We start from the raw sequence: 448,579 nt of genomic DNA, 5'->3' as shown, positions 1-448,579 counted from the left end.
GCTGGTGCAGGACGTTGGCGACCTTGCTGAGCACGGCGATGGCTGCGGCGCCATCCTGCCCGAGGCTCTGGAGGACGGCTTCGCGGTCCAGGTCCAGCAGCACCGCGGAGGTGAGGGCCGCGCCCGTGGCCGTGTGGGTGCTGACGGCCAGGAAGGACTGCTCGCCGGCCACGTCGCCGGGGCCCAGGATGACCACGGGCTCGGCGCCCTCGCCGTTGTCGCGGGTGATCTCGACCCGGCCCTCGGCGATGACCGTGGCGCCCTTGCGGGGCTCACCCTGGGTGAAGAGGCGGGTTCCCGCGGGGACTTCGCGCCGGCGGGCGGCTTTGGCGATCAGGCCCAGGTCGGCGTCGGACAGCCCCGAGAAGATTTCGCAGCGGCGAAGGACAGACGTGATGGCATCCATAAAAGACCTCCGGCCCGATCCGAGCCTTCGGCCATGCTACCGGGGCCCTTCTGCGATTCGGTCACGAATCCCCGCGCTGGAACACGAGGGAGGTGTTGATGCCGCCGAAGGCGAAATTGTTGGAAATGAAACAAGCCGCGTCCAGGTCGCGATGGGTGAACTGGAGGTAATCCAGATCGGCGCAGCGGGGATCGGGCTCGACCAGGTTCAGGGTGGGGGCGATGCGCCCGGCCCGGGACATCTCGATGCCCATCCAGGCTTCGAGGGAGCCGCAGGCGCCCAGGGGGTGGCCCATGTAGCTCTTGAAGGAGGTGATGGGCACGCGCTTCTGGAAGACCTCGCGGGTGGCGTGGCTCTCGGCGATGTCGCCGTACTCGGTGGCGGTGCCGTGGGCGTTGACCCAGCCGATGGCATCGGCCGGGAGGCCGGCATCGGCCAGGGCCAGGCGCATGGTCTCGGCCATGGTGGACTGCTGGGGCTGGGTGATGTGGGCGCCGTCGGAGTTGGTCCCGAAGCCCAGGATCTCCGCGTGGATGCGGGCCCCGCGGGCCAGGGCGTGGTCCCGGTCCTCGAGGATGAGGGTGCAGCCCCCCTCGCCCACCACCAGGCCGTCGCGGTCCCGGTCGAAGGGCCGGGGGGACTGGTCGGGGGCGTCGTTGCGCTGGCTGGTGGCGTACAGGGTGTCGAAGACCGCCGCCGTGAACACCGACAGCTCGTCCGAGCCGCCGGACACCATGATGGTCTGGCGGCCCTCCCGGATGGATTCGTAGGCGTAGCCGATGGCCTGGCTGCTGCTGGTGCAGGCGGTGCTGGTGGGGATGACGCGTCCCGTGAGGCCGAAGTACACCCCGATGTTGACGGCGGCCGTGTGGCTCATGGCCTGGATGTAGCCCGTGGCGCTGAGGCCGCCGATGCGTCCCGATGCCAGGCTGCGGCCCAGGGACACGATGGGATCCACGCTGCCGAAGGAGGAGCCGTAGGCCACGCCGACGCGGCCGCCGCGCAGGATCGCGTCATCCAGGAGCCCGGCATCCCGCAGGGCCAGTTCCGTGGCGCGGACCCCCAGGAGGGCCACGCGGCCCATGGAGCGCACCATCTTCCGGGGATAGTGGGCCGGCACCTCGAAGCCCTCGATGGGCACCCCGAGGCGGGTCTGGATCTCGGGATACTGATCCCATTCCCGCATGACCTTCACGCCGCTCCGCCCGGCGGAGACCGCGCGGTCGATGGCCTCCCAGGTCTCGCCGAAGGGGGTGACGCCCCCCATGCCCGTCACCACCACCCGCCGCATCAGACCAGTCCCCCGTTCACGCCGATGACCTGGCGCGTGATATAGCCCGCGGCGTCCGAGCAGAGGAAGCCCGCCAGGGAGGCCACGTCCTCGGGCTGGCCGACCCGGTCCATGGGGATGGCCTTCAGGGCATGTTCGAGCACGAGCTCATCCACCAGCTCCGATTCGATCAGGCCGGGCGCGATGCAGTTCACGGTGATCCCGCGGCTGGCCAGCTCGACGGCCAGGGCCTTGGCGGCACCGATGAGGCCCGCCTTGGCGGCGCTGTAGTTCACCTGACCGCGGTTTCCCACCACCCCGGAGACGCTGGAGATGCAGACAATGCGCCCCCCCTTGCGGGTCTTGATCATCGGGATGAGGAGGGGCTGGACCACGTTGAAGAAGCCATCGAGCCCCACGCCCAGGACCAGGTCCCAGTCCTCGCCGCTGAGGGCCGGGAAGGCGCCGTCCCGAGTGATGCCCGCATTGCAGACGATGCAGTGGTAGGGGCCGTCGGCGGCGACCTTCGCCTCCAGGCAGCGGGCCGCTTCCGCGCGGTCGGCCACGTCGAAGGCGATCCAGTCGGCCTGGCCGCCCTCCGCGCAAATGGCGTCCACCACGGCCTGGGCCTCGTCCACGCGGCTGCGGCAGTGCACGGTCACACGGTAGCCGTCCCGGGCCAACTGACGGGCGATGGCCCGGCCGATGCGGCCGCTGCCGCCCGTGACGAGCGCGTTCCTGGGGGGTTGGGAGGAGGGTTCGTTCATGGGGCTTCGACGGCTTTCAACGTAGCACGGGCGAGGGTTTCGGCCCCACGCCGGACCTGGCAGGAGAAGGCGCTGGGGCCGGCCTCGTCGAGGAAGATGAGCCGGGCCTCCACCTCGAACTCGGTGCCAAGGGGGAAGGTCGGCACCATCGCCTCGAACCGGCGGGTGCCCAGCAGGAAGCCGATGCGGGGCGCGCGGCCCGCCTGGAGGTGGCGGTTCCCGCTGAAGGCCGCGGCCGCCTGGGCCATCCACTCGAGGGCGAGCCAGGCCGGGGCCGCGCCGCGGTCATCGAGGTACCAGGCGCCGGGCTCCACCCGCGCGCTGGCGAGGCAGTGCTCCTCGGAGAGGTCGAGGATCCGGTGCAGGAGCAGGGAGGGGCCACGATGCGGAAGCAGCGCTTCGGCGGGGAGCGGGTTTTCGGTCATCGGGCGGGTCCCAGGATCAGGCTGAGGTTGTTGCCGCCGAAGGCGAAGGCGTTGGACATGCAGATCCGCGCTCCCCGGAAGGCTGCGCCGTCGGTCACGAGGTCCAGGGCCGGCAGGTCCCGGTCGGCCTCCCCGTCCCAGCGGTGGGGCGGCAGGAGCCCGTCGGGATTCCAGGCCTCCTGGGCCAGGAGCCAGCAGAACGCCAACTCCGTGGCCGCGGCGGCGCCGAGCAGGTGTCCGGTGAGGGGCTTGGTGCCGCTGCAGGCGATCCCGGCGGGGAAGACGACCTGGGTGGCGCGGCTCTCCATCTCGTCGTTCTTCGCCGTGGCCGTGGCGTGCAGGTTGAGGTAGCCCACCGCCACGTCCGGGCCCGCCTCGGCCAGGGCCGCGCGCATGGCAGCCTCCGCGCCGGCACCGGAGGGATCGGGCGAGGAGATGTGATGGGCGTCGCTGGAAGCGCCGGCCCCCAGCAGGGCCACCGCCGCGGGTTCCTTCCGGAGGATGAAGAGGGCCGCCCCTTCGCCCACGTTGATGCCGGCGCGGTTCCGGCTCATGGGATTGCAGGGGCCCGGGGAGACGGATTCGAGGGAGGCGAACCCGTTGAGGGTCAGCCGGCAGAGGGAGTCCGCACCGCCGGTGATCACGGCATCGCAGAGGCCCAGCCGGAGCAGGTTCCGGGCCGTGACCAGGGCCTTGCCGCTGGAGGTGCAGGCCGTGGACACCGTGATCGCCGGCCCCTGGAGCCCCAGGAATTCCGCCAGGAAGGGGGCCAGTCGGCCGATCTCCTGCTGCCGGTAGTGGAAGCCGGCGGGCAGGGTGTGGTGCTGCTGATGATGGGCGACGGCCCGCTCGGCGGCCTCGATGCCGGAGGTGCTGGTGCCGAGCACCACGCCGACGCGGTGGGTGCCGTGACGGCTGATCTCCCGGTCCACCTCGGCGCGGATCTCCTCCAGGGCGAGGAGGAGCAGACGGGTGTTGCGGGAATCGTCGGCGGCGAAGCGCTCCGGCAGTGCCTCCAGGGCTCCCCGCACCCGTCCCACGCGGGCCGTCCGTCCGGGCAGCCAGCCCTCTTCGTCCACCAGGCCCGAGGTGTCTCCGCACAGCAGCCCCGCGGCCACCTCACGCTTCCCCCGCCCCAGCGCGTTCACAAGACCCAGGGCGGAGAGGTGGCAGGGCGCGACCGGCGTCATGGGAGGGCCCGCTCGATGGCGGCGACCATGCCAAGGGGGGTTCCCGGGCAGAGCTCCCCGGTGGCCGAATCGACGGGCAGCTGCCGGGTTCGGCCCCGGGTGAGGCGCTCGCCGGTGGCCTCGTCGCGCACGGTGTAGGCGATGCCGATGCGGGCCTCGTACTCCTCGAGCCGGGCCTCCACCAGGATCCGCTGACCGTAGCGGAGGGGGCGGATGTACTTCACCTCGCAGGTGACCACGGGCCAGGCGCACCCGCTGGCCAGCATGTCGGCCACGTCCAGACCGGCGCGGCGCATGAGGGCGGTGCGGGCGATCTCGAAATATTTCAGGTAGTGCCCATGCCAGACGACCCCCATCGAATCCACATCATGGAAGGGGATTTCCAGGCTCACGGAAGTCTGCAGGAAGGTCATGGTCGGGGGGATCCGGCGGGCGGTGCGATCGGCGGGAGTGGAAGGGGCTCCGCCTCTCCCCAGAAGTCATAGAAATTAAACCACTGGAACGGCGTCTCCCGGCACCGCGCCTCGATGGCCTGGGCATACCGCCCGAGCCAGCTGCGGAGGGCCACCTCCCGCCCCTTCCGCGGCAGGTCCACGCGCTCGGCGAAGGGCTCCATGTGGATCCGGTACCGGGGGCCGTCCTTGATGCAGAAGAAGAGGTAGACGGGGCACTGGAGCAGGTGCGCCAGGAAGAGGGGGCCGATGGGGAACGGCGCGTCCCGCCCCAGGAAGGGGATGTCCAGGGTGCGGCCATTCTCGGAGGCGGGGGGGCGGTCTCCGACGATGAAGAGGCTCTCCCCTCGGGCGATGCGCTCCTCCAGCAGCAGGGCGGTCTCGGGTCCGGCCTCCGCCACATGGATCAGGTTGGCGTTGTAGTTCGGATTGATCCGCCCCAGGAGCTCCTGGAACCGGATGACGTGCTCAGAGTAGATCACCGCGTTCAGGCCTTGAATCCCGCGGGCGGCGCCGAGGCCCCGCAGCATGTCCAGGTGGCCCAGGTGGGCGCTGAGGAAGAGGGCGCCGCGGCCCGAGCGGATGAGGTCCTGGAAGGCCTGCTCTTCGGGGAAGACCAGCTCGGCGTCGCTGGCGTCCATCCAGGCCAGGAAGCGGTCCACATAGGAGAGGGCGAAGGTCCGGATGTGCCGGTACTGGGCCCGGAGCCCGGGTTTCACGGGCAGGTCCGGGAGGGGCCCCGCATGGCGGAAGAGGCGGTCGAGGTACTGGCTCGAGGCCCGGCGCGCGGCGCGGCCCGTCAGGAAGAAATAGGCGGCCAGGATCTCCGTGAGCCAGCGGAGGCCGCGTGCCCCCGTCAGGCGGAAGATCAGGTGGGCGGTGCGCAGGCCGAGGGCCGTGCCCCGCTCCCGGATCCTGGTCCACCGGTGGTCCCGGGGGGCCTCGCGCCGGAAGCGCCGCCCAAGCAGGACCGGCAGGCGGAGGAGCATGCCCAGCACCAGCCGGGTGTGCATCCGCGTCAGCCGCAGGTTGTCGCGGACCAGGTGGAAGTGGGAGACGCCGTCCTCGGGATAGACCACCCGGACCGGGGCGTTCACCACCGGCACCCCCGCCCAGTGGAGGCGCACGATGGCCGCCGTGTCGAAGTCCATGCGGGCCGGCAGGGTGGTGTGCGCGAGGAGCCGGCCCACGGCTTCGAGGGGATAGAGCCGGAAGCCGCAGAGGGAGTCCCCGATGTCGAAGGAGAGGGTCTCCAGCCAGACCCAGGCATGGGTGAAGCGGCGGCCGAATTTCCGGGCGGCGGGCACGGAGGCATCGTAGACCGGCACTCCGGCGATGACGGCGTCCGGCCGCGCCTCGCCGAGCACCAGGAACGGGGCGACCGCGGCGGCATCGTGCTGGCCGTCCGCATCCACCTGGAGGGCATGGGTGAAGCCCTCGGCCCGGGCGCGGCGGAGGGCCTCCACCACGGCCGCGCCCTTGCCCCGGTTCACGGGCCACCGGGACAGCCGGAGGCCGGGCTGGGCCGCGGCCGCCGCCTCGAGCTGGCGCCGGGTGGCCTCATCGCTGCCATCGTCGTGAATGAAGAGGGGATGCCCGCAGGCCAGGAGGGCGTCGAGGGTCCGGCCCAGGGCGGGCCCGGGGTTGTACACCGGCACGACGAGGCAGGGACGGAAGGTCATGGGGCCGGCGTGAAGACGAGGATCCCCGCAGATTTCGGTCCCTGGCTTCCCGTGTACCGGAACCGCAATTGCCGTGCGTCTGGCGTCCAGTCGAGGTGCAGCTCCAGGGGTTCGTCCGGCCGGATGGGGGCCTGGAACTTCAGGTGCTCCACGCCCTGGAAGGTTCCCAGGGGGCCGAAGGTGTCCTGCCCCAGGCGGGCGGCCCAGTCGACCTGGATGAGGCCGGAGAGGATGGGTTGGCCGGGGAAGTGGCCGTCGAAGGCCGGATGCCTGGGTTCCACGCGCAGCGAGTAGCCCCCGGGGGTGGAAGGCAGCGCCTTCAGCGCCTGGGGGTAGGGGATCACGACAGCATCTTGTGGATCGCCGCCACCACGTCCCGCACGGTCCGCACGTCCTTGAAGTCCTGGGCGCTCACGCGGCGGCCCGTGAACTCCTGGAGCTGGATGGCGAGCTCCACGGCATCGATGCTGTCCAGGTCCAGATCCTTGAACAGGTGCGAGTCGAGGTGGATGGAGGCGGGATCGAGCTGGAAGGAATCGGAAAGGACTTCGCGCAGCTTGACGAGGATGTCCTGCTCGGTCATCACCATGGGGGGTACTCCGGAGTTCAGATGGTCACCTGGCGGTGGCTCGAGACGAAGGCCGCGAGGCTGGCGGCCGTGCGGAAATGGTGGGCGAAGGTGGAGGTCTCCTCGCTTTCGAGGTTGAGCTTGTAGGCCTTCTTGAGGGCCAATCCCAGCTCGAAGGCATCGATGGAGTCGAGGCCGAGGCCATCCTTGAACAAGGGCTGCTCGTCGCCGATCTCTTCGGGCCGGATGTCTTCGAGGTCAAGGGTTCGGACGATGAACTGCTTGATCTCAGTCGGCGTGATGTCCTGCATGGGTGGTTTCCTGGTTGAAGCGACCTTCGAGCCAGCGGGTCAGCTTTCGAGCGGCCAAAGGCACCGGTAGACCCTCAAGGTCCGACCAGGGCACCTCCAGCTGCTCAGTGGCTCGAATGCAATAATCGCATGAATCCCGGGGGATCTCGAACCACCTGTGACCCTTGGCCAGCAGCGGTGGAGTGCAGCTGAGCAAGAGGGGCAGGACGGGGGGCCTGGACCGGAGGACCAAGTGGGCTGCCCCCCGGTGGAAGGCGTGCGGCTGGTGCGGATCCGTCCGGGTGCCCTCGGGGAAGAGGAGCAGGGCCTCGCCCCGTTCCAGGGCCCGGGTCCCGGCTTCGAGGACGGACTCGGGACCCAGGGCGGGGATGTACCCCGCGGCCCGCACCACCCGGCCGAACAGCGGGTTGGTCCAGATGCCCTCCTTCACCACGCAGGTGAGCCGCTCCAGCAGGGCCAGCAGCAGGACGACATCGAGGTAGCCAGGGTGCGTCGCCAGGATCAGGGTGCCGTCCAGGGCCCTGCGTTCCGGCAGGCGCTCGGTCCGGAGACGGAAAAGCCCGGCCGTGGAGAGGAACCAGACCATCCCCTTGAAGAACCGGTGGATGACCCAGCGCGTGCGGCGCTGGAGGGCGGCGGGACCCCCGGGGCCCAGCCGCAGCAGGGGCAGGCCCAGCAGCGAGAAGAGGATTCCCCCCACGCCCAGGGCCGTGAATCCCACGGCGCTGGCGGGGATCTTGATGATCCGGCGCATGGGGCTACGCCACGCGCCAGGCCCACGCGCCGGTCACCCAGGGCCCTCCGGGCACCTCGAAGGCGAGGGCGTCGGGGCCTTCCCTTGATCCGTCGACTTCCGGCGGGCGGTCTTCCGGCGACCAGGTCAGGATCAGGTGGTGGATCGCGGGGAGGCCGATCAGCAGGGCCAGCGCGTGCAGCGGACGCGGAGCCTCGTCGAAGTCGGCGAGCAGGGGCGGAAGAGGGGCGTCTCCGTGGACGAAGAGGACAGGCCTTCCAGGATCCGCCGCGTGGATGGCCTGGGCTTCCACCAGCCCCCAGGCGAAAGACTCCGGTCCGGCGGCCAGCGAGCTGGAGGGGCTGGGATCCCGCCGCGCGATGGACCAGATGCCAGCGGTGGCGTTGTGGACGTTCATGGAGAACTGCGTGGGGGAGGGGAGCAGTCCTTGGGCCAGATCCTCCAGCACGGGCACGGTCCGGACCGCCTCGCCGTGCCGGGAGGTGAAGACCGAGGGCATCGGTCCCCGGTCGCCGGCGGCCCGGTGGGCGCAGTGCAGCATGGCCCGACCCAGGGGGCTGAGGCGCCGGCGGATCAGGGGATCGAGGTAGGCCACGTCCGGGGGGCCGGAGGCCCGGTCCAGGAACGGAGACCGGACCTCCGGACCCTCCTGGGACCAGATCGAGGCCCTAAGCAGGGGGATCGTGAAGGTGTGGGGCATCGGGTGGTCCCGGAGGGCCGGGGGGAAGGAACCGGCGGGCCTAGGGAACGGCCACGACCATGGCCTTGCCGGCGAGCACGCTCATGAAGACCTCGTCCGACAGCAGGCGGGTGAGGACGTCCATCACGGTGTCGCTGAGCACTTCGTGGTAATTCTCCAGCTTGTAGGAGCGGCCGAACCGCGTGGCCTTGCCTGCCACCACGCCGCGCCACACGACCTTGTCGCCGGACCGCACCTGGATGATGAGCCTCAGCTCGCCCTGGTAGGTGCCCGTCTCGATGACGGAGAACCGGACCAGCTCGCAGCTGACCACGGCGCCGCCCTCGGCGGGCTTGTCCACGACGGGAAGGCCGAGATCCTTCATCTGCTCGATCAGCTGCTTGGTCAGGAAGGCCGGGACATCATCCGTGGTGCTCACGTACCGGGTGTAGGACTTCTCCCGGTTCTCGCCGATCACGGTCTTGTCCTTGCGGGTGTCCGTGATGGGCAGGAAGACGATCTTCCTGGCGGCGAAGGGCGTGAGATTGAGGGTTCCCGTGGCCTCCAGGAGCTTCGACGTCGGCTTCCACACCAGGGGCGTGTCGATGGTCGGGCCATCTGCGGCCAGGAGCCCGGGCATCAGGCCGGCGCAGAGGAGGAGGAAACGGAGGGGTGAGCGGAGGCGCATGGGGGCTCCTTGGAAGGGCGGGCACCGGCCCAGGGGCAGGCGGTACCGGAGGCCCGCATCCGTGTCCCGACCGAAGGGTCGGGAAAGGGCAGATGGAGGAACGATACCTTGCGGAACAGGAGCCTGGCTACTGGTATCGGGGGCCTTCCCCGGTGGGTTCAGCGCGCTGCCGGGTCTTTCGTGATGGCGTCCTCGCGGAGCCGCTCGCCGCCCACCACGTGGAAGTGGAGGTGGAACACGCTCTGGCTGGCGTTCGTGCCCGAATTGGAGATGAGCCGGAAGCCGTCCTCGAGGATGCCCTGGTCCCTGGCCACCTTCACGCAGGCGCTGAGCAGGGCCGCCCGGGTCTCCACGGACAGGTCATCCAGCTCCTTGAGGCTGGCCACGTGCTGCTTGGGGATCACCAGCAGATGCACCTTGGCCCGGGGCCGGATGTCCCAGAAGGCCAGCACGTACTGGTTCTCGTACACCTTCCGTGAGGGCGCGGTGCCGGCGATGATGCGGCAGAAGACACAGTCGGGGTGCGGGACGGGAGCCGGAGCCGCGGTGGAGGGGGGCGCAACCTGGGCCGCCAGGGTGGTGCCGAGGATGAGGGTGAGGACGGCGACGGCGGCCCGCAGGCTGGAGCGGATCATCTCCCGCTCTTCTTCCAATCAGCGAGGAACCCTTCCACGCCCTTGTCTGTGAGGGGGTGCTTCAGCATCTGGTCGAAGACCTTGGTGGGGATGGTGGCCACGTGGGCGCCGGCCAGGGCCGCGTCGGTGACGTGGCGGGGCTGGCGGATGGAAGCCGCCAGGCACTGGGTGGCGAAGCCGTAGTTCTCGAAGATGGCCACGATCTCGCGGATGAGCTCCATGCCATCGAGGTTGATGTCATCGAGGCGGCCCACGAAGGGGGATACGTAGGTGGCGCCGGCCTTGGCGGCCATGAGGGCCTGGGTGGCGCTGAAGCAGAGGGTCACGTTGGTGTGGATGCCCTCGGCGCTGAGCGCCTTGCAGGCCTTGAGGCCCTCGGCGATGAGCGGCAGCTTCACCACCACGTTCTTGTGGATCTTCGACAGGCGGCGGCCCTCCTCGATCATGGCGGGGGCCTCCAGGCCGATGACCTCGGCGCTGATGGGGCCGTCCACGATCTGGCAGATCTCCGCGATGATCTCCTCGAAGGGCTTGCCGGTCTCCTTGGCGATGAGGCTCGGATTGGTGGTCACTCCGTCCAGCACGCCCAGGGCGTTGATGCGCTTGATCTCGTCGATGTTGGCGGTGTCGATAAAAAACTTCATCTGGGTCTCCGGAAAGGGAGGACCTCACCTCCGGGCTGGCGCAAACCAGCCGGCGGTCCTGTGGGGCCCGGGTCCCATTCTCCCATGGTCCCCGGGAAAGCCGAAGGGCCCAGACCAGGGCTACACTATCCGGACTGCGGAGTGAAGCTGAATGGCCAGCCCGGAAATTCGAGTCCTCGACAAAGGTTTCGTCCGTCTCATCGACCACATGGGGTCGGACCTATCCGTGGTGAATGCGGCCCGGGTGTCCTTCGGCAAGCGGAGGGAGGCCTTCGAGGAGGGCGATGCCAAGCTGATCGGCTACCTGGCCGAGCACGAGCACACCTCGCCCTTCCGCCACACGGCTCTGACGCTGCACGTGAAGGCGCCCATCTTCGTGTTCCGCCAGTGGATGAAGCACCGGATCGGCTCGGAGTTCAACGAGATCAGCGGCCGCTACGTGGAGTTCCCCGAGGACGAGTTCTTCGTGCCCGCAGCCTTCCGGCGGCAGGCCAAGGTGAACAAGCAGGGCAGCGAGGGCGAGATCGACGAGACCGGCCGCGCCCGGGCAATGGAGAGCTACCTGGAGAGCTGCCGGGGTGCCGTGGCCCACTACAAGGAGCTGCTGTCGCTGGGAGTCTGCCGAGAGCAGGCCCGCTGCGTGCTGCCCCTGGGGCTCTACTCCGAGGTCTACTGGACCGTGAGCCTCCAGGCCGCGGCCCACTTCATCCGCCTGCGGGCCGACAGCCACGCCCAGTGGGAGATCCAGCAGTACGCCGCCGCCGTGCGGTCCGTGGTGGAGCCGATCTACCCCGTGGGGCTCAAGGCCCTGCTGACCTCCGGGAAGGGATGAGCACCCCGCCCCTCAACCCCGCCCTGTTCCACCTCGACCGGGAGCACCTCTGGATCATGCACTGCTCCGAGGGCCCCGTGCCGCGGGCTTCGCTGCGCACGGTGCGGGCCTTCATGCACAAGGAGCTGCGCCCCTGGGAGGTGCGCTGGGAGGAGGACTTCCTGGGCATCCCCGTGGCGCTGCGCGCCGAGGCCGCAGCCCTGCTGGGCGGCCGCTCCGAGGACATCAGCCTCAGTCCCAGCACCTCCACGGGCCTCGTCTCGGTGGCCCAGGGCTTCCCCTGGCGGCCGGGCGACGAGGTGGTGGCGCCCCTGGGTGAGTTCCCGTCCAACGCCTGGCCCTGGCTCGCCCTGAAGGGGCGGGGCGTGACCTTCCGCGAAGTGCCCCTCTGGGAAGGGCACCAGGCCGGGGCCGACGCCTGGTCGAGCCTGCCGCCCACGGTGGCAGCGGACCCCGAGGCCAGGCTCATCGCCGCCCTCGGTTCCCGCACCCGCCTCCTGGCCCTTTCCTGGGTGCGCTTCCAGGATGGCCTCAAGCTGGATCTTCAGCGCCTGGGGCGGGCCTGCGTGGACCGCGGGGTCCGGCTCGTGGTGGACGGCATCCAGGCCGCCGGCACGGTGCCAGCCGATCTGCAGGGCCTCTCGGCCTTCGCCACGGGCGGCCACAAGGGCCTGCTGGCGCCCCAGGGCATGGGCTTCCTGTGGACGGACGAGGCCTTCCGGCAGTCGCTGGCGCCCACGGGCACCTGGCTGTCGGTGGAGCAGGCCACGGACTTCTCGCGACCCTCCACGGACTTCGACCGGGCCTGGCTGCCGGATGGCCGGGCCCTGGAGCCGGGCGGGCCGAACCTGCTCCAGGCCTCGGCCCTCCTGGAATCCCTCCGTCTGCTCAACGGGGCCGGGGTCCCGGCCATCGCCGCCCATGCGGCCGGGCTCCAGGTCCGGCTCCTGGAGGCGCTGGCAGACTCAGCCTGGACCGCGGAATGCCGCCGGCTGCGGGACCTGCTGGAAGCGGGGCGACTGGGGTCCATCCTGGCCTTCCACCATGGCGGCGCCGGTGCGGACCATCTCCAGGCCCTGCTCCGGTCCGGCTACCACCGAGGCGTCTTCGCCTCCGTCCGCGAGGGCTACCTGCGGGTGGCCTTCCACGGCTTCCACACGGAGCGGGATGTGGATCGCGTGGCGGAGTGGCTCGAGAGCCCCTGACCCCCCGGCCGCCGGGAAGCTCGAAGCATGTGGCCACAACCTGCGAGGTATCATCGGCCCCTGAAGCCTTCGCCCGCCTGCAGGCACTTCATTGATAATGGCCTTCTGAGGAGTAGACATGCGCATGCTGTTCGCCGCCCTGCTGTCCCTGCCCCTGCTGGCGGGGGGCGGGGGCACCGTGGCCTTCAAGCAGACGGCCTTCCTGGCCGAGGTGGCCGCCACGGACCAGGAGAAGGCGAAGGGCCTGATGTACCGCCAGAGCCTGGCCAAGGACCGCTGCATGTTCTTCATCTACGGCGAGGAGGGCAGCCACGCCATCTGGATGAAGAACTGCCTCATCGCCCTGGACGTGGCCTGGGTGGACGCCGAGGGCCGCGTGGTGGAGACGGCCGAGCATGTCCCCCCGTGCAGCCCCATGCGCGGCGATGACTGCCCCACCTACGGGGGGACCGTCCCCGCGCGCCACTTCGTCGAGTTTCCCGCGGGCACCTTCAAGCGCATCGGCCTGAAGAAGGGCGACCGGCTGGGCTGGGACTTGGTTCTGGACGATGGCCGCGGCTTCCGGGGCGGCGCGCCCATGCCCAAGGCCAGGAAGAAGTAGCCGGTCCTAGTCCCCGTTCTTGGGGGCGCCCTTGCGGGGTGGGCGGGTGAGGGTGCGCAGGTGCTCCGGGGCCGGCGGCAGCTCCGCCAGCTCCAGGGGACTGAGGCGGTCCGCCAGCAGCTTCCAGGCGCGGGCCTGGCGGGGCAGGCGCTCGGCCTGGATGACCTCGAAGCCCTGGGCGTAGCTCACGAAGGGCGGCATCACCAGGGCGAAGCCCGTGTAGAGGAAGGCGGGAAGCCGCATCCAGTCCGGCTCCGCCGCGGGCCCGGGGCTGGGCACGGCGAAGAGGGGGTGCACGCCGCCATTGATCCAGAAGCCCTGGGACGAGTCATGGCGGGGGTAGACGAAGATGCGGCGGCGGTGCATCAGGGTGAAGGGCCCCACCCGGTGCTGCTCCACGGGCTGGATGCCGGTGCCCTCGAGGGCGGGGCCGACACTGCGGTCCGGGTGCCCCACCACCTGCACCACCTGGCGTCCGCCGCCTTTGAGCTTGCGGAAGATGGTGCGCAGTTCCTCGGCCTCGTCGCCTTCCACCGTGCCCTGGCTGGGCTTGAGGTCCCCCAGCAGGGCGATCTGGACGGGAGCGTAGTCGTCGATGAGGCTGAACACCCGCTCCCAGATCTCCGTCTGCTGCGGAGGAGGCAGGGGGTCCGGCCGGCGGCGCCGGGCGGCGCCCATGCCGAAGAAGAGGTCCGCCAACACCAGCGTCTTCTGCCGGGGCAGCCACACGGCCCGCCGGCTGTCGAGCACCACATCCTGGTTGAGCTGGACCTGCACGGGGACCTCCAACCTTCCATTGGAACACAGGGGGTCCCAGAATCCGGGTGGGGGGGATCGGTGCAGCACGGCCAGGGCCACTACCTGAAGCTCGAATGGCAGGGCGAGAGCCGCCGGGTCCTGGTCCACGACCCGCCCGGAGCCGCGGGCCGGTTCCTGCCCCTGGTGGTCGCCCTGCACGGCACGGGCGGCACGGCGCGCATCATGGCCTCGCTCTCGGGTCTGAGCCGCCTGGCCGACGAGCGGGGCTTCCGGGTGGCCTACCCCCAGGCCCTCGGCGAGGCGGGCCTCGAGGATCCCGAGCGCGGCTCCGCGTGGAATGTCGGCCCGGGGCTGGGCTGCCCCCTGCACCCGGACACGGATGACGTGGCCTTCCTCTCGGCCGTGGTGGACCGGGTGGATCGCCACGCACCGGTGGACCCCCGGCGCCTCTTCGTGGCGGGCTTCTCCAACGGGGCCCGCATGGCCTACCGGCTGGCCCTCGAAGCGCCCTGGGTGGCCGCCATCGCCGCGGTGGCGGGAGCCCCGGTCTGGGGCCCGGCTCCGGCCCGGCCCGTGCCCACCCTGGCCTTCCACGGGACGGAGGATCGGCACATCCCCTACGGCGGGGGCGTGGGGCCCCAGGGCCGGCGCGTCCCGGCCCTGGCCGCCCCGGAGGCCCTGGCCCGCTGGGCGGCCCTGATGGGCTGCCACGAGGGGCCGGTCCGGGATTCCCTGGAAGCCCACGACCTGCGGGTCTGGACGGGCGGCGACTGCGAGGTGGGCCTCTGGACCGTGGCGGGCATGGGGCACGCCTGGCCCGGCGGCCGGCCCTACGTGGCGGGGGCGGATCGGCCCGTGCCGGACCTCTCCGCCAGCCACCTCATCTGGGCCTTCTTCGAAGCCCACCCCCTGGAGGCGCTGTGAGCCCGGAGGCAAATCATCTGCTGGCGGGTCTCGGCACAGGCCTCTGCGGTGGCGTGCTGTCGGGCCTCTTCGGCGTGGGGGGCGGCGTCGTGATGGTGCCCCTGCTGGGTCTCGTGCTGCATCTGGATCAGCACCGCGCCCAGGGCGCCACCCTGGCGGCCATGCTGCTGCCCACGGGCCTGCCGGCGGTGCTCCAGTACCGCAGCCGGGGCATCCACACGAGCCTGCGCCTGGTGGGGGTGCTGGTGCTGGCCTTCCTCTTCGGCATCTACGGCGGGGCCCGGGTGGCCAACCTCATTCCCTCGGAGCCCCTGCGCTGGGGCTATGCGGCCTTCCTGGTGCTCCTGGCCCTCAAGACCTTTTTCCGGCGTGAGCTGGAGCCCGTGGACCGGACGGTGGAGCCCCTGGACCTGTCTACCGGTCTCTGGACCGCCGGGGCGCCCATCGGCCTGCTGGCCGGGGTGGTCTCCGGACTCACGGGCCTGGGCGGCGCGGTGGTGGTGATCCCCCTGCTGGCCTCGCGGTTCCGCATGACCCAGCACGAGGCCCAGCTCACGAGCCTCGCCATGCTGCTGCCGCCCATCGGCCTGCCGGGCGTGTACGTCTACGCCAAGGCCCAGGGCGGCCTGCCCTGGGGGGTCATCGCGGGTGTGGCCCTGGGATTCGCCATCGGGGCCCTGGCCGGCGCCCGGGTGGCCACCCGCGTGCACGGGGCGAAGCTGAAGCAGAGCTACGCCGTGGTGGTGCTCCTCATGGCCCTGCTGGTGGTCCTGCGGGGACGCTGACCGTCGCTTAGGCTATCCTCGACCCGGAGGTTGCCGTGCCCCTGGATGTCCCGACCCCCCTGTACGTGGGGGAGCGCCTGCGAGACCTGATCCTGTGCTACGCGGGGCCCTGGGCCTTCCTGCCCTACATGCGGAACCGCGAGGATTCAGAGCTGCTCTGGCATGCGCGCCAGGGCGTCATCCTGGCCTTCGCCGAGTGCGCCGTGACCCTGGCCATGCTCATCCTGGGCCTCTTCCCCATCTTCGGCGCTGTCTCCATCCGGTTCCTCCTGCCCCTCTGGCTGCTCTGGTGCCTGGGCATGTCGGTGACGAGCATTCTCCAGGCCACCAAGGGCAAGAAGCACCGCATCCCGGTGATCCACCAGTTTGTGGACTACCTATAGGCGTTCAAGATCAGCATCGCATCGCCGTAGCTGAAAAAGCGGTACCGCTCCCTCACAGCCTCCGCATAGGCGGCCCGGGCGAGCTCGAGGCTTAGCAGCGCGGACACCAGCACGAAGAGGGTGCTTTCCGGCAGGTGGAAGTTGGTGAGCAGGTGGTCGGCGGTGCGCAGCCGGTAGCCGGGCGTGATGAACAGCCGCGTGGCACCCTCCCGGGCGAGGCGGGAGCCATCCCAGGCGCCTTCGAGGGTGCGCAGCGAGGTGGTGCCCACGCAGAGCACGGGGCGGGAGCGATCCCGCAGGACAGGCTCCAGCCGGCCCGCCGTGGCGTCGGGGATCTCGAAGCGCTCCTCGTGCATGGCGTGGTCTTCCAGGCGCTCGGCGGTCATGGGCCGGAAGGTGCCGAGGCCCACATGGAGCCGCACCGGATGCCAGCCGCAGCCGCGGGCCTCCAGGGCTGAGATGAGCTCCGGTGTGAAGTGGAGGCCCGCCGTGGGCGCCGCCACGGCTTCCCCTTCCCGGGCGGCGAAGACCGTCTGGTAGCGGGTCTCGTCCTCGGCCTCAGCCAGGTGCTCGATGTAGGGCGGCAGGGGCAGGCGGCCGATACGGTCGATCTCGTCCCAGTCCAGGCCGTGCTCGGCGTGCACCCGCACGGCGCGGAGACCTTCGGGCAGGGTCTCGAGGATGTCGAGGCGGGCCAGCTCGGCACCAGAGACGGGATCCACCACGGCGGCGGTGGCTCCGGGCTTCAGCCGCGCCCCGGGCTTCACCATCGCTTCGAAGCGCCCCCCGCCCAGGCTGCGCAGCAGGAGGGCCTCGCCCGCGCCGCCGCCGCTACGCCGCAGGAAGAGGCGCGCGTGGCGCACCCGCACGTCGTTGGGGACGCAGAGGCTGCCCGCGGGCACGAGCTGCGGCAGATCGCGGATGGCGCGATGGGACCAGGCACCCGTCTGCGCGTCCACCACCAGCAACCGCGCTCCATCCCGGTCCGGGGCCGGGTGTTGCGCGATGAGTTCCGGGGGCAGGTCGAAGTGGAAGGCGGAGCGGAGCATCAGGCCAGCATCACGCTTCGGCGAACTGCAGCTTGTGCAGGCGCGCGTACTCGCCGTGGCGGGCGAGCAGGTCGTCGTGGGTGCCCTGCTCGACGATGCGCCCCTGCTTCATGGCGCAGATGCGGGTGGCCCGCTGGATGGTGCTGAGGCGGTGGGCGATCACCAGCGTGGTGCGGTCCTGCATGAGGGTCTCCAGGGCGGCCTGCACGGCCCGCTCGCTCTCGGTGTCGAGGGCGCTGGTGGCCTCGTCGAGGATGAGGATGGGCGGATCCTGCAGCAGGGCCCGGGCGATGGCGAGGCGCTGGCGCTGGCCGCCGCTCAGGCTGGAGCCCGTTTCCGCCAGGGGCGTGTCGTAGCCGTGGGGCAGGGTGGTGATGAAGTCGTGGGCGTGGGCCTTCTTCGCGGCCGCGATGACGGCTTCGCGGCTGGCCTGCTTGCCGTAGGCGATGTTGTCGTGCACCGTGTCCATGAAGAGCAGGGTCTCCTGGGTGACGATGCCGATGATCTTGCGGAGCTCGCGGGGGTCGAGGTCCCGGAGGTCGAGGCCGTCGAGGGTGATGCGTCCGGCGGTGGGATCGAAGAAGCGGGGCACCAGGTTCACGAGGGTGGTCTTGCCGCCCCCGCTGCCGCCCACCAGGGCCACGGTCTCCCCGGCCCGCACCTCGAGGTCGATGCCGCGCAGGACCGGGTGTTTCTCATCGTAGGCGAATTCCACACCCTCGAAGCGGAGCAGGCCCGGCCGTGCGGGCACCGGCTTCGGGTCCGGGGTCACGGGCAGCTCCGGCTTCCGGTCCAGCATGGAATAGACCCGGTCCAGGCTGGCGGAGGCCACCTGGATCTCGTTGTTGAGCTTGGTGAGCCGGCGCAGCGGGTCGTAGAGCGCGTAGATGGCCAGGATGTAGGTGAGGAAGTTCTCGGTGGTGAGGGTGCCGGCCTTGAAGCGGCCCGCGGCGTAGGCGGCGAGGCCCGCCAGCAGGAGGCCCCCCACCAGCTCCATGATCGGTGTGGAGAGGGCCGAGGCCCGGGCGCTCTTCATGCCCAGCCGGTAGAGCTCCTGGTTCTGTACCTGGAAGCGGCTCACCTCGTAGGATTCCCGGGCGAAGGCCTGGACCACGCGGATGTTGCTGAAGACCTCCTTCAGGCGCTGGAGCAGGCGGCTGGAGGCTTCCTGGTTCCGGTGGTTCACCTTCCGGATGCGCTGGCTGAGGCGCTTCACGGGCAGCACCACCAGGGGGCCCGCCAGGAACAGGGTGAGGCTCAGCTTCCAGTCCATGTAGAGGACCGTGGCCAACATGGTGACGGCCACGCAGATCTCGCGGACGGCCTCCGCCAGCTGATTGCTGGCGATGCCCTGGACGGCGCCCACGTCGCTGATGCTGCGGGTGATCAGCTCGCCCACGGGATGCTTCTGGAAGAAGGCGGGCTCCTGGGCCAGCAGGTGGGCGAAGAGCCGCTCGCGGAAGGCCTGGGTGGCGCGGATGCCGCTGCGGACCATGAGCAGGGTGCCGGCGTAGGTGAAGAGGCCCTTCAGGGCGAAGAGCAGCACCAGCACCAGGGGCACCAGCAGGCCCGTGCGCAGGGCGGAGGCTTCGGGGAGGTGGGCCATGACCCAGGCCCGGAGGTGCTCGAGCTGGCCGAAGAGGCCTATCTGGGCCCCGCTCAGGGCATGGGCCTTGCCATCGTCGAACACGAACTTGATGGAGGCGATGAGGGCGCCCTGGCAGAGCCCGGCCAGGAGCAGGAGCAGCGAGGCCCCCGCGATGAGGGGCGCATGGGCACGCAGGTGGTCGTTGAAGAAGCGCAGGAGTCGCGACATGGTCAGCGATCAGCTTAGCCGCTCTGGCCCGGCCCTGCTGTCGCCCCGGCTACTCGACGGTCACCGTGACCGTGCTCTTGCCGTCATCGAGGCTGAAGAGCTCCGTGCCCTTGGGGGAGTTGATGGCCTGGTCCATGAGGCGTTCCAAGTCCACGCCCTTCCTGCGGGCCTGGCGCAGCTGTTCGTCCGAGAGGTAGCCGCCCACGGCCCGGGCGAGGCCCAGGGTCAGCCGCACGGTCAGGGCCTCGGCCTTGGCCCGCTCCTTCACGCGGATCACCAGGAAGCGGCCCTGGGCGGGGCCCGCGGCCTGGGGCTGGACGCCCATGGCCTGCAGGGCGAGGCGGCAGGCCTCGGAGGAGGCATCGGCCCGGAGGCCGGCCTGGAGTACGGGGACGGCGCGGCCATCCCGGCGCTTGGCCAGCTGGAGGGCGGCCGCGATGCGGACCTCCTCGCGATCGTCGGACAGGGCCCCTGCCAGGCCCGCCTGGGCACCGGGGCTGTCCCACTGCCGGACGCCCCAGCAGCGCACGCGGTTCAACCGGGCCTCCTTGCCCAGCAGCCGCTGGTCGGGATGCTTCGCGAGGAACTCGGTGTAGGCCTCGGCGGCCTCGTCCCAGCGCTGGTCCTGCTCCAGGCTGGAGGCCAGCCAGTAGCGGGCGTCCGGCACGCGGGAGGACCCGGGGAACTCCCGGATGAGCGAACGGTAGGCTTGGGCGGCCTGATACCAGCGCTGGGCGTAGCGGAGGTCGCGGCCCTGCCGGAACAGGGTCTCCACGGGGCTTTCCGGGGCCGCCAGCAGGATGGCGGCGGGCTCCGGGGAGGCGGGTGCCACCAGGGCGGGTACGGCCAGCAGGAGGGCCAGGGTCATGCGCCGTCTCCCCTCAGGCGGCGCTCCATGCGCTCGGCCTGGCCTTCCAGGTTGTGGGCGGCGGCCCACTGGCGGAGCTCGCGGGCGCGCTCGACGCTGAGGCAGTCCTCCTCGAAGGCCACCTCGGACAGCCAGGTGTGCAGGCTGGCGCGGATGGCTTCGGCCTCCTGGAGAGGCGCCCCCTGGGCGGCGAGCTGATGGCTGGCCTCCAGCAGGGTCATGGCCGTCTCGCGCTCCTGGCGGCGATCCTCCTCGCCCTTCTTGCAGAGGGCGGGGTTCTGCTCGAAGTCCTGGAGCAGGGTGGAGCTCTGGCGGAAGAAGGCGATCCAGGCGCGGTCCTGGGTGCGCTTGCGGGCCAGCTGCTCGAGGCGGGCCGTGTCCCGGGCCTGGGCGCGGAGACTCTGGGTGTGCTGCATGGTGTAGGCGGCCGGGACCAGGGCCACCAGGAGGACGGCGGCGGCGGCCAGGGTCCAGGAGCCGGTCCAGCGGGTGCGGGGCGCGGGGGCGAGGCTCTCGGCCAGGGCCGGGCCGTGGCTGCGGAGGGCCAGGTGGAGCTCCAGCAGCTCGGCCAGCTCGGCCTGCCGGGCCGGATCCTCCGGCCAGAGCTCGGGCTGCTCGAGCAGCTCGAAGCCCCGGGCCTCGTCGAGGAGGCTGGGATCGGTTCGGTGGGAGTCGGCGGGGGTCATGGCTGGGGTCCAAGGGTCTTGCGGAGTTTCTGGAGGCTTTGGAACAAGGTGGCTTTCACGGTGCCCTCTGCGCAGCCCAGATCGAGGGCGATCCGCTTCACCGGGTGTTCGTGGACGTAGTAGGCGAGCACCATGGCTCGCTGGCGGGGGGTCAGGCCGTCCAGGGCTCCGCGAAGGGCCTGGATCCGCCTGCCTTGGTCCACGGATTCCCAGGGTGAAGCCTGGTGGGGGTCCGGAGCATCAAAGGTCTCGGGAGGGGATACCTCTCGCCCTCGTCTACGCAGATGGTCCGTTGCCGCATTAGCCGCCAGTGTAAAAAGCCAGGCGGCCACCGGACGGCCCTCCTCGAACCGCTGGCAATGCTGGAGACACTTGAGGAACACCTCCTGGGCCAGCTCCTGGACCACCCCGGCCTCGCCCTGGAGGCGGCGGTGCAGGAAGGCGCAGAGGGGCCGCTCGAAGCGGGCCATGAGGTGGGCCAGGGCCTCCTCGCGCCCGGCCTTGAGCTGGGCCATCCAGTACTCAGGGGACTCCGTCTCCGGCGGGAGAGACCCGGAGGTGTCCACGGGCTGGGGAGACGCCGCGCTCATGCCTTGGGGATCCCGGTCGGCAGGGTGAGGGAGAAGCCCGGCTGCCCAAGCTTCTCCATCACCAGCTTGAGCTGCTCCGGGGTGAGGGCGCAGCGCAGGCCCACCCGGTGCTTCTCCTGCATCAGCTGGGGGGCCGCGCCCGGGGCGGCCTGCACGGCGTTGGCGGCGGCCACCAGGCGCTGCAGCCAGGGCGTGACCTGGTTGATGCCCTCGGTCGAGCCCGCCAGGGCCAGCTCGAAGCGGATGGGCTGATCCTTCTGGGCCGACGGGGTGATGCTCCAGAAGAGCGCGCGGACGCCCTGGGGCAGGTCCTTGATGAGGCTGCCCTCCAGGTTCCGGCGCAATCCGTCCAGCAGGGCCTCGGGCTGGAGGTAGCCCTGGAAGGGCGCCCGGGCGCTGATCCACTCGGCGGCGAGCGCCGCGTCCGGCTGGGTGGCGAGGCTGTCCTTGGCGGCCATGCGCTGGAGGGCCTCCAGCGAGCCGATCCAGATCTGACCCTTCTCATCGCTGGCGGCGCGGATGTGGGCCTTGGTCCCCTGGGTTTCCAGGTCGAGGATCACATGGAGCGGCCAGTCCCGGCCCTGGAGGTGGAGGCTCCCCTCCTGGGGGAAGGACTCGGCCAGTGCGGCCACCAGGGCGGTGGGATCCGCGAACTGGTTCAGCTGGATGAGGACGTGCTCGAGGCCCTTCTGGAGGTTCTGCTCGCCCTCCTGCGGCATGCCCATGACATGGAAGGTCACCCGGCCGGTTTCGGTGCGCGGATTGATGCGGGCCTTCTGGAGGAAGAGGTCGAGGGCGCGCTCCACCATGGGATCGCGGGAGATGAGGGACTGGATCTCCTTGTGGGTGAGCATCCACCCCGCCTCGCCGGAAAAGGCGGCCACGCTGTCGGCGGGGGCGGCCTGCACCCAGCCGGGGACCCGCGGCTTGGGCCGGCAGGCGACGAAGGGGAGCCCAAGCAGCACCACCGCAGCGGGTATCAGAATGGCGGCGGGGCGGCGCATGGGGGCTCCTGGACTTGGGTTACGGGGCGGTGCCGCTCCCGTTTACCCGAGGGTCCGCAGGGTCGCGGGAAGGTGGGGGCTGCGGAGGAGCTGCTGCTGCTCGGTCTCGGACAGCAGGCCCCAGATGCGGGCGGAGGCTTCCCGGGGGGTCTTGGGGTTCAGCAGCAGCTCGGACATGATCGCGGCGTGGGCCAGGAGCACCGGGTGGCTGGCGATCTGTTCCAGCACGGCGCGGGGGGTCAGCTTGTTGCGGGCCAGCCGGAGGAGGATGCCCGGGTCCAGCTGGCGGTCGGACACCATGCGCCGCAGGGTTTCCTCGTCCTGGAGGACCTCCTGGGGCAGGTGGCGCATCAGCTCGCCCCCGGAGGTCCGGAGGGCGGTGATCCGCTCGGAAACGTCCATGCCCATGTACAGGCTGCGGAGGGTCTCCAGGGCTCGGCGCTTGACCTCCAGGTGCTGGAGCCGGGGATCCCGCAGGATCTCGATGGCGGGCCTGAGGCCGGGCAGGTTCGCCAGGAGGCGGAGGGCCGTGGCCTCCGTCAGGTGCGGATGGTGGATCAGGGTCTCGGCCACCAGCGGATCCTCCTGCCAGGTGGCGTGGGCGGCCACCTGCTCGGCGCGCCCGCGGTCCAGGGAGGGCAGGGTGGAGGCCAGCATCCGTGGGGTGAGGGCCGGGTTCTCCAGGGCCAGGCGGAAGACCTGGGGATCCGGGTCCTTGAGCACAGGGATGATCTGGTCCTCCTGGGTGGCCTGGGTGGCCAGGAACACCCGCTCCTCCAGCGAGGCCCAGCGGCCGTCCTCGCCGCGCTCCGGAAGCACCGAGGAGAGGCCGGATCGCTGGCGCACCAGGCGGTCGTAGAAGTACTTCACCACCCGGAGCAGCTGCGGCGACTGCCGCTTGGCCCAGTAGGTGACGAACTGGTACTCGCCCTCCTCCAGCTGGGTGAAGAGGCTCACGATGCGGCGGAGGGCGGCCGCGTTTGGCGCGCCCCGCTCCAGCGCCGCCACGAGGTGGCCGGAGAGGGCCAGGCGCCGCGAGAGGTCTGCCGGACAGCCCGGCGCCTCCCGGATGCTGTCCCGCACGGGCTCCCGGAAGTACCAGCGGGCCTCGGCGTAGACCTCTTCGAAGAGCTCCGGCACCGCGCTCTGCCCCAGGGCCCGGCGGAGGAGGTCTTCAGAGATCAGCGGGTTCTGGAGGGCGGCCAGGCGGAGGTCTGCATCCGCATCCACGAGGAAGCCCAGAAGCTCGTCGGGTTGGGCTGTCTGCTGGGCCCGGGCGAGGCGATCCTCCTTGTTGAGGACATGGGTCGAGGCTTGCGGGGGGGGCGCATCCGGAAGGGCCGTCAGGGCCTCCCAGTCCGGGGCATCGCCAGGCAGGGGCGGCAGTTCCTGGGTGGTGCCCGTGGCGGAGACAGACTTGGCGATCAGCTTCGCAAGGAGCTTGGCCACGGGCTTCAGGTCGGGCTTCAGCTGTGAGTAGAGCGCCTTGACGGCCTCGGAGCGCTCGTCCTTCTCCCCCGGAGGGGCCAGATCCATCTCCCTCATCTGGCCGAAGAGGGAGACCACCATCTCCAGGTCGCGGCGGATGGCTTCGGGCGTGGCCTCATTCTCGGCCAGGCCCAGGAGGATGGGCCAGTGGGCCAGCCAGTGGGGCGTGCGGGCCATGAGGGTCAGCAGCCGGGGCGAGGCCAGCGACCGGGCCAGCCCCTCCAGCATGTACACCTGGCTCTCCGTGGGCAGCTGGGGGCGGATCAGGGCCAGGTGGCGGAAGTGGATCCGTTCAGGTTCCGCGAGGCTGGCGAGGAACGCGGCTTCCGCTTCCGTCACGATCCCCTCCGGTCAGGCGCAGGCGGCTTGGAGGAGGGCCAGAAGTCCGGGATCTTCGCGGAAGAGCAGCGCGTCGACGAGGGCGCCCTTGAGGCCGAGGTGGGCGGGGGCCGCGTCCAGATGCCGGAGGGAGGTGATGCTTCCCCCCATGATCAGGGGCAGGCCCGTGGCCGCGGCCAGGGCATCGGCGGTGTCGAAATCGGGATCGGCGTTGGGAACGTCGGGGATGTCCACGAAGAGCAGCCGCTTGAAGCCATAGCTCTTGGCCCGCAGGGCCAGGTCGAGGGCGCTGAGGTTGGTGGTGTCCACCCAGCCGGAGCGATGCACCTGGCCGCCCCGGGCGTCGATGGCCGCGGTGAGGAAGGGCTGGAAGCGCGCCATGAGCTGCTCGGAGACGAGGGAGGACTTGTGGAGGATGGTGCCCGCCACGAGCCAGGCCGCGCCCTGGTCGATGAAGAACTGCGCCTGGTCCGAGCTGCGGATGCCCCCGGCCACCTGGATGCAGACCTTGCGGTCCCTGGCATGGCAGCGCTGGAGGATCTGGGCGATGAGTTCGCGGTTGTTGCCCTTGCCCATGGCGGCATCCACATCCACCAGGGCCATGCGCGTGGCGCCCTCGTCGAGCAGACGGGCGGCCAGGTCCAGCGGTGCTTCCGCAGAGGGGCCGCCCTGTCCCGTGGTGGGGATGACACGGCCATGCTGGAGGTTCAAGGTTGGGTAGATCTTCAAGCGGACACCCCGGTAGACCGGTAGATGGGAGTGTAGCGCAAGGGTCAGGCCTGTGAGGATTCCGTCAGCAGGTCCAGGAGCCGGCGGGCCGCATCGCTTTCCGCCCGCTTGCGGGAGGAGCCCTGGGCCTCGGCCCCGAGATCACCCACGGTGGCGCGCACGGTGAAGAGGGGCGCGTGGCCCGGACCGGACTGGTCGACCTGGGCATAGGATGGAGCGGGCAAACCTAGCCGGGCGGCGGTCTCCTGGAGGGTTGTCTTGGGGTCCAGGCGGGACCAGGCCTCCGGGCGGGCCTGGCGGATGGGGTCCAGGAAGCGCGCCTCCACCAGGCCCATGGCGGCGGCGCTGCCGTCGCGGCCGGACTGTTCCGCATCCAGGTAGATGGCGGCCAGCAGGGCCTCCAGGGCATCGGCCAGGGGCTTGGGCCCCATGGGCGGGGCCTTCCGCGGATGGGCGGCGCTCAGGGCCCGATCCAGGCCCAGGTCCAGGGCCCACTGATGCAGGGAATCCGTCCGCACCAGCACGCCCCGGAACTTGCTCATGGGGCCCTCCTGCCAGTCCGGGCGCTCCCGGTGGAGCAGCAGCGCCACGGAGAAGTTCAGCAGGGCGTCGCCGAGGAACTCCAGCCGCTGATTGTCCCGGCCCTTGCCGGCGGAGGTGTGCGTCAGGGCCTCCCGGAGGAGGGTGCGGTCCGCGAACCGGTACCCAAGCCCGGCCTCCAGCTCGGCCAGCTCATCGCTGCGCTTCGCCATGGTCAGTCCGCCAGATCAGCGGGGAGCTTCCGGTTCAGGCGGGCCTGGGTGAGGGCGGACTTGAAGCGGACATTGCGCATCATCTGACCCAGGATGCCCTGGCGGCGAGCCTCGCGCAGCTCCTGGACGAATTCCGCGTGACGCCCCTGGTCGTGGAGCACGGTGGCGAGCCAGGCATGGGCGTTCACGTTGCCGGGATCCGCCTTGATGGCCTGCCGGAAGCCGTGGATGGCCTTGTCCGGCTCCTTGTCGGCGAGCTGGATGGCCTCGCTCATGGAGATGTTGCCGAGGTTCAGCCGTTCGTGGGTCTGCAGCTTGTCGAGCTTCTCGGGGTGGTAGAGCTCGGGCTGATCGATGGCGCGCGGCTCGGCGGCCCTGGGCCCGGGGGACGTGGGTTCCTGCCCCCGGCTGTCCCCTTGCGGAAGGGACTGGGAGGCGGAACGGGAGGGCTCGGATGCGGCTGGCCGCGGGGCCTTCGGCTCGGAGGGGGCGACGCTGCCGGGGCTGCCGGGGGCGGCTGCCTGGGCCTCCGCCGTGGGGCGTGGTGCCTCCGATCTGGCTTCCGCGGGGGGGACGACGGCAGGCTTGGCCTCGAGGGCCGGGGCGCTGGTCCGGTGGAGGGCCCACCAGCCGGTGCCGCCGGCGCCGGCGAGGACCAGGGCCGCGAGGCCGAGCCAGCGTCCGGCCTTCGCGCCGGAGGGCCTGGTCGGAGAGGCGGCCACCACCGGCGGGGGGATGATGGCGGCTGGAGCCTGCAGGGTGGGAGCGGAAGCGGAGTCAGCGGGCCTGGCCGGGGCCGTGGGCGCGGCGGCCTGGAGGAGCGAGGTGGTCTCCTCCAGCTGGCCCGTCCACGAGGGATCCTTCGCCGCGCGCAGGGCCTTGGCGAGATCCTCCGCGGTCTGGAAGCGGTCGTCCGGATTCTTCTCCAGGGCGCGGTCCAGGACGGAGCGGATGGCGGGGCTGATGCCCTGGACCTTCCCGAGCTCGATGGGCTCGGGGGGCTCGTTCACGATCTTGTACAGGACGGTGGGGGTGGTGTCGCCGGAGAAGGGCTTGCGGCCGCTCAGGCACTCATAGAGCATCACGCCCACGGCGAAGAGGTCGCTGCGGGGATCGGGCTTGCCCGTGCGGATGTACTCCGGCGCCATGTAGCTCACGGTCCCCATGACCATGCCCGTGGCGGTCATGTCGGAGTTGCTGATCTTGGCCACGCCGAAGTCCATGACCTTGGCATGGAGGCGTCGGCCGTCGCGCTGGACGCGCACGTTGGTGGGCTTGATGTCGCGATGGACGATGTGCTGGCGGTGGGCGAAGCCGAGGCCGTCGCAGACCTGGGCCAGGATCTCGAGGGCCTCGGAGCGGGTGAGGGACTGCTCCTGGAGCAGCTCGTCCAGGTCGTGGCCCTTCACGAATTCCATGGCGATGTAGAGCACGCCCTGGTCCTCGCCGAACTCGTAGATGGTCACCAGGTTCGGGTGGTTCAGCACCCCGGCGGCGCGGGCCTCCCGGGCGAAGCGCTCCTTGGCCTCACCGCCCTGGGCGGCGGCGGGGAGGATGGTCTTGATGGCCACCTCGCGCCCGATGGAGGGATCCACGCCGAGGTACACCTCGCCCATGGCGCCATTGCCGAGGACACGCTTGATCTCGAACTTCCCGAGCTTTTCGAACATGGGGACGTCTCCCGGGAGGGATGGTGGATGGAGGGACAGCATAGGTCCTGTCCCCTCCCTGGCCAAGAGAGTTGGGATATTGCGGCATTCCGGGCCCCCGTTTGGGCTGGCGTCCAGGCAAGGAACATGCAAACTAGGAACACCCTCCGGAGCCATCGGTGCCCGAAGTACGCCTTCGACACTTCCTGCCAGCCCTCATGGGATCACTGCATCAGCAGCATGCCGAGGGTGAACTCGTCCTTGAACAGAATGATGGGACCCGGCGGCTCTACTGGCGGGGGGGCGACCTCGTCTACCTCCGGAGTGATGCTGTCGGAGAGCAGTTCGGGAACTTCCTCATCCGCCGCGGCGTGCTGGACATGGCCTCCCTCAAGGAGATGCTGGCCGACGGCGAGGGCTCCCGCATGGGCGACCGCGTGGTGCAGGGCGGGCTCATGACCGTGGCGGAGCGGGACAAGCACCTCAATGAGCTGCTGGAGTCGGTGCTCCTCCACGCCATGGAGCACACCATCCTGAAGATGTCCTGGCTTCCCGGCGTGCTGGAGGACAACCTCAGCGGGGATCTCCAGTTCTGGCTGGATCACCGGCGGCTCGTGTGGGACATCTTCCGGAGCGCGAAGATCGACCAGGAGCTGGTGGAGATGTTCCGCAGCGAACCGGACTGGCGGTGGGAGGCGCGGCCGGATCTCCTGGATTCCCTCAGTGACCTGCCCCTCACGCCCACCCTGGCCTACGCCCTGTCTCTGCTTGGCTCCGAACCGCTCGGCTACGAGACCATCGGTTCGCTCTCCGGCCTGTCCCCGGAGGAATCAGCCCGCCTGGTCGCCACCCTGTGGGCCCTGGGCGGCCTGAACCTGGTCCGGGGCGACCTCCCGTTGCTCCCCAGGGAACCTGCGACACCGTTCCGGGCCCTTGAACCTCGAGAGATCCCCGAGCCCGTCTTCGAGCCCGTTCCGATTCCCGAGCCCGCACCGGAGGCAGAGCCGGAGCCGATCCTCCTGATCGAAGAGGGCGACTTCCCCCCACCGCGGGCGCGCACGCCGCGTTCCCTGCCCCCTCTGCCACCGGAAGCCGTGGAGCGGGCCTTTTCCGAGCCTACGCCTGCGGTCCTGCCCCTCCTCCATTCCAAGACAGAGGAAGAGTCGCTTCCGGCGATGGACCGGGCCCACCACCTGCTGATCAAGGCCAAGTCCTATGTGATGCAGGACCGCACCAGCGAGGCCATCCGGTCCCTCGAACAGTCCATCAAGCTGGACGGCGATTCCCCGGCGGCCTACGAAGCCTGGCTGCTGCTCGGCCGGTTGCGGATGGGAAATCCAGCCTGGTCCACCCGCGCGGTCGAGGCCCTCCAGGTGGCCTCGCGCATCCGGCCCCAGGCGGCCGAACCCTGGGCCCTGATGGGCGAGCTCTACCATCGCAAGGGCTTCCGCGCCAACGCGCAGGGCTGCTTCCGCCGTGCGCTCGAGCTGGATCCCTCGGTGGCGGTGCCTTCCGGTCTGGAGGGAGAGGGCGGCCCCGATGCCACCCGGAGCGAGGGCGGCATCATGGGGCGCCTGCGGGCCATGCTGGGGCGCGAAAAGAGCTGATCGAGCGGCGGCCCGACGGCCGTGGACGATCCTAGGCCGTTCCGAAGAGCCGGTCCCCCGCATCGCCGAGCCCAGGGAGGATGTAGCCCTTCTCGTTGAGCTGGCGGTCCACGGCGCCGACGACGATGGTCAGGTCCGGGTGGTCACCATGCAGCCGCTCCAGGCCCTCCGGGGCTGCGAGCAAGGCGACGAGAGAGAGGTTCACCGCCCCTGCGCTCTTCAGCTGGCGCACGGCCTCGGAGGCGCTGCCGCCGGTGGCGAGCATGGGATCCAGCACGAAGACGGGACGGGCCTCGAGCATGGGGGGGAAGTTCCGGTAGTAGGGGACCGGCACGAGCGAGTCGTGGTCGCGGTAGAGCCCGAGGTGCCCCACCTTCGCCGTGGGCAGGAGCTTGAGGAACGAGGGGAGGAGGCCGAGGCCTGCCCGCAGGACGGGCACCAGCACGGGATCCAGCGACTTGAGCCGGAGCGTCCCCGTGCGTTCCAGCGGCGTCTCCACGACCACCGTCTCCACCGGGAGCTGGCGCGTGGATTCGGTCGCGAGGATCAGGCCGACCTCCTCGATGAGCGAACGGAAGAGGCTGCCGGGAGTCTTCCGGTCCCGGATGAGGGAGAGCTTGTGGTGCACCAGGGGGTGGTCGAGCACTTGGATCGTCATGGGGGCCTCTCGACGCTTCCGGCGGGACCTCGAAGGCCGTGTGCACTGGCCCCGGGGCGGAAGGCGCAAGGAAAAGCGTAGCAGGCGGGGACTGCGACGCGGGACACGAACACCCCGGCGCGACCTCCCTCCGCGGTGGGCGTTTTCGCGTGCGTGATCCTACGGAGCGGGATGCTCCGGGTCGTGTACGGATCGACGCGGAACGCCTGTTGGTGGGGGTTTCCGGTGATCTCGATCGCGGTGCGTTGCGTCGCGGTCCCGGCTCGTCGCGGCTATCGACATCCGGAGGGTGACGCGGAAGTGGGGGTTCCCGGGGGCGGAAACGAATGGGGGGGATGCGGAGAGGTAGCGTCAAAAAAAATGAAGATTTTTAAGATTTCTCTGTTGACCTCATCCGAATCACTGGTTTGATGTTGAATCAGAGGAAAAACGACCGATCATCTTCCCCATAGGGCCAGCAGCGAGGTATCTGAGATTTGGAGCGTGGGAAATGCTAAAGAAAGTCGCCATCTTCAAGGCCCTCGACGTGGAAATCAAGAAGCAGAGGGGCCCCGTGGCGGTGAAAGATGCCTACAAGGGGCACCACTCCCTGAAGGAAGAGCTCAGCCAGCCTGGAATCACTATTTTGGGTGAAGTTGCCGGGGGCGATCCCGGCCGGGGGCAGGTCCGGGAAGCCTATAAGGCCTCCACCCACGCCAAGAGCTTGGCCGAAAACGGGGCCCGGGCCCTGTCCATCGCCACGGACAAGTTCCTCTATCACGGCGAGGACAAGCACCTGTCCGAGGTCCGCAGCCAGGTGAAGCTCCCCCTGATCCGCCGCGATTTCATCTTCGAGGAGTACCAGGTCGAAGAGAGCAAGATCCTCGGTGCCGACGCGATCTTCCTCATGCCCGCCCTCCTGGGCCAGGAGCGGCTGGAGACCCTGCTGAAGTTCGCCATGAGCAAGGGTCTCGACGTGGTGGTCGAAGTGACCTCCGAGGTCGAGCTTCAGCGCGCGGTGGACGCCGGAGCCGACATCATCTGCGCCGTGGGTCGGAACCTCGACACCTGGGAGGCCTCCTGGGACCTGGCCGTGGCCCTGGTCAAGAAGATCCCCAAGAGCTGCCTGAAGCTGGTTGAGGGCGGCATCCACCGGCTGGACCAGATCAAGCAGATGGAGGCCATGGGCATCCATGGCCTGCTGATCGGCGACGCCCTCCTCGATGACTACTATCCCGGCAAGCGCCTGGCGCAGATCCTGGCAGGCGTTGAGCCCCCGAAAAAAGCCGCGAAGCCCAAGGGCAAGACCGGCTCTGCCGCCGATGCGGCGCATCCCCCCGCGGCTGCTGCCGCAGCCAAGGAACGCATATCCACCCAGCGGAAAGAGGCAACCCAGACTGGCACAAAAGGTGCTACTGGTAAGCCATCTTCCCGCACGACCCCTTCCAACCTCGCCCAAAAGGGCGTAAAGGAGCCACCCATGGCCGAACTGACCAACATGGTCGCCACCCCTGCCGCCCCCGCGGCCGCGAAGCCCGCCGCCAAGAAGCCGGCCGCGAAGAAGGCCGCGCCGAAGAAGAAGGCCGCCGCCAAGAAGCCGGCTGCCAAGAAGGCCGCGCCGAAGAAGGCTGCCGCCAAGAAGCCGGCCGCTAAGAAGGTCGTGAAGAAGGCCGCGCCGAAGAAGGCCGCCGCCAAGAAGCCGGCCGCTAAGAAGGTCGTGAAGAAGGCCGCGCCGAAGAAGGCCGCCGCCAAGAAGGCCGCGCCGAAGAAGGCCGCCGCCAAGAAGGTCGTCAAGAAGGCCGTGAAGAAGGCCGCGCCGAAGAAGGCCGCCGCCAAGAAGCCGGCCGCCAAGAAGGTCGTGAAGAAGGCCGCGCCGAAGAAGACCGCCGCCAAGAAGCCGGCCGCCAAGAAGGTCGTGAAGAAGGCCGCGCCGAAGAAGGCCGCGAAGAAGTAGACGGATTCCACGGAATCCATCTGCACAACCTGGCTAACATCAGAGAGGCGCGCCAGCGCGCCTCTCTGAGCCGGGTGCCGTCATGATTACCATTGAGCGTGTCTCTGCCCTCGAAGTCCTCGACAGCCGGGGGAACCCCACGGTTCTGGCCCGGGTGGAGCTCTCCGATGGGACAGTCGGGCAGGCCCTCGTTCCCTCCGGTGCCTCGACCGGCAGCCGTGAGGCCCTCGAGCGGCGGGACGGCGACAAGAAGCGCTACCTGGGGAAGGGCGTGCTCGGGGCCGTCGACGCGGTCAACGTGGAGCTGGCCCAGGCCCTCCAGGGCATGGACCCCTTCCAGCAGGCCGAGCTCGATGAGCTGATGTGCGACCTGGACGGGACCGAGAACAAGGGCCGTCTTGGGGCCAACGCCATCCTGGGCGTGTCCATGGCTCTGGCGGACGCCGCGGCGAAGACCTCCCGGCTGCCGCTGTACCGATACCTCGGGGGCGCCTCCGCCCGGCTGCTGCCCGTGCCGATGATGAACATCCTCAACGGGGGTGCTCACGCGGACAACAACGTGGACATCCAGGAGTTCATGGTCCTGCCTGTGGGCGCGCCCAGCTTCCGGGAGGCCCTCCGCTGGGGGGCCGAGGTCTATCACGCCCTGAAGGGAGTCCTGAAGGCCCGCAAGCTGTCCACGGGCGTGGGGGACGAGGGCGGCTTCGCCCCCAACCTGGGGTCCAATGAGGAGGCCCTGGAGCTCATCGGGGAGGCCGTGAAGAAGGCCGGCTACAAGCTGGGGAAGGACATCTTCCTGGGCCTGGATTGCGCCGCCAGCGAATTCCACACCGGGAAGGGCTACACCCTGGATGGGGCCAACAAGACTCCGGCCCAGCTGGTGAAGTATTACGAGGGGCTGGTCTCCAGGCATCCCGTCATTTCCATCGAGGATGGCTTCGCCGAGGGCGACTGGAAGGGCTGGAAGGCCCAGACGGAAGCCATGGGGGCCAAGACCCAGTTGGTGGGGGACGACATCTTCGTCACGAACCCCGTCATCCTGGCCAAGGCCATCCAGGAGGGCGTGGCCAACGCCATCCTGATCAAGCTGAACCAGATCGGCACGGTCACCGAGACCCTCCGGGCCGTGGACATGGCCCACAAGGCCGGCTACCGGGCCGTCATCAGCCACCGCAGCGGCGAGACCGAGGACAGCTTCATCGCGGACCTGGCCGTGGCCACCGGGGCGGGGCAGATCAAGACCGGTGCCCCCTGCCGCACGGACCGGATCGCCAAGTACAACCGCCTGCTCCAAATCGAGTGGGAGCTGGGAGCCGCCGCCCGCTACGTGGGCCGGGAGGCCTTCGGATCCCGCCTCAACTAGGGAGGACCCCGGCATGAACGCCAACTGGCTCCTGAAGTCCTCCACCCTGTGGGGCGTGCTCGGGGCCTCGGGCTTCCTGTCCCTCCTGGCCCTGCTCTTCTCCCAGGGCGGGCTGCCCGAGCTGCGCAAGCGCGAGGCCGAACTGGCCGCGACCCGCACGCGCCTGGTGGAGCTGAACCGGCGCAACCGCGAGCTGCTGGAGGAGGTCCAGCGGCTCGCCGCGAAGGACCCTGAGCTGATGGAGGCCCTCGCCCGGCGGCAGGGTTATGCGCGGCCCGGCGAGACTGTGTACACCTTCGGCAACCGCGAGAAGTAGGTGGAGCTCTTCCTCGCCTCAGCCGCGGGCAATGTGTTCGGCTACCTCTGGGTGGACGAGGTTAAAGATTGTACAGGCTCGGATTGGGCTAGGATCCTCTGTCCCAGGGGGCGGGGGTTCGGTTTAGATGGCCTTTTTTTGATGCAAAGGCCCGGAATGGGGCCCTGGATCCTGGAGCACTGGGATACGGATGGATCCAAGTCCTTCTGTTCCAACGGTAGTAGGGCGGCCCTGGCTGTTCCTGGGGCCCCCGGGGAGACGCTGGTCGAGGCGATCTCCAACGGCGAGCGCATTTTCCTCCGCCGCCGGAACCAGGAGGTGGGCATCCGCCTCCCCGAGGGCGAAGGTTTCGGTCTGCGCCATGTTCCTCTCTCAACGGATCTGCCCGCGGGCTTCGGATGGATCGGCAATCCCCAGCTGGTGCTGCGCGTGCCCTCGGTGGCCGCCGTGGATCTTCCGGCCTTCGCGCCGCCGCTCCGCCATCACTCGGCGATCGCCGGCGGCACGAACGTGAACGTGGTCGAGGTGGTCGTGCCCGGCGAGGCGAGGATCCGCTCCTGGGAGCGCGGCGTCGAAGGCGAGACCCTCTGCTGCGGGACCGGTTGCGCCGTCGCGGCCGCCTGGCTCGCCCAGACGGAGGGACCCTCCGCATGGCGGTTCCACACGGCGGGAGGCGAGGAGGTCTCCGTGACCGTGGTCCCGGAGGCGGACGGTGGTTGGCGCGACTTGTGGCTTTCCGGCCCCGTCCGACGGCTGGGCATCGTGCAGCCCGATCCCTCGCTCCGGCCCTGACCACACGGGCTCTTCGCCGTGGAACCCGACCTGCTAGACTGGCGTGTTCCACACCCGAGGGGATGCCGAGATGCGTGGTTTGACCAGCGCCTGCGCGATGATGAGGGCCGCCTGATGCGCGCCCGGGTGGTGGCATTGGCGAACCAGAAGGGCGGGGTCGGCAAGACCACCACGGCCATCAACCTCGCCGCGTCCCTGGCGATGATGGAGAAGATGGTGCTGCTGGTGGACTTCGATCCCCAGGGCCACAGCACCACGGGCCTGGGCTTCCCCAAGCCGGACCACCGGGCCGGCGCCTATGCGCTGATGAAGGGCGCGCCCGCCGAGGCCCTGGTGCTGAGCACCGAAGTCCCCATGATGCAGGTGATCCCCGCGGGCAAGGATCTCGCGCAGCTGGAGTTCGAGCTCTTCGAGCTGCCCCAGCTCCAGGTGCTGAAGCAGGGCCTGGCCCCGCTCATGGATCGCTTCGACTACATCCTGATCGACCCGCCTCCGAGCCTCGGCATGATCACCCTGAACGCGCTGACGGCGGCGGACGAGGTGATCGTGCCCATGCCCTGCGAGTTCTTCGCCCTGGACGGCCTGGCGGAACTGACCGAGACCCTGCGCCGCATCCAGGCCGGCCCGAATCCCCGCCTGCAGCTGGGCGGCATCCTCCTGACCATGGCGGAGGAGCGCACCAACCTGGGCGCCGCGGTGGCCAGTGAAGTGCGCCACGCCTTCCCGGGGAAGGTCTTCCAGACCATGATCCCGCGCAACATCCGGCTCGCCGAGGCACCCAGCCATGGCAAGCCCGTGGCCTTCTATGACCTGCGTTCCAAGGGCGCCCAGGCCTACCTCAGCCTCGCGAAGGAATGGCTGGGCCTGGAGATCCCCGCGAGGAGGGAAGCCTGATGACCCAGCTGAAGCGTCCGGCCCTGGGCCGGGGACTCACTTCGCTCATGAGCCAGATGGCGCCGGAGGATGCCAACCAGCGGGAGCTGCCCCTCGGCAGCCTGGTGCCCAACCGGGCCCAGCCCCGCACGCACTTCGACGAGGCGGCCCTGGCCGAGCTGGCCGAGAGCCTGAAGCAGCACGGCATGGTCCAGCCCATCGTCGTGCGCAAGGTGGGTCAGCAGTTCGAGATCATCGCCGGCGAGCGCCGCTGGCGGGCGGCGCGGCTGGCGGGGCTCGCCATGGCCCCCGTGGTCATCAAGGAAGTGCCGGACGACCGGTTGCTGGAGTTCGCCCTGGTGGAGAACATCCAGCGGCAGGAGCTCAATCCCATCGAGGAGGCCACGGCCTACTGGCAGCTGGGCGAGCATCTGCGCCTCACCCAGGAGCAGGTGGCCGATCGCGTGGGCAAATCCCGCCCCCAGGTGGCCAACACCCTGCGGCTGCTCCGCCTGCCCGCGGAACTCAAGGCGGATGTGGCCCACGGTCGGCTCAGCACGGGCCACGCCAAGGTGCTGCTAGGCGTTCCCGATCCGCGGCTCCAGGAGCAGCTGGCCCACGAGGTGGTGGCCCAGCAGCTCAGCGTGCGCGCCCTGGAGGCCCGCATCCAGCAGCTCCAGAAGCAGGCCAAGGCCAAGGGGGGGCGGAAGAAGCATCCCCAGGAGCTGTTCATCAAGGCGGCTGCGGAGGAACTGACCCAGTCCTGGGGCACTCGCATCGAGATCAAGGCCAAGGGGAAGGCGGGTGCTCTGGTGATGCACTACGGCAGCGAAGCGGAGCTGGACCGGCTCTTCGAGGCCCTCAAGCACGGTCCGGCCAAGGGCCGGTAGGAGTTTCCATGTCCTGGTTCGTCAAGAAGCGTCAACAGAAGACCGCCGTCGAAGAGAAGACCGTCCGGGTACCCGAGGGCCTCTGGATCAAGTGCGAGGCCTGCAAGGAGCTGATCTACCGCAAGGAGCTGGTCAACACCCACAACGTCTGCCCCAAGTGCGGCTACCACTTCCGGATCGGCGTGGACGAGCGGCTCGAGAACCTGATGGACGAGGGCTGGACGACGCTCTTCAGCCACTTGCAGAGCGGGGACCCCCTGGGGTTCGTGTCGACCAAGAGCTACAAGGACCAGCTGAAGAAGCTGGAGCAGGCGGGCCAGACCGAGGATGCCGTCGTGGTGGTCGAGGGCACCCTGTCCGGCCAGCCGGTGGTGACGGCCGTCATGAACTTCGACTTCCTGGCCGCCAGCATGGGCAGTGTGGTGGGCGAGAAGCTGCGCCTGGGCGCCGAGCGGGCCCTCGAGAAGCAGTGCGCCTTCATCATCGTGAGCTGCAGCGGCGGGGCCCGCATGCAGGAGGGCACCCTGTCCCTCATGCAGATGGCCAAGGTGAGCGCCGCCCTGGCCAAGCTGGACAAGGCGGGCCTGCCCTACCTGAGCCTCCTGACGGACCCCACCACGGGCGGCGTCAGCGCCAGCTACGCCATGCTGGGCGACCTGAACATCGCCGAGCCCAAGGCGCTCATCGGCTTCGCGGGCCCCCGCGTCATCGAGCAGACCATCAAGCAGAGCCTTCCGGAAGGCTTCCAGCGTTCGGAGTTCCTCCAGACCCACGGCATGGTGGACAAGGTCGTCACGCGCGACCACCTCAAGGACTTCATCGCCGCCTGCCTGGCTTGGATGACGCCCGCGCCCAGGGACTGATGCGCGGCGATCTGGACCCTGTCTTCATCCCGCGGCTCCAGGAGCGCGGCCACCTGGGGATCAAGTGCGGCCTGGAGAACATCCACGCCCTGCTCGACGGCCTGGGCCGTCCCGACGCGAACTTCCCCGTCATCCTCATCGCGGGCACCAACGGCAAGGGCAGCACCGGGGCCTTCCTGGCCCACATGCTGAAGGCCGCCGGCTTCGTGGTGGGCTGGACCACGTCGCCCCACCTGGTGGACGTCACCGAGCGGATCTGGGTGGACGGGGACCCCATCGGCGAGGGGGCCCTGGAGCTGCTGCTGGGCGAGGCCTTTGACTCCGAGGCCCGGGCCGGGATCAACGCCACCTACTTCGAGCTGATGATCACGGCCGCCTTGTCGGCCTTCCGCATGACCGGCGTCGAGGTGGCCCTGGTGGAGGTGGGCCTGGGCGGCCGCTGGGACGCCACCAACGCCACCGATCCCATCCTCACCGTGCTCACCAGCGTGGGCCTCGACCACCAGCAGTACCTGGGGGACACGCGGGAGGCCATCGCCCGGGAGAAGCTCTGCACCGCCCGGGACGGTCGACCGCTGGTCCTGGGTCCCGGCCTCGACCCCGAGTGGATCCGCCCCCTGCTGTCGAACGAGCCGGTGCTCTGTCCCGCCCCGCGCCTGGGGCCCGCGGACATCCGCTGGGACCACTCCCGCGTGGAGGGCCGCCGGGTGGGCCTGGCGGGTCTCCACCAGCTGGACAATCTGGCCACGGCCTTCGAGACGATCCGGCAGCTGCGGGAACTGGGCTTCCCCATCCCGGAGGAGCCTCTGTGGGAAGGCGCGGCGGCCACCCGCTGGCCCGGCCGTCTCTGGGCCCCGCCCGGCCTCCAGAGCCTGTGGATGGATGGCGCCCACAACCCGGATGGCGCCCGCGCCCTGGCGGACCACGCCCTGGCCTGCGGCGTGAGGCCCCACCTGTTCTTCGGTGCCATGGGCGACAAGGACCTGGCCGGCGTGGCCCGGGAGCTGAAGCGCATGCGGCCCCTGTCCGTCTCCTTCATCCAGGGGGACGCCCCGCGCTATGCCAAGGCCGCGGCCCTCCAGGAGGCCTGGGATCTGGAGGCACCCCTGTTCGACCTGCGGGAGGCGGCCTACCTCCTGAGGGCCCCGGCGGAGGCTCCCCGCCTGGTGACGGGCTCCCTCTACCTGCTCGGGGATCTGCTGCGGGAGCTGGGCGTCCGGGTGTCCTGAGGCTCCGCGGCCCGGGCCCGTGCGGCCGGGAGAGCCGTTAACCTGGAGCCATGTCCACCGGATCCTCCCGCGCCATCGCCCTGGCCCTCGCCGCCAACGGCGGCATCGCGGTCTCCAAGTTCGGCGTGTTCCTCCTGACGGGCAGCTCCAGCCTCCTGACGGAGGCGATCCACTCATCGGCTGATTGCGCGAACCAGGTGCTGCTCTTCCTGGGCATGCGCCAGGGATCGAAGCCCGCGGGACCCAAGCACCCACTGGGCCACGGCCAGGCGGCCTTCGTGGCCAGCTTTCTCGTGGCCCTGCTGCTCTTCAGTGTGGGCGGCCTCTACTCCCTGGTAGAGGGCCTCCACAAGATCCGCCATCCCGAGCAGCCGCATCATCTGGGTTGGGCCGTGGCCCTCCTGGTCTTCGCCATCGCCCTGGAGGGCTGGTCCCTGCGGGGGGCCCTCCGCGCGGCCAAGCCCGAGCGCCGGGGCCGGTCCCTGCTGCGGTACCTGCGCCAATCCAGCAGTACGGAACTGGTGGTGGTCGTGGCCGAGGACATCGCGGCGCTGCTGGGCCTGGCGTTCGCCCTGGCCGCCGTGCTGCTGACCCTGGCCACGGGCAATCCCGTGTGGGACGGCATCGGCAGCGTGGCCATCGGCCTCCTGCTGATCGCCGTGGCGGCCTTTGTGGGCACGGAGGTGACGAGCCTGCTGTTGAACGAGGCCCCGCCCCTGGCCCTGCGGGCCGCCATCCGCGCCGCGGTGGATGAGGATCCAGCCGTCGACCAGGTGCTGAACCTGGTGGCCGTCATCGTCGGCAGCGATCGGCTCATGGTGGCCCTGAAGGTGAAGTTCCGGGATCAGCCCAGCGGGGCGGCCCTGGTGGCGGCCATCAACGCCCTGGAGCGGGAGCTCCACCAACGCTTCCCCCAGATCCAGCACTTGTTTGTGGAGCCGGACGAGGCCTGATCAGGGCAGCTCGGAGGGACCGAGGCGGAAGGTCTCGCCCAGGGCGCCGTAGTTGGGCCCCACCACCGAGGCCAGCCGCACGATGGGCGTCCACTGGCTGGCATCAGCGCAGTCGTGATCGGCGTTCCAGATGCGTTCCGCGGCATGCGCCACCACCACATCCAGCAGGATGAGGGTGCTGGCGGGACCCAGGTCCAGCTCCCGGTTCAGCCGGCACTCCAGGGCCACCGGCGCCTCCCTCAGGCGGGGCGGCGCCACCTGGAGGGAGGCTTCCGTGGCGAGGGCCAGGCGCTCGACTTCGCTGATGTCCGGCTCCGCCTCGGCCCCGCTGGCGTGCAGGGGTTGCAGGAGGGGCAGGTCCGCCAGGTGGACCACGGCCTGACCGTTCGCCCTCAGGTTGCGGTGGGTGTCCTTCAGGGAGCCGTCCCGGCGGCGCCCCGCCGTGAAGGCCACCATGGGCGGCCCGAAGATGCCCATGAAGCTGCTGAAGGGGGCGAGGTTCACCCGCCCAGCCTCATCCACCGTCGTGATCCAGGCGATGGGCCGGGGGATCACCAGGCTGGACAGGATGCGGTAGACATCGCGCTTGGGCAGGGAGGCGAGGTCGCGAGTGATCATGTCATTCCCCGATGATCTTAATAAGGATGCGCTTGTCGCGGCGGCCGTCGAACTCCCCGTAGAAGATCTGCTCCCAGGTGCCGAAATCGAGCTGCCCGCCGGTGATAGCCACCACCACCTCGCGGCCCATGATCTGGCGCTTGTGGTGGGCGTCCCCGTTGTCCTCGCCCGTCCGGTTGTGGAGGTAGCCGCCCGTGGCCGGGTCGCTGCCGGCGTTGAAGGGAGCCAGTTTCTCCAGCCAGCGCAGGTAGTCCTGCTTGAGGCCGGATTCCTCGTCGTTGATGAAGACGCTGGAGGTGATGTGCATGGAGTTGACCAGGCAGAGGCCCTCGCGCACGCCGCTCTCCCGGACGGCGGCGGCCACCTCCGCCGTGATGTTCGCGAAGCCGGTGCGGCCGGGGAGATGGACGGTGAGGACCTGGCGATGGCTCTTCATGGGCGAAGCATAACGAAAAACCCCGGGCCGGGGCCCGGGGTTCTCGGGTCGGAGATGCTCAGTAGCCGGCGATCTGGAAGTCGTCGAAGTTCACCCGGTTGGCGCTGCCGTCCGTCTTGCGGAGCTCGAAGCGGATGGCGCCCGCCACGTTCACGGTGAAGGAGGCCGTGGCCAGGGTGGTGGAGGAGGTGGTCACGGTGCTCCCGGCCTGGGTCCAGGTGGAGCCGCTGTTGGTGGAGTACCAGAGGCCCCAGGTGGAGCTGCCGTCCGTTCCGTACTTGGCATGCTTGACCGAGACGGTCTTGGCGCCGGTGGCGAAGTTGAAGTTCATCGTCACCTTGCCGCTGTTCCGGGTGCGCACGCTCTGGGTGCCCACCTTGGGATCGGCCGTGGTGTTGCCCAGCAGGGCGTCATTCAGGGTCCAGGTGCCGGTGGGCAGGGCGACGGTGCCCGTGGCGTAGGCGGTCTTGGTACCGCTGTCGAAGGTCTCCTTCAGGCTGCTGCCGGCGCTGGCGGCGAAGGCGGCGGCGATGGTGTGGCCGGCCAGGACGTTGCTGAAGGTGTACGAGCTGAGGGCCCCCTGGTTCACGCCGTCCACGGTGACGCTGCTGATGACGTAGCCGGCGGTCGGGGCGATGGCGAAGGTCTGGCTGCCGCCGCTGGTGACGGTGACCGCGCCCGAGGGGCTGATGGTGCCACCGGTGCCGGCGCTGGCGGTGATCGTGTACGAGGCCGGGTTCACGGTGACGGTGCGGGTGGCCGAGGCGGCCTTGCCCTGGTTGCTGGTGGCCGTGAAGGTGGCCGCGTAGGTGCCGACGGTGGTGTAGGTGTGGTTCACGGGTCCCAGCACGGCGGCGCTGGAGCCGTCGCCGAAGGACCAGGTGTAGGTGAGGGCGCTGCCGTCGGAGATGCTGGCGCTGCCCTGGAAGCTGATGGATCCGCCCGCCAGGATCGTGGGGTTGGAGGTCGGAGAGGCGATGCTCACCACGGGGGTGGGAGCCGCGGGACCGGCATCTCCCGCGAGGTAGGTCGTGGCGTTCAGGTAGAAAGCCCGGTTGCTGTTGATGCCGTAGCTGGCGTGGAGCGATTTCCCGGAGGTGGTGGTGGTGCCGTCATCAGAAGGGGAGCTGTCGCTGATGGCGACCACGCGGCCGGAGCCCACGGTGCAGGTCACGATGAAGGAGCCCGTGTCGCCGCTGATCTGGGTGTGCAGGATCTCCTGCACGCTGGGGTTCTGGGCCGTGCTGAAGTTCAGGTACGAGTAGGAGTGGAAGTCCATGAGGCCCAGCCCGCCGTAGGCGCCGTGGACGATGGCCTGGGCTGCCGGGGAGGTGCTGGTGCTGAAGGCGGTGCTGGTGGTGTTGGCCAGTGTGTCGCCGGGGCCATGGCCCGGGACGAAGGTGAAGCCGAAGGGGTTGCCGCCGTTCACGGCCACCAGGTCGTTGAACACGGTGTAGGCATCCGTGCCGCCGGTGCCGCTGTAGCGGATGGCGCCGGGGTGGTTGCCCACCATGAACAGGCCGCCGCCATTCTGGACGAAGGTGAGGATGGCCTGCTTTTCCGCGGCCGTGAACTTGAGATAGGGCTCGGGGATGATGTAGACCGCGTCGTTGGCGAGGTCCTGGGCGTTGGTGGCGTCCCCGTAGGTGACGCGGCCGGTGGGGGGAAGGGTCTGGACGGTGTAGCCGGCCTTGTAGAGGTCGAAGGCCCAGGCGCTGATGCCGCCGTTCCAGTCGGCCTCGGACGCCGGGGCCGCGGGGCTCGGATTGGGCTCGCTCGCGGAGCAGATGACCCACTCGGCGGAGGTGCCGGCCTCCTCGTGGCGGGTGTGGTCGAACAGGACCTTCTTCGGGGTCTGGGCCCCGAGCGCCACGGCCAGGGCCAGGCTCAGGAGGATGCGGAAGGCGGACATGGTCACCTCGTGGGAAAGGGGTTCCTCCCCATTCCACCCAGACCGGGCGTGACTGCGAGGTGAATTCGCTGCACTTAACAACAATTAACATCCCAGCGGTGTGCCTCGCTCGCGGCACACTGAAAGAACTCCTCCAGGATCCGACATGCTGCTCCTGCCCGTTCTCCTCCTTCTGATGCAGGTCCCGCCGGTGCCGGCGCCGGCCAGGCCCGACCCGGTGCCGCCCGCCCGCATCGAGCTCACCACCCCGTTCCCCGTCCACCTCGGCAGCGTGGGCCCGCGGGAGGCCCGCGAGGCGGCCTTCGGCATCAAGAGCATCCATGACCGGCCCTTCCACCTACGGGTGCTGGACCTGTCGCTGGGGCTCAGCCTGGACGAGGCGCAGCTGGCCACACCCCTGCAGCCGGGCGAGGTCCGCCTGGTGACGGTGAAGGTGGATCCCACGGGCCTGGTGGGGCCCATCAAGGGGGCGGTGCGCCTGGGCACCGACGATCCCGGCCAGCCCAACTACATCCTGCGCTACGACATGATGGTGCGGCCCGAGGTGACGGTGGACGCCGAGCGGAAGAGCCTCGGCGAGGTGGCCCCCCACGAGAGCCCGGAGCTGAGCTTCCGCTTCCGGCGGGAGGGAGGCGACCCCCTGAAGCTGGCGCTCGCGTCAGAGCCGGCAGCCTACCTCGATGCGGAGCTGGTTCCCGGAGAGGGCGGCTCGGACTTGCGGGTGACCCTGCGGCCCCGGCGCCTGAAACCGGGCGTCACCGCCGGCCTGGAGGTGCTGAAGGTGGCGACCAACGCCCCGAAGCAGCCCCTCTTCACGCTGTACCTGGACTGGCGGATCGCCCTGCCGGTGGTGCCCGAGCCCTCGCGGCTGGTGTTCACGGAACCGAAGACCACCCTGCTGACCCTGGAGCTCCGCGCCCGGGACGGGAAGCCCTTCCGCATCCTGAAGTCGGAGGTCCGGGGGCGTGGTTTCCAGGTGCTGGATGCGCCTGCGGCGGAAGCCCCCCGGCAGGTCCTGCGGGTGCGGCGCACGGGGACCGCGGTCGAAGCCCTCCTGCTGGTCCACTGCTCCAACCTGGAGGAACCCCTCCAGGTGCCCCTGCGCTTCCTCGATCCCAAGGCGCGGCCGGCGAAGGGCACGGTGCCCGCCCCGCCGCCGGCGGAGGAACACCACCACCACTAGAGCTGAACAGGTCAGATGCTGGTGGGCTCGGCCTTCCTCGTGGCCTTGAGCTGCAGCTTGACCTTGATGACCCGGCCGTCGCGGAGGACGTCGAAGACCACCTCGTCGGCCGGCGACTCGAGCTCCAGCATGGCCATGAACTGGCCCTCGTTCTCGATCTGCCGCCCCTGGTAGCCGAGGAGGACATCCCCCATGGCCTTGACGCGGCCCGCGGCATCGACTTCCAGGGCACGAAGGCCGGCCCGGCCCGCGGGCGAATCCGGCTCCACCGCCCTCACCACCAGGCCCCGGGTGATGCCGAAGACCTGCTGGGCCTCGTAGCTGCCCATGGTCTCGAAGCCCATGCGGGGCGGCTCCAGGCGGCTCCGGGCGATGAGCAGGGGCACCACGCGGTTCAGGGTGTCCACGGGGATGGCGAAGCCGATGCCCACGGAGGCGCCGGTGGCGGCGGCAATGGCCGTGTTCATGCCCACCAGGCGCCCGGCACTGTCCAGGAGGGGGCCGCCGGAGTTGCCTGGATTCACGGCCGCATCCGTCTGGATCACGTTCAGGATCTTCGTGTTGTAGCCCGTGCCGATCTCCCGGCCCAGGGCGGAGATGACGCCCTTCGTGAGGGTGTGGTCCAGGCCGAAGGGGTTGCCGATGGCCGATACCGCCTGGCCTACCTGGAGGTCGGAGCTGCGTCCGATGGGGATGGGGCGCATGGCGCCGAGGGGGGCGAAGACCTGGAGCACGGAGATGTCGTAGGCGAAGCTCGTGCCGATCACCCGCCCCTTGTAGGTCTTGCCGTCCGCGAGGGTGACCTCCACCTCGTCCACTTCGGCCACCCGCTTGCCCTGATCCTCCACGGTGATCACGTGGTGATTCGTGACCACGTGGCCCCACTCATCCCACACGAATCCGGTCCCCGTGCCCGTGGGGATCTTGGTGATGTCAAGGGTGCGGAGGTCCTGAACGGGCGCGATGGCCGAGACGTACACCACGCTCGGTTTGGCCTCCTTGAAGCGCCGGATGGTGTTGCGCTCCTCGGCGCTGAGGGGCGGACGCTGCGCCACGGCGCGGGGGGCCGCATGGGCCCGGAAGCGCTGGATGGTGGCGTCCTCGCTGGGGGGCTGCGCAGGAGTCGGCGCGGGGGCCTGGGCCAGGAGGGGCAGGGCCAGGAGGATGGCGAGACCCGGGGGGAAACGGCGGGGGCTGGGGATCATGGCGGCTCCTCGGAGAGTATGCGGCTTCGCCGGAGTCCCGGGCCAGATGCTGACGGATCAAGGTGCTGAATGAGGGCGGCCCCGGCAACCTTCGCCCTTTGGGGCTTCCGGGAATCCCCGTAATCTGAAGTGAATCTATGCGCGAATCTACCTCCAATCCCCGCCGCCCGGCCCTGGTGCTGGGCCTCCTGTTCCTCCTGGTCCTTGGAGCGGGGGGCGGCGTGGCCTGGCTCCTGGCCGCGCGCGGGCTGCGCAGCCCCCTCCGCGTGCTGCTGATCACCCCTTCGCAGGGGGGCGCCGGGGAACTGGATGCCGCCACCTGCCGGGCCATCGGGGCCCTGGTCCAGGACCACCTGGAATCCTTCGGCCAGGCGGCCGTCACCAGCGTCACGGAGCTGCCGGGCGATCTGGAAGTCATCCGCGCCCAGCCCCGGAGCCTGATGGTGGTGCTCGAACCCTCCCGCCAGGGGGAGGCGCTGGTCCTCTCCTACCGGTATGTCTGGGGGGACAGGTTGGTCAAGGGCGCGCCCCCGGCCTGGGTCCGGTGCCAAGGGCAGCCGCTGGAGCCCGCGGCAGCCTTCGAGGCCTTCCTGGGCGGGTTCCCCAGGCGCATCCGCATGGCCGGCGGCCCGCCGCTGGTCCCCAGGCAGCCCGCCTGCTTCTGGGACCTGATGGGAGCGAGTGCCCGCCGGTTCAGGAACGAGCAGCTGGAAGAAGCCATGGCGCTGGCGGAGCGGTCCGTCGCGGCGGAACCCTCCTGCGCCACGCCGTGGATCCTCCTCGGCAACCTGCGCTATCGCCGTATGCTGAACTGCCCGGCGGCGTTCCGACAGGAGCAGGCGGAAACCGAGGTCCTGATCCAGCGCGGGCTGGCCCTGGCGCCGTACCACCCCAGGGGCACCTTCCTCCTGTCGCTGCTCAAGGCCGACGGGGGCAACCAGGCCGAGGCCCTGTCCCTGTTGATGCAGGCCCGGCGCTTGCAGCCGCACAACCCCACCCTGCTGACGGGCATCGCCTATGCCGCCCGGGGGGCCGGCCTGCTGCCCCTGGCCCGGCGCGCCATGGATCTGCGGGACCACCTGGCCTTCGCCAGCCTCCAGCCCCAGGCCGTGGACATCACCTGTCTGTATACCGGCGAGGTCCAGCACTTCGAGGCCAGCCTCCAGGAGCAGCCGGGGCATCTGCGCAGCACCTCCGGCGTACTGCCCTTCTACCGGGGCTACCTGGCCCTGGTGCGGGGGGACCAGGGGCTGGCCCGCCAGGAGTTCAAGACTGCGGCAACCCTGGCCAACGGCTATCCGAACATCCTCCGCCTGAGCCAGATCTACGGCCTGATCCTGGAAGGGCAGAAGGACGAGGCCTGGAAGAAGCTGCGGGAGTACGACCAGGAGCGCATCGGCATGCGCGAGCCCGATGGCGAGTTCACCCTCCGGCTGGCGGAAGCCTATGCGCTGATCGGCGACCGGGCCAGTGCCATGGACATGACGGGACGCGCCTTCGCCCGGGGCTTCGGCTGCACCACCTGGTACGAGCGCAGCCCCATGCTGGAGCCCCTCCGGGGCCTGCCCAAGTGGAAGGCCCTCATGCAGCACCTGCGGGAGCGGCAGAGCCTCATGGAGGACCGCTTCCCCATCGGGCTGCTGGAGGACAACTGACCCGGGGGTGAACAGCGCTTCGGAAGGAGCAGGGGCCCCGGTAGACTGAGGTTTCGCCCGAACGGGGGATCCATGTCCACACTCGCCACCACGCCTGACACCGTCCACACAGCCGAGGGCTACACGCCCAGGCACAAGGTGCGTTTCGTCACGGCCGCCAGCCTCTTCGACGGCCACGACGCGGCCATCAACATCATGCGGCGCATCATCCAGGCCACGGGCTGCGAGGTGATCCACCTCGGCCACAACCGCTCGGTGCAGGACATCGTGGAGACGGCCATCCAGGAGGACGCCCAGGGCATCGCCCTCTCCAGCTACCAGGGCGGCCACATGGAGTTCTTCAAGTACATGGTGGACCTGCTCCGGGAGCGGGGCGCCGGCCACATCCAGGTCTTCGGCGGGGGCGGGGGCGTCATCGTGCCCGAGGAGATCCGGGAGCTGGAAGCCTACGGCGTGGCGCGCATCTACAGCCCCGAAGACGGCCGCCACATGGGCCTCCAGGGCATGATCGACGAGATGGTGGCGCGCTGCGATTTCGACCCGCGCACTCAGCCTGCGGCGATGCCGTTGGCCCGCAAGATCACCGAGATCGAGCTTGGCGCCGCGGGTATCTCCGGAAAGCCCGCGAGAAAGGTGCCTGTTCTCGGAATCACCGGGACGGGCGGCGCCGGCAAGTCCTCCCTCATTGACGAGCTGCTCCGCCGGTTCCTGGTTGATTTCGCCGAGAAGCGCGTTGCGGTGCTCAGCGTGGACCCCACCAAGCGCAAGACGGGTGGCGCCTTGCTGGGCGACCGCATCCGCATGAACTCTCTCTACCACCCCGAGCTGCGCGACCGCGTCTTCATGCGCAGCCTCGCCACCCGCGCCGCCGCCCACCGGGCCACCAGCGAGGCCCTCGTCGCCAGCATCGCCGCGGCCAAGGCCGAGGGCTATGACCTGGTGATCGTGGAGACGGCCGGCATCGGCCAGAGCGACAGCGAGATCGCGGACCTGGTGGACCTGTCCATGTACGTGATGACGCCGGAATACGGCGCTGCCAGCCAGCTCGAGAAGATCGACATGCTGGACTTCGCGGACCTCGTGGTGCTGAACAAGGCCGACAAGCGCGGCGCCGAGGATGCCCTGCGCGATGTCCGCAAGCAGTACCAGCGCGCCCACAAGCGGTTCAGCGAGCCCACCGAGGACATGCCGGTCTACGCCACCTGCGCCAGCCAGTTCAACGACCCCGCCACCAACTGGCTCTTCGTGAACCTGGTGAAGGCCCTGGCGGCGAAGACCGGGGTGGACTGGGTGTCGCTGATGGAGGCCGAGCCCGGGAGCCCCCGCCGCTCCGCCATCATCCCGCCCGAGCGGGTGCGCTACCTGGCGGAGATCGCCGACACGGTGCAGGGCTACAAGGCCTGGGCCCGACGTCAGGCGGAGACCGCCGAGCTGGCCCACGCCCTGCGGACCAGCCTCCTGGCCCTGGGCGACAAGGTGCCGCCCGCCGGGGCCTTCTACGATTCGGCGCACCTGACCGAAGCCGGCGAGGGCGATCAGGGCGTGGCCATCCTCCTGCTCCGGCAGCGCTACCAGGAGCACCTGGGCGAGCTGCATGCCGAGAGCCGCCGCCTCATCCACGACTGGACGGAGCTGAAGCGCAGCTACACGGAACCCGAGAACATCTACGTGGTGCGCGGCAGGGAGATCCGGACCGCCAACTACACCGTGTCCCTCAGCGGCTCCCTGGTGCCCAAGGTGGCCCTGCCGCCCTACTCGGGCTGGGGCGAGCTGCTTCGCTGGCAGCTGCTGGAGAACCTGCCGGGCCGCTTCCCCTTCACGGCCGGCGTCTTCGAGTACAAGCGCGTGGGCGAGGATCCCACCCGCATGTTCGCCGGCGAAGGCACGCCCGAGCGCACCAACAAGCGCTTCCACTACGTGAGCAAGGGCCAGCCGGCCGTCCGCCTCAGCACCGCCTTCGACAGCGTGACCCTCTACGGCGAGGATCCCCACGTCCGCCCCGACATCTACGGCAAGGTCGGCAACAGCGGCGTGTCCGTCTGCACCGTGGATGACGCCAAGAAGCTCTACTCCGGCTTCGACCTGCTCTGCCCCACCACCAGCGTGAGCATGACCATCAACGGGCCCGCCCCCACCATGCTGGCCTTCTTCCTCAACGCCGCCATCGACCAGCGGGCCGAGCTGTGGCTGAAGGAGCACGGCCAGCTGGAAGCCGCCCAGGCCAAGATCGACGCGAAGTACGCGGCCAAGGGCCTGACCCGCCCCCGCTATGGCGAAACGCTGCCCGAAGGCAACCATGGCCTGGGCCTGGCGCTGCTGGGGGCCACCGCCGACGAGGTGCTGCCGCCGGAGGTCTACGCCAAGCTGCGGACCGAGGCCCTCCAGACCGTGCGCGGCACGGTGCAGGCCGACATCCTCAAGGAAGACCAGGCCCAGAACACCTGCATCTTCAGCACGGAGTTCAGCCTCAAGGTCATGGGCGACATCCAGCAGACCTTCATCGAGGAGAAGGTCCGCAACTTCTACTCCGTCAGCATCAGCGGCTACCACATCGCCGAGGCCGGGGCGAATCCCATCACCCAGTTGGCCTTCACGCTGGCCAACGGCTTCACCTTCGTCGAGTACTACCTGTCCCGCGGCATGCACATCGACGACTTCGCGCCGAACCTCTCTTTCTTCTTCAGCAATGGCCTCGACCCCGAGTACAGCGTCATCGGCCGCGTGGCCCGCCGCATCTGGGCCGTGGCCATGAAGGAGAAGTACGGCGCCAATGACCGCAGCCAGAAGCTGAAGTACCACATCCAGACCTCGGGCCGCTCGCTCCACGCCCAGGAGATCGACTTCAACGACATCCGCACGACGCTGCAGGCGCTCTACGCCATCTACGACAACTGCAACAGCCTGCACACCAACGCCTACGACGAGGCCATCACCACGCCCACCGAGGAGAGCGTGCGGCGGGCCATCGCCATCCAGCTCATCATCAACCGGGAGCTGGGCGGGGCGAAGAACGAGAACCCGCTCCAGGGCGCCTTCCTCATCGAGCAGATGACCGAGCTGGTGGAGGAGGCCGTGCTGGCCGAGTTCCGCCGCCTCGCCGACCGGGGCGGCGTGCTGGGTGCCATGGAGACCATGTACCAGCGCGGCAAGATCCAGGAAGAGTCCATGCACTACGAGCACCTCAAGCACAGCGGCGAGCTGCCCATCGTGGGGGTGAACACCTTCCTGAACCCCCAGGCCGTCGAGCCGGGCACGCCGGAGCTGATCCGCAGCACCGAGGCGGAGAAGCGCCAGCAGATCGACAACCTGGCCGCCTTCCACGCCCGCAACGCCGACAGGGCCCCCGCGGCCCTGGCGCGCCTCAAGGAGACGGCCCGCGGTGGCGGCAACCTCTTCGACGCCCTCCTGGGCGCCGCCAAGGTCTGCAGCCTCGGCCAGATCAGCCAAGCCCTCTACGAAGTGGGCGGGCAGTACCGAAGGAACATGTAAGGCGAAGCCCAGACGGGTGGCGAGGGACGCGGCAGTGCCGCGTTCCGAGCCGGGCACCCGTCGGGCTGAGCATAGCCACCAGGTTGGCCACGCAGCCGATCGGAGCTGTTCCGGGTCAGTGTCCTCCAAGGAGGCTATGCCACGAGACCGCCCCGGGATGGGCATGGAAAACTCCGTGCACGTATCATGGAGTGCGATGGTCCGCCCGGTCCTCATCCTCCCCTTCGTCGCCTTGGCTCTGTCCGCCGGGATGCCGAGGGCTTCCAGGGCAGCGAAGCCCGGGGTCACCTACCTCTACACCTACTACGACCGCCAGGGCCGGCTGGTGATCAACAACCTGCCGCCCAGCTACATGAAGGGACAGGGGCTGATCCTCAAGCATGTGGGCGTCGGCAAGGTGCGCCTTGCCGTCACTTCCGCGGAGATGGCCCGGGCCCTGAAGAGCCCCGAGCTCATTGCCCTGGTGGATGAGATCGCCCAGACCGAGGGCGTGGACATCCACCTGGCGCGGGCCATCATCCAGGCGGAGAGCGCCTTCAACTACAAGGCCCGCTCCAAGGCCGGCGCTCTGGGCCTCATGCAGCTCATGCCCTCCACGGCCGAGCGCTTCGGCGTACTGGATCCCTTCGATCCCCGCCAGAACATCAGCGGCGGCGTGAAGTACCTGAAATGGCTCCACGGCTACTACGAGGGTGACCTGCACAAGGTGGTGGCGGCCTACAACGCAGGGGAGGGCGCCGTGAACCGCTACAAGGGGGTCCCGCCGTTCCGCGAGACCCGGGCCTACGTGCCGAAGGTGCTCGACCTCTACCAGCGCAAGGCGGTGCAGCCTGATCCCAAGCTGGCTGGCAGCATGGCCCTGCTGAAGCGGGGCCGGGGCGGCTTCGAAGTGGAGGAGCAGAAGGCCGTGGCGGAACCCACGGCCCAGCAGCGGGCCGCCACGCGCATCTACCAGTGGACCGATGCCACGGGCCGGGTCCAGATCAGCGATCAGCCCCCGCCCAAGGGCACGAGCGGCGTGAAGTCCTTCGGGGCGCCCTGAGCGGGATCAGGCCTGCCGGGATTCGCCCTCGCGCACGTAGGCCTCCAGGGCCGCGAGGCTGGCCTGGAAGAGCGCTTCCAGCTGGGCCCGCAGGTCCGGGCCGACCTCCAGGGAACCGCCGCGGCCCAGGGCTTCCAGCTCCGCAGCCCGGGCGCGCAGAGACCTGGCGCCCAGGGCGCCGGAGCCCCCCTTGAGGGCATGGGCGGCGCGGGAGAAGGCCTCGGCATCCCGATCCGTCACGGCCTGCAGGATGTCCTCGATCCGGTGTGGGGTGTCCTCCCGGAAGATGCCGATCATCTCCTGCACCAGGCCATGGCTGCCGTCATCCAGTTCCACCAGGTTCTGGAGGGTCGTCAGATCGAGCAGGTCCGAAGGGGCCACGGGAACTCCTGGCCTCCATGCTGAACCAGGGAGGCCCGTCCGTCCAATGGGAGGCGCCGATCCCAGGCGGTAGTAGGCTGGAACCATGACCGAAGCCCGCCCCCTGTCCGCCGCGGAAACCGCCCTCTCCCTGTTGTTCCGCAAGCTGCACCCCCACCTGGAGGATGCGGCCCACGCCCTGGCCAAGGGGGCGGCCCGGCGCGATCTGGAGCGCCTGCACCTCAAGCTGCTGGCGGCCCGCCTCAAGACCGTGGCCCTGCTCGAGGCGGAGGCCGAGGGCCTTCCGGACGAGAGCCCCCTGGCCGAGGCCCTGGAGACCCTGGCGGCGAACCTCACCCCCGTGGGGGAAAGCTACCGGCAGAGCCTGATCCTCACCCAGCTCTGCCTGGAGGAGGCCCCGGCGGAGCTGCTGCCCCACGCGCCGGAGGGCTGCGTGGCGGGATCCGCCTGGGGCCCCCGCATGACGGACTTCCTCACCCATCTGGAGGAGCCGGCCTTCCAGGCCCACCGGCGCTGGGAGGCCGTCGAGGAGGACATCGGGGAGACGGAGGAGGAGTAGGGCCCCAGCGGCTCCACCTGAACCCGGCTCCAGGGTGGAGGCCCCCGGCCAGGGCCCGAGGGATCCCTGCAGGTGTAGAAGATCTTGTGGTAAAGTAATGGCGGTCCTTTGGTCCATCCCCGGGATTTCCGGGAGGTCCGTGCCTCCCGTGAGGAACCTGGGTTTCCACACAGAAGGAGTCGCCATGCGCCACTTCGCCTTATTGCTCGCGGCCTGCACCGCTCTGGTGGGCCAGGGGGTGGCCCAGTACGCCCCGAAAGTGGATCCGAGCTTCCAGGCCTATGCTCCCGCCGCCCAGGTGGAGGGGCTGGTGGAGAGCATCGGGGCGGATTCGCTGGCGGACGTGTGGGAGGAATGGCGCGTCGCCTTCAGGAAGGCCCAGCCCAAGGCCCAGTTCAAGGTCACCCACCTGCCCGTGCCGCAGGCGCTCAAGGGCTTCCTGGAGGGCAGCGCCCCCCTGGTGCACCTGCCCCGGGAGATGAAGGTGGAGGAGGCCCAGGCCTTCCAGAAGAAGTACGGCTACCAACCCACCAAGCTGGTCGTGTGCTACGACGCCTTCATCGTCTTCGTGAATGCGGCCAACCCCATCAAGGAGATGGGCATGGACCAGCTGGATGCGGCCTATTCCTCCACCAGGCTCGCCGGCTACCGGTCCTCCGATGCCACCGTGGAGACCTGGGGTGACCTGGGCGTCCGGAACGGGGACTACAGCCGGCGGCCGATCAATGCCTACATGCGGGCCGAAGGCCTCGCCTCCCGGACCACCATCCAGGAGATGGTGCTCCTGAAGGGGAAGTACAAGCCCACCGTCCTGGAAAGCCCGGACTGGTCCGGCATCGCGGAAGCGGTCATGACCGATGCCTCGGGTCTGGGCATCGGCACCCTCGCCAGCTGGCTGAGCCGCAACAAGACCTTGGCGCTGACGCCGCTCCACGCGAAGGAGGCCGTGGCCCCCACCCAGGAGAACGTGGTGACCGGCCGGTATCCCCTGTCGCGCACCTACTACCTGTATGTGAACCGCGCCCCCGGCAAGGACCTACCCCCGGTGGTGGCGGAATTCCTGTCCTTCGTGCTGTCGCGGGAGGGCCAGGGGGCCGTGGCCCAGGCCATGCTGTATCCCCTGCCTGCCGAGATCGCCCAGATGAACCGGAAGCGGCTCCGGGCGAATTAGGCATCCAGGCGGGCACGACGGCTTCGCTTTTTGTATAAAAATTAATAATAAAATAGTTATGCTATAGCCTCGATTGGTAAAAATTATAGCAATTTAGGCAAAATATACTAGACTCAGGAGAGCGTTCCGCTTCGGGATGAGTGCCCGGCCGACCTTGCCGGGAGCCTCGTCCGCCATGCCTCCAGGAGTCCCCATGCGTCCCTTGCTCTTCGCCCTCGTGGCCAGCACGCTGCTGCTCGGCCAGGGCATCCCCCAGTACGCCCCCAAAGTGGATCCGGGCCTACCCGCCTACGTGCCGGTCCAGGGTGTCAACACGGTGATCGAAAGCCTCGGCGCCGATTCCCTGACGGATGTGTGGGAGGAGTGGAAGGCCGGGTTCAAGGTCCTCCAGCCCCAGGCCCAGTTCAAGGTCACCAACGGCCTCTCCACCACCGCCGTGAAGGCCCTGCTGGACAACACGGCGCCCATGATCCACCTGGCCCGCGAGCTCACGCTGGAGGAGCACCAGGCCTTCGAGAAGAAGTTCGGCTACACCCCCACCAAGCTGGTGGTCTGCTACGACGCGTTCATCGTCTTCGTCAATGCCGGCAATCCCATCAAGGACATCGGGATGGACCAGCTGGACGCGGCCTTCTCCACCACCCACAACGCCGGCTACAGGAGAGACATGCCCGTGGACACCTGGGGGGACCTGGGCGTCCGGGGCGACTTCGCCAGGCGCCCCATCCACCCCTACATGCGCGCCGAGGGTACGGCCTCGCGCTCGGCCATCCGCGACCTGGTGCTCCTGAAGGGCAAGTACAAGCCTACCGTCCATGACGAAGTGGACTGGCCGAGCATTGCGGAAGCCGTGATGACCGACGCCAACGGCATCGGCATCGCCACGCTGTCCAACTGGCTGGCCCGGAACAAGACCCTGGCGGTGACGCCGCTGCAGGCCAAGGACCCGGTGCCCCCGACCCAGGAGAACGTGGTCTCGGGCAAGTACCCCCTGGCTCGGACCTACTACTTCTATGTGAACCGGGCCCCCGGCAAGCCGCTCGCCCCGGCGATCTTGGAGTTTCTGCAGTATCTTCTCTCCCGCCAGGGGCAGACGGCCGTGGCCCAGGCCTCCCTCTACCCGGTGCCCGCCGACATCGCCCAGCTGTACCGGAAGCGGCTGCGCGCCAACTGAGCAGGGCGGAACACGGGAAAGGCGCGGGAGCTCCCGCGCCTTTCCCGTGCCTCTATGAGAGCCGGAGGCGGGGGCGGCTAACGGGGCGCTTCCACGAAGGCGAGGACCTGTTCGGCGATCGCGAGCGGGTTGCCGGCCAGTTCGATGCCGACCGATACGTGGCCCGTGGGAACAGGTACTACCAGCTCGTAGAAGTTGCCGTATCGGATGATGACCCAGTGCGCCCCGCCGCAGTCGATGTTGCCGCGCTGGGTCACGAGCTTCAACAGGGTCGGGTTCACGATGAGCTCTTCGTACTTGTCTGATTCCGAGCTGCTCGCGCCATCGATTCCCGGGCGCTGCGCGGTCTGATGGACGCCATCCAGGTAGGTGGCGATATAGCGGATGTCAGGTGCGAGAGAGAACAGACCTTCGATGAGGGATGGCATGGCGGTCCTCCATGGCTCCGGAAAGATCAACGACGAGGCTGCGTGAAGAGGATGGGCTCCGGCTAGACTTCCGCGATCAGCTCGATCTCGACCTTCGCCCCGCGGGGCAGGGCCGCCACGGCCACGGTGCTGCGGGCGGGCTTGGCGCCGCCGAGGACCTGCTCATAGATGGCGTTGAAGGCGGCGAAGTCGGCCATGTCTGTGAGGAACACCGTGGTCTTCACCACGCGGTCCCAGCCCGTGTTGGCGGCGGCCAGGACCGCGGCCAGGTTCTTCAGCACCTGCTCGGCCTGGGCTTCGATGGGCCCCGTCACCATCTCCATGGTCTCGGGGACGAGGGGGATCTGGCCGGAGGTGAACAGGTGGCTGCCCGAGATCTGGGCCTGGCTGTAGGGGCCGATGGCGGCGGGGGCGTTCGGGGTGGCGATGGTGCGCATGGGAACAACTCCTGGAACTAGGGCCTGTCTTCAAATTGGATGCGAGCCGCGGCGGGTCCAGCCGCGTGATCCAGGAAGGCGGTGGCCGCAGGGTGATGCGGGACATCGTTCAAGGCCACCAACGCACCTGGGCGCGCGGCTGGGCCCGTCCCGAAGGGCAAGGGGCGGCGCCCGGCGCGATACTGCGTCAAGCTCCTCGTCAATGGTGCCGCTATTGCCATCGTCGCTTTCCTTCTCGGTATCACCTTTGGTGATACACGAGACAAAATGATACCTGTCTCGCTTGGGCGGCGCCTCTTGCGCGGCCACACCCCATTTTGAAGACAGGCCCTGATTATTGTCCGCCCTTTTTCCCCCAGCGCCGCTTCTTGTGGCGCCAGTTGCGGCCGGGCTTGGCCGGGGGCGGGAGGGGGGTGTCGAAGGGGGAGGCGGGCTGCTCGAACTCGGCCTCGGATTCACCGTCATCCAGGCGGCGGGGGCCTTCCTCGATCTGCTGTAGCACCCACTGGGCGGTGCGGTGCATGAGGGCCGCCAGGCAGAGGCTGGTCTCGATGCGGGCGTGGGGCAGGGGCCCCAGCTGGGTGAACACGGAGGGGTCCGGCGGGATCACACGGGGGATGCTGATCTCGGGGAGGGGCATGGGCAGGGCGTCATAGGCCTCATCCGGAAGGTGGCGCCAGGGCTCGGGCTGGGCCTGCTCCCGCTTGAGGAGGTCCGCCACGGTCTGCTGCTTCTTCGGGGGCCGCCCGCGTTTCTTGGGGGCGGCAACGGCGGCGGCCTCCAGGGCGGACTGGAGGGCCTGCATCACCTCGTCGCGCGACTTCCCCCGCAGGTCGAAGAGCAGCCAGGGGTCGCGGTCCAGGGCCTCGGCCATGACGTAGCAGACGGCTGCCACGTGCTTGCAGGGATTGGCCCAGTCCGGGCAGTCGCAGTGGGTCTGGAGCTCCTTGGGCACGCGCGGATAGAGGCTGGCGCCGGCTTCGCGGAAGGTCTCGTCCAGTCCCTGCGGCATCTCGCCCGCCAGCAGCGACGCCACGAAGCGGCTCTCCTGGGCGATGCGGGTCAGGGCCTTCTCCCACTGGGCGGCGGTGAGGGCCGGCAGGCCCAGGGTCACGTTGTAGGTCTTGCGGCCATGGACCCGGGCCTGGATCTCGCCGGGCACCACGCCGAAGTGGGACACGTGGCCGTCCTCCGCGTACTTCTTGCCGCGGGGCAGGCGGTTCTCGTAGTCGTCCCCCAGCTTCTCGAGGCCGTTGATCCAGAGGCGACCCCACCAGGTGGCGCCGAAGCGATCGGTGTGGCTGATCATGGCGCCACCTCCTTGGCCTTCCGGCGGACGGGTTTTGGTGCGGGCTCGTCTCCGTTCCCCTCATCGGGATCCATCAGCTCAGCATCTGGATCCAGCGCCACCAGGCGCCGGAGGGCGTCATCATCCAGCTCGGTGAGCCAGCCCTCGCCCGTGCCCACCACGCGGTCCGCCAGGTCGCGCTTGGATTCCAGCAGGGCGTCGATCTTCTCCTCCAGGGTGCCGATGGTGACCAGCTTGTGGACCTGCACGTTCTTCGTCTGGCCGATGCGGTAGGTGCGGTCCGTGGCCTGGTCCTCCACGGCCGGGTTCCACCAGCGGTCGAAGTGGAAGACGTGGGTGGCGGCCGTGAGGTTGAGACCCACACCGCCGGCCTTCAGGCTGAGCAGCAGCACCGGTGATGAGTCCGGGTCCTCCTGGAAGGCCCGCACCAGCTCGTCGCGGCCTTCCCGCGTGGTGCCGCCGTGGAGGAAGGGCGGCTCGAAGCCCAGGGCGTCCTGGAGGTGGATCTGGAGCCGGTCGCCCATCTCCTTGAACTGGGTGAAGACCAGGGCGCGCTCGCCGGCCTCGACCACTTCCTCCAGCATCTCGGTGAGGCGATCCAGCTTGCCGCTGCGGCCCCGGTAGGGGCCCTGGGCCTTCAAGAACTGGCTGGGGTGGTTGCAGATCTGTTTGAGGTGCGTGAGCAGGGCCAGGATGCGACCCCGGCGCTCGATGCCCGTGGTGGCCTCCAGCTCCTCGTCCATCTTCGCCACGCGGTACTGGTAGAGCTCGGCCTGCTCACGGCTGAGCGTCGTGAAGACCTTCATCTCCTGCTTCTCGGGCAGGTCCTGGATGATGGATTTGTCACTCTTCAGGCGCCGCAGGATGAAGGGCCCGATGCGCTGGCGCAGTTCGCCGGCGACGTCGGGATCGCGGTACTTCTCGATGGGCGTGGCGAAGTGTTCCTTGAACTGGGATTCGCTGCCGAGGTAGCCGGGGAGGCCGGCGCTCATGATGGCCCACAGCTCGGTGAGGCGGTTCTCGATGGGGGTGCCCGTGAGGGCCAGGCGGAAGTTCCCCCGCAGCTTCCGCACGGCCTTGGCCTGGGCGGAGCCGGCGTTCTTGATGGCCTGGGCCTCGTCCACCACCACCATGCCCCAGGCGTGGGTCGAGAACGTGTCCTCCTCGCGCCGCACCACGCCGTAGGTGGTGAGCACCAGGGTGTGCGGTTTGAAGGTGGCCGGCAGGCGATCCCGGTTGTTGCCGTGGTGCACGAAGACCGGCAGGCTGGGCGCGAACTTGGCCAGCTCCCGCTCCCAGTTGCCCAGCAGCGAGGTGGGACAGACTAATAGCGTGGCGGGCCCGTGCTGGGGGCTCTGCTCCTGGCGATGCAGCAGCAGGGCGAGCACCTGGATGGTCTTGCCGAGGCCCATGTCGTCGGCCAGGATGCCGCCCAGGCCCAGGCGGGAGAGGCCCTCGAGCCAGGCGAGGCCGCGCAGCTGGTAGGGGCGCAGCTGCCCATGGAAGCTGGCCGGCTGGGTGATGGGCTTGTCGGGCAGGATCTTCAAGTCCTCGAGGGCGGCGCCGAAGTCGCCGGCGACTTCGACCTCGATGGCTTCGCTCACGCCCGGGATGCGGGCCGTGCCCGTGAGGGCGGCGGCCAGGGCCTCGCCCTTGGTCATGCTCTCGAAGCCCGCGCCGCGGCTGGCCTGGAGCACCGTGGAGATCTGCTTGAGGGTCTCGGGGTCCAGGGCCACCCACTTGCCCTTCCAGGCCACCAGCGGGTGCTTGAGGCTCGCCATCTGGGCGAAGTCCTCCACGCTCAGGGCGTCGTCGCCCAGCATGAGGGACCAGTCGGCGCTGACGCTGCCCTCCAGGCCCGCCTGGATCTGGGTGGCGGCCTCGTCCACGCTGCGGGCGCCCAGGCGCACCTTGGCGCGCAGGCGCTTGGCGCCGCCGAAGTCCGCCAGGGCCTCGGGGATGTGGACGAGGAAGCCGGCCTCCTTCAGTTGCGCCGCGCCGCGGGTCAGGAAGCCCCAGGCCTCCGTGGGCCGGAGCAGGAGGTCCTCGGGCCGCTGGCCCGCCAGGGCCCGCTCCAGGGCGGGGAAGAAGGGCACGGCCCGGGCCAGGCCCCGCAGCAGCACCTGACGGGCCTGGAGGACCTCAGGTTCGGTGCTGGGCTCCCAGAGCTTCGCCACGCCGATGTCCGCGCCGGCCTCGGTCTCCAGGCCCACCTTGAGGATCCAGCCCTCCTCCGCCAGCCGGTCGGCCTCCTGGACCTCCTGGCTGTGGGTGGGCACGGGCGGGGCCTCGAGCCGCAGGCTGGGCCGCATCCACTGGGGCCGGGCGCCCTCGCTCCATTGGACCAGCTGCTCGCCCAGGGTGCGCTCGGTGATGCCGATGGTGGGGAACTCGGGCAGCTGATGGGACAGGGCCACCATGAGCCGCTCGTCCCAGGGCAGGCGGTCGCGCTTGTGCCCCCGGAGCCGGTGGATGAGGCCCAGGCGCGGGTCGTCCCCGGCCCGGAGGCCGCCGGCCACGAAGCGCATGACGAAGTCGGCCCCGTCCTCCAGGAAGGCGCCCAGCACGGCGTCCACGGAGGGGGGCATGGCCAGGTCGTCCTCGATGTCGAAGGCATCCAGCTCGCCCAGGGGCACGGTCTTGGTGAAGCCCCAGGTGTCGTTCTCGGGGAAGGCCATGGCCGCCGGTGGCATGGCCTCCGCCAGCTGGCGCAGGGCCGTGCGGTCCGAGGGGCTGGTGAGGCTCACGCCCCAGCGGGCCTTCCAGGGGTTCCCGCGGGTGTCCAGCTGGGGCAGCAGGGCGCCGCGGACCACCAGGGACTGGAGCAGGCGCAGGGCCGCGGCCCAGTAGCGGAGGGTGGGCCCGGCGTTCCCGGGGCGCAGGGCCAGGGAGGACAGCCAGGGGTAGGCCCGCTGCCAGCGGAGGGGCAGCGCGTGCATCTCCACCAGGGTGGCGTCGGGCAGGAAGATCTGGGCCTTGGCGGGGGTGAGGCGCTCCCGGCCCTGCAGCTCGCCCGGCAGGGTGCGGAGGGCCCGCGCCCACTCGGCGGGTTCCACCGCCTCGGGCATGCAGAGCAGGAAGCCACGGTCCTGGGGACGGTACTGGAGGAAGGGGTTCAGCATGAAGGGGCGGCGGGCGGTAGGCTAGGGGCAGTGAGCCGGGGGGCGGGACGATGAAGCTCGGATTTGCAAGCGATCATGCGGGGTTCGACCTGAAGGAAAGGCTCAAGGCCTGGGCGCAGGGTCAGGGACATGAGGTGGTGGATTTCGGCACGGATGGTTCGGCCTCGGTGGACTACCCGGATTTCGCGCATCGGGCGGCGGAGGGCCGGGACCGGTGGGAGCGCCTGGTGCTGGTCTGCGGATCCGGCATCGGCATCAGCATCGCGGCCAACCGCCATGCTGGCATCCGCTGCGCGCTGGTGACCTCCCCTGAGCACGCGGCACTGGCGCGACAGCACAATGACGCGAACGCCATCGCTTTCGGCCAGCGGCTGACGGATCCGCTCAAGGCGGAATACTACCTGAAATTGTTCCTGGGCACACCTTTTGAAGGAGGGCGCCACCAGGGGCGGGTGGACAAGATCGAATGGAAGGGGTGCTGATGCGCGGCAACGGCGACCTTCGGGGCCTGGAATTTGAAACCGGCGTCCAGCTCCATGCGGCCGGATCCTGCCTGGTGAAGCTGGGCCGCACGCATGTGCTCTGCTCGGCCAGCCTGGAGGAGAAGGTGCCCGGCTGGATGAAGGGGCGGGGCACGGGCTGGCTCACGGCCGAATACGGCATGCTGCCCGCGGCCACGAACACGCGGTCTGACCGCGAGGCCGCCAGGGGGAAGCAGCAGGGCCGGACCGTGGAGATCCAGCGGCTCATCGGCCGCAGCCTGCGCCAGGCCATCGACCTGGCGGCCCTGGGCGAGCGCACCCTCACGGTGGACTGCGATGTGCTGAACGCCGACGGCGGCACCCGCTGCGCCGCCATCACCGGGGCCTGGGTGGCCGTGGCGCTGGCGCTGAAGGCCCGGGGGCTGGAGGCCGCCGTGGTCCGCCAGGTGGCGGCCGTGAGCGCGGGCGTCGTGGAAGCCGGTGAAGGCCGCCGGGGCGTAGTGCTGGATCTGGAATATGAGGAGGACCACCTCGCCGCCGTGGACTGCAACCTGGTGGCGGCGCGGCCTGCCGGGGGCGGGGAGCTGCTGCTGGTGGAGCTCCAGGGCACGGGCGAGGGCCGCCCCTTCAGCCGATCTGAGGCGGATGCCCTCGTGGACCTGGGCCTGGCCGGCTGTGCCGCCCTCATGGAGGCGCAGCGGGCGGTCCTCGCATGAGACGGAGCCTGCCGGCCCCCGCGCGGACCCTGGCGCTGCTCGGGCTCCCCGTCCTGCTGGCGGGCCAGGCCGTCCCCCCGATGGCCGCTCCGGCCCCGCAGCGCATCGAGGTCACGGTCCAGCCGCCGGACATGGTGTTCCGCTTCGCGCCCCGGGTGGTGATTCCGGGCATGCCGCGCGTGGGTCTGGCCCTCAGCGGCGGCGGAGCCCGGGGGCTGGCCCACATCGGCGTGCTCCAGCGCCTGGAGGAGGTCGGCTTTCCCCTGGACAGCATCACCGGCACCAGCGCCGGTTCCCTGGTGGGCGCCCTCTACGCCTGCGGCTTCTCGGGCCGCGAGATCGAGGATCTCTTCCGCCGCCTGGACCTGACCCGCGCCTTCCTGGAGCCGCTCCTCCGCAACCCGGGCGAGACCCTGGGCGAGCAGGAGGACCGCGAGTCCACCTTCATGTCCATGGAGCGGAAGAACGGGCAGACCACCCTGGCCCAGGGCCTGCGGAGCGGCCTGGAGGTGCAGCGCACCCTCCAGGGCCTCCTGGCCCGGGGCGCCTACTTCTCGGGCGGCGACTTCGACCGGTTGCAGCGGCCGCTCCGGATCCTGGCCACGAACCTGGAGACGGGGCAGGGCCGGGTCTTCGGGCAGGGCGACCTGGTGGAGGCCGTGCGCGCCTCCATGGCCGTCCCCGGCGGCTTCCGGCCCGTGGTGATCGAGGGGCAGCAGTACGTGGATGGCGCCCTGGTGGAGAACCTGCCCGTCACCACGGCGAGGGAGGCCTTTCACCCCGACGTGATCATTGCCGTGGACATCAGCAGCCCCCTGGAGCAGCGCCCGGCCACGAACATCTTCTCCGTGGCCTCCCGCAGCCTCGATCTGGTGGTTGAGCGGCGCCAGTGGGAGAGCCGTGCGGCGGCGGACTTCCTCATCCGGCCCGACATCCGCGACGCCCCCTTCCTCGAGTACGGAAGCCTGGCGCCCCGGCTGGTGCTCCAGGGCCGCGAGGCCTTCGATGCGCGCCTGGAGGAGCTCGCCACGTTCCTCCGCGGGAAGTCGGGCGGGCAGGAGATCCTGGCGGCCGACCGGGTGGTGTTCGAAAGCCCCGTCCCCGTGGGCGAGGTCCTGGAAGGAACGCTCTCCGCGACCTTGAAGGCCGCGGCCAGCGGCTTCCGGGTCCTGGATGTCCAGATCCTGCTGCAGCAGATCCTCGTCCACGGGCTCGCGCGGGAGGCCTGGGCCACGGTGGATGCGGACCGGGTCCTCACCATCCACCTGAGGCCCTATCCGGTGGTGAAGGAACTGACCGTGGAGGCGCCCGCCGCCTGGCTCCCCCTGGCCCAGCAGGCCATGGAGGGCCCGGTCAAGCCCGGCGAGCCCTTCAACCCCCAGATCTTCGGCAGCCAGATGTCGCAGCTGGTCTACCGCCTGCTCATGGGGGGCAGCCCCCTGGTGGACGTCCGCGGCTCCGGGTTCGACCCCGACACCGGGTGCCTCAAGGTGATCCTCCGGGAGCCCCTGATCTCCCGGGTCGAAGTGTGGACCGTGCCGGGACCTGCGGTGGACGAATCCCACCTGCGGCGGCTCCTGGGCGACCTGGAGCGGCGCCCCTTCCGGCCCACGGACCTCCAGCGGCACATCGCCCTGGCGGAGCACCGGCTCCACCTCGCGGAGCTGCACTACCTCACCCGGCCCGATGGCCAGGGCGGAACCATCCTCACCTTCATCCCCGTGCCCCAGCAGCAGGACCGGCTGGACCTGTCCCTGGGCTACGAAAGCACGCTGGGCGGCCAGCTGGGCCTCACGTACCACGCCCTGAACCTGGGCTTCAAGGGCTCCGAACTGGAGCTGAGCGCCGCCCGCAACCGGCTGCAGCAACAGGCGACCGTGGCCCTGCGGGCCCCCCTCTTCTCGCCTGGGGCCGGCCTGGAGCTCAGCGGCAACTACTGGCAGCAGCGCCTGGAGATGCCCCTCGGCTGGCCCGCCCCCCAGCTGCCGCTCAGCGGGGTGGAGGCCCGGATCAGCGCCTCGGATCTGGTGCTGCGGACCTACTTCCGGTTCAGCAGCCTGGGCACGGGGAAGGTGACCCTCGACCTGGGCCGCCGGAACGTGGCCTTCAAGGAGGACGGCCTGCGCCTGACCCAGGTCCAGGATGCCGTCTACCTCTCCGCCGAGTGGGACAACCTGGATCGCCACACCCTCCCCCGGGAGGGCCTCCTCCTGCGGGCCCGGGGCGGCACGGGCGAGGTGAAGGCCGGGGAGCTGCCCGGCGGGGCCTTCCAGCAGACCTACTTCCGCGCCCGGGGCCTGCATACCTTCCGTGAGTTCCTGGGGGCCGATCTGGATCTGGAGTGGGGTCAGGGCCGCCGCCTGCCGCTGGACCGCTGGTGGGTCCTGGGGGGGCCCTCCTTCGTCATCGGCTCCCGGGCCGCCGGGTACCAGGTACCCAATTTCGGCGCCGTGCGGTTCGGCTTGCCCTTCCGGTTCTACGGCGGTCTGGGGCTCACCGTGGAGGTGGTCCCCCGCTTCGATGTGGCCTGGATGGCCCAGCACGCCGACACCCTCTTCCATGCGGATACGGGCTTCCAGGTCCAGGGCACGGGCCTGCTGCTGCGCACCACGCTCCTGTCCAAGTTCTATGTGGAGCTTTCCTACGGGTTCCTCAAGCTGAGGACCCCCCAGGGAACCCGCCCGGCCACGGGCAGCTTCGATGTCCTCGTCGGAACCCAGCCCTTCGACCTCTGGAAGCGGAGGTGAATGCTGTCCCGGGGTTCCGAGCAGTGGTCGGGCCGAGCCCTCCCACTGCGCCACCCTCGTCAAGTGGTCTGTGCATGGGCGGTCTGTGATCACCTGCACAGGAGGCCCCGGCTGCCCGGGCTGATACGCTGAAGAGCTGCATTTCCATCCGCTTCCTTGCCGAGGCCGCCATGCGCTATCTGCCTTCCTCCCCTGCCGAAGATCGGGCCCTCCTGGACACGATCGGCGTTCCCCGCGCCGAGGATCTCCTCGTGGGCATTCCCGAGTCCCTGCGCCTGAAGGGCGGCCTGGACCTGCCCGCCCAGGGCTCCGAGCAGGAAGTGACTTGGCAGATGCTGGACCTGGCCAACCGGAACACGCGCTTCTGCGCCCAGTTCCTCGGCGCCGGCGCCTACGACCACTTCGTGCCGTCGGCCATCGACGCCATGGTGAGCCGCCAGGAGTGGTTCACGGCCTACACGCCCTACCAGCCCGAGATCAGCCAGGGCACCCTCCAGCACATCTTTGAATACCAGACCCTCATCTGCGACCTCACGGGCCTGGATGTCACCAACGCCAGCCTCTACGACGGCGGCACCGCCTGCGTGGAGACGGCCCTCATGGCCGTCCGCGTGCAGAAGAAGCGCAACACCGTGCTGGTGAGCCGCGGCCTGCACCCCCTCTACCGCCAGGTGCTGGCGACCAACTTCGCGCCGCACGACGACCTGAAGCTGGTGGAAGTGGACCTGAAGGATGGCGTCACCGACCTGGCGGACCTGCAGGCCAAGCTCAACGGTGATGTGGCCGCGGTGATGGTGGGCTACCCCAACTTCCTGGGCGCCGTGGAGGACCTCACGGCCCTGGCCGGCCCCGTCCACGCCGCCGGCGCCCTGCTGGTGAGCGTCACCCAGGAGGCCCTGGCCTTCGGCTGGCTGGAGGCGCCCGGCAAGGCCGGCGCCGACATGGCCTGCGGCGAGGCCATGTCCTTCGGCAACAAGCCCAATTTCGGCGGGCCCTACCTGGGCTTCCTGGCCGTGAAGGACGCCCACAAGCGCGAGATCCCCGGCCGCGTCGTGGGCCAGACCAAGGATCTGGATGGCCGCACGGGCTATGTGCTGACGCTCACCGCCCGCGAGCAGCACATCCGCCGCGACAAAGCCACCAGCAACATCTGCTCGAACCAGGGCCTCGTGGCCCTGCGCGCCAACATCTACCTGCAGGTGGCGGGTCCCGAGGGGCTCAAGGGCCTGGCCGAGCAGAACGTGGCCAAGGCCCAGTACCTGCGCCAGCGCCTGCTGGAGCTGCCGGACATGGAGCCAGTCTTCGACCACCCCTTCTTCAACGAGTTCGTGCTGCGCTACAAGGGCGACATGGCCGCGCTGCAGGAGGCCTGCCTCGCGGAGAGCCTGCTGCCTGGCCTGGACCTGGGCCGCTTCTATCCCGAATACCAGGGCTGCATCCTCTGGTGCGCCACCGAACTCCACACCCGCCGGATGATCGAGAGCCTCGTCGAGATCCTGGCCCGCGTCCCCGCCACTGTGTAAGGAGAGCGACATGTTCCTTCGCCAGCGCGAACCCCTCTCCTTCGAACGCTCCGTCCCCGGCAAGCGGGGCATGGACCTGCCGAAACTCGACGTGCCCACCGCCAAGGACACCCGCCCCGCCCACTTGAAGCGCAGCGGCTTCGACGCCCTGCCCGAGCTGAGCGAGGTGGAGGTCATCCGCCACTTCACGCGCCTCTCCAAGTGGAACTACGGCGTGGACGACGGCATCTACCCGCTGGGTTCCTGCACCATGAAGCACAACCCGCGGCTCAACGAGAAGGTCGCCGGAATGCCGGGCTTCACGGACAGCCACCCCATGGCGCCCGATGCCCTCATCCAGGGCAACCTGGAGACGCTCTTCACCCTGCAGGAGTGGCTGAAGGAGATCACGGGCCTGCCCGGCGTCACCCTCCAGCCCAGCGCCGGCGCCGCCGGCGAGCTCACGGGCGTCATGCTCATCCGCGCCTACCACGTGGCCCAGGGCGCCAAGCGTCGCGTGATCCTCATCCCCGACAGCGGCCACGGCACCAACCCCGCCACCGCCGCCATGGCAGGCTACGAAGTGGTGGAACTGCCGTCGCTGCCGGACGGCACCATTTCCTTCGACGATGTGACTGATCCCGTGAACGGCAAGGTCCGCAAGGGCCTGAAGACCCTGGTGAACGAGCTGGGCGCGGAGATCGCCGGCGCCATGATCACCAACCCCAACACGGTCGGCGTCTTCGAGTACCGCTTCAAGGAGATCAGCGACCTGCTGCACAGCGTGGGCGCCCTGGTCTACATGGACGGGGCCAACATGAACGCCCTCGTGGGTGTGGCCCGCCCCGGCGACTTCGGCGTGGACGTCATGCACCTGAACCTGCATAAGACCATGTCCACCCCCCACGGCGGCGGCGGCCCCGGCGCCGGCCCCGTGTGCTGCGTCGAGAAGCTGGTGCCCTTCCTCCCCGTGCCCGTCGTCGTGCGCGACACCGTGAAGGTCGGCGAAGGCGAGGTGCCGAAGCACAGCTACCGCTGGGACTGGAACCGCCCCCAGAGCATCGGCAAGGTGCACACCTTCTACGGAAACTTCGGCATCCTCGTGCGGGCGCTGACCTACTGCCTGAGCCACGGCTCCGACGGCCTGAAGGAAGCCACGCTCCGCGCCATCGTGAATGCCAACTACATCCGCGCCCGGCTCAAGGGCGCCTACGCCCTGCACATCGACTCGCCCAGCCTGCACGAGGTGGTCTTCAGCGACACCCTCCAGGCCAAGCACGACGTCCACACCCTGGACATCGCCAAGCGCCTCATCGACCACGGCTACCATCCGCCCACGATCTACTTCCCCCTGATCGTGCCCGGCGCGCTGATGATCGAGCCCACGGAGAGCGAGGGCAAGGACGAGCTGGACGCCTTCTGCGACACCATGCTGGCCATCGCCAAGGAGGTGGAGACGGACCCGGAGGCCCTGCACCAGGCCCCCACCCTCGCCCCCCTGCGCCGCATGGACGAGACCACCGCCGCCCGCAAGCCCGTGCTGCGGTGGACGAAGGCCTGAGGAACCGCCCTTTCCGCAGAAGCGCGGGCCCTTGGGCCCGCGCTTCTAGTGTCTGTGGTTCCCCTCACCGGTGGACGGGGATCCGCTCGCGTAGGATCGGGGCCCGTTCAATCCCAGGTGACCACGAGGGCGGAGGCGTCCTGATAGGCCACGCGGAAGGGGCGTAGCTCCAGCTCCGGGAATCCCTTGGCCCGGGCGGTGCGAAGCACGAGCCAGCGGGTGTGGAATGCCTGCGTGAGGGTCTTCGCGTCGAGGGGCGCGGCGTGGCGGCGGTAGTGCTCCAGCAGGCGGGCCCGGTCAGGATCCTCGCGCAGCGAATAGGTCGGATCGAGCCCCCAGAGGAAGGTTTGCCGGTAGCCGTCATAGTAGAGATCCGGGAAGTCGTCCCAGAAGAGATTGATGACCGTCTCTCCTGGCGCCAGGTGTTGCGCCATCCAGGCGCAGGCGCCGGTGAAGAAGCGGGGCGGGGCGTAGGCCGACTGATAGACGCGGTCGAAGGACACGGCCCGGGCGTGGAAGCCCGCCAGCAGGGCCAGCGCCAGGGCGCCCGTGCCCAGGCGCAGCCAGCGGCGGGAGGCCCACCACCTCCGGACTTCCAGGAGGGGCAGGAGATCCCGTAAGACGAGGGCGCAGGCGGCGGCCACGAGCAGGACCGAGTACTCCGCGAAGCGCGGCGTCCGGGCCGTCATGCCGAACCAGGCGAGGGCGGCGAGGCCGAGGCCCAGCGTGGCCGGCGTCAGCCGCCTCCGCGCCAGGACCAGCACGACGAGAAGCAGTGCCGCGAGGAGGATCAGCAGCGGGTAGATGTCCAGGAGGACCGCCCACGGGTAGGGATACAGCTCGTTGCCCAGCTCGAAGCCGGAAGTCCCGGCACCCTGGAGGCCCAGGCGGAAGACCTGCACATAGGTGAGGAAGGTCGCCAGCGTGAGGGGCGTGTAGGGATGGAGGACGAGACCCGCGGCCGATCCCCCGCCGGCGGCCAGCAGCAGCCGCCAGTCGAAGGCCTCTCGTCCGAGCCAGCGCCCCAGGGCGATCGGCACGGCCGTCATGAACAGCACGAAGGGTACCGTGTAGCTCCAGGCGTAGACGAAGCCCAGGACGAACACGGCCCGGTAGCGCTTCTCCAGCATGAGGTGGAGCCCGAGGGTGAGCAGCAGCATGCTCAGCACGTGGGACCGGAGCATGCCCAGCCGCGCGAGGAAGAGTCCACCCATGGCCAGGGGCAGGAAGGCGCAGGCCAGAGGGTGGCGCACCCGCTGGGCCCGCAGCATGAGGTAGAAGGCCCCCATCACGGCTCCGGCCAGCAGCGCGCCGAAGATCCGCGCCCCGAGGATTGGGTCGGATCCGAGGCGGGCGAAGGGTGCCATCGCCAGGTGGAAGAGGAACTCCTTGTCGCAGAACTGCCCGCGCCAGGTGCTCAGCTGCGTCCAGGGGAAGGCCCGGGACAGGCCGCGCTCCGGCAACATCCACGCGAAGCGGGCGTGAAAGTATCCGTCCCGCTCGAATAGCCCGGCCTGCTGCCAGGCCGTGAGGCCGTAGTAGAGGCCCACGTAGAGCAGGAGCAGAGCCAGCGGCCCCCAGCGCCGAAGCCTGGGGGTCATCGGTTCCCCCCAGCGGGCCAGGGTGGCACGGCCAGGTAGGCGAGCTTCTTCACCTCCTTGCGCCCGCGGGTGACGGTGTCGAGGATGAGCCCGCAGGTGTAGCCGAGCGCTGCGATGACCATGAACCCCGTGCAGAGGATGGCTGTGGGAAAGCGGGGCACCAGGCCCGTGGCGAGGTAGGTGCGGAAGAGGGGCACGGCCAGGACCAGGGAGAGCGCGACGAGCAGGCTCGAGAGTGCCGAGAAGAAGGCCATGGGCTCCTCATTCCGGTAGAGGGACAGGATGAGGCGGAGGATCTTGAAGCCGTCCGCGTAGGTCCGCAGTTTGCTCGCGGAGCCCGCAGGCCGCGCCCGGTAGGGCGTGCCCTCTTCCGCCACGGGCATGGCCAGCTCCAGGGCGTGGACCGTCAGCTCCGTCTCGATCTCGAACCCCGCCGAGAGCACAGGGAAGGACTTCACGAAGCGGCGCGAGAAGACGCGGTAGCCCGATAGCATATCCGTGACTCGCTGACGGAAGAGGAAGCCCACGGAGAGGCTGAGCAGCGCGTTCCCGAACCGGTGACCTCGCCGGAAGACATCCTGGCCTGTCTCCGCCCGGCAGCCCACCACCATGTCCAGCTGCCCCTCCAGCAGGCGCGCCACCATGCCGGGGGCGCTGGCGGCCTCGTAGGTCGCGTCGCCGTCCACCAACACGTAGACATCGGCATCCACGTCCGCGAACATGCGGCGCACCACGTGGCCCTTGCCCTGGGCGGTCTCGCGGCCCAGGAGGGCCCCGGCGGCACGGGCGGCTTCCGCGGTGCCGTCGGTGGAGTTGTTGTCATAGACGTAGACGCATGACTCCGGAAGGGCCTTCCTGAAATCGGCCACCACCCGGCCGATGGCGACTGACTCGTTGTAGCAGGGGATGAGTACCGCCACGCGGGGCAGGGCAGGGCCGGAGTCGCTCATGTAGACCTCTCCAGGGATCAAGTGAGCATAACTGACCTTCGTGTCGGTCAGCCTTGGCGTAGATCAGTCGTGGGGAATGAGGTGCACCGCGGCGGCCTTGAGGATGGCGCAGACCGGATCGCCTTCCACCAGGGCCAGGTCATGGCAGGCCTGCCGCGTGACGAGGCTCTCCAGGGGGAAGCCCGCGTCGAGGGCGATCCGGATGAGAGAGCCTTCCGGTTGCAGGGCGGTGATGCGGGCCGGCAGGCGGTTGCGGGCGGTGGAGCCGGAGCCGGGGCCGCCGCCGCGCTCCACGGCCACATCTTCGCCCCGGATGCACACGAAGACCTCCCAGCCGAGGCTGCCGGGATCGGCGGCCAGGATCTGGGCGGACCCCACCGCGACCGTGGCCATGCCGTCGGCGATGGATTCGATCCGGCCCCGCACCACCGTCTCCACGCCCAGAATCCGCGCCACGGCCGGGTCCGTGGGGCGGTCGAAGACCTGCTGGATGTCGCCGCTCTGACAGACCCGCCCCTGGTCCATCACCACCAGCCGGTCCCCCAGCTGGAGGGCCTCGGCCCGGTCGTGGGTGACGAGCACCGTGGGGATGTCCAGGGTGCGGAGCAGCTCGCGCAACTCCTTGCGGAGGCGCAGCTGCGACGGCCGGTCCAGGGCGGACAGGGGCTCGTCCAGCAGCAGCAGCCGGGGCTTCCGCGCCAGCGCCCGACCCAGGGCCACGCGCTGCTGCTGCCCCCCGGACAGCTCCCCGGGATGGCGGTCTCCGAGGCCCTCCAGGTCGAGGAGGGCGAGCAGCTCGTCCACCCGGGCGGCCCGTTCCCGTGGGCTTAGCGAAGCCAGGCCGTAGCCCAGGTTCGCGCCCACGCTGAGGTGAGGGAAGAGGCTGTAGGCCTGGGGCAGGAAGCCCAGGTCGCGGGCCTGGGGGGGAAGATGAATGTGCCGTTCCACGTCCGACCAAGCTGCGCCGCCCACACGGATGACGCCGCGATCCGCCGGTTCCAGCCCCGCCAGCAGCCGCAGGGCCGTGGTCTTGCCCGATCCCGAGGGGCCGAAGAGCACGGTCACGGAGAAGCCCGGCCGCGGGATCTCGAAGCGGGCCTCGATGGTGGCGCCCCGCGGGAAGCGGCGTTCGGCGTCTGCCTGCAAGTAGGGATCATCGCTGATCAGATGAGCGTCCACGGCTTCCTCTGGCGGCGCCGCAGCGCGTAGGTGAAGGCCAGCACGAGGAACGACACGCCCAGCAGCAGCGCGGCCGTGCGGGCCGCCGGGGCGTAGTCCATGGCCTGCACCTGGTCGTAGATGGCGATGCTCACGGTGCGGGTGCGGCCCGGCAGGTTGCCGCCCACCATGAGCACCACGCCGAACTCGCCCAGGGTGTGGGCGAAGCTCAGCACCAGCCCCGTGAGGATGCCGGCCCAGGAGAGGGGCGCGATCACGCGGAGGAAGGTGCGGGGCCGCGATTCGCCCAGGCACCAGGAGGCCTCGATGAGGCCGCGATCCACGGAGGCGAAGGCCGCGGCCAGGGGCTGGATCATGAAGGGCAGGCTGTAGAGCACGGAGGCGATGAGCAGGCCCTCGAAGGAGAAGGGCAGCGTGCTGCCGAAGAGGCCCTCCCAGGCCCGGCCCAGCGGGCTGCGGGGGCCCATGGCCAGCAGGAGGTAGAAGCCCAGCACCGTGGGCGGCAGCACCAGGGGCATGGCCACCACCGCCTCCACCAGGAACTTCCAGCGCCGCCGGGAGAAGGCCAGCCAGTAGGCCAGGGGCAGGCCCAGGATCAGCAGGGTCGCCGTGGTGAGCGAGGCGAGCCAGAGGCTCAGGCGGATGGCCTGCCAGTCCATCAGCGATCTTCCGTGGTGAAGCCGTAGCGGCGGAGGATGGCCGCCCCTTCCGGCGAGCGCAGGAAGTCCCGGAAGGCCAGGGCGGCGGCCCGGTTCCGGGCGTGGTTCAGGAGGACGCCCCCCTGGTCCAGGGCCGGGTAGGCCGCCAAGGGCACCTCGAAGGCGCGGCCCGCGGCGGCCAGGTTCGGGGCCTTGGCCAGGGAGAGGGCGAGGAGGCCGATGTCGGCGGCGCCGGTCTGGACGAACTGGGCGGTCTGGGCGATGTTCTCCCCGAAGACCAGCCGCGGCCGCACGGCCTCCAGCAGGCCGAGCTTTGCGAGCGCCGCCTCGGCGGCCCGGCCGTAGGGCGCGTGGCGCGGATTGGCGATGGCCACCTTCCGGGCGGCGGGGTGGAGGAGCGCCTGCATGCCCAGCTGCTCCAGGGGGATGGGCGAGCCCTTCGGCACCCACAGCACCAGGCGGCCCCGGCTGTAGTGGAAGAGCGTGCTGCCGTCCGCCAGTCCCGCCGCCACCAGTTTCTTCGGGTAGTCGAGGTCGGCGGAGAGGAAGAGGTCGAAGGGGGCCCGGCTCATGAGCTGGGTGTAGAAGTTCCCCGAGGAACCGTAGGTGATGGCCACCTCTGTTCCAGGGTGGGCCTTCGCGAAGGCCGCCTTCATCTCGCCGAGGGCCGCCTGCAGATCGGCGGCGGCGGCGATGGCGAGGGTGGGCGGGGGCGCCGACCGTCCGATTCCCGCGAGTCCCAGGAACCCGAAGGTCACCAGGAGGGCGCGCAGGGGCTGGCGGAGATCGGGCATGGCGGCTCCGGGCGGGGATGGGGCGGGCGGCAGAGCGCCTGCCCGATTCTAAGCCTTGATGGATTGCGGCGGGTGGGCCGGCCCGTCATCATTCCACGGGAATGCTGCCACACCACTGACGGGACCGCCGGAGTACCCATCCTCCGAGGTTCCGGTTCCCAGGTCCCGAAGGGATGTCGCATGCCCGCCTTCCTCAGCCGGTTCCGCATCGCCGCCAAGCTCTGGCTGGGATACAGCGCCGTGGCCGCGATCCTGGCGGGGCTGGCCCTGGTCCAGCTCGGCCTGCTCCACCAGGAGGAGCGCCAGGCCATCCGGATCTTCGAGAACCGCATGGTGCCGGTCCGGCAGCTGAAGGTCATGTCGGACGCCTATGGGATCCGCATCCTCTTCGCCGCCCGCCAGGTGCGGGGCGGCACCCTCGATGCCGCCGAGGGCCTCGCCAGGGTCCGGTCCGCCCGCCGGGAAGCGGGCCGCCAGTGGGCCGCCTTCAAGGCCTCCGCGCCGGCTTCGGATGGGGAAGTGCTGGCCCGGGTGGATGCCCTCACGACCTACGTGGCGAAGGACCTCGACCGCCTCGAGCAGCTTCTGGAAGAAGGGCGGCTGCCGGATCTCGGGCGCTTCGTGGACGACGACCTGCTGCCGGAGATCCTGCCGCTCACGAACCTCCTCGCCGGCCTGGTGCAGGCCCAGGAGGACGCCGCGCAGCAGAGCATGGAGGAGATGGCGGCGCGCTCCCGCCGGACCAGGGCCCTGTCCTACGTCCTGATCCTGGCGGGCCTGGCCACGGCCCTGGCCCTGGGCTACCTCATCGCCCGCGACCTCTCGGGAAGCATCCGGGGGATGGTGGAGCAGGTGCGCCGCGCCGCGGGGGGGGACCTGGAGGTCCGGGTGCGGATCAAGGGGCAGGACGAGCTCGCGGACATGGGGCGCGACCTGAACCGCATGATCGCCCGGCTGAGGGAGACCATCCATGCCCTTGGCGAGCAGGAGGCCAGCGAGCGCGCCGTGCTGGAGAATGCCCGGGTGGCCATCATCGTCCGGGACAACGGGGGCGTGGTGCGCCGGTTCAATCCCTACGCCGAGGACCTGCTGGGCTATCCGGCCGAGGAGGTGCTCGGCCGGTCCTCGACGGTCTGGCTCGATCCGGAGGAGGTGGAGGCCCGGGCCCGGGAGCTGGCCCAGCGCGTGGGACGGCCGGTGGCCTCCGAGATCGACCTGATCCGCCTGCTCACGGAGGCCGGCCCCGATCAGCGGGAGTGGACCTTCCGGGCCCGAGACGGGCGGTCCATCCCCATGCTGGTGGCCCTCTCCCGGATCACGGGCGCGGACGGGGAGCGGATCGGGTACCTGAGCGTCGCCTCGGACCTTTCGGAGCGGAAGGCCCTGGAGGCCGATCTGCGGGCCAGCGAGGCGCGGGCCCAGCTGGCCAACCGGGCGAAGAGCGCCTTCCTGTCCAACATGAGCCACGAGCTGCGGACGCCCCTGAACGCCATCCTCGGCTACGCCCAGCTCATGGCGCGCCGGCCCGGGCGGAGCGCGGAGGACCGCGACCAGCTCGGCCGCGTCCTGGCCGCTGGCGAGCACCTGCTGTCGCTGATCAACGACGTGCTGTTCCTCAGCAAGATCGAATCGGGGGGGCTCGACCTGCGCATCGGTCCCTTCCGCACCGCCGCCTTGCTGGACGGGGCGCTGGACATGCAGCGGATCCGGGCCGAGGCCAAGGGGCTGGAGCTGAGGCTGGAGGCGGATCCGGCGCTCCCCGCGTACCTCGATGGCGATGCCGCCAAGCTCAAGCAGATCCTGGTGAACCTGCTGGGCAACGCCGTGAAGTTCACCCAGAAGGGTTCCGTGGTCCTCCGCGCCGGCTATGCCGCGGGGCGGGCGACCTTCGCCGTGGAGGACACGGGCCCGGGGATCTCCGAGGAGGACCAGCGCCAGCTGTTCCAGGCCTTCTTCCAGGCCGCCAACCAGCCGCTCGCGGCGGAGGGCACGGGGCTGGGGCTCCACATCAGCCGCTCGCTGGTCCACCTCATGGGCGGGGAGCTGGCGCTGGACAGCCGGCTCGGCGAGGGCAGCCGGTTCAGCTTCAGCCTGCCCCTGCCCGAAGGGGAGGCGCCCCTGGAGCTGGAGGGCGGCGGTCAGGTGATCCGCCTGGAGCCGGGACAGCACCCCGCGGCGATGCTGGTGGTGGACGACCGGCCGGAGAACCGGGACCTGCTGGCCCAGCTGCTGGCCTCCGTGGGCCTCCAGGCCATCACCGCCGCCGATGGCATCGAGGCCCTGGAGCTCTGGGAGCGCCACCACCCGAGCCTGATCTGGATGGACCTCCGCATGCCCCGCATGAGCGGCTTCGAGGCTCTCCAGATCCTCCGGGGGAGGGAACGGGAGCAGAACCTCACCCACACCCCCGTCGTGGCGATCTCCGCGAGCGTCATCGACCTGGACCGCGAGACCCTCCGCAAGGCGGGCTTCGACGACTTCCTGGGCAAGCCCTTCCGGGAGGCCCAGCTCTTCGAGGTGGCGGGCCGCCTGCTCGGCCTCCGCTTCCTGACCCGGCAGGCCGCCCCGGCCCCGGTCTCGGTGGACCTGACCGGACTGAAGCTTCAGCCCGAGTCCTGGCGCGCCGATCTGAAGGATGCGGTCCTCATCGGCGACACCGAGGCCGCCCTGGCGGTGGTCGACCGGCTGGGGCACCACCCCATGGCCGATGGGCTGCGGCACCTGCTCCGCGACTACAAGCTCCAGGAACTGCTCAACGCATTGAACGGATGACATCGGAGATCGGCATGCTGGTACCGCAGGGCGACATCCTCATCGTGGACGACAATCCGGCCAACCTCGACCTGCTGGGCGCGGTGCTGCGGGAGCGGCAGTACCGGGTGCGGGCCGTGCCCTCCGGCGCCATGGCCCTGGAGGCCGCCCGCCGTCATCCGCCTGAACTGGTGATGCTCGACGTGAACATGCCGGGGATGGACGGCTACGAGACCTGCGAGGCCTTCAAGAAGGACCCCGCGCTGGTCCGCATCCCCATCATCTTCATCAGCGCCCTGGACGATCCCCTCGACAAGGTGAAGGCCTTCAAGGTGGGAGGGCGCGACTACGTGACCAAGCCCTTCAGCGCCGAGGAGGTGCTGGTGCGGGTCGAGCACCAGGTGAACCTGGGCCGGCTTCAGCGGGAGTTGGAGATCCAGAACCAGAACCTGGCGGATGCCAACCTCAAGCTGAAGGAGGTCAACACCCTCAAGACCAACTTCACCACCATGCTGATCCACGACCTCCGCTCCCCCCTCACCGTGATCGGGCTCGTCCTGGAAAAGCTGCGGGGCGGAAGCTCCACCAGCGATGGGGCGCTGGACAAGGCCGAAGCCTCCTGTGCGCGGATCAAGACCCTGCTGGACGAGATGCTGGAGATCTACCGCAGCGACACCGGGCAGATCCCCATCGAGTTCGGGGAGATCGACCCGACCCCCTGGCTGGCGACCCTGCTGGCTCCGTACCAGCTGCGGGCGGCCTCGGCCGGCGTGGAGTTCCAGCTGGCCATATCCGAGGGCCTGCCCCGGATCCTCGGCGACCAGCAGAAGCTGGACCGCGTCCTGGTGAACCTGGTGGACAACGCCTTCAAGTTCACGCCGCGGGGCGGGGCCGTGCGGGTGGAGACCGGGATCGAGTTCGGGTCCGGGGTGGAGGCCGGCCTGCGCTTCCTCCGCCTGTCCGTGGTCGACACGGGGCGGGGCATCCCGGCGGGGGACCTCCCGTTCATCTTCGACCCCTTCCGGCAGACCGAACGCAGCGATGCCAGCCAGGGGGTGGGTCTGGGCCTCGCCATCGTCCAGCGCCTGGTGGCCGCGCACCGGGGCCAGATCCGCGCCCAGAGCCAGGTGGGCTTCGGCTCGAACTTCAGCGTCCTCCTCCCCTGCTGACGGGCCCCCCGTCCCGAAGGCACAATAGAGGGTTCCCCGGAGCCCCCATGCGCCTCCTTCCCGCTCTCATCCTCGGCATCCCCCTCATGGCCCAGGCCCTCGCGCCCGTGCAGGAGCGGGCCGACCGGTTCCTCAAGCTGGTGAACGCCGGCTACCAGTCCCTCTACTACGTGAGCCAGGAAGCCACCTGGGCCGCCGCCACGGACGTGAAGCCCGAGCATGATGCCGCCGCCGAGTGGGCCGGCAAGGCCTTCGCCGCCTTCAACGGCAACCCCATGGTCATCACCGAGGCCAAGGAGCTGCTGAAGCATCGCACCCAGCTCGACGAGAAGACCGTGCGCCAGCTGGAGCGGGTGTTGCTCATGCCCTACGGCGCCGAAGGGCCGATGACCCGGCCAGAGCTCGTGGCCGCGCGCATCGAGGCGGAGACTCGCCAGGTGTCGCTCATGAACGGCTTCCAGTTCAAGGTCGGAGGCCGCCCGGTCTCCGCCAACGACATCGACAACAAGCTCACCGCCAGCCGCGACCTGGCCGAGCGCCGGATGTGGTGGGAGGCCAGCAAGGAGATCGGCGCCCCCCTGAAGGACGGCCTGGTGCGCCTGCGCGACCTCCGCAACGGCGTGGCCCGGGAGCTGGGCTACCCCGACTACTTCGCCCTCCAGGTGGCCCGCTACGGCCTGACCACCGACGAGATGATGGCCTTCAACCGGAAGTTCCTGGCGGAGCTGAAGCCCCTCTACCTCCAGCTGCACACCTGGGTGAAGTACGAGATGGCCAAGAAGTACGGCCAGCCCGTGCCCAAGGCCATCCCGGCCCACTGGATCAACAACCGCTGGAGCCAGAACTGGACCGGCTTCGTCAGCGCCGTGGACTTCGACCCCTACTTCAAGGGCTGGCAGCCCGAGCGCGTGGTGAAGACCGCCGAGGCCTTCTACACGGGGCTGGGCTTCGATCCGCTGCCCGCGAGCTTCTGGGCCAAGTCCGACCTCTACCCCGTGAAGGCCGGCGATCCCCGCAAGAAGAACAGCCACGCCTCCTGCTGGCACCTGGACCTGGACAAGGACATCCGCTCGCTCATGAGTGTGGAGGCCAATGCCCAGTGGTTCGAGACCGTGCACCACGAGCTGGGCCACGGCTACTACTTCATGAGCTACACCCGGCCCGACGTGCCACCCCTGCTGCGGGACGGCGCCAACCCCAGCTTCCACGAGGGCGTGGGCGAGCTCATCGCCATGGCCACGCGGCAGATCCCCTACCTGAAGTCCGCGGGCGTGCTCCCGGCGGACTACAAGGTGGACCAGATGCAGGTGCTGCTCAATGACGCATTGGAAGTGGCCATCCCCTTCATGTACTGGGCCTGCGGCACCATGCCCGAGTGGGAGGCCGAGTTCTACGGCAAGAACATGCCCGCCGACCAGATGAACGCCAGGTGGTGGAAGCAGGTGCGCGACCTGCAGGGCGTGGAGCCGCCGAGCCCCCGCGGTGAGCAGTTCTGCGACGCCGCCACCAAGACCCACATCAACGACAATCCCGCCTACTACTACAGCTACGGCTGGGCCACGGTCTTCAAGTTCCAGATGCACGACCATATCGCGCGGAAGATCCTCCACCAGGATCCCCGCGCCTGCAACTACGCCGGGAACAAGGAGGTGGGGGCCTTCCTGAAGAAGATCCTGGCGAAGGGTGCCACGGAGGACTGGCGGAAGGTGCTGAAGGAAGCCACGGGCGAGGACCTCTCCACCCGCGCCATGATGGAGTACTTCAAGCCCCTGATGGCCTGGCTGGTGCAGCAGAATAAGGGCCGTCAGATCGGATGGGATTGAACGGATGACTGAATCCATCCCCCAGGCCAAGGTGGTCAAGTCCCTCACCCGGGACCGGCATATCCGTCTCTCCTCGGTGGACGCCAGCCCCCTGTGGGATGGCGTCCGGCGGGGCCATCCGCACCTGGAGCCGGCGGCGTGCGCCTGCCTCACGGAGCTGCTCACGGCCACCGCCCTGCTCCAGGGCCGCACGCTCTTCGCCGAGCGCCTGCAGCTGCTGGTGAAGGGCTCGGGCCGGGCCAAGGCCGTGGTGGCTGACAGCTGGCCCGACGGCACCATCCGCGGTGTGCTCGACCCCGGACCCGAGGAAGCTCCAGGCTGGATCTGGGCCCCGGGCGTCTTCCAGGTGATGCGCTCCAGTGCCACGGGCCAGCCCTACGTGGGCCACCTGCCCCTGGTGGAAGGCGGTATCCAGGTGCAGGTGGAGCACTACCTGCAGCAGTCGGAGCAGATCCAGGCCAGCCTCACCCTCTGGTGCGATCACGGCACCGGCGAGGCCGGCGGCCTGCTGGTGGAGCCCCTGCCGGACTGCCCGCCGGAGCGCCTGGCGCGTCTGGTCCAGGCCCTCGAGGGCCTCGAGGTGGTGCCCCTCTGGGAGCGCACGCCGGACTTCCTGGCCACCTGGGTGTCCCAGGGCGAGGGGGCCGACGACCTGGTGGCCACGGAGATCTTCTACCGTTGCCGCTGCACCCGCGAGGCCCTGCTCGAGACCCTGCGGCGGTTCCCGGAGGAGCAGAAGGCGGGCCTCTTCCTCGAACCCGGCCCCGTGGAGGTCCGCTGCGACTACTGCGGCACCATGTACCCCATCAGCCGCGAGGATCTGCTGCCGGGGGGCGCCTGATGGGCGCCCGCGTCGCCATCGCGGAGCGGGGCCGGCCCCTGGGCTCACCCCTGTCCGTGTGGCTGCAGTTCCGCGTCGTCCCCTTCCTGGTGGCGGGTCTCAGCAAGCTCTGGTCCTACACCCTGCGGGTGCGTCGCGAGGATTTCGGCCCCGTGGAGGACCTCGTGGCCCGGGACCAGCGCATCATCCTCGCCTTCTGGCACCGGCGCCTCTTCATGATGCCCCTGGCCTACCCCTTCCACCGCCGGAACGACCGGGGCGAGGTCCGCGGCGTGGCCATCCTCTCCAGCGACAGCAAGGACGGGGAGCGCAGCGCCGCCACCTGGCGCTGGTTCGGCATCCACGCCGTGCGCGGCACCGCCAGCGACGATGGCGCCAAGGCCCTGGTGCGCATGATCCAGGCCGTGCGGCAGGGCTGGGACTTCGGCATCACGCCCGACGGCCCCCGCGGCCCGCTCATGGAGCTGAAGCCCGGCACCCTGGCCCTGGCCCGCAAGACCGGCGCCTGGATCATCCCCGTGAGTCTGGCCTTCGACCACAGCTTCGAGCTGAAGACCTGGGACCGCATGGTGATTCCCTTCCCCTTCGCCACCTGCGTGATCAAGTACGGGATTCCGTACCAGGTTCCACCCAAGGCGGAGGATGGCGCCGAAGCCGTGCGGCTTCAGCGCGCCATGGACGACCTGGAGCGATGGGCCGAGGGGATCAAGCATGTCTGAGCTCGCGGTCGTCTCCCTCTCCGGCGGCATGGACTCCTGCGTGACTGCCGCCATCGCGAAGGCCGAGGGCTACGAACTGGCCCTGCTCCACGCGGACTACGGCCAGCGCACCCAGGATCGGGAAAAGCGGGCCTTCCGTGAGATCGCGGACTTCTACGGCGTGCCGGCCTCGAGGCGGCTCATCATCGGCTTCGACACCCTCAAGGCCATCGGCGGCTCGGCGCTCACGGACACCTCCATCGCCCTGCCCGAGGGTGAGCTGGACCGGCCCGGTGTGCCCGTGAGCTACGTACCCTTCCGCAACGCCCACCTGCTGGCCACCTGCGTGAGCTGGGCGGAGGTGCTGGGCGCGTCCGCCATCTTCGTGGGCTTCGTGGAGGAGGACAGCAGCGGCTACCCCGACTGCCGCGAGGCCTTCCTCCGCAGCTTCGAGCAGACCGCCAACCTGGGCACGAAACCCGAGACGCAGCTGGCCTTCCACGCGCCCCTCATCCACCTTCGCAAGGCCGAGATCGTGCGCCGGGGCCGAGATCTGGGCGCGCCCCTGCACCTCAGCTGGTCCTGCTACCAGGGCGAGACGGAGGCCTGCGGCCACTGCGACTCCTGCCACCTGCGCCTGCGAGGCTTCCAGGAGGCGGGCCTCGCCGATCCGATCCCCTACGCGTTCATCCCCGAAGGACTGCGGCTTTGAGAACCCGCTGGGCGCGCTTGACCACCAGCGTGTCTTCCAGGACCAGGGCATCGAGGCCTGTGCCCAGGAAGCAGCGGATGGCGTCCTCGGGGGAACAGACGATGGGCTCGCCCCGCACGTTGAACGAGGTGTTCAGGAGGATCGGGACGCCGGTGCGCCGGCCCTGGTGCGTGAGGAGCTCCCAGTAGCGGGGGTTGGCCTCGCCTCGCACCACCTGGACTCGCGACGTGCCGTTCACATGGACCACCGCGGGGATCTCCGATGCCCGCTCCGGGCGGGTCTTCACGGCCACCGTCATATGCTCGTACTGATCCAGGCCGCGCAGGTGGAAGAAGGCATCCGCGCCTTCCGCGGTCACGGAGGGGGCGAAGGGGCGGAACTCCTCACGCTTCTTCACGGCCCGGTTCACGCGGTCCTTCATGTCCGGGCGCCGGGGGTCGGCGAGGATGGAGCGGTTGCCCAGGGCCCGCGGGCCGAACTCCATGCGGCCCTGGAACCAGCCCACGACCTTCCCCGCGCCGATCAGGTCGAGGGTGCGGTCCAGGAGGTCTTCCGGGCGCTCCCACGCGAGGGTGGACGCGTGGGCTTGGAGGGCCGTCTCGATCTCAGCTGCCGTGAAGGCAGGTCCCAGGTACGGGGTCGCCATCCGTCCCTGCGGCACGGCACTCCCACGCCGGCGCTCGGCCACCAGGGCGGCGCCCAGGGCCGCGCCGGGGTCGCCCGCGGCGGGCTGGACGAAGAGGCGGTCGAACAGCCCGCTGCGATCCAGGACACCGTTCAGGCTGCAGTTCAGGGCCACGCCGCCGGCGAGGCAGAGGTGGCGTGTGCGGTGGGTGGCCTCGACGGGCTCGAGAAGGCGGAGCACCGCCCGCTCCAGGGCCTTCTGCAGGCCCGCCGCCACGGCCATGTGCCGCGCCTCGATGGGACCTTCGGGCTGACGCGCCGGGCCCAGCTGCCGGCTCCAGCGCAGGGTGCGGCTGGCGGGATCCCTGAGCAGGGCCGGGATGGTGAAGCGCGCGTTCCCCTCCCACAGGAGCTGGTTCTCGAAGAAGGGCAGGTAGGTGTCGTCGCCCTCGCCATAGGCCGCGAGGCCCATGACCTTGTATTCGTCCTCAATGGGCTCGAAGCCGAGGAAGTGCGTGCCGAAGGCGTAGAGCAGGCCCAGGGAGCTGGTGGCGGGCAGGGCGTGGAGCAGGCGGAGGTCCGGGCCCTCGCCCAGGTAGAGGCTGAGGGAGGCGGATTCCCCGTTGCCATCCATGACGAGGACGAGGCTGCGCTCGAAGCCGGAGAGGTAGTAGGCGCTGGCGGCGTGGGCCAGGTGGTGATCCACGGCCTCGAGGTGCGGGAAGTCTGCGCGGAAGCCGCTGGCGGCCTCCCGGGTCCGCTGGTACTCGGCCCGGATGGCTTCTTCCACCCGGGCATCGCCGCCCCCGGTGGCCTGGAGGTGGCGGTCCAGGTGCTCATCTTGCAGATCAAGGTAGTGGGCCGCGGCCAGCTGCGCCAGGGGATGGTCGGCGGCCTCGGCGCAGGCCCGGGCCGCGCGCCGGGGCACGCCCATGGTGTGCTTGAAGCGGCTCAGGCGCTCCTCCTCCACGGCGAAGATCGCCTGGCCTCCACGCACCAGCACCGCCGCGGCATCGTGGCCGATGTCGCCGATGGGCAGGGGCACGTCCGGGTGCAGGCGGGCATTCTCCCGGATGTGCCGAAAGGGATGGAGGTCATGGCCTGGAAGACCGCTGAGGCCGAGCTGGAAGGGCATGGATACCAGGGAGGAAGGGCGATTGCCACGCCAATGGTATCGTTTGGCGAGGCTCCCTCTTCGTGATCCTGGACACGGAAAGGCGCTCAGAATAAGGCCGCCCATGCGCGTCACCCTCGTCCACCCCTCGGGGTTCAACTTCGTTCCCGGCCAGCCGGATTTCTCGGTGCTGGCGAACCGCCTCGCCCCCGTGGGCATCCTGTCGCTGGCGGCCTGGCTGGAGCAGCATGGCCATCCCACGGCGGTGCACGACTGCCTCGGGCCCCAGGCCCCGACCCGCCTGGAGGACCAGGTGGCCGGGATCCTGGCCACGAGCCCCGACCTGGTCGGCTTCTCGGCCACCACCTCGGGCTTCATGGATGCCGTGGACCTGGCGGCGCTGCTGAAGGCCGCGCGGCCCGACCTCCCCATCGTGGTGGGGAATGCCCATGCGTCGAGCCTGGGCGCGCCACTGCTGGAGAGCTTCCCGGAGCTCGATTTCCTCTGCCTCGGGGAAGGAGAGGGGCCGCTGCTGGACCTGGCGGAGGGCAAGCCCCCGGCGGAGATCCCGAACCTGGTCTGGCGCGACGGGGACCGCATCGCCACCAACCCGCGACGCCCCCGCATCCTCGATCTGGACGAGCTGCCCTTCCCGGCCTACGAGAAGCTGGCGGGCTTCCCCCAGGGCTACCACCTGCCCCTCTTCAGCTACGTGAAGCGGTACGGGGCCACGATGATCACCTCGCGGGGCTGCCCCTACACCTGCTCCTTCTGCGACCGCACGGTGTTCGAGCACCAGTACCGCTTCCACAGCCCGGCCTACATCCACGCCCACATGAAGCACCTGCGGGACCGCTTCGGCGTCCACCACATCAACTTCTACGACGACCTCTTCACGGCCCATCAGGGCCGCATCACCGAGCTGTGCCAGCGCCTCCTCGACGAGCCCCTGGGCATGAACTTCAACTGCATCATCCGCACGGGCCACACCTCGGTGGAGCTGCTGCAGCTGCTGAAGCGGGCGGGCTGCATCATGGTGAGCCTCGGCGTGGAGAGCGCCGATCCGGGCATGATGGCGCGGCACAAGGCGGGAGTGACCCTGGAATCGGTGCGCGACACCGTGGAGAAGGTCCACGCCGCCGGCCTGCGGGCCAAGGGGCTGTTCATTTTCGGCCTGCCCGGGGAAACGCCGGAGACCTTCCAGCGCACCAGCGATTTCATCCTCTCCCTGGACCTGGACGACATGAACCTCACCAAGTTCAGTCCCCTGCACGGCGCGCCGCTCTGGGCCGAGTGTGTCGCCGGCGCGGAGGGCGACTTCATCGAGGACTGGCGGCTGCTCAACTGCGTCAACCCGGTCTTCCGCCCCGAAGGATTCGCCTCGCGGGCCCAGATGGAGGAGCTCTACAACGGGCACATCAAGCGCTTCTACAGCAGCGAGGGCTACCGCCACCGCTTCGGGCGGCGCTTGTGGGAGCACCGGTGGAGCCTGTGGCATCTGATTCGCCATCTGCCCCAGACCCTCGCCGCCAAGCGCTACTTCGGCTCGAAGGGGGACGCCGGAGCCGGCACCTACACGCGCCACCCCCGGCAGCCCGTGGGCCTGAGGCCCATGCCCCTGGGCCGGTGAGGGTAATCTGGAGGGCCGCGCGCCCTCTTTCATCCGGATGACCCATGGCCACCAAGAAGCCCACCAAGTCCACGAAGCCCACGCTCCCCGACCAGCTGCCGACCTACGTGGTGACGCGCCCCACGGGGCAGCTCGACACCTTCAAGAGTCCCCGGCCGGGGCGGCCCTTCACGATCACCTTCGAGACCGAGGAGTTCACCTGCCTCTGCCCGCTCACGGGCCAGCCGGACTTCGCCAAGCTGCGCATCCTCTACCAGCCGGACCAGCTCTGCGTGGAGTCGAAGTCGCTCAAGCTCTACCTCTGGAGCTTCCGCGACCAGGGCGCCTTCCACGAAGCCGTCACCAACCAGATCCTCGACGACCTGGTGAAGGCCACCAAGCCCCAGTGGATGCGCATCGAGGGCGACTTCCTCATCCGCGGCGGCATCCGCACGCTGGTGGTGGCGGAGCACGGGAAGAAGCAGTGACCTCATGAAGGCCGTCATCGCCCTCGGCTCGAACCTCGGCGACCGCCGGGCCCACCTGGAGGCGGGCCTGGCGGCCTTGCGGACCCTGGGGGCCGTGGTGCCCTCACCGTTGGTGATGGAAACGCCGGATGAATCCGGCCGCGGACCCGCCTACCTCAACACCGTGGCCATCCTGGTGACAGAGGAGGCGGATCCGCGCCGCCTGCTGGAGGCCCTGCTGCGCCTGGAATTGGCCGAGGGCCGGGATCGCAGCGCCGGGAGGAACGCGCCCCGAACGCTTGATCTGGATCTCATCACCGCCGACGGACCGCCAGGGAACTGGACGTGGGCGACGCCGGAAGACCTGCGGGCCCTGGGCCCCGAGTTGAGTCTGGAACTGCCCCATCCCAGGGCCTTCAACCGCCCCTTCGTCCTCGAACCCTGGCGTGCCCTTTCCGACCCTGGCGAGTGCGGAGGGGTGATCCCGAAGGGTTGACCATGAAGAAGGCCCCCGAATCGGGGGCCTTCTTCATGGCGGGAAGTGCGGCCGGCTACTTTGTCCAGCGCTCGCACCAGCCGAGCACGGTGTCGTACCAGAGCTTGCTGTTCTGGGGCTTGAGGACGAAGTGGAACTCGTCGGGGAAGTAGAGCAGCTCGCTGGGGATGCCACGCAGCTGCAGGGTGTTGAAGAGCTGGAAGGCCTCCCCCACGGGCACGCGGTAGTCCAGCTCGCCATGGACGACGAGCATGGGCTTCCTGAAGTTAGCGGCGCCGCTGCTGGGGCTCTGGGACTGCCAGCGGGCCTTGGTCTCCGGGTTCTCCCAGGGCCAGCCCTTGAACTCCCAGCGGGGGAACCACAGCTCCTCGCTGCCCAGCTGCATGCTCTCGGTATTGAAGATGCCCGCGTGGGTCACGAAGGCGGCGAAGCGATCGGCCTCGTGCCCCGCCAGCCAGTTGGTGGCGTAGCCGCCGTAGCTGCCGCCGGCCGCCACCACGCGCTTGGGGTCGGCGTTGGGGAACTGCTTGAGGACGGCGTCCAGGGTGGTCATGAGATCGGCCATCACAGCGCCGTTCCAGTCCCCGCTGATGGCGTCGCAGTAGGCCTGACCGAAGCCCGAGGAGCCGCGGGGATTGGGCAGCACGGTGATGAAGCCGCGGCCGGCCCAGGCCTGGGCATTCCAGCGGGGATGCCAGCTGTCGGCCCAGGCGCCCTGGGGGCCGCCGTGGATCACGAAGGCCACGGGATAGGTCTTCTTCGGGTCGTAGCCCACGGGCTTCACCACGAAGGCGTGGGCCTTGGTGGGCTTGCCGTCCAGGGGCAGGGTGTCCACCCAGAGGTCCTCGCCGGGGTTGAGGTCCAGCTCCCTGGCCAGGGCTTCGTTGTGGTGGGAGGCCCGGGCCGTCTTGCCCAGCTTCAGGTCCAGGGTGTAGAGGTCCTGGGGCGTGGTGAGGCTGGTGGAGACCACCACGGCATGGTCAGCAGCCAGCGCGAAGCCTTCGATGTGCAGGCCCTTGCTGAGGCGCTGGAGGGTTTTGCCATCCCAGCGGAAGAGGTCCGCGTGGCCCTGCTGGTCGCTGACGCCCACCAGGTCCTGGCCCTGCCACTGGAAGTCGCCGAAGCTCTGGTCGAAGGCCTGGGTGGTGCGCACGACCTTGCCGGTGGCGCGGTCCATGACCCACAGCTCGAACTTGTCGGATTCGAAGCCGGGCCGGCGCTGGGCGCGCCAGGCCACGAACTTGCCATCCGGGGAGTAGCGGGGCGTGGTGTCCATGGCCGGGTTGGCGGAGAGCTGCTTGGCGGGGCCGCCGGCCAGGGCCACTTCGTAGACCTCGCCGTTGGTGCTGGTGGCCTGGGTCTGCTCGGGGTGGGTCTCGAAGGCCAGGGCCTTGCTGTCGGGCGCCCAGGCGAAGCCGTCGCCGGCGGCCACATCGGCGAAGTTGGGCACGTCCGTCGTGAGGCCCGCCGTGAGATCCCGAGGTGCGGCGCTGCCGTCGGCGGGCACCACGAAGAGGTGGCTCACCTGCTGGGGATCCTTCCACTCGTTCCAGTGGCGGTACATCAGCGTGGTGATATGGCGGGCCTTGACCTTGCTCTCCTCCTGGCGCTTCAGATAGGCGGCGTTCTCCGCCTCATTGCCCGAGGGCACGGTGGTGGAGAGGAAGGCCAGCCACTTGCCATCCGGACTCCAGACCTGGCCTTCGGCGCCGCCGCTCAGCTTGGTGAGCTGGCGCTTTTCTTTGGTGCCCAGGTCCACGATCCACACCTGGCCGCCGGACTGGTAGGCCAGCTTCTTCCCGTCGGGGCTGAAGCGGGGCCGGGACTGGCTGCCGGAGCCGAGGTCGAGGGCCTTCGCCTCGCCGCCCGCGGGCTTGTACCAGACATGGGTGGTGGACTTGTTGGCCTGGAAGTCCACGGTGCCCACCTGGTAGGCCAGGGCGCCGGTGGCGGACAGCTGGGGATCGGCGACGCGCTTGACCTTGAAGAGGTCGTCCACCTGGAGGGGACGCGAAGCCAGCAGCGGCAGGCCTGCGGCGAGGAGGAGGAGCTGGATCTTCATGGGGACTCCGGGCGGTCAGTATTCAGAAAGGAGGTACCGGGCGATCACGGTGCGCTGGATCTCGCTGGTGCCTTCGCCGATGGTGCAGAGCTTCACGTCCCGGTAGTACTTCTCCACCGGGTAGTCCTTGATGTAGCCGTAGCCGCCAAGGATCTGCACGGCCTGGTCCGCCACGCGGCAGGCCACCTCGGAGCTGTAGAGCTTGGCCATGCTGGCGGCCTTGGCGTAGGGCAGGCCCTGGTCCTTCAGGCCCGCGGCGCGGTAGATGAGCAGGCGGGCGGCCTCGATCTCCGTGCCCATGTCCGCCAGCTTGAACTGGATGCCCTGGTGGTCGGCGAGGGGCTTGCCGAAGGTGTGGCGGATCTTGCTGTAGCGGAGCGCCTCCTCGAAGGCGCCCTGGGCCATGCCCAGGCCCAGGGCCCCGATGCTGATGCGACCGCCGTCGAGGGTCTTCATGGCCTGCTTGAAGCCCACGCCATCCTCGCCCAGGAGGTTGGCCGCGGGCACCTTCACGTCCTCCAGGATCAGCTCGGAGGTGTCGCTGGCGCGGAGGCCCAGCTTGTTCTCCTGCTTGCCGGCCCGGAAGCCGTTCATGCCCTTCTCGAGCACGAAGGCGCTGATGCCGTCGGCGCTGGCGCGGCCGGGCTCGGGCGGCCGGGTGCGGGCCATCACCACGAAGATGTCGCCCACGGTGCCGTGGGTGATGAAGGTCTTGGTGCCGTTCAGGATGTAGTGGGAGCCCTCCTTTTTCGCGGAGGTGCGCAGGGAGCCCGCGTCGCTGCCGGAGCCGGGCTCCGTGAGGCCCCAGGCGCCGATGGCCTTGCCGCTGGCCAGGGGCTTCAGCCAGGCCTGCTTCTGGCGCTCGTCGCCCATGGTGAAGATGTGGTTGCTGCAGAGGCTGTTGTGGGCGGCCACGGTGATGCCCACGGAGCCGTCCACCCGGGAGAGCTCCTCCACCACCACGGCGTACTCGGCATAGCCCATGCCGGCGCCGCCGTACTCCTCGGGGAAGATGATGCCCAGCATGCCCATCTCGCCCAGCTGCTTCACCACGGCCATGGGGAAGGTCTTGGCCTCGTCCCAGGCCATGACGTGGGGCCGGATCTCCTTCTCCGCGAACTTGCGGACTTCCTGGCGCAGGGCCTCGACGTGCTCGGGGAGCGTGACATCCATGGGGACCTCGCTTCAGCGGAGGGTGGCGGCGGTGGTCGCGGCGGCGCGCGGGAGCAGTTGCTTCTTGCGGAGCAGGGCCCCGGCCTCGGGCATCACCTCCAGGGCCTTGAGGATCACCGGATCCTTCACGCACTGGAGCTTGAAGCCAGCCTCCACCCCGAAGGCGACATTCTGCATCTCGATGGAGAGCTGCTCCTGCATGGCCTCCAGGTTGTCCGCCCACTCCTTGTCGCTGATGGCCAGCTTCTGCTCCTGGGTCCAGGCCCGGAACCGGGCCATCACCACGTCATCGGCGCGCTCGCCGGGCTTGATGCCGAAGCGCTCCTTCTCCTGGACGGCGTAGCGGAAGAAGGCCGAGTGGCGGAACCGGAGGTTGATCATGAACTCGTTGAGGCGGATCTGGGGCAGGGGATAGTCGGGGTTGATGCCGCCGCCGCCGTAGACCGTGCGGCCCAGGTCCGTCTTGAAGGCCGGGCCCTGGGGCTTGGGATCCTTGTCGTCCTCGGGGTTGTAGTAGTCGTCCAGGCCGTGCGAGTAGTCGCGCTGGATGCTGCGGCCCGAGGGCGTGTAGTAGCGGGCGGTGGTGAGCGCCAGGCCCCGGGAGCGGTTGATGGGGAGCACGCTCTGGACCAGGCCCTTGCCCCAGCTGGTCTGGCCCACCACGAGGCCGCGGTCGTGGTCCTGCACGGCGCCGGTGACGATCTCGCTGGCGCTGGCCGATCCCCGGTTGATGAGGACCACCATGGGGAAGGGGTCGAGCTGGGCCCCCTTGCTGGTGCGGGTCTGGTTCTCGTCCCGGCCGTCGCGGCCCTTCTGGCTCACGATGAGCTGGTCGGGGCCCAGGAGCTGGCGGCAGATGCCGATGGCCGCATCCAGGACGCCGCCGCCGTTGCCGCGAAGGTCGAGGATGAGCTGCTTCATGCCCTGCTTCTTGAGGGTGGCCACGGCCTTCTCGAACTCGTCGGAGGTGGTCTCGCCGAAGTCCTTGATGAGGATGAAGCCCGTGGTGGGATCCAGCATGAAGCTGTAGTAGACGCTGTTGGTGGGTACCTCGGCGCGGGGGATGGAGAAGCGCAGCAGGCCTGCGAGGCCCGCCCGCTGGATGGCCAGCTCCACCAGGGTGCCCTTCTCGCCCCGGAGCTTCTGCAGGGCGGCGTTGGAGGTCATCCCTTCGGTGTTCGCCCCGTCGATCTCCTTGATGATGTCGCCGGAGCGCACGCCCAGGCGCTCTGCCGGGCCGCCCTTCATGGGGCTGATGATGGCGATGCCCTGATCGTGCTGCTGGATGATGGCGCCAATGCCGAAGAAGGAGCCCTTCTGCTCCTCGCGCAGCAGCCGGAACTCGCTCTCGTCCATGTAGTTCGAGTGGGGATCCAGGGTGTGGAGCATGCCCTGGATGGTGGCGTGGGTGATCTGGCGGGGGGCCGGAGGCTCCGGGCTCTGCTTCTGCACCAGGTCCATGACCTCGGTCAGGGTCTCGAGGCTCCGCTGGCGCGCGCCCTCCGCGCCGGACCGGGCCAGCAGGGGCCCCGCCACGGCCACCGTGGCGGCCATCACCATCCACATCCAATTGCGCTTGATGAAACGGGCCATGAGGCTCCCGGGGAGAATGTCTCCAGGATACGCCCGGGCCGTTCCGGGGGCGAAGGGCGGTTTTCCTAGAACCCTTCTAGGATTCTCTGCGCCACGGGGGCCATGCGTTCCCGGCTGGCGCGGGTGGCGTGGATGATGCTCTCGAACTGCCGGTAGGCGAGTTCAAGGTCGTCATTCAGCACCAGGTAGTCGTAGGCGTGGTACAGCTCCAGCTCGTGCCGCGCGTGCTGCATGCGGATGCGGATCTGCTCGTCCGAGTCCTTGCCCCGGCTGCGCAGGCGCTGCTCCAGGGAGGCGGCCGAGGGCGGCAGGATGAAGATCATGCGGGCATCGGGAATGGCCCGGCGCAGGTTGAGGGCGCCCGTGGTCTCGATGTCGAGCAGCACGTCCAGGCCCGTGGCCAGCACACCGCCCAGCCAGTCCCGGCCCGTGCCGTAGCGCTGGCCGTAGACCTGCACCCACTCCACGAAGCCGCCCTCCCGCACCATGGCGTCGAAACGGGCATCGTCGATGAAGAAGTAGTCGCGGCCATCCACCTCGCCGGGGCGGGGCTTCCGGGTCGTGAAGGAGATGGAGAAGATCAGGTCCGGCACGGTCTGCACCAGCCGCTGGGTCAGCGTGGACTTGCCCGCTCCCGACGGCGCGGAGACCACGAACACATTGCCGGGATGGTGGATCAAGGGGCCCCTCCTTTTTCCACTTTAGCGGAACCGCCATGACGCTGGTTTTCCAGGGGCGTAGCATGGTCGCCTGGAGGCCCCCATGCGCACCCTGCTCCTCTCCCTCGGCTGCGTCCTGGCCCTGTCGGCCCAGGAGAGCCCCCTTCCCAAGCCCACGGCCCACCACCTGGCCATGAAGGACCAGGCCGGCACCTGGGTCGCCGTGGCGAAGATGTACATGGACCCCTCGAAGCCGCCCATGGTGTCCAAGGGGACGGAGACCAACACGCTCGTATCGGGCGGGCTGTGGCTGAAGTCCGAGATGCGCGCCGAGCTGATGGGCCAGACGTTCGAGGGTCACGGCCTCTTCGGCTACGACACCCACCAGAACGCCCACGTGGGCAGCTGGGTGGACAACGGCGGCACCTGGATGGCCGTGTCCAAGGGGACGTGCACCAAGGACTGCCGGGAGATGACGCTCTTCTTCGAGGGCTACGACGAGGCGGGGAAGCCCGCCACCTTCAAAGAAATCCACACCCAGGTGGACCGAGACCACCGGACCGCGGTGATGTTCGTGAAGGGCAGGGATGGCGCCTTCGTGAAGATCATGGAGATGGAGTACACCCGGGCGAAATAGGCGCCCGCCTACTGGAACTCCTCCGGCTCCTCCGGGAGGGGCGCCGGTGCGCGCTTGAAGATGGCCGACGCGCTGCGCCGCCCGTCCATGACGATGTGGACGGGCTCCTCCAGGCGGGTGTGCACCAGGCAGCCCGAGCGCCAGGCCTCGGGCTGCCGGCGGAGCCAGTCCCAGTCGAGGAGGCTGGAGCCCCGCGGGTAGGGCACCGTGAAGTAGCCGATGTTCAGGGACGTCACGTTGTGGAAGAAGTGTGACCCCAGCGAGGCGTCCGCCTGGAAGTTCTCCATGGCGTACTCCACGATCACCTGGGCGCAGGAGATCATGGACCAGACGATGGGGATGCCCAGGTGGCGGTCGTTGCTGCCCCAGCGCCCGGGGCCCAGCAGGACGTACTTCCCGCCCTCGAGGCGGAAGCGGTCGTTGAGCTTCTCCAGTTCCGCCGCCAGGGCCGGGGTCTCGAACTTGTCGAAGCCCTCGGGATCCACCCAGACGATGTCCCGCAGGCCCTCCACGGTGCCGTTGCCCACGCAGCGCTCGGAGAAGAGGAAGACCTCGGCGGGGTCGAGGTCCTCGGGCGAGAGGTTGACGTCCCCGCTCTCCATGAGCTGGTGCTTGATCTGCAGGAGGGTGAAGGTGGGCTTGCCGTTCTGAGGATCGGGATCGAGGTTCACGGCGAACTCGATCTCCACGGGCGTCTCCATGGCCTCGCGGATCAGCTCCAGCAGGCGCTGGAGGATGCGGGCCAGGGGGAACTGGTCGTACTTGAGGATATTGCGGAAGTTCACGATGCGCGGGCCCAGGTGGTCGAGGCCGTCCTGGATGCGGTCGTCGTTCCAGTCCCAGACCGAGGCGCAGTGCTGCAGGGCGCCGTCCTTCTCCGCCTCCTGGATGTCGAGGTTGAGCAGGGTCGCGTCCTCGCCGCTGTAGAGGTCCACGGAGGTCCGGCTCATGTCCAGGGCGTAGAACCGCTTCTGGGTGGTGCGCAGCTGCTCCTTGGGGGGCAGCATGTCCATCTCGGGATAGGGCGGGGCGAAGCGGTAGGCCTTCTCGCCCTCCACCACGTACTTGCCCAGGCCCACGGCGATGTTGGCGATGCCGTCCTGGGGCTGGGTGTAGGCCACGGGGTAGTAGTTGAAGGACTGGGCCACGCCGGAGATGTGGGGATAGAAGCGGCTCCCGAAGCGGCGGCCCGAGACCTCCTGGACGAGGATGGCCATCTGCTCCTCCTCGATCTTGTAGTCGATGGCCTGGAAGTAGGCGCGGGAAGCCTTGGAGTACACGGAGGCGTAGACCAGCTTGATGGCCTCCACGAGCTGGACCTCGCGCACCGCGGGGTCGGGGTCGTTGTTGGGCAGGAAGAAGGTGTTGTAGAGGCCCGCGAAGGGATGGGAGAGGCTGTCCTCCAGCAGGCCGGAGGAGCGCACCGCCAGGGGCACCTTCGCGTGCTTCGTGAGGAAGAGCCGCAGCTTGGCCGTCAGCTCCGGCGACAGCGACCCCATGAGGAAGCGCCGCTTGATGGCATCGTCGTCCGGGTCGTCCTGGACCATCTGCCGCAGCCCGTTCCGGTGGATGAAGCCCGTGAACTCCTCCGTGCCGATGATGGCCGAGCGGGGGATGCGGATGTTCGCCTCGGGGACGAGGCTCTCCAGGTCCATGCGGGAGAGCATGGAGTGGGTGTAGGCCACGCCGCGGCCCTTCCCGCCCATGGAGCCGGAGGCCAGGCGGAGGATGTTGGGCTCGTCCCGGGGCGTGGAGTCCGTGAGGGGGATCACCTTGCCCAGGGTCTTCATGCGCTGCACGTAGTCGCCCACGTCGATGAGGAAGGTGCGCATCTCCTCCGGGTCGCGGTAGTCCGAGATGCGGAACCGCGCCAGGACCTTGGCCACCTGGACCTCGCCGCGGGCCATGATCCAGGACGAGAAGTGGTTGCGCATGGCGTGGTAGACCAGGGACTCGGCGGGCACGGTGCGCAGCTTGTCCCGCAGGTCCTCCATGTCCGTGGCGCGGGCGATCTCCTCGCCCTGGGGATCGCGGAAGACGAAGTCGCCGAAGCCCAGGCGCTCGTAGAAGAAGGCGGACAGCTCGGCGCCGAGCGTGTAGGAGTTCTTGTTCAGGAAGCCGCTGCCCAGGGCCGTGGCCCAGGATTCCTTGAGGGGATCCGAGGACTGGAGCAGGGTCGGCAGATCGGGGATGCGCTCCTTCAGGGCCCGGATCAGCTTGATGCCGGCCTCGCGATCCAGGGTGCCGTCCTTGGGGAACTTGCGGTCCGAGATCACGCACAGCAGGCAGTCCTGGAACTGGTCGCAGAAGGCCATGGCCTCTTCGTACGAGGTGGCCAGGATCACCTTGGGGCGGACGCGCATGGACAGGGTGCGCGTCATGCGGTCCATGTTCTGGTCCTTGGCCAGGCGCGTGGTCTGCTTGAGGATCTCGCTGTAGAGGATGGGCAGGTACCGCGAGTAGTAGCGGATGCTGTCCTCCACCAGCAGGATCACGCGGGTGAGGCCCACTTTGGTGTCGTTGAGGACATTGGCGCGGTCCTCCATGAACTTCACCATGGCCATGAAGATCTCGGGGTTGCCGTTCCACACGAAGATCTGGTCGAAGTGGCGTTGGAGCTCCTGCCGGCGCCGGTCCATGACGCCCACTTCCACGTTGTCATTGAGCAGCAGGTAGATGGGGATCCGCGGTGCCGCCTGCCGCAGGGCCCGCGACAGCTCCACATGCCCGCCCTGGCCCAGGCGGCTCATGACGATGATGATGTCGAAGTGCCGGCTGGCGCAGCGCTCCAGGGCCTCGTCCACGGTGGAGACGTTGGTCACCCGGGGCGGGTTGCTCATGTTCAGCTGGTAGTAGCCGTCGAAGAGGATCTCGGTGAGCAGGCCGTCCTGCTCCAGCGTGAAGGCGTCGAAGGCCGGGGCCACCAGGAGGATCTCCCGGGTGCGCAGCGGCATGAGCTCGTGGAAGATCTCCTTGTCCGTCGCGTATTTGTGGAAGATCTCATTGAAGTCGCGACTGAACATGCGGGGGACCTCGATTCCACCGCAGTTTACTTGCCTGGGCACAAAAAGGGGGGCCGCGGACGGCCCCCCTTTTTGTGCCTTGGTGAAAAGCAATGGACGATTACACAAGCCCCTGGTCGATCATGGAGTCGGCGACCTTGAGGAAGCCGGCGATGTTCGCGCCGTTCACGTAGTTGCCGGGGGTGCCGAAGCGGGCGGCGGCATCGGCGCAGGACTTGTGGATGTTGATCATGATCTGGTGCAGGCGGGCGTCCACTTCCTCGGCGGTCCAGCCCAGGCGCATGGAGTTCTGGCTCATCTCCAGGCCGGAGGTGGCCACGCCGCCGGCGTTGGAGGCCTTGCCGGGGGAGAACAGGATCTTGCCGGTGTTGGCCTGGAAGAACTCCACCGCATCCAGGGTGCTGGGCATGTTGGCGCCTTCGATGACGGCCATGCAGCCGTTGGCCATCAGGGCCTTGGCCTCGTCCAGGTTCAGCTCGTTCTGGATGGCGCAGGGCAGGGCCACGTCCACCTTCTGCTCCCAGGGGCGCTTGCCCGCGTGGAACTGGGCGGTCTTGAACTTCTGGGCGTAGGGGGCGACGGACATGCGGTCGATGCGGAGCATCTCCTCCATGTAGGCGATCTTTTCGCCGCTGATGCCGTCGGCATCATAGATGTAGCCGTCGGGGCCGGAGATGGTGACGACCTTGGCGCCCAGCTGGGTGGCCTTGGTGACGGCGCCCCAGGCCACGTTGCCGAAGCCGGACACGGCCACCTTCTTGCCTCCGATGGACTCGCCCTTGGTCTTCAGGGCCTCCTCGGCAAAGTAGACCACGCCGTAGCCCGTGGCCTCGGGGCGCACGAGGCTGCCGCCCCAGTACTGGCCCTTGCCCGTGAGCACGCCCGTGAACTCGTTGGCGAGCTTCTTGTACATGCCGAACATGTAGCCCACTTCGCGGCCGCCCACGCCGATGTCACCGGCGGGCACGTCCGTGTCCGCGCCGATGTGGCGGAACAGCTCCATCATGAAGGACTGGCAGAAGCGCATCACCTCGGCGTCGGACTTGCCGTTGGGATCGAAGTTGGAGCCGCCCTTGCCGCCGCCCATGGGCAGGCCGGTGAGGCTGTTCTTGAAGATCTGCTCGAAGCCCAGGAACTTCAGGGTGTCGAGGGTGACGTTGGGATGGAAGCGGATGCCGCCCTTGTAGGGCCCGATGGCGCTGCTGAACTGCACGCGCCAGCCCGGATTGACGCGGATCTGGCCCTTGTCGTCCACCCAGGGCACGCGGAAGCCGATGGCGCGCTCGGGCTCGACGATGCGCTCGAGGATGGCGTTCTTCTTGTACTTGGGCTCCTTCTCGAGGACCGGGGCCAGCGAGTGGAGGATCTCGGTCGCGGCCTGGATGAACAGGCTTTCCCAGGGGGCCTTCTTCTTGAGGCCCTCAAGGACTTCATTGACGTACTGGCTCATGGTTCCTCCGGGAGGAAGGGGGTGTGAAGGCGAAGCCGGAGCTCCGGTCGAGTGGGGTCTTGAAGGTGGTGGCCGCTGCGCCTGTCCCGAGGCTGCCGCGGCGTGGTTCAGGGGCCGAAAACAGGACGACATGACTCTAGCCTCAGGAGCCGGGCCGGGCGAGGGGCAGGTATCAAGAGGTGATGGGAAGCACTAAAAGAGGGCCATTTGATGGGCGCGCAGGGCATTATCTTGACGATGCGTCAAGAATGGCCCCTGAGCACGGGGAGGACGCCCGACCAGCCGGCCCGCACCTCCACCCGGTTGTCGTAGAAGGTACTGCCGCCGCCGCGGTCCGTGAGCCGCTGGGAGGTCAGGGCGTTCACGGTGCGGTCGCCGGGCGCGAAGCGGCGCCACCACACGCCCTCGGCCACCGCGACCCCGGCGGGCACCTTGTCCGTCACCTCCAGGGTGAAGGCCACCTCGCCCAGGCCGTTGAAGGCCGTCACCGGACCGCCGTCCGCCAGGCCCCGGGCCGCGGCCTCGGCGGGGTTCACCCGGAGGGCCATCCGGCCCATGCGCCGCCGCAGCTCCTCCCGCTCATGGAAGGTGGAGTTGAGCCCCTGCACGGCGGGCGCCGTGACGAGCTGGAGCGGGTGCGGGTCTCCCGCGCTGTGGGGCGGCAGGAAGCGGGGCAGGGGCTCCGGGTCGCGGGGGTTGAGGATCTCGACCTTGCCGCTGGGCGTCTGGAAGCGGAGATCCGGACCGCCGCCCGGATCCAGCTCCACGGGGAAGCCCGCGGCGAGGCGGCCTTCGTCCAGGCCCGCCCGCCAGGGGTGGGGCTCGGCCAGGAGCGCATCGATGAGGTTGTCCGCGGACTGCGAGAACACCGCTTCCGTGAAGCCCATGGCCCGGGCCAGGGCCTGGAACACCTCGAGGTTCGAGCGGCTCTCCCCCACGGGCGCCACGGCGGGCCGCGCCCGCTGCACGCAGTAGGAGCCGTAGGCGCGGTAGAGGTCGCTGTGCTCCAGCGAGCTGGTGGCGGGCAGGACCAGGTCGGCGAACAGTGCCGTGTCCGTCATGAACCGCTCGTGCACCACCGTGAAGAGGTCCTCCCGCGCCAGGCCGCGCAGCACGGCGTTCTGGTCCGGCGCCACCACGGCGGGGTTCGAGTGGTAGACGTAGAGCGAGGCCACCGGCGGGTCCCGAAGCTCGTTCAGGGCCCAGCCCAGGTGGTTCATGTTGAGGGTGCGGACGGGGCCGGGCAGCAGGTCCTCGCGCTCGATGAGGCGCATGGGGAAGGCGCCGCCGGTGCTGGTGGATGCGAAGGCGCCGCCGCCGGGCTTGGCATAGGCCCCCACGAAGGCGGGCAGACAGGCCAGGGTGCGCAGGGTCATGGCGCCGTTGCCGTAGCGCGAGATCCCGTTCCCCGGGCGCAGGTGCGGGTCGCGGGCGCGGCCATAGGCCTCCGCCAGCTCACGCACCGTGGCCGCGGGCACGCCGGTGATCGCCTCCACCCGCTCAGGCGGGTAGTCCGGGAGGATGCGTTCCCGCAGCTCCGCCGCGCCCTGGACATGGGCGGCGAGGAAGGCCTCGTCGCAGAGCTTCATCCGGTCCAGCAGGTGGAGGATGCCCAGGGCCAGAGCCCCGTCCGTGCCCGGGCGCACCAGCACCACGCGGTCGCAGAGGGGCGCGGTGGCGTGGGCGTAGGTGTCGATGAGCCAGACCTGGGCGCCTTTGCGCTTGGCCTCGCGCACGGCGTGGAGGCTGTGGACCTGGGTGGCGGCGGCGTTGATGCCCCAGAGCAGGATGAGGTCGCTGGTGGCGCAGGCGTCCGGGTGCGGCGCGGGCGTGCCGCCCATCACCAGGGCCCAACCCTCGCTCTTGGCGGGCGAGCAGATGGTGCGGTCCAGCTTCGAGGCTCCCAGGCGATGGAAGAAGGCATGCCCGGCGTTGCGCTGGACGAGGCCCATGGTGCCCGCGTAGGAGTAGGGCAGGATGGCCTCGGCGCCGTGCGCGGCGATGATCCGCCGCCAGCGCTCGGCGATCTCCCCGAGGGCCTCCTCCCAGGAGACGGGCGCGAACGCGCCCTCGCCCTTGGCGCCGGTCCGGCGGAGCGGCGTCGTCAGCCGCTCCGGATGGTGCACCGTGTCCTGGTAGCGGTTCATCTTGGGGCAGAGGGCCCCCCGGGTGAAGGGATGCTCCGGGTCCCCCGCCACCGCCACGGCACGACCTTCCTCCACCGTCACCAGGAGGCCGCAGGCGTCGGGGCAGTCGTAGGGGCAGACGGAGCGGTGGAGGCTGGTCGGCATGGGCCCTCCGGGCGAAGGTCCCATTGTCGCTTTTCTGGGAAAGAATCCCAGCCCCGCCCTGACCTGGGGGGCCCCGTCGGCCGGCCGCGGGACTATCCTGACGGCAGGAATCCCCCATGGGCCACGCCACCCTCCACCCCGGCCACGGCACCTACGAGCGCCTGGTGGCCCGCCTGAACCGCTTTCCCCAGGGCGCCCCGCCTTCCGAACGGCTGTTCCAGATCCTCCGCCTGCTGGTGAGCGAGGAGGAAGCCGATCTGCTGGCCCAGGTCCCCATCCGCCCCTTCACGGCCCGCCGGGCCGCCGCCATCTGGAGGATCCCGCAGGACCGGGCGCAGGCGGCGCTGGACGCCCTCGCGGAGCGGGCCATGCTGCTGGACTTCACGCAGGACGGGGAGACGCGCTACGTGTTGCCCCCACCCATGGCGGGATTCTTCGAGTTCTCCATGATGCGGGTGCGCGGGGACGTGGACCAGAAGGCCCTGGCCGAGCTGTTCCACCAGTACCTGAACGTGGAGGAGGACTTCGTGCGGGCCCTGTTCGCGAATGGCGAGACCCAGGTCGGCCGGGTCTTCGTGGATGAGACGGCCCTGCCCCGGGAAGACAGCCTGGTGGTCCTGGACCACGAACGGGCCAGCGAGGTGGTGCGCTCGGCCAAGGCCATCGGCGTCGGCACCTGCTACTGCCGCCACAAGATGGCCCACCTGGGGAAGGCCTGCGACGCGCCCATGGACATCTGCATGACCTTCGGCACCTGCGCGGATTCCCTCACCCGCCACCACGTGGCGCGGCGGGTGGAGGCCTCCGAGTGCCTCGACCTGCTCCAGCAGGCCCGGGAGCGGGGCCTGGTGCAGTTCGGGGAGAACGTCCGGGAGCAGGTGAGCTTCATCTGCAACTGCTGCGGCTGTTGCTGCGAGGCCATGATCGCCGCGCGGAGGTTCGCCTTCATGAAGCCTGTCCACACCACCAACTTCCTGCCGGAGCTGGCCACCGACTGCTGCAATGGCTGCGGCAGGTGCGTCAACGCCTGCCCCGTGGAGGCGCTCAGCCTCGTGTCGGCTCACGACCCCCACCACCCGGCGGGGAAGCGCGCCCAGCTGGACGAGGAGCGCTGCCTGGGCTGCGGCGTGTGCGTCCGGGCCTGTGCGAAAGACGCGATTCGGTTGAAGTCTCGTCGGGCGCGGGTGCTCACGCCCGCCAACACCGCCCACCGGACCGTCCTGATGGCCCTGGAGCGGGGCCAGCTGGCCGAGCTCCTGGTGGACGGGCAGTCCGGCTACGGCCACCGCGCCGTCGGGGCCCTCCTGGGCGCGGTGCTCAAGCTCCCGCCCCTCAAGCAGGCCCTGGCCTCCAGGCAGCTGAAGTCGCGCTACCTGGACCGCCTGATGACGGGGATGTGAGCCGTTTCCGGGGAGGGTCCCCGCTTGCAATGAGCGACCATTCCCCTGACGGCTTCGCCGTTCCGGGGCCTTCCACCGTACGATGGTCCCTACCATGCCCCGGACGCGCCCCTTCCTCCAGCTCAGGACCAGGATCACCCTCCTGGTCAGCCTGATTCTGGGCCTGGCCCTGCTGGTGACGGGCGTCCTGGTGGACTGGAAGATGGAACAGCAGGCGCGGGAGGCCCTGAGCGGCAAAGTGACCCTGCTGTCCCGGGTCATGGCCGAGTCGGAGACGGTGCGCGAAGGCCTGGCGGGCCAGCGGCCGCCGGCCCAGATCCAGGCCCTGGCGGAGCGGCTCCGGGCCGAGGCGGGCGTGGACTACGTCGTGGTGATGGACATGAACGGCCTCCGGCTCTCCCATCCCAACGCGTCCCTGATCGGGGCCCGGTTCGTGGGCGGCGATGATGCGGAGGTCTACCGCGGGCGCGCCTACCTCTCGGTGGCCCAGGGCACGCTGGGGGTCTCCCTGCGCGCCTTCACGCCCGTCCGGCAGGGCGACCGGCAGGTGGGGGCCGTGGCCGTGGGCCTCCTCCAGTCGGGGCTGGACCGGGCCATCGTAAGCGTGCAGAAGCGGATCCTGTTCGGCGGCCTCATCGGCTTCGCGGCCGGGATCCTGGGCGCGGCCTACCTGGCCGGCCGCATCAAGCGGATCCTGATGGGGATGGAGCCCCAGGAGATCTCCACCCTGCTGCAGCAGCGCAACGCCATGCTGCACTCGGTGCGGGAGGGCATCATCGGGGTGAACCGGGAGCTGGTGGTCACCATCGTCAACGAGGAGGCCCTGCGACTGTTCGCCCTGGCGGGCAGCCACGGCGAGCTGGTGGGCCACCCGGTGGAGGAGGTCCTGCCCAGCTCACGCCTCGGCACGGTCATGGAGACGGGGCAGGCGGAGTACGACCAGGAGGGCGATATCCTGGGCCTGAAGATCCTGACGAACCGGGTGCCCGTGCTGGTGGACGGCCGCATCACCGGGGCCCTGGCCACCTTCCGCGACATCACCGAGATGAACCGGCTGGCGGAGCAGCTCACGGGTGTCCGCCTCTACGCCAACGCCCTCCGGGCCCAGGCCCACGAGTTCATGAACAAGCTGCACGTGATCCTCGGGCTGGTGCGGCTGGAGGAGTACGAGCGCCTCAAGGCCTACATCACGGGCGTGGTGGGGCGCCTGGACGACGAGGTGGGCTTCGTGGTCCAGCGCATCAAGGATCCTGTCGTCGCAGGCTTCCTGCTGGCCCGGTTCGCCTCGGCGCGGGAGCAGAACATCCTCATGGAGCTGGACCAGGACGCCTCGCTGCCTCCCTGTCCCGATGACGCCGCCTCCCACGACCTCGTCACCGTGCTCGGCAACCTGCTGGAAAATGCGGTCGAAGCCATCGGCGACGGCACCCGCCGCGAGATCCACGTGTCCCTCCGGCCCGAGGGAGCGCTCCTGCACCTGTCTGTTGCGGACAGCGGGCCAGGGCTGCCCGAGGAAGTGCTCGCCCGGCCCTTCACGCTGGGCTTCTCCACCAAGGGTGAGAACCGCGGCTTCGGCCTCTGGCAGGCCGCCCGGGCCATCGAGGGGCGGGGCGGGCGGCTGGTGGCGGCGAACCGCGAGGGCGGCGGCGCCGTCTTCACGGCCACGTTCACCCTGTTCCCCGGGGAGGAACCATGATCCGGGTGCTGCTGGTCGAAGACGATCCCATGGTGGCCGAGCTCAACCGGATGTACCTCAGCCGCGTGCCGGGCTTCGAGACCGTGGCCTCCGCCCGGAGCGCCGCCGAGGCCCTCGACCTGCTGCAGAGCCACACGGTGGACCTCCTGCTGCTGGACATCTTCATGCCCGGGCAGAGCGGCATCGAGCTCATGGAGGCCATCCGGCGGCGGGCCCTGGACGTGGACGTGATCTTCGTGACCGCCGCGCGGGATGCGGCGACCATCGACCGGGCCCTGAAGCTCGGCGCCGTGGACTACCTCATCAAGCCCTTCGAGTTCGAGCGCCTCAAGCAGGCCCTGGAGCGCTACGGCGAGACCCGCCGCCTGATCCGGGATGGCCAGGCCCTCGACCAGGCTGAGCTCGACAAGCGTCTGGCCCGCCGGGCCCCGGAAGCGGGCAAGGCGGAGGCGCTTCCCAAGGGTCTCGACCGGAACACCCTCGACAAGGTCCTGAAGGTCATCGCCGCATGGGAGGGAGCCTCCCCCTGGTTCACCAGCGAGGAGATCGGCCAGCAGGTGGGCATCTCCAGGGTGTCCGTGCGGAAGTACTTCGAGTTCCTCTGCACCCTCAAGGTGCTGCGCATGGAGCCCGGGTACGGCACGGGGGGGCGGCCGGTCCACCGGTTCCAGCTGCAGAAGGCCTACCTGCGCGAGGCGAAGCGCTTCCTCTGAGGCCGCTTACAAAAGTTTCAATTCCCGGAATCAACTTCCAGAACGACCGCCCTCCGGCCAGGTCACCCAGAATTGGGCAAACCACCCGTAGGTCGCGTGAGCAGGATGCTGCTCGGAACCGGTCCCCTTCCCCGGCGCGCGCCTCCAACCTGGCATCTTTCCCACCTTGTCCACATCCGGCCCGCCCAGGGCCGCCGATCGTCCATGGCCGGATTTCTGAAAGGAGCAAGCATGTTCAAGCGAGCTGCATCAAAACTGTACAACTGGGTCGCCCTCATGATCGTCCTCGGCGCGCTGCTGGGGCACTTCTACCCCGGCGTGGCCGTGAAGATGCAGCCCGTGGCCGACGGCTTCATCGCCCTCATCAAGATGCTCATCCCCCCGGTGATCCTCTGCAGCGTGGTGCTGGGCATCGCGGGCTCCGGCAGCATCAAGAAGGCCGGCCGCGTGGGCGGCAAGGCCATCCTCTACTTCGAGATCGTCAGCACCCTGGCGCTGGTGATCGGCCTCGTCATGGCCAACGTGTTCGGGCCCGGCCGGAGCTTCCATGCGGATCCCGCCAAGCTCGATCCCAAGCTCGTGGCCAACTACGTGACCCAGGCCCAGCACCTGACCATCACGGACCACCTGCTGAAGATGATCCCCAAGACCATGTTCAGCGCCTTCACCGATGGCGACATCCTGCAGGTGCTCCTGATCTCCGTGCTGCTCGGCTTCTCCGTGGCGGCCCTCAGCGAGAAGCACAAGGCGCCCCTCATCGGCTTCCTGGAGAACGTCAGCAAGATGTTCTTCGGCGTCATGCACCAGATCCTCTACCTCGCCCCCCTGGGCGCCGGTGCGGCCATCGCCTACACCATCGGCAAGTTCGGGCTGAAGTCGCTGGTGCCCATGGCGCAGCTCATCTTCCTCTTCTACGCGACCTGTGCCGTCTTCATCTTCCTCGTGCTGGGCCTCATCGCGCGGTTGGCGGGCTTCAACATCTTCAAGGTGGTGGGCTACATCAAGGATGAGCTGCTGCTGGTCATGGCCACCAGCTCCTCCGAGTCCGCGCTGATCCCCCTCATGGAGAAGATGGAGAAGCTGGGCCTGTCCAAGTCCATCGTCGGGCTGGTTATCCCCACGGGCTATTCCTTCAACCTGGATGGCACCAACATCTACATGACCCTGGCCTCGCTCTTCATCGCCCAGGCCCTGGGCATCGAGCTCACCCTGGGCCAGCAGCTGGGCATCCTGGTGGTGGCGATGATCACCAGCAAGGGTGCCGCCGGCGTCACCGGCTCGGGCTTCATCACCCTGGCCGCCACCCTGGCGGTGGTGCCCGGCATCCCCGTGGCCGGCATGGCCCTCATCCTGGGCATCGACAAGTTCATGTCCGAAGCCCGCGCCATCACCAACCACATCGGCAACTGCATCGCCGCCGTGGTGATGGCCAGCTGGGAGAAGGAGCTGGACTGGGACCGGTTCCACGCCGTCCTGGGCAAGTCCAAGGAGGTCACTCCTGTGGTTGAAGTGCCAGTCCTGGCGAACGAGATGGAATAGGACCTGAGCACGAACGGGAACGTTCGTTCTTCACCGCAGAAAAGCCCCCGCGCCGCGGGGGCTTTTCTGCGGATGGAGGTGCCGGGGGTGTCCACCATCTCCCTGGAGTTTCGGGCTAGAAGTTAGGAGTAATAGGCAAATCCGGAGGTCCATCCGTTCCTAGACTTCCTTCTGTCGCCACACCGGTCGAGGCCCGACCTCGCCCAGGCACGGAGGAAGCAATGACCCTCAACGTTCTCGGCTACGCCGCCCAGTCCCCCACCTCGGCGCTGGCGCCCTTCCCCTTCGAGCGCCGCGACCCCCGGCCTGACGACGTGGTGATCGACATCCTCTACTGCGGCGTCTGCCACTCGGACCTGCACACGGCCCGCAACGACTGGGGCTGGACCACGTACCCCATCGTCCCCGGCCACGAGATCATCGGCCGCGTGCGCTCGGTGGGCGCCGCCGTCACCCGCTACAAGGCGGGCGATGCTGTGGGCGTGGGCTGCCTGGTGGACTCCTGCCGCCACTGCAAGCCCTGCGAGCACGGCGAGGAGCAGTACTGCCAGAACGGCTTCACCGGCACCTACGGCGGCACGGACCGCCATGACGGCCGGCCCACCCAGGGCGGCTACTCGGACCAGCTCGTGGTGTCCGACCGCTTCGTGCTGAAGGTCCCCGAAGGGCTGGACCTGAAAGGCGCCGCGCCGCTTCTCTGTGCCGGCATCACCACCTGGTCGCCCCTGCGGCACTGGAAGGTGGGCCCGGGCAGCCAGGTGGCCGTGGTGGGCCTCGGCGGCCTCGGCCACATGGGCCTGAAGTTGGCCAAGGCCCTGGGCGCCGAGGTGACCCTCTTCACGCGCTCCCAGGGCAAGGAGGCCGATGCCCGGCGCCTGGGCGCGGACCGCGTGGTGCTGTCCACCGATGCCGCTCAGATGGCGTCGGTCGCGGGCTGCTTCGACCTCATCGTCGACACCGTGCCCTACGTCCACGACCTGAATCCCTACCTCCCGACCCTGGCCACGAACGGCACCCTCGTGCTGGTGGGCTACCTGGGTGGGCTGGAGCCCATGCTCAACACGGTGCCCATGGTCCTCGGCCGCAAGTCCGTGGCGGGCTCCCTCATCGGCGGCATTGCCGAGACGCAGGAGATGCTCGACTTTTGTGGGAAGCACGGCATCACGTCCGATGTGGAGGTCATCCGCATGCAGGACATCAACGGCGCCTACGAGCGCCTGCTGAAGAGCGATGTGAAGTACCGCTTCGTCATCGACATGGCCTCGCTGAAAGACTGAAGAAACCACAAGGAGAATTCCCATGAAGCTGCGAACACTCGGTACCAACGGCCTGAATGTCTCCGCCCTCGGCCTGGGCTGCATGGGCCTGAGCTTCGGGCTCGGCCCCGCCGTCGAGAAGCAGGAAGGCATCGCCCTCATCCGGGCCGCCGTGGAGAAGGGCGTCACCTTCTTCGACACGGCGGAGGTCTACGGCCCCTGGACGAACGAGGCGCTGGTGGGCGAGGCCCTGGCCCCCTTCAAGGGACGGGTGGCCATCGCCACCAAGTTCGGCTTCGCCATCGACCAGGTCTCGGGCCAGAACCCGGGCGGCCTGAACAGCCGGCCCGAGCGCATCCGGGCCGTGGCCGAGGCCTCGCTGATGCGCCTGCGCATCGACGCCATCGACCTCTTCTACCAGCACCGCGTGGATCCCGAGGTGCCCATCGAGGACGTGGCCGGCACGGTCAAGGACCTCATCCGGGAAGGCAAGGTCAAGCACTTCGGCCTCTCCGAAGCCGGCGCGGCCACCATCCGCAAGGCCCACGCCGTGCAGCCCGTGGCCGCCCTCCAGAGTGAGTACTCCCTCTTCTGGCGCGAGCCCGAGGTGGAGATCATCCCCACGCTCGAAGCGCTGGGCATCGGCTTCGTGCCCTTCAGTCCCCTCGGCAAGGGCTTCCTCACCGGCAAGATCGACGAGACCACCACCTTCGACCCCACCGACTTCCGCAACGTGGTGCCCCGCTTCACGCCCGAGGCCCGGAAGGCCAACCTCGCCCTGGTCGAGGTGCTCAAGACCCTCGCGCTCGCGAAGGGTGCGACGCCCGCTCAGCTCGCCCTGGCCTGGCTGCTGGCCCAGAAGCCCTGGATCGTCCCCATTCCCGGCACCACCAAGCTGCATCGGCTCGAAGAGAACCTGGGGGGCGCCGCCCTCGACCTGACCGCCGAAGACCTGAAGGCCATCGACGCTGCCGCCTCCCAGGTCGAGCTGCAGGGCGCGCGGTACCCGGAGCACCTGCAGAAGCTGGTGGGCCGCTGATCGGAAGGAAGCCAGGAAACGAGGGAGTCAGACCCATGAACGTTCTCATCATCAATGCCCACCTCACCTATCCCGGATGGTCCGAGGGCAAGCTGAATCTCGCCTTCATGGACCAGGCGAAGGCCTTCTTCCTGGCACGCGGACATCAGGTCGCCGAGACCTACATCGAGCGCGGCTATGACCCGGAAGAAGAGGTGGGGAAGCACGTGGCCGCCGACCTGGTGATCCTCCAGACGCCGGTGAACTGGTTCTCCGCGCCGTGGATCTACAAGAAATACGTGGATGAAGTCTTCAACGCTGGGCTGACCACCAAGGTCCTGCTCGAAGGCGATGGCCGCACGCGCCAGGATCCGGGCTGGCAGTACGGGACGGGTGGCCTCATGCAGGGGCGGGCCTTCATGATCTCCGCCACCTGGAATGCCCCAAGAGAGGCCTTCGACAACCCCACCGGCGTGCTGTACGGCGGCAAGGGAACGGCCGACCTGTTCCTCCACATCACCTCGAACTACAAGTTCATGGGGTTCGACATCCTCCCGGACTACGGGGTGTTCGACATCTTCAAGGCGCCGGATATTCCGCGCGCGCTTGAGGACTACGAGCGGCACCTGGAGACACACTGCCTGTAAACACTCGACCCGCGGCCGCATGCTGTGGCCCAGGCGTGAGATCTTGTCTCGGGACCTTTCCATGAGCCGAACGCCCAATCCCTCTCCGGCCCCGAGCTCCGATTCCGGCTCGCCAGACTTAGCGCGGCTCGCAGACCTGCTGCTGGCCCATGCGCCCTTCGACGGCACCTTCGAGCTGCGGCTGCCGGGCGTCCACGTCTCCCGGGCCTCCCGCGCCCACAAGGACTTCCACCACGCCGTGCAGCGGCCCGCGCTCTGCCTGGTGGCCCAGGGCGCGAAGCGGGTGCTGCTGGGGCCGGAGCTCTACGAGTACGACGCCTCGCGGGTGCTGGTCTACTCCGTGGATGTCCCCGTGTCGGCCCAGGTCACCCAGGCCAGCCTGGAGGCGCCCTACCTCGGCGTCCGCATCGACCTGGACCCGGCGCGGATCGCCGACCTGACGGCCAGGGTCTACCCCCTCGGCCTGCCCCGCCGGGGCGAGGGCCGCGCCATCTGCGTGGACCAATTGGACGCGCCGGTGATCAACGCGGTGGTGCGCCTGCTGGAGCTGGCCTCCCGGCCCGACGAGGCGGAGCTCCTGGCCCCGCTCGTCCTCGACGAGATCCTCATCCGGCTCCTGCGGAGCCCGCTGGGCCCGCGGGTGGCGCTGATCGGGCAGGAGGAGAGCCAGCTCCACCGGGTCTCCAAGGCCGTGGCCTGGGTCCGCGCCCACTTCGACCAGCCGCTGGATGTGGAGCGCCTCGCCACCTTGGTACACATGAGCCCCTCCTCCTTCCACCAGCACTTCAAGGCCGTCACCGCCATGAGCCCCCTGCAGTACCAGAAGGCCATCCGCCTTCAGGAAGCGCGGCGCCTCATGCTGCTCACCCGCCTCGATGTCGGCACCGCCGGCCGCCGCGTGGGCTACCAGAGCCCCTCGCAGTTCGCCCGGGAGTACGGGCGGTACTTCGGGAATGCGCCGACCAAGGATGTGGCGCGGCTGCGGGAGGAAGCGGGATCGGCAGGGCCTGCTCCTGCGGAGTGACTGGATAGCCGTCTGACCGGAAGGCGGGGCATCTGGCTTCCTGCGTCCCCTGGAATGGAGGCGGCCACGGCTGCTCAGATGCGGCCGGGCTCCCTGCGATTCCTGCGGACGGTCCTGACGTCGGGAAACGCCAGACCGGTGCCTGGGTCCATCCGTCTTGATGTGGCGCTCTTTCAGAATGATCGATGACCCGGGCCCACCCAAGAGGCGCATTCGTAAATATAAGATAGAACACGCATTAATTTATGGCGCGGAAGATGCTCTGTGGTTTGGGCCGCCGCTCCGGCGCGCCCTGCTGCGTTGGCCGGGCAGGTTGAAACCCTCTGTCTTCGAGGTTTCCTGAAGGGGAAGCCCTATCTGAAAGGAATACATCATGTTGTGGACCATCGCCGTCGTTCTCGTCGTCCTCTGGGTCCTGGGGCTCGTGACCGCCTACACCATGGGCGGACTCATTCACGTGCTGCTGGTGCTCGCCGTCATTGCCATCATCATCCAGGTCATCCAGGGGCGACGGCTGCTCTAGGTCAGCCATGTCCCATCCGCCCAAACCCCGCGGCACAGGACAGGGCGCCACAGACCTGTGGTCTGCCGTCAAGAAGACCGCGGGGCGGCTCATGGCCTGGCTGGACATCCAGCCACCGGCGGTCCTGTTCACCCTGCTGGCCGCGGTCGTCCTGATTCCGGCCGCCGGCGTCTACTCGTTCAGCCTGATCCAGAAGCGGACCGCGCCCGCCGGGCCGGTCGAGGCTCTGGCCGTCGACGGCCAGGCGGGCGGTGGGGCGTGGTCGCTCAACGACCAGCTGCCCGTGGTCATGGGTCCCGGCTCGCTGCTGAGTTTTCTGGAAACCAACCCGGTCGAGCGGGTCAATGTGATCTACAAGCCACTGACCTGGGACGTATCCGAGCGCATGGTCCTGGTCGAGTCGCAGGGCAAGTATCACGCGTACTACCCCAGCGACATGGAGGCCCGGATCTTCACCGGCAAGGCTGTCACCGCGGCCTGGGCCGGCCAGCTGGTCTTCATCCCGCGCAGTGAACTCCGGGCCGGCAACCTCAGATTGATCGAGCAGCTGGACGCGCGCTTTTCTGGAGCCCGTCCACAGTCCGAGAAATACGCGTGGCTGTCGGTCGCCGGCGGCCTGCTGTCGGCAGTGCTTGTGCTGGGCGTGCTGGGGTTCGTGGTCATGCAGCTGAAGGGCCACTTCAAGAGGCTCAGATTCATCGAGCCATCGCAGGTGCATGGCTCCATTGATGACCTGGTCGGCATGGATGACATCAAGGCCGAGGTGGCCCAAATCAAGGATCAATATGAGCGCCGGGCGGAGTACGCCGAGTACGGCATCGTGAAGCCCTTCAATGTGATGTTCAGCGGCCCGGCGGGGACCGGCAAGACCAAGCTGGCCAGCTACCTGGCCAAGGAGCTGGGACTCCCGATCCTGTTCCACTCCGCAGCCAACCTTGAAACGGGCCTCGTGGCCGGGGGCTCGAATACGCTCACCCGCATCCTGGCGCAGGCGACGAAGCGCAAGCGCTGCATCGTCTTCCTGGACGAGGCCCAGGACCTCTTCATGAAGCGCGGAGGCCGCCGCAAGTTCGACGACGACACCTCGAACACCTTCCTGTCCGTGCTGGATGGTGTGCGAAGCAAAAACGGCGCCGAGATCATCTGGATCGTGGCCAGCAACTTCAACAGCGAAACCATGCAGATGGACGAGGCCATGCTGCGCCGCTTCCAGATGAAGGTGGACTTCCGCATGCCAAACCAGGAGGAGCGGCTGGCGATCATCACGCATTACCTGGGGCAGCGCGCCGACAAGGTGCTGCCCGACCTGGATCTTCGCCACCTCGTCGCCGTGACCGAGGGCCGCAGCCCCGCGGACCTGGAGACCATCGTCAATCAAGCCGGCATCACCGCCGTGCAGGCGGGCGGCCTGATCGGGGAGGCGACCCTGATGCAGGCCGCGGAGCGTGTGCTCGTGGGCAACGTCAATGTCGAAACCACCCAGGAACGCCAGCGCGACCGCCGCATCATCGCCACGCATGAGTGGGGCCACTTCCTGGTGGACCTCGACCACGAGCGGAAGCTGACCCACGACAACTGGGAGCAGATGCTGGCCGAGGTGAAGACCATCAAGATTTCGCTCATGGCCAACCCCCGCACCAATGCGCTGGGGTTCGTCTTCCACAAGCAGGGGGTCAACCTGCTCAAGTCTAAGGGCGACATCGAACACGAGGTGCGCGTGCTTCTGGGGGGCATGGCCAACGAGGAGCTGTTCTTCGGCGAGGAGGGCACCACCAACGGCGCGCACAACGACATCACCCGCGTGACGAAGCTGCTGCACCATGCCGTGGGCGAAATGGGCATGTACCGCAAGACCCGCCTCAATTTTGGCGCGCTCGGTCAGAACAGGTCCGATGGCGGCCCGGATGTGGACGAGGAAACGCGCAGCATCATGGAAGCGCAGAGCGAGCGCTTGTATGGCGAGACGAAGGCGGTCCTGGCCGGGCTCATGCCCCTGACCGAGCACCTGGTTGGCAAGCTGCTGGCGAAGCATGAGATGAGCCTGGGCGAGGCGCTGAACGAAATCCGCAGCTTCGAATCAGGCTGATGCTGCGTCAACGCCGGGAAGGTCCGGTCCACCAGCGGCCGCGGTCCTGGCTCCCCTCCTGAATCGCCGGGGGACCGGCCGGTCGGCTGGCGGCGGAGGCTTCCCTCTCCGGGGACGGAGGCTCATCGCCCGTCCACTTCAACTGCGCCGAGAGTGCGGCGTGGTCTGAGATCTTCGACCAGGGCGCGCCGGAATGCATTTCGGCCAGCTCCACCGTGAAGCCGCGCACGTAGATGCGATCCAGGCGCAGCAGGGGGCGCTTGGAGGGGAAGCTCCGGCCCGGCGAATCGAGACTGCCGAACGCTCCGCCGAAGACCTCGGTCATCCCGAGGCGATGGGCCAGCAGTTCATCCGCATCGTTCCGCCAGTCGTTGAAGTCACCGGCGATGATGAGGGGCGAGTCGGGGTCGGCAATGCCCTCGATGCATCCGGCGAGAGCATCCAGCTGGCGGCGCCGCGAGGGGGCGAACATCGAGAGATGGACACAGACACAGTGCAGCGCTCGGGTCTGGCCCGGCAGGTGGATGGTGCAATGCAGCAGGCCCCGCCGCTCGAATCGAAAGTGGGTGACGTCCTGGTTGTGCGAATGTTCGATCGGAAAGCGGGTGAGGATCGCATTGCCATGGTGCCCATGCCCGTACACCACGTTGCCGCCATAGGCCGTGGACTGCCAGACATCTTCCGCCAGGAACTCGTGCTGAGGCTTGTAGGGCCAGTCTTCGTATTTTTTGGCGTTCCTGCTGTGCAGACCCTGGACCTCCTGGAGAAACACGATGTCCGGACCGAGCTCCCGCAGTCGCTCCCTCAGCTCATGCACCATCAGGTGCCGATGGAATTGCGAGAATCCCTTGTGGATGTTGTAGGTGACGATGTGGAGGCGGGTCTGGTCCATGGTCTTCACGATGCTGAGGACATCCTTTCCTGCGCGTGGGTGGCTCGTTTCCCGGTGGGCGGCGCTTGCGGCGGAAGCAGGCATCTCCGGGGCCCTAGTCCACCTGCCGGTCCGCCTCTTCCTCCTGCAGGTCCGCAAAGAGATCCTCCATGTCCTCGCGGGATTCTGGAGTCACCTCGCCGGTCAGCGCCTCGGTCACATCATCTTCGGTCAGAGACCCGACGACCTGCTCATGAAGGGGCTGCTCTTGCATGTCCGCCGATACGGGAGCCGGTTCTTCCGGAAACGCCACTCCCATGGATTCCGACTCCTCGCGAGTCAGGTGCAAGGAGTCAGGGCCCTTGGTTCTCTTCGATGACATGGCTGCCTACCTGTCCTTGAATGGGTGGATGGTTCCGTGACCTGGTCCCTCGTGCCTGAGGTCAGGGTGACGAGCTCCCAGGGACGACCGAGGGAAAGGGCCACCTTCACCTTGGGCTCACGCAACCATCGGGCCATTGTCAAAAGGCCATGTATTCAACAGATTGGAATTGCGATCCCTCTCCCCCCTTGGAGCTTCCGATCAATTTGATAGTCGATGGTCTCAAAGCGAAGTTACCGACCTGCGCTGACGCCAGGGCCAAGGTTGCCCCGTCCCGAAACACAAAGAAGTCCCGTCAGAGTGCCTGGCGCGCCGCTGCTGAACATGGCGCTGATCCGCTCCGACAACCCCCGACTGCCGGACTGGACGGCTCGGCAGCACCCCCGGTGGGAGTCCCTCCGCATCATCCTGCGGGTGACGCTCCGGCCACGCGAAAGGCTGGCACGGGCGCGATCCAGAGGACGCCCATCAAGTGGCGCCCTCTGGGGCCCTACCTGCCAGCCTTTCTGCGATTTCGACTCCCGCCTTGTTTATCTCCACCACCAAATGAGGCCCCGAATGGGGTGCGCGGCGTGTCGCTGCTGGGCACGGCGCTGATCCACTTCAACAGCCCACCGGGCTGTTGAAGTGGGCGCCTACCTGCCCGCAGCGGCAATTCCACCAAAACAAAGGGACCCTCGCGGGTCCCTTTGTTTTGGTGGAGGTGGTGGGAGTCGAACCCACGTCCAAGACATGCCGGATGGCGGCTCTTCCACAGGCTTGGTCCGCTCTTGAAACCTCCCGGCGGGGAACGGACGAGCCGCTCGGGACGTGTGCCCCCTTATCTCGGCCGCTGTCAGGGGGCGTCGCGGCGGCCTATCTGGTGCCTCCGTCCGGCAGGCCGAAGCCACCCTTTCGGAGGTTTAACGAGCTCGGTACCCAGAGATCCCGAGGACTCGCTCGGAGCCTAGGTTGCCCTAGGCAGCGAGAGCCAGTTCGAAGTTATCGTTGGCAGTTTGATTTGGGCGGCTTGATGAGGGGGCCAGCCGTCCAACCCCCGCCTGCACCGAACACCTGGATCACGACCTGTCGAAACCGGTCACCCCCATGCGTCGAGTGGCTTCTTCTTCCCCCCCTCGAAGGTTCAGTTGAAGCGGATCCTGAGTATGGGGACTCCTCCCCGGATTCACAAGGGACGGGAGCTACTTCCCCTGCTTCCGTCGCGCGGTGATGGTCTCTCCGCCGATGCCCCAGTTGTCCGTATCCACTTCGTCGATGGTCACCACGGTGGTCTGGGGGTTCTTGCCCAGCACGTCCACCAGGAGCTGGGTGGCGCCCTGGATGAGCCGGGCCTTCTGCTCGGCAGTGGCGCCTTCGCGGGTGATGCGGATGTTCACGTAGGGCATGGCGGCCTCCCGGGGGAAGCATAGACGGATTCAGAGGGGCGAGAGGGCCTTCGGTTGCAGGACGGCGCGGCTGTCCGCATCGGCGAAGCGCCAGGGGCGGGCCTGGTCCTCCGCCGTGGCGAAGGCGATGCCCAGGCGGGGGCCGGCGAGGATGCCGGCCGGCGCCGTCCCGGGTCGCAGCTCCAGCCCTCCCGGGACCAGCAGGTCGTGGCCGTCGAAGGTCCGGTCCAGGCCCAGGGCCTGGGCCACCTTGCCGGGGCCCGCGCAGAGCTGGGGCGTGGGCTTCGCGACCTTCCGCCGTTGCAGCACCGTCTCGAGTCCTGCCACGACCTCGGCGCCCCGGATGAGCACGGCGGAAGCTTCGCCTTCCGGCCCGGTGACCACGTTCAGCATCCAGTGCATGCCGTAGCAGAAGTAGAGGTAGGCCCGGCCCGGCGGTCCCCACATGGGGGCGTTGCGGGCCGTGCGGCCGTGGCGCGCATGGCTGGCGCTGTCCCCGGAGCCGCCGTAGGCTTCCACCTCCGTGATGCGGAGGACGACGCCCTCGCGCACCAGCCACATGCCCAGCAAGGCGCGGGCGGCGTGATCTGCGGGGGCCTCGAGATTCATGGGCGCAGCAGCTGCCGGGCCCGGAGGAAGGCCTCCAGCTCGGCGCTGGCGGAGGCATCCAGGGCGCGCTCGGGCAGGAGCACGGCCCGGGAGGGGCCCGTGCGGAAGATCCAGAAGCCGCTCTGCCGTTGGATGCCCGCGAAGCCGGACCAGGGCAGGCCGCCCTCGCTGGCTTGGGTTCGCAGGGTGAGGCCTTCGTCGTCGAAGACCACCTCCACGGGGGTGTAGGCATCGGCCCCGCGCCGGCGCCGGGCCAAGCGGAGGACCACCTCCGGCAACCCCGCGAAGAGCAGGCCGTTCAGCATCAGGAACAGCCCTGGGATCCGCTGCTGCCCCGCGGCGAGGCTGTAGGCGCCCAGCAGCATCAGCCCCACCCCCGCGCCCACGGCGACCTGGTACCAGCTGCGCTTGAAGGTCCGCGCGCCCCGCAGGGCCTCGTCGGAGGTGAGGGTGTAGTGGGCCGTGATCTGCATGGTCATCCCGGAGGGTTTGGGAAAGCATTCCATCAAAACGGGCCCGCAGCGCGGGCCCGTTTCACGACTCGAATCGCCACGCGATTCGAGGTCCTACACTTCATCGAAGAAGTAGGGCTTGAGGACCTGGATGCGCTCCTCGAAATCGTCGGGGTGGATGAAGTGCAGGGCGGCGGCCACGCTGGAGAGCAGGCTGTTGCCGTCTTGCGGGGTGAAGCAGAAGCCCACCACGCGGTTCTCGCTGGGCATGGCGAGGGTGCTGAGGGGGATCACGGTCTGGTTGAGGATGCGGCCGTAGTGGCCCTGGTCGCGGCCGAAGGAGAACACGGTGTTGGCGTCCTTCTTCTCGGTGATGGCGATGCGGTCGTTGGCCTTGATGCGGGCCTTGAGGCTCTCCAGCGTGGTGGGGCGCTTGAGGCGCAGGTCGAACCAGAGGCTGTGCATGTACTGGGTGGGGAGCTTGATGGCGCTGCTGAACAGGTTCAGTTCGAGACCCCGGGTCTGGAACAGGTGGTAGGCGTCGCGGGCGTGGTGGGTGCCGAACTTGCCTTCCTTGTGGGTGCCCACCTGGGGCGCGGGGCAGAAGTCCTTCACCTGGCTGATGTCGTTGGCGCGGCGCATGCAGACGAAGCTGCCCTCGACCAGGTTGTCATCCCCCTCGGTCAGGGCCAGGGTGTCGATGATGCAGGAGAGGTTGTGGGTGTTGCAGCTCACGACCTGCACGTATTGGCCGCTGTTCTTGAGCACGTCATCGTTGATGCCGCGGGCGTACATGGTGCCGAAGCCGAACTCGCTGCCCTGGGCGATGAAGCCCCGGGTGTTCTGCTCGTACTTCGTGTAGAGCTTCTCCTTCATGTCCATGCCCTTGGGGCTGCAGTCGATGACCACCGTGGCCTCGTTCAGGGCCTGGTCATGCAGCATGGTGGGCTCGACGCCCATGGCCTTGAAGCCCTCCGCCTTGTCGGCGTCCACGGCGAGCTTGGCGCCGCGGCGCAGCAGGGCCTTCACCTTGGGGCGCTCGCTGACGCTGTTCTTGTGGAACGTGACGTCGTCGATGCCCAGTTCCTTCTTGTACTCCGTCAGCAGGCCGATCAGCGGTTCGCCGATGGTGCCCGTCCCGACCACATGGACGACGTTCTTCTTGGACATGGATCCTCCCCGGCCGGTGTTTCGGGACGCCCCGCCAGCCCAGAGGACGATTTTCCCAGGCGGCAGAAGGAAAAGCCACCCGCAAAAGCCGGGTAGGCCTCTGTTGTGACCGGGGGCCTACCAGCCCCGCAGCTCCTGGGAGAGGCCGAGGATGTCGGCAGCCTCGTCGAACTGGCGGTTCACGTTGTCGAAGAGGCTCATGGGTCCGGTCATGGGAACCCCCGTTCACGCCTGGCAGGACGACCGGCCCAAGCATAGCGCGGCCCCGGTCGCCCGGGGCCGCGCCAGGAAAGCCGAGCCTGCTACTGCTTCAGGCCCTTGAGCGACACCAGGTAGCGCATGAAGGAGACGCCGTAGGTGCCATCGGGCTTCTTGAGGCAGCTCACGTTGAGGATCTTGGTGCCGTCGAAGCCGATCGCCATGTCCTTCACGATGGTCTGGGAGCCGAACTGGCGGGCCGCGGCGTTGTCCGTGATGCCCATGTGCCGCATCTTGCCCCAGGACTTGGCGGTGAGGCCCTTGGTCAGGCGGTAGATGCCGGCGTTGTAGGCCAGGCGGGCATCCTTCACGGTGTAGTCGGGGAAGTTGACCGCATCGGGGCCGCCGGGCAGCTCGTCGAGCTTGGCGGCGAGGTGCTCGACGCCCAGGCCCTTCAGCTCCTCGGGGGTGAGGCTGATGCCCAGGGCCTTGGCATCCATGTGCATCTGGCGGGCCGAGGGGAACACCACATCCGGCGTGATGGGGGCGATGAGGGCCGCGTGCTTGAAGTCCTTGCGCACGGCCAGGTACTGCAGGTGGTAGAGGATGTCGGCGGGCTCCGTGGCGGCGGCCGGCGGCGTGGTGGGGATCTCATCGCCCCCGCAGCCCACGAACGCGGGCACGAGAAGCAGGCTGGCGAGGGGCAGCAGCAGGGAACGTCGCATCTGGAAACCTCCGGAACGGGATGGTCTGAATGTAATGGATGGTGGAGCCTTCCCGCTGCGCTGCCAAGGGAAATTCATCACAATGGGATCGTGTATCCCATCTCCCTCATCGCCTTCGGCCGCCTGCGCCTGGAACCCTGCCGGGGACTGGAGCGCCACTACCTGGACATGCTCCGCCCCTATGCCCGGATGGAGGTGACGGAATTGACCGAGGGAAAGGGCGATCCGGCCCGCCAGCTGAAGGAGGAGGCCGAGCGCCTGCGTTCCAGGCTGAAGGCCGTGACCTGCCCGGTCCTGCTCACGCCGGAGGGAAAACTCCGGGACAGCGAGGCCCTGGCCCGGTGGCTGGGGGAGCGCATGGACCGGGGCGCCAGCCTGGCCTTCGTGCTGGGGAGCAGCCATGGGTTCGACCCGGCCCTCAAGGCGGAGGTGAAGGAGCAGCTCAGCCTCTCCCCCATGACCTTCCCCCACGAGCTGAGCCGGGTGATGCTCCTGGAGCAGCTGTACCGGGCCTTCACGATCCTTCGGGGCAAGGACTACCATAAGTGATTCGCCAGTTTTTCGCCTTTGCGCCACACTGATCCGATGGCGCATCCCATGGACCGCTACTTCGCCCCGCCGGAGGGACGGATCTTCGCGTGCTTCCCCGGCGCTGAGGACCGGCCCGGCCAGCGGCGCATGGCGGAGCTGGTGCACAACACGGTGGTCGACGGCACCGCCCGCTTCCAGAAGTGGCGGGATCAGGGCGGGGAGCCTGAGGCCCGGCCCGAGGCCGTGATCCAGGCCGTGGAGGCGGGCACGGGCACGGGCAAGAGCCTCGGCTACCTGGTGCCGGCCCTGGCCGCGGGCCGCCATCCCATCCTGGTGGCCACGCGCACCAAGCAGCTCCAGCGCCAGCTGCTGGAGGAGGACGTGCCCCGGGCCGCGGGCATCCTGGGCCGCCCCATCAAGGCCGTGCTCGCCAAGGGCCGGGCCAACTACCTCTGCCGCACGGCCTGGGAGGCGGCCTCCACGGATCCCCACCTGGAGTTCACCCGCGCGGACCAGCAGCTCTGGCTGGCCCTCCAGCGCTGGACCCGCGAGACCCAGGACGGCGACCGCGAGGGCCTGGGCCGCTTCGGCGAGGGCGAGTCGCCCCTCTGGGACAAGCTCAACGCCCGGGCCGAACGCTGCACGGGCCGCCAGTGCCCCCGCTACGAGGACTGCTTCCTCACCAAGCTGCGGGCCGAGGTGGCCGAGGCCGACCTCATCATCGTGAACCACGCGCTGCTGCTGGCGGACCGGGTGCTGCGGGAATCCGCCTTCGGCCAGGTGCTGCCGGATGCGCCGGTGCTCATCCTTGACGAGGCCCATGACCTGGAGGAGCAGCTCACGGAGAGCTGTGCCGAGGCCTGGTCCAGTCGCGCCATGAACCTGCTCTTCACGGATCTGCGCGAGGCCGCCAAGGGGTCGGGGGCTGCGCTGCTGGGGCTGCTTGAGCCCTGGGAGCGGGCCTGGGCGGACATCCTCACCTGGGTGCCCCTGGAGGGCGGCGTGCTGCCCCTGCTGTCGCCGGGCCCGGAGATGAAGGCCCTGGCGGACGCCGTGGGAGCCTGGGTGGAGGCGGGGCATCCCCTGTGGATGGAGGCGCGCCGCCTGGGCGCCGCCGATCCCGAGAACCCGCTGTGGATGCGGCTCGCCGAGCGGGTGGGCACGGCCTTCTCGCGCATGGAGCAGATCTTCGCCCAGCCCGACGGCTGGGTCTCCACGGTGAACCGGGAGGGCTCCCACCTCGTCCACTTCAAGTCGAACCCCGTGGACGTGCGCCCCTTCTTCCACCAGCACGTGCGCCGCGGCTTCGAGAGCGTGGTGCTCACCAGCGCGACACTGCGCGACGGCCGGGGCTTCAACGGCCTGGGGCTGCGTCTGGGCCTCACGAAGCCCGAGGTGGAGCAGGCCGAGCACGTGGAGAGCCCCTTCGACTTCGAGGCCCAGGGGCTGCTCTTCGTGCCGCCGGACCTGCCGGAGCGCCGCCCGGGAAGCGGCGGCGGGGTGGGCGACCCGGCCTGGGTCGAGGCCTCGCTCTCGGCCATGGAGCGCATGCTGCGGGCCAGCCGGGGCCGGGCCCTGCTGCTCTTCACCAGCCGCAAGATGCTGGCGGCCTTCCGTCCCCGGCTGGAGGACGCGCTGCCGGAGCTCACCTTCTTCGTGCAGGGCGACGGGCTGTCGCGCACCCAGCTGCTGGAGCGCTTCCGGGCCACGCCTTCGGCGGCCCTGCTGGGCCTCGCCAGCTTCTGGCAGGGCGTGGACCTGCCGGGCGACGCCCTGAGCCTGGTGGTGGTCTCCGCGCTGCCCTTCGCGCCCCCGGACGATCCGGTGCTCCAGGCCCGCATCCGCGAGGCGGACGCCCAGCGGGACGGCCTCGGCTTCATCGGCATCCAGGTGCCGCAGATGACCCTCAAGCTCAAGCAGGGCATCGGCCGTCTCATCCGCACCCGCGGCGACCGCGGCGTGGTGGCCGTGCTGGATCCGCGCCTCATGCTGCCCAGCGAGGACCGCCTGGGGAAGCGCTACGCCGCCCAGGTCCGCGCGGCGCTCCCGCCCTTTCCCGTGACCCGGGACTGGGAGCGGGTGGAGACCTTTCTGCGCCTGCTGTGAAAAGAGGCCCGCGCCACGGGCCTCGTTTCACGGGTGGAGCTGGGCGCCTCAGTTTCCGGGCTCCGCGGGTGGTGTGGGCGGTGCGGGAGGCGCCGGGGGAGCATCCGGTGCCGGCGGGGGTGGTGGGACGGGAGCGGACCTAGGGGCCGCCGGGGTCTTCGGCGCCTTGGGGGGCCTGGGGGTGGTGGCCATCTCCTTCTGCAACTGGTCGAGCCGGGTCTGGAGGGCCTTCAGCTCCGCCTTGATGGCGGCCATCTCGGCCTGGGGGTCGCCGCCCTGGCGATGGGTGCGGGACTCGATGCGCATCCTGGGCATGGGGCGGGGCGGCATGGGGATCCTCTTGTCCGTCCCCTCGACGATGACGTCCTGGTCCTCGTCTTCGGAGCCGATGACGGCCCAGGTCGGCCCATCGCCGTTGCCGCCGCCCTTCCGGAGGATCTTGACCCGCCGTTCGACGGCCTCCTGGCCATCCTCGTGGCGCCGGATCACCATGGTGTCGGGCTCGCCGCCCTTCTGCTTGAGCACCTCGACGCGGACCCTGCGGCCCTCCTTCTCGGCCTTGGCGATGAGGGCCTTCAGCTCGGGATCGTTCTTGAACCGCTCGGCCTCGGCCTTGAGTTTCTCGCCTTCGGCCTTGAGCTGCTCGCCCTCGGCCTTGAGGCGCTCCCCATCGGCCTTGAGCTGGGCCTGCTCTTCCGGCGTCATGGCCTGGGCGCGGTGCTCCAGGTCCCTCGTCCGGGCTTCCAGGGCGCGGGCATGGGCCTCCAGCTCCCGCCCGCGGGCCTCCATGTCCCGGGCGCGGTCGTCCATCCCCCGGGCGTGGTCGTCGAGGTGCCGGGTGCGGATCTCCACGCGGCGCACCTTCTCCCGGGCGGTGGTGGCCTTGGCGGCATCCTTCACGACGCCCCGCACCCAGGCCTCCCCTTCGGCGTCCAGGGGCTTCTCCTGGCCGTCCACGGTGTAGGTGCGCTTGTCCTTGGTGACGGTGTAGGTCCGGGCCTTCCCACCCTGCTTCTCCTCGACCCGGAAGCTGCCGGCGCCGGGCACGGTCACGGGTTCCTTGGCCGCGGGGTCGAGCTGGACCTCGCCCTTCATCTGCACGTCCATCTGGCGCTCGCCGTCGATCACCTTCATGCGGGTGTTCTGATCCGGCTTGGGCGTGGGCTCCTTGGCCTTGTCCTGGAAGACCGCCCCCGCCGCGCCCAGGAGGGAGGCGGCCAGCAGGGCCAGGGCGGTGGCGCGGGCGGCATTGGAGGCCGGCAGGGCCGGCTGGAGCAGATGGCGGATGCGGTGCATGAGGGAGCCTCCGTTGGCGGCCAGGGCCAGATGGGTGGAAGAGGAAGGCAGGGGTTCGCGCAGGGCCTCGAGGTCGGTGAGGGCACGGGCCAGGATGAGGGGATCGCCGCAGAGCTCCGCAGCCACGTCGTCGCAGCAGAGCTCGCGCTCGGCGCGGATGCGGCCGGAGAGCCACCACACGGCGGGGTGGTAGAAGAGCACCACCTCGACCAGGGACTGGAGGAGGTTCACGAGGAAGTCGCCCCGGCGGATGTGGGCCAGCTCGTGGGCCAGCACGGCCTCCAGCTGCGCGGGGGCCAGGCCGGCGAGGGCGCAGGCGGGCAGCAGGATGATGGGCCGCAGCCAGCCCAGGGCCGTGGGCACCTCCACGGCGGCGGACTGGAGCAGGCGCACCGTGCGGGAGAGCTTCAGCTCCCGGCACAGCCGCGACAGCACCAGGTGCCATTCGGCGGGGACGGGGGAGGCGCTGCGGCGGCGCAGGCGCTGGACGCGGATCCAGCTGCCCAGGAAGCGGGTGGACAGCAGGAGCACGCCCAGGGCCCAGGTGCCCAGCAGCCAGGGCAGGGCGGGATCCAGCGCGGCTTTCACCCGCAAGGGCAGAGGCGCCTCCGGCAGGGGGGAGCCGGTCGGGGCCGCCAGGGTGAGGGCGAGCGGTCCGGAGGGGGCGGGGGCCTGCCCCTGGAGGATCAGGAAGGTGGCCACGGGCGCCGCCGCCATCAGCAAGAGGAAGGCGCAGGCGGTTCCGTAGCGGGCCTTGGCGCTGGCGCCCCGCAACAGGGCCAGCAGCAGCCAGGCCAGGAGGCCCAGGGCGGCGCCCTGCCACAGGAAGTGGAGGAGGCTCCAGCCGAGGGCCTGGGCCCAGGGCGCGTGGGCGAGAGACAGGAGTGGGGTCATCGCTTCCCTCCTTCGGCCTGGTCGAGCAGTTTCCGGATCTCCGCCAGCTCCTCGCGGCTGGCCCTGCGGGTGGCCAGGGCCTGCATGACCAGGCTCAGGGACGAGCCGCCGAAGGCCTTGTCGAGCAGGTCGTCGAGCATGGTCCGCTGGGTCTGGACCTGGGTCTGGGCGGCCGAGAAGACATGGGTGCGGTCCGTGACATCCCGCTGCACCAGGCCCTTCTCATGCATGATCTGGAGCATCTTCAGCACCGTGGTGTAGCCCAGCTCCCGCTCGGCCGACAGCACCTCGAAGACCTGCCGCACGGTGCTCGGCCCCAGCTCCCAGAGCACCCGCAGGATGGCGAGTTCGGCGTCGGTGGGACGGGGCTGGGGTTGCATGGGATCGGGCTCCGGGAGAGGAATGCGGAAAAGATACGACAGGTTTCGTAGTTATCAACGAAAATCTTCGTAATTGGTTTAGTCCCGGATCCTGGTGCCCCGAATCGCGGCGGTGCCCCCGGCTCCCGCTCTCATGAATGGCGGGGCATCCGGGCATCAAGACCTGGAGGAGGGCTCAGGTCCTCAGGGCGGCCAGCAGGTCGTCCAGGGGCACGGTCGCGATGGTGGAGGCCTTGTCGCTCATGGCGTAGGGGAGGATGAGGTCGCGGCCATGGAGGAGCGACCCGCAGCTGTAGACGACGTTGGGCACGTAGCCTTCCCGCCCCGTGCCCTCGGGTGCGAGGAGGGGCTCCCGCAGCCGGCCGATGACCTTGGTCGGGTCCTGCAGGTCGAGCAGGGCGGCGCCGATGCAGTACTTGCGCATGGGTCCGACGCCGTGGGTGAGCACCAGCCAGCCGGCCTCGGTCTCGATCGGCGAGCCGCAATTCCCGATCTTCACGGACTCCCACATCTCGGCGGGCCGGAGGAGCATCGTCGAATCGCTCCAGTGGTGGGGGTTGTCCGAGAACATGATGAAGAGGTTCTCGTCGTCCTGGCGGGCGAGCATGGCGTAGTTGCCGTCGATCCGCCGGGGGAAGAGGGCCATGCCCTTGTTCTGCACGGCGGTGCCGTTGAGCGTGAGGATGCGGAAGTGGAGGAAGTCCTTGGTCTCGATGAGCTGGGGCAGGATGGCCTGCCCGTTGTAGGCGGTGTAGGTGGCGTAGTACATCGCCGAGCCGTCGTCGTCGACGAGGCGGACGAAGCGCGCGTCCTCGATGCCGTGGCTCTCGTTCGTGGAGACCGGGAAGATGATCCGCTCGCTCATGGCGAGCTTGGGGGAGAAGTGGAGCTCGTAGTTGGAATCGGCGAGCCACTGGATGCAGCGGAGCGTGTTGCTGAGGTCCTGGGTGAGGGGCCGGGTCTCGCGCCGGGTGCGGTGGATGCAGCGGTTCAGGTCGCTCCGGGTGAAGCTGTCGCCGAGGGAGTCCATCACCGTGGAGGCGTTCCCGTTGTTGAAGCCCATCTCATGCAGCTTGACGATGAAGGGCAGCTTCCTGTAGCTGGGATTGGGGTTGAGATCCGGCAGGGCGACAAAGCGGGAGATGGGATCCAGGTGGAGGTTCCCCGCCGGATCGATGACGCCAGTCCGGAACTCGATGGAGGAGATGTGGCCTTCCCCCGTCGCGCGCAGGCTCATGATGAAGCGCAGGGCGCCGGCAGGGACGCCCTCCTGGTCGGGATGCGGGACGATCGAGGGGTTGAACAGGGCCGCGGACTCGAGCGCATATTCCCCTGAGAACAGGGCGCCGATGAGGAGCTTGCGGGTGTGGGTCAGGGGGCGGTGGGTGAAGATATGGGGCAGCACCCGCTCGAAATTGGCCAGCAGGGGAGCTTCGATGTCGAGGTGCCGGGACTCGAATTCCCTCAGCATGGACTCCAGATCCCGGGCGGCCTCCTCCTCGCTCAGGGCGAGGGCGCGGCCGAGGATGGTGGTGATGCGGTGGGTGTTGGAGGGAATGAAGGGACGGATGATGACCCGGGCGCTCTCGGGGACGAGATCCACGTCGTGGCGGCGGAGGGGGATGGTCGTCATGAGGCTGGGGCCGGGGCCGGGGCCGGGGCCGGTGCCGGGGTCGGGGCAGGGGCGAGGGCGTGGGCGGCGAGGTTCATCTCGGCGAGGGCCAGGTGGAAGGCCAGGGTCGACTCCGCGCCCTGGTTCTCGCTGACCCGGTCCGGATGCAGTCCATCGCTGCAGCCTCCGCCGCTGGAATCGTACAGCGGCAGGCCCAGGTCATTGCGGCCCAGGAACCACTCGAAAGCGCGCTTCGCCTCGCGCAGCCACAGGTCATCCCGGGTGGCCCGGTAGGCGGCGAGGCAGGCGGAGACCATGGATTGCGCCTCCACCGGCTGCTGGTCGAAGTAGGCGCGGGCGCCTCCCTTGACGTAGAAACCGTTGCTGCCGATGGGGCGGAAGTGGCCCTTCTGGGTCTTCTGCACGGAGATCAGCCAGCCCAGGGACTTGAGCGCGATCTCCAGGGCCTCGGGGTTGGCCGCCCCCCGGGCGCTGATGAACAGGGCCTGACAGAGGCGGGCGTTGTCGTACGTGGCGCTCGACTCGAACCAGGGCCAGTCGTCGGTGGCGCAGGCGTTCCACAACCGGACGAGCCTGGCCGTCAGGTCCTCCCGCAGGGCCTTCGCCGGGGCATGGTCCGGGGCGGTGCGGAGGTACTCGTGGATGCCCAGCAGCGTGAAGGCCCAGGCGCGGGGGGAGGAGAAGGCCTCCACCACGGGCAGGCTCCGCTCGAAGAGCTGCGCCGAAAGCCGCCGGTGGCCGGGATTGCGAGACCGTCCGGAGCCGGTGCCTGTGGCCCAGAGGGCGCGGGCATGGCTGTCCTCGCTGCCGGAGGCCTCCAGCCATTGCCGCCCATGGCTCATGAAATTCCGGAACCGGCCCGTCTCCGGGTTGAGGGCCGCCGCCAGGAAGGCGAGATAGCTCGTGGCCAGGCGATCGGTATTCTCCGAAGGCGAGCCTCCTCCGAGCTCATCCAGGAGGTTGCAGAGGATGAAGGCCCTCGCGTTGTCGTCGGTACAGTAGCCCTCGTGGAAGTTCGGCACGTTGAAGGTGGCGTGCTGGAGGATGCCGGTGCCGTCGCTCATGCGGATGATGTGGTCGAGCCGGAGCGGTGGCAGTTCGTAGGGGCGGCTGGCGAGCGTCCATCCGGCAAAGGCGGAGCGGGGCGTGGCCCTCCGCTCGGTCCGCGCGCGCCGGAAGGATTCGAGGTAGCGCTGCGCCACCGCGGGCCAGATCATGTCGCGCCCAAGCAGGTAGGCCTCGTCGCGGGTCGCCTTCAGGCGGGCCGGGTCGTCCAGGTACGCGCAGACCCCATCGGCGATGGCATGGGGGTCCCGGAAGGGCACGAGGGTGCCGCGGCCGTCCGAAAGCAGCTCCTGGGCATGCCAGTACGGCGTGGAGACCACCGCCTTGCCGGCGCCGAAGACATAGGCCAGGGTGCCCGAGGTGATCTGCGCCTCGTTGAGGTACGGCGTGAGGTAGATGTCCGTGGCGCCGATGAACTCCTTGAGGTCGTCCAGGGACACGAAGCGGTTGTAGAAGATCACGTGCTCCTTCACGCCGAGGTCCTCGGCCAGGCGCTCCAGGCTCAGCCGGTAGCTCTCGCCTTCGTGGGCGACGAGGTGGGGGTGGGTGGCGCCCAGCACGAGGTAGACCACGTTCGGGTGTCGGGCCACGATCCCCGGCAGGGCCTCGATGGCGTACTCGATGCCCTTCCCGGGGCCGAGCAGCCCGAAGGTGAGGAGCACCTTGCGCCCCTCCACGCCGAGCTGGGCCTTGTAGAAGCTGGAGTCGATGAAGGGCATGTCCGGAATGCCGTGGGGGATGAGGTCCACCTTGTCATCCGGGGCTGCGTAGGTGTCGCGTAGGATCTCCGCCCCCTTGTGGGCCATGACCACCAGGCGGTCGCTGCGGCGGATCAGCTCCTCCATCACCCTGAGCTGCGTCGCATTCGGGTTGCTCAGGATCGTGTGCAGGGTCGTCACCACCGGCATCCGGACTTCCCGGAGCAGGGCCAGCAGATGGCTTCCGGCCCCCCCACCGTAGATGCCGAACTCGTGTTGGACGCAGAGCACGCCGGCATTGTTGAAGTTCAGGAAATCCGCCGCCCGCCGGTAGGAATCCAAGTCCTTCTCGTCGAGCTCAAAGCGGACGCGAGGGGGGTAGTCATAGGCATCGATGCGGTCATTCACCGCCCCGGCGAAACACTGCGACCCGGGTGCGGCCTCAGCCACGGCCTCGCACAGGTCATGGGTGAAGGTGGCGATGCCGCACAGTCGCGGCAGGAAGCCGCCCAGGAAGGCGATGTGCTCGGGCACGGGCAACGGCATCTCGCGGTCCCTCTTCACAAGGACGGAGGGACCAGCGCCCGGATTGGCCTGACATTGATTTCCATGAAACGCTCCCAGGTGGTACCCAGGCTGGGAAGGCCGGTGGTGTGTCGAACGATCCCGCACACCTGCCGGGGACATCCACAGGTCTGATCCTGCGCTCGAAACGCCTTCCAGACCAGGAGTTTGATGGAGGACGGGGCGCGGCGCCGGGGATCGCCGGCGGCCCGGATTCGCCCGAACCGGACTACACTTCCCTCCCCGGAGGGTTCCGCCATGGCGCAGATCGAATCCACCCCCTCGTTCGTGCAGGCCGCCTACGACCGCATGGCCACCAGCCTGAAGGTGGTGCGCCAGCGCCTGAACCGGCCCCTCTCCCTGGCCGAGAAGATCGTCTACGGCCACCTGGACCACCCGGGCCAGGCGGAGATCCTGCGGGGGAAGAGCTACCTGGAGCTGCGGCCGGACCGCGTCGCCATGCAGGACGCCACGGCCCAGATGGCCCTCCTCCAGTTCATGACCTCGGGGCTGCCGGACGTGGCCGTCCCCTCCACGGTCCACTGCGACCACCTCATCCAGGCCGAGGTGGGCTCCAGCCCGGACCTGGCCCGGGCCAACACAGAGAACAAGGAGGTCTACGACTTCCTGTCGTCCGTGTGCGACAAGTACGGCCTGGGCTTCTGGCGGCCGGGCAGCGGCATCATCCACCAGGTGGTGCTGGAGACCTACGCCTTCCCCGGCGGCCTCATGATCGGCACCGACTCGCACACGCCCAACGCAGGCGGCCTGGGCATGGTGGCCATCGGCGTGGGCGGCGCGGATGCCGTGGACGTCATGGCGGGCCTGCCCTGGGAGCTGAAGGCGCCGAAGCTCATCGGCGTGAAGCTCACGGGCGCGCTCCAGGGCTGGACCTCGCCCAAGGACGTCATCCTCAAGCTCGCGGGCATCCTCACGGTGAAGGGCGGCACCGGCGCCATCGTGGAGTACTTCGGCCCCGGCGTGGATGCCATCTCCTGCACGGGCATGGGCACCATCTGCAACATGGGCGCGGAGATCGGCGCCACCACGAGCCTCTTCCCCTTCAACCACCGCATGGCGGACTACCTGCGGGCCACGGGCCGTGGCGAGATCGCGGCGCTGGCCGAGGGCTTCGCCGAGCATCTGAGGGCCGACGAGGGCTGCCAGTACGACCAGGTGGTGGAGATCGACCTCAGTACCCTGGAGCCCCACATCAACGGCCCCTTCACGCCGGATCTGGCCTGGCCCCTGTCGAAGTTCGCCGCCGCCGTGAAGGAGAAGGGCTACCCGGAGGAGCTGAAAGTGGGCCTCATCGGCAGCTGCACCAACTCCAGCTACGAGGACATGGAGCGGGCCGCCAGCGTGGCGAGGCAGGCCCTGGAGCATGGCGTGAAAGCCAGGTCCACCTTCACCATCACGCCGGGCAGCGAGCAGATCCGCGCCACCATCGAGCGCGACGGCCAGATGGCGACCTTCACCGCGGTGGGCGGCATGGTGCTCGCCAACGCCTGCGGCCCCTGCATCGGGCAATGGAAGCGCCACGACATCCAGAAGGGTGACCGGAACTCCATCATCACGAGCTTCAACCGCAACTTCGCCGCGCGGAACGACGCCAACCCCGAGACCTGCGCCTTCGTGGCCTCACCGGAGATCGTCACGGCTTTCGTCCTGGCGGGCCGCCTCACCTTCAATCCCGAGACGGATCCGCTCCCGGGAGCCGACGGCAGGCCGTTCATGCTGGTGCCGCCCAGTGGCGACAGCCTGCCCAGGAAGGGCTACGACAAGGGGCAGGCCACCTACCAGGCGCCGCCCGAGGATCGCCATCGCATCGACGTGAAGATCGATCCCGCCAGCCAGCGCCTCCAGAAGCTGGAGCCCTTCAAGGCCTGGGGGGGCGTGGACCTCACGGACCTGTACATCCTCATCAAGGCGCAGGGCAAGTGCACCACGGACCACATCTCCGCGGCCGGGCCCTGGCTGCGGTTCCGGGGACACCTGGACAACATCAGCAACAACCTGCTCATCGGCGCCACCAATGCCTTCAACGGGGCCGTCAACCGCGTGAAGAACCAGCTCACGGGCGACTACGAGGAGGTGCCCAAGGTGGCCCGCGCCTACAAGGCCGCGGGCATCGACTGGGTGGTCGTCGGCGACGAGAACTACGGCGAGGGTTCCAGCCGCGAGCATGCCGCCATGGAGCCCCGGCACCTGGGGGGCCGCGCCATCATCGTGAAGAGCTTCGCCCGCATCCACGAGACGAACCTCAAGAAGCAGGGCATGCTGCCCCTCACCTTCGCGGACCCCAAGGACTACGACAGGCTCCAGGAGGACGACCGCCTCTCGATCCTCGGTCTGGCCACCTTCGCGCCCGGCGTGCCCCTCACGCTGGTGGCGAGGCATGCGGATGGCCGCGAGGACTGGATCATGCTGAACCACACGTTCAACGCGGGCCAGATCTCTTGGTTCAAGGCCGGCTCGGCCCTCAACCTCATGGGCGGCAAGGCGAAGCAGCCGTAGGTGTTCTCAGTTCCCGGGGCCCATCTCGCGCCGGCCGAACCGGGGCATGTTCCAGCCGTACCGCAGCGAGAGGTAGCGCAGCCCGAAGCAGGCCACGAGGCCGGGCCAGGTGGTCCCGGCCGGGCCCCAGTGGAAGTGGTCGCCCAGCACCACCAGCAGCGACCCCAGCAGGGCCGCAGAGGCGTAGATCTCCCGCTCCAGCACCACGGCCACCCGGCTGAGCAGCATGTCGCGGAGGATGCCGCCCCCCACGGCAGTCATCATGCCGAGAAGGACGGCCGTCTCGGCGTTGCGGCCCAGTCCCAGCGCTTTCTGCGTGCCGGCCACGGCGAACATGGCCATCCCCACCGCGTCGAAGAGGAGCACTGGATACCGCAGGCGTCGCACCCAGCCATAGGCGCCGAGGGTGGCCAGGGCGCCCAGGGTGGCGCAGGCTAGGTAGCGCCAGTCTGCCAGGCCCACGGGGGGCAGGGCGCCCAGGCAGAGGTCGCGCACGATGCCGCCGCCGCAGGCGGTGACGAAGGCCAGGGCCACGATGCCGAACAGGTCCAGGTCCCGCTCCCGGGCCGCCGCGGCGCCGCTGATGGCGAAGACGAAGATGCCCGCCAGGTCGAGGAACTCGAAGAGCGCGTGCTCAGGCATGGCTGGTGGGCTCCTCGGGGCCGAGCCAGGCGCCGGCCGCGGCCAGCATGGCCTGGAGGCCGGTCTTCAGGGTGGGATGCAGCACGGGGGCGTACCGCGACGAGTGGTTGCTGGGAAGGCGGTTGATCTGCCCCTCGGCCTTGGCCTTGGCGTAGACCTCGGGATCGGTGCCGCCCACGATCCAGAACACGTAGGGCGTCTTCCAGGCGCGGCCGAAGAGGCTGAAGTCCTCACTGGCCGCGGCGGGGGGCGTCTCGTAGGCCCCCTCGCCGAACTGGGCCCGGAAGGCCTTCGCCACCCGCGCCGTGGCTTCCGCGTCGTTCACGGTCATGGGATAGCTGTTCAGGGGGGTGAACTCAGGCTCCCGCGGGGCGTTCGAGGCGGCGCACTCCGCGCGGCAGATGCGCTTCACCGCGGCCAGGACGTGGTCGCGGACGCCCTCGTCGTAGGTGCGGATGTTCAGCTTGAGGGTGGCGTCCTCGGGGATGATGTTCTCCTTGGTGCCGGCCTGGAGCGAGCCGATGGTCAGCACCGCGCTGTCCAGGGGGCCGACCTCGCGGGAGACGATGGTCTGGAGCCGCAGGACGGTCGAGGCCGCCATGACCACAGGGTCGATGGAGGTCTGGGGCTGGGAGCCGTGGGAACCGCGCCCGAAGAGCCGGACCTTCAGGCTGTCTCCGGCCGAGAGGATGGTGCCGCTGCGGGTGCCCACGGTGCCCGCCGCCCCCACCATCACGTGCTGGCCCAGGATGACGTCGGGGCGGGGGAAACGCGTGGTCATGCCGTCGTCCACCATGGCCTGGGCGCCGCGGGCGACCTCTTCGCCCGGCTGGAACACGGCCAGAAGGGTGCCCTGCCAGAGGTCCCGGTGCTCGCTGAGCGCCTGGGCCGCGCCCATGAGCCAGGTCACGTGCAGGTCGTGGCCGCAGGCGTGGGACACGCCCACCTCCACGCCCTCGTCGTTCGTGGCCCTGACCGTGCTCGCGTAGGACAGCCCCGTGGCCTCTATCACCGGCAGAGCATCCATGTCCGCCCGCAGCATCACCGTGGGGCCGGGCCCGTTGCGCAGGAGCCCCACCACGCCCGTGCCGCCCACGCCCGAGGTCACCTCGAATCCGTGCTGTGCCAGGTGCTCCGCCGCCAGCTTCGCGGTCCGCACCTCCTGCATGGACAACTCCGGATGGCGGTGGAGATCCTTGTAGATCATCTCCAGCTCAGACAGGAGGGCGTCCAGGTGGGGGTCGAGCGCCTTGGCCAGCGGATCCATGGATGTCCTCCTCTGGGCTGGATGCGGATTCAAGGCTTGGCCGTCGGGTGGGTCCTGGACCATGGCCGTTCCGTTCTGTCCGCGACCTTCCACGGGCGTTTATGATGCCTTCCTTTTCTTGCAGCGAATGGGACAACATGGCCGGTTTGGCCCTTGGACTTGGCGCCAGCTGAGTCGGAGGCTGGAGGAGAGCCCTTTTCCTTGTAGAATCAAGGGTTCTACCGGAGTTTCGCCATGCCCTTCCAGCCCCTGACCCAGGAACCCGAGATCCAGCGCCGCTGGCTCGAGTCGGGCGCCTTCCGCGCCAAGCGGTCCGGGGAGCTGCTGCCGGGCTCCAAGACCTTCTACATGCTGGTGATGCTGCCCTACCCCAGCGGCCGCATCCACATGGGCCACGTGCGGAACTACACCCTGGGCGATGTGACCGCCCGCTTCCGCCGCATGAAGGGCTACGAAGTCATGCACCCCCTCGGCTGGGACAGCTTCGGCCTGCCGGCAGAGAATGCCGCCATCAAGCACGGCATCCACCCCGCCATCTGGACCCGCAAGAACATCGAGGAGATGAAGGGCCAGATCCAGAAGATGGGCATCAGCTACGACTGGGACCGGGAGATCGCCAGCTTCCAGGACGACTACTACCGCTGGAACCAGTGGCTCTTCCTGAAGATGTGGGAGGCGGGCGACGTGTTCCGCGCCATGCGCACCGTGAACTGGTGCGAGGAGCTGGGCACGGTGCTCGCCAACGAGCAGGTGGTGGACGGCAAGGATGAGCGCACGGGCTTCCCCGTCGTCCAGAAGCCCCTGGAGCAGTACTTCTTCAAGACCACCAAGTACGCGGATGAGCTGCTCGAGTGCCTGGACGGTCTCGACTGGCCCGAGAACGTGAAGACCATGCAGCGCAACTGGATCGGGCGGTCCGAGGGCGCGCGCCTGGCCTTCGACCTCGAGGGCGGCGGCCAGGTCGAGGTCTTCACCACCCGCCTCGATACGCTCTTCGGCGTCACCTTCATGGCCCTCAGCACGGAGCATCCCGTCATCGAGAAGGCCGCGGAAGCCGATGCCGCGCTGAAGGCCTTCTGCGACCAGGTGGCCTCGGTGAGCCGCGAGGAGCGCCTCACCAGCGACGTGAAGCTGGGCCACCGCACGGCGCTTTCCGTCATCCACCCCTTCACGGGCGACAAGGTGCCGGTCTTCGCCGCCAACTACGTGCTCATGGACTACGGCACGGGCGCGGTCATGGGCGTGCCCGCCCACGACGAGCGCGACCACGAGTTCGCGAAGAAGTACGGCCTGCCCATCCCCCAGGTCATCGAGGCCGAGAGCGAGTGGGATCTCGGAACACTCATCAACAGTGGCGAGTTCACGGGCATGGCGAGCGAAGACGCCGTCACGGCCATGGTGGCGAAACTGAATGGCCGCGCCGAGAAGACCACCACCTACAAGCTCAAGGACTGGGGCCTCAGCCGCCAGCGCTACTGGGGCACACCCATTCCCACCGTGCATTGCGATCACTGCGGCGTCGTGCCCGAGAAGGCCGAGAACCTCCCCGTGCGCCTGCCCGAGGATGTGGCCTTCACGGGCGTCGGGCCGTCTCCCCTCACCACGTCGAGATCCTTCCTCGATTGTGTTTGCCCGGCCTGCGGCAAGCCCGCCCGCCGCGAAACCGACACCATGGACACCTTCGTGGACAGCAGCTGGTACTGGCTGCGCTACCTGGATCCGAAAAACACAGAGCTGCCCTTCGCCAAGGCCGAGAGCGATGCCTGGATGCCCGTGGACCTCTACGTGGGCGGCATCGAGCACGCCACCATGCACCTCATCTACGCCCGCTTCTTCTACAAGGTGCTGCGCGACCTGGGCCTGGCCTCGGGCCCCGAGCCCTTCCAGAAGCTCATCTGCCAGGGCATGGTGCTGAAGGATGGCTCGAAGATGAGCAAGTCCAAGGGCAACATCGTGGATCCCGACGAGGTCATCTCGAAGTACGGGGCCGACGCCCTGCGGCTCTTCATGATCTTCGCCGCGCCCATCGAGAAGGAGATCGACTGGACGGGCTTCGAGGGCATCGAGGGGGCCAGCCGCTTCCTCAAGCGCGTCACGCGCATGGTGGAAGACCACCTGGCTATGACCGGGGGGGACCGCCTGCTCGCTGACGCTCGCGATGTCCCCCCCGGGACCCCCCACTCGGTGTCCGGGCAAAGCCCTGCTACCTCGTCGGTCACCGCCGAGCCCCTGCCCGCCAAGGACCAGCTCAGCGCTGAGGAGAAGGCGCTGCTCATCAAGCTCAACCAGACCATCGCCCGGCTCACGGACGACCTGGAGCGCCGCTACCAGTTCAATACGGTGGTGTCCGGCCTCATGGAACTGTCCAACGCGCTGGGTGATCTCCCGGCGGATGCGCCGCATCGCAGCGCAGTCATGCAGCATGCACTCGACGCCTTCGTGCGGATGATGTCCCCCGTGGCGCCCCACCTGGCCGAGCAGCTCTGGAGCCAGCTCGGGAACCAGCTTGAGAATCGGGGCCTCTGCATGCAGGCCGCGTGGCCCGAGGCGGACCCCGCCTTCCTGGAGGCCGACGAGGTGCTGGTGGTGGTGCAGGTGAACGGCAAGGTGCGCGGCCGCATCACCGTGCCCGTCCAGGCCGGCGAGGAGCAACGCCGCGCGGCCGCCCTGGCTTGCGTGGAGGCCCAGCCCCACCTGGCGGGCAAGGAGATCGTGAAAGTGGTCCTGCCTCCCGGCGGCAAGCTGGTGAGCATCGTGGTGAAAGGCTGATCCCGTGACGAACTTCCTACCTCCTGTCGTCGATACCGTCCTGGACTTGGTGGGGAACACCCCGCTGCTGCGCCTGACCCGTTTCGCGCCCGGCTTCCAGCTCTTCTCCAAGCTCGAGTACCTCAACCCCGGCGGCAGCGTGAAGGACCGCATCGGCGTGGGCATGATCCGCGCCGCGGAGGCCCTCGGCCAGATCAAGCCGGGCCTCAGCACCATCATCGAGCCCACGGCCGGCAACACGGGCGTGGGCCTGGCCATCGCGGCCAAGGCGCTGGGCTACCGCTGCATCCTGTGCGTGCCCACCAAGTACAGCCGCGAGAAGATGATGCTCATGAAGGCCCTGGGTGCCGAGCTGGTGCTCATCCCGAAGGAACAGGGCATGAAGGGCGCCATCGCCAAGTGCCAGGAGCTGGCCGCGAGCATCCCCCACGCCTTCGTGCCCCAGCAGTTCGACAACCCCAGCAATCCCGACAGCCACTACGCCACCACGGGGCCGGAAATCTGGGCCCAGATGGAGGGCCGCGTCGACGCCGTGGTGCTGGGCGCCGGCAGCGGCGGCACCTTCACGGGCATCGCCCGCTACCTGAAGGAGCAGAACCCGAAGATCCAGGCCGTGGTGGTGCAGCCCGTGGGTTCCGTCTACTGCGGCGCGCCCCTGGGCGAGTGGGTGGTGGAGGGCGTGGGCAACGGCTTCATCCCCGCCAGCCTCGACCTGTCCATCGCGGACCGCATCATCGATGTGGCCGATGCCGACAGCCTGGCCACGGCCCGGGAACTCATCGCCACCGAGGGCTGCCTGGTGGGCGCCTCCAGCGGCGCCAACGCCTGGGCCGCCCGCGAGGTCGCCAAGGTCCTGCCCGCCGGGGCCCGGGTGGTGACGCTCTTCCCCGACGGGGCCGAGCGCTACATGTCCAAGCAGCCTGTGGCCGACCTGGAGCTGTGATGCCCCTCTCGCCCCGGGATCTCGCCGCCTGCCTGCTGGACGCGGGCGCCGTGCGCCTGCAGCCCCTGGACCCGTTCACCTGGGCCAGCGGCCTGAAGGCCCCCATCTACTGCGATAACCGCCAGCTGCTGGGGTTCCCCGAGGCGCGCGGCCTGATCGTGGAGGCCCTGGTGGCGCGGACGGCCTCCTTCGCCCCCACGCTCATCGCCGGGGCGGCCACGGCGGGAGTCCCCTGGGCGGCCATGGTGGCGGATCGCATGGGCCTGCCCATGGCCTACGTGCGACCCACGCCCAAGAACCACGGCATGGGCCGCCAGGTGGAGGGTCCGCTGGCCAAGGGCCACCGCGCCGTGCTCATCGAGGACCTCATCTCCACGGGCATGTCCAGCCTCAAGTGTGCGGACGCGCTCAGGGCCGAGGGCGCGGAGCTCCCCGCGGTGCTGGCCCTCTTCAGCTACGGCCTGCCCCAGGCGGAGAAGGCCTTCACCGCAGCCCGGATCGCATTCGAAGTGCTGGGCTCATTCCAGGTGCTCGCCGAGGAGGCGGAGCGTCGCGGGATCCTGGATGCCGCCGGCCTCACCGCCCTGAAGGACTGGCGCACCGACACCGTGGCCTGGAGCCGCGCCCGCGGCGGGGCATAGGCGCCAACCGGCGCCGACGAAAGGCGTGGACAGGATTAACAGGATGAAAAGCTGGATTAACAGGATCAAAGCAGTGAAATGATTTGGATTTTGATGGCATGGTTTTGTTTCTTGAATCCTGTGAATCCTCCGCAATCCTGTTAATCCTGTCCCTGTTTTTCGAGGTCTGATCATGAAGCTCTATACCCGCACCGGCGACGACGGCTCCTCGGGGCTCTTCGGGGGGGACCGGGTGAGCAAGTCGCACCTGCGGCTGGTGGCCTACGGCACGCTGGACGAGCTGAACAGCATCATGGGCCTGCTCTGCCTGCACGCCACGGCTCCCTGCGCCTCCCGGGAGGCCCTGCAGCGCATCCAGCACGACCTCTTCGTGCTGGGGGCCATCCTCGCCACGCCCGCCTCCCGCCAGGAGCTCCTGGGAGCCCGCATGAGCACGCCCACCTGGGCCCTGGGGGACATGGAGGCGGACATCGACCGCCTCACGGCCCTGGCACCGCCCATGACCGCCTTCGTGCTGCCCGGCGGCACGGCCGCCTCCGCGTACGCGCACCTGGCCCGGACGGTCTGCCGCCGGGCCGAGCGCGAGGTGGTGGCCCTCACCCATGAGGAGCCCCTGAACCCCGCCGTCCTGACCTACCTGAACCGCCTCAGCGACTGGCTCTTCGCCCTCGCCCGCGCCGAGAACGCCACCGCCGGCACGGCCGATGTGCAGTGGGTGCCGAAGGACTGATCTGATTGTCGAACAAGAAAAGAGGGCCCGAGGGCCCTCTTTTCTTGGTGGTGATGCCTCAGCCTAGAACTTCAAGCGGAAGCCCACCTGGTAGCGTCGGGGCGCCTGGAATTGGTACGGCGTGCCGGCCACGGCCGCGTTGTAGATGGTCGTGATCCCGGAGCGGACATTGAGCCCCTCCGAAATACCCGTCGGTTCCTGGCGGTTGGTCAGGTTGATGATGTCGAGGTAGACCTCGGAGCGGAGCTTCTGGTTCCACTTCCAGGCGTACTGGACGCGGATATCGCTCTGCCAGAAGTTGGGCGTCCGGTATTTCCCGGCCTGCTCCTTGAACACCTCATTGATATCAGCCGGGGCGGAATTCAGAACGCGGGTGCCGACCTTTTCACTGGCACTGTAGTGGTATCCGGAATTGGCGTTGAAGTTCATGGCCACTTGCAGGCCCATGTCCCAGTGGTAGAACACATTGAACTTCGCCATCCAATCCACAGAGCCATCGAGCTTGCCATTCATGTAGGGCAGACGCGGATCCCACTGGGCCACATCACCCTGGTAGTCGGCGTTGCCGAGACTGAAGCTGTTGCCCTGGCCATCCACCAGACTAACGGAGGCAAAGCCACCCCAGTTATTGGCTTCGCGGCGAGTGACGCTCACATCAAGGGTCTTGTACTTGCGGACACCGCCGGGCAGGTTGGCGAGGGCGAAGTTGAGCTGGCCAGCCTGGGCCCGGGCGAGGTTCTGGGCCCCAGTGAAGCCGCCGCCGGCGAAATACTCCACCGGCATGGCGAGCCCGCGGAAGTAGTCGACCACGCGCTTCTGCTGGGTGCTAAGGCTGGCGTACGGATTGGTGACGGCGGAGCCCATGTTGTAGAGGCCCCGTGCCTCGCCTTCAAGGTTGTCGGCACTGGAGTAGAGGCCGATGTCCCAGTCCTCCACAATGTCGAAGTCGCGGCGCAGGGTGCCGACCACTTCGAAGGAGTAGATGCTGGCGAAGTCCGTGGCGTAGCCGAGGCGGAATTCATCGGTCTTGGGGAGCTTGAACTTGTCCACGAAAACGGCATCCACCGAGCCCTTGGTCCCGCGGTTGATGGCGGTGATCCAGGTGTTGAACATCCGCACGTCTTCGGTGGTGGCCGAAGCCTGGAGGCTGCCGGTGAACCGCACCATGTCCAGGCGGATGGGGTCGATGTAGCGGCCCCAGTAGGCATAGATCTTGGAATGGCCGTCACCCTTGACATCGTAGGTCGCGCCGATTCGGGGCGCGAAGTTGTAGTCGGTCTTGAACAGGGATTGGCCGTTGTCAGCCTCGTACTCGTACTTGTCGAAGCGGAACCCGGGGCTGAGGGTGAACCTGCCGATCTGCCACTGATCCTGGATGTAGAAGCCCTGGGTCTTCTGCTTGGGCGTGGAGCTGGCGGAGGACACGAAGTTATTTCGGTAACCGTAGTAGCCACCGACGGGATTGGCTTCGTTGAAGGTGTAGGCATTGAAGTCCGAGGACTGGAATATCCCACCCGCCCCGGTGGGTGTATAGCCAGCGGCGATGGCTGTGGCCTTGAGGGAGGGCGTGTTGTTGATGGCGCCAAGGACGCGGGTTCGCTGGGACTTCACCTGGCCACCGGGCAGGCCAGGTACGCCGCCCCAGGTGTAGGAATTGCTATCGAAGCTCTCGTACGCCACGCCTTGGCTGATGCCAGCCGTTCGAGTGAGGGAGTCCTCGCCGCTCTGGGCACCGAGCTTGATCGTGTGGTTGCCCAGGGCATTGAGGAGCCAGGTCAAGTCGGCACGGAGCAGGTCCTTCTTGTAGACGCGGAGGTCCATGGCGGCGCTGTTGCCGAGCTGAGCCTGATCCGGGGTGAGGCCGCCGGGCAGGAGGGAGACGATGTTGTTTTGAGGGCCCGCATTGGTGTAGAGCGGCGTGGCTTTGTTGTCCTCCTGGTGATGGGAGTAGTGTACGTCCACGAAAATATCGCTGAACTGGTGGGAGTAGGCCGCGATCCAGCGATTACCGCCCTGCTCGGTCTTGGACGCCCGGCGGGTGACGATGCCGGGGTTAGACAGGTTGTTCAATTCGTAAGGATTGGTGTTGTAGGTGAAGCTGACCAGATCGATGGGAGTGATCTGCCAGGTGAGCTTCCCGAAGAACCGCTTGCCGTCCTCGTTCAGGCCCGTGCGGGATTCCCCGCTGGGCAGCTTGACCGTGTATTCGTCCTTGATGGTCTGGACGCTGCCGACGAACCAGAGCCGATCCTTGATGATGGGGCCCATGAAATAGGCGCTGTAGTCACGGACGCTGCGCTCACCCACGTCGTACTTGCCATAACCCACCTTGTTCTGGAGGGAGGGGCTTTGGAAATCGAGGGTGAGGCCGCCGGAGAAGTCGTTGCCGCCCACTTTGGTGGTGACGCTGGAGAACAGGCCGGCACGAGCGGTGTATTCCGCGGTGATGGCGCCAGTCTTCACATCCTGCACCTGGATCAGCTCGGGTGCGATGGTGGTGCGCAGCGTCCCGGCTTCGGGACTGGTCACGTCCACACCGTCCACGAGGTAGGTGTTGTTGCGGCCACCGCCCGATCCGAAATTGTCGCGGTTGAGGCCGGTGGTCAGGGTCGGGTTGCTGTTGGAGCTTCCAAGGGTGGAGATGACGCCCGGAGCCAGGTTCAGTACCGACAGCTGAGTACGGCCTATGGGCAGGGTCTCCAATTCGGCGGAGGTGATCTGGGTGCCAGTGGTCACGGTGGTGGCGTCCACGTTGGACACGGTGGACAACACCTCAACGGTGGCGGTACCCAGGGCCTGTATCTTGATGCTGGCCGCGGCCGTCTGATCCACCTTCACTTCGAGGGCAGTCAGGGTGGCGGTCTGGAAGCCTTCCTTGGAAACCTGGACCTTGAAATCACCAGGACTGAGACGGATGAACCGGGCGTTGCCGTCCTTGTCGGAGGGTACGGTACGGGCACCGCCGATCTGAGTGGGGCTGGTGACGATCACCGTTGCGCCAGCGACGGGCTTGCCCTGGGAATCCAGCACCTTGACGTACAGGTTGCCGTCGCCAGCGGCGTAGGCAGCGGCGCCCGCCGCTACAAGGAGGGCCGTGGTGCGGGCCATCCGGAGGGGAGATGAATACATGTAGGACTCCTGATGAGTGCGGGCAGCCGCACGGGGAAGTTGGCGGATCACCCTGTCCCTCCTCCGTCTGGTCAGCGGCAGCCTCACCTCTGAAATTCAGGAAGGTCGGCTGTCTTGGTTCAGAAGAAAGGGGATAGTAATGTCCAAAGAGTTGAGGGGTGAGACAAGGATAAACTCGGACTTCAAAATTTCGCGGGAACTTTTCTTGCATTTTTTATCCACTACCTCGCAGTGCGATATGAATGTCACCGTTGATCCATCGTGCCGATAGGCAGATGTGGGATGACTCGGAATTAGTAAATGAATTGACGATTAAAAGATCAGGTATGAAACATGCCTCGTCTCTGGCTCGACAAATCTCCCCGCCTAGAAGGATGTGCCCCCCATCCTCGCCGCGACAAGCGGCCCGCCTGGCTCTGAACTCATGCCAGGTGGCCTTCAGTGGGATGGCCACTCATCCCTGCCCGCGCAACCACCGATAAAAAAAACCGGGCCCCGAGGGGCCCGGTTCTCTTGCGGTCGTGCGTGCTGACTAGAACTGGTACTTCACGCCCAAGCGGATGCGGCGGGAGGTCTGGTAGTTCAGGACGTTCATGAAGTTCTGGTTGGGAGCGTCCACCGAAGCTTCGTAGTTCTGATCGTAGGAGGTCGGCTTGTGGACATTCCACAGGTTGAAGACGTCCGCACGGAAAGAAACCTGATGCTTGTTGGCGAGCTTCACGACGTACTGGCCGCTCAGGTCGAAGTTCAGGGTGTTGGGGGTGCGTCCCTGGGATCCGCGGCCACCGGCGGCGAGCTCACCGGTGTTGTCGTAGTCGATCAGGCCGTAGAACTTGTTCAAGGGCGTCCCGGTCTGGAACTTGACCAGGGTCGTGAGGGAGAAGCCGAAGTCCCAGCTATAGGTCACGCCGGCGTTCGCCACCACGGTGCGGTCGTTGGGGAGGGGGCCGGAAGCAAAGGCCTCATCACCGGTCAGGCCGCGGGGATGGTAGTCGGGGTTGGCGGGGTCCTCGTACTTCTTCAGGTATTCGCTGGAGAAGTCGAACAGCGAGGTGATGTTGGGGTCGCTCTGGCCGTTGTCGTTGCGGAACAGACCCTCGTAGTTACCCTCGAGCCTGGAGAGACGAAGGTTGAAGAACCCATTCAGGTGCTTGGTGGTCTTCGACACTTCGATTTCGAAGGCCCAGTAGTCGCGCTTGGGCTTCGGCCAGCTGGCAGTGGGGGTCACGCTGTTCCCCAGGGTCGGGTCGATGGCGGCGGCCAGCTGACCGATGGGGGCGGAGTTCTCGCCGGGATTGGCGATGTAGTAGGGCAGGTTGTTCCCGCCGTCGATGCCCATGTCTTCCAGGGCGCGACCCAGCGAACGGTAGATGACCCGGTTGCTGATGGTCAGGCCTTCGGAGGGCTGCATGTCCCAGCCGAGGACATACTCGTTGGTGTAGGGCAGCTTCGTGCCGGGGAGCACAGGAGTCAGGAAGCCAGCGCTGCCGACGAAGTGGAGCGAATTGTTGGCTCCCACCACACCGTAACCAGAGGCCGGTCGAACGTCCTGAATGACGGTGCCCGTCTGGATGGGGTTGGTAAGGGAATTGTAGGCGCTATTGATGTTGTAGAAGTCGGAACGGCTGACGCCGACTTCGGTGCTGAGGGAGCGGACCGCGAGATCGAGGGGGACCTTCTCGAAGTACTTGCCATAGAAGGCGTAGATCTTGTTCTTGCCGTCGCCGTTCGGATCCCAGGTAATGGAGAGGCGGGGCGCCATGGCGTCCTTGGCTTTGAACTTGTAGGTCTGCTGGAGACCCGCCATGTCTTCCGATTCCCAGCGGAAGCCGGCCTTCACGAACAGGCGGTTGTTCCAGGAGTACTTCGCCTGGACGAAATAGCCTTCCCAGGGGGCGGTGGTGGGGATGAGGGGCGGCGTCGTGCGGGCGCGGGTGATGCGGTAGTAGGGCGCAATGTTGGTAGACGGCGTCCGGACCTGTGTGCCGACGGTGTAATTCAGTGAAGGGTCAACCACATAGTAGCGCTGGCTGACCAGAGCGCCGCTGGAGTAGGGCTGGCCGGTGGCACCGGTGTGGGGGTCCACAAAGCCGGCGGGGCCCTGGTAGGTGTTGCCGCCCTTGTGCTCGATGTCTTCCTTGAAGTAACCGGCCTTGAACTCGAAGGCGCCGAAGGTCTTGGTCAGCTTCAGGTCGTACTGGCGGTTGCGATCGTCCGTGCCATCCACGAAGCCCGGGCCAGGAGCGTACTGCACGCCCGTGTACACGTCGGACACGCGGTAGGTCTTCTGGACGACGGGGTCGAGGATGCGCCGGAACTTGTTGTTGGCCTGGGAGACACGAGCTTCCACCAGGAAGTCATTGAAGAAGACGCCGTTGTACTTCAGGGTCCAGTTCCGGCCGCCGAATTGGACTTCTTCCCAGCTGAAGGGAGCGGTGTAGATGGAGGCGGTGCGGTTGGCGCCGAACGGCAGCTTGCCGGGATCGCCGAAGATGCTGAACTCCAGGGACTGAGTGGAGGTGATCATCCAGTTCAGTTTTCCGTAGTAGGAGTTGGTCTCGGTCTTCTGCTCGATCTGGCGGCCGTAGTAGGGCTGGGCGGGATCGATCTGGGTCCGCTTCACGGAACTGCGGATGGGGTTGTAGCCGACGAAGTAGAACAGCTTGTCCTTGATGATGGGGCCGGCGACGGTGAAGCCCAGCTCATACCGGTTGGTGCTGTCGAACGAGGGCGTGAGGCGCAGCGTGGGATCGATGCGGGGGGGTTCCTTGTCCTTGGACTGCAGCGAATTCAGGTCGAAGTAGGCGAAGACCTGAGCATGCAGCGTGTTGTCGCCGGTCTTGGTGACAGCGTTGACCATGCCGCCGGTGGAACCGCCGAACTCGGCATCCATGCCGAAGCTCTTGATCTGCACTTCACTGATGAAGTCGGTGTTGATGCCGGTGCCGAGGGAGCCGTAGACGATCGAGTAGGACCCGTTGGCGCCATAACCGGCACCGGTGGTGTTCACACCATCGATGACGTACTGGTTCTCCAGACCGGAGGAACCACCGACCGAGGGGTTGTTGGAATCGATGCCGCTGCTGGAAACGCCAGGGGCAAGGTTCACGATGGACGAGAACGAGCGACCCAGGGGAAGGGCGGAGATCGTCTCGGAGTTGTAGGAGGTGCCGGAGGTCTGGGTGGTGGTGTCGATGCTCTGGGAGGTGGCGAGCACTTCGACGACCGCGCCAGCGGCCTTGGACAGGGTGAGCCTGACAGGGGTCAGGGTGTTGATGGAGACGTTGGCCGTGAGCTTGGCAGCCGTTTCAAAGCCAGGCGCAGTCACGGTGACGGTGTACTGACCGGGAATCAGGGCGGAGGCCTTGAAGGACCCGTTGGCATCAGTGGCGCGCACGATCTGTCCGCGGCCACCATCCAGAATGACGCGGGCGCCGGCGATCAGGGCGCCGTTCGGCCCCGTCACGACTCCGGAGATGGCACCGGTAGTCGCATCCTGGGCATAGCCCATGATGCCGCTGCCGGCAACGATGGCCGCGGCGGTGAAGCCCAGCCGGGAAAAGACTCGACTCATAGAAACTCCTTTGGGGGGAAGGCGGCAGAGCCGCATGGTGCAGGTGCGAATTGGGGGAGAGAAGCAAACCCGCCACAGAGACTGTGGCGGTGGGTGGTTCTGAAGTCTGGGAGGACTGCCAAAGACCGGGGGCGAGTGTCGCAAGAATAGGTCAGGTTCCACGATCTTTACAAATAATTTCGATACGGGTTCGAGATTCGAGCATCGCATTGCGATATATGTGGTTCAAACCCATTCCCGCCTTCTGTGAACATTTGGGATATCAGGGCACAGCCGTCTGCACCTGGCAGTGCGGAAACCTGACTGGAAAAGCTATAGATGCCAATTATGCCTACTATGGCAGCGGTACGGAGGGTAGTGCGTTGAGCCGAGCTGCCGACCGGAAGGGGCCCCATCTTGGGTAAGCATCTCGGTGAGGGCTGAATTCAGCGGAACCGCATTGACCCGGGTGCCCCGGGCTCCGGCCAGGGTGGTGGCAAGCACAGCCGGAGTAAGCGCTTCCTGCGGCGCTTGGCCCGTGCCCCTCAATGTAAAAGCAGGCCCCGCACGGGCGGGGCCTGCATGGCTAGTGGCAGCTGCTGGCGAGTTCCTAGAAGTGGAACTTCACCCCGGCCTGAACCCAGGAAGGATTGATGCCGGTGGTCCTAGTGGCATCCGTGCCCAATTCAGTCATCTGGACCAGCAACTGACCGGACCAGGCGGGCGTGAAGCGGTACTCAAGCCCCAGTCGGGCGCCAAACTTAGGGCCCTTGACGTTGTCGGTCGAGCTTCCAAGCCCGGCCGCCTCGGACTTCACCTTGTACTTATTGATCGACAGGCCCGTGATGAACTGCAGGTCTGTCCAGGGGGAGGCGATGAAGATGTCCCCGGCCACCTGGAAGCTGGTGAGGCTCTGCTTCAGGCCGAGATGATCGCTGCCCGGGAAATACTGGTAGCCCAGGCTGGCCCGGAACGGCACGGTGCTATTGCCGAGGTGGCCGTTGTACCCGAAGTCCACCACAAACCCGGTGGTGTTGTGGGTGACCTCCTTGAGGCCGTCCAGGGCGGAAGTCAGGCTCGCCCCAGCAGTCCAGGTTTTCTGTGTCTCCTGGGCCACGAGACTCGTGCCAGCGAGAAGGGCCCCGAGGGCCAGGTACCGAAGAGTGGATCGAATCATCATTGGGTCTCCTGACTCAGACTAGAACTGCAGGCCGAGGCTGAAAGCCAAGGACCGAGCGTTCACAAAGTAATTGAGACCGGAACCAGGCTGGGTAGTTCCGAAGGTGGTTGAATCATTCACATAGAGGACGTTGGTTCCAGCGTTGGCGTTGTACATGGCCGTGCTGAAATCCGAAACCATCTGCGTGTTGAACAGGTTGTTGATTTGCAGATCGCCGATCAGCTTCAGTTTCCACAGGGCCAGGGGCACCTGGAAGGCGATCTTGAAGTCCACCTGGTAGGTGTCGTTGTAGTTGTACTGGCCGCGACCGCCGTAGAACTGGGTGTAGGTCCGAGGGGCCGCAGGGGCAGGTGCCGGCAGGTTGGTGAGGCCAAGGGGGGCGTTCGAGGCGGCAGAGTAGTTCAGGCCGGAGTCGTAGCGCAGAAGCCAGGAGTAGGAGATCTGGCCCTTGCCAAGGGGCAGCACGGCGGTCAGGTGGACACGAGCGCGGTGCGTCTGGTCCTGAAGGAGGGGACCGGTGGGGGCGAAGTCGCTTTCAGAGCGACCCAGGACCTGCGTTAGCTGGGTCCGGTTGTAGTAGTAGCCAGCGGGTGCGTTCTCACGGAAGGACTGGCCCGTATTGGAGTCGCCACCGTTGTTGTTGCCCACGAGACGGCTGTAGGTGTAGTTGCCGCCCCAGGTCCACATGGCGTTGATCTTGCCGAGCCATTCCAGCTCAAGCCCGTTGTACTTGCGGGAAAGCTGGTCGGAATTAAACACGTGCGTGATCTGGGCCTTCTGGTCGGGCAGGCCTGATCCCGTGGGATCGGTCAGGGTCACCATCTCGGTGGGCAGGTAATCCACGGAGAAGGCCCAATCCTTCTTCCACTCGCGGTGGATGAAGGTGAGTCCGACCCGCGATCCATTGCTGTAGGAGCGCTTGTAGCCCAGGGTGTACTCGTCGAGGTAAGGAGCACGCAGGTCCCCGGCAACCACATAGCTCTTACTGTTGTCGAAATAGCCGAGCACCCGGCCGTAATTGGCGGGGTTGGTGATCGTGTTGTAGTCCACGAACTGCACGTCCTGGCCGAGGATGCCCGGGCCCGGGTTGGCGAGGTTTGCGTTCCATCCGCGGTTCACACCGGCGGCATCGGCCTTCTTGATGAAAGCGTCGGTGAAGCCGGTGGTGAAATCACCACCGAACCGAGCTGCCGTGGCCGTGAAGATGTGCTTGCTATCCCCATTGACGTCGTAGCGGAGCTGGAGACGGGGGGAGATGTCGCTGGCCTTCCCGAGCCGGGTGCCATCGGTATCCTTCACGCCGATGTTGTCGTAGCGGAGGCCCAGCATGAAGTTCCAGTGCTGGTTGATGGTCCACTGGTCATTGAAATAGATGGAGTCAGTGCGGTTGCGCGTGGTTCCATCCACGCCGGAATAGGCCACAAGGCTGGGCGCGGGGCCCCGGAGACCGTCTGGATCCTGGCCATAGAGGCCGGGCACGTCATTGATGGCCTGGAAGAGGTAGCTGTTGCTTGAGGGGTTGTAATAGGCGCCGCCCACGCGGAAGAACTGGTTCTTTTTGCCCGCGGCCCTGGAGGTGCCCCGGACGGACTCGTAGTAGTCATAGCCGAAGTCGATTTCGTGGCTGCCCATGAAATCCAGGATGTACATGACATTCAAATTGCCGCTGCGGTTGTTGCGGGCATCCGGTGTCGGTGTGATGCCGATGCCGAAGGGGAAGGTGAAACCGGTGCGGCCAGTGCTGGAAGTACGACCTGCATAGACATACAACCCTTCGCCCGTTCCGTAAGCTGGGTCGCCGGAGGGGAACACGGTCTCGGAATCGAGGCGGTTGTAGTGGGCTTCGATGAAGAGGTTGCTGGCGAGGATGCCCTTGTACCCCAGGCCAAAGACCTTTTTGTCCGTTGTCTGCTTGCCGAGGGCGGCCAGGCGTCCGATCACGCTGCTGCCATCGCCGTAGGGGTTGCGGTTGTTCAGGGTGGACAGGGATTTCGTGAAGCTTGCTTCAACGGTGTGGTCGGGCGTGATGGCGCCTGTGATCTTGCCTTCGTAATAATCGAAGGAACGGGTGCGCGTGTAGGGCGATCCCTGCTCGAATTTGGTGAAGGCGTAACCTCCTCCGGGACCCGCCAGCGTCAAGGCGTCCACGGCCGCAATGCCGGTTCTGACAGTGCGCACGGCCAGGGTGTTGTAGGCCGTTCCAAGCTTGAACGCATCCGACGTGGAGGGCGTGAGGATGGTTCCCAGGCTGAACCAGATCTTGTCCTTCCAGATCGGGCCGGACAGGGTGACCTGGTAATCCCGGTTCAGGTTGTCGTTGGTCTCGCCGGCCTGATAGGTGTACGAGGGATTGTGGGCATTCCAGGAATCTCGAGCGAGCGTCGCGCGGATACTGCCCTTGAAGTCGTTGCCACCCGACTTGGTGACGACGTTCACAGCGCCGCCGAGGGCACGGCCGTTGCGGGCATTCAGGGGGGACAGGATGACCTGGACGTCATCGATGTTGTCTTCGATGACGAAGGTTCCGGTCAGATCTCCCTGGTAGTCGTCCTTCACATCCACGCCGTTGACGCGGTAGTTGGTGTTCTGGGTGGCACCGCCGCGAACGCTGAACGAGCCACCGCGCCCGGTCGTCAGGCCGGGGGCCATGTCGGCAGCACCTGTGAAGCTGCGATCAACACCGGGGAGCGCGATCAGGTCGTCAGATGAAAAATTGGTAGCGGCCTTGGTGTCCGTCTTGTCCACGGTGGCGGCGCTGGCCACCACTTCAACAGTGGTGCCCGCGGCGGCCACAGGCTGCATGGTCAGGTCCTGAGACACCGCGGCACCCACGCCCAATCGGATGTCCTTGGCGCCGGCCGTCACAAAGCCATCCTTCACCGCAGTGACCTTGTAGTTGCCGACGGGCAGCAGGGGGGCGTGCCACTCACCGCGATTGTTGGTCTTCACGACGCGGGGGTTGAAGAGAGCGGGAGAGTCCAAGGTCACGGTGACCCCGGCGATCGGAGCCCCCTTGGCATCCTTCACCTGCCCCGACAATGATCCGCTCGTCACCTGCGCGAACAGCGCGCTTCCAGAGACCAGGGCGAATGTGACCGCAGATCCGCCAAGAATTGATTTCGTTCGAAACATGGTTTTTTATCTCCTTAGGATTTGGTCGATGCCGGAACGAATGCCACCTCAGAACCGGAAGGTGTATCCGATTTCGATGTGCAGCGAATTGCGCTTCTTCTCTTCCAGGCGGTCGCCAGCGTAGACAAGGTGGGAGCCGGGAACGGATGCGCTTCCTGAGACAATCGGGGAGCCAGGCGAATGCTGGAATTCGATGGCGGTGTAGGAAATGGAAATCAGGTTGAGCTCGAAAGCCGAATCCTGGTTGATCTGATAGGTCACCCCCGCGAAGGGATTCACGGTGAACACGCTCTTCGTCGGAGTTCCGTTGTAGGTATCCTCGTAGGTGGCCCAGCCGGTATCCCCGACATCCCCGATGTACTCATGCCGGAACTTGGACTGGCCCAGCTGCAGGCCCGCCTGCCAGGACCAGGTATTGTTGATGGCCCTTTCATAGCTGAACCTGGCGTTCAACTGGTTCAGGGAGTTCTTCCGGCTGTCCACGGAATAGCCCGGATCAGCAGCCGGCATGCCGGCAGCGGGGGCATTGAACCCAACCAGATACTGGCGACCCGGTTTGTAGAAATAGCCAAGCTCACCATTGAGCGTGCCCCACTCGAATCCGTACCTGACATTCAGGCCAAGCCCGAAGGCCGAGGAGCTGAGGTGGTCGTTGGTGCTGAGGCCGCTGGCAGCTCTCAGCTTGAGGTCATACCCGATCCCCTTCTCCTGGGCCAGAAGAACGGGGGAACCGAGGATGAGAAGGGCCATGAGGCAGCCCATTCGGTGGTTCAAGAGATGCATAGCATCCTCCAGAAGGCCAGAGCCGGACGGTGGCGGCTCCGTGGTGAAAAAGCATCTGTGACCCCTTGGATTGCACGGAGAATTGCCCCCGGGCAGGGGTGTGACAGAAGGGGTAGAGAGAAATATCCAAGGGTGATGATGCGAGCATTGCAATACGAGGGGTATTAATTTTTGTTAATTTTTCAAAAAACCCGGGAACTGATCTACCAAAGGCGACATATTGCGGCGATATTGAGATGATATATCAATACAATGGTCACGCCTCGGCGGCCGGGAGAGCGCACAGGTGGGGCCGACCGCGCATCGTCGGCTCATGAGCCGGCGGCAAGGCGTTCTGGAGTTCGTGAAGCGGTGACGGCCGGTGCCCTGGTGATCGAGGCACCCGAGATCTCACTTTTGGCGAAGCAAGGGTTGCTCCTGATGACCAGGGCGCATCGCCAGAATTCGGGATTCAGGTCCAGGTTCTCAGCAGCCGATGGTGGCCAGCAGCCAGGGTTCAGCCACGGGCCGGCTGTCCGCCAGGCTCAAGGTGGCAAGGTAGGCTTCGGGCTTCAGGCTGAACCCGGCCTTGGCATGGGCCGTGAACACCACGTCCCCCTTCTCGATCCGCTGGCCCACCCGCACCTGCACGCGGATCCCCACGCCCAGGTCGAGGATGTCGTTCCGGTCCTTGCGCCCGGCGCCCAGGTCCATGGCCAGCAGGCCGAGGGCGCGGCCGTCGATGGCGGTGACGTAGCCGCCGCGATCAGCTCGCACTTCAACCACCTGGCCCGCCTGGGGCAGGCGGGTGAAGTCGTCCAGGGCCTCGGCATCGCCGCCGTTGAGGGCCACGAAGCGCCGCAGGGCCTCCAGGGCCGAGCCGTCCTGGATGCTGGCCTGGACCTTGGCCTGGGCCTCGGGCAGGGTCTTCGCCGCGCCGCCCATGATCAGCATCTCCGCGGCCAGGCGGAAGCTCATCTGGGCCAGCTCGGAGTCACCATGCTCGCCGCGGAGGATCTCGACGGACTCCATGACCTCCAGGGCGTTGCCGATGGCCCAGCCCAGCGGCGCATCCATGCGGGTGATGAGGGCGCGGATCTGCATGCCGTGGGCGGTGCCCACATCCACCATGCTCTGGGCCAGGGTGCGGGCGTCCTCGAGGGTCTTCATGAAGGCCGTGGGGCCGCACTTCACGTCGAGCACCAGGGCGTCGGCGCCGCCCGCCAGCTTCTTGGACATGATGCTGGCGGTGATGAGGGGGATGCTCTCCACGGTGGCGGTGATGTCCCGCAGAGCGTAGAGCTTCTTGTCCGCCGGGGCGATGTTGCCGGTGGGGGCGGAGTTGGCGAAGCGGGTCTCCTTCAGGCTGCGGAGGAACTCGGCATCGGTGAGCTCGACCTTGAGGCCCGGGATGGCGGCGAACTTGTCCACGGTGCCGCCGGTGTGGCCCAGGCCGCGGCCGCTGAACATGGGGCAGGGCACCCCGCAGGCCGCCACGATGGGGCCCAGGATCAGCGTGGTCTTGTCCCCCACGCCGCCGGTGCTGTGCTTGTCCACCTTGGTGCCGGGCACGGAGGAGAGATCCATGCGCTTGCCGGAGTCCCGCATGCCCAGGGTGAGGGCCAGGGTCTCGTCGGTGGTCATGCCCCGCCAGCAGATGGCCATCAGCAGCGAGGCGCTCTGCTCGTCGGGAATGCTGCCGTCGGCGGCCCCCTTCACCCAGAAGGCGATCTGCTCAGGCGACAGGGCGCCGCCCAGCTTCTTGGTGTAGATCAGGTCGTACATCCGCATGGGATGACTCCTTGTCGGAAAGCCTCAGATGCTCTGGATCAGGCCTTCGAAGGCACTGGTGTCGGCGCGTCCCTTGAAGCGGGCCTTGTACTCCGCCAGGTCCTTGAGGGCCTGGGCGCGGTCCCCCGCAAGGCGGTCGGCGTCCAGCTGGCTGGCCCAGAAGGCCTCGGCCCAGGGCTCGCCGGGCGTGGCCTTGGCCCGCAGCCCGTCCAGCTGAGCCCGGGCGGCCTGGGCCTGGCCCAGGGCCAGGGCCCGCTGGGCCAGCCGGATCTGACCCCAGGGATCCTCGGCCTTGGCCGGGGCCTGCCCCTTGCCATCCAGGGCCAGGCGCCAGCTGGCCAGCAATCCGGCGGTGGCGGCCTTCCGTGAGGACGGCGCGTCGGCCACCAGGGCCTCCAGGCGGCCCAGCCGCTCGCGCATGCGCTTTTCCACTTCGGCGGGAGGCATCGGGGTCACGCCATCGCCCTCGACTTCCATCTGCAGGGCCGAGAGGGCCGCTTCGTGCTTCTCGGCGGCGGAGGTCTGGTAGGCGCTCCAGGCGCCATAGAGCACACCCACGAGGACCACGCCCGCAACGCCCATGAGGATGGGCTTCAGCAGCCCGCCATCCTCCTCCTCGCCCTTGCCAAGCTTGGTCTGGAAGTGGGCAAGGCTCTGCGCAGGCTTCTGGACCTGGATCTCACGATTCTTGGTGGGCTGGGCCATGACGGACCTCTCTGATGGAGCATCATCCAAACCATTGAGGATGCACCAATCCCCTCCGTTCCGGCACTTGAAAATGCGCCTGCGCCTGATATCCTGGACCTTCCTGCCTGGGTAGCTCAGTTGGTAGAGCAATGGATTGAAAATCCATGTGTCGGCGGTTCGATTCCGTCTCCAGGCACCACAAGCAAACAGCCCCCGACCTGGGGGCTGTTTGCTTGTGGAGAGGCGGCAGCGAAGTCGAGGCTCCGCTGCCGAGCGCCGAAGGCGATTGGGAGGGTGCCGCGGGGGGGGCGCCCGATCCGTGGAGGCGCCCCTAGCCTGCGCGCGGCGGAGGCTACTCCGCGCCCGCCGGCCGGTAGTCGTCAGCCAGGGTCACGGGAACCTTCTGCTTGACCTCGTTCTGGATCTGGTCGCTGAGGGTCTGCATCTGCTGCTGCTTCCAGAGCTCCGGCAGCTGGGCCTTGACGGTCTCGAAGGGCGGCACGCCCTGGGCGCGGCCCTGGGCCTGGAGGGCGGCGACCCGCTCCTTGTAGAAGGCCTGGAGCTGCTCGTCGGTGGGGGTCATCCCCGCCATGCGCTTCTTCATGAGGGCCTGGAAGTAGATGTTGGCCTGCTGCTGCTCGAGCTGGCGCTTGACGGACGGCTCCTTGTCGAGCCCGGTCTGCGCGGCATAGACGGTGATGGCCCGCGACATGGCGATGCGCTGGGCAAGCTGGGCGCGGTCGTTCCGGGCCGTGGCATCCGTGAGGAAGGCCTGGGCCTCCTTGGGGTCCGGTGAGAGGCTCTTCACGATGTCCTGGAACTCGGCCTCGGTGAGCTTGCCTCCGCCGATGTTGGCGATGACGCGGCTGGCATCGGGCGTGCTCTTGCCGCAGCCCAGGGCGAGGGCGAGGAGAAGGGCTGGCGCTACGACGAGCCCGGCCTGGATGGTCATCTTGGACATGGAACCCCCAACAAAAGCATCTAAGGCTCCAGAATGACAGGTCCGGGAGGATCCCATGAGCCGAATTGATGACCTGAAGGGCCTGGATCTGGCGGTGTACAGCGCCACCTGGTGCCCGGACTGCCGCCGGCTGGAGGCCTGGCTCACCGGGCACGGCGTGGCCCATCAGAAGGTGGATATCGAGGCCGTGCCCGGAGCGGCCGAGAAGCTGGAGGCCGAAACGGGCAAGCGGGCCATTCCGTTCGTGCTGGTGAACGGGAGGCGCTGGGTCCGGGGCTATCACAAGGAGCTGCCCCAGCGGCTGGACGGGGATCTGCTGATGGAGGAGCTGGTGGCGGCGGGGAAATAACCCGCCTCGGGGGCAATTGGCCCCGGGGCCCTCCACGACTGGCCGGGGGGCCTGGTTCGTGGCACGCTAAGAGGTTCTCCGGGAGCCGCCAGTGGCCAGCCTTTTTTCCAGCCAGTTCTGGTCCAACATCTTCAATTCGGACCTCGCCATCGACCTCGGTACGGCCTCGACCCTGATCCACACCAAGCAGGCGGGCCGCATCGTCATCTATGAGCCCTCCATCGTGGCCGTGAACACGGTGACCCACGAGGTGGAGGCCGTGGGCGACGAAGCCAAGCAGCTGCTGGGCCGCGCCCCCCAGGGCGTCCGGACCATCCGGCCCATGAAGGACGGCATGATCTACGAGGTGGACGCCGCCGAGAAGATGCTGGCCCAGTTCATCGCCAAGGCCCGCCCCAACCGCGGCATCGCCCGCACCCGCATCGTGGTGAGCGTGCCGCCCCGGGCCCACCAGGTGGCCCGCCGCGCCGTGAAGCAGGTCTGCTACGACGCCAAGGCCGGCGAGGTCTTCATCGTGGACCAGACCATGGTGGCCGCCATCGGCGCCGGGCTGGCCATCAACGAGAAGCGCGGCTGCATGATCGTCGACATCGGCGGCGGCACCACGGACGTGGCCGTCATCAGCTACAACGGCAAGGTGTTCTCGGACTCCATCCTCATCGCCGGCGACGAGATGGACGAGGCGGTGGTCAAGTACATCCGCGAGAAGTACAACGTGCTGATCTCCGAGTCCTCGGCCGAGGAGGTGAAGTGGACGCTGGGCTCGGCCTTCCCCTCGGAGTTGACGCGCACCATGGAGGTGAGCGGCCGGGACCAGTTCGAGGGCCTGCCCAAGACGCTCACCCTCAACGATGCGGAGATCCGGGAGGCCCTCGCCGAACCCATCGGCGCCATCATCGACCTGGTCCGCAAGGCGCTCAACGAGACGCCGCCCCAGCTGGCGGCGGACCTCATCGACCGGGGCATCTGCCTCACGGGCGGCGGCTCGCTGATCCAGGGCCTGGACGAGCGGCTGCGCAAGGAGACGCACCTGCCGGTCTTCCGCGCGGAGGATCCGCAGACCGCCGTGGTGCGGGGCACCGCGCTGCTGCTGGAGAACATCCCGCTCCTGCGCCGCATCCAGATCCTCGATTAGCCTCCGCCCGGAGGGGGCATGGTCGTCCACAGGTCCAAATGGGGATGGAGCCGCACGGGGTGGCAGCGCCTCCTCGTCGTCCTCCTCTGGCTGGGCCACGGGATCTGGGCCCTGCTCGGACCGGCTCCCGGCCGCCACTGGGCGCGCGTGGCCGACACCCTCTCGCGCCCCTCCCAGGGCCTGGCCTCCCGGTGGGCCCAGTGGCGGACCAACCGCCGGGACACCGCCCGCAGCTTCCGGGAGACCCGGGCGGAGAACGCGCGGCTGGCCGCCGAGCTCGCGCAGCTCCGGACCCAGGCCGCCCAGGAGGGACCCCGGCTGGCCGAGGCGGATGAGGCCGTGCGGCTCCTGGGCCTGAAGCGGCAGATCCCCCTGGACCTGAGGGCCGCGCGGGTGATCTTCAGCACGCGCCCCGCCGCCTTCGGGGGCCTGGTGATCGACCGGGGCCAGGACCTGGGCCTGGTGCCCGACCAGGGCGTGTTGGTGCCCGAGGGCATCGTGGGCCGGCTCTGGTCCGTGGGGCCCACCCAGGCCAAGGTGCTGCCCGCGGACGCGCCCAACGCCTCCGTGGCCGTGATGCTCATGCGGAGCCGCGCGACGGGGGTCCTCCAGGGGCTGGGCTCCGGGCGGGCCCTGATCCGCTACATCAGCAACCAGGAGGTGGTGCAGGTGGGTGAGGCCGTGCTGACCTCGGGGCTGGATCGCGTGTTCCCCCGGGGCCTGCTGGTGGGCTACGTGGCCGAGGTGGCCCCCGGCGACTTGGAGCTGCGGGTGCAGGTCAACCTGTCCGCGCCCCTGGACCGGATCTCCACGGTGCTGCTGCTGCCCTCCCAGCCGCCGCTGGAGGTGCAGCCGCCCTTTGTGGCGCCCGAGCAGAAACCGCAGCGCAAGCGGGGGACGCCATGAGGATCTCGCTCCCTTCCGCCACCCGCCAGAACCTCCTGTGCGCCGCCGCCCTGGGCCTGATGTTCCTCAGCGCCCCCTTCCCGCGCCTGCAGGTCGTGGTCCACGTCGTGCTGGTGCTGGCCCTGGCCCCCCGTTCCGGCTCTCCGCTCTCCAGCGTCCTCTGGGCCGGGGCCGCGGGCTGGGCCCTGGAGGGCTCCCTGCGGCTCTATCCCCACCTGGGCGGCACGGCCTGGGCGGACATGACCCTGGCCCTGGTGGCGGGCGGGCTGGCGGGCCGCTGGCCCCTGGAGGACGTGAAGGGCTGGCTTGCGCGCCTGGCGGGCCTGCTCGTGGCGCACACCCTGCTGGTCCATCTGGCCGTGCGCCTGGCCGCGGGTCCCCATGGCTGGGGCTCCGGCTGGTTCTGGGCCCTGCTCAGCCTGCCGCTCTGGGGCTGGGCGACCTGGCGGCTGATGTACTCCGGGCCTTCCCCTCGGCTGGGCTGATGGACCCCCGGCAGCGCCCCCTCCTCCACCGCCGCCTCGGGGTGCTCAAGGCCCTGGCCTGGAGCCTCGTGGCCGGACTGATCCTCATCTACGCCTGGCTCCAGCTGGTGCGACACGGCGAGTTCCAGCAGCTGGCCATGCAGCAGGCCGTGAAGATCCGCCCCATCGCCGCGCCCCGCGGCCTGGTGCTGGACCGCAACGGCCACCGCCTGGTGGACAACCGCCGGGCCCTGCACCTCGTCATCCAGCGGGAGGACCTGCCCACGCGGGCCGATGTGATCGAGTCCCTGGCCCTGGCCCTGGAGCTGGATCCCGCCGCCCTGGCCCGGAAGATCCAGAGCTACCGCTTCGCCGGCAAGGGCCGCCCCCTGGTGCTGAAGGAGAACCTCGACGACGCGGGCATCGCGCTGGCGGAGCGGGTCCGGTCCCGCTTCCCCTTCCTCAGCGTCGATGTGGCGCCCCGGCGGGTCTACCTCGGCGACGAGCTGGCCGGGCACGTGCTGGGCTACGTGGGCGAAGTGGACGAGGAGCTGATGAAGGCCAAGCCGGGTGTCTTCCGGTTGGGCGAGACCATCGGCAAGGAGGGCTTCGAGGCCAGCGGCAACGACAAGCTCAAGGGTGTGGACGGCCAGAGGCGCATCCTGGTGGACCAGCTGGGCACCGAGGTGGCCCACTTCGGCCAGACCGACGCTGTGGCGGGCCGCAGCCTCTACCTCACCCTGGACGCGGGCCTCCAGAAGATCCTGCAGGATGCCTACGGGGAGGAGGCCGGCGCGGCCGTGGTGCTGGACCTGCGCGACGGCGGCATCCTGGCCATGTACTCCAGCCCCTCGTACGACCCGAACCTCTTCCTCAACCGGCTCAGCCAGGAGATGGTGGACCGCTACCTGAACAACCCGACGCGGCCCATGCTGAACCGGGCCATCCAGGGCATCTACGCGCCGGGTTCCACCTTCAAGCTGCTGGTGGCGCTGGCGGGCCTGGAGAAGGGCGTGATCACGCCTCAGACCGTCATCTACTGTGCGGGGAAGAAGAACTTCTACGGGCGCGATTTCCGCTGCGACAAGCCCACGGGCCACGGCGGGCTGAGCCTGGTGCAGGCCATCGCCCAGAGCTGCGATGTCTACTTCTACGAAGTGGCCTCGCGCATGGACATCGATGATCTCTACGCCACCGCGGAGAAATACGGCTTCACGGACCGCACGGGGGTGGACCTGCCCCAGGAGAAGCGCACCCGCATTCCCAGCCGGGCCTGGAAGCGCAAGGCCGCCCCGAAGGATCCCAAGTGGTACGCCGGCGAGACCATCAGCGTGGGCATCGGCCAGGGCGCCGTGGGCGTCACGCCCATCGGGTTGGCGCGGTTCTACGCCATGCTGGCCACCCGGGGGAAGGTGCTCACGCCCCACCTCTTCTACGGCTTCCGCAACGACCAGAGCAACGAGTTGGAGCCGGCGCCGGTGCCGGTGCCCCGGGACACGCCCTTGGATCCACGCAACTGGGCCACCCTGGATGAGGGCCTGTACGAGGTGGTCCAGGGCGGAACGGCCGCGGCCAACCCCCTCATCCGGGAGATCGCGCGGGAGGCCCCCTTCGTCGGCAAGACCGGCACGGCCCAGGTCGCCACCTTCGTGGACAAGAGCCACTACGCCCGCCAGGCCAAGCACCTGAAGGACCATGCCCTCTTCGCGGGCTACGCGCCCCGCGACAGGCCGCAGATCGCCTTCGCCGTGGTGGTGGAGAACGCGGGCTTCGGCTCCACCGCCGCCGCGCCCATCGCGGCCAAGCTCGTGAAGTACTGGTTCGTGGACCGCGTGAGGAATCCCCTGCCGCCGCCCCGCGGCCGCATGGTGGACCCCTTCGCCCCTCCGGCGGAGGCGGCGCCATGAAGGATCGCGTCCGGGCCCTGGATTCGCGGCTGCTCTGGGTCATCCTGGCCCTGATGCTCCTGGGCACGCTGACCCTCTATTCCGCGGGTCGGAACACCCCCCAGGCCGCCATCTGGATCAAGCAGAGCGTCTGGAACCTGATGGGCCTGGCGCTGATGCTCCTGCTGGCGGCCACGGATCCGCGGCGCATCCTCCGCTACAGCTTCCCGGCCTACCTGCTGGGCCTCGTGGCCCTGGCCGCCGTGCTGGTGGTGGGCAAGAAGATCGGCGGCGCCACGCGCTGGTTCGTGGTGGCTGGCCAGACCTTCCAGCCCTCGGAGCTCATGAAGTGGGTGACGCTGCTGTACGTGTCCCACCGGCTGGGCTTGCGGCCCGCCGACAGCATCCGCCGCTTCGAGCTGCTGGGCGCGGTGGGGCTGGTGGCCTTTCCCATGCTGCTCATCCAGCGCCAGCCCGATCTCGGCATGGCCCTGAGCTTCCTGCCCATCCTGCTGATCATCCCGCTCATGAAGGGCCTGCGGGCCCGCTGGGTGGTCGCGCTGCTGCTGCTGGTCACCGTGGGCGGCTTCGGCGCCTGGAAGTTCGCCCTCAAGCCCTACCAGAAGCAGCGCGTGATGATCTTCCTGGATCCCTCCGCCGATCTCCAGGGCAAGGGCTACCAGGTGAACCAGAGCCGGATCGCCATCGGGGCGGGGGGGCTCATCGGCCGGGGCTTCACCAGCGGCTCCCAGACCCAGCTGAACTTCCTGCCCGTGAAGACCACCGACTTCGCCTTCAGCGTGTGGGCCGAGGAGCGGGGCTTCCTGGGCGTGCTGCTGGTGCTGGGCCTCTTCGGCCTCCTGCTGAGCCGCATCCTGGATGCCGCCAAGGCCGCCCACACGAACGCCGAGGCCTACTTCTGCGCCGGGGCCGCGGGCATCTTCGCCCTGCATCTGATGGTGAACGTGGGCATGGTGGCCGGCGCCTTGCCGAACAAGGGCATGGTGCTGCCCTTCTTCAGCGCCGGGGGCAGCAGCACCCTCAGCTTCTTCCTGGCCCTGGGCCTCATCATGGGCATCCTGTACCGGTCGAGGGTGAAGTGATGGAACTCCGGCAGCGCATGAAGGATCTGGCCGATGCGGTGCGGCTGCACCGCCACCGCTACTACGTGCTGGACCAGCCCGTGGTCTCCGACGCCGAGTACGACGCCCTGGAGCGGGAGCTGCGCGAGCTGGAGGCGGCCCACCCCGAGCTGGCGGACCCCAACAGCCCCACCCTGCGCGTGGGGGCGCCGCCCATCGACGCCTTCGAGAAGCGCCGCCATGCCGTGCCCATGCTGAGCCTGGACAACGCCTACTCCGAGGCCGAGCTGCGGGAGTGGGAGGCCAAGTGGCGCCGGCTCGCCCCGGAGGCCGGGCCCCGCTACGCTGCCGAGCTGAAGGTGGACGGCCTGTCCCTGTCCCTGCGCTACGAGGACCGCGAGCTGGTGGAGGCCCTCACCCGCGGCGACGGGGAGACCGGCGAGCTGGTGACGGAGAACGCGCGGACCATCGTGGACATCCCCATGCGGCTCCCGGCGGATGCCCCGGCCTCCCTCACCGTGCGCGGTGAGGTGTTCCTGTCCCGCAAGCGCTGGGAGGAGCTGAACCGGCAGCGGGACGCCCGGGGCGAGGCCCGCTTTGCCAACCCCCGCAACGCGGCCAGCGGCACCATGAAGCTGCTGGACAGCCGCGAGGTGGCCGCCCGCGCCCTCTCCTTCCTCCCCTGGCAGGTGCTCTGGGGCGAGGGCCGCGGGGAGGACCACGCCCGCTCCATGGTCCAGCTGGGCGCCTGGGGCTTCGGGGTCATGCCCGGGCACGCCACCGGCGACCTGGAGGCGATGCTGGCCTTCATCTCGACGCAGGCCGAGGCCCGCCTGAAGCTGCCCTTCGATACGGACGGCGTGGTGATCAAGGTCCTCGACGCCGATCTCCAGCAGCGGCTGGGCGCCACGGATCGCGTGCCGCGCTGGGCCATCGCCTTCAAGTACCCCGCCACGCAGGTGACCACCACGGTGCTGGGCATCACGTGGCAGGTGGGCCGCACGGGGAAGCTCACGCCCGTGGCGGAGCTGGAGGCCGTGGAGGTGGCGGGCTCCACGGTGCGGCGGGCCACGCTCCACAATGCCGACGAGCTGGGCCGCCTGGGCCTTCGGGTAGGCCATCGCGTGTTCATCGAGAAGGGGGGCGAGGTCATCCCCAAGGTGGTGGCCCTGGTGCCTGGCGAAGCCGACCGCGATCTGCCGGCGCCGGAGATCCCCTCCGCCTGTCCCGTGTGCGGGGGCGAGGTAGGCAAGGCCGACGATGCGGAAGTGGCCATCCGCTGCCTCAACCCGGAGTGCCCCGCCAAGCTGGTGGCCCGGATGCTCCACTTCGGCGGGCGCTCCGCCCTGGATGTCGAGGGCATGGGCGAGGCCCTGGTGGAGCAGCTGGTGGCCTCCGGTCGCTTCGAGCAGCCCTGGGAGATCTTCACCCTGCTGGGCGAGCCCCTGCTGGGCCTCGCGTACCTGTCGAACCTGGAGCGCATGGCGGAGAAATCCGCCCAGAACCTCATGGACGCCCTGGCGGTGGCCCGCACGAAGCCCCTGTCCAGGTGGATCCATGCGCTGGGGATCCCCATGGTAGGCGCCCGCACCGCGGAGCTCCTGGCAGAGGCCTACCCCTCGCTGGAGGCCCTGTGGGGGGCCGACGAAGCCCGCCTCCAGGCGGTGGAGGAGGTGGGGCCCAAGGTGGCGGCCGCCCTCCGGGCCTTCGCCGCGCTGCATCCGGAGCTGCCGGTACGGCTGGCCTCCCTGGGCGTGCATCCGGCGCCGCCGGAACCTCGCGACCAGGGTGGCCTGCCCCTGTCCGGCGAGGTCGCAGTCGTCACCGGCACCCTGCCCACGCTCTCCCGGGAGGAGGCGGAGGGTCTGCTCAAGCAGCTGGGGGCGAAAGTCACCGGCAGCGTGAGCGCGAAGACCACCCTCCTGGTGGCCGGGGAGAAGGCCGGGACGAAGCTGGCCAAGGCGGGGGCCCTGGGCATTCCCGTGCGGGACGAGGCCTGGCTGCTGGGGCAGGGGACCGACAAAGGCCTGGACGGGGGCTCCGCGACCACCCCATGATCTAGGGTCGAATCCCTGGAAAGTCCTGTGCTCACGCGCCTCGGCAAGTTCGACATCCTCCGCCTGCTGGCTCAGGGAAGCATGGGCGATGTCTACGTGGGCCGGGATCCCATTCTCGGCCGCGAGGTGGCCATCAAGGTCATCCAGGCGGCCGCCGCCGCCGGGCCCGAGGCCCGGGAGCGCTTCGCCCGGGAGGCCCGGGCCGCCGGCGCCCTGAACCATCCGAACATCGTGACCATCCACGAGATGGGCGAGGAGCAGGGCGTGCTCTACCTCGCCATGGAGCTGGTGAAGGGCGAGGACCTGGGCACCCTCATCCGGGCGGGCACCCTCGTGCCCTGGGATGTCCTCGAGGTGCTGGCGCAGGTCTGCGACGGGCTGGCCGTGGCCCACCGGCACCAGGTGCTGCACCGGGACATCAAGCCCTCCAACATCCGGGTGCTATGGGACGGGAAGGCCCTCCAGGCCAAGGTGCTGGATTTCGGCGTGGCCAAGATCTTCAACACCGACACCACGGACGAGGGCACGGTGTTCGGCACCGTGAACTACATGGCGCCGGAGTATCTCCAGAGCGGGCGCGCCGATGCCCGCAGCGACCTCTTCGCCGTGGGCGTGATCCTCCACGAGGCGCTGACCGGCGAGCAGCCCTTCGATGGGCCCAGTCCCGGCTCGGTGATCTACCGCCTGCTGCACGACCTGCCGCCGCCCCTGCCGCCCGCGGCTCTCCGGGGCATCAGCCGCGATGTGCAGAGCCTCCTGAACCGGGCGCTGGCCAAGGATCCCCTGAACCGCTTCCAGACCGCCGAGGACCTGGCCGAGGCGCTGCGTTCGGCCAAGGATCCCACCTGGCGCTGGGATCCGGAGCGCGCCGCGGCGGCCCCGCCCCCGCGACCTGGGCCGGACCGGCCGGCGGCGAAGGCCGCCGGAGACGAATCCGGTTCCGCCAGGGCCAGGGGGGGCACGCTCCCCCGCCGGATCGCCGCGGAGACCGCCCCGTCCGAAGAGGTCATGCTCAGCCGGGCGGAGGTCCGGAAGGACGTCCTGGAGACCACCCGCAGGCAGCTGCTCCAGGCCATCGAGATCGACCCCGGCAACGCCAAGGCCCATGCCATGCTGCTGGTCACCCTCTACCGCCTGGGTTGGATGGACGCCCTGATGCAGAGCCTGCGCCGGGCCCGGGAGGGTGGCATCCCCCCCTCGAGTCTGCTGGAGGTCCCCCGCTGCGCCCAGCTGGTGGACGAGGAGGCGGGGACCTGCCGGCTGCCGCTCGAGCTGCACCAGGAGTTCATGGCGTACCTGGCGGGCTGAGGGACCGGGGCTCAGCGCTCCTGGATCTCGAGGAGCCGCCAGTCGCCGCCGGTCTTGCGCCAGCGCAGTCCGAAGGAGCGCCGGGAGGCGTCCTGGGGCAGGAGGCCTCCGCTCCGGCCGGTGAGGACCAGGTCCACCTCCTGGAAGGCCTCGGCCCCCGTCACGGTGACCTGGTTGCGGACCACGGTCACGCCCACCTTCTCCCGGCGGAGGAGGCCCAGGAGGAACAGCCTCGCGCCCGCCTTGTCCATGCCCTCGGGCCCCCGGAAGGTGGCGTCGAGGGGCGCGGCCGCCGCCGCGGCATCCCCGGCCTCCACCGCCGTCACGCAGGTCTGGAAGGCCTTTCGCACCTGATCTTCCGGCTTGTCGGATCGACAAGCCAGGAGGGTCAGGGCCATAGAAACCGAAGCGATGCTTTTCCTCATGGCGGCACCCCATCACACTGGAGGATCACGAAGGATGGTCCCATGAACCTCGAAGGCCGTTTCGACACCCGCTGCATCCACGCCGGCCAGTCGCCGGATCCGAACAACGGGGCCATCATGACGCCCGTCTACTTCACGAGCACCTATGTGCAGGAGGGCATCGGCCAGAACAAGGGCTTCGACTACGCCCGCGTGCGCAACCCCACCCGCGACGCTCTGGAAGGCAATTTGGCGGCACTGGAGGGCGGCGCCCATGGCATGGCTTTCGGATCCGGCATGGCGGCGGTGCAGGCCATCTTCGAGCAGCTTTCGAGCGGCGACCATGTGGTGCTGGGCGACAACGTCTACGGTGGCACCTTCCGATTGCTGGACAAGGTGATGACCCGCTTCGGCCTCACCTACACCCAGGTGGACACGGGCGACCTGGCGGCCTTCAAGGCGGCGCTGCGGCCGAACACCAAGCTGGTGATGCTGGAGACGCCCACCAACCCCATGCTGGGGCTCACGGACATCCCCGGCGTGCGCCAAGTCATGACGGTGATGGGCTCCAAGGCCGTGCTGGCCGTGGACAACACCTTCGCCACGCCCTACAACCAGCGGCCCCTGGAGCTGGGCGCGGACCTGGTCTTCCACTCCACGACCAAGTACCTGAACGGTCACAGCGACTCCATCGGCGGCATCGCCATCACCAACCGTGAGGACATCGCCGAGGGCCTGCGCTTCCACCAGAAGGCCGCCGGCGGCATCCTCTCGCCCATGGAATCCTGGCTCATCCTGCGCGGCACCAAGACGCTGCACCTGCGCATGGAACGCCACAACGCGAGTGCCCTCACCCTCGCCCGCTGGCTGGAGGCCCGCAAGGATCTGAAGGCCGTCTACTACCCGGGCCTGGAATCCCACCCCCAGCACGCCCTGGCCAAGCAGCAGATGAAGGGCTTCTCCGGCATCGTGAGCTTCGACACGGGCGATGCCGAGCGCACCCGGCGCATGGCGTCCTCCTTCAAGGTGTTCTCCCTGGCCGAGAGCCTGGGCGGCGTGGAGAGCCTCGTCTGCCACCCCGCCAGCATGACCCATGGCAGCGTGCCCGAGGCCGACCGCCAGCGCCTCGGCATCAACGACAACCTCCTGCGCCTCAGTGTGGGCGTGGAGGACGTCCAGGATCTGATCGAAGACCTGGAGCGGGTGCTGAAGGTCTAACCGAGGCCGTGGGCCTGGTACAACTCGGGGTAGCTGCGGGGCTCGGCGCGGTCGGGGGCGAGCCCCAGGCCCTCCATGGCGGCGCGGATGGCCTGGGGCTCGCCTTCCAGCTCCAGGTAGCAGCCGAAGGGGGTCTCGTCGAGGCAGGCCTCCAGCTCGGCGCGCTCCCACACGGCGCGCATCTTCTCCATGCGCAGCACAGGCTCGTAGCCCAGGGCGCGGAGGATGGCCTCCAGGGCCTCGCCATCCTCGATGCCGGTCTCGCGCTCCGGCCGGATCTTCAGCATGGCGTCGGGGACCTTGGGGCCCTTCCAGGTCAGGCGGAAGGTCCCGGCGAAGCGCCGCGTCCGCAATGCCGAGCCCGCGGCCCGCAGCTCGCCGCGCCGGTCCCAGAGGACGCTTGTCTCCGCCTGGGCGGGGACGGTCTCCCGGAAGCCGAGGGCCTCCAGCAGGGGGCGGAGGGGCCCCGTCGCGGGGATGCGCAGCTTCAGCTCGGTCTCCACGGCGGGTTTGTGCTTCATCGCGGCGCGTCTCCGATCAGTCATGATGGTGCTGTCTCTGCGGTTCCATCGTGATCCCACAACGGTACATCATCGCCACCCTCTTCATCGCCGCCATGCTGCTGCTCTTCGCGGTGGTGCAGGCGCCGCGTCCCGTGAGCGCCGGCGGCGTCACGGCGGTGGAGGCCCCGGCGGTCATGAACCTCGGCGGCTACGAGTCCCTGGCGGAACTGCGCCTGGTGGACGGCTGGGCCCCCCGGTTCCAGGGGACCCTGGATCCCGACCAGTCCGATCCTTGGCCCTTCGAGGGGGGCTTCGGCACGCCCTGGGAGCCCGCCTCGCCCTACCTGGGCGACCAGGGCCTGGCCCTGAACGGTCCGCAGGGGCGCAGCGAGGTCGTGCTGTGGCGCGGGCTGGAATGGCGCCGCTACCGCTTCGACGCCCCCCTTGCCTCGGCCCGGCTCGACCCGGCGAAGGGCAGCCGCCTGCTGGTGACCCTCCAGATGGGGGAGGGCCGCTTCGAGACCCGGTTGCTGGAGGTTCCCGAGGGGCGCGTGATCTGGTCCACGGAATCCGGCCCGTGGAGCCGCTTCAGCTGGGATGGGAAGGCGGTGCTGCTGGGGCGCTTCGAGAAGCTGGAGCCCCGGGGGGAATCCCGCCTGCTGCTCAGCACCCTCTCCCTGGAGGCGGATCCCGGCGAGGCCACCCTCGCCGCATGGGACGAGCCCGGCCTTCCCCCGCCGCCCCGGAGTCTGGCCACCAAGGCAGAGGCCCTGTCGGATGATGGCCGGGACCTGCCCGGGGCCCGCCTCGAGCTGCCCTGGCACGCCGGGGATCGGCTGTGGTTTCCGCGGGCGGACCGCCTCTGGCACGGCGGCATCCAGGGCTGGTCGGCCTGGGTGCTGCAGGGCGGCCGGTGGCGCCGGGCCGCCGCAGGCCAGGGACTGCTGACGGCCCACCCGCCCCAGCGCATGGCCCTGGTGGCGGTGCTTCCGGACGAGGGGATGGCCCGGCGCCTCAGCCCGGTGGCCGAGGTCGAATGGACTCCCGTCCCCGACACGGCGCTGCCCTGGCCCGCCTGGGATGCGGCCTGGGCCTGGCGGGAGAACGGCGCCTTCGATGCCTGGGACCAGCGGTGGAACGAGAGCGCCCTTCCGCCGGAGCGCCAGCGTCAGGCCCTGTACGAGGCCTATCGCCCGGAGTGGCGGACCGCCCTGAACCTCCGCGCCTCCGTGAAGGGCTGGCTGCCCGGCGGTCCCGAGGTGGCCCTGCGCGAACCCCTCGGCGTCGCGTGGGTCTGGGTGGGGGACCGCGTGCTGCTGGTGCGCTTGGTGGAGGCGGAACGGGTACGGCTCTTGAAGAAGCTGTTGCGCTAGGGTCGGAATCCAGACACTTCCCGGCCCAATCAGTGACGTTGGAAGTGCACATTTCTGGTAGCGTTGTGCCCAGCCACTCTTTCTTCCTCCCGGCCTCCCGAGGTACCCAGATGCCCCGCCTCCTCCTCGTGGACGACAACCCCAGCATCCACCGCATCGCCGAATCCCTGTTGGCCCCGACGGATGTGGAGCTGGTCTGCGTCGATTCCGCCGCGGAGGCCCTGGACCGCTTCGAGCGGGGGGAGCACTTCGACGTGGCCCTGGTGGATACGGTCATGCCCGGCATGGACGGGTGGACCCTGCTGGCCCGGCTGAGGGAGATGGAGGCGACGGCCCGCCTCCCCATCGCCCTGATGGCCGGTGTGCTGGACCCCGTGGACCCCGCCCGGCTGGCCAAGGCGCCGATCCAGGGGTTCCTGAAGAAGCCCATCGAGCTCCGGGAGCTGGGAGACCGCGTGCGGGCCCTGCTGGCCAGTCCAGTCGCCGCAGCCGATGAGCCGCCAGCCGCCGTGGTTGCCGCCCCCGCCGCCCCTGTCGCCCCCCCGGCCATGGACCTGGCGAGGACCGCCGAGATGCCCATGCCGGAGTTCAGGCCAGACGTCCCCTCCATCGGAGACAGCGAGGCCTTGCCTCCGCTGGACCTGGGATCGGACCTGGACCTTCCCGAACCCGGGCCCACGGGATCCGATGAGGACCTGCTGCTGCTCACGGCCGAGGACCTCTGGCCCGAGGACGTTCCGGCCGAGGCCGCCCCGGTCGCCCTGCCCAGCGCGGCGCCCGATGTGCACCTCGAACTGGAGGAGCTGGACCTGGAGAGCCTCCACGAGCTGACGTCGGAAGCCGCTCCCTCCGAGCCGCCGCCCGTCCACCCGGTCCTGGCGGTCCCGTCCGACCTGCCCCCGGTGGAAGCCGCGGCGCCCGAGGCCCTGGCCGCGGAGAGCCTCGCCTCCTTCACCGACCTGGAATCCTTCGACGATCTGGCTGGCGGCCTCGAGCTGCCTTCCATTTCCGAGCCGCCCCCGGCGGAGACGCACACGATCCTTCCCGTGGCCGGCCTCGCCGCCGCGGGCCTGGCGGCCGCGGCCATCCCCATGCTGGAGAGGCACCAGGAAACGCCGCCGGCTCCGATGGTGGAACTCCCGGTGGTTCCGGTCCCCGCGCCCCCCGCGGAACACCTCCAAGCTGCCCCGGCCGAGTCCCCAGCTGAGTCCAGGGTGGAGGCCCCGGCGGCTCCGGCCCCTGCCGCGTCTGGGCAGGCTGTTGCCGCGCTCGGTCAGGCGCCTCTGACGCCAGACCAGGTCCAGGCGCTCCTGGCCGATCCCGCGCTTATGGATGCCCTGGTGAAGGCGGTCGTGGCGCGCATGGGCGATCAGGTGGTCCGGGAGATCGCCTGGGAAGTCATGCCGGATTTGGCTGGAAGATTGCAGAGGTAGGCCCATGACGCGTCCTGCCTCCCCGTCCTCCAGGCTCTTCCCATGATCACCGGCTACAACACGGACATCCGCCACGGGAATCGGGTCTATCACGTGCAGACCGAGGACAAGGGCCTCACGAATCCCAAGATCGAGACCCTCATCTACGTGGGCGGCGAGATCCTCGACAGCTACCGGTCCTCGTACGAGGACCTGACCGCGGCTCCGCCCATTTCCGATGGGGCCATCCAGGGCCGCATGGACGAGCAGCACCGGGCCGTGATCCGGGACATCAAGAACGGCAAGTACGACCAGACGCCGCCGGACATGCTGGAGCAGCAGGCCTTCAATGACCGCCCCCTGGACCAGGCCATCCTCGAGTTCCTCCAGCTGGAGGGGGATGTGGACACCCTGGAGCTGGTGCTTGACCAGCCCATGAAGCCCACCTTCGGCGAGCCCTTCCGGGTGCAGGTGCGGGCGCGTCTCTGCCAGAGCCAGAGCCCCGTGGCCGATGCCGAGGTCTCCGTGAAGCTCGTCTCCAGCCTGAAGAAGGCGAACAACCTCCTGACGGGACGCACGGCCAGCGACGGCCGCTTCACTGGTGAGATCCAGCTGCCGCCCAGCCAGCCGGGCCAGTGCGCCGTGGTGGTCAGCTGCAGCTGCGACCAGGGCTTCGACGAGGTCAAGGCCGTGGTGGTCGCGGTCTAGACGGCTGTCAGCTGTCGGCTGTCACTGGTCAGCGGCCGGGGGTGGGGCGATCGGGATCCCACTGGCGACGCAGGCGGTGCAGCAACAGGCGCACTTCCAGCAGCAGCGGCCGGGCCGCCAGGAAACAGAGGAAGCCTGCCAGGGGCACGGTGATCTTGAAGCCGATGTGCCGGAACCCGAGGGCCCCCGTCACGCCACCGGCCATGAAGGAGGCCAGGATCAGCAGGAGCAGCGTGAGCTTCTGGCGGTTGGCGACGATGCGCTCCCGGCCATGCCGGTGGTGGACATTGACGTAGGTCAGGCGGCTCAGCTCGATGCCGATGTCGGTGACCGTGCCCGTGAGGTGCGTGGTGCGCACCGCGGCGCCCGAGATGATGGAGGTGACCGTGTTGTGCATGCCCATGATGAAGCAGAGCAGCATGACGGTGCTGGGCAGGGTGAAGCGGATCTCCTGCTGGAGGCGGTTCCCCATGAAGCCGAAGACCATCATGAGGACGGCCTCCAGCACGAGGGTCAGGGCGTAGCGGCTGCGCATGCGCCGGCGCTGGCCGAGGCTGATCAGGGTGGTGCAGACGAAGGCGCCCGCGAGGAAGCTCAGCATCATGGCCAGGGCCGCGAGGGCGGTGGCGAGGTCGCCGTCGGCCAGCTCGTCGGCCATGGAGGAGACCACGCCGGTCACGTGCGAGGTGTAGTGGCTGACGGCCAGGAAGCCACCGGCATTGACCGCTCCGGCCACGAAGGCCATGGCCCAGGCCAGCTGCCGGTTGAGCGATTCCGAGCGCAGGGCCCCTTCGCGCACCAGGAGTTTCTCCTGGATGGGCAGGGTGGCCAGCGCCGTCTCCACGGCCGCCTGCAACTGATGGCCCGACAGGCGTTTCCTCAACAGGCGCCGGAGGTAGCGGCCTGCGATCATCTGGAAATAGCGGGGAATGCGGCGCATGCAGAGATTCCAGTCTACTGGGTCGGGGCCGGCCGGTGGCCTGGGACCGGCGCCCAGACGGTAGACTCCTCTCATGCGGACGATCCTCCTCCTCCACACGGGCGGCACCCTGGGCATGATGCCGAGCGGCGATCCGGCGGCCCTGGCCCCGGGGCGCTTCCTGGACCACCTGCTGGAGCAGGTCCCGGAGCTGGGCCAGATGGCGAGGCTGTCCGTGGAGGTGCCCTTCAACCAGGACTCCTCCTGCCTGGAGCCGGAGCACATCCTGATGCTGGCCTCGCGGGTGCGGGCCTCGGCCCAGGAATTCGACGGCTTCGTCATCATCCACGGCACGGACACCATGGCCTTCACGGCCTCCTGCCTGGGCTTCCTGCTGGCGGACCTGGGCAAACCCGTGGTGCTCACGGGCAGCCAAAGACCGCTGGCGTTTGTCCGCAGCGACGCCCGCAGCAACCTCGTCAATGCGGTGGACCTGGCCTGCCGCGGCATCCCCGAGGTGGGGATCTGCTTCGGCACCCACTGGATCCGGGGGGTGGCGGCGGACAAGCTGAGCGTCCACCAGTTCGAGGCCTTCCAGAGTCCGAACCTGCCGCCCCTGGCCGAGATCGGGGCGGAGATCCGCCTGCACCCCGAGGTGGGCCAGTTCGTGCGGCAGGTGCCCGCGGGGCTGGGCGACCGCCTGGACCTGGCCATCCACACCCTGACGCCCCACCCGGGCATGGCCTGGTATCCGGCGCCCCAGGGGGCCCGGGCCGTCCTGATCCAGGCCTTCGGCGCCGGCAACCTGCCCATGGGCCGCGCAGACCTCCGGGCGATGCTGGAGGATGCGCGCCGGCGGCGGCTGCCCGTGGTGGTGATCTCCCAGTGCCCCTATGGCGGCGTGGACCTCTCGGCCTACGAAATGGGCCGGAGGATCGAGGAGATGGGCGCCATCTCCGGCGGCCTGTCCACCCGCTGGGCGGCCCTCGCCAAGCTGGGCCTGGTGCTGGGCGCCGGGGGCGGCATCGACGAGGTGCGGGAGGCGTTCCGGGTACAGTGGGCCGGAGAGCCCAGCCCGGATGGAGCTTGGCCTCAAGCCTGAGGGCTGCGTGATTCCCTCCCTGTGGGGCCCCGCTCCACAGGCTGCCCCGCAGCCTGTTCCGCGACCCACATGGTCGGGAGGGCCGGAGAGCCCAGCCCGGATGGAGCTTGGCCTCAAGCCTGAGGGCTGCGTGATTCCCTCCCTGTGGGACCCCGCTCCACAGGCTGCCCCGCAGCCTGTTCCGCGACCCACATGGTCGGGAGGGCCCTGGCCGCAAGCCTGAGCATCGCCGGAGGCCAGCTCCAAAACGCGCCCATGGCGCGTTTTGGAGCTAGGTAGACTGATAGGTCACTGGGAAAACCGACATGATCGACGCCAACCTCCTCCGCACCGACCTCGACGCCGTGGCGGCGCGCCTGTCCGAGCGTGGCTATACGCTGGACCGGGCGCGCTACCAGGAGCTGGACCAGCGCCGCCGCGCCGCGCTCCAGGAGGCCGAGGCCCTGAAGGCCGAGCGCAACCGTGTGAGTGATGAGGTCGGCCGCCTCAAGCGGGCGAAGGAGAACGCCGACCACCTCATCGCCCAGCAGCGGGAGGTGGGCGATCAGCTGAAGGCCCTCGAGGCGGCCGAGCGCGAGATCGAGGCGGCCTTCAAAGACTTCCTGGCAGGCATTCCGAACCCGCCCCACGCCAGTGTGCCCTCAGGCCGCGACGAGCACGCCAATGTCGAGGTCAGGCGCTGGGGGCAGCTCCCGGAGATCGCCGCGCCCCGGGATCATGTGGATCTGGGCACGGCCCTCGGCATCCTCGACCTGGACCGCGCGGCCAAGCTCAGCGGTGCGCGCTTCGCCGTGCTGAAGGGGCTGGGGGCCAAGCTGGAGCGGGCCCTCATCAGCTTCATGCTCGACCGCCAGACCGCCGCGGGCTACACCGAGGTGATCCCGCCCTACCTGGTGAATGCCGAGAGCATGTACGGCACGGGCCAGCTGCCCAAGTTCGAGCAGGACCTCTTCAAGACCTCCCGCGGGGACGGCGCCGCGCTCTACCTCATCCCCACCGCGGAGGTGCCCGTCACCAACCTCTACCGCGACGAGATCCTGGCCGCGGAGTCCCTCCCCCTGCGCCACTGCGCCTTCACGCCCTGCTTCCGCAGCGAGGCCGGCAGCTACGGCAAGGACACCAAGGGCATCATCCGCCAGCACCAGTTCCACAAGGTGGAGCTCGTCACCTTCGCCGCCGCCGACCAGGCCGAGGCCGAGCTGGAGCGCCTCACGGAGAACGCCGAGGCCATCCTGGAGGCCCTGGGCCTGCCGTACCGGCGCGTGCTGCTCTGCACGGGCGACATGGGCTTCAGCAGCCAGAAAACCTACGACCTGGAAGTGTGGCTGCCCTCGCAGAACACCTACCGGGAGATCAGCTCCTGCAGCTGGTTCGGCGACTTCCAGGCCCGCCGCGCCAACATCCGCATGAAGGGCAAGGAGGGCAAGCCCGCCTTCGTGAACACCCTGAATGGCAGCGGCCTGGCCGTGGGCCGCACCTGGGTGGCCATCCTGGAGAACTACCAGCAGCCCGACGGCAGCATCGTGGTGCCCGAGGCCCTGCGGCCCTACCTGGGCGTCGAGGTGATCCGCTGAGGGCAGGGCCCGTCCTTTGCGCTGAAGGCCTGCGGCTTCAGCGCCTGGGAAAGAATGTCTTCAAGAACGTCTCTTTTTCTATCGACCAGGGCGAAGCCTTGGGCGTGGCCGGCGCGAGCGGTGCGGGCAAGACCACCCTGCTGAACCTGGTGCTGGGGCTCCTGGAGCCCACGGAGGGCCGGATCCTGCTGGAGGGCGCGCCCTGGTCGCCCCTGCCGGAGCGGGAGCGCCGCCTCCGCCGTCCGCGGATCCAGGCCGTGTTCCAGGATCCCCAGGCCAGCCTGCCCCCCCATCGCACGGGCTGGGAGATCCTCCAGGAGCCCCTGGCGATCTGGAACCGGGGCACGGACATGGAGCGGCGGGAGGCCGCGGCCCGCATGGCCGCGCGCGTGAAGTTCCCGGAGGCGGCCCTGGCTCAGCGGCCCGGGGCCTGGTCCGGGGGTCTGGCCCAGCGCCTCTGCCTGGGGCGGGCCCTCATGCTGGAGCCGGCGCTGCTGGTGCTCGACGAGCCCTTCTCGGCCCTGGATCCCACCTTGGCGGGCCACCTGCTGGCCCTGCTCCTGGATCTCAAGGCCGAAGGCACGGCCCTCCTGCTGGCCAGCCACGATGGGTTGGCCGTCGAGGCTCTCTGCGACCGGGTGATGGAGCTGTCAGCCATCAGCTGTCAGCTCTCAGTTACTGAAAGCTGACAGCTGACAGCCGATAGCTACTCCTCCACCGGCACCTGCACGGCACCGGCATTGACGTAGATGCCGCCGAAGTGGCCCCAGAAGCTGCTGAGGCCGGGCCGCTGGCGGCCCTGCTGGTCCAGGGACTGGAGCTCTGCGGACAGGAGCTTCTGGGCCTCGGTGGTCTGGACTTCCTGGATGAGGGTCCGGCGGGCTTCGAAGCTGAGGGCGGGAGCGGGTTCCCGGGAGACGATGCGGGCCGCCCAGAGCTTGCCGTCCTGGGCCCAGAGCAGGGGCGTGGTCTGGCCCACGGGGGTCTCCAGCAGGGCCTTGCGGATGCCGGGGTGGGCGGCCAGGTCGCGCAGCCCGCTGAGGGGGGCCGCGGCCTGGTCGGAGACGGGGCCGACGGCCTGCAGGCCACCGGAGGCGAGGGCCTGCTGGGCCTTGGCCAGGGCCTGCTTGCGGGATTCCTCAAGGCGGTAGGCGGCCAGCACCTTGGCGCGGATCTCCTTGAAGGGCGGCACCGCCTCCGGCAGCTCCTCCTGGACGCGGAACAGGAGGTGGCGATCGGCGAAGCGCATGGGCTTGGAGACCTCGCCGACCTTCAGGCGGAAGGCCTCGGGGGCGATCTGGGACAGCTCGGGCAGGCCCTCGGACTGGGCGGCCGGCTCGTTGCTGAACGGCTGGCTCAGCTGGGCCTGGCTGCCCAGGCTCTTGGCGGCCGCGGCCAGGTCGCCGCCGTTGGCGCGCTTGCGGATCTGCTCAAGGCGCTCCTGGGCCCGGGCGTTGAAGCGGTCGTCGGAGATCTCCTTGGCGAGCTGGTCCTTGACGTCCTCGAAGCGCTTCTCGCGGCGGCCCTCCAGCTTGATGAGGTGGATGCCGTAGACGGTGCGCACGGGCTGGCTGATCTCGCCGGGCTTCAGCGTGGCCGCGGCCTCGGAGAACGGCTTCTGCATCTGGGGGAAACGGAACCAGCCCAGGTCGCCGCCGTTGCCCTTGGCGCTGGGATCCTCGCTCAGTTCCTCGGCGGCCTTGGCGAAGTCCTGGCCCTTGACGAGGCGCTCACGCAGCAGCTGCGCCTTGGCGGTCGCCTCCTGGGCCTGGGTGTCGCCCTCGGCCTTGAAGAGGATGTGGCGGGCCTTGAACTCGATGAAGTCGTTCTTCCGGGCCTCGAAGCCGGCCTTGAGGGTGGCCTCGTCCACCTGGACCTCCTTGCCCAGGGCCGCGCGGTCCACGGCCACGAACTGGATGACTCGCCGGGGAGGCTGGAGGAAGCGCTCGCCGCCGGCCTTGTGGAAGGCCTCCAGGGCGCCGTCGCCGGGATCCGCCACGGTGGCGGGATCCACGGCCAGGGTGGCTTGCTGGAAGGCGACCTTTTCATTGCGCAGGCGGTTCTCCACTGCCAGCCAGGCCTCGTCCACGGGCACCTGGAAGGCCGCCTGCTGGATCAGCTTGGTGCGCAGCAGCTCGCTGCGCAGGTTCCGCTCCTGGAGGGCCGGGTTGAAGCCGGTTTCCTGGAAGATCTGCTTCAGCTCCGCCGTGGACTTCAGGTTGCCCTGGGCGTCCAGGAGGATGGGGTACTGCTTCAGGAAGGCCCGCAGGCGGGCGCCGACTTCTTCATCGGTCACCACCACGTGGTGCCGCTCCGCCAGCTCCTCCATGAGCTTCTGGTTCATGAGGTCGCGCAGGGCCTGGGACTGGACGAAGGGCTTGAGCGCCTCCGGGCTGGCCTGCTTGCCGTAGCGCTGGTAGAGCTCCTGCATGTGCTCCGCCAGGTCGCGCAGCAGCACCTCGCGGCCGTAGACCCTCGCCACCACTGTGTCTGGAGTGTCCACCCGGCCCGAGGGGGCCAGATAGGCCACCAGGCCCAGGAGGACCACGATCATGACCGCCGCCATGGGCGTGCGGTTGGATTTGAAGACCTGACGGAAGGAACGCAGCATGCGGGGCTCCGGTGGACGGACCTCCCAGATTAACAAGGGATGGGCGATGGATTACACTGGAATGCTGGAGCGTTTGCATGGCCGTCCTGCCCGTACTGACCTGGGGCGATCCCCGACTGAAGAAGAACAGTGAGGATGTGGGGGCCTGGACCCCGGAGCTGGAGCAGCTCGTGGCGGACATGTTCGAGACGGCCCTCGACGAGGAGGGTGTGGGCCTGGCGGCGCCCCAGGTCGGCGTGAACCTGAACCTCGCGGTGATCGACTGTTCCTGCGGCGAGGACCCCTCCCAGAAGCTCATCCTCATCAATCCCGAGATCGTCCGGGAGGAGGGCAGCCAGGTGGGCCCGGAGGGCTGCCTGTCCATTCCCGGCATCCGGGAAGTGCTGGAGCGCCCCCAGAAGGTGGCCATCCGCAACCGGGCCAAGGACGGCAGCTGGCACGAACTGGAGGGCGAGGACCTGCTGGCCCGGGCCTTCTGCCATGAGATCGACCACCTGCGGGGCCGCCTCTTCGTGGAATATTTCGGGCCCGTGAAGCGCCAGGTCATCCAGCGCCGCTACCAGAAGCAGGCCCGCGGATGACCCGCATCGCCTTTCTCGGCACCCCCCGCGCGGCCGTCCCGGCCCTGCGGGCCCTGGCCGAGGAGGGCATCGAGGCGGTGTTCAGCAATCCGGACCGGCCCGCGGGCCGGGGGCGCCACCTGGAGGCGCCGCCGGTGAAGGTGGCGGCCCTGGACCTGGGCCTGCCCGTCCACCAGCCGCTGAGCTGGAAGGCTCCGGAGACCCGCGAACTCTGGGAATCCATGGAGGTCGACCTGGCGATCGTGGTGGCCTATGGCCACCTGCTGCCCCGCTGGATGCTGGATTCCTGTCCCAGCGGCGTCTGGAACCTGCACTTCTCCCTGCTGCCCCGCTGGCGCGGCGCCGCCCCCGTGAACCACGCCCTCCTGGCGGGAGATGAGGAGACGGGCGTCAGCCTCATGCGGCTCACGGAAGGCCTGGACGAAGGCCCCGTGCTCGCCCAGTCCCGCCGCTCCATCGGCCAGGCGGACACCGCCGAAAGCCTGCTGGCGGCCCTCTCGACCGACGCCGCCGAGCTGCTCATGGACCAGCTGCCCCTGCTGCTCTGCGGCTGCGGGAAGCCGGTGGAGCAGCGCCCCGAGGGCGCCACCTACGCCTCGAAGCTCCGCAAGGACATGGGGCACCTGGACTGGCGGCGGCCCGCGGCGGACCTGCACCGCCAGGTGCGCGCCCTCTGGCCCTGGCCCGGCTCTGAGCTTCAGCTGGAGGGCCAGCCCCTCAAGGTGTGCGGCGTGGGGGCGCTCCGGGCCTGCTACCGCGATCCCGGCCAGCTGGTCTGGAGCAAGGAGGGCACCTGGCTCACCACGCCCGACGGCGCCCTGGAGCTCACCCAGCTCCAGCGCCCCGGCAAGCCCGTCCAGCCCGCCCTCCAGGCCCTCCAGCCCTGGGGCGCCAGCGGCAGCCGGGCGCTCGGCTAGCTCACGCCAGGTCCAAGGGGAAGCGGGTGGGCGAGCAGGATGAAAGCCCTCGCCCGGCTTCGCTGGGCGAGGGCGCGGGGGTCCGGGGGTGTGCGCGCAGCGCGGAACCCCCGGAGAACATCAGGCCAGTCGTGCGGCCACATCGCGATAGTCGGGGTCCATGTCGTGGACGGCCTTGAACTCGGCGGCGGCGAGCGCGGTCTGGCCCTGCAGGAGGTAGGTCTCGGCCAGGTCGTAGCGCAGGCCGATGCTGTCCTCGGGCGGGAAGCCGGGGGCCTCGATGCCCTGGCGCAGCCAGTCCACGGCGGCCTTGAGGTCGCCCCGGGCCTGCTCGCAGATGCTGAGCATGGAGCAGCACTCCAGGGTGCGCTCGGGGTCGCCCATGGCGATCTTGAACTCCTCGATGGCTGGATCGATGAGCATCATCTCCTTGTAGGCGATGCCCAGGTTGTAATGGGTGTCGTAGTCGTCGCCCTTGACCTGCTTCTCCACGCCCTCGCGGAAGGCGCTGAACAGCTCGTCGACACTCTGGATCTTCTCCACCACGTTGGTGGCGTCGTGCATCTCCTCATCCTCGCCCGTGTCCATGAGGGCGGTGCCCAGCACGTCGGTGAGGTCGAAGAAGGAGTTGGCGAAGTCGTGCTCCTCGAGGGCGCTGGCCTTCGCGGTGAGTCCGAGCTTCTGGAGGGCGCTGGCCGCGCGTTCCAGGCGGGCCTCCAGCTCCGGATGCGCCGGGAACTGCTTGAGGGCGGCCTCGATTTCGGCCTTGGCCTCCTCGGGGCTCCCGTAGTCCAGCTGGAAGTCGATGTCGCCAAGCAGGCTGGCCAACTCCTCCGGGATGGGCGCGGGCCCGCCGGCCACCGAGAGCGGAGGCAGGGCTTCGATGACTTCCGGAGCCAGGATGCCCGTGGGCATGGGGGGAAGCGGCGTGGTGGGGGCCGAGAAGGGCACCGACTCCGAAGCCAGGTCCGTCAGGGTGTCATCCATCCAGCTCAGGTCGGAGGCATCCAGGGCCGCGGGTTCCGCGGGGAGGGGCGGCAGGCCGGCGGGGGGCGCGAAGGGGTCCGGCAGGACGGGCAGGCCCTCGCCCAGGGGGATGGCCTCCCGCGCGGGGGGCTTGGGGGCCATGGCCGGAGGCGCGCTGGCGGCGGGGAGGTCGAGCGCGATGAGCGGTTCCACCTCGCCGGGGGGTTCCGGCAGGGGAATGGGAGCCCCGGCCATGGGCGGCGCGGCGGGTCGCGGGGGGGCGGGCGCAGGGGCCGGGGGACGGGCGCCGGGCTCGGGCAGGCCCAGGGTCCGGCGGTGGATGCGGGTGGACCCGGGGAAGAGCTGCTCCGCCATGTCCAGCAGGTGGGTGGCCTCGCGCTTCCGGTCCAGCTGGACGAGGGCCTGGGCGCTCTGCACGTACTGCATCTGGACCTTGGTGAGGTGCCCCGTCGTGCGGTGGACGGCGACGATGGCCTCGATGAGGTTCAGGTCGGACGGATCCAGCTCCAGGGCCTTCTTGTAGGTCTCCACGGCGCGTTCGGTGCTGCCGCTCCGGAGCAGGGCCTCGGCTTCGCGGGAGAACTGGTCCATGCGGAGCCGCCGGATGGGGTCCAGCTCCGTCTCCCCATGCTGGGTGCCTTCCAGGATCGCGGGGGTCTGGAAGCCCTCGGAGAATCCGGTCGGGGGGGCGCTGGCCGGGGCCGAGGCATCGGGGATGGCGCCCAGGGCGCGCAGCTGGCCCGAGAGATGGCCGATCAGCGACTGGTCGTTGGCCTGATGGGCCAGGCCATAGGCGCTCTGGAGGGCGTGGATCTGGTCGGGCCGGTTGCCGCTCTGGTGGGAGATCTCCGCCAGGAGGGTCCAGGACTCGACGCTCATGTGGTTCTGCAGGGCCGACCGGAGGCTCCGGCCCACGGTGTCGCCGGAGCCCCGGCGGGCCAGCTCGCGGGCGATGGGCGCGAACAGCCGGAGCCCCTCTTCGGCGCGGTCGGCGTTCACCAGGTTGCGGAGGGCCTTCTCGGCGAGTGGAAGCGACTTCTCGGGGATCTGTGCGATCTCCCCCAGGGCCTCCAGGGCGCGGTCGGGGTGGCCGCTGCGGAGCTCGATCTCCCCCAGGGCCTCCAGCAGGTCCATGTCCCTCGGGTTCTTGGCCAGCCCCTCGCGCAGGTGCTGCGCCGCCGTGGCGTAGTCGCCCTGGATCACCCCCAGCCGGCTCTGGGTGAGGAAGACGTGGGGCGTGGAGATCATCGCCTTGGCGCGCTCGAGGATCTGGTTGGCCTCGCCGTGCATCTGCTCCATGGCCAGGGACTCGGCCACCTCGAGGTAGATGCCCGCCGCGCGGTCCTTCATCCCCTCCTTGTTGTAGAGGTCCGCCAGCTTGACCTTCATCTTCAGGTTCTTGGGGTCGAGGTCGACGACCTTGTTGAACTCCTCCAGGGCCCGCTTGATGAGGCCCTTTTTCTGGAAGTGCTCGGCCACCTGCAGGTGCACCTTCACCGCATCGGTGACCTTGTTCATCTGGCGGTAGAGGTCCGCCAGGCGCTGGGCCGCGTCGATGTCCTCCGGCGCATTGCGCACGACCTTCTGGAAAATGGCGGCCGCGCGCGCGTGGAAGCCGTCCCGTTCATAGGCGCTGCCAAGCCGCTTGTGGATCTCCACGCCCTCGCGGGTCCGTCCGATCTGCACGTAGAGGTCGCCGATCTGGTTCAGGGTGGAGTAGTCCTTCGGGTTGTCCTCCACGAGCTTGAGGAACTCTTCGATGGCCCGCTCGACCTTGCCCGACGTCAGGAGCTTGTCGGCTTCCTTCTTGACTTTGACGCGATCAATGGCCATTCACTTCCTCGGGATGCCTGGCGGGGTTCGGAAAGTGTAGGCGGGGGGGGGCGCCTTGGATAGGGCTAGGGAAGTGCTTACAGGAAGTTGCGGCCCGTGAAGCTGTGGGGCAGCAACTCCTCCAGGCGGTGGAGCTCCCGGGTGCTGCGGTTGGCGAGGAGCACCGGCAGCCCCTCGGCGAATTCGGCCAGGGCCTGCCGGCAGGCGCCGCAGGGCGGGGTCAGCGCCGCCACATCGGTCACCACCACGGCGGCCACCAGGTCCCCGGGGCGCAACCCGGCGGCCACGGCCGCGCTGAGGGCCCCCCGTTCGGCGCAGAGGGTCACGGGATAGGCGGCATTCTCCACGTTGCAGCCGGGCACGATGGCGCCCGACGTCGTGAGCAGCGCGGCGCCGACCTGGAAGTGGGAATAGGGGGCGTGGGCGTTCGCACGGGCCCTCCAGGCCGCCTCCAGCAGGGGCGTCCAGGCGGGGGATTGGGGATCGTCGAACACCGGCGCCTCCTGCGTGGTCTTCAGCTTAACGGAGGTTCCGGGGCGGGCCGCTCCCCGGCACCTTCCGCCTGGACCAGGGCCAGGGCCCGCCAGCAGGGGGTGTGCCCCCGCACCTCGCGGGCCGCCTCGGCGCCATGCAGCTCCAGGCTGACGTCCCGCTTCTGCAGCCGGGCCTGGAGCACCGCCCCGGAGAGCCGCTCCAGCTCCCGTTCGAAGGGGCGGCCCGGGGCCCAGGCGGTGAGGTCGAGCCTCAGATGCAGGCCTTGGGGCCGCTCTTCCTGGAAGGTCCGCACCCAGAGCTGGCTGCGCTGGGCCGTGCGCTTCCAGTGGACCCGGCCGGGAGGATCCCCCGCCCGCCAGGGCCGCGCCCCCTCAGGGCTGCTGGTCCCCTCCTGGGTCACGGTGCGGTGGCCCTCGCCCCGCCAGCCCGCAGGCGGGGCCGGCGGCGTGCGGGGGTGGGGCAGGATGAGCAGCTCCTGGTCCAGGTCGAGGAAGCGGGCCTTCTCCACCAGGCCGAAGGGAAAGCGCGTGCGGAGCTCCAGGCGCCGGGCCCGGGTCCAGCCACGATGCCCGGCCCGGGCGTGGAGGACCACCAGGGCCTCGCCATTCCGGGTGGTCCGGCCCAGGAAGCCCGGCTCCACCTGGCTGTCGTCGAGCGTGAGGTGCAGCTCCAGGCCCCGGAGCCGCCCCCGGCCCCCGTCCTGGAGACGGAGCCTGAGCCCGCCCCGCACCCGGGCGAAGAGGTTGCCCTCCTCCAGGCCCACCACCTTCAGCCCCTGCAGGGCCCGGCGGCTGAGGACGCCCGACACCAGGAACAGCCCCAGCATCAGCGAGAACACCAGGTAGAGCAGGTTGTTGCCCGTGTTCACGGAGAAGGCGCCCACGGCCAGCAGGGCCAGCAGGCACTGGACACCCAGGCCCGTGAGGGACAGGCGCAGGCGGCGGTCGCTCCACAGTTGCATGCCCCCCAGCCTACCCGCCCGGGCCCGCCTGCTAGCATGGTCCTTCTCTCCAAGGCCCCCATGTCGACCCGCCTCTTCCGCACGAAGTCCCTGGAACAGCTGCGCGCGAGCGCCGACGAGCCGGAGCACCAGCTCAAGAAGAACCTCACGGCCTTCGACCTCACCATGTTCGGCATCGGCGCCATCATCGGCGCGGGCATCTTCTCGAGCATCGGCACGGCGGCTGCGGGGAACCTGGCCGGCGGCCGGCTGCCCGCGGGCCCCGGCCTGGTGCTCAGCATCCTCATCGTGGCCCTCATCTGCGGCTTCACGGCCCTGGCCTACGCCGAGCTGGCCTCCATGATCCCCGTGTCCGGCAGCGCCTACACCTACGCCTACGCCACCCTGGGCGAGTTGATGGCCTGGATCATCGGCTGGGACCTGCTGCTGGAGTACGCCATCTCCAACGTGGCCGTGGCCATCTCCTGGGGCGACTACGCCCGCAGCTTCCTGTCCACGGTGCTGCACGTGGACATCCCGGGCTGGCTGGGGATGGACCCCCGCTCGGCCCTGAAGCTCGTGGAAGGCGCGCCGGCCATGGAGCTCGGCGCCAAGCTGCACGCCCTGGCCCAGGCCAAGGCCGGGCTCGCCAACGGCGCCGCCACCTTCCTCAACTGGGAGGTGGTGAAGGCCGCCCCCACCGTGGCCGGCTTCCCCATCACCATCAACCTCCTGGCCGTGGTGATCACCATCCTGATCACCTGGCTCTGCTACATCGGCATCAAGGAGAGCGCCCGCGTCAACAGCGTCATGGTGGTCATCAAGGTGATCATCCTGCTGGCGGTGGTGGGGCTCGGCATCCGGTTCATCAGTCCCGCGAACTGGCACCCCTTCGTGCCCCACGGCTGGAAGGGCATCCAGGCCGGCGCGGCCATCATCTTCTTCGCCTTCATCGGCTTCGATGCCGTGAGCACCACGGCGGAGGAGTGCCGCAACCCCGGGAAGGACCTTCCCCGGGGCATCCTGGGCTCCCTGGTGATCTGCACCGTCATCTACGCCGCCGTGGCCCTGGTGGTGACGGGCATGCTGCACTACACGAAGCTGGGGGGCATCGCGGATCCCCTGGCCTACATCTTCACCGAGCACAAGATGGCCGGCATCGCCGCCGTCATCAGCTTCGGCGCCGTCATCGCCACCACGGCCGCCCTCCTGGTCTACCAGGTGGGCCAGCCGCGCATCTTCCTCAGCATGAGCCGCGACGGTCTGCTGGGGTCCTGGTTCGGCAAGGTCCACGACCGCTACAAGACCCCCTCCCACGCCACGGTGCTCACGGGCTTCCTGGTGGCCATCCCCGCGGCCCTGCTCAACATCGACGAGGTGGTGGAGCTGGCCAACATCGGCACCCTCTTCGCCTTCGTCATCGTCTGCCTGGCGGTGCTGATCCTGCGGCAGCGGCGGCCCGAGGCCCCCCGGAAGTTCATCATGCCCTTCGCGTGGATCGTGGCGCCCCTGGGCATCCTGGGCTGCTTCTGGATCGCCCGGGGGCTCCCGGCCCTCACCTGGTACCGGTTCTTCGGCTGGCTGGGCATCGGGCTGGTGATCTACTTCTTCTTCGGCTCGCGGAACAGCCGCCTGGAGACGCCAGCCGCGCGATGATGGACCTGGAGCTGCCCCATGTTCACCGGACTGATCAGATTTCTCGGCACCCTTGAATCCCGCTCGACCCGGCCCGGCGGGGCACGGCTCCGCATCGCCGCCCCGGCGGATCTGCTGGCCCGGGCCGAGCAGGGCGCCAGCATCGCCGTGAACGGCGCCTGCCTCACGAGCGTGGCCGCGGATGGCCGGGCCTGGGAGGCGGACCTCAGTGACGAGACCCTGCAGAAGACCACCCTGGGCCGCCTGCCCCTGGGCGCGACCCTGCACCTGGAGCCGGCCCTGCGCGTGGGCGATCCCCTGGATGGCCACCTGGTCTCCGGCCATGTGGACGGTGTCGGCCGGCTGCTGGAGCGGCCGCAGGACGAGGGCATCTGGCGCTTCGCCATGCCTTCGGAGCTCGCGCCCATGACCGCCGCCAAGGGCTCCGTGGCCGTGGATGGCATCTCCCTCACCGTGGTGGACTGCGGCACGGACTGGTTCACCGTGGCCCTCATCCCCGAGACCGTCAGGCACACTGCGCTGAAGGGCCTGCGCCCCGGCGACCCCGTGAACCTCGAGGCCGATCCCATCGGCCGCTTCGTGGCCCGGGCCCTGGCTCTGCGCGCCAGCGACGAGAAGCTCGCCCGCTTCGCCCAGGGCGGCTGGAACGGCTAGCTACTCCCGCGCGCCCTTGCGGATGCGGTCCATCTCTCGCTTCTGCTCGCGCTGCTTGAGGGCCTCGCGCTTGTCACCCACGGCCTTGCCCTCGGCCAGGGCGACCTTCACCTTGATCTTCCCCTGCTCGTTCAGGTAGATGGCCAGGGGGATGATGGTGAGGCCCTTGCGCACCACCTTGGCGGTCATCTTGGTGATCTCGGCCTTGTGCAGCAGCAGCTTGCGGGGCCGCAGGGGGTCGTGGTTGGCGTAGGTGCCGAACTCATAGGGAGAGATGTGGGCCTGCTTGAGCCACAGCTCCCCGGCCACGGCATCCACGTAGGCATCCTGCAATTGCCCCAGGCCCGCCCGCAGGGCCTTCACCTCGGTGCCCTGGAGGGCGATCCCCGCCTCCCAGGTCTCGAGGACGTGGTAGTTGTGCAGGGCCTTGCGGTTGCGGACGAGATCTTCACCCATGAAGCCAGTGTAGCGCCCCGGTAGACTCATTCTTTTGGATGGCCTGATGCTGCAGAAGATCCTCGCCCCCGTCATCGCCTGGATGCTGATGGTCATGGCCGCCATGGGGCCCCTGGGCGTCATGCTGCTCATGGCCATCGAGAGCGCCTGCATTCCGCTGCCCAGCGAGGTCATCATGCCCTTCGCGGGGTACCTGGCCTACAAGGGGCAGATGACCCTGTTCGGCCTGGGGGCCGGCCACCCCGTGGCGCAGATCTGGATCGCGGGCGTCTTCGGGGCCCTGGGCTGCAACCTGGGCAGCATCCCGGCCTATGAGGTCGGCGCCTGGGGCGGCCGCCGCGCCGTGGAGAAGTACGGCCGCTACATCTGGCTGCACACGGGCCACCTGGACCAGGCCCACCGCTTCTTCGAGCGCTTCGGGACCTGGGCCATCTTCATCGGCCGCCTGCTGCCCGTGGTGCGCACCTTCATCGCCCTGCCCGCCGGCATCGCGCGCATGAACCGCACCCGCTTCCACCTCTACACCTTCGCCGGGAGCCTCCCCTGGTGCCTGGCCCTGGCCTGGGTCGGCTACAAGCTCGGCGAGAAGTGGAACACCCTCGGCCAGTACTTCCACAAGCTCGATGCCGTCATCGGCGTGTTGATCGTGGCCGGTGCCGCGTGGTTCGTGTACGACCACTTCAAGAACCGGACGAAGGGCTGATCAGCCCGCGAAGCGGTCCGTGGCCGCCACCAGGGCCCTGGAGATGCCGGGCTCGTAGGCGCTGTGGCCGGCGTCGGGGACGATGACGAGGTCGGCTTCGGGCCAGACCTTCGACAGGGCCCAGGCACTCTCGATGGGGCAGACCATGTCGTAGCGGCCCTGGACGATGGTGCCGGGGATGCCCTTCAGCTTTCCCGCGTCGCGCAGGAGCTGGGCCTCGTCCATCCAGCCCCTGTTGAGGAAGTAGCTGCACTCGATGCGGGCGAAGGCGAGCGTCGTGGCCTCGTCGCCGTAGGAGGCGATGAAGTCGGGATCGGGGATGAGCTTGCTGGTGGCGCCCTCCCAGATGCTCCAGGCTTTCGCAGCGGGCAGGTTCACGGCCGGGTCCTCGCTCAGCAGGCGCTTCGCATAGGCCTGGAGGAAGTCGCCGCGCTCGGCTTCGGGGATGGCGTCGCGGTAGGGCTCCCAGGCGTCGGGGAAGATGCGGCTGGCGCCCTCCTGGTAGAGCCAGTCCACCTCGCGCTGGCGCAGCAGGAAGATGCCGCGGAGGATCAGCTCGGTCACGCGCTCGGGGTGCGTCTCCGCGTAGGCCAGCCCCAGGGTGGCGCCCCAGGAGCCGCCGAAGACCATCCAGCGGTCGATGCCCAGCTCCGTGCGGATGCGCTCGATGTCGGCCACCAGGTCCCAGGTGCCGTTCTCGCGCACCTCGGCGTAGGGCGTGCTCCGGCCGCAGCCCCGCTGGTCGAAGAGGATGATGCGGTAGATCTCCGGGTCGAAGTAGCGCCGGTGCTTGGGGCTGGTGCCGCCGCCGGGCCCCCCGTGGAGGAAGATGACCGGCTTGCCGCTGGGGTTGCCGCTCTCCTCCACGTGCAGCTCATGGAGGCCTGACACCTTCAGGCGCAGGGTGCTGTATGGCTCGAGGGTCGGGTAGAGCCAGCTGACGGGATCCTTGCGCAGGGACATGGGGGCACTCCTTACACGAAGAACAGGGCCGCCGCACCCGCCAGGGCCAGCAGCGTGCCCAGGATCGCATGGCCGCCGAGCTTCTCCCTGAAGACGAAGTGGGAGACGGGCAGCAGGATGACCGGCGACAGGGACATGAGCGTGGCGGCCACCCCCATGGGGGCCTTGGCGATGGCGACCAGGGACAGCACCACGCCCAGCACGGGGCCCGTGGCGGCCCCGAGGCCGATGAAGGCCGTGGCCCGGCCGTCCCGCAGGCCGCCCAGGGTGCCGCGCAGCCGGCCCGTGGCGCTGAAGTAGAGGAGCAGCGCCCCCAGGCCCGCCGTCACGCGGATGAGATTGGCCGAGATGGGCGGGAATCCTCCCGCCAGGCCCTTCATGCTGAACACGAGCCCCACGGACTGCCCCAGGGCGCCGCCCACGCCCAGCAGGACGCCGCGCCAGAGATGGGGGTGGGCCTCCTGATCCCCGCCGCCCCACACCACCCAGGCGATGCCGCCCAGGGTGACGGCCATGGCCAGGACCTTGGCGGGGCCCATGCTCTGGCCCAGGAACAGCCAGGCCAGGAGCGCGCTGAAGATGGGCGAGAGGGTCATCAGCAGCATGGCGAGCCGCGCCCCGATGAGCACGAAGGCCTCGAACAGCACTGCGTCGCCCAGGGCGAAGCCGATGAGGCCCGAGGCGCCCAGCCAGCCGAGCCGCGCGGCCCCGGCTTGCATTGGGAAGGCCTGGCCATAGAGGGCGAGGTGCAGCAGGACCAGCAGCCCCCAGGCCATGAGCAGCCGCAGGAGGTTGACGGAGGCCGACCCCACGCGCCGGCCGGCCACCGTGAAGCACACGGAGTTCAGGGACCAGCAGAGCGAGGTGAGGAGGGCGGCGCTTTCGCCGAGATACGTCATACGAACATCTGCAGGATCCCGTTGCTCATGAGCATGCCCCGGGCGCTGAGGCGCACGTGGTCGCCCTCCCAGACCGTGAGGCCTTCCCTCGCGAGAGCGCGGAGGCGCGCCTCCCACGCATCCGCCAGGGGCCGCAGGTTCAATGCCTCCGCCTTCCTCCGGAGGGCGCCCCAAGCCACGCCGCGGTGCAGGCGCAGGCCCAGCAGGGGGATCTCAGCCAGGGCTTCCGCCGGGCCCAGCTCCTGGCGGTCCACCTCGCCACGCCCATCAGCCCAGGCCGCGATGACACTGCTTTCGGTCCACCGCAGGTCCGCCAGCTGGGAGGCGGCGCTGGGGCCCAGGCCGAGGTAGGGGCGGCGCTCCCAGTAGCGGGTGTTGTGGATGGATTCCCCGCCGGGCCGGGCGTAGTTGCTGATCTCGTAGGGTGCCAGGCCGAGGCGCGGCAGTTCCTCCTGGAGGGCTTCGAACACGTCGGCGACGTCGTCCTCGGAGGGCAGCGCCAGGCGGCCCGCGTCGATCTCGGCGCGGAGGGGGCAGGCCTTATCCAGGTCCAGGAGGTAGACGCTCAGGTGATCGATGCCCGTGGCGGCGAGAGTCCGGGCATCCTCGACCACCTTGGACAGCGATTGTCCAGGGATGCCCACCATGAGGTCCGCGCTGCGGCGGCGGAAGCCGGCCCGCTGCGCCAGGTCCAGGGCCTCCAGGGCCTGGGCGGCACCGTGGATGCGGCCCAGCCGCCCGAGCAGGCCGTCGTCCAGAGCCTGCACGCCGAGGCTGACCCGGTCCCAGCCCAGGTCCCGGGCGCCCTGGAGCCAGGTCAGGTCCACGGTGCCCGGGTTGGCCTCGAAGGTGGCTTCCGCGAGGGGGCGGAGGTCGAAGGCTTCGCGAATGGCCCCCGTGAGGGCCGCCAGTTCCTCCGGGTTCAGCAGGGAGGGCGTCCCGCCCCCCAGGTAGAGCGTGTCCACCGCGGGCCGCTCCAGGGCGGCACCCCAGGTCCGCACCTGGGCGATGAGGCGGGCGGTGGTCTCCGGCTGGAGGCTCCGGTCGCGGGTGGTGGCGAAGGAGCAGTAGGTGCAGCGGTCGAGGCAGAAGGGGACATGCAGGTACAGACCCAGGGGCTCCGCATGGGCGGCGGTCCTGAGGGTCATCAGCCGCTCCGCGAGAGGGGACGGGAGGTCAGGGGTCAACCATCACCTGCTTCACGGTCTGGCGAAGGGCGCGCACCGCTCCCGGGAACCGCCAGGGCGCGCGGCTGGGCTCGGCGGCCTGCTCCAGGGCCTGGTAGCGCTGCTGCAGCAGGGCCCGGTGCTCGGGACGGGGGATCCGGCCGCCCATGTGGAGTTCGAGCAGCTGGAGGTTCTGCTGGAGGCGGGCCGACTGCGGATGGTAGAGGAACACGTTGAGGAGCATGTGCCCGAAGCCGAGCCCCAGGAGGAGGAAGCCGCCCACCAGGGGGAGGCGCAGGCCGGAGTTCAGCCCCAGGGCCAGCCACCAGCCGATGAGGCCCAGGAGCACCAGCGACAGCAGGGGGGCCAGGGGCATGACCCAGAGGCCGTTGCCCCAGAGGCAGTCGTGGATCAGCGAATCGGCCACGGCCTCCAGGGTGCGGCGGTCATTGGCGTCCCGGGCCTTGAGCAGGTGCTGGTCCAGGGCCTCCCAGGCCTGCTTCTGGACGGGGGTGAGCGTCACCTGGTGGTAACCGGCGGGATTCTCGCTCTGGCGGATGGGCTGGATCCGGTCGGGCCGGCCCCGTTCCACCGCCGGCGGGGGCGGGGGCTCCAGGATTTCCGCGTCCACGGGCGGGGGCGTGTTGGTGACGTGGGTCTGTCCCGCGGTGTCGCGCCAGTAGTAGGTCCGCGACGGCTGGCCGAGGAGGGCGAGGACGAGCAGTCCTGCGACGGCGGTCACCATGCGGCCTCAGAACTGGGCATCGAGGGCCTCGCACCAGAAGTGGTAGATCATCTGATGGACTTCCTGGATGCGGGCCGTCACGGTGGACGGCACCACCAGGGCATCGTCCATGAGGCCCGCGAGCTTCCCGCCGTCGCGGCCCAGAAGGCCCAGGGTGCGCACGCCCAGCTCCTTCGCGGAGGCCACGGCGCGGATGACGTTCGGACTGTTGCCGCTGGTGCTGATGCCGATGAGGAGGTCGCCCGGCCGGCCCAGGGCCTCCACCTGCCGGGAAAAAATCTGATCGAAGCCGTAGTCGTTGCCGATGGCGGTCAGGGCCGAGGTGTCCGTGGTGAGGGCGATGCCCGCCAGGGCGCGGCGCTCCTTCAGGTAGCGTCCGCTCAGCTCGGCCGCCAGGTGCTGGGCGTCGGCGGCGCTGCCGCCATTGCCGCAGACGAGGATGCGTCCCCCGCGCTTCAGGCGCTCGGCCATGTCGTCCGCCTGGGCGAGGATGTGCTCCAGCTCCTGGGCGAAGAAGGCCTGCTTCAGCTGGAGGGACTCCTGGACATGCTGGAGGAGGGTCTGCTTCATGCCGCCGATTGTGACAGGAATTCCACTCCCGCAGGCCGCCAAGCCCTGGCAGACTGCGGGAAGCATTGCCCCTACCGAGCGTGGATCCCATGGAATGGATTGCCCTCAAACACGCCCTGCTGTCCCACCTTCCGGTGGCGACGGGACTGCTGCTGCCCTGGGCGCTGTTCGCCTCCCAGCGGGCCGGGCGCGGCATCCGGCCCTGGTGGACGGTCTGCCGCTACCTCGGGTGGGTGGGGCTGCTGGGCCTGCTGGCCGCGCTCGTCAGCGGCCCCGCCGCGGGCCGGCTGCACGGGCTGGTCCCGGCGGGACGGATCTTCCCGCTGCCGGCCTCGGGCCTCGGCGCGGACGCCCTCCTGTTCCGCCACGCGGTGATCGCCACCAGCGCCGCCCTGCTCGCGCTGCCCGCCCTCTGGGCCATGAACCGGGCCCGCAAGGACCATCAGAGCCTGGGGATCCTGGCGCTGCTGCTGGGGCTCCTCTGGTCCGCCACGCTCCTGGCGACCGGTTATTCCGGCTACGGGCTGGCCCATCCGGTCAGCCCCGCCCCCATCCTGACCGCGCCGGTGAAGGCGGCGGAAGTCCCGGCGCCCCCGGTGGATCCGGAGGCCCAGGCCCCCCTGCGGGCCCTCGACTATGCGGCGCTCGAGCCCCTTCATGCCGAGCCCGTGAAGTCGCCGGCCCACGGCGGCCGCTGGATCCGCGCCTGGGCCAACCCCGCCGCCGCGGCGGCCTACCGCGCCGGGCGGACCCTGCCGCCGGGCGCCCTGGTGGTGATGAGCAGCCTCGAGGATCGCTGGGGCCGCCCAGGCACCGAACCCGGGCCCCTGTACGCCCTGGAGATGCAGGGGGAGACCCCGGCCCTCACCTTCTACTGGCCCCAGGTGCCCGTGGACCGTCGCCGGGAGACCGGGGGCGAGACGCGGGCGTACTGGCGGGGACAGGACCCCCACCTGGAGGCCTGCCGCGCCTGCCACGCCGGCGGCATGGCGGATCCCGCGAAACGCAGCAAGTGGCGAGTGCCGCGCAAGGCCGCCTCGGAGTGACATGGGAAAGCCGGCCCGGGGGCCGGCTTTCCTGTGGGCGACCGGCGCTCAATCGAGGGTGAACTCGCCGCTGTCGATGATGGTGATCTCCGTCGGGAGGAAGCGGACGTCGTAGCCCTTCTCCTTCAGCAGGTGGTAGGCCAGCTCGGCGCGAATGCCCGTGGAGCAGTGGCAGAGGACTTTCGCGTCCTTGGGAATCTCGGAGAGACGGGCCAGGAGCTGGGGCTCGGGGATCGTGAGGGCGCCCTTGATGACGCCGTTCTTCGTCTCGTCGGGGTTCCGCACATCGAGGATCACCACGCCGCGCTGGGCGGGGGCCAGCTCCGCGAGCTTCGTGAACTCGGCAGACGAGATGGCGCCCGGGCGGGGCTTGGGAATGAACGTGGCCTTGGCGGCCGGGGTGCCGGTCTCCACGGGCAGGGCCGCGGCCTGCCAGGCCTGGAACCCTCCGGAGAGGACGTTCACGCCCACATAGCCGGCCTTCACGAACGCCATGGCCACGGTCCGCGCGGTCTCGCCGCCGGTCCCATCCACCACCACCACGGGGGGCTTCAGCCGGGCCGGGGGGAAGGTCTTGAGCAGGTCCGCCACCTTGGCGGGGTCGGCGGCCACGGCGCCCTTCGGGAAGCCCTTGGAGGCCTCGGCGGCGGGCCGGGCGTCGAGGATCACCAGCGGGGTGCTGGTGTCCAGGTAGGCGGCCTTCAGCGAAGCGGGGCTCAGGACGCCGAAGTTCTTCCGGGCCCAGGCGGGCATGCCCTCCACGAACACCTTGGCGCGGGTGTACCCCAGCTTCTTGGCCTTGGCCAGCGAGCCGGGGCTCATGTTGCAGGTCTTCCCGCTGCAGTAGAAGATCACCAGCGCCTGTTTGTCGGCGGGCAGCTTGTCCATGTTCTTGTCGAAGGCGGGGAAGGGCAGGTTCACGGCCGTGGGGATGGCGCCTTCCATGAACCGGGGGGCCGGCCGGGAATCGAAGAGGAAGTACTTCCCCTGCTCGGGGCCCATGGCCACGAGCTTCTGGACCTCGTCCAGGGTGGCGATCTCCTCCGCCGCCAGCTTGACGGGCGGCTTGACGAACACGCCCACGGCGGTCTTCACGCCCTCCTTCTCGGTGTACTCGACGCGCACCTCGTGGCCCTTGGCGATGGACTTCAGCGCCGCCTCGGCGTTGGCGGCGGGCTCGGGCGTGACGACCTTCAAGGTGGCCTTGTCGAAGCGCAGCACTTCCGTGCGCTCGTCGACCCTCATCTGGAAGGAGTTGTTCTTCAGCACCAGGTTGTCGAAGTGGCCGCGCAGGTTGTTGGCGGCCGTGGTGTGGCAGGTGGTGCAGATCTTCGCGGCGGCGGGTTTCGGGGCCGGCGCGTCGGCGGCGGGCGCCAGGGCGCAGGCGGCGCCCAGCGCAAGGATGAGGCGAGTTCGGGATGCCATAGATTCTCCATGGGTCAAGTACGATTGGAGTCTATGGTTGTTTGCCCATGAATGCAGGTGGATTGTGACCACGGTCTACGGACACCATGGTGGAAGTTTCAGCCCACCTCACGAGGGGATGAAAATCCAGGCGTGACAGGTTACTCGGCCTGGGCGAAGACCTCCCGCGGCTTGCCTGCGCCCCGGTCGGGGCCCACGATGCCCTCCTCCTCCATGCGGTCGATGAGGCGGGCGGCCCGGCCATAACCGAGGTTCAGCTTGCGCTGGAGCAGGCTCGTGCTGGCCTTGCGCTCGCGGGTGACGACGGCCACGGCCCGCACGTAGATGTCATCGCCGCCGCCCAGGTCCGCCTCGTCGAAGAGGGCCGTCTCCTCTTCCGTCTCCATGGCGCTGATGAGGGCCTGGTTGTAGTCGGGCCGGCCCCGCTCCCGCAGCCAGGTGACGAGGCGCAGGGTCTCCTCCTCCGTGAGGAAGGGCGCGTGGATGCGCTTCGGATGGCTGGCGCCGTTGGGGAGGAACAGCGCGTCGCCCGCGCCCAGCAGCTGCTCGCCGCCGCCGGAATCCAGGATGGTGCGGCTGTCGATCTTGGTGCGTACGCGGTAGCTGAGGCGGCTGGGCAGGTTGGCCTTGATGACGCCGGTGACCACGTCCACGCTGGGCCGCTGGGTGGCGAGGATGAGGTGGATGCCCACGGCGCGGGCCTTCTGCGCGATGCGGGCGATGCTGTCCTCCACCTCGCTGCGGGCCACCATCATGAGATCCGCCAGCTCGTCGATGACCACCACCACGTGGGGCATGGGCTCCAGCACCGCGGGCCGGTCGGGCCAGCGGGGGTTGGGCGTGCGCTCGGAGATGTCCAGCGAGCCGCCGGCATCGGCGATCTTGGTGTTGAAGCCCTTCACGTCGCGCACGCTGAGCAGGGCCAGGCGGCGGTAGCGGTCCTCCATCTGGGCCACCACCCACTTGAGGACGCGGCCGGCCTCCTTCATGTCGGTGACCACCGGCGCCCAGAGGTGCGGGATGTCCTCGTAGACGCCCAGCTCCACCATCTTGGGATCCACGAGGATGAGCTTCACCTCGTCGGGCTGGGCGCGCACGAGGCAGGAGCAGATCATGGCGTTGACGCCCACGCTCTTGCCGCTGCCGGTGCTCCCGCCGATGAGCAGGTGGGGCATCTTGTTGAGATCCGCCACCACGGGCTTCCCGGCGATGTCCTTGCCGAGGGCCAGCTGGAGCAGGCCCGGCGCGTCGCGGAAGGCCGGGCTGTCGATGACTTCGCGGAAGGTGATGATCTCGCGCCGGGGGTTCGGCACCTCGATGCCCACCAGGTTCTTGCCGGGAATGCGGTCCATGCGCACGGCCTCGGCCTGGAGGGCCAGGGCCAGGTCCTCCTCCATGCCCAGGATGCGCGACAGCGGAATGCCGGGATCCGGCTGGAACTCGAAGACGGTGACCACGGGGCCCGGCTGCATGCCGGTGACGGCACCCTTGATCTTGAATTCGGACAGTTTCTGTCCAATCACATCCTTGATGACCTCCAGCGCGGCCAGATCGGCCTTGGCGTGCTGGCCCGGCGGATCGAAGAGGCGGCGAGGCGGCAGGGTCTCCCGCGCGGCGGGGGCGGGCTCCGCCTCGGGGGGCAGGGCGGGCAGGGGACGCGAGGGCGTGGGTTCCGTGAGCGGCAGGGGCGGCTGGACGATCTCCCGGCCGTAGCGGTCCTTGGCTACCTGCGGCTTGGCCACGGTGGGCCTGGGTTTCGGCGCCGGCGGGGCCTCGGCCAGCAGCTTGGCCCGGAAGGGGGCGTCGGCGGCCAAGGGGGGGGTCGGCGCGGAGGTCGCGGGAAGGGGCTGCGCCTCGATGAGGGTCTGGGCGGCATCGAGGTTGACGGACTGGATGGCCGGCAGCAGGTCCTCGGCCCGGATGACGGGCTTCCGCTTCCGCACTTCGGCCGTTTCCAGCTCGGCCTTGAGGAGGGCCTCACGCTGGGCCTCCAGGGCCTGCTGGCGCTGGGCCAGGGCCGCCAGGGCCGCGCCGTCCGCCGCGTCCAGATCCGGCTGGTCGGGGTTCCGCCCGCGGAGGAAGGGCCGCCTCACCATGCTGAGGAAGCCCTGGAAGCCCTTGGCCGGCATGGGCTTCACCCAGGGCCAGGCGGTCTCGCCCAGCCAGCGGTGGAGCAGCCGGCCGATGGCGCGCGTGAGGGCCGGGGCCAGCACCAGGGCGCAGGTGAGTCCCACCAGGGCCAGCAGCAGGGGCAGCCCCACGGGGCCGAGGAAGCGGCGCTGCGCAGGCCAGAGGGCGCTGCCCAGCCAGCCGCCCCAGCGGATCTCCACGGTGCCCACGCCCTCCAGACCGGTCCAGGTCCGGCTACCGAAGGCGCCGAGGGCGGTCCACAGGGCCAGGGCCAGGAACAGCCAGGCCAGGCGGCCGGGCCAGTGATGGCCCTCCTTGGGCCAGGCCTCCCAGAGCAGGTAGGGCGGAATGATCCAGGCGCCCATGCCCATGAGGGTCTGCAGCAGGCCGGCCACGGCCGCGCCCACGATGCCGCAGAGGTTCTGCACGCCGGCGCCCGCGGTGCCCTGCATGAACGGGTGCGGATCCAGCGGATGGAAGCTGGCCAGGGAAAGCAGCAGCACCAGGGCCACGAAGCCCAGCACCGCCCTCAGCATCCAACGGCCGATCCCCTGCAACGCGCCTCCACGGTGTCTGGGCATCAGTGTAGCCCAGCGACGGGGGCCTCAGCGGCCCGGGGCCGCGGAGCCGGGCGGTTGCAGGAGGGCGAGGCGCAGCTGCGGGTCCCAGGCGGGCTTCCCGAGGTCGTGCAGGAAGGTGCCCACCGCCACGAAGGTCCACCCCTCCTGGCTCGCCCGGTCCATGAAGGCGCCCAGGCCGGCGGAAGGCCGGTCCTTCTCGACCCGCTCCGAGCCCAGGTGCATCAGGACGATGAGGCCGTCCCCGTCGCGGTTCAGCCGCTGCCGGAGGCGCTGGAGGATGGCGTCGCCGCTGCGGTAGAGTCGGCGTTCCTTCGGCGTGGCCCAGTCGAGGGTGTCGGCGCCTTCGCTCCAGCCCACGTGCCGGTAGCCCAGCTCCTCGGCCCAGCGGCGGACCTCGGCGGTGTGCTCCCCGTAGGGCGCCCGCCAGTAGGGGTCCATGGGGCGGCCCAGGAGGCGCACCAGCGCCGCGTCCGCCTCCAGCAGCTCCCGCTGCACCCGCTCGCGGGTCCACTTGGGATCGCGCTTCATGCCCGGCGCGAAGTGGGGGTGGTTCATGGTGTGGTTGCCCAGCTCGTGGCCCTCGGCCGCCATGCGCCTCACCAGCGCGGGGAAGCGCTGGATGAAGGCGCCCGTGAGGAAGATGGTGGTGCGCACGCCCCGCGCCTTCAGGGTGTCGAGGATCTCGGTGGCGACCTCGGCGTTGGAGCCGCCGTCGAAGCTGAGCAGCAGGCGCTTCCGCCCGCCGGGGCCGCGGGTGAGGTTGAGGGCCTCGCCCATGCCGGGCCAGGCTTGAGCCTGGTGAGCGGCTGCCGGGGCGGGCTCGATGAAGCGGGCCCGCGCGCCAGTCGCCGCAGCGGTCGCCGCGGGGATCGGGGTGGGTGCGGGGGCGGGAACCGTGGGTGGCGCCGGGGGCCGGCGATCGGCCAGGGGCCCCACTGGGGCGCTCCGCAACCGGGCCAGGCTGAGGGCGCGGGGCTCCGGCTGGGGGGCTGGTGGCGCCACGCGCTGGACGTTCGGAGGGACGGCCGGAGAGGCGCCGGGCTGCCGGGCCACCTTCGGCGCGGGGGCTGGCCGGCCCTTGGGGGGGCGGGCCTGGGCGACCTCCCGGGCGAACCGGAACCGGGCGAGCTCCCGGCCCTCAGCGGTGCGCAGCACGGCGGTCTCGCCCTCGGGGGGACGGAAGAACTCCCAGCGCACGGGCCCCGGTTCCGCGAAGCGGGTCTCGCGGAGCGAGCGGCCCTCCAGCACCAAATGGGTGGGCTCGGCGACTTCACCCTCCACCACCGCCAGGGGACCGAGGGGGTGCCAGGCCCAGGCGGGGAGAGGCGCCGCCACCTGGGCGGCCGGGGGCGCCGGGGCGGCCTTCCGGGTGCAGCCGCCCAACCCTAGGGTCAGGCCGAGGGTCAGTCCGAGCGATAGGCCGAGCGATAAACCGAGCGATAGGCCGAGGGCGGGCGCGGCGGCCGACCCGGAGATCTTCACTGGATTTCCCTGGCCCGGCAGAGCGCCCAGTAGTTGGCCTTCTCGCGGATCCGCACCCACCGGGGATTCAAGGTGGCGCCCTGCAGGTGGTGGAAGGCGTGCTCGGCGAGCAGCTCGGCGGTGGGATTGCGCCCGGCCAGGGAGGGCAGATCGTTGAGCAGGTGGTAGTCCACCAGCTCCACCCAGGCATCCAGGGCCTTGGCGAAGGCGGTTTCATCGGCCTCGGAGACAAGTTCCACAGTGGCCTCGACCTCCCAGTTGTGCCCGTGGCGATCCTCCTGGAAGCCAGGGAGATCATGGAAATGATCGGCCACGAAGGGCCTGCGGAGGGAGACGGTGAAGGGCATGGCTGAGTATAGCTATCGGCCATCCGGGAGCGGGCATTAGGTCTGGCTATCGACTATCGGCGGTCAGGGCCGGGATCGAGTTCCTGGCGGAGGGCGGTCAGGTAGGCGGCCATGACCTGCTGGCGGGCCTCGGCGCGGCGGCGGCCGGCGGCGGTGGTCATGCCGGCGGCCAGCTTGAGGAGCTTCCGCTCGAAGTGGTCGAGGCTCCAGGCCTTGTCGTCCAGGCCGCGGCCCTCGGCCCAGGGATCCTCCGGGTGCCAGAGGCCCGCGCCGAAGCTGGCGCCCGTGGCGAAGACCCGGGCGATGCCGATGGCGCCCAGGGCTTCCAGGCGATCGGCATCCTGGAGCACGGCGGCCTCCGGGCTGCCGGGGGCCTGGCCCCCGCTCCAGCTGTGGGTGGCCACAGCGGCCGCGATGGCGCCCGCCTTGGCGGCCAGCCCCGGGGTCTCCCGGCACCAGAGGGGCACCAGGTCCGCAGCCAGGCGGGCCGTGAGGGGGGATTCGGGGTGGTTCTTGGGACGGTAGACCAGGTCGTGCAGCAGGGCGGCGGCCACGCAGGTCTCGGCGTCGGCCCGCTCCTCGGCGGCCAGCTCCCCCGCCAGGCGCGCCACGCGCAGGATGTGGCCCAGGTCGTGGGCCGCGTCCCGGGGGAAGGGCTCGCTGGCCAGGTGGGTGCGCAGCCGGGTCAGCAGCGGGTGGAACCAGGGGTAGGGGAAGTCCGGCGTCATGGCTCCAGGCTACCGGTTGTGCCGATGATCACGTTATTTGGTATTGAGACTCTTTCTCTTTTGATTAGACTGGGAGTCGAGGTCAGACATGTTCCTCTGCGTCTGCAACGCCATCACCGAAGACCAGGTCGTCTGGGCCGTGCGGGAGCGCGGCGCGGACTCGGTGGCGGCGGTCTTCGAGGCCCTGGCCGCCAAGCCGGACTGCGGCCGCTGCCTGGGCGCCATGGCGGAGGCGGTCCTCGCCATCCGGGCCGGAGAGCCCGTGGGCGTGGCCCTGGATCCGCTGGCCACGCCGTGGGGCTGCCGCGGCCGCTGCCGGCCCGCCTGGGGTGAACCGGCCGAAATCGCCAAGGCCAGCTGAAAGGCGTTGTGAAGAACCGGCAAAAGTCGCTATCGTGAGCCCCTTTCCAGGGGAGGCCCCATGCAAGGCGACGCCACGGTCATCCAGCACCTGAACCGGCTCCTCCGCAACGAGCTCACGGCCATCAACCAGTACTTCCTCCACGCCCGCATGTGCCGGAACTGGGGCCTGAAGGAGATGGGCGAGCACGAGTACAAGGAATCCATCGACGAGATGAAGCATGCGGACCGGCTGGTGGAGCGGATCCTCTTCCTGGAGGGCCTGCCCAGCATGCAGGACCTGAACAAGCTCCGCATCGGCCAGAACCCCAAGGAGATCCTGGAGGGGGACCTGGCCCTGGAGATGGACGCCATGAAGGACCTGCGCGAGGCCATCGCCTACGCCGAGGGCATCCGCGACTATGTGAGCCGCGACCTCTGCCAGGACATCCTGGAGAGCGAGGAGGAACACGTGGACTGGCTGGAGACCCAGCTGGATCTCATCGGCCAGATGGGGCTCCAGAACTTCGTCCAGCGGGCGGCCGGCGGGTTCTCCTGATCCAAGCCAGCTCTGGGTCTCCACTGCGGTGGCCGGTGGAGCGGCCGCCATGGGGCCATGTAAGATGGGCCTTCCTGGAGGACCCATGCGGAGCCTGACCACGCTGCTGTTGAGCCTGCTGCTGACGGCGGTCGCCTGGGCCCAGAGGGCGGATCCCGCCTTCGATGCCATGGGGAGTGTGAGCCTGGCCTTCCAGAAGGGGGCCGTGGTGCTCAAGGTGCCCGCGGGGGCCCACCTGAAGGCTTCGTTCATGGAAGTGGCGAAGAAGGGCGGGCCGGGGGCCGTGAAGGTCGGGCCCCTGCCCGCCACGGATGCCAAGGACGAGATCGGCGACGGCATCTGGCACGGCACCGTGCGCATCCCGGTGCGCGGCGAAGGCCTCGCGGGCACGGTGAAGCTGGAGGTCACCTACCAGCCCTGCACCGAGGGCGAAGGCGGCGTCTGTTTCCCGCCCACCACGCGGACACTGGAGGTGAAGGCGTCGGAGATTCCGAGTGCCGCGCCCGCGGCCGTGGCGGCGGAGAAACCTGCGGTTTCTCCGGTGGAAAAAACGGCGGAGCCTACGGCCCCTCTGGCTTCATCTCTTCCCCCGGCGCAGGCGGCCACGCCTGCGCCCGCATCCGGGCACTCGGGCCTAGTCTGGTCCCTGGTCCTGGTCTTCCTGGCGGGCATGGGCGCCTCGCTGACGCCCTGCGTGTACCCGATGATCCCCATCACCATGGCCATCGTGGGGGCCAAGGGCAGTGGCAAGGCCCGGGGTTTCGCGCTGTCGGCCATGCTGGTGCTGGGCATGGCCGTGACCTACACGACGCTGGGCGTCCTGGCGGCCCGCAGCGGAGCGGCCTTCGGGGCCTTCGCGCAGAAGCCGGCCTTCCTCATCCCCGTCTCGCTGCTCTTCGCGGCTTTCGCGCTGTCGCTCTTCGGGGCCTTCGAGATCGCCCTGCCCCAGGGCCTCGCGCTGAAGCTGCAGGGGGATGGGTCCCGGAAGGGTTTTGGAGGCGCCTTCCTCATGGGCCTGGTGCTGGGGCCCCTGTCGGCGCCCTGCGTGGGGCCCGTGATTGGCGCGGTGCTGGTGGGCATCGCCCAGCAGGGCGACGTCTTCATGGGCGGCCTCAAGCTCTTCGTCTTCGCCCTGGGCATGGGCGTGCTGTTCCTGGCGGTGGGCACTTTCTCGGCGGCGCTGCCCAAGAGCGGCGAGTGGCTCACGCGGTTCAAGCAGGGCATGGGCCTGGTGGTGCTGGGCTTCGCGGCCTGGAACGTGCGGCTCGTGGTGCCGGACTGGGCGAACTTCGCCATGTGGACCCTCGTGATGCTTGCGGGCGCGGCGGTGTTCGGCGCCTTCGAGGCGGCCGAAGGGCTGGTGGGCCAGCTGCGGAAGGGCTTCGCCCTCCTGATGCTGGCGCTGGCCCTGCTGCTGGGTGTGCGGACCGTCGAGACCTACCTGAAGGTGGACCTGCTGCCCAAGGGCGGCGCGGCCGTGGCGGTCCAGGACGAGCATGCCGGCTGGATGGAACAGGACCTCGAAGGCGCGCTGGCCAAGGCCAAGGTCGAGCACAAGCTGGTGCTGGTGGACATCTACGCGGACTGGTGCGCCCAGTGCAAGGAGCTGGACGAGAAGACCTGGCCCGATGCCGCTGTGAAACAGTGGATCAGCCAGAACGCGGTGCCCATCCGCATCGACACCTACGCCAAGCGGAAGGACCTGGCCCAGAATCTCAAGATTGCCGGTTATCCCACCGTGGTCCTCTTGGATGCAGAGGGCCGCGAGCTGCGCCGCTACATGGGTTTCATGAAACCCGAAGCGATGAAGGTCTGGCTGGAAGGAAAATAAGAAGGGCCCGCAACGCGGGCCCTATCTGAATCCGCGCAGCGAATTCAGCGGAGGCTACTTCCCCAGGAACTGCTCCAAGGTCTTCTCCAGCTGCTCGCCGCGGAGCTGGGCGCCCTGGGCCACGATCTTCCCGTCGGGGCCAATGAGCAGGGCCTTGGGGATGCCCATCACGCCGTAGGCGTCGGCCAGGGGATTCTTGAACCCGCCCTCGATGTAGGCGTGCTTCCAGGGCATGAGTGTGGTGGCCTGCTGGCGGAAGGGCGCGATGTGCTCGACCCGGCGGTCGAAGGAGAGGGACAGGATCTCGAAGGGCTTCGCCTTGAACTTGGCCCAGGCGGCGTGCAGGCCGGGCAGCTCCACGCGGCAGTCCGGGCACCAGGTGGCCCAGAAGTCGATGAGCACGTACCTGCCCTTGAACGTGTCGAGCGTGTAGGTGGTCTTGGGATCCTCCAGGGCCTTCAGGCTGAAGGCGGGGGCGGGATGGCCCGGTCCCGTCTTCGCTTCGGCATCCAGGAAGGCCTGGGCCCGCTGTTGCAGGGGGCTGCCGGGGAACTGGGCCCGGATGGCGTCGAAGGCGGCTTTCCAGCCGGCCTCGTCGCCCGCCTCCAACCGCGCCAGGAAGTGGTCGAAGAGCAAGGTGCGGCGCAGGCCGGCATCTGCATGCTTCATGCGCGCCTCGGCCACATAGGCGCCCCAGCCCTTGGGATCGGCGGCGGCGCGGGTCGAGAGCAGACCGGGATCCAGGCTCCAGGCGGCGGCGGTGGGGGGGACCTCCTGGCGCACCTGGTCGAGGAGGGCGGGCGTCGGCTGGGCCTTGGCCAGCTGCAGGTGGAACAGCTTGCTGACCAGCAGGGCCTGCCGCATGTCGGGACGCGTCTCGACGGCCAGGCGGGCGTCCAGGTCCGCCAGCTCCTTCGCGCAGTCGCCCCGGAAATCCTTGGTGTTGCCGCCGGCCTTCATGAAGGCGGCGCGGGCCTCCATCACGGCTTTGACTTTCGCCCGGGCGGCATCAAGCACGGCCTGGGGGCCCGCCGCGGGGGCCGGGACCTGGAGTGCGGGCACGGCCGTCATCAGGCAGATCAGGGGCAGGGGCATGGATCCTCCGGCGAGGGCTGTGGCCTAGCCAGACATGATACATCGAGACATGATGGCTATCGCGGTGGGAGGTTCTTTACCAGGTCGAGGCCCGTTTCCGTCCGGCTGAGGTACCAGGTCAGGGCCTGGCCATCCACGAGATGCACGGCCGCGTGCGGGAAGCGCTTCTGCAGCTCGGCCTGGTGGCGGCGGTTGAAGCGGTAGGGCTCCGTGGGGAGCAGGATCGCCTCCGGAGCCAGTGCCTCCAGGTCCTCGTCGGACAGCGCGGGGTAGCGGTCCGGTCCGATGGGGGTGAAGCCGCCTTGGCGCAGCAGGTCCCCCAGGTACGTGTCGGGGCCGGCGCTCATCCAGGGATCCTTCCAGATGAGGACCAGGGCCCGGGGGCCCTTGCGGCGGCGGCCCTTCAGCGAGGCTTCCAGGGCCGCGGCGCGGAGCTCGCCGGCCTGGGGTACGCCCAGGCGGATTCCGAGTTCCCGCAGGGCGGCGACGCAATCCTCCACCGTGCGGATCTCCAGGGCCAGCCAGGGGATGCCCAGGGCCGTCAGCGCCTCGGCCACCTCTTTCGGGTTTTCGTCCCGCTCGAGGATCACAAGATCCGGCGCCAGATCCTTGATGCGGCCCAGGTCCGGGTCCTTGGTCCCGCCCGCGGCGGGCACCGTGTTGCGGATCCAGCGGGGCTCGATGCAGTAGCGTGTGCGCCCCACGAGCCGCGCTGCCAGCCCCCACTGCACCAGCAGTTCCGTCACCGAGGGCACCAGGCTGACGATACGCTGCGGGGCCGACATGATCCGGGGGGACCGCCTGCTCGCTTCGCTCGCGATGTCCCCCGGGGCCCCCGCAGGATCTTCAGGCACAGCCTGCTGATCCTGCCTGACGGCTCCTGGTCGGGGGAAGGCCACGGCAGGACGAGGCGCGCTCGGCCCAGGATCTACGGTCAGCCTCACCCCCAGATGCGGGTCCTTGATCTGCCCGAGTCCCGTGGGGCAGAGGTCCAGCAGGGGGCATGCCGCGCAGTCGGGACGGCGGGCCTCGCAGGTGCGGCGGCCGTGGAAGATGAGCTGGTGGTGCAGCTCGATCCAGTCTTCCCGGGGGAAGAGGCGGCAGAGGTCCGCCTCCACCTTCTCCGGCGTGGCGGCCTTCGACAGGCCCAGGCGCCGGGCCACGCGGAAGATGTGGGTGTCCACGGCCAGGGCCGGCACGCCGAAGGCATTGGCCAGCACGACGTTGGCCGTCTTCTGCCCCACGCCCGGCAGGGCCCCCAGCTCAGTGGGATCCGAGGGCACCCGGCCGCCGTGCCGCGCCATCAGGGCCTGGCCCAGGCCGATGAGGTTCTTGGCCTTGTTGCGGAAGAAGCCCGTGGACTTGATGAGGGCCTCCACCTCGTCCTGGCGGGCCTCCGCCAGGCTCGCGGCATCCGGGAACCGGGCGAAGAGGGCCGGCGTGGTGAGGTTCACCCGCGCGTCCGTGCACTGGGCGCTGAGGATCGTGGCCACCACCAGCTGGAAGGGGTCGCGGTGATCGAGGGCGCAGCGGGCGTCGGGATAGGCGGCGCGGAGCCGGGCCTGGAGCTCTCGGGGCTGGGGCTTGGGGGCGCGCATGGCACCAGGATAGAGCCTCGTCCTGCGAAAGGCGTGCCGGACGGATAAACTGGAGGGTGAGGTGCCGCATGCCCACCACGCTCACGGGGAAACTCGACTGCCAGGAGACCGCCCGCCATTACCTGGAGCTGGTGCGCTCGAACGTGAAGAAGCTTGGCTTCTCACCGGGCCTGGGCGTCATCCTCGGCAGCCACGACCCCGGCAGCGTCACCTACCAGCGCTGGCTCATGAAGGACTGCGAGGACCTGGGCATCAACGCGGCGGACCTGCGGGTGGAGAACGGCATGCAGATGGTGAAGCTCATCGCCCGCCTCAACCAGGATGAGAAGACCCACGGCGTGTTCATCTTCTATCCCCTGCGCTACCCCGAGATCAAGGACGACGAGGTGATGGACCTGGTGGATCCGGGCAAGGACATCGAGGGCCTCCACGCCATCAACATCGGCTTCCTCACCAAGTACCGGAAGCGCCTGGACGACGGCTCCCAGCACCGCTGCATGACGCCGTGCACGGCCCGGGCCATCGTGAAGACCCTCAAGCGGGGCTTCGGCGAGAACTGGATGGCCGGCAAGACGGTCCTCGTGATCAACGACAGCCTCCGCATCGGCCGGCCCCTCACGGCCATGGTGGCCAACCTCAAGGGCACGCCCATCCTCTGCCACGCCGCCACCAACCAGACGCATCTCGAAGGCTTCATCCGCATGGCCGATGTCATCGTCAGCGCCGTGCCCGCGCCCGGCTACAGCATCAACACGGACTGGATCAAGGAGGGGGCCCTCTGCTTCGACCTCAGCGGCGACGGCAACTTCGACTACGAGGCCCTGGAGCGCCGAGGCATCCCCTACACCGACACCACCAAGAACAGCGTGGGCAAGGTGACCCGGGCCATGGCCCTCCTGAACCTGACCTACGCCGCCGGCGTCGAGTAGGCCTCCGCCCGGCCCCCTATACTGGCCGGTGCCCCCCGAGGTTCCCATGCGTCCCGCCGCCGCCCTCCTGGCCTGCCTCTGCTCCTTCCTGCCGGCTCTGGCCCAGCCTGCGTCGGCGGTCTCGAGTGGTCTGGCGGCCCTCCTCGGCGGGTCCTCGGGCCCGGTGCCCTGGGACTTCCAGCGCCTGGTGGTCCGGAGGCGGCCCGATCCGCCGCTGTATCCGCCCCTGGCCCGGTTGGCGAACCTGGAGGGCGAAGTCCTCCTGCGGCTGACCATCTCGCGGGGCGGATGGGTGGAGCGGGCCGAGGCCCTGGAGGGCCCCCGGTTGCTGCGAGAGGCCGCGGTGGCCTACCTCCAGGCCTGGAGCTTCGAGCCGGTCCTCGTCGACGGGAAACCCGTGCGGGTGCAGTGCGACCTGCGGGTGCCCTTCCATCTCGATGGCGCACCAGGGCTGCCCAAGCTCCCGCAGCCGCCCACCAAGATGGTGGTGGAGATCGTGCAGGATCCGCCGGTGGGACCGGCGGTCCTCGGGCCCGACCGCCTGAAGGCTGAGCTCGGGCGGTTCTCGGACCGGAGCGGCCTGACCGGTGTGGGGCCCGCGGAAGCGGGGCCGCAGGACACCTTCCACCTGGGGATGCAGGTCAAGGTCACCCGGGCGGAGGGCCTGTCCATCTGCCAGGTCCGCGGGCGCGGCTCGCTCTGGGAGGCCCGGGACCTGGCCGAGAACAAGCCCGGGAAAACGCCCCGGATCGTCTTCCTCAACCGGGTGGCCGGGCAGAAGGGCGACGCCGGCCTCCAGGACCTGGTCGCCGGGGTGCTCCAGCGGAGCCTGGATGAGATCCTGGCGCCTCCGCCCCGGTTCCGGGAGGTCCGGCCGGTCGCGACGCCCCCGGCACCCGGGGCCGCCCCAGCCGAGGCCGTCGAGAAGGCCAAGGGGGTGGTGGACTTCGACTTCAGACAGATCCGCGTGAAGCGCCAGCCGCCCGCGCCGCCGTACCCGACCGCGGCCAAGCTGGCCCGAGTGCAGGGCACCGTGGTCCTGGACCTGATCATCGACCCGCAGGGCGAGCCCATCCTGGCCGAGGCACGGGAGGGGCCGGTGCCCCTCCTGCTCACCGCCATCAGCTACGCGCTGGACTGGCGGTTCGAGCCGGCCAAGCTCAATGGAGTGCCGCAGGTTGCCCGGTTCCGCTTGACGATGCCTTTCCGGCTCCGCTGAAGGGCGGGCCGGCATTCAAGCCAGACGGCCTACCGCGCCCGCCATTCCCCCACCAGCAGCCCGTACACGGCATGATCCACGTAGCGGCCGACGAGGCGCTCCGCCTGCCGGAGGGTGCCCTCGTGACGGAAGCCCAGGCGCTCGGGAATGGCGCGGCTGCGCCGGTTGCGGACGCCGGCTCGGATCTCCACGCGGTTGAGCCTGAGGGCGCGAAAGCCATGTCGTGCGAGGGCGGCCACGGCGGCGGTCATCAGGCCGTGGCCCTCGGCTTCCCGGGCCAGCCAATAGCCGATGCCTCCGCTGTGGTTGGCCGGATCCAGCCACACGAAGCCCGCCACGCCGACCAGCTCGCCCTTCCACCAGAGGCCGAAGGGGAGCGCCATGCCCGCGCGGGCCTGGGCCCGTACCCTCAGGATGTAGGCGCGGGAATCCTGCACGCTGCGGTTGGCGTCAGGCCAGGGCAGCCAGTGGCGCAGGCGGGCCCGGTTGGCGTCCACGAGGGCGAACAGCGGTCTGGCATCACGCAGGCGCAGGGGACGCAATTCCAGGGAGCGGGCGGCCTTGATGACTCCGGTCATCGCCCCCCTCACTGGCCGGCGGGGTCCTGCTGGGCCGCGGCGCGGCCGGCCCTCCAGAGCACCAGCAGCTCATCGAGCAGGGTGCCGAACTGCTCCAGCCGCATCGCGTTGGGCCCGTCGCTCCAGGCCTTCTCCGGGCAGTCGTGCACTTCGAAGAAGAAGCCGTCCACAGCCGTGGCGGCGGCCCGGGCCAGGGTGGGGATCATCTCCCGCGCCCCGCCCGTGGCGTTGCCCAGGGCGCCGGGCTTCTGCACGCTGTGGGTGGCATCGAACACGACCGGGCAGCCGGTCTTCCGCAGGTGGGGAAAGCTCTGGAAGTCCACCACCAGGTTGCCGTAGCCGAAGCTGGAGCCGCGTTCCGTCACCCAGACGGGCCCGTGGCCGGGCACGGACTGGAGCTTCTCCACGCCGTGCTTGAGGTCCCAGGGCGCGAGGAACTGGCCCTTCTTCAGGTTCACGGTGCGCCCCGTGGCCGCGGCGGCCAGGAGCAGGTCCGTCTGGCGGCAGAGGAAGGCCGGGATCTGGAGCACGTCCACGGCCTGGGCCGCGGGCGCGCACTGGTCGCTCTCGTGCACGTCGGTCAGCACCGGCACGCCGTAGCGGCTGCGGATTTCGGCCAGGATGTCCAGGCCCCCCGCCATGCCCGGCCCCCGGTGGCTGTCGCGGCTGGTGCGGTTGGCCTTGTCGAAGCTGGATTTGTAGATGAAGGGGATGCCCCGGGCCTCGGCCAGGTCCCGCAGGCTGGAGGCCATCAGGTGGGCGTGCTCCCGGCTTTCGATGACGCAGGGCCCCGCGATCAGGAAGAAGCTCTGGCCAGTGAAGGGTCGGGTGAAGTCCATGTGCACCTCTGCCTGCATTTTACCTCGGCCGAGTCATTTACGGGTTGTCATCCGTATTGCTGGGTAGTCTTGCACAGTGTTCAATGGAACCATCCAACCCCATTTTTCGGAGTCCAGCATGGCGAAGACGTTGATGGAAGACGATCTGAACCGGCGCCTGGTGGCCCTGCTCCAGCAGGAGGGCCGCATGAGCCACGCGGAACTGGCTGAGCGGCTCGGCGTGAGCCGCCCCACCATCATTGACCGCGTGAAGCGCCTGGAGGCGGAGGGCGTCCTGGCGGGCTACGCAGCCCGGGTGGCGCCGGCGGCCGTGAACAAGCCCAACGTGGCCTTCGTGGCGGTGCGCTACAAGGACAACAACGAGGCCATCGAGCAGCGCTTCATCAAGGCCCTCGAAGATGAACCCGACATCCTCGAGGCCCACACGGTGGCCGGCGAGGACGCCCTCATGCTGAAGGTGGTGGCGGATACGCCCGCGGGCATCGCCGAGCGCCTGCGCCGCATCCGGGCCCTGGGGCCCATGGTCACCACCCGCACCACCATCGTGCTGGAGACCCACTGGGAGAAGGCCGGCCCGAGCCCCTTCCCCGGCGACGGCCAGGGGAAGAAGGCCAAGAAGTGAGGACCCGGCCCTGTTTGAGGGATCGCGCCTGATGCTCGGCTGGCTCGCCTACCTCACGGTGGCGGTGGTCTGGGGCTCCACGTACTTCGCCATCGCCCTGGGCCTGGAGTCCTTCTCGCCCTATGGCATGGTGGCCGCCCGGTTCTCCCTGGCCTCGCTCCTGGCGCTGGGGTTGGGCAGGCTGCGCCGCGAACCCTGGCCCCCCCTGCGCGAGCTGCCCCATCTCATGACCGTGGGCGCCCTGCTGCTGGGGGTGTCCAACGCCCTGATCTCCTTTGCCGAGCTGCATGTCTCCTCGGGCTTGGCGGCGGTGCTGGCGGCCCTGGTGCCCCTCTGGCTGGCGGTCTTCTCCATGGCGAAGGAGCCCCTGGGATCCAAGGGCTGGGCGGGCCTCGCCCTGGGACTGGCCGGGGTGTGCGTCTTGGTGTGGCCGACCGGCGGCGTGCGGGTGCACACCGGCAGCCTGGTGGCCCTGGTGGCCGCGCCCATCATCTGGTCCTGGGGCACGCTGCACGGCAAGCGTTTCGTCCACGGCGGCGGGCTGCTCACCAACGTCGGCCTCCAGATGGCCACGGCCGCGGTGATCGGCCTCGCGGCCGCGCCCCTCCTGGGCGGGTTCCTGCGGGGCCCCGTCACGCCCAGGGCCCTGGGCGCCATCGGCTACCTGGCGCTCTTCGGCTCGATGCTGGCCTTCTCCGCCTACATCTACCTGGCCAAGGTCTGGCCCCCGGCGAAGATGGGCACCTACGCCTACCTGAATCCCCTGGTGGCCGTGCTGCTGGGCAGCCTCATCCTGCACGAGGCCTTCGGCCTGCGCCAGGTGCTCGGCATGGCGATCATCCTGGGAGCGGTGGCGCTGGTGCAGGTTAGGCCGAAAAGGGCGGAGGTTGCGGCCTAGGGGAAGCCCGGGCGGGACCGGCCGGGGTTTCGAGATCCGGGCTTTCAAAGTGAAGGCATCGGCAACTCATCTTGATGGAATCCCCTGGGAAAGCTGGGCAGACCATGCTTGTTATATATTGATAATAATTAATTTATGAATCGGATCAGATCTTGCTCAAGGACCTGCTGCTGTGCCTGGGCCCCTGCGCCCGTCAGCAGCAGATCTGAGGGGACCGCATGGCGTACGAGCCCAAGAACTATGAGCACCTGAAGGGCGGGGCGATGAAGGGGTTCAGCGACAGCCAGCTGGACCTGCACTTCACGCTCTACAAGGGCTACCTGGTCAAGCTCAATGAGATCGAAGAAAAGCTGACCGTGGCCAGCAACGCCAAACCCAACTACTCCTTCAACGAGTACAGCGAGTTGAAGCGCCGGGAGGCGGTGGCCTTCAATGGTTCCTTCCTCCACGAGCTCTACTTCGAGAACCTGGGCGGCGATGCCACCATCAGCCCCAAGATCCAGAAGGCCATGGACGCCCAGGGCGGCAGGGGCAAAGTGCTCGCCGATCTCAAGGCGGCGGCCCTGTGCGGCCCCGGCTGGGCGCTGCTCACCCGCAACCGCCGGGACGGCAAGCTGCACAGCTACTTCGTGGCCGAACACCACCTGGGCCTGCCCATCGAGCAGGACCTGATCCTGGTGCTGGACAGCTGGGAGCACGCCTTCATGGTGGACTACGGAATCAGGCGCCCCGAGTACATCAACGCCTTCATGGACAACATCAAGTGGAGCGAAGTGTCCCGGCGCTTCGACGAGGTGGGCGCCGGAGGAGGGAGACCGCAGCCATGAGCAGCGGATCCATTGAATCGGGTCTATCCAGCGCCGCGCTCGACCTCCACCGGGCCCTCGCCAGCCTGCAGGAGGAGCTGGAAGCCATCGACTACTACCACCAGCGGGTGGACGTGGCCGAGGACGAGTCCCTGAAGGCCGTCATGGCCCACAACCGGGACGACGAGATGGAACACGCGGCCATGCTCCTGGAATGGCTGCGGCGCGCCCTGCCCGGGTTCGACCTCCAGCTGAAGAAGTTCCTGTTCACCGCGGATGCCATCACAGGCCTGGCTGGAGGCAGCGAACCACCCGTGGCCAGCGGCACAGGATTGGGTTTGGGGAACTTGAAATGAGCGGGCCTTGAGGCCCAGGAGCAGCGGTCATGGTCGACATCCTCAGGCGTGACATGGCACCCATCGTGGACGAGGCCTGGCAGGAGATCGAACTGCAGAGTTCTCGCCTGCTCAAGGGCAACCTCTCCGGGCGGAAGCTGGTGGATTTCAAGGGTCCCCATGGCTGGACGTTCGCGGCCGTGAACCTCGGAAGGCTGGAGGTGGGCGCCGAGGATGCGGTGCCCGGCGTGGCCTGGGGTCTGCACAAGGTCCTCCCCCTCGTGGAGATCCGGGTGCCCTTCACCCTGCAGGTCTGGGAACTGGATGATATGGCCCGCGGCGCCAAGAACCCGGACCTGAGCCCCATGCTCGAAGCCGCACGGAAGGTGGCGGTCTTCGAGGAGACGGCTCTCTACCGCGGCTTTGGCGGGGCCGGCATCCAGGGCATGCTTGAAGGCTCCAGCCATGCGCCGGTGCCCCTGAGCGCCGATCGAAGCAAGCTGACTGAATCGGTGGAACTGGCCCTGCTCGCCATTCAGGAGGCGGAAATCGGCGGCCCCTTCGCACTGGTGCTGGGCACCGAGCCCTATAAGTGGCTGATGGCAGGTGAGCCCAGTGCCTACCCGCTGCGCGAGCGCATCAAGGCCCTCGTCACCGGTGGCATCCACTGGAGCCCGGTCCTGGGGGGCGGCGCCGTGCTGTCGCGCCGGGGCGGCGATTTCGAGATGACCGTGGGCCAGGACGTGGCCATCGGCTACAAGATGCACACCGCCCGGGAGGTGGAGCTGTATTTCGCCGAGTCCTTCACGTTCCGGGTCCTGGAACCCGCGGCCGCCGTGGAGCTGAAGCTGAAGGCGGCACCTCGCTCAAAGTGAAGGCGCGCCAGCCGGGCCTTCCGGCAGCGGCCGGGGAAGCGCCGCCGTCCGGGGGAACTCCGGGATGGCTTCCAGATCACGGAACAGCTTGCCCATCACCTTGCGGAGGGAAGCCTGGAGCTGGCGCTCGCGCCGGCTCTGTTCCGTGGGCGGAAGGGCCGCCAGCTCCCGCCGGGCCCACAGGACGTAGTAGGTCTCCTGCCACAGCGGCTTCTCCATGTTGGCGCGGACGAGTCGGGCCTCCACCACCGCCGGGCTGGACCAGCGGCCCACGAGGATCGAGCCGCCGATCCAGAAGGCGCTCTCCTCCAGCAGCTCGTAGAGGCCGAGGCCCACGGCCAGCCGTGGGTCGTGGGCCAGCAGGCCCACCCCCACGCCCCAGCCCACGCCACTGAGGATGCCCCAGGCGATGTACTTGGCCCGCACCTCGCCCAGGCTGGTGATGGTCAGGTCCAGGCGCAGGTCCGCAGCCGGATCCAGGCGCAGGCCCCGAGAAGCGGCCTCGGCGCGCAACTCGGCTTCGAAGGCCGCGCGCTGGGACTCCAGGGCCGCCCGGCGGGCCGCGGGCGTATCGGCCTCCCCTTCGGGGTCCTTGATGCGCGCCAGCTTCCGGCTGTGGTCTTCGAGGCGGACGGCCAGGTTCAGGGAAGGCGCGCCGTGCTCAAGCTTCAGGTCCGCCAGGGGCGAGCGGCAGGCGAGGCCCGCCAGTGCGAGGGCCGCAGGCAGGAGGGCACAGAGCCTCATGCGGCGGAAGTCCCCTTCAGCAGCTTCCAGGCCACGGCCGCCAGGGCCAGCACGGCGATTCCCGCCACCCAGGGCATCCAGGGCCGGGCCCGCTCATCGGCGCCGATGTGGTGGGGTACGCCCTGCGGATCGGGCTCGCTGGGACCCAGGGCCAGGGGTGCGGCCGAGGCCAGGGTGCGCAGCGAGGGCAGGGCGCCCAGGTTCCCGGGGGCGGGTTTCGCCTCGCCGCCGAGATGCAGGGCGTAGGTCTGCCCTGCCTCCACGGGCAGGATCAGGGTCTGCCGCCGCACGAGCGCCCGCAGGCTCAGGGGCGACGCGCCCTCGGGCAGGCTGAGGGTGAGGGTCTGGGCCAGCTCGGGCGGGAGGGCGATGCGCGTGGAGCGCGTGCGGAGGGCGGGCAGGTTCCACACCAGGTCACTGCAGGCCCAGGGCCGGCTGGTCTCCGGGGTGCCGCCCACGTGGATCTCCGGGGCGAGGGGTGCGGCGGGGGGCGCCAGCACCAGCTCCACACCCACCACGCGCTCGGTGTCCGGCAGGGTCAGCCGCCAGGTGCGGGGCCGGCCGGGCTCGGGCGCGAACGCCCCGTCCAGGGCCAGTTCCGTCTCCAGGGCCTCGGGCCGCGTCTCCGCACGGGCCGAGAGGCCGCGGATCCGCGGGGCCTCGCCTTGGGAGGCCACCAGGGTCAGCCGGTAGCGGTGGCCGTCCCAGGGCAGGTCGAGCGTGCGGCGGCTGCCGGAAGGCGCCAGATCGTAGAGGTGCAGGGGGGCGGGCGGATCGTAGGCGATGAAGATCCCGCCATCGCCCCCGTCCTCGCGTCGCCGCTCGGCCTTCACCTGGGCCACCCAGGGGGCGCGGCCATCGAGATCGAAGTCCAGCTTCAGCGTTTCCCGTTCGCCCACCTGCCAGCCTTCGGGGAGCTTCAGGGAGAACTCCACGGTGGGCCGGCCCTCGGCATCCCGACCCGTCAGCAGGTGTTCCAGGGGCAGGGTGCGGGATTCCCACAGGCCCTCCCGGGCCTCGAGGAAGGGCACGCTGCGCCCGGCCGCATCGCCGATCCACGCGCCTTTCACGTGGCGCTGGGCCCCAGCGTCCAGGGGGAGGCGCGCCCATCCGCTGACGGCCGCCGGCGGAATGGGGCGGCGGTGCAGGGCCGCGGTGTCCTCGCGGGCGCAGGCCAGGCAGAGGAGGGAGGCGAACAGGAGGGCGGGTTTCATGCGTTCCCTTCGGGATGATGCCGGTGGGCGAGGATGGCGGCGGCCATGCCGATGGCGCCGACGCCCAGGAAGGCGAGGGCGCGCAGGGGCGTGTCGGCGCGATCGAGATCCGAGGCGATGAGCTTGAAGCTGGCGATCCCCATCCAGGCGTAGCCGGCGATGAGCAGGGCGCGGCGGGCCGCGTCGCGCTGGCCCAGCCCGCGCATCCACTGCCAGGCGCCGGACAGCGCCCAGACCAGCGTCATGGCGATGGAGGCGGCGCGGGAGGGCCCCCAGCCCCGGGAGCCGGAGGCCTGCAGCCACTGCACCAGCCGGGCCGCCTCGAAGGCCAGGGTCACGTTGGCTGTCACTTCCAGGGCGAGGAACGCGATCAGGCCCAGGGGGCCGCCGCGGCGCGTGAGCATGAACCAGGCGGCCGCCGCCAGGGCCCCCTCTGCGAAGGCGGGGTTGAGGATGGGCGTCAGCCCGCTCCCGTGGAAGAACAGGCTGTCCAGGCCGTGGAAGGCCCAGCGCAGCGTGGTGAGCAGGGCCAGCCCGGCCGCCAGCCAGCGCAGGGCGGTGGCCTCCTGGGCGTACTCGCTGTCCTCGGCCTGCAGGGAGGCCCAGGCCAGGCCCAGGGCGAAGGCGCCCCACAGCGGGCCCACCCAGCGCCAGGCCAGGGCCACGGGCACGGCCAGGGCCAGGTGTCCCGCGGCCAGGGCCAGCAGGCCCCAGTCCGCCTGGCGGCTGTCCAGGCGGCGGCGCAGCGGCTTCACCAGGGCCAGGTTCAGGGCGGCGACGGCAAGCACGGGCAGGGCGAAGGCCTCGGGGGCAAGGTCCAGGCGCTTCCAGAGCAGCCAGCCGTACGAGGTGGCCAGGATCGAGGCGATGAGCCAGAGCACGGTGGGCGTCCCGGGCTTCTCCTCCCGGCCCGGCAGCCAGGCCCAGCCGCCGGCCAGGGCCAGGTGGAGGACCAGCAGGAGGGCCAGCAGAGAGGCATCCGCCTTCAGGACCTCGGCGCAGGCGGGGAGCAGCAGCAGCCAGGTGCCGAGGAGCGCCGTCCACCGCGCGCCGTGCCAGGTTCCGCCGAGGCCCGCGAGGTAGGGCACGGCCAGGGTGGCGGCCATGAGCACGGCCAGGTAGAGGGCCAGGGCCACCTCGTGGTGGCCGCCCTGGCTGAAGACCAGGGGCGCGGCCAGGCCCGAGACCAGGGCCACCGTCAGGGCGCCGCCGCTGCGGCCGCGGGCGGCCAGCCCCCCGGCCACCAGGGTGACCAGGGCCGCCGCCGCCAGACCGAGGGCGGCGGGATAGAAGTGGTAGGCCATGGCCCCGGCCCGGAAGGTGAACTGGAGGGTGCCGAGGCCCGCGAGGAGCAGGGCCACGCCCAGGCGGCGGTCCTCTCCGAGGATCAGCTTCGCGGCCACTGCGGCGATGCCGCCGCCGGCCAGCAGGCCGAGGAGGAAGCGCAGCTCGGCGCCCAGCCAGCCCTGCTGGATGGCCCAGCGGAAGAAGAAGATCGCGCCCGCGAGGAAGATCGCGGCACCGGCGCCGGCGATCCAGACCACCGGGGACAGCTCCTTCCGGGGGAGGGCAGCGGCAGCGGGGGGAACGGGCCTGGGCCGTGCGGGGGCCGCGGGAGGCGCGGGCGCCTGCTGGCGCTGGAGGAGCCAGGCCACCTGGGCCTCCAGGCGCGCCACCCGGTCAGTCAGCTCCTGCGGTCCGGCTTGGTCCTGCGGAAGGTCGGCCATGATGTCTCCATACGGATGCGTATGGGATCATGCGATGGTGGTCCGGGCCCTGTCAAGCCACTCCCGCGCCTCTCCAGGAAGCTCAGCCGATGACGCGGTTCCGACCCTCGGCCTTGGCCTGGTAGAGGGCCTTGTCGGCCCGGGCCAGCATCCGCTCCAGCGTGTCCTCGGACCCTTCCCAGGTCGCCAGGCCGATGCTCAGGGTCACCCGGTAATTGGGGGGGAGGCCCGGCAGGGGTTCCAGCGTGACATGCTCGCGGAGCCGCTCGGCCAGGGCGCGAAGGCCGTCCAGATCCGTCTGGGGCCCGTAGGCCAGGAACTCCTCGCCGCCGATGCGGCCCAGCTGGTCCACCTTCCGCAGCCCGAAGGACATGCGCTGCGCCATGACGCTGAGCACCTGGTCCCCGGTGGCGTGGCCGAAGCGATCGTTCACGGCCTTGAAGTGGTCGAGGTCGATGAGCATGAGGGACAGGCTCTGCCCGAAGCGCCCACATTGATCCACTTCGATCTTCAGCATGTCGAGGATGTGCCGCCGGTTGAACAGGCCCGTCAGGGGATCGCGGATGGCCTGGTGGTACAGGCGGAGCCGGGAGTCCTCCAGGGTGAGGAGGCGGCCCAGCTCCTCGTTGGCGATCTCGAACAGCCGCTCGTATTCCTCGACGGAGCGACGCTCGGCGAAGAACCCGAGGGCGCCCACCGCCGGGTAGCCGGGCAGGAGGGCGGGCAGCACCCGCATCACCGGGTCCCGGAGGGCGCGGCGGCGCTCGTCGCCGTCGTCCACGGGATGCCAGTGGCACTCCGCCGGGACGCCGGGCGGGGCGAACTGGAGGGCGGCGGCTTCGAGGGCCCTCCGGTCCTCCTCGCTGGCGGAGGCCCCATGGACGCCGTGGCAGGTGGTCCCCTCCTCCCCCAGGTAGGTCACGAGGAGGGCGCCGGGCAGCACGAGCTCCTGGAGGATCTCGATGAAGCCCCGGATCAGCCGCAGGGTGTCGTGCTCGACGGTGTAGAGCCGGGAGATGGAATCGCGCAGCGCCGTCTCCACCACGCGCTGTTCCAGGGCCTGGGCCAGGCGCCGCTGGATGGCGTCCACGCCGAAGTTCTCCTGGGCCAGCCGGGGCGTGCCGGGGAGGGGGCGCAAGCGGTCCGTCTGCTCCACGAGGGACGTGGCGGCCTCCACCACATGGTCGAGGTCCCGGCCCTTCACCAGGAAGCGGTCCGCGCCGCAGGTCTTGGCCCAGAACCGCGCCAGGCCCACGCCCTGGGCCGTCAGCAGAAGCACCGGCAGGTTGCGCGTGGCCCGGTCGTCCTTGAGGAGGCGGCAGAGCTGGTAGCCGTCCAGGAGGGGCATGACGCAGTCGCTGACCACCACGTCCGGACATTCGGTGGCGAGGACGATGAGGGCCTCGGCGCCGTTCTTGGCTTCCAGGGTGGTGTGCCCATGGCGCTGGAAGAGGTGGTGCAGGAGGCTCAGTTGGATAGGGTTGTCATCCACCAGTAGGACCTGGAGGGTCTTGGAGGCCTTGGGGGCGGCAATCGTCATGGGGTCCAGTATCGGTGGAAGTGGAGCCAGGTGGGAACTGCGAGCCTGATCGTCCCCGGGCCGGGCGTGGGATGCTGGGACAGGGAGGATGCCCCATCATGGCCAGCGTCGGGTGGAAAGAACAGGGAAAGGTGAGTCCGTGGATGCTCCCCTGATCCTGGCCCTGGGGCGGGCTTGGCTCCGCGAGCGGGGCGAGATCCCCCTGGAATCGGCCTGGGCCTCGGGCCGGGCCCTGGGCCTGCGCTGGGCCGGGCGGAAAGCCGCCGAGGGCTGGGTGCTCCTGCTCCATCCGAAGCCCGAGCTGTGGCTGCTGGGGGCGGCCCATCCCGCCTGGACGCGCCTACAGGCCGAGGCGCCCAGGGACAGCGCGAAGATCTGGGGTCCCCTGCTCTCGGGGGCCCGGCTGAAGGCGGTGGAGGGGGATCCGCGGGAACGTTGGCTGGGCCTCGTGTTCCAGCGGCGGGCCATCACCGGGCGGCTGGAGACCCTGCGCCTCGCCTTCCAGGCCATCCCGGGCCGGGCCGGCATCCGGGTGGACGGCCTGGATGTGCCTCTCTCCCGTCTGGGATTGGGTTCCCCTTTTCCGGCCGCGGCGCCGGAGCCGCAGGAGGAGCCGCCGCCCTTCCGCCGCTGGCGGGAACGCTGGGGCTCCGATCTCGAGCGCGCCCTGGCGGGCGAGCTCCCGGAGGTGCTGGACGGCGAGGGCGGCCTATTGGACCGCCACCGCGCCTGGTCCGAGGCCCGGGCGGAGGAGCTCATCCTCGGACCCGCCAAGGCGGCGGCCGAGCGCAAGCGGCAGGCCGAGGCCGCCCGGCTGGACCGGCTGGCCCTGGCCTTGGCCCGGGACCGGGCGAAGCATCAGGGCGTGCTGCCCTTGAAGGCCCAGGCCCAGCGTCTGGCGGCGGAGCTCTACCGCCTGAAGGGCGTCACGGGCGAGGCGGTGCTGCTGGACGGGGGGCGCGTCTCCTTGCCCGAGGGGAAGAGTGCCGAGACCGCCGTCCAGGGTTGGTTCACCGCGGCCAAGAAGGCCGAGCGGGGTCTGGCCCGCGTGACTGAACTCGAGGCGGAGCTCGCGCGGGAGCGGGCCGCCTGGGGGAAGCGGATGGAGGCCGAAGCGGGAGGCCTTGCGCCGGAACCGCCCTCTGCGCGACAACCGAAGGGACAGGGCGCGGCGAGGGGGCACGGCGCCCCGAAAGACAAGGGGACGAAGCGGATGCAGGCAGAAGGCAAGCGCAAGGACGGCAAGGGCGCGGCTTTCCGCAGCGTCATGGTGGACGGCTTCGAGGTGCTCATCGGCAAGGGCGACGCGGAGAACGACCAGCTCACCTTCAAGGTGGCTGACAACATGGACTTCTGGCTGCACGTGGCCAGCGTGCCCGGCAGCCACGTGGTGATCCGCAATCCCGACAAGCTGAGCGAGCTGCCCCGCCACGTGCTGGAGCGCGCCGCCGAGCTGGCCGCCTACCACAGCAAGGCCCGGGACGGCGGCAAGGTGGAGGTCCACCTCGCCCGCATCGCCGACATCAGCAAGCCCCGCGGCTTCGCGCCAGGCAAGGTGATCCTCAAAAAGTGGATTGGCATCCGCGTCTATCCCAAGCCGTGACCTGAATCGAAGACGGGTCATCGGAGCGCGAGCGGTGTCTCGCGTATCGCCCCTGGCGATACCGAGAGGAAGTGGGAAGGGATCCGCGTCTATCCCAAGCCGTAGGGCGCTAGTCCACCTTCACCGCGAAGGGCTTGAAGCCGGCCTTCTTCAGCTTCTCGGCGGTCTTGTCGACGGCGGCGCGGTCGGCGGGCCTGGCGAGGCGCACCTTCAGCTGGCCCTTGTCCTTGAGGGTGGTGGTGGCGAAGCCTGCGGCCTTGGCCTTGTCGGCCACGCGCTTGGCTTCCGCGGCGTCGGAGGTGGCCACCAGCTGGAGGGTCCAGGTCCCGGCGTCGGCGGGCTCTGCCCTTGGCTCCGCCTTGGGTTCCGCCGCCGGGGCGGTGGCATCCACCCGCGGCGTGGCCACCAGCTTGTCCGGTCCTTCACCCTCGAAGATCTTGAGCTGGTCCAGCAGCGGCTCCGGGAGGTCCTTCAGTTCCTCCTCGACGCCCCGCTGGGCTGGGCGGCGCAGGGCCGCGCCCTGCTTGCCCACCTGGACCCCCAGGACGAAGGCCAGGGTCACCAGACCCACGCCCACACCCGCCACCCAGAGGATGGACTGGCTGCCGATGCTGATCTGGTCACGGTGGGGCATCACCGCTCCAGGCTAACGCCGTCCAGGCGCGCCGCGAACTGGGCACCGGAGCTGGCGGGGGCGGTGACGAGGACGCGCTCCGAAGGTTCCAGCAGGGCGGCCGCCAGCAGCTGGCCGCCGGAACCGCCGAATTCGCCCCAGAGGGCCTTGGGGAAGCGGGGGGAGGGCCAGTCCGGATGGACCGTGGCCAGCCGGGTCTCCAGCCCATCCAGGCGGTCCAGACCGTTGCTGCCGCCGATCCAGCGGCTGGGGAGGTCCTGGCCGAGCGCCCTTGCTGCCGCCAGAGCCAGGGCCTGGGCCCGACCCTGGAGCTCGGCGCCGGGAGCCGAGCGGTCCGCCAGGACGGACAGGAGCGCCCGGGGCCGGATGCCCCGCGCTTCCGCGTGGTCCGCCGTCTCCAGCAGGAAGGCCTGGGCCCCTTCGCCGGGCAGGAAGCCCCGGCCCGATCCGACCTCCGGATCCCCGTGGCGGGCCAGCAGGCGGGCCCCGCGGCAGATGTCCAGCAGCAGGGGGAAGAGACCGTCCGCACCGAGGACCAGGGCGGCGTCCGCCAGGCCGGCGCGCAGCCACCGGGCGGCCTGGTCCAGGGCCGCGAAGGTGGCGTTCTCCCGGTCCACGAAGGTGGCGCCGGGCCCCTTGAGCCCGAAGGCCAGGGCCAGGTGCCCGCTGGCGGCGTTGGCCACGGTGTTGGGGAAGATCAGGGGGGAGGCGCCCTCGGGCCCCCGCTGGAGGTAGGGCCGCATGAAGGCCTCGCTGGCTTCGCTCCCGGCGCTCATGGTGCCCACGGCCACGGCGATGCGCTCGCCCAGGGAGGTCGGGTCGAGGTCAGCGTCCCGGAAGGCCTGGTGGGCCGCCACCCAGGCGAACCGCGAGGTGCGGTCCAGGCGGCGCAGCTGCATGGGGGGGATGATGCCCGCGGGGTTGAAGGACCCGCAGACCGCGCCCCGGCCGCGGCCCAGCGCTTCGGGCAGCTCCTCGAAGCAGGGCGCGCCGGAGGCGAGGCTGGCGCGGGCGGCTTCCAGGCCATCCCCGCAGGGAAGGACCAGGCCCAGGCCCGTGATGGCGAGGGCGCCGCTCATGCCCCCTCCCAGCGGCGGAGGGCCAGCGACACGTTGTTGCCGCCGAAGGCGAACGCATTCACCAGGGCGGCGCGGATTGTGCGCTCCTTCGCCGCCAGCGGCGTGCAGTCCAGGTCGCAGGCGGGGTCCGGTTCCTCCAGGCGCAGGGTGGGACTCACGGTCTGGTCCCGCAGGGCCAGCACGGCAGCGGCGGCCCCGATGGCGCCAGCGGCGCCCAGGGTGTGGCCGAACTGGCTCTTGGTGCTGGTGACGGACACCCTGTCGGCCGCCGGGCCCAGGGCCCTGCGGATGGCCAGGCACTCGGCGCCGTCGTTGGCGGGGGTGGCGGTGCCGTGGGCGGAGACGAGATCCACCTCCGCGGCCTCGGTCCGCCCCGTGCGCAAAGCCATGGTCATGGCCCGGGCGGCGCCCTCGCCTTCGGGATGGGGGGCGGTGGGATGGTGGGCGTCCATGCTGGCCCCGTAGCCCAGCACCTCCGCATAGATGGTGGCGCCCCGGGCGAGGGCGCGGTCGAGGGGTTCCAGCAGCAGCTGCGCGGCCCCCTCGCCCAGGTTGAGGCCCGCCCGGTCCCGGCTGAAGGGGCGGCACTTGCCCGGATCCACGGCCTTCAGGCAGGAGAAGCCCGCGTAGGTGGTCCGGCAGAGGCTCTCGGCGCCGCCGGCCACCGCCAGATCCAGCTCCCCGGCGGCCAAGCGCTCCCAGGCCTGGCCCAGGGCCAGGAGGCTCGACGAGCAGGCGTTCATGAGGGTGCTCCGGGGCCCTTCGGCGCCCAGGCGATGGGCCAGGGCGTCGGTGACGGTGCAGGGGCCCTGGTAGGCGGGCTCGGCAGCGTGGCCCCGCCGCCCCGCCAGGCGGTCCATCAGGTACGCCTCCGCCACGGGCAGGCCACTGGTGCCCGCGCCCTGGAAGACTCCGATGCGGGTCGCATCCCCCCCCGGCTGGAAGCCGTCCAGGGCCTCCTCCAGGGCCAGGAGGGCCATGCGCCCGCAGAGGGTCTGATGCCGCAGGGGTCCCAGGGGCACCTGGCCCGCGATCTGGGCGGGCTCCGCCGGCAGGTCCAGCCGGGTGAGGGGCCCCAGGCCGTCGCGCCCCGCGAGCATGGCGGCCCAGGTGTCCTCGCGGCCCAGGGCCAGCGAGCTCACGAGGCCGAGGCCCGTCACGACGACGCGATTCATAGGCGCTTCACCAGCAGGGTGGCGGTGCAGAGCTCGCGGCCGTCGCAGGACACGGCGCCCTTCAGCTTCATCAGGCCCGCGAAGGCGCCCTCGGAGGCCACCTCCAGCCGCAGGCGGTCGCCGGGGAAGGCCGGGGCCAGGAAGCGGGCGTCCCGCACGCCGGCCAGGAAGATGGCGACCCCGTGGAGGGTTCCGGCCTCCAGGAAGCCGCCGGCCTGGGCCAGCATCTCCAGCAGCAGAACGCCCGGCACCAGCGGGCGGCCCTCGAAGTGGCCCTGGAGGTAGGGCTCGCCGTTCGTGACGAGCTTCTCCGCCACCACGCGCACGCCCGGCTCGCGCTCCAGCACCCGGTCCACCAGGAGGAACGGGTAGCGGTGCGGCAGGTGGGCCGGAATGTCCGTCATTGGGATCTCGGGGTCAGCCCTTGGCGTGCTCGGCGATGAAGTCCGTGAGGGCCTGGACGGACTTGAAGGCCTTCAGGCCCGCCGCCTCGTCCTCGATCTTCACCCCGAACACCTGCTCGATGCCCAGCACCAACTCCAGGGCGTCGATGGAATCGAGCCCCAGCCCATCCCCGAAGAGGGGGGCCTGGTCCTCGATCTGGTCGGGGGTCATGCCTTCGAGCTTCAGGCGCTCGATGATCATCTCTTTGACGCGCAGCTTGAGGTCGCTCATGACAATCCCGGCAGAAGGGTGGGGAGATTGATTCTATCCCTAACCGGAGACCCCGGTGGGGTTGTGATATTGGCACGGTTTCGGGATCCGCAAAGGGCGCTAAGCTGGATCCTCGCGGAACCCTCCGCCCGAGAGCGCCATGGCCCATCCCGCATCGCCTTTCCTGCCGATCCTGATCCTGCTGCTGGTCGCCGCCGTGACGGCCATCGCCATCCTGGTGCTGTCCGGCAAGGTGCTGCCCCTGCTCAAGCCCAACAACCCGCAGGAGGCCAAGCTGAGGCCCTACGAATGCGGTGTGCCGGCCCAGCAGGAGGGCGCGCGGCACAAGTACTCCGTGAAGTTCTACCTCACGGCCATGCTCTTCATCCTGTTCGACGTGGAAGCCGCGTTCCTGCTGCCCTGGGCCGTGAACTTCAAGCATGCCCTCTGGACCTTCGCCGCCATGCTGAGCTTCATGGCCACCCTGCTCGTGGGCTTCATCTACGCCTGGGGCAAGGGCGCCTTCGAGTGGGAGCACTGACCATGGCCGAGATGAACATCAACGACGCGGTGGTGACCACCCGCCTGGATGCGGTGGTCAACTGGGGCCGCAAGAACAGCCTCTGGCCGCTGCCCTTCGGCACCGCCTGCTGCGCCATCGAGTTCATGAGCATGATGGCGTCCAAGTACGACATGAGCCGGTTCGGCGCCGAGGCCATGCGCTTCAGCCCCCGGCAGAGTGACATGATGCTGATCCTGGGCACCGTCACCAACAAGATGGCGCCCGTGCTGCGCACCATCTACGCCCAGATGGCCGAGCCCAAGTGGGTGATCTCCGTGGGCGTCTGCGCGTCCTCGGGCGGCATGTACCGCACCTACGCCACCCTCCAGGGCGTGGACCGCGTGATCCCCGTGGACGTCTACGTCCCCGGCTGCCCGCCCCGGCCCGAGAGCATGATCTACGGTGTGATGAAGCTGCAGGAGAAGATCGAGAAGGAATCGCTCTCCATGCGCAAGGAGCACATCGCGCGCTTCTACGAAAGCCTGGCCCGGCAGGATACCCTCCAGGCGGAAACGGGCCTCACGGGCCAGCAGACCATCCGCAACATGCTGATGGATGCCGCGGAGCGCGGCGCAGGCACGATCTTCTAGGCGGGGCGGACCATGATCATCGAGCACATCGACGCACAGCTGCCGGGCGCCGTCACCGACCGCCACGCCTTCCGGGGCGACCAGACCATCGTGGTGGCGAAGGAGAACCTCCTGGCCCTGGTGGACCTGCTCTACCGGGAAGGTTTCCAGCTCCTGGTGGACATCACGGCGGTGGACTGGCCCGAGCGTGAGCAGAGATTTGACATGGTCTACCACTGGCTCAACCTGGCCAGCCAGGAGCGCCTGCGCGTGAAGGTGCCCGTGGCCGATGGCGGGACCGTGCCCTCCCTGACGGGCCACTTCAAGACCGCCGACTGGTTCGAGCGCGAGGTCTTCGACCTCTTCGGCATCCGCTTCGATGGGCACCCGAACATGAAGCGCCTGCTCACCTGGGACGACTTCCCGGGGCACGCCCTGCGCAAGGACTTCCCACTCGATGGCGGGGACCCCTTCTGCATGGAGGGCTGCACGGCTCCCTACAACAACGGCGAACGGGCCAGGGACTGAGGAGATGACCATGGATTCCATCGCCCTCTCCCGCCAGCAGCTCGATGGCGATCACATGATCGTCAACCTGGGGCCCTCGCACCCCACCACCCACGGCACCCTGCGCATCATCCTCGCGCTCGAGGGCGAGACCATCCTCAAGGCCACCCCGGAGATGGGCTACCTCCACCGCGGCGTGGAGAAGCTGGGCGAGAACCTCAGCTACCAGCAGTTCATCCCCCTCACGGACCGCCTCAACTACTGCAGCTCCATCATGAACAACGTGGGCTACACCTGCGCCGTGGAGAAGCTGCTGGGCATCGAGATCCCCAAGCGGGCCCAGCAGATCCGCGTGCTGGTCTCCGAGCTCGCCCGCATCGCGGACCACATCGTGTGCGTGGGCGTGAACGCCGTGGATATCGGCGCCTTCACCGCCTTCCTCTACCTCTTCCGGCAGCGCGAGACGGTCTACGACCTCTTCGAGATGGCGGCCGGCCAGCGCCTGCACACCAGCTTTACCCGCATCGGCGGGCTCTTCCGGGACATCCCCGAGGGTTTCGTGCCCCTCTGCGAGCGCTTCCTGGTGGAGTGCGAGGCCTCCGTGGACGAGTGCGAGCGTCTGCTCACCCACAACCCCATCTGGCATGACCGCACCAAGGGCATCGGCGCCATCAGCCCGGAGGACGCCGTGAACTGGGGCTATACCGGCCCCTGCCTCCGCGCCGCCGGCGTGCCCCAGGATCTCCGCAAGGCCCAGCCCTACCTGGGCTACGAGACCTACGACTTCGACATCCCCGTGGGCACCACCGGCGACGTGTTCGACCGCTACCTGGTCCGCATGGAGGAGATGCGCCAGAGCTTGCGCATCATCCGCCAGGTGCTGGACCGCCTCGAGCCCGGACCCGTGAACGTGGACGATCCGAAGATTGCCCTGCCCTCCAAGGAGAAGGTCTACACCCGGATGGAGAGCCTCATCCACCACTTCAAGCTCATCATGCACGGCATGGAGATGCCCGTGGGCGAGGTCTACAGCGCCACCGAGGCCGCCAACGGCGAACTGGGCTTCTACATCGTCAGCGATGGCGGCAAGAACCCCTACCGCATCCGGGTCCGCCCCCCCTGCCTCCCCATCTTCAGCAGCTTCCACGACCAGGTGAAGGGCTGCCTCATCGCCGATGCCGTCGCCGTCCTCGGCGCGATGAACATCATTGCGGGTGAGCTCGACCGCTGACGCGCCGAGGGCGGCGGCGGGCGAAGCCCGGTGCCGGGCTGGGGGCGATGAGGACGAGCGCAGCGAGTCCCACGGTGCCGCAGGCACCGCCCGAAGGGCGAGGCGCAAAGCGCCGAGTGAGCATCCTCGCCGGCGAGCTGAACCGCTAGGCGGGCCTACTTCCCCAGGGCCTCCAGCTGGGCCCGGTAGTCGTCCCGCAGACGCTCCAGCATGGCGAGGAGTTGGTCGCGTTCCTCCGCGCTGAGGCAGCGGTCCACCTGCTGGCTGAGGGCCTGGTGGCGGTCGTGCATGCGGGCTTCCAGGGCCAGGCCCTTGGCCGTGATCTGCACGCGGCTGCCCCGCCGGTCGGCCGGGTTCTCGCAGCGCTTCACCAGGCCGCGGGCCTCCAGGCGGTTCACGAGGCGGGGCACATCGGCGAACCGGTAGATCATCCGGCAGCGGATGTCCTTCACCAGGTAGCCGTCCTTGCCGCCGCCCTTGAGGATGCGCAGCACGTTGAACTGCTGGTCGGAGAGGTCCTCCGGCTCGTAGAGGGCCTGGTCGAAGAGGCGGGCCACATACTCCCGGGTCAGGAGGAGCGCCAGGGCCACTTCATGGCCCGGTTCGAGCGGCTTGGTGATCTGGAGTTCTTCCTGGATGTGCATGGTCCTGCTCCTGCGAATCCAAGATTGACAGAATTTCCAAAAAAGGTGTTGCAACTTCTTAAAATCGGCCTAGACTGAATTGCATGGTGAAACACCTATTCTCTGGAGGTCCCATGCGCCACCCCTTCCGTGCTCTGCTCGCGTCCCTCGCCCTTGCAGCCCTGCCCGCCCTGGCCGGCGAGGACACCTACAAGATCGACCCCGTCCACAGCGAAGTGAGCTTCAAGGTCAGCCACCTGCTGGCCAAGGTCAGCGGCCGCTTCACGAAGTTCGAGGGGCTCATCAAGGTCGACACTGCCGACATGAGCAAGTCCAGCGTGGACGTCACCATCGACGCCACCAGCCTCACCACCGACAACGAGGCCCGGGACAAGCACCTGAAGTCCCCCGACTTCTTCGACGTGGCGAAGTTCCCCGTCATCACCTTCAAGAGCACGGCCGTGAAGGAAGTGGCCAAGGGCAAGCTGGAGATCACCGGCGACTTCACCCTGCACGGCGTGACCAAGCGCATCACCTTCCCCATCACCAACGCGGGGACCCAGCCCGGCATGGCGCCCGGCACCGTGATCGCGGGCTTCATCGACGGCGCCCTCACCCTCAACCGCAATGAGTTCGGCATCAAGACCTTCCCCGGCGTCATCGGCGAGACCGTGGCCGTCAGCCTGAACGCCGAGGCCGGCAAGGTCGCCCCCGCCGCCAAGAAGTAACCGGATCATCCTGTTCGTGATGGGGGGCACCCGCTTTGGCCGGGTGCCCCCTTTCCGTTTCGGGCGGAGAACGCCAAGCCAAGCCCCACACTGCCGCGCGAGGGGTGCCGGGCGAGTGAGGCGAGGAACGCGAGTCGAGGCGTAGCGGGTACTACGCGCGACGAGCGTGACGCGGCATCGCGACGCCCGCCACCCCTCGCCCGGAGGGATGAAGCCAGGCGGGCGCCCCGCGGCGTCAGGCCCCTTGAACAACGAACCACGTTGCCCTGCGGGCCCTTTCTTGCGGTGCATCCCGCCTGGCTTCATCGCGGCATTGTCGGGCTTGGCTTGGCGTTCTACACTGGCCATTCATGCGAGCGCGCCCATGAATCATCCCCTGCCTCCCGACACCGCGAACGAGCCCCTGGCCCCGGGCCAGCGGCTTCCGGAATCCGAGCGAAAGGAATTCAGCCCCGAGGCCCTGGCGGAGATCCAGGCCATCATGGCCAAGTTTCCTGACAAGCTCGCGGCCACGCTGCCGGCCCTGCACATCGCCCAGCGCGAGTTCGGCTTCGTGAGCCTCGCGGCCATGAAGGCCGTGGCCAAGGCCATCGGTATCCCCGAGGGCCACGTCTTCGGCGTCGCCACGTTCTACACGATGTACCAGAAGGCCCCGGTGGGTAAGTTCCACCTGCAGGTCTGCACCAACATCAGCTGCGCCCTGCGCGGCGCCGCCCAGCTGCTGGAGAAGGTCTGCGAGAAGACCGGCGTGAAACCCGGCCAGGGCCCCAGCGCCGACGGCCTGTGGAGCGTGGAGGAGGTCGAGTGCCTCGCCGGCTGCGGCAGCGGCCCCTGCGTGCAGGTGAACCACGACGTCTACGACGAGTTCGTGGACGAGAAGAAGCTCCTCGACGTGATGGAAGCCTGCAAGCGGGGCGACTACCGCCCCTGGGCAAGGTAGGGGGAAGCCATGGCCGCCATTCGCACCAAGCCCGATCCCCAGATCTACACCTTCCCCGGCTTCGGCACGGACAAGTTCCCGAATCTGATGCTCCGCGGCGCGGGAGACCTCGATAACTGGCACCTCAAGGTCTACGAGCAGAAGCACGAGGGCTATGTGGCCATGAAGGCCGCGCTGAAGCTGGAACCCACGGCTGTCGTCGATGAGATGAAGGCCTCCGGCATCCGCGGTCGGGGCGGCGCGGGCTTTCCCTGCGGCCTGAAGTGGTCCTTCATGCCCAAGGACACGCCCGAGCGGAAGTTCACCCGCTACCTGGTCTGCAACGGTGACGAGGGCGAGCCCGGCACCTTCAAGGACCGCGCCATCCTCGAGTACAACCCCCACCAGCTCATCGAGGGCATGATCATCGGCGGCTGGGCCATGCAGTGCAAGCTGGGCTTCGTCTACATCCGCGGGGAGTTCCTCTGGCTCATCGAGAAGCTCGAAGCCGCCCTCCAGCAGGCCCGCGACGCCGGCTACCTCGGCAAGAACATCCTGGGCACCGGCTGGGACTACGACATCCTCGTCTACCGCGGCGCCGGTGCCTACATCTGCGGCGAGGAGACGGCCCTGCTGAACTCGCTGGAGGGCCGCCGCGGCGAGCCCCGCGTGAAGCCGCCCTTCCCGGCGGCCAAGGGCGCCTTCGGCCAGCCCACCACCGTGAACAACGTGGAGACGCTCGCGGCCGTGCCCCCCATCCTCCGCATGGGCGGCGCTGAGTACGCCAAGCTGGGCACCCCCAAGAACACGGGCACCCGCATCTTCGGCGTCAGCGGCCACGTGAAGCGCCCCGGCCTCTTCGAGCTGCCCCTGGGCACGCCCATGGACTTCGTGGTGAACGAGCTGGCGGGCGGCTCCAGCACCGGCAGGAAGCTCAAGGCCATCATCCCCGGCGGCGCCAGCGCCCCCATGTTCGACGAGAAGGACTTCGACTGCCCGCTGGACTTCGACACCGTGAAGGCTCGCGGCTCCATGGCCGGTTCCGGAGGCCTCATCTGCATGGACGAAGACACCTGCATGGTGCAGGCGACGCTCCGCCTGATCCGCTTCTACGCCCACGAGAGCTGCGGCCAGTGCACGCCCTGCCGCGAAGGCTGCAACTGGATGGAGATGGTGCTCTACCGCATCGAGCACGGCGAGGGCCGCATGGAGGACCTGGACCTGCTGGCCAGCCTCACGCCCCGCATCGGCCTGCGGACGCTGTGCCCCCTGGGCGATGCCGCCTGCGGCCCCATGGACTCGGCCCTCCAGAAATTCCGGCACGAGTTCGAGCATCACATCACCCACAAGACCTGCTACGCCACGGGCTCGCGGCTGCTCTCCGGGGTCGGGGCGCACTAGCTTCTTTGCCGTTCCTTGCTTCAAAACGGGCGCCGCTGGCGCCCGTTTTGAAGATGGAATAATGATCCATGCGCATCCTTTGGATCTTCCTCTTCACCGCATTCCTTCAAGCCCAGGACGCCTTCCTGGTGAAGCCCTACCTCCAGCTGGGGAATGCACCGAAAGCGGCTGCCCGGGAGCGCCTGGAGCTGATGTGGCATACAGAGGATCGGGACGCCGCGTGGGCCGTGGAGGTGAGGGCCGCGCGGGGCTGGACCGCGCAGGCCGCTCCGGCCTACAGGCGCCTGGACGCACCGCCCCTTCCCGCGCATCGCATCTACCGCGCCAGCCTGCGGGACCTGGCGCCCGGCGCCCGCACCCCCTACCGCGTGAAGCTGAATGGGACGGTGGTGTTCGAGGCGGAGGCGCGGACACGCAGGCGGGGCTCCCACCGGATGATCGTGTTCGGGGACGCGGCGGACGGATCGAAGGAACAGGCCGCCATCGCCAAGGCCGTGGCGGCCCAGCAACCCGATGCGGTCTTCATCACCGGGGATCTGGTCTACCCCAGGGGGCGCGCCTCGGAATACCGCACGCGTTTCTTCCCCGTCTACAACAGCGAGGCCACGCCTCTGATGCGGTCCGTGCCCTTTCTGGGCGTGCCCGGCAACCATGACGTGCCCTGGGACCTCCAGCGCTGGCCCGATACGCTGGCCTACTTCGCCTGCTGGTCCCTGCCGCTGAACGGACCGGCCCTGAAGCCGGGCGAGCCGAACGCCGCCCCGGCCGTGGCCGGGGTGCACGAGGCCATGGTGGCGGCTTCGGGCCCGGCCTATCCCCGCATGGCCAGCTACAGCTTCGACTACGGCAAGGTGCACTGGACGGTGCTGGATTCCAACATCTACACGGACTGGGGAAGCCCCGCGCTGAGAGCCTGGCTGGAGGCCGATTTGAAGGCCGCCCGGGGCGCCGAGTGGCGCATCGTGGCCCTGCATCATCCCCTGTTCCAGAGTTCGCGCAGCCACATGGACGATCAGTGGATGCGCCCCCTCAGCCCGCTCCTCGAACAGTACGGGGTGGATCTGGTGCTGGCGGGTCACGTCCACAACTACCAGCGCACCGCGCCCCTCCGCTTCAAACCTGCCAAGGTCGGGCCCCGCGGCAAGCCGGTCGCCGGCACCTTCATCGTGGACGAGACCTTCGACGGCAAGACCGCCACGCGTGCGAAGGGCATCCTCCACATCGTGACGGGCGCCGGTGGCGCCGAGCTCTACGACCCCTGGCAGACGGACGCCAGGGCCAGCTGGCAGCCCTGGACCCGAGCCTTCGTCTCCGACAAGCACTCTTTCACGGTGCTGGATGTGGAAGCGAAATCCTTGAAGCTGCGCCAGCTCGATGCCGAGGGACGCGAGCTGGATGCCGTCACCCTGACGAAGTGACCCGGGTGACCTGGCGCCGGCCGGAGGCCAGCGAGTAGGCGTGGATCTTGTGGTTCCGCATCTCGAAGATCCAGGTATCGGCCCAGATGACGTCGGTTTCGACTTTGACGGCGGCCTGGATGGTGTCCTGGACGACCTTCACGGAACCGATTTCGACGCGGAGGTTCGGGTGCTTCCGGAAGGTGGCCTGGAAGAAGGCCCGGATCTGCGGCTTGGACAGAGGGGTGCCCGAGCCGCGGAAGACGGCATCCTCGTCCAGGTGGCGCATCATCCCATCCAGATCCCGGCGGCCATAGGCAGTGAGGAAGGCGACGACGACCTTGGCATTCGCATCGCTGGGCGCGGGAAGAGAGATCGGCGACCGCTGGCACGCGGCCAGGAGCGCGATCACGAGGAGTGCTGTGAGACGGGCTGCGAGCTTCATGGGGCGCTCCGCATGAAACCGAGCCCATGAGCCAGGCGGCTCATGGGCTCAGGTTCCTAACGCCCGAAGGTGATCGTGTAGGTCAGCGGCTTGGGCAGCTTGGGGCTCTTGATGGTGGCGCTCATGGTGAGGGTCCGGCCGTCGGGGCTCAGGCGGAACACGTTGGTGCGCTCGCCTTCGTCGTTCTTGAAGGTCTGGATCATCTGATCCTTGCCGACCTGGGCGGCCACCATGAACTTGTCGCCATCCTCGCGGGTCCAGGGGGCGGCCTTGCCGCCGGGAGGCATGTGGATGGGGGCCCGCTCATCGAACTTCACCACCACCTCCTTGTCGGAGATGGCGATCATCACCTTCTTGTAGGCGGGGTTCACCTTGGTGAGCCGCCCCCGGGCGATGGGCCGCTTGATGAAGTTCATGTCGGCCACGGTGCTGTTGATGGCGGCGGCGATGTCATCGGCCCGGGTCTGGGTCCAGGTGCCGGACAGGGAAGGCTCCTGGGCCGCCAGGGACAGGGCCGCGAGGACGGGAACGAGGAACAGCCGAGCTGCGCGCATGGGGCCTCCGTGGGGTGGGTTGGTGGTCCCAACCATAGCACTCCACCAGGAGAATTGGCCCCGAACGGGGCCAATTCTCCTAAGGGGCCAAGATGGGCGGGTGCCTATCCGATGGTCGCCACCATGACGGCCTTGATGGTGTGCATGCGGTTCTCGGCTTCGTCGAAGACCACGCTGTGGCGGCTGCGGAAGACCTCATCCGTGACCTCCCGGATGTCGTGGCCCAGGGCCTTCTGCTCCTTGGCGAGCTTGGTCTCGAAGTCGTGGAAGGCGGGCAGGCAGTGGAGGAACTTCACATCCGCGTTGCCGGTCTTCTGGATCATCTCCATGGTGACCTTGAAGGGGGTGAGCAGCTTCACGCGCTGGGGGATCTGGTCCTCCTCGCCCATGCTGGCCCACACATCCGTGTAGAGCACGTCGGCGCCCTTCACGGCGGCGTCCACGTCATCCGTCACCTCGATGGTGGCGCCGGTCTCCTCGGCAGCCTTGCGGGCGGCGGCCAGCACGGCCGGATCGGGGGCGAGCTCCTTTGGCCCCAGGGCCACCATGTGCATGCCGGTCTTGGCGGCGCCGTACATCAGGGCGTAGCTCATGTTGTTGCGGATGTCGCCGCAGAAGACGAGCTTCACCTTGTGCAGGGGCTTGGCCACGTGCTCCTCGATGGTGAGGAAGTCCGCGAGGATCTGCGTGGGGTGGTCGGTGTCCGTGAGGCCGTTCCACACGGGCACGCCGCTGTGCTTGGCCAGGGCCTCGACCACTTCCTGCTTGTAGCCGCGGTACTCGATGCCGTCGTAGAAGCGGCCCAGCACCTTGGCGCTGTCCTCAATGGATTCCTTCTTGCCCACCTGGGAGCTGGCGCTGTCCAGGAAGGTGACGTGGGCGCCCTCTTCCAGGGCCCCGACCTCGAAGGCGCAGCGGGTGCGGGTGCTGGTCTTCTCGAAGAGGAGGACGATGTTCTTGCCCTTGAGCAGGTAGTTGAACACGCCCATGCGCTTCTTGGCCTTGAGGTCACGCGAGAGGTCCAGGAGGTAACGCACCTCCAGCGGGGTGAAGTCCATCAGCGTGAGAAAGCTGCGTCCCTTGAGGTTGACGGCCATGGATCCTCCTGAGCGAATCAAGATCCATAGGGTAGCGCCCCAGCCCAGTGACAGCGGTTTGAACGGGGCGGACCGGGAATCCGGTTTACAGACTGTCAGGATCGGGTTGGAGCACCAGCAGCAGCTGCCCCTTGGCGACGGTGTCCCCCGGGGTCACGGCCACTTCCCGGACGTAGCCGTCCGCGGGGGCGGCCAGGTGGTTCTGCATCTTCATGGCCTCCAGGACCAGGAGGCTCTGGCCCCGCCGGACCCGCACTCCAGGCGCTACGAGGACCTCGAGGATGAGGCCGGGGATGACCGCCGCCACGCACCCGGGGTCCTTCGGGATGTAGGGCCGGCGGAGGGCGTACTTCCGGGTGAGGGCGGTCTCGTAGGCGGTGCCGTCCAGGGTGAGGGTGTGGCGTGCGGTCATGGGCGCTTCCTCAGAACGGCGGCACGCCGTGTTTCCGCGTGGGCCGCGGCTCGGCCTTCTGGTCGGAGATCTCCAGGGCATGCAGCAGGAAGTCTCGCGTCTGGCCGGGGGCGATGACGGCGTCCACATGCCCGTTGGCCGCGGCCACGTAGGGGCTGGCGAACTTCTCGGTGTACTCCTTCACCTTCTCCCGGCGGAAGGCGTCGGGATCCGCGGCGGCGGCGATCTCGCCCTTGAAGATGATGTTGGCCGCGCCCTCAGGCCCCATGACCGCGATCTCGGCACAGGGCCAGGCGAAGACGAAGTCGGCGCCCAGGTGGCGGGAGCACATGGCGATGTAGCCGCCGCCGTAGGCCTTGCGGAGGATCACCGTGATCTTGGGGACCGTGGCCTCGCTGTAGGCGTAGAGCAGCTTGGCGCCGTGGCGGATGACGCCTGCATGTTCCTGGTCCACGCCCGGCAGGTAGCCGGGCAGGTCCACGAAGGTGACGAGGGGGATGTTGAAGGCGTCGCAGAACCGGATGAAGCGGGCGGCCTTGTCCGAGCTGTCCACATCCAGGACCCCGGCCAGCACCGACGGCTGGTTGGCCACCAGGCCCACGGTGCGCCCACCCATGCGGGCGAAGCCGACCACGATGTTGGGCGCCCACAGGGCCTGGACCTCCATGAAGTCCGAGCCGTCGCAGACGGCCTGCAGGATGTCGCGCACGTCGTAGGGGCGGTGGGATTCCGAGGGGATGATGTGCTCGAGGTCCTCCTCGGTGCGGGAGGGGCTGACGCCGAATGGATCGGCCTTCTTCCGGTTGTTCCAGGGGATGAAGGTGACCAGGCGCTTCACCTGCTCGAAGCACTCGGCCTCGCTCTCGGCGTAGAAGTGGGCGTTGCCCGAGATCTCGGACTGCACCCGGGCGCCGCCCAGGTCCTCCATGGAGATCTCCTCGCCCAGCACGGTCCGGATGACCTCGGGCCCCGTGATGAACATCTTGGAGATCTTGTCCACGACGAAGACGAAGTCCGTGAGGGCCGGGGAGTAGACGGCGCCGCCGGCGCAGGGGCCCAGGATGATGGAGATCTGGGGGATGACCCCCGAGGCCAGTGTGTTGCGGTAGAAGATCTCGCCGTAGCCCGCCAGGGAGTTCACGCCCTCCTGGATGCGCGCTCCGCCGGAGTCGTTGATGCCGATGAGGGGGATGCCCAGCTTGATGGCATGGTCCATGATCTTGGTGATCTTGCGGGCGTGGGCCAGGCCCAGCGAGCCGCCCGCCACGGTGAAGTCCTGGGCGTAGATGGCCACCGGGTGGCCCATGATCGTGCCCGTGCCGGTGATGACCCCGTCGCCCGGCAGCTGCTTTCCGGCCATGCCGAAGTCGGAGCACTTGTGCTCCACGAAGAGGTCGTATTCATGGAAGGACCCGGGGTCGAGGATGGCCGTGATGCGCTCCCGGGCGAGGAGCTTCCCCTGGGCCGCCTGCTTCCTGGCCGCCTCCGGATGGGGGTCCGTGGCCCTGGCGTGCCGTGCGGCGTGGTCCTTGAGCTTCCTGGGCAGGGACATGGGCGATCCTTCATGGGGGCCGGCGCGTAATCCGGTGGGGCGGGCTCTCAAAAAGCTGACCCATGCATCATAAATGAACCCGGACGGCGGAATCTGCGGCATGGATCACGGATTCCGGTGGCCGGGGGGTCCCCCCGGCCCGGGCTTGGCCGTATAGTCAGGTCCACCCTCTCCTCCCATCCGGCCTGATTCCCTCTCGGAGGCATGCATGCGGCCCTTGAAGCACCTGCTCGAAGGCAAGCGACCCCTGGTGTCCGTGGGACCCGACGACACCGTCCTCACCGCCCTCGACCTCCTGGCCCGCCACGACATCGGGGCGCTGCTGGTGCTGGAGCAGGGCCGGCTGGTGGGGATCTTCTCGGAGCGGGACTACGCCCGGAAGATCATCCTCAAGGGCAAGACCTCCAAGGACACCCCCGTGCGGGAGATCATGAGCGACCGCGTGAGCTGCGTGACCCTGGGCGAGACCGTGGAGGAGTGCATGGCCCTCATGACGGGCAAGCACATCCGCCACCTGCCGGTGCTGGGGGAGGACAACGCGGTGCTGGGCATCCTCTCCATCGGCGACCTGGTGAAGGAGACGATCTCCGAGCAGAAGTTCACCATCGACCAGCTGGTGCACTACATCCAGAACTGACAGGACCCCGCATCCGCGGGGCCCTGCGATCAGAAAACCGGGCTCAGCCCTTCTTCTTGGATGCCTCGCGCCAGGCGGCGATGAGCTTGGCTTCCTGTTCGGCACTGGGGCCCGCGAGCCTGGTGCGGCCCTTCTCCACCTTCTCCTGGGTCTTGTACCAGGCGAGGGTGTCCTTCACGGTGTCCAGGGCGGGGCGGAAGCGCAGGCCGGCCTTCACGGCGCGGTCATTGCGCCAGGTGTGGAAGCCCTTGGTCTCGCCGGCGTAGGGGGCCCAGATGGGGAACTCGAGGTCCTTCTGCTGGGCCAGGTAGTCGGTGGGAATCCAGACCGGCTTGGCGGTGGGGTTCCCGGCCTTCTGGAAGGCCTCCACCAGGCGGCCCCAGGCCAGGCGCTTCTCGGGACCGCAGGCATTGAAGGTGCCCACGGTGCCCTGCTCGACCAGGTGCACCAGCCAGGCGGCCAGGTCGCGGACATCGATGATCTCCACGGGATCGGCGGGAGTGCCGGGCACGGCGAGTTCGCCGCCCTTGTCGAAGCGCACGGGCCAGTAGGTGAAGCGGCCCGTGGGGTCGTCAGGCCCCACGATGTAGCCGGGCCGGATCACGGCGGTGCGGCCCGGCAGGGCCTTCTGGGCCGCCTGCTCGCAGAGGGCCTTGAGGCCGCCGTAGTTCTGGTATTCCTTCCCCATCTCCTCGACGGCGGGGTCGGCCAGGGTGGCCAGGGGCGCGTCCTCGGTGCCGTTCTCGGGGTTGGGTTCCTTGTAGGCGCTGATGCTGGAGATGATGAGGTACTGCTTCACGTGCGGCGCCAGCAGGCCGGCCGAGGCGGCCACCATGCGCGGGTAGTAGGCGCTGTTGTCGATGACGGCATCCCAGCTGCGGCCTTCCAGGGCCTTCAGGCCCTCGCCCTTCTTCGGATCGCGGTCGCCGTGCAGCTTCTCCACGCCGGGGAAGAGGCCGGGCCGCGTCTTGCCGCGGTTGAACATGGTGATCTGGTGCCCGTGGGCCTGCGCGATCTCGATGGTGGCGGGCCCCAGGAAGCCTGTGCCGCCCAGGATGAGGATCTTCTTCGGGGCGACCTTCCCGGCGGGCTTGGCGGACAGGTCCAGGCCCGTGGCCGCCAGGGCCGAGGCGGTGGCGGACCACTGGAGGAACTCGCGGCGGGAGACGGTCATGGAAACCTCCGGCGGGAAGGGTGGGATGGATGCATCGTGAATCGATATATACTCCTTCCATTCGCATCCGCAACATCTTTTCCGGACCGCTCATGACGCCCGCCCGCCTGCTCCGCCGCCTGGTCCTGCTCGAGGAGGGCGAGGCCCCGGCGCTGCTCTGGTCGGCGCTGTACTTCTTCCTGCTGCTCTTCGGCTTCTACCTGCTGCGGCCGGTGCGGGAGGCCATCGGCATCGCCCGGGGCGCCGACAAACTGCCCTGGCTGATGACAGGCACGCTGATCGCCATGGTGCTGGCGAACCCCTCCTTCGCCGCCCTGGTGTCGAAACTGCCGCGGAAGCGCTTCATCCCCTGGGCCTACCGTTTCTTTGCGCTCAACATGCTGGGCTTCTTCCTGGCCTTCTGGCTGCTGCCGAACCATGGCGGCGCGGGGCTGGGCTACGCCTTCTACATCTGGCTCAGCGTCTTCAATCTCTTCGTGGTGTCTGTGTTCTGGGGCCTGATGTCCGATGTGTGGTCCGAGGTCCAGGGCAAGCGGCTCTTCGGCTTCATCGCCACCGGCGGCACCCTGGGCGCCATCGCGGGCGCCGCCATGACGGGCGCGCTCACCAAGGGGATCTCCCTGGGCGGCTTCGTCCTGAAAGTGGACCCCCTCTCGCTGCTGCTGCTCTCCATGCTGACGCTGGAGCTGGCCGTGCAGTGCGTGAAGCGCCTGGCGGCGATCTTCGCCCTGGGCGACGTCGCCCATGGGGCGCGCGAGCCGGGCCCCGGCCTGCTGGAGGGCCTGCGCCTCATCGCGACCTCGCGCTACCTCCAGCTCATCTGCGCCTACATGCTGCTCTTCACCATCACCAGCACCTTCCTCTACCTGCAGCAGGGCGCCATCGTGGCGCGGGCCTTCGCCGGCACCGCCGCGCGGACGGCGGCCTTCGCCCGCATCGACCTCTGGGTGAACGTGCTGACGCTGGCCACGCAGGTGTTCCTCACGGGCCGCATCATCACCAGGCTGGGCATCCCCTTCGTGCTCTCGATCCTGCCGGTGCTGAGCCTGGCGGGTTTCGGCGCCCTCTGGGCCTGGCCCACCTTCGGTGTGATGGCCCTGTTCCAGGTGCTGCGCCGGGGCCTGCACTACGCCGTGGACCGGCCCGCCCGGGAGATCCTCTACATCCAGCTGGGGCCCGAGGAGCGCTACAAGTCGAAGCCCTTCATCGACACCTTTGTCTACCGCGGCGGCGACCTGCTGGGTGTGTGGGCGCCCACGGCCTTCGCCGCCCTGGCCATCCCCGTGGGGCTGGCGGCGGTGGGCTGCTCGGGCCTCTGGCTGGGCAGCAGCGCGGCCCTGGGGCGGCGGGTGGCATTAAACAGGCAGACCGAGGATCCTCGTTGACTTTCCGCCATCTTCGCGGATGATGTCTGACATGGTTCGCCTGTCTGGACAGTTCCTCTGTGCCTCGCGTCTGGTCGCGACGGGCACGGCCATGTCCCGCCAGATGATGACCACCAACGGTACCATTACGCCCACGGTTTCGCGCGGCGCCTGACCTGATCCCTTCTTTCAGACCCGGCCCCGCGCACCCCGCGGGGCTTTCTGCATTGAGCCACCGGAGTCCCCATGTCATCCGCCCCCATCCGCGTCATGAAATTCGGCGGCACCAGCGTCGCCGGCGCCGCGCGCCTCCGCGCCGTGGCGGACCTGGTGGCCGCCGCCCGGGCCACGCACCGTGTCTGTGTCGTGGCCTCGGCCATGGCCGGGGTGACGAACCTGCTGGTGAACGAGGGCCGCGTGCCCGACCGGGCGTCGGCGGACCGGGTCATGGATCGCTTCCGCGAGGTCCACGCCGAGGTGGTGGAGGCCCTGGCGGCGGAGCTGGGCGGTGGCGTGGTTCCCCTGCGCGCGGAGCTGGATGAACTGGAGACTCTGGGCCGTCGCCTGCTCCACGGCATGGCCCTGCTGGAGGAGGGGCCGCCCTCGGTGCTGGCCCAGGTGGCGAGCCTGGGCGAGCGGGCCTCCTGCGCCATCCTCGTGGCCCTGCTGGCGGCCCGGGGCCTGCAGCCCCGCTACCTCGACCCCGTGGCGCATGTCCGGGTGGAGGGTGACCCCCTCCAGGCCCGCCCCTGCCTGGCGGAGACCGGGGCCCGCTTCGCCGCGGTGAAGGCGAGCGATGGCGGCCTCTGGGTGCTGCCGGGCTTCTTCGGCGGCGACGCCCAGGGACGTATCCTGTCCCTGGGGCGGGGCGGGTCCGACCACAGCGCGGCCCTGGCCGCCGCGGCCCTGGGCGCAGACCTGCTGGAGATCTGGACCGACGTGATCGGCCTCTACAGCGCCGACCCCAAATTGGTGCCCGAGGCCTTCCCCCTGCCCGAAGCCAGCTTCGAGGAGGCCATGGAGCTCTCCTTCTTCGGCGCCAAGGTGCTCCACCCGAAGACCATCCCCCCCGTGCGCGAGCGGGGCATCCCCGTGCGGGTGTGCAGCAGCTTCGATCCCACCCACCCCGGCACCGTGATCCGCGAGGCGGTGCCGCCGCCCCCCAGCGGCGTGCGGGGCATCTCCTTCCTGCGGGGCCTGTCGGTGGTGAACCTCACGGGGCCGGGCATGCCGGGCGTGCCGGGCATCGCGGGTCGCGTGTTCGGCGCCCTGGCGCGCAAGGGCATCTCCGTGGTGCTCATCACCCAGAGCTCGTCGGAGCTGTCCATCTGTTTCGCCGTGCGGCGGGCGGATGGGCCCGGCGCAATGGCGGCCATCCAGGAAGCCTTCCCCGCGGAGCTGGCGGCGGGCTTCCTGGATCCCCTGGACCTGCGCGAGGGCCTCTCCGTCCTCAGCATCGTGGGCGACGGCATGCGCACCCGGCCGGGCATCGCGGGCACCTTCTTCGATGCCCTGGCGGAAGTGGGCTGCAACGTGGTGGCCATCGCCCAGGGGGCCAGCGAGCGCATCATCTCCGCCGTGGTGGAGGAGACGGAGGGGGCCCGGGCCCTGCCGCACATCCACCGGCGCTTCTTCCAGACCCAGGTGGTGGTGGACGTGCACCTCCTGGGGGCCGGCCACGTGGGCGGCAGCCTCCTGGGCCAGATCCAGCGACAGCAGGCCAAGCTGGCCGGGCAGGGCCTCGACCTGCGGGTGGCGACCATCGCCACCAGCCGCCGCATGCGCCTGGATCCCAAGGGGCTCGACCTGGACCACTGGCGCGAGGACCTGGCCCAGGGAGAAGCCACGGACCTGGACCGCCTGATGGCGGTGGTCCGCAACGGCCCGCCCGCCCTGTCCGTGCTGGTGGACTGCACCACCAGCGGCGAGCTGGCGGCGCGGTATCCCGAACTGTTCGATGCGGGCTTCCACGTGGTCACCGCCAACAAGAAGGCCAACAGCGCGTCCCAGGCCTTCTACCGCGAGCTGCGGGAGCGCTCCTCGAAGCGGGGCCTGCGCTTCCTCTACGAAGCCAACGTGGGCGCGGGCCTGCCCATCATCGACACGGTGAAGAACCTGGTGCTCACCGGCGACCGCGTGCTGCGGGCCGAGGGCATCCTCTCGGGTTCCATGTCGTACATCCTGGGCCTCCTGGGGGACGGCGTGCCGCTGTCCGAGGCCGTGCGCTCCGCCAAGGAGAGCGGCTTCACCGAGCCCGATCCCCGCGACGACCTCAGTGGCATGGACGTGGCGCGCAAGCTCCTCATCCTGGCCCGGGAGCTGGGGATGGAACTGGAACTGGCCGACGTGGAAGTGGAGGGCCTGCTGCCCGCGGCCTTCGACGCCAGCGGCGACATTCCGTCCTTCATGGCCCGGCTGCCGGAGCTGGACGCGCCCTTTCGCGAGCGGCTGGCGGCCCTGAAGGCCGAAGGAAAGGCCCTGCGCTATGTGGGCTCCCTTTCGGACAGTGGCTGTCGCGTCGGCCTGCTCCCGGTGGACGCGGAGCACCCCTTCATGGCCATCAAGGGCGGAGAGAACGCCTTGGCCCTGCTCACGGAGCGCTACCAGCCCCACCCCATGGTCATCCGGGGCTACGGCGCGGGCGCGGAGGTGACGGCTGCCGGCGTGCTGGCGGATGTGCTGCGCCTGGTGCCCCCGGGCGCCCGGCCCTCGCGGCGGAGGTCCGCATGACGGAACGGGAGCTTCCACCGGCGGGGGTCACGGCCTACGCCCCCGCCAGCATCGGCAACTTCGCCGCGGGCTTCGACCTGCTGGGCGCGGCCCTGGCGCCCCTGGACGGCAGTCTGCTGGGCGACTTCGTGCACGCCTCGTTTGCGCCGGAGGCCTCCTTCCGGCTGGAAGGTCCTTTCGCCGGCGCCCTGGCCGGCGATGCCCGCCCCAATCTGGTCCTGCGGGCCGCGGGCCTCTATCAGGAGGCGCTCATGGCCCTGGGCCGCCCGGCCGGTCCCTTCGCCCTGCGGCTGGAGAAGCGGTTGCCCGTGGCCAGCGGCCTGGGCTCCAGCGCCAGCTCCATCGTGGCCACCCTGGCGGCGCTCCAGGCCCTCTGTGGCGAGCCCCTCGGCGTGTCCGAGCTGCTGGAGCTGGCCGGGCGGGCGGAGGGCAGCACCAGCGGCGGCATCCACCTGGACAACGTGGCGCCCTCCCTGCTGGGCGGGCTCCAGCTGGCGGTGCCTGGGCGGGACGGGAGGCCCGCGGCCCGGCGCCTGCCCTGGCCGGCAGAGCTGCTCCTCGTGGTGGTCCATCCCGAGTACCAGCTGGCCACGGCGCAGAGCCGGGCGGCCCTGCCGGAGCGTCCGGCCTGGGGGGACACGGTGGACTTTGCCGGCAACCTCGGGGGCTTCGTCCACGCTCTGCACACCGGCGACCGGGCCCTGCTGGCCCGCTGCCTGCGCGATCCCCTGGTGGAGGCCCACCGCGCCCCCCTGGTGCCGGGTTTCCGGGCCGCCCAGGCCGGGGCCCTCGCCGCCGGGGCGCTCGGTTGCACCCTGTCAGGCTCCGGCCCCTCCGTCTTCGCTGTGGCAGAGGAGGAAGAGGGCGCGCGGGCCATCGCCGCGGCCCTCCAGCAGGGCTTCGCCAAGGCCGGCCTCTCCGGCCGCGCCTGGGTCTGCACCCTGGACCTGGAAGGCGCCCGCATCCTGTCCCCCGTGCCCCGCCATCTTCTTCTCGAGGCCCACCCATGAAGCTCGCGAGCACCCGGACTCCCGCCCTCCGGGCCACCTTCCTGGAAGCCGCCCGGAGGGGCCTGGCGCCGGATGGAGGTCTCTTTGCCCCCGTCGAGGTCCCCCGGTTCGCAGACGCGGCGGACCTGCTGAAGCTGGATTTCCAGGCGCGATCCGCAGAGATCCTCCACCGCTTCCTGGGCGATGAGCTGTCCCGCTCCGACGTGGAGGGACTGGTGCGCTCCGCCTTCACCTTCCCCGCGCCCCTGGTGCCCGTGCGGCCCGGGCTCTCCGCCCTGGAGCTCTTCCACGGGCCCACCCTGGCCTTCAAGGACTTCGGGGCCCGCTTCCTCGCCCGGGTGCTGGCCCTCGATGCCGGAACGACGCCGCGCACGGTGCTGACGGCCACCTCCGGCGACACCGGCGCCGCCGTGGCCTGTGCCTTCCTCGGCCTGCAGGGGGTGCGCGTGGTGGTGCTCTATCCCGCGGGCCGCGTGTCGCCCCTCCAGGAGCGCCAGTTCGCCACCTGCGGCGGCAACGTGCTGGCCCTGGCGGTGGACGGCGTCTTCGATGACTGCCAGCGCCTGGTGAAGGGTGCCTTCGAGGATCCCGATCTGGTGAGCCGCCAGGGCCTCACGTCCGCCAACAGCATCAACATCGCCCGGCTCCTGGCGCAGCTGCTGTATTACTACGAGGCTGCGGCCCAGGTCGGGGGTGATGCCCCGCGGGTGGTGGCGGTGCCCAGCGGGAACTTCGGCAACCTCTACGCGGGCCTGCTGGCCCAGGCCACGGGCGCACCCATCCACCGCTTCGTGGTGGCCACCAACGCCAACCGCGTGGTGCCGGACTACCTCGACACGGGCGAGTACCGCCCCCGCCCCTCCGTGGCCACGCTCTCCAACGCCATGGATGTGGGCGCCCCCAGCAACTGGGAGCGCATCCACGCCTTATTCCGCGGGGATCACGACGCCATGGCCGCAGCCCTGCGCTGGGGCGTCCGCAGCGATGCGGAGACGCGGCAGACCATCCTCGATCTCGACCGCGAAGGCTACCTGGCGGATCCCCACGGCGCCGTGGCCTGCGGTGTGCTCCAGGCGCAGCTGCGCGAGGGCGAGCAGGGCATCTTCCTGGCCACCGCCCACCCCGCCAAGTTCTGCGAGTCCCTGGAGCCCACCCTGGGCCGGGAGATCCCGCTGCCCAGGGCCCTAAGCGACCTGCTGGCGAAGCCCCTGCTCTGCGAGCCTCTGGCTGCGGACCAGGCGGCCCTGAAGCGGCGGCTGCTGTGAGGGCTCCCCGGCCCGGCGAGACTTCCCCGGCCATGGCAGTTCCCATCGGGCGCTGACTATACTGGCCTACCCTGAGGAAGATGCGGGAGGTCGTGACATGCCGCTTGCGGACGCCAGGCCAACCCCCCCGGAGCCCGATTTCAGGCTCCTCTTCCAGTCGCTGCCCGGGCTGTACCTGGTCCTGGATCCCAGCCTGGTGATCCTGGGGGTCAGCAACGCCTACCTTGCGGCCTCCCTGACCCGGCGGGAGGACATCCTCGGCCGGGGCGTCTTCGAGGTGTTCCCGGACAATCCGGATGATCCGGCCGCGACCGGCGTGGCCAACCTGCGGGAGTCGCTCCAGCGCGTCCTCGCCCTCAAGCGGCCCGATGCCATGGCCGTGCAGAAGTACGACATCCAGCGGCCCGCCTCGGAGGGGGGAGGCTTCGAGCCCCGCTACTGGAGCCCGCTGAACGCCCCGGCCCTGTCCCCGGATGGCGAGGTGCGATTCATCCTCCATCGGGTGGAGGACGTGACGGAGTTCGTGCGGCTCAAGGAGGCCCATTGGGCCCAGGGCCATCTGGCGGACGAGCTGAGGGACCGTGCCTCCCAGGTGGAGGCGGAGATCTTCCAGCGGGCCCAGGAGATCCAGGAGGCGAACCGGCAGCTGCGGGACCTCCAGGCCCACCTCGAGGCGCGGGTGGAGGCCCGCACGGCGGAGCTCCAGCAGGCGAACGAGGCGCTGCTGCACAGCGAGGAGCAGCTCCGCCAGTCGCAGAAGATGGAGGCCGTGGGCCGGCTGGCCGGCGGCATCGCCCACGACTTCAACAACCTGCTGACGGTGATCTTCGGTGCTTCCGAGGTGCTGGAGATGGACCTCCCGGAGAACCCGCACCTGCAGGCGATCCGGCAGGCCTCCGAGCGGGCGGCGAGCCTGACCCGGCAGCTCCTAACCTTCAGCCGCCAGCAGATCCTGGCTCCCCGGGCCCTGGACCTCAACGGGGTGCTGCAGGGCATCAGTCCGATCCTGAGGCGGCTCCTGGGCGAGGACATCGAGATCAAGATCCTCTGCCCGCAGGGCCTGGGGAAGGTTTTCGCGGATCCCAGCCAGATCGAACAGGTGATCCTGAACCTGGCGATCAATGCGCGGGACGCCATGCCGGAAGGCGGGAAGCTCACCCTCGAGACGGCCAATGTCGATCTCGACGAGGCCTATGCGGCGGAGCACCTGGGCGTGGTTCCGGGGCCCCATGTCATGGTGGCCGTCAGCGACACGGGGCTGGGCATGGACAAGGCCACGCAGGGGCGCATCTTCGAGCCGTTCTTCACGACGAAGGAGCGGGGGACGGGCCTCGGCCTCGCCACGGTCTTCGGGGTCGTGAAGCAGAGCCGGGGGCACATCTGGCTCTACAGCGAGGTCGGCGTGGGGTCGACCTTCAAGATCTATTTCCCGGAGATCCGCGAGAAGGACTGCCCGGAAGCCTCCGAGGCCTCCGCCCTGCCGGCCGATGAGGGCGGCAACGAGACCATCCTGCTGGTCGAGGACGAGGACCAGGTGCGCGAAGTGACGGGGAGCGTGCTGCGGCAGGCGGGCTATACCGTCCTGGAGGCGCGGAACGGGGACGAGGCCCTGGCCCTGTGCGCCCAGCACGCCCAGTGCGCGGGCCGGATCCACCTGCTCCTCACCGACGTGATCATGCCGGGGATGAATGGGCGCCAGGTTTCCGAGCAGGTGCTCGTGCATCACCCGGGCCTGGCGGTCCTGTTCATGTCGGGCTACACCGACGATGCCATCCTGCGCCATGGCGTGCTGGAGGCCCAGGTGCCCTTTCTCCAGAAACCCTTCACGCCCTCGAAGCTCAGGATCAAGGTGCGGGAGGCACTGGCCTGGGCAGCCCGGCAGGCCTGAGCCGACGGGCGGGCCGAGGCCTCACCAGAGGGCGTAGGGGACCTCGCGGTGCCACTGCCCGCCCGGGAGGCCGTGACGCGTGATCTCGTTGGAGGCCAGGTCGAAGGTGTAGGCCTGCCGGAAGGGCTTGAAGCGGCTGGTGCAGTAGAGACGCAGGTAGCGGGCCTGGGCGAGCGCCGAGCCGCGCATCTGGATCCAGGTCCCGTCGAAGCAGGCCGCGTGGACCAGCACCTGCTCACCCACGGCCGGGTCCTGATCCACCAGCCGGAACTGGGGGTCGTCGAGGATGGCCTGCAGCACCTGGGTGTAGGGACGGGTGCCCCTCAGGGCCTCGTGGTCCTCGGCCGCCTGCTTGACCTGGCTGCGGCCGGCCTCGGTGTCGGCCAGGGTGGAGAACCAGAGGTTGCCGAGCCAGCCGAAGAACCAGAGATCCCCCAGGCTGCGCCAGAGCGGGCCCAGGCCGCTGCCCGAGTCCACCACGCTGAAGCTGGTCTCAGAGGCCATCGGCGATGAGCACTGCGGGCACGAAGGGCAGGTCCCTGGCCTCGGCGGGGGTCTTCATGCCCCAGAGGGCCAGGCGGTCCGCGTAGGGGGCCCAGAGCTCAGGCTTGGCCTTCACGGCCCTGAGGGGCGGGTGGAGCCACAGGGCCCCGGGCAGGTCCGCCAGCTCCTCGGCCGACAGCTCCAGGGCCTCGTCCGTCTCCCACAGGAAGCCGCAGCGGGCGGTCTCGCAGGCGGCCCAGAGCTGGAGGACCTCGCTGTGCTCGAAGCTGCTGAAGAGCACGCGGTCCAGGGCCTCGGCGGCCTCCACGGTGGCCAGGGCCTGCTGCCAGCCGGGTTCGCCCTTCAACTCCACGTTGATGAGTTTCGCGGGCAGCTCCAGCACATCCGCCAGGCGGGGCAGGGGCTCGCCATTCTTCAGGGGCGGCAGCTCGGCGATCTTCATCTTCCGCAGGAGACCCGAGCCATTGGCGGTGCGGGCCAGGTCGTCGTCGTGCAGCACGGCGCAGACGCCGTCGCGGGTGGGCTGCACGTCCAGCTCGAAACCCGCCATGCCCGCGGCCAGCGCCGCGCGGAAGGCCTCCATGCTGTTCTCCAAGTGCTTCGCGGACAGGCCGCGGTGGCCGAGGACCAGCGACTGCTTGGACATGGGAACCCCCTTCAGAGCACTTTGCCAGGGTTGAAGATGCCATGCGGATCCAGTGCCTGCTTGAGCGCTCGGAGCGCCCGGATCTGGCCGGGATCGGACAGGGACAGGAAGGCCTCGCGCTTGGACAGGCCGATGCCGTGCTCGCCGCTGAGCGTGCCGCCGAGCGACAGGGCCAGGCGGAAGAGGTCCATGAGTTGCTGGTCCAGCTCGGCGGGATCGGCCTCGCCGGCCCCCAGCAGGTTCACATGCAGGTTGCCGTCGCCCAGGTGGCCATAGGTGACACTGGGGATGGCCAGGCGCTCCAGGCCTGCGAAGAACTCCCGCAGTCGGCTGCGGGGCACCACGATGTCCTCGCTGACCTTCTTGGGGTGGCGCTCCTTGAGGAAGGCGCTGGTCATGCGGCGCACGGCCCAGATGCCCGCCCGCTGGCGTGCGTCCGAGGCGATCTCCAGGCTCTCGGCCATGGGGCCCAGCAGGTCCATGAGGCCTTCGAGGAAAGGGCCGAAGGTGCAGCCGCGGTCATCGAACTCCAGGATCGCCAGAGCCTCGCCGGGCAGGCGCCGGGCCTCATCGGGGCCATGGGCGCGCAGCTCCGCCAGCACGGCGGGATCGAAGAACTCGAAGGCGCTGGGCAGGTAGCCGGCGCCGCAGAGCCGGCCCGGCAGGTCCAGCAGATCCTCCCAGCGCTTCGCGGGCAGCAGCAGGGTGGCGTGCTCCCGGGGCAGGGGCGTGAGGCGCAGGGTGGCGCCCACGATGAAGCCGAAGATGCCTTCGCTGCCGATGAGCAGCTGGCCCAGGGCGGGGCCCGCGTTGGCTTTCACGCTGTGGATGCCGAAGGTGTGGACTTCGCCATCCTCCAGCACGGCGTCCACGGACAGCACCCAGTGGCGGGTCATGCCGTACTTGCAGGCGTTGGGCCCGCCCGCATTGGTGGCCAGCGTGCCGCCCAGGGCACAGCTCTCCCAGGAGTTCGGGTCCGGCGGGTAGAAGAGGCCCCCGGCCGCCGCCGTGGCCTTCACCTCGCGCAGGGGGGCGCTGGCGGGGGCGCTGAGACAGAGATCCTGGGGCGACAGCAAAAGCTCGCCGCGCCAGGCGGAGAAGTCCACCACGACGGCGTGCTCCCCCATGGGCACGCAACCGCCCGCCTTGCCCGTGCCCGCGCCCCGGGGCACCAGGCCGAAACCCTCGGCCTTGGCCAGGCGCACCAGCTCCTTCAGGGCCGCGGGACCCTTGGGCCACACCACGGCCAGAGGCAGGTCCCCCTGTACGTGGGATTCATCGCGGCGGTATGGTTCCAGGGCCTCCGGGTCCGCGAGGACCGTGGCATCAGGGAGATCCGGAAACCGGGTCATGGGCCAGGGGCGTTCAGGAGACCAGGGTGCCCACGGGCTCGCCCTTCACGGCGGCCACCAGGTTGCCGGGCTTGTTCATGTCGAAGACGAGGATGGGCAGCTTGTTTTCCATGCAGAGGGCGATGGCGGAGGCGTCCATGACCCGCAGGCCCTTCTCCAGCACGTCCTGGAAGCAGATGCGGTCGAAGCGGGTGGCGGCGGGATCCTGCTTGGGGTCGGCGGTGTAGATGCCGTCCACGTTGGTGGCCTTCATCACCACCTCGGCGCAGATCTCGTTGCCGCGCAGGGCCGCAGCGGTGTCCGTGCTGAAGTAGGGGTTGCCCGTGCCCGCGCCGAAGATCACCACGCGGCCCTTCTCCAGGTGGCGGGTGGCCCGGCGGCGGATGTAGCTCTCGGCCACCTTGGGCATCTCCAGGCCCGACAGGGTGCGGGTGTGGACGCCCTTGTGCTCCAGGGCGTCCTGGAGGGCCAGGGCATTGATCATGGTGGCCAGCATGCCCATATGGTCGGCGGTGGTGCGGTCCATGCCCTTGGTGGCGCCCGCCACGCCGCGGAAGATGTTGCCGCCGCCGATGACGAGGCCCACCTCCACGCCCAGTTCCCGGATGGCCTTCACCTGATCGGCGATCATGTTCACCACCGCCGGGTCGATGCCGTACTTCTGCTCGCCCATGAGGGCTTCGCCGGAGAGCTTGAGGAGGATGCGCTTGAATTTCATGGATTCTCCGTGCGGAGGTCGATGGGCTGATCCTACCTACAAAAAGGGCGGCCGGAACGGCCGCCCTTTTTGTAGCAGGTTAAAACCTACTTGGCGGCGGCGACTTCCGCGGCGAAGTTCTCGCTGCGCTTCTCGAGGCCCTCGCCCATGACGTACTTGGTGAAGCGGCGGATGCTGAGCTTCTCGCCGATCTCCGCGGTCTTCTGGGACAGGTACTGCTGGATGGTGAGGTCGGGGTTCATGATGAACGGCTGTTCGAGGAGGCAGACCTCCTTGAAGATGCTGTTCATCTTGCCTTCGACGATCTTCTCCACGATGTTCGCGGGCTTGCCGGTGGCCAGGGCCTGCTCCATGGCGATGCGCTTCTCGGTGTCGAGGAAGTCCTGGGTGACCTCCTCCTTGGTGACGAAGCGGGGCGCGGGATCGGCGGCCGCGATGTGCATCGCGATCTCCTTCACCAGGCGCTGGAAGGCCTCGTTGCGGGCGACGAAGTCGGTCTCGGCGTTCACTTCCACCAGCACGCCCACGCGGCCGCCGGGGTGGATGTAGGCCTCCACGATGCCTTCGGCGGCGATGCGGTCGGCCTTCTTGGCGGAGGCGGCCATGCCCTTCTTGCGGAGCCACTCGATGGCCTGCTCCATGTCGCCGTTGTTCTCTTCCAGGGCCTTCTTGCAGTCCATCATGCCGAGGCCGGTCTTCTCGCGCAGCGTCTTCACGTCATTGGCGGTGAATGCCATGTCATCTCCTGGATCGTAGGGGCTTCAGACCATCAGCCATCAGCGGGCGGACCCTCTGATGGCTGACGAAGGTAGTGGGGGAGGGTCTAGCCCTCGACTTCCATCTTTTCGGCCATCATCTTCTTCATGTCCTCGGTGTCGCCCTTGTCGCGGAAGGACTGGCGGCCCTCGAGGATGGAGTCGGCCACGCGCTCGGAGAAGAGCAGGATAGAGCGGATGGCGTCGTCATTGGCGGGGATCACGTAGTCGATCATGTCGGGATCGCAGTTGGTGTCCACGATGCCCACCACCTTGATGCCGAGCTTCTTGGCCTCTGTGACGGCGATGTCCTCGCGGTGCGGATCGATGACGAAGATGACCTCGGGCAGCGAGCGCATGTCGCGGATGCCGTGGAAGCTGGCTTCCAGCTTCAGGCGGGTGCGGTTCAGCGTGAGCAGCTCCTTCTTGGAGAGCAGGGCCGTGCGGGCGGGATCCGCCAGGGTGGCTTCGATCTCGCGGAACTTCTCGAGGCTCTTCTTGATGGTGGCGAAGTTGGTCAGCATGCCGCCCAGCCAGCGGTTGTTGACGTAGAAGGCGCCGCAGCGGGCCGCCTGCTCGGCGATGAGCTCCTGGGCCTGGGGCTTGGTGGCCACGAAGAGGAAGTTCTTCCCCTCGCCGGCGGCCTTGGTCAGGAAGTTCGCGGCCGTGTTCCAGAGGCGCAGGGTCTTCTGGAGGTCGATGATGTAGATGCTGTTGCGGGCCCCGAAGATGTACTTCTTCATCTTGGGGTTCCAACGCTTGGTCTGGTGTCCGAAGTGGGCACCGGCCTCGAGGAGTTCCTTCATCTGGATGGCAGCCATGCTGGCCTCCCTGGTCAAGCGGCGATGGTCGAAGGACGCCGCGGGTGGGATGAAAGGCGTTGGGTTGGATCCCTCGGCCCGAGTCGTCCGCGAACTGATGCGGACCGGAAAAGCGGAAGGGGGACCCGAAGATCCCCCTTCCAGAGAAACAGACTAGCGCTTGCTGAACTGGAAGCGGCGACGGGCGGCCTTGCGACCGGGCTTCTTGCGCTCCTTCATGCGGGGGTCGCGGGTCAGGAGACCGGCGCCGCGCAGGAGGGACTTCAGCTGCTCGTTGTAGCCCAGCAGGGCGCGGGAGATGCCCATGCGGATGGCCGAGGCCTGGCCGGCAGGGCCGCCGCCGCACACGCTGATGATCATGTCGAACTTGCCGTCGAGGTCGGCCAGCACCAGGGGCTGGTGGACCATCATGCGGAGCACGGCATTGGGGAAGTAGCTCTCGAGGCTGCGGCCGTTGACGGTGATCTTGCCGGTGCCGGGACGGAGGAAGGCGCGGGCGGCCGCGCTCTTGCGGCGACCGGTTCCGTAGTTCTGGGAAATGGCCATGGGTTCCTCGCCTCTACTTCTGGATGGTCAGGATCTGGGGCTGCTGGGCGGCCTGCTCGTGGTCAGGGCCGGCATAGACCTTGAGCTTGCGGTACATCGCCCGGCCGAGGGGGCCCTTGGGCAGCATGCCCTTGACCGCGCTCTCGATGATGCGCTCGGGGAAGGTGGTCTTCATCACCTCCGCACGGACTTCCTTCATGGAGCCGGGCTGGGTGGTGGTGCGGCGGTACATCTTCTGCACGCCCTTCTTGCCGGTCAGCACCGCCTTCTCGGCGTTGATGACGATGACGTGGTCGCCGGTGTCGAGGAAGGGCGTCCAGGTCGGCTTGTTCTTGCCGGAGAGGACATCCGCGACGGCGGTGCTCAGGCGGCCCACGGGAATGCCGGTGGCATCCACCAGGAACCACTGGCGCTTCAGATCGTTGGCTTTCGGGAAGTACGTGCTCATGGCCTGCTCCGGGATCTCGGTCGGGCTGCGGAGACACCACCCCAGGGGTGGCGAGTCCACAGAAGGGAAAGCTTATCGTTGAGGGGCCGGGGGGTCAAGCCGGGATTTCGGCAAGCCGCCACAGCTCCTGCGCGATGCGCGAGGCGCCCAGGCCGTCCACCAGCGCCATGCCGTCGCGGACCTGCTCCTGCCGGTTGTCCTGGCCCTCGGGGCCCAGCCACTGGGCCAGGGCCTCCCGCACGATGGGCAGGTCGGCCTCGGGACCCACGCCCAGGTCGAAGCAGCCGTTGGCCAGGGCCAGATCCGCGAGGATGTTGTGCTGCCGGTCGTTCTGCCCCCAGACCGTGGCCGGGATGCCCATGCACAGGGCCTCCGCCAGGGTCACTCCGGCGGAGCACCAGATGGCGTCATGGTCCGGGATGCGCCGGGTGAGGCCGGGCAGGCTCTGCACCACGGTGCAGCCCGGGAAGGGCTCGCCCTGGATGCCGTTGGGCGCCAGCAGCGTGCAGGCGCCGTGCCAGCGGTCCTCGACCGCGAGGCGGGCCAGGGTGTCGAAGGCCTTCTGGGCCAGGTTCGGGCCGTCGCTGCCGCCGAAGGTGATGAGCAGCTTGTGGACCGCCAGGGGCTGGAGGGGCACCCGCTTGGGGCGCAGCTCCAGGGCCGCCTTGTCCACCACGATGAAGTTGGAGCCGCGCACCACGCGGCAGGCCCCGGAGGTGGTCTCGTAGGGCCGCACCTTGCGGCCGGCCACCACCTTCAGCGGGTGATCCGGCCAGCGCACGCCCTCGAGGAAGGGCTGGAAGAGCAGGTCCGCCGTCTCATGGGCGTCGGTGTCGTCCTCCATCACCGCCACCTTCAAGGGGCGCAGAGCCCGGAGGAACTCGGTGCTGGTGTCCCACTGGTCCACGAGCACCGCGGTGGCGCGGGCCTGGAGCTCCGGCGGCAGGGGCGCGTGGATCGCCTCGCCCAGGTAGGCGGCCTCGCAGGGCAGGGCCTGGTCCAGGAAGGGGTGGCGGCCGCCGCCCACCCGACGGGCGCGGTCGTCGCCGGACACCGCGATGCAGGCCTGGCCGCCGAGGGCGCGCCAGGCCTCCTGGACGGCGAGGGCCCGGGCCACGTGCCCCAGCCCGAGGCGCAGATCGGCGTGGACGCGGAGGATCAGCAGGGGGGACATGATCCGGAGAGTCTAGCCCAGCCTGTCAACCGATGGGAGGGACGATCTTCCGGGGAGGTCCCGCCTTCTGGGAAGCCCCGTCTTCTGGGAAGCTGGAGACATCCCCATTGGAGATGCCCATGTCCGACGCCTTCCCGACGCCCGTCCCCGTTCCCGCCCCGGGCGCCAAGGCCGCCAAGGTGTGCGGCATCCTGGCCATCGTCTTCGCACTCACCTGCGCGGGCATCCCCGTGGCCATCATCCTCGGCATCGTGGCCCTGGTGCAGCAGGCCAAGGCCAAGCGCCTGGCCAAGGCGGACCCCCAGAGCTATGCGCCCGTGCCCGCCACGGGCCTGGTCACGGGCATCATCGGCCTCGTGCTCCCCCTGCTCATGCTGCCCTTCGTGGGGATCGCGAGCGCCATCGCCATCCCGGCCCTGCTGGTCCAGCGGGAACGGGCCCGGGAGGTCGCCGTCCAGGCCAACCTGGATGCGGCCCGGCGCCGGGCCGAAGCGGAGGTCCTGGCGCTCCAGGCGAAGGCCCCGGGGCAGGTCCCCCCCCAGGAGGCGGTCATCCGGGCCCTCGCCGCGGATCCCGCCATCCTCGCCCTCCGGAACCCGGTGACCCCTTCGGCCCCGGCGGTGCAGCGGGGCACCTCCGGCCCGCTCGGGACCGTGCTGGTCTACCCGGGGCAGGAACAGGAAGGCGGCGTCACCATCTGGTCGGTGAAGTTCCGGGCCGTGGTCAGGCAGGGCGGACAGAACCGGGAGCTCGAGGGCGAAGTCATCACCCACACGCAGGAGCAGGTGCAGGGCCGCACGGAGGACGGGTGGGAAGTGGTGAACCCGCCCACGCCCCAGAACTGAGCTTCAGGGAAACGGATGCCCCTCGGCGAAGCCGGGCCGGGGGGCCTCGATGACAGGCGCCTCGGCGATGGGCCACCCATCGGCGAAGTAGGCCTCCTTGTAGCGCACGTAGCGGGCCCAGACGCTGGCGACGAGGGCGCGCTGCGGCTCGCTGAGGGGACCCTTCACGGTGGCGGGCCAGCCGGCCACCAGGCTGTGGGGCGGGGCCTGGAAGCCCTCGCGCACCAGGCTGCCCGCGGCCACGAGGCAGCCCTCGCCGATCTCGGCGCCATCCATGATGGTGGTGCTCATGCCGATGAGCGCGCCCTTCCGGATGGTGCAGCCGTGCAGCATCACGTGGTGGGCGAGGCTCACCTCCTCCTCGATGAGCAGCGGCCACTTCCCGTTGGTGACGTGCAGGCAGCAGGCATCCTGGATGTTGGTGCGGGCGCCGATGCGGATCCAGTTCACGTCGCCGCGGAGGACGCAGTTGAACCAGATGCTGGCGTCGTCGCCGAGGGTCACGTCGCCCAGCGCCAGCGCGCTGTCCGCCACGAACACGCGCGAGCCGAGCTTGGGGACCATGCCTTGGAAGGGGCGGATCATGCGACCTCCAGACGCTGAGTCTAGCCCACCGTCAGCCACCCCAGCTTCACGGCTCCGAGGCCCAGCGAGCCCACGATCAGCCACAGCAGCAGGCCCTGGAGGAAGGGCCGCAGGCCCACGTTGCGCAGGGCCTCGCGGCTGAGACCGGCGCCGATGAGGAAGAGGGTCAGCACCAGGACCCGGCGGGCGGCCACGGCCACGAAGTGCCCAGGCACCTGCAGGATTGGCACGAACGTCACCAGCGCGGCCATGACCAGAAAGCCGGCGATGAACCAGGGCTTCTTCAGGGGCGGGGCGCCGGGTGCAGCGGGTTCGCGCCGGGCCACGAGCCAGCCGATGCCCAGGGTGAGGGGCACGATCCACAGGGCCCGGGCCAGCTTCACGGTGGTGGCCACCTCCAGGGCCCGGGGGCCATAGGCCAGGCCCGCGCCCACCACGGAGCTGGTGTCGTGGATGGCCAGGGCGGACCAGAGGCCGAAGGCCTCCTGGCCCAGGGCTGCGGCGTGGCCGATGGGGGGGAAGATCACGAGCGCGGCGGCATTGAGCAGGAACACCGTGGCCAGGGCCACGGAGATGGCCTGCTCCCGGGCCCGGACCACGGGGGCCACGGCGGCGATGGCGCTGCCGCCGCAGATGGCCGTGCCGACGGAGATCAGCAGACCCGCCTCGCGGTCCACCTTCAGCAGCCGCGCCAGCCAGAGCCCCAGGGCCAGGACCAGGGCCAGGCTCAGGGCGGTGTAGCCGAGGCCGTGCAGGCCCGCCTTGGCCACGGCGCGCAGGTTCATGTCCGCCCCGAGGCCCACGACAGCCAGGGGCAGCAGGCGATGGGTCCAGGTGCGGGTGAGGGCGAGCCGGGGATTCCCCACCGTGAGGGCGAGGGTCGCGCCGCCCACCAGGGCCGCCGCGGCGGGGGTGAAGGGCGCCAGGGCCAGCAGGGCGCCGAGGAGCAGGAGGGCGGGGGCGGACCGGGGCGCGGACGGGCTCATGGCTTCAGGGTACCCTGGGGTGATGACCGATCAGCTCATCCCCACCCGCCGCGCCTTCCCGGCGGACGATCCGATCTTCGCCCTGAACGCGGAGGCCCAGGGCCGCCGGGCCGCCGGGGAATCGATCCTCAATGCCACCGTCGGCGCGCTGCTGGACGAGGCCGGCCAGCTGGTGGTGCTCGATACGGTGATGGAGCTCTGGCGCGGACTGGGCGCCATGGACGTGGCCCCCTACGCGCCCATCGCCGGGGATCCCGCCTTCCTGAAGGCCCTGGTGCAGCGGCATTGGCCCTTGCTCGACCACGCGGGCACCGCCTGCGCCACGCCCGGAGGCAGCGGGGCCCTGTCCCTGTCCCTGCGGAACTTCCTGGAGCCGGGCCAGACCCTGCTCACCACCGCGCCGTTCTGGGGACCCTACGCCACCATGGCGGCGGAAAACGGCATGGAGCTGGCGACGGCGCCCTGGCCCGCCGCGGGCCAGGCCCTGGACGCGGCGGCCTGGGACGCGGCGCTGCGGGCTCTGATGCAGGCGCAGGGCCGGGTGATGCTCTGGCTCAACGATCCCTGCCACAACCCCTCGGGACGCAGCCTCTCGGCGGCGGATCGCGCGACGCTGGCCGGCCTGCTACGGGAGGCGGCGGCTCTGGGGCCCGTCACCCTGCTGCTGGACCTGGCCTACCTGGACTACACGCGGGAGCCGGAGGCGGTGGCCGCGGCCCTGAAGGACTACGGGGCCCTGGGCACCGAGGGCCGGGTGCTGGTGGGGGCCTCCATGTCCCTGTCCAAGTCCCTGACCCTCTACGGGGCCCGCGGCGGAGCCCTCGCCTTCCCCTGGTGCGGGGATCCGGCGCTGCAGGCGGCGCTGACGCAATCCTGCCGGGGGACCTGGTCCAACTGCGCCCGGGCGCCCCAGGCCCTCCTGCTGCGCCTGGCGCAGGATGGCAAGGCGCAGGCGCGGCTGGCGGCTGAGCACCGCCACTGGTCCGAGGTGCTCTCGGCCCGCGCCCTGGCCCTCGACACGGCCCTGGAGGCCGAGGGCATGGCGGCGCTCCACTGGCAGGGCGGGTTCTTCGTGACGGCGCCCGCGGCCGATCCGGAGGCCGCTTGCGCGGGGCTGAAGGCCGAAGGCGTGTTCACCGTGCCCCTGCCGGAAGGGCTGCGGGTGGGCCTCTGCGGGCTGCGGGCCGATGAGGCCCCCCGGTTCGCCCGGGCCCTGCGGATGGTGGCCGCCCGCTGATCTGGGCTTGGAAACGGATGGATCCTGGGGTATTCTGGTCGACCGCGGGCGTATAACTCAGCGGTAGAGTGCTACCTTCACACGGTAGAAGTCCCAGGTTCGAATCCTGGTACGCCCACCACTCCAAGCTAAGGCCCTGATCGTGATCGGGGCCTTTTCTTCTTCCAGCCAGTCCTCATTCCCTCGGGAGCTTCCCATGCCTCTGATCCTCGCCACTCAGGTCCGCGCCGGGATGATCGTCAACTTCGAGAACGAGCTCTGCCGCGTCATCAGCGTCGAGCACCAGACCCCCGGCAACCTGCCGGCCCGGGTCCAGGTGAAGATGAAGCGCCTCAAGGACGGCATCAACCGGGAGAACCGCTTCGGCAGCTCCGACAAGGTGGACAAGGCCAGCCTCGAGCAGCACATGCTGGAATACCTCTACGATGACGGCAACCACCTCGTCTTCATGAACAACGAGACCTATGAGCAGCTCGAGGTCAGCAAGGACATCCTCGGCGACGATATGGTCTTCCTCGAGCCCAACATGCAGGTGGAGATCGAGTTCTACGAGGGCCAGGCCATGGGCGCCACCCTGCCCCCCAGCGTGGTGCTGGAGATCGTGGAGACCGACCCGGTCATGAAGAACGCCAACGCCACGGGCTCGTACAAGCCCGCCAAGCTGGACAACGGCATCACCGTGGGCGTGCCGCCCTACATGGAAGCGGGGCAAAAGATCCGAGTGAACACGGTGGACCGCACGTTCATGGAGCGAGTGAAGTAGGCACCGATCCCTTCGGTAGAGAGGCCTTGCGTATCGCCGGAGGCGATGCCAAGAGGATCCGAGTGAATACGGTCGATCGGACGTTCATGGAACGCGTGAAGTAGACGCTCCATCGATAAGGAGACTCAATGGAGGCCCCGGTAGGCAGATGCCGCCGGGGCCTTGTCCTATACGAATTCCGCCAGACGAAATTCCCACCCCGCGGTAAAGTACTGGTCGCCTGGTTCCCGGGTGCGTGACCAGAATCACAATCCGATGGAAATGTGCGATAACTGATCTAGTGCCTTGGTGGAGCCCCATGCCTCAAGCAGTCCTCAATCTGAGAAGGATCGAGTTCCTGGCAGGGCTGCCGATGAACGCCGCCGAGGAACTGGCCAGCATCGCCGAGTTGCGGCGCTTCCCCGATGGCGCCCGGGTCTACACCCAGGGCGACCAGGTGCCGGGCGTCTACGTGGTGGTGAAGGGCGGCCTCAAGGTCTTCCGCACGGACGGCCGCGGCCGGGTGCAGGTGCTCCAGTTCCTCAAGGTCGGGGACTGCGTGGGCGAGGTGGCTGTGTTCGACGGCGCCCCCATCGCCTCCAGCGCCGAGTCCCATGGCGAGACCGAGTGCTGGCTGATCCCCTCCGCCCCCTTGCGCCAGATCGTCCACCGCCACCCGGAAGTGGCCGAGATGCTCATCCACCACTTCGCCGCCAAGGTGCGCCACCTGGTGACCCTGGTGGAGACCCTCAGCCTGCACAGCGTGCCCGAGCGGGTGGCCCAGCTGCTGTTGGAGGCCCACGAGTCCCACCCCATGCGGTCCCTGGTGGAGTTCCAGGAGACCCAGGAGGACCTGGCCCAGTGCATCGGCGCCAGCCGCGAGGCCTTCAGCCGAGCCCTGCGTCTGTTGACGGACCTCGGCCTCATCCAGAGCACCTTCCCCGTCGTGCGCATCCTGGACCTCGGGAAGCTGCAGCGGTACGCGAAGGGCTGAGCGGGGGCTCCAAAACGCTTCGCCTTTTGGAGATAGAAAGAGATCTATTCCTGGCTCCAAATCGCCGCAGGCGATTCGGAGCGGGGGCTACATCACCGTTAGGTAGCGGACCCTGGCCCCCGCCTCCTGGCCGGGAGCCTCGATCCAGGCGAAGGCGTCGGCCCGGGCGAGGGTGACGAGGTCGGCGGAGCCCTTGCCGGGCAGGGGGTGGAGCTGGCCGTCTTCGAGGCTGCAGGGATGCAGGAGAGGGCGGTCGCCCTTGTGCTTCACGGGGGCGGCGAGGCGGGCCCGGCGCCAGGGATCGGGCAGGGCTCGGCCCTCCAGCTTCGCGAGGGCGACGGGGAGGAACAGCAGGGCATTGAGGTAGGCGGACACGGGATTGCCCGGCAGGCCCAGCACCAGCAGATCGCCCAGCTGGGCCGCCAGCATGGGCTTGCCGGGCTTGAGGCGGATCTTGTGGAAGAGGATGGTCGCGCCCAGGTCCTTCAGCACCGCGGGCAGGTGATCGTGCTCTCCCATGCTCACGCCGCCGGAGGTCATCAGGATGCGGACGCCGCCAGGGTTCCGCAGGGCCGCGGCCAGGGTCTCGGGATCGTCGGGGAGGGCGGGACGGCGCTCGACGTCCGCCCCCAGGGCATGGGCCAGGGCCGCCAGCATGGGGCCGTTGGAATCGCGGATCTGGTGGGGCAGGGGGTCGGTCACCAGCTCGTCCCCGGTGGAGGCCACAGCCACGCGGATGCGTCTGGGCGGAGGCAGGGGCCGGCCCACCCAGGCCCGCAGGGCCGTGCGGGCCACGTTCAGGGGCTGGTCCGCGGGCAGGAGCAGATCGCCGGCACAGGCCTGGCCGCCGCGGCGGCGCACATGGTCGCCAGCTTCCGGGATGGCCTGGGGATGGATCTGGCCCTCGGTCTCGTGCAGCTGCTCCACGGGCAGGATGGCATCCGCGCCCGCGGGCAGGGCTGCGCCGGTCATGATGCGCACGGCGGTGCCGGGGGTCACCGTGAAGGCCGCCGGGTCATCGCCGGCGTAGAGGGTGCCCAGGAGGCGGCGCGGCGCGCGTCCGTCCTCCGAGCGCAGCGCCACGCCATCCATGGCCGCCAGATCCGCAGCCGGGTCGTCCCGGTCCGCCCGCACCTCGGACGAGGCCGGCGCGGGCAGGGCCGCCCAGAGCCGGGCCAGTGCCTCGTCCAGGGGCAGCAGGTCGGGATGGTCGCAGCTCATGGCCATGGGCGAAGGATACCGCCACGGCCTCTACAGCGGACTGTCAGCACCGCACCTCGGCGCCCTTCCGGGCGTAGTACCACCAGTTCACGGCGAGGCACACCACGTAGAAGGCCGCGAAGCCGTAGAGGGCGTTCTGCACGGTGCCCGCGGCGATCTGGGACTTGAACACGGTGGGGATGACGTAGCTGCCATAGGCGGCCATGGCGCCCGTCCAGCCGAGCACGGGACCCGCGAACTGGGTCTCGAAGATGAAGGGCACCATCTGGAAGGTGCTGCCATTGCCGATGCCCGAGCCCAGGAAGAGCAGCAGGAAGCTCAGCAGGAAGGGCATGAAGAGGTGGGCGGGGTTGGGATTCCCCTGGGCCTGCTTGATGACCACGGCCACCGCCAGGGCGCCGATGATCTGGATGACCGTGGACCACTGGGTGATGACGGAGCCCCGGAACTTGTCCGACAGCCAGCCGCCCACGGGCCGGATGAGGCTGCCCACCAGGGGCCCCAGGAAGGCGTAGGTGGCGGGGTTGGTGACGCTCTTGCCGAAGAAGAGCTTGAGCAGCAGGGGGAAGGCGGCGGAGTACCCGATGAAGCTGCCGAAGGTCATGATGTAGAGCAGGGTCATGAGCCAGGTGTGCTTCATGCGGAAGATGGCGAACTGCTTGTCGAGGCTCGTCTTCACCTTGCCGGGCAGGAGCTTGAGCAGGGCCAGACACACGGCGATGGCCAGCAGCACCAGGCCCAGCTGGGCGCCGAGGCCCAGCTTGGGGTAGCGCACCACGATCCAGGCCACCAGCCCCGCGGCGGCGAAGGCGGGGAGGTGCAGGCCCAGGATCTTGCCCAGGGCGGCCGGCGTGTGGTCGCTGTCGTGGTGGGGCAGGTTGTTCATCCCGAGCCAGGAGGCCACCGCCAGCACCACCAGGAAGGGCAGCCACACGAGGGCGCCGTTCTGCACCCACATCTGCTTCCCGAGGGCCGTGATGTGGGGGGCGCCGGAGAGGGCGCCGAACAGGGCCGAGCCCATGACGGCGGGCACCACCAGCTGCATGACGCTCACGCCCAGGTTGCCGATGCCCGCATTGAGGCCCAGGGCCAGGCCCGCAGAGCGCTTGGGGAAGAAGCTGTTGATGTTGGACATGGAGGAGGAGAAATTGCCGCCCCCGATGCCCGAGAGCACCGCCAGGATCGCGAAGGTGGAGAAGGGCGTCGCCTTGTCCTGCAGGGCGATGCCCGCGCCCAGGGCCGGGGCGATGAGCATGGCCGTGGTGAGGGCCACCACGTTGCGCCCGCCTGCCAGGGCCACCATGAAGGAGTTGGGGATGCGCAGGGTGGCACCGGAGAGGCCCGCAATGCTGATGAGGGTGAAGAGCTGGGCATCCGTGAAGGGGAAGCCCGCGTCCTTCATACGGACGGTGAGAATGGACCAGAACATCCACACCGCGAAGGCGCAGAGGAGGCTGGGCACGGAGATGGCGAGGTTCCGGTGGGCGATGCGTTTGCCGCCGAGCCAGAAGGTCTCGTCCTCGACGTTCCATTCGGTGAGTTTGGCCATGGGGTCTCCCAGTTCGAGGGTCGTAGTCGGATCAGGCGGGTTCGGCGTCGGCGCCGGCAAGGCCGGGGGCAAGGGCAGGGACGGGTGCGGGCTTGGGGTGCTCGAAGCGGGTGAAGAGGGTCTCATTCTGCTCGCGGGTGAGGCGCCGCACCACCGTGTGCAGCCAGACCAGGCAGATGACGGACAGGACCGTGAGGAACAGCCACATGGTGGTCCACAGGCCCGTGGCCTTGAGCAGGTAGCCGAAGAGGATGGGCCCCACGAAGCCGCCGAGGCCGCCGATGACGCCCACGATGCCGCCCACCACGCCGACCTCGTCCGGGAAGTAGTCGGGGATGTAGCGGTAGACCGCCGCCTTCCCGATGCCCCACACGATGCCCACCACGAAGACCAGGAAGGTGAAGATCCACACATTGGCCTGGAAGAACACATGGGTGGTGCCCGAAGCCAGCAGCTGCTTCTTCTTCACGCGGTCGCCCACCTTGACCGCGGGCGTCTGCCAGAAGCGGCTCTGGGGCAGCACCAGCAGGCGCTCGTTCTGCACCTCCGGTTCCGCCCCCTTCATCCGGAAGGCATAGGTGGTGTCCCCCACCACGATGCGGCCGGGGGCCACCTCGGTCACGATGCCGCCCACCTGGGCCAGCACCGAGGGCCCCGGGCTCTCGATGGACATGCGCGGCACCATGAGGGCCGCGCACGCGAAGATGCTGAGCCCGAAGGTCCAGTACATCACCGCCCGGGCGCCGAAGCGGTCCGACATCCAGCCCCCCGCGGCGCGGATGAGGCCCGAGGGCAGGCTGAAGAGGGAGGCCAGGAGGCCGGCCATGGCGAGGCTCATGCCGTAGACGCCCACGTAGTAGGGGATCAGCCACTGGGCCAGGGCCACGAAGCAGCCGAAGACCAGGAAGTAGTAGAGGCCGAAGCGCCACACCCGCAGGTGGCGCAGGGGCGAGAGCATCTGGACGAAGGTCTTGCCCTTCGCGCCCTCCGCCTTCTTCTCATGGGTGGTGAGGAAGAACACGACAGCCATGATCAAAAGGACGGCGGCATAGAGCTTCGGCAGCATGCGCCAGGCCTCCAGGTTCGCGCCGCCCGCCGTGAGCTTCTTCAGGAGGAAGGGCGCGCCCATGCTGGTGAGGGCCGAGCCCGCGTTGCCCGCGCCGAAGATGCCGAGCGCCGTGCCCTGGTGCGCCTTGCTGAACCATACGCTGGAGTACGCGATGCCCACGGCAAAGGCTGCGCCCGACAGCCCGAAGCCCAGCGAAGCCAGGAGGAAGCCCTGGTAGCTCTGGACGCTGCCCAGCAGCCAGGTGGGCAGGGCCGCCAGCAGGAGCAGGATGGTGTAGACCTTCCGGCCGCCGAAGCGGTCCGTGAGCAGGCCCACGGGCAGGCGCATCACCGAGCCGGTGAGCACGGGGATGCCGATGAGCCAGCCGATCTGGGCCGTGTCCCAGCGGAAGAGGCCGTTCTCCACCAGGAAGGTGACCAGGACGCCGTTCAGCGTCCACACGGCGAAACAGAGGGTGAAGGCCAGGGTGCTCATGGCCAGGGCGGTGGCGGCTCGGGATCGTTCCGACATGGACGCCTCCGGGGAGAATCTAAAACGGATTTAAATATCCTAAAATAAATCGTGAGTGGGGTTGGAGATCGTGATGGGGATCACGCGCTCTCGAATATCTATACGGGGGCGGCCACCGAGAGGTCCGGGTCCTCCGGCCGATCCGGAGCGGCCTGAGCCACCTGAAGGTCGCGGAGGGAGGTCCGAGCCAGGGTCGTGGTGAGGAGGGTCTGGAGGACGTCCCAGGCGGGCCGGATGGGGCAATGGCAGTCCTCGCCCACCGCGGCATGGCCCAGCAGGCAGTCCTCGAACGGCTCGGGGCCCTCCATGGCCACCACGACCTCCCGCAGAGTGATGCGCTCGGGGGGCCGCGTCAGGCGGAACCCCCCGGTGGGACCGCGCAGGGACTCGAGGATGTCCGCGTGGGCCAGGATCTGCAGGATCTTGGCCAGGAAGGGGCCGGGCAGGTCCAGCTCGGCGGCCAGGTTCCGGGCCAGCCGGTAGGTCCCATCCCCGGGCATCCGCACGAGGGCCTGCAGCGCGTAACGCGTGGGGGCGTGGAAGAGGCTGCGGGGGTGGGGGCAGCCGGGCTGGGGATGGTTCATGGACCTTCCAGGGAGAAATATAAAAAGAATTTGTGGTCTGAATATAAATCAGCCACGAAAAGGCGCCATCCCTGAATTTTGCGATTTTGAGATTGCCCTGGCCTCAGGTATCTGCGGATCAGGTTCCGAGAGAAGATGGAGTCTCAAGATGACGACAAGTGCCGATATGTATTATTAATTATTGATATTAATTAAGATATTCAAAATAAAAAAATCAATCATTTCTGACTTGAACCCCCTTGCGCAAGCAGGGGGAGCGGAGCCATACTTGGCCGAATTTCAGAATAATCATTCCTAAAATCGCCGTGCCCATGCCGGCTGCTCCCCCCGAGGAGGTGTTGTGTTCCCCAGGATCACGCCACGACAGGTGCTCGCCTGGGCCGTCCTTGCGACCCTGATGCCGATGTCGGCCCCAACCCTGGCCGCCCAGGAGGCCGAGGCCCAGTTCCGCAAGAGCTGCATGAGCTGCCACACCATCGGGGCGGGCCGGAAGGTGGGTCCCGATCTCAAGGGCCTGGGTCAGCGCCGGCCCCATGAGTGGTCGTCCAAGTTCATCCAGATGCCCTCGGCCCAGCTGGACGGGGGCGATGCCACGGCCGCCGCCCTCCTCCGGGAGTTCAACGGCACACGCATGCCGGACCTGGGCGTGACCGCCGCCGAGGCCCAGGCCCTCCTCAAGCTCATCGATGACTACTCGGCCGGGGGGAGGACCCTCGGCACCGCGGCCATCGCCCGGGCGGCCACGCCCGCCGACATCCGGAACGGCCAGCAGCTCTTCATGGGCCTCACCCGCTTCGCCTCCGGCGCGCCCGCCTGCATGTCCTGCCACAGCGCGCAGGGCCTGGGCGGCTTCGGGGGCGGGCGCCTGGGCCCGGACCTCACGGGGGCTTCCGGGAAGCTGGGCGTGGGCCTGGTGCCGGCCATCGAGAACCCCGCCTTCCCCACCATGCAGGGCGTGTTCCAGAAGACGCCCCTCACGGCGGAGGAGGCCTTCCAGGTGGGCAGCTTCATCAAGAGCCTCGCCGCCCAGCCCCCGGCCCGCACGGACATGGCCTTCCCCGTCCTGGGCATCGTGGGCCTCGTCTCCGGCATGCTGCTGGCCGGCCGTCTGGGCCGTCGGCGCTTCCGGGGCCTGCGCCGCAACCTCAAGCCACGCGCCTGATCCAGAAGGAACCGAGCCATGACCGAGCGCAAGCAGAGCCACTGGATCACCGACATCGTCGATCCCGAAACCCGCTCCTGGGAGGAGTTCTACCGGAACCGGTGGGCCCACGACAAGGTGGTGCGCAGCACCCACGGCGTGAACTGCACCGGCAGCTGCGGGTGGAACATCTACGTGAAGGAGGGGATCGTCACCTGGGAGATGCAGGTCGTCGACTACCCCCTGCTGGACGAGAAGGTGCCGCCCTATGAACCCCGCGGCTGCCAGCGGGGCATCAGCTTCAGCTGGTACCTCTACAGCCCCCTGCGGGTGAAGTTCCCCTACATGAGGGGCGCCCTCATGGACCTGTGGGAGGAGGCCAAGGGCAGGCACCAGGATCCCGTGGCCGCCTGGGCCAGCATCCAGAATGACCCCGACAAGCGCTCGCGCTACCAGCGCGCCCGGGGCAAGGGCGGGTTCCGCCGCGCTTCCTGGGACCAGGTGGGCGAGCTCATCGCCGCCGCCAACATCCACACCATCAAAACCCACGGGCCCGACCGCATCGCGGGCTTCAGCCCCATCCCGGCCATGTCCATGCTGAGCTACGCCGCGGGCTCGCGGTTCATCCAGCTCATGGGCGGCACCAACCTCAGCTTCTACGACTGGTATTGCGACCTGCCCCCCAGCAGCCCCGAGATGTGGGGCGAGCAGACGGACGTGCAGGAGAGCGCCGACTGGTACAACGCCAAGTTCCTGGCGGTCATGGGCTCGAACCTGAACATGACCCGCACCCCCGACTGCCACTTCGCCGCCGAGAGCCGCCACAACGGCACGAAGATGGTGGTCTTCAGCCCCGACTTCAACCAGGTGGCCAAGTACGCGGACGAGTGGATGCCCGTCCACCAGGGCCAGGACGGCGCGTTCTGGATGGCGGTGAACCACGTGATCCTCACGGAGTTCCACCACCAGAAGCAGGTTCCTTTTTTTCTGGAGTATCAAAAAACGTACACGGATGGGCCCTTCCTGGTGGAGCTGACGCAGATCGACGGCGGCTACCGCCCGGGGCAGCTCCTGCGAGCCGGGCGCCTGGCCAAGTACGCCGAGGAGGAACATGGGGAGTGGAAGTTCCTCATGTGGGACGAGGGCAGCGCCGCCCCCAAGATGCCCAAGGGTTCCGTGGGCCACCGCTGGGGAACCAAGCAGGGCCAGTGGAACCTGCTGCTCCAGGATGGCAAGGACGACAGCCCCATCGCTCCGGCGCTGACCTTCCTGGGCGAAGGCGTGGAGCAGGTGTCATTCGATGACTTCGCGGGTGGCGCCACCTGTCTGCGCGGCGTGCCCGTGCGGCGCCTGAAGCTGGCGGACGGTACCGAGGCCATTGTCACCACGGTCTACGACCTGCTCATGGCCCAGTTCGGCGTGGAGCGCGGCCTGGGCGGCGCCTATCCCAAGGGCTACGACGACGAGGCCGGTGTCTACACGCCCGCCTGGCAGGAGCGCATCACGGGCCTGTCGCGGGAGAACGTGCTGCGCTTCGCCCGGGAGTGGGCCCGCACGGCGGAGCTCACGCGGGGCAAGTGCACGGTCATCATCGGCGCGGGCATCAACCACTGGTACCACAACAACCTCATCTACCGCGCCGCGCAGCACGCGCTGGTCTTCTGCGGCTGCATCGGCACCAACGGCGGCGGCCTCGCCCATTACGTGGGCCAGGAGAAGCTGGCGCCCGTGGCCTCCTGGTCCGCCATCGCCATGGCCCGGGACTGGGTGCCCGTGAACCGCCTGCAGAACGGCCCCAGCTGGCACTACGTCAACTCCGACCAGTGGCGCTACGAGCGGGAGTTCAAGGCCTACAACACCGTGCCCGACGGCAGCGCGCTGGTGGAGGGCCACTGCATGAACATGCAGACCCGCGCCGTGCGCAGCGGCTGGCTGCCCTTCTATCCGCAGTACAACGAGAACCCCATGGCCGTGGTGGCCGACGCCCGGAAGGCCGGCGCCAAGGATGAAGCCGCCATCATCGCCAGCACCGTGGAGCGGCTCAAGAAGAAGGACCTTCGCTTCTCCGTGGAGGACCCCGATGCCCAGGAGAACTGGCCCCGCGTGTGGTTCATCTGGCGCGGCAACGCCATCGGCACCTCGGCCAAGGGGCACGAGTTCTTCCTCAAGCACTACCTCGGCACCCACAGCAACGCCATCGCCGAGGAAGTGGCGGAAGGCACCCTCAAGGACGTGACCTGGCGGCCCACGGTCACCGGGAAGATGGACCTGGTGGTGGACATCAACTTCCGCATGGACACCTCGGCCCTCTACAGCGACATCGTGCTGCCCACGGCCACCTGGTACGAGAAGACCGACCTCAACTCCACGGACATGCACAGCTTCATCAACCCGCTGTCCGCGGCCGTGCCGCCCTGCTGGGAATCGAAGAGCGACTGGGACATCTTCAAGGATATGGCCAAGCGGGTGAGCGAGCTGGCCGCCAAGCACCTTCCGGAGCCCATCGAGGACATCGTCTCCTCGCCCCTCACCCACGACAGCCCCGCGGAGATCGCCCAGCCCCACATCCGCGACTGGATGGCCGGCGAGTGCGAGGCCATCCCAGGCAAGACCATGCCCGGGCTGAAGGTGGTCACGCGGGACTACAAGACGGTCTACGAGAAGTTCATTTCCCTCGGGCCCATGGTGCGGGAGCAGGGCCTCGGCGCCCACGGCGTCAAGTACCCGATCTCGGATGTCTACGACGACATGCTGAACACGCATCCCACGGTGATGGTGGATGGCCAGAAGCGGCCCAGCCTGGAGGAGGACATTCACGCCGCCAATGCGCTGCTGCACCTGGCGCCGGAGACCAACGGCGAGCTGGCCTACCGGGCCTATCAGTTCATGGAGGGCCGCACGGGCCTGCCCCTGAAGGACCTGGCCGAGCCCTACCGGGGTGTACGGCGCACGTTCAAGGATCTGCTGGCCCAGCCCCGTCGCGTCATCAACAGCCCCTGCTGGTCCGGGCTGGTGGACGACAAGCGCCCCTACTCCGCCTTCACCTACAACGTGGAGCGCAGGGTGCCCTGGCGCACGCTCACGGGCCGCCAGCACTGCTACCTGGACCACGAGGGCTACCTGGCCTTTGGCGAGCACCTGCCCACCTACAAGCCCACGCCGCCGGCCCAGGTGCTCGGCGACCTGCGCTGCTCCAAGCGTGAGGGCAACACCCTGGCCCTGAACTTCCTCACGCCCCACGGGAAGTGGCACATCCACTCCACCTACGGCGACACCGAGCGCATGACCACCCTGTCGCGGGGCCAGGACCCACTCTGGCTCAGCGAGGAGGATGCGGCCTCCATCGGCCTCAAGGACAACGACTGGGTGGAGATCCACAACGACAACGGCGTGGTGGTGGTCCGCTGCTGTGTCAGCGCCCGCATTCCGAAGGGCGCCTGCATCCAGTACCACGCCACGGAACGCACCTACAGCGTGCCCAAGTCCCCCCTGCGGGGCATGAAGCGGGCCGGCATGAACAACAGCCTCACCCGGGCGCGGCTCAAGCCGAACCTCATGGTGGGCGGCTACGGGCAGTTCACCTACCACTTCAACTACTGGGGCCCCACCGGCGGGAACCGCGAAACGGTGGTTTACGTCCGCAAGCTCGGCCAGCTGGTCTGGTAGGAGGACCGACATGGATATCCGCTCTCAAGTGGCGATGGTGTTCCACCTGGACAAGTGCATCGGGTGCCACACCTGCTCCATCGCCTGCAAGAACGTGTGGACCGACCGCAAGGGCGCCGACTACATGTGGTGGAACAACGTGGAGACCAAGCCCGGCACCGGCTATCCCACCCAGTGGGAGAACCAGGAGGAGTACAAGGGAGGCTGGGTGGTGAAGGACGGCAAGCTCCAGCTGCGCCTCACCTCCAAGGGCAAGTTCCTCCAGAAGATCTTCCACCAGCCGTCCCTGCCCACCATGGACGAGTACTACGAGCCCTGGACCTACCGCTACGAGGACCTCTTCAACGGTCCCGAGCAGGACGACCAGCCCACGGCTATTCCCGTCAGCAAGGTCACGGGCCAGTACATCGACATCGAGGCCGGTCCCAACTGGGATGACGACCTCGGCGGCTCGCCCCTCTACGCCCGCAACGACGTGAACCTCTCGGCTCTCACCGAGGAGCAGCGCCTCCAGCTGCTCTCCATCGAGACGCTGGTGATGTTCTACCTGCCGCGCATCTGCAACCACTGCGCGAATCCCGCCTGCGTGGCGGCCTGCCCCAGCGGCGCCATCTACAAGCGGGGTGAGGACGGCATCGTCCTCATCAATCAGAATGTCTGCCGCGGCTGGCGCTACTGCGTATCGGCCTGCCCCTACAAGAAGGTCTTCTACAACTGGAGCACGGGCAAGTCCGAGAAGTGCCTGCTCTGCTACCCCCGCGTGGAGACGGGTCAGGCGCCCGCCTGTTTCCACTCCTGCGTGGGCCGCATCCGCTACATGGGCGTGCTGCTCTATGACGCCGACAAGATCGAGGCCGCCGGCCTGAAGCCGGATTCCGAGCTGGTGACGGCCCACCGGGACCTGCTGGCGGATCCCAACGATCCCGCCGTCATCGAGTCCGCCCGGAAGAACGGCGTCACCGAGCAGGTGCTCCAGTCCGCGCGGAAGAGCCCCGTCTACCAATTCGTGAAGGACTGGGGCCTGGCCCTGGCGCCCCATCCCGAGTACCGCACCTTCCCCAGTCTTTTCTACGTGCCGGCCCTGGGCCCCGTCACCTACTCCATGGAGAACGGCGTGGCCCTCAATCCCACCTCGGTGGATGAGATCTTTGCGCCCCTGGAACAGGCCCGCCTGCCCATGGCATACCTGGCGAACCTTTTCGGGGCGGGGCAGGAGGCCCCCGTGCGCTACGCCATGAAGAAGATGATGGCCATCCGTACCTGGAAGCGCGCCACGGAGGTGGGTGACGTGGACCTGAAGGTGGCCCTGGCGGGCCTCCGCGAGGCGGACTGCGATCCCGAGCAGGCCGAGGCCATCTACCGCCTCACCAGCCTGTGCAGCTTCGAGGACCGCTTCGTCATCCCGGCCTCCCACCGCGAGCAGGCGGTGGAGGTGCTCACCAACCCGCTGGAACGGAAGGGGGCCGCAGGCTTCGGCTTCCGCGAAGCGCCCCAGAGGGGGTTCTGATGCGCGTACCCACCCACATCATTCCCGGCATCGCCGCGCTGCTGCGCTATCCCGACGAGCGCACCCAGGCCCTCGCGACCTCCCTGGCGGACGCGGCCATGGCCACGGGCCATCCCTGCCAGGAGCACTTGGAGGCCTTCGCCCTGGTGGCGCGGGGCCTGGATCTGCGCGAGCTCCAGGAGCTCTACACCCGGGCTTTCGACCTCACCCCGGAGTGCACGCTGGACATCGGCTGGCACCTCTTCGGCGAGACCTACCAGCGCGGCCAGTTCATGGCCATGATGCGCCACCACCTGCAGGCCCACGGCCTCGAGGAGGGGGGGAACCTGCCGGACCACCTGCCCAACCTGCTGGACCTGGGCATGCGGCTGGAGCGCCAGGATGCCATGGACCTGGTGGACGACTGCCTCCTGCCGGCCCTGGAGAAGGTGATCCCGGCCCTCAAGGAGAGTCCCTACCACCACGTGCTCCAGGCCCTCTTCCTCATCTTCACGGTCAATCGCAAACCGGCGGAGGCGGCCTGTGCTGACTAACTTCCTCTTTGTCGGCTTCCCCTACGTGGCGCTGGTGCTGGCCATCGTGGTGAGCATCCTGCGCTTCACCTGGCGACCGTTCAGCTATTCCAGCCTCTCCAGCCAGTTCCTGGAGACCGAGTCCCTCTTCTGGGGCTCCAGCCTCTGGCACTGGGGCATCCTCTGGGTGCTCTCGGGGCACCTCTTCGCCTTCTTCCTGCCCGAGGCCATCCTGGCCTGGAACGCCCGCCCCCTGCGGCTCTACCTGCTGGAGATCACCGGGCTCTCCATGGCGCTGCTGGCCCTGGTGGGCGTGGTGGCCCTCATCGTGCGGCGGTTCACGGATCGGCGGGTGAAGGTGGTGACCAGCCCCCTGGATGTCGTGCTGCTGGCCGTGCTGCTCTACCAGGTGGCCAGCGGCATCGACGTGGCCATCCGCTATCGCTGGGGTAGTGCCTGGTTCTCCACCAACGCCGCGCCCTACCTCTGGAGCCTCCTCAAGCTCGCGCCTCGGCCCGAGTTCATCGCGCCCCTGCCCTGGATGGTGAAGCTCCACTTCCTGAGCGGCTTCCTGGTGATCCTCCTGCTGCCCTTCACGCGGCTCGTCCACTTCCTCGTGGTGCCCATCTGGTACTACTGGCGCAGGCCCCAGGTGGTGATCTGGAATCGGAAGGGGCTCCGGTGAGGATGCGGACCGTCGCCATCACGGGCGCGGTGGCCTTCGGCGCCTCGCTCATGATCTTCGCGCTGAGCCTGGATACGCGCCTGCTCGGGGACCAGAGCGGCTACAAGCCCGCCCAGCCCATTCCCTATTCGCACGCCCTCCACGCCGGGGAGCTGAAGCTGGACTGCCTCTTCTGCCATACCTCCGCGGAGAACAGCCGCCACGCGGGCATCCCGCCCCTCAGCACCTGCATGAAGTGCCACGAGACCGTGCTGAACCGGGCCGGTACGTCCATGGGCAAGTCGGACCCCAGCCCCGACATCCAGAAGCTGCGGGAGGCCTACGCGAGCGGCCGGGGCTTCGAATGGGTCCGCATCCACCGCCTGCCCGCCCACGTCACCTTCCCCCACAGCCGCCATGTCCGCGCCGGCGTGGCCTGCCAGTCCTGCCACGGCGAGGTGCAGGGCATGGAGCGCGTGGAGCAGGCCATGGCCCTGACCATGGGCGAGTGCCTCGCCTGCCACCGCACCGAGAACCAGAAGCAGCAGCTCGCCGGAAAGCCCGCCCAGGCTCCGACCGACTGCTCGGCCTGCCATCACTGAGGGGGAACCATGAAGACCTGGAAGAGCCTCGGGGAACGGCGCGGGATGGTGCGGGCGCGGAAGGCGGAGTTCGAGGACGAGCTGCCCGTGGGCGAAAGCGTCCGACAGATCAGCCGGCGCGACTTCTTCCGCTTCTCGGGGGTCGGCTTCGCGGCGGGCCTGGCCCTGGGCTGCAAGAGCAAGGTGGTCGAGAAGGCCATGCCCTACCTGAACGCCCGGGAGGGCCTCACGCCCGGCGTGGCCCAGTGGTACGCCACCACCTGCGGCGGCTGCGCCGCGGGCTGCGGCGTGCTGGCCCGCAGCCGGGACGGGCGCCCCGTCAAGCTGGAGGGGAACCCCGAGCATCCCGTGAGCCGCGGCGGCCTCTGCGCCATGGGCCAGGCCCAGACCCGGGGTCTCTACGACGAGGACCGCCTGCGCGGGCCGAAGCAGGCCGGGAAGGCCGTGGACTGGGCCGCCCTGGACGCGGATCTCCAGCGTCGCTTCACCGAACTGAGGACCTCCGGCGGTGCCATCCGCGTCCTGGCCGGCACGATCCTCAGTCCGACCCTGCGCGCCGCTGTGCAGGGCTTCCTCGGCACCTTCAAGGACGGCCGCCTGGTGGAGGCCGATGCCCTCAGCGCCGCGGCCCTGGCCGCCGCCTACGAGCACACCCACGGTCAGCGGGTGATGCCGCACTACCGCCTGGAGGAGGCGGATCTCACCGTGGGCGTGGAGGCGGACTTCCTCGGCACCTGGATTGATCCCGTGGGTTTCACCCGCGCCTATGCCGAGCGCCGCGGGCCCGACAAGCCCCGGCCCATGTCGAAGCACATCCAGGTGGAGAGCGGCCTCTCGCTGACCGGCAGCAACGCCGACGAGCGCGTGCGCCTCGCGCCGTCCGAGGCCGTGCCCTTCCTGGAGGTCCTGGCTCGCCAGCTGGGCCTCCAGGTGGAGGGGGGAACCCTCCCGACGGCCCTGACGGCGAAGGCGCAGGCCATCGCCCACGAGCTGGAGGCGCACCGGGGCCACGGCCTCCTGCTCTGCGGCCTCAATGACCCGAGGGCCCAGGAGGTCGTCGCCCGGATCAACCACGCCCTCGGCCACGAAGGCACCACCGTGGACCTGGCCCGCCCCAGCCTGCAGAAGCGGGGGGACGACCGGGCCCTGGAGGGCCTGGTCCGCGAGATGGCCGAAGGCAAGGTCGCCGCCCTGCTGCTGCTGGGCTGCAATCCCGTCTACGAGCAGCCGATGGTCTTCGGTGAGGCCTTCGCCAAGGTGCCCCTGCGGGTGTCCCTGGCCCTGACCGAGGACGAGAGCGCCGCCGCCTGCACCCACCTGGCCCCGGACCAGCACTGGCTGGAGACCTGGCGGGACGCGGAGCCCGTGGCGGGCACCGTCTCCCTGATCCAGCCCCTCCTCCAGCCCCTCTTCGCCACGCGGGATGCCGTGGAGAGTTTCGGCGCCTGGGCCGGGCGGCCGGTGCCGGCGCTCCAGGCCCTGCGCGAGCACTGGAAGGCGGCCCTGTTCCCCCGCCAGAAGGCGCTGGGGGACTTCGACACGTTCTGGAACGCCGCGCTCCAGAAGGGCGCCGCGCAGGTGGAAGTCGGGCCCGCACCCCGGTACCGCGAGGGTCGTGTGGAAGGCGCACCCAAGGCTGCGCGCAAGGACGGCTACGAGCTGCTGCTCTACGCCAAGGTGGGCCTGGGGGACGGGCGCCACGCGCACATCCCCTTCCTCCAGGAGTTGCCGGATCCCATCACCAAAGCCACCTGGGACAACTACGCCCAGGTGTCCCCGGCGGCGGCCGCCCGACTGGGCCTGGAGCAGGGGGACCTGCTGCACCTGCGGCCCGAGGGCCACGTGCTGGAGCTGGAGCTGCCCGTCGTCGTGCAGCCGGGCCAGGATGACCGCACCGTGGCCGTGGCCCTGGGCTACGGCCGCACGGCGGGTGGGAAGGCGGGGCTCAGCGTGGGGAAGAATGCGTATCCCTGGCGGACGTTCACGTCGGGCTTCCTCGCCGCCGAAGCCTCACCTCTTCAGGTTCGGCGCGGATCAGGCCGCGTGGACCTGGCCTGCACCCAGGACCACCACAGCCTGGAGGGTCGCGAGCTGGTGCGGGAGATGGCCCTGGCGCCCTACCTGCGCGATCCCGCGTCCGCCCGCCCCCACGAGCAGCCGGGCCCCTCGGTCTACGGTGAGCACCTCCATGGCGCCCATCGCTGGGCCATGGTCATCGACCTCAGCGCCTGCACGGGCTGCTCCGGCTGCGTGATCGGCTGCCAGGTGGAGAACAACATCCCCGTGGTGGGCCGGGACGAGGTGCGGCGCAAGCGCGAGATGCACTGGCTGCGCATCGACCGCTACTACACCGGCTCTGAGGCCGAGCCCGGCGTCGTGCACCAGCCGATGATGTGCCAGCAGTGCGACCAGGCCCCGTGCGAGAACGTGTGCCCCGTGCTGGCCACGGTGCACAGCGAGGAGGGCCTCAACCAGCAGGTCTACAACCGCTGCGTGGGCACCCGCTACTGCGCCAACAACTGCCCCTACAAGGTCCGCCGCTTCAACTGGTGGGAGTACCCCCACGCCAGCGAGCTGGAGCGCCTGGGCTTCAATCCGGATGTCACCGTGCGCAGCCGAGGCGTCATGGAGAAGTGTTCCTTCTGCGTGCAGCGCCTCCTGGAAGCCAAGCTCACGGCGAAGAACGAAGGCCGCGAGCTGAAGGACGGCGAAGCCATGCCCGCCTGCATGCAGAGCTGCCCCGCCCAGGCCATCGTCTTCGGCGACACGCAGGATCCCGACAGCCGCATCAGCCAGGTGCTGCGCGATCCCAAGCGCTTCCTGGTGCTGGGCGAGCTGGGCATCGGCCCCGCCGTGAGCTACCTGACGAAAATCCGGAATGTGGCCACGGACACGAACCAGGGAGGCCACCATGGCGCATGATGCGGACGCGCTGACCGCCAGCGGGATCCCGGCCGCCGAGGCCGAGCGCTACGGCCACAACCTGCCCCTCATCGACGGGAACAAGACCTACCGCCAGGTCACGGAGGAGGTCTTCGCACCTACGGAGCGCCGCCCGCCCCTGCGCTGGTGGCTGGCCCTGGCCGTCACCCTCTCCATGCTCTCCCTGGGCGCCTGGGCCGTGGTGCAGACCCTCACCCGGGGCATCGGCACCTGGGGCCTCAACCGCACGGTGGGCTGGGCCTTCGACATCACGAACTTCGTGTTCTGGGTGGGCATCGGCCACGCCGGGACGCTGATCTCGGCCATCCTCTTCCTCTTCCGCCAGCGCTGGCGCACCTCCATCAACCGCGCCGCCGAGGCCATGACGCTCTTCGCCGTCATGTGCGCGGGCACCTTCCCCATCATCCACATGGGCCGGCCCTGGCTGGCCTTCTGGGCCACCCCCTATCCCAATTCCCGCGGCTCCCTCTGGGTGAACTTCAAGAGCCCGCTGCTCTGGGATGTCGTCGCCATCTCCACCTACTTCATCATCTCGCTCACCTTCTGGTACATCGGCCTCATTCCCGACCTGGCCACCCAGCGGGACCGGGCGAAGACGAAGCTGAAGCGCACGATCCTCAGCATCTTCTCGCTGGGGTGGAACGGCTCGAACCGCACCTGGAGCCGCTACGAGACCGTGTACATGCTGCTGGCGGGCCTCAGCACGCCCCTCGTGGTCTCCGTGCACACCATCGTGTCCATGGACTTCGCCACCTCCGTGATCCCCGGCTGGCACGCGACGATCTTCCCGCCTTACTTCGTGGTGGGCGCCGTGTTCAGCGGCTTCGCCATGGTGCTCACCCTCATGATCATCGCCCGGTCGGTGATGGGCCTGGAGGAGTACATCACCACCCGTCACCTGGAGGCCATGACCAAGGTGGTGCTGGCCACGGGGATGATCGTGGGCATGGCCTACGCCACGGAGTTCTTCACGGCCTGGTACAGCGGGAACCCCTACGAGCGCTACGTCTTCCTCAACCGCGCCCTGGGGCCCTACCAGTGGGCCTACTGGACCATGGTGGGCTGCAATGTGCTCAGCCCCCAGTTCTTCTGGTTCAGGAAGGTACGAACAACCCCCTGGATGATCTTCATCCTCACCATCTTCGTGAACATCGGCATGTGGTTCGAGCGCTTCGTCATCATCGTGACGAGCCTCCACCGCGACTACCTGCCCTCCAGCTGGGCCATGTACCGGCCCACCTTCATCGAGGTGGCCATCCTCATCGGCAGCTTCGGCCTCTTCTTCACGCTGTTCCTGGTCTTCACCCGGGTGCTGCCCATGATCGCGGCGAGCGAAGTGAAAGGAGTGCTGAAGCATGTCGAGCACTGAGCACCTCCATCGCAGCCGCTTCCGGGCCTCCTTCGCGGACCCGGAGCAGCTCCTGCACGCGGTGAACCATCTGCGAACCGCCGGGCATCGCGTGCTGGATACCTACACGCCCTTCCCGGTGCACGGCATGGACGAGGCCATGGGCCTGCGCCCCTCGCGGCTGTCCCGCGCCTGCCTGGCCTTCGCGGCCCTGGGCCTTGCCATCGCCGCAGGCCTCCAGATCTGGACCTCTGCCGTCGACTACCCCCTGATCACGGGCGGGAAGCCCCTCCTGGCCATCCCCGCCTTCATCCCCGTGGCCTTCGAACTGACGGTGCTGCTGGCGGGCCTGGGCGTGGTGGCGAGCTTCTTCGTGGCCGCCCGCATGCGCCCCCGCCTCCGCGTCCCCGACCTTCATCCGGGCGCCAACGACGACCGCTTCGTCCTGGCGGCGGAGCTGGCCGCCGATATCCAGTTCCCTGCCGTGGCCCGCGAGCTGGCGGACCTGGGCGCCCTGGAATCCAGCTTGCTGGTGGAGGACCGCTTCCAGCGCGGCGGCTCCTTCTGGGACCGCCCCGCGGGCGTGGGGGCTCTTCTGTTGGCCTGCCTGCCCGCCTTCCTGCTTCTCGCCCTGGTGCCAATCCTCAACCGCGACTTCCAGCGCCGGAACCTGACCTGGGACGGCGGCATGGGTGTGCCGCTCTCGGCCCAGGCTTTTGACGCCAGCGGCGTGCTTCCCGGCGGGAAGGTGCTGCAGGCGCCGCCTCCGGACACCCTGTCGCGCCGCGGCGAGCCGCCCCTGGCCTTCGGGCCCGGCAAGGCCGAGGCGGAGCGGGCGGGCCGCGAGCTGCAGAACCCCTACCAGCCGACCCAGGCCCGCTTCAACCGCGGCAAGCTCGTTTTCGAGCGGGTCTGCGCCACCTGCCATGGGCGGGAGGGCGACAACAACGGCAGCGTGATCGTCGCGCGGGGGGCCTTCGCGCCCACGGTGCTCGTCTCCCCCGTGGTGCGGGACATGCCAGACGGTCGCCTCTTCCACATCGCCACCTTCGGCGGTCCCACGAAGATGAAGGGCTACGGCGACCTCCTCAGCCGCGAGGACCGCTGGCAGGTGGTGCTCTACATCCGGGAGCTGCAGAAGGCCGCGAAGCCGGCCGCTGCGCCCGCCCAAGCCACGGGAGCCCAGCCATGAGCGAGACCTTCACCGTTCCCGCCCGGGATCTCACGAAATCCGGCATCCCCACCCTGGCCGACATCGGCGAGCGCCTCCGGGGCGGCGCCTGGGCCTTCGTGCTGCTCGGCATCGGATTGCTGGGCCTGGGTCTCGTGCTCCAGGCGGAGCGGGGCTGGGGCAACCTGCTGCTCACGGCCTTCAACCTGGCCTGCGTAGGCCTGGGGGGCCTCTTCCTCCTGGCCATCCAGTCCATCACCGGGGCCCGCTGGAGCGATCCCATCCTCAAGGCCCACCGGGCCATGCCGGCGCTCCTGCCCGTGGCAGGGGCCCTCATGCTCCTGCTGGCCTTCGGGGCCTCGGTGCTCTACCCCTGGGCCCGGCCGGATGCCGCCTCCCACGAGGCGCTGCATGGCCGCCTGGGCTGGCTGAACCTGCCCTTCTTCTTCGGCCGGGTGGCGCTCATCTTCGCGGCCTGGATCTGGGTGGGGCGGCGACTCACGCAGCAGGGGAAAGGCGCGGCCCCCTTCATCCTGGTCTTCGGCCTCACCTTCTCCCTGGCCAACTTCGACTGGCTGATGTCGCTGGAGCCGGTGTGGTCCAGCACCATCCTGGCCATCTACGGGTTCTCGGGCATGTTCCTCCAGGGCATCGCCATCGTCACCATCAGCGCCATCGTGCTGCGCCGCGTGGGCCTGCTCCCGGCGGTGTCGAAGGCCCAGAACCACGATCTGGGCAAGCTGCTCTTCGCCTTCAGCTGCTTCTGGGCCTATATCTTCCTCAGCCAGTTCCTGCTCATCTGGTACGCCAACCTGCCCGAGGAGACCGGCCCCATGCGCCTGCTGTTGCAGGGCCGCTGGATGCCCCTCTTCTACCTGAACCTGATCCTGAACTTCGGCCTGCCCTTCGTGCTGCTGCTCCAGCGCCGGGCCAAGACCAGCGAGATCGTGTTGCTGGCCACCTGCGCCATCCTGCTGGCGGGCCGCTGGCTGGATCTCTACCTCCAGATCATGCCGCCTGTGCTCCACGGCCTGGGCCCCGTCTTCGGCCCCGCCGAGCTGGGCGGCATCCTCCTCCAGCTGGGCCTTGGCCATCTGGCCTGCTGGCCCGTCTTCATGAAGGACGCCAACCCGGCCCAGGAGCTGCCCCCGGCGGAGTGAGGCTGCATCTTTCATCCGGCAGAGCAGGATTGAAGAAACCACTCACGCGGAGGGTCGCAGAGAAGGCGGAGGATGCAGAGGAAGGCGCCCCGGATGGCCCGTCCTCTCTGTGTTCTCCGTTCCCTCTGCGCCCCTCTGCGTGAGTATTTTGTCGGCCTTCCCGCCATTGATCCTTGGCCGATATCTACTCCTTCGGCCCGTACTCCACGGTGCTCCTGAAGGCGAGGAAGAGCGCGATGGCGCTGAGGGCCAGGGAGACGAAGAAGGCGCCGGGGAGGACGCTGCGCTGGCCGTCGAGGACGGCGCCCAGCACGGTCTCGAAGAGGTAGAGCTGGATCACCAGCAGCACCAGGATGACGCCCAGGGCGGCGGGGGAGATGCGGACGCGGGGCGTGTTCATGCGGTCACCTCGCTCTTGTCGCGGGGGCAGGCCGCGCGGTGATCCAGGTTTTCCAGGGTGGGCTTGGGCAGCTCGCCCACAGCCCAGAGGCTGCCGTCGGGGCGGACCTCCAGGGCGATGGCGGCGAGCGGCCGGCTGGGCGGGCCCTGCACGGGGAAGCCGCGATCCGGTTCAAAGAAGCCCCGGTGGCAGGGGCACTCCAGGCGCTCGCCGGCATAGCGCACGGCGCAGCCCAGGTGGGTGCAGGTCTGGCGGTAGGCCCGCAGCTCACCCTTGGGGGTGCGCAGGAGGATGCAGGCGTCATGCGCGTCGCGGAACTTGAAGAGGCGGCTCTGGCCGGGTTGCAGCTCCGTGGCCAGGCCCAGGGCCACGGGCAGTTCCGCGTGCCTGGCCTCGGGGTCGGAGGCGCCCTCCAGGGGCTTCTTCCGCAGCCAGAGGAAGCCGATGCCGGTGGTGAACCCGGCGCTTACCACCGCCAGGAAGCGGGCGAACTCGCGGCGGGAGAAGTGGCCCTCCTCGGCCAGTTCCAGGGGGAAGGCGCGGCGCCACCAGGTCATCAGAGGCCTCCGTCGATGAGAAGGGCCGCGTCCAGGTGCAGGGGCGTGTCCGGATCGGGCACCATGATGGCGTTCTTGGTCTTCACCCGCACGCTGCCGATGAGGAAGTCGCGCAGGGGCTTGTTGTGGCGCAAGTTGGCCACCTCGTCCTTGCGGACGAAAAGCAGGGCCTGGCTGGGACAGACCGTGGCGCACATGGGCTTGTGGCCCACGGAGGTGCGGTCGTAGCAGAGGTCGCACTTCAGCATCTGCTCCAGGCCCGAGAACACGATGGGCACGCCGAAGGGGCAGCTCAGCTCGCAGTTCTGGCAGCCGATGCAGCGCGGCTTCTGGGCGGCGTGCACCACGCCGTCCTCGCTGCGCTTGATGGCGTCCGAGGGGCACACCTGGGCGCAGATGGGATCCTCGCAGTGCATGCAGACGGTGGGTACCGTCTGGGGGCTGTCGAAGCGGTCCATCTCGTCCAGGTGGATCATGGACCGGCCGCGGTGGGTGCCGCACTCGGCACAGGCGCCCACGCAGGAGCGGCAGCCGATGCAGCGCTGGGGGTCGATAAAAAAGCCGTAGTCCTGGGGCACCATCAGAACACCCGCTCAGGCATGTCGGTCTGGTTGCTGCGGGCCTCGAAGGCCATGCGCTGCAGCTCCGCCAGCTCGGGGGAGAACTGGTCCTTGGTGGTCTTTTTCAGGCGCACGGCGCTCACCTTGAACTCGGGGATCTTCGACACGGGATCCAGGTGCCGGGCCGTGAGGCGGTTGGCCGACAGGGCCCCAGCCCAGTGGTAGGGGATGAATACGGTGTCGGGGCGGATGGTCTTCACCACCTTGGCAGGCAGCACCATGCTGCCGCGCCGGGAGGTGATCTCCACGGCATCGCCTTCTGCCAGGCCGTACCTCTCCGCCAGGCGCGGGTGGATCTCCAGGTAGGGATGGGGGCACTGCTCCACCAGGAAGCCGATGCGGCGCGTCTGGGTGCCGCTCAGGTAGTGGAAGACCACACGGCCCGAGGTGAGCCAGATGGGGTAGTCGTCATCGACCACCTCCATGGGCGGCCGGTAGGGCGTGGGATTGAACTTGGCCTTGCCGTCCGGGTGGAAGAACTTCCCCCCTTCGAAGAGCCGCGGCGTGCCGGGATGGTCCTCCGTGGGGCAGGGCCAGAACACGCCCATGTTCTTGACGATCTTCTCGTAGGTGATGCCCGCGTAGTCGGCGGTGCCGCCCTTGGAGGCCACCCGAAGCTCGTTGAAGATGGCTTCGGGGCTGGTGAAGTGGTCGAAGTACTTGCCGCGGCCCAGGCGCTTGGCCAGCTCCACCATGATCTGCCAGTCGGGCCGGGCGTCGCCGGGGCAGTCCACGGCCTTGTTGATCTTGATGACGCGGCCCTCGGCGCTGGTGGAGGTGCCCTCGTCCTCCTCGTGGAGGGCCGAGGGCAGCACGATGTCGGCGTGCTGGGCGCTTTCGCTGAGGAAGAAGTCCAGGCAGACGAAGAACTCCAGCTTGCTGAGGGCTTCGCGGGTGAACTGCGAGTCCGGCAGCGATACCAGCGGGTTGAAGCAGAGCAGCAGCAGGCCCTTGATCTCGCCGGCATGGATGGCGTTCATGATCTCCTGGGCGCTCTGGCCCACGCCCGGCAGCTCCTCATCCGTGCAACCCCAGACGGAGCAGATGTACTTCCGGTGCTCGGGGTTGCTGATGTCGCGGTTGCCCGGCAGCTGATCGCACTTGTGGCCGTGCTCGCGGCCGCCCTGGCCGTTGCCCTGGCCCGTGATGGTGGCGTAGCCGCAGCCGGGCCGGCCGATGCGGCCCGTGGCCAGCACCATGTTGATGCAACCCAGCACGTTGTCCACGCCCTTGCTCTGGTGCTCAATGCCGCGGGCGTGGAGCAGGAAGCTGGTCTTGGCCTCGCCCCAGATGCGGGCCGCCTTCTCGATGGCGTCCACGGGCAGGCCGGTGATCTGGCTGGTCCACTCCGGCGTGCAGTCCTTCACGGCCGCCAGGGTCTCTTCGAAGCCGTGGGTGTGGGCATTCACGAAGTCCCAGTCGATGAGCTTCCACTTGTGCAGCAGGTGCAGGATGCCGTTGGTCAGGGCCGAGTCCGTGCCGGGCTTCAGGGGCAGCACCAGGTCGGCGGTGCGGGCCAGGGGCGTGATGCGGGGGTCCACCACGATGAGCAGGGCGCCGCGGTCCCGGGCGCGCCAGATATAGTCCGTGGTGATGGGGGAGCACTCCGCCACGTTGGAGCCGGCCACCCAGATCACCTCGGCCAGCTCGATGTCGGCCCAGGAGTTGGCCGCGCGGTCGACGCCGAAGGCCTTCTTGTTGCCCGCACCGGCGCTCACCATGCAGAGGCGGCCGTTGTAGTCGAGGTTCTTGGTCTGCAGGCCCAGACGCGCAAACTTGCCCGCCAGGTAGCTCTTCTCGTTGGTGAGGGAGACGCCGGACAGCACGGCGAAGGCATCCTTGCCGTGCTGCTGCTGGATGCGCTGGATCTCGGCCACGGTGCGGTCCATGGCCTCGTTCCAGCCCATGGGCTCGAAGCCGTTCTCCGTGCGCTTCATCGCCTTGGTGAGGCGGTCCGGGTGGTTGCCCTGGAGGTAGCGCTTCACGCCCTTGGGACAGAGCTTCCCCTGGTTGAAGGGGAACTCCTCCCAGGGATCGAAGCCGATGACCTTGTTGTCCTTCACCTTGAGCTTGATGCCGCACTGCTGGCCGCAGAAGCAGCAGTGGGTCTCCACCACCTTGTCGGGCGTGGGATCGGAGAGCCAGCCCCCGGGAGGGGCGAGGTTCAAGTGCGGACCAAACTGGGCGCGGAGCTGGTCCTGGGAGAGGGGAAGCGTGCTCATGGGGACCTCTCAGGACTTCATGCTGATGGGATCGGAAATGGGTTCCGCCAGTACGGGGATCGTGGCGAAGGGATCGAAAGCGCCATGGAGCCGCGTGCTCTGGGCCTTGGCCACGAGCCGCCGCTTGCATCTGGGGCAGAGGTCCAGGTGGTGGACGGACGCGCTGTGCCGGGCCCCGTCCAGCTCGAGCTCCTTCCAGAGGGCCTCCAGATCGCGGCGCTGGTTGGCCCGGATGAAGGGTGTGCCGCAGCTCTTGCAGGCCTGGCGCCCCTCGGCTTCGCCCTCGGCCTTGTAGATCGTCACGCCCACCTGGGCGGGCCGCTGCACCACGTGGAAGAGCTTGCCGAAGGGCAGGCCCAGCAGCAGGAGGATGACCGTCAGCTCGTGGAGGAAGGCCAGGGTGGCGAAGTTGCGACCCTGGAGCCACTTCTCCGAGGCGGTGAGCAGCAGGCCGGTCATGCTCACGGCGATGAGGAGCACCAGGGGCAGCAGGTCCAAGTCGAAGCGCTGGGTCGCGGTGTCGCCCTCGTCCTGCTTGCGGCGGATGAGGCTCAGCACGCAGCCGGCGATGACCATGACCGCCGCCAGGTCCAGGACATGGAAGCTGCAGAAGGCGATGAAGCTGTCGAGGGGGAAGGAGCCCGCCGGGAAGCCGAGCACCCAGGCCTGGTAGCGGGTGGCGTCCAGGCCCTCGCTGGTGAAGCGCACCCAGCCGAAGACCAGGGGGATGGTCACGGCGAAGCCCAGGAGGCAGCCCCAGGCCAGGAGCGCATGGGCGCCCCAGCGCTTGAGGGAGCGCTTCTCGATGAAGCGCTGGAGCACGATCTGGTCCAGCGCCAGTACGGCCATCCGGGGCACCGCCTTGATGGCCCTGGGGGACAGCAGCGTGCGGAGCGTGTGCTTGAAATACATCCGCGTGGCGGGCCGCTCGATCCAGGAGAAGTAGCGGTAGGCCACGCCGAAGCAGGCGAAGAGGGTGGCCAGCAGGTAGCCCAGGAGGGCCGGGTCCAGCCAGCGACCGCCCCGGCTGCCCAGGGCCACCAGGCCGCAGAGCCCCAGGGTGGCTAGGGTGGCCCCCACCAGGGGCCGGGCTTCGAGGTCGAGATCGGCGAAGGGGCTCATGGCTGGGCTCCAAGGAACAGACGAGGACGGCGAAACGGACCAGAGAGTCCTAATTTAAGACAAAAGGACGGCGCATCAAGGCTTGAGATCTGTGTGCCGGATCAGGGCCTTTCGCAGGGCGGGCGGTCCTTAGCTTCCTTCTGGTGCCGCAGGTCCATGAGCTGCAGGTCCCGGATGGTGGCCTCGGTCATGGAGGTGGCCACCTGGGCCTTCACGGCGCCCCAGGCCTCGTGCAGGGGGCAGGGGTGGTCGCCGCCGCAGGTGGGGAAGCCCATGATGCAGCCGTCCATGGAGTTCGGGCCCTCTAGGGCGATGACGACCTCGCCCACGGTGATCCGGTGGGAGGGCCGCAGCAGGCGGAACCCGCCCTTGGGGCCCCGCACGGATTCGAGGATCTCGGCCTGCACCAGGCCCTGGAGGATCTTGGCGAGGTAGGGGCCGGGCAGCTCCAGGCGGGCCGACAGGTCCTTGGCCAGGCAGAAGCTCCCATCCTCGGGCAGGGCGGCGAGGGCTCGGAGGGCATAGCCGGTGGCGGTCGAGAAGATCATTCCGGAATATTACTTCCGATTTGCAGAGCATGTTCAGAGATTCCGGAGTCCTGCCCCAAATGTGATTCCGGTCAGAGCAGGGCCCGCCAGAGGAGCAGGAGCCCTAGCACGCTGAGGCCCCCCTCCCGCCAGCCCAGGGTGCGGGCCGGCAGGGGTCGGTAGGGGACCAGGGCCCGCAGGTAGAGCAGACCCGTCCAGCCGGTCCAGAGGAGCCCCGCGAGGCCCCGCGGGGCGAGCAGCAGGGCGGAGACGCCGATCAGCAGCAGGTGGAGGACATGGACGGGGATCCGCCGACGCTGCAGTTCCTCCTCGGCCAGCTTGTGGGCATGGCCCAGGAGGCGCCGCACGTGGGCCAGGTTGGCGCCGCCCACCAGGGTGACCAGCAGCCAGGCCCGGCCGGCCTCCGGTAGCGAGCCCCCACCGGCCGCGAGGATGGCGGCGGCCAGGCCCGCGAAGGCGCCCTGGGCGGCCAGCTCCACGGCCAGGGAGCGCACGGCCCGCTGGAGGTCGGCCCGCAGGGCGAGGAGCACCAGGGGAGCCACGCAGGCCAGGGGGATCAGGAACCAGGGACCTGAAATCAGGAGGGCGAGTACTCCGAAGTCGCCCGCGAGGACCCCAAAGAGAAGCAGGGCGCGGATCTGGAGAGGATCCCGCTGGCCGGTGAGCACCCGCCGGAGCGAGGGACGGCTGAGGAAGAAGGCCAGTGCGGCCAGGCCCAGGCAGAGGCCCGCCAAGCTGGGGCGGAGCAGCAGACCCAGCACCAGCGGGAACCCGAGCATGAACCAGCTGCCGTGTTCGGCGGGCAGGAGGGTGCGCCAGGGGGGGAGGATTCGGGACATTTCAGCCCTTTCAGGTCCGAAATAGAGTCTGACCGCAAGTCCCGGGTCTTGCCATGCGGGGGATCACACTTCGGAGGCGATGAGCCGCAGCCCCTCCAGGGCCTCCTCCATGGTGAGGAAGACGGGCAGGCCGGCCTCCCGGAGACCCTGGCGGTAGGCGTCGTAGAGGACGCCGCCCTCCACGGCCACGCCCAGCCACTTGCCGCTCCCCGAGGCGAGGGCGGCCAGGGCCCGCGCGAAGGGCCCGAAGGCCGCCGGATCCGCGGTGCCCAGGCGGCGGGTGAGGGGTACCAGGCCCACCACCACCACGTCGGCCTCGGAGGCCAGCAGCAGGCGGGCGCCGGCCAGGTAGGCGGCCTCGTCGGCCATGGGGGTGAGGTCCAGGGGCAGGCGGGGACTCACGAGGCCCGTGAGGCCGTGGGCTTCGATGGTGGCCGTCAGGTCGGCGGTTTCGGCCTCCGTGAGCCTCGAACCCCGGAAGGGGCCCTCCAGCAGATCGGCCGAGGCCACGGACTCGAAGCCCGCATTGGTCAGGATGGCCACGCGGCGGGGCGTGCCCTTGGCGTAGGCGCCCAGCCAGGAGAGGGCGGCGTCGAAGGCCTCGATGCGCTCGGCGAGCATCACCCCCGCCCGGCGCAGCACGCTGGCCTGCAGGGCGTGATCGCCGGCCAGGGCGCCCGTGTGGCTGCTGGCGGCGGCCATGCCCTCCTGGCTGCGCCCGCCCTTGTAGAGCAGCACGCGGCGGCCGGTGGCGCGGAGTTTCGCCGCCACCTCGGCGGTGGCCTTGAGGTCCCCGGGGGCGAAGCCCTCCAGGTAGGCGCCCACCACCTGCACGGCGGGATCCGAGCCGAAGCCCGCCAGGAAGTCCGAGCAGCGCAGGTCCATCTGGTTGCCGATGGCCACGGCGGCGCGGAGGCCCAGCTCGGGGCGGCGGCTCAGGCGCGTGATGAGGAAGGCGCCGCTCTGGCTCACCAGGGCCGCGTGGCCAGAGCGGGGGCGCAGGGGCAGCTTCTCGTCGGGGATGAAGAGGGTGTTCAGGTTCTGGTCGGGGCTGTAGAGGCCCAGGCCGTTGGGGCCCACCAGGGCCGGGGTCCACTTGCCGGCGCGGCGGTGTTCCTCAAGGCAGGCCACGAGCCGCTGGCCGAGGCCCTCGGTGTCGGCGCCGTCACCCAGGCCCCCCGCCACCACATAGACGACGGTGGCGCCGCCGCCCTGGCGGCAGAGCTGTTCGACCACCTCGAGCGTCACGGGTGCGGGGAGGGAGACGATGAGCTGATCGGTCGGGGCCGCGGCCAGGTCCGCCACGGACTCGATGCAGGGAAGCCCCAGGAACTCGGTCGCGCCGGGCTTGATGAGGCGGATGGCGCCTGCGGGCAGCGTGGATCGCTGCGCGTTCTCCAGGATGATGCGGCCCACGGTGCCTGCGCGGCTGGACACGCCGGCGATGACGAGGTCGCGCGGGGCCACCAGGGCCCGGTACCAGGCCGGGTCCGGCACCGCCGGCGGCGCGGCCACGGCGGCGTCGAGGGTGCCCACGCCATCCAGGGCCGTGGGCAGGCCCTCGCCGTCGAGCACCACGGGATTGAGCTCGAGCAGGGTGACGCCTTCGCGTTCCAGGCCTTCCGCGGCGCGCCACAGGCCCTGGAGGAAGGCGAGCAGCTTCGGTTCTTCCGTGAGCGCCTCGGTGCCGCGCTGGCGGCCCAGCCAGGTGCGGCCCAGCCAGTGGTCGCGCAGATCCGTGAGGGCCTGGTCCGGGGTGCAGAGGGCCAGGGGCCAGATCAGGGGCGGGGCCAGGACGGCCCAGGCGTCGGCCTGGAGGCCGCCGATGCCGCAGATCACGAGCCAGCCCGCATCCGGATCGCGCTTGAGGGAGACCAGGGCCTCGGTCGGCAGGCCCCCCAGGCGCTTGAAGGCGACCTTCTCGCAGACCAGCCCGCCGATCCAGGGGTGCTCCGCCACCCGCTGGCGCATGGCCTCCGCCTCGGCCCTCAGGGCGGCCTCATCGAAGGGTCCGAAGTGGACGGCCCCCTTGTCGGACTTGTGCCAGAGCTGGTCCGCGATGCCCTTGAGGACGATGGGTTCGCCGGGCGCGAAGGGCAGGGGCCCCGCATCCAGGAAGCCGTGGCGGGGCACCCGCAGGCCCGCGGCGGCGAGCAGGCCGTAGGCCCGCTCCTCGTGGAGGAATCCCGTGGTCGTGTGCATGTCAGGCTCCCACTGGGTCGTGGATCAGGCCGCGGCCGGCCTCGAAGGCCTCGAGGTTCTTCTCGGTGACGCGCGCGCCCTTGGCTTCGAAGCGCTGGGCGATCACCTCGTGCCAGACGGCGTCAGCCACGGGAAGGAATTTCGAGGCCATGCCCAGCAGGGCCATGCCGCCGGCCTGGCGGTGGTTGAGCCGGCGGGCCAGGTCCTCGGTGTCGACGAGGTGGGCGCCGCGCACGGTCTTGAGGGCCGCGTAGACGTCATCCAGGGGCGGGTAGCCCGCCATGTCCATCTGGGGTTCCTCCGCCACGACCAGGTGTCCGTTCATGCGGAGCATGGACACGTAGCGCAGGGCCTCCAGGGGCTCGAGGGCCACCAGCAGGTCGGCACCGCCTTCGTCGAGGATGGGCGAGGTGAGGGGGATCTCCGAGTAGCAGACCTGGGCGTGGACGCTGCCGCCCCGCTGGCTCATGCCGTGGATCTCGGACTGGAGGGCGTGGAGGCCGCTGCGCCGCAGGGCCTCCAGCAGGATCTGGGCGAGGGAGAGCACCCCCTGGCCGCCGACGCCGGACAGGACGATGCCGTGGATGCGGGGGACGTTCATGAGCAGACCTCGGTGGTGCAGCGCTCGCGCTCCTGGCGGTCGTGATCCTTCAGGACGCCGCGGCGGATGGACTGGATGCACTCCCGGCGGAACACCACCACCGAGAGGCCGGGATGCCGCAGGGCGGCCGCGACGGCCGCCACATTGGCGTCGTGCTGCCTGGGCACAGGCAGAAGCACCTGGAGCTGGTCCTCCTGGAGGCCCATGCCCCGCACCATGCGCTCGACCTGGTCGAGGGCCTGGCTGGGCTGCTGGCCCGTCATGCCCACCACGCGGTTGTCGAGGATCATCACGGTGACGTTCACGCCGGCGTCGGCGGCTGTCAGCAGGGCCGGCAGTCCGCTGTGCCCGAAGGTGGAATCGCCGATGACGGCCACGGAGGGCGTCTGGCCCGCCAGGGCCGCACCCACGGCCATGCTGATGCTGGCGCCCATCTCCACCACCGCGTGGATGGCCGCCATGGGCTCCTGGGCGGCCAGGGTGTAGCAGCCGATGTCGCCGAAGACGCGGGTCTCCGGGGCGCCGACCTGGGCCAGGGCCTCCTGCAGGGCCTCGTAGGCGTCCACGTGGCCGCAGCCGTCGCAGAAGCGGGGGCCACGGATGGGCAGCTCGAGGGCGGCCGCGGCCTTCCCGGCCGGGGCCTCCAGGCCGAGGGCACCCTTCAGCAGGCGGGGCGTGAGTTCGCCCGTGCGGGGCAGGGCGCCGTCCAGGCGGCCGCGGACCTTGGCGGTGCCGCGCAGGCCCAGGCGCTCCTCCAGCACCGGATAGTCCTCCTCGAAGACCACCACCTCGTCGACCTGGGCCAGAAAGGCCTGCTCCAGGCCCGGATCCACGGGGTAGGCGGCGATCTCCAGGCGGGGCAGGTCCGCCAGGGCCGGGTTCTCGTGGAGCAGCTGGCCGAAGTAGGCCCGGCCCATGCCCGACAGGGCCACGCCACGGCGGGCGGAGCCGGGGACGAGGCGGTTCAGGGGTGTGGCTTCGGCCATCAGGCGGGGCTGCTTCTCCAGCAGGTCCACATAGCGGCGGCGGGCGTTGGCGGGGATCAGCACCCAGTCCTGGATGGCGGAGGCCGGAACGGGACCCAGGCCGGCGGGCGCCAGGGCCGCCCGTCGCGCCAGGGCCGCGCGGCAGTGGGCCAGACGGGTCACGATGCGCAGCATCACGGGCACCTGGAGGGCCTCGGACAGCTCGAAGGCCCGGAGGGTGAAGTCGTAGCATTCCTGGACCGTGCTGGGCTCCAGGCAGGGCAGCCAGGCGAACTCCGCCAGGCGGCGGCTGTCCTGCTCGTTCTGGCTGCTGTGCATGCCGGGGTCATCCGCCACCAGCAGCACGAGGCCGCCGCGGACGCCGGTGAGGGCGGAGTTGGCGTAGGCGTCCATGGCCACGTTCAGGCCCACGTGCTTCATGGTCACCAGGGCGCGGAACCCCGAATAGCTCATGCCCATGGCCAGGTCGTAGGCCACCTTCTCATTGGCGGCCCACTGGGCCACCCGGCCGTCCTGGGCCCCATGGATGAGCAGCTCGACCGCCTCGAACCCCTCCGTGGATGGCGTGCCCGGATAACCGAACGCGCCTTTGATGCCGGCATCGAAGGCGGCACATCCCACCGCTTCGACCCCCAGCGCGAGGGTGCTCTGAACCATGAAAACCTCCAACCTTTTCCAAGTGGGAAGTATGCGGAGGCGACTCAGTGCCGGGGGTCACAGGGAGGGCTGGTCCGACCATGCGACTGGTCCGACCACCACCTGGAGGGTCCTCCGACCCTGCCGCATTGAAAGGAGCTTCAGGGGCGGGCAAATCATGGCCCCGAAGTTGGGAACCAATCCCCAGTGGCAAAGGTCACAACTTTGTCTGAACAGAGAATCCATGTCATGATCATGACAATTAAAATATTGTTATTATACAATTACCATTTTTATAACATGTTTATTAATAATATTTAAAAATAGTGTAAAACACAATTTGTATGTTTTTGATGCTAAAAAAATAAGCATACATTCATACATGAATTATTCATTTCCGCCCTTGAGGTAGCCAGAGTGAGGGCTATAGTTTGGTTTCTGACGCACACATCTGCTTTCACCCGCGTCCGGCCTGCACTGGCAAGGCTTTCCATAGAACACGGTCCTGCTCCTTCTGCTATTCCACCCCGGTCCATCCACGCCACCGCATGAGGCGAATCATGAAGCCACGAACCCAAGTGGTCCTGCTTGCCACCCTGATGACTGCCACGGCCTGGGGCCAGGAGGTGAGCCTGTATGGCACCACCATGGCCCAGATGTGGAAGCAGGAGACGCCGGGCTTTGACAAGAACACCTTCACCCCGGCCACCCAGTACCTGGGCATCGACGCCACCAAGCTCGGCACCGACAACCTGTCCCTGCACCTCTTCGGATGGGGCCGGACGGATCTGAGCGATGTGAGCAATTTCGACGGCTCCAAGTCCGGCGGCTACCTGAACTACGGCTACCTGCAGTACCGCTTCGATCAGGCCAATGCCGAGATCAAGGCGGGCCGCTTCACGGCCAACCAGGCCACCGGTTTCGAGCAGGTCGATGGCGTCAGCGTCCGGACGGATCTGCGCGGCGGCTTCTCGATCTCGGCCTTCGGCGGGAAGCCGGTCTACTACAAGACGGTGGATCCCCGGAACCAGGCGGACTACGAGTTCCAGCGCGACTTCATCATGGGCACCCGGCTGGCCTGGCGCATGCCCAAGGTCGGTGAGATCGGCCTCTCCTACGTCCAGGACGGCACCAAGGCGGCCAAGGATCTCGACATTCCCTCTCCGGTCGACTACACGCGCAAGATGCTGGGCGCCGACTTCCACCTCGCGCCCGCCTCCGCCTTCGACCTCCGGGGCCGCACGGTGTTCAACGTCGCCAACGAGCGGACCAACACCGCCGAGCACGACTACACCGCCACCGTGAAGCTCGGCGACCAGGTCACCATGACCGGCAACTACGCCATGCGGAACTTCAACTACTACTTCGCCGGCACCAACCTGCCCTCCCTCTTCCGCCAGGACGAGAACGACAAGTTCCGCGGCTTCGGCGGCAGCATCACCTGGAACGCCTCCACGGTCGTCCAGCTGGTGGGCGACTACCGCCACATGCACCGCGAGACCTTCGGCGACGTGAACCGCGCCGGTGGCGAGGTCCGCTGGACCGCCAGCGATAAGTCCTTCCTCGGCGGCGTCAGTGGCCACTGGGTGAACGCCGCGAACACCAGGTTCGTGGATCCTGCGACCCCGTACCGCAGCCTGAGCCACAAGGAAGCCCGCGTCTGGGCCATGGCCACCCAGGGCAAGCTCATCGCGAGCCTGGATGCCATCCTCCAGCGCTACGACAGCGAGAACCCCTACCTCGTCGGGGTCCGGAACGTCTATGAAGTGGTGGGCTCGCTCGGATACCAGGCCACCACGAACGTGAAGGTGTCCGGAGACATCAGCTACGGAAGCACCCCCGTCGCCAGGCACGAGACCCGGGGGCTCCTGCGGGCCGAGTATCGGTTCGGCTTTGCTAAGAAGGGAGGTCGCTAATGGCCCGGAAGTCCATTCTCCAGATCGTCGGCATCGTGCTGGGTCTCTGCGTCCTGACGGCGTGCAGCCTCATCTCGCCAGAAGCCAGCTTCGCGGCCACCCACCCCCAGGAACTGGGCGCGGGCCGTCCCATCTGCTCCGAATGCCACAGCAACGACGTGGCCAAGGGCGCGCTCAAGCCCTACGCGTCCTTCGACCACACACCCACCTTCGTGAAGGACCACCGCTTCCAGGCCAACCAGGACGCCAACACCTGCGCCTCCTGCCACGCCCAGTCCTTCTGCGCGGACTGCCACGGCGGCAAGGTCCCCATGAAGCCCGCCACCCGCCTGAGCGACCGGCCTGACCGCGCCACGCCGCACCGGGGTGACTTCATGACCCAGCATCGCATCGAAGGAAAGATGGATCCGTCCAGCTGCTACGCCTGCCATGGCCGGGCCAACAACGAGAAGTGCGCGGCTTGCCACCGGTAGGAACTGAAAACGTGTCCAAGGGGAACACCATGAGCCGAACTAAGTTGATGGTAGGAAGCTGTTTCGCGACGCTCCTCGCGCTTCTTGCCTGGGGATGCGCCGGAACTGCCGGGAAGGGGGCTCCGTTTAACGCCTCCACCGGACAGCACCCGACCAACTGGATCGAGGTCCACTACATCGATTACGTCAAGGCGCCCGACCAGTGCCGCACCTGCCACGGATCCACCTCGGATCCGGCCCAGGCGGGCGGCATCTCCAAGGTGAGCTGCTTCAGCTGCCATGCGAACGGCGTGAACCATCCCGCCGGCTGGGCGGATCCCAGCCAGCACGGTCGCCTGGGCGCCCAGGCTGCTCCGGCCATGACCCAGCTGATCGGCGGGACGGTGGTCGACGGCTCCGGCTTCGCCTACTGCACCAAGTGCCACGGCGCGAACTACACCGATGGTGCCGCCGTCTCCTGCAAGGCCTGCCACACCAAGGCGCCGCACCCCGACGCCCCCTGGCGCGGTCCCACGTTCGCCTCGCCCAGCCACGTCAACACCAACAGCGGGAACGCCCCCGCCTGCGCCCAGTGCCACCTCAATGGGGCCAACTCCTCCCTCAAGCCCGTGACTCCGGCACCCGCCGGCACGGCGCCCGGCTGCTTCAACAACACCCTGTGCCACGGCACGAGCTTCTAGTCGAGAGGAGGGCCAACCCCCGTCCCTCCCACCACCAAGACAGCCCCTTTCCGTAACGACCTCCATGGGAGGTGCCCATTCGGCTAGTCCTTCCGAGCGTTTTCACCCCACCGCCACTCAACAGCAGTCTTACTCCCAATAAGGAGAATGAAGCATGCAATACCGTCCTTTGAAACAGCTCTGCGGCCTCATCGCCACCGCAGCCGTCGCCCTCGTGCTGATCGGCTGTAACGGCAAAACGGGCCCCGCCGGTGCGAACGGCACCAACGGTACCAATGGCACCAACGGTACCAATGGCACCAACGGCACCAACGCCACCATCACCGTGAACGCCGCCCAGCTCACTCCCGAGCAGTGGAGCCAGCTCACCCTCAAGGGCAGCGTCACCAGCGCCTCCGTGGTGAACGGCAAGCCCGTGGTGAACTTCACCGTCACCGACGGCGTGGGCACCCCCATCGTCGGCCTGGGCTTCACCAGCAAGACCGCCTCGGCCCTGGTCCCCAGCTACGCCAACATGTCCTTCAGCATCGCCAAGCTGGTGCCCGGCACGAACGGCAGCCCCAGCAAGTGGGTGAGCTACATCGTCACCACCATGCCGACCAGCACCACCGCCGTCGCCGCGACCCGGCCCAGCACGGACAACACCGGCACGCTGGTGGACAACGGCAACGGCTCCTACAAGTACACCTTCTACCGCGACATCACCGCCATCCAGACCACTCTGGACGGCCTGACCTACACCGCCCCCAGTGCCAAGGCCGACCTCGGTGACGTGACCTACCAGGCCGCCCTGACCCACCGCGTGACTGTGCAGCTCAGCGGCAATGCCCGCGGCACCGGCTCCAACACTGCCGACGGCTCCAACAGCGGCGTCGCCGGCGTGCCCGTCCTGACTCCCGGCAACCTGTGGTACGACTTCGTTCCGTCCACCGGCCTGGCTGTGACCGCCGCCAACGAGCAGCGCAACATCGTCGACACCTCCTCCTGCAACACCTGCCACACCAAGTTCAACGGCTTCCACGGCAGCACCCGGATCAACGCCGAGTACTGCGTGGTCTGCCACACCGACCAGCGCAAGTTCGGCTTCGCGGAAGCCACCACCACCGCCACCGGCTACGACGCCACGGCTGGCCAGCGCAAGATCGGCGGCATGGCCGTGGGCGACTTCCCCGCCTTCATCCACCGCCTCCACGCGGGTGAGGAACTGAAGAAGGACGGCTACAACTACGCCGGCATCCTCTTCAACGAGACCACCTACCCCCAGGACCTGCGGAACTGCAGCAAGTGCCACACCGCCTCCATCGCCGCGACCCCGCAGGGCGACAACTGGAACACCAAGCCCAGCCGCATGGCCTGCGGCGCCTGCCACGACAACATCGACTGGGCCGCCGGCACCAACCACGGCGGTGGCGCTCAGACCAGCGACCTGAACTGCACCGGCTGCCACGGCGCGGCCGGCATCAAGCTCAACCACATCCCCGTGTCGCCCATGAACCCGGCGTTCGCCACGGGTGCCTATACCAATGGCTCCTACCTGGCCGGCGACCGCAACAACCTGCCTCCGGGCGCCATCAAGATCGACTACGACCTGAAGAGTGTCACCCTCGACGCGACCCGTCACCCGGTGTTCACCTTCAAGTTCAAGCAGACCCTCAACGGCACCACCTCTGACGTCGTCTTCAACACCTTCGCGGCCGGCACGGTCACGGAGATGATGAACAACTTCGTGGGCAGCCCCAGCGTCTACATGGCCTTCGCCGTGCCGCAGGATGGCATTGCCGCCCCCGCTGATGTCAACGCCACCGCCTCGGCCTACATCAAGAAGGTCTGGAATGGCACCGCCACCGGCACCGGCGCCGGCACCCTCACGGGCCCCGACGCCAGCGGCTACTACACGCTGACCATGACCGGCGTGGCGATCCCCGCCAATGCGACCATGCTCCGTGGCGGCATCGGCTACACCTACAACAAGAACAGCCAGTCGCTGACCCAGACCAACGTTCCCAACCTGGGGAGCACCAGCTTCGCCTATGATCCCGTCACGATGTTGGGCGGCTTCAGCGTGCCCGCGCCCAACAAGTTCATGACCGTGGCTGGCTCCACTGCCCGCCGCAACATCGTGGACACCGCCAAGTGCAACGACTGCCACAAGAACCTGGGCGTCTTCACCGCCTCCGCCTACCACGCGGGCGAGCGCAACAACGCCGAGTCCTGCCACTTCTGCCACAACCCCAACCAGACCAGCAGCGCCTGGAGCGCGAATGCCAGCACCTTCCTCCACGGCATTCACGGCGCCGGCAAGCGGACCGTGCCCTTCAACTGGCACGCCCCCACCCCCACGGACACGTTCGCGAAGGTGACCTACCCGGCCATCCTGAACAACTGCGAGGCCTGCCACGTTCCCGGGTCCTATGACTTCAGCAACAGCGCCAACGCTGCGGCCATCCCGAACATGCTCTTCTCCACCGTGGGCAAGGGCACCTACAACAGCGACCCCACCACGAACCCCACGGGCTACTTCTCCCTCTCGCCCTACGTGGTGGCCGACAACGTCACGAACTACGGCACCGGCCCCAGCTACAATGCCGCCACCGGCGTGCTCACCCAGGATGTCGCCAAGACCAACCTCGTGAGCTCCCCGATCACGGCCGCCTGCGCCTCCTGCCACGACTCCTCGACGGCCGTCGCCCACTTCCGGGGCAACGGTGGCTCGTTCTACGAGACCCGTGCCAACGCGCTGCTCAAGGTCGAACAGTGCATGGTCTGCCACGGCTCCGGCCGCACGGCCGACATCAAGGCCGTCCACATGAACTTCAGGTAATGTCCCCTGCCAGGACGCGGCCTGCCGCGTCCTGGCAACCAGCACCTGCCATGAACGAGGACCCGGATGCCTTCCAGCGCCGGGTCCTTTTTCCGATTCCACCACCGAGCCTCCGGCCGGTTGACAGGCCTTGCGCTCCCGCCGGAGAATCGGCGGTCCGCCTCACGAGGTCCCCATGAAGAAACCCCTGTTGAACCTGGCGCTGACCGTTGCGGCCCTCCTGCTCCCGAGCCTCCCGGCCCGGGCCCAGGAGGACACCGACCCCCCCCGGAAGACGGCACCCAAGAACACCGCCGCCAGGGCGGCCCGGGCCAAGGACCTCGCGGCCAAGGCCAAGATCCGCGCGAAGGCCAAGGCGGATGCCGATGCGAAGGCCATCGATGTCAACAGCGCCACCAAGGACCAGCTGAAGACCCTCCCGGGGATCACGGATGCGTACGCCGACAAGATCATCGCCGGCCGCCCGTACCTCTCCAAGGCCTTCCTGGTGACGAAGAACGTCCTGCCGAACGACCTCTTCCAGAGCCTCCGGAAGCGGATCGAGGCCCGGCAGCCCACGGCGAAGCCCCAGGGCCGTTAGAGTCCGCAACAGGCCAGCAGGAAGCCCTCGGAAACGGGGGCTTCCTGCTGTACGGACGCCGAGGTCCTTTGTGTTGAGGACTTATCGAACTGTCACGCCGCACGTGACACGGATCACAAGCATGATTGACTCATTAAATTACCGGAGGATCCTCATCGACGAAATCATGAGGAGGCAGCGGTCGCTGTAGGTCGGTGCTCCCCATCTCGCCCGAAGGTCTGCAGTCCGAATCCCTGAAGGAGGATGAACCATGCAACACCGACCTTTGAAGCACCTCTGCGGTCTCGTCGCGGGAGCGGCCATCCTGATCCTGGTGGCCTGCAACGGCAAGACCGGCCCCGCCGGCGCCAACGGCACCAATGGCACCAATGGCACCAACGGCACCAACGGCACGAATGGCACCAACGCGACCATCACCTTGAAGGCCGAGCAGCTGACCGGCGACCAGTGGTCGAAGCTGGCCCTCAAGGGAGCGGTCAACAGCGTGACCATGGGCGGCGCGCCCGTCGTGACCTTCACGATCACGGACGGCATGGGCACTCCCGTGAGCGGCCTGGCCGTCAAGAACGCGAGCGGAATCTACCCCAACTTCGGCTTCAGCATCGCCAAGCTGGTCCCCGCCAATGCAGCCACGGGGAGCCCCAGCCGCTGGGTGAACTACGTCGTCACGGAGACTCCCGCCGCCGGACAGACCGCCGTGCCCCATTTCGCGGAGCATGAGAACGACGGGACCCTGAAGGACAACCTCGACGGCACCTACACCTACACCTTCGCCCTCGACATCACCAAGGTCAAAGGCTACGTCGATGCGGCCACCGTCTACGATGCCACCCACCTCAAGGCCGACCTGGACGATCTGACCTACGAGCCGACCCTCACCCATCGGCTGATCATCACCGCGGGCGGGAAACAGCCCGGCACCACGATCCAGATGCTGGATTCCGCCAACCTGTCCTACGACTTCATCCCCTCCACGGGCAAGGCCGTCACCGCCACGGATGCCCAGCGGGTGATCGCCGACCAGGCCGCCTGCAACAGCTGCCACACCAAGCTGGCCTTCCACGCCAACTACTTCCCGCCCATCCATGACGTCCTGCTGTGCGTGGTCTGCCACACCGAGCAGCACAAGTACGGTGCCACCGAGTCCCTGCCGGCCACGGGCAATGTCCTCGTCCCCGGTGCCTACGGCATCTACACCGCCAGGCTCCAGGATCGGGCGCTGCCCAACTTCCCCAACATGATCCACAAGATCCACACGGGCGAGCTCCTCACCTACCAGGGCTACAACCAGTTCGGCACCCAGTACAACGAAGTGACCTACCCGCAGGATCTGCGGAACTGCACGAAGTGCCACAGCGCTTCCGCGACCGCCCAGGGCGGCAACTGGACCAGCGTGCCCAGCCGCCTGGCCTGTGGCGCCTGCCACGACGCCATCATCTGGGCCACGGGTGCGAACCATGCCGGTGGCGCCCAGACCAGCGACCAGAACTGCGCCAGCTGCCACGGGGCCTCGCAGATGCAGGTCATCCACACGCCGGTGGTCGCCCCCAACCCGAACAATGCCTGGCTGGTCGCCACCGGCGGCAACAACAACACCAACGCCTCCTACGTGGCCGCCTACACCGGCATCCTGCCCGTCGGCGCCCACCGTGTGACCTGGGACTTCCAGTCGGTCAGCCTGAACGCGAGCCGTCAGCCCGTGTTCGTCTTCCGCTTCCTCGAAGACGGCCTGCGGAAAGACTTCAAGACCTTCGTGAGCACCGCCAGCACGCCTGAGTTTTGGGACAACTATGCCGGCGGCCCCAGCGTCTACCTGACCTTCTCCGTGCCCCAGGACGGCATCGCCACTCCGGCCGACTGGAACGCGTCCGTCAGCACCTACGTCAAGAACATCTGGCGCGGGGACGGCAAGGACCAGTACGGCAACGCCCTTGCGGCTACGGCGGCCGGAACCCTCTCGGGCCCCGACGCCAGCGGCTACTACACCCTGACCATGACGGGCGTGGTGATCCCCGCCACCGCCACGAACCTGACCGGCGGCATCGGCTACACCTACGGCCTGAGCTCCACCCAGCCCCTGACCCAGACCGACGTGGCAGGCTACGCCTACACCCCCCTGCAGGTCACCTTCAACACCACTACGAGCAAGTATGTCCAGGTGACCGGCACCGGTCAGGGCGGCGTGAGCGTGCCGGCCCCCAACGTCACCAAGCTGGTCAGCGGCAGCACCGCCCGCCGCGCCATCGTCACCAACCAGAAGTGCAATGACTGCCACGCCGCGCTCGGCGTCTTCACCGAGAAGGTCTACCACGCCGGCCAGCGCAACGATGCGCCGACCTGCACCTTCTGCCACAACGTGAACCGCGTGAACAACGGCTGGGGCGTGAACATCAAGGACGCGGTCCACGCCCTCCATTCCGCGGGCAAGCGCGCGAACAAGTACTCCTGGGAAGCCGCTGCTGGCGACAAGTACTGGGAGATCACCTACCCGGCGATCCTGAACAACTGTGAAGCCTGCCACGTGTCCGGTTCGTACGATTTCCGGAACAGCGCCAGCGCGGCCGCGCTTCCCAACCTGCTCTGGACCACCGTTGCCACCGGCACAGTTCCGAATCCTGTGAATACCATCGTCACGGGTACGGAAACCATCCCGGGCACCTACTGGTCCCCCTTCGTGACCGCCGGCGCCGTCTACGGATCCGGCTTCTCGACGAACTTCTCCCCCTCCGCCACCACGGCGTACACCGACGCGGCTGCCACCACCCTGGTGAGTTCGCCGATCACGGCGGCCTGCTCCAATTGCCACGACGCCGCTGCTGAGATCGCCCACTTCAGGGGCAATGGCGGCGCCTTCTATGAACCCCGCGCCACGGCGCTCCTCAAGGTCGAGCAGTGCATGGTCTGCCACGGCCCCGGCCGCACGGCTGACATCAAGGCCGTCCACATGAACTTCAAATAATGTCCCCCGCCAGGGCGCGGCCTTCCGCGCCCTGGCGACCAGCAACAGCGATGCGGTGAGGACCCGGGTGCCTTTCAGCGCTGGGTCCTCGCTTTGTCATGCCCGCCCCGAACGTCAGGCAAATCGGCCGGGCGGCACATCGGGGGAAGGGGGGATTTCGGGGTGATTCTGGGATGGGAAATGATTCGCAACATCAAAAACAGACAGTTGATTTTTACAATCCATGACCAGTAGGTGACACGCGTCACAAGGGTGGTTGACTCGTTAAATCACCGGTAGATCATCATTGACGAATTCCCGTTGGAACTCTCCTCCCGGGAGGTGCGTGTGTTGTTCGTGTCACAGGCTGCCAGTGCGAGCGGCCGAACCGCATCCACGACCTCTCCCGTCTGTGGGAGCGTCCCCTACTCCCCACAACCGCAGCTCTACTCCCCAAAGGAGAATGCAGCATGCAACACCGACCTTTGAAACAACTCTGCGGCGCCCTCGCCGCAGCCGCCGTGCTCCTCGCGCTGGTCGCCTGTGACGGCAAGACCGGCCCCGCCGGCGCCAACGGCACCAACGGCACGAACGGCACCAACGGCACGAACGGGACCAACGGCACCAATGCCACCCCCGTCGTCAACGTCACCAAGCTGACGCCCGAAGCGTGGGCCGCCCTCAAGCCCGTGGGCCAGATCACCAGCGTCACCATGGGCGCCGCCCCGGTGGTGTCCTTCAAGCTGACCGACGCGGGCGGAACGCCCATCGTGGGCCTCGGCGCCGCCACCACGAAGAGCACCGTCCCGGATCGGAACGGCAACCTCGCCACACTGCCCGGCTATCCCAACCTGGCCTTCGCCATCGCGAAGCTGGTGCCCGAGGATGCCACCACCAAGGCCCCCAGCAAGTGGGTCAGCTACATCGTGACCTCCGTGCCAGTCATCAAGGCCTCCACCGGCGCCGCGATCCCGGCCGGCCCCACCACGCCCACCACCGACAACACCGGCACCCTGGTGGACAACGGCGATGGCACCTACAAGTACACCTTCTACCGTGACATCACCAAGACTCAGGCGGCCCTGGATGCGGCGACCTACACCGCTCCCGCCGCCAAGGCCGACCTGGGCGACGTGACCTACGCCCCCAGCCTGGTTCACCGCATCGCCCTGCAGTTCTCCGGCGCGGCGCGCGGTACCGGCAGCAATACCCCCGATGGCGTGACCGTGACGCCTTCCGTCAACCTGGAAAACCCCATCAACGTGATCTACGACTTCGTGCCGGCCACGGGCGCGGTCCTGGCCGCCGGCGCGGACAACCGCGACGTCGTGTCCATCAACAACTGCAACGAATGCCACGACAAGCTCGCCTTCCACGGCGGCGGCCGCGTCGAAGTGCGCTACTGCGCCGTCTGCCACACCGATCAGCGGAAGTTCGGCTATGCCGAAGCGGCCACCACGGCCACGGGCTATGACCCCGTCGCCGGCCAGCGCAAGATCAACGGCGGCGCCGTGGGCGACCTGACCGCCATGGCCCACCGGATCCACATGGGGTCGGAACTGACCAAGGACGGCTACAACTACGCCAACGTCAAGTTCGAGAAGCTCGGCTACTCGATGCTGGATGGTGGTCAGCGCATGTGCTCCAAGTGCCATGACGGCGTGGCCCAGGCCCAGAACTGGAACCTCAAGCCCAGCCGTCTTGCCTGCGGCACCTGCCACGACCAGGTGGACTTCGCCACCGGCGCGAACCACATGCCGGGCACCTTGGTCCCCCAGGCCAACGACGCGGCCTGCACCATCTGCCATGACTCGGCCACGATCAAGACCTACCACCTGACCGCCAACGTGACGCCTCACAACCCGACGGTCGCCGCCGGCCTGAAGAACTTCACCTATGAGATCAAGTCCGCCGCCGTCTCCGGTACCACCGCGACGGTCGTGTTCCGGATCAAGGCTGACGGCACCCCCGTCACCTTCGCCGCCGCCGCCGCGGGCCTGACGGCCCCCCTCGCGGGCTTCACCGGATCCCCCAGCTTCCTGATGGCCTATGCCCAGGACCAGGACGGCATCGTCGCCCCGGCCGACTACAACAACCTCGGCCGCGCCAATGGCCAGCCCCTGACGGTCTCCATCGCCAACCTGCTGGACACCAACAAGGCCCTGACCTCAGGCACGATGTCGGCCACCGCCGATGCGGATGGCTACTACACCGCGACCATCCTCAATGCCTTCCCCGCCACCGCCACGCTGCGCTCCGTCGCGCTCCAGGGCTACTTCACCCAGGTGAGCCCGGCTGCCGCCCGCCACGCGATCTCGGTGGTCAAGGCCGTCACGGGCGACACCGCCCGCCGCACTGTCATCGACTCCGCCAAGTGCGCGAACTGCCATGAGTGGTTCGAGGGTCACGGCGGCAACCGCGTCTACCAGGTCCAGGTCTGCGTCACCTGCCACGTTCCCGGCCTGACCACCAGCGGCCGTGGCATCTCGGACACCGCCCTCGAGACCTATCGCGCCGCGGGCCTGTTCACCGCCAAGGACACCGCCAACCTGGCCGCCTGGGGCATCACCATCCCCAACCCGGTCGTCGCCGGCTCGAACTTCGCGTTGGCCTTCCCCCAGACCACGAACAACTTCAAGGACATGATCCACGGCATCCACGCCGGCGCGGATCGCACCAGCCCGATCAGGATCGTCCGCGACCGGACCCCCGGCGCCATCGCCATCATCAACGGCGCCAACGTCGGCTTCCCCGGCATCCTGAGCAACTGCCAGAGCTGCCACACGCCCACGGGCTACAACCTGCCCACCACGGGCAAGCTCCTGTCGAGCCGCGAGATCGCCGACAACGGCGCCATCCTGACCACCGCGGATGCCAAGGCCTCCCTGGGCACCGTCAGCGCGACCGACAAGATGATCACGCCGTTCACGGCCGCCTGTGTCACCTGCCATGACAGCGCTCCCGCCAAGGCCCACATGGTCACCAACGGTGGCCAGATCCTGGTGAACCGCAGCGCCCTGAACGCGGCTGGGGAGTCCTGCGCCACCTGCCACGGCGCCGGGTCCGCGTTCGATCCTGTCGTGCTCCACAAGTAGGTTGATGGCCCGGGTAGGGCGATGATCCACCCGCCCTTCCCGCATTAGATGGACGACCCGGGTACGTGACCGTGCCCGGGTCGTTTCCGTGTTTTCCTTTCCGGGGACTCAGGCCCCTTCCGGAGACCACCCATGACGATCCGCTCCATCAGGACCTCCCTGGCCACCGCGTTGCTGCTGCTGGCCGCCGGGCTCCCGCTGGCCGCCCAGGCCAAGCCGGCCGTGAAGGGCCAGGCGCCGTCCGTCAGCCCCAGGGCCAAGGGAAAGCTGAAGCCCGTGGACATCAATGGCGCCACCAAGAACGAGCTGGGCTTCATGCTGGGCATCCCGGAGGAGCTGGCCGCCAGGATCGTGGCGGGCCGGCCCTACGGCTCCAAGGCCCACCTCCTCACGCGCCACATCGTCTCTGCCGAGGTCTACGCGAAGATCAAGGACAGGGTCATCGCCAAGCAGCAGGCCCCGGTCCGCTGACAGCCCCCGGAAAGCAACATTGCCGGTCCCAACCGGGACCCGGCGGGCCCCGCTTTGCGGTTCCGTCCTCCCGGGCCCGGCGGTCCGCCCGTCTGTGCCACGGCGACAATCTGATGCAGTTCTTTTCCAACCGTCACTCAGATGGTGACGCAAGTCACAAGGGTGGTTGACTCATTAGATTACCGGATGATCCTCATTGAAGAGACTCCGAAAGCCCCCTTGCCTGGAGGTGCGTGTGTTACCCCTTTCCCAGACCACCGGATACGCCCTGCGCGCCATGCGCTGCCTCCAGGAGCCCGGGGGTCAGCCGGTCCTGGTGGAGTCCGTGGCGGACTATACCGGCATCCCGAGATCCTACCTGTCGAAGCTCGTCCACAAGCTGGCCAAGAAGGGCCTGGTCAATGCCCGGAGAGGGCATCACGGAGGTGTCGTCCTGGCCAAGCCGGCCGCGGAGATCACGCTGGAGGACCTCTCGGAAGCCATCGACGGCGTGGCCTGGCGCAAGCGCTGCCTGATGGGCCTGGCAGGCTGCACGGAGGACACGCCCTGTGTCCTCCATGACTACTGGAAGGACACCTTGGCCGAGATTCTGGTGCGCCTGCGGTCCGTCACCCTGGCGGACATGTCCCGCCACCATGACCCCGGGGTGGAACGCTTCCGCGCCGACCACGGCCTCGCCTGAGCGCAGGATGGCAAAGGGCCCCGCCGGAGCGGGGCCCTTTGGCGTCGACGCACCGCGCTAGGCCTTCTTGGCGATGGCCTTCGGGGCAGCGGGCTTGCGGGCCGGGGCCTTCGCGGCGGCGGGCTTGGCGGCCTTCCTGGGCTTGGGCTTGAGCTTCTTCTCGGGAAGCGCATCCGCCAGGCGCCAGGTGCGGCTCTGCTGCTCGAAGGTGCGGATCTCCTCCAGCGAGATGTCCTTCAGGCAGCGGTGGATGTGATCGCGCTCGGACTTCCAGAAGGTGTGGGCGGGGCAGGCGCGCTCGTCGCTGCACTCCTTGAAGCCCAGGAGGCACTGGTTGCGCCACTCGGCACCGTCCACGGCCTCGGCGATGAGGTCGAGGGTGATCTCCTTGGCAGCCAGGGCCAGCACCACGCCGCCCTTGTTGCCGCGTTTGGCCATCACCAGGCCCACCTTGGCGAGCTTGTGGATCATCTTGGAGAGGTAGGGGCGGGGGAAGCCGGTGCGGGCGGCGACGTCGACCACCAGCGTCGGCTTGCCGCCGGGATCCTCGAGGCAGCTCATGGCCAGGACTGCGTAACCGGAGGATTGGGACAGTGGGAGCATGGTCACCTACTCTCGAATGGAAGATGATTCGATCAGGAATGATAGACGATGTTCAGGTCAATCACATCCAAAGAGTGAAATTTCTTTCACAATGAACAAGGCCCCCGTCTGCCGGGGGCCTTGTTGGCAAAAACACGGATCAAGCTCTCCAGCCGTTGAGGATGCGCATGTAGTTGGCGCGGGTGAAAGCCTGGGCGTTCGGGCACTTCTGGAGGCTCATGCTCCCCCGGGCCTGGGCCAGGGAGTCGTACTCGTGCTCCTCCAGCCACTCGGCCAGGGTCGCCCGGGTCTGGGCCAGGCGCTCGGGGCCGTGGATGAGGAGGGCGGAGACCATCTGGACCGCGTCTGCACCCGTCATGACGGCCTTGAGGGCACCGATGCCGTCGTGGACACCACCGGTGACCGCGAGGCTGCCCTTGATGTGGCTGCGGAGCACGGCCAGCCAGCGCAGGCGGAGCAGCAGGTCCTCAGGGCCCGACAGCTGCAGGCTGGGTTCGGCCAGCAGCTCCTCCACGTTGATGTCGGGCTGGAAGAACCGGTTGAAGAGCACGAGGCCATCGGCGCCTGCCGCTTCCAGCTCCACGGCAAAGTGCGCCAGGGAGGAGAAGAAGGGGGAGAGCTTCAGGGCGACGGGGATCTTCACTTCGGCCTTGACGGCGCGCACCATGTCGAGCGTGCGCTTCTCGACCGCGGCAGCGGTCTCGGCGGGGTCGGTGGCCAGGTAGTAGACGTTCAGCTCGAGGGCGTCGGCGCCGGCCTGTTCCATGAGCTGGCCGTAGTGCAGCCAGCCCGCGGGCGTGGTGCCATTCAGGGAGGCGATGACCGGGACGGCCACGGCGTCCTTGATGCGGCGGATCTGCTCGAGGTACTTCTCGGGACCCAGGCGGAAGTCGTCGGGCTGGGGGAAGAACGAGATGGCCTCGGCGCTGGAGTTCGCGCTGAGTTCCATGTCCATGATCATGCCCTGCTCTTCGCGGGTGATCTGCTCCTCGAAGAGCGAGTGCATGACGATGGCCGACGCGCCGGCATCCTCGAGGCGCTTGACCATGCCCATGTCGTCCACCATGGGCGAGGCGCCCGCCATCAGCGGATGGGACAGCTTGAGACCGAGGTAGGTGGTCGAGAGGTTCATGTCGTCCCCTTCAGCTTTCCTTGGCGTTGATGGAGAGCTTCGCCAGCTGTTCATAGACGGAGAAGCGGTTCGTGGTGTCGTGCTGCGCCTGGTCCATGAGCTTCTTGAAGTGTTCGGGGTTCTGCTGCTCGATCATGCGGTAGCGGGTCTCGTTGCGGACGTACTGGAGCATGGGGATCTTCGGCGAGCCGGAATCCATCTGGAGCGGGGTCTCGCCCTTGTCCATGCGGCGGGGATCGAAGCGGAACAGCGGCCAGTGGCCGGAGTCCACGGCCATCTTCTGCTGGTCGGCGCCGTGGGCCAGATCGTAGCCGTGGGCGATGCAGTGGCTGTAGGCGAGGATGAGGCTGGGGCCGTTGTAGGACTCGGCTTCCTGGAAGGCCTTCACGGTCTGCATGTCGCGGGAGCCGAAGGCCACCTTGGCCACGTAGATGCCGCCGTAGGTCATGGCGATCATGCCCAGGTCCTTCTTGGGCATGGCCTTGCCGGCCATGGCGAACTTGGCGCCGGCGCCCATGGGCGTGGACTTGGAGGCCTGGCCGCCGGTGTTGGAGTAGACCTCGGTGTCGAGCACCAGGACGTTCACGTTGCGGCCGGAGGCGAGGACGTGGTCGAGACCGCCGTAGCCGATGTCATAGGCCCAGCCGTCGCCACCCACGATCCAGACGCTCTTGTTGACCAGGTAGTCGGCCAGGTCGTAGAGCATCTTCGCCTCGGGCTCCTTGAGGCCCGCCAGCTTCTGCTTGAGGAGCTCCACCCGCTCGCGCTGGGCCTTGATGCCGGCCTCGCTGGTCTGGTCGGCGGTGGCGATTCCGGTGATGAGCTCATCGCCGAGCTTCGCGGCCAGGCGGTGCATCAGCTCCAGGGCGAACTCCTGGTGCTTGTCCACCGAGAGGCGCATGCCCAGGCCGAACTCCGCGTTGTCCTCGAAGAGGCTGTTGGCCCAGGCGGGACCGCGGCCATCCTTGTTCACGGCGTAGGGCGTGGTGGGCAGGTTGCCGCCGTAGATGCTGGAGCAGCCCGTGGCGTTGGCGATGAGGGTGCGGTCGCCGAAGAGCTGGGTGAGGAGCTTGATGTAGGGCGTCTCGCCGCAGCCGGAGCAGGCGCCGGAGAACTCGAAGAGCGGCTCGAGGAACTGCGTGCCCTTCACGTCCAGCTTGACCTTGGTGCGGTCGGCCTCGGGCAGGTCGAGGAAGAACTTGAAGTTGGCCGCCTCGGGCTCGCGCAGCGGGGCCTGGGCCACCATGTCGATGGCCTTGTGCTTGGGGTTGCTCTTGTCCTTGGCGGGGCAGATCTCCACGCAGAGCGTGCAGCCCGTGCAGTCCTCGGGAGCGACCTGGATGGTGTACTTCTGGCCCTTGAACTCGGGGCCCTTGTAGTCCACGCCCTTGAAGGTGGCGGGAGCGCCTTCCAGCTCGGAGGGATCGTAGACCTTGGCGCGGATGGCGGCGTGGGGGCAGACCATCGCGCACTTGTTGCACTGGATGCAGAGGGCGGCATCCCACTCGGGGATCTCCAGCGCGATGTTGCGCTTCTCCCACTTGGTGGTGGCCATGGGCCAGGTGCCGTCCACGGGGAAGGCGCTGACCGGCAGCAGGTCGCCCTTGCCCTCCATCATCACGGCGGTGACCCGCTGGACGAAATCGGGGGCCTCGGCGGGCACCGCGGGGGGCCGCACGCGGGTGGAGGTGACGGTCGCGGGCACCTGCACCTGGTGGAGGTGGGCCAGGGTCTCATCCACCGCCACGAAGTTCTGCTGGACGACCGCATCACCCTTCTTGCCGTAGGTCTTCTTGATGGCCTTCTTGATCTGGGCGATGGCCTCCTCGCGGGGCAGCACGCCGGAGATGGCGAAGAAGCAGGTCTGCATGATGGTGTTGATGCGCACGCCCATGCCGGTGTTCTTGGCCACTTCGTAGGCATCGATCACATAGAACTTGAGCTGCTTCTCGACGATGGCCTCCTGCACTTCCCTGGGCAGGGTGTCCCAGACCGTCTCGGCGCTGTGGGGGGTGTTCAGGAGGAAGGTGGCCCCCTGGACGGCCGGCTCGAGCATCTCGTATTTCTCGAGGAAGCTGGTCTGGTGGCAGGCGATGAAGTTCGCCTTGGTCACCAGGTAGGCGCTCTTGATGGGGCGGGGCCCGAAGCGCAGGTGGCTGATGGTGATGGCGCCGGACTTCTTGGAGTCGTAGACGAAGTAGCCCTGGCCGTAGTTGGGGGTCTCCTCCGCGATGATCTTGATGGAGTTCTTATTGGCGCCCACCGTGCCGTCTGCGCCCAGACCGTAGAACAGGGCCCGGGTCACGTCGCTCGGCTCGACGTCGAAGCTGGCGTCGTAGGTCAGCGAGCTGTGGCTGATGTCGTCCACGATGCCGACCGTGAAGTGGTTCTTCGGCTTGTCCTTGGCCAGGTTCTCGAAGATGCCCTTGACCATGGCCGGCGTGAATTCCTTGGAGGACAGGCCGTAGCGGCCGCCGATCACCATGGGATCGAGCTTGGTGTGGCCTTCCTCGCGGCCCTCGCGCAGGGCGGCGATCACGTCCAGGTGCATGGGATCGGCGGGGGCGCCGGGCTCCTTGCAGCGGTCCATGACGGCGATCTTCTTCACGGAGGCGGGCAGGGCGCGGACGAACTCCTCGATGGCGAAGGGCCTGAAGAGGCGGACCTTGAGGACGCCGACCTTCTCGCCCTGCTTCACGGCCTGCTCGACGTACTCGTGGGTGACGTCACAGCCCGAGCCCATGATGATCACGACCCGCTCGGCCTCGGGGTGGCCGTAGTAGTCGTAGAGGCGGTAGTTGCGGCCGGTCAGCGCGCCGAACCGGTCCATCTCCTGCTGCACGATGGCGGGGAAGGCGGCGTAGAACGGGGTGCAGGCCTCGCGGGCCTGGAAGAAGGTGTCGGGGTTCTGGGCGGTGCCGCGCAGGACGGGGGCGTCCGGCGTCAGGGCCATCTTGCGGAACTTGGCCACCAGCTCGTCGGGGACCATGTGGCGCAGGTCCTCGTCGTTGAGGATCTCGATCTTGGCGATCTCGTGGCTGGTGCGGAAGCCGTCGAAGAAGTGCAGGATGGGCACCCGGCTGCGCAGCGTGGCGGCGTGGCTGATGGCCGCGAAGTCGTGGGCCTGCTGGACGCTCTCGGAGCTGAGCATGGCGAAGCCGGTCTGGCGGCAGGCCATGACGTCCGAGTGGTCGCCGAAGATGCTGAGGGCATGGGCGGCCAGGGTGCGGGCGGTGACGTGCATGCAGAAGGGCGTCAGCTCGCCGGCGATCTTGTACATGTTCGGGATCATGAGGAGCAGGCCCTGGGACGCCGTGAAGGTCGTCGTGAGGCTGCCGGCCTGGAGGGCCCCGTGGACGGCGCCCGCGGCGCCGCCCTCGGACTGCATTTCGATCACCGAGGGGATGGTCTTCCAGACGTTGGTCTTGCCCTGGGAGCTCCACTCATCCGCCCACTCGCCCATGTTCGAGGAGGGCGTGATGGGGTAGATGGCGATGACTTCGCTGAGGCGATGGGCAACCGAGGCGGTGGCCTCGTTCCCATCCAGGGTCTTCATTACGCGCTGGCTCATAGCTCGCTCCTTCCGGGGGTGGTACGCGGGGCGCATCCGAGGATAGATCTCAGGACAGGTAATGGGATTTCAGGTCAGGCAACACAGCAGGCCCATCATATCTGATGGACGGGTCAATATTCATCACAACCTGGTCCAGTGGTCAGACCGCCGGCTGAGCTTCCCCGACGAGCCGGCTGTGGATGGCCGCCGCGGCCCGGCGGCCCTGGCCCATGGCCAGGATGACCGTGGCGCCGCCCGTGATGACGTCGCCGCCGGCGAAGACGCCGGGGAGGGAGGTCTCGCCGGTTTCGTTGTCGACCACAACAACCCCACCCTTGAGGGTCTTGAGGCCCTTGTCGGTCTGGGCGATGAGGGGGTTCACGTCGAAGCCCAGGGCCACCACCAGGGTGTCGCAGGGGATCATGATCCGCTCGTCGGTCATCCGCGGGCTGCGGCGGCCGTCGGGACCGGGCTCGCCCAGCTCCATGACGGCGCACTCGGCGTGGGTCATCCAGCCCTTGTCGTTGCCGTGCAGCTGCACGGGGGTGGTGAGGAACTTGAACTCCACGCCCTCTTCCTGGGCGTGCTCCAGTTCCTCCTTGCGGGCCGTGGACTCCTTCACGGTGCGGCGGTAGACCACCGTCACATGCTCGGCGCCCATGCGGCGGGCGGCGCGGGAGGCGTCCATGGCCGTGTTGCCCGCGCCCACGATGATGACGTTCTTCCCGACGGTGACCGGCGTGGAGAACTCGGGGAACAGGTCGGCGCGCATGAGGTTGATGCGGGTGAGGAACTCGTTGGCGGTGTAGACGCCCTTGTACTCCTCGCCCGGGATGCCCATCATCTTGGGCAGGCCGGCGCCGGTGCCCATGAAGATGGCGTCGTTCTCCTGGCGGAGGTCGTCCAGGGTCATGCTGCGGCCCACCAGGGTGTTCATGACGAACTTCACGCCCAGGCGGCGGAGGGTCTCCACCTCCTGATCCACGATCTTGTTGGGCAGGCGGAACTCGGGGATGCCGTAGAGCATCACGCCGCCGGGCTTGTGGAGGGCGTCGTAGACCGTGACCCGGTGGCCCTTCTTGATGAGCTCGCCGGCCACGGTGAGGCCCGCGGGGCCCGCGCCGATGACGGCCACCTTCTTGCCCGTGGGGGCTTCGACCGGGGGCAGCTCCGTGGAGCCCAGCATGGAATCACAGGCGAAGCGCTCCAGGCGGCCGATGGAGACGGGCAGGCCCTTGATGCCCACCACGCACTTGATCTCACACTGCTTCTCCTGGGGGCAGACGCGGCCGCACACGGAGCCCAGCGAGGAGCTCTCCTTGATGACCCGCGCGGCGGCCTGGGGATCCTCGTTGACGATCTGCTGGAGGAAGGCCGGGATGTTGATGCTCACCGGGCAGCCCTCGATGCAGGCGGGGTGCTTGCACATGATGCAGCGGGCGGCTTCGAGCCTGGCCTGCTCGGGCGAGAGGCCCAGGCTCACCTCGTCGAAGTTGCACACGCGCAGCTCGGGCGGCTGGCAGGCCATCTCCTGGCGGGGGATCTTCATCTTCTGGCTGGGCTTGATGGCGCGCAGGTCGAGGTTCTGCCAGTCCAGTTCGGTGACGGGGTCGTTCAGGTACTTGGAGTAGTCCACGGGGCCGGAGGCGGCCACGCGGCCGATCTTGCACTGGTCGGGCTCGCAGATGTCCTTCTCCTCCTGCTTGTACCAGTCGGACCGCATGCGGAGCATGTTGAAATCCACCTGGTGGCCGTCGAAGTCGGGGCCGTCGAAGCAGGCGAACTTGGTCTGGCCGCCCACGCTGACGCGGCAGCCGCCGCACATGCCCGTGCCGTCCACCATGAGGGCGTTGAGGCTCACCAGGGTGAAGATGCCGTGGGGCTTCGTCAGGTCGGACACGGCCCGCATCATGGGTAGGGGACCCACGGCCACCACCTGGGCGACCTTCTCGCGGGCGATGACGTCCTTGAGGGCGTCCGTCACCAGGCCCTGGCGACCCAGGGTGCCGTCATCGGTGGTGACGATCAGCTCGGCGGAGGCCGCGCCGAGCTCGTCGGCCAGCAGCACGCGCTCCTTGCTGCGGCCCCCCAGGATGGTGATGACCCGGCGGCCCTGGGCGTGGAGGGCCTCGGCGGCAGGCAGGATGGCGGCGGAGCCGTAGCCGCCCGCCATCAGGACAATGGTGCCTTCCTCCACCAGCTCGGTGGGGGTGCCCATGGGGCCGGCCACGGCATAGAACCGGTCGCCGGCGCTGAGGCGGCCCATGGCCTTCGTGGTGGCGCCGACCTCCTGCATGATGAAGTGGATGTAGCCCTTCTTGGCGTCGCCGCCCGCCAGGGTGAGGGGGATGCGCTCGCTCTCGGGGAAGGGGGCCACCATGAAGAACTGGCCGGGCTTGCGGCCCCGGGCCACCTGGGGTGCCTGGACGATGAAGGACCAGGTCTCGGGGGCGATGAGCTTCTTCTCCAGGATCAGGTAGCCGTCCTGGGTCTCGTCCTCGGACCAGTACAGGGACTTGCCCTTGAGGAGGGGCAGCATGAGCTTCTCCTCGGCCTCGATGTGATCGCGGATCAGGTCCACCAGGCGCTGGCCCAGCAGGGTGAGCGACCGGGGGGCCCGCACCTGGCCCTCGTTGATCTCGGCCAGCAGCTGCAGGTCCAGGTCCCACATCTGGCGGTGGTCCTCCTGGAGGCGCTGGAGCAGGGCCTCGGCCCCGATCTCCTCCAGCAGCGGGAACAGCTCGCGCTCCTCGGCCTCGTTGTGAGGCTTCAGCACCTCGAAGATCCACTTGGCGCCCAGGTCCACGGCCTTCCAGTCGCCGGAGCCCAGGGCCTCGGCCATGCGGGTGAGCCGTTCCTGGGCCTCCTGGTGGGTGGCATGCCAGTGCGGCGCGGGCAGGTTCTCGGCGGTGATCAGCTGATTGGCCGTGTCGGACATGGGCGCCTCCAGATCCGTTCAGCATGCGACGTCCTGGGAGGGATTTCTGTGTCTAAAAACCTAATCGGGGCCACTTGTGACTCATGCCACAGGAGGCTTGAATCACAAGGACTTAGCCGAGTCCAGAATCATTCCGTACGGATTATTTGATTGTAAAATTCGACTCCTGCCCGCCGAGGAGCTCCTGGACCTTGATCACCAGCTGGCGCACCCGGAAGGGCTTCTGGAGGAAACCGTCCGGGGGCAGGTCGGCCAGGTCTTCCATGGACTCCGCCCGGGTGTAGCCGCTGGTGAGGAGAACCCGGATTCCGGGGGCCAGCTCCCGGATCCGCCGGAAGGCCTCGGCTCCGCCCATGCGGGGCATGGTCATGTCCAGCAGCACCAGATCCACACTCTCCCGGCGGGTGCGGAAGAGCTCCACCGCCTCCAGGCCATCCCGGGCCTCCAGGACACGGAACCCACCTCGTTCCAGGCCGATGCGACTCAACTCCCGGACGATGGGCTCGTCGTCCACCACCAGGATGGTGCCGCCCGCTGAGGGGGTGAGTCCGGCCGCCGGGGCCGGGACCGGCCCTCCCAGCCGGGACCAGACCGCCCTGGCCAGGGCCAGCAGCCGCGAGGCCCCGGGAAGGGGTCGTTCAGGGGCGGTGGGGGCAGGGGGCGGCAACATGGGGACCGGGGCAGGTCCCATGGTAGCGGTCTTTGGGGGGACGGCGGTCCCGCGGGGGGCCCGGCTGCGGTAGGGTGGAGGGCCCCGGAGGCCTCCCTGTGGACCTGCTCGACGAGTTCCTGCCCTACGCCCAGGGCTGCCTGAAGCACCCTTCGGAGCGGGCCCGGCTGGAGGCCCTGCTGACCCTCTGGACGGCCAAGTGGCGGGGGAAGCATCGCGTGTTCGACTATTCCCGCAGCCACCATGGCGCCTTCCTCCACTTCAACCAGCTCATGGACGGCAAGTGGGTCCAGGCCTTCACCTTCGTGGCCACGCGGCGGGAGGGCGTCTGCCTGCGCGGGCCCGAGCCGGACCGCACCCGGAAGTCCCACAAGTTCCGCCACAACCCCCTCGACGCCGCCCCCCTGGACGCCCTCTTCGAGGCCTGGTCCCAGCATCCCGAGGCCCGGCCCGCGGGCCACGCCGTGGAGTTCTTCCTGGAGGAGACGCCGGATGAGGTCTGGGCCGCCTGCCTGGCGGAGGCGCTGGCCCATCTCGGGGCTTGATTCCCTTGCAGGTCCAGGCCTTTTCCGTCAAGGTATCCAGACCGTGATGACCCTCTCCCGCGCCTTCTTCTTTAGCTTTCGCACCCCGGGTGCGAGGGTAGGCGGCGTCTAGAACCGGAACCGCTTCGAACCATCGCCCCCGAGACCGTCAGGCTCGGGGGTTTTCGCATATCAGGAGTCCACCATGACCGAGCTCCCGTCCCTCCCCGGCCTCCGGCAGGCCATCGATGCCGTGGACGACCAGGTGCTGGCCCTGCTGAACCGCCGGGCCGCCCTGGCTGGCGAAGTGGGCCGACTCAAGGCCGCCGCCGCACCCGAGGCCCTCTTCCACGCCCCGGCCCGGGAGCGGGAGGTGCTGGCCCGCCTGGAGGCCGCCAGCCCCGGGCCCTTCCCGGCGCCGGCGGTGCGCACGGTCTTCCAGGAGATCATGAGCGCCTGCCTCAGCCTGGAGAAGCCGCTGCGGGTGGCCTTCCTCGGTCCCGAGGGCACCTTCACCCACCTGGCGGCCCGGCACCAGTTCGGGGGCTCCAGCCAGTCCCTGCCCCAGGGCACCATCCAGGCCGTGTTCCAGGCCGTGGAGCGCCAGCGCGCCGACTATGGCGTGGTGCCCGTGGAGAACGCCACCGAGGGCGCGGTGGACTCCACGCTCGATGCCTTCCTCGACAGCCCCCTGGCCATCTGCGCGGAGATCCTCCTGGCCGTGGACCAGGCCCTGCTGCTGCGGCCCGGCCTAGACCTGGCCGGCGTGCGGCGGGTCTATTCCCACCCCCAGGCCCTGGGCCAGTGCCGCCGCTGGCTGGAGACGCACCTCTCGGGGGCGGACCGCATCGAGGCCCCCTCCACGTCAGAAGCCGCCCGCCTGGCCCGGGAGGATGCCGAGGGCGCCGCCGTGGCCTCGGAGCTGGCCGCGGACCTCTTCGGCCTCCGCGTGGCGGAGACGAAGATCCAGGACCTGGCCGCCAACGCCACCCGCTTCCTGGTGCTGGGCCCCAAGTCCGCCGAGCCCACGGGCCGCGACCGCACCACCCTGCTGGCCATGGCCCAGGACGGTCCCGGCGCCCTGCTGCGCCTGCTGGAGCCCCTGGCCCGCCGGGGCCTCAACCTCAGCCGCATCCAGAGCCGGCCCACCCGGCGCAAGCTCTGGGAGTACGCCTTCTTCCTGGATGTGGAGGGCCATGCGGAAGAGCCCTCCATGGCCGAGGCCCTGGTCGAGCTGCGGGGGGCCTGCGCCTCCCTCAAGGTGCTGGGCAGCTATCCGCGGGCCATGGAGGTGGCACGATGACCGGCCTGGCCTGGACGCCCGATTCCTGGCGCGGCCTGCCCGCGGCCCAGCAGCCGCGCTACCGCGATGCCGCAGCCGTGGACGCGGCCCTGGCGGAGCTGCGGGAGCTGCCGCCCCTGGTGGTGGCCGAGGAGGTGGATCACCTGCGCGCCCTGATCGCCGAGGCCGCCGCGGGGAAACGCTTCCTCCTCCAGGGCGGCGACTGCGCCGAGGCCTTCGCCGACTGCCGGGGCGCCATCATCCAGGACAAGCTCCGGGTGCTGCTCCAGATGTCCGTGCTCATCACCCACGGCGGCCGCACGGGCGTCATCCACCTGGGCCGCATCGCCGGCCAGTACGCCAAGCCCCGCAGCGGCGACACGGAGGTGGTGGACGGCCGCGAGGTGCCGGTCTACCGGGGCGACCTCATCAACGGCGTGGACCCGGACCAGCGCGAGGCCGATCCCCGGCGCCTGCTGGAGGCCTACCACCGCGCCGCCGCCACCCTCAACCACCTGCGGGCCCTGGTGGACGGCGGCTTCGCGGACCTGCACAACCCGGAGCACTGGGACCTGCCCTGGAGCCGGGAGGACGCGGGCCACTACCTGGAGACGCTGGACCAGGTGCGGGCCTCCCTCGACTTCGTGAAATGCCTGGGCGGCCTGCCCGAGCACCTCCGCACCGGCGAGCTGTTCACCAGCCATGAGGCCCTGCACCTGCCCTTCGAGACGGCCCTCACGCGCTGGGCGCCGGAGAAGGGGGCCCACTACAACCTGGGCGCGCACTTCCTCTGGATCGGCGAGCGCACCCGCCAGCTGGACGGCGCCCACCTGGAGTACATCCGCGGCCTGGCGAACCCCATCGGCCTGAAGGTCGGCGCCGCCATGACGCCGGAGGAATTGCGACAGGTCCTGTCCAAGCTGGATCCCCAGCGCCAGCCGGGCCGCCTCACCCTCATCACCCGCTTCGGCGCCGGCAAGGCCGGGCGTGTGTTGCCAGGCCTCATCGAAGCCGCCCGGGCCGAGGGCCACCCCGTGCTGTGGAGCTGCGACCCCATGCACGGCAATGGCCGCACCACCGCCGGGGGGTTGAAGACGCGGGCCTTCGGGGACATCCTCCAGGAGCTGCGCGAGGTGGCCGACCTCCACCGCACCCATGGGTCAAGGCTGCGGGCCGTCCACTTCGAGCTCACCGGCGAGCCCGTCACCGAGTGCACGGGCGGCGTCGAGGGCCTCGACGAGGCCGGCCTGGAGCGTGCCTACAAGAGCGGCTGCGACCCCCGCCTCAACCGCAGCCAGAGTTTGGAGATGGCGTTCCTCATTGCCCAGATGATGCGGAGGGCCTGACTACTCCCGCACGCTCCACGCCATCTGGTTCCGATAGTCCGTCACGAAGGCCTTCTTCTCGGGGGAGTAGTTGCAGCCGCCGCCGGTGGTGGCGGGGCCCACGGCCACCAGGCCCAGGTCGATGGTGGCGGGGAAGGCGGCCAGGGTGCGGTCCACGGCCTCCTGGGCGGGGAGGCCCTGGGCCAGCAGGTCGTAGGCGGCCTTGGCCACCAGGTGCTTGACGATGTCCTCGCCATTGCCCGTGCAGGCCACGGCGCCCTTGGGGCCGGCGTAGATGCCCGCACCGAACATGGGCACATCGCCCACGCGGCCGTAGAAGGTGATGGTGGTGCCGCCGGTGCTGATGGCCGCGGCGAAGTTCCCCTTCGCGTCCCGGGTGACGCAGCCCACGGTGTCGGGCGAGCCCAGCGCCTCCTTCAGGGGTGTGGGGAAGTTCCAGGCCTTCTTCCAGTCGTAGCGCTTCCAGGCCTCGAGCTGGCGGGGGTCGGAACCCTTGAGGATGGCCTGCACGCGCTGGAAGCGGGCCCTGTTCTCGGTGCAGGTGGGGTCGTAGTCGGGGAAGCCCATGGCCCGGGCGAAGCGGGTGGCACCCTCGCCCACGATGAGGATGTGGGGGGTGTCCATGACCTTGCGGGCCACGAGCACCGGGTTCTTCACGCGCTCGATGGCGGCCACGGCGCCGAAGCCGCCGGTGGCGCCGTCCATGCAGGCGGCGTCCATCTGGATGGTCTTGCCGTCCAGGCGGATGTTGGCGCCGGTGCCCGCGTTGAAGCGGGGATCATTCTCCAGCACCACCACGCCGGCCAGGGCGGCCTCCAGGGCAGAACCGCCGGCCTTCAGGGTGGCCAGGGCCTTCACCGCCGCCGGGTCCGTCCCGTCCATGCGGGATCTAGGGCTGCCGGCGCCGCCGTGGACGACGGCCGCGGGCGGGGCGGCGCCGAGGAGGGCGGTCAGGAGCAGGGTGGCGAGGAGCTGTCGGGTGGGCATGAGGGAATCCTACCCCCCGATGCGGGACATCTCCACCTTGGGCAGGTTGGGCGTGGCGCCGTGCCGGATCTCGGAATAGTGGTCGCCCCGGCGCTTCCAGTGGAAGGCGAGGAGCGCGGCCAGGTCGGCATCGCCGTGGCCGCTGCGGAGGAAGGTCTTCAGGTCCAGGCTCTGGCCTGCGAAGAGGCAGGTGTAGAGGCGGCCCTCGGCGGACAGGCGGGCCCGGTCGCAACCCCGGCAGAAGGGGGCCGTGACGGAGGCGATGAGGCCGATCTCACCCTGGCCGTCCCGGTAGCGCCAGGTCCGGGCCACCGCGTCCTCCCCGGTCTCCAGGGGCTCGATGGGCCAGCGGGATTCGAGGATCCGGCGCACCTGGGCGGCGGGGACCACCGCCTCCATCTGCCAGCCGTTGGTGGTGCCCACGTCCATGAACTCGATGAAGCGCAGGGTGTGGCCACCCTCCCGGGCGAAGGCCGCCAGCTCGAGGATCTCGTCGTCGTTGACGCCGCGCTTGAGGACGCAGTTGAGCTTGACGGGGCCGAAGCCGGCGGCCCGGGCGGCCTCCAGCCCCGCCAGCACGCGCTCCAGGGGCAGGTCCGTGTCGCTGATGGCGCGGAAGCGCTCGGGGCGGAGGGTGTCGAGGCTCATGGTGAGCCGCCGGAGGCCCGCGGCCTTCAGTGCGGGGGCCAGCTCGGGCAGGAGGGCGCCGTTGGTGGTGAGGGCCAGGTCCTCGAGGCCGGGCACCCCGGCGAGCATCCGCACCAGGGCAGGCAGCTCCCGGCGCATGAGGGGCTCACCGCCGGTGAGGCGGACCTTGGTGACGCCCAGGCCGGTGAAGACCCGCACCAGCCGCGTGATCTCCTCGAAGCTGAGCAGGGCCTCCCGGGGGAGGAAGGCGTAGTCCGGCCCGAAGACCTCCTTGGGCATGCAGTAGGTGCAGCGGAAGTTGCATCGGTCGGTGACCGAAATGCGCAGCGCCTTGAGGGGGCGGCCCAGAGTGTCGCGAGGCTCCATTCCCCAAGCATAAATTCGTTTCCTGCGTCAGAATGGACTGTTTGATTGGACCGCAGAAAATGGGCTTTTTCGACCGATTCCGTTCCCGCGCCGACGAGGCGCCCCTCCCGGGGCTCGAGGCCCTGCTGGAGGCCCGGGGCGTGCCGCCGATGCCGGGGCTGGAGGCCCTGGTGCCGGCCTTCGAGGCCCACCGGAAGGCCGAGGAGCGCGAAGCCTGGGCGGACGCCGTGCAGGAGGTCCACCGCCAGGGCCTGCCCCTGCCGGAACCCTGGATCGACGCCCAGGACCACCTGCTGCCGGAGCTCGTGCCCACCTGGCAGGCCGAGCGCGAGGGCCGCTGGAGCCGCGGCTTCATCGACGGCCTGAGCCAGCGCATCCGCGTGGGTGACGTGGTGATGCCCGCCGCCTGGCTGCGGCTCTGGGACCAGCCCGTCGACGATGTGCTGGACCTGGCCCTGGACCACCTCCGCCGGCGCAGCGAAGGTGCCTTCCTGCGGCTGCCCTCGGGCATCTACCGCGGCCCCTGGCGCGACGGGGCCGATGCGGCCCGCCTGCTGCTGCCGGAGATCTGGCACGGGCTCTTCAAGGATCAGCACCCCTTCATCGCCATCCCCACCGCTGGCACCCTCCTGGCGGCGCCCCAAATCCTGCTGCCCAAGCTCATGGACGAGGTGGGCCGCGTCATCCAGGCCACGGGCCAGGCCGGGGGGACCGTCCTCCAGCTGGCCGTGCTGGAGCGCATCGGCGACAAGCTGGTGACCGCCCGGCTCCAGGATCCCCATCCCATGTCCGCGCCGCAGAAGGAACTCAAGCACCTGGACCTGCTGGAAGCCCTGCGGACCCAGGAGAAGGACCTGGATCCCGCCCTGGGGCGCCCGGCTCCGGTGCTCATGCTGAAGACGGGCCAGGGCAAGCCGCTCACCATGGCCACCTGGGCCGCCGGGGCGCCGGTGCTGCTCCCCGAGACCGACCTCATCGGCTTTGCCGGCCAGGATGGCGCGCCGCTGGGCATCTTCTGGCGGCAGTCGCTGCCGCGCATGCACGAGATCCGTGGCGAGGGGGTGGCCATCTGGGGGCCCCGACGGGTGCGCTACGAGGGCTTCCCCTCCCCCGAGCAGCTGGCCCGCCTGGAGCAGTTCGCCACCGCCGAGCAGATGCAGACCATCCAGTCCCAGCCGGGCGTGCGGCCCGCGGCGCCCAAGGCCGCGGCTCCCGCCGGCGCGCCGTTCAGCGCCCAGGGCGCGGCGCCCCTGCCGCGGCACCTCCAGGGCGCGGGGCTGGGCGTGCAGGACAAGGACTAGCGTCCGTTCAGATCAGGCCGATCTCCCGCAGGCGCTGCATCAGAAAGGCGTGGGCGGTGATGGGCTCGAAGCGCCGGGTCTCGCCGGCTCCCAGCAGCGCCTCGGGGCAGTCCAGCACCACCTCGGGGCGGGGGTGGCAGAAGAAGGGCATGGAATAGCGCACGGCCTCGGGGCTGGCGGGGTTCACCACCCGGTGCGTGGTGCTGGGGATCTTCAGGTTCACGTGGCGGCTCAGCATGTCGCCGGCATCGGCCACGATCTCGCCCGCCAGGCCGTCCACGGCGTGCCACGCGCCGCTGCGGTCCCGCAGCTGCAGGCCCGAGTCCGTGGCCGCGGGGAGGAGGGTGATGAGGTTGATGTCCTCGTGGGCGGAGCTGCGCACGCCGCCTTCGAGGTAGCGGTCCCGCAGGGCCGGGTAGTGGATGATCCGCAGGATGGAGTTGCCGTCCACGATCATGTCCGCCAGGCTGCGTTCGGGCAGGCCCAGATAGAGGGCCAGGGCCTCCAGCAGGGTGCCGGCGCAGTCCTCCAGCGCCCGGTAGAGGGCCAGCGTATGGGCCTTGAAGTCGGGCACCTCGGCCTCGGGCCAGAGGTTGTCGCCATAGGCGGGCTTGAGGGGGTGGCCTGCGGGCAGCTCCTGGCCCACGTGCCAGAACTCCTTGAGGTCGCCCACGGGGTTGTCCTTGGCGTGCTCGCTGCCGAAGGGGGTGAAGCCTCGGGCCCCGCCACTGCCGGGCACCAGGTAGCGCCGCTTGACCGCCTCGGGCAGGGCGAAGAAGGCCCGGGCGGAGGCGTAGGCGCCGTCCACGTCGGCCTGCCGGACGGCGTGCCCCGCCACCTTCACGAAGCCCGTGTGGCGGAAACTGTCCCCCAGCACCCGGATGAACTCGGCGCGCTCCTTCGGGCTGCCCTGGCGGAACTGGGACAGGTGGACGGTCTCGACCTGGAACGAGGGGCTGGGCATGGGGCCTCCGGGCTGGACCGGCCATGATAGCTGACGTGACAGGAATCCTCCCTCCCAGGCCGCGGGCCAGAAAAACGGCGGCGGCCTTTGAGGACCGCCGCCGTCTGCCGACCCCTTCCAAGGGCGCGCAGGTCGATGCTGTCTAGACTTCCACGGGGCTCTTCATGCCGAGCCGCTCGCGGATGAGGCCTTCCACCTCGTCCGCCAGTTCCGGGTTGTCGGTGAAGAGCTTCTTCACGTTCTCGGCGCCCTGGCCCAGGCGGCTGTCCTTGTAGCTGTACCAGGAGCCGCTCTTCTGGATGATCTCCAGCTGGGTGCCCAGTTCCACCAGCTCGCTGGTGCGGCTGATGCCCTCGCCATACATGATGTCGAAGGTGGCGACCTTGAGGGGCGGGGCGACCTTGTTCTTGACGACCTTCACCTTGGTCTTCTTGCCCACCACGGAGGAGTCCTCGTCCTTGGCGGCCACCAGGGGGTCGCCCGTGTTGCCCTTGATGCTCTGGATGCTGCGGACATCGAGGCGGACCGAGGCGTAGAACTTGAGCGCGTTGCCGCCGGTGGTGGTCTCGGGGTTGCCGAACATCACGCCGATCTTCATGCGGATCTGGTTGATGAAGACGACGCAGGTGTGGGTCTTGCTGATGGTACCGGTCATCTTGCGCAGGGCCTGGCTCATGAGGCGGGCCTGGAGGCCCACATGGCTGTCGCCCATCTCACCGTCGATCTCGGCCTTGGGCACCAGGGCGGCCACGGAATCGACCACGATGATGTCCAGGGCGCCGCTGCGCACCAGCTGGTCGCAGATCTCCAGGGCCTGCTCGCCGCTGTCGGGCTGGCTGATGAAGAGGTTGGCCACGTCCACGCCCAGCTTCTGGGCGTATTCGGGGTCGAGGGCGTGCTCGGCGTCGATGTAGGCGGCCAGGCCGCCCTTCTTCTGGGCCTGGGCCACCATGTGCAGGGCCAGGGTGGTCTTGCCGCTGGCTTCCGGGCCGTAGACTTCCACGACGCGGCCCTTGGGCACCCCGCCCACGCCCAGCGCCGCATCCAGGGCGATGGAGCCGGTGCTGATGACTTCGATGCCCTCGGAGGGGCTCATGCGGTCGCCCAGCTTCATGATGGAGCCCTTGCCGAAGGCCCGCTCGATGTCGGCGACGGTGCGGGACAGGGCTTTCAGGCGGTCATCTTGTTCGGCTGCGGCCATGGGGTCCTCCGGAAGGGGTGCTTTCCAGGATGGAGCCAAAAAGCGAAAAAAACAAGAAAATATTTGGCCGCCAGCCCAGGGCTGATGGAACAGCCTAGCGCAGCTTGACGTCCCGCCCCCGCCAGTGGTTCACCCCCCGCAGGCGGTCGGCGAAGGCCCAGGCGGTGCCCGCCGCGAAGACCAACCCGTCCAAGGGCCAGAGGGCCCAGAGCAGGTCCATGGGCCGGCCGGTCATGCGCTGCTGCACATCCCCCGCCAGGGCCGGCACCAGGAGCCAGAGGAGGAGGGCCAGGCCCGGGTGGCCGGCGCAGGGCAGCCAGAGGGGGGCGAGCATCACCAGGACCACGGGCGGGAGGAGCAGGGGGAGGAGCCCCCAGGCGGGCAGGGCGGCGGCGTTCTTCCGCATGGCCCGGACCAGCTCGCCCAGGCCGTGGTACATCCGCAGGTGCAGGTCCGGGCCGCCGCGGGCCACCCGGTTCACGAAGCCCGCCTGCTTCATCCGCCGGGCGAGCATCATGTCGTCGATGGCCTCCAGGGGGGCGGCGGCGTGGCCGCCCGCGGCCTCGTAGGCCTCCCGCCGCACAAGGGTGAAGCCCCCCACGCCGCAGAAGGCCGGGTGGCGGGGATTGGGCACCTGGTGCGGGGGCACCAGCAGCTGGAAGGCCGAGGCCGCGAGGGGGAGCACCACCCGCTCCGCCGGGCCCACGGCGTCCACCCCGGGAATCAGGGCCAGGATGTCCGTGGGCTGGGCCAGGGCGAGGGCCACGGCCCGCCGCAGCAGGGCCGGCGTGGCCTGCACATCGGCATCCGCGAAGAGCAGCCATTCCGCCGCCTGCGCTTCGGGCTGGCGGGCGGCCAGGTCCAGGGCGTGGTTCTTCCCCAGCCAGCCGGGGGGCAGAGCGTCGTTGCGGAGGACCCGCAGGCGATCCGGCCGGGCGATTTCCCGCGCCCGCAGGATCTCCGTGCTGCCATCCGTGGAGCCGTCATCCACCACGAGGATGCGCAGGGCGGGGTAGTCCTGGGCCAGCCAGGAATCCAGGGCGGCGGGCAGCTCCAGAGCCTCGTTCCGCACGGGGATGCAGAGGCAGATGGCAGGCGGATCCGCAGGCAGGATGGGATCCGATGCCAGCGAGGGCAGCCGCGCCCAGTGGCGGCGGAGGACTCCCAGGGCCGCCAGGATGAGGGCAGTGGCGGTCCAGGCGGCGGCGTCGGTCCAGGGCATGCCCCAGGCTAGCCGGGGAAATGCCTATTCGGCTGGAGTGGCCTGATAGGCGGCCACGGTGGCCACCAGGGCCGGCACCACCAGGGCCGCCTGGCCGGTGGTTTCTGCCAGGAAGACCACGGGGGTGAGCAGGCTGCGGTGGACGGCCCCTGTGAAGGCGCTGGTGCCCACCAGGACGAAGAGGCCCGGCTGGCCCAGGCCCGCCCAGGCTTCGAAGGCCGCCCCGAGGGCGGCGCCCATGGTGACGGAGGGCAGCCAGGTGCCGCCCACGCCACCGCCGGCGAAGGTGAGGGAGGTGGCCACCAGCTTCAAGGCCAGGAAGGCCATGGCCTGGGACGAGGGCGTGCCGCCGTGCAGCAGGTGGGACACCAGCTCGATGCCGCCGCCTTGCGTGACCGGCAGGCCGGGCCAGAGCCAGGCGCCGGGCAGGGCCAGGAGGAGGAGGCCCAGGCCCGCCACGCCGCCGCGGACCGCCAGGGGCAGGCGCCCGAGGTGGTGGCGCCCGAACCGCAGCAGGCGCCGGTAGAAGGAGGCGGCCACGGCGCACGTCAGGCCCAGGGGCAATGCCCAGAACACCTCGCGGGCCAGCAGGTGATAGGTGTGCTGGGTGCCCAGGAGCGGTGTGGTCCCGCGGAGGGCGATGAAGGCCAGGAAGCCCGAGGCCGAGGCCGCCAGCGACGGGGCGAGGCGATCCGCGCTGAGGTCGCCCTCCTGCTCCGTGGCCAGCAGGGCGCCGGCGATCGGGGCGCGGAAGACGGCGGCCAGGGCCGCCGCGGAGCCGGCCATGACGATGACACCGGGCTGGGCCAGCAGGCGCCGGGCCCAGCGGAAGCGGCGCGCCAGGCGGCGGAAGAGCTGATGGAACTGGGCGCCCACGGCGGCGCCCAGCCAGCGGGCGGGGCCCTCCACCCCGGCGCTGCCCCCGAAGCCGATGGTGAGCGCGCAGGCCGCGGCCTTGCCCAGGCTGGGCAGGAGCCGGAAGGTGGCCAGGGGATGATGGCGGGCCTGGGCCAGATCCTTCGGCAGCGAGACCTCTCCCAGGCCCGAGACCTGGAGCCAGAGGCCCGTGAGCAGCAGGCCGATCAGGGGCGTGACCACCATGGCCCAGGTGCGGACCCCGTGCCCCTGGAGCAGGATCTCGAGCCATTCGATGCCGGTCAGCGCCAGGGCCGCGACGAGACCGATGCTGGCGCCCAGGGGCAGGACCGCCAGCGCCAGGCGCCGGGTCTGGGCCAGCACCCGGAGGCTGCGCAGCCGCGTGGGAAGGGCGAGCGGGCCTTCCAGGAGGTTCCCGCGGCGCTGGGGTCCGTCTGCCATGGGCCCAGTGTGGCCCCGCGCCGGCGTGCCTGTCTAGACAGGGTGGGTTATCCTCGGACCGGACATTCCAGGGGAGTCGCATGACCGAGCTGGATCACCCGCCCCCCATGCTGCGCCTGCGGGTCCCCGAGGATGTGGGGGAGATCCGCAACCTGATGGTGCGGGTCTATCCCCCGCCCCACGGGCCCGAGGCCATCTGGTCCGCCGAGAACCTCCGCCGCCATCTGGCGGCCTTCCCCGAGGGGCAGATGGTGGTGGAGGCCGGAGAGCACCTGGTGGGCACCGCCACCACCCAGCGGGTCTCCCTGGCCGCGGCCCTGGCCCCCCACACCTGGTCGGGGATCACAGGCCACGGTTCCCTCTCCACCCACGATCCGGCCGGCGAGGCCCTCTACGGTGTGAACATCGCCGTGGATCCGGCCTGGCAGGGGCGGGGCATCGGGCGGCTGCTCTACGAGGCCCGCATCGACCTGGCCCGGCGGCTGGGCTGCCGGGCCTTCGTCGCCGGCGCCCGCATCCCCGGGTACCACCGCCACGCTGCGGAGATGAGCCCCGAGGCCTATGTGGACGCCGTGGCGGCGGGGCGGATCTTCGATCCCACCCTCTCCAAGCAGCTCCTGGTGGGCTTCCAGGTGCGGGGCGTGCTTCGGAATTACGCCCATGATGTCGAAACCATGGGGCACGCGGCCCTCATCGTCATGGACCTCTGACGGGTTCCATTTGCGCAGGAGATCTGACATGCGGTTCAAGGCCCCCACCCCGTTCCTCTCCCGCCCGGTCCGCGTCTGCGGGATCCAGTACGGCCTCCGCCCCGTAAAGGACTTCACCGCCTTCGCGGAGCAGGTGGAGAACTACGTGGATGTCGGCGACGACTACGATGCCGATGTCATCGTGTTTCCCGAGCTGCTGGCGGTCCAGCTCCTGAGCTGTCTGGCCCGGGGCTTCGCGCCTGCGGACGCCATGCGGCGCCTGGCCGAGCAGTTCAACGATGAGTTCGAGGGGCTGTTCCTCGGGCTCTCCCGGAAGTACGACCGCATCATCGTGGCGGGCACCCACCCCCGCTTCGTGGACGGGAAGCTGCAGAACGTCGCCTCGATCTTCGTCCCGGGCCACGGGCCGGTCCACCAGCCGAAGCTGCACCTCACGCCCACGGAGCGGCATGTCTGGCACTTCGAGCCCGGCCAGGAGATCCACATCCTCGAAACGGATTTCGGGCGGATGGGCGTGTCCATCTGCTACGACGTGCAGTTCCCGGAGGTGGCCCGCATCCAGGCGGAGCAGGGCGTCCAGTTGCTGGTGGTGCCCTACCTCACGGACGACCGGCGGGGCTACACCCGCGTGACCACCTGCGCGCGGGCCCGGGCCGTGGAGAACCAGATCTACGTGATCACCGCCGGCATGGTGGGCAGCCTGCCCCTCATCACGGACCTCACAGCGCAATATGCGCAGAGCGGCGTCTACACGCCGTCGGATTTCCCCTTCCCCATGGACGGCATCGCCACCGAGGCGGCCCCCAATTCGGAGATGGTGCTGGTGGGGGACATCGACCTGGCCATCCTCGACCAGACCCGGGCCCGGGGCTCGGTGCTGAACCACCAGGACGCCGCCGAGGACGGGCTGCACGTGAGCTTCGACGGCCGCATCTGCGTCCATCACCTGCCCTGGCTGAACCGGGAGCCGGTCCCCTCGCCCTCCGTGAGCTGACCGCTCCCCGGAGAAGCCGGGGGAATGGTTGAATGGGGGACGCCGGCCCCGTGCCTGCCGAGGTGCCCATGCTCCTGGCCTCCCTGGCCCCCGATCCCCTGGCCGGCACGTTGATGCTGCTGGCCCTGCTGTGGCTCTCGGCCAAGGTCGGCGGTGAACTGGCGGTGCGGCTGAAGCTGCCGGCCGTCACGGGGGAGCTGGCGGTGGGCCTTGCGCTCACCGCCCTCCACCGGCTCTGGCCCTGGTTTCCGGATGTGGTGGCTTCGCCCGGGGCGGAGCTGCTGGGCGGGCTGGGCGTGGTGGTGCTCATGTTCGCCGTGGGCCTGGAATCCACCGTGCCCCAGATGTTGAAGGTGGGCGCGGCCTCGCTGCGCGTGGCCTCCGTCGGCGTGGTGGGGCCCATGGCCGTGGGCCTCGCAGGCGCCTGGCTCCTGCTGCCCGCGAGAGCGCCCTTCGTGCTGGACCTCTTCATCGGCGCCTGCCTGTGCGCCACCAGCATCGGCATCTCCGCCCAGGTGCTGCGGGAGAAGGGCGCCGCCGATTCCCTGGAGGGCCGCGTCATCGTGGGCGCCGCCGTGGTGGATGACGTGCTGGGCCTGCTGGTGCTGGTGGCCGTGTCGGGCCTGGTCGGCGCGGCGGCTGGCGGAAGGCTGGGCCCCGAGCTGGCGAAGACCCTGGCCCTGGCCCTGGGCTTTCTCGCCGCGGCGCTCACCCTGGGCCGCCTCGCCACCCCGCGCCTCTTCCGGCTCGCCAGCCGGTTCCGTGGCGAGCAGGTGCTGCTCCCGCTGGGGCTCGGCTTCGCCTTCCTGCTGGCCTGGCTGGGCAGTCTGGCGGGCCTGGCGTCCATCGTGGGGGCCTACGCCGCGGGCCTCATCCTGGAGCCGGCCCACATCGAGGACCTGGAGCGCCGCGAGCGCCACACCCTGGAGGAGCTGGTCCACCCCCTGGTCATGGTGCTCTCGCCGCTGTTCTTCGTGCTGATGGGCGCGAAGGTCGACCCGAGCGCCCTCTTCAAGCCCGCCACGCTGGGCTTTGCCGTCCTGCTGGCGGCGCTGGGTGTGGCCGGGAAGTTCGTGGCGGGCTACGCCGGCGGCCAGGGCACCCGCGCCGCTGTGGTGGGCTGGGGCATGGTGCCCCGCGGTGAGGTGGGCCTCATCTTCGTGGCCACGGGGGCCCAGCTCCAGCTGAACGGGGCTCCCCTGCTGGCCCCCGACATCCAGGCGGGCATCATCGGCGCCCTCCTGCTCACCACCGTGGCCGGGCCCGTGGGGCTGGGGTGGGTGCTGGGGCGAAAACAGCCAGCGTGAGCCGTCCCGGTTCGCCTTCGCGATATTGGTGAGAGGCCTCGACGCTTACCTGGCCGCAGCGCATCGCAGAACGATCCCTGGGATTCCTTGGTTAAGGACCCTCTGAGCCGGGCGCCGTCAAAGGCCTCTCACGAACCAGGGAGCATGTTCTGGGCCAACTATTAAGATTCAAATTAATCAATTATTTATAAGATGCGACTAATCGTGTGATGGAACGTTGGACCATCACAATGAAGGCCTGCCCTAGTCAATTCGAAGGCATGCAGGTCTGAGGCGGGTCAGCGCTCCGGCAGCTCCGGCACCAGGCTCTCCACGAAGGTGGCCTCCACGCGGAAGACCTGGCGGATGAGGTCGGCGGTGAGGACCTCGTGGGGCCTGCCGTTCCCCACGAGGCGGCCGCGGTCCAGCACCAGCACGCGGTCGAAGCGGTAGGCGGCGCGCAGGTCATGGAGGCTCACCACCACGGTGCCGCCGCCGTCCACCAGACGCCGGGCCAGGCGCATCACCTCGAGCGCGTGCCGGACATCGAGCTGGGCCACGGGCTCGTCCCAGAGCTGGATGGGCGCCCGGGTGGCCAGGGCCCGGGCGAGCCCTACGCGGTGGCGCTCGCCCCCGGAAAGCCGCGTGGCGGGGCGATCCGCGAGGAAGGTGAGGTCCAGTTCCGCCAGAGCCTCAGCCACCCCTGTGAGATCGTCGCCCCAGGCGTACCGGCCCTGGGCCACCACCTCCCGCACGGGGAAGGCGAACTCGAAGTGGGCCTCCTGACCCACCCAGGCCAGGAGGCGCCCGCGCTCAGCCACGGGTATGCTCGACAGCGCTTGTCCATTCCACTGGACCGTCCCGTGGGCGGGCAGCAGTCCTGCCAGCGCCTGGATCAGCGTGGACTTGCCGGCCCCGTTGGGCCCCACCATCGCCACCAGCTCGCCCGGGCCCAGGTCCAGCGACACCGCCTCCAGGCGGCCGGGCACGGACAAGCCAGAAGCGTGGAGGGCGACGGTCATCGGGGCCTCCGCAGCAGCCATAGGAAGAAGGGGCCGCCGATGAGGGAGGTGACCACACCCAGCCGCAACCCGAGGGGGAAGGTGCGGGTGACCAGGTCGCAGGCCAGGAGGAAGGCCGCACCGCCCAGCATGGAATAGGGCAGCAGGCGCCGGTGGTCGGGGCCGAAGGCGATCCGGAGCATGTGGGGCACCACCAGCCCCACGAAACCGATGATGCCGCCCACGGCCGTGGCCAGGGCCGTGAGGACGGTGGAGAGGATGATGAGGTGGCGGCGCAGGCGGCGCACATCCACGCCCAGGCTCTGGGCGCTCTGCTCGCCCAGGCTCAGCAGGTCCATGGCCCGGCCGAGCGGCAACAGCAGCAGGCACGCCACGAAGATGGCGGGGACGCCCATCCACACGTGCTCCCAGCTGCGGCTCTCCAGGCCGCCCATGAGCCAGAAGAGGATCTGGGCATTCACCTCGAAGTGGCCGGCCGTGGTGGTGAGCAGGAAGCTGGTGCCCGCGCCAAGGAGCGCGTTGAGGGCCACGCCGGAGAGCAGCAGCCGCTCTGTGCCGGCGCCGCGCTGGGCCAGCATCAGCACCGCCCCGGTGGCGCCGAAGGCTCCGAGGATGGAGGCCGCTGGCAGGGCCCAGAGGGTGGCGGCGGCGAAGCCCGTGGCGGGGGCCAGGGCCAGCACGGCCACGGCCCCCAGGGCGCCGCCGCTGCTCACGCCCAGCAGGCCGGGGCTGGCGAGCGGGTTGCGGAAGAAGGCCTGCATGACCACGCCGCTGGCGCCCAGGGCCGCGCCCGCCGCCATGCCCACCAGGGCCCGGGGCAGGCGGAAGTCGCGCACCACCGTGCGGGCGATGTCATCGCCACCACCCATCAGCGCCGACAGCACCTGGGTGTAGGAGAGCCGCAGTTCCCCGAAGGCCAGGGAGGCCAGGAAGGCCAGAACCAGCAGCGCCACGAGGACGGGGATGGCCAGGCGGGCTCTCACCGGAGGCGCTCGGGATGGAGGGCCCGGGCCAGCAGCTCGTAGGCGTCGATGCGGTGGTGGGAGACGCTGGACATGAGGGCGCCGGGGATGACCGCGAAGCGACCGGCCTTGAAGGCGGGCAGGGCGCGGTAGTGGGGGATCTCCGCCAGGCGGGCGCGGGCGTCCGAGCCGTCGGGCCGGTCCCCGGAGATCACCAGCACCTCGGCGTTCCAGGTGAGCAGCTTCTCGGAGGGCGTGGGGGCGTGGCCCCTGAGCCCGGCCTCGGCGGCCACGTTCAGGGCGCCTGCGTGGTCGCAGAGATCCTGGAAGGTGGTGCCGGCGCCGGCGGTGAAGGGATAGGCCCCGGCGGTGAGCACGCGGACGGGGCGGGCGCCCCTGAGGCGCTCCGCGAGGGCCTGCACCCGGGCACGACACTGGGCGATGAGGGCCTCGGCGCGGGCCTCCTGGCCCAGCTCACGGCCCAGGATCCGGAGGCTGGCGTAGACGTCCTCCAGGCTGTCGAAGCGGTCCAGCACCACGAGCCGGACCCCGGCCCGCCGAAGCAGGGCCAGGGTCTCAGGGCGGGTGAAGCTGGCAGCCAGCACCAGGTCGGGCCGGAAGCGCAGCACGCTTTCCGCATCGCTGTCCTTGAGGGCCGGGAACCGCTTCGCCTCGGCCGCCACGACGCTGAACCGCACGTCCCGGCCGATGTGGCTCAGGGCGGCGATCTGGCCGGGATCCGCCAGGGCCAGCAGCAGCTCATCGGTGCCCACGGCCTGGCTCACCACCCGCTGGGGCCGCGCCGCCAGGAGGGGCAGGCCCGCCGCTGACGACAGGATGGCCAGCAGCAGGAAGGCAAGCCAGCGTCGCATCACCACCTCCAGGTCGCGGCGAGGGTCCAGCGGGGCCCAGGCGCGGGGAAGCCATAGACCAGGCTGGCATCGCCCTCCTGATCGTAGCGGCCGCTGAGCCAATCCTCGACGGTCTGTTTCCGCTGGAGCAGGTGCTCGCCGCGGAGGGCCAGGGTGAGGTGCTGCACGGGCTCGCAGGAGAAGCCTGCGCTGAGGTCGCGGTAGGGCTTGCGAGTGCTGAGCACCTCGTAGGTGGTGTCGTTCAGGTCGTAGCGGGGCCCCACGCGGGCGAGGCGCACATCGGCGCGCCAGGTCTTCGCCTGGACGAAGCCCGCCATGGCCGCGGTAAAGAAGGGATGCCGCAGGATCGCTGAGTTCTGCTGGCCGAAGCGGTCGCCCTCCGTGTCGTGGTCGAGATCGCGGGTCTCCTGGCTGCGGAGGATGAGGTCCCAGCCATAGGCCACGGCCTCGCCCCCGCGCCAGCCCAGGGCGCCTTCCAGGCTCTGGGCCCGGATGGAACCCTGGTTCGCGTAGTGGGACGTGAACAGCGGCGGAAACGCGAAGCTGGTGTCGTAGACATAGGCGAGGAGATCGCTGATGCGGGTGCGCTGGGCCTCCAGGCGGTACTCCCAGTGGTCCGCGAACTGACCCGTGGCGCCGACCTGGAGGGTGCGGCTGCGCTCAGGCAGGATCGGGTAGGCCACGCCGTCCTGGCTGGCGGCCTGGGCGTTGAGGGTGAACTCCGTGGTGTTGGGCATGCGGAAGCCCTGGCCCGCGCTGGCGTAAAGGCGCAACTCGGGGGCGGTCACCCAGTTGAGGCCCGTGCGCCAGGTGCCCGCCTCGGCGCTGCCGGCGCGGCTGCGCAGGCCCGAGTCGTAGCGGATGAGGTCGCGGTGGCCGGCATCGCGGCGCAGACCCGCCACCCAGTCGAGGCCCTCGGCGAGGGTCCAGCGCAGCTCCAGGGCCCCGGCCAGGTCGCGGCCCTCGCCCCGGTACTGCACGGCGGCGTAGGTGGCCGGGTCGTAGTAGTTCTGGGCATGGCTGGTGTCCACGCGGCCTTCGAGGCGACCCGACAGGCGGAAGGTGGGTGCGGGCGTCCAGTGCAGGGTCAGTTGATCCTCCACGCGGCGGAAGTCGCGATCCGTCTGCTCCCGCTTGGGTCCGCTGGGATCGCCGGTGCGGCCCTCCAGGGCCTGGAGCGTGTTCTCGATCACCAGGCTTGGCGCCAGGGTCCAGTGCAGGCTGGCACCCCAGCTCTCCTGGCGGGTGCGCATCTCGCGCTGGGGCTCGTAGCTGCGGGCCGCGGGCCAGCCGGAGGTGGTGAAGGGGATGGAAGCCGTCTGGCCGGAGTTGCGGTAGAAGGCAGTCAGGTCCGCGTCGCCCAGTTTCGCCCCCATGCGCAGGAAGCCGCCGGCCTGGCGAAACACGTCATCCGGGAAGCCACTCTCCTGCTTCTGGGCTTCGGCGCCGGCGGCGAGCCAGCCGCGGGGTCCCGTGACCTGCACCTGGGCGGTGCCGCCGAGCAGCCCATTCGTACCCCCCTTCAGGCCGGCCTGGCCGTGGCAGCCCTCGGCCCCGCGACCCGTGCTGGTGAGCGCGATGACGCCGCCGATGGCGTCGCTGCCGTAAAGCACGGAGGAGGGGCCGAGGATCAGCTCCACGCGCTCGATGCCCACGAGGCTGAGCGCGCCCAGATCGGGACTGAGGGCGGTGGGATCGTTCAGGCGCAAGCCGTCCAGCAGGACCACCACGTTGCGGCTGAGGGTGCCATTGAGAAAGGCCGAGGCCTGCTGGCCGGTGCCGCCCGTGCTCATCACGGCGCCGGGCTGGAGGACCTCCAGCAGATCCGCCAAGGTGCGGCTGCCCAGGCGGGCCAGCTCCTCGGCCTCGACGATGCGCACCGGGGCCGGGGTGCGGACGACCGCTACGGGCTGGCTCTCGGCACTGACGGTGACCGTGGCCTCGGCGGGCTTGCGGTCGGCCTCGGCGGCCAGGGAAAGGGCGGACACAGCCGCCAGGGAGAAGAGAATGCGGGTAGAACCCATCATGCCTCCACGCATGACGTCGTGGCGGCTGGGCGGATCCCCAGAGATGGGAAACCATGGCCCAGCCCGTTCCCACGACGGGGGGTGAGGTGCAGGACCGGTCTCCGGGCTCGCACGCGACAGGGGCCTTTCAGCTCCCTCCGAGCCTTCCCGGGACGATCCCAGTGACTCGGACTTGAGGTCTCACACCCGGTGGCGCGTGGGCGTGGTGCATACCGTTGCGGGGCAGCGCAGGAGTCTCACCTGCTTCCCGTGCATCCAGCACGAAATTGTCAGGCCTCCAGGGAAACACGGCATCGGGAACGGGTGCAAGTACAATGGCCGGATGAACGCACCCATCGGCATCATCGGCGGCAGTGGACTCTACCGGATGGAGGGGCTCTCCCTCGATCGGACGGAGCTGGTGCAGACCCCCTTCGGCGCTCCGTCAGGTCCCGTACACCTCGGCCAGCTGGACGGCGCCCCCGTGGCCTTCCTGGCCCGCCACGGCGAAGGCCACCGCTTCACGCCCAGCGAAGTGAACTACCGCGCCAACCTCTGGGCCCTGAAGTCCCTGGGCGTCGAGCGGCTGATCTCGGTCTCGGCCGTGGGCAGCCTCCAGGCCCGCCACAAGCCGGGTGAGCTCCGCCTTGTGGGCCAGTTCATCGACAAGACCCGCCAGCGCAAGGACACCTTCTTCGGCGAGGGCCTGGTGGCCCACGTGAGCTTCGCGGAGCCTGTGTGCGCCCATGCCACGGCTGCGCTGCTCAAGGCCGGACAGTCCCTGTCCATCCCCATCGAGGACGGGGTCACCTACGTCTGCATGGAGGGACCGGCGTTCTCCACCCGGGCCGAGAGCCGCCTGCACCAGAGCTGGGGCGCGGACCTCATCGGCATGACCCAGGTGACCGAGGCGCGCCTGGCCCGTGAGGCCGAGCTCTGCTACGCCTGCATCGCCCTGGTGACCGACTACGACGCCTGGCGCGAGGAGGAGGAGGGCGTGGACGCCGCCTCCGTGCTGGAGGTCATGCACGCCAACGTGGACAAGGCCCAGCGTCTGCTCCGGAAAGTCGTGCCGCAGCTCTCGTGCTCCCCCCGCTCCTGTGCCTGCGGCGAGGCCCTGAAGGCCGCCCTCTTCACGGCCCCCGAGGCCGTGACCGAAGATGCCCGCAAGCGCCTCGACCTGCTCGTGGCCAAGTACGGATACGGAGGCCGCTGATGCCTGTCGCCGCCCCCAGCGCCAAACTCCAGGCCCTGCTCAAGGAGTTCCAGCAGGTGGCGGCCATGGCCGGCTTCCTCAACCACGGCTTCGATCCGCCGCAGCTGCGGCTCCAGTTCACCCTCTATGGCCGCCTTCGGACCGGAACCGAGGCCGAGGCCCTGGGGGCCATCCCGCGCCTCCAGGCCTGGTCCGAAGCCGTGCTGCAGAAGCTGCGCGAGGACAGCGCCGGCGCCATCCTCCCCGGCCAGATCCTCGTGGCCCCCATCCAGCCGTTCCAGGGCGGTGGCTATACGGTGGTGGTGAACGCCACCTTCGCCACCAAGGTCACCGACAGCGGCTACTTCAAGGTGAAGACCGCCGTGCTCGCGGCCTACCAGGAGGCCGTGCGGTTGCGGGAGGCGGGGCTCGAGCCTGGAACTCCTCTTCCTGGGGCCGCGGAATGATGATGGCCCGATGCCTCTCCGCCTGCCGTCCTGCGACCTTGCTGATCGCGGGGGTGATTGGCTCTGGGATGATCGGCGCCGAGCCCGCCTCGCTCCCCTTCAAGTCCTCCCCCGTCCCCGGGGGCGTGGCGGTCATCGCCCTCCCGGGCCAGGGTGCGGCGCCCAGGGCGACCTATCGCGGGGAGCCGGTGCTGGTGCGGCGGAGCGCCCGCGGCTGGCAGGCGGTGGTGGGCATCCCGCTGAGTGCGAAGCCTGGCCGGGAGGCGATCGAGGTGGGTGGCCAGGCGGTCTCCTTCACCATCAAGCCCAAGCGCTATCCCGAGCAGCGCATCACCCTGAAGGACCAGCGGAAGGTGACGCCCAACGCCGAGGATGAGGCGCGCATCGCCCGGGAGCAGGCGCTCATGGCGCCGGCCTGGAAGGCCTGGCCGGAGGGGCTGGTGCCTTCCCTGCGCTTCCACCAGCCCACGCCGGGTGGCCTCACCAGCTCCTTCGGCCTGCGCCGGATCTTCAATGGCGAGCCCCGGGCCCCCCACGCGGGCCTGGACATCAAGGCCCCCGCGGGCCAGGCCGTGCGCGCGCCGGCTGCGGGCGTGGTGGTGCTCACGGGCGACTTCTTCTTCAGTGGCAATGCGGTGTTCTTGGCCCACGGCGAAGGCGTGGTGAGCCTCTTCGCCCACCTGTCGAAGGTCACCGTGAAGCAAGGACAGTTGGTCCAGCCGGGTGATCTGCTGGGCGAAGTCGGCATGACCGGCCGGGCCACGGGCCCGCACCTGCACTGGTCCCTCAGCCTCAACAACGCCCGAGTGGATCCGCGGCTCTTCCTCTAGGGTGCGGAGGGGCGGTACCCCTTCGTCTGCACGAGGATGACGCCAAGGATGGCGATGGCGCCACCCAGGATGGTGAGCAGGGAGGGCACCTCGCCGAGCCACACCCAGGCGATGAGGCTGGCCAGCACCGGCGAGAGGTAGAGGAAGCTGGAGAGCAGGGACGCGGGCATGCGGGAGAGGGCGAGGTTCCACAGCACGTAGGCGATGGCCCCGGGGAAGACGCCCAGGTAGACCACCGCCAGCGTCGCCGAGGGTGCGGCCAGCGGGGCCTTGTGGAGGAGGCCGGGCAGGAACACGAGCATGGGCAGGGTGCCCGCCCAGATGGAGTAGCAGGTGAAGGCGAGCGCGGAATGGCGGCGGAAGCTCCGCTTGGACAGGATGGAATAGACCGCGGCCACGGCGGCGGACAGCAGGATGAGCAGGGCTCCGGGCGTGAAGCGCAGGCCCCGGCCGCTGCTGAGCGCGATGAGCGCCACACCAGTGAAGGCCACCAGGATGCCGCCCCAGCCGTGGCGCGTGAGGCGCTCGCCCAGGAAGAGGGCCGAGAGCAGGGCGGTGAACACGGGGCCGGCGGCGATGAGCAGGGAGGCGGCCCCCGCCTGGACCGTCAGCTCCCCGAAGTTGAGGGCCACGTGGTAGACGCTGATGCCCAGGAAGCCCGCCAGGGCGATCATGGGCAGGTCGCGCCGCTCCGGCAGCCGCATGCGTATAGCCAGCGCGTAGCCGGCCAAGACGACGGAAGCCGTGCCGAAGCGCAGCAGGGCCAGCTCCCCAGGGCCGTACCCATCGAGGCCGGGCAGGCCCGCGGGCGTGATCCGCAGGCCGGCCCGGATGCCCGCAAAGGCCGAGGACCAGAGCAGCAGCACGCCGGCGATGGCCAGCCAGATTCGGGGATCACGCTTCCAGGTCATGTCTTCCACCCTATCGGAGCGCGGGAAGAATGCACCCGTGCCGCCTGGTGGCCTGCCAGCCGCGCCGTGCGTGAAGCACCGACCTCCCGCCCGGATCCGTCGTGAGATTCATGGTCAGGGCGGGGCCACGTGCCTACACTCAACACACGGTCTAGGAAATACCAGGCGATCCCAGGTCGCAGAAGGGATTCCACCATGCCGACACCTGCAGCCACCCCCGAGATCGCTTTCTGGCGGCTTCCTCTCGCCGGACTGCTGGAGAAGTTGGGCGCGACGGCTAACGGATTGAGCCGCGCCGAAGCCACGGCGCGCCTGGCGAAGTTCGGCCCCAACGTGACCAGCGGCGAGCGGAAAAGGGCCGTCATCCTGCAGTTTCTGGCGAAGTTCCTCAACCCGCTGGTGATCATCCTGCTCGTGGCCAGCGCCATCTCGGGCGCTACCGGAGACCGGGTCAGCTTCATCATCATCAGTGCCATCGTGCTGATCAGCGTGACCCTGGATTTCGTCCAGGAACATCGGGCCGGCCAGGCGGCGGAGCGGCTGCGGGATTCGGTGGCGGTGCGGGCGCGGGCTCAGCGGGACGGGCAGACCGTCGACATTCCTCTCGCCGAGATCGTGCCGGGAGATGTGGTCCTCCTCGCCGCCGGGGACCTGATCCCGGGCGATGGCCGCGTGCTGGAGGCCAAGGACCTGTTCATCAACGAGGCCCTCCTGACCGGGGAGCCGTATCCCGTGGAGAAGGCGCCGGCGGAGCTGCCCGATCAGGCGGAGGTGCTCCGGGCCGGCAACGCCGTGCTCATGGGCACGTCCGTGATCAGCGGCTCGGCCAAGGTACTGGTGTGCCGCACGGGCCAGGGCACGTCCCTTGGAGAGATCGCCGACACCCTGGCCGCCAAGGCCCCGGCCAACTCGTTCCAGCAGGGCACGCAGAAATTCGGCCTGCTCATCATGCGCATGACGATCCTCCTCGTCCTGTTCGTGCTGCTGGCCAACGCCTTCTTCCACCGACCGTGGCTGGAATCATTCCTGTTCGCCGTGGCCCTGGCGGTGGGGCTGACGCCGGAGCTCCTGCCCATGGTGGTCTCGGTGACCCTGGCCCGGGGCGCGTTGCGCATGTCCGCCAAGAAGGTGATCGTCAAGCGCCTGGATTCCATCCAGAACCTCGGCAGCATGGACGTGCTCTGCACGGACAAGACCGGCACCCTCACCGAAGCCAGGATCCACCTGGAACGCCATGTGGATGCCGGTGGCAAGGAGAGCCAGCGGGTCCTGGAGCTGGCCTACTTCAACAGCTTCTTCGAGACGGGGCTGAAGAGCCCGCTGGACGACGCCGTCCTGGAGCACCAGGAGATCGATGCCAAGGCCTGGCACAAGGTCGACGAAGTTCCCTTCGACTTCGAGCGCCGCCGGGTCTCCGTGCTCCTGGAGAACGCCACCGGCAGGCTGCTCGTGGTGAAGGGGGCGCCCGAGGACGTCCTCCGGCTGTCCGAGAGCTACGAGGCGGAGGGGGGCCCCCGCGCTCTGGATACCGCCACCCGGGCCGGCATCACGGCGGTGTTCGAAGGCCTCAGCAAGGAGGGCTTCCGGGTCCTGGGGATCGCCTCGCGCTCCGTGGGGATGGACCATCCGCATGCCGTGGTGGGTGACGAATCGGCCCTGGTCTTCGCGGGCTTCGCGGCCTTCCTCGACCCTCCCAAGGAGAGCGCCAAGCAGGCGCTGGCGGAGCTTGCCGCCGGTGGCGTCACAGTCAAGATCGTCACCGGCGACAACGAGCTGGTGACGCAGCACATCTGTGCCGAGCTCGGCATGCCCGTGGCCGGCGTGCTCACCGGCACGGAGATCCAGCAGCTGGACGATCATGCCCTGCAGGCCAAGGTGGAGCAGGCGAACCTCTTCTGCCGGATGGCGCCCGCCCAGAAGAACCGCGTCATCCTCGCCCTCAAGCAGCGGGGCCACGTGGTGGGCTACCTCGGCGACGGCATCAATGACGCCCCCGCGTTGCACTCCGCCGACATCGGCATTTCCGTGGAGAGCGCCGTGGACGTGGCCAAGGCGTCCGCGACCATGATCCTTTTGGAACACGATCTGGGCGTGCTTCAGGCCGGTGTCCTGGAAGGCCGCCGCACCTTCGGGAACATCATGAAGTACATCATGATGGGCACCAGCTCCAACTTCGGGAACATGTTCAGCATGGCCGGAGCCGCATTGTTCCTGCCGTTCCTCCCCATGCTGCCGGTGCAGATCCTGCTCAACAACCTCCTCTACGATGTGTCCGAGATTCCTATCCCCCTGGACAACGTCGATGAGGAATACCTGGCCAAGCCCCGCCGGTGGGACATGACCTTCATCCGTAATTTCATGCTGGTGATCGGCCCCGTGAGCTCGCTCTTCGATTTCCTGGTCTTCTTCATCCTGCTGAAGATGTTCCATGCGGGCGCCGAGCTGTTCCACACCGGCTGGTTCATCGAGTCCATGGCCTCGCAGGTCCTGGTCATCTTCATCATCCGCACCCGCAGGAACCCCTTCACGAGCCGCCCGAACGCCTGGATCGTCGCTTGCTCGCTCGCCGTGGTGGCGGTGGCCATCGGCCTGCCCTTCACGCCTGCCGGCGTGCACCTCGGGTTCGTGGCGCCTCCGGCCTTCTTCTTCCTGGTGCTGGCGGGCATCCTGGTGGCCTACCTGCTGGCCGTCGAGGGGGTCAAGCAGTGGTTCTTCCGCCACCTGGCCCCGGCCTAAGGGCCATTAGTCCATACCGAGCCGCGCCCGCAGCGCGGCACAAGCGCGCGCCCGGTGGCTGAGGGTGTGCTTGGTGCTGGAAGGCAGCTCACCGAAGGTCTGGTCATAGCCATCGGGGATGAAGATGGGGTCATAGCCGAAGCCGCCCTCGCCACGATGGTCGAAGGCCAGGCTGCCCTCTACGGCGCCGCTGGTCGTGAACGCCTCGCCCTTCATGGGCGCGTAGGCGAGCACGCACACGAACCGGGCCAAGCGGTCCGCCCCCTCGGGGATCATGGCCAGCAGACGCCGGTTCTTGTCGCGATAGGCGGGCAGGTCGGGCGCGAAGCGGGCGCTCAGCACACCCGGGCCGCCCCACAGCGCGTCCACGCAGAGGCCGGAATCATCCGCCAGCACACCATCCACCCGATCCGTTCCGTGAGCCTGCCACCAGGCGCGCGCACCCTCCGCCTTCTGCAGGGCATTGTCCTGGAAAAAGGCCCCGGTCTCCGGGAGCTCTGGCGCCTCCGCGGGCCAGGGAACGAGCGTAACGCCCGGCAGCAGCTCCGCGAACTCGCGCAGCTTGCCGGTGTTGCGGGAGGCGAGAACGATCTTGAGGGGGGAAGGGACGATCAAGCATTCACCTGATGGAGAGGAGAATCATGGGTGGGTGGTGAGGTCTTGCGCATCGCCGCGGGCGATACCAAGGGGAGGACCTTCAGCACCCCACGACCTCCGTGTACCAACTGCGGGCGCGCTCGGGGGTCATGGGGCCGTGGACGAGGGCGCGGCCGTCGGCGAAGAGGGTGATCTCGTCAGGGCCCTCGTGGCCCTTGAGCATCATCCCGACCTGTTTCCAGGGGCTGCGCGTGCGGGTCTCCAGGCGGGCCTTCAGCGCGGTCAGATCGAGCTTCCCGGGCGGGTTCACGCGGATCTGCACACCCTCCAGGCCGCAAAGGGCACTGGCCTTGAGGGTCCACCGGGCATCCAGGAACTCCGTGACCTTCTCCGTGCAGAACCGGCAGCGGGCTCTCGGGGGCTTCAGGAACTGGCGTTCGTCATGCCAGAAGTCGAAGCGCACCAGGTCGGTGTGGGGGGCTTTTCCGGTCAGCATCTTGAGGGCTTCGAGCGCGGCCCAGCTGGCGATGACGCCCACGGCGGGGCCCAGCACGCCGGCGCTGTCGCAGGTGTCCACATCCCCGCCCGCGGGGGGCTCCTCGATGAGGCAGCGCAGGCAGGGGGTGTGCGGCGGGTGCAGGGGCCAGATGACGCCTTCGCCGCCGATGGCGCCGGCGTAGATCCAGGGCGTGCCCGTGAGGATGGCCACGTCGTTGATGAGGAAGCGGGCTTCGAAGTTGTCGGTGCCGTCGCAGATGAGGTCGAAGCCCGACAGCAGCTCCCGGGCGTTGCCGCTGGTGAGGTCGGCCACGACGGGAGTCAGGTCGATGCTCGAATTGGCCTCGCGCAGCCGCTCCGCGGCCACTTCCGCCTTGGGGCGCCCCAGGTCCGATTCGCCGTACAGCAATTGGCGCTGGAGGTTGCTCTGCTCCACCAGGTCGCGGTCGATGAGGGTGAGGTGGCCCACGCCCGCCCGGGCCAGCCAGGGCGCGATGACGGAACCCAAGGCGCCGAGGCCCAGCACCGCCACCCGCTTGGAGCGCAAACCCTCGTCCGCCTCGCGGCCGAGAAAGATGCGTTGCTTGGCATATCGGTCGATGGACATGCCTGGTGCCTAGGGGAGGGCTGGGTGGCCGGATGGGGAGGTCTCGCGTATCGCCGCTGGCGATACCGAGAAGATGCGTTGCTTGGCATATCGGTCGTTCATGAGGCTCTCGGCTTTCAGCTGTCAGCTCTCAGTCTAAAAGCAACGGCGCCCCACCGGGGCGCCGCGCTGATTGCCGATAGCTGATGGCTGATAGCCTAATTCCCCGCCTGGGCGCCCTCGGCCATGGCCTTCTCGTACTCGGCCTGGAGGCGGCTGGCGTCGGAGATGGCGAACTTGTAGACGTACTCGAAGCGGTCGGCACCCTTGGTGAGGGCGATGATCACTTCATAGACGCCCTCGCCGCTCACCTCGAAGGGGGCCGCGATGACATTGAAGGTGCCTTCCTTGGCGCCGTCGGGGATCTGCACGTCGCTGTCGCGGATCACGTCCTTGCGGTCGCCGGTGGGGCTCACGATGGAGAAGCCGAACTTGAACTGGCCGTCCATGCGGGAGAAGCGGGTGTAGAAGCACACCTTGGGCAGGGTGAAGGGCACCTGGGGCACCACGATGTGGTGGTCGTACAGGCCCATCAGCGAGGTCTTGCCGCCCACCTCCTGGCGGATGTCATCGCAAAGCAGCGTGAATTCGTGCTTGGGGGCCTTGATCTGGACTTCTTGCATGGGGGGGCTCCGAAAAGAGGGGGCATCCTTGGGTGAAGGGAAAGTTTACCCTTGAAGACGGTCCCATCCAACCACGGGTTGGCGGCCGGCCCCGGAGGCTGCATGCGGCATTGGTTGTGGATCCTGTTGATCGCCCTGGGCCTCCAGGCCCAAGAGGCCCGGATTCAGATCCTTGGGACGACGGATCTGCACGGGCACGTGATGGCCGAGGAGACCTTCAGCCTCCAGCCCGCGAACCAGGGCTGGGCAAAGCTCGCCACGCTGATCCGCCGCCAGAGGGCCCTGAACCCCGACACGATCCTGGTGGACTGCGGCGATACGATCCAGGGCGAGCCGCTCAACTATGTCCGGAACACCCTGCGCCGGGACCTTCCGGAGCCCAGCGTGGCCATCATGAACGCCCTGGGCTATGCCGCCATGGCCGTGGGCAACCACGAGTACGACTTCGGCCAGGACCTGCTGCGCGAGGTGGAGAAGCAGGCCCGCTTCCCCTTCCTGTCCGCCAACACCCTGACCGCCAGGGGCCTCCATGCCTTCCCCACCCATACCCTGGTGACCGTGGGCGGGGTGCGGGTGGCGGTGGTGGGCTTCACCACGCCGCGGACCGCGGCCCTGGCCGGCCCCCGGAATGCGACGGACCTGGTCTTCCAGGACATCGTGGCCGCCGCCCGGGAGCTGGTGCCGCGCCTGCGGGAGAAGGAGAAGGCCGACGTGGTGGTGGCGCTCCTCCACTCGGGGCTGGGGACGGTGGATGGCCACGCCGGCGACGAGAACGCGGCCCTGCGCCTGGCGGACCAGGTGCCGGGCCTGGATGCCATCTTCACGGGCCACACCCACCAAGCCATCCAGACCGAGTACAAGGGCATCCCCATCCTCCAGGCCCAGGTCTACGGGCGGGCCCTGGCCGTGGTGGACCTCAGCCTCCGGAAGGAGAAGGGCCGCTGGCGCGTGGGCGCGGCCCAGGGCCGCCTGCTCCGCCCGGAGGCCGATACCCTCGCGGATCCGGAGGTGGCGAGGCTGACCGCGGAGCTGCGCGCCGCCACGGACCGCTACCTGGACACGGCGGCCACCAACCTGCTGGTGGACCTCGACAGCCGCTGGGCCCGCATGGAGGACACGCCGCTGATGCAGCTGCTCCACCAGGTGCAGCGCCAGGCCACGGGGGCCCAACTCTCCGCCGCCGCCAGCCCCGGGGCGCGGCTGTTCATCCCCAAAGGTCCCACCAGCGTGCGGCAGTTCTACGCCCTGGCGCCCTATGAGAACCAGGTGGCGCGCATTCGCATCACCGGGGCCCAGCTCAAGGCCTACCTGGAACACGCGGCCCGGCACTACACCTACAGCTGGGAGCCGGAGCTCTACAACCGCGAGGTCCCGATCCACGACTTCGATACGGTGGACGGCGTGGCCTATGCGCTGAACCTGGGGCGGCCGGTCGGCAGCCGGGTGGCCAGCCTCAGCTACCAGGGCCAGCCCGTGAAGCCGGAGCAGACCTTCACCTTGGCCCTCACGACCTACCGGCTGGGGGGCGGTGGCGGCTACATGGAGGCCATCGGCTTCAAGGGAACCCCGGACCTGGTGACGGAGGCTTCTCAGCGCAACCTGCTGCTGGCCTATGTCCTGGCCCGTCCCACCCTGAACCCGGCGGTCCCCAACGCCTGGCGGACCATCCCCTACCTCGACCGGGAGCGGGTGCTGAACCAGGCCAAGTGAACGCCGGTCTGGAAGGGGTCCGACCTACTTGACCTTCACCAGCATCAGACCGCCCTTCGGGTTGACGAATACCGCGTCGGAATCGAGGATCCCCACGAGGATGTGGCTGTCGTCCAGGCCGGTGGGGAGGAACTCCACGCTTGTGTGCGGCAGGTCCAGCCGGGCGAGCACCAGGCCCTGGAAGGTCCCCCGCTGGGTCGCCGGCACTTGCGTGGCCTTCAGGGCGGCAAAGACCACGCCCTTGCCCACCCACACGGCCAGGGGGCCGCGGTCCAGGGGGCTGCCCTCCAGGGCCGGGGCTGGCGCCGCCTGGTGGCGCAGACTCGTCTCCCCGATCTTCTTTCCGGTATTGGCGTCCAGGATGCTGAGGTTCAGGGTGTTCCCGTCCGCCATCAGGATGTTCCCGCTGTCATCCAGGGTGATGGGCCGCCGGTTCTGGGGGAGGGAGCCCTCCTTCTTCGCGGGCTTGGCGCCGAAGGACCAGATCACCTCGGCGTTGCGGAACTCGCGCTTCTCGATATAGGGCTCGGCCGCCCGATAGGAGAGGATCATGCCCACCGCATCCCAGCTGATGTCGCCGACCTCGGCGGGAAGCCGTACGCTGCCCATGGTGCGCCCGGTCCGGTCGATGTGGGTGAGGGTGGTCCCGTGGGCGACCCAGGCGGTGTTGCGGGGGTCGATCACCCAGCGGTCGGGCTCGCCATCGAGCTTCCCGAGGGGGAGGGTGCCCATGAGGCCGCCGTCCCGGGCCCAGGTGTGCAGGACGCGCCCGGCCGCGTCGTAGAACGTGAAGGAGTCATCCTTGTCCTGCTTGGCCCAGCTGGCGGCCCGACTGGCAGCATCCCAGGCCTGGGCGGATCCCGTCGCGGAGGTTAGACAGAGAAGGGCGCCCAGGATGGACGCGTAGATAGGAAATGACCTCACGAGAGCCTCGGGGAAAGAACGCACTGCCACGGTGGGTTGGGACCAACCATAGGAATGCTGGAGATCTTTCGCAAGGTTTTACTTAAATGTCACGGAAGAAAGTCCGGATCCTGCCCTCGAGGGACTTGGGGCCGAGGCCCTCTTCCTCCAGCAGGCGCTTGGGGTCGCCATGGTGGACCAGATGGTCAGCAACGGCGCAGCGGAGCAGGGGGCGGGTCAGCCCCGCGTCCGCCAGCGATTCGGCCACAGCCCCCCCGAACCCGGCGGGGGCGCAGCCCTCCTCGAGGGTGACCACGGCCTTGCAGCGGCCGGCCCAGGCATGGAGGAGGGCCTCGTCCAGGGGCTTCACGAACCGGGCATTGATGACGGCGCAGGAAACGCCCTCCCCCGCCAGGGTTTCCGCGATCCGCAGGGCCGGATCCACCATCGCGCCCAGGGCGCAGAGCAGGAGGTCGCTGCCTTCCCGGAGCAGCTCACCCTTGCCCACGGGCAGGGCCGTGATGGGTTCCTCCAGGGCCACGCCCAGGCCATTGCCGCGGGGATAGCGGAGGGCGGCGGGGTGCCCGCAGTAGAGGGCCGTCATGAGCATGCGCCGCAGTTCATTCTCATCCTTGGGGGCCATGAGGATGATGTTGGGCAGGCAGCGCAGGTAGGCCAGGTCGTAGAGGCCATGGTGAGTGGGGCCGTCGGCGCCCACGATGCCCGCCCGGTCCAGGGCGAAGGTCACGGGCAGGTCCTGGATGCAGACATCATGGGCCACCTGGTCGAAGCCCCGCTGGAGGAAGGTGCTGTAGATGGCGCACACGGGCCGCATGCCCTGGGCCGCCAGGCCCGCGGCGAAGGTGACGGCGTGCTGCTCGGCGATGCCCACGTCGAAGCAGCGGTCGGGGAAGGCCTTCTGGAACAGGTTCAGGCCTGTGCCGTCCAGCATGGCGGCCGTGATGCCGACGATCTTCTCGTCCTTCTTCGCCAGCTCCACGAGGGCCTTGCCGAAGACGCTGGTGTAGCTGGGGGGGGCGGGCTTCGACGGGTCCCCCTGGACCTTGATGATCTCGCCGGCCTCGGCGTCGAAGGCGGTGACGCCATGCCACTTGAGGGGGTCCTGCACGGCGGGCTCATAGCCGTAGCCCTTCTTGGTCTGCACGTGGAGCAGGACGGGGCCTTCCTTCATCTTCTCCTTGGCCTCGGCCAGCGCCTTGGAGGTGGCGTTCACGTCGTGGCCGTTCACGGGCCCGATGTAGCGGAAGCCCAGGTCCTCGAAGAGCAGCCCGGGCACCATGAGGCGCTTGAAGCTCTCCTCGCTCCACTTGGCGGCCTTGGCCACGCCCTTGCTGAGGCCCTCCAGGGGGATGGCCTTGATGGCATGCTCGATGCGGTCGCGCCAGCGCTGGTAGTACTGCCCCGACATGATCTGGTTCAGGTAGCCCTGCAGCGAGCCCACGTTGGGGTTGATGCTCATGTCGTTGTCGTTGAGGATCACCAGGAAGTTCTTCGCCTCCAGGTAGCCGGCCTGGTTGAGGCCCTCGAAGGCCATGCCCGCGGTCATGGAGCCGTCGCCGATGACGGCGATGCAGGCGTGGTCCTGCTTCTGCAGGTCCCGGGCCTTGGCCATGCCCAGCACGGCGGAGATGCTGGTGCTGGCGTGGCCGGCGCCGAAGTGGTCGTAGGGGCTCTCGTCCCGCTTGAGGAACCCCGACAGGCCATGGTGCTGGCGCAGGGTGGGGAAGCGGTCCTTGCGGCCCGTGAGGATCTTGTGCGGGTAGGCCTGGTGGCCCACATCCCACACGATGCGGTCCTGGAGGAAGTCGAAGTGGTGGAAGAGGGCCACGGTCAATTCCACCGTGCCGAGGTTGGAGCTGAAGTGGCCGCCGGTCTCGGAGACGGAGGTGATGATGAAGGCCCGCACCTCGGCCGCCAGGCGCTCGAGCTGCTCCGGGGTGAAGTGGCGGATCTGCTGGGGGGCCGCCAGGGAATCGAGCAGGGGATAGGGGCTGGAAGAGGTCTCCACCTGGGTGCCTACTTCGCCCGCTGGGCCAGATGCCGGGCCCAGGCTTCCAAAGACCTGCGATTGGGAAGGGATGCTAGATGACATAGGGCAGTCTCGGTGGCTTCACTCAGGGCGTTGCGGGCGCCGTCCAGGCCCAGGAGCGAAGGGTAGGTGATCTTACCCCTGCCCGCATCCTTTCCGGCGCGCTTGCCCAGATCGGCGTCGGTGGCGGTGGCGTCCAGGATGTCGTCCTGGATCTGGAACGCGAGGCCGATGGCCTCGCCATAGGCCCGCAGGGCGGCGCGATCCGCGGAGGTGGCACCGCCCAGCACCGCGCCGATCTCCAGGGAGGCCCGCAGGAGGGCGCCGGTCTTCAGGCGGTGGATGAGCCGGAGGTGGCCCAGGTCATAGGACTCGAGCGTCTCGCCCTCGAGATCCAGGGCCTGCCCGCCGGCCATCCCCCGCCAGCCAGCGCCTTCGGCCAGCAGGGCCAGGGCCTCGGCCCGCCGGCCGGGCTCCAGGTCCGCCGCGGCCAGCACGCCGAAGGCCTCGGTGAGCAGGGCATCGCCCGCCAAGATGGCGTGGCCCTCGCCGAAGACCTTGTGATTGGTGGGCCGGCCCCGGCGGAGGTCGTCGTCGTCCATGGCGGGCAGGTCGTCGTGGATGAGGGAGTAGGTGTGGACGTATTCCAGGGCCAGGGCCCCGGGGAGCGCCTGTTCCGCGGTGCCGCCCACGGCCTCGGCGGCCAGGAGGCAGAGGACGGGCCGTACGCGCTTGCCGCCGGCCTCCAGGCTGTAGCGCATGGCCTCGCCCAGGCGGACGGCCTCGCCCGCCCGGAAGGGGGCCGTGAGGGCGGTGTCCAGCAGCGGAAGCAGGCGGTCCAGGTCGGCCTGGACCTGCGTGGCGGCGCCGCTCATCGGCCATCCTTCGCATCGTCCAGGGGGTCCGCCCGGTATTCGCCGCCCAGGCCGGCCTTCAGGACCTCGACCCGGCGCTGGGCCTCGGCCAGCTGCTTCTGGAGGGCCTGGCTCAGCTGGACGCCCTCTTCGAACCTGGCGAGGGCCTCCTCCAGGCTGAGGTTGCCAGACTCCAGCTGCTGCACCAGGGCCTCCAGCCGGTCCAGGCCATCGTCGAAGGAGGGTTGGGCGCTCATGGGGGTTCCGAAGGAAGGGGCCCGCGAGGGCCCCCTCCAGTCTAACCGGAGCTCAGTGCTTGCTCTTCACGGCGTCCTTCATCTCCTTGCCGCCATCCTTCATGGTGTAGCCGGCCGGCAGGGCCCAGGCGCTTTCGGGGATGGCGGTGGTGGACACCTCGGTGGCCACGGTGGTCACGTCCATGCCCATGAGGCCGGTGATGTGCGTGCGGAGGGGCACGCCCTTGAGCTTGGCGGTCTCCTGGTAGACCCGCTTGAAGAGGGTGCCCATGGGACCGGGGGCCCGGTTGAGCATGGTCATGGAGTGGGCGTAGTCCTTGATCGGGAACTGGAGGGAGGGGTCGATGCTCAGCTCCTCCACCATCTTGCCCAGGGTGATGCGGACCTTCTTGCAGGGGCGGCCCAGGACCGTGTCCGCGCCCAGCTGCTCGACCTTCACCTCGGACACATCGCCGAACATCATCTTCGTGACCATCTCGGGCATGCCGGCCATCTGGTCCTCCAGGGCCTGCATGGTTTCCTGCATGTCCTTGAAGGTGAACTTGGTGATGACCTTCTTCGCGTGGTCGATGCTGTAGATGACCTCATGACCGTAGTCCACCAGGCTGTCGACCTTCGCCCCCGCGTGGTTGACCCGCATCCGCGTGGCGCTGAGGTACTGCACCTGGGAGCCGTCCTTGGCCATGGCGCCCTTGCCCGTGACCTGAGAGGTGATGGTGAGGTCGCCGGCGAAAAGGCTGGTCGCGGAAAGAACCATCCCGAGGGCAAGTGCCAGAAGGGTGTGCATGGGAATTCTCCGTGGAAGGGATGTCGAGAGCATACGCCAGGACCAGGGCCGGGGCCAGGTGGGGTACCTTCTTGGCTGGGGGTGGCGATGGCCCGGGTCCTCGTGGTGGATGACAGCAAGGAGACCTGCGAGTTCCTGGAGGAGCTGCTGGGGACGATGGGGCTCGAAGTGGCCAAGGCCACACACCCCGATCGGGCCATCGAGCTGCTGCGGAAGGGCGGCTTCGACCTGCTGCTGTCCGACATCAACCTGGAGGCCAAGAAGGACGGCCTGGACCTGCTGCGGGAGGCCAAGCCCCTGGGCGTGGACACCATCCTGCTGTCGGGCTTCGGCACCCTGGAGACCGCCATCGAGGCCGTGCGGGAGGGGGCCTTCGACTTCCTCAGCAAGCCCTGGAACAACGAGGAGCTGAAGGCCCTGGTGACGCGGGCCCTCGCCCGCCGGCAGTCCGCCGGCCAGGGGGCAACCCAGGACGCCTCGCCCAAGGCCCGGCGCAGCCTCATGATCGGCTCCAGCGCAAAGATGATGGCGGTCTACAAGACCATCGCCAGCCTCCAGAACAGCCGGGCCACGGTGCTCATCACCGGGGAGAGCGGCACGGGCAAGGAGCTGGTGGCCCGCAGCATCCACCTCTCCAGCGACCGCCGGGACCGCGCCTTCGTGGCCGTGAACTGCGGCGCCCTGACGGAGACCCTGCTGGAATCGGAGCTCTTCGGCCACGTGAAGGGCTCCTTCACGGGCGCCGTGAACGAGAAGCCGGGCCTCTTCGAGGAGGCCTCCGGCGGCACCATCTTCCTGGACGAGATCGGGGAGACCAGTCCCAGCTTCCAGGTGCGCCTGCTGCGGGTGCTCCAGGAGCAGGAGATCCGCCGCGTGGGGGGCAACAAGACCATCAAGGTGGATTCCCGCGTCATCGCCGCGACCAACCGCGACCTCCAGCAGATGGTGAAGGCCGGGACCTTCCGCGAGGACCTCTACTACCGCCTCAGTGTGGTGGAGCTGGCGGTTCCGCCCCTCCGGGAGCGGGGGGACGACGTGGGGGCGCTGCTGGACCACTTCCTGGCCGAGTTCGGCCAGAAGGATCAGCAGACCTACCACCTGCACCCGGAGGCGCGCCGGGTGCTCGAGGCCTATTCCTGGCCGGGCAACGTGCGCGAGCTGAGCAATGCCGTGGAGAACCTGACCCAGCTGAGCCGGGGCCGGGAGATCACCGTGGACGACCTGCCGGCCAAGATCCAGGCCGACGTGCTCAAGCGGGCCCTGCTGAGGCCGGAGTCTCCCGAGGGGACCCCCTCCCTGATCGAGGACTGGCCTTCCCTGGACGAGCTGGAGCGCCGCTACATCCAGATCCTCGTGGGGCGGCACAAGGAGAAGCAGCGGATCGCCGAGATCCTCGGGGTGGACCGGACCACCCTCTATCGGAAGCTCAAGCGCTACGGATTCCACGAAGGCGAGTAGCAGGCTGCCACGAGTGGCAGAATGCAACGGATCCCGGGAGTGCGGATATCATTTAAGCATTGATTTGATTCAATATGAATATTGGCCCGAATGCTGCTTCCTGGAGACCACTTCCGGCCGTGCCGGATCAACCCAGGGAGAACCCCCATGAAGAAGCTTGCTGCGCTGCTCGTCGCCGCCGCTCTGATCAGCCCCGTGTTCGCGGAAGAGGCGAAGAAGCCCGAAGCGAAGAAGGTCGAGACCAAGAAGGTCGAGAAGAAGGCTGAGAAGAAGGCCGAGCCCAAGAAGGAAGAGGCCAAGAAGGCCCTGACCGTCGCCGAGGAGAAGAAGGCCGAGGCCGCTCCCAAGGCCGAGAAGAAGGCCAAGAAGCACCACAAGAAGGCTGCCAAGAAGGCCGACGCTGCTCCTGCCGCCGAGAAGAAGGCCCTGACCACCGAAGAGAAGAAGGCCGAGCCCAAGAAGGCCGAGAAGAAGGCCGAGCCCAAGAAGGAAGAGAAGAAGGCCGAGGCCAAGAAGGCCATGACCGCCGAAGAGAAGAAGGCTGAAGCCGCCCCCAAGGCCGAGAAGAAGGCCAAGAAGCACCACAAGAAGGCCGAGAAGAAGGCCGAGGCCGCTCCTGCCGCCGAGAAGAAGGCCATGACCGCCGAGGAGAAGAAGGCTGAGGCCGCTCCCAAGGCTGAGAAGAAGGCTGCCAAGAAGGCCGAGCCCAAGAAGGAAGAGAAGAAGGCCGAGGCCAAGAAGGCCATGACCGCCGAAGAGAAGAAGGCTGAAGCCGCCCCCAAGGCCGAGAAGAAGGCCAAGAAGGCGAAGAAGGCTGCCAAGAAGGCCGAGGCCGCTCCTGCCGCCGAGAAGAAGGCCATGACCGCCGAGGAGAAGAAGGCTGAGGCCGCTCCCAAGGCTGAGAAGAAGGCCGCCAAGAAGGCCGAGCCCAAGAAGGAAGAGAAGAAGGCCGAGGCCAAGAAGGCCCTGACCGCCGAAGACGAGAAGGCCGAGAAGGCTGCCAAGGCCGAGAAGAAGGCCATGAAGAAGGCCGCCGAGAAGAAGGAAGAGAAGGCTGAGAAGGCTGCCAAGGCCGAGAAGAAGGCCGTGAAGGCTGAGAAGAAGGCTGAGAAGAAGGCCGCCGAGAAGAAGGAAGAGGCCAAGAAGTAACAGGCTTCACTGGTTCACGAAAAAGCGGGCTTCGGCCCGCTTTTTCGCGTACCGCTTTCCGGTGCGGCGCCCCGGGGCCATGATGGAAGCCATGATCGATCCGCTCCTCGACCTCACCGCTGAAGTCCGCGCCCGCCTCCAGGTGCTTCCCGAAGGGGGGAGACCCCAGCTCCTGGGGTGCGTGGAGGGATTCTGCATGCTCCGGGACCAGGCCGGGCTCCACCACCGGCCGGCCGGCCAGGCCGCGCTCCCCGCCGGGCCCTGGGACTTGTCCCCGCTCATCGACCACACCCTGCTGAAGGCCGAGGCCACCGGGGCCCAGGTGGAGCGCCTCTGTGCCGAGGCCCTGAAGCACGGGTTCGCCTCGGTCTGCATCAATCCTCTGTGGGTGCCCCTGGCGTCCTCCCTGCTGAAGGGCAGCGCGGTCCGGACCTGCACGGTGGTGGGCTTCCCCCTGGGCGCCTCATCTCTGCGCGCCAAGGCGCACGAGGCAGAACTGGCCGTGCGGGACGGGGCCCAGGAAGTGGACATGGTGCTGGCGGTCGGGGCCGCCAAGGCCGACGACTGGGACACGGTCCGTCGGGACCTGGAGGGGCTGCGGGCCGCGGTCCCTGCGCCCACGGTGCTGAAGGTGATCCTGGAGACCTGCCTGCTCACCGACACAGAGAAGACCCGGGCCTCGACCCTGGCCCTGGAGGCGGGTCTCGATTTCGTGAAGACCTCCACGGGTTTCTCCACCGGGGGGGCTACGGAGGCCGACGTGGCGCTCATGCGCCGGACCGTGGGCACGGCCATGGGGGTGAAGGCCTCCGGCGGCATCCGCACCTATGAGGGGGCGCTGGCCATGGTCCTGGCCGGGGCGACGCGCCTGGGGCTTTCCGCCTCCGTGGCCGTGATTCAGGGGGGAGCCGGATCGGAGGCCTACTGAAAAGTGCTATCCTCACAGATAGCAGTCCCGCCGGAGGTTCTTGTGGCAAAGCTTGATCTCATCATGTTCGAGGAGGAGTACAAGCTCCTCCACGAGATCATCAGCCGCCTCCAGAAGGATGCCTCCGCCAAGGTGGTGTTCCTGGTGGACAAGAACGGCCAGCAGATCGCGGCCGCCGGGGACGTGAAGAGCATCGACGCCACCAGCCTGGCCTCCCTCACCGCCGGCAATGTGGCCGCCACGGACGGCCTGGCCAAGCTCATCGGCGAGAAGGAGTTCAGCCTCCTCTTCCACGAGGGCGAGAAGGACAACCTGCACATCTCCATCGTGGGCAAGCGGGGCATCCTGGTGGTGATCTTCGACCAGAATTCCAGCCTCGCGCTGGTGCGCCTGCGGGTGAAGAAGGCCAGCAAGGAACTCCAGGAGATCTTCGACCAGGTCGAGCAGCGCGCGCAGAAGGAATCCGATGGCGGCAGCCGCTTCGAGAGCCCCTTCTCGGAGATCACGGACGAAGACATCGACCGCCTCTTCGGCGACTAGGGCCGGGGACGTCATGACCTTCATCAACTACGCATCGCGCGAGATCAACTGCAAGATCGTCTACTACGGTCCCGGCCTCTGCGGGAAGACGACGAACATCCAGTGGATCTTCGAACAGGCCAACCCCGACAAGCGGGGCAAGCTGGTCAGCCTCGCCACCGAGACGGACCGCACCCTCTTCTTCGACTTCCTGCCCCTGGACATGGGCATGGTCAAGGGCTTCAAGGTCCGCTTCCACCTCTACACCGTGCCGGGCCAGGTCTTCTACGACGCCAGCCGGAAGCTCATCCTCCGCGGCTGCGACGGCATCATCTTCGTGGCTGACAGCCAGAAGGCGCGCATGGAGGCCAACATCGAGTCCATCGCGAACCTGGCCACCAACCTCAAGGAGAACGGCTTCGACGTGCGGTCGATCCCCTATGTCCTCCAGCTGAACAAGCGGGACATGCCCTCTGCCGTGCCTGCCGCCGAGATGGAGCGCCTGCTCCGGTTCCGGGGCGAACCCATGATCGAAGCCGTGGCCAACCAGGGCACCGGCGTCATCGAGACCCTCAAGGCCGCCGCCCGCCAGATCCTGATGGAACTGCAGAAGAACTAGCCCCGAGCGACCGGGATCACAGGTCCCGCCCCTCCCCGCTTGAATCTGCGCCCGCCTCAGGTAGAATGGACCCTTGCCCTTTCCGGAGTAGCTCAGGGGTCAGAGCGGGTGACTGTTAATCACTAGGTCGGGGGTTCAAATCCCTCCTCCGGAGCCAGCAAAATCAAGCACTTACGGCCACCCCCCAAGGTGGCCGTTTTTGTCGTTGTCACACTGTTGTCCCACTGTGGCGAAAACGATGGTTGCGAGTGTGAGGCCGATACTCGCATCTCCACGCAAGGCGGTGGCACTTTTTGGCACTTTGCCGGTCATCGACCCATGATGCGATCCCACATCCACGCGCCGAAGAAAGTCAGGATCATGGATGAAACCCACCAGGTGAGGATGCGGCGGCGGATTTCTTGGTCCATCGGAACCTCCAGGCCGTTGCCCAATGCCCGTGGGGATGCCCCTAGTAATTGAAGTGGATGGTGCCCACCGGACAGTCACAGGCGTTTGCCTCGCAAGCTCGCTTGGCATCCTCCAATTCCGATTCGAGCTCGGACACCTTCGATTCCAATTCATTCGCCCTGTTTGTGAGGTAGGCAACCTGTGAATTCAGATGATCCATTTCGGCCCGAGTCGGTGGCCTGTCACAGCCGACCAAGGCAATTAAGGTAAGCAGAGGCAAAACTTTTCTCATGCTGTCTCCAGGCGAGGCTTGCAGCCGAAGGGCGGTATCTGTGCCGCTAGCCTACTCTCATCGCCCCACTTGCAGGTCCGCCATGCGGAGGAGCTGGGAGGGCGACCAGAGGTTTGCCCAGTCATCGGGCATAGAACCACCGGCGCGGATGCGTCGGGCGACTTCTAAGAGGTTCTCCGTTGTTGCCGGGAGACCTGGCTTGACCCGTTCTAGGGCACTCAATCGGCGTTCAAGATTGCCACTCACGCAGCACCGAGGAGAGACATCCACCGATCCCTCGTTTCTAGATTCGGGGCTGAGTCGTTGATGATCTGTAGGCATTGGATTGCAAATACTGCATCCGAAATCCTCCCCATTTCTTGATCTACAGCAACGCCAAGAACTTCAAGCAGTGCTGATTCTGGCAATTCACCCATTACGATGCGCCAGGGATTCTTGGAGGCCTTGCGGCGGCGCTCCAAGGCTCGGATGCGTTTGTCTAAACGGCTCATTGGCCCCCCTTGAGTTCCCTCTGTGCGATCCGTTCTCTGCGGCCTGGATACATGGCCTCCAATTCGTCATCAGTGGCGGGGCGGCCCTCAATGACCTCACTGGAAAGGATGTTGATAAAGTCGCAATCCTCGCCGGGTGCCGGTTCTTCCCCTGCTAGGTAGGTCACGGTTCCATCCGGATGGTGGAATCGTATAACCCGATGGACCTGGCGAGGCTCGATTTGCTCCTCAAGGGCCTTCACCCTGCGATCAATGGCGCGGCTCATGCTGTCCTCCGAAGTTGGGATGAGGTTTCCAGGGCTTCCACTCGCTTCTCTAGATCGTGCTCCCCCAGAACCTGGGACAGGGACAGGGCGCAATAGATCAGCACGCGGGCCTTTCCTGGATCGACGCGATCCGCCTCTAGCTCCCGGTAAACATGGGCGAGGGCGCGGCGGATATCTTCCTGTGTTTTCAGGCTTCGAACGGCCATGGGTGGGTCTCCTTTGAATCGTGAGAATTGACGAAGGTTTCAGGCTTGTTCAGAGGGTGGGAAGGTTGCCCTTGCGTGTAACTTTTGGCGGGTATCCGTTGATCACTACTAGGTGCCGGATAGATGGATGCACCAGCGGCACCAGGTGGGCAGGGAAGGGCACCAGGCGGCCCGCGGCGAGGCTTGCCTCATGGGCAGCATCGGCTCGGGCCTCGGCTTCCAGCAGGGCCAGCAGGCCATCCCGATTTTCCTGAATCAATCCCAACACCTCGGGCGAAGGTTCGGCGTCACCTGATAACCGAAGGCCACCAGGGCGAAGGCCCAGGCGATAGCCCAAGCCTTCCACCTCTGCCAGAGCTTCCCGCGGCGTCACAGATCCACCGTGAAGGCTTCACCAGAGACAGCCTTGAAGGGCGCTCGATCTTCGGGCATCGCAGGTTTGCTACTGCTATTCCTGCTATTCCTGCTACCGATCGCCTCGTTTTGAGGGTTCAGGGTGCTAGGAATAGCAAAAGTAGCAGGAATAGCGGTAGCAGGCTCCACAGGTGCCAGGATCGAAGGGTTCAAGGTGATGAACCTTCGCTTGCCTTCGGTTATCCGTCTGGCCCGGCCTAGTTCCTCCAGTTCCATCATGGCGGCGTCAATCTTGGCCTTTTCTCTCAGGGTGCCCGGGCCGAATTGCTGCACCTCTTTCGTGGGCACTTCGCTCGATCCGTTCTTCCGGCACCGATTCACCAGCCAGGATTCAAGGTGGGCGGCATCCGCAAGGCCAGCAGGCAGGGCGAGTTCCCCGAAGAACCGCCTAGCTTCGTTCAGGTGCCATTCTGCGATCCGGGCCGCGGATCGGAAGCTATCCACTCCCACGGCACCGCCAGCAGCACCCTCGAAAGCATGGAACAGGGCGGCCATCCGGGCGGCGTTGTCTGCGATCTTCGAGGCAACATCTCGAATATCGTGAAACCTCTCGCCGTTGGGCAGATCCCGTTCGATCCGATCGTGGAAGGCCACCCATTCGGCCTTTGCTTCCACCGAGAAAGACAGCATGGCCGGCGCTAGGGCGCCATCCCCATCTATGGGCGCGGGCAGGTTCAACAGGGCTTCAATGCGCCGATTGAAGGCGCTCAAGTAGGGCCAGGTTGCCGGTGCTTCGGTGAAGGGCCTCGATCCTTGGGTAGATTCAGGCCAGGCCACCAGGAACCGCGCCATGAAACCGGATCCTCGGGCCAGGGTGCCGGATTGATCGAAGAAGGCCCGCAGGGTAGCTTCCTGCACCTGAAGGGCGATGGAGAGTCTGGCACCTCGCACCGTAAAGGATTCAGAGGTTCGGCGTTCGGTAGCTATCTCGGTTCCGTCCCATAGCTGATTCAGGGTTCCCAGGTTCCGCATGGCCGATTCGTTGCCCATGCCATGCGAACCGAATACGATCCCGGCTTCACTCGATACCACCCCACCCGAAGGCCACACTTTCGCTAGGCTCCACTTCAAAGATTCGGGAGTCGCATCGGCATAGATCAATCTAGGCACCCGCGGGCCTTCGGGCTTCTCATGCTCCAGATCCCGCAGTTTCCGTTCGAGGGCTTGGGTATCCTTGCCCGCCTTTGCACCGGCGCGAATCCCATCCTTGATGCCGTTACGCTGGGCTTCCCAGGCGTCCAGGGCGGCGCGGTAGTCCTTCACCGCGGGCTTTGCCAGTTCCGCCTGCTGGGCCTCGTAATCCCGAATGACTCGGGTGAAGAATCCATCGCAGGTGGATTTCCTCTCGCCTGAATCGGCAATAGTCAACAGGAACAGGCCCACAGGCCCCGCCAGCTTTTCCGCCCGCCTCATGTCCCAATGGGCTTGGGCCGCCAGGGACAGGGCCGCAAGGGCCGAAGATGCCACCAGAGGCACCGGAGCCTGGACGAATCCTTGAACCTCTTCCACGGCGGCGCGGATCACTTCTGGCAGGGCATCCACGGGATAGGGCAGGGCTTCCACCCGTGAGGTGAAGGGCTGGGCCTCGGGCCATCCCTGCGGATTCTCGCCAGCGTTAGCAGCTCGGGCGGCTTCATTTTTCCCAGCTTCCTTTGCGGGCGATGGGACAAGACCGGCACCCTCCAGGCATACCCTCACCGCCTCAAGGCCCCGCGATTGGTGAAGATCGTTATAGTCCGTTGCCCTTTCGGGCCGATCCTCACCGAATACAGGAAGGGCGATCTTGGCACCGATGGCGCGGGCGGCTTCCGTGGCCTTAGCTCGCCCAGGGTTTCCATCGGTGCGGTAATCGTCATCCGCGGCAATCACCAGATCCAGGCCCGGGTACTTTGCCCGCAGGGATTCGGCCACAGGTTGCAGGTTTCCGGCGTCGAAGGCTACGGCCACCGCTTGCCCGGTAGCCTCATGAATACTCGCCGCGGTAGCGAATCCTTCCGCCACATACAGCACACCGGCAGGCTTCCCGATGCTGAAGTAGCAGGCCCGCTTCCGGCCACCAGGAAGGAACAACTTCCCGCCATCCTGCCCGATGAATTGAAGGGAGTGCAGCTTGCCTTCCGCATCCCGTACAGGAAGTACCAGATCACCTTTCCGATAACCGTTGGATACGATCCGGGCGCCGTGGGCCTTGATGCCCTTCCGGGTGAGGTAGGGATGCCCGGTGCAGGGCAGGGCCGAATCCCAAACCCGTTTGGCCCGTTCCCTGGCCTCTGCCTTTCGCCGCTTATCCTCTGCCTCGCGGGCCTTCCGCATGGCCTCGGTATGGGATCGGTGGGCGGCTTCTTCTTCGGGCGTCAGGGTGCGGCCAATATCGGCCCGCCAGTTCTCCCACCCTTCACCATCCCGCCAGTTCTCAAATCCGCCAGCAGGGATACCGTCCAGGTGCAGTAGGTATGCACCGTCATTCTCACCACCGCGGCCTTCCGCATGGCATCGGTGGATCTCACCATCGGCCTGGATCTCAACTGGTGGGACAAGGCCCCGCGCATGTAATGCCTCTTTGAATTGATCTACAGCATCAAGCATGGAACAACCCCAATCTGCGAATTAGGGATTCCGCCATCCGGGCAGGGAACAGGCCCCGCACCGTCAGGTACACTAGGCACCGTTTGAGACAGGCCCGCGCCATGTCTCGATTTCCACCCGCTTCAGTGCCCATCGGATCACCCGGCCTTCCGGGCGTCATGTTCGGAAGTCGAGGTGGCTGTATTGGCCTCGATCCACTCCGCAAGGGCTGAAGGCGTGTAGCGAATTCGATTCCCCAGGCGCATAAACCGCGGGCCTTTGCCTTCGCACCGATAGGCCGCAAGCGTCCACTCGGAACAATTCAGGAAGGCCGCCGCGGCCTTGGGGTCTAGCAGGGCACCACTTGCAAGCGGGGCGGGTTTGGTTTTCTCTGTGTTGCTCATTCTGGCTCCGTTGGGCCCGGCATGGGCCTTAGGTAGTCAGAATGGTTTCTGGCGAATCAAAAACAATGGTTAAATCGTTGTATATCATCATTAGGATGTTATTAACTATCGAATTGATTCCCAGTTATCCGCACCCTCCACTAGCGAAATTGCCCCCCACTTGCCCGCTTGCCAGTAACCACCTCGAAGATTTTTCCAGCGAGACCACGAACTGAAAGTGCGTATTGGAATTTCTGTTCTTTCCCACGCTTCCCAAGTTCCGCCAGGAGCCATTCGCAGTGTTCTTTCAGTAGCAGACTCGCTTGATCGATGGGCTTCTTTGCGAATTTCCCGCTTCCACGATAGCTTTCCCGCAAGGGCTTCCACTTCTCTTCCAAGTTCTGCATTCGGATCAACCAAAGAATTTCAGGGCTTGAGAAAAAGGCCTCCATCTGGCGTTGTTTGAACCGCAATGGTTCGCCGATTTCCGACTCGACGCCAGAACCAGGTCTGGTCCATAAAAGGCGAGCCAATTGGTTTAGAGGCGGTGCATCTGGGTCGGGTAGCCATTCGCCATGCACGGTAAGTCGGGCCACCGGTCCCAAGTGGAGTAGTTCGTTCATGAGATGCCGTGCTTTGATTGATACCCTCTGTATAGATTCTTGAATTTGGAGACCGTTGCTCTCCGGCTTATCCCATAGTTCAGCGGCGTAGTCGGTCCCAATTTTCGCCAACTCAACCATCACAAATTCTTCATCCAACCCTGTGAATTGACTACGAAGCTGACGAGCGATGAGTCGATAAGAAAGCGGATCCTTGGCCTTAATAATTTTCGGCGTCAGCCTGACGCTTTTGCTTGAGGAGGCACTGCCTTCATCCCCTTTTTTCACGCTGCACCCCGCCGATGCCCCCGCAAAGGCGGCGCGGCACCCGGTGCGGGTTCCGAGGTTCGGGAGCTACCCTAGCCGCGCCGATTCGAGTTTAGGCTGTCTTGAGGTTCGGATCCGTCAAGGCATCGTATCCCGCTTCCGAGTGCTCAATTCCGCGAATGGCCAGCACATCGAGCAGGTGTTGAAGATCCTCCATCGGTTGCCCGTCCCAGGTAAACGGCCCTTTTCCCTCTGCCTGACTCAGCAGGAAGGCCACACTTCGCAGAGCCTGGAAGGTTCGGCTTGATTCGTAAAGGGCCACTTCCGCGGCCTTGATTCGTTCTTGCTCGCTCATGGTTCCTCCGATCTGTTCAACAGATCCTCAAGGGCCACAGGTGCGGGATCACCCGCGGCGGGTTCAAAGGCGGCTCGGATGATTCGGCCCAGCAGGCGGCCAGGTGGCACCGCCAGGCGCTCGCAGGCGGCTCGAAGTAGCGCGGCCTCATCTTCCCGAAGGCGGAAAGACACCTGCACCGTTTGGATTTCCGCTTTTGGCCTTCCTGCCATGATTCACCTCATGCCCAACAGGTTAGCGTCCCCTCGCGCCCGCGCAAGAGTATTTTTACTTTTGATAATATCAATTATGTAACATTAAAAATAAACTAAGGCCAATGATTTCAAGGCCGTGAAAAAAGCTTTGAAGCGTTCTACGGTAGTGTTCCACGGCCCCGCGGGATCATGCACCCTTTGCTGTTCGTTTGGCTTGGGCCTCTTCCTTGGCCGCCTTCGCTTCCGCTTCCAAATCCACGGATCCCGCCAGCAGAGCGGCCATGCGGGCGCCGATGGTCTCGACCACATCCCGAAGAGGATCGGCACCGATCCGGGCGTATCCCGCAGTGACAGATCCAGCACTGTGGCCCAGCAGGGCGGCCACGATCAATTCCGGATAGCCCATGCGGGCGGCCAGACTGGCGAAGGATCGCCGCAGATCGTGAATCGTCACATCCGACACATCCACGCGGGATTTCTTAGGCACCTTGGCCTTCTCCTGAAGGGTGCCCACCGCATCCCGCACCCGTTCCCAAATCTTCTGAAGGCCCACCAGGGATTCGCCAGCGTCATGGCCCGGGATCACATATGGATTGCCCAGCACCTTTGGTAAGGCCTCCAGGAGGTTGCAGGCGGCGGTAGAGAGCTGCACGATTCGGACGCCTGCCTTCTTGGCCGTTTTGTGGTACTCAAGGCGGATCCGCGCTGCGTCCAGATCCACCGCGGTCCAGGGCAAGGCGGGGACCTTCTCAATGATGGCGCGAGTTTCCTTGTCCCTCTTTCGGTCTCCGATGAGTTCCGACTTCCGCATCCCGGTCAGGAGATAGAGGCGGAAGGCCGCGAGTGCGTGGCAATCCTCGGAAGGTAGTGCATCCACAGGTCGTTCCTCGCCCGCGGGTGTGGGTTCCAGATGGCGCATGGTTTCACCCAGGGCCAGCAGTTCCCGATCCGACATGTGCCGGTCCTTCTTAACCTCGGGTGCTCGGGCTTGTCCCTTCGCAGGGTTGGTGCCAGCAGGGCAGAAACCCCAAAGGGCACCCATTGAAAACATCTTGGAAAGGACGGCCCGCACCCGGTTCGCCTCGATACCCTTCGGTGTTTCTAATCGGATCTGAGACAGCAGGGCGGCCACATCCGACGAATCAACATCCTTGATTCGTTTTGATCCCAGGGCCGGAAGGATTCGTTTGCCTAAGAGTCGCTCGTACTGAATTCGAGAGTTTTCCTTGAGCGCGGGCAGGTGTTCCTTCCTGAATTGATCTGCCAGATCCTTGATCGTCTTGGCCTTCCGTTCTTCCTTCTTCTTTGCCGCGGGATCGTTGCCATCGCCTATGTCACCCAGCAGGGAGAGCGCCTTCTTCCGAGCCTGGGCCACCGTCAATTCCGGCCATCGGCCCAGGGTGTGGGCCTTCTGGTGCCCATGCACCCGGAACCGCAGCACCCAGGACAGCACGCCCGCAGGCGTTACTTGGATATTCAGGCCGCGCACCTCTGCATCTGGCACCCGATACATAGCCGCCTTCGGCTTCAATCCCTCAATGGTCGCCTTCTTGAGATTCACACCCGCCAGCTTGCCCATACCCGCACCCCGCCCCTTGTCTCATGGCGAGCCATTGTCACACCATTGTCCCATCCTGGCCACAAAATCAGCTCATGAAAATCCAATACAACCCAATCTTGGTTCGTCTTTAATATAGTAATGGCGGGCATTCATACAAAGTTGACCGACTTGGACACAAAGAGACACAAATGCGAAAAAAACAACTGTTAATCACTAGGTCGGGGGTTCAAATCCCTCCTCCGGAGCCAAAACCAAAGGGGTCCCATCGGGACCCCTTTGGTTTTGGTTGAGGAATGGGTGGATTTGAACCCCCGAGTGGCAGCCGGCCCGCGAGCGCGCCGCTCCGGCAGCGCGCGGCGCTGTTGGAGCGGAGGAAGCGCGAGGGGTTCGCCGGCAACGGGTTCAAATCCCCACGCCCAGCAAGCCGCCTGTGCCTCACGGAGGGCCCCCCGGGCTGTGATTCTGCGAGTGCGTGGCGCGAGCGGAGGGTAGGTCAAGGAGGCGGTTGGCGGTGGCCGGAGGCGAAAAGGATGATCCTGTTCCCATTCAGAACTACCGATATCGGCCAGCCTGCGGAGCCCCATCTGGACGGGCAGGGCCGGTGGACAGCTTCACTTTGTCCAGTCGTGGGGGCAGAAGGGGGGGATACTGGCCAGGATGTGAGCCAAAAAGGCGGTGCCAGATGAACCAGAACAAGGTCGGCGGAGGAAAAAAGCCTGATCTTCGCTCCCGCGCCGAAGCCACGGTCCTCAAGAGGCGCGCAGTGGTCCCCAAAAGCCTGCCTCTCATGCCCGAGGCGGAAGCCCAGAAATTGATCCACGAGCTGCAGGTGCATCAGGTCGAGCTGGAGATGCAGAACGAGGAATTGTCGCGGGCGCGAGCCGAGCTGGAGGCGGCACGGAGGCACTACTTCGACCTCTACCACCTCGCCCCGGTGGGGTATTGCATCCTGTCCCGGGAGGGGTTGGTCCTCGAAGCCAACTACACCGCCGTGAACATGCTGGATCTGGCTTTGTCCACCCTGATCAAAAAACCCATCACGCGGTTCATTTTCGAGGAAGACCAGGACATTTACTATCTGCACCTCAAACAGCTCTATCAGATGAATCGATCAGCCACCTGCGAACTCCGCATGGTGAAAAAGGATGGGACTCCGTTCTGGGTGCAGTTGACGTCCGCACCTCCTGATGCCGTACCAGGGGTGGGTAGTGAGCCTGCGTGCCGAGTGGTGGTCAGCGACATCACGGAGCGGAGAAGGATTCAGGAGGAAAACGCCAAGCTCCAGGCCCAGCTTCACCCCACCAAAAAGGCCCCGAGGAAGGCCACAGGCAAGTTGTGAAGGCGTTTCAGGCAGGGAAGGGGATGCGACCGAAATCCATTTCTGGAGAGAAGAAGGCCCAACCTGCCAGGGTTGCGGGCCTGGTGCCGATCCAGAATGACCCGCAATCCTTTCCCATCGTGGGGATCGGGGCTTCAGCGGGCGGCCTGGAGGCCCTGGACGAATTCCTGAAGCACCTGCCGGCCGACAATCCGCTGGCCCTGGTGGTGATCCAGCATCTCGCCCCGACCCAGCCGGGGATGATGGTGGAGCTGCTCCAGCGGTCCACCCAGAGGAAAGTCCTGCAGGCCCTGGACCGCCAGGCTGTGAAACCCGGCCACATCTATGTCATACCGCCCGGCATGGATCTCTCCATCCTGAGAGGCAAGCTCTTCCTTTTCCCGCCTTCGGAGCCCCATGGACGGCGGCTTCCCATTGATTTCTTCTTCCAGTCCCTGGCCCAGGACCGGACCGTGGGCGCGGTGGGAATCATCTTTTCCGGCATGGGCTCCGATGGGCTGCGCGGGGCGAAGGCCATCAAGGAGAACGGCGGAATCGTCCTCGCCCAGGAACCGGCGTCCGCCCGCTACGACGGCATGCCGGGCAGTGTGGTCAAGGAGGGTCTCGCGGACCTGGTGTCGGCACCGGCCCAGCTTGCGGTGGACCTGATCCGGCTCCTGGAGGGGAAGCTGAGACACCCACACCAGGAACCATTCATTTCCGAACAGGAGCGGAGTTCGTTTGAAAGGATCTGCATCCTGCTGCGGGGCCGCACGGGCCACGATTTCTCACTATACAAGAAGAGCACGATCTACCGGCGGATCGAGCGGCGGATGGGAATCCATGCCATCGATTCCATCTCCGCCTATGTGCGGTTCCTTGAGGGGAACCCGCCGGAGTCGGACATCCTGTTCAAGGAACTGCTCATCGGCGTGACCAGCTTTTTCCGGGATCCGGAGTCCTGGAAACAGCTGGCCGAAGAAGTGCTCCCGGCGCTGATCGCCTCCCGCCCCGAGGGTGGGGTGCTGCGGGCCTGGGTGGCAGGCTGCTCCACGGGGGAGGAAGCCTGTTCCCTGGCCATCACCTTCATGGAGGCCCTGGAGAAGCTGCGTCCGCGGGCGCCCGTCACGCTCCAGGTCTTTGCCACCGACCTGGACCGGGATGCCGTCGAGAAGGGCCGGCAGGGATTCTACGCGCCTGCCGCCATGGCCGGGCTCTCGGACGAGCGGCGGGCGGCGTGGTTCACTCCGGACGAGAACGGATTCCGCCTCCGGAAGGAGATCCGGGAGATGCTGGTGTTCGCCACCCAGGACGTCATCCAGGATCCGCCCTTCATCCGCCTGGATCTGCTTCTCTGCCGGAACCTGTTGATCTACCTCTCCTCCGATCTTCAGAAGCGCGTCCTCCCCCTTTTCCACTACAGCCTGAACCCCGACGGCTGCCTGTTCCTGGGGAGTGCCGAGAGCATCGGCCCCTTCACGGACTTGTTCGTCCCCCTTCCGGGCAAGGCCAGGCTCTTCCACCGGAAGGCGAATTCCCAGACACCCGGGTTTGCCCCGTTCCCCATCACCCCTCCCCTCCCCAGGGAGAGCATTCGCGAGGCCACTGTGCCAAAGACCTCGGTCAATCTCCAGTCCCTTGCAGACCAGGTTCTGCTGCAGCGGTTCGCCCCTCCGGCGGTGCTGTCGTCCGAGGCTGGCGACATCCTCTACATCAGCGGCAAGACCGGCAAGTACCTGGAACCAGCCATGGGGAAAGCGAACTGGAACCTCTTCGCCATGGCCAGGGAGGGACTGCGCGCTGACCTCGGAATGGCGTTCCGCAAGGCCCTGAGCCAGACCGAGCCGGTGGTTGTCCGGGGGCTTCGAGTGGGCGGCAATGGCGGCACCCAGATCGTGGATCTGACGGTCCAGGCCCTGCAGGCCCCTGAAGCGCTGAAGGGCACCGTGATGACGGTCTTCTCGGACCAGCCCGCCGCTCCGCCAGTCAAGTCTTCGAAGGCCGGAAAGAACCTTCCCTCAGATCTGGCCCGGCTGGCGGAGCTGGAGGCGGAGCTGAAGTCAGCCCTGGAGGAACTCCAGAGCAACCGGGAGGAGATGCAGACCTCCCAGGAGGAACTGAAGGCCACCAACGAGGAGCTGCAGTCCACCAACGAGGAGCTGCAGTCCACCAACGAGGAGCTGACCACCTCCAAAGAGGAGCTCCAGTCGCTGAACGAGGAGCTTCAGACGGTGAACGCCGAGCAGCAGTCCAAGGTCGAGGAGCTGTCGGCGACCAACAACGACATGAAGAACCTCCTGGATGCCACGGATATCGCCACGCTCTTCCTGGACGAGCATCTGCATGTCCGCCGCTTCACCAAGGGCGCGACCCGGATCTTCAAGCTCATTCAAAGCGATGTGGGACGGCCGATCACAGACATCGTCAGCAATCTCGACTATCCGGATCTGGAGCGGGACGCCACCGAGGTCCTTCGAACCCTGGTGTTCAGCGAGAGGGAAGTGTCCGCCCAGCAAGGCACAGCCTGGTTCTCGACCCGGATCCTGCCCTATCGGACCATCCAGAATGCCATTGGCGGGGTGGTCGTCACGTTCACGGAGATCACCCGCGCCAAGGCCCTTGAAGCCGAGCTCAGGACGGAAGTCTCGGGCAAGCCCCGGGGAAGGGCACCGCGGCCTAAGACCTGAGTGGGACCATCGGTGGGGAAAGGTCACATCCTGGTCGGCACAAGGTTTCAGCCTTGGCCGCTCGACTCCTTCACTTCGCGGGCGATCCGAAGGATGGTCCCGGCGATATCCTCGGGGGACTGGACGAAATCCACGAAGCCGGTGGCGATGGCGCTCTCGGGCATGTCGGGCTGCAAGGCCGTGTCGAGCCTCTGCGCGATCGTGATGCCTCCGACCTCCTTGATGCCGCGAAGCGCCGCAGCGCCATCCCCGTCGTAGCCGGAGACGATGACTGCGATCAGCTTGCCCTCCCAGTGTTCGGCCAGGGAACGCAGGAAGACCGTGATGACATCGGGCCAGCCCCTGGGCTTCGATATCGGCTTCAAGTGGAAGTTGCCACCAAGCACGTGCAGGTCCCGCTGTTCGGGAATGATGAACACCCGGTTGGGCCGGATGAGCAGATGATCCGTGATCAGCTGGACGGGCATCGCTGTGCAGCCCGGCAGGATCTCGTGGAGCTGGGTGGCGAAGGTCCTTACATGATTGACGATGACGATGGCGACACCCATGTCGCCCGGCAGATGGCGCAACAGCCTGGTATAGGCGTCGAGACCGCCTGCGGAACCGCCGACGCAGACGATGGGGAAATCCCTGGCGGTACCGGCGACGTCCATGGCTCCCCACCCGCAACCTGGCGATTCAAGGATAGTGGGGTAGTCCGGGCGCGGGAACGTCGGAATTCGGCATGCAGCGGGACGGCCCCTCCGGCCGGAATGGCTGCATGCTTGGGGGGGGGCGCCCGGAAGGCCGCTCCACCCCAGCCCAGGAGGCAGCCATGGACATCCCCGAGAAAATGACCCAGGTCCTGGCCAAGGATGGTGTGGTCGCGATCGCCACCCTCGGCCAGGACGGGCCGCATATGGTCAACACGTGGAACAGCTATATCCGCGTGATGGAGGATGGGCGGCTCCTGATCCCTGCGGGCGGCATGCAGCGCACGGAGGCCAATCTGGCCTTCAATGACCACGTGCTCGTCACCCTGGGGAGTTCCAAGGTGGCCGGCCTGCAAGGCACCGGAACCGGCTTCCTGATCAAAGGCAGGGCGGCCTTCATCACGTCGGGACCTGACTTCGAGATGCTCAAGGCCAGGTTCGCCTGGGCCCGGGCGACCTTGGCGATCACCCCGGAGTCCATCACCCAGACGCTCTGAGGGCCCTTCCTGGGCGAAGGTCCCGGCCGATCACGAATTCGCCAACTCCTCGAGGCGCGCCTTGGCCTGCCGTTTCCCCAGGCTTCTCACGGCGGCAATGGCCGCCAGCTGGGCCTGGCGGGGCTTCGATTTCTCCGCTTCCCAGTTGTAGACGGTCTGGGCGGAGACGTTCAGGAGGGCGCCCATCTCGGCGGCGGACAGCCCCAGCTTGTGCCGTTTGCTCGCCAGCCCCTTGGCGCTGAATCTCGTGCGGGTGGCTCCTTCCCCGTCTGCCTGGGGTGCCACCCGTCCCGGTGCTTTCTTCTCCAGACGGGCCACCTGCTTCTCCAGGGAAGCCACCTTCCGCTTCAACGTCGAGAGGTCGGACCGGTACTGGGCAGCGGCCTTCTTGAGGCCTTCCGTTTCAGCCCGCAATTCCTTGCGGGCCAACCGCACGATTTCCACCTTCAGAATGGAAGCAATATTCGGCATCTGGATTCTCCCCCGGGGAGCGTTCGCTTCCGGTTCCCCATGGCCATGTTAGGTCATGTGGATAGGTGCTTTTAAGCCCGACCATGGGAAAACACGCGAAATCCGAAAAAGGTCGTCACATCTTTACGGATGCCAGCACCCCACAGGCTGACGACCTGGCCAGCCCTGGAATCCGGACCACCGGAAGGGGATGGGCATGGACGACTGTTTCCGGGGCCGCGCGGCGGCCCCTGCCGCGGGTGTGCCCGCAGGAGGATTTCATGATCACGAAACTCATTGGTGCCGCCACCCTCTTCGCGGCCGGCTCCCTGGTGGCGGGGGGTTCCACCGCCGTCGCGGCCACGCCCGTGGGCAGCTTCGGCTCGGAGGCGGCCCTGTCCCAGGCCGGGGACTGCGGCTCCAAGGACGCCAAGCCCGACGCGAAGGACAAGGCGAAGACCAAGGACGCGAAGGACGCCAAGGGCAAGGCGAAGGAAGGCGGCTGCGGCGGCGGCGGTGGCTGCGGCAGCGCGGACATGAAGAAGGACAAGAAGGACAAGAAAGAGGGCAGCTGCGGCAAGGACAAGAAGGAAGAGAAGAAGTAGGCAGGAGGCCCCCATGGCACTGGGCCGTTTCATGGGCGTGGGCCTGGGCCTCCGCCGCCCCCATCTGGAGGCGGTGGTGGCCCGGCCGGCCCACGGCGTGCCCTTCTGGGAGACCTGCCCCGAGAACGTGGTCGGGGATGGCGGGCGCCCCCACCGGGACGCCTGCGCCATCCTCGACCGCGACCCCGTCCTCACCCACGGCCTGGCCATCTCCGTGGGCGGCTTCGATCCCTGGGACGGGGACTACCTGCGGGATCTGGGGCGCTTCCTCGTCCGCACGGGGACGCCCTGGCACTCCGAGCACCTCTGCTTCACCAGCGTGGACGGCAGCTGCCTCCACGAGCTGCTGCCCATCCCCTTCACGCGGGAGGCCGTCCGCCACACGGTGGCGCGGGCCCGGGACCTCCAGGCCCGCCTGCCCGTGCCACTCCTCCTGGAGAACATCACCTACTACGCCGAGCTGGGCCGGGCCGAGATGGACGAGGCCGCCTTCATCACCGAGGTGCTGGAGGGGGCCGACGTGGGCTGGCTGCTCGACGTGAACAACGTCTACGTGAATGCCCTCAACTTCGGCTTCGACCCCAAGGCCTGGCTGGCGCGCATGCCCCTGGACCGCGTGGCCCAGTTGCACATCGCGGGTCACAAGCGCTTCGGGGCGCTCACCGTGGATACCCACGGCGCTGACGTCATCGACCCCGTCATCGAGCTGATGCAGTGGACCCTGGCCCGCCTGGGGCGTCCCGTGCCCGTGCTGCTCGAACGCGACAACCACATCCCGGACCTGGAGGACCTGCTGGCGGAGCGGTCCCGCCTCCAGGCCGCCTACGATGAGGTCCTGGCGGTGCCGGTGGGAGGCGGCCATGGCTGAGGCCTTGGCCCTCCAGCGGGCCCTGGCGGCCCTGATACTCGATCCGGAAGGGGCCACCTTCGAGGAGGATCCCGCCAGATTCGCCCGGAGCCACGGGCTGCCCGAGGCGGACGCCCAGAGCTTCCGGCAGTTCAGCGGAGGCCTGGCCGCCTACCGCGAGCTGGCCCGCCTGAGCCTGCTGGACCCCATCGAGGCCATGTTCCCCATCACCAGGGCCCTGCTTGAGCGGGAGGACGCCTGGGAGCCCTGCATCGAGGCCTTCCTCCAGGCGCGCTGCGTGGCCAGCCGGCACTACCGGGACATCGCCCCGGCCTTCCTGGGCTGGCTGGCGGAGACGGGCTGGGGCCAGGCCACCTGGCCCTACCTCCTGGAACTGGCTCACGCCGAGATCCTGGAAGTGCTGGTGGCGCGGTTTCCGGAGACTGATCCTCCTCCGGGGCTCCATCCCGATCCTGGGCCACAGGATCGCCTCGTGCTCCATCCGGCCACCCAGGTGGTGTCGTACCGCCACGCGGTCCACCAGGTGAGCGAAGCCCAGCCCGTGCCCGAGGCATGCCCCACCCACCTGCTGGCCCACCGGGATGCTGAGGGGCAGGCGCAGCTCATGGACCTGACCCCGGCCGCCGCGGCCTTGCTGACCCGGGCCCAGACGGAGAGCCTGGCCGAAGCCATGGCGGCCCTGGGGCTGACGGGCCTGCCTGCCACCTTGAGCCTGCTGAGGGAGTTGCGGGACCGGGGCGCCCTCGCCGGGTTCTTGGCCGCCTCCTGATCCGGTGCATCAGGGGCGCTCCTTCCCGTAGACTCGGAGGCTGGAGGTGTCATGACCCGCAGATGCTCCACCTTGGCTGCGCTGCTGCTCGCGCTGCCGCTGGCCACCCAGACCCTGGCCGCCCAGACCGCTGCCCCCGCCAAGAAACGGGCTCAACGCCCCAAAAAGAAAGCGCCTGCCATGATCACGACCCTGACCGGCCTCCAGTACCTCGACACCCAGGTCGGCACGGGGGCCTCGCCCCAGCCCGGCCAGCGCTGCTCGGTCCACTACACGGGCTGGCTCTCGGACCACGGGAAGAAGGGCAAGAAGTTCGACAGCTCCGTGGATCGCGGCGAGCCGCTGGTCTTTCCCGTCGGCGTGGGCCGCGTCATCAAGGGCTGGGACGAGGGGCTGCTGACCATGAAGGTGGGCGGCAAGCGCACCCTCGTCATCCCGGCGGCCCTGGGCTACGGCGCCCGCGGCGCGGGCGGCGAGATCCCGCCCAACGCCGAGCTGATCTTCGATGTGGAGCTGCTGGGGATCCAGTAGCGATCAGTCAAAGGCCAGGGCCTGGGCCAGGTCGGCGCGCAGGTCCTGCACGTCCTCCAGGCCCACGGAGAGCCGGATGAGGTCGTCGGTGATGCCGGCCCGGCGGCGGGCTTCCGGCGTCATGGAGGCGTGGGTCATGGAGGCGGGATGCGCCACCAGCGATTCCACGCCCCCCAGGCTCTCGGCCAGCGTGAACCAGCGCAGCTTCCGGAGCACGTGGTTCAGCCGCTCGGCGCCGCCCTCCGCCAGCTCGAAGCTGAGCATGGCGCCGAAGCCCCGCTGCTGCCGCTTCGCGAGCTCGTGCTGCGGATGGCCGGGCAGGCCCGGGAAGTGGACCTTGCCCACGGCGGGATGGGCGGCCAGGAACTCCGCCAGCACCTGGGCCGTGGCCTCGTGCTGGCGCATGCGCAGGGGCAGGGTCTTCAGGCCGCGCAGCACCAGGAAGCAGTCGTGGGGCGCTTGCGAGGTGCCCAGCAGGTTGTTCCCGCTCTGGATCTGCTGGGTGAGGGCCAGGCGGCCGGGCCCCGCCACCACGGCGCCGCCCACCACGTCGCTGTGGCCGTTGAGGTACTTGGTCGTGGAGTGGATGACGAGGTCGGCGCCGAGGTCGAAGGGGCGCTGGAGGTAGGGCGACAGGAACGTGTTGTCCACGGCCACCAGGCAGTCCGGCTGGCGGTGGCCCAGCTCCGCCACGGCGGCGATGTCCGTGAGCCGCAGCAGGGGATTCGAGGGGGTCTCGATCCAGATCATGCGCGTGTTGGGCCGGAGGGCCGCCTCGACCGCCGGGAGGTCCGCCAGGTCCAGGTAGGTGACCTCCAGGCCGTAGAAGCGCTGGGCATGCTCCAGCAGGCGGAAGGTGCCTCCGTAGCAGTCCACGGTGGAGATGAGGTGGCTGCCATGGGGCAGCAGGTTGAGAGCCACGAGAATGGCACTCATGCCCGTGCTGGTGCAGGTGGCGCCATGGCCGCCCTCCAGCAGGGCGAGGGCCTCCTCCAGGGCCGCCCGGGTGGGGTTGCCGCTGCGGGTGTAGTCGTAGCCCGCGTTGGTGCAGATGTCCTTGAAGGCGAAGGTGGATGAGAGGTACAGCGGGGGCATGACCGATCCGTAGGCCGGGTCGGGCTGCACGCCCGCATGCACACACTGGGTGGCCGGGCCCGCGCCCGGCACCAGCTCCGGCCGGCGGCTCCACCCGGCCCGGCTCTCCCGGGCCGGGGGCTGGATGCTGAAGTGGTAGGCCGGGTTGCCCGGCACGTTGGTATCGAGGTACTGCTCGCTCATGAAAGCCTCCTGGAAGGGAGGACCTCCGTCGTTCCATTGCGATCCAAAAACAGAGAAGGGGCCCGATGACTCGGGCCCCTTCGCATGTCAGCTTCTGACACGTCAGCATCTCTCCGCAATCGCTTGCGGCAGGAATTGGCACCTTGCTTTCGCAGGTTGCCAAGGTTTCACAGGGCCCGTCCCTCCACCTTTCTGGATATCGCGTGATGAAACTGGCAAAGATCCTGTGTTCCAACAGTATCTGACGGGCCGGGCCCCCTGCCAAGGGGATTCAGATGACGTAGTCGGAACCCTGGGGGCGGTCGAGGAGGTACCGGGTCAGGTCCAGGTACTGCCGGGCGCCGGTCACGGCCTCGGCCAGATCCAGGAACTCGTCTTCGGTGTGAGCCACCCGGATGGAGCCTGGGCCGGTCATCACCACGAACCGGCTCCGGGCCAGGTTGCGCAGGGTGGGAGCGTCCGAGCCGAAGGGCACGGGGGCCGTGGGGAACCCCTCCAGGCGGGGGAACACCTCGGGGCCGCGCTCGAATAGGACATCCACTTCGCCCACCTCCGGCCGCAGCCGCTGCACGTCCTGCACGAAGGTGCTCCCCGCCACCGTCCGGGCGAACAGGCGGGTCTCGGCCTCGTCCGGCACGACGTTGATGGCCCGGCCCGTCTTCAGCGTGCCGAGGTTCCAGACTTCGGGTCCGAGGACGGGATCCACGCGCCCGGGGAGCCGGCGCAGATCGCTGATCCAGTCGAACATGGGGAAGGCGGCGTTGAGGCCCTCCTCGGGTGTGCCGCTGTGGGCGGCCCTCCCGCGGCAGCGCAGGCAGAGGTGGGCGGAGCCGCGCTGGCCCGTGGCCAGCACATTGCCGGTGGGCTCGCCGTTGATGACGCCGAGCAGGTCTGGGAGGGTCCGCTTCAGGTCCAGGGCGATCCGGGCGCCGAGGCTGTCCGTCTCCTCGCCCACCACGCCTAGGAAGGCGAGGTCCCGGCGGCCCTCGGCCAGCAGCAGGCGGATCGTCTCCATCATCGTGGCCAGGATGCCCTTGGCGTCGCAGGTGCCGCGTCCCCAGAGGCGGCCGGCCTCCCGCCGGGGGGGCAGGTAGGGCGGCACGGTGTCGAGGTGGGTGCTGAAGAGCAGCTTGGGGTCGCCCCAGGTGGCCAGCAGGTTCCGGCGGCCGCCTTCCACCGTCTGCCACAGCACCCGCGCGCCGAGGTCGCGGAACATTCCCGTGAGGAGGGGGATCAGGGCCGCCTCCTGCCCGGTGGTGGAATCCACCTGGCAGAGCTGGAGGGTCCACCGGGCGATGCGCTCGGGATCGGGCTGCGGGACCGTCATGGTGTCCATCCCCCGTGAAGGCGGCCCTGGTAGACGGCCTGGACCGGGCCCGTCATGAGGATGCGGCCCTGGTCCGTGAAGGCGATGTCGATGGCGCCGCCCGGCATGAGCACCCGGAGGCGGTCCTCCACCAGCCCGAGCCTCCGGCAGGCCGCCGCGGCGGCGCAGCTGCTGCTGCCGGAGGCCAGCGTGTAGCCGGCGCCCCGCTCCCAGATCTCGATGCGGATGTGCCGCCGGTCAACCACCTCCACCAGCTGGACGTTCACCCGGTTGGGGAAGTCGGGATGCCGCTCGATGCGGGGGCCGAGCCGCTGGGCCTCGGCGGCGGACACGCTCCCGGGGAAGAGCACGCAGTGGGGGTTGCCCACGCTCAGGGCGGTGATGGTGACGGGCCCCGTGGGCAGGAAGAGGGGGACCTGCAGGACCTCCAGGTGGGCCGCGAGCCCTGTGAAGGGGATGTCGCCCGCCCGGAAGGCCGGCAGGCCCATGTCCACCTGCACCAGGCTCCCATCCGGGGCCAGATACTGGACCTCCGCGGTCCCGCTTGTGGTGTGGATGCGGCAACCGGCCCCGTGGACATGGCCCGCCTCCAGCAGGTACCGGGCGAAGATGCGCAGCCCGTTCCCGCTCTTCTCCGATTCGCTGCCATCGGGGTTGAAGATCCGGAGGCCGAAGGCCTGCGGGTCGCCCGGAACGGGCAGCGGGCCGAGGAGGAGGCCATCGGAGCCGATGCCGCGGTGGCGGTCGCAGAGGGCCTGGACGAGCCGGGCCTCCAAATCGAAGGCCGTCCGCGTGGGATCGATCACGAGGTAGTCGTTCCCGAGCGCATGGAACTTGGAGAAGGCGAGGTCGTTCGGCATGGAGTCCATCCTGGGGTTGAAGACTGGCATCCCGAGGGCTTCAGACCCTCGACGGCATCAGCGGCAACACACCCGGCAGATCATGCGAACCCTTCCGAAGATGAAGGAGCCTAGCACCCGGATGTGCCGGCGGCAACCCGGGCCTCCCCGGGATCTCCGCCGGGCCGGGGGCCTTCAGAGGGTGATGCGGGTTCCCAGCACCTGCAGGAACTGGGCGAGCCAGGCGGGATGGGCGGGCCAGGCGGGGGCGGTGACGAGGTTGCCATCCGTGACGGCGCCGTCGATGGCGATGTCGGCGTAGGTCCCCTTGGCCACCTCCACCTCGGCGCGGCAGGCGGGATAGGCCGAGCAGGTGCGGCCCTCCAGCACGCCTGCGGCGGAGAGGATCTGGGCGCCGTGGCAGATGGCCGCCACGGGCTTCTTCGCGGTGAAGAAGTGGCGGACGATCTCCAGCACCTTGGGATTGAGGCGCAGGTATTCCGGGGCGCGGCCGCCGGGGATCACGAGGGCGTCGTACTGGTCGGGCCGGAGGTCCGTGAAATCGGCATTGAGGGCGAAGCGGTGGCCGGGCTTCTCGGAATAGGTCTGGTGCCCTTCGAAGTCGTGGATGGCCGTGGCGATGGACTCGCCGGCCTTCTTGCCGGGGCAGACGGCATGCACCGTGTGGCCCACGGCCAGCAGGGCCTGGAAGGGCACCATGATTTCGTAGTCTTCTCCGAAATCGCCCACGAGCATGAGGATCTTCTTCGCGGCCATGACTGCCTCCTGGAAGAGAAACGGCCCTGATGATACGCGCTCATATGCGAAAAAGCCCCGCCGAAGGCGGGGCTTTTTCATGCCGCCTGGCGGCGGTGATCAGGCTTTCTGATAGACCTCGGCGCCTTTCTTCACGAACGTCTCCGCCATCTCCTCCATGCCCTTCTTCAGGGCCTCCTCCTCGTTGTATCCGTGCGCCTCCGCGTACTGCCGCACGTCGTCAGAGATCTTCATGGAGCAGAAGTGGGGGCCGCACATGGAGCAGAAGTGGGCGGACTTGGCGCCTTCGGCGGGCAGGGTCTCGTCGTGGAACTCGCGGGCGGTGTCGGGGTCCAGGGCCAGGTTGAACTGATCCTCCCAGCGGAACTCGAAGCGGGCCTTGCTCATGGCGTCGTCCCAGAGGCGGGCGCCAGGATGGCCCTTGGCGAGATCAGCGGCGTGGGCGGCGATCTTGTAGGTGATGACGCCGTCCTTCACGTCCTTCTTGTTGGGCAGGCCCAGGTGCTCCTTGGGCGTCACGTAGCACAGCATGGCGCAGCCGTACCAGCCGATCATGGCGGCGCCGATGGCCGACGTGATGTGGTCGTAGCCCGGCGCGATGTCCGTGGTGAGGGGCCCCAGGGTGTAGAACGGCGCCTCGTCGCAGACTTCCAGCTGCTTGGTCATGTTCTCCTGGATGAGGTGCATGGGCACGTGGCCGGGGCCCTCGATCATCACCTGCACGTCGTGCTTCCAGGCGATCTTGGTGAGCTCGCCCAGGGTCTCCAGCTCGCCGAACTGGGCCTCGTCGTTGGCGTCCGCCGTGCTGCCGGGACGCAGCCCGTCGCCCAAGGAGAAGGCCACGTCGTAAGCCTTCATGATCTCGCAGATCTCCTCGAAGTGCGTGTAGAGGAAGTTCTCCTTGTGGTGGGCCAGGCACCACTTGGCGAGGATGGAGCCGCCGCGGGACACGATGCCCGTGACGCGCTTGGCGGTCAGGGGCACGTAGCGCAGGAGCACGCCGGCGTGGATGGTGAAGTAGTCCACGCCCTGCTCGGCCTGCTCGATGAGCGTGTCGCGGTAGATCTCCCAGGTGAGGTCCTCGGCCTTGCCGTTCACCTTCTCGAGCGCCTGGTAAATGGGCACAGTGCCGATGGGCACGGGGCTGTTGCGCAGAATCCACTCGCGGGTCTCGTGGATGTTCTTGCCGGTGCTGAGGTCCATGACCGTGTCGGCGCCCCAGCGGATGGACCAGGCCATCTTCTCGACCTCCTCCTCGATGCTGGAGGCCACGGCGCTGTTGCCGATGTTGGCGTTGATCTTCACCAGGAAGTTCCGCCCGATGATCATCGGCTCGGTCTCCGGATGGTTGATGTTGGCGGGGATGATGGCGCGGCCCCGGGCCACCTCATCACGCACGAACTCGGGCGTGATGCGGCTCTTGAGGCCCGCGGCCTCGCGGCCCAGGTTCTCGCGGATGGCGATGAACTCCATCTCCGGTGTGACGGTGCCCTGCCGGGCGTAGTGCAGCTGGGTGACGTTGCAGCCGGCCTTGGCGCGCAGGGGCTTGCGGTCCGCGTGGAAGCGGATGGCGTCCAGCTCCTGGTCCCGCTCCCGCAGCTTGCGGTAGAGGCTGGTGGCGCCGGGCAGCGCCTCCACGTCGCCCCGGCCCAGGATCCAGTCCTGGCGGAGCGGGTTCAGGCCCTTGGCCACGTCGATGGTGACGGTGGGGTCCGTGTAGGGGCCCGAGGTGTCATAGAGCACCACGGGCGCGTTCTCCGTGAGCTGGTCCTTGAAGTCGCGGGTGGGCTGGAGGCTGACCTGACGGAAGGGCACCCGGACACCGGGCTGGGTGCCGGCCACGTGGATCTTGGTGGAGGCGGGGAAGGGCTGGAGGCAGGCCGCCAGGGCCGTGCCGTCCACAGGGGCAGAACCGGATTGCATGGTCATGAAAACTCCGGACTTGGTGAAATCGGGCGGGAATTGATCCCCGAATCAGCAAGTTTATCGCGCGGGGGCTGGGGCGACGAATTCAAAGATTGTCACGGTCGTGTCGGATCCCCGGCTGCTGGACGGATGCGTGATAATCAACTCCCCGGAGGGATCATGCCTCGACGCGCCCTGTTCATCAGCAGCCTGGCCCTGAGCCTGGTGGCTGCGCCCAGGCCCCAGGAGGATCCCGTCATGAAGGCCCGCGCCCAGCGGGCCTCGGCGCAGGGGATTTCCGAGGGTGATCTGCCGCCGGTGCCGCGGGGCATCATCGAGCCGCCGCCCCTGCCGCCGCCGGAGGCCCACGTCAAGGACACCCGGAAGGGCCGGCGCTCCGCGAGCAAAGCGAAGCACCGGAAAGGGAAGTCCGTGGCGAAGAAGGGGCGGGGTGTGAGATCCAAGCCCAAAACACCCCAGGGGAAGGCGAAATGAGGATCGGCGTCCTCACCTCCGGCGGGGACGCTCCGGGAATGAACGCCGCGATCCGCGCCGCGGTGCGCCAGGCGGATGCCCTCGGGCACGAGGCCTGGGGCATCCGGCAGGGCTTCCAGGGGGTGCTGGAGAAGGACTGGGCGCCCATGCCCACCCGGGCCTGCGCCAACATCCTGCAGCGGGGCGGCACGGTGCTGCACACGGCCCGCTGCCCCGAGTTCCTCGAGATCCACCGGCGGGCGGATGCCGCCGCGAACCTCCGGGAGGCGGGCATCCAGGCCCTGGTGATCATCGGCGGGGATGGCAGCTTCCGGGGCGCCGAGGCGCTCCAGCGGGAGCAGGGCATCCTCTGCGCCGGCATCCCGGGCACCATCGACAACGACCTGCCGGGCACGGACCGCACCCTGGGCTTCGACACGGCGCTGAATACCGCCGTGGAGGCCATTGACCGGATCCGCGACACGGCCTCGGCCCACGGACGCCTGTTCCTGGTGGAGGTCATGGGGCGCAGCTCCGGCATGCTGGCCGTCCATACGGCCCTGGCCTGCGGGGCCGAGGCGGTGCTCTATCCCGAGTCCCCGGACGATTCCTACCAGGCCCTGGTGGCCCGGCTCCACGCCAACTGGCTCCGGGGCAAGCGCAGCTCCATCGTGGTGGTGGCCGAGGGGGATGATCTGGGCAATGCCATGGTCGTGGGCGCGCGGCTCCGGCGCGACTACGGGCTGGACCTGCGGGTGGTGGTGCTCGGCCACATCCAGCGGGGTGGCAGTCCTTCGGCCCTGGATCGCATCTGGGGCAGTCGCTGGGGCGCCGAGGCCGTGCGTCGCCTGGCCGCGGGCGAAGGCGGCTTCTATCTGGGCGAGGTGGCCGGAGCCCTGGCGGTCCAACCCCTGGCCCGCATCCTGGATCCCCGGCCCGCCCCGCCGGGAGACATGGGTGAGCTGGTGGACATCCTTTCACGCTAGGCAGCTTGTGACAGGTGCGGGGACCGTGGTTCCCTGGAGGGGCCGCGCGGCGGCGGGAGGTCGGTGATGCCGGATAGCCAGAAAGATTCCTTGGTTGCCGTTGTGATCTCGACGTCGCCTGCGGCGATACGCGAGACCTCCCGCAATGGGGCATCCAGGATGGAGGCATGATGTCGGGCACGACCCACACTCAATCCCTAGTCGCCGTCGTTATGGCTGGGGGCCGCGGCACGCGGTTCTGGCCCCGCAGCCGCAATGCCCGGCCCAAGCAGTTCCTGGCCATCGTGGGCACGGAGACCCTGCTGCATCAGACCGTCCGCCGGCTGGACGGGCATGTGGCCCCCGAGCGGATCTTCGTGGTGACCACGGAGGATCTGGCCGCCGAGACCCGGCGCATGCTGCCGGAGCTGCCCCCGGAGAACGTGATCGTGGAGCCCGAGGGCCGCAACACGGCCCCCTGCCTGGCCCTGGCCCTGGTCCAGATCGAGCGGAAGTTCCCCCAGGGCGTGATGGCCGTGCTCTCGGCCGACCACTGGATCGGCGACCGGGAGCTTTTCCTGGAGGACCTGGACACCGCCGTGAAGCACGCCGCCTGGGAGCGGGAGCTGGTCACCTTCGGCATCAAGCCCACCTATCCCGAGACGGGCTACGGCTACATCGAATCCGAGGGCCACGGCCCCGTGCAGAAGGTCGTGGCCTTCCGCGAGAAGCCCCCGGTGGAGGTGGCCGTCCAGTACCTCGAATCGGGCCGTCACTACTGGAATGCCGGCATGTTCGTGTGGACCCTGGCGGACTTCCGCGAGGGCCTGCTGAAGCACGCCCCTGAGGTGCTGGCGCCCCTCGATGCCTGGGTGAAGGCCGGCGCGGATCCGGTAGCCCTGGCGGCGGCCTACCGCCACCTGCCCAAGGTGGCCATCGATGTGGCGCTCATGGAGAAGGCGGAGACGGTCGCCGTGGTGCCCACGCGGTTCCGCTGGTCCGACGTGGGCTCGTGGCCCGCCGCCATCGAGTTCCAGGAGACGGATGCCGAGGGCAACGTGAGCCAGGGCGAAACGCTGCTCCTGGACACGCGGAACAGCGCCTTCTTCGGCGGCAGGCGGCTCATCGCCGCCAGCGGCGTGGACGACCTCATCGTGGTGGACGACGACGATGCCCTCCTCATCTGCCACCGGGACCGCGCCCAGACCGTCAAGCAGATCGTCGAGCGCCTCAAGGCCGAGGGCCGCGAGGACCTGCTCTAAGCTGAGAACTGAAGACTGAGGACTGAGGACTGACCATGCAGCGACCCGACACCCTCCATGTGGACAAGCCCTGGGGCTGTTTTGATCAGTACGCCCTGAACCTGCCCTGCACGGTGAAGATCCTTACCTGCAATCCGGGCCAGAAGCTGAGCCTCCAGCGCCACACGCACCGGGGCGAGTTGTGGGTGGTGCTCGATCCCGGCGTGGTGGTGGATCGCGACGGCGTGGAGCTCCGGCCGGCCGTGGGGGAGGAGATCTGGCTGCCCCAGGGCAGCACCCACCGCCTGCGTTGCGACGCCGCCACGGGCCACCCCGTGCGGGTGCTCGAGGTGAGCCTCGGCACCTTCGACGAGGCCGACATCGAGCGGCTCCAGGATGACTACGGGCGCCGCTGATGCGCCGCTTCAGCCTGCTGTTCCTGGCCACCCTGCCGCTGCTGGCCCAGAGCGGCGAGGAGATCCTCGCCCGGGTGGACAAGCTGCGCCATCCTTGGCCCGTCTTCAGCGTGGAGCTGACGATGAAGGTCCCGAAGGCCGCCCAGCGCTGGAAGGTGTCCGCCCGGGAGAACGGCGATGCGCGCCTGGACGGCCTCTCGGAGAAAGAGAAGGGCCGGGCCGTCCTGCTGCGGGGCGATGAGATGTGGCTGCTGCTGCCGGGCACGAAGCGGCCGGTGAAGGTCACGCCCCAGCAGCGCATGATGGGCCCGGCGGCGGGCGGGGATGTGGCCCGCACCCGCTTCCGGGAGGACTACAGTGTGCAGGCGGTGGCCGAGGAGCCCCTGGAGGGCCAGGCCTGCTGGCGCCTGGAGCTGGCGGCGAAGCGACCGGCCCTCAGTGCCCGCCAGGTCGTCCTGTGGGTCGCGAAGGAGGGCTCGCTGCCTCAGAAGGCCGAATTCCGGCTCGCCTCGGGGCGGCTGGCTCGCACGGCCCGCTTCGGCCCGCCAGTCCAGGTCCACGGCCAGCCCGTGCTGTCGTGGCTGGAGATCGAGGAGGCCGGCGGGGCCGCGGTCAGGCTGACCTTCGGGAACTGGGTCCGGGGCGGGGTGGCGCCGGGGGCCTTCGACCTCCCCGGCACCGACCGGTGATAGACTGGTCAGTGAGGTGCCCGCAAGGGCTTCCCGCCACCAACCATCCCACCAATCGATCCCAGTCCCGTCCGCGGGGCTCCCGCTAAAAAACCCCACCACTCGAAATCCCGCCAAACTTACCCTCACGAAGCGCCCGCACCTCCGGGCGCTTCCTTTTTGGGGGGCACCGGGGGCGCAATCAGCGCTCGGACCCGGTGGAACCCGCTGGCACAATGGAAGGATTCGGAGGATTTATGTCCACGCCCAAGCTCGGTCCCGTCGGCAGCTATGTGAAGCAGCATTTCCGGCACTTCAACGCCGCGGCCCTGATCGACGCCGCCGAGGGCTACCGGGTCTACCTGGAGCAGGGCGGGAAGATGATGGTGACGCTGGGCGGCGCCATGAGCACCGCCGAGCTGGGCCTCTCCTTCGCCGAGATGATCCGCCAGGACAAGGTGCACCTCATCGTCTGCACCGGCGCCAACCTGGAAGAGGACATCTTCAACCTGGTGGCCCACGACTTCTACGAGCGCGTGCCCCACTACCGGGACCTGACGCCCCAGGACGAGAAGGCCCTCCTGGACCGCCACATGAACCGCGTGACCGACACCTGCATCCCCGAGATGGAGGCCATGCGCCGCATGGAGAAGGCCATGCTCGAGGTGTGGATGGAGGCCGACGCCAAGGGTGAGCGCTACTTCCCCCACGAGTTCCTCCAGAAGGTGCTGAAGAGCGGGAAATACAAGGAGTACTACCAGATCGACCCCAAGCACAGCTGGATGCTCGCCGCCCTCGAGAAGAACGTGCCCATCGTGGTGCCGGGCTGGGAGGACAGCACCCTGGGCAACATGTTCGCCGCCGCCGTCATCCGCGGGGATGTGAAGAACGTCCACACCGTGCGCACCGGCATCGAGTACATGACCTGGCTCGCCAAGCACTATCAGGAGGTCACCAAGACCTCGACGCTGGGCATGTTCCAGATCGCCGGCGGCATCTCCGGCGACTTCCCCATCTGCGTGGTACCCATGCTGCACCAGGATCTGGAGCTGACGGAAGTGCCGCTCTGGGGCTACTTCTGCCAGATCAGCGACTCGACCACCAGCTACGGCTCGTACTCGGGCGCCGTGCCCAACGAGAAGATCACCTGGGGCAAGCTGGGCATCGACACCCCGAAGTTCATCATCGAGAGCGACGCCACCATCGTGGCCCCCCTGGTCTTCGCGTACCTGCTGGGGTGGTAGCTGTCAGCTCTCAGTTGAAAGCTGATGGCTGACAGCCGACAGCTGATAGCTTCCCATCCATGACCACCGGTCGCTTCGCTCCTTCGCCCACGGGGGTTCTCCACCTGGGGAACCTGCGCACGGCGCTGGCCTCGTGGCTGTCGGCGCGGGCGGCGGGGGGGCGCTGGCTCATCCGCATGGAGGATGTGGACGGCCCCCGCTGCCGCCGGGACCTGGGGGAGGCGCAGCTGCGGGACCTCGCGGCCCTGGGGCTGGTGTCGGATGCGCCCGTGGTCTGGCAGTCGGAGCGCGACGCGGACTATCGCGCGGCCCTGGCGGCGCTGCATGGGGCCGGGCGCCTGTACCCCTGCGCCTGCACCAGGAAGGACCTGCAGCTGCTGGCGTCGGCGCCCCATGCGGAGGATGGCCTGCGGCCCTATCCCGGCCGCTGCCGGGGCAGGGCCTGGGAAGGCTTCGACCAGGCGCTCCGCTTCCAGCTGCCCGACGGGGCCGTGGCCTGGGAGGATCGCCTGCTGGGGCTCCAGGCCGACGATCCCGTCGTCCTTACCGGCGATCCGCTCCTGTTCCGCCGGGACGGCTGCTTCGCCTACCACCTGGCGGTGGTGGCCGATGATGGCGCCCAGGGCGTGACGGAGGTGGTGCGGGGCGCCGACCTGCGGCCCGTCACCGCCACCCAGATCCGCCTCCAGGAGGCCCTGGGCCTGCCGCGTCCCGCCTACGCCCACCTGGGCCTGGTGGCGGCTCCGGACGGCAGTCGCCTCGGCAAGCGGGCCGGGGCCCTGGGCGTCGAGGCTCTGGCGGGCCGGGGCATCGCCCTGCCCGAGATCCTCGGCTGGCTGGGCTGGAGCCTGGGCTGCCTGGAGCGGCCGGAAGCCTGCGCCGCCGAAGACCTCATCGGGGCCTTCGCCTGGAGCCGAGTGCCGGAGGGCGAGGTGCGGGTGCCGGCGGCCTGGGCCTAATTCAGGGTTTGGCTTCCATCCGCTTGAGCTCGGTCCACAGCCAGTCCCGGGCCAGGACGGTGCGGCCGTCCTTGAGGCGGATCTCGTAGGGCCTGCCGCTCAAGGAGCTGCCCGTCGCGCAGTACTGGATGAAGTCCGGGGCCGTCTTCACCCGCCTCCCTGCGTTCCTCCACTTCAGGCGCAGGTGGTCGGCGGCCTCCTTGGGGGTGTGCTCGGTGCCGTTCCGGATGAAGACGGCGCCCTCGAGGGCCGCCACGGCCTGGATGAGAGCCTCGATCTTCTGGGCCTCGGGCGTCGGGGCGGGGGCGGCGAGGAGGAGCACGGGGATCATGCCCATAGCATGACAAAGGACCCGGCTCGCCGGGTCCTTTATGCAGGATGTGGGAGGCTGGTTAGGCCAGCTTGTTCACTTTCTCGGTATCCCCTGTGGGGATACGCGAGACTGCAAAACAATGGACCCGGCTCTCCGGGTCCATTCGTCAGGCTTGATGGCTCGTTAAGCCAGCTTGTTCACTTTCTCGGTATCCCCTGTGGGGATACGCGAGACTGCAAAACAATGGACCCGGCTCTCCGGGTCCATTCGTCAGGCTTGATGGCTCGTTAAGCCAGCTTGTTCACTTTATCGGCCAGGCGGGACTTGGTCCGGTCGGCGGCGTTCTTGTGCATCACGCCCTTGCGGCAGGCCTTGTCGACCAGGCCCTGGGTCAGGGGCAGTGCCTTGGCGGCCTCGTCCTTCTTGCCACCGGCAATCAGGGCCAGGAAGCCCTTGACGGCGGACTTCAGGGTCGAACGGTTGCTGCGGTTGCGGAGGCGGGCCTCGGCATCGCGGCGGGCCTTCTTGGCGGCGGACTTGTGGTTGGCCATGGGTCGGATCTCCAGCTTCCCTGGGAACCCCGGAAGCGCGAAAGACCATCCTATCGCAAAATGCCTGAGGGTCAAGGGCAAAAGGCGGCACTGGAGGCCCATTCGCCCCTTCCGGAGCGGCCCTCCCCAGGGCATCCTAATCGGAGGCGAATGGCCTCCCGGGAAGGATGGGGTCATGCCTCAGCAGAAACTGGAGTCCGTCGAGGATCTGGCGGCGAAGGCGAAGGCCTTGCGGCGGGACGTGCTCCTGCAGGTCTACAGGGCCCAGAGCGGCCACCCGGGCGGCAGCTTGAGCTGGATCGACATCGGCGTGGCGCTCTACTACCACGAGATGACCGTCTTCCCCGAGAACCCGGCGGACCCGACCCGGGACCGCTTCGTGCTGTCCAAGGGCCACGCCTGCCCCGCCCAGTACGCCATCCTCGCCGACCAGGGCTTCTTTCCCAGGGCCTGGCTGGAGACCTTCCGGCAATACCCTACGCGGCTCCAGGGCCACGCCGAGAATCACTTCACCCCCGGTGTGGAAGTCACCACCGGCAGCCTGGGCCAGGGCCTGCCCCAGGCCGTGGGCATCGCCCTCGGCCTGAAGGTGCAGAAGGCCCCCCAGCGGGTCTACTGCGTGATCGGTGACGGCGAGAGCCAGGAGGGCGTCATATGGGAGGCGGCCATGGCCGCGCCCCACCACAAGCTCGACAACCTCTGCGTGTTCCACGACCTCAACGGCCTGCAGATCGACGGCGACGTGAAGAAGGTCATGAACATCAACCCCGTGCCCGACAAGTGGCGCGCCTTCGGCTGGGCCGTGAAGGAGATCGACGGCCACGACTTCACCCAGATCCTGGAGGCCCTGGCCTGGGCCCGCACCATCCACGGCCAGCCCGCGATGATCTGCGCCCGCACCGTGAAGGGGAAGGGCGTGAGCTTCATGGAGAACCAGGCCGGCTGGCACGGCGTGGCCCCCAAGACCGAAGACTACGAAAGAGCCCTGGCCGAGCTGGCCGACTAGCGGACTGAGGACCGACCCAGATGGATGCCTTGCGACACACCTTCGAACAGCGGCTGGCGGCGGCCCTTCCCGGCGTGGAGATCACGCTGGAGCGGCCGAAGACCGGCGAGCTGGGGGACCTGGCCTTCCCCTGCTTCCGCGCCGCCAAGCAGCTGGGGAAGAATCCCGCGCAGCTGTCGCAGGAGCTGGCGGGCGCCATCGCCATCGAGGGCGCCACACTCGCCGCCGCCGGGCCGTACCTGAACCTCAAGCTGGCGCCGGAGACCCGCGCTCAGGCCGTGCTGGGGGCCATCCTCGAGGCGCCGGTGGGCCGGCCCTACGGCTCGCGCGCCGCCAACGGCAAGAAGGTCATCGTCGAGTACAGCTCGCCGAACATCGCCAAGCTCTTCACCATCGGCCACCTGCGCTCCACCATGATCGGCCACACCCTGGCCCAGGCGCACCAGTTCCTGGGCTACGAGGTGATCCGCCTCAACCACCTCGGCGACTGGGGCACGCAGTTCGGCACGCTGCTGGCGGCCTACACCCGCTGGGCCCAGGACGGGAACGCGGACCTGGAGCAGGACTTCGACTGGGCCGAGCCCGCGCCGGAGAAGCGCCGCACGCCGCTGTTCCGCCTCTTCCAGCTCTACGTGCGCTTCCACGCCGAGGAGGAGAGCGACCCCGCCATGCGCGACGAGGCCCGCGGCTGGTTCCGGCGCCTGGAGGAGGGCGATGCCGAGGCCCGGCGGCTCTGGAGCTGGTTCCGGAAGATCTCCCTGCGCGAGTTCCAGCGCATCTACGACCGCCTGGGCGTGAGCTTCGACACCCTGGAGCAGGGCGAGGCCTTCTACGAAGATCAGCTGGTTCCGACCATGCAGCGGCTGGAAAACGCGGGCCTGCTGGTGGAGGGGAACAACGGGGCCCGCATCGTGGACCTGGAGGATGTGGGCATCACCACGCCCTGCCTGGTACAGAAGGCCGACGGCACCAGCATCTACGCCACCCGCGACCTGGCGGCGGCGCTCTACCGCAAGGACGCCTACGGATTCGACCGCTGCCTCTACGTGGTGGGCACGGACCAGGTGCTGCACTTCCAGCAGATCTTCGCCGTGCTCGACAAGCTGGATCCCTGGTTCAAGGGCCGCATGCTGCACACGCCCTTCGGCATGGTGAAGCTGCCCGAGGGCAAGATGAGCACCCGCAAGGGCAATGTCATCTTCCTGGAGGACGTGCTGGACGAGGCCCGAGAGCGCGTGGCCGCCATCATCGCGGAGAAGAACCCCGATCTGAAGGACAAGGAGGCGGTGGCCGAGATGCTGGGCATGGGTGCCGTCGTGTTCTTCGACGCCATGAACGACCGCGTGAAGCCCATCACCTTCACCTGGGACCGCGTCATCGCCCTCGATGGCGACACGGGCCCCTACGTTCAGTACGCCCACGCCCGCATCCTGAGCGTGCTGCGCAAGGCCGGCGGCGAGTGGGCGGCGAAGGCCCAGGCCGGCGCTGCGATCGGCCCTTTCCTGCCCTTCGTGGAGCTCGCCCTGCCTGCCGACCTCGATGGCCTGGCGGCGCCCGAAGCCCAGGCCCTGCTCTTCGAGCTGGCAGGTCTGCCCGGCGCCATCGCCGCCGTGGCCGACGGCTGCATGGCCACGCCGCTCGCGCGTCAGCTGGTGGCCCTGGCCCGGTCCTTCAGCGGCTACTACACCAACTGCCCCATCCTGGCCGCGGAGAACACCCCGGAGGTGCGCGAGGCCCGCCTCACCCTCTGCGTCGCCACCGCCCGCGCCCTCCGCCAGGGCCTCTACCTCATGGGCATCCAGGCCCCGGAGGAGATGTGATCACCCCCCATTGCCGATTCCAGGAGCTCCCATGACCAAGTATGTGTTCGTCACTGGCGGTGTGCTGTCCAGCCTGGGCAAGGGGATCGCGGCGGCTTCTCTGGGCGCACTGCTGGAGGCCCGCGGGCTGAAGGTCACGCTCATGAAGATGGATCCCTACCTCAACGTGGATCCGGGCACCATGTCGCCCTTCCAGCACGGCGAGGTCTTCGTCACGGATGACGGGGCGGAGACGGACCTGGACCTGGGCCACTACGAGCGCTTCACGTCGGTGCCCACCACCCAGAATCACACCATCACCACGGGCCGCATCTACAACACCGTGATTCAGAAGGAGCGGCGCGGCGACTACCTGGGCAAGACCGTGCAGGTGATCCCGCACATCACGGACGAGATCAAGGCGGTGATGAAGAAGGTCGCCAAGGACATGGACGTGGTGATCGTGGAGATCGGCGGGACGGTGGGCGACATCGAGAGCCAGCCGTTCCTGGAGGCCATCCGCCAGTTCAAGCTCGAGGCCGGCCTGGATTCCCAGATGAAGGCCAACGCCCTCAACATGCACCTCACCTACGTGCCCTTCATCAAGGCCGCGGGTGAATTGAAATCCAAGCCCACCCAGCACAGCGTGAAGGAGCTGCGGGCCCTGGGCATCCAGCCGGACGTGCTGCTCTGCCGCGCCGAGCAGGACATCCCCCGCGACCTGAAGGACAAGATCGCCCTGTTCTGCTCCGTGACGCCCGATGCGGTGTTCAGCTGCCGGGACGCCCACTCCATCTATGAAGTGCCGCTGAACCTGCACCTGGAAGGCCTGGACACCAAGGCCGCGGCCCTCCTGGGCCTCGGGGAGAAGGAGCCGGACCTGAGCGCCTGGCAGAACCTGCTCCACCGCATCCGCAACCCCAAGGGCAGCGTGCGCATCGGCGTGGTGGGCAAGTACGTGGAGTTCAAGGAGAGCTACAAGAGCCTCATCGAGGCCCTGCATCACGCGGGCTACGGGCTCGAGACCCATGTGGACCTCAAGTGGATCGAGGCGGAGGAACTGGAGAACCAGGATCCGGCGGCCTTCCTCCAGGACTGCCACGGCATCCTCGTGCCCGGCGGCTTCGGCGTGCGCGGTACCCGCGGCATGATCCGGTCCATCCAGTACGCCCGCGAGCACAAGATCCCGTTCTTCGGCATCTGCCTGGGCATGCAGATGGCCTCCGTGGAGTTCGCGCGCAACGTGGCGGGCCTCGAGGGGGCCGATTCCACCGAGTTCGACGACGCGCCCAAGCACCGCGTCATCTTCAAGCTGCGTGAGCTGGTGGACGTGGAGGAGCTGGGGGGCACCATGCGCCTGGGCGCCTATCCCTGCCGCCTCATGCCGGACAGCCAGGCCGCGAAGGCCTACGCCGGCACCGAGATCAGCGAGCGCCACCGCCACCGCTACGAGTTCAACCACGAGTACCGGAAGGCCCTGGAGGACCAGGGGCTTCAGTTCACCGGCATGAGCCCCGACGGTGTGTTCGTGGAGATCGTGGAGCTGAAGGACCACCCCTACTTCCTGGCCTGCCAGTTCCACCCCGAGTTCAAGAGCCGCCCCCTGAACCCGCATCCCCTGTTCACCGCCTTCGTGAAGGCGAGCGCCGGCAACCGCGGCTGATTTTCCGGAAACAGGGGCGATTGTCGCGACAGGGGAATATCTTCTGTCGCGACGGCGTTTGCAAGGAATCTGAAAGGTTGGCGGTGTTCCAATGGAACTGCCGCGAAGGTTATCTATAGGTAATCTAACGAGGTATTGAAATCTACCTTCAAGTAGTTTTTGATCTATCTGCAAAGGCGATCTAGGTATCATTTATTTGGACTCGGTGCTCCCGGATGGACCCGAGGCTCCAGCTCATTGCCAGAGTCGATCGAGGAGGGACCATGCAACTGTCGGGCTTGCGCTACGGCTCCAAGCTTCTGCACCTGGTTGAGTTTCCCGTGGCGGACTTCATCGATGGCTCGGCGACCAACCAGGAGATCCAGCACTTCCTGGAGCAGCACCGCAAGCTGGTGGTGAAGCCGGCCTTCTACGGCGGCGTCGGCAAGAAGGGCAAGGCGGGGCTCGTGCGCATCGTGAGCACCCTCCAGGAGGCCCTGCAGGCGAAGCGGGAGCTCTTCTTCGCCCAGCACACCTACGGGAACAAGACCGTCACGGCCAACGGCGTGACCATGGAGGCGTTCGTCCCCTCCGATCTGGAGGTCTACTTCAGCATCAGCAGCTCCAGCGAGTCCCGCGGCCCGGTGTTCACCATCACGCCCTGGGGGGGCGTGGACATCGAGGCGCTGCCGGCCGAGAAGAAGGCGGTGGTGGAGATCGATCCGTTCATCGGGATCAACGCCTTCGAGATCACCAACGCCCTCACGGACACCGGCTGCCCCGAGCCCTTCATCTCGGCCCTGGTGCAGCACCTGCCGAAGCTGTGGGAACTCTACGACGGCTACGGTCTCACCACCATCGAGCTCAATCCCATCCGGGTGATGCGGAAGGGCAATCAGCTCCTGCCGGTGGCCTGCGACGTGAAGGCGAGCTTCGACCAGGACAACCCGGCCTGGAAGCGCATCGGCCTGCCGGACGCCCTCTTCCAGACGGAGACGACGGCCTTCGAGGCGGACATCAACGAGCTGCGCACCTACCAGGGCCAGAGCGACGTGCTGGAGATGAACCCCAACGGGAGCATCATCCCCTTCATGTTCGGCGGCGGGGCCAACAGCGCGGGCACGGAGACCCTGGGCGAAGCGGCGATCTTCTCCTCGGACTTCGGGGGAAATCCCCCCTACGAGAAGATCTACGAGATCGGCCGCATCACCTTCGAGCACTGGTACGACCAGGCCAGCATGCTGCTCCTCATCGGCGGCAAGGCGAACAACACGGACATCTACGTGACCTTCAAGGGGGTCTTCGACGCCCTGCGCGACCATGTGGCCAAGGCGGGCTGGAAGCCGCTCTACGTGGTGATCGGCCGCGGCGGGCCGAATGTGGTGAAGGGCATGTTCTACGCCAAGGACATCCTCGACCGCCTGCGCCTCCCCTACAAGGTGTTCGGCCATGACACGTCCATGATCCTCACGCTGGAGTACGCGAAGCGGATCGATGAGTGGTGGCGCGCCGAGGGTGCCGGCGCCTACCGGAAACAGATCGAAACGCAGGTCCGGGCCTAGGAGGGTTCCATGCGACGGTTGAAGACGAAGCCATTCCCCTACTACGTCGGACTGCACTCCCTGGAAGAGCTGGTGACCCGGGAGCACCGCGTCTGCGTGATGAACATCCTGGGGAGCGAGAGCCGGAAGGTGACCCCGGTCTCCCACGAGTACAGCGGCGGGAACATCGTGGCCGGCGTGCAGTACGGCCGGCGCGGCAGTCTTGAGACGAAGCTCGGCGCCATCCCCGTCTACCGCAGCATCCGCGAGGTCATGGAGAAGGGCATCGCCTTCGACATGGGCGTGGTCTACATCCCGCCCCTCGGCGTCTGCAAGGCGGTCTCCGAGCTGGTGACGCACAACGAGGCTCTCAAGCGCATCGTGATTGTCACGGAGAAGGTGCCCGCACGGGACTCGCGCAACATCCGGGCGCTCTGCCAGGAGGCGGGCGTGGATGTCATCGGCGCCAACTGCCTGGGCATGGCCAACGCCTGGGACCGGGTGCGCATCGGCGGCAGCCTGGGCGGAGACCATCCCGAGGAGACCCTCGTGAAGGGCTCCATCGCCATCCACTCCAATTCCGGCAACTTCACCACCACCATGGCGGAGTACCTCCGCACGGCGGGCTTCGGCATCAGCACGGCGGTCTCCAGCGGGAAGGATGTCTACATCCACTTCGCGCTGCCCGAGTTCCTGTACGCCGCGCAGAACGATCCCCGCACCAAGGCTGTGGTGCTCTACGTGGAGCCCGGGGGCTACTACGAGAAGATGGCCCTGGACTGGATCCGCGACCGGGCCTTCGGCTTCACGAAGCCGATCATCGCCTGCGTCACGGGGCGCTGGAAGAAGAACATCACGCGGGCCTGCGGGCACGCGGGGGCGCTCTCGGGCAGCGGCGATGACGCCGAGAGCAAGGAGCGCTGGTTCGACGAGTATTTCGGCGTGGACGTCTTCGACCCGAAGACCTGCAAGGTCAGCAAGCGGGGCGTGCGCGTCTCCAGCATCCAGTACATCCCGGACGCGGTGAAGGCGGTCTTCGAGAAGATCGACGAGAAGCCCGACTTCCCCTCGACCGGCGACCTGTCGCTCAAGCTCTGGCTGGGTGACACGATGGTGAAGCTGCCGCCCTCCCTGGACCTGCCCATCGTGCAGGCGCCCGCGCCCTACGACCGGCAGATCGTGGAGGTGAACAAGCAGGTCGGCGCGCACTACCTCCGGCAGAACATGGCCCTCAAGTCCGGCGCGTCTCGGATGAACCCGGAGACCCAGGTCTCGGAGCTGCACGGGAAAACGGTCCTCGACCTGTCCCGCCGCACCCTGGAGGAGAACCTCTACTTCGCGCTGGCCAAGGTGATGCCCGAGAAGTCGGACCTTCCCACACTGAACCTCATCCTCAACCTGTTCATGAAGATCGACGAGCGGCGCATGGAGCTCATCGACGTGGGGCGGGCCAACGGCTGCACCCCGAACGCCTACCTGGCCTCCCAGATCGCCCTCGTGGGGAACAAGGACCTGCTGGCGAAGTCCCGGGAGCACGCCCGGTTCATCATCGACCTCATTCGAGAGTTCGGCCTGGATGAGCACACGAAGGCCTTTCCGGAAGAGCTGGATGCCTTCGTCGAGGCGCACCTGCTGAGGGCCGAGCCCTCCCGGAAGACCGACATCTCGGACCTGCTCCTCAAGGAGGTGAAGAAGTCGAAGAAGTCCTGCGTGGCATTGAAGGTCTGCCAGCACATCATCGCCCTGGCCGAGAGGCGCGGCCTGGAGATCCGGGACGCCTACGAGTTCCTGCTGGCCACCATCGCCGTGTGCGTGCTGTGGAATCCGATGCTGGAGAAGCGCATCAGCCGCCAGCTCGTGGAGGACTCGGTCACCTATTTCTACCTCATGTCCCGCATCGTGGCCTACTCGGTGGTGGACCGGGAGCACAACCCGCACTGGAAGAAGCTGGTGGACCAGAAGCTGTCCAACCTGAATCACAGCTTCACGGAGAACGCCTTCAAGGTGCTCTTCGGTCGGGTGCCTGACTCGGTGGAGCTGCTGGAATTCCAGACCCTGCTTGGCCTCACCATCACCAATGGGCCGGGCACGCTGTCCGTGAAGGGCGCGAAGGAGAGCGTCAGCGCCCGGAACGACATCTCCATGGCCTTCGTGGGCTTCCTGGCCAACACCGGACGCGCCCACGGCGGCAATGGGTACGAGGCCATCGACTTCCTCGTGGAGCAGTTCAAGGAGGCGGATCTCCGCGATCCGGGCGACCCGGCCCACGGCCTGGACCTCAAGCAGATGGCGAACAAGGCGGCCCGGGCCTTCGGAGCCCACAAGAAGCATGCGCTGGAGGTGGAGGATGGCGCGGTCAAGCCCATCCCCTGCATCAACCATCCGGTCTTCCGCGGCAACAAGATCAACGTGGATCCCCGGGAGCAGTTCGTGGCGGAGATGCTGGCGGAGAAGGGGGTCTACAACGTCTTCTGGGAGTACTACCGCCTGCTGGTCAAGGAGCTCTACGCCGAAGGGGTGACGAAGAACGTCTTCTGCGTGAACGTGGACGCGGTCCTTGCGATGATTCCGCTCAAGCTGGTGTGGAAGGACCTCCAGGCCGGCCGGATCACGCTGCGCCAGGTGCAGGAGCTGGCCTTCACGCTCTTCCTCTTTGGCCGCAGCGTCGGCGTCACCGCCGACATCGCCGATCACCGCGACCGGGGCCTGGACATGGACTGCCGCACGCCGGAGCGGGAACTCTCGTACGTTCTTTAGTCCTTCCGGACGCAGAGAAGGGGCGGGCCGGCAGGCCCGCCCCTTCTCTGCGGAGTGAAGAACCTACTTGCTTCCGCCCTTGGCGGCCCAGTCCTCGAGCATGGCGGTGGTGACGGACTTGGGGCGCTCCAGGGCGTAGCCCAGGGCGCGGTCCCAGGTGATGTTGGCCAGCACGCCGATGGCACGGCCCACGCCGAAGAGCACCGTGTAGAAGTCGTACTCGGTGAGACCGTAGTACCACTGGATCACGCCGCTCTGGGCATCGACGTTGGGCCAGGGGTTCTTGGTCTTGCCCTGCTCGGTGAGCACGCCGGGGGCCACGTGGTAGATCATGTTGACCAGCTTGAAGAGCGGGTCATTGGGCAGGTGCTTCTGGCAGAACTCCATCTGCGCGGTGTAGCGCGGGTCGGTCTTGCGCAGCACGGCGTGCCCGTAGCCGGGGATGACGTGGCCGGAGTTCAGGGTGTCCCAGAGCGCGGCTTTCACGTTCTCCTCTGTGGGCTCGGCGCCGTTCATCTTGGTCTGGAATTCCATGATCCACTGCAGCACTTCCTGGTTGGCCAGGCCGTGGAGGGGGCCCGCCAGGCCGTTGAGGCCGGCGCTGAAGGCGTAGTAGGCATCGGACAGCGCGGAGGCCACGAGGTGCGTGGTGTGGGCGCTGACGTTGCCGCTCTCGTGGTCGCTGTGGAGGATGAAGTACATCCGGGCCACGTCGTCATAGGGCTTGGCGATGCCCATCATGTGGGCGAAGTTGGCGCCCATGTCGAGCTCGTAGTTGCCGGGGATGATGTCGCCGTTTTTGTATTTGTAGCGGTAGATGAAGGCGGCGATCTCGGGCAGCTTGGCCAGCAGGTCGCAGGCATCCTCGTAGGTGGTGTCCCAGTAGTCGTTCTTCTTCAGGCTGTGGTAGGCCTTGTTGAACTTGCTCTCCTTCTGCATCGCGAGCACCGCGGTGGAGAGCATCACCATCGGGTGGCTGTCCTTGGGCAGGGCGCGCAGCACATCGAAGACGTAGGCGGGCACCTTGGCGCGGGCCTTGAAGTCCTGGTGGATCTCCTCGGCCTCCTCGGCCGTGGGGATCTCGCCGGTGAGCAGGAAGTACCAGAAGGACTCCACCGTGGGGTATTCGGCGCCGGGCAGCTTGGGCAGGGCGGCGAAGGTCTCTGGAATGAGCTTGCCCCTGAAGCGGATGCCCTCCTGGGAGTCGAGGTAGGAGATGTCGGTGACGAGACACTTGATGTCCCGGGCACCGCCGATGCACTGATCGATGGTCACCTCGTCGATGACCACCTTGCCGAACTCTTTCAGGAGCCGGGTGGTTCGGGGGCGATGTTCCTCAATCTTCTCTTGAAGACGGGCTTTGAGGCGTGTCATGGCTGGCTCCATGAAATGAGGGAGGGTGGATGGGGTGGCTATGAAGGAGCAGGGGGTCCGATCATCATACGGGCATCATCTATCGATGCGATGTCTTTCGTGCTGTTTGATGACCACCTGGGAATTAATCGATCTGATCATGACCCATAGTCCAGAGTATGGATGGAGCTGGTAGGAGTTGCCGTGACCTTGGTCAATCTGAGGGTATTGCTGATCGCAATGGTGGCCGCGGGCCTCGTGGCCCAGGAGACGCCACGGCCGAACCGCCTGGCCTGGTTCGAGGGCTTTCCGGAGCCCCTGCCGGAAGGCGCCAGCGAGGTGGCCCTGGAAGCCACCAGCCAGATGCTGCGGCCGGACCTGGAGCGCAGCGCGGACGGCCGGACCTTCGCGCGCCTGGATGGCGAGGAATGGCAGCTGACGGGGGACTGGGCGGTGAAGGCGGGATCCTCCCGGTTCAATGTCCGGGTCCGCGTGGCCTCGCGCTCCGGCGGCATCGCGGATCAGGCCATCTGGAACTGGCACACGATGTTCAATATGCCCCAGGGGGGACGGGAGGATGCGCCCAAGAACCGGCTCGTCTACCACCTCGAGCGGGACGGGCGGGTGATCGGGGACCTGACCCGGCCCGGCGTGTCCCTCATGGATCTCGATGTGGCCTGGGTCCGGCCCTTCGGCACCGCGGACGCCGGGGGGCGCGTCGGCGCCTCGGTGCAGCTGCCCACCGGGAAGCAGTCCGACTTTTCCGGCAGCGGCGACACCGATGGGCTGGTGGGCGCCGCGGCCTGGAAGCGGCACGGGCGCTTCAAGGTCTTCGGCCAGGTGGAGCGGGTGATGCTCGGCCTGCCCCGGAACAGCCCCCTGCGGGAGGTCATGGACCGGACCTCCTTCAACCGGGCCTGGGGCTCCGTGGCCTGGCTGGGCCAGGGGCCGGGCCTCCTGGACGGACTCGGCCTCGAGGTCAGCCTGGCCTACACCGGCAGTCCCTACCACACCGGCCTCGAGCGCCTGGACCGGGCGGGCTGGCAGCAGCACTGGACCCTCCGCCACACCCGTCTGCCCCGCTGGCGCTTCGGGGTCAGCGAGGAGGCCGGCACCTTCACCGCCCCGGACATCACGGCCTACCTGGTCTACCGCTTCGACGGGAAGTGACCTGCCTGTAAACTAGATGGTTCGTGCCGGAGTTCCCATGCAGCCCAACCAGTACCGCGACATCCGCCTTGAGAAGCTCGAGAAGCTCAAGGCCCTCGGACTGGACGCCTGGCCCCGGAAGGCGCAGCGGACTCACGGCATCGCCCAGCTGGCAGCGGCCTACGGGGACGCGGAAGCCTGGCCCAACGAGAAGCTGGAAGGGCTGGACCTCCCGGTTTCCGTGATGGGCCGCGTGCTCACCATCCGCGAGATGGGCAAGAGCGTGTTCGCCCACCTCACCGAGAATGGCGAGAAGATCCAGGCCTTCTTCCGCATGAACGACGTGGCCGAGCCGGGCTGGGATGTCCTCAAGCTCCTGGACATGGGCGATTTCATCAGCGTTACCGGGCCCCTCATGCGCACCAGGACCGGCGAGCTGAGCGTGCGGGTGAAGGAGATCCAGTTCCTCTCCAAGGCCCTGCTGCCCCTGCCGGAGAAGTGGCATGGCCTGCAGGACAAGGAGCAGCGGTACCGCCAGCGGTACCTGGACCTCATCTCCAACGGCGACGTGCTGAAGACCTTCCAGACCCGGTCGCGCATCGTGAGCGGCGTGCGGCGCTTCATGGAGGACCAGGGCTACCTGGAAGTCGAGACGCCCATGATGCAGCCCATCCCCGGCGGCGCCACGGCCCGGCCCTTCATCACGCACCACAACGCCCTGGACATGTCCCTCTACCTCCGCATCGCTCCGGAGCTCTACCTCAAGCGGCTCATCGTGGGGGGCTTCGAGAAGGTCTTCGAGATCAACCGCAGCTTCCGCAACGAGGGCATCAGCGTCCGGCACAATCCCGAATTCACCATGATGGAGTTCTACGCCGCTGGCCAGGATCTGAGGGACATGATGGCCCTCACCGAGGAGCTGTTCTCGGCCCTGGCCAAGGGGGTGATCGGCTCCGAGACGCTGCCCTGGGGCGAGCATGAGATCTCCTACGCCGCGCCCTTCCGCCGCCTGTCCCTGAAAGACGCCATCGCGCAGTACGGCGGTATCGATCGCCACCAGCTGGAGGACGGCGACAGCGTGCGCACCCTCGCCCGGGCCGCCCACATCGAGGACGTGGACGCGAAGACCGTGGGCACCCTCCTGGGCGACCTCTTCGAACACCACGCCGAGAAGCAGCTCATCCAGCCCACCTTCATCACGGACTATCCCATCGAGCTGTCCCCGCTCACCAAGACCCTGGCCGACGACGACCGGTTCGTGGACCGCTTCGAGCTGTTCATCGGCGGCATGGAGCTGGCCAACGCCTACTCGGAACTGAACGACCCCATCGACCAGATGGGCCGTTTCCAGGCCCAGATGGACGAGCGCGAAGCCGGCAACGACGAGGCCATGCTGCTGGACCAGGACTTCGTCACCAGCCTGGAGCACGGCTTCCCGCCCTGCGGCGGCGAAGGCATCGGCATCGACCGCCTGGTCATGCTGCTCACCAACAGCGCCAGCATCCGCGACGTCATCCTGTTCCCGCTCATGCGCCCGATGAAGCCGAGCGAGGCTCCTGACGAGTCGATGTGACGGAAACGCGCCCGGCCCGCTGCCATACTTGAACACCCTGATTGGAGGCTCCCATGGCCGTCCCGATGCTTGAGCTCGCCCCGCAGAACGCCGCCGTGAAGGCCAAGGTGCTGGAGGGGCTCTCGGGCCTCATCGACCGCTCCGCGTTCATCCTGGGCGAGAACGTGAAGGGCCTGGAGGCAGAGATCTCGGCCTATGCCGGCGCGGCCCATGCCGTCGCCATGTCCAGCGGCACGGACGCCCTGCTGGCGGCCCTGATGGGCCTGGGCATCGGCCATGGCGATGAGGTGATCGTCCCCAGCTTCACCTTCTTCGCCTCGGCGGGGGTGGTGTCGCGCCTGGGCGCGAAGCCCGTCTTCATCGACCTCGACCCGGCCACCTTCAACGCCACCGGCGCCCTGGTGGAGGCCGCCATCACGCCCCGCACCAAGGCCATCATGCCCGTGCACCTCTTCGGCCAGCTGGCGGACATGCCCGGCATCATGGCCGTGGCGGCGAAGCATGGCATCCCCGTGGTGGAGGACGCCTGCCAGAGCCTGGGCGCCAAGGGCTGGGGCAAGTCCGCGGGGCAGTTCGGTGACCTGACCGCCTACAGCTTCTACCCCACCAAGAACCTCGGCGCCTTCGGCGATGCCGGCATGACCGCCATCCGCGGCGATGCAGCTCTCGCTGCGCGGGTCCGCCGCATCCGCGTCCACGGCATGGAGCCCGTCTACATGCACCACGAGGTGGGCATGAACGGGCGCATGGACGAGTTCCAGGCCCTGGTGCTGCGCGCCAAGCTGCCCATGCTCGACGGCTGGCACGAGGGCCGGCGGAAGCACGCCACCTGGTACCTGGAGCGCATGAAGGGGCTGGCCGCCGACGAGGTCGTGCTGCCCCGCGAGGTGGTGCCCGAGGGCCGCCACATCTACAACCAGTTCACCATCCGCGTGAAGGGCGGTCGGCGCGATGCGCTCCAGGCCCACCTCAAGGAGCGCGGCATCGGCAGCGCCATCTACTACCCCATCTGCCTCCATGAGCAGCCCTGCTTCGCCTTCCTCGGCTACAAGGCCGGCCAGCTGCCCGAGTCCGAGCTCGCGGCCAAGGAAGTGCTCAGCCTGCCGGTCTACCCCGAAATGACCGCGGCCATGCTCGAGGAAGTGGCCAGCGCGATTCTCGGGTTCTTCGGAAAGCCCTGAGGGTTCTCAGTCCGCCGCGCGTCCGGCAGCCGTCGCCGCGCCCACCCAGGCCTCCAGCGCCTGGCGGATGGGGCCGTCCAGGGACAGGAACTGCAGGCCCATGCCCACCTGGTCCGCGGCAGCTTCCGTGGAGGAGTAGCCCAGCAGATAGGTCACGGTGGCGCTGAGGGAGGCCTTGGGCAGGTCCGGATGCAGGAAGACGAGGTTGTCCAGCGTCGCCCCCGGCAGAAAGAACCGGGCGGTGCGCCCCCCCAGCAGGGCCAGGCACCCGCCGACGCTCAGGTTCATGATGCGGACGTCACGGAAGTCGTGTCCCTTGAGGGTGAAGGAGATGGCGAACTCCGGGCCGGTGATGACCCGGGTGTCTCGTCGATGGTCGTGGTCGTTCATGGACTGGGTGCCTCAGGTCGGAAATCCCTGCTTGGGTATCGGCCGGTCCGGGGATAAACTGGATTTTCTGATCGGCCTGAACCCACCGGGGGACAGGGCGGATTCCTGGGAATCCGGCCCTGACGGCGCAGGACGCCGTCTCACCCAAGCGGGGACAACGCGAGACCCACAGCGCTGGCCGGACCTTCAACCCATTCACCTCCCTGGAGTTCCCATGGAAATCCTCCTCATCGAGAACGTGCCCAGCCTCGGCGCCCGCGGCGACGTCGTGAACGTCAAGGACGGCTACGCCCGCAACTTCCTCCTGCCGCGCAAGATGGCCCTGCCGGTCACCGCCGGCAACAAGCGCCAGATCGAGCTCGAGAAGATCCGCGCCGAGAAGCTCCGCGCCAAGGAACTGGCCGATGCCAAGAGCCTGGCCGAGAAGCTCGAGGCCATCAGCCTCGCCGTGGCCAAGAAGGCCGGTGAGAACGGCCACCTCTTCGGTTCCGTCACCAATGCCGACGTGGCTGAGCTCTTCAAGGGCAAGGGCTTCACCCTGGATCGCCGCGACATCACCGTGCCCCACATCAAGGACGCCGGTGCCTACACCGTGGATGTGCGCCTCTACAGTGGCGTGCACGCCAAGGTCAGCCTCGAAGTCACCGCTACCGCGGCCGAGTAGACCCACCCAGGATCCATTCCCCCCACCTGGCCGGCTCCTCGCGTAGGTGCTGGTCCCGCCGGGATTCCGCGTAGCCGGAGCCCGTCCACCCCATCCCAAGGAGTCCATTCCATGGCGAAGACCACTGCCAAGCCTGAAACCCTCGGCATCGCCGAGCTCGCCGCCACCCTGGCCGAGGCCCAGGACCTGTCCAAGGCCCGTGCCAAGTCCATCCTCGACGGCGTCCGCGACCACATCGTGGAGACCCTGCTCTCCGGCCAGCGCGTCAACCTCTTCGGTCTCGGCACCTTCGAAGTGCGCGCCACCAAGGAGAAGATGGGCCGCAACCCCAAGACCGGTGAGAGCATCCAGATCCCCGCCGGCCGGAAAGTCGTCTTCAAGACGGCCAAGGGTCTCAAGGATCAGATGTAAGGATTGTTAGAGCACGACACAGAAGGCCGCCGAAAGGCGGCCTTCGTCGTTGGGCCACGGCGATGCTCGGCGGAGTCTGGACCCGGCGAGGAGGTTATGCCACCGGCGTCGCAGCCCCGGGACAAAGTGCCCTTCTGCGTTCTCGGGCATCCTTGATCCATGACCCCGTTCGTTTACCTCCACGGATTCTCCTCCACCCCCAACGGGAACAAGGGGCGCTTCGTGCGCCAATGGGTGGAGGCCCGCGAGATCGCCTTCCACGCGCCGGACCTGAACCTGCCGGCCTTCGAGACCCTCACGATCACGGCCCAGGTCGAGGCCGTGGAGGCCCTGGTGCGCGGCCTGCCTGAACCGCCGGTGCTGGTGGGCAGCTCCCTCGGCGGGTTCATCGCCACCGCCGTGGCCCACCGAGGGAGCCGGGTGAAGGCCATGCTCCTGCTGGCCCCAGCCATCCACTTCGCAGGGCGCCGCACGACGCATCCGACCTGGGCTGCCTACCGCGAGCGCGGGGAGATGGAGGTCTTCCACCATGGCGCGGGGCGGCTGCTGCGGCTGGGGCCGGAGCTGCTCCGGGACCTGCCGAACTGGCTCGGGGAGGAGACCTGGCGCCTGGCCGTGCCCACCGTGATCCTCCATGGCCGCGCCGACGATTCCGTTCCACTGGCCGAGAGCGAAGCCTACGCGGCCCGCAACCCGGAGGCGATCCTCCACATCCTCGATGATGATCACGGGCTGCTGGCACCAGCCTCCCTTGCCCGCTTGGAGGCCGAACTGGACGCGGCGCGGTGAATCACGACCCGAATTCAGTCGGGCTCAACGCCTGCAGGTACCGTGTGAGCAGCTTCTGCTTCTCCTGGGTGGCCTTCACCTTCTTCTGGTAGATGGAGAAGCGGTCCTCGGCGGGGCGGATGGCGGGGAAGAGGGCCACCAGGTCGCCCCGCTCCAGCTCCTCCAGCACGCTGTAGCGGGGCACCAGCAGGGCGCCCATGCCCTCCACGGCGGCGTGGATCATGGCGCGGATGTGGTTCACGGCGATGAAGCGGTCCAGGTGGGGTTGGTCCCGGTCCGGCACGGCCACGAGGAAGCGGTTCCACCAGGCGCCCGCCTTGTCCAGGGACAGGATGGGGCAGCGCGCCAGGTCCGCGGGGATCCGCAGGCGGTGGACCTTCCGGAAGGCGGGGGTGCAGGCCACCACGTAGGTCTCCCGGAAGAGAGGGACCTTCTTCAGGGCCGGGAGGGCATGCTCCACGCAGTCGATGGCCAGGTCGAGGTCATCCCGCAGCAGGGGGGTGAGCAGGTCGTGGCTGAGGGTGAAGTCGATCTCGATGCCCGGGTTCGCGGCCAGGAAGGGCTGCATGTGCCGCATGAGGATGCTGCTGCCGAACTCCACCGTGGCACCCACCCGGAGCCGGCCCCGGGCCTGGGTCTGGTGGCGCTTCAGGTCCTCGGCCGCGGCGTCGAGGGTGGCGAAGGCCTGTTCGCAGGCCTGGTAGAGGCGCCGGCCCTCCTCGGTGAGGCGCAGGCCCCGGCTCCGGCGATCCAGGAGGGGGAGGCCGATCAGGTCCTCCAGCTTGGCCATGGCGTGGCTGACAGCGGACTGGGTGCGACCCAGGCGCCGGGCGCAGGCGGTGAAGCTGCCCACCTGGGCGAGCGTGTAGAAGGTCCGCAGCTGGGGGAGGTCGAGCAGGGCGTCCATAGGTATGAATCATATTCATGCCTCATGTGAATCGAATGAGTTTCATCATTGACGCAAAAAAAGATACAAATGGATCCTGGAGGTGGGCCATGCAGGAGGTCCTGAAGTCGCTGGGCATTTCGGACGTGAACCCGGGCGGGTTCGCCGGCGCGTGGACGGGCAGCGGGAAGGCCCAGCAGGTCGTCTCCCCCATCAACGGCGAGGCTCTGGCCACGGTCACCAACGTCACCCCCCAGGAATTCGAGGCCATCCTGGCGAAGAGCCACGCCGCCTTCGCGTCCTGGAAGCTGGTGCCCGCCCCCAAGCGCGGCGAGGTGGTGAAGGCGCTGGGTGACGAGCTGCGCCGGAACAAGGCGGCCCTGGCCGAGCTGGTCACGCTGGAGATGGGCAAGACCCTGCGCGAGGGCCTGGGCGAGGTCCAGGAGATGATCGACATCTGCGACTTCGCGGTGGGCCTGTCCCGCCAGCTCTACGGCCTCACCATGCCCAGCGAGCGGCGCCAGCACCGGCTCCAGGAGCAGTGGCATCCCCTGGGCGTGGTGGGCGTCATCACGGCCTTCAACTTCCCCGTGGCCGTGTGGAGCTGGAACACCGCCCTGGCCCTGGTCTGCGGCGACACGGTGCTCTGGAAGCCGTCCTCCAAGACGCCGCTGACGGCCCTCGCCTGCACGAAGATCGCCGAGAAGGTGCTGCGTGACTTCGGCTTCGATCCCGCCATCTGCAGTCTGGCCATCGGCAAGGGCAGCGAGATCGGCGACCTCATCAACACCGACCCGCGGGTGGCCCTGGTGTCGTACACGGGCTCGGTCCCGGGTGGCCGCCACGTCGGGAAGCTGGTGCAGGAGCGCTTCGGCCGCCACATCCTCGAGCTGGGCGGCAACGGCGCCGTGATCGTGAGCGACAAGGGTGACCTCGACATCGCCCTGCGCTCGGTCTACTTCGGCGCCATCGGCACCTCAGGCCAGCGCTGCACCTCCACCCGCCGAGTCATCGTGCAGGAGTCCATCTACGGCGCCTTCCGGGACCGCCTGCTGGAGCTCTACAAGAAGACGCCCATCGGCGATCCCCGGCAGGACGAGATCCTCATGGGACCCCTGGTGGACGCCGGAGCCGTGGCCACCATGCTGGCCGCCATCGAGACGGTGAAGGCCCAGGGCGGGAAGATCCTCGTCGGCGGGGAGAAGCTGCCCCAGGCCGGTGGCTGCTACATCACGCCCTGCATCGCCGAGGTGTCCGGCAACCTGCCCATCGTGCAGGAGGAGACCTTCGCCCCGGTGCTCTACCTCATGCCCTACCGGACCATCGAGGAGGCCATCGCCCTCCAGAACGGTGTGCCCCAGGGCCTCTCCAGCGCCATCATCACCAACGACCTGGGCGAGAGCGAGCTGTTCCTGTCGGCGGCCGGCAGCGACTGCGGTCTGGCCAACGTGAACACCGGTACCAGCGGCGCGGAGATCGGCGGGGCCTTTGGTGGTGAAAAGGAGACCGGCGGCGGCCGCGAGAGCGGTTCTGACGCATGGAAGGCCTACATGCGCCGGCAGACCAGCGCCATCAACTTCAGCGGCAAGGTGGAACTGGCCCAGGGCATCACGCTGGAGCTCTGAGGAGCGCCCACCGCCCGCACGGGTTCCGCTAAGCTTTGGGGATCCTTCTGCGAGGCCCCCTTGGCTGGGCAAATTCTCCCATTCCGGCGCGATCCGCCGGGCCATCCCCTTCCCGCCGTCGCCCGGGCGCTGCTGGTGGGGGTCTGGATCGTCGCGGGCCTGGTCCACGGCGGCCTATCCCTGGATCAGCGCCTCGCGGTGTGGCCGCTGAGCTACATGGGGCTGGAGCTCCTCGCCGCGGCCAGCCTGGGTTGTCGCGCCTGGAGGACCCCCGGCGCCAGCCGCGTGGCCTGGTGGCTGCTGGCGCTCTCGGCCGCCCTGGAAGTTCCGAACCTGGCGGTCAGCCTGCTCCTCAGCCGGGGCTGGGCCGCGCCTTGGGCCGCAGGTGTGCCGAGCCTCCTTGGGCTGGGGACTGGCCTCCTGGTGCTGGCGGGGGTCCTGAGCTTCCCCCGGGCCCAGGAGCCGAGCGCCGTGCTCTGGCGGCGGGTCCAGGACGGCCTCATCTTCGCCGTGGCCGTGCTCTTCCTGCTCTGGGTGCTGGGGGGCCAGGGCAACCTCCCCACCGTGGCCCAGGGCATGGGCTTCCGGGTCTTCGTGGCCTACCTCAATGCGGCCCTGCTGGGCGGCGGCGTGGTCTTCATGACGTCGTACGATCCGGGCCGGATCCGGGGGCCGCTCGGCTGGCTGGGAGCCTCGGCCCTGGCCTGGCTGGCGGCCCTCTCCGCCTGGGCCCTGGCGGGCCTGCCCCCGGTGGTGGCCACTCAGGGTTGGATCGTCCTGGCCGGGGCCATCCCGCTCTTCCAGGGGCTGGCGGCCTGGTCCCCCCGTCCGGTGGAGGAGGCCCTGGCCGGCCCGGGCTCCGAGCGGAGGGCCGTGGTGCTGCTGCCCTACCTTCCCGTGGCCATCGCCATCGGGGTCCTGGCGGTGCTGCTGGTCTTCACGCCCGGAAGCGTGACCCGGAGCGCGTTCTCCATCTTCCTCGTCATGGTGGCGCTCCTCCTGCTGCGGCAGTTCCAGTCCATCCAGGATCTCCTGGCGGCCCGGCGGACCCTGGAGGATCGGGTCCGGCAGCGGACCCGGGCCCTGGAGCAGGCCCAGGACACGCTGCTGAGGACGGAGCGGATGAACACGGTCGCGCTCATGGGAGCGGGCCTGGCCCATGACCTCAACAACCTGCTCTGCGCCATGAAGAGCTCGGCCGAGCTGGCGACCCTGCGGCTCGACGAGGGCCAGGCCCCGGGCCGGGAGGAGCTTGGCCGTATCGCCGTGGCGGCGGACCGCGCCGCGCACCTGACCGGGCGCCTGATGGGGTTCGCGCGGCGGGAGGAGGAGTACCTATCCTTCCTGGATCTGGGCACGGCGGTGAAGGAGATGGAGGCGACCCTGAGGCTTCTGCTGCCGCGGTCCGTGGACCTCCGCATCGAGGCCGCGGTGGGAGGGGGGCTGATCGTCCAGAGCTCCCGGCTCCGGGTGGAGCAGATGGTGGTGAACCTGGTGGCCAACGCCCGCGACGCCATGCCCGACGGGGGCCTCCTCACGGTGCGGACCGGGGTGGGGGACTCGGAGCGGCCCATGGCCCTGCTGGAAGTGGTGGATACCGGCATCGGCATGAGCCCCGAGATCCAGGCGCGGATCTTCGATCCCTTCTTCACCACCAAGGCCCCGGGCCAGGGGACGGGCCTGGGCCTGCCCTCGCTGAAGGCCATGGTGGAGGAGAGCGGCGGCCGGCTGGAGGTCCTGAGCGGGCCGGACCAGGGCTCCCGGTTCCGGATCCTCCTGCCCCTGCTGCCGGTGGCGGGCGTCAGCCTCCGCTGATGAGGTGGATGACCTTCACCACCGCGCCGTCGGGGATGCGGGTGGTGTCGTAGTCCTTCTTCGGCACCAGCGCATCGTTCACGTGGATGACCAGCAGGGGGAACCGGTAGTTCTTCGCCTTCAGCACGTCCCGGACCGTCATGCCCGCGTGCCAGTCGAGCGCCTCTTCATTCACCAGGATCATGCGCGTTTTCCGCCTATGCTTTTCACGAAGAGAATCGGCCGCGTTCGCGGCCGATTCTCTCAGAGGTGCTGCTTCACGACTTCGACCACTTCCGGGAACGCGTCGAGGCCCAGCTCCTTGAGGCGCGCCAGGGTGGGCACGCCATCGAGGGTCCAGCCGCGGCGGGTGTAGACGCTGTCCATGAGCTTGGAGAAGCGCTCCGTGCGCCACTTCCGGTGCAGGGCCATCTTCTCCTCGGTGCTCTTCCCGGCGGGGTCGAGGCCCATCTCGGTGATGATCTGCTGGTCGTAGCGCTCGGCGCGGGACTCGTACTCCTCCCTCGTGACGGGGCCGAGGGAACGGTAGGGCGCCGCATCGTGCAGGCGGAGCCCCTTGCCCATGCGGATGTTGAACACGCGCTGGAAGTTGTAGACCTTGGCGGACTGGACGATCAGCTCTTCCTTGTCGATCTGGATGCCCGTGGTGGCGCTGAAGAGGTCCACGTAGTTCTGCACGTGCTCGGGCACCTTGTGGGCCTCGGGCTGCTCGGAGTTGTTGGCGGGCACCACGTCGTTCCAGGGCAGCTTGCAGAAGCCGTTGAGGCCGAACCAGGTGCGGAACAGGGGGAAGTAGTAGAGCGCCTCGGCCTTGTCCTCGAAGGTGGGCAGCTGCTTGTTCACCATGTCCATGAAGATCAGCCAGGCCTCGTCGTGCTGCGGCCCCTTGTTGGTGAGTGCGTAGCCGCCCTGCTGGGCCAGGGATTCCTTCGACATGTACTGGGAGTATTCGAGGCCCTTGTTCTCCATGCCGATGTCGTTGATGAGCTGCGGATCGCCCCAGCCGTTCTTGATGAAGTGCTCCTTCATCTTCTTCACGCCCAGGCCGGCGATCTTGCCGAAGCCTTCGCCGCGGGCCATCTGGTGCATCATCTCGAGGTCGGCCTCGGCGTTGCCCCAGGTCATCTCCAGGCCGCCCGTGCGCTCCTTGTTGAGGATGCCGCGCTGGTAGCACTCCATCACGAAGGCCGTGAGCGTGCCGTAGGTGATGGTGCAGATGCCGTAGGTGTCGCAGTAGAAGTTCAGCTCCAGCAGGTAGTCGGGATCGAAGACGCCGCAGTTGGAGCCCAGGCCCGCCGCGTTCTCGTACTCGGGGCCGTCCACGGTGACCATGTCGCCCTTGTAGGGGCCGGTCTTCAGCACGAGGCCGTCGGCGCCCTTGGCGCAGGCCATGGAGCAGCCGTACCAGCAGCCATCCACCGTGTGCTGGGTGCAACGCTGCTGCCAGTAGCTGGAGTCGATCTTGTGGACGTCCGGGTGCGAGCCGTACTGGAAGTTGTGGACGGGCAGCAGGTCGTAGGCGTCCATGATCTCCACGATGTGGGCCGTGCCGTTGCGCCGCATCATGCACTGGCTGCCGTCGTTCTCGCGGATCTCCTTGTGGTACTTGATGCCGGTCTTGGCGATGGTCTCGGGATCCGCCGGGTGGTTGAGGTCGCCAGCCACCTTGGGCCCACGCACCACGAGCGCGCGGATGCGCTTGTCCCGGAACACGGTGCCGATGCCGCCCCGGCCCGCCTGCTTGAAGCGCACGCACTTGCGGCGGCGGTCGTAGAAGGAGAAGTTCAGCATGCCGATGAGGCTGTGTTCGGCCGCCGCGCCCGTGGACACCACGGAGATGTTGGGCAGGTCCTTCTCGTTCTCGGCGTACATGTGGGTGAGGACTTCCGCGAGGACATGGCTATCCACCGGATCGGTGGGGGCGTCCTCGATGCGGATGATGCCTTTCTGCCCGTCGATGAAGAGGATGATGTCCTTGTCGGACTTGCCCTGGAGCTCCAGCGCGTCGAAGCCCGAGAACTTGAGCAGGGGGCCGTAGAAGCCGCCCACGTTGGAGTCGATGGGGATGTCCGTCTGGGGCGAGAGGCTCACCACCAGCGACTTGCCGGTGCCCGCGTACTGGGTCATGCCGGCCACGGGCCCGGGGCTGATGACGATCTCGTTCTCGGGATCATTCCAGCGGGTGGTGGGCTTCACGGCGTTCCACAGGTGGAAGAGGCCGAACCCGCGGCCGCCGATGAAGACATCCTTCATCTGCTGGGTGACGGGCTTCTCCGTGATCTCCAGGGTGCCCACGTTCACGTAGAGTGTGCGGTTCGTGTAGCCCTTGTCCGGCAGGCTGGGCGTGTAGGTGATCTCCTTCAACACCTTGTGCGCCGCCTGGATGGCCTCGAGGCCCTCCAGGTACTCGGTGCGCTTCGTGTAGTCGATGTCCATCACCTTGGAGGGGTCAAACACAAGCTGGCTCATGGGTCGCTCCTAAGGCTCAGATGATCCGGATGGCCGGCTCGGGGACGTCCACGATGGAGAGGGCCCCGTGGGGGCAGACCTTCACGCAGATGCCGCAGGAGGTGCACTTGTGGGGGACGATCCAGTCGGGGTTCCGCATGAAGGCGTCCTTCTCACAGAAGCCGATGCACATGTAGCAGCCCACGCAGAGCTGCTTGTCGATCATCACGACGCCCAGCTTGTTGCGCTTGAGGGCCTCCGTCGGGCAGACCACCACGCAGTCGCCGCACTGGTCGCAGAGGACGGCCTTGCCGCCGCCGTCCTCGTAGGCCTTGATCTGGAGGGCCGCCTGGGCAGGGTCGTCCACCTTGAAGACCTTGATGGCGCACTCCATCTCACACTCATGGTTGCAGTTGCGCCCTGCGTCGCACTTCTGGAAATCGATCACCAGCTGTTTCATGGCTCGAAGGCCTCCGGACTCGGACCCGTTGACTACACGTCAATCAGGGATGGCCATGCCACCCCAGATGTGAGGCTAGTCCGGGCTCCGACCTCGGGCAATGGACGCGGGTCACACTTCGGCGTCGAGGCCCTCCCGGCGGATGAGGTGGGCGGCCGTGGCCTTGAAGGAGGCCACCACGGCGCCCCCGGGCCTGAGGTCCAGTTCTGCCAGGGATTGCGCCGTCACGTAGGCCGCCAGGAAGAACCCGCAATCCAGCTCCACCTTGAAGAAGGGGCCCCGGGGGAGGATCTTGGTGACGGTGCCGGGGAAGGCGTTCCGGGCGCTGCTGGATTTGTCGGTTTGTAAAGAGAGGGTCACGTTCTCGGGGCGGATGCCTACCAGGACGGTCTGGCCGGGCTGGGCCTCGCCGATGGCCAGCACTTCCTGGCCGCCCGAGCCCTTGCCGAGTCGCAGGGTCAGCAGGCCCTCCCCGCAGGTGGCCACCTGGCCCCTGAGCAGGGTCTCCATGCCCACGAAGGCCGCCACGATCGGATCCTGCGGGTGGTTCATGACCTCCCGGAGGCCGCCGGTCTGGAGGAGGGTTCCGCCCTGCATCACGGCCAGCCGGTGGGCGAGGCGTGCCGCCTCGCCCTGGTCGTGGGTGGAGATCACTGCGGTGCTGCCGGTCTCGGCGAGGATGTGGCCCAGGTCGTCGAGCAGGCCCTCCCGGGCGGGGGCGTCCAGGGCGGCGAAGGGCTCGTCCAGGAAGAGGATCTCGGGCCCCAAGACGAAGGCCCGGGCCAGGGCGGTGCGCTGGGCCTCGCCCCCGGACAGGTGGCGGGCCGAGCGGTCCAGCAGGTGCCCGATGCCCAGGCGCCCGGCCCAGGCGCGCACGGCCGGCTCGCGCAGGGCGGCGGGAACGCCCCGGAGCTTGAGCCCGGTGGCGATGTTCTGGGCCACGGTGGCGTCGAAGAGCAGCGGGTCCTGGAAGACCATGGTCATGCGGCGGCGGAAGGCCTCGCGCTCCGAGCGGGACCGGAGCTCCACCCCTTGATACAGGAGGGTTCCCCCGGACAGGGGCAGGAGGCCTGCCAGAGCCAGCATCAGGGTGCTCTTGCCGGCGCCGTTGGGCCCCATGAGGGCCAGGACCTCGCCCGCCCGCAGGCCCAGCGCGGGCACATCGAGGACCTGGGTCCCGCCCCGAAGGACCTTCAGGCCCCGCGCCTCCAGGACGGTCGCGCGGCTCATCGGGGCCGGTTCCGCTGCTGGAGGTGCGTGAGCACGGCGTTCACGGTGAAGGCCAGGACCAGCAGCAGGATGCTGAGGGCGAAGGCCACCTCGAAGTTGCCCCGACCCGTCTCCATGACCGTGGCCGTGGTGAGCACCCGGGTCTGCCCCTTGATGTTGCCGCCCACCATGATGGACGCGCCCACCTCGGAGATGACGCCGCCGAAGCCCGCCATGACGGCGGCCAGCAGGGGCAGCCGCGCCTCCTTCAGCAGCAGCCACACCATCTGGGGCCGCGAGGCGCCCAGGGCCAGGATCTGCAGCCGCAGGCCCGGCGGCAGGTGCTGGAGGGCCGAGAGGCTGATGCCGGCGATGATGGGCGAGGCGATGGCGGCCTGGGCCAGGATCATGGCCCAGGGCGTGTACAGGATCTCCAGGAACCCGAAGGGCCCGTTCCGCCAGAGCAGCACGGTGACGAAGAGGCCCACCACCACAGGCGGCAGCCCCATGCCCGTGTTGAGCAGGGCGATGACCAGCCGCTTGCCGGGGAAATCGTTGAGGGCCACGGGGATGGCCACGCCCAGGCCGATCACCAGGCTGATGAGGGTGGCCAGGCCCGAGACCTCGAGAGAGAGCAGGGTGATCCGGAGGACCTCGGGATCCAGCGTGAGCAGCAGCTCCAGCGCCTTCCGCAGTCCCTCCCAGATCAGGTCCATGGGCTCCTACTCTGCTTCGAGGAACGGAAACTTGAGGTCCCGGGGCGGGGTGAAGCTCTCCTTGATGGTGCGCGGAGAGGTCCAGCGGATCAGGTTCAGGAAGCTCCCGGCCTTGTCGTTGGTGCCCGAGGCGCGGGCTCCGCCGAAGGGCTGGTGGCCCACCACGGCGCCCGTGGGCTTGTCGTTGATGTAGAAGTTCCCGGCGGTGTTGGCCAGGGCCTCGGTCAGCTGGTTGATGACGTAGCGGTCGCGGGCGAAGATGGCGCCGGTCAGGGCGTAGGGAGATGTCTCGTCCAGAACCTTCAACGTCTCGTCCAGCTTGGCGTCGTCATAGACATAGATGGTGAGCACCGGCGCGAAGATCTCCTCCTGCATGGTCACGAACTTGGGATTCGTGGTGAGGATGATCGTCGGCTCCACGAACCAGCCCTTCGACTTGTCGCCCTTGCCGCCCACGAGGATCTCAGCCTCCTTCGAGGCCTTCGCCAGCTCGATGTACTTCATGGCGTTGTCGAAGGAAGCCTCGTCGATGACCGCATTGAAGAAGTTGCGGAAGTCGCGCACATCGCCCATGCGGATCTCCCCCATCAGCTCCAGCAGGCGCGCCTTCAGCTCGGGCCAGTGGGAGGCGGGGGCGTAGACGCGGGAGCAGGCGGAGCACTTCTGGCCCTGGTACTCGAAGCTGGCGCGCACGATGCCCGCGGCGGTCTCGTCCACGTCACCGGAGGCGTGCATGAACACGTAGTCCTTGCCGCCGGTCTCGCCCACGATGCGGGGGTAGCCCTTGTAGCGCTCCAGGTTGCCGCTGATGGTCTTCCACATGCTGTTGAAGACGCCGGTGGAGCCCGTGAAGTGGAGGCCCGCGAAGTTGGGATCCTCCAGCGCGATCTTCCCGATCATGGAGCCGCGGCCGGGGATGAAGTTGATGACGCCGTCCGGCAGGCCGGCCTCCTTGTAGAGCTGCATGAGGTAGTAGTTCGACACCACGGACGTGGAAGCGGGCTTCCAAACGACCGTATTGCCCATGACCGCCGGGGCCGTGGGCAGGTTGGCGGCGATGGCCGTGAAGTTGAAGGGCGTCACGGCGAAGACGAAGCCCTCGAGGGCGCGGTAGTGCACGCGGTTCCACACGTGGGGATCTGAGATCGGCTGCTGCTTGTAGATCTCCTCCATGAACTTCGCGTTGTAGCGGAAGAAGTCCGCCGTCTCGCAGGTGCTGTCGATCTCCGCCTGGTACGCGCTCTTCGACTGGCCCAGCATGGTGGCGGCGTTCAGGATGTAGCGGTACTTCCCGGAAATCAGGCTGGCCACCTTGTGGAAGATGGCGGCGCGGTCCTCCCAGGGCGTGGCCTCCCAGTCCTTCTTGGCGGCCAGGGCCGCGTCGATGGCCAGGCGGACCTCGGCCTCGCCGGCCTCGTGGAACCGGGCCAGCACATGCTGGTGGTCGTGGGGGCAGGTGGCCTTCTGGGTCTTCCCGGTGCGCACTTCCTTCCCGCCGATGATGAGCGGGATGTCGAGTTCGAGGGCGTACTGGCGCTCCAGCTCGGCCTTCAGGAGGGCCCGCTCCCGCGAGCCGGGGGCGTAGGGCAGGATGGGCTCATTGTGGGATTCGGGCAGGCTGAAGATGGCGTTGGACATGGGGCTTCCTCCGTCCGGCGGGCCTATTCCGGCTTGCCGGCATCAGGAAAGAATAACGGCGAGCCAAAAGTACCGATTCCGAATTCTTTGATGGTGGTCTGCACATCTTTCGACACCAGGAAGTCAGCAAATGCGCGGGCTCCGCGGGCATTCACCCGGGGATGCCGGGTGGGGTTCACCTCGATGACGTGGTAGACATTCAGGAGGGCCGCATCGCCTTCGCTGAGGATCTGCAAGCCGAGTTTCTTGCGCATGGCCAGGTAGGTGCCCCGATCTGACAGAGTGTAAGCCCGCTTCTCGGCGGCCACGGCCAGGGTCTGCCCCATGCCGAGGCCCGTCTGCTGGTACCAGGCCTGCCCCTCGGCCTTGACGCCCGCGGCGGCCCAGAGCTTCTTCTCCTGCGCGTGGGTGCCCGAGTTGTCGCCCCGGGAGATGAAGACGGCGTGGCCCGCGGCCACGGCCTGGAGGGCCGCGGCGGCGGCCTTCCCGCGCACGTGGGCGGGGTCCGTGGCCGGTCCCAGCAGGATGAAGTCGTTGTGCATGACGAGGCGGCGGTTCACGCCGGAGCCCTCCTTCATGAGCGCCTGCTCGGCCTCAGGGGAGTGCACCAGCAGCACGTCCGCCTCGCCCCGCCGGCCCATGGCGAGGGCCTGGCCGGAACCCACGGCGATGGTCTTCACCCGGTAGCCCGTCGCCTTCTCGAAGCGGGGGATGAGCTCATCCAGCAGGCCCGAGTCCTGGGTGCTGGTGGTGGTGGCGAGGATGAGCGACTGCGGGGCCGGCGGGCCGGCCTGGAGGCCCGCGCAGGCCAGGGAGGCCACAACCAGCCAGGTCCATCCGGGGAATCTCGGGATCCGCATGGTCGCCTCCTCGGCGATGGTTTCGACAAGATACAACGAAGGAGCCTGCTCGACCGGTCCGCCGGTCCGGGTTGTGACCTCAGTCCAGCAGCCGCTTCCGGAAGGCCCGGACATCGGCCTCGATGGCGGTGGCGGCCTTGGCCTGGATCTCCCGGAAGCGCTTCAGGGCCTCTTCGCCGAGGGGCGTCAGGCGGGCGCCGCCCCCCTGGGGGCCCCCCTTGGCCGCCAGCACCACCGGGGACCGGAAGCACTGGTTCATCTCGTCCACCAGCAGCCAGGCTTTCCGGTAGCTCATCTCCAGCAGCCGGGCCGCCGCGGAGATGGAGCCGGTCTGCCCGATGGCCTCTAGGAGGTCGGCCTTCCCCTGGCCGATGGCGATGTCCGTGCCGTAGGCGATGCGGATGCGGATGGAGGCCGCGGGAGAGGCGGGTTTGGCCATGGGGATCTCCGACGGGGCCATTTCAGCACGAAGCCCGGCCTTCGGACTCTGCTAGAAGGGAAGCATGGACTCCACGACTCCGGACCGGCCGATGCGGCGCCCCCTCCTCCGGGTGCTCTGCCCGGAATCGCCCCGGCACTTCCCCTGGGCCCGGCCGGCCCAGCTGGTCCTCCGCAGCCTCCACATCGCGGCCATGGCCCTGGTGCTGGGCGCCATCCCCTTCGGGGCGGACTTCCACACCCTCCGGGCCCCGATCCTCCTCACGGTGGGCAGTGGCGTGCTGCTGTTCGCCATCGACCTGGCCCGGGACGCCGCCATCCTCACCCAGGGCAGCGGGGTGGCCGTCCTGCTGAAGCTGGCCCTGCTGGGCCTGGGCGCCGTCCAGCCCGCCTCGCGCCTGCCCTGGTACCTGGCCGCCACCCTGGTGGCCTCCGTCGGCTCCCACATGCCCGGGGCCTGGCGGCATTTCTCCTTCCTCCAGTGGAGGGTGATCAAGCATCCGGATTGAGGCCATGACCACTCCCGCCGAAGCCCTCCAGTCGATCCTCGCCCGCGTGGCGCCCCTGCCGCCGCGCACCCTGCCGCTGGCGGAGGCCCTGGGCCTGGCCGCGGCCGGGGCCATCCGGTCCGCCGAGCAGGTGCCACCCTTCACCAACTCCGCCATGGACGGCTATGCCGTGCGGGCCGGGGACCTCGCAGCGGCCTCGGCGGAACATCCCGTCCGCCTGCGGGTGCTGGGGGATCTCGCCGCCGGGGCCACGCCGGACCGGGCCGTGGCAGCGGGGACGGCCTGGCGCATCATGACCGGCGCGCCGCTGCCCGAGGGCGCCGATTCCGTGGTGCCCGTGGAGGACACCGTGCGCGGCGCGGACTGGGTGGAGGTCCGGAAGCCTCTCCGGGAGGGCATCCACATCCGCCTGGCGGGCGAGGACATCCAGGCGGGCCTGGCGCTGGTGGAGGCCGGACGGGGCCTGCGCCCCGGCGACCTGGGTGTATTGGCGGCGGTGGGGCACCCCGCCGTGACGGTGCATCCGCGGGCCCGGGTGGCCGTGCTCACCACCGGGGACGAGCTGGTGGAGGCCTCGGAACGGCCCGGCCCCGGTCAGATCCGCGACGCGAACATCCACGCCATCTGCGCCCAGGTGGCCGCCTGCGGGGCTGTCCCGATCCCCTTCGCGCGGGTTCGGGACGACCGGGCCACACTCGCGGGCGTGCTGCGGGAGGCGATGGGGGAGGCCGACGCCATCCTCACCACCGGCGGCATCTCCGTGGGCGACTACGACTTCGTGAAGGCCATCCTGGAGGAGCTGGGCGCGCAGCGCGTCTTCTGGAAGGTGGCCCAGAAGCCGGGCGGGCCGCTGGGCTTCTGGATGCTGGGGGACAAGCCGGTCTTCGGCATCCCGGGCAACCCCGTGGCCGCCATGCTGATGGTGGAGGAATACGTGCGCCCGGCGCTCCGCCGGCTGATGGGCTTCGCGAAGCTCCATCGCCCCGTGGCCGAAGCGCGGCTGGAGGGCGGCTGGACCGGCAAGGCCGGCGACCACCGCACCACCTTCCTGCGGGTGGTGGCCCGGCGCGAGGGCGGCCAGCTTCGGGCGCGGCTCACAGGCCCCCAGGGTTCCGCCATCCTCTCCTCGATGCTCCACACCAACGCCCTGGCCGTGGTTCCCGCGGGGATGGATCGGGTGGAGCCGGGCGGGATGGTTCCGCTCCACCTCACGGAAGAGGCGGAAGATCACTGAGGGAGGTGACCATGGCCATCCGCGTGGTGCGACTGGGAGCGCCGAGAAAGCCCGGCGAGGGCTTGCGGATCGGCACGGTGCGCCGGCCGCCCCGAGGCGTGCCCAAGGCGGAATTCGCCGCTCGCGATTTCTACGACGTGTGGCTGCCGGAGGCGGCGCCCAGCGAGGAGCTGGTGAAGCAGGCCCAGGCCGCCACCAGCGACAAGGACTGGGCGGCCTTCAAGAAGAAATACCGGGCGGAGATGGGCCCTCCCGAGAAGGCGCGGCTCCTGGACCTGCTGGCGGCCCTGTCACACCGGACGGATCTGGCCGTGGGCTGCTACTGCGAGGACGAAGCGCACTGCCACCGCTCCGTGCTGCGGGAGCTGCTGGCGGAGCGGGGCGCGCTCATCCGCTGAGGGCCGCGGGATCCCGCAGGAACACGGTGGCCGCGAAGCGCCGTCCGGTGCGGGGATCCCTCAGGGTGCGCTTGAGTACGAAGTCGAACAGGAGCGGGTTGGCCCGCCAGATCTCGTTGAGGGCCTTCCGCTCGGTCGGCGTGATCAGCTTCAGCTGCACGAGGCCGCGGGTCCAGACGACGAGATCCACGCCGGGCAGGGGGTAATCGCTCCCGTTGAGCAGCCGGGCTTCCAGGTCCCGGGCCAGCAGGGTCTGCAGGGGTCGGGGCAGGCGGTTGATCTGGGTGATGGCGGAGAGGTCGCCGAACAGGCGACCCTGGTACTTCGGATCGTCCAGGAGCCGCAGGAAGAGGTCGAAGTTGGCGGCCGTCTTCCCGGGGTGGTCCAGATCCGCGTTCCGGCCCAGGCTGGCGCAGTGGGCCACGATCACGGTGACGCCGAGGTCCAGCGGGCGCCGCAGGCGCAGCGGGTTCCCGAGGGCCTGGGCGCCCTTGACGGCCACGGCCTTCTCCTCGCCCGCATGGGTGAGCAGGACCACGCCCAGTTCCTTCATGCGGCGGTAGAAGGCGTCGTAGCGCGGATCGGCGGGATCGATGGCCTGGGCGTTGGGGAGCCACTTGAGCAGCCGGACCCCCTTCGCCGCGCAGCGTTCCAGCTCCACGACGGCGTCCTGCCGGGCCGGGTGGATGGAGGCCACGGGGACGAATACATCCGGGTACCGGGCCGCCGCCTCCAGCACGTAATCGTTCGGCACGTGGAACTCCGTGCGGGAGGGATCCGGCGTGCCGTCGGGATGGTAGGCCCGGTCCATGGCCAGGAGGTGGATCCTCACGGGCCTCGGGAAGGCCCGGGCCCGGGCGGCGAGGATGTCCAAGTAGTCCCGGTCGAAGTGGGCGAATCCCTTCACGCCCGTGGCCTTCAGGTAGAGGTTCGTCCCCAGGCGCTTCACAGGGTGCCGGGGGCTGAGCTTCTCGGGATGGACGGAGGTCCCATCGCCGTCCTGGCCCAGGCCGATGGCGTGGACGTGGACATCCACCACGGGCCGGGCCGGATCCAGATCCGAGAAGGCGCGGTCGATGAGGGCCTGGGCGGCGGGGGAGAAGGGCCGTGGCGCCGAGGCCGCGGCGGGCACAGCGAGGCCCAGCGTCACCAGGAGGAATCGGAGCGGCAGGGGGAGCATCCGCCAGGAATACCAGAATCCGCCGGCCGGGAACACGCCCCATGCCACACTATGGCGACCTTGAGGTATCCATGACCGCCGAGCCCTCCTTCCGCGAGAAGTACTCCTTCCCTGCCAGCTACTGGAACGCGAACCTCACGGAGCTGTTCGAGCGGGCGGCCTACTACTCCATGGCCAGCTTCATCGTCATCTACCTGGGGCGGCTCGGCCTGGGCGACTACTGGCCCAGCACCCTGAACGGCGTGCTCTGGTTCCTGGTCTACTTCCTGCCCATCCTCAGCGGCACCATCGCCGATCAGATCGGCTTCCGCCGCAGCCTGCTCCTGGCCTGCGTGCTGCTGGTAGGGGGCTACTTCCTCATGGGCTATCCCGTCTGGTTCGGCGGGCAGACCCTGGCCCTGCAGGCGGGCAAGGAGGTCACGGCGGGACTGGGCGTGATGGTGCCCGTGGCGGCGGCCATCGTGCTGGTCGGCATCGGCGGCTCCTTCGTGAAGCCCTGCATCGCGGGCACCGTGCAGCGCACGCACCTGGGCAAGGCCACCCTGGCCTTCGCCATCTTCTACATGGTGATCAACATCGGCAGCGTGTTCGGGCGCCTCACGGCCTTCTTCGTCCGCACCAAGCTGGGCAAGCTGGACACCATCTTCCTCGTGTCCATGGCCGCCTCGGTGCTGGCCTTCCTGGTGGTGGCGCTGCGCTACCGGGATCCTGAATCCACGGTGGATCCAAGCAAGCCCAGACGCACCATCCCTGAGATATTCTTCGGCATGTTCAAGGTGCTGGGCAGCGGGCGTTTCGCGCTGTTCCTGCTGGTGAGCAGCGGCTTCTACTTCATCTACAACCAGGTCTACAACGTGCTGCCGCTCTACGTGAAGAAGACCGTGGAGCTGAGCCCGGCCATGGACCTCTACACCATGGCGAACCCCATCACCATCGTGCTGTTCCAGCTGCTCATCACCAAGCTGTTCGGCAAGCTGCCGCCCATCAAGTCCATCATCGTGGGCACGGTGATCATCGGCCTCGCCATGCTCATCAACGTGGCGCCGCTCTACTTGGCGGGCGGCGTGACCATAAAGCTGTGGCTCCCCTTGGGCAGCCTCTTCATCGTGATGACCGTGGCCCTCATCGCCTTCGGCGAACTGTTCGCGTCGGCCCGTCTCTACGAGTACATCGGCTCCCTGGCGCCCAAGGGCCAGGAAGGCCTCTTCCTGGGCTATTCCAACCTGCCCATGGCCATCGGCAGCCTGGTGGGCGGCCCCGCGGGCGCCTGGCTCTTCAACAAGGTCATGTGCGCCGGCGCCGTGAAGCAGGCGGACGGCCTCCTGAAGCTGGATCCCAGGGCCGCCGCCACCGGCTGGATCATTCTCACGCTCTTCGGTCTGGGCAGCGCGCTCAGCCTGTGGTTCTACAACCGGTGGCTGCAGAAGCAGAGCTGAAAGAACAAAGATCTGAAGAAGCGGAGGAGAGCGGAGACAGAGAGGAAAGCGGAGAAAGATCGGCCGGTCTTTTCTCCGTTCTCCTCTGCCCCTCTGCTCTCCTCCGCTTATTAAATTCATTTTGAGTGATAATGGATCCTCGCTCCGAGGCTCCCATGTCCAAAAAGGAAACGCCGCTCTTCCCCCTGCGCAAGGGCCTGCACACGCGGCAGGCGCATGTGGACCTGCCCGCGGGCACCTTCGAGGAGGAGCACGCGCGCAACGGATTCTTCGGGCGAACCACGCACCTCTACCGCCTGCACCCAGTGACGGACTGGACCCGCATCGAGGGGCCCCTGCGACCCCACAGCTACGACCTGAACGGATTGGAACCCTCCGCCGATGCGGCCATCCGGGCCTCCATGTTCGGTTCGCAGGATCCCGCCTTCGCGCCCATCTGCATCCTGCACAATGCCGACGTGGCCCTGCACTGGGTGGCGCCCGTTGCCATGGACTTCTTCTACCGCAACGCCGATGGCGACGACGTCTATTACATCCACGCGGGGGGCGGCAAATTGGAGACCACCTTCGGCGCGATCCACTACGTCACGGGCGACTACCTGGTGATTCCGCGCGGTACCACCTACCGCTTCCTTCCGGATTCAACCCCGCAGCGCTATCTGCTCATCGAAAGCTTCAGCGAAGTCACCATCCCCGACCGCAACCAGCTGGGCCCCAACGCCATCTTCGATCCGGCCATGGTGGACACCCCGGAGCTGGAGCCCTACGACGCGACACCACGGGAATGGGCCGTCCACATCAAGCGTGAAAGCCAGATCACGAAGGTGTTCTACCCCTTCAATCCCCTGGACGTGGTGGGCTGGAAGGGCGACCTGACGGTCTGGCGCATCAACGTGAAGGACATCCGGCCCGTCGTCAGCGCCCGCTACCACCTGCCGCCCAGCGCGCACTCCACCTTCATTGCCCACAACTTCGTCATCTGCTCCTTCCTGCCCCGGCCCTTCGAGGAGGAGGAAGGCGCCATGCGCGTCCCCTTCTTCCACTCCAACATCGACTACGACGAGGTGCTGTTCTACAGCGCGGGCCACTTCTTCTCGCGGGACGGCATCGGCGCCGGGATGATGACCTGGCATCCCCAGGGCATCCACCACGGGCCCCACCCCAAGGCGATCCCCCTCAGCCGCACCAAGGACCGCACGGACGAAGTGGCCGTCATGGTGGACGCCTTCCGGCCGCTGAAGGCCACGCCGGCGGCGGAGCTGATGGAGAACGTGAACTATTGGGCTTCTTGGAAGTAGCGCCTGAGGAGGCAATGTCATGAAATGGGCCGTCATCGTCGTGCGCAGCCTGATGGGGCTGCTGTTCCTCTTCGCGTCCATCACGTTCCTGTTCAAGCTCATCACGCCGCCACCGCCCACGGGTGCCATGAAGACCTTCAGCGACGGCCTGATGGCCTCCCGCTACCTCATGCCCACCGTGAAGGTCATCGAGCTGGCCTGCGGCCTGGCCTTCCTGTCGGGACGCTTCGTGCCCCTGGCCACGGTGCTGATCGCGCCCATCATCGTGAACATCGTCCTCGTCCACGCCTTCCTGGCCCCGGAAGGGCTGCCCCTGGCCATCTTCCTAGTGCTGGCCAACGGCTTCCTGGCCTACCACCACCGGGAGAGCTACAGGCCCCTGTTCAAGATGTAGTGGGCATCGCCACCATCGGGGGGGCCTGCTTTTGGTAGCCTGGGGCCGGGAGATCGCCGCATGGTCCTGTCCGATGGGATGTTCACTTTCCTCCAGCCCGTGCCGGGAGGGGCCACGCAGCATGCGGGCCGGTTCCTGGGCTGGATGGAGCGGACCGGCTGGGAGAAGCTCCAGCACCTGCTCCTGGTGGCCCTGGCGGGGCTGGCGCTGCTGCTGGCCGTGAAGCTGGTCACCCGGGCCGTGCGGCGGGCCGTGGATGATGGCAACGAGGATGTGACCACCGACGCCGAGCGCCGGGCGGAGACCCTCGGCAGTGTGCTCACCAATACCGCCCGCGTGGCCGTGGTCGCGTTTCTCCTGCTGATGGTGCTCTCGGAATTCGGGGTGAACATCGGGCCCCTGGTGGCCGGCGCCGGGATTGCGGGCGTGGCCCTGGGCTTTGGCGCCCAGAGCCTGGTGAAGGACGTCATCAGCGGCTTCTTCCTCCTGCTGGAGAACCAGTTCGGCGTGGGGGACATCGTGAACGTGGACGACAAGCACATCGGCACCGTGGAGCGCATGACGCTGCGCGTGACCCAGCTCCGGGACTCGGAGGGCCGCGCCCACTTCGTGCCCAACGGCTCCATCGTGCGGGTGGTGGTGCTGTCCAAGGACTTCGCCCGGGCCCTGGTGGACGTGGAAGTGGACTACGACGCGGACCCCGACCGGGTTTTCGAGGTGCTGAGGGAACTGGGGCGGAAGCTGCATGCGGACCGCCCCGACCAGGTGCTGGAGCCGCTGGAGGTGAAGGGCGTGGAGGCCCTCGGGGCCAGCGGGTTCACCATCCGGACCTTCACCAAGACCGCGCCGGGAGCCCAGTGGGAAGTGGCGCGGGAACTGCGCCGGCGCATCCTCCTGGCCTTCCGCGAGGCCGGCATCGAGATCCCCTATCCCCAGCGGGTGGTGCACCACCGGGGAGCCCCTGGGCTCGAGGTGGATGCCGAGGGCTAGGCCCTCAGCCGCAGACCCGCCAGCCGCCACGCTTCGTCGAGCGCTCCCCGCTCCAGGGCCTCATGGATGGCGTGGTCGAGCCCCTCCGCACCGATGGGGTCGCCGGGAACCCCGAGCATGGCCTCCAGGTCCGGCAGGCCGGGGCTGTTGGCCAGCTGACCCAGGTCGTTGGCGGTGAGGATGCGGCTTTGCTTCAGGGGTTCGGGCAGGGCGTCGTAGCCCAGGGGCTTCCCGGCGGGCTTGGGCACCTGGAACACTGCCGCGCCGCTGGCCCGGGTGTAGAAGGCGCCGCCGTTGCGGCCGATGAGGTCCAGGGCATCGGGGTGGAGGAGGCCGTCCACGAAGCAGTCCTCCCGCACGTGGAAGGCCAGCACCTCGCCGAGGAGCATGAGGCCAGACCCCGGACCGCTGCCCAGCTCCACCACCTGCTGGAGGCGGCACTCCATCTGGAAGGGGCTCTCCGCCACCAGGGCGGGCCGCACGAGCCGCGCGGGCAGCGGCGTGAGGCCGCTCTTGGGGAATTCGTCCACGCCGTCAGGCCACTCGGCGCTGGCCACGTTCATGGGGTGCAGCATGGCGTGGCTCACGGCGGCGATGACGAACTCGCCCGTGGCCACGGCGTTCAGGTAGGTGTGCTTCACGGTGCCGTCGCGGCCCCGGCGGTTGGGCGCGAAGGCCACCGTGGGCGGGTTCGAGCCGAAGGCGTTGAAGAAGCTGAAGGGCGACAGGTTCCGGATGCCGTCCTTCGAGATGGTGCTGGCCAGGGCGATGGGGCGCGGGGCCACGCCGCCGCAGAGGAGGGCGTTGGTCTCGATGGGCGAGAGGTCACCTGGGAGGATGGTTCGAAAGCTCATGGCTTCCCGAAGGCGACGGTCTTCCCGCCGGCGTCCGTCGCCTTGAGGAAGCGGATGAGGCCTTCGCAGTAGGTGCGCTGGTCGTCCCACATGGCCATGTGGCTGCCGTTGGGGCAGAGCAGGAAGCTGCCGTGCTGCACCTGGGTGGAGACCCACTTCATGTGGGCGGGGTCCATGGTGTCGTAGGTGCCGCCGATGACCAGCGTGGGCATGGCCAGCTTCGGCAGGTCGGCCTTGCGGTCCCACTTCTCCAGGCGGCCGGAGGCGCCGAACTCGCTGGGGCCCTGCATGAGCACGTAGATCTGCTTGTTGATCTTCCCGAAGCCCCGGTTCGCGGCGTCCGGCCACTCCGGGAGGCGGCACAGGTGCTTTGTGTAGAAATTCGGCAGCAGCAGCTCCATGTACCGCGGGCTCTCGTACTGCCCCTTGGCCTCCAGCTCCTTCACCTCTTTCACCACAGCGGGGTCCATGCCCTTGGCCAGCACCTCCTCGGCGTACCGGTTGTAGTCGGGGATGCTCATCATCATGTTGGAGATGATCAGACCCTTGAGGTTCGCGCCGTATTTCAGGGCGTATTCCGTGGCGAGGATGCCGCCCCAGGAGTGGCCCAGCAGGTAGAAGTTGGAGCGGTCGAGCCCCAGGGCCTTCCGGACCTGCTCGACTTCCTCGACGAACCGCTCCGTGGTCCAGAGGTCGGTGTCTTTGGGCTGGTCCGAGTAGGCGCTCCCCAGCTGGTCGTAGTAGATGAACTCGATGCCTTCGGCGGGAAGGTAGCCCTCCAGCGACTCGAAGTACTCATGGGTGGCGCCGGGCCCGCCGTGGAGCAGCAGCACCTTGATGCGCGGGTTGTTCCCGAAGCGCTTGGTCCAGACCTTGAAGGTGCCCTTGGGCGTCTGGACGGGGATGAGCTTCACACCGCCCTCGCGGACCGCTGAAGCGTCTGCGAAATAGGAGTGCAGGCTGGGAGCCTTCTGGGCGGAGGCTCCCGCCGATCCGAGCAGCAGCGCGAGGAGAAGGACGAAGAGGCGTCGCATGGAGGCTCCAGGCAGGGGGGATGCCCCAGTCAAGTCAGTCTCCGGCCTCGCCGCTGGGCGTGCCGGCGTAGAGGTCCGGGAGCGTGCCACCCACGAGGGACGCGGGCACGTCCACCAGCCGCTCCGGCGCGTGGGTGACGGTGTTCACCAGGCGGCCCAGGCCCTCGACCTCCAGCACCACCTCGTCACCGGCCTTGAGCCAGAGGTTGTCGGTGACCTTCGACCCGTTCAGCTCCAGCAGGCAGCCCGTCCCCACGGTGCCGCTGCCGACGACCTCACCGGCCTGCATCTGGATGCCGTAGCTGCTGCGCTGGAGGATCTGGGCGAAGGTCCAGTTCATGCTGTCGGCGTTGCCGTCGGACAGGCGGTGGCCGTTCACGTCGCAGGTCATGCGGGCGTGGAGCAGCTCGCCGGCGGCGGTCCGTTCCAGGTTCAGCTCATCCTTGGTGACGAGCCACGGGCCCAGGCTGGTGGCGAAGTCCTTGCCCTTGCAGGGGCCCAGGGAGAGCTTCATCTCCTCCATCTGGAGCATGCGGGCGCTCCAGTCGTTCATCACCATGTAGCCGAAGATGGCCGCGTCCGCCTCCTCCAGTGTGGCGTTCCTCAGGGGGCGGCCCGTGACGATGGCCACCTCCAGCTCGAAGTCCAGGCGCACGAGGTGGTGGTCCTGCACCAGCACTTTGCCGGGGCCCGTGACGGCCAGGTGGTTGGTGAAGTAGGTGACGGGGAAGAGGTCGAACTCGGGGATCATCTCGAGCCCGCGGTTGCGGCGCGCCGTGGCCACGTGCTGGCGGAAGGCGTAGCCGTCGCGCATGGACACAGGTCGGGGCACGGGGGCCAGCAGGCGCACGGTGCCGGGATCGACGAGGGCCTGGGCCGGCGGCGCGGCGGCCAGGGCCCGGGCCAGGGGCAGCAGCTCGTCCTGGCGGCGGATGAGGGTCAGCATGTCCACGGCCAGGCGGGGCTCGGCGGCGGCGAAGTCGAGGATGCGGCCGTCCGCCATCACGGCGCCGGTCTTCTCGGCGTCGGCCTTCAGGAACGTCACCAGCTTCATCGGAGGCTCCGCAAAACCTCAGTGTAATGCCGGAAAAACACGACTCCAGCATCGTCATTCACGGTGGATCTGGCGAGGTACACTTGGGCCATGCGCGCCCTCCTCCTCGCCACGACCCTCCTGCTGCCGGGAACCGCCATGACGCCCTCCGTCCCGACGATCGCTGCCCGCCTCGAACCCCTGCGCCTGGGCCAGCTGCAGGTGTGGAAGCTGCAGGACGGGCGGCTCTCTCTCGCCGCCTCGCTCCTCAAGGGCCTCGATGCGGCGGAGGCGCGGCGGCTGCTGGGCGACCGGGACGCTGCGGACACACCGGTGAACGCCTACCTCGTGCGGATGCCAGGCCACACCGTCCTGGTGGACACCGGCACTGGGAAGGATCCTGAGGAGGACTCGGGCCACCTGACCGAGCAGCTCGCAGCGGCGGGCGTGGCACCCTCGGACGTTGACCTCATCCTCATCACCCACGAACACTTCGACCACATCGGCGGCCTGCTGAAGGCAGACGGAACGCGGGCCTTCCCCAGGGCGGTCCTGCGGGTGGCCCGCCGCGAGCACGCCTTCTGGACGGAGGATCCCTCACGCCTGCCCGAGCGCCTGCGGGACCGGGCGCCGAAGCTGAAGGCCCTCTTCGAGGTCTACGGAAAAGCCGGCGCCTTCCGCCCCTTTGAGGACGGCGAGGAACTCGCTCTGGGCCTCCGGGCCCTCCCGGCCCACGGCCACACCGGCGGCCACACGGTCTACGCCTTCACCTCCGGAGGCCATGAGCTCTGGTGCATCGGCGACCTCATCCACTTCGGGGCGGTGCAGTTCCAGCGGCCCGAGGTGGGCGTCGCCTTCGACCTGGATGGGGACCGTGCCGTGAAGGTCCGCCAGGACCTGTTCCGCGAGGCCGTACACCGGAAGGTGGTGCTGGCGGGCGCTCACCTGCCGCAGATCGTGCGGATCGCGCCGAAGGGGGCGGGCTACGAGGCGGTGCCGGTACGCTGAGGCCTCAGAGCAGGCCCAGCAGCGTCTCCGCGGCCTCGTGGATCCGCGCGGGGGGCGTGCTGAGGGGGGGCAGCAGGTAGAGGCAGTCGCCCATGGGCCGCACCAGCAGGCCATGGTCCAGGGCCCGGCGGTGGAGGCGCCAGCCGAAGCGATCCTCGGTGTCGTGGGCCGCGCCGGTGGCGGGATCCACCAGCCGGCAGGCGCCGATGGTGCCCAGCACCCGGGCCTGGCGCACGGCGGGATGGGCGGTCAGGGCCGTGAAGGCCGCCGTCATCGCTTCGTTCAGGGCGGCGGCATTCGCCAGCACGGGCTCGTCATCGAAGAGGGCGAGGCTGGCGCAGGCCACGGCGCAGGCGATGGGGTTGCCGGTGTAGCTGTGGCCGTGGAGGAAGGCGCGGCCCGAGGCGGGCGTGCCCCAGAAGTGGCCGTAGAGCTCCTCCGTGGCCCAGGTCATGGACAGGGGCAGGGTGCCGCCCGTGAGGCCCTTGGAGAGGCAGAGCAGGTCCGGCGCGACGGCCGCCTGTTCGCTCGCGAGGAAGGTGCCCGTGCGGCCGAAGCCCGTGGCCACCTCGTCGAGGATCAGGTAGACGCCGAAGGCATCGCACTGGGCCCGCAGCTCCTGCAGGAGTTCCGGCGGCCACATGCGCATGCCGCCCGCACACTGGATGAGCGGCTCGGCGATGAAGGCCGCGAGGCGCTCCCCGTGGGTGGCGAAGAAGGCGGCCATGGACTGGCGGGCCGCCTCCAGGCGCTCGGGCCAGCCGGCAAGATCAGGTGACACCTCGCGCCGCGGATCCTCGGGCACCTCCAGCCGCTCGCAGGCCAGCAGCAGGGGCCGGAAGAGGCCCGTCATGAAGTTGTCCAACTCCCCCACGCCCACGGCGCCGAGCGTGTCGCCGTGATAGCCGCCCCGCAGCGCGCCGAAGCGGTCGCGGCCCGTCTCGCCCCGCTGCAGCTGGGCCTGGAAGGCCATCTTGAGGGCCACCTCCACGGCCGTGCTGCCGTCGTCGGAAAAGAAGGCCCGGGTGAGGTTCGGCGGGAGCTTCGGCCGCAGCCGCACCACCAGCTCCAGGGCGGGCTCGTGGGTGAAGCCCGCGAACATCACGTGATCGAGCTTCGCGGCCTGACGCTCCAGGGCGCTCACCAGCCTCGGATGGCCATGGCCATGCAGGCAGGTCCACCAGCTGGAGACGCCGTCCAGTACCCGCTCGCCGTTGGCCAGCAGGAGGTCGCAGCCCTCACCGCCGACCACCGGCACCGGCGGGTCCGCCTCGTGCACCTGCATCTGGGTGAAGGGGTGCCACACATGGGCGCGATCCAGGGCGAGGCGGTCGGTCCAGTCGGGGGGCAGGGGCGTGGGCATGCCCCCAGTCTAGATGAGCCCGGTTCACCCGTCGGGTTCGCGGCGGCGGAGCTCCGGATGGAGCCGCTTCGCGCAGTCCGGGCAGATGCCGTGGGAGAAGTCGGCCTCTGTGTGCTGGGAGATGTAGGTCTCAAGCTGGTTCCAGGAGCCCTGGTCATCGCGGATCTTCTTGCAGGAGGCGCAGATGGGGATGATTCCGTGGAGCGTCTTGATGGTGTCCAGGGCGGTCTGGAGTTCCCCGGTGCGCGTGGCGACGCGCAGTTCCAGCGTGTCTTTCAGGTTGTTCAGCTCGCGGAAGGAGACCCGGAGCGCGTGCGTCATCTGCTGGAAGCGGTCATTGAGGTGCTGGATCTCCGCGATGCGGCTGGGGGCGAGGACCAGGTCGGTGCCTGGCGTTTCGCCGAGGTGCTCGGGGAAGGCGCGGGTGGCTTCCTCCAGGCGCGCAATGGCCCGGGTGAACCTCCGGCTCAACAGGTAGGCCAGGGCGATGGTCAGGAGGATGAGGAGCAGGAGGGTGCTGAGGCCCTGGATGGTGATCCGGGCCAGGTCCCCGTTCAGCGGGGCCAGGGGCGACTCCAGCACCACCGTCCAGGGGAGCTGCGGGCTCAGGATGCCCTCCCGGAGGATGATGGACTCGCCCCACCGCTGCATGGTGCTGCGCCCAGGCCGGGCCGGGGGGATGACGTGCCAGACCCTCTCGGCGAGCGGGCGGCGCTCGCCGGGCGAGGGCGTGAAGGCCGACATCCTGGCCAGGTCCTTCCGGGTGCTCGAGATCACATGCCCGGAGCGGTCGAGGAGGGTCAGCCAGGCATCGACGGAGCCGGCGACGATGGCGAGGACCTCCTGGATCTGCTTGGCATCCACGGCGCCGACGCAGCAGCCGTCGTACCGCCCATTCCGGACCACGGGGACAAGGAGGAGCACGATCGGCTCCGGCCTGCCCACGCGGTCCATGACCACGTCGGACACTTGGGGGCTCAGGGATTCCCGCAGGACCGGGATGTAGGGCCGATCGGCGAGGTTCCGCCCGAGGGAGGGATGCCCCAGGTCATCGACCAGGGGGCTGAACGCGATGATGTCCGCGTGGACATCCAGCACGCCCACCCGCTTGAAGGCCGGCATGGCCGTCCGGATGGCCTCCACGGCGCGCTGCAGATCCTCCCGCCGCGGGTCGGGCCGGGCGGCCAGGCTCGCCAGCGCGGCGACGCTCTGATGGCGGTCCCCGATCCAGGTCTGGAGGGCCTGGCGGGCCACCAGGTCCAGTCCGGCACTCCGGCGGACCAGGTCCTGCTCGCCCTGGCGGGCCTCGTGGCGGACGAAGGCCGTCAGGTAGATGAGGGCCGGGAAGGTCACCAGCGACACCATGGTGACGAAGACCACGGAGCGGAAGGCCGGGCGGGCCACTCCTTTCGGATTGCGCCAGGCGCGCCAGGCCAGATGGATGAGGTAGGCCAGCAGGGTGTTGATGATCCCGTTGACGGCCTGCTTCAGGATGATGAGCACGGTGCCCTGGGCATCGATATGCAGCGCTTGGTGGTAGAAGAGCCAGACCAGGGGTGCCCCGAGCACGGCCCAGAAGGCGATGTCCGCCACCAGGAGGTCCCAGGCCCGGCGCCGGACGAGCCAACCCACCATGAAGGCCTCGCACGCGAAGACCACCAGGGCCCAGGGGTGGTTCCAGAGCACGACGGTCGTGCTGCCCGCGATCAGGGCCGCCGCCACCGCGGGGCCGACCCCGGCGCGGAGGATCACGAGCATCACGAAGACCGATCCGAAAATGACGTCGACGCTGAAGAAGATCTCTAAGCGCAGGGCATTGAGCAGCAGCCCGGCGACTCCGAACAGGAGCGCCAGGAGCAACTGGCTGCGCAGCGGGGGCAGGGGGGCCGGCATGGGGTCCTTTCCGAGGGGAAAGGGAACGGCTGAAGGGGGCGCCATTGGGCCTGCTCGGCCGAAGCGCAGGATGCCAAGGTGATGACCCCTGGTGATGTGGGTTGCCTGAAGATAGTGTATGGATCGGTTCGTGGCGCTCTGGAAGTTATTTCAGGACATGAACGGGAATGGGAAGAAATCCTTGTAAGAGGGTCGCATTCTCTCTTGCTGCCTCCCGCGGCACGCCATCAGCGCCTGGGTTGAGCAGCACGGACTCGATGCGCCAGCCGCGGAGCATGAGGGCCTCGGCGCTGAGCAGGGTGTGGTTGAGGGTGCCCAGGCCGCCCAGGGCCACCAGCACGCAGGGGATCTGCAGCTCCGTGGCCCAGGCCAGGAAGTGGACCTTCGGCGCCAGGGGCACCATGAGGCCGCCCACGCCTTCCAGCAGGACCCGGCCCTCGGCGGGGCGGCGGCACCAGGCGGCGGTGGCTTCCAGGTCCAGCACACGGCCTTCCCGCAGGGCCGCGGCCAGGGGCGAGAGCGGCGCCCGCAGCAGGACATGGCTTTCGGCGGTGATGCCCGGACCCGCCACGGCGCTGGCGTCCGCCTCGGGGTGATCCGCCCGGTCCACACCGGTCTGGAAGGGCTTGCGGTAGGCGACCGGGCCGCACTCCGCCCAGCTGCGCGCGATGCGCGAGGCCACGAAGGTCTTCCCCACGCCCGTTCCGGTTCCGAGGACCCAGAGCGGGCTGGGGAGGGCGTCGAGGTTCAGCATGGGGTCTGGGGGGCAGATCAGCGGGGGGCGCCGCCCTTGTTGAGCTGGGCCAGCAGCTGGCGGGCCTGGGTGGCCTGCTCGCTGTTCGGGGCGATGACCAGGACCTTGTTCCAGGCCTTGGCGGCCTCGTCAGGCTTGTGGAGGTCGCCGGCGTACACGATGCCGAGGTTGAAGAGGCTGGGCACATGGGCCGGATTGATCTTGCCGGCCTTCTGGAAGTTGGCGATGGCCTTGTCGAACTGGTTGAGCTGGCGGTACATCACGCCCTGGTCCGTGAGGATGTCCGGGTCATCGGGCTTCAGGGCCAGGGCCTTGGCGTAGGCGTCCACGGCCTTCTGGGGCTGGTGGCTGTCGAAGTAGTCGTTGCCGAGACCCACCCAGGCGTCGTGGTTCTTGGGCTCGGCCTTCACGATGCCTTCCATGCGGATGATGCGGGCCTGCACCTCGGCGTTCGGAAGGCCCATCCCCGGCGGGAGCTGGCCGGGAGCGGCGACGCCGGCTCCCATGCCGCCGCCCAGGGAGGGGGCGGGCAGGACCACACCGGCCGTGGGGGCGGCCGTGGTGACGGTGGTCTCTTTGGCGCTACCGGCGCCGACGAAGTAGCCCGCCAGGAAACCGGCGACGAGGCCTCCAGCCAGGGCGAACATGATGTTCCGGTTCAAAAGCCACCTCCTGAGGACCTATCGGTCACCTGGAATTCTCCCACAGGTCCTGTCGGGGACCAGTCTGCCTGCGAAAAAAGGTGCTGGATTCCCGGATGGGACTGGTCCGTGCCAGGATTATTCCTGCACCGACACCCAGCCCCCGACCGAGGTTCCCGTGGCCGACCCTACGACCAGCCCCGCAGTCCCGGGCCGATTCCGTGCTGCGGCCGTGCTGGTGGTCGGGGTGGCCCTGTCCCTGGTGGGGTTCTTCCTGGCCCGGGACGCCCACTACCGCCAGGTGGAGGGGCAGTTCCGCGAGGCGGCCCGCGACCGCGCCGAGAGCGTGGCCCAGGGCCTCCGCCACAGCTTCGAAGATGTCCTCGTGCTCCGGAGCTATTTCGAATCCAGCGACGAGGTGAGCCGGGCGGACTTTGATGCCTTCACGGCACCCACGCTCGCCATGCATCCCTACACGCAGGCCTTCCAGTGGCTGCCGGAGGTGGGGCCCGAGAACCGGAGCGCCCTTGAGGCGGAGGGCCGGCGCTACCAGCCGGGGTTCCACTTCTTCTGGAAGGACGCCGGGGGCCGGAATGTCCCGATCCCTCCGGAGGCCCGGTTCCACGCCGTCCATTACGTGGCCCCCTACCGGGGCAACGAGGTGGTCCTGGGCTATTCGGCCGAACACGTGGCCACCCGCCAGGAGACGCTGGACCGGGCCCGGCGGACCGGTGAGGTCGCCGCCAGCGGCCGGATCCACCTGCTCCAGGAGACCGGGATGCAATCGGGGATCCTCGTCATGGCGGCCGTGCGGGATCGGCAGGGCCGCGCCACGGGGGTGGTGCAGGGGGTCTTCCGGGCCGGGGACCTGGTGCAGAAGTCCATCGCCATCCTGGAGCCGCGGGGGGTGGACCTGCGCCTGCTGGACGACAGCGCCCCGGAGGCCGAGGCTCTGCTGCATCTGGAGCCTTCGCCGCTCGCGCCCATGGGGAAAGGCGGTCCTTCCCGGCTGCGGCATGCCCTCGGCTTCGACCTGGCGGGGCGGCGCTGGGAAGTGGTCGTCACCCCGACACCGGGCTACTTCACGCTGGAGGCGGGGTGGCGGGCCTGGGGCGTCCTGGCCGGAGGGCTCGCCTTCAGCCTGGTCCTCGCGGCCTACGTGCGGGCCCTGCTGGCCGGCCAGGCCCAGATCCGCACCCAGGTGGAGGTCCGGACCCGCGAGCTGGCCCTGGAGACCGAGAGCCATCGCCGCGATGCCCAGGCCCTGCGGGAGAGCGAGGCGCGGTTCCGCCACCTGGTGGAGGTGATGGGTGAGGGCATGTGGGTGGTGGATCCCCAGGGGATGACCACCTTCGTGAACCGCCGCATGGCCGAGATGCTGGGGTACACCCCGGAGGAGATGGTCGGCCGGCCCCTCAACGCCTTCCTGTTCGAGGATGAGGTGCCGCTCTCCCAGCGCAACCTGGCCCAGCGCCGCGAAGGCATCGCCGCGCAGCATGACTTCCGGTTCCGGAAGAAGGACGGCTCGGAGATCTGGACCATCGTGACCGGCAACCCGGTGTTGGACGAGGAAAAGCGCGTGGTGAGCGTGCTGGGCATCATCACGGACATCACGGAGCGGCGGCAGGCCGAGCAGGCCCAGCTCCAGAGCCAGAAGCTGGAGAGCCTCGGGGTGCTCGCCGGGGGCATCGCCCACGACTTCAACAACCTGCTCACGGCCATCCTGGGGAACATCAACCTGGCCCAGATGTGCATCCCGCCGCTGTCCCCCGCCCAGCCCTACCTGGAGAACCTGGAGAAGTCCGTCCACCGCGCCACCGCCCTCACGCGGCAGATGCTGGCCTACTCGGGCCGGGGCCGGTTCGTGGTGGCTCCCCTGGACCTGAACCAGGCCGTGGATGAGATGTCGCACCTGCTCGGGGTCTCCATCTCCAAGAAGGTGGCGCTCCGGTTCCAGCTGCAGCCGGGGCTTCCCGCCCTCATGGCGGAGGCCTCCCAGATCCAGCAGGTGGTGATGAACCTGGTGACCAACGCCTCCGAGGCCATCGGCGACCGCGAGGGCATCGTCTCCATCCGGACCGGCACGCAGACCTTTGGCGAGGCGGACCTGGCGCGGGACTTCCCGGGCCAGCCCATCGAGCCGGGGACCTTCCTCACGCTGGAGGTCTCGGACACGGGCCAGGGCATGACCCCCGAAGTGCAGGCCCGCATCTTCGAGCCCTTCTTCACCACCAAGTTCACGGGCCGTGGCCTGGGCCTGTCGGCCATGCAGGGCATCGTCCGCGGCCACAAGGGCGGCATCCGCGTCTACAGCGAGGTCGGGAAGGGCACCACCTTCAAGCTCATCTTCCCCGCGGGGCTGGAGGCCGCGCCCCCCTGGCCGGCCGAAGGCGAGCCGGAGGGGTGGACCGGCTCGGGCACCATCCTCGTGGTGGATGACGAGGAGAGCGTGCGGGCGGTGGCCGAGGCCCACCTCCGGTCCATGGGCTTCGACGTGATCCATGCCAGCGATGGCCTGGAGGCCCTGGAGCAGTTCAAGGCGCGGCGCGGCACCATCCGGGCCGTACTTATGGACCTCACCATGCCGCATATGGACGGGACCGAGACGTTCCGCGAGCTGCGGCGCCTGGACCCCCAGTGCCCCGTGGTGCTCACGAGCGGGTACAACGAGCAGGACGCCATCCAGGACTTCCAGGGCAAGGGGCTCGCGGCCTTCGTGCAGAAACCCTTCCAGCGGGCGGACCTGGTGAAGGCCCTGCGGAGGGCGCTGGAAGGCTGAATCAAGCCGGCCGCAGCCCCTGCAACGCCTTGGCCAGGGCCTGCACCTGGGCCTCCTCCAGATGGGCTCCGGTGGTGATCCGCAGGCGCGCCGAGCCTTCGGGCACGGTGGGGGGACGCACTGCGCGCACGTCGAAGCCCATGGTCTGCAGGCGGGAGGCCAGGCGCACCGCTTCGGCGTCCGGCCCCACGGGCACTGGGATGATGGCCGAGGGCAGGTCGGGCTGGCCCAGGGCGTCCCGCAGCCCGCGGGCGAAGGCCAGGGCCCGCTCTCGCCGCCAGGGTTCGGCCCGGGCGAGGCGCGCGCCCTCCAGGGCTGCACCCACCACCGGCGGGGGCAGGGCCGTGGAGAAGATGAAGCCGCGGGCTGTGTTCAGCAGGTGCTCCCGCAGCAGGGCGTCGCAGCAGACGAAGGCCCCGAAGGCGCCCAGGGCCTTCCCGAGCGTGCCCATGACCAGGGGCACCCGGCCGTGGACGCCCTGGAGCTGGGCCAGGCCGGCGCCATCCGATCCCAGCAGGCCCGTGGCGTGGGCTTCGTCGATGAGGAGCAGGGCGCCGTGGCGCTCGCAGAGCTCCAGCAGGGCCGGCAGGTCCGCCCCATCGCCGTCCATGCTGAACACGGCGTCCGTGGCCACCAGGGCCAGGCCCTCCGCGGGCGCTGAGGCCCGCCAGGCCGCCAGCCGCTCCGCCAGGTCCGCCAGGTCCAGGTGCCGGTAGATGCCCAGGTGGGCGCCCCCCGCGCGGGCCAGGCGGCAGCCGTCCACCAGGGAGGCGTGGTTCAGGGCATCGGAGAAGACGGCGTCGCCCGGGCCCGCCAGGGCGGGGAGGAGGGTGGCGTTGGCCTGGAAGCCGGTGCTGAAGAGGAGGCAGGCCCCGGTGCCCTTCCAGGCGGCGACGGCGGCCTCCAGCTCATCATGGAGGGGCGTGGTGCCCCGCAGCAGTCGCGCGCCCCCCGTGCCGGAGCCATGGTCCCGGGCGGCCCTCGCCGCGGCCTCGGCCAGGCGGGGGTCCCGGCGCAGGCCCAGGTAGTCGTTGGAGCAGAAATCCACCCCCGCGGGCGGCAGGATGGCCCGGTCCCGGCCCAGGGTCCGGCGCTGTTCGGCCTGCTGCTGGAGGCGTTGCCGCCAGGGGGGGGGGATCATGGAACCTCGGGGTCCTTGGAGGCAGGGTAAGGGTGGGGGGAATGTTAGGATCTGAGGGGGATCCAACGCGGATCTCCCCTGGAGCGTGGCATGGATTATCAGCAGTCGTGGCAGGGAGCTTCCACCGGAGCGCAGTCCCGCGTCGATTTTGTCCGAAGCGTGTACCTGTGGCTCATGGGCGGCTTCGCCGTGGCGACCCTGGGGGCCCTCAGCGCGCCCCTGGTGGGGAGCGCCCTGGTCTCGGTGGCGGGCCGCTTCTGGTTCTGGGTCCTCTTCGGTGTCCAGTTCGGGACGCTGATGTTCGCCTCCCGGGTGAGCCGGCGGAAGCCCCTCAACCGGGTCGCCTATGTGCTCTTCACCTTCATCTCGGGCGTCATCGCCGGCATCGTGGCGCTGGCGCTGGCGCAGGGCGCCGGATTCAAGCCCGTCTTCATGGCCTTCGGCCTCACGGGCGTGGTGTTCATGACCCTGACGGTGACGGCCTTCGTGTCCAAGAAGGACTTCAGCTTCCTGCGGAACTTCGTCATCGTCGGCATCGCCGTGATGTTCTTCGGCAGCCTGGCGGCGGCCATCTTCCACCTGGAGACTTTCAGCCTGATCATCTCCGGCGTGGCGGTCATCGCCTGCTCGGCCAAGCTGCTCTGGGACACGTCCGCCATGCTCCGCACGGACGACTTCGGCGATCCCGCCGGCTTCGCCCTGGCCCTGTTCGTGAGCCTCTACAACATCCTCATCTCCCTGATGAACCTCCTCGGCGGACGGCGCCGCTAGCGGCCGTCCCAGCACTCAAGGAAACCCATGCTCCGTGCCTCCCTGATCTCCCTGATCGCCCTTGGTGTCGTCGCCCAGGAGCCCGCCAAGGCGCCTGCGGCCCCGGCCCAGGCGGCCGCCCCGGTTCCCGCTCCTGCCCAGGCCCCCGGGCCCAAGCCCGAAGAGGTGGTGCTGGCCAAGGTGGGCGGCGAGCCCATCACCGAGGCCGACTTCCAGGCCGCGTTCCGCCTGCTGCCCCAGCAAGAGCAGATGCAGATCCTCATGCTCCAGGGGGGCAAGGAGGAGTTCGTCAAGCGCATGGCCGAGAGCAAGCTGCTGGCCGTGAAGGCCAAGCGCATGGACCTGGACAAGACGCCCGCCTTCCAGCGGGCCCTGGACCGCACCAAGGACGACCTGCTGGCCCGCGAGTTCCTGGCCAAGGAGGGCGAGTCCCTCCAGAAGAAGCTCGTGGTCTCCGAGGCGGATGTGCAGGCCTTCTACGAGAAGAACAAGGACCGTTTCAAGCAGCCCGAGCTCGCCAGCGTCCGCCACATCCTGGTGTCCGTGAAACAGGAGGGCAAGGCCGAGGGGATGACCGAGGCCGAGGCCAAGGCCAGGGTGGCGAAGATCCAGGCCGAGCTGAAGAAGGGCGCCAAGTTCGAGGATCTGGCGAAGAAGTACAGCGATGATCCCGGCAGCAAGGAGAACGGCGGGCTCTACGAGGATGCCGACCCCTCCTCCTGGGTGCCCGAGTTCGGCACCGCCGCCCGCACCCAGCCCATCGGGAAGGTGGGGGCTCCGGTGAAGACCCAGTTCGGCTACCACCTCATCAAGGTGGAGAGCCGCAAGGCCGCGCGGCAGGTGCCCTTCGAGGAGGCCAAGTCCGTGGCTGAGCAGGGGGCCCAGCGCGAGCGGCAGGCCACGGTCTGGGACGACCTGATGCAGGGGCTCCGCAAGGAGATTCCCTTCGAGCTCACCAAGCCCGCCCCGACGGATGCGCCCGCGCCGAAGGCTCCCGCGGCTCCCAAGACCGAACCCAAGACCGAACCGAAGCCTGACGCGACCCCCAAGGGAGGTGCCCGTTGAAGGCGCTGAATTCCATCCTGGCCCTGGCGTTCCTGGCGCCCGCGGGGCTGATCGCCTCCGCCGAAGTGCGCGAGGAGATCCTGGTCATCGTGAACAGCCACATCATCACCCGCCGCGACCTCAACCAGGCCGTGGAGCAGCAGCACGCGGCCCTCTACCGCCAGTTCGCCGGCAAGGAGCTGGACGAGAAGCTGAAGGATGCCCGGGAGAAGACGCTGCAGGGCATGCTGGACGCCTATCTGCTGGAGGACAAGGGCGCCGAGCTGGGCTCGCCGGTCACGGATGACTACGTCCGCGCCAGCATCGACAGCATCAAGAAGGAGAACAACTTCGCCACGGACGCGGACCTGGAGCGGGCTCTGCGCAGCAGCCTTGGCATCGGCCTCCCCGAGTTCATGAAGCGCCAGAAGCAGCAGGCCACCCAGCAGTACGTGCTCCAGCGCGAGGTGTTCTCCAAGGTGGCGGTGGAGGACAACGAGCTGCGGGCCTACTACGAGGACCACAAGGAGGAGTACCGCCTCCCCAGCCGCTTCCGCATCCGCGAGCTGGTGCTCGCCAAGGGCGCCACCGCCGAGGATCAGGCCGAGGCCCGGAAGAAGCTGGAGGCCATCCAGGCCGAGCTCAAGGCCGGCAAGTCCTTCGACGAACTGGCCCGGCAGCACTCCGTCAGCCCCAGCAAGGCCACGGGCGGCGACCTGGGCTGGATGAACAAGGGCTTCCTCCGCGCCAGCATCGAGGACGCCGCGGTGAAGCTCAAGCCCGAGCAGGTCTCCGCCCCGATCGAGACCGACAAGGACCTCTACCTGGTCCAGCTCATCGCCCTGGAGGATGCGCCGGTGAAGGACTTCGCCGAGGTGAAGCCCAAGATCCTCGAGAAGCTCCAGGAGCCCAAGGCCCAGAACGCCATCGAGCAGTACCTCTCGAACCTGCGGATGCGCGCCAACATCCGCTACCTGGTGCCCCGGGAACAGATCCTGAAAGGCTGATGCCGTGCGTCTCGACGCCTTCCTCAAGAAGAGCCTGCTCATCAAGCGGCGCGAGCTGGCCAACCAGCTCTGCGACGAGGGCATGGTGCGCGTGAACGGCGTGCCACGGAAGGCCAGCCACGACCTGAAGGTCCAGGATGAGCTCGAGTTCCCGCTGTACAACCGGGTGCTGAAGGTGCGGGTGCTGAACCTGCCCGAAGGCAACGTGAAGAAGGCCGACCAGTGGTCGCTCTTCGAGGTGCTGGAGGACAAGCGCCTGCCCCTGGACCTGGGGTACGGCGACGAGGATCCTTTCGGCCCGCCGCCCAAGGTCCCCCGCAGTCATTGACAGCCGCTGTCGCATCAGCTGTCTGAGCTTGATGGGACAAAGGGAGCGCCCATGTCCGACCAGCCGATCCTCCTCCGGAACCTGAAGGAAGGGGCGTCCTTCCAGGGTTTCCTCCTCGCCCAGGAGGCCGCTTTCAAGATCAGCGCCAAGGGCAGCGAGTACCTGGAGCTGAAGCTTTCGGACGCCTCCGGCGACCTCAAGGCCTTCCTGTGGGACGTGCGGGCCATCGAGGGCGACATGGAGGCCGTGCGGGCCGATGCCTTCCTCTGGGTGAAGGGCTCGGTGACCAGCTACAACGGGCGCCTCCAGATGAAGCTCGACAAGGTGCGCTTCGCCCCGGACGCGGAGGTGGGCGATTTCTCCCGCTTCTTCCCCGTCAGCGCCCGGCCGGTGCCCGAGATGCTCGCGGAGCTGGACGCTCTCGTCGCTTCCGTGGAGGATCCCTGGATCCGCCGCCTGCTGGAGGCGCTGTTCGTGGCCGACGCGGAGCTCCGCGCCGCCTTCGCCCAGGCCCCGGCCGCCAAGTCCATGCACCACGCCCACTTGGGCGGGCTGCTGGAGCACACCCTGTCCGTGGCGGGCATGGCGGAGCGGGCCTGCGCGCACTACCAGGATCTGAACCGCGATCTGGTGCTGGCCGGCGTCTTCCTGCACGATGTGGGCAAGACCGCCGAGCTGAGCTACGAGCGCAGCTTCGGCTACACGGACGCGGGCAACCTGCTGGGCCACATCGCCCTGGAGGCCGACTGGATCAGCAGGGCAGTGGGCAAGATCCCCGGGTTCCCGGAGGATCTGCGCCTGCAGATCCTGCATATCGTCCTCAGCCACCACGGGCGCCTGGAGTTCGGCTCGCCCGTGCTGCCCAAGACCCCCGAGGCCCTGCTGGTCCACCACCTGGACGACCTGGATGGCAAGCTCGAGGTGATGTTCCGGGCGGCGGAGGATGCGTCGGACAGCGGCTCCTGGAGCCCCTACAGCCGGGCCCTGGACCGGATGATCTACCGGAGGCGCTGGCCAAAGGTGGAGTCTGTCGAAAAGTGATCAATTGCCTATCATGATTGACCAATTTCGAACACGTTCACGGTGATTTCACGGCCTCTGGGCAGGTCCGGCTCGGCAGAAGGTGAGAGGAAGTCCAGATAATTCAGATGATGTGCCAAACCTGCCGTGAGGGTGGCGCTCTGGCACGGCTCTGGCCCTGAGGGAAGGTCCCCACCTTTCCGAGGCATGCCATGAAGCTCTCCCGCAAGGCCAAGCGCTACGACGACTCCGTGCTCCCCGGCGAGTTCCAGGGCTTCGAAGCCTTCCACCGCGCCGATGCGGAGCTGGACGGCACCCTGGAGGGTTTCCTCCGGCGCGGCAAGGACGGGGTGCAGCTGGGGGAGATGGTCCTGGAGTGCCATGCCCCCAAGCGGCTCAGCTTCGCCAAGCTGAAGACCAAGGCCGAGATGCTGTCCGAGAACGTGAACTACCTCAAGGAGCGCCTGGAGATCGTGGACCACGACCGCCGCGGGATGTACATCCAGCTGCGCAGCCTGCCGCCCTACAAGGACGACACCCAGATCCAGTTCAACGAGATCAGCCTGGGCAAGAACAAGGTGGTGGTGAAGCGCATCGCCTTCTACCGCAAGGAGGAGGTCAAGCAGCAGGTGCCCCTCAACCTCACCGAGCTGGAGCTCAAGCGCCTCCTGTTCGATATTCGACAGGCGATTGCCTGATTGGCTATCTGCCGTCAGCTATCAGCTTTCAGTAACAGATCACGGGGCGCCGGATGGCGCCCCGCTTCTTTGGCTGACAGCCGAGAGCTGAGAGCTGACAGCCGTAAGTAAGCGGCCAACCTGAGTGTGATGCTCTGCTCGGCGGGGCCCGGACTTCGTTGGGGCCAGGGGCCAACTGTGGACGTTATGCTCTGCTCGACGGGTCCCGGTATTTGACGCTGCGCTGCAGCGCCAAATACCACCCGTCAGAGCATCGCCATCCAGCTGCCGCTCTCCCCCCCGCGGATGGGGCCCTCCGGCAGATCACTCTCCTTGAAGAGGAAGTGGCTGCTGTTCCAGCTGCCGCAGCTGTCGCAGCGGTCCACGTAGTCCTGAGTCTTGTGGCCGCAGACGGCGCACTCGAAGCGGAGCTTGAGGACGCCCAGGTTGCGGAGCAGCTGGCGGTACTCGTTCAGGGCCGCGTCCAGGCGGCCGCGCCGGCTGTGGATCTTGGCCATGAAGAAGAACAGGATGGGGCTGTAGACCACCTGGCTGCGAACCTCCTGGAAGAGATCCAGGGCCTCGTCCAGGATCTCCAGGCGGTAGAGCATCTTGCCCAGGAAGAACTTGGTGGTGGTGGCGTGCTTGGAGGTGGCGGCCACCCGCCGCATGACGGCGAGCCCATCCTCGGGCCGGCCCAGCTGGATGAAGTAGTCCTCGATCTCCTGGAGGAAGGTGCCTTCGCCGGTTTTGCGGAAGCCCTCCAGCCAGATCTCCAGGCCCTGGGCCTCCTGGTCCTGGAGGATCATGCAGCGGCCCAGGCTGAGGTAGGCGGGCACGAAGTCCGCCTCGTCCTTGATGACCTGCTGGAAGATCTGGGCGGCATCCTTGAACTGGTCCGCCTCCACCTTGGCGAGGCCCACCTGGTAGGCCAGGGCGGCGCCCTGGGCCTTCTCGCCCTGACTGAGCTCGCTGGCGAAGTAGGTCTGCAGCTTCTTGTGGGCCTCCATGGCCTCGTCCCAGCGCTGGGCGTCCATGTGGAGGACGCGCAGCCGCCGCCAGGCCCGGAGGGCCTTCTTGGGATGGCTGGAGGCCAGCTTGGTCAGCACGGTGACGGAGGCGTCGGGGTTCCGCGTGGCCAGGTGGGCCTCGGCCAGCTGATAGGCCGCCTCGACCAAGTCGGGCTCATCCTCGCAGAGGGCCTGGAACAGCTTCACGGCCTCGTCGGGGCTGCCGGTCTTCATGAGGATCTCGCCCATGAGCATGCGGGCGGGCACGTGCTCCTTGCGCTGGTCGAGGATGCTCTCCAGGATCTCCTTGGCCTCCCGCGGGAGGCCGTGGGCCACGAGGTCGCGGGCATCCTGCATGCGCTCGGAGATCCGCTTCACCAGCCGCGTGTCGGCGGAGGCGTTCAGCCCGCGCACCAGCCGCACCAGCTCCATGATGCCGGTGTAGAGGATGTTCAGCAGGAACCCCAGCAGGAAGGCCAGGAGGATGACGCTCTGGATCTTGATGTCCTCGCCGAAGATGACGACTTCGCGCACCAGCAGGTCGTGGTTGGTGAGGTACAGGTTGCCCAGTACGAACAGCACGAAGGCCAGGAGCACGAAGAAGAACACGTTCACAAGACGCATGGGCCGACCTCGAAAGCTGCGCCTAGCATGACACAGGTGGCGACTGGCTCTCAGCTGTCAGCTCTCGGCTGTCAGGCTTCGGCGGCCTTATCCACCCACTCCTTCGCGGCTTTCAGGTCCTCCCACACGGCGCGGCGGACGTCCTGGGTGTACTGGCGCAGGACGTAGGCGGGGTGGAAGGTGGGCATGACGGGGATCTCCCGGCCGCCGACCTGCACGCGCTTCCACTGGCCCCGGACCTTGGTGATGCCGTCGCTGATGCCCACCAGTTCACGCAGGGGGGTGGCGCCCAGGGTGACGATGACGGCGGGCCGGATCAGCTCGATCTGGCGGTGGAGGTAGCCGAGGCAGGCGCGGGCCTCGTCGGGGCTGGGGGTGCGGTTGTCGGGGGGGCGGCACTTCACCACGTTGGCGATGTAGGTCTCTTCGCGCTTCATGCCGATGGCGACGATCATCTTGTCCAGCAGGTCGCCGGCCTTGCCGACGAAGGGCCGGCCCTGGAGGTCCTCGTCCCGGCCGGGGCCCTCGCCCACGAACATGAGCCGGGCCCCCGGGTCGCCTTCGCCGAAGACGAACTTCAGGCGGCCGGGCCCCAGGGGGCAGGCCAGGCAGCCCTGGATGGCCCGCTCCAGGTCCGCGAGGGTGGCTGCGGCCGCCACGGCCCCCGGTGGCGGGCAACCGATGGCATCCGTGGGCTTGGCATAGGCCGCGGCAGGCGCAGGCGCGGGGGCTGGACCGGGCCGGGGCGCCGGGGTTGGCCGCGGGGCGGGGCGGGCGGCGGCCGGGAGGGTCGGCTCCGGAGCGGCGGCCACCGGTTCACGGACGAGACCCATCACCCCCAGGTCCTCCAGGGTGTCGCGCCAGGCTCGGAGAGGCTCGTCCATGGCTTCCAGCCTAGGAGCCCGTCCAAGTAATGGATAGGGGCTGCATTGATGGCAAAGGGCTTCCAGGCAAGGAAGCGGGCGCAGGGCGGTGTGGGTTCACCGTTCAAGCCCGGTAACGCAGCATGGAGGCCCTTTGCCATCAACCCTTCGGGCTGGGGTGGCAGCCGTCGGGAGGCCCTGTCAGGCTCCTCGACCTTGGACCCACCAAGGCCTTCGTCGCCTTCCTCGCCTCCCTCGGCTGGCGCCCCAGTGCAGCCCCCACCCTTTACTTGGACGGGCTCCTAACCCGGAACTTCCCCTCCGGATGGGGCATCCTAGAGCGTTGGAGTCCGTGCATGGAGCAGTCCCACCAGGAAACCCCGTTCGGCAGCCAGGAGGCCTTCCACGGCGCCTTCGCCGAGCTCTATCCCCGGCTGGTGAGCTATGCCCGCCGCTATGGGGCCACCTTCCCGGAAGACATTGCCCAGGAGGCCTTCGTCATCCTCATGCAGCGGGAGGTGCGGGTCGAGCACCCCACCGCCTTCCTGTATGGCACCGTCCGCACCCTCTCCCTGACCGAGCGCCGCCCCATGAAGAACCAGAACCTCAGCCTGGAAGCCGTGTCCGAGCCCGGCCTGGCCGGTGGCGCCGATGACCAGGTGCTGAACCAGGAGGTCCGGGAGCGCATGCGCCTGCTGTCGCCCACCTTCCGCGAGGCCCTGTGGCTCTTCGTGGTCGAGGGCCTCTCCATCCGGGAGATCGCGGATATCCTCGGCATCCCCGAGGCCACCGTGAAAACCCGCATCCACCGGGCCAAGGCCCAACTCAAAGATCAGCTCAATCCCACTGGAGGCGTGCATGTCCTGGTCTGATCCCGCTCGGCGTTTCGAACCCGCCGAGGATGTCCAGTTGCGGGCCGAACTCCGCGACCTCCTGGGCCTCGGGTCCGTGGCCGCCAGCGCCCCTGCTGCGCCCAGTCCCGAATTGGCCGCCCTGGCCGACGACCTGCGCCGGGAGGCCCAGCGCCGCCGCCGCACGGAGCGCAAGCGGCCCACCTGGGGCCTGCTGGCCGCCGCGGCCCTGCCTCTGCTGGCCGTCCTGGCCGGCCTGGGGACCTGGGGCTTCCAGCAGAAGCACCGCGCGGATGGCCTGGCCCTCCAGGCCCAGCGCCAGGAGCAGGAACTCACGCGCATGGCGGCCTCCCACGCCGCCGAGGTGGCCAGGGAGCGCCAGGCGAAGGAGGAAGTGCAGCAGCAGCTTCAGTTGGCATCGAAGCAGGGGGGGCGGAAAGCCGAACCCTACCTGGTCATTCCCGTGGAGAAGCCCCTGAAATTCCAAGGTGACGACTACCAGCGGGTCAAGGCCAAGCCGCAGCAGTAGCTTCGGCACTGCGCGTCCGGGGGGATGGGCAAGCGAAGAGCCGGCCAAGCCGGCTCTTCGCTTGTCTCATCCTGCTTGGCTGTGATTGGCCGGGGTCCAGCCGCGCTCGTTCAGGAGCTTCACGCCCTGGATGCGGGTGAGGCGGAAGGCCATTTCTTCCTGGTGGAGGTGGCAGAAGGCCAGCAGGTGGTCCTCCTGGATGGTGCGCGGGGACACCCGCCGGAGTTGCGTGCGATGGGCGGCCGGGGGCAGGTAGGTGAGCTCGACCATGAGCGTATGCCCCGCGGCGTACTCGAGGATGCGCTGCACTTCTTCGGCCAGCTGGTCCTCGCCGCCCAGGTGCAGCATGGGGATGCGGCGCTGCACCTCCTGGTAGAGGGCCGGGTCCTCGTCGTGGAGCTTCTGGAGGGCCGAGCGCACCATCTGCTGCACCGGCTCCAGGTGGTGGTTCATGCCCTTCTCGTCCACGAAGGCCAGAGCCGCCAGGGCCCACAGGTAGAACTTCTCGTCCGAATCCACGCTCAGGGCCAGGAAGCGCCCGGGCTTGGGCATGAAGCCCGCCTGCTTGAGCAGGGCGTGGGCGTTGCCGTCCCCCCGCACTTCCAGGACGGTGTCGGACAGGGTGGCGAGCTTCAGGGGCGCCAGCTCGGGGCGCAGCTTCAGCTCGTCCGCCAGGTGGGCCGTGCGGGCCCGCACGAGCCGCACGCCCTGGTGCACTTCGACCTCGCCCACCCGGCGGGAGAGGTCCTCCAGCAGCTGGAGCAGGGGCTGGGGCAGGGTCTGCGTGGAGGCGCCCAGGCGCTGGCCCAGCTCCTCCAGGAGCACGCCGGCGTCCAGTGCGCGCACCAGCGTGGCGTGGCTCACGCGGAAGGTGCCCATGGCGTCCAGGGCCTCCACATCCGCCAGCTGGGCCAACTGGAGCAGGCGATGGGGGTTCTGGAGCAGGGGCGTCAGCAACTCCAGCGTGGGCTGCAGGACCATGGGCTGGTCGAGTTCCAGCGGCTGCCAGTGGGCGGCGGTGCCCTTCAGGTCGCGCAGCAGGTATTCGTGGGCCAGGGCCTCGCCGTGCTCGGTGAGCCGGAGGTGCGTGTAGCCCTCGTCGCCCTGGATGATGCCCATGCGCCCCAGGAAGGGGAGGAACACCATGCGGGTGCGCTCCTCGTCCAGGGGATGGAGGGTCTTGAGGAAGGCCAGGAAGGGCTGGACGGCCAGGGCCTGGCCCCGGCGCTCCAGCAGGTGCTGCATGAGGAAGTGGCGGTCTTCGGCGGGCGGCATGCCCCAGGCCTTGAGGTCGTGCTCCAGCAGGCTGGCGAAGGCGCGTTCGGCCACCCAGCGGGGGGGATGGCTGGTGACGGCGGGCAGCAGCGTCTCCACGCGGCCCTCGCGGCTCCAGAGCAGGCCCAGGCGGTGCAGCAGGGTGAAGAGCAGGGTGGCGTCTTGCTCCTCCTGGAGCATGGCGTTGCGCTGCATGAGCTGGCCCAGCTCCTTCTTGGCGGGCAGGCCGCCCTTCAGCACGCGCAAGCCCGCCACGCAGCGCAGCAGCACGCTCGTGAGGGCCAGGGAGAACCGGAACGGTTCGGCGGCCCGCAGCTTCACGCCTTCTGGCGCCTGGAAGTTGAGGGCGCCGTCGTCGAAGTCATCGAGGGCGTCGGCGACGCGCTCGGCCACGGCCCAGCCCTCGCCATCGGGCAGGATGAGCCCCAGTCCGCGGAGGGTCTCGAGCACCGGCGCGTCGGGCAGGGTGCCCTCGTTCGCCAGGTGTTTCAGGGCCACCAGGGAACCGCTGTCCAGGTCCGCCAGGGTGTCCGAGAGGCGCTTGTGGTCCTCCAGGTGGAAGACCATGGTCTTGAGCAGGCGTACGCGGCCCTCGGCCTCATCCTCCCAGCGGAGCGGGATGGGCAGGCGGCGGCGCTCGCAGATGGTCCTGAGCTGCTCATCCGAGCAGTTCGCGAGGAGCTGGTAGTGGGTGAACGCCATGGACACCTGGGTACAGATGATCCTCCAGTGTCCCACGGAACCCCGGAACGCTCACGCGAAAAAAGCGCCCGGCATGCCGGGCGCCTTCCGTTTCCGGATGCAAAGGTGGCGCTGCTAGTCGGGAACCTTGACCTGGAGGACCCGCCCGGCCGCACCGTCGCTGAGCGCCAGATCGAACCGCTGTGCCCGGGTGGCGAAGGTCTGGCGCCCCCCGGTGAGGATGGCGATGACCTCGCCCGTATCCGCGTCGCGGACGAGGGCGGCTGGATGGACCGTGGCATCCCAGGTGAGCTGGACCTTCTCCCCGGAGATGCGCTGCAGCTCGGGCGCCGCGGCGGTCCCGGAGGTGGCGCGGAGGCTGCCGAGGACCTTGCCGTCCCGGCGGACGTCCAGGCCGGCCACGGCGTCAAGCACCGCCGCGCCGAGAGGGAGGGCCATGACGAAGTGGCGCTCGTGCTCCCTGGGCCCGCAGCCCAGCTCCATCAGCTCGATGGGCGTGGTGAAGACGGGCAGGCCCTTCTGGTCGAGGCACTCGAGGATGTATTCCCCGGTCGCTGCGGGAGCGGACGGGAGCGCCCGGGTGCGGAAGGATGGAAGGAACTCCACCCGGCCATCCTCGTGGACGATCCCCCGGACCAGGAGGCACTCCTGGGCGCTGGCCTGGGCCTTGGGCAGGGGCGCATCCTCGGCCCCCACGCTGAGGAAGCCGCCGGTGGCGCCGCGGAAATCAAGGATCTTCTTGTAGACGTAGTCGCTGACCCAGTCGGGCGAGCAGTAGCCCATGATGTCCTTGTAGATGGACGGTGATTTCAGCTGGCCCGTGGTCGTGTCGTAGCCCCAGGCGCCGATGCCTCCGTCGGCGTAGGGGTAGGCGGGATCTGGATCGGCAGCGGCGCCGCAGGGGCTGTGAGAACGGCCCATGTTGTGTCCGGTTTCGTGGGAAAAGACCTCGGGGAAGTTCCCCCCGTCTTGATAACCGTTCTTGTCCCAGCCGAGGGCCGTTCGGAATTGGAAGGGGCCTGATGGAGCGTTGGGGACATACCCCATTCCCGCGATTCCAGAGCTGTAGGTGACATTGACCGCCCCGTAATAGTAACGATCCGAGGCGCCATCTATCTGGTGCTTGGTCGCGAGTTCGTTCAGGAGCGTGCTCCATTGGGTGGAGTCGGAAGTGAGAGTGGATCTCGAGGGCGTGAAGGTGGCCCCCACCATGACGTCGATCGATGCCACCGGGTACATCTTCGCCAGCCTGGCGACCCATGCGGCCTTGTTGGCCTCAGTGATATTCCCGGTGCCGCTAGCCAGGGCCACGGGGAAGATGGTGGTCCGGAAGATGGGGACCGTGGCGCCACTTAATGCTGCGGTGAAGAAATTGTTCGTTTCATCGGCTTCAACCACTGCATTCGCAGGATCCACCACAGCTTGGATGCTGTATCCAGTGCCCGTGGGTGTCACAAGGTCGGTGCCCGGAACCGGAAGATTCAAGCTGTTGTAAAGCAGACTTTCGTCAAGATAAATGGCAGTGGTGTACCCAGCGGATGCGACGGTCTTCGGATAGCCGACCACCGGCACGCCATTGTTCAGGAGGGTGACTTGGACCACCGGGAATACGGAATTCGGCTGGTTGGCCAGGACGAAGACCCGGATGAGCCCGTCCTTTCCGGCCACGATGGGCACTGCGTTGTCTAGGGTCTGGATGCTCTGGGTGAACACTACTTTCTCGATGTGGAGATCCAGGGTGGTGGCGGCGGAGTTAACGATGAAAGTCCGGGTGACGGTCCCACCTGGAGTCCGGACGATCAGATCGCCGGACGTCGCGCCGACGGGCACGGTGAAGTAGATCCGGTTGGCGCTGAGGTTCGCTTGGATCGCCTGGCCATTCAAGGTCAAGGTCGTTCCGGAATAGCCCAGGTAGGTCCCCATGACGAACACGGGTGTGCCCACCGGGCCCTGGGTTGGATACACGCTGGTAACGACCGGCGCGCCATAGATCACCGAGAAGGGCTGGGCGGAGACGCCAGTGCCCTGGGCATTGGAAATCTGGATGGGAGCGCTCCCGATGGCGTTGCCCGCGACGGATGCAGACACAGCCGTCCCGTCTGTGAGCGTGATGCCAGCCTCGGCCCCTCCGATGGTCAAGCTCGTCAGTCCAAAGAAGTTCATGCCGGTGATTTGGACCGTGGTTTCCCCTGCGACCCCGGAGGTGGGCGAGAAGCTGGAAATGATGGGCGCCAAATCGCCCAGGGGTGCTTGGATGTCGGCCGTTACGTCGTCCAGAAGGAAGCTGGTTGCGTTCTGGGCGTCTTCCTGGCTCTTGAAGGAGAGGCGAACCACGCGACCCCGGTACGCCAACAGGTCCACGGATCGTGCCGTGTAGCCCGAGACGTCTAGGTTGGTCAGGGTGAGCAGGGTCCCCAGGTGGGCGCCGGAGGTGTCCAGCACTTCGATGAGAACGGAATCTCTGGCCCCGCCCGAGGCCGGTTCAGCGGTGACGATCTTCATGTAGAACGTGGCCGTGGCGGATTGGGCGGAAGCGGGGATATAGAAATCCTGGGTGATTTGGTCCGAGATCGCGGACCCGTATCCCCCCAGCCAAGAGAACTTGCTTCCACCGTGGGGACCAATGCCAGGTTGGCTGGTGGATGCCCCCTGGATGATGCCCGTGTCCCCCTTCCAGATGACGGGGGAGGGCTGCTCGAAACCGGTGTTCATCAACACCTGGACCGTAGTGAATAGGGTGTAGATCTGGCCGGAGGTCGCGGTGCCCCCGGGCGTTGCCACTGAGATGCTGCCGGCTGTCAGGCCCGTGGGGGCCGTAGCCCGGATCTCCGTGTCGCTGGCGACTGTGAAAGATGCGGCGTTAAGGCCGTTGAACTGCACCTGGGTGGCCCCCACGAAGTGCGTGCCCGTGAGGGTGACCTGGGTCCCGACCCGAAGGTTGGCGGGCGTGAAGGACGTGATTGTGGGTGGTAGGGCTGGATCCACGGTGAAGGCTGGCGAGGCGGCCGAGCCCCCGGGAGTGGTGATCCGAATAGGGCCCGTGGTCGCCCCGCCGGGCACTACGGCATCGATTTCCGTGGCGCTGGTGGCTGTGAATGCGAAGGCCGGATTCCCATTGAAGGTGACGGCCGTGGCCCCGAGGAGGTTCGTTCCCGTGAGGACCACCGCGGTGCCAGGGCTCCCATGGCCGGGATTAACGGCACTGATGGCCGGGGTCACCGGAGCTGGCGGGGCAGATGAGCCGCCGCCTCCGCCGCCGCAGGCCATGAACGTGGTCATCAGGGCCAGGAGCGGGAGACGTCGGGTCGTAAAGGCGTTCATGGCGGCTCCTGGGCTGGGGTCCCGGATCCGTCCACGGGATCCAGGCGGCCCGGCGACTGGCGATTGCTTCGCCTATTGATGCACGAAGCGTCCATGGCGCCTAGCCCAGTTCCGGTCACTGGGCAGCGAGGGCTCCCACGGCCACGGTGATGGGGGAGGCGATGGTCCCGGTACCGTCGAGTACCTGACAACGGGTGGCGTCGGCGCTGAGGCTGATGGCGCCCGGAAGCTGGGACGCCCTAAGGTCCAGGGCCACCCGGAGTAGGGGGGCACCCAGGGAGACGGGGCTACCAGCGCCTTTCTGCGCCGCCGTGACCTGCAGGATGCCGGCGGTGACCTTGCCCTTGAGGATCTTGGGGTCACTGCCCAAGTTGAAGGCTGTACCGTTCTGTACGAAGGTGCCGGTGGGATCCGCGGCGGAGACGTTGGCCCAGGTCACCCTGGTGGCATCGGCGCTGAAGGTGGCGGTGACGCCGCTGCCCGTGGCGGAGGAAGGTCCCACGAGATCCATGACCAGGTGGGTGGCGGTGGAGAGGGCGGTGTTCTTCTTCAGCAGGTAGGTGCCGGAGGTGGGGTCCGTGTAGCCCAGGCTCGTGGCCGTGGGCGCCGGTGCGGGCGCTGATGAGCCCCCACCCCCCCCGCCGCAGGCCAGCATAGCCCCCAGCGCCAGCGCGGTGGAACCGGTGAGGAAGGTCTTCAGGTGGGTCATGATCGTTCTCCTCACAGGCCGGCAAGCAGAAGGGTGAGGTCCTTGTCATCCACCGTGCCGTCGCCGTTCAGGTCGCAAGTGGTGTTGGCGGTGCCGTAATACTTGGCGAAGAAGAGGAGGTCGCGCAGGTCCACCGTGCCGTCACCGTTCAGATCGAAGTTCAGGGCCGTGCGGATCTCCCACACGCCCCGCCCATAGGTCGCCGCTCGGACGAAGGTGCCGTCCGGGGCCAGGTAGAGGTCGCGCACGGCCACCAGGGGCATGTTGCTGCCGAAGCGGGCCCAGGTGGTGCCGCCGTCGCTGCTCACGTAGACGCCGAAGTCCGTGCCCGCATAGACCTTTCGGGCCGTGACGGGATCCGGTTTCACCACATGCACCGGAATGCCGAAAGGGAAACCGGTGCCCGTGTCGATGGCGGACCAGGTGGCGCCGCCGTTGGTGCTCTTCCATAGGTGGTTGGCCGTGGCGCTGGTGGCCACGGAGCCCACGTACACTGTGGTGACGGAGGCGGGATCGAACGCGATGCAGCTTAGGGAGGCCCCGGTTCCCGGCAGGCTCCCGGCCTTGGTCCAGGAGGAGCCCCCGTTGGAAGTGAGGTAGACCCGCGACTGGTTGGCGGCGATGCCCAGGGTGTTCGGGTCGCTGGGGGAGGCCGCCAGGCTGCGGATGAACAGCTCATTGGTCGTAGTGGTAGAGGACATGTCCAGGGGCGCCGGCAGGCCCGCGGTGCCCAGGGCCGCCCAGGCTCCGCCGAAATTGGTGCTTTGGTAGACCTTACCGTTGGTGGAGGTGTACACCACCGAGGGCCGCGCCTTGTCGCCAGGCGCGAGATAGGGGGCAAAGGGCGCGAGGTCCTTGTTGTTTGCCTCGGTGATTCCGGAAATGGACTCCACGAAGCTTTTGGGAGTGGCTCCGCCGTCCGTGGCCTTGTAAATGTCGGTGTAATAGAGGCTGCCGAGGACTTGGTTCCCGTCGGTGGGATGGAAGATGGTGGCGAACCCGTCGCCGCCGATCAGGTCCTCGAAGACCCCCTCGGTGCCCGTGAGCGATCCCCCTGCCGTGGCGGGCTGGCGCAGGCGGGTGCCGTTGTCCTGGAGGCCCAGGGAGATCCGCCACTTGGAATCGGCGGGGCTGGCCGCCGTGGTGGAGCCCACGTTGTAGGCCATGTGGGAGGCCAGGCCCAGGTTCCGCCGGTTGTCGAGGAAGGTCAGGTCGAAGGAGGATGTGGGGATGGTGGGCTGGAAGGGATCCCGCACCACGGCCAAGCCGCCATCATTGGCCACGTAGAGGGTGGCGCCGTCCGGCGACCAGGCCGTGGCATGGAAGTCGGCATGGGCATAGACATGGCCGCTGCCGTACCAGTGGGTGAGCTGGGCCCAGGTCGCGCCGCCGTCCATGGACCGGTAGAGGGCCAGGTTCGCCCCGACGAAGATCCGCGACGCGTTGTTGGGATCCACCGCGAGCCCGTGGTTGTACCAGCCCTGGCCGCCATCGCCGGTCATCTGGGGGCCCGTGCCCTGGAAGAGGCCTCCGGGCGCCGTGGGGGCCGCCAGCCAGGTCCAGGTGGCACCCTTGTCGGTGCTCTTGAGGACGCCCCGCGCGACCTTGGTGCTGCTGCTGGTGGTGTCCTCGAGGATGGCGTAGACCGTGGCGCCGTCATGGGCCGCGGCGGTGGTGATGCGGCCCGGCGTGAAGCTGAAGGTGGGCAGGGCGGCCTGGGTCCAGGTGGCGCCGGCGTTGCTGGAGTAGTAGATGGACCCGGCGCTCGCGGAGCCGCTGGTGGCCTCCACGGAGCAGACCAGGTCGGTGGCGGTGAGCTTCTGCAGGGACCAGACCTGGCCCGTGGCGGGCCCGCCCGTGGCGCCGGTGAAGGTGGCGCCGCCATCGGTGGAGATCCTGAGGCCGGCGTTCGTGGCCCACAGGACGCGGCTGGCATCCAGGGGGAGGATGGCGTAGGAGCGGGTGGCGGTGCCGAGACTCGAGGTGGGGGCGGCGGTCCAGGTGGTGCCGCCGTCGGTGGTCTTGAAGAAGCCGCGGCCCTCGGCATCGAAGAAATCGCCGGCGCCCAGGTAGAGGACGCTGGGATTCACCGGGCTCATGGCCAGGGCGCCCACGGCGACGTTGCCGCCACTGCTGCTGGTGGGTAGCGAATCCGTGACCGAGTACCAGGTCCAGGCGCCGGCCAGGGCGGGGTCCGCGTTGTCGCATCGGAACACGCCGCCGCCGCTGGTGGCCAGGTAGAGGGTGGGCGCGGTGGGGTGGGGCACGATGGCCACCGGGCGGCCGCTGTCGATGTCGGGGGTAGTGTTGGTGAGCTGCGAGAAGGGCCCCAGGTTGGTCCAGGTGCCGCCCACGCCCGCCGGGCCGGTGGCCAGGGGGGCGGCCAGGGTGGACCCGGCGGTGAACTGGAGGCGGCGGGGAGCCCAGGCCCCGGCCTCCCGCACGGCCACCTGGTTCTTGTAGTCCAGGTAGTCGGGGCTGGCCTTGCCGTTGAACCAGAAGAGATTCCAGTCCCGACGCAGATCCGCCCGGTCGTGGCCGCTGAGGGCATGGGGGCTCTTGCGGTAGGGCAGGTCCCGGCGGCGCTCGCCCGGGTTCCCCTCCTGGGCCGCCAGGCCGGACAGGGCCGCAGACAAGATGAGGAGGGAGAGGAACTTGGTCGCCCGGCCGTGCATGGCGTCTCCTGGAGGGATCCCCGGTGGCCAGGGTGGAAGCAGGAGCATGGGCCGGGGGGATCTCAAACTATACGACAGCAAAACCCCCGCGCCAGTTGGCTTTTCCTGCCCTGGGCCGGGTCTTCGGCCGGAGCCGCACGTTGACCCTGCCGCCGGGGACCCCTAGGCTGGAGGTTTGGGTCTGCCGCCACCGTGATCGCCCTCCGTCCCGACAATCCGCTGATCGTCCAGAGCGACCGCACGCTGCTGCTCGAGGTGGCGCACCCGGCGTTCGAGCAGGTGCGGGATGAGCTGGCCCGCTTCGCGGAGCTGGTGAAGAGCCCCGAGCACATCCACACCTACCGCATCACGCCCCTCAGCCTGTGGAACGCCTCGGCCTCCGGGGTGGCCTGCGGGGACATGATCGAGACCTTGAATACCTGGTCCAAGTACCCCGTGCCGCAGAACCTGCTGCAGGAGATCGAGGACCACGGCACCCGCTACGGCAAGCTGCGCCTGGTGGCCAAGGGGGACCGCCTGGCCCTGGAGATGGATGACCGCGGGCTCTTCTGGGAGCTGGAGAACCAGAAGTCCCTGCAGGGCCTGCTGGCGGAGCCCTACCCGGACGAGAAGGGCATCTTCCTCCAGACCGGCATGCGCGGCGAGGCCAAGCTGCAGCTCATCCGCCTGGGCCATCCCGTCCAGGACATGGCCGGCTACAAGCCCGGCGATCCGCTGCCCTTCGAGCTGTCCCCCACCACCAAGCAGAACGGCAAGCCCTTCGGCCTGCGCCACTACCAGCAGGCCGCCGTGGATGTCTTCCACGCGGGTGGCGGGCCCGACGGCGGCGCCGGCGTGCTGGTGCTGCCCTGCGGGGCCGGCAAGACCGTCATCGGCATCGGCTGCATGGGCAGCCTGCAGACGCACACGCTGGTGCTGACCACCAACGGCACCGCCGTGAAGCAGTGGAAGCAGGAGCTGCTGGACAAGACCTCGCTGACCGAGGACCAGGTGGGCCTCTACACGGGCGACACCAAGGAGATCAAGCCGGTCACCATCGCCACCTACCAGATCCTCACCTACCGCCGCAGCAAGACGGGCCCCTTCGAGCACTTCAAGCTCTTCGAGGCGGCCAACTGGGGCCTGGTGATCTACGACGAGGTGCACATGCTGCCCGCCCCGGTGTTCCGGGCGGTGGCCGAGCTGCAAGCCAAGCGGCGCCTGGGCCTCACGGCCACGCTCGTGCGCGAGGACGGCAAGGAGGAGGATGTCTTCAGTCTCATCGGCCCCAAGCGCGTGGACGTACCCTGGAAGATGCTGGAGAAGGACGGCTTCATCGCCACGGCCCACTGCCTGGAGATCCGCGTCCCCCTGCCCACGGACGAGCGCATGGAGTACGCGGTGGCCGACCAGCGCCAGCGCTTCCGCATCGCCAGCGAGAACAGCCTGAAGATGGTCGTGATGGACGAGCTGCTGGCGGGCCATCCCACTGACAACATCCTCATCATAGGCCAGTACCTAGAGCAGCTCCGCATCATCGGCGAACGGCTCGGCGCCCCGGTGCTCACGGGGCAGACCCCGGAGAAGGAGCGCGAGTCGCTCTTCCGGCAGTTCCGCGAGGGCCAGCTGAGAGTGCTCATCGTGAGCAAGGTGGCCAACTTCGCCATCGACCTGCCGGACGCCTCGGTGGCCATCCAGGTGAGCGGCACCTTCGGCTCGCGGCAGGAGGAGGCCCAGCGCCTGGGCCGCATCCTGCGCCCCAAGGGCGAGCGCAACGTGAGCTACTTCTACTCGCTCATCAGCCGCGACACCACCGAGCAGGAGTTCGCGCGGAACCGCCAGCTCTTCCTCACCGAGCAGGGCTACCGCTACCTCATCGAGAGCAGGCACTTCGACGAGACCGGCCGCCTCAGCGAGCCCGCCGTGTGGCGGAAGCTGCTGTCGGAAACCGCAGGCTAGCGCCACAGCTCCGGGTGCAGGAGCGACTGGGCGCCCAGCCAGCGGTCCAGGGGCCAGACGAGCAGGGCGGCCAGAAGGCCCGCCAGCACATCGTCCATCACCACGCCCCAGCCCCCGGGCAGGTGCTGGGAGCGATCCACCACACCCGGCTTCCAGATGTCGAAGAGCCGGAACAGCAGGAAGGGGGCCACCAGGCGCGCGGCCCAGAGGCTCCACGGCTGCGGCTGCAGCGTGCTGGTGAAGAGCAGGGGGGTGAGGGCGATCCAGACGCCGGCCCACTCATCGGCGACGACAAACGGGGGATCCTTCTGGCCGGTCTCCTGCACCACGCCATCCGCCGCCCAGACGGCCATCAGGGTGAGGGCCAGCGGGGCCGCGAAGAAGACCCAGGCCGGGAGGGCCCAGCCCCGGATGATCCAGACCAAGCCGAGCCAGGCCGCCACTCCGGCCAGACTGCCCCAGGTACCTGGCGCCGGCTTCAGGTAGCCGCTGCCGAAGCCGGTGGCCAGCCACCAGGCGGAACGAGGGGCCTTAAACATGTCGAAGCGCCTCCACGATGCGCAGCCGCGCGGCCTTCAGGCCCGGGAACAGGGCGCTCAGCTGGAGCGTGGCCTGGAGACCGAGGGCCACGATGGCATAGACCATCGGGACGAAGTGGATGTCCAGCTCATAGCCGTGGCTGGTGCCGGGCGGGGCGGGCATCTGGATGTGCAGGGCATTGAGGCCCGCGCGGAGCAGCAGCGTCGCCGCCAGGCCCAGGGCGCTGCCCAGCAGGCCCAGGAAGGCGCCCTCCCACTGGAGCAGGGCCACCAGCTGGCCCGGCTGGAGGCCCATGGCCCGCAGGACACCGAACTCGCGGACGCGCTCCATGACGGACATGAGCAGCGTATTGGCCGTGGCCAGCAGCACCACCAGAAAGAGCACCAGGCCCATGAACCCGAAGATCGCGTAGTAGAGCAGCTTCACCTGGCGATAGAAGGAGGCCAGCTCGAACCAGGGCTTCACGGACGTTTCCGGCAGGAGGGCCTGGATCCGCGCCAGCTCGGCGGCGGTGTCCTGGGGCCGCTTCAGCACGACGGACAGCCGCGACCGGGCGGGGCCGGCATCCACCAGCTGGCCCGCGGTGGCCAGGCTCACGGTGAGGAGACGGTCGTTCAGCTCCCTCAGGCCCAGGTCCTGGAGGCCGACCACCTCGACGTCCACGGCGTTCAAGGCGCCATCGCGGGTGGTGGACATGAGGGTGAGCGCGCTGCCCACGGAGGCGCCCAGGCTGCGGGCCAGGCCCGCGCCGAGGACCACCTCCCGGGCCGACGGGTCCACGGAGAGCCAGCGGGAGCCTGCGCCGCCCGGCGCCTTGGCGCCATCCTTCAGCGCCCCGAGGCAGGCCATGTGCTGCGGCTCGAGCACGGGGTCCACGGCCGTGCCCAGGAAGGCCACGCTCTTCGCGCCGCTGGACAGCAGCCCCATGAACTGGGTGCGGGGCAGGACCTCCGCCACGGCGGGATCCCGGCGGAGCCGGGCCGCCAGGGCTTCGCCATCGGGCAGGGCCTTCTCCAGGCTCTGGGCCTCGTCACCCTCCATGGCCCCCGGCGGCATCACCTGGAGGTGGCCCAGGCCGCCGCGGATGGCCGAATCGGACAGGCCCTGGAAGGTCTGGGCCATGAAGCCCCCGGCCAGGGCCAGGGCCAGGAAGCCCGCCACCACCACCATCAGGGTGAGCGCCGTGCGGCGCCGCTGGCGCAGCAGGTTGCGGAGGGCCAGGCGCGGGAGGATCACAGGTGCTCCTCCTCGATGAGCCTGCCGTCGGCGAGGCGGAAGACGTGGTTGGCCCGCGCGATGACGGCGGGATCGTGGCTGGCCACGAGGAAGGTGGCGCCGCGCTCGGCGGCCAGCTCGGCCATGAGGTCCATGAGCGGCCCGCCGTGGGCATGGTCGAGGCTGGCGGTGGGTTCGTCGGCGAGCACCAGCAGGGGATCCGGGGCCAGCGCACGGGCAATGGCGGCGCGCTGCTGCTGGCCGCCGCTGAGCTGGCCCGGGCGGTGGTGCAGGCGGTCTGCGAGGCCCACGCGGTCAAGGGCCCGCTCGGCGCGGCGGCGGGCTTCGGCTTCGGCGATGCCCTGGAGGTGCAGGGGCAGCATCACGTTCTCCAGCGCGGACAGCACGGGCACAAGGTTGAAGGCCTGGAACACGAAACCCAGGTGCCGCAGGCGCAGATCGCAGCGCTCCCGCTCGGAAAGGCTGGACACTTCCTGTCCATTCAGAAGGACGGCGCCCTCGTCGGGCTGATCCAGCAGGCCCGCCAGCTGGAGCAGGGTGGTCTTGCCGCTGCCGCTGGGCCCCGCCAGGACGGCGAGGCAGCCCTTCGGCACCGCCAGCGATACGCCGAACACGCCGGCGCGCTCGCCGCCGAGTTCATAGGCGCGGGTCAGGTTGCGGAACTGCAGCATCCCACCAGTGTAGCCTTCCCCCGCTTCAGAACTGCATGGCCCAGGCCAGCTTGGCGAAGAGCCCCCGCTCCACCATCCGCTCGGCGGGGGCGATGGCGAGGGGATCCCGCCGCCGCTGGCCGGACCAGCCCACATAGGCGTTGGTGAAGGCATTGGGCTGCCAGCCCAGGAAGGCCTTGAGGAACTTGTCCACGCCGTCGATCTCCGAGCCGTCGTACCGCACCACGAAGGCCTGGGCCTTCAGGTAGAAGAAGCGCGGCATCTGGTAGGTGGCCGTGGTGGTCAGCTTCCGGGCCCGCACGAGCAGGAGGTCGTCGGACTCGCGGTTCAGCTCCGTCTTCTGCGCCGTCAGGTCATAGCACACGTCCCCGAGGGCCCCGTGGGAGCTGAAGCTGGTGGTGTGGAGGCGGGCCGGGGCGCCGGTGGCGAGGTCGATGGTGCGCCCCTGGACGACCCGCGCCAGCATCTGGGCCCAGCTGAACTTCTTCCAGCTCAGGGCCATGTTGATGTTGCGGGTGGCGTTGGAGGTCACCTCATCGTTGGCCCAGGTGCGCCCCGCGATGTCCCAGTCCACGCTCCAGGCCCAGCGGTCGGCGGTTTCCACATAGGCGCTCAGGCCCACGGCGCGGTCGAAGGGGTTGCCGTCCCACCAGGAGAGGCGCCGCCCGCGCAGGCTGGCGTTCGCCTGGGAGAACCGGCCGCCGTTCCAGTTGCCCTGCCACCCGATGGCGGCGGTCTGCTGGCGGTAGCCCCGGAGGTCCGTGAAGCCCGACACCAGGACGAGGCCGGGGCTGGTGGTCTGGTTGATGGCGTAGGCGAACCAGTGGCGGGTGTTCCAGTCCAGCTCGGCGGAGGTGGAGGTGCCGCGCTGGGAGAGGAGGCTGCCGTCGGCCTGGGGGAGATGCGAGGTGGCGGTCATGGCGCTGCCGATGAAGTGGAACTCGGAGCCCAGATACTGATCCAGGTAGAGGCCTCCGCTCTGGCCGCCGATGAGCCCACCGGCGGCGTCCGGCCCCCCCTGCAGGCGCTTGTCCGTGCCGAGGAAGGACAGGCCCGAGCCCCGGCCATCCAGCTGGAAGCGCAGGGCCGCCGCCGTGTCGCGGGTGGGCAGCCCCTCGACGCCCCGGGCGCCATTGGCGCTCAGCATCAGGCCACCGTCGTCGTCCTTGGCGTGGAGCACGGTCCAGCTGGCGAGGGAGCCCTGGCCCGAGGCCTTGAGGCCGTAGAGGGGGCTCTGGATGGAGCGGCTGAAGAACTGCCGCTGGGCGGAAGGCGGGGAGAGCAGGTCCATGCCCTCCAGGAAGAAGGGCCGGCGCTCGGGGTAGAACACCCTGAAGCGGCTGTTGATCTGGAGCGGGTCCACGTCAGCGTCCGCCGTGGCGAAGTCGGGGCGGTAGGTGCCCTCGAAGGTCAGGGCCGTGGTGGCGTAGCGGACATCCATGCCCAGGCGGGCCTTGGATTCCACCGGTGCGACCGGGTCCGTCTCCAGCGACTGGGTGCGGCTGTAGGTGGCGAAGGGGATCACCAGGAAGGGCGAGCCCGGCTTGTCCACCGGGGCGCCGGAGACCCGGGCCATCTGGCAGATGTCGCACTGCACGTCCTTGCTCATACGGGGCCAGGAGATGCCGTAGCGCCGCTCCCGGGGGATGATGCGCAGGATGCGGAAGGCCCAGTCGCCGGGCCGCCGGCGCAGGCTGCTGTAGGGGATGCGCATCTTCACGACGTAGCCGTCCGGCGTCAGCACGCCGGTGGAGTCCCAGAGGCAGTCGTAGGAAGCGTTCTCCCCGGTGCTGTCCGTCATGATCTCGTCAATCTGGCCGCCCAGGGGCGTCACGAAGAAGCGTGCGATGCTCTGGCCCTTGCCGGAGGGATCCAGGTCCACGCCCACGAAGTCGAAGTCGCCGTTGTTGGTGTCGCGCATGTGGCGGGCGGCATGGATCTTCGAGGGCTCCGGGTCCCTGGCCTCCACGGCGACGTAGAGCGCATCGGGGCCCCAGCCCACATGGACGATGGTGGGCCAGCGGTTCTCGCCCTTGTCGTCCGGCATGATCATGCCGAACTCGGTGATGACCAGGGCCTCCTTCCAGGTGGAGAGGTCCGCGTCGCGGGCCATGGAAGGCGCCTGGGCCAGCCGGGGGATGGCCAGGTGGGGCGGATGGGGGGCCTGGGAGGCCAGGATGGGCAGGCAGGCAAAGGCCAGGGCCGGATGGCGCATGAAGGATCCCCGGAGAACGGTTCTCAAGGTCCTACGAGGACTTTCGGAGTCCGTTTAGGCCCGTTTCGCCCGGAAGGAGGCTTCGTAGGCCGCGGTGGTGGCTTCCAGGCCGCCCTCTTCCACCTCGCCGATGAGGTCGTAGGCGTGGGCCTTCACGATGCGCACCCGCTGGATGGTGTTCACCTGGGGGGCGCCATCCACCAGCAGCACGTTGCCGTCGATCTCGGGGGCCTGGCCCTGGTGGCGGCCCTTCACGAGGAGATCCGTCTCCTCGTGGGCGCCTTCCACCAGCACGTCGATGACCGTGCCCACCTTCTCCTGGTTCTTCTCCCGGGCGATCTTCTGCTGCAGCTCGAGGATGCGCCGCTTGCGGGCCTCCTTGGTGCGCTTCGCGACGGGATCGCCCAGGCCGTGGGCGGTGGTGCCCTCCTCGGGGCTGTAGGTGAAGACACCCACATGGTCGAAGCGGGCCTCCTGCACGAAGGCCTTCAGCTCCTCGAAGGCGGCTTCGTCCTCGCCGGGGAAGCCCACGATGAAGTTCGACCGGATGGCGATGCCCGGCACGATGCGGCGCACCTTCTCGAGGAGCTTCAGGAACTGCGTCCGGCTGCCGCCCCGGGCCATGGCCTTGAGGATGGCGGCGTCCGCGTGCTGCAGGGGCATGTCCAGGTAGCGGGCGCAGTTGGGCGTGTCGGCCATGGCGTGGAGCAGACCGTCGGTGAGGCGGTTGGGATAGGCGTAGTGGATGCGGAACCAGCGCAGGCCTTCCACGGAGCCGAGGGCGCGCACCAGCTTCTCCAGGGCGTCGGGATCCCCGAAATCGCGGCCGTAGTCCGTGGTGTCCTGGCCCACGAGGCTGATCTCCAGCACGCCCTGGGCCACCAGGTTCTTCGCCTCGGCCACCACGCTCTCGATGCTGCGGCTCCGCTGGGCGCCCCGGAGCTGCGGGATGACGCAGAAGGCGCAGGCATGGTCGCAGCCCTCGCTGATCTTCAGGTAGGCGCTGGCCTTGGGCGTGGTGAGCATCCGGGGGCTGGCCTCGGTGTAGAGGTAGTCGGGATTGGGGTTCAGCTCAAAGGCCGCACCGGCGCCGATGACCTCGGCGATCTGCTCGATGTCGCGGGTGCCGATACAGGCGTCGATCTCCGGCAGCTCGGTCATGAGCTCGTCCCGGTACCGCTCCACCAGGCAGCCCGCCACGATGAGCTTCTCGCAGGCGCCCTCCTTCTTCATGGACGCGGCCTGGAGGATGGCCTCGACGCTCTCCTGCTTGGCGGCGTCGATGAAGCCGCAGGTGTTGACCACCAGCACCTGGGCCTCTTCCAGCACGGGGGTGATCTGGTAGCCCTTGAGCCGCAGGTGGCCCAGCATGACTTCCGAATCCACCAGGTTCTTGGGGCAGCCCAGGGACATGAAACCGACTTTGGTCAACGGATCTCCAGCCACCTTCAGGTGGAACCTCATAGAATACCGCGCCTGGCCGAAGAGGCCTACAGCGCGTGTTAAACTCAACACTCCCTCCGGATTGGCCATGAAACTCACCCTCCAGGTTGACGGTGCCCTGCATCCCGTGACCCTCACGGAGGATGGCGTGACCATCGGCCGGGGGGACCAGGCCACCATCCGAATCCAGGCCAACGCCGTGAGCCGGGTCCATGCCCGCATCTTCCTCAAGGCTGGCCAGCCCCATGTGATGGACATGAAGTCCCTCAACGGGACCTCCCTGAACGGCGTGACCCTGGCCGAGCCCGCGCCCCTCCATCCCGGGGACACGGTCCTCCTGGGGGAGGCGATGGTGAGGTGGGTTCCCGAGGGTGACTCCGCGACGCCCACCGGGCTGAACCTCCACCTGGCGCCCAGAGCCGGCACCTCCCGGATTTCGCTGGAGGACCGCGCCTTCGACGCCTCGGGCTCCATCCTCGTGCCCCATGCCAGCCTGGAGGCCATGCTGGCCCAGGCCAGCGGCCAGCATCCGGCGGGCGAGGCGGTCACCCTGTTCCAGCGGCTCGCCACCATGGCGGGCACCCTGCTGCGGGCCGCGGGCCTGACGGAACTGCTGGAGTCCGTGATGAGTCTGGTGACCTCCCAGATCCCCTGTCAGCGCGGCTTCATCCTCCTGGCGGACGCCGGCGGGGAGCTGGTGCCCGAGCTGGCCTGGGAGGAGCAGCCGGGTCTGAACCCCAACCCCATCAGCCGCACCATCGCCCGCACGGCCATGAAGGACCGGGTGGCCATCCTCACCACGGATGCCCGCATGGATCCCCGCTTCAGCGCCGGGGAGAGCATCAAGATCCACGGCATCACCTCGGCCCTCTGCGCCCCGCTCATCGTGGAGAACCAGGCGCTGGGCGTCATCTACCTGGAGACGAGCCTCAGCAAGGGCAGCTTCAAGCGCGAGGATGAGCACCTGCTCAGCGCCATGGCCAACTTCGCCGCCGTGGGCATCCAGCGCGAGCGGGAGGCCAAGTTCCGCCAGCGCCTGGAGCGGTACCACAGCCCGGCGGTGGTGGACCAGATCCTCAAGTCCAGCCAGAACAAGGAGGCCCCGGCCCTCCAGGCCCAGCGCTGCCAGATCAGCGTGCTCTTCGCGGACATCTCGGGCTTCACGCGCATGAGCGAAGGCATGGAGCCTCTGGTGCTGGCGGACATCCTCAACCGCACCTTCGAGGCCATGACGGACCAGATCTTCAGCCGGGGCGGCACCCTCGACAAGTACATCGGCGACGCCATCATGGCTTTCTTCGGCGCGCCGAGCCCCGATCCGGACCACGCGAGGCACGCCGTGGAGGCCGCGGCGGCCATGCAGGAGACGCTGCGGAACCTGAATGCCGCCCGGCCCGAGGGCTACCCCGAGCTGCGGATGCGCATCGGCATCAACAGCGGCGAGGCCTTCGCCGGCGACATCGGCTGCGAGAAGCGCATGGACTACACGGTCATGGGCAGCACCGTGAACCTGGCCTCGCGGCTGGAGAGCAGCGTGGCCAAGGCCGGCCAGATCGTCATCGGACCCCGCACCGCCGAGGTGGTGGGGCAGGAGCGGCTCCGGCCCCTGGAGGGCTTTCTGCTCAAGGGCATCGAGCAGGAGGTGCGGCCCTTCGAGGTGCTGTGGGACGAGGATCGACCGACGGTGGGCTGAACCTGCCTTTCCCACGGAGTCCCTACCCAAGCTCGTGGACTCCCTCTAGACTGGGTCCATTCCCAACCATATCCGGGGTGATCCCCGGGCCCTCCGCTCCCAGGAGCCCCCAATGAACGACTACACGTCCGCCGCACCGGTGAAGGCCCACCGGGGCACCATGCTCCTCGTCTTCGGCATCCTCGGCATCATCTGCTGCATCATCTTCGCCATCCTCGCCTGGGTCATGGGCAGCAGCGACCTCAAGGCCATGGCCGAAGGGCAGATGGATCCCAGCGGCGAGGGGCTGACGAAGGCGGCGAAGATCCTCGGGATCATCGGCTGCGTGCTGGGCATCCTGTCGCTCGTCTGGATGGTGTTCTTCGGCGGCATGGCCGTCCTCGGAGCCATGCGCGGACACTGATCCGAAAGGCTTCGTGCCGGTCCGCTGGGAGCGTGTCCCCCGGTTGCCGCGGCCCCCGTTGTGGGCCGCGGTGCTGGTGGGCTCCTGGCTGCTGCTGGTGTTGGGGGGCGTCCTGCTGGAAGGGCGGGGTGCCCCTTCCCTCGAAACCTGTCTCTTCCACCGCTGGTCCGGCCATCCCTGCCCCACCTGCGGCAGCACGCGGGTGGTGCTGGCCTTCGGCAGGGGCGCCTGGGGGGAGGCCCTGCGCCTGAACCCCCTGGTGGCCCTGGGCCTGGGTCTGGGCGGCCTGTGGCTGCTGGTCCGGCTGGCCACAGGCCGGGCGCCCCGGGTGGAACTGTCCCTCCGGGCGCGCGGCGCCCTGCTGGCCGTGGGGGTCACCCTGCTGCTGGCCAACTGGATCTGGGTGCTCCAGACCCAGCCCTGATCACTCTTTCACGAAATCCTTCCACAGCATCGAAGGCTGGATGCCCGAGTTCCGCTGGTACTTGCCGGACTCGTAGCTGTCGTAGTCGCCGCTGACGGTGTGGTAGAAGATCTGGCAGATGCCCACGCCGGCGTAGATGCGCACGGGCTGGATGCAGCTGATCTCCAGGGTCCAGAAGCCGCAGAAACCGATGTCGCCGAAGCCCGCCGTGACGTGGACGAAGAGCCCCAGGCGCCCCACGCTGCTGCGGCCCTCGAGCATGGGCACCATGCCGTGGGTCTCGGTGTACTCCAGGGTGCGCCCCAGGTACAGCGTTCCGGGCTTCAGCAGCAAACCCTCGGGGGGGATCTTCAGGAACTCGATGCCGTTGGGCTTGGCCATGTCGAGCTCGCGCTCGGTGTAGACGGCCAGGTCGTCGCCCAGGCGCAGGTTGTAGCTGTTCGGGTTCAGCTGGTCGTCGCGCCAGGGGTCGATGCGGAGGCGGCCCTGGTCCCGGGCCTCGAGGATCTGCTTGCCGGTGAGGATCATCCGCTCTCCAGACGAAGGGGGCCCGCGGTGGCGGGCGCCGGCGTCAGATCACCCCCGCGTCAGCGGTCGACCTTGATGACGAGGGACTTGGAGATGATGTCCTGCAGGCCCTTCCGCTCGGCGCCCAGGATCATGAGGTAGGGCAGGCCCAGCAGCACGCCGTTGACCAGGTGGCCGACCATGCGGAGGATGGCCCCGGTCACATCGATGCGGCCGACGGGATTGTCCTCGGGCACCACCCGCAGCTTCATGATTTTCTTGCCCGGGCTGGCCCCGAACTTGATCCAGCAGTAGGGGAGGAAGAACCACGCGTAGCCGATGACCGCGACGAGGTGCAGAAGGCCGATCAGCGCCGACACCAGGCAGGCGCCGGCCCCGAGAATGGCACTCAGGACCATCTGCAACACGAAGATGAGCACCCAGAGGGCCACCAGGGGCGCGATGTCGATGAGGTAGGCCAGCAGGCGCGACCCGAAGTCCCCGCGCTCGCCCGTGGGCATCGCGTCGTCGGGCACGGAGGGCAGGTAGGGCTGGAGGAAGCCGGGCAGGGACGATGGGCCGGTGGAGGGCGCGGGCCTGGGGGCCGGGGGCGGTGCCACCGGCGGGATCGGGGGAACGACCTTGACCGGGACGGGCCCGGTGGAGGGCTGGGCCTCTCCGGCGGGGGGCTTCCCGGTATGGATGGCGGCCAGCTCGTCGGCGGACATGCGCACGGTGCCGAGGGGGGGCTGGGGAGCCTCCTCACGGCTCACCGTCACGGTGGCCCCGACTTCGGAGAGGGGGTCCTGGAAGGTGAGTTGGATCTGGCCCAGGGTGATGCGGTCGCCGTTCCGCAGCGGGGAGGACTGCACCCGGTTGCCGTTCACGAGCACGCCGTTGCTGCTCTGGAGGTCCTGGATCTCATAGCCCCCGCCCACCTTGCGCAGCACGCAGTGATGGCGGCTGATGCTGGGATCCGGCAGGCGCAGGGTGTTGTCCAGCTCGCGCCCCATGTGGACTTCGTTATCCACGATCTCGAACTCGCGGACTCCCGCGCTTTCGTGCACCAGCAGCTTGGCCATGGAAACCCTCAAGGATGGTGGGATGGCCGGAAGTGTAGCGCATCATCGGCGGGCCGGGGGATAGAACGGTCATCTCGGTTCTTTCTTGACGGCATGCCGCAGACCCGCCAATCTTCCCGGAAGATCGCGAAGGTGAAGGCATGGTGCTGTTCAATGCGGCCACGAAAGAGTTGACGGCCAAGATCGTCTACTACGGCCCGGGCCTTTGCGGGAAGACGACCAATCTCCAGCATGTCTACGACACCCTGCCCGGCGAGGGGCGGGGCAAGATGCTGTCCCTGGCGACCCAGACGGACCGGACCCTCTTCTTCGACTTCCTGCCCATCGACCTCGGCACCATCCGGGGCATGAAGACCCGGGTGCAGCTCTACACCGTGCCCGGCCAGGTCTTCTACGACGCCACCCGCAAGCTGGTGCTCCGCGGCGCCGACGCGGTGGTGTTCGTGGCGGACTCCCAGGCGCCGGCCCTGGAGAGCAACAAGGAGAGCTTCCAGAACCTCATCGCCAACCTGAAAGAGCAGGGCACGGACCTGTCGAAGATCCCCCACGTGATCCAGTGGAACAAGCGGGACACGCCAAACGCCCTGCCCGTGGGCACCCTGGACAAGGAGATCAACCTCTTCCATGTCCCCACCTTCGAGGCCTGTGCCATGCGGGGCGAGGGCGTGAAGGAGACGCTCACGGGCGTGGCCCGGCTGGTGCTGAAGAGCCTCGCCGAGAAATACGGCGGGGGCGTGGTCGAGGAACCGCAGACCATTCTGACCGGAGGGGAGCCACCGCCCCCGCCACCGCCTCCCCCCGCCATGGCGGAATCCACCAAGCCCCTGGAAGTCGAAGAGCTGTCTGCCGGCGAGCTGCTGGAGGAGATCGACGAGTTCCCCGTCGACTCGGCCTTCTCCCCGACCCAGGCCTTCCCGCCGGCCCACATGCCCCACCGCAGCGTGGTCGAGGTACCCATCGTGCTGGATCGCAGCCTCTTCAGCGGCGAGGGTCCCGTCGAGATCAAGCTGAAGCTGTATATTAAATAGGCTGTCAGCTCTCAGCTATCAGTCGGGCGCCGATGGCGCCCGCTGCTTTGTCTGATGGCTGGTAGCTGATCGCTGATCGCCCGGAGCCTTCCCATGTCCCGCCAGGTCGTCACCCGCTTCGCCCCGTCCCCCACCGGCATGCTCCACATCGGCGGGGTGCGCACGGCCCTGTTCTGCTGGCTCTTCGCGCGCAGGCACGGGGGGCGCTTCATCCTGCGCATCGAGGACACCGACCTCTCCCGCAGCACCGACGACAACATCCGCATCATCGAGGAAGGCATGGCCTGGTGCGGGCTGGACTGGGACGAGGGCCCGGTCGTGGGCGATCCCAGCCAGTGGAAGGGTCCCCACGGCCCCTACCGCCAGATGCAGCGCATGGACCTCTACCGGGCCAAGATCCAGGAGCTGCTGGACAAGGGCCTGGCCTACCGCTGCCGCTGCTCGAGGGAAACCCTGGATGAGCGGCGCAAGGCGGTGGAGGCCGCCGGCAAGGTCTTCCAGTACAACCGCGGCCTGGACGCAGGAAAGGGCTGCGCGGCCGCGGGCCACGACGCGAGCCAGCCCGCCGCCATCCGCTTCCGCATGCCCGTGGACGGCGACATCGTGGTGCCGGACCTCATCAAGGGCGACACCCGGTTCCCGGCGGACAGCCTCGATGACTGGATCATCGCCCGCACCGGGGAGGGCCCCGGTGAGATCGGCGTGCCCACCTACAACTTCTGCGTGGTGGTGGACGACACCCACATGGAGGTCACCCACGTCATCCGCGGCGACGACCACCTGAACAACACGCCCAAGCAGATCCCCCTGTTCGCGGCCTTCGGCTACGACCTGCCCGCCTTCGCCCACGTGCCCATGATCCTGGGTGCCGACGGCGCCAAGCTCAGCAAGCGCCACGGCGCCACCAGCATCACCGAGTACCAGGCCATGGGCCTGCTGCCCTCCGCCGTGCGGCTGGCCCTGGCCCGGCTCTCCTGGACCCCCAAGATCGACGGGAAGGCCGTGGAGAGCGCCGAGGAGGAACTGCTCACGGACGAGCAGATGATCCAGCTCTTCGACCTGGCCGACTGCCAGAAGAGCGCCGCCCGCTTCGACATGGACAAGCTCCAGTGGCTGAACCAGAAGCTCATCCAGCGGGCCTCCTGGCAGGAGCTGGAGCCGCACCTGCGCCCCTTCATGCCGGCGGAATGGGCCGGGAAGCCCGACGCCTGGAAGGCCCAGGCCATCCAGTCGACCCAGAAGGGCAAGTCCCTCACGGACATGGCCGAGGTCCTGCGCTTCGCCTTCGAGCGGCCCGCCGGCTTCGACGAGAAGGCCGTGGAGAAGTTCATGACCGCGGCGGTCAAGCCCGCCCTGCGGGACGTGGCCGGGCTCACCGACTACAGCCACGAGGGCCTGGAGGCCGGCTTCAACGCCATCCTCGAGCGGCACGGCCTCAAGACCAAGGACCTGGCCCAGGCCCTCCGCGTGGCGATCTGCGGCAAGCCCGTCAGCCCCGGCATCTTCGACACCCTGATGCTCGTGGGTCCCGGGGAAGTCGCCGAGCGGCTGAAGCGCTGGCTC

At 68.6% G+C, this 448,579-nt stretch carries 398 protein-coding genes, 3 tRNA genes, 1 other RNA gene, 1 pseudogene and 2 riboswitches (2 of these 405 running past the window's edge); of the genes and pseudogenes, 195 read left to right on the top strand and 208 right to left on the bottom strand.

What is annotated here, in order from left to right; genetic code table 11:
* From QSJ30_RS10100 to fsa, 15 genes are all read right to left on the bottom strand, one after another.
* Positions 1 to 406 carry the 5' portion of an aspartate ammonia-lyase gene (locus QSJ30_RS10100; protein ID WP_285608848.1) on the bottom strand. It extends 1,454 nt beyond the left edge of the window, so 406 of the gene's 1,860 nt are visible here — the first part of the coding sequence; the start codon lies at positions 404 to 406; the stop codon falls past the left edge of the window.
* A gap of 61 nt (positions 407 to 467) precedes the next feature.
* Positions 468 to 1,697, bottom strand: a complete 1,230-nt coding sequence (locus QSJ30_RS10095) for a beta-ketoacyl-ACP synthase (protein WP_285608846.1) — start codon at positions 1,695 to 1,697, stop codon at positions 468 to 470.
* The gene (gene fabG, locus QSJ30_RS10090) at positions 1,697 to 2,443 is read right to left on the bottom strand and encodes a 3-oxoacyl-ACP reductase FabG (RefSeq protein ID WP_285608844.1); all 747 of its coding nucleotides are present in this window, start codon (positions 2,441 to 2,443) and stop codon (positions 1,697 to 1,699) included. The genes QSJ30_RS10095 and fabG overlap by 1 nt, the downstream gene beginning before the upstream one ends.
* Positions 2,440 to 2,868, bottom strand: a complete 429-nt coding sequence (locus tag QSJ30_RS10085) for a hotdog family protein (RefSeq protein ID WP_285608842.1) — start codon at positions 2,866 to 2,868, stop codon at positions 2,440 to 2,442. Before QSJ30_RS10085 ends, fabG begins: the two co-directional genes overlap by 4 nt.
* Positions 2,865 to 4,058 carry a beta-ketoacyl-ACP synthase gene (locus QSJ30_RS10080; RefSeq protein ID WP_285608840.1) on the bottom strand — a complete coding sequence of 398 codons (1,194 nt, stop codon included), beginning with the start codon at positions 4,056 to 4,058 and terminating at the stop codon, positions 2,865 to 2,867. The genes QSJ30_RS10085 and QSJ30_RS10080 overlap by 4 nt, the downstream gene beginning before the upstream one ends.
* Positions 4,055 to 4,471: an acyl-CoA thioesterase gene (locus QSJ30_RS10075; protein WP_285608838.1), complete on the bottom strand. Its 417-nt coding sequence runs from the start codon at positions 4,469 to 4,471 to the stop codon at positions 4,055 to 4,057. Before QSJ30_RS10075 ends, QSJ30_RS10080 begins: the two co-directional genes overlap by 4 nt.
* The gene (locus tag QSJ30_RS10070; RefSeq protein WP_285608836.1) at positions 4,468 to 6,192 is read right to left on the bottom strand and encodes a glycosyltransferase family 2 protein; all 1,725 of its coding nucleotides are present in this window, start codon (positions 6,190 to 6,192) and stop codon (positions 4,468 to 4,470) included. Before QSJ30_RS10070 ends, QSJ30_RS10075 begins: the two co-directional genes overlap by 4 nt.
* Positions 6,189 to 6,536, bottom strand: coding sequence for an ApeI family dehydratase (locus QSJ30_RS10065; protein WP_285608834.1), 348 nt, complete (start codon positions 6,534 to 6,536; stop codon positions 6,189 to 6,191). Before QSJ30_RS10065 ends, QSJ30_RS10070 begins: the two co-directional genes overlap by 4 nt.
* On the bottom strand, positions 6,533 to 6,781 hold the full coding sequence (locus QSJ30_RS10060) for an acyl carrier protein (protein ID WP_285608833.1): 249 nt from the start codon (positions 6,779 to 6,781) through the stop codon (positions 6,533 to 6,535). The genes QSJ30_RS10065 and QSJ30_RS10060 overlap by 4 nt, the downstream gene beginning before the upstream one ends.
* Before the next feature lie 17 nt (positions 6,782 to 6,798).
* Positions 6,799 to 7,071: a phosphopantetheine-binding protein gene (locus QSJ30_RS10055; RefSeq protein ID WP_285608832.1), complete on the bottom strand. Its 273-nt coding sequence runs from the start codon at positions 7,069 to 7,071 to the stop codon at positions 6,799 to 6,801.
* Positions 7,049 to 7,825: a lysophospholipid acyltransferase family protein gene (locus QSJ30_RS10050; RefSeq protein WP_285608831.1), complete on the bottom strand. Its 777-nt coding sequence runs from the start codon at positions 7,823 to 7,825 to the stop codon at positions 7,049 to 7,051. Before QSJ30_RS10050 ends, QSJ30_RS10055 begins: the two co-directional genes overlap by 23 nt.
* Positions 7,826 to 7,829: 4 nt before the next feature.
* The gene (locus QSJ30_RS10045; RefSeq protein ID WP_285608830.1) at positions 7,830 to 8,525 is read right to left on the bottom strand and encodes a beta-ketoacyl synthase chain length factor; all 696 of its coding nucleotides are present in this window, start codon (positions 8,523 to 8,525) and stop codon (positions 7,830 to 7,832) included.
* A gap of 40 nt (positions 8,526 to 8,565) precedes the next feature.
* Positions 8,566 to 9,192, bottom strand: coding sequence for a hypothetical protein (locus QSJ30_RS10040; protein WP_285608829.1), 627 nt, complete (start codon positions 9,190 to 9,192; stop codon positions 8,566 to 8,568).
* A 158-nt stretch (positions 9,193 to 9,350) separates the two neighbouring features.
* Positions 9,351 to 9,827 (bottom strand): histidine triad nucleotide-binding protein, encoded by a 477-nt coding sequence (locus QSJ30_RS10035; protein WP_285608828.1) that lies wholly within the window; start codon positions 9,825 to 9,827, stop codon positions 9,351 to 9,353.
* A complete protein-coding gene (fsa, locus tag QSJ30_RS10030; protein WP_285608827.1) occupies positions 9,824 to 10,471 on the bottom strand; it encodes a fructose-6-phosphate aldolase in 648 nt (215 codons plus the stop codon). The genes QSJ30_RS10035 and fsa overlap by 4 nt, the downstream gene beginning before the upstream one ends.
* Before the next feature lie 151 nt (positions 10,472 to 10,622).
* On the opposite strand from fsa, the gene thyX reads away from it, so the two are divergent.
* The 3 genes from thyX (at position 10,623) to QSJ30_RS10015 (ending at position 13,109) form a co-directional block, all read left to right on the top strand.
* Complete coding sequence (thyX, locus tag QSJ30_RS10025; protein ID WP_285608826.1) at positions 10,623 to 11,303, top strand: FAD-dependent thymidylate synthase; 681 nt, start codon at positions 10,623 to 10,625, stop codon at positions 11,301 to 11,303.
* Positions 11,300 to 12,508 (top strand): aminotransferase class V-fold PLP-dependent enzyme, encoded by a 1,209-nt coding sequence (locus QSJ30_RS10020; protein ID WP_285608825.1) that lies wholly within the window; start codon positions 11,300 to 11,302, stop codon positions 12,506 to 12,508. The genes thyX and QSJ30_RS10020 overlap by 4 nt, the downstream gene beginning before the upstream one ends.
* A 118-nt stretch (positions 12,509 to 12,626) precedes the next feature.
* The gene (locus QSJ30_RS10015) at positions 12,627 to 13,109 is read left to right on the top strand and encodes a DUF192 domain-containing protein (protein WP_285608824.1); all 483 of its coding nucleotides are present in this window, start codon (positions 12,627 to 12,629) and stop codon (positions 13,107 to 13,109) included.
* A gap of 6 nt (positions 13,110 to 13,115) precedes the next feature.
* On the opposite strand, the gene QSJ30_RS10010 is transcribed toward QSJ30_RS10015, so the two are convergent.
* The gene (locus tag QSJ30_RS10010; RefSeq protein ID WP_285608823.1) at positions 13,116 to 13,886 is read right to left on the bottom strand and encodes a metallophosphoesterase family protein; all 771 of its coding nucleotides are present in this window, start codon (positions 13,884 to 13,886) and stop codon (positions 13,116 to 13,118) included.
* A 60-nt stretch (positions 13,887 to 13,946) separates the two neighbouring features.
* Here QSJ30_RS10010 and QSJ30_RS10005 point away from each other — a divergent pair, with 60 nt between their 5' ends.
* Genes QSJ30_RS10005 through QSJ30_RS09995 form a run of 3 tightly spaced genes read left to right on the top strand, consistent with a single transcriptional unit; the run spans position 13,947 to position 15,960 of the window.
* Positions 13,947 to 14,792 carry a CE1 family esterase gene (locus QSJ30_RS10005; protein WP_285608822.1) on the top strand — a complete coding sequence of 282 codons (846 nt, stop codon included), beginning with the start codon at positions 13,947 to 13,949 and terminating at the stop codon, positions 14,790 to 14,792.
* Positions 14,789 to 15,577 carry a sulfite exporter TauE/SafE family protein gene (locus tag QSJ30_RS10000; protein WP_285608821.1) on the top strand — a complete coding sequence of 263 codons (789 nt, stop codon included), beginning with the start codon at positions 14,789 to 14,791 and terminating at the stop codon, positions 15,575 to 15,577. The genes QSJ30_RS10005 and QSJ30_RS10000 overlap by 4 nt, the downstream gene beginning before the upstream one ends.
* A gap of 35 nt (positions 15,578 to 15,612) precedes the next feature.
* Positions 15,613 to 15,960 (top strand): hypothetical protein, encoded by a 348-nt coding sequence (locus tag QSJ30_RS09995; protein ID WP_285608820.1) that lies wholly within the window; start codon positions 15,613 to 15,615, stop codon positions 15,958 to 15,960.
* Here QSJ30_RS09995 and queA read toward each other — a convergent pair.
* Genes queA through QSJ30_RS09945 form a run of 10 tightly spaced genes read right to left on the bottom strand, consistent with a single transcriptional unit; the run spans position 15,951 to position 26,951 of the window.
* Positions 15,951 to 17,009, bottom strand: a complete 1,059-nt coding sequence (gene queA, locus QSJ30_RS09990) for a tRNA preQ1(34) S-adenosylmethionine ribosyltransferase-isomerase QueA (RefSeq protein WP_285608819.1) — start codon at positions 17,007 to 17,009, stop codon at positions 15,951 to 15,953. The two genes, QSJ30_RS09995 and queA, sit on opposite strands and share 10 nt — an antisense overlap.
* Before the next feature lie 10 nt (positions 17,010 to 17,019).
* Positions 17,020 to 18,825 carry an ABC transporter ATP-binding protein gene (locus tag QSJ30_RS09985; RefSeq protein WP_285608818.1) on the bottom strand — a complete coding sequence of 602 codons (1,806 nt, stop codon included), beginning with the start codon at positions 18,823 to 18,825 and terminating at the stop codon, positions 17,020 to 17,022.
* A gap of 49 nt (positions 18,826 to 18,874) precedes the next feature.
* Positions 18,875 to 19,693: a tetratricopeptide repeat protein gene (locus tag QSJ30_RS09980; RefSeq protein ID WP_285608817.1), complete on the bottom strand. Its 819-nt coding sequence runs from the start codon at positions 19,691 to 19,693 to the stop codon at positions 18,875 to 18,877.
* Positions 19,690 to 20,379, bottom strand: a complete 690-nt coding sequence (locus tag QSJ30_RS09975) for a hypothetical protein (protein WP_285608816.1) — start codon at positions 20,377 to 20,379, stop codon at positions 19,690 to 19,692. The genes QSJ30_RS09980 and QSJ30_RS09975 overlap by 4 nt, the downstream gene beginning before the upstream one ends.
* Positions 20,376 to 20,969, bottom strand: coding sequence for an RNA polymerase sigma factor (locus QSJ30_RS09970; protein ID WP_285608815.1), 594 nt, complete (start codon positions 20,967 to 20,969; stop codon positions 20,376 to 20,378). Before QSJ30_RS09970 ends, QSJ30_RS09975 begins: the two co-directional genes overlap by 4 nt.
* Positions 20,966 to 21,973 carry a hypothetical protein gene (locus QSJ30_RS09965; RefSeq protein WP_285608814.1) on the bottom strand — a complete coding sequence of 336 codons (1,008 nt, stop codon included), beginning with the start codon at positions 21,971 to 21,973 and terminating at the stop codon, positions 20,966 to 20,968. The genes QSJ30_RS09970 and QSJ30_RS09965 overlap by 4 nt, the downstream gene beginning before the upstream one ends.
* A 42-nt stretch (positions 21,974 to 22,015) precedes the next feature.
* Positions 22,016 to 23,800, bottom strand: a complete 1,785-nt coding sequence (locus tag QSJ30_RS09960) for a hypothetical protein (RefSeq protein ID WP_285608813.1) — start codon at positions 23,798 to 23,800, stop codon at positions 22,016 to 22,018.
* Between the two features lie 12 nt (positions 23,801 to 23,812).
* Positions 23,813 to 24,529, bottom strand: coding sequence for a HisA/HisF-related TIM barrel protein (locus QSJ30_RS09955; RefSeq protein WP_285608812.1), 717 nt, complete (start codon positions 24,527 to 24,529; stop codon positions 23,813 to 23,815).
* A gap of 44 nt (positions 24,530 to 24,573) precedes the next feature.
* Positions 24,574 to 25,281 carry a ribonuclease III family protein gene (locus tag QSJ30_RS09950; protein WP_285608811.1) on the bottom strand — a complete coding sequence of 236 codons (708 nt, stop codon included), beginning with the start codon at positions 25,279 to 25,281 and terminating at the stop codon, positions 24,574 to 24,576.
* 2 nt (positions 25,282 to 25,283) lie between these two features.
* Positions 25,284 to 26,951 (bottom strand): serine/threonine protein kinase, encoded by a 1,668-nt coding sequence (locus QSJ30_RS09945; RefSeq protein WP_285608810.1) that lies wholly within the window; start codon positions 26,949 to 26,951, stop codon positions 25,284 to 25,286.
* A gap of 158 nt (positions 26,952 to 27,109) precedes the next feature.
* Here QSJ30_RS09945 and QSJ30_RS09940 point away from each other — a divergent pair, with 158 nt between their 5' ends.
* Entirely contained in the window at positions 27,110 to 28,537 is a 1,428-nt protein-coding gene (locus QSJ30_RS09940; RefSeq protein ID WP_285608809.1) for a tetratricopeptide repeat protein, read from the top strand.
* Positions 28,538 to 28,568: 31 nt separating this feature from the next.
* On the opposite strand, the gene upp is transcribed toward QSJ30_RS09940, so the two are convergent.
* On the bottom strand, positions 28,569 to 29,195 hold the full coding sequence (gene upp / locus QSJ30_RS09935) for a uracil phosphoribosyltransferase (protein WP_285608808.1): 627 nt from the start codon (positions 29,193 to 29,195) through the stop codon (positions 28,569 to 28,571).
* Positions 29,196 to 29,685: 490 nt separating this feature from the next.
* Between upp and QSJ30_RS09930 the strand changes: the two genes are divergently transcribed.
* The 9 genes from QSJ30_RS09930 (at position 29,686) to QSJ30_RS09890 (ending at position 38,407) form a co-directional block, all read left to right on the top strand.
* Complete coding sequence (locus QSJ30_RS09930; protein ID WP_285608807.1) at positions 29,686 to 31,128, top strand: beta/alpha barrel domain-containing protein; 1,443 nt, start codon at positions 29,686 to 29,688, stop codon at positions 31,126 to 31,128.
* 82 nt (positions 31,129 to 31,210) lie between these two features.
* Positions 31,211 to 32,491 (top strand): phosphopyruvate hydratase, encoded by a 1,281-nt coding sequence (eno, locus tag QSJ30_RS09925; protein ID WP_285608806.1) that lies wholly within the window; start codon positions 31,211 to 31,213, stop codon positions 32,489 to 32,491.
* Positions 32,492 to 32,504: 13 nt separating this feature from the next.
* Positions 32,505 to 32,807, top strand: a complete 303-nt coding sequence (locus QSJ30_RS09920; protein WP_285608805.1) for an FtsB family cell division protein — start codon at positions 32,505 to 32,507, stop codon at positions 32,805 to 32,807.
* A gap of 156 nt (positions 32,808 to 32,963) precedes the next feature.
* The gene (locus tag QSJ30_RS09915) at positions 32,964 to 33,599 is read left to right on the top strand and encodes a diaminopimelate epimerase (protein ID WP_285608804.1); all 636 of its coding nucleotides are present in this window, start codon (positions 32,964 to 32,966) and stop codon (positions 33,597 to 33,599) included.
* 114 nt (positions 33,600 to 33,713) lie between these two features.
* Positions 33,714 to 34,493, top strand: coding sequence for a ParA family protein (locus tag QSJ30_RS09910; protein WP_285608803.1), 780 nt, complete (start codon positions 33,714 to 33,716; stop codon positions 34,491 to 34,493).
* Positions 34,493 to 35,362, top strand: a complete 870-nt coding sequence (locus tag QSJ30_RS09905; protein WP_285608802.1) for a ParB/RepB/Spo0J family partition protein — start codon at positions 34,493 to 34,495, stop codon at positions 35,360 to 35,362. The genes QSJ30_RS09910 and QSJ30_RS09905 overlap by 1 nt, the downstream gene beginning before the upstream one ends.
* An 8-nt stretch (positions 35,363 to 35,370) precedes the next feature.
* On the top strand, positions 35,371 to 36,225 hold the full coding sequence (accD, locus tag QSJ30_RS09900; protein ID WP_285608801.1) for an acetyl-CoA carboxylase, carboxyltransferase subunit beta: 855 nt from the start codon (positions 35,371 to 35,373) through the stop codon (positions 36,223 to 36,225).
* Positions 36,225 to 37,454 (top strand): bifunctional folylpolyglutamate synthase/dihydrofolate synthase, encoded by a 1,230-nt coding sequence (locus QSJ30_RS09895; RefSeq protein ID WP_285608800.1) that lies wholly within the window; start codon positions 36,225 to 36,227, stop codon positions 37,452 to 37,454. Before accD ends, QSJ30_RS09895 begins: the two co-directional genes overlap by 1 nt.
* A gap of 50 nt (positions 37,455 to 37,504) precedes the next feature.
* Positions 37,505 to 38,407, top strand: a complete 903-nt coding sequence (locus QSJ30_RS09890; RefSeq protein WP_285608799.1) for a cation diffusion facilitator family transporter — start codon at positions 37,505 to 37,507, stop codon at positions 38,405 to 38,407.
* Here the strand turns inward: QSJ30_RS09890 and QSJ30_RS09885 are convergent, their stop codons facing one another.
* From QSJ30_RS09885 to QSJ30_RS09875, 3 genes are read right to left on the bottom strand one after another with little or no spacing between them, the layout of a single operon-like run.
* Positions 38,408 to 39,025: a flavin reductase family protein gene (locus tag QSJ30_RS09885; RefSeq protein ID WP_285608798.1), complete on the bottom strand. Its 618-nt coding sequence runs from the start codon at positions 39,023 to 39,025 to the stop codon at positions 38,408 to 38,410.
* Between the two features lies 1 nt (position 39,026).
* Positions 39,027 to 39,461 (bottom strand): secondary thiamine-phosphate synthase enzyme YjbQ, encoded by a 435-nt coding sequence (locus QSJ30_RS09880; protein ID WP_285608797.1) that lies wholly within the window; start codon positions 39,459 to 39,461, stop codon positions 39,027 to 39,029.
* A gap of 58 nt (positions 39,462 to 39,519) precedes the next feature.
* Positions 39,520 to 41,373: a DUF4350 domain-containing protein gene (locus QSJ30_RS09875; RefSeq protein WP_285608796.1), complete on the bottom strand. Its 1,854-nt coding sequence runs from the start codon at positions 41,371 to 41,373 to the stop codon at positions 39,520 to 39,522.
* A gap of 145 nt (positions 41,374 to 41,518) precedes the next feature.
* Here QSJ30_RS09875 and QSJ30_RS09870 point away from each other — a divergent pair, with 145 nt between their 5' ends.
* Entirely contained in the window at positions 41,519 to 42,556 is a 1,038-nt protein-coding gene (locus QSJ30_RS09870; protein ID WP_285608795.1) for a hypothetical protein, read from the top strand.
* A gap of 11 nt (positions 42,557 to 42,567) precedes the next feature.
* Here QSJ30_RS09870 and QSJ30_RS09865 read toward each other — a convergent pair whose 3' ends face one another.
* Positions 42,568 to 43,761 carry a S1C family serine protease gene (locus QSJ30_RS09865; RefSeq protein ID WP_285608794.1) on the bottom strand — a complete coding sequence of 398 codons (1,194 nt, stop codon included), beginning with the start codon at positions 43,759 to 43,761 and terminating at the stop codon, positions 42,568 to 42,570.
* 137 nt (positions 43,762 to 43,898) lie between these two features.
* On the opposite strand from QSJ30_RS09865, the gene QSJ30_RS09860 reads away from it, so the two are divergent.
* From QSJ30_RS09860 to QSJ30_RS09850, 3 genes are all read left to right on the top strand, one after another.
* The gene (locus tag QSJ30_RS09860; RefSeq protein WP_285608793.1) at positions 43,899 to 45,416 is read left to right on the top strand and encodes a tetratricopeptide repeat protein; all 1,518 of its coding nucleotides are present in this window, start codon (positions 43,899 to 43,901) and stop codon (positions 45,414 to 45,416) included.
* Between the two features lie 72 nt (positions 45,417 to 45,488).
* On the top strand, positions 45,489 to 48,905 hold the full coding sequence (locus QSJ30_RS09855) for a methylmalonyl-CoA mutase family protein (RefSeq protein WP_285608792.1): 3,417 nt from the start codon (positions 45,489 to 45,491) through the stop codon (positions 48,903 to 48,905).
* Positions 48,906 to 49,101: 196 nt separating this feature from the next.
* Positions 49,102 to 49,947, top strand: coding sequence for a transglycosylase SLT domain-containing protein (locus tag QSJ30_RS09850; protein ID WP_285608791.1), 846 nt, complete (start codon positions 49,102 to 49,104; stop codon positions 49,945 to 49,947).
* A 6-nt stretch (positions 49,948 to 49,953) separates the two neighbouring features.
* Here the strand turns inward: QSJ30_RS09850 and QSJ30_RS09845 are convergent, their stop codons facing one another.
* Positions 49,954 to 50,328, bottom strand: coding sequence for an Hpt domain-containing protein (locus QSJ30_RS09845; RefSeq protein WP_285608790.1), 375 nt, complete (start codon positions 50,326 to 50,328; stop codon positions 49,954 to 49,956).
* A gap of 85 nt (positions 50,329 to 50,413) precedes the next feature.
* On the opposite strand from QSJ30_RS09845, the gene QSJ30_RS09840 reads away from it, so the two are divergent.
* From QSJ30_RS09840 to QSJ30_RS09830, 3 genes are all read left to right on the top strand, one after another.
* Positions 50,414 to 50,887: a hypothetical protein gene (locus QSJ30_RS09840; protein ID WP_285608789.1), complete on the top strand. Its 474-nt coding sequence runs from the start codon at positions 50,414 to 50,416 to the stop codon at positions 50,885 to 50,887.
* 184 nt (positions 50,888 to 51,071) lie between these two features.
* Positions 51,072 to 52,058 carry a PstS family phosphate ABC transporter substrate-binding protein gene (locus QSJ30_RS09835; RefSeq protein ID WP_285608788.1) on the top strand — a complete coding sequence of 329 codons (987 nt, stop codon included), beginning with the start codon at positions 51,072 to 51,074 and terminating at the stop codon, positions 52,056 to 52,058.
* A 193-nt stretch (positions 52,059 to 52,251) separates the two neighbouring features.
* Complete coding sequence (locus tag QSJ30_RS09830; RefSeq protein ID WP_285608787.1) at positions 52,252 to 53,232, top strand: PstS family phosphate ABC transporter substrate-binding protein; 981 nt, start codon at positions 52,252 to 52,254, stop codon at positions 53,230 to 53,232.
* A 77-nt stretch (positions 53,233 to 53,309) separates the two neighbouring features.
* Here the strand turns inward: QSJ30_RS09830 and QSJ30_RS09825 are convergent, their stop codons facing one another.
* The 4 genes from QSJ30_RS09825 to QSJ30_RS09810 form a co-directional block, all read right to left on the bottom strand.
* Positions 53,310 to 53,660 carry a hypothetical protein gene (locus QSJ30_RS09825; protein ID WP_285608786.1) on the bottom strand — a complete coding sequence of 117 codons (351 nt, stop codon included), beginning with the start codon at positions 53,658 to 53,660 and terminating at the stop codon, positions 53,310 to 53,312.
* 62 nt (positions 53,661 to 53,722) lie between these two features.
* Entirely contained in the window at positions 53,723 to 54,097 is a 375-nt protein-coding gene (locus QSJ30_RS09820) for a Rid family detoxifying hydrolase (protein ID WP_285608785.1), read from the bottom strand.
* Positions 54,098 to 54,431: 334 nt separating this feature from the next.
* Positions 54,432 to 55,406: an SWIM zinc finger family protein gene (locus tag QSJ30_RS09815; RefSeq protein WP_285608784.1), complete on the bottom strand. Its 975-nt coding sequence runs from the start codon at positions 55,404 to 55,406 to the stop codon at positions 54,432 to 54,434.
* The gene (locus QSJ30_RS09810; protein WP_285608783.1) at positions 55,403 to 58,528 is read right to left on the bottom strand and encodes a DEAD/DEAH box helicase; all 3,126 of its coding nucleotides are present in this window, start codon (positions 58,526 to 58,528) and stop codon (positions 55,403 to 55,405) included. The genes QSJ30_RS09815 and QSJ30_RS09810 overlap by 4 nt, the downstream gene beginning before the upstream one ends.
* A 50-nt stretch (positions 58,529 to 58,578) precedes the next feature.
* On the opposite strand from QSJ30_RS09810, the gene QSJ30_RS09805 reads away from it, so the two are divergent.
* The 5 genes from QSJ30_RS09805 to gcvPB all read left to right on the top strand — a co-directional run bounded on the left by QSJ30_RS09805 (position 58,579) and on the right by gcvPB (position 65,536).
* Entirely contained in the window at positions 58,579 to 59,010 is a 432-nt protein-coding gene (locus QSJ30_RS09805) for an RpiB/LacA/LacB family sugar-phosphate isomerase (protein WP_285608782.1), read from the top strand.
* Complete coding sequence (gene rph, locus QSJ30_RS09800) at positions 59,010 to 59,726, top strand: ribonuclease PH (protein ID WP_285608781.1); 717 nt, start codon at positions 59,010 to 59,012, stop codon at positions 59,724 to 59,726. Before QSJ30_RS09805 ends, rph begins: the two co-directional genes overlap by 1 nt.
* Positions 59,723 to 62,473 (top strand): patatin-like phospholipase family protein, encoded by a 2,751-nt coding sequence (locus QSJ30_RS09795; RefSeq protein WP_285608780.1) that lies wholly within the window; start codon positions 59,723 to 59,725, stop codon positions 62,471 to 62,473. Before rph ends, QSJ30_RS09795 begins: the two co-directional genes overlap by 4 nt.
* A 170-nt stretch (positions 62,474 to 62,643) precedes the next feature.
* A complete protein-coding gene (gcvPA, locus tag QSJ30_RS09790) occupies positions 62,644 to 63,996 on the top strand; it encodes an aminomethyl-transferring glycine dehydrogenase subunit GcvPA (RefSeq protein WP_285608779.1) in 1,353 nt (450 codons plus the stop codon).
* A gap of 10 nt (positions 63,997 to 64,006) precedes the next feature.
* On the top strand, positions 64,007 to 65,536 hold the full coding sequence (gene gcvPB, locus QSJ30_RS09785; RefSeq protein ID WP_285608778.1) for an aminomethyl-transferring glycine dehydrogenase subunit GcvPB: 1,530 nt from the start codon (positions 64,007 to 64,009) through the stop codon (positions 65,534 to 65,536).
* 107 nt (positions 65,537 to 65,643) lie between these two features.
* On the opposite strand, the gene QSJ30_RS09780 is transcribed toward gcvPB, so the two are convergent.
* The 5 genes from QSJ30_RS09780 to modA all read right to left on the bottom strand — a co-directional run bounded on the left by QSJ30_RS09780 (position 65,644) and on the right by modA (position 70,719).
* Positions 65,644 to 67,137, bottom strand: a complete 1,494-nt coding sequence (locus QSJ30_RS09780) for a hypothetical protein (RefSeq protein WP_285608777.1) — start codon at positions 67,135 to 67,137, stop codon at positions 65,644 to 65,646.
* Entirely contained in the window at positions 67,134 to 68,087 is a 954-nt protein-coding gene (locus QSJ30_RS09775; protein ID WP_285608776.1) for a glycosyltransferase family 2 protein, read from the bottom strand. The genes QSJ30_RS09780 and QSJ30_RS09775 overlap by 4 nt, the downstream gene beginning before the upstream one ends.
* A 63-nt stretch (positions 68,088 to 68,150) precedes the next feature.
* A complete protein-coding gene (locus QSJ30_RS09770; protein ID WP_285608775.1) occupies positions 68,151 to 69,266 on the bottom strand; it encodes an ABC transporter ATP-binding protein in 1,116 nt (371 codons plus the stop codon).
* On the bottom strand, positions 69,251 to 69,925 hold the full coding sequence (modB, locus tag QSJ30_RS09765) for a molybdate ABC transporter permease subunit (protein WP_285608774.1): 675 nt from the start codon (positions 69,923 to 69,925) through the stop codon (positions 69,251 to 69,253). Before modB ends, QSJ30_RS09770 begins: the two co-directional genes overlap by 16 nt.
* Positions 69,925 to 70,719 (bottom strand): molybdate ABC transporter substrate-binding protein, encoded by a 795-nt coding sequence (modA, locus tag QSJ30_RS09760; RefSeq protein ID WP_285608773.1) that lies wholly within the window; start codon positions 70,717 to 70,719, stop codon positions 69,925 to 69,927. Before modA ends, modB begins: the two co-directional genes overlap by 1 nt.
* A gap of 180 nt (positions 70,720 to 70,899) precedes the next feature.
* Here modA and QSJ30_RS09755 point away from each other — a divergent pair, with 180 nt between their 5' ends.
* Genes QSJ30_RS09755 through queC form a run of 6 tightly spaced genes read left to right on the top strand, consistent with a single transcriptional unit; the run spans position 70,900 to position 78,713 of the window.
* Positions 70,900 to 73,491, top strand: coding sequence for an ATP-binding protein (locus tag QSJ30_RS09755; RefSeq protein WP_285608772.1), 2,592 nt, complete (start codon positions 70,900 to 70,902; stop codon positions 73,489 to 73,491).
* 14 nt (positions 73,492 to 73,505) lie between these two features.
* Entirely contained in the window at positions 73,506 to 74,639 is a 1,134-nt protein-coding gene (locus QSJ30_RS09750) for a hybrid sensor histidine kinase/response regulator (protein WP_285608771.1), read from the top strand.
* Positions 74,640 to 74,686: 47 nt separating this feature from the next.
* Positions 74,687 to 76,462, top strand: a complete 1,776-nt coding sequence (locus QSJ30_RS09745; RefSeq protein WP_285608770.1) for a M2 family metallopeptidase — start codon at positions 74,687 to 74,689, stop codon at positions 76,460 to 76,462.
* 4 nt (positions 76,463 to 76,466) lie between these two features.
* Positions 76,467 to 77,303: an Hsp33 family molecular chaperone HslO gene (locus tag QSJ30_RS09740; protein WP_285608769.1), complete on the top strand. Its 837-nt coding sequence runs from the start codon at positions 76,467 to 76,469 to the stop codon at positions 77,301 to 77,303.
* The gene (locus tag QSJ30_RS09735; RefSeq protein ID WP_285608768.1) at positions 77,303 to 78,022 is read left to right on the top strand and encodes a lysophospholipid acyltransferase family protein; all 720 of its coding nucleotides are present in this window, start codon (positions 77,303 to 77,305) and stop codon (positions 78,020 to 78,022) included. The genes QSJ30_RS09740 and QSJ30_RS09735 overlap by 1 nt, the downstream gene beginning before the upstream one ends.
* Positions 78,015 to 78,713 carry a 7-cyano-7-deazaguanine synthase QueC gene (gene queC / locus QSJ30_RS09730; RefSeq protein ID WP_285608767.1) on the top strand — a complete coding sequence of 233 codons (699 nt, stop codon included), beginning with the start codon at positions 78,015 to 78,017 and terminating at the stop codon, positions 78,711 to 78,713. Before QSJ30_RS09735 ends, queC begins: the two co-directional genes overlap by 8 nt.
* On the opposite strand, the gene QSJ30_RS09725 is transcribed toward queC, so the two are convergent.
* Positions 78,688 to 80,472 carry a carbamoyltransferase family protein gene (locus QSJ30_RS09725; RefSeq protein ID WP_285608766.1) on the bottom strand — a complete coding sequence of 595 codons (1,785 nt, stop codon included), beginning with the start codon at positions 80,470 to 80,472 and terminating at the stop codon, positions 78,688 to 78,690. The two genes, queC and QSJ30_RS09725, sit on opposite strands and share 26 nt — an antisense overlap.
* Positions 80,473 to 80,575: 103 nt before the next feature.
* Here QSJ30_RS09725 and QSJ30_RS09720 point away from each other — a divergent pair, with 103 nt between their 5' ends.
* The 3 genes from QSJ30_RS09720 to folK all read left to right on the top strand — a co-directional run bounded on the left by QSJ30_RS09720 (position 80,576) and on the right by folK (position 83,023).
* On the top strand, positions 80,576 to 82,081 hold the full coding sequence (locus QSJ30_RS09720; protein ID WP_285608765.1) for a B12-binding domain-containing radical SAM protein: 1,506 nt from the start codon (positions 80,576 to 80,578) through the stop codon (positions 82,079 to 82,081).
* A 107-nt stretch (positions 82,082 to 82,188) separates the two neighbouring features.
* On the top strand, positions 82,189 to 82,548 hold the full coding sequence (gene queF / locus QSJ30_RS09715) for a preQ(1) synthase (RefSeq protein WP_420798782.1): 360 nt from the start codon (positions 82,189 to 82,191) through the stop codon (positions 82,546 to 82,548).
* 4 nt (positions 82,549 to 82,552) lie between these two features.
* Positions 82,553 to 83,023: a 2-amino-4-hydroxy-6-hydroxymethyldihydropteridine diphosphokinase gene (gene folK, locus QSJ30_RS09710; protein WP_285608763.1), complete on the top strand. Its 471-nt coding sequence runs from the start codon at positions 82,553 to 82,555 to the stop codon at positions 83,021 to 83,023.
* Between the two features lie 55 nt (positions 83,024 to 83,078).
* Here folK and QSJ30_RS09705 read toward each other — a convergent pair whose 3' ends face one another.
* The 4 genes from QSJ30_RS09705 to gmk form a co-directional block, all read right to left on the bottom strand.
* Entirely contained in the window at positions 83,079 to 85,085 is a 2,007-nt protein-coding gene (locus QSJ30_RS09705; RefSeq protein ID WP_285608762.1) for a dipeptidyl-peptidase 5, read from the bottom strand.
* Positions 85,086 to 85,100: 15 nt separating this feature from the next.
* On the bottom strand, positions 85,101 to 86,258 hold the full coding sequence (locus QSJ30_RS09700) for an acyl-CoA dehydrogenase family protein (protein ID WP_285608761.1): 1,158 nt from the start codon (positions 86,256 to 86,258) through the stop codon (positions 85,101 to 85,103).
* 12 nt (positions 86,259 to 86,270) lie between these two features.
* Positions 86,271 to 87,851, bottom strand: a complete 1,581-nt coding sequence (locus tag QSJ30_RS09695; RefSeq protein ID WP_285608760.1) for a S41 family peptidase — start codon at positions 87,849 to 87,851, stop codon at positions 86,271 to 86,273.
* Positions 87,852 to 87,916: 65 nt separating this feature from the next.
* Positions 87,917 to 88,531, bottom strand: coding sequence for a guanylate kinase (gene gmk / locus QSJ30_RS09690; protein ID WP_285608759.1), 615 nt, complete (start codon positions 88,529 to 88,531; stop codon positions 87,917 to 87,919).
* Between the two features lie 82 nt (positions 88,532 to 88,613).
* Between gmk and QSJ30_RS09685 the strand changes: the two genes are divergently transcribed.
* Entirely contained in the window at positions 88,614 to 89,147 is a 534-nt protein-coding gene (locus QSJ30_RS09685) for a DUF1579 domain-containing protein (protein WP_285608758.1), read from the top strand.
* Between the two features lie 8 nt (positions 89,148 to 89,155).
* On the opposite strand, the gene QSJ30_RS09680 is transcribed toward QSJ30_RS09685, so the two are convergent.
* The 3 genes from QSJ30_RS09680 to QSJ30_RS09670 form a co-directional block, all read right to left on the bottom strand.
* Positions 89,156 to 92,170 carry a PEP/pyruvate-binding domain-containing protein gene (locus tag QSJ30_RS09680; RefSeq protein ID WP_285608757.1) on the bottom strand — a complete coding sequence of 1,005 codons (3,015 nt, stop codon included), beginning with the start codon at positions 92,168 to 92,170 and terminating at the stop codon, positions 89,156 to 89,158.
* 100 nt (positions 92,171 to 92,270) lie between these two features.
* A complete protein-coding gene (gene gdhA, locus QSJ30_RS09675; RefSeq protein WP_285608756.1) occupies positions 92,271 to 93,620 on the bottom strand; it encodes an NADP-specific glutamate dehydrogenase in 1,350 nt (449 codons plus the stop codon).
* Between the two features lie 242 nt (positions 93,621 to 93,862).
* The gene (locus QSJ30_RS09670; protein WP_285608755.1) at positions 93,863 to 95,911 is read right to left on the bottom strand and encodes a molybdopterin oxidoreductase family protein; all 2,049 of its coding nucleotides are present in this window, start codon (positions 95,909 to 95,911) and stop codon (positions 93,863 to 93,865) included.
* 116 nt (positions 95,912 to 96,027) lie between these two features.
* On the opposite strand from QSJ30_RS09670, the gene QSJ30_RS09665 reads away from it, so the two are divergent.
* The 10 genes from QSJ30_RS09665 to QSJ30_RS09620 all read left to right on the top strand — a co-directional run bounded on the left by QSJ30_RS09665 (position 96,028) and on the right by QSJ30_RS09620 (position 107,813).
* On the top strand, positions 96,028 to 97,311 hold the full coding sequence (locus tag QSJ30_RS09665; RefSeq protein ID WP_285608754.1) for a 4Fe-4S dicluster domain-containing protein: 1,284 nt from the start codon (positions 96,028 to 96,030) through the stop codon (positions 97,309 to 97,311).
* 94 nt (positions 97,312 to 97,405) lie between these two features.
* On the top strand, positions 97,406 to 99,007 hold the full coding sequence (dcuS, locus tag QSJ30_RS09660) for a DcuS/MalK family sensor histidine kinase (RefSeq protein WP_285608753.1): 1,602 nt from the start codon (positions 97,406 to 97,408) through the stop codon (positions 99,005 to 99,007).
* The gene (locus QSJ30_RS09655; RefSeq protein ID WP_285608752.1) at positions 99,004 to 99,720 is read left to right on the top strand and encodes a response regulator; all 717 of its coding nucleotides are present in this window, start codon (positions 99,004 to 99,006) and stop codon (positions 99,718 to 99,720) included. Before dcuS ends, QSJ30_RS09655 begins: the two co-directional genes overlap by 4 nt.
* Positions 99,721 to 99,951: 231 nt before the next feature.
* Positions 99,952 to 101,259, top strand: a complete 1,308-nt coding sequence (dctA, locus tag QSJ30_RS09650) for a C4-dicarboxylate transporter DctA (RefSeq protein WP_285608751.1) — start codon at positions 99,952 to 99,954, stop codon at positions 101,257 to 101,259.
* 221 nt (positions 101,260 to 101,480) lie between these two features.
* Positions 101,481 to 102,536 (top strand): NAD(P)-dependent alcohol dehydrogenase, encoded by a 1,056-nt coding sequence (locus tag QSJ30_RS09645; RefSeq protein ID WP_285608750.1) that lies wholly within the window; start codon positions 101,481 to 101,483, stop codon positions 102,534 to 102,536.
* A gap of 22 nt (positions 102,537 to 102,558) precedes the next feature.
* Positions 102,559 to 103,554 carry an aldo/keto reductase gene (locus QSJ30_RS09640; RefSeq protein ID WP_285608749.1) on the top strand — a complete coding sequence of 332 codons (996 nt, stop codon included), beginning with the start codon at positions 102,559 to 102,561 and terminating at the stop codon, positions 103,552 to 103,554.
* 35 nt (positions 103,555 to 103,589) lie between these two features.
* Positions 103,590 to 104,180 carry an NAD(P)H-dependent oxidoreductase gene (locus tag QSJ30_RS09635; RefSeq protein WP_285608748.1) on the top strand — a complete coding sequence of 197 codons (591 nt, stop codon included), beginning with the start codon at positions 103,590 to 103,592 and terminating at the stop codon, positions 104,178 to 104,180.
* Between the two features lie 61 nt (positions 104,181 to 104,241).
* Positions 104,242 to 105,204: an AraC family transcriptional regulator gene (locus QSJ30_RS09630; RefSeq protein ID WP_285608747.1), complete on the top strand. Its 963-nt coding sequence runs from the start codon at positions 104,242 to 104,244 to the stop codon at positions 105,202 to 105,204.
* A 373-nt stretch (positions 105,205 to 105,577) separates the two neighbouring features.
* Positions 105,578 to 105,727 carry a lmo0937 family membrane protein gene (locus tag QSJ30_RS09625; RefSeq protein WP_285608746.1) on the top strand — a complete coding sequence of 50 codons (150 nt, stop codon included), beginning with the start codon at positions 105,578 to 105,580 and terminating at the stop codon, positions 105,725 to 105,727.
* Between the two features lie 7 nt (positions 105,728 to 105,734).
* Entirely contained in the window at positions 105,735 to 107,813 is a 2,079-nt protein-coding gene (locus QSJ30_RS09620; RefSeq protein WP_285608745.1) for an AAA family ATPase, read from the top strand.
* 7 nt (positions 107,814 to 107,820) lie between these two features.
* Here QSJ30_RS09620 and QSJ30_RS09615 read toward each other — a convergent pair whose 3' ends face one another.
* The 8 genes from QSJ30_RS09615 to QSJ30_RS09580 all read right to left on the bottom strand — a co-directional run bounded on the left by QSJ30_RS09615 (position 107,821) and on the right by QSJ30_RS09580 (position 113,605).
* Positions 107,821 to 108,705, bottom strand: coding sequence for an endonuclease/exonuclease/phosphatase family protein (locus QSJ30_RS09615; protein ID WP_285608744.1), 885 nt, complete (start codon positions 108,703 to 108,705; stop codon positions 107,821 to 107,823).
* A 94-nt stretch (positions 108,706 to 108,799) separates the two neighbouring features.
* A complete protein-coding gene (locus QSJ30_RS09610; RefSeq protein WP_285608743.1) occupies positions 108,800 to 109,003 on the bottom strand; it encodes a hypothetical protein in 204 nt (67 codons plus the stop codon).
* A gap of 758 nt (positions 109,004 to 109,761) precedes the next feature.
* Positions 109,762 to 110,152: a transfer-messenger RNA gene (gene ssrA / locus QSJ30_RS09605) on the bottom strand.
* A gap of 95 nt (positions 110,153 to 110,247) precedes the next feature.
* Positions 110,248 to 110,451 carry a tautomerase family protein gene (locus QSJ30_RS09600; RefSeq protein ID WP_476620519.1) on the bottom strand — a complete coding sequence of 68 codons (204 nt, stop codon included), beginning with the start codon at positions 110,449 to 110,451 and terminating at the stop codon, positions 110,248 to 110,250.
* Positions 110,452 to 110,481: 30 nt separating this feature from the next.
* A complete protein-coding gene (locus tag QSJ30_RS09595) occupies positions 110,482 to 111,060 on the bottom strand; it encodes a DNA-3-methyladenine glycosylase (protein WP_285608742.1) in 579 nt (192 codons plus the stop codon).
* Positions 111,057 to 111,533 (bottom strand): YcxB family protein, encoded by a 477-nt coding sequence (locus QSJ30_RS09590; protein WP_285608741.1) that lies wholly within the window; start codon positions 111,531 to 111,533, stop codon positions 111,057 to 111,059. The genes QSJ30_RS09595 and QSJ30_RS09590 overlap by 4 nt, the downstream gene beginning before the upstream one ends.
* A gap of 93 nt (positions 111,534 to 111,626) precedes the next feature.
* Positions 111,627 to 112,682, bottom strand: a complete 1,056-nt coding sequence (locus tag QSJ30_RS09585; RefSeq protein ID WP_285608740.1) for a hypothetical protein — start codon at positions 112,680 to 112,682, stop codon at positions 111,627 to 111,629.
* Positions 112,683 to 112,984: 302 nt separating this feature from the next.
* Positions 112,985 to 113,605, bottom strand: a complete 621-nt coding sequence (locus tag QSJ30_RS09580; RefSeq protein WP_285608739.1) for a hypothetical protein — start codon at positions 113,603 to 113,605, stop codon at positions 112,985 to 112,987.
* Between the two features lie 90 nt (positions 113,606 to 113,695).
* On the opposite strand from QSJ30_RS09580, the gene QSJ30_RS09575 reads away from it, so the two are divergent.
* Positions 113,696 to 114,154 (top strand): 23S rRNA (pseudouridine(1915)-N(3))-methyltransferase RlmH, encoded by a 459-nt coding sequence (locus QSJ30_RS09575; protein ID WP_285608738.1) that lies wholly within the window; start codon positions 113,696 to 113,698, stop codon positions 114,152 to 114,154.
* Between the two features lie 48 nt (positions 114,155 to 114,202).
* A complete protein-coding gene (locus tag QSJ30_RS09570; RefSeq protein ID WP_285608737.1) occupies positions 114,203 to 116,242 on the top strand; it encodes an ATP-dependent DNA helicase in 2,040 nt (679 codons plus the stop codon).
* Positions 116,243 to 116,290: 48 nt separating this feature from the next.
* On the opposite strand, the gene QSJ30_RS09565 is transcribed toward QSJ30_RS09570, so the two are convergent.
* From QSJ30_RS09565 to QSJ30_RS09550, 4 genes are all read right to left on the bottom strand, one after another.
* On the bottom strand, positions 116,291 to 118,432 hold the full coding sequence (locus QSJ30_RS09565) for a M56 family metallopeptidase (RefSeq protein WP_285608736.1): 2,142 nt from the start codon (positions 118,430 to 118,432) through the stop codon (positions 116,291 to 116,293).
* Complete coding sequence (locus tag QSJ30_RS09560; RefSeq protein ID WP_285608735.1) at positions 118,429 to 118,812, bottom strand: BlaI/MecI/CopY family transcriptional regulator; 384 nt, start codon at positions 118,810 to 118,812, stop codon at positions 118,429 to 118,431. The genes QSJ30_RS09565 and QSJ30_RS09560 overlap by 4 nt, the downstream gene beginning before the upstream one ends.
* 175 nt (positions 118,813 to 118,987) lie before the next feature.
* Entirely contained in the window at positions 118,988 to 120,445 is a 1,458-nt protein-coding gene (locus QSJ30_RS09555) for a glycoside hydrolase family 130 protein (RefSeq protein WP_285608734.1), read from the bottom strand.
* The gene (locus tag QSJ30_RS09550) at positions 120,442 to 122,754 is read right to left on the bottom strand and encodes a glycosyltransferase family 4 protein (RefSeq protein WP_285608733.1); all 2,313 of its coding nucleotides are present in this window, start codon (positions 122,752 to 122,754) and stop codon (positions 120,442 to 120,444) included. Before QSJ30_RS09550 ends, QSJ30_RS09555 begins: the two co-directional genes overlap by 4 nt.
* 276 nt (positions 122,755 to 123,030) lie before the next feature.
* Between QSJ30_RS09550 and QSJ30_RS09545 the strand changes: the two genes are divergently transcribed.
* On the top strand, positions 123,031 to 125,289 hold the full coding sequence (locus QSJ30_RS09545; protein ID WP_285608732.1) for an aconitate hydratase: 2,259 nt from the start codon (positions 123,031 to 123,033) through the stop codon (positions 125,287 to 125,289).
* A 6-nt stretch (positions 125,290 to 125,295) separates the two neighbouring features.
* On the opposite strand, the gene QSJ30_RS09540 is transcribed toward QSJ30_RS09545, so the two are convergent.
* Positions 125,296 to 125,931 carry a trimeric intracellular cation channel family protein gene (locus QSJ30_RS09540; RefSeq protein WP_285608731.1) on the bottom strand — a complete coding sequence of 212 codons (636 nt, stop codon included), beginning with the start codon at positions 125,929 to 125,931 and terminating at the stop codon, positions 125,296 to 125,298.
* Positions 125,924 to 127,198, bottom strand: a complete 1,275-nt coding sequence (locus tag QSJ30_RS09535) for a M20 family metallopeptidase (RefSeq protein WP_285608730.1) — start codon at positions 127,196 to 127,198, stop codon at positions 125,924 to 125,926. Before QSJ30_RS09535 ends, QSJ30_RS09540 begins: the two co-directional genes overlap by 8 nt.
* A gap of 234 nt (positions 127,199 to 127,432) precedes the next feature.
* Here QSJ30_RS09535 and leuS point away from each other — a divergent pair, with 234 nt between their 5' ends.
* The 4 genes from leuS (at position 127,433) to QSJ30_RS09515 (ending at position 132,281) form a co-directional block, all read left to right on the top strand.
* Positions 127,433 to 129,967, top strand: coding sequence for a leucine--tRNA ligase (leuS, locus tag QSJ30_RS09530; RefSeq protein WP_285608728.1), 2,535 nt, complete (start codon positions 127,433 to 127,435; stop codon positions 129,965 to 129,967).
* Positions 129,968 to 129,971: 4 nt separating this feature from the next.
* The gene (locus QSJ30_RS09525) at positions 129,972 to 130,910 is read left to right on the top strand and encodes a PLP-dependent cysteine synthase family protein (protein ID WP_285608726.1); all 939 of its coding nucleotides are present in this window, start codon (positions 129,972 to 129,974) and stop codon (positions 130,908 to 130,910) included.
* Entirely contained in the window at positions 130,910 to 131,551 is a 642-nt protein-coding gene (pyrE, locus tag QSJ30_RS09520; RefSeq protein WP_285608724.1) for an orotate phosphoribosyltransferase, read from the top strand. The genes QSJ30_RS09525 and pyrE overlap by 1 nt, the downstream gene beginning before the upstream one ends.
* 172 nt (positions 131,552 to 131,723) lie before the next feature.
* On the top strand, positions 131,724 to 132,281 hold the full coding sequence (locus QSJ30_RS09515) for a cob(I)yrinic acid a,c-diamide adenosyltransferase (RefSeq protein WP_285608719.1): 558 nt from the start codon (positions 131,724 to 131,726) through the stop codon (positions 132,279 to 132,281).
* A gap of 63 nt (positions 132,282 to 132,344) precedes the next feature.
* Here the strand turns inward: QSJ30_RS09515 and QSJ30_RS09510 are convergent, their stop codons facing one another.
* The 7 genes from QSJ30_RS09510 to QSJ30_RS09480 form a co-directional block, all read right to left on the bottom strand.
* Entirely contained in the window at positions 132,345 to 135,410 is a 3,066-nt protein-coding gene (locus tag QSJ30_RS09510; protein ID WP_285608712.1) for a TonB-dependent receptor, read from the bottom strand.
* A 532-nt stretch (positions 135,411 to 135,942) separates the two neighbouring features.
* Positions 135,943 to 138,984 carry a TonB-dependent receptor gene (locus QSJ30_RS09505; RefSeq protein WP_285608710.1) on the bottom strand — a complete coding sequence of 1,014 codons (3,042 nt, stop codon included), beginning with the start codon at positions 138,982 to 138,984 and terminating at the stop codon, positions 135,943 to 135,945.
* 589 nt (positions 138,985 to 139,573) lie between these two features.
* Positions 139,574 to 140,143, bottom strand: a complete 570-nt coding sequence (locus QSJ30_RS09500; protein WP_285608708.1) for an outer membrane beta-barrel protein — start codon at positions 140,141 to 140,143, stop codon at positions 139,574 to 139,576.
* An 18-nt stretch (positions 140,144 to 140,161) separates the two neighbouring features.
* On the bottom strand, positions 140,162 to 143,275 hold the full coding sequence (locus tag QSJ30_RS09495) for a TonB-dependent receptor (RefSeq protein ID WP_285608707.1): 3,114 nt from the start codon (positions 143,273 to 143,275) through the stop codon (positions 140,162 to 140,164).
* A 48-nt stretch (positions 143,276 to 143,323) separates the two neighbouring features.
* Entirely contained in the window at positions 143,324 to 144,025 is a 702-nt protein-coding gene (locus QSJ30_RS09490) for a TonB-dependent receptor (protein ID WP_285608704.1), read from the bottom strand.
* 498 nt (positions 144,026 to 144,523) lie between these two features.
* A complete protein-coding gene (locus tag QSJ30_RS09485; protein WP_285608702.1) occupies positions 144,524 to 145,828 on the bottom strand; it encodes a thymidine phosphorylase in 1,305 nt (434 codons plus the stop codon).
* Positions 145,829 to 145,852: 24 nt separating this feature from the next.
* The gene (locus QSJ30_RS09480; RefSeq protein WP_285608699.1) at positions 145,853 to 146,533 is read right to left on the bottom strand and encodes a hypothetical protein; all 681 of its coding nucleotides are present in this window, start codon (positions 146,531 to 146,533) and stop codon (positions 145,853 to 145,855) included.
* A 105-nt stretch (positions 146,534 to 146,638) separates the two neighbouring features.
* Here QSJ30_RS09480 and QSJ30_RS09475 point away from each other — a divergent pair.
* A tRNA-Phe gene (locus QSJ30_RS09475) sits at positions 146,639 to 146,714 on the top strand.
* Positions 146,715 to 146,867: 153 nt separating this feature from the next.
* On the opposite strand, the gene QSJ30_RS09470 is transcribed toward QSJ30_RS09475, so the two are convergent.
* Complete coding sequence (locus QSJ30_RS09470; RefSeq protein WP_285608698.1) at positions 146,868 to 147,476, bottom strand: hypothetical protein; 609 nt, start codon at positions 147,474 to 147,476, stop codon at positions 146,868 to 146,870.
* Between the two features lie 55 nt (positions 147,477 to 147,531).
* On the opposite strand from QSJ30_RS09470, the gene QSJ30_RS09465 reads away from it, so the two are divergent.
* The 8 genes from QSJ30_RS09465 (at position 147,532) to QSJ30_RS09430 (ending at position 156,663) form a co-directional block, all read left to right on the top strand.
* Positions 147,532 to 147,825 carry a glutaredoxin family protein gene (locus QSJ30_RS09465; RefSeq protein WP_285608696.1) on the top strand — a complete coding sequence of 98 codons (294 nt, stop codon included), beginning with the start codon at positions 147,532 to 147,534 and terminating at the stop codon, positions 147,823 to 147,825.
* A gap of 91 nt (positions 147,826 to 147,916) precedes the next feature.
* Positions 147,917 to 148,960 carry a rod shape-determining protein gene (mreB, locus tag QSJ30_RS09460; protein WP_285608695.1) on the top strand — a complete coding sequence of 348 codons (1,044 nt, stop codon included), beginning with the start codon at positions 147,917 to 147,919 and terminating at the stop codon, positions 148,958 to 148,960.
* Positions 148,961 to 148,978: 18 nt separating this feature from the next.
* Complete coding sequence (gene mreC, locus QSJ30_RS09455; protein ID WP_285608693.1) at positions 148,979 to 149,866, top strand: rod shape-determining protein MreC; 888 nt, start codon at positions 148,979 to 148,981, stop codon at positions 149,864 to 149,866.
* A complete protein-coding gene (locus tag QSJ30_RS09450) occupies positions 149,863 to 150,351 on the top strand; it encodes a hypothetical protein (RefSeq protein WP_285608691.1) in 489 nt (162 codons plus the stop codon). The genes mreC and QSJ30_RS09450 overlap by 4 nt, the downstream gene beginning before the upstream one ends.
* The gene (gene mrdA, locus QSJ30_RS09445; RefSeq protein ID WP_285608689.1) at positions 150,351 to 152,237 is read left to right on the top strand and encodes a penicillin-binding protein 2; all 1,887 of its coding nucleotides are present in this window, start codon (positions 150,351 to 150,353) and stop codon (positions 152,235 to 152,237) included. The genes QSJ30_RS09450 and mrdA overlap by 1 nt, the downstream gene beginning before the upstream one ends.
* Positions 152,234 to 153,319: a rod shape-determining protein RodA gene (gene rodA, locus QSJ30_RS09440; protein WP_285608688.1), complete on the top strand. Its 1,086-nt coding sequence runs from the start codon at positions 152,234 to 152,236 to the stop codon at positions 153,317 to 153,319. Before mrdA ends, rodA begins: the two co-directional genes overlap by 4 nt.
* A complete protein-coding gene (gene ligA, locus QSJ30_RS09435) occupies positions 153,319 to 155,355 on the top strand; it encodes an NAD-dependent DNA ligase LigA (RefSeq protein ID WP_285608683.1) in 2,037 nt (678 codons plus the stop codon). Before rodA ends, ligA begins: the two co-directional genes overlap by 1 nt.
* A 27-nt stretch (positions 155,356 to 155,382) precedes the next feature.
* Positions 155,383 to 156,663, top strand: a complete 1,281-nt coding sequence (locus QSJ30_RS09430) for a serine/threonine-protein kinase (RefSeq protein WP_285608682.1) — start codon at positions 155,383 to 155,385, stop codon at positions 156,661 to 156,663.
* Between the two features lie 11 nt (positions 156,664 to 156,674).
* Here QSJ30_RS09430 and QSJ30_RS09425 read toward each other — a convergent pair whose 3' ends face one another.
* On the bottom strand, positions 156,675 to 157,013 hold the full coding sequence (locus QSJ30_RS09425) for a hypothetical protein (RefSeq protein WP_285608680.1): 339 nt from the start codon (positions 157,011 to 157,013) through the stop codon (positions 156,675 to 156,677).
* A 117-nt stretch (positions 157,014 to 157,130) separates the two neighbouring features.
* Between QSJ30_RS09425 and QSJ30_RS09420 the strand changes: the two genes are divergently transcribed.
* Positions 157,131 to 158,285, top strand: a complete 1,155-nt coding sequence (locus QSJ30_RS09420; protein WP_285608678.1) for a trans-sulfuration enzyme family protein — start codon at positions 157,131 to 157,133, stop codon at positions 158,283 to 158,285.
* Here QSJ30_RS09420 and QSJ30_RS09415 read toward each other — a convergent pair.
* Positions 158,282 to 158,806, bottom strand: coding sequence for a class IV adenylate cyclase (locus tag QSJ30_RS09415; protein WP_285608676.1), 525 nt, complete (start codon positions 158,804 to 158,806; stop codon positions 158,282 to 158,284). The genes QSJ30_RS09420 and QSJ30_RS09415 overlap by 4 nt on opposite strands.
* A 50-nt stretch (positions 158,807 to 158,856) precedes the next feature.
* Here QSJ30_RS09415 and QSJ30_RS09410 point away from each other — a divergent pair, with 50 nt between their 5' ends.
* The 3 genes from QSJ30_RS09410 to QSJ30_RS09400 all read left to right on the top strand — a co-directional run bounded on the left by QSJ30_RS09410 (position 158,857) and on the right by QSJ30_RS09400 (position 162,281).
* Positions 158,857 to 160,161: a hypothetical protein gene (locus QSJ30_RS09410; RefSeq protein WP_285608674.1), complete on the top strand. Its 1,305-nt coding sequence runs from the start codon at positions 158,857 to 158,859 to the stop codon at positions 160,159 to 160,161.
* Between the two features lie 110 nt (positions 160,162 to 160,271).
* The gene (locus QSJ30_RS09405) at positions 160,272 to 161,594 is read left to right on the top strand and encodes a response regulator (protein ID WP_285608672.1); all 1,323 of its coding nucleotides are present in this window, start codon (positions 160,272 to 160,274) and stop codon (positions 161,592 to 161,594) included.
* 42 nt (positions 161,595 to 161,636) lie between these two features.
* Complete coding sequence (locus tag QSJ30_RS09400; RefSeq protein WP_285608671.1) at positions 161,637 to 162,281, top strand: hypothetical protein; 645 nt, start codon at positions 161,637 to 161,639, stop codon at positions 162,279 to 162,281.
* A gap of 28 nt (positions 162,282 to 162,309) precedes the next feature.
* Here QSJ30_RS09400 and QSJ30_RS09395 read toward each other — a convergent pair whose 3' ends face one another.
* A complete protein-coding gene (locus QSJ30_RS09395) occupies positions 162,310 to 163,221 on the bottom strand; it encodes a YoaK family protein (RefSeq protein ID WP_285608669.1) in 912 nt (303 codons plus the stop codon).
* Between the two features lie 73 nt (positions 163,222 to 163,294).
* Here QSJ30_RS09395 and QSJ30_RS09390 point away from each other — a divergent pair, with 73 nt between their 5' ends.
* From QSJ30_RS09390 to QSJ30_RS09380, 3 genes are all read left to right on the top strand, one after another.
* Positions 163,295 to 164,302: an asparaginase gene (locus QSJ30_RS09390; protein WP_285608667.1), complete on the top strand. Its 1,008-nt coding sequence runs from the start codon at positions 163,295 to 163,297 to the stop codon at positions 164,300 to 164,302.
* A 305-nt stretch (positions 164,303 to 164,607) separates the two neighbouring features.
* Positions 164,608 to 165,876, top strand: coding sequence for a serine--tRNA ligase (serS, locus tag QSJ30_RS09385; RefSeq protein ID WP_285608664.1), 1,269 nt, complete (start codon positions 164,608 to 164,610; stop codon positions 165,874 to 165,876).
* Positions 165,780 to 166,565 (top strand): ATP-binding cassette domain-containing protein, encoded by a 786-nt coding sequence (locus tag QSJ30_RS09380; protein ID WP_285609097.1) that lies wholly within the window; start codon positions 165,780 to 165,782, stop codon positions 166,563 to 166,565. Before serS ends, QSJ30_RS09380 begins: the two co-directional genes overlap by 97 nt.
* Before the next feature lie 17 nt (positions 166,566 to 166,582).
* Here the strand turns inward: QSJ30_RS09380 and QSJ30_RS09375 are convergent, their stop codons facing one another.
* The gene (locus QSJ30_RS09375) at positions 166,583 to 168,487 is read right to left on the bottom strand and encodes a peptidylprolyl isomerase (RefSeq protein ID WP_285608662.1); all 1,905 of its coding nucleotides are present in this window, start codon (positions 168,485 to 168,487) and stop codon (positions 166,583 to 166,585) included.
* 77 nt (positions 168,488 to 168,564) lie between these two features.
* Here QSJ30_RS09375 and def point away from each other — a divergent pair, with 77 nt between their 5' ends.
* Positions 168,565 to 169,068 (top strand): peptide deformylase, encoded by a 504-nt coding sequence (gene def, locus QSJ30_RS09370; RefSeq protein ID WP_285608660.1) that lies wholly within the window; start codon positions 168,565 to 168,567, stop codon positions 169,066 to 169,068.
* The gene (gene fmt / locus QSJ30_RS09365) at positions 169,065 to 169,985 is read left to right on the top strand and encodes a methionyl-tRNA formyltransferase (protein WP_285608659.1); all 921 of its coding nucleotides are present in this window, start codon (positions 169,065 to 169,067) and stop codon (positions 169,983 to 169,985) included. The genes def and fmt overlap by 4 nt, the downstream gene beginning before the upstream one ends.
* Positions 169,986 to 170,105: 120 nt before the next feature.
* Here the strand turns inward: fmt and QSJ30_RS09360 are convergent, their stop codons facing one another.
* From QSJ30_RS09360 to QSJ30_RS09350, 3 genes are all read right to left on the bottom strand, one after another.
* Complete coding sequence (locus QSJ30_RS09360; RefSeq protein WP_285608658.1) at positions 170,106 to 172,805, bottom strand: tetratricopeptide repeat protein; 2,700 nt, start codon at positions 172,803 to 172,805, stop codon at positions 170,106 to 170,108.
* A gap of 77 nt (positions 172,806 to 172,882) precedes the next feature.
* Complete coding sequence (locus tag QSJ30_RS09355; protein WP_285608656.1) at positions 172,883 to 173,299, bottom strand: cytidine deaminase; 417 nt, start codon at positions 173,297 to 173,299, stop codon at positions 172,883 to 172,885.
* Between the two features lie 20 nt (positions 173,300 to 173,319).
* The gene (locus QSJ30_RS09350) at positions 173,320 to 174,261 is read right to left on the bottom strand and encodes a DUF58 domain-containing protein (protein ID WP_285608654.1); all 942 of its coding nucleotides are present in this window, start codon (positions 174,259 to 174,261) and stop codon (positions 173,320 to 173,322) included.
* Between the two features lie 60 nt (positions 174,262 to 174,321).
* Here QSJ30_RS09350 and QSJ30_RS09345 point away from each other — a divergent pair, with 60 nt between their 5' ends.
* Together QSJ30_RS09345 and QSJ30_RS09340 are read left to right on the top strand one after the other, a co-directional pair.
* Positions 174,322 to 175,896 (top strand): amino acid permease, encoded by a 1,575-nt coding sequence (locus QSJ30_RS09345; protein ID WP_285608652.1) that lies wholly within the window; start codon positions 174,322 to 174,324, stop codon positions 175,894 to 175,896.
* 18 nt (positions 175,897 to 175,914) lie between these two features.
* Positions 175,915 to 176,550 (top strand): riboflavin synthase, encoded by a 636-nt coding sequence (locus tag QSJ30_RS09340; protein WP_285608650.1) that lies wholly within the window; start codon positions 175,915 to 175,917, stop codon positions 176,548 to 176,550.
* On the opposite strand, the gene smpB is transcribed toward QSJ30_RS09340, so the two are convergent.
* Complete coding sequence (gene smpB / locus QSJ30_RS09335; RefSeq protein ID WP_285608648.1) at positions 176,551 to 177,006, bottom strand: SsrA-binding protein SmpB; 456 nt, start codon at positions 177,004 to 177,006, stop codon at positions 176,551 to 176,553. It abuts the gene before it with no gap.
* 46 nt (positions 177,007 to 177,052) lie between these two features.
* On the opposite strand from smpB, the gene QSJ30_RS09330 reads away from it, so the two are divergent.
* Complete coding sequence (locus QSJ30_RS09330) at positions 177,053 to 177,709, top strand: DedA family protein (protein ID WP_285608646.1); 657 nt, start codon at positions 177,053 to 177,055, stop codon at positions 177,707 to 177,709.
* Here QSJ30_RS09330 and pip read toward each other — a convergent pair whose 3' ends face one another.
* The 5 genes from pip to gmhA are packed head-to-tail and all read right to left on the bottom strand — an operon-like array spanning position 177,710 to position 182,052.
* Positions 177,710 to 178,672 (bottom strand): prolyl aminopeptidase, encoded by a 963-nt coding sequence (gene pip, locus QSJ30_RS09325; RefSeq protein ID WP_285608645.1) that lies wholly within the window; start codon positions 178,670 to 178,672, stop codon positions 177,710 to 177,712.
* A gap of 11 nt (positions 178,673 to 178,683) precedes the next feature.
* Positions 178,684 to 179,571, bottom strand: coding sequence for a DMT family transporter (locus tag QSJ30_RS09320; protein ID WP_285608643.1), 888 nt, complete (start codon positions 179,569 to 179,571; stop codon positions 178,684 to 178,686).
* The gene (gene hemW, locus QSJ30_RS09315) at positions 179,568 to 180,719 is read right to left on the bottom strand and encodes a radical SAM family heme chaperone HemW (protein WP_285608641.1); all 1,152 of its coding nucleotides are present in this window, start codon (positions 180,717 to 180,719) and stop codon (positions 179,568 to 179,570) included. The genes QSJ30_RS09320 and hemW overlap by 4 nt, the downstream gene beginning before the upstream one ends.
* Before the next feature lie 28 nt (positions 180,720 to 180,747).
* A complete protein-coding gene (locus tag QSJ30_RS09310; protein WP_285608640.1) occupies positions 180,748 to 181,482 on the bottom strand; it encodes a DUF4124 domain-containing protein in 735 nt (244 codons plus the stop codon).
* Between the two features lie 6 nt (positions 181,483 to 181,488).
* Positions 181,489 to 182,052 (bottom strand): D-sedoheptulose 7-phosphate isomerase, encoded by a 564-nt coding sequence (gene gmhA / locus QSJ30_RS09305; RefSeq protein WP_285608638.1) that lies wholly within the window; start codon positions 182,050 to 182,052, stop codon positions 181,489 to 181,491.
* A gap of 89 nt (positions 182,053 to 182,141) precedes the next feature.
* On the opposite strand from gmhA, the gene QSJ30_RS09300 reads away from it, so the two are divergent.
* Positions 182,142 to 183,098, top strand: a complete 957-nt coding sequence (locus QSJ30_RS09300) for a hypothetical protein (RefSeq protein ID WP_285608637.1) — start codon at positions 182,142 to 182,144, stop codon at positions 183,096 to 183,098.
* A 48-nt stretch (positions 183,099 to 183,146) separates the two neighbouring features.
* Here the strand turns inward: QSJ30_RS09300 and QSJ30_RS09295 are convergent, their stop codons facing one another.
* From QSJ30_RS09295 to QSJ30_RS09275, 5 genes are all read right to left on the bottom strand, one after another.
* Positions 183,147 to 184,523 (bottom strand): rhodanese-like domain-containing protein, encoded by a 1,377-nt coding sequence (locus QSJ30_RS09295; protein WP_285608636.1) that lies wholly within the window; start codon positions 184,521 to 184,523, stop codon positions 183,147 to 183,149.
* A 140-nt stretch (positions 184,524 to 184,663) separates the two neighbouring features.
* Entirely contained in the window at positions 184,664 to 187,210 is a 2,547-nt protein-coding gene (locus tag QSJ30_RS09290) for a DNA translocase FtsK 4TM domain-containing protein (protein WP_285608635.1), read from the bottom strand.
* Positions 187,211 to 187,258: 48 nt separating this feature from the next.
* A complete protein-coding gene (locus tag QSJ30_RS09285; RefSeq protein WP_285608634.1) occupies positions 187,259 to 188,617 on the bottom strand; it encodes a polysaccharide deacetylase family protein in 1,359 nt (452 codons plus the stop codon).
* Positions 188,618 to 188,712: 95 nt separating this feature from the next.
* Positions 188,713 to 189,063 (bottom strand): 6-pyruvoyl trahydropterin synthase family protein, encoded by a 351-nt coding sequence (locus QSJ30_RS09280; RefSeq protein ID WP_285608633.1) that lies wholly within the window; start codon positions 189,061 to 189,063, stop codon positions 188,713 to 188,715.
* Between the two features lie 53 nt (positions 189,064 to 189,116).
* Positions 189,117 to 189,791, bottom strand: coding sequence for an HD domain-containing protein (locus tag QSJ30_RS09275; protein WP_285608631.1), 675 nt, complete (start codon positions 189,789 to 189,791; stop codon positions 189,117 to 189,119).
* Between the two features lie 88 nt (positions 189,792 to 189,879).
* Between QSJ30_RS09275 and QSJ30_RS09270 the strand changes: the two genes are divergently transcribed.
* The 3 genes from QSJ30_RS09270 (at position 189,880) to QSJ30_RS09260 (ending at position 192,520) form a co-directional block, all read left to right on the top strand.
* Positions 189,880 to 190,152 carry a (2Fe-2S)-binding protein gene (locus QSJ30_RS09270; RefSeq protein ID WP_285608629.1) on the top strand — a complete coding sequence of 91 codons (273 nt, stop codon included), beginning with the start codon at positions 189,880 to 189,882 and terminating at the stop codon, positions 190,150 to 190,152.
* Between the two features lie 60 nt (positions 190,153 to 190,212).
* Complete coding sequence (gene bfr, locus QSJ30_RS09265) at positions 190,213 to 190,689, top strand: bacterioferritin (RefSeq protein ID WP_285608627.1); 477 nt, start codon at positions 190,213 to 190,215, stop codon at positions 190,687 to 190,689.
* An 85-nt stretch (positions 190,690 to 190,774) separates the two neighbouring features.
* A complete protein-coding gene (locus tag QSJ30_RS09260) occupies positions 190,775 to 192,520 on the top strand; it encodes a protein-disulfide reductase DsbD family protein (protein WP_285608625.1) in 1,746 nt (581 codons plus the stop codon).
* A 54-nt stretch (positions 192,521 to 192,574) separates the two neighbouring features.
* On the opposite strand, the gene QSJ30_RS09255 is transcribed toward QSJ30_RS09260, so the two are convergent.
* Positions 192,575 to 193,615: a TlpA family protein disulfide reductase gene (locus QSJ30_RS09255; RefSeq protein ID WP_285608623.1), complete on the bottom strand. Its 1,041-nt coding sequence runs from the start codon at positions 193,613 to 193,615 to the stop codon at positions 192,575 to 192,577.
* A 56-nt stretch (positions 193,616 to 193,671) separates the two neighbouring features.
* Entirely contained in the window at positions 193,672 to 195,213 is a 1,542-nt protein-coding gene (gene nth / locus QSJ30_RS09250) for an endonuclease III (RefSeq protein ID WP_285608621.1), read from the bottom strand.
* A gap of 68 nt (positions 195,214 to 195,281) precedes the next feature.
* On the opposite strand from nth, the gene QSJ30_RS09245 reads away from it, so the two are divergent.
* Positions 195,282 to 196,142 carry a bifunctional 5,10-methylenetetrahydrofolate dehydrogenase/5,10-methenyltetrahydrofolate cyclohydrolase gene (locus tag QSJ30_RS09245; RefSeq protein ID WP_285608619.1) on the top strand — a complete coding sequence of 287 codons (861 nt, stop codon included), beginning with the start codon at positions 195,282 to 195,284 and terminating at the stop codon, positions 196,140 to 196,142.
* A gap of 46 nt (positions 196,143 to 196,188) precedes the next feature.
* Positions 196,189 to 197,361 carry a TonB family protein gene (locus QSJ30_RS09240; protein ID WP_285608617.1) on the top strand — a complete coding sequence of 391 codons (1,173 nt, stop codon included), beginning with the start codon at positions 196,189 to 196,191 and terminating at the stop codon, positions 197,359 to 197,361.
* 29 nt (positions 197,362 to 197,390) lie between these two features.
* On the opposite strand, the gene QSJ30_RS09235 is transcribed toward QSJ30_RS09240, so the two are convergent.
* Both QSJ30_RS09235 and kdsA read right to left on the bottom strand, forming a co-directional pair.
* A complete protein-coding gene (locus QSJ30_RS09235; RefSeq protein WP_285608614.1) occupies positions 197,391 to 197,939 on the bottom strand; it encodes a GNAT family N-acetyltransferase in 549 nt (182 codons plus the stop codon).
* Between the two features lie 8 nt (positions 197,940 to 197,947).
* Positions 197,948 to 198,778: a 3-deoxy-8-phosphooctulonate synthase gene (kdsA, locus tag QSJ30_RS09230; RefSeq protein WP_285608612.1), complete on the bottom strand. Its 831-nt coding sequence runs from the start codon at positions 198,776 to 198,778 to the stop codon at positions 197,948 to 197,950.
* Between the two features lie 118 nt (positions 198,779 to 198,896).
* Here kdsA and QSJ30_RS09225 point away from each other — a divergent pair, with 118 nt between their 5' ends.
* The 5 genes from QSJ30_RS09225 to QSJ30_RS09205 all read left to right on the top strand — a co-directional run bounded on the left by QSJ30_RS09225 (position 198,897) and on the right by QSJ30_RS09205 (position 202,314).
* Entirely contained in the window at positions 198,897 to 199,400 is a 504-nt protein-coding gene (locus QSJ30_RS09225) for an Lrp/AsnC family transcriptional regulator (RefSeq protein WP_257306920.1), read from the top strand.
* A 31-nt stretch (positions 199,401 to 199,431) separates the two neighbouring features.
* Entirely contained in the window at positions 199,432 to 200,298 is an 867-nt protein-coding gene (locus QSJ30_RS09220) for an EamA family transporter (RefSeq protein ID WP_285608609.1), read from the top strand.
* A 218-nt stretch (positions 200,299 to 200,516) separates the two neighbouring features.
* Positions 200,517 to 201,125 (top strand): superoxide dismutase, encoded by a 609-nt coding sequence (locus QSJ30_RS09215; RefSeq protein WP_285608607.1) that lies wholly within the window; start codon positions 200,517 to 200,519, stop codon positions 201,123 to 201,125.
* A complete protein-coding gene (locus QSJ30_RS09210) occupies positions 201,122 to 201,460 on the top strand; it encodes a ferritin family protein (protein ID WP_285608605.1) in 339 nt (112 codons plus the stop codon). The genes QSJ30_RS09215 and QSJ30_RS09210 overlap by 4 nt, the downstream gene beginning before the upstream one ends.
* Positions 201,461 to 201,489: 29 nt before the next feature.
* Entirely contained in the window at positions 201,490 to 202,314 is an 825-nt protein-coding gene (locus QSJ30_RS09205) for a family 1 encapsulin nanocompartment shell protein (RefSeq protein WP_285608603.1), read from the top strand.
* On the opposite strand, the gene QSJ30_RS09200 is transcribed toward QSJ30_RS09205, so the two are convergent.
* From QSJ30_RS09200 to QSJ30_RS09185, 4 genes are all read right to left on the bottom strand, one after another.
* A complete protein-coding gene (locus QSJ30_RS09200; protein WP_285608601.1) occupies positions 202,306 to 203,058 on the bottom strand; it encodes a hypothetical protein in 753 nt (250 codons plus the stop codon). The two genes, QSJ30_RS09205 and QSJ30_RS09200, sit on opposite strands and share 9 nt — an antisense overlap.
* Complete coding sequence (locus QSJ30_RS09195) at positions 203,055 to 204,272, bottom strand: hypothetical protein (protein WP_285608599.1); 1,218 nt, start codon at positions 204,270 to 204,272, stop codon at positions 203,055 to 203,057. The genes QSJ30_RS09200 and QSJ30_RS09195 overlap by 4 nt, the downstream gene beginning before the upstream one ends.
* On the bottom strand, positions 204,269 to 205,999 hold the full coding sequence (locus QSJ30_RS09190; RefSeq protein ID WP_285608597.1) for a DUF2339 domain-containing protein: 1,731 nt from the start codon (positions 205,997 to 205,999) through the stop codon (positions 204,269 to 204,271). The genes QSJ30_RS09195 and QSJ30_RS09190 overlap by 4 nt, the downstream gene beginning before the upstream one ends.
* Before the next feature lie 82 nt (positions 206,000 to 206,081).
* Positions 206,082 to 207,539: a GGDEF domain-containing response regulator gene (locus QSJ30_RS09185; protein WP_285608595.1), complete on the bottom strand. Its 1,458-nt coding sequence runs from the start codon at positions 207,537 to 207,539 to the stop codon at positions 206,082 to 206,084.
* A 139-nt stretch (positions 207,540 to 207,678) separates the two neighbouring features.
* Between QSJ30_RS09185 and QSJ30_RS09180 the strand changes: the two genes are divergently transcribed.
* On the top strand, positions 207,679 to 209,142 hold the full coding sequence (locus QSJ30_RS09180) for an NFACT RNA binding domain-containing protein (RefSeq protein ID WP_285608593.1): 1,464 nt from the start codon (positions 207,679 to 207,681) through the stop codon (positions 209,140 to 209,142).
* Between the two features lie 109 nt (positions 209,143 to 209,251).
* Here the strand turns inward: QSJ30_RS09180 and QSJ30_RS09175 are convergent, their stop codons facing one another.
* From QSJ30_RS09175 to QSJ30_RS09155, 5 genes are read right to left on the bottom strand one after another with little or no spacing between them, the layout of a single operon-like run.
* A complete protein-coding gene (locus QSJ30_RS09175; RefSeq protein ID WP_285608591.1) occupies positions 209,252 to 209,776 on the bottom strand; it encodes an SPOR domain-containing protein in 525 nt (174 codons plus the stop codon).
* A complete protein-coding gene (locus QSJ30_RS09170; RefSeq protein WP_285608590.1) occupies positions 209,776 to 210,855 on the bottom strand; it encodes a beta-ketoacyl synthase N-terminal-like domain-containing protein in 1,080 nt (359 codons plus the stop codon). The genes QSJ30_RS09175 and QSJ30_RS09170 overlap by 1 nt, the downstream gene beginning before the upstream one ends.
* Positions 210,852 to 212,030 (bottom strand): beta-ketoacyl-[acyl-carrier-protein] synthase family protein, encoded by a 1,179-nt coding sequence (locus tag QSJ30_RS09165; RefSeq protein ID WP_285608588.1) that lies wholly within the window; start codon positions 212,028 to 212,030, stop codon positions 210,852 to 210,854. Before QSJ30_RS09165 ends, QSJ30_RS09170 begins: the two co-directional genes overlap by 4 nt.
* A complete protein-coding gene (gene fabZ, locus QSJ30_RS09160; protein ID WP_285608586.1) occupies positions 212,027 to 212,434 on the bottom strand; it encodes a 3-hydroxyacyl-ACP dehydratase FabZ in 408 nt (135 codons plus the stop codon). Before fabZ ends, QSJ30_RS09165 begins: the two co-directional genes overlap by 4 nt.
* Before the next feature lie 13 nt (positions 212,435 to 212,447).
* The gene (locus tag QSJ30_RS09155) at positions 212,448 to 212,705 is read right to left on the bottom strand and encodes a phosphopantetheine-binding protein (protein ID WP_285608584.1); all 258 of its coding nucleotides are present in this window, start codon (positions 212,703 to 212,705) and stop codon (positions 212,448 to 212,450) included.
* A 139-nt stretch (positions 212,706 to 212,844) separates the two neighbouring features.
* Here QSJ30_RS09155 and QSJ30_RS09150 point away from each other — a divergent pair, with 139 nt between their 5' ends.
* From QSJ30_RS09150 to nuoD, 4 genes are read left to right on the top strand one after another with little or no spacing between them, the layout of a single operon-like run.
* Positions 212,845 to 213,225, top strand: coding sequence for an NADH-quinone oxidoreductase subunit A (locus tag QSJ30_RS09150; RefSeq protein WP_285608581.1), 381 nt, complete (start codon positions 212,845 to 212,847; stop codon positions 213,223 to 213,225).
* A 2-nt stretch (positions 213,226 to 213,227) separates the two neighbouring features.
* Entirely contained in the window at positions 213,228 to 213,836 is a 609-nt protein-coding gene (locus tag QSJ30_RS09145; protein WP_338001137.1) for an NADH-quinone oxidoreductase subunit B, read from the top strand.
* Positions 213,837 to 213,848: 12 nt separating this feature from the next.
* On the top strand, positions 213,849 to 214,343 hold the full coding sequence (locus tag QSJ30_RS09140) for an NADH-quinone oxidoreductase subunit C (protein ID WP_285608579.1): 495 nt from the start codon (positions 213,849 to 213,851) through the stop codon (positions 214,341 to 214,343).
* A 55-nt stretch (positions 214,344 to 214,398) separates the two neighbouring features.
* Positions 214,399 to 215,553, top strand: coding sequence for an NADH dehydrogenase (quinone) subunit D (nuoD, locus tag QSJ30_RS09135; protein ID WP_420798781.1), 1,155 nt, complete (start codon positions 214,399 to 214,401; stop codon positions 215,551 to 215,553).
* 155 nt (positions 215,554 to 215,708) lie between these two features.
* On the opposite strand, the gene QSJ30_RS09130 is transcribed toward nuoD, so the two are convergent.
* Positions 215,709 to 216,197 (bottom strand): MarR family winged helix-turn-helix transcriptional regulator, encoded by a 489-nt coding sequence (locus tag QSJ30_RS09130; protein ID WP_285608576.1) that lies wholly within the window; start codon positions 216,195 to 216,197, stop codon positions 215,709 to 215,711.
* 113 nt (positions 216,198 to 216,310) lie between these two features.
* Between QSJ30_RS09130 and QSJ30_RS09125 the strand changes: the two genes are divergently transcribed.
* The 4 genes from QSJ30_RS09125 to QSJ30_RS09110 all read left to right on the top strand — a co-directional run bounded on the left by QSJ30_RS09125 (position 216,311) and on the right by QSJ30_RS09110 (position 220,642).
* A complete protein-coding gene (locus tag QSJ30_RS09125; protein ID WP_285608574.1) occupies positions 216,311 to 216,904 on the top strand; it encodes a YceI family protein in 594 nt (197 codons plus the stop codon).
* 364 nt (positions 216,905 to 217,268) lie between these two features.
* Positions 217,269 to 217,844 (top strand): NADH-quinone oxidoreductase subunit NuoE family protein, encoded by a 576-nt coding sequence (locus tag QSJ30_RS09120; RefSeq protein ID WP_285608572.1) that lies wholly within the window; start codon positions 217,269 to 217,271, stop codon positions 217,842 to 217,844.
* Positions 217,845 to 217,853: 9 nt separating this feature from the next.
* Positions 217,854 to 219,224 (top strand): NADH-quinone oxidoreductase subunit NuoF, encoded by a 1,371-nt coding sequence (gene nuoF / locus QSJ30_RS09115; RefSeq protein ID WP_285608570.1) that lies wholly within the window; start codon positions 217,854 to 217,856, stop codon positions 219,222 to 219,224.
* Between the two features lie 68 nt (positions 219,225 to 219,292).
* Positions 219,293 to 220,642 carry a metallophosphoesterase gene (locus QSJ30_RS09110; RefSeq protein ID WP_285608567.1) on the top strand — a complete coding sequence of 450 codons (1,350 nt, stop codon included), beginning with the start codon at positions 219,293 to 219,295 and terminating at the stop codon, positions 220,640 to 220,642.
* On the opposite strand, the gene QSJ30_RS09105 is transcribed toward QSJ30_RS09110, so the two are convergent.
* The 5 genes from QSJ30_RS09105 to QSJ30_RS09085 all read right to left on the bottom strand — a co-directional run bounded on the left by QSJ30_RS09105 (position 220,626) and on the right by QSJ30_RS09085 (position 224,681).
* On the bottom strand, positions 220,626 to 221,066 hold the full coding sequence (locus tag QSJ30_RS09105; protein WP_285608565.1) for a nuclear transport factor 2 family protein: 441 nt from the start codon (positions 221,064 to 221,066) through the stop codon (positions 220,626 to 220,628). The genes QSJ30_RS09110 and QSJ30_RS09105 overlap by 17 nt on opposite strands.
* 56 nt (positions 221,067 to 221,122) lie before the next feature.
* The gene (locus QSJ30_RS09100; protein WP_285608563.1) at positions 221,123 to 221,620 is read right to left on the bottom strand and encodes a hypothetical protein; all 498 of its coding nucleotides are present in this window, start codon (positions 221,618 to 221,620) and stop codon (positions 221,123 to 221,125) included.
* A 104-nt stretch (positions 221,621 to 221,724) separates the two neighbouring features.
* The gene (argF, locus tag QSJ30_RS09095; RefSeq protein WP_285608561.1) at positions 221,725 to 222,717 is read right to left on the bottom strand and encodes an ornithine carbamoyltransferase; all 993 of its coding nucleotides are present in this window, start codon (positions 222,715 to 222,717) and stop codon (positions 221,725 to 221,727) included.
* Between the two features lie 85 nt (positions 222,718 to 222,802).
* Positions 222,803 to 223,129, bottom strand: a complete 327-nt coding sequence (locus tag QSJ30_RS09090; protein WP_285608559.1) for a biotin/lipoyl-containing protein — start codon at positions 223,127 to 223,129, stop codon at positions 222,803 to 222,805.
* A 10-nt stretch (positions 223,130 to 223,139) separates the two neighbouring features.
* Positions 223,140 to 224,681 carry an acyl-CoA carboxylase subunit beta gene (locus tag QSJ30_RS09085; RefSeq protein ID WP_285608557.1) on the bottom strand — a complete coding sequence of 514 codons (1,542 nt, stop codon included), beginning with the start codon at positions 224,679 to 224,681 and terminating at the stop codon, positions 223,140 to 223,142.
* 208 nt (positions 224,682 to 224,889) lie between these two features.
* On the opposite strand from QSJ30_RS09085, the gene QSJ30_RS09080 reads away from it, so the two are divergent.
* On the top strand, positions 224,890 to 225,318 hold the full coding sequence (locus tag QSJ30_RS09080) for a CBS domain-containing protein (protein WP_285608536.1): 429 nt from the start codon (positions 224,890 to 224,892) through the stop codon (positions 225,316 to 225,318).
* A gap of 43 nt (positions 225,319 to 225,361) precedes the next feature.
* Here the strand turns inward: QSJ30_RS09080 and QSJ30_RS09075 are convergent, their stop codons facing one another.
* The gene (locus QSJ30_RS09075; RefSeq protein ID WP_285608535.1) at positions 225,362 to 226,492 is read right to left on the bottom strand and encodes a Rossmann-fold NAD(P)-binding domain-containing protein; all 1,131 of its coding nucleotides are present in this window, start codon (positions 226,490 to 226,492) and stop codon (positions 225,362 to 225,364) included.
* Between the two features lie 92 nt (positions 226,493 to 226,584).
* Between QSJ30_RS09075 and QSJ30_RS09070 the strand changes: the two genes are divergently transcribed.
* The 5 genes from QSJ30_RS09070 to QSJ30_RS09050 all read left to right on the top strand — a co-directional run bounded on the left by QSJ30_RS09070 (position 226,585) and on the right by QSJ30_RS09050 (position 234,749).
* On the top strand, positions 226,585 to 227,877 hold the full coding sequence (locus tag QSJ30_RS09070; protein ID WP_285608534.1) for an NTP/NDP exchange transporter: 1,293 nt from the start codon (positions 226,585 to 226,587) through the stop codon (positions 227,875 to 227,877).
* Between the two features lie 225 nt (positions 227,878 to 228,102).
* The gene (gene thrA, locus QSJ30_RS09065; RefSeq protein ID WP_285608533.1) at positions 228,103 to 230,586 is read left to right on the top strand and encodes a bifunctional aspartate kinase/homoserine dehydrogenase I; all 2,484 of its coding nucleotides are present in this window, start codon (positions 228,103 to 228,105) and stop codon (positions 230,584 to 230,586) included.
* Positions 230,583 to 231,596, top strand: coding sequence for a homoserine kinase (locus QSJ30_RS09060; protein ID WP_285608532.1), 1,014 nt, complete (start codon positions 230,583 to 230,585; stop codon positions 231,594 to 231,596). The genes thrA and QSJ30_RS09060 overlap by 4 nt, the downstream gene beginning before the upstream one ends.
* On the top strand, positions 231,593 to 232,861 hold the full coding sequence (gene thrC / locus QSJ30_RS09055; protein ID WP_285608531.1) for a threonine synthase: 1,269 nt from the start codon (positions 231,593 to 231,595) through the stop codon (positions 232,859 to 232,861). The genes QSJ30_RS09060 and thrC overlap by 4 nt, the downstream gene beginning before the upstream one ends.
* Before the next feature lie 97 nt (positions 232,862 to 232,958).
* Positions 232,959 to 234,749, top strand: a complete 1,791-nt coding sequence (locus tag QSJ30_RS09050) for a PAS domain-containing sensor histidine kinase (protein WP_285608530.1) — start codon at positions 232,959 to 232,961, stop codon at positions 234,747 to 234,749.
* Between the two features lie 21 nt (positions 234,750 to 234,770).
* On the opposite strand, the gene QSJ30_RS09045 is transcribed toward QSJ30_RS09050, so the two are convergent.
* From QSJ30_RS09045 to QSJ30_RS09005, 9 genes are all read right to left on the bottom strand, one after another.
* The gene (locus QSJ30_RS09045) at positions 234,771 to 235,253 is read right to left on the bottom strand and encodes a hypothetical protein (protein WP_285608529.1); all 483 of its coding nucleotides are present in this window, start codon (positions 235,251 to 235,253) and stop codon (positions 234,771 to 234,773) included.
* Positions 235,243 to 235,899: a glycerophosphodiester phosphodiesterase gene (locus QSJ30_RS09040; RefSeq protein ID WP_285608528.1), complete on the bottom strand. Its 657-nt coding sequence runs from the start codon at positions 235,897 to 235,899 to the stop codon at positions 235,243 to 235,245. The genes QSJ30_RS09045 and QSJ30_RS09040 overlap by 11 nt, the downstream gene beginning before the upstream one ends.
* Positions 235,900 to 235,910: 11 nt before the next feature.
* Positions 235,911 to 237,251: an FAD-binding oxidoreductase gene (locus tag QSJ30_RS09035; RefSeq protein WP_285608527.1), complete on the bottom strand. Its 1,341-nt coding sequence runs from the start codon at positions 237,249 to 237,251 to the stop codon at positions 235,911 to 235,913.
* Between the two features lie 13 nt (positions 237,252 to 237,264).
* Entirely contained in the window at positions 237,265 to 237,969 is a 705-nt protein-coding gene (gene pyrH, locus QSJ30_RS09030; RefSeq protein WP_285608525.1) for a UMP kinase, read from the bottom strand.
* 86 nt (positions 237,970 to 238,055) lie between these two features.
* Positions 238,056 to 238,706: a translation elongation factor Ts gene (gene tsf, locus QSJ30_RS09025; RefSeq protein WP_285608523.1), complete on the bottom strand. Its 651-nt coding sequence runs from the start codon at positions 238,704 to 238,706 to the stop codon at positions 238,056 to 238,058.
* An 86-nt stretch (positions 238,707 to 238,792) separates the two neighbouring features.
* Entirely contained in the window at positions 238,793 to 239,545 is a 753-nt protein-coding gene (rpsB, locus tag QSJ30_RS09020) for a 30S ribosomal protein S2 (protein ID WP_285608521.1), read from the bottom strand.
* Positions 239,546 to 239,698: 153 nt separating this feature from the next.
* Positions 239,699 to 240,091, bottom strand: coding sequence for a 30S ribosomal protein S9 (gene rpsI, locus QSJ30_RS09015; protein ID WP_285608519.1), 393 nt, complete (start codon positions 240,089 to 240,091; stop codon positions 239,699 to 239,701).
* A gap of 13 nt (positions 240,092 to 240,104) precedes the next feature.
* Positions 240,105 to 240,539 (bottom strand): 50S ribosomal protein L13, encoded by a 435-nt coding sequence (gene rplM / locus QSJ30_RS09010; protein WP_285608518.1) that lies wholly within the window; start codon positions 240,537 to 240,539, stop codon positions 240,105 to 240,107.
* A 94-nt stretch (positions 240,540 to 240,633) separates the two neighbouring features.
* The gene (locus QSJ30_RS09005; RefSeq protein ID WP_285608517.1) at positions 240,634 to 241,713 is read right to left on the bottom strand and encodes a hypothetical protein; all 1,080 of its coding nucleotides are present in this window, start codon (positions 241,711 to 241,713) and stop codon (positions 240,634 to 240,636) included.
* Positions 241,714 to 241,832: 119 nt separating this feature from the next.
* Here QSJ30_RS09005 and QSJ30_RS09000 point away from each other — a divergent pair, with 119 nt between their 5' ends.
* Positions 241,833 to 242,558 carry a hypothetical protein gene (locus QSJ30_RS09000; RefSeq protein WP_285608516.1) on the top strand — a complete coding sequence of 242 codons (726 nt, stop codon included), beginning with the start codon at positions 241,833 to 241,835 and terminating at the stop codon, positions 242,556 to 242,558.
* A 3-nt stretch (positions 242,559 to 242,561) separates the two neighbouring features.
* On the opposite strand, the gene QSJ30_RS08995 is transcribed toward QSJ30_RS09000, so the two are convergent.
* Both QSJ30_RS08995 and QSJ30_RS08990 read right to left on the bottom strand, forming a co-directional pair.
* Positions 242,562 to 243,143, bottom strand: a complete 582-nt coding sequence (locus tag QSJ30_RS08995) for a gamma carbonic anhydrase family protein (protein ID WP_285608515.1) — start codon at positions 243,141 to 243,143, stop codon at positions 242,562 to 242,564.
* A 20-nt stretch (positions 243,144 to 243,163) separates the two neighbouring features.
* On the bottom strand, positions 243,164 to 244,129 hold the full coding sequence (locus tag QSJ30_RS08990) for a YeiH family protein (RefSeq protein ID WP_285608514.1): 966 nt from the start codon (positions 244,127 to 244,129) through the stop codon (positions 243,164 to 243,166).
* A 22-nt stretch (positions 244,130 to 244,151) separates the two neighbouring features.
* On the opposite strand from QSJ30_RS08990, the gene QSJ30_RS08985 reads away from it, so the two are divergent.
* The 4 genes from QSJ30_RS08985 to QSJ30_RS08970 all read left to right on the top strand — a co-directional run bounded on the left by QSJ30_RS08985 (position 244,152) and on the right by QSJ30_RS08970 (position 247,102).
* A complete protein-coding gene (locus QSJ30_RS08985) occupies positions 244,152 to 245,366 on the top strand; it encodes a pyridoxal phosphate-dependent aminotransferase (protein WP_285608513.1) in 1,215 nt (404 codons plus the stop codon).
* Positions 245,367 to 245,412: 46 nt separating this feature from the next.
* Positions 245,413 to 245,487 (top strand) — tRNA-Val (locus QSJ30_RS08980).
* Positions 245,488 to 245,562: 75 nt separating this feature from the next.
* On the top strand, positions 245,563 to 246,129 hold the full coding sequence (efp, locus tag QSJ30_RS08975; protein WP_285608510.1) for an elongation factor P: 567 nt from the start codon (positions 245,563 to 245,565) through the stop codon (positions 246,127 to 246,129).
* 298 nt (positions 246,130 to 246,427) lie between these two features.
* A complete protein-coding gene (locus QSJ30_RS08970; RefSeq protein WP_285608508.1) occupies positions 246,428 to 247,102 on the top strand; it encodes a Crp/Fnr family transcriptional regulator in 675 nt (224 codons plus the stop codon).
* 87 nt (positions 247,103 to 247,189) lie between these two features.
* On the opposite strand, the gene QSJ30_RS08965 is transcribed toward QSJ30_RS08970, so the two are convergent.
* The 4 genes from QSJ30_RS08965 to QSJ30_RS08950 all read right to left on the bottom strand — a co-directional run bounded on the left by QSJ30_RS08965 (position 247,190) and on the right by QSJ30_RS08950 (position 252,035).
* Positions 247,190 to 248,329 (bottom strand): molybdopterin molybdotransferase MoeA, encoded by a 1,140-nt coding sequence (locus QSJ30_RS08965; RefSeq protein ID WP_285608506.1) that lies wholly within the window; start codon positions 248,327 to 248,329, stop codon positions 247,190 to 247,192.
* Between the two features lie 37 nt (positions 248,330 to 248,366).
* Positions 248,367 to 249,872 (bottom strand): MFS transporter, encoded by a 1,506-nt coding sequence (locus QSJ30_RS08960; protein WP_285608504.1) that lies wholly within the window; start codon positions 249,870 to 249,872, stop codon positions 248,367 to 248,369.
* Between the two features lie 31 nt (positions 249,873 to 249,903).
* Positions 249,904 to 251,451 (bottom strand): MFS transporter, encoded by a 1,548-nt coding sequence (locus QSJ30_RS08955; protein ID WP_285608503.1) that lies wholly within the window; start codon positions 251,449 to 251,451, stop codon positions 249,904 to 249,906.
* 98 nt (positions 251,452 to 251,549) lie between these two features.
* Positions 251,550 to 252,035: an RrF2 family transcriptional regulator gene (locus QSJ30_RS08950; RefSeq protein ID WP_285608500.1), complete on the bottom strand. Its 486-nt coding sequence runs from the start codon at positions 252,033 to 252,035 to the stop codon at positions 251,550 to 251,552.
* 340 nt (positions 252,036 to 252,375) lie between these two features.
* Here QSJ30_RS08950 and QSJ30_RS08945 point away from each other — a divergent pair, with 340 nt between their 5' ends.
* From QSJ30_RS08945 to QSJ30_RS08900, 10 genes are read left to right on the top strand one after another with little or no spacing between them, the layout of a single operon-like run.
* Positions 252,376 to 253,197 (top strand): c-type cytochrome, encoded by an 822-nt coding sequence (locus tag QSJ30_RS08945; RefSeq protein WP_285608498.1) that lies wholly within the window; start codon positions 252,376 to 252,378, stop codon positions 253,195 to 253,197.
* Positions 253,198 to 253,215: 18 nt separating this feature from the next.
* Positions 253,216 to 256,842 (top strand): nitrate reductase subunit alpha, encoded by a 3,627-nt coding sequence (locus QSJ30_RS08940; RefSeq protein WP_285608496.1) that lies wholly within the window; start codon positions 253,216 to 253,218, stop codon positions 256,840 to 256,842.
* 10 nt (positions 256,843 to 256,852) lie between these two features.
* On the top strand, positions 256,853 to 258,349 hold the full coding sequence (gene narH, locus QSJ30_RS08935) for a nitrate reductase subunit beta (protein WP_285608494.1): 1,497 nt from the start codon (positions 256,853 to 256,855) through the stop codon (positions 258,347 to 258,349).
* Positions 258,349 to 258,882 (top strand): nitrate reductase molybdenum cofactor assembly chaperone, encoded by a 534-nt coding sequence (locus tag QSJ30_RS08930; protein ID WP_285608492.1) that lies wholly within the window; start codon positions 258,349 to 258,351, stop codon positions 258,880 to 258,882. Before narH ends, QSJ30_RS08930 begins: the two co-directional genes overlap by 1 nt.
* Complete coding sequence (gene narI, locus QSJ30_RS08925; protein ID WP_285608491.1) at positions 258,872 to 259,546, top strand: respiratory nitrate reductase subunit gamma; 675 nt, start codon at positions 258,872 to 258,874, stop codon at positions 259,544 to 259,546. The genes QSJ30_RS08930 and narI overlap by 11 nt, the downstream gene beginning before the upstream one ends.
* Positions 259,547 to 259,548: 2 nt before the next feature.
* Entirely contained in the window at positions 259,549 to 260,127 is a 579-nt protein-coding gene (locus QSJ30_RS08920) for a cytochrome c3 family protein (protein ID WP_285608489.1), read from the top strand.
* A 9-nt stretch (positions 260,128 to 260,136) separates the two neighbouring features.
* Positions 260,137 to 263,049, top strand: coding sequence for a 4Fe-4S dicluster domain-containing protein (locus QSJ30_RS08915; protein ID WP_285608487.1), 2,913 nt, complete (start codon positions 260,137 to 260,139; stop codon positions 263,047 to 263,049).
* Positions 263,039 to 264,439 carry an NrfD/PsrC family molybdoenzyme membrane anchor subunit gene (nrfD, locus tag QSJ30_RS08910; protein WP_285608485.1) on the top strand — a complete coding sequence of 467 codons (1,401 nt, stop codon included), beginning with the start codon at positions 263,039 to 263,041 and terminating at the stop codon, positions 264,437 to 264,439. Before QSJ30_RS08915 ends, nrfD begins: the two co-directional genes overlap by 11 nt.
* Entirely contained in the window at positions 264,426 to 265,610 is a 1,185-nt protein-coding gene (locus QSJ30_RS08905) for a quinol:electron acceptor oxidoreductase subunit ActD (RefSeq protein ID WP_285608483.1), read from the top strand. Before nrfD ends, QSJ30_RS08905 begins: the two co-directional genes overlap by 14 nt.
* On the top strand, positions 265,607 to 266,749 hold the full coding sequence (locus QSJ30_RS08900; protein WP_285608482.1) for a hypothetical protein: 1,143 nt from the start codon (positions 265,607 to 265,609) through the stop codon (positions 266,747 to 266,749). The genes QSJ30_RS08905 and QSJ30_RS08900 overlap by 4 nt, the downstream gene beginning before the upstream one ends.
* 184 nt (positions 266,750 to 266,933) lie before the next feature.
* On the opposite strand, the gene QSJ30_RS08895 is transcribed toward QSJ30_RS08900, so the two are convergent.
* From QSJ30_RS08895 to QSJ30_RS08850, 10 genes are all read right to left on the bottom strand, one after another.
* The gene (locus QSJ30_RS08895; RefSeq protein ID WP_257306855.1) at positions 266,934 to 267,149 is read right to left on the bottom strand and encodes a DUF6755 family protein; all 216 of its coding nucleotides are present in this window, start codon (positions 267,147 to 267,149) and stop codon (positions 266,934 to 266,936) included.
* Positions 267,146 to 267,706: a QcrA and Rieske domain-containing protein gene (locus tag QSJ30_RS08890; protein ID WP_285608481.1), complete on the bottom strand. Its 561-nt coding sequence runs from the start codon at positions 267,704 to 267,706 to the stop codon at positions 267,146 to 267,148. Before QSJ30_RS08890 ends, QSJ30_RS08895 begins: the two co-directional genes overlap by 4 nt.
* On the bottom strand, positions 267,706 to 268,287 hold the full coding sequence (locus tag QSJ30_RS08885) for a 4Fe-4S dicluster domain-containing protein (protein ID WP_243322840.1): 582 nt from the start codon (positions 268,285 to 268,287) through the stop codon (positions 267,706 to 267,708). Before QSJ30_RS08885 ends, QSJ30_RS08890 begins: the two co-directional genes overlap by 1 nt.
* Entirely contained in the window at positions 268,287 to 270,548 is a 2,262-nt protein-coding gene (locus QSJ30_RS08880) for a molybdopterin oxidoreductase family protein (protein WP_285608480.1), read from the bottom strand. Before QSJ30_RS08880 ends, QSJ30_RS08885 begins: the two co-directional genes overlap by 1 nt.
* A 9-nt stretch (positions 270,549 to 270,557) precedes the next feature.
* The gene (locus QSJ30_RS08875; protein ID WP_285608479.1) at positions 270,558 to 271,670 is read right to left on the bottom strand and encodes a hypothetical protein; all 1,113 of its coding nucleotides are present in this window, start codon (positions 271,668 to 271,670) and stop codon (positions 270,558 to 270,560) included.
* 101 nt (positions 271,671 to 271,771) lie between these two features.
* Positions 271,772 to 272,218: an RrF2 family transcriptional regulator gene (locus tag QSJ30_RS08870; protein WP_243302803.1), complete on the bottom strand. Its 447-nt coding sequence runs from the start codon at positions 272,216 to 272,218 to the stop codon at positions 271,772 to 271,774.
* A 71-nt stretch (positions 272,219 to 272,289) separates the two neighbouring features.
* Positions 272,290 to 273,057 carry a YwiC-like family protein gene (locus tag QSJ30_RS08865; protein WP_285608478.1) on the bottom strand — a complete coding sequence of 256 codons (768 nt, stop codon included), beginning with the start codon at positions 273,055 to 273,057 and terminating at the stop codon, positions 272,290 to 272,292.
* Between the two features lie 63 nt (positions 273,058 to 273,120).
* Positions 273,121 to 275,259, bottom strand: coding sequence for an acetate--CoA ligase family protein (locus QSJ30_RS08860; protein ID WP_285608477.1), 2,139 nt, complete (start codon positions 275,257 to 275,259; stop codon positions 273,121 to 273,123).
* A 1-nt stretch (position 275,260) separates the two neighbouring features.
* On the bottom strand, positions 275,261 to 275,860 hold the full coding sequence (locus tag QSJ30_RS08855; RefSeq protein ID WP_285608476.1) for an indolepyruvate oxidoreductase subunit beta: 600 nt from the start codon (positions 275,858 to 275,860) through the stop codon (positions 275,261 to 275,263).
* Positions 275,857 to 277,503: a thiamine pyrophosphate-dependent enzyme gene (locus tag QSJ30_RS08850; protein WP_285608475.1), complete on the bottom strand. Its 1,647-nt coding sequence runs from the start codon at positions 277,501 to 277,503 to the stop codon at positions 275,857 to 275,859. Before QSJ30_RS08850 ends, QSJ30_RS08855 begins: the two co-directional genes overlap by 4 nt.
* A gap of 539 nt (positions 277,504 to 278,042) precedes the next feature.
* On the opposite strand from QSJ30_RS08850, the gene QSJ30_RS08845 reads away from it, so the two are divergent.
* The 9 genes from QSJ30_RS08845 (at position 278,043) to QSJ30_RS08805 (ending at position 291,138) form a co-directional block, all read left to right on the top strand.
* Positions 278,043 to 279,398, top strand: a complete 1,356-nt coding sequence (locus tag QSJ30_RS08845; RefSeq protein WP_285608474.1) for a hypothetical protein — start codon at positions 278,043 to 278,045, stop codon at positions 279,396 to 279,398.
* A complete protein-coding gene (locus tag QSJ30_RS08840; protein ID WP_285608473.1) occupies positions 279,398 to 279,871 on the top strand; it encodes a hypothetical protein in 474 nt (157 codons plus the stop codon). Before QSJ30_RS08845 ends, QSJ30_RS08840 begins: the two co-directional genes overlap by 1 nt.
* 29 nt (positions 279,872 to 279,900) lie before the next feature.
* Positions 279,901 to 280,551 carry a hypothetical protein gene (locus QSJ30_RS08835; protein ID WP_285608472.1) on the top strand — a complete coding sequence of 217 codons (651 nt, stop codon included), beginning with the start codon at positions 279,901 to 279,903 and terminating at the stop codon, positions 280,549 to 280,551.
* 154 nt (positions 280,552 to 280,705) lie between these two features.
* Positions 280,706 to 283,372 carry an OmcA/MtrC family decaheme c-type cytochrome gene (locus tag QSJ30_RS08830; RefSeq protein WP_285608471.1) on the top strand — a complete coding sequence of 889 codons (2,667 nt, stop codon included), beginning with the start codon at positions 280,706 to 280,708 and terminating at the stop codon, positions 283,370 to 283,372.
* A 175-nt stretch (positions 283,373 to 283,547) separates the two neighbouring features.
* Positions 283,548 to 283,952 (top strand): ComEA family DNA-binding protein, encoded by a 405-nt coding sequence (locus QSJ30_RS08825; protein ID WP_285608470.1) that lies wholly within the window; start codon positions 283,548 to 283,550, stop codon positions 283,950 to 283,952.
* Positions 283,953 to 284,202: 250 nt separating this feature from the next.
* Entirely contained in the window at positions 284,203 to 286,911 is a 2,709-nt protein-coding gene (locus QSJ30_RS08820; protein WP_285608469.1) for an OmcA/MtrC family decaheme c-type cytochrome, read from the top strand.
* Between the two features lie 449 nt (positions 286,912 to 287,360).
* On the top strand, positions 287,361 to 289,985 hold the full coding sequence (locus QSJ30_RS08815; protein ID WP_285608464.1) for an OmcA/MtrC family decaheme c-type cytochrome: 2,625 nt from the start codon (positions 287,361 to 287,363) through the stop codon (positions 289,983 to 289,985).
* A 132-nt stretch (positions 289,986 to 290,117) separates the two neighbouring features.
* The gene (locus tag QSJ30_RS08810; RefSeq protein WP_285608462.1) at positions 290,118 to 290,456 is read left to right on the top strand and encodes a ComEA family DNA-binding protein; all 339 of its coding nucleotides are present in this window, start codon (positions 290,118 to 290,120) and stop codon (positions 290,454 to 290,456) included.
* Between the two features lie 235 nt (positions 290,457 to 290,691).
* Positions 290,692 to 291,138, top strand: a complete 447-nt coding sequence (locus tag QSJ30_RS08805) for an RrF2 family transcriptional regulator (RefSeq protein ID WP_285608460.1) — start codon at positions 290,692 to 290,694, stop codon at positions 291,136 to 291,138.
* Between the two features lie 57 nt (positions 291,139 to 291,195).
* Here the strand turns inward: QSJ30_RS08805 and QSJ30_RS08800 are convergent, their stop codons facing one another.
* The 5 genes from QSJ30_RS08800 to QSJ30_RS08780 form a co-directional block, all read right to left on the bottom strand.
* Entirely contained in the window at positions 291,196 to 291,741 is a 546-nt protein-coding gene (locus tag QSJ30_RS08800; protein ID WP_285609095.1) for an RrF2 family transcriptional regulator, read from the bottom strand.
* Positions 291,742 to 291,880: 139 nt separating this feature from the next.
* Entirely contained in the window at positions 291,881 to 292,873 is a 993-nt protein-coding gene (locus QSJ30_RS08795) for a dihydroorotate dehydrogenase-like protein (protein WP_285608458.1), read from the bottom strand.
* 10 nt (positions 292,874 to 292,883) lie between these two features.
* On the bottom strand, positions 292,884 to 296,444 hold the full coding sequence (nifJ, locus tag QSJ30_RS08790) for a pyruvate:ferredoxin (flavodoxin) oxidoreductase (protein WP_285608455.1): 3,561 nt from the start codon (positions 296,442 to 296,444) through the stop codon (positions 292,884 to 292,886).
* A gap of 142 nt (positions 296,445 to 296,586) precedes the next feature.
* A complete protein-coding gene (gene gltA / locus QSJ30_RS08785; RefSeq protein ID WP_285608453.1) occupies positions 296,587 to 299,364 on the bottom strand; it encodes an NADPH-dependent glutamate synthase in 2,778 nt (925 codons plus the stop codon).
* A 142-nt stretch (positions 299,365 to 299,506) separates the two neighbouring features.
* Entirely contained in the window at positions 299,507 to 300,034 is a 528-nt protein-coding gene (locus QSJ30_RS08780; protein WP_285608451.1) for a response regulator, read from the bottom strand.
* A gap of 98 nt (positions 300,035 to 300,132) precedes the next feature.
* Here QSJ30_RS08780 and QSJ30_RS08775 point away from each other — a divergent pair, with 98 nt between their 5' ends.
* The 3 genes from QSJ30_RS08775 to QSJ30_RS08765 all read left to right on the top strand — a co-directional run bounded on the left by QSJ30_RS08775 (position 300,133) and on the right by QSJ30_RS08765 (position 303,186).
* Positions 300,133 to 300,579 carry a hypothetical protein gene (locus QSJ30_RS08775; RefSeq protein ID WP_285608450.1) on the top strand — a complete coding sequence of 149 codons (447 nt, stop codon included), beginning with the start codon at positions 300,133 to 300,135 and terminating at the stop codon, positions 300,577 to 300,579.
* Positions 300,580 to 300,763: 184 nt separating this feature from the next.
* Positions 300,764 to 301,861, top strand: coding sequence for a prephenate dehydratase (gene pheA / locus QSJ30_RS08770; protein ID WP_285608448.1), 1,098 nt, complete (start codon positions 300,764 to 300,766; stop codon positions 301,859 to 301,861).
* Positions 301,858 to 303,186, top strand: a complete 1,329-nt coding sequence (locus QSJ30_RS08765) for a 3-deoxy-7-phosphoheptulonate synthase class II (protein WP_285608446.1) — start codon at positions 301,858 to 301,860, stop codon at positions 303,184 to 303,186. Before pheA ends, QSJ30_RS08765 begins: the two co-directional genes overlap by 4 nt.
* Here QSJ30_RS08765 and QSJ30_RS08760 read toward each other — a convergent pair whose 3' ends face one another.
* Together QSJ30_RS08760 and moaA are read right to left on the bottom strand one after the other, a co-directional pair.
* On the bottom strand, positions 303,187 to 304,173 hold the full coding sequence (locus tag QSJ30_RS08760) for an isoaspartyl peptidase/L-asparaginase (protein WP_285608444.1): 987 nt from the start codon (positions 304,171 to 304,173) through the stop codon (positions 303,187 to 303,189).
* Positions 304,174 to 304,182: 9 nt separating this feature from the next.
* Positions 304,183 to 305,187 carry a GTP 3',8-cyclase MoaA gene (moaA, locus tag QSJ30_RS08755; RefSeq protein ID WP_285608442.1) on the bottom strand — a complete coding sequence of 335 codons (1,005 nt, stop codon included), beginning with the start codon at positions 305,185 to 305,187 and terminating at the stop codon, positions 304,183 to 304,185.
* A gap of 59 nt (positions 305,188 to 305,246) precedes the next feature.
* Here moaA and QSJ30_RS08750 point away from each other — a divergent pair, with 59 nt between their 5' ends.
* Positions 305,247 to 306,488, top strand: a complete 1,242-nt coding sequence (locus QSJ30_RS08750) for a hypothetical protein (protein ID WP_285608440.1) — start codon at positions 305,247 to 305,249, stop codon at positions 306,486 to 306,488.
* Between the two features lie 7 nt (positions 306,489 to 306,495).
* On the opposite strand, the gene QSJ30_RS08745 is transcribed toward QSJ30_RS08750, so the two are convergent.
* The 4 genes from QSJ30_RS08745 to QSJ30_RS08730 all read right to left on the bottom strand — a co-directional run bounded on the left by QSJ30_RS08745 (position 306,496) and on the right by QSJ30_RS08730 (position 311,192).
* Positions 306,496 to 307,452, bottom strand: coding sequence for an isopenicillin N synthase family dioxygenase (locus tag QSJ30_RS08745; protein WP_285608438.1), 957 nt, complete (start codon positions 307,450 to 307,452; stop codon positions 306,496 to 306,498).
* A gap of 142 nt (positions 307,453 to 307,594) precedes the next feature.
* Positions 307,595 to 308,653, bottom strand: coding sequence for a recombinase RecA (gene recA, locus QSJ30_RS08740; RefSeq protein ID WP_285608436.1), 1,059 nt, complete (start codon positions 308,651 to 308,653; stop codon positions 307,595 to 307,597).
* Between the two features lie 94 nt (positions 308,654 to 308,747).
* A complete protein-coding gene (locus tag QSJ30_RS08735) occupies positions 308,748 to 309,875 on the bottom strand; it encodes a glycosyltransferase family 2 protein (RefSeq protein WP_285608434.1) in 1,128 nt (375 codons plus the stop codon).
* Positions 309,876 to 309,899: 24 nt separating this feature from the next.
* Complete coding sequence (locus tag QSJ30_RS08730) at positions 309,900 to 311,192, bottom strand: chloride channel protein (protein WP_285608432.1); 1,293 nt, start codon at positions 311,190 to 311,192, stop codon at positions 309,900 to 309,902.
* Positions 311,193 to 311,272: 80 nt separating this feature from the next.
* On the opposite strand from QSJ30_RS08730, the gene QSJ30_RS08725 reads away from it, so the two are divergent.
* The 3 genes from QSJ30_RS08725 to QSJ30_RS08715 all read left to right on the top strand — a co-directional run bounded on the left by QSJ30_RS08725 (position 311,273) and on the right by QSJ30_RS08715 (position 314,203).
* Positions 311,273 to 311,902 carry a GNAT family N-acetyltransferase gene (locus QSJ30_RS08725; protein WP_285608431.1) on the top strand — a complete coding sequence of 210 codons (630 nt, stop codon included), beginning with the start codon at positions 311,273 to 311,275 and terminating at the stop codon, positions 311,900 to 311,902.
* A gap of 28 nt (positions 311,903 to 311,930) precedes the next feature.
* A complete protein-coding gene (locus QSJ30_RS08720) occupies positions 311,931 to 312,896 on the top strand; it encodes a carbon-nitrogen hydrolase family protein (protein ID WP_285608429.1) in 966 nt (321 codons plus the stop codon).
* A gap of 68 nt (positions 312,897 to 312,964) precedes the next feature.
* A complete protein-coding gene (locus QSJ30_RS08715) occupies positions 312,965 to 314,203 on the top strand; it encodes a cation:proton antiporter (RefSeq protein ID WP_285608427.1) in 1,239 nt (412 codons plus the stop codon).
* 278 nt (positions 314,204 to 314,481) lie between these two features.
* On the opposite strand, the gene QSJ30_RS08710 is transcribed toward QSJ30_RS08715, so the two are convergent.
* The 4 genes from QSJ30_RS08710 to QSJ30_RS08695 are packed head-to-tail and all read right to left on the bottom strand — an operon-like array spanning position 314,482 to position 319,065.
* Positions 314,482 to 315,204, bottom strand: a complete 723-nt coding sequence (locus tag QSJ30_RS08710; RefSeq protein ID WP_285608426.1) for an ABC transporter ATP-binding protein — start codon at positions 315,202 to 315,204, stop codon at positions 314,482 to 314,484.
* On the bottom strand, positions 315,201 to 316,187 hold the full coding sequence (locus QSJ30_RS08705) for a FecCD family ABC transporter permease (protein WP_285608425.1): 987 nt from the start codon (positions 316,185 to 316,187) through the stop codon (positions 315,201 to 315,203). The genes QSJ30_RS08710 and QSJ30_RS08705 overlap by 4 nt, the downstream gene beginning before the upstream one ends.
* The gene (locus tag QSJ30_RS08700; protein ID WP_285608424.1) at positions 316,184 to 317,038 is read right to left on the bottom strand and encodes an ABC transporter substrate-binding protein; all 855 of its coding nucleotides are present in this window, start codon (positions 317,036 to 317,038) and stop codon (positions 316,184 to 316,186) included. Before QSJ30_RS08700 ends, QSJ30_RS08705 begins: the two co-directional genes overlap by 4 nt.
* A complete protein-coding gene (locus QSJ30_RS08695; protein WP_285608422.1) occupies positions 317,038 to 319,065 on the bottom strand; it encodes a TonB-dependent receptor plug domain-containing protein in 2,028 nt (675 codons plus the stop codon). The genes QSJ30_RS08700 and QSJ30_RS08695 overlap by 1 nt, the downstream gene beginning before the upstream one ends.
* A 75-nt stretch (positions 319,066 to 319,140) precedes the next feature.
* Positions 319,141 to 319,339: riboswitch (cobalamin riboswitch) on the bottom strand.
* Positions 319,340 to 319,387: 48 nt separating this feature from the next.
* On the opposite strand from QSJ30_RS08695, the gene mtnP reads away from it, so the two are divergent.
* The 3 genes from mtnP to QSJ30_RS08680 all read left to right on the top strand — a co-directional run bounded on the left by mtnP (position 319,388) and on the right by QSJ30_RS08680 (position 321,536).
* On the top strand, positions 319,388 to 320,260 hold the full coding sequence (gene mtnP / locus QSJ30_RS08690; RefSeq protein WP_285608420.1) for an S-methyl-5'-thioadenosine phosphorylase: 873 nt from the start codon (positions 319,388 to 319,390) through the stop codon (positions 320,258 to 320,260).
* Complete coding sequence (locus tag QSJ30_RS08685) at positions 320,260 to 320,706, top strand: hypothetical protein (RefSeq protein WP_285608418.1); 447 nt, start codon at positions 320,260 to 320,262, stop codon at positions 320,704 to 320,706. Before mtnP ends, QSJ30_RS08685 begins: the two co-directional genes overlap by 1 nt.
* 68 nt (positions 320,707 to 320,774) lie before the next feature.
* A complete protein-coding gene (locus QSJ30_RS08680) occupies positions 320,775 to 321,536 on the top strand; it encodes a peptidoglycan DD-metalloendopeptidase family protein (RefSeq protein WP_285608416.1) in 762 nt (253 codons plus the stop codon).
* Here the strand turns inward: QSJ30_RS08680 and QSJ30_RS08675 are convergent.
* Positions 321,533 to 322,447: a DMT family transporter gene (locus QSJ30_RS08675; protein ID WP_285608414.1), complete on the bottom strand. Its 915-nt coding sequence runs from the start codon at positions 322,445 to 322,447 to the stop codon at positions 321,533 to 321,535. The two genes, QSJ30_RS08680 and QSJ30_RS08675, sit on opposite strands and share 4 nt — an antisense overlap.
* Positions 322,448 to 322,642: 195 nt before the next feature.
* Here QSJ30_RS08675 and mgtA point away from each other — a divergent pair, with 195 nt between their 5' ends.
* On the top strand, positions 322,643 to 325,183 hold the full coding sequence (mgtA, locus tag QSJ30_RS08670; RefSeq protein WP_285608412.1) for a magnesium-translocating P-type ATPase: 2,541 nt from the start codon (positions 322,643 to 322,645) through the stop codon (positions 325,181 to 325,183).
* 6 nt (positions 325,184 to 325,189) lie between these two features.
* Here mgtA and QSJ30_RS08665 read toward each other — a convergent pair whose 3' ends face one another.
* The 3 genes from QSJ30_RS08665 to QSJ30_RS08655 form a co-directional block, all read right to left on the bottom strand.
* The gene (locus tag QSJ30_RS08665; RefSeq protein ID WP_285608411.1) at positions 325,190 to 325,798 is read right to left on the bottom strand and encodes a non-canonical purine NTP pyrophosphatase; all 609 of its coding nucleotides are present in this window, start codon (positions 325,796 to 325,798) and stop codon (positions 325,190 to 325,192) included.
* An 82-nt stretch (positions 325,799 to 325,880) separates the two neighbouring features.
* Positions 325,881 to 326,885, bottom strand: a complete 1,005-nt coding sequence (locus QSJ30_RS08660) for a ThiF family adenylyltransferase (RefSeq protein ID WP_285608409.1) — start codon at positions 326,883 to 326,885, stop codon at positions 325,881 to 325,883.
* Positions 326,886 to 327,082: 197 nt separating this feature from the next.
* On the bottom strand, positions 327,083 to 327,547 hold the full coding sequence (locus tag QSJ30_RS08655; protein WP_285608407.1) for a DUF6941 family protein: 465 nt from the start codon (positions 327,545 to 327,547) through the stop codon (positions 327,083 to 327,085).
* A gap of 102 nt (positions 327,548 to 327,649) precedes the next feature.
* Between QSJ30_RS08655 and QSJ30_RS08650 the strand changes: the two genes are divergently transcribed.
* The gene (locus tag QSJ30_RS08650) at positions 327,650 to 329,257 is read left to right on the top strand and encodes a bifunctional metallophosphatase/5'-nucleotidase (RefSeq protein ID WP_285608405.1); all 1,608 of its coding nucleotides are present in this window, start codon (positions 327,650 to 327,652) and stop codon (positions 329,255 to 329,257) included.
* A 24-nt stretch (positions 329,258 to 329,281) separates the two neighbouring features.
* Here QSJ30_RS08650 and QSJ30_RS08645 read toward each other — a convergent pair whose 3' ends face one another.
* The 5 genes from QSJ30_RS08645 to QSJ30_RS08625 all read right to left on the bottom strand — a co-directional run bounded on the left by QSJ30_RS08645 (position 329,282) and on the right by QSJ30_RS08625 (position 334,108).
* Positions 329,282 to 330,181 carry a hypothetical protein gene (locus QSJ30_RS08645; protein WP_285608403.1) on the bottom strand — a complete coding sequence of 300 codons (900 nt, stop codon included), beginning with the start codon at positions 330,179 to 330,181 and terminating at the stop codon, positions 329,282 to 329,284.
* Positions 330,182 to 330,263: 82 nt separating this feature from the next.
* On the bottom strand, positions 330,264 to 332,189 hold the full coding sequence (gene dxs, locus QSJ30_RS08640) for a 1-deoxy-D-xylulose-5-phosphate synthase (protein WP_285608394.1): 1,926 nt from the start codon (positions 332,187 to 332,189) through the stop codon (positions 330,264 to 330,266).
* 8 nt (positions 332,190 to 332,197) lie between these two features.
* Complete coding sequence (locus QSJ30_RS08635; RefSeq protein WP_285608392.1) at positions 332,198 to 333,085, bottom strand: polyprenyl synthetase family protein; 888 nt, start codon at positions 333,083 to 333,085, stop codon at positions 332,198 to 332,200.
* Positions 333,082 to 333,321, bottom strand: a complete 240-nt coding sequence (xseB, locus tag QSJ30_RS08630; RefSeq protein WP_285608390.1) for an exodeoxyribonuclease VII small subunit — start codon at positions 333,319 to 333,321, stop codon at positions 333,082 to 333,084. The genes QSJ30_RS08635 and xseB overlap by 4 nt, the downstream gene beginning before the upstream one ends.
* A gap of 52 nt (positions 333,322 to 333,373) precedes the next feature.
* On the bottom strand, positions 333,374 to 334,108 hold the full coding sequence (locus QSJ30_RS08625; protein WP_285608388.1) for a DUF4412 domain-containing protein: 735 nt from the start codon (positions 334,106 to 334,108) through the stop codon (positions 333,374 to 333,376).
* An 87-nt stretch (positions 334,109 to 334,195) separates the two neighbouring features.
* Here QSJ30_RS08625 and QSJ30_RS08620 point away from each other — a divergent pair, with 87 nt between their 5' ends.
* The 6 genes from QSJ30_RS08620 to QSJ30_RS08595 all read left to right on the top strand — a co-directional run bounded on the left by QSJ30_RS08620 (position 334,196) and on the right by QSJ30_RS08595 (position 338,938).
* Complete coding sequence (locus QSJ30_RS08620; RefSeq protein WP_285608386.1) at positions 334,196 to 335,566, top strand: sigma-54-dependent transcriptional regulator; 1,371 nt, start codon at positions 334,196 to 334,198, stop codon at positions 335,564 to 335,566.
* 147 nt (positions 335,567 to 335,713) lie between these two features.
* Positions 335,714 to 336,715, top strand: a complete 1,002-nt coding sequence (locus QSJ30_RS08615) for a hypothetical protein (protein WP_285608384.1) — start codon at positions 335,714 to 335,716, stop codon at positions 336,713 to 336,715.
* Between the two features lie 91 nt (positions 336,716 to 336,806).
* Positions 336,807 to 337,643, top strand: coding sequence for a deoxyribose-phosphate aldolase (gene deoC, locus QSJ30_RS08610; RefSeq protein WP_285608382.1), 837 nt, complete (start codon positions 336,807 to 336,809; stop codon positions 337,641 to 337,643).
* A gap of 42 nt (positions 337,644 to 337,685) precedes the next feature.
* Positions 337,686 to 338,183 (top strand): roadblock/LC7 domain-containing protein, encoded by a 498-nt coding sequence (locus QSJ30_RS08605; protein ID WP_285608380.1) that lies wholly within the window; start codon positions 337,686 to 337,688, stop codon positions 338,181 to 338,183.
* Positions 338,184 to 338,196: 13 nt separating this feature from the next.
* On the top strand, positions 338,197 to 338,781 hold the full coding sequence (locus QSJ30_RS08600; RefSeq protein WP_285608378.1) for a GTP-binding protein: 585 nt from the start codon (positions 338,197 to 338,199) through the stop codon (positions 338,779 to 338,781).
* A gap of 81 nt (positions 338,782 to 338,862) precedes the next feature.
* Positions 338,863 to 338,938: transfer RNA gene (locus QSJ30_RS08595), tRNA-Asn, on the top strand.
* A gap of 767 nt (positions 338,939 to 339,705) precedes the next feature.
* On the opposite strand, the gene QSJ30_RS08590 is transcribed toward QSJ30_RS08595, so the two are convergent.
* The 3 genes from QSJ30_RS08590 to QSJ30_RS08580 are packed head-to-tail and all read right to left on the bottom strand — an operon-like array spanning position 339,706 to position 340,426.
* Complete coding sequence (locus tag QSJ30_RS08590; protein WP_285608376.1) at positions 339,706 to 339,954, bottom strand: hypothetical protein; 249 nt, start codon at positions 339,952 to 339,954, stop codon at positions 339,706 to 339,708.
* Positions 339,951 to 340,220 (bottom strand): hypothetical protein, encoded by a 270-nt coding sequence (locus QSJ30_RS08585; protein WP_285608374.1) that lies wholly within the window; start codon positions 340,218 to 340,220, stop codon positions 339,951 to 339,953. The genes QSJ30_RS08590 and QSJ30_RS08585 overlap by 4 nt, the downstream gene beginning before the upstream one ends.
* Positions 340,217 to 340,426 (bottom strand): hypothetical protein, encoded by a 210-nt coding sequence (locus QSJ30_RS08580; RefSeq protein ID WP_285608372.1) that lies wholly within the window; start codon positions 340,424 to 340,426, stop codon positions 340,217 to 340,219. Before QSJ30_RS08580 ends, QSJ30_RS08585 begins: the two co-directional genes overlap by 4 nt.
* 127 nt (positions 340,427 to 340,553) lie before the next feature.
* Between QSJ30_RS08580 and QSJ30_RS08575 the strand changes: the two genes are divergently transcribed.
* Complete coding sequence (locus QSJ30_RS08575; RefSeq protein ID WP_285608370.1) at positions 340,554 to 340,721, top strand: hypothetical protein; 168 nt, start codon at positions 340,554 to 340,556, stop codon at positions 340,719 to 340,721.
* Positions 340,722 to 340,795: 74 nt separating this feature from the next.
* Here QSJ30_RS08575 and QSJ30_RS08570 read toward each other — a convergent pair whose 3' ends face one another.
* From QSJ30_RS08570 to QSJ30_RS08555, 5 genes are all read right to left on the bottom strand, one after another.
* Positions 340,796 to 343,426 (bottom strand): DUF3987 domain-containing protein, encoded by a 2,631-nt coding sequence (locus tag QSJ30_RS08570; RefSeq protein ID WP_285608367.1) that lies wholly within the window; start codon positions 343,424 to 343,426, stop codon positions 340,796 to 340,798.
* Between the two features lie 137 nt (positions 343,427 to 343,563).
* On the bottom strand, positions 343,564 to 343,809 hold the full coding sequence (locus QSJ30_RS14505) for a helix-turn-helix domain-containing protein (protein WP_420798776.1): 246 nt from the start codon (positions 343,807 to 343,809) through the stop codon (positions 343,564 to 343,566).
* 140 nt (positions 343,810 to 343,949) lie between these two features.
* Positions 343,950 to 344,678 (bottom strand): hypothetical protein, encoded by a 729-nt coding sequence (locus QSJ30_RS08565; RefSeq protein WP_285608365.1) that lies wholly within the window; start codon positions 344,676 to 344,678, stop codon positions 343,950 to 343,952.
* Between the two features lie 91 nt (positions 344,679 to 344,769).
* On the bottom strand, positions 344,770 to 345,012 hold the full coding sequence (locus QSJ30_RS08560; protein ID WP_285608363.1) for a hypothetical protein: 243 nt from the start codon (positions 345,010 to 345,012) through the stop codon (positions 344,770 to 344,772).
* 381 nt (positions 345,013 to 345,393) lie between these two features.
* Complete coding sequence (locus QSJ30_RS08555; protein WP_285608361.1) at positions 345,394 to 346,785, bottom strand: tyrosine-type recombinase/integrase; 1,392 nt, start codon at positions 346,783 to 346,785, stop codon at positions 345,394 to 345,396.
* Positions 346,786 to 347,449: 664 nt separating this feature from the next.
* On the opposite strand from QSJ30_RS08555, the gene QSJ30_RS08550 reads away from it, so the two are divergent.
* Complete coding sequence (locus QSJ30_RS08550; protein ID WP_285608360.1) at positions 347,450 to 348,106, top strand: PAS domain-containing protein; 657 nt, start codon at positions 347,450 to 347,452, stop codon at positions 348,104 to 348,106.
* A gap of 23 nt (positions 348,107 to 348,129) precedes the next feature.
* Entirely contained in the window at positions 348,130 to 350,772 is a 2,643-nt protein-coding gene (locus QSJ30_RS08545; protein WP_476620518.1) for a chemotaxis protein CheB, read from the top strand.
* Between the two features lie 47 nt (positions 350,773 to 350,819).
* Here the strand turns inward: QSJ30_RS08545 and QSJ30_RS08540 are convergent, their stop codons facing one another.
* Positions 350,820 to 351,425, bottom strand: coding sequence for a chemotaxis protein CheB (locus tag QSJ30_RS08540; RefSeq protein WP_285608356.1), 606 nt, complete (start codon positions 351,423 to 351,425; stop codon positions 350,820 to 350,822).
* A 161-nt stretch (positions 351,426 to 351,586) separates the two neighbouring features.
* On the opposite strand from QSJ30_RS08540, the gene QSJ30_RS08535 reads away from it, so the two are divergent.
* On the top strand, positions 351,587 to 351,961 hold the full coding sequence (locus QSJ30_RS08535) for a pyridoxamine 5'-phosphate oxidase family protein (RefSeq protein WP_285608354.1): 375 nt from the start codon (positions 351,587 to 351,589) through the stop codon (positions 351,959 to 351,961).
* A 30-nt stretch (positions 351,962 to 351,991) separates the two neighbouring features.
* On the opposite strand, the gene QSJ30_RS08530 is transcribed toward QSJ30_RS08535, so the two are convergent.
* On the bottom strand, positions 351,992 to 352,396 hold the full coding sequence (locus QSJ30_RS08530) for a helix-turn-helix domain-containing protein (RefSeq protein WP_285608352.1): 405 nt from the start codon (positions 352,394 to 352,396) through the stop codon (positions 351,992 to 351,994).
* Between the two features lie 296 nt (positions 352,397 to 352,692).
* Between QSJ30_RS08530 and QSJ30_RS08525 the strand changes: the two genes are divergently transcribed.
* Genes QSJ30_RS08525 through QSJ30_RS08510 form a run of 4 tightly spaced genes read left to right on the top strand, consistent with a single transcriptional unit; the run spans position 352,693 to position 355,184 of the window.
* Entirely contained in the window at positions 352,693 to 353,016 is a 324-nt protein-coding gene (locus tag QSJ30_RS08525; RefSeq protein ID WP_285608350.1) for a hypothetical protein, read from the top strand.
* Between the two features lie 13 nt (positions 353,017 to 353,029).
* The gene (locus QSJ30_RS08520; RefSeq protein WP_285608348.1) at positions 353,030 to 353,884 is read left to right on the top strand and encodes an MbnB/TglH/ChrH family RiPP precursor modification enzyme; all 855 of its coding nucleotides are present in this window, start codon (positions 353,030 to 353,032) and stop codon (positions 353,882 to 353,884) included.
* On the top strand, positions 353,877 to 354,653 hold the full coding sequence (locus QSJ30_RS08515) for an HvfC family peptide modification chaperone (RefSeq protein WP_285608346.1): 777 nt from the start codon (positions 353,877 to 353,879) through the stop codon (positions 354,651 to 354,653). The genes QSJ30_RS08520 and QSJ30_RS08515 overlap by 8 nt, the downstream gene beginning before the upstream one ends.
* 51 nt (positions 354,654 to 354,704) lie before the next feature.
* Complete coding sequence (locus tag QSJ30_RS08510; protein WP_309559876.1) at positions 354,705 to 355,184, top strand: FKBP-type peptidyl-prolyl cis-trans isomerase; 480 nt, start codon at positions 354,705 to 354,707, stop codon at positions 355,182 to 355,184.
* A gap of 3 nt (positions 355,185 to 355,187) precedes the next feature.
* Here the strand turns inward: QSJ30_RS08510 and QSJ30_RS08505 are convergent, their stop codons facing one another.
* The 5 genes from QSJ30_RS08505 to thiC all read right to left on the bottom strand — a co-directional run bounded on the left by QSJ30_RS08505 (position 355,188) and on the right by thiC (position 361,334).
* Positions 355,188 to 356,462, bottom strand: a complete 1,275-nt coding sequence (locus QSJ30_RS08505) for a trans-sulfuration enzyme family protein (protein ID WP_285608344.1) — start codon at positions 356,460 to 356,462, stop codon at positions 355,188 to 355,190.
* Between the two features lie 102 nt (positions 356,463 to 356,564).
* Positions 356,565 to 356,665: riboswitch (SAM riboswitch) on the bottom strand.
* Between the two features lie 68 nt (positions 356,666 to 356,733).
* The gene (locus QSJ30_RS08500; RefSeq protein ID WP_285608341.1) at positions 356,734 to 357,789 is read right to left on the bottom strand and encodes a M20 family metallopeptidase; all 1,056 of its coding nucleotides are present in this window, start codon (positions 357,787 to 357,789) and stop codon (positions 356,734 to 356,736) included.
* A complete protein-coding gene (gene dapF, locus QSJ30_RS08495) occupies positions 357,786 to 358,649 on the bottom strand; it encodes a diaminopimelate epimerase (RefSeq protein ID WP_285608339.1) in 864 nt (287 codons plus the stop codon). Before dapF ends, QSJ30_RS08500 begins: the two co-directional genes overlap by 4 nt.
* Before the next feature lie 174 nt (positions 358,650 to 358,823).
* Entirely contained in the window at positions 358,824 to 359,405 is a 582-nt protein-coding gene (locus tag QSJ30_RS08490) for a DJ-1/PfpI family protein (RefSeq protein ID WP_285608337.1), read from the bottom strand.
* Positions 359,406 to 359,504: 99 nt separating this feature from the next.
* Complete coding sequence (gene thiC / locus QSJ30_RS08485) at positions 359,505 to 361,334, bottom strand: phosphomethylpyrimidine synthase ThiC (protein WP_285608335.1); 1,830 nt, start codon at positions 361,332 to 361,334, stop codon at positions 359,505 to 359,507.
* Between the two features lie 156 nt (positions 361,335 to 361,490).
* Here thiC and QSJ30_RS08480 point away from each other — a divergent pair, with 156 nt between their 5' ends.
* The 7 genes from QSJ30_RS08480 to gluQRS all read left to right on the top strand — a co-directional run bounded on the left by QSJ30_RS08480 (position 361,491) and on the right by gluQRS (position 367,277).
* On the top strand, positions 361,491 to 361,805 hold the full coding sequence (locus QSJ30_RS08480) for a hypothetical protein (protein WP_285608334.1): 315 nt from the start codon (positions 361,491 to 361,493) through the stop codon (positions 361,803 to 361,805).
* The gene (locus QSJ30_RS08475) at positions 361,802 to 362,770 is read left to right on the top strand and encodes an ATP-dependent 6-phosphofructokinase (RefSeq protein WP_285608332.1); all 969 of its coding nucleotides are present in this window, start codon (positions 361,802 to 361,804) and stop codon (positions 362,768 to 362,770) included. Before QSJ30_RS08480 ends, QSJ30_RS08475 begins: the two co-directional genes overlap by 4 nt.
* Before the next feature lie 170 nt (positions 362,771 to 362,940).
* Positions 362,941 to 364,011: a mannose-1-phosphate guanylyltransferase gene (locus QSJ30_RS08470; RefSeq protein ID WP_285608330.1), complete on the top strand. Its 1,071-nt coding sequence runs from the start codon at positions 362,941 to 362,943 to the stop codon at positions 364,009 to 364,011.
* Positions 364,012 to 364,046: 35 nt separating this feature from the next.
* The gene (locus QSJ30_RS08465; protein WP_285608328.1) at positions 364,047 to 364,406 is read left to right on the top strand and encodes a phosphomannose isomerase type II C-terminal cupin domain; all 360 of its coding nucleotides are present in this window, start codon (positions 364,047 to 364,049) and stop codon (positions 364,404 to 364,406) included.
* Positions 364,406 to 365,095: an outer membrane lipoprotein-sorting protein gene (locus QSJ30_RS08460; protein ID WP_285608326.1), complete on the top strand. Its 690-nt coding sequence runs from the start codon at positions 364,406 to 364,408 to the stop codon at positions 365,093 to 365,095. The genes QSJ30_RS08465 and QSJ30_RS08460 overlap by 1 nt, the downstream gene beginning before the upstream one ends.
* 236 nt (positions 365,096 to 365,331) lie before the next feature.
* A complete protein-coding gene (locus QSJ30_RS08455) occupies positions 365,332 to 366,318 on the top strand; it encodes a deoxyhypusine synthase family protein (protein WP_285608325.1) in 987 nt (328 codons plus the stop codon).
* A 59-nt stretch (positions 366,319 to 366,377) separates the two neighbouring features.
* A complete protein-coding gene (gene gluQRS / locus QSJ30_RS08450; RefSeq protein WP_285608324.1) occupies positions 366,378 to 367,277 on the top strand; it encodes a tRNA glutamyl-Q(34) synthetase GluQRS in 900 nt (299 codons plus the stop codon).
* A gap of 1 nt (position 367,278) precedes the next feature.
* On the opposite strand, the gene QSJ30_RS08445 is transcribed toward gluQRS, so the two are convergent.
* Both QSJ30_RS08445 and rpsT read right to left on the bottom strand, forming a co-directional pair.
* Positions 367,279 to 367,608 carry a DUF5329 family protein gene (locus tag QSJ30_RS08445; protein WP_285608323.1) on the bottom strand — a complete coding sequence of 110 codons (330 nt, stop codon included), beginning with the start codon at positions 367,606 to 367,608 and terminating at the stop codon, positions 367,279 to 367,281.
* Between the two features lie 269 nt (positions 367,609 to 367,877).
* Positions 367,878 to 368,141, bottom strand: coding sequence for a 30S ribosomal protein S20 (gene rpsT / locus QSJ30_RS08440; protein ID WP_285608321.1), 264 nt, complete (start codon positions 368,139 to 368,141; stop codon positions 367,878 to 367,880).
* A gap of 175 nt (positions 368,142 to 368,316) precedes the next feature.
* On the opposite strand from rpsT, the gene QSJ30_RS08435 reads away from it, so the two are divergent.
* The 5 genes from QSJ30_RS08435 to QSJ30_RS08415 all read left to right on the top strand — a co-directional run bounded on the left by QSJ30_RS08435 (position 368,317) and on the right by QSJ30_RS08415 (position 376,886).
* Entirely contained in the window at positions 368,317 to 369,147 is an 831-nt protein-coding gene (locus QSJ30_RS08435) for a transketolase (RefSeq protein ID WP_285608320.1), read from the top strand.
* A 20-nt stretch (positions 369,148 to 369,167) separates the two neighbouring features.
* Positions 369,168 to 370,967: an arginine--tRNA ligase gene (gene argS, locus QSJ30_RS08430; RefSeq protein ID WP_285608318.1), complete on the top strand. Its 1,800-nt coding sequence runs from the start codon at positions 369,168 to 369,170 to the stop codon at positions 370,965 to 370,967.
* A gap of 31 nt (positions 370,968 to 370,998) precedes the next feature.
* Positions 370,999 to 372,609, top strand: a complete 1,611-nt coding sequence (locus QSJ30_RS08425) for a CTP synthase (protein ID WP_285608316.1) — start codon at positions 370,999 to 371,001, stop codon at positions 372,607 to 372,609.
* 263 nt (positions 372,610 to 372,872) lie between these two features.
* Positions 372,873 to 374,150, top strand: coding sequence for an ATP citrate lyase citrate-binding domain-containing protein (locus tag QSJ30_RS08420; RefSeq protein ID WP_285608314.1), 1,278 nt, complete (start codon positions 372,873 to 372,875; stop codon positions 374,148 to 374,150).
* 9 nt (positions 374,151 to 374,159) lie between these two features.
* Complete coding sequence (locus tag QSJ30_RS08415; RefSeq protein WP_285608312.1) at positions 374,160 to 376,886, top strand: citrate/2-methylcitrate synthase; 2,727 nt, start codon at positions 374,160 to 374,162, stop codon at positions 376,884 to 376,886.
* Positions 376,887 to 376,949: 63 nt separating this feature from the next.
* On the opposite strand, the gene QSJ30_RS08410 is transcribed toward QSJ30_RS08415, so the two are convergent.
* Positions 376,950 to 378,260, bottom strand: coding sequence for a citrate (Si)-synthase (locus QSJ30_RS08410; RefSeq protein WP_285608310.1), 1,311 nt, complete (start codon positions 378,258 to 378,260; stop codon positions 376,950 to 376,952).
* Positions 378,261 to 378,443: 183 nt separating this feature from the next.
* Between QSJ30_RS08410 and QSJ30_RS08405 the strand changes: the two genes are divergently transcribed.
* Genes QSJ30_RS08405 through QSJ30_RS08395 form a run of 3 tightly spaced genes read left to right on the top strand, consistent with a single transcriptional unit; the run spans position 378,444 to position 382,142 of the window.
* A complete protein-coding gene (locus tag QSJ30_RS08405) occupies positions 378,444 to 379,409 on the top strand; it encodes a DUF3187 family protein (protein ID WP_285608308.1) in 966 nt (321 codons plus the stop codon).
* 37 nt (positions 379,410 to 379,446) lie between these two features.
* Positions 379,447 to 380,961, top strand: a complete 1,515-nt coding sequence (gene lysS, locus QSJ30_RS08400; protein ID WP_285608306.1) for a lysine--tRNA ligase — start codon at positions 379,447 to 379,449, stop codon at positions 380,959 to 380,961.
* A gap of 53 nt (positions 380,962 to 381,014) precedes the next feature.
* On the top strand, positions 381,015 to 382,142 hold the full coding sequence (locus QSJ30_RS08395; protein ID WP_285608304.1) for a DegT/DnrJ/EryC1/StrS family aminotransferase: 1,128 nt from the start codon (positions 381,015 to 381,017) through the stop codon (positions 382,140 to 382,142).
* A gap of 6 nt (positions 382,143 to 382,148) precedes the next feature.
* On the opposite strand, the gene QSJ30_RS08390 is transcribed toward QSJ30_RS08395, so the two are convergent.
* A complete protein-coding gene (locus QSJ30_RS08390) occupies positions 382,149 to 382,532 on the bottom strand; it encodes a PilZ domain-containing protein (RefSeq protein ID WP_285608302.1) in 384 nt (127 codons plus the stop codon).
* Between the two features lie 214 nt (positions 382,533 to 382,746).
* Here QSJ30_RS08390 and rplI point away from each other — a divergent pair, with 214 nt between their 5' ends.
* From rplI to QSJ30_RS08375, 3 genes are all read left to right on the top strand, one after another.
* Entirely contained in the window at positions 382,747 to 383,196 is a 450-nt protein-coding gene (rplI, locus tag QSJ30_RS08385) for a 50S ribosomal protein L9 (protein WP_285608300.1), read from the top strand.
* Between the two features lie 111 nt (positions 383,197 to 383,307).
* Positions 383,308 to 383,607, top strand: coding sequence for an HU family DNA-binding protein (locus tag QSJ30_RS08380; RefSeq protein ID WP_243302928.1), 300 nt, complete (start codon positions 383,308 to 383,310; stop codon positions 383,605 to 383,607).
* 159 nt (positions 383,608 to 383,766) lie between these two features.
* Positions 383,767 to 384,396, top strand: coding sequence for a YqiA/YcfP family alpha/beta fold hydrolase (locus QSJ30_RS08375; RefSeq protein WP_285608295.1), 630 nt, complete (start codon positions 383,767 to 383,769; stop codon positions 384,394 to 384,396).
* Position 384,397: 1 nt separating this feature from the next.
* Here QSJ30_RS08375 and QSJ30_RS08370 read toward each other — a convergent pair whose 3' ends face one another.
* Complete coding sequence (locus QSJ30_RS08370; RefSeq protein WP_285608293.1) at positions 384,398 to 385,303, bottom strand: LysR family transcriptional regulator; 906 nt, start codon at positions 385,301 to 385,303, stop codon at positions 384,398 to 384,400.
* An 89-nt stretch (positions 385,304 to 385,392) separates the two neighbouring features.
* Between QSJ30_RS08370 and amaB the strand changes: the two genes are divergently transcribed.
* Positions 385,393 to 386,907 (top strand): L-piperidine-6-carboxylate dehydrogenase, encoded by a 1,515-nt coding sequence (gene amaB / locus QSJ30_RS08365; RefSeq protein WP_285608292.1) that lies wholly within the window; start codon positions 385,393 to 385,395, stop codon positions 386,905 to 386,907.
* Between the two features lie 60 nt (positions 386,908 to 386,967).
* Positions 386,968 to 388,722 carry a sensor histidine kinase gene (locus QSJ30_RS08360; RefSeq protein WP_285608291.1) on the top strand — a complete coding sequence of 585 codons (1,755 nt, stop codon included), beginning with the start codon at positions 386,968 to 386,970 and terminating at the stop codon, positions 388,720 to 388,722.
* Here QSJ30_RS08360 and thiS read toward each other — a convergent pair.
* From thiS to QSJ30_RS08320, 8 genes are all read right to left on the bottom strand, one after another.
* On the bottom strand, positions 388,709 to 388,906 hold the full coding sequence (gene thiS, locus QSJ30_RS08355; RefSeq protein ID WP_285608290.1) for a sulfur carrier protein ThiS: 198 nt from the start codon (positions 388,904 to 388,906) through the stop codon (positions 388,709 to 388,711). The genes QSJ30_RS08360 and thiS overlap by 14 nt on opposite strands.
* A 59-nt stretch (positions 388,907 to 388,965) precedes the next feature.
* Positions 388,966 to 391,191, bottom strand: coding sequence for an aldehyde ferredoxin oxidoreductase family protein (locus tag QSJ30_RS08350; protein WP_285608289.1), 2,226 nt, complete (start codon positions 391,189 to 391,191; stop codon positions 388,966 to 388,968).
* Between the two features lie 16 nt (positions 391,192 to 391,207).
* The gene (locus QSJ30_RS08345; RefSeq protein ID WP_285608288.1) at positions 391,208 to 391,630 is read right to left on the bottom strand and encodes a 4Fe-4S binding protein; all 423 of its coding nucleotides are present in this window, start codon (positions 391,628 to 391,630) and stop codon (positions 391,208 to 391,210) included.
* 111 nt (positions 391,631 to 391,741) lie between these two features.
* On the bottom strand, positions 391,742 to 392,860 hold the full coding sequence (locus QSJ30_RS08340; RefSeq protein WP_285608287.1) for an ABC transporter ATP-binding protein: 1,119 nt from the start codon (positions 392,858 to 392,860) through the stop codon (positions 391,742 to 391,744).
* Positions 392,857 to 393,555 carry an ABC transporter permease gene (locus tag QSJ30_RS08335; protein WP_285608286.1) on the bottom strand — a complete coding sequence of 233 codons (699 nt, stop codon included), beginning with the start codon at positions 393,553 to 393,555 and terminating at the stop codon, positions 392,857 to 392,859. Before QSJ30_RS08335 ends, QSJ30_RS08340 begins: the two co-directional genes overlap by 4 nt.
* A gap of 6 nt (positions 393,556 to 393,561) precedes the next feature.
* Positions 393,562 to 395,193 (bottom strand): L-glutamate gamma-semialdehyde dehydrogenase, encoded by a 1,632-nt coding sequence (pruA, locus tag QSJ30_RS08330; RefSeq protein ID WP_285608285.1) that lies wholly within the window; start codon positions 395,191 to 395,193, stop codon positions 393,562 to 393,564.
* 23 nt (positions 395,194 to 395,216) lie between these two features.
* Positions 395,217 to 396,053: an ABC transporter substrate-binding protein gene (locus QSJ30_RS08325; protein WP_285608281.1), complete on the bottom strand. Its 837-nt coding sequence runs from the start codon at positions 396,051 to 396,053 to the stop codon at positions 395,217 to 395,219.
* A gap of 79 nt (positions 396,054 to 396,132) precedes the next feature.
* Positions 396,133 to 396,492: a winged helix-turn-helix domain-containing protein gene (locus tag QSJ30_RS08320; RefSeq protein WP_285608276.1), complete on the bottom strand. Its 360-nt coding sequence runs from the start codon at positions 396,490 to 396,492 to the stop codon at positions 396,133 to 396,135.
* 64 nt (positions 396,493 to 396,556) lie between these two features.
* Here QSJ30_RS08320 and QSJ30_RS08315 point away from each other — a divergent pair, with 64 nt between their 5' ends.
* From QSJ30_RS08315 to QSJ30_RS08305, 3 genes are read left to right on the top strand one after another with little or no spacing between them, the layout of a single operon-like run.
* Positions 396,557 to 397,000, top strand: coding sequence for a hypothetical protein (locus tag QSJ30_RS08315; protein WP_285608274.1), 444 nt, complete (start codon positions 396,557 to 396,559; stop codon positions 396,998 to 397,000).
* A gap of 4 nt (positions 397,001 to 397,004) precedes the next feature.
* Positions 397,005 to 398,234, top strand: a complete 1,230-nt coding sequence (locus tag QSJ30_RS08310; RefSeq protein ID WP_285608272.1) for a molybdopterin molybdotransferase MoeA — start codon at positions 397,005 to 397,007, stop codon at positions 398,232 to 398,234.
* An 11-nt stretch (positions 398,235 to 398,245) separates the two neighbouring features.
* Positions 398,246 to 398,632: a DUF488 domain-containing protein gene (locus QSJ30_RS08305; RefSeq protein WP_285608270.1), complete on the top strand. Its 387-nt coding sequence runs from the start codon at positions 398,246 to 398,248 to the stop codon at positions 398,630 to 398,632.
* On the opposite strand, the gene QSJ30_RS08300 is transcribed toward QSJ30_RS08305, so the two are convergent.
* A complete protein-coding gene (locus tag QSJ30_RS08300) occupies positions 398,622 to 399,812 on the bottom strand; it encodes an amidohydrolase family protein (RefSeq protein ID WP_285608268.1) in 1,191 nt (396 codons plus the stop codon). The genes QSJ30_RS08305 and QSJ30_RS08300 overlap by 11 nt on opposite strands.
* 71 nt (positions 399,813 to 399,883) lie before the next feature.
* On the opposite strand from QSJ30_RS08300, the gene QSJ30_RS08295 reads away from it, so the two are divergent.
* The 4 genes from QSJ30_RS08295 to QSJ30_RS08280 all read left to right on the top strand — a co-directional run bounded on the left by QSJ30_RS08295 (position 399,884) and on the right by QSJ30_RS08280 (position 403,930).
* Complete coding sequence (locus QSJ30_RS08295; RefSeq protein ID WP_285608266.1) at positions 399,884 to 401,248, top strand: MFS transporter; 1,365 nt, start codon at positions 399,884 to 399,886, stop codon at positions 401,246 to 401,248.
* Between the two features lie 155 nt (positions 401,249 to 401,403).
* Positions 401,404 to 402,546 (top strand): homogentisate 1,2-dioxygenase, encoded by a 1,143-nt coding sequence (locus QSJ30_RS08290; protein ID WP_285608264.1) that lies wholly within the window; start codon positions 401,404 to 401,406, stop codon positions 402,544 to 402,546.
* Positions 402,547 to 402,565: 19 nt separating this feature from the next.
* The gene (locus tag QSJ30_RS08285; RefSeq protein ID WP_285608262.1) at positions 402,566 to 402,940 is read left to right on the top strand and encodes a DoxX family membrane protein; all 375 of its coding nucleotides are present in this window, start codon (positions 402,566 to 402,568) and stop codon (positions 402,938 to 402,940) included.
* Between the two features lie 60 nt (positions 402,941 to 403,000).
* Positions 403,001 to 403,930: a mechanosensitive ion channel family protein gene (locus QSJ30_RS08280; RefSeq protein WP_285608260.1), complete on the top strand. Its 930-nt coding sequence runs from the start codon at positions 403,001 to 403,003 to the stop codon at positions 403,928 to 403,930.
* Here QSJ30_RS08280 and QSJ30_RS08275 read toward each other — a convergent pair.
* Genes QSJ30_RS08275 through QSJ30_RS08265 form a run of 3 tightly spaced genes read right to left on the bottom strand, consistent with a single transcriptional unit; the run spans position 403,927 to position 406,872 of the window.
* On the bottom strand, positions 403,927 to 404,784 hold the full coding sequence (locus QSJ30_RS08275; protein WP_285608258.1) for a flavin reductase family protein: 858 nt from the start codon (positions 404,782 to 404,784) through the stop codon (positions 403,927 to 403,929). The genes QSJ30_RS08280 and QSJ30_RS08275 overlap by 4 nt on opposite strands.
* A complete protein-coding gene (locus QSJ30_RS08270) occupies positions 404,781 to 405,818 on the bottom strand; it encodes a proline iminopeptidase-family hydrolase (protein WP_285608256.1) in 1,038 nt (345 codons plus the stop codon). The genes QSJ30_RS08275 and QSJ30_RS08270 overlap by 4 nt, the downstream gene beginning before the upstream one ends.
* Before the next feature lie 34 nt (positions 405,819 to 405,852).
* Positions 405,853 to 406,872: a fumarylacetoacetate hydrolase family protein gene (locus QSJ30_RS08265; RefSeq protein ID WP_285608254.1), complete on the bottom strand. Its 1,020-nt coding sequence runs from the start codon at positions 406,870 to 406,872 to the stop codon at positions 405,853 to 405,855.
* Positions 406,873 to 406,962: 90 nt separating this feature from the next.
* Here QSJ30_RS08265 and QSJ30_RS08260 point away from each other — a divergent pair, with 90 nt between their 5' ends.
* Complete coding sequence (locus tag QSJ30_RS08260) at positions 406,963 to 407,859, top strand: MBL fold metallo-hydrolase (protein ID WP_285608251.1); 897 nt, start codon at positions 406,963 to 406,965, stop codon at positions 407,857 to 407,859.
* Positions 407,860 to 407,863: 4 nt separating this feature from the next.
* Here QSJ30_RS08260 and bioA read toward each other — a convergent pair whose 3' ends face one another.
* The 4 genes from bioA to QSJ30_RS08240 all read right to left on the bottom strand — a co-directional run bounded on the left by bioA (position 407,864) and on the right by QSJ30_RS08240 (position 412,531).
* A complete protein-coding gene (gene bioA / locus QSJ30_RS08255; RefSeq protein ID WP_285608249.1) occupies positions 407,864 to 409,222 on the bottom strand; it encodes an adenosylmethionine--8-amino-7-oxononanoate transaminase in 1,359 nt (452 codons plus the stop codon).
* Positions 409,223 to 409,246: 24 nt separating this feature from the next.
* Positions 409,247 to 411,115 carry a PDC sensor domain-containing protein gene (locus QSJ30_RS08250; RefSeq protein WP_285608247.1) on the bottom strand — a complete coding sequence of 623 codons (1,869 nt, stop codon included), beginning with the start codon at positions 411,113 to 411,115 and terminating at the stop codon, positions 409,247 to 409,249.
* A 145-nt stretch (positions 411,116 to 411,260) separates the two neighbouring features.
* Positions 411,261 to 411,869, bottom strand: a complete 609-nt coding sequence (gene bioD, locus QSJ30_RS08245) for a dethiobiotin synthase (protein WP_285608245.1) — start codon at positions 411,867 to 411,869, stop codon at positions 411,261 to 411,263.
* Between the two features lie 17 nt (positions 411,870 to 411,886).
* The gene (locus QSJ30_RS08240; protein ID WP_285608243.1) at positions 411,887 to 412,531 is read right to left on the bottom strand and encodes a tetratricopeptide repeat protein; all 645 of its coding nucleotides are present in this window, start codon (positions 412,529 to 412,531) and stop codon (positions 411,887 to 411,889) included.
* Positions 412,532 to 412,688: 157 nt separating this feature from the next.
* Here QSJ30_RS08240 and QSJ30_RS08235 point away from each other — a divergent pair, with 157 nt between their 5' ends.
* Positions 412,689 to 415,289, top strand: coding sequence for a CHASE domain-containing protein (locus tag QSJ30_RS08235; protein WP_285608242.1), 2,601 nt, complete (start codon positions 412,689 to 412,691; stop codon positions 415,287 to 415,289).
* A 1-nt stretch (position 415,290) separates the two neighbouring features.
* On the opposite strand, the gene QSJ30_RS08230 is transcribed toward QSJ30_RS08235, so the two are convergent.
* The gene (locus QSJ30_RS08230) at positions 415,291 to 416,430 is read right to left on the bottom strand and encodes an aminotransferase class I/II-fold pyridoxal phosphate-dependent enzyme (protein WP_285608240.1); all 1,140 of its coding nucleotides are present in this window, start codon (positions 416,428 to 416,430) and stop codon (positions 415,291 to 415,293) included.
* 90 nt (positions 416,431 to 416,520) lie between these two features.
* Between QSJ30_RS08230 and QSJ30_RS08225 the strand changes: the two genes are divergently transcribed.
* From QSJ30_RS08225 to QSJ30_RS08200, 6 genes are all read left to right on the top strand, one after another.
* Positions 416,521 to 417,201, top strand: a complete 681-nt coding sequence (locus tag QSJ30_RS08225) for a Bax inhibitor-1/YccA family protein (RefSeq protein ID WP_285608238.1) — start codon at positions 416,521 to 416,523, stop codon at positions 417,199 to 417,201.
* Positions 417,202 to 417,228: 27 nt separating this feature from the next.
* Positions 417,229 to 418,266, top strand: a complete 1,038-nt coding sequence (locus QSJ30_RS08220) for a peptidylprolyl isomerase (protein WP_285608236.1) — start codon at positions 417,229 to 417,231, stop codon at positions 418,264 to 418,266.
* On the top strand, positions 418,263 to 419,252 hold the full coding sequence (locus QSJ30_RS08215) for a peptidylprolyl isomerase (RefSeq protein WP_285608233.1): 990 nt from the start codon (positions 418,263 to 418,265) through the stop codon (positions 419,250 to 419,252). Before QSJ30_RS08220 ends, QSJ30_RS08215 begins: the two co-directional genes overlap by 4 nt.
* A 4-nt stretch (positions 419,253 to 419,256) precedes the next feature.
* Positions 419,257 to 419,580, top strand: coding sequence for an RNA-binding S4 domain-containing protein (locus tag QSJ30_RS08210; protein ID WP_285608231.1), 324 nt, complete (start codon positions 419,257 to 419,259; stop codon positions 419,578 to 419,580).
* 51 nt (positions 419,581 to 419,631) lie between these two features.
* Positions 419,632 to 420,621 carry a 3'-5' exoribonuclease YhaM family protein gene (locus QSJ30_RS08205; protein ID WP_285608229.1) on the top strand — a complete coding sequence of 330 codons (990 nt, stop codon included), beginning with the start codon at positions 419,632 to 419,634 and terminating at the stop codon, positions 420,619 to 420,621.
* Between the two features lie 191 nt (positions 420,622 to 420,812).
* On the top strand, positions 420,813 to 421,298 hold the full coding sequence (locus tag QSJ30_RS08200) for a hypothetical protein (RefSeq protein WP_285608228.1): 486 nt from the start codon (positions 420,813 to 420,815) through the stop codon (positions 421,296 to 421,298).
* A 245-nt stretch (positions 421,299 to 421,543) separates the two neighbouring features.
* On the opposite strand, the gene QSJ30_RS08195 is transcribed toward QSJ30_RS08200, so the two are convergent.
* Positions 421,544 to 422,911 (bottom strand): tetratricopeptide repeat protein, encoded by a 1,368-nt coding sequence (locus QSJ30_RS08195; RefSeq protein ID WP_285608226.1) that lies wholly within the window; start codon positions 422,909 to 422,911, stop codon positions 421,544 to 421,546.
* Between the two features lie 71 nt (positions 422,912 to 422,982).
* A complete protein-coding gene (locus QSJ30_RS08190) occupies positions 422,983 to 423,795 on the bottom strand; it encodes a uracil-DNA glycosylase (RefSeq protein WP_285608224.1) in 813 nt (270 codons plus the stop codon).
* 335 nt (positions 423,796 to 424,130) lie between these two features.
* Here QSJ30_RS08190 and QSJ30_RS08185 point away from each other — a divergent pair, with 335 nt between their 5' ends.
* Positions 424,131 to 424,646 (top strand): RNA polymerase sigma factor, encoded by a 516-nt coding sequence (locus QSJ30_RS08185; protein WP_285608223.1) that lies wholly within the window; start codon positions 424,131 to 424,133, stop codon positions 424,644 to 424,646.
* Entirely contained in the window at positions 424,633 to 425,154 is a 522-nt protein-coding gene (locus QSJ30_RS08180; RefSeq protein ID WP_285608221.1) for a hypothetical protein, read from the top strand. The genes QSJ30_RS08185 and QSJ30_RS08180 overlap by 14 nt, the downstream gene beginning before the upstream one ends.
* 66 nt (positions 425,155 to 425,220) lie before the next feature.
* Here QSJ30_RS08180 and QSJ30_RS08175 read toward each other — a convergent pair whose 3' ends face one another.
* From QSJ30_RS08175 to QSJ30_RS08160, 4 genes are all read right to left on the bottom strand, one after another.
* A complete protein-coding gene (locus QSJ30_RS08175) occupies positions 425,221 to 427,131 on the bottom strand; it encodes a helicase-associated domain-containing protein (protein WP_285608219.1) in 1,911 nt (636 codons plus the stop codon).
* Positions 427,132 to 427,245: 114 nt separating this feature from the next.
* Positions 427,246 to 430,452, bottom strand: coding sequence for an IPT/TIG domain-containing protein (locus QSJ30_RS08170; protein WP_285608217.1), 3,207 nt, complete (start codon positions 430,450 to 430,452; stop codon positions 427,246 to 427,248).
* Between the two features lie 115 nt (positions 430,453 to 430,567).
* Positions 430,568 to 431,161, bottom strand: a complete 594-nt coding sequence (locus tag QSJ30_RS08165) for a hypothetical protein (protein WP_285608215.1) — start codon at positions 431,159 to 431,161, stop codon at positions 430,568 to 430,570.
* 11 nt (positions 431,162 to 431,172) lie between these two features.
* Positions 431,173 to 433,836 carry a dockerin type I domain-containing protein gene (locus QSJ30_RS08160; protein WP_285608213.1) on the bottom strand — a complete coding sequence of 888 codons (2,664 nt, stop codon included), beginning with the start codon at positions 433,834 to 433,836 and terminating at the stop codon, positions 431,173 to 431,175.
* 192 nt (positions 433,837 to 434,028) lie between these two features.
* Here QSJ30_RS08160 and QSJ30_RS08155 point away from each other — a divergent pair, with 192 nt between their 5' ends.
* On the top strand, positions 434,029 to 435,774 hold the full coding sequence (locus QSJ30_RS08155; RefSeq protein WP_285608211.1) for a DNA repair helicase XPB: 1,746 nt from the start codon (positions 434,029 to 434,031) through the stop codon (positions 435,772 to 435,774).
* On the opposite strand, the gene QSJ30_RS08150 is transcribed toward QSJ30_RS08155, so the two are convergent.
* From QSJ30_RS08150 to rimO, 5 genes are read right to left on the bottom strand one after another with little or no spacing between them, the layout of a single operon-like run.
* Positions 435,771 to 436,313: a phosphatidylglycerophosphatase A family protein gene (locus QSJ30_RS08150; RefSeq protein ID WP_285608210.1), complete on the bottom strand. Its 543-nt coding sequence runs from the start codon at positions 436,311 to 436,313 to the stop codon at positions 435,771 to 435,773. The two genes, QSJ30_RS08155 and QSJ30_RS08150, sit on opposite strands and share 4 nt — an antisense overlap.
* Positions 436,306 to 437,550: an ABC transporter permease gene (locus QSJ30_RS08145; RefSeq protein ID WP_285608208.1), complete on the bottom strand. Its 1,245-nt coding sequence runs from the start codon at positions 437,548 to 437,550 to the stop codon at positions 436,306 to 436,308. Before QSJ30_RS08145 ends, QSJ30_RS08150 begins: the two co-directional genes overlap by 8 nt.
* A complete protein-coding gene (locus QSJ30_RS08140) occupies positions 437,547 to 438,221 on the bottom strand; it encodes an ABC transporter ATP-binding protein (RefSeq protein WP_285608206.1) in 675 nt (224 codons plus the stop codon). The genes QSJ30_RS08145 and QSJ30_RS08140 overlap by 4 nt, the downstream gene beginning before the upstream one ends.
* A gap of 25 nt (positions 438,222 to 438,246) precedes the next feature.
* Positions 438,247 to 440,436 (bottom strand): DUF5916 domain-containing protein, encoded by a 2,190-nt coding sequence (locus QSJ30_RS08135; protein WP_285608204.1) that lies wholly within the window; start codon positions 440,434 to 440,436, stop codon positions 438,247 to 438,249.
* 54 nt (positions 440,437 to 440,490) lie between these two features.
* Positions 440,491 to 441,867, bottom strand: a complete 1,377-nt coding sequence (gene rimO, locus QSJ30_RS08130; RefSeq protein WP_285608202.1) for a 30S ribosomal protein S12 methylthiotransferase RimO — start codon at positions 441,865 to 441,867, stop codon at positions 440,491 to 440,493.
* 100 nt (positions 441,868 to 441,967) lie between these two features.
* Between rimO and QSJ30_RS08125 the strand changes: the two genes are divergently transcribed.
* From QSJ30_RS08125 to QSJ30_RS08115, 3 genes are all read left to right on the top strand, one after another.
* On the top strand, positions 441,968 to 443,572 hold the full coding sequence (locus tag QSJ30_RS08125; RefSeq protein ID WP_285608200.1) for an adenylate/guanylate cyclase domain-containing protein: 1,605 nt from the start codon (positions 441,968 to 441,970) through the stop codon (positions 443,570 to 443,572).
* A 112-nt stretch (positions 443,573 to 443,684) separates the two neighbouring features.
* Positions 443,685 to 443,975 carry a hypothetical protein gene (locus QSJ30_RS08120; protein WP_285608198.1) on the top strand — a complete coding sequence of 97 codons (291 nt, stop codon included), beginning with the start codon at positions 443,685 to 443,687 and terminating at the stop codon, positions 443,973 to 443,975.
* Positions 443,976 to 443,988: 13 nt separating this feature from the next.
* Positions 443,989 to 444,399 (top strand): DUF2752 domain-containing protein, encoded by a 411-nt coding sequence (locus tag QSJ30_RS08115; RefSeq protein WP_285608196.1) that lies wholly within the window; start codon positions 443,989 to 443,991, stop codon positions 444,397 to 444,399.
* On the opposite strand, the gene dcd is transcribed toward QSJ30_RS08115, so the two are convergent.
* Together dcd and QSJ30_RS08105 are read right to left on the bottom strand one after the other, a co-directional pair.
* On the bottom strand, positions 444,400 to 444,927 hold the full coding sequence (gene dcd, locus QSJ30_RS08110) for a dCTP deaminase (protein WP_285608194.1): 528 nt from the start codon (positions 444,925 to 444,927) through the stop codon (positions 444,400 to 444,402).
* A gap of 59 nt (positions 444,928 to 444,986) precedes the next feature.
* Positions 444,987 to 445,988, bottom strand: a complete 1,002-nt coding sequence (locus QSJ30_RS08105; RefSeq protein WP_285608189.1) for an FHA domain-containing protein — start codon at positions 445,986 to 445,988, stop codon at positions 444,987 to 444,989.
* Between the two features lie 140 nt (positions 445,989 to 446,128).
* Here QSJ30_RS08105 and QSJ30_RS14500 point away from each other — a divergent pair.
* A pseudogene (locus QSJ30_RS14500) lies at positions 446,129 to 446,701 on the top strand (GTP-binding protein); the annotation flags it as partial.
* A gap of 408 nt (positions 446,702 to 447,109) precedes the next feature.
* On the top strand, positions 447,110 to 448,579 hold the 5' portion of the coding sequence (gene gltX, locus QSJ30_RS08095; protein ID WP_285608185.1) for a glutamate--tRNA ligase. 3 nt of this gene lie beyond the right edge of the window; 1,470 of the gene's 1,473 nt are visible here — the first part of the coding sequence; its start codon is at positions 447,110 to 447,112; its stop codon lies off the right edge, out of view.

It is taken from the genome of Geothrix edaphica, from assembly GCF_030268045.1.
Classification (GTDB): Bacteria; Acidobacteriota; Holophagae; order Holophagales; family Holophagaceae; genus Geothrix; species Geothrix edaphica.
The sequence above is the reverse complement of the archived record's forward strand: the minus strand, read 5'-3'. Positions and strand labels throughout refer to the sequence as shown.

Coding starts and splice junctions, on each gene's coding strand:
- QSJ30_RS10095 (WP_285608846.1), bottom strand. CDS start 1,697: ATGCGGCGGGTGGTGGTGACGGGCATGGGGGGCGTCACCCCCTTCGGC.
- fabG (WP_285608844.1), bottom strand. CDS start 2,443: ATGAACGAACCCTCCTCCCAACCCCCCAGGAACGCGCTCGTCACGGGC.
- QSJ30_RS10085 (WP_285608842.1), bottom strand. CDS start 2,868: ATGACCGAAAACCCGCTCCCCGCCGAAGCGCTGCTTCCGCATCGTGGC.
- QSJ30_RS10080 (WP_285608840.1), bottom strand. CDS start 4,058: ATGACGCCGGTCGCGCCCTGCCACCTCTCCGCCCTGGGTCTTGTGAAC.
- QSJ30_RS10075 (WP_285608838.1), bottom strand. CDS start 4,471: ATGACCTTCCTGCAGACTTCCGTGAGCCTGGAAATCCCCTTCCATGAT.
- QSJ30_RS10070 (WP_285608836.1), bottom strand. CDS start 6,192: ATGACCTTCCGTCCCTGCCTCGTCGTGCCGGTGTACAACCCCGGGCCC.
- QSJ30_RS10060 (WP_285608833.1), bottom strand. CDS start 6,781: ATGGTGATGACCGAGCAGGACATCCTCGTCAAGCTGCGCGAAGTCCTT.
- QSJ30_RS10055 (WP_285608832.1), bottom strand. CDS start 7,071: ATGCAGGACATCACGCCGACTGAGATCAAGCAGTTCATCGTCCGAACC.
- QSJ30_RS10050 (WP_285608831.1), bottom strand. CDS start 7,825: ATGCGCCGGATCATCAAGATCCCCGCCAGCGCCGTGGGATTCACGGCC.
- QSJ30_RS10045 (WP_285608830.1), bottom strand. CDS start 8,525: ATGCCCCACACCTTCACGATCCCCCTGCTTAGGGCCTCGATCTGGTCC.
- QSJ30_RS10040 (WP_285608829.1), bottom strand. CDS start 9,192: ATGCGCCTCCGCTCACCCCTCCGTTTCCTCCTCCTCTGCGCCGGCCTG.
- QSJ30_RS10035 (WP_285608828.1), bottom strand. CDS start 9,827: ATGATCCGCTCCAGCCTGCGGGCCGCCGTCGCCGTCCTCACCCTCATC.
- fsa (WP_285608827.1), bottom strand. CDS start 10,471: ATGAAGTTTTTTATCGACACCGCCAACATCGACGAGATCAAGCGCATC.
- thyX (WP_285608826.1), top strand. CDS start 10,623: ATGGCCAGCCCGGAAATTCGAGTCCTCGACAAAGGTTTCGTCCGTCTC.
- QSJ30_RS10020 (WP_285608825.1), top strand. CDS start 11,300: ATGAGCACCCCGCCCCTCAACCCCGCCCTGTTCCACCTCGACCGGGAG.
- QSJ30_RS10015 (WP_285608824.1), top strand. CDS start 12,627: ATGCGCATGCTGTTCGCCGCCCTGCTGTCCCTGCCCCTGCTGGCGGGG.
- queA (WP_285608819.1), bottom strand. CDS start 17,009: ATGCTCCGCTCCGCCTTCCACTTCGACCTGCCCCCGGAACTCATCGCG.
- QSJ30_RS09985 (WP_285608818.1), bottom strand. CDS start 18,825: ATGTCGCGACTCCTGCGCTTCTTCAACGACCACCTGCGTGCCCATGCG.
- QSJ30_RS09980 (WP_285608817.1), bottom strand. CDS start 19,693: ATGACCCTGGCCCTCCTGCTGGCCGTACCCGCCCTGGTGGCACCCGCC.
- QSJ30_RS09975 (WP_285608816.1), bottom strand. CDS start 20,379: ATGACCCCCGCCGACTCCCACCGAACCGATCCCAGCCTCCTCGACGAG.
- QSJ30_RS09970 (WP_285608815.1), bottom strand. CDS start 20,969: ATGAGCGCGGCGTCTCCCCAGCCCGTGGACACCTCCGGGTCTCTCCCG.
- QSJ30_RS09965 (WP_285608814.1), bottom strand. CDS start 21,973: ATGCGCCGCCCCGCCGCCATTCTGATACCCGCTGCGGTGGTGCTGCTT.
- QSJ30_RS09950 (WP_285608811.1), bottom strand. CDS start 25,281: ATGGCGAAGCGCAGCGATGAGCTGGCCGAGCTGGAGGCCGGGCTTGGG.
- QSJ30_RS09945 (WP_285608810.1), bottom strand. CDS start 26,951: ATGTTCGAAAAGCTCGGGAAGTTCGAGATCAAGCGTGTCCTCGGCAAT.
- upp (WP_285608808.1), bottom strand. CDS start 29,195: ATGACGATCCAAGTGCTCGACCACCCCCTGGTGCACCACAAGCTCTCC.
- QSJ30_RS09930 (WP_285608807.1), top strand. CDS start 29,686: ATGCTAAAGAAAGTCGCCATCTTCAAGGCCCTCGACGTGGAAATCAAG.
- eno (WP_285608806.1), top strand. CDS start 31,211: ATGATTACCATTGAGCGTGTCTCTGCCCTCGAAGTCCTCGACAGCCGG.
- QSJ30_RS09920 (WP_285608805.1), top strand. CDS start 32,505: ATGAACGCCAACTGGCTCCTGAAGTCCTCCACCCTGTGGGGCGTGCTC.
- QSJ30_RS09915 (WP_285608804.1), top strand. CDS start 32,964: ATGGGGCCCTGGATCCTGGAGCACTGGGATACGGATGGATCCAAGTCC.
- QSJ30_RS09910 (WP_285608803.1), top strand. CDS start 33,714: ATGCGCGCCCGGGTGGTGGCATTGGCGAACCAGAAGGGCGGGGTCGGC.
- QSJ30_RS09905 (WP_285608802.1), top strand. CDS start 34,493: ATGACCCAGCTGAAGCGTCCGGCCCTGGGCCGGGGACTCACTTCGCTC.
- accD (WP_285608801.1), top strand. CDS start 35,371: ATGTCCTGGTTCGTCAAGAAGCGTCAACAGAAGACCGCCGTCGAAGAG.
- QSJ30_RS09895 (WP_285608800.1), top strand. CDS start 36,225: ATGCGCGGCGATCTGGACCCTGTCTTCATCCCGCGGCTCCAGGAGCGC.
- QSJ30_RS09890 (WP_285608799.1), top strand. CDS start 37,505: ATGTCCACCGGATCCTCCCGCGCCATCGCCCTGGCCCTCGCCGCCAAC.
- QSJ30_RS09885 (WP_285608798.1), bottom strand. CDS start 39,025: ATGATCACTCGCGACCTCGCCTCCCTGCCCAAGCGCGATGTCTACCGC.
- QSJ30_RS09880 (WP_285608797.1), bottom strand. CDS start 39,461: ATGAAGAGCCATCGCCAGGTCCTCACCGTCCATCTCCCCGGCCGCACC.
- QSJ30_RS09875 (WP_285608796.1), bottom strand. CDS start 41,373: ATGTCCGCCTTCCGCATCCTCCTGAGCCTGGCCCTGGCCGTGGCGCTC.
- QSJ30_RS09870 (WP_285608795.1), top strand. CDS start 41,519: ATGCTGCTCCTGCCCGTTCTCCTCCTTCTGATGCAGGTCCCGCCGGTG.
- QSJ30_RS09865 (WP_285608794.1), bottom strand. CDS start 43,761: ATGATCCCCAGCCCCCGCCGTTTCCCCCCGGGTCTCGCCATCCTCCTG.
- QSJ30_RS09860 (WP_285608793.1), top strand. CDS start 43,899: ATGCGCGAATCTACCTCCAATCCCCGCCGCCCGGCCCTGGTGCTGGGC.
- QSJ30_RS09855 (WP_285608792.1), top strand. CDS start 45,489: ATGTCCACACTCGCCACCACGCCTGACACCGTCCACACAGCCGAGGGC.
- QSJ30_RS09850 (WP_285608791.1), top strand. CDS start 49,102: ATGGTCCGCCCGGTCCTCATCCTCCCCTTCGTCGCCTTGGCTCTGTCC.
- QSJ30_RS09840 (WP_285608789.1), top strand. CDS start 50,414: ATGACCGAAGCCCGCCCCCTGTCCGCCGCGGAAACCGCCCTCTCCCTG.
- QSJ30_RS09835 (WP_285608788.1), top strand. CDS start 51,072: ATGCGCCACTTCGCCTTATTGCTCGCGGCCTGCACCGCTCTGGTGGGC.
- QSJ30_RS09830 (WP_285608787.1), top strand. CDS start 52,252: ATGCGTCCCTTGCTCTTCGCCCTCGTGGCCAGCACGCTGCTGCTCGGC.
- QSJ30_RS09825 (WP_285608786.1), bottom strand. CDS start 53,660: ATGCCATCCCTCATCGAAGGTCTGTTCTCTCTCGCACCTGACATCCGC.
- QSJ30_RS09820 (WP_285608785.1), bottom strand. CDS start 54,097: ATGCGCACCATCGCCACCCCGAACGCCCCCGCCGCCATCGGCCCCTAC.
- QSJ30_RS09815 (WP_285608784.1), bottom strand. CDS start 55,406: ATGATCAGCCACACCGATCGCTTCGGCGCCACCTGGTGGGGTCGCCTC.
- QSJ30_RS09810 (WP_285608783.1), bottom strand. CDS start 58,528: ATGCTGAACCCCTTCCTCCAGTACCGTCCCCAGGACCGTGGCTTCCTG.
- QSJ30_RS09805 (WP_285608782.1), top strand. CDS start 58,579: ATGAAGCTCGGATTTGCAAGCGATCATGCGGGGTTCGACCTGAAGGAA.
- rph (WP_285608781.1), top strand. CDS start 59,010: ATGCGCGGCAACGGCGACCTTCGGGGCCTGGAATTTGAAACCGGCGTC.
- QSJ30_RS09795 (WP_285608780.1), top strand. CDS start 59,723: ATGAGACGGAGCCTGCCGGCCCCCGCGCGGACCCTGGCGCTGCTCGGG.
- gcvPA (WP_285608779.1), top strand. CDS start 62,644: ATGCGCTATCTGCCTTCCTCCCCTGCCGAAGATCGGGCCCTCCTGGAC.
- gcvPB (WP_285608778.1), top strand. CDS start 64,007: ATGTTCCTTCGCCAGCGCGAACCCCTCTCCTTCGAACGCTCCGTCCCC.
- QSJ30_RS09780 (WP_285608777.1), bottom strand. CDS start 67,137: ATGACCCCCAGGCTTCGGCGCTGGGGGCCGCTGGCTCTGCTCCTGCTC.
- QSJ30_RS09775 (WP_285608776.1), bottom strand. CDS start 68,087: ATGAGCGACTCCGGCCCTGCCCTGCCCCGCGTGGCGGTACTCATCCCC.
- modB (WP_285608774.1), bottom strand. CDS start 69,925: ATGGACTGGCAGGCCATCCGCCTGAGCCTCTGGCTCGCCTCGCTCACC.
- modA (WP_285608773.1), bottom strand. CDS start 70,719: ATGCCCGATCTCCGCCAGCCCCTGCGCGCCCTCCTGGTGACCTTCGGG.
- QSJ30_RS09755 (WP_285608772.1), top strand. CDS start 70,900: ATGCCCGCCTTCCTCAGCCGGTTCCGCATCGCCGCCAAGCTCTGGCTG.
- QSJ30_RS09750 (WP_285608771.1), top strand. CDS start 73,506: ATGCTGGTACCGCAGGGCGACATCCTCATCGTGGACGACAATCCGGCC.
- QSJ30_RS09745 (WP_285608770.1), top strand. CDS start 74,687: ATGCGCCTCCTTCCCGCTCTCATCCTCGGCATCCCCCTCATGGCCCAG.
- QSJ30_RS09740 (WP_285608769.1), top strand. CDS start 76,467: ATGACTGAATCCATCCCCCAGGCCAAGGTGGTCAAGTCCCTCACCCGG.
- QSJ30_RS09735 (WP_285608768.1), top strand. CDS start 77,303: ATGGGCGCCCGCGTCGCCATCGCGGAGCGGGGCCGGCCCCTGGGCTCA.
- queC (WP_285608767.1), top strand. CDS start 78,015: ATGTCTGAGCTCGCGGTCGTCTCCCTCTCCGGCGGCATGGACTCCTGC.
- QSJ30_RS09725 (WP_285608766.1), bottom strand. CDS start 80,472: ATGCCCTTCCAGCTCGGCCTCAGCGGTCTTCCAGGCCATGACCTCCAT.
- QSJ30_RS09720 (WP_285608765.1), top strand. CDS start 80,576: ATGCGCGTCACCCTCGTCCACCCCTCGGGGTTCAACTTCGTTCCCGGC.
- folK (WP_285608763.1), top strand. CDS start 82,553: ATGAAGGCCGTCATCGCCCTCGGCTCGAACCTCGGCGACCGCCGGGCC.
- QSJ30_RS09705 (WP_285608762.1), bottom strand. CDS start 85,085: ATGAAGATCCAGCTCCTCCTCCTCGCCGCAGGCCTGCCGCTGCTGGCT.
- QSJ30_RS09700 (WP_285608761.1), bottom strand. CDS start 86,258: ATGGATGTCACGCTCCCCGAGCACGTCGAGGCCCTGCGCCAGGAAGTC.
- QSJ30_RS09695 (WP_285608760.1), bottom strand. CDS start 87,851: ATGGCCCGTTTCATCAAGCGCAATTGGATGTGGATGGTGATGGCCGCC.
- QSJ30_RS09685 (WP_285608758.1), top strand. CDS start 88,614: ATGCGCACCCTGCTCCTCTCCCTCGGCTGCGTCCTGGCCCTGTCGGCC.
- QSJ30_RS09680 (WP_285608757.1), bottom strand. CDS start 92,170: ATGTTCAGTCGCGACTTCAATGAGATCTTCCACAAATACGCGACGGAC.
- gdhA (WP_285608756.1), bottom strand. CDS start 93,620: ATGAGCCAGTACGTCAATGAAGTCCTTGAGGGCCTCAAGAAGAAGGCC.
- QSJ30_RS09670 (WP_285608755.1), bottom strand. CDS start 95,911: ATGCCGACCAGCCTCCACCGCTCCGTCTGCCCCTACGACTGCCCCGAC.
- QSJ30_RS09665 (WP_285608754.1), top strand. CDS start 96,028: ATGGGCCACGCCACCCTCCACCCCGGCCACGGCACCTACGAGCGCCTG.
- dcuS (WP_285608753.1), top strand. CDS start 97,406: ATGCCCCGGACGCGCCCCTTCCTCCAGCTCAGGACCAGGATCACCCTC.
- QSJ30_RS09655 (WP_285608752.1), top strand. CDS start 99,004: ATGATCCGGGTGCTGCTGGTCGAAGACGATCCCATGGTGGCCGAGCTC.
- dctA (WP_285608751.1), top strand. CDS start 99,952: ATGTTCAAGCGAGCTGCATCAAAACTGTACAACTGGGTCGCCCTCATG.
- QSJ30_RS09645 (WP_285608750.1), top strand. CDS start 101,481: ATGACCCTCAACGTTCTCGGCTACGCCGCCCAGTCCCCCACCTCGGCG.
- QSJ30_RS09640 (WP_285608749.1), top strand. CDS start 102,559: ATGAAGCTGCGAACACTCGGTACCAACGGCCTGAATGTCTCCGCCCTC.
- QSJ30_RS09635 (WP_285608748.1), top strand. CDS start 103,590: ATGAACGTTCTCATCATCAATGCCCACCTCACCTATCCCGGATGGTCC.
- QSJ30_RS09630 (WP_285608747.1), top strand. CDS start 104,242: ATGAGCCGAACGCCCAATCCCTCTCCGGCCCCGAGCTCCGATTCCGGC.
- QSJ30_RS09625 (WP_285608746.1), top strand. CDS start 105,578: ATGTTGTGGACCATCGCCGTCGTTCTCGTCGTCCTCTGGGTCCTGGGG.
- QSJ30_RS09620 (WP_285608745.1), top strand. CDS start 105,735: ATGTCCCATCCGCCCAAACCCCGCGGCACAGGACAGGGCGCCACAGAC.
- QSJ30_RS09615 (WP_285608744.1), bottom strand. CDS start 108,705: ATGGACCAGACCCGCCTCCACATCGTCACCTACAACATCCACAAGGGA.
- QSJ30_RS09610 (WP_285608743.1), bottom strand. CDS start 109,003: ATGGGAGTGGCGTTTCCGGAAGAACCGGCTCCCGTATCGGCGGACATG.
- QSJ30_RS09600 (WP_476620519.1), bottom strand. CDS start 110,451: ATGCCCTACGTGAACATCCGCATCACCCGCGAAGGCGCCACTGCCGAG.
- QSJ30_RS09595 (WP_285608742.1), bottom strand. CDS start 111,060: ATGAATCTCGAGGCCCCCGCAGATCACGCCGCCCGCGCCTTGCTGGGC.
- QSJ30_RS09590 (WP_285608741.1), bottom strand. CDS start 111,533: ATGCAGATCACGGCCCACTACACCCTCACCTCCGACGAGGCCCTGCGG.
- QSJ30_RS09585 (WP_285608740.1), bottom strand. CDS start 112,682: ATGTCCAAGAAGAACGTCGTCCATGTGGTCGGGACGGGCACCATCGGC.
- QSJ30_RS09580 (WP_285608739.1), bottom strand. CDS start 113,605: ATGCGACGTTCCCTGCTGCTGCCCCTCGCCAGCCTGCTTCTCGTGCCC.
- QSJ30_RS09570 (WP_285608737.1), top strand. CDS start 114,203: ATGGACCGCTACTTCGCCCCGCCGGAGGGACGGATCTTCGCGTGCTTC.
- QSJ30_RS09565 (WP_285608736.1), bottom strand. CDS start 118,432: ATGACCCCACTCCTGTCTCTCGCCCACGCGCCCTGGGCCCAGGCCCTC.
- QSJ30_RS09560 (WP_285608735.1), bottom strand. CDS start 118,812: ATGCAACCCCAGCCCCGTCCCACCGACGCCGAACTCGCCATCCTGCGG.
- QSJ30_RS09555 (WP_285608734.1), bottom strand. CDS start 120,445: ATGACGACCATCCCCCTCCGCCGCCACGACGTGGATCTCGTCCCCGAG.
- QSJ30_RS09550 (WP_285608733.1), bottom strand. CDS start 122,754: ATGCCGTTGCCCGTGCCCGAGCACATCGCCTTCCTGGGCGGCTTCCTG.
- QSJ30_RS09545 (WP_285608732.1), top strand. CDS start 123,031: ATGGCGCAGATCGAATCCACCCCCTCGTTCGTGCAGGCCGCCTACGAC.
- QSJ30_RS09540 (WP_285608731.1), bottom strand. CDS start 125,931: ATGCCTGAGCACGCGCTCTTCGAGTTCCTCGACCTGGCGGGCATCTTC.
- QSJ30_RS09535 (WP_285608730.1), bottom strand. CDS start 127,198: ATGGATCCGCTGGCCAAGGCGCTCGACCCCCACCTGGACGCCCTCCTG.
- leuS (WP_285608728.1), top strand. CDS start 127,433: ATGCCCTTCCAGCCCCTGACCCAGGAACCCGAGATCCAGCGCCGCTGG.
- pyrE (WP_285608724.1), top strand. CDS start 130,910: ATGCCCCTCTCGCCCCGGGATCTCGCCGCCTGCCTGCTGGACGCGGGC.
- QSJ30_RS09515 (WP_285608719.1), top strand. CDS start 131,724: ATGAAGCTCTATACCCGCACCGGCGACGACGGCTCCTCGGGGCTCTTC.
- QSJ30_RS09510 (WP_285608712.1), bottom strand. CDS start 135,410: ATGTATTCATCTCCCCTCCGGATGGCCCGCACCACGGCCCTCCTTGTA.
- QSJ30_RS09505 (WP_285608710.1), bottom strand. CDS start 138,984: ATGAGTCGAGTCTTTTCCCGGCTGGGCTTCACCGCCGCGGCCATCGTT.
- QSJ30_RS09500 (WP_285608708.1), bottom strand. CDS start 140,143: ATGATGATTCGATCCACTCTTCGGTACCTGGCCCTCGGGGCCCTTCTC.
- QSJ30_RS09495 (WP_285608707.1), bottom strand. CDS start 143,275: ATGTTTCGAACGAAATCAATTCTTGGCGGATCTGCGGTCACATTCGCC.
- QSJ30_RS09490 (WP_285608704.1), bottom strand. CDS start 144,025: ATGGCCCTTCTCATCCTCGGTTCCCCCGTTCTTCTGGCCCAGGAGAAG.
- QSJ30_RS09485 (WP_285608702.1), bottom strand. CDS start 145,828: ATGCGGATGTACGACCTGATCTACACCAAGAAGCTGGGCGGCGCCCTG.
- QSJ30_RS09480 (WP_285608699.1), bottom strand. CDS start 146,533: ATGGCCCAGCCCACCAAGAATCGTGAGATCCAGGTCCAGAAGCCTGCG.
- QSJ30_RS09470 (WP_285608698.1), bottom strand. CDS start 147,476: ATGTCCAAGATGACCATCCAGGCCGGGCTCGTCGTAGCGCCAGCCCTT.
- QSJ30_RS09465 (WP_285608696.1), top strand. CDS start 147,532: ATGAGCCGAATTGATGACCTGAAGGGCCTGGATCTGGCGGTGTACAGC.
- mreC (WP_285608693.1), top strand. CDS start 148,979: ATGGTCGTCCACAGGTCCAAATGGGGATGGAGCCGCACGGGGTGGCAG.
- QSJ30_RS09450 (WP_285608691.1), top strand. CDS start 149,863: ATGAGGATCTCGCTCCCTTCCGCCACCCGCCAGAACCTCCTGTGCGCC.
- mrdA (WP_285608689.1), top strand. CDS start 150,351: ATGGACCCCCGGCAGCGCCCCCTCCTCCACCGCCGCCTCGGGGTGCTC.
- rodA (WP_285608688.1), top strand. CDS start 152,234: ATGAAGGATCGCGTCCGGGCCCTGGATTCGCGGCTGCTCTGGGTCATC.
- ligA (WP_285608683.1), top strand. CDS start 153,319: ATGGAACTCCGGCAGCGCATGAAGGATCTGGCCGATGCGGTGCGGCTG.
- QSJ30_RS09420 (WP_285608678.1), top strand. CDS start 157,131: ATGAACCTCGAAGGCCGTTTCGACACCCGCTGCATCCACGCCGGCCAG.
- QSJ30_RS09415 (WP_285608676.1), bottom strand. CDS start 158,806: ATGAAGCACAAACCCGCCGTGGAGACCGAGCTGAAGCTGCGCATCCCC.
- QSJ30_RS09405 (WP_285608672.1), top strand. CDS start 160,272: ATGCCCCGCCTCCTCCTCGTGGACGACAACCCCAGCATCCACCGCATC.
- QSJ30_RS09400 (WP_285608671.1), top strand. CDS start 161,637: ATGATCACCGGCTACAACACGGACATCCGCCACGGGAATCGGGTCTAT.
- QSJ30_RS09395 (WP_285608669.1), bottom strand. CDS start 163,221: ATGCGCCGCATTCCCCGCTATTTCCAGATGATCGCAGGCCGCTACCTC.
- QSJ30_RS09390 (WP_285608667.1), top strand. CDS start 163,295: ATGCGGACGATCCTCCTCCTCCACACGGGCGGCACCCTGGGCATGATG.
- serS (WP_285608664.1), top strand. CDS start 164,608: ATGATCGACGCCAACCTCCTCCGCACCGACCTCGACGCCGTGGCGGCG.
- QSJ30_RS09375 (WP_285608662.1), bottom strand. CDS start 168,487: ATGCTGCGTTCCTTCCGTCAGGTCTTCAAATCCAACCGCACGCCCATG.
- def (WP_285608660.1), top strand. CDS start 168,565: ATGGCCGTCCTGCCCGTACTGACCTGGGGCGATCCCCGACTGAAGAAG.
- fmt (WP_285608659.1), top strand. CDS start 169,065: ATGACCCGCATCGCCTTTCTCGGCACCCCCCGCGCGGCCGTCCCGGCC.
- QSJ30_RS09360 (WP_285608658.1), bottom strand. CDS start 172,805: ATGGCCATTGATCGCGTCAAAGTCAAGAAGGAAGCCGACAAGCTCCTG.
- QSJ30_RS09350 (WP_285608654.1), bottom strand. CDS start 174,261: ATGCAACTGTGGAGCGACCGCCGCCTGCGCCTGTCCCTCACGGGCCTG.
- QSJ30_RS09345 (WP_285608652.1), top strand. CDS start 174,322: ATGTCGACCCGCCTCTTCCGCACGAAGTCCCTGGAACAGCTGCGCGCG.
- QSJ30_RS09340 (WP_285608650.1), top strand. CDS start 175,915: ATGTTCACCGGACTGATCAGATTTCTCGGCACCCTTGAATCCCGCTCG.
- smpB (WP_285608648.1), bottom strand. CDS start 177,006: ATGGGTGAAGATCTCGTCCGCAACCGCAAGGCCCTGCACAACTACCAC.
- QSJ30_RS09330 (WP_285608646.1), top strand. CDS start 177,053: ATGCTGCAGAAGATCCTCGCCCCCGTCATCGCCTGGATGCTGATGGTC.
- pip (WP_285608645.1), bottom strand. CDS start 178,672: ATGTCCCTGCGCAAGGATCCCGTCAGCTGGCTCTACCCGACCCTCGAG.
- QSJ30_RS09320 (WP_285608643.1), bottom strand. CDS start 179,571: ATGACGTATCTCGGCGAAAGCGCCGCCCTCCTCACCTCGCTCTGCTGG.
- hemW (WP_285608641.1), bottom strand. CDS start 180,719: ATGACCCTCAGGACCGCCGCCCATGCGGAGCCCCTGGGTCTGTACCTG.
- QSJ30_RS09310 (WP_285608640.1), bottom strand. CDS start 181,482: ATGGTGACCGCCGTCGCAGGACTGCTCGTCCTCGCCCTCCTCGGCCAG.
- gmhA (WP_285608638.1), bottom strand. CDS start 182,052: ATGAAGCAGACCCTCCTCCAGCATGTCCAGGAGTCCCTCCAGCTGAAG.
- QSJ30_RS09300 (WP_285608637.1), top strand. CDS start 182,142: ATGGAATGGATTGCCCTCAAACACGCCCTGCTGTCCCACCTTCCGGTG.
- QSJ30_RS09295 (WP_285608636.1), bottom strand. CDS start 184,523: ATGGCATCCCGAACTCGCCTCATCCTTGCGCTGGGCGCCGCCTGCGCC.
- QSJ30_RS09280 (WP_285608633.1), bottom strand. CDS start 189,063: ATGCCCTTCACCGTCTCCCTCCGCAGGCCCTTCGTGGCCGATCATTTC.
- QSJ30_RS09275 (WP_285608631.1), bottom strand. CDS start 189,791: ATGACGCCGGACTTCCCCTACCCCTGGTTCCACCCGCTGCTGACCCGG.
- QSJ30_RS09270 (WP_285608629.1), top strand. CDS start 189,880: ATGTTCCTCTGCGTCTGCAACGCCATCACCGAAGACCAGGTCGTCTGG.
- bfr (WP_285608627.1), top strand. CDS start 190,213: ATGCAAGGCGACGCCACGGTCATCCAGCACCTGAACCGGCTCCTCCGC.
- QSJ30_RS09260 (WP_285608625.1), top strand. CDS start 190,775: ATGCGGAGCCTGACCACGCTGCTGTTGAGCCTGCTGCTGACGGCGGTC.
- QSJ30_RS09255 (WP_285608623.1), bottom strand. CDS start 193,615: ATGCCCCTGCCCCTGATCTGCCTGATGACGGCCGTGCCCGCACTCCAG.
- nth (WP_285608621.1), bottom strand. CDS start 195,213: ATGCGCGCCCCCAAGCCCCAGCCCCGAGAGCTCCAGGCCCGGCTCCGC.
- QSJ30_RS09245 (WP_285608619.1), top strand. CDS start 195,282: ATGCCCACCACGCTCACGGGGAAACTCGACTGCCAGGAGACCGCCCGC.
- QSJ30_RS09240 (WP_285608617.1), top strand. CDS start 196,189: ATGCGTCCCGCCGCCGCCCTCCTGGCCTGCCTCTGCTCCTTCCTGCCG.
- QSJ30_RS09235 (WP_285608614.1), bottom strand. CDS start 197,939: ATGACCGGAGTCATCAAGGCCGCCCGCTCCCTGGAATTGCGTCCCCTG.
- kdsA (WP_285608612.1), bottom strand. CDS start 198,778: ATGGACTTCACCCGACCCTTCACTGGCCAGAGCTTCTTCCTGATCGCG.
- QSJ30_RS09225 (WP_257306920.1), top strand. CDS start 198,897: ATGGCGAAGACGTTGATGGAAGACGATCTGAACCGGCGCCTGGTGGCC.
- QSJ30_RS09220 (WP_285608609.1), top strand. CDS start 199,432: ATGCTCGGCTGGCTCGCCTACCTCACGGTGGCGGTGGTCTGGGGCTCC.
- QSJ30_RS09215 (WP_285608607.1), top strand. CDS start 200,517: ATGGCGTACGAGCCCAAGAACTATGAGCACCTGAAGGGCGGGGCGATG.
- QSJ30_RS09210 (WP_285608605.1), top strand. CDS start 201,122: ATGAGCAGCGGATCCATTGAATCGGGTCTATCCAGCGCCGCGCTCGAC.
- QSJ30_RS09205 (WP_285608603.1), top strand. CDS start 201,490: ATGGTCGACATCCTCAGGCGTGACATGGCACCCATCGTGGACGAGGCC.
- QSJ30_RS09200 (WP_285608601.1), bottom strand. CDS start 203,058: ATGAGGCTCTGTGCCCTCCTGCCTGCGGCCCTCGCACTGGCGGGCCTC.
- QSJ30_RS09195 (WP_285608599.1), bottom strand. CDS start 204,272: ATGAAACCCGCCCTCCTGTTCGCCTCCCTCCTCTGCCTGGCCTGCGCC.
- QSJ30_RS09190 (WP_285608597.1), bottom strand. CDS start 205,999: ATGGCCGACCTTCCGCAGGACCAAGCCGGACCGCAGGAGCTGACTGAC.
- QSJ30_RS09185 (WP_285608595.1), bottom strand. CDS start 207,539: ATGACGATTGCCGCCCCCAAGGCCTCCAAGACCCTCCAGGTCCTACTG.
- QSJ30_RS09175 (WP_285608591.1), bottom strand. CDS start 209,776: ATGCCCCACCGTGACCAGATCAGCATCGGCAGCCAGTCCATCCTCTGG.
- QSJ30_RS09170 (WP_285608590.1), bottom strand. CDS start 210,855: ATGAGCGGCGCCCTCGCCATCACGGGCCTGGGCCTGGTCCTTCCCTGC.
- QSJ30_RS09165 (WP_285608588.1), bottom strand. CDS start 212,030: ATGAATCGCGTCGTCGTGACGGGCCTCGGCCTCGTGAGCTCGCTGGCC.
- fabZ (WP_285608586.1), bottom strand. CDS start 212,434: ATGACGGACATTCCGGCCCACCTGCCGCACCGCTACCCGTTCCTCCTG.
- QSJ30_RS09155 (WP_285608584.1), bottom strand. CDS start 212,705: ATGAGCGACCTCAAGCTGCGCGTCAAAGAGATGATCATCGAGCGCCTG.
- QSJ30_RS09150 (WP_285608581.1), top strand. CDS start 212,845: ATGGCCCATCCCGCATCGCCTTTCCTGCCGATCCTGATCCTGCTGCTG.
- QSJ30_RS09145 (WP_338001137.1), top strand. CDS start 213,228: ATGGCCGAGATGAACATCAACGACGCGGTGGTGACCACCCGCCTGGAT.
- QSJ30_RS09140 (WP_285608579.1), top strand. CDS start 213,849: ATGATCATCGAGCACATCGACGCACAGCTGCCGGGCGCCGTCACCGAC.
- nuoD (WP_420798781.1), top strand. CDS start 214,399: ATGATCGTCAACCTGGGGCCCTCGCACCCCACCACCCACGGCACCCTG.
- QSJ30_RS09130 (WP_285608576.1), bottom strand. CDS start 216,197: ATGCACATCCAGGAAGAACTCCAGATCACCAAGCCGCTCGAACCGGGC.
- QSJ30_RS09125 (WP_285608574.1), top strand. CDS start 216,311: ATGCGCCACCCCTTCCGTGCTCTGCTCGCGTCCCTCGCCCTTGCAGCC.
- QSJ30_RS09120 (WP_285608572.1), top strand. CDS start 217,269: ATGAATCATCCCCTGCCTCCCGACACCGCGAACGAGCCCCTGGCCCCG.
- nuoF (WP_285608570.1), top strand. CDS start 217,854: ATGGCCGCCATTCGCACCAAGCCCGATCCCCAGATCTACACCTTCCCC.
- QSJ30_RS09110 (WP_285608567.1), top strand. CDS start 219,293: ATGCGCATCCTTTGGATCTTCCTCTTCACCGCATTCCTTCAAGCCCAG.
- QSJ30_RS09105 (WP_285608565.1), bottom strand. CDS start 221,066: ATGAAGCTCGCAGCCCGTCTCACAGCACTCCTCGTGATCGCGCTCCTG.
- QSJ30_RS09100 (WP_285608563.1), bottom strand. CDS start 221,620: ATGCGCGCAGCTCGGCTGTTCCTCGTTCCCGTCCTCGCGGCCCTGTCC.
- argF (WP_285608561.1), bottom strand. CDS start 222,717: ATGGCCGTCAACCTCAAGGGACGCAGCTTTCTCACGCTGATGGACTTC.
- QSJ30_RS09090 (WP_285608559.1), bottom strand. CDS start 223,129: ATGACCGCACGCCACACCCTCACCCTGGACGGCACCGCCTACGAGACC.
- QSJ30_RS09085 (WP_285608557.1), bottom strand. CDS start 224,681: ATGTCCCTGCCCAGGAAGCTCAAGGACCACGCCGCACGGCACGCCAGG.
- QSJ30_RS09080 (WP_285608536.1), top strand. CDS start 224,890: ATGCGGCCCTTGAAGCACCTGCTCGAAGGCAAGCGACCCCTGGTGTCC.
- QSJ30_RS09075 (WP_285608535.1), bottom strand. CDS start 226,492: ATGACCGTCTCCCGCCGCGAGTTCCTCCAGTGGTCCGCCACCGCCTCG.
- QSJ30_RS09070 (WP_285608534.1), top strand. CDS start 226,585: ATGACGCCCGCCCGCCTGCTCCGCCGCCTGGTCCTGCTCGAGGAGGGC.
- thrA (WP_285608533.1), top strand. CDS start 228,103: ATGTCATCCGCCCCCATCCGCGTCATGAAATTCGGCGGCACCAGCGTC.
- QSJ30_RS09060 (WP_285608532.1), top strand. CDS start 230,583: ATGACGGAACGGGAGCTTCCACCGGCGGGGGTCACGGCCTACGCCCCC.
- thrC (WP_285608531.1), top strand. CDS start 231,593: ATGAAGCTCGCGAGCACCCGGACTCCCGCCCTCCGGGCCACCTTCCTG.
- QSJ30_RS09050 (WP_285608530.1), top strand. CDS start 232,959: ATGCCGCTTGCGGACGCCAGGCCAACCCCCCCGGAGCCCGATTTCAGG.
- QSJ30_RS09045 (WP_285608529.1), bottom strand. CDS start 235,253: ATGGCCTCTGAGACCAGCTTCAGCGTGGTGGACTCGGGCAGCGGCCTG.
- QSJ30_RS09040 (WP_285608528.1), bottom strand. CDS start 235,899: ATGTCCAAGCAGTCGCTGGTCCTCGGCCACCGCGGCCTGTCCGCGAAG.
- QSJ30_RS09035 (WP_285608527.1), bottom strand. CDS start 237,251: ATGACCCGGTTTCCGGATCTCCCTGATGCCACGGTCCTCGCGGACCCG.
- pyrH (WP_285608525.1), bottom strand. CDS start 237,969: ATGAAATTCAAGCGCATCCTCCTCAAGCTCTCCGGCGAAGCCCTCATG.
- tsf (WP_285608523.1), bottom strand. CDS start 238,706: ATGGCATTCACCGCCAATGACGTGAAGACGCTGCGCGAGAAGACCGGC.
- rpsB (WP_285608521.1), bottom strand. CDS start 239,545: ATGGCTGCCATCCAGATGAAGGAACTCCTCGAGGCCGGTGCCCACTTC.
- rpsI (WP_285608519.1), bottom strand. CDS start 240,091: ATGGCCATTTCCCAGAACTACGGAACCGGTCGCCGCAAGAGCGCGGCC.
- rplM (WP_285608518.1), bottom strand. CDS start 240,539: ATGAGCACGTACTTCCCGAAAGCCAACGATCTGAAGCGCCAGTGGTTC.
- QSJ30_RS09005 (WP_285608517.1), bottom strand. CDS start 241,713: ATGTCCCCCCTGCTGATCCTCCGCGTCCACGCCGATCTGCGCCTCGGG.
- QSJ30_RS09000 (WP_285608516.1), top strand. CDS start 241,833: ATGTCCGACGCCTTCCCGACGCCCGTCCCCGTTCCCGCCCCGGGCGCC.
- QSJ30_RS08995 (WP_285608515.1), bottom strand. CDS start 243,143: ATGATCCGCCCCTTCCAAGGCATGGTCCCCAAGCTCGGCTCGCGCGTG.
- QSJ30_RS08990 (WP_285608514.1), bottom strand. CDS start 244,129: ATGAGCCCGTCCGCGCCCCGGTCCGCCCCCGCCCTCCTGCTCCTCGGC.
- QSJ30_RS08985 (WP_285608513.1), top strand. CDS start 244,152: ATGACCGATCAGCTCATCCCCACCCGCCGCGCCTTCCCGGCGGACGAT.
- efp (WP_285608510.1), top strand. CDS start 245,563: ATGCCTCTGATCCTCGCCACTCAGGTCCGCGCCGGGATGATCGTCAAC.
- QSJ30_RS08970 (WP_285608508.1), top strand. CDS start 246,428: ATGCCTCAAGCAGTCCTCAATCTGAGAAGGATCGAGTTCCTGGCAGGG.
- QSJ30_RS08965 (WP_285608506.1), bottom strand. CDS start 248,329: ATGGCCATGAGCTGCGACCATCCCGACCTGCTGCCCCTGGACGAGGCA.
- QSJ30_RS08960 (WP_285608504.1), bottom strand. CDS start 249,872: ATGGCCAAACTCACCGAATGGAACGTCGAGGACGAGACCTTCTGGCTC.
- QSJ30_RS08955 (WP_285608503.1), bottom strand. CDS start 251,451: ATGTCGGAACGATCCCGAGCCGCCACCGCCCTGGCCATGAGCACCCTG.
- QSJ30_RS08950 (WP_285608500.1), bottom strand. CDS start 252,035: ATGAACCATCCCCAGCCCGGCTGCCCCCACCCCCGCAGCCTCTTCCAC.
- QSJ30_RS08940 (WP_285608496.1), top strand. CDS start 253,216: ATGACCGAGCGCAAGCAGAGCCACTGGATCACCGACATCGTCGATCCC.
- narH (WP_285608494.1), top strand. CDS start 256,853: ATGGATATCCGCTCTCAAGTGGCGATGGTGTTCCACCTGGACAAGTGC.
- QSJ30_RS08930 (WP_285608492.1), top strand. CDS start 258,349: ATGCGCGTACCCACCCACATCATTCCCGGCATCGCCGCGCTGCTGCGC.
- QSJ30_RS08920 (WP_285608489.1), top strand. CDS start 259,549: ATGCGGACCGTCGCCATCACGGGCGCGGTGGCCTTCGGCGCCTCGCTC.
- QSJ30_RS08915 (WP_285608487.1), top strand. CDS start 260,137: ATGAAGACCTGGAAGAGCCTCGGGGAACGGCGCGGGATGGTGCGGGCG.
- nrfD (WP_285608485.1), top strand. CDS start 263,039: ATGGCGCATGATGCGGACGCGCTGACCGCCAGCGGGATCCCGGCCGCC.
- QSJ30_RS08905 (WP_285608483.1), top strand. CDS start 264,426: ATGTCGAGCACTGAGCACCTCCATCGCAGCCGCTTCCGGGCCTCCTTC.
- QSJ30_RS08900 (WP_285608482.1), top strand. CDS start 265,607: ATGAGCGAGACCTTCACCGTTCCCGCCCGGGATCTCACGAAATCCGGC.
- QSJ30_RS08895 (WP_257306855.1), bottom strand. CDS start 267,149: ATGAACACGCCCCGCGTCCGCATCTCCCCCGCCGCCCTGGGCGTCATC.
- QSJ30_RS08890 (WP_285608481.1), bottom strand. CDS start 267,706: ATGACCTGGTGGCGCCGCGCCTTCCCCCTGGAACTGGCCGAGGAGGGC.
- QSJ30_RS08885 (WP_243322840.1), bottom strand. CDS start 268,287: ATGGTGCCCCAGGACTACGGCTTTTTTATCGACCCCCAGCGCTGCATC.
- QSJ30_RS08880 (WP_285608480.1), bottom strand. CDS start 270,548: ATGAGCACGCTTCCCCTCTCCCAGGACCAGCTCCGCGCCCAGTTTGGT.
- QSJ30_RS08875 (WP_285608479.1), bottom strand. CDS start 271,670: ATGAGCCCCTTCGCCGATCTCGACCTCGAAGCCCGGCCCCTGGTGGGG.
- QSJ30_RS08870 (WP_243302803.1), bottom strand. CDS start 272,218: ATGATCTTCTCGACCGCCACCGGCTATGCCCTCCGAGCCCTCGCCGCC.
- QSJ30_RS08865 (WP_285608478.1), bottom strand. CDS start 273,057: ATGTCCCGAATCCTCCCCCCCTGGCGCACCCTCCTGCCCGCCGAACAC.
- QSJ30_RS08860 (WP_285608477.1), bottom strand. CDS start 275,259: ATGCACACGACCACGGGATTCCTCCACGAGGAGCGGGCCTACGGCCTG.
- QSJ30_RS08855 (WP_285608476.1), bottom strand. CDS start 275,860: ATGAACGTCCCCCGCATCCACGGCATCGTCCTGTCCGGCGTCGGCGGC.
- QSJ30_RS08850 (WP_285608475.1), bottom strand. CDS start 277,503: ATGGTTCAGAGCACCCTCGCGCTGGGGGTCGAAGCGGTGGGATGTGCC.
- QSJ30_RS08845 (WP_285608474.1), top strand. CDS start 278,043: ATGAAGCCACGAACCCAAGTGGTCCTGCTTGCCACCCTGATGACTGCC.
- QSJ30_RS08840 (WP_285608473.1), top strand. CDS start 279,398: ATGGCCCGGAAGTCCATTCTCCAGATCGTCGGCATCGTGCTGGGTCTC.
- QSJ30_RS08835 (WP_285608472.1), top strand. CDS start 279,901: ATGAGCCGAACTAAGTTGATGGTAGGAAGCTGTTTCGCGACGCTCCTC.
- QSJ30_RS08830 (WP_285608471.1), top strand. CDS start 280,706: ATGCAATACCGTCCTTTGAAACAGCTCTGCGGCCTCATCGCCACCGCA.
- QSJ30_RS08825 (WP_285608470.1), top strand. CDS start 283,548: ATGAAGAAACCCCTGTTGAACCTGGCGCTGACCGTTGCGGCCCTCCTG.
- QSJ30_RS08820 (WP_285608469.1), top strand. CDS start 284,203: ATGCAACACCGACCTTTGAAGCACCTCTGCGGTCTCGTCGCGGGAGCG.
- QSJ30_RS08815 (WP_285608464.1), top strand. CDS start 287,361: ATGCAACACCGACCTTTGAAACAACTCTGCGGCGCCCTCGCCGCAGCC.
- QSJ30_RS08810 (WP_285608462.1), top strand. CDS start 290,118: ATGACGATCCGCTCCATCAGGACCTCCCTGGCCACCGCGTTGCTGCTG.
- QSJ30_RS08800 (WP_285609095.1), bottom strand. CDS start 291,741: ATGCTCCCACTGTCCCAATCCTCCGGTTACGCAGTCCTGGCCATGAGC.
- QSJ30_RS08795 (WP_285608458.1), bottom strand. CDS start 292,873: ATGAACCTCTCGACCACCTACCTCGGTCTCAAGCTGTCCCATCCGCTG.
- nifJ (WP_285608455.1), bottom strand. CDS start 296,444: ATGAGCCAGCGCGTAATGAAGACCCTGGATGGGAACGAGGCCACCGCC.
- gltA (WP_285608453.1), bottom strand. CDS start 299,364: ATGTCCGACACGGCCAATCAGCTGATCACCGCCGAGAACCTGCCCGCG.
- QSJ30_RS08780 (WP_285608451.1), bottom strand. CDS start 300,034: ATGTTGCCGCCCCCTGCCCCCACCGCCCCTGAACGACCCCTTCCCGGG.
- pheA (WP_285608448.1), top strand. CDS start 300,764: ATGACCGAGCTCCCGTCCCTCCCCGGCCTCCGGCAGGCCATCGATGCC.
- QSJ30_RS08765 (WP_285608446.1), top strand. CDS start 301,858: ATGACCGGCCTGGCCTGGACGCCCGATTCCTGGCGCGGCCTGCCCGCG.
- QSJ30_RS08760 (WP_285608444.1), bottom strand. CDS start 304,173: ATGCCCACCCGACAGCTCCTCGCCACCCTGCTCCTGACCGCCCTCCTC.
- moaA (WP_285608442.1), bottom strand. CDS start 305,187: ATGGAGCCTCGCGACACTCTGGGCCGCCCCCTCAAGGCGCTGCGCATT.
- QSJ30_RS08750 (WP_285608440.1), top strand. CDS start 305,247: ATGGGCTTTTTCGACCGATTCCGTTCCCGCGCCGACGAGGCGCCCCTC.
- QSJ30_RS08745 (WP_285608438.1), bottom strand. CDS start 307,452: ATGCCCAGCCCCTCGTTCCAGGTCGAGACCGTCCACCTGTCCCAGTTC.
- recA (WP_285608436.1), bottom strand. CDS start 308,653: ATGGCCGCAGCCGAACAAGATGACCGCCTGAAAGCCCTGTCCCGCACC.
- QSJ30_RS08735 (WP_285608434.1), bottom strand. CDS start 309,875: ATGCCCTGGACCGACGCCGCCGCCTGGACCGCCACTGCCCTCATCCTG.
- QSJ30_RS08730 (WP_285608432.1), bottom strand. CDS start 311,192: ATGGCAGACGGACCCCAGCGCCGCGGGAACCTCCTGGAAGGCCCGCTC.
- QSJ30_RS08725 (WP_285608431.1), top strand. CDS start 311,273: ATGACCGAGCTGGATCACCCGCCCCCCATGCTGCGCCTGCGGGTCCCC.
- QSJ30_RS08720 (WP_285608429.1), top strand. CDS start 311,931: ATGCGGTTCAAGGCCCCCACCCCGTTCCTCTCCCGCCCGGTCCGCGTC.
- QSJ30_RS08715 (WP_285608427.1), top strand. CDS start 312,965: ATGCTCCTGGCCTCCCTGGCCCCCGATCCCCTGGCCGGCACGTTGATG.
- QSJ30_RS08710 (WP_285608426.1), bottom strand. CDS start 315,204: ATGACCGTCGCCCTCCACGCTTCTGGCTTGTCCGTGCCCGGCCGCCTG.
- QSJ30_RS08700 (WP_285608424.1), bottom strand. CDS start 317,038: ATGCGACGCTGGCTTGCCTTCCTGCTGCTGGCCATCCTGTCGTCAGCG.
- QSJ30_RS08695 (WP_285608422.1), bottom strand. CDS start 319,065: ATGATGGGTTCTACCCGCATTCTCTTCTCCCTGGCGGCTGTGTCCGCC.
- mtnP (WP_285608420.1), top strand. CDS start 319,388: ATGAACGCACCCATCGGCATCATCGGCGGCAGTGGACTCTACCGGATG.
- QSJ30_RS08685 (WP_285608418.1), top strand. CDS start 320,260: ATGCCTGTCGCCGCCCCCAGCGCCAAACTCCAGGCCCTGCTCAAGGAG.
- QSJ30_RS08680 (WP_285608416.1), top strand. CDS start 320,775: ATGATCGGCGCCGAGCCCGCCTCGCTCCCCTTCAAGTCCTCCCCCGTC.
- QSJ30_RS08675 (WP_285608414.1), bottom strand. CDS start 322,447: ATGACCTGGAAGCGTGATCCCCGAATCTGGCTGGCCATCGCCGGCGTG.
- mgtA (WP_285608412.1), top strand. CDS start 322,643: ATGCCGACACCTGCAGCCACCCCCGAGATCGCTTTCTGGCGGCTTCCT.
- QSJ30_RS08660 (WP_285608409.1), bottom strand. CDS start 326,885: ATGTCCATCGACCGATATGCCAAGCAACGCATCTTTCTCGGCCGCGAG.
- QSJ30_RS08655 (WP_285608407.1), bottom strand. CDS start 327,547: ATGCAAGAAGTCCAGATCAAGGCCCCCAAGCACGAATTCACGCTGCTT.
- QSJ30_RS08650 (WP_285608405.1), top strand. CDS start 327,650: ATGCGGCATTGGTTGTGGATCCTGTTGATCGCCCTGGGCCTCCAGGCC.
- QSJ30_RS08635 (WP_285608392.1), bottom strand. CDS start 333,085: ATGAGCGGCGCCGCCACGCAGGTCCAGGCCGACCTGGACCGCCTGCTT.
- xseB (WP_285608390.1), bottom strand. CDS start 333,321: ATGAGCGCCCAACCCTCCTTCGACGATGGCCTGGACCGGCTGGAGGCC.
- QSJ30_RS08625 (WP_285608388.1), bottom strand. CDS start 334,108: ATGCACACCCTTCTGGCACTTGCCCTCGGGATGGTTCTTTCCGCGACC.
- QSJ30_RS08620 (WP_285608386.1), top strand. CDS start 334,196: ATGGCCCGGGTCCTCGTGGTGGATGACAGCAAGGAGACCTGCGAGTTC.
- QSJ30_RS08615 (WP_285608384.1), top strand. CDS start 335,714: ATGAAGAAGCTTGCTGCGCTGCTCGTCGCCGCCGCTCTGATCAGCCCC.
- deoC (WP_285608382.1), top strand. CDS start 336,807: ATGATCGATCCGCTCCTCGACCTCACCGCTGAAGTCCGCGCCCGCCTC.
- QSJ30_RS08600 (WP_285608378.1), top strand. CDS start 338,197: ATGACCTTCATCAACTACGCATCGCGCGAGATCAACTGCAAGATCGTC.
- QSJ30_RS08590 (WP_285608376.1), bottom strand. CDS start 339,954: ATGAGCCGTTTAGACAAACGCATCCGAGCCTTGGAGCGCCGCCGCAAG.
- QSJ30_RS08585 (WP_285608374.1), bottom strand. CDS start 340,220: ATGAGCCGCGCCATTGATCGCAGGGTGAAGGCCCTTGAGGAGCAAATC.
- QSJ30_RS08580 (WP_285608372.1), bottom strand. CDS start 340,426: ATGGCCGTTCGAAGCCTGAAAACACAGGAAGATATCCGCCGCGCCCTC.
- QSJ30_RS08575 (WP_285608370.1), top strand. CDS start 340,554: ATGCACCAGCGGCACCAGGTGGGCAGGGAAGGGCACCAGGCGGCCCGC.
- QSJ30_RS08570 (WP_285608367.1), bottom strand. CDS start 343,426: ATGCTTGATGCTGTAGATCAATTCAAAGAGGCATTACATGCGCGGGGC.
- QSJ30_RS14505 (WP_420798776.1), bottom strand. CDS start 343,809: ATGAGCAACACAGAGAAAACCAAACCCGCCCCGCTTGCAAGTGGTGCC.
- QSJ30_RS08560 (WP_285608363.1), bottom strand. CDS start 345,012: ATGAGCGAGCAAGAACGAATCAAGGCCGCGGAAGTGGCCCTTTACGAA.
- QSJ30_RS08555 (WP_285608361.1), bottom strand. CDS start 346,785: ATGGGCAAGCTGGCGGGTGTGAATCTCAAGAAGGCGACCATTGAGGGA.
- QSJ30_RS08550 (WP_285608360.1), top strand. CDS start 347,450: ATGAACCAGAACAAGGTCGGCGGAGGAAAAAAGCCTGATCTTCGCTCC.
- QSJ30_RS08545 (WP_476620518.1), top strand. CDS start 348,130: ATGCGACCGAAATCCATTTCTGGAGAGAAGAAGGCCCAACCTGCCAGG.
- QSJ30_RS08540 (WP_285608356.1), bottom strand. CDS start 351,425: ATGGACGTCGCCGGTACCGCCAGGGATTTCCCCATCGTCTGCGTCGGC.
- QSJ30_RS08535 (WP_285608354.1), top strand. CDS start 351,587: ATGGACATCCCCGAGAAAATGACCCAGGTCCTGGCCAAGGATGGTGTG.
- QSJ30_RS08525 (WP_285608350.1), top strand. CDS start 352,693: ATGATCACGAAACTCATTGGTGCCGCCACCCTCTTCGCGGCCGGCTCC.
- QSJ30_RS08520 (WP_285608348.1), top strand. CDS start 353,030: ATGGCACTGGGCCGTTTCATGGGCGTGGGCCTGGGCCTCCGCCGCCCC.
- QSJ30_RS08515 (WP_285608346.1), top strand. CDS start 353,877: ATGGCTGAGGCCTTGGCCCTCCAGCGGGCCCTGGCGGCCCTGATACTC.
- QSJ30_RS08510 (WP_309559876.1), top strand. CDS start 354,705: ATGACCCGCAGATGCTCCACCTTGGCTGCGCTGCTGCTCGCGCTGCCG.
- QSJ30_RS08505 (WP_285608344.1), bottom strand. CDS start 356,462: ATGAGCGAGCAGTACCTCGATACCAACGTGCCGGGCAACCCGGCCTAC.
- QSJ30_RS08500 (WP_285608341.1), bottom strand. CDS start 357,789: ATGACGGTCCCGCAGCCCGATCCCGAGCGCATCGCCCGGTGGACCCTC.
- dapF (WP_285608339.1), bottom strand. CDS start 358,649: ATGCCGAACGACCTCGCCTTCTCCAAGTTCCATGCGCTCGGGAACGAC.
- QSJ30_RS08490 (WP_285608337.1), bottom strand. CDS start 359,405: ATGGCCGCGAAGAAGATCCTCATGCTCGTGGGCGATTTCGGAGAAGAC.
- thiC (WP_285608335.1), bottom strand. CDS start 361,334: ATGACCATGCAATCCGGTTCTGCCCCTGTGGACGGCACGGCCCTGGCG.
- QSJ30_RS08480 (WP_285608334.1), top strand. CDS start 361,491: ATGCCTCGACGCGCCCTGTTCATCAGCAGCCTGGCCCTGAGCCTGGTG.
- QSJ30_RS08475 (WP_285608332.1), top strand. CDS start 361,802: ATGAGGATCGGCGTCCTCACCTCCGGCGGGGACGCTCCGGGAATGAAC.
- QSJ30_RS08470 (WP_285608330.1), top strand. CDS start 362,941: ATGTCGGGCACGACCCACACTCAATCCCTAGTCGCCGTCGTTATGGCT.
- QSJ30_RS08465 (WP_285608328.1), top strand. CDS start 364,047: ATGCAGCGACCCGACACCCTCCATGTGGACAAGCCCTGGGGCTGTTTT.
- QSJ30_RS08460 (WP_285608326.1), top strand. CDS start 364,406: ATGCGCCGCTTCAGCCTGCTGTTCCTGGCCACCCTGCCGCTGCTGGCC.
- QSJ30_RS08455 (WP_285608325.1), top strand. CDS start 365,332: ATGTCCACGCCCAAGCTCGGTCCCGTCGGCAGCTATGTGAAGCAGCAT.
- gluQRS (WP_285608324.1), top strand. CDS start 366,378: ATGACCACCGGTCGCTTCGCTCCTTCGCCCACGGGGGTTCTCCACCTG.
- QSJ30_RS08445 (WP_285608323.1), bottom strand. CDS start 367,608: ATGATCCCCGTGCTCCTCCTCGCCGCCCCCGCCCCGACGCCCGAGGCC.
- rpsT (WP_285608321.1), bottom strand. CDS start 368,141: ATGGCCAACCACAAGTCCGCCGCCAAGAAGGCCCGCCGCGATGCCGAG.
- QSJ30_RS08435 (WP_285608320.1), top strand. CDS start 368,317: ATGCCTCAGCAGAAACTGGAGTCCGTCGAGGATCTGGCGGCGAAGGCG.
- argS (WP_285608318.1), top strand. CDS start 369,168: ATGGATGCCTTGCGACACACCTTCGAACAGCGGCTGGCGGCGGCCCTT.
- QSJ30_RS08425 (WP_285608316.1), top strand. CDS start 370,999: ATGACCAAGTATGTGTTCGTCACTGGCGGTGTGCTGTCCAGCCTGGGC.
- QSJ30_RS08420 (WP_285608314.1), top strand. CDS start 372,873: ATGCAACTGTCGGGCTTGCGCTACGGCTCCAAGCTTCTGCACCTGGTT.
- QSJ30_RS08415 (WP_285608312.1), top strand. CDS start 374,160: ATGCGACGGTTGAAGACGAAGCCATTCCCCTACTACGTCGGACTGCAC.
- QSJ30_RS08410 (WP_285608310.1), bottom strand. CDS start 378,260: ATGACACGCCTCAAAGCCCGTCTTCAAGAGAAGATTGAGGAACATCGC.
- lysS (WP_285608306.1), top strand. CDS start 379,447: ATGCAGCCCAACCAGTACCGCGACATCCGCCTTGAGAAGCTCGAGAAG.
- QSJ30_RS08395 (WP_285608304.1), top strand. CDS start 381,015: ATGGCCGTCCCGATGCTTGAGCTCGCCCCGCAGAACGCCGCCGTGAAG.
- QSJ30_RS08390 (WP_285608302.1), bottom strand. CDS start 382,532: ATGAACGACCACGACCATCGACGAGACACCCGGGTCATCACCGGCCCG.
- rplI (WP_285608300.1), top strand. CDS start 382,747: ATGGAAATCCTCCTCATCGAGAACGTGCCCAGCCTCGGCGCCCGCGGC.
- QSJ30_RS08380 (WP_243302928.1), top strand. CDS start 383,308: ATGGCGAAGACCACTGCCAAGCCTGAAACCCTCGGCATCGCCGAGCTC.
- QSJ30_RS08375 (WP_285608295.1), top strand. CDS start 383,767: ATGACCCCGTTCGTTTACCTCCACGGATTCTCCTCCACCCCCAACGGG.
- QSJ30_RS08370 (WP_285608293.1), bottom strand. CDS start 385,303: ATGGACGCCCTGCTCGACCTCCCCCAGCTGCGGACCTTCTACACGCTC.
- amaB (WP_285608292.1), top strand. CDS start 385,393: ATGCAGGAGGTCCTGAAGTCGCTGGGCATTTCGGACGTGAACCCGGGC.
- thiS (WP_285608290.1), bottom strand. CDS start 388,906: ATGATCCTGGTGAATGAAGAGGCGCTCGACTGGCACGCGGGCATGACG.
- QSJ30_RS08350 (WP_285608289.1), bottom strand. CDS start 391,191: ATGAGCCAGCTTGTGTTTGACCCCTCCAAGGTGATGGACATCGACTAC.
- QSJ30_RS08345 (WP_285608288.1), bottom strand. CDS start 391,630: ATGAAACAGCTGGTGATCGATTTCCAGAAGTGCGACGCAGGGCGCAAC.
- QSJ30_RS08340 (WP_285608287.1), bottom strand. CDS start 392,860: ATGAGCCGCGCGACCGTCCTGGAGGCGCGGGGCCTGAAGGTCCTTCGG.
- QSJ30_RS08335 (WP_285608286.1), bottom strand. CDS start 393,555: ATGGACCTGATCTGGGAGGGACTGCGGAAGGCGCTGGAGCTGCTGCTC.
- pruA (WP_285608285.1), bottom strand. CDS start 395,193: ATGTCCAACGCCATCTTCAGCCTGCCCGAATCCCACAATGAGCCCATC.
- QSJ30_RS08325 (WP_285608281.1), bottom strand. CDS start 396,053: ATGCGGATCCCGAGATTCCCCGGATGGACCTGGCTGGTTGTGGCCTCC.
- QSJ30_RS08320 (WP_285608276.1), bottom strand. CDS start 396,492: ATGGCCAAACCCGCCTCTCCCGCGGCCTCCATCCGCATCCGCATCGCC.
- QSJ30_RS08315 (WP_285608274.1), top strand. CDS start 396,557: ATGGACTCCACGACTCCGGACCGGCCGATGCGGCGCCCCCTCCTCCGG.
- QSJ30_RS08310 (WP_285608272.1), top strand. CDS start 397,005: ATGACCACTCCCGCCGAAGCCCTCCAGTCGATCCTCGCCCGCGTGGCG.
- QSJ30_RS08305 (WP_285608270.1), top strand. CDS start 398,246: ATGGCCATCCGCGTGGTGCGACTGGGAGCGCCGAGAAAGCCCGGCGAG.
- QSJ30_RS08300 (WP_285608268.1), bottom strand. CDS start 399,812: ATGCTCCCCCTGCCGCTCCGATTCCTCCTGGTGACGCTGGGCCTCGCT.
- QSJ30_RS08295 (WP_285608266.1), top strand. CDS start 399,884: ATGACCGCCGAGCCCTCCTTCCGCGAGAAGTACTCCTTCCCTGCCAGC.
- QSJ30_RS08290 (WP_285608264.1), top strand. CDS start 401,404: ATGTCCAAAAAGGAAACGCCGCTCTTCCCCCTGCGCAAGGGCCTGCAC.
- QSJ30_RS08285 (WP_285608262.1), top strand. CDS start 402,566: ATGAAATGGGCCGTCATCGTCGTGCGCAGCCTGATGGGGCTGCTGTTC.
- QSJ30_RS08280 (WP_285608260.1), top strand. CDS start 403,001: ATGGTCCTGTCCGATGGGATGTTCACTTTCCTCCAGCCCGTGCCGGGA.
- QSJ30_RS08275 (WP_285608258.1), bottom strand. CDS start 404,784: ATGAGCTTTCGAACCATCCTCCCAGGTGACCTCTCGCCCATCGAGACC.
- QSJ30_RS08270 (WP_285608256.1), bottom strand. CDS start 405,818: ATGCGACGCCTCTTCGTCCTTCTCCTCGCGCTGCTGCTCGGATCGGCG.
- QSJ30_RS08265 (WP_285608254.1), bottom strand. CDS start 406,872: ATGAAGCTGGTGACGTTCCTGAAGGCCGACGCCGAGAAGACCGGCGCC.
- QSJ30_RS08260 (WP_285608251.1), top strand. CDS start 406,963: ATGCGCGCCCTCCTCCTCGCCACGACCCTCCTGCTGCCGGGAACCGCC.
- bioA (WP_285608249.1), bottom strand. CDS start 409,222: ATGCCCACGCCCCTGCCCCCCGACTGGACCGACCGCCTCGCCCTGGAT.
- QSJ30_RS08250 (WP_285608247.1), bottom strand. CDS start 411,115: ATGCCGGCCCCCCTGCCCCCGCTGCGCAGCCAGTTGCTCCTGGCGCTC.
- bioD (WP_285608245.1), bottom strand. CDS start 411,869: ATGCTGAACCTCGACGCCCTCCCCAGCCCGCTCTGGGTCCTCGGAACC.
- QSJ30_RS08230 (WP_285608240.1), bottom strand. CDS start 416,430: ATGATCCCCCCCCCCTGGCGGCAACGCCTCCAGCAGCAGGCCGAACAG.
- QSJ30_RS08225 (WP_285608238.1), top strand. CDS start 416,521: ATGGATTATCAGCAGTCGTGGCAGGGAGCTTCCACCGGAGCGCAGTCC.
- QSJ30_RS08220 (WP_285608236.1), top strand. CDS start 417,229: ATGCTCCGTGCCTCCCTGATCTCCCTGATCGCCCTTGGTGTCGTCGCC.
- QSJ30_RS08205 (WP_285608229.1), top strand. CDS start 419,632: ATGTCCGACCAGCCGATCCTCCTCCGGAACCTGAAGGAAGGGGCGTCC.
- QSJ30_RS08200 (WP_285608228.1), top strand. CDS start 420,813: ATGAAGCTCTCCCGCAAGGCCAAGCGCTACGACGACTCCGTGCTCCCC.
- QSJ30_RS08195 (WP_285608226.1), bottom strand. CDS start 422,911: ATGCGTCTTGTGAACGTGTTCTTCTTCGTGCTCCTGGCCTTCGTGCTG.
- QSJ30_RS08190 (WP_285608224.1), bottom strand. CDS start 423,795: ATGGACGAGCCTCTCCGAGCCTGGCGCGACACCCTGGAGGACCTGGGG.
- QSJ30_RS08185 (WP_285608223.1), top strand. CDS start 424,131: ATGGAGCAGTCCCACCAGGAAACCCCGTTCGGCAGCCAGGAGGCCTTC.
- QSJ30_RS08180 (WP_285608221.1), top strand. CDS start 424,633: ATGTCCTGGTCTGATCCCGCTCGGCGTTTCGAACCCGCCGAGGATGTC.
- QSJ30_RS08175 (WP_285608219.1), bottom strand. CDS start 427,131: ATGGCGTTCACCCACTACCAGCTCCTCGCGAACTGCTCGGATGAGCAG.
- QSJ30_RS08170 (WP_285608217.1), bottom strand. CDS start 430,452: ATGAACGCCTTTACGACCCGACGTCTCCCGCTCCTGGCCCTGATGACC.
- QSJ30_RS08165 (WP_285608215.1), bottom strand. CDS start 431,161: ATGACCCACCTGAAGACCTTCCTCACCGGTTCCACCGCGCTGGCGCTG.
- QSJ30_RS08160 (WP_285608213.1), bottom strand. CDS start 433,836: ATGCACGGCCGGGCGACCAAGTTCCTCTCCCTCCTCATCTTGTCTGCG.
- QSJ30_RS08150 (WP_285608210.1), bottom strand. CDS start 436,313: ATGTTTAAGGCCCCTCGTTCCGCCTGGTGGCTGGCCACCGGCTTCGGC.
- QSJ30_RS08140 (WP_285608206.1), bottom strand. CDS start 438,221: ATGCTGCAGTTCCGCAACCTGACCCGCGCCTATGAACTCGGCGGCGAG.
- QSJ30_RS08135 (WP_285608204.1), bottom strand. CDS start 440,436: ATGCGCCATCCGGCCCTGGCCTTTGCCTGCCTGCCCATCCTGGCCTCC.
- QSJ30_RS08125 (WP_285608200.1), top strand. CDS start 441,968: ATGAAACTCACCCTCCAGGTTGACGGTGCCCTGCATCCCGTGACCCTC.
- QSJ30_RS08120 (WP_285608198.1), top strand. CDS start 443,685: ATGAACGACTACACGTCCGCCGCACCGGTGAAGGCCCACCGGGGCACC.
- dcd (WP_285608194.1), bottom strand. CDS start 444,927: ATGATCCTCACCGGCAAGCAGATCCTCGAGGCCCGGGACCAGGGCCGC.
- QSJ30_RS08105 (WP_285608189.1), bottom strand. CDS start 445,988: ATGGCCAAGCTGCTGGTGCACGAAAGCGCGGGAGTCCGCGAGTTCGAG.